A 458,320-nucleotide genomic window follows, 5' to 3' on the forward strand; every position below is an offset into this window, starting at 1 on the left:
GTGGAGCTGCGCCGGCTGCGTGAGGCGGTCGACGCCGCCGGGTACACCGGGCCGGTCGAGGTCGAGGTGTTCCAGGCGGCGCTCTGGTCCCGCCCCGGTCCGGACATCCTCGCCGCCACCATCGACGCCTACCTGGCCCACGTGTCCTGACCGGACCGTGAGCGGGACGGCTACAGGATTACGGCGGCCCCGTCGTCGCGGTGACCCGCCGGCCCCCGGGCCGGCGGGTCACCGGGCGGTGGCGGTGGCGCGGACGGCCTTGACGATGGCGGGAACGGAACCCACCAGCAGGACCAGGCCCCAGACGAGGGCCACGACGGCGAAGACCAGCGCGCCGACGTCGTCGAGGATGCTGACCAGGATCACCGGGACCAGCCGGTGCAGGAACTCCAGCACCACCGTGCAGACCAGGGTGGTCAGCGCCAGCAGGACGAGTCCCTTGTTCTGGAGGAACCGGGGCTGGGCGAGCAGCAGCAGCCCGGCCCAGACCAGCTTCAACAGCAGCACCAGGCCGAGCAGCAGGCTGGCCTCGCCGACCGGGAAGAAACCCCACAGCGCCAGGTAGGCCAGCGTGCCGAAGGGCACGGCCAGGAAGAGCGACACCATCACCGTCAGCTCGACGAAGACGGTCACCAGCAGCACCAGCGACGCCAGGATCAGCAGGACGGCGAAGACCAGGGTGGCGACCCCCTGTACCCGGCCCTGCACCCGGTCGGAGAGCAGCAGGCTCAGGCAGAACAGGCCGGTGGTCCAGAGCGCCACCACGTCGACCAGCGCCAGGTAGCCGGTGCCCCGGCCGGAGGGCTCACTGATCCGCCCCACCTCGCCGACGTCCACGCCCAGGTCCCGGGCACCGGCCAGCAGCGCCCCGCCCGCGTCGCCGCCGCCGGTCAGCAGCGACGAGCCCAGCTCCAGCCCCACCACCAGCGCCACCGCCAGCAGCGCCAACAGCAGGAACGGTTTGCGCAGCTCACCCATGCCGGGCCACCTTCCGGCCCGGTGCCACCCCGGCCCGCAGCACCCCGGGCCACGACCGGTGCCCGGTCACGAGGTGGCTATGGTGACGGTGCACGGAACACCTCCCGGGCAGCCCAGGCCGACCTCGGTGGCCCGGTCGACGGCGATCGTCGCGACGGCGTCGCCCCCGTCGCCGGGCGTGACGTCGTCGCGGACGGTCAGGTCGGCGTCGCCGGGCGCGGGAGCGGTGACCGCGAAGGCGGCCCGGCTGCGCAGCACCAGGGTGCGCAGCCCGCCGGGGTCGTCCACCCGCAGCGTGCAGCCGCCGACGAAGGAGAGCACGTCGCCGGTACGGTCGCAGTCGGCCCTCACCGTCGCCGGATCCACGGCGGTGCCGTCGCCACCGAGCCGGCCCAGCCAGCCCAGCGCCCCGGGGTCGGCCGGATCACCGCGACCGGCGCGACCCAGCCCGAGCGCGCCGACGAACGCGGCGACCAGCAGCACGGCGACCGCCACCAGCAGCAGCTTCCGCCGGCCGCTCACGGCCTGCCCGTCGGCTCGGGCAGCTCGGTGAACCGGACCCGGTCCACCCCGGCGAAGTACCTGTCGGTGCCCTGGGTCCGGCCGACCGCGATCAGGGTGAGGGCGTGCGCGCCCCGGCCGAGCCGGACCGTGCCGACCTCCTCGACGTCGCGCAGCGCCGGCTGCTTCGAGAAGCCGAGGAAGGTGCCGCCGACCTGCACGCCGTCGACCTGCCAGATGGTGTTGGCGTAGTCCGCCGAGGTGGTCCGGGACGCGGCGAACGACCAGGTGGCGTCCACCGGCAGGGTGACGGTGAGACTGACCCGGTCACCCACCGCCAACCCCTGGAAGAACAGTTGCCGGCCACCCGACCAGGTCAGCCCGCAGCAGTCCGGCTGCTCCACCACCTTCGCCGCGGCACCCGCCGGTGACTCCGTCTTCGCCCCGGCGAGCAGGGTCTCCGCCTCCACCGTGACCACCCGGGCGACGGGCGGTGGCGGGTCGGCGTCCGGGCGGCTGAGCAGGTAGCCGACCACCGCCCCGACCAGCACCACCAGCGCCGCCGCCGCCGCGATCCACGGCCACGGGGCCCGCCGGGGCGGAGCGACCGCGGCGACCTCGTACGTCACCCGACCGCTGGCGCGGGAACTCTCCTCCGGCGCGGTGTTCGCCGAGTAGGCGAAGCCGGTCATGTCGTAGCGGCGGGGTGCGGTGCCGGCCGGCACCGCCAGGCGGACCAGGAACGACACGGAGTTCTGCCCCGGCACCACCCGCTGTGGCTCGGCCACCGTGAACCAGCCCCGTTGGCTGCCCTCGCCCGGCGCGACGTCGAAGACCACGGTGTCCGGCGCGACACCCGGATTGGAGACGGTGAAGGTCAGCTCGCCCCGGTTGGCCGGGTCGAGGGTGAACTGCTCGGCGGCGGCGACGACGGCCCATTCGGTGGTCATGACGGCTCCTCAGGCGACGGTCCGGGCGGGGGAAGGGGACCCGGGGCGGGCACGGTGGCGCGGCCGACCGCCGGCCCGTACGGCACCGGCCCGCCGCCGACCCCGGCGTCGGCGGGACCGTCGGCGAGGACGACCTCGGCGGTCACCGCCGCCGGTTTCTCCGCCGCGACGATCCGGGCCACCACGGTCAGCAGCCCGGCCGCCGCCTCCGGCACCCGGACGACCAGGTGGAACGGCCGGTCGGCCGGCTCGTCCAGGACGAACCCGGTGACCCCGGTGGCCAGCTCCAGCGCGGTGCGCATCCCGTACGGGGTGCCCCGCCAGCGGGCCAGCAGCGCGCCGTGCGCGACCAGGTCCCGCAGCCGGCCCACGGGCAGCGGCGGCGGGGCGTCCGGCCGGGGCGGGCCGAGCACGTGGTCCATCGCCACCCAGCGGGTCAGGTAGCCGGCGAACCCGGCCGGCGTGCGGTACGGGTCGAACAGCACGTCCACGTCGGCGAGCAGCGCCTCGTCCGGGGCGTGCAACGTCTCCATCACGTCCAGCAGGGCGGCCAGGACGCTGCCCGGCCCGGCGGCCCGCTGGTAGGCCGCCGGCAGCAGCCGTTCAATCGCGGCCCGGCGCATCGTGCCCCACCACCTCGATGTCGTGCTCGCCGGAGCAGAGCAGCCAGGTGTCGGGGACGGTCACCACGTCGGCGGTGGCCTGGTTGGCGCTGGGCGTCCAGTCGGCGGCGTCGCCGCTGCGGTACACCCCCCGTTCGCCGCCGGCCAGGATCAACCGGCCGCCGCCCGTCCCGGAGGCGCTGCCGGCGATCGCGTCCACCGGCACGAACCGGGTCCGGTCGCGCAGCGGCAGGCCGCAGTTGACCACCACCGGTTGCCACTGCGGCTGCGCGGCCAGGGTGTCCAGGCGGACCACCCCGCCGCTCTGCGTGGCGGCCACCGCCAGGGCGCCGACGAAGGCGAGGTCCCGGCAGGTGCCACCGACCCAGCCGGCCTGCACCTGCTGCCACTTCACGTCGGATTCGAACAACCGGGTACGGTGGCAGCCCTGCCCCGGTTTCTTCGGGTCCGGTTCGCCCGCGCCCGCCCAGAGCAGGGTGGCCGGGCCGTCGTACTGCACGGCGAGCACCCGGTTGTCCACGTTGGCCAGGCCGACGTGGGTGAAGCTGCCGGGGCGGCCACCGGCGGTGGACAGGTAGACCCCGAAACTCGCCTGCGCCGCGACCGCCACCCCCGGCGCGCCCCGCTCCGAGACGAACGCCCGGACGGCGTAGAAGCCCCGGTCGGCGTCCGCCGGGTCGACCAGGATCTGCAACGGCACCGCCCCGGGCAGCAGCGAAACCTCGTACAGGCCGGTGTCGGTGGCCAGCAGCAGCGCGCCCGCGCCGTCCCGGTCGATCCAGGCCAGGTCGGTGATCCGCGAGTCCAGTCCGGTCAACGCCGACCAGGTCTCGCCGAGGTCGGTGCTCAGGTGCACCCGGGAGCCGCCCGCCGCCCGGGTGGTCACCACCGCCACCGCGCCGGGGCGGGCCACCACGCCGGGACGGACCGGGGCGGGGGCGGGGGCGACCCGGACCACCGTCTCGTCGTCGTCGAACCGGCCCGCCGGCTCCCAACCCACCCCCGCGTTGGACGAGCGGAACAGCACCGGGCCCCGGCCGGCGTACCAGGTGCCGGGCTGGTACTGGTCGACGGCGACGGCGCGGACCTGCGCGTCGGGGGCCTCGTCCACCACGAACCGGACCGACTCGACGTAGCGCACCCCCGGCTCGGCGTGCTCCAGCATCCGGTACACGTTGGACGCGCGCAGCGGCTCACCGAACGCCCAGCCGGTCGGGTTCAGCCCGGTGGGCAGCGGGCTGAGCGTCTGGTGCAGCCGGTCGTGGATGCGCCGGCGGACCGCCTCCACGTCCTCCTCCGGCCGGACCACCACCCGGGCCCGGATCGACACCGCCTTGTACCGGGCCCAGCCGGCCCGGCAGCTCGTGCCCAACGCCCGCCGTCGGTCCAGGTCCGCCTCCACCTGGCGGCGGGACTCCTCCACCTCGTGTGCGCGCAGCACCGCCACCGGCAGCCGGCCACCCGGTCGGGCCTCCGGCGGCACGTACGGCACCAGCACCACCTCGACCTCGCCGGGGCGGGCGAAGCTGTAGACGGCGGCCCGGGTGAACGCCCGCGCCCGGGACACCCCGCCGGAGCCGGCGGCGAGGATCTCGAAGTCCCGGGCGGTGACCGCGCGTTGTTGGGCGAAGAACTCGTACGGGCCCCGGACCAGCGCCGATTCGAGGCTCTCCAGCTCCCGCCCACCACTTGCCGGTTCCGGGTTCTCCGCCCGTACCCCGGGCAGCGGGTCCCGCAGGGTGGTCAGGGTGCCGGCGGCGACGTTGCCGGTCCGGCCACCGCCGGCCCGGTACCACAGCCGCACCCGCGCCCCGGCCGGCGGCACCGCCGCGACGGTCACCGGCCCGCCGCCCTGCGCACCGGTCGGCTCCGCCGCGCCCGGGTCGGCGGCGGGTGCGCGCAGGTCCAGCGCCGGGGCGAAGGTGACCAGCCCCGAGCAGCGGTCCACCAGGTACACCTTGGCCTGCGGGCCGACCCCGGCGAAGCTGTCCACCGGCCGCCACACCTCGTACGTCGCCCCCTCGTGTTCCCGGGCCACCGCGCCCAGCTCCACCGAGCCGGCCGGCACCTCCACCCCGAGCAGCAGGTCCCGCGCCTCGGCGGTACGCGCGAGCGGCGCGCGGGCGGCCCGCAGCGCCTGCCCCGGCTGACCGGTGCCGACGCCCAGCAGTTCCGCCTCGACCGGTTCACAGTGGTGCATCCGTACGGTCACCTCGCCGGCGTCCGCCGGCAGCAGCGCCGGCTCGGTGGTGACGAAGACGACGGGCCTCGGGTCGACGCCCCGGGCTGCGGCGACCCGGGTGCCCGCCGGGATCCGCACCGCCGCCCGGTCACCGCCGGTCCGGACGAACCGCACGTCGGCCCAGGCCGCCGTCGGGGCGTGCCGGGTGACCCCGAGCAGGTTCAGGAACTGCACGTACGCCTTCTCCGGCAACTGGTTCAGCCGGAAGATCATCACCTCGGTGAGGTGCGCGAACGCCTCCACCAGGGCGATGCCCGGATCGTGCGCGGACAGGTCGGTCCAGCCGGGGCAGGACTGCCGGATCCGGTCCCGGGCCTCGGTGACCAGATCGAGGAAGGTGCGGTCGTCGAGGTGCGGCACGGGCAGCGTCATGACCCGTCCCCCTCGGCCCGGCCCCCGGTCGGCCGACCGGCGGCCCGTTGCGCGGGCGGGTCGGCGTCGGCGGGCAGCAGGTCGACGGAGAACACCAGCTGACCGGGGGAGAGGCTGGCCCGCACCCGGTAGTCCAACCGGATCACCAGCCGCCACGGGTCGTCCGGGTCGGGGCCGGCGTCGACGTCGATCACCTCGATCCGGGGCTCCCACCGGCGGATCGCCTGCCGTACGTAGTGGATGGCCAGCCCGGCGGTGGTGTCGTCGTTCGGCGCGAACACCAGCCGGTGCAGCCGGGAGCCGTACCCGGGGCGCATCAGCCGCTCACCCGGCGTGGTGGACAGCAGCAGGTACAACGCCTGGCGTACCGTCTCGTCGCCGTCGGTCACGGCGAGCCCGCCGGTCGCGGTCGTCGCCAGGCCGCCGGCGCGGCCGGCGTCGAAACCGGCCCCGACGAACCGCAACGCCCTCACCGGTCGGCCCCCACCAGGCGCTGCCGGGCGTCGTGGACGGTGTGCCGGACCAGGTTCGGCGGGGTGCCGTCGGTGAACCCGGCCAGGTGCGACAGGACGATCCGGTGCCCGTCGACCCGCAGCCAGTCGCTGTAGCCGACCCGCACCGCGAGGGTCTTCGCGCACGGTTTGACCGTCGGCCCGTAGTTGGGGCAGGCCACGATGTCCCGCCCCACGGGGTCGTCGTCGACCAGCACCGGCGTCCCGGCGACGGCCAGCCAGCCCTGCGACGCCCGGTTGGTGACCCGGCCGTCGTGGTCGCAGGCGATCAGCGAGTCGAGGGTGATCCAGCGCATCAGGCACCTCCGGAGTGGGCGCGGGCGAGCGTGCCGGCCTGTTGCCGGGCGGTCGCCGCGTCCTCGGTCGCGTCGGCGTGCAGGAAGTCGACGCTGCGGGCCCGCACCACCAGCGCCCGGCCCGGCGCGGAGAGCACCAGGTCGGTCGCGGCGTGCAGGGTGGTCAGCTCGGGGGTCAGCTCCAGGAAGCTGCCGACGTCGGTGGCCAGCCGCAGCGTCCGCGCCGCGTCGTCGACCACGATGGTCTGACCGCTGCCGGTCCGCACCGACCAGCGGCCCGCGCGCCCGTCGGCCACCCCCGCGTCGTACGGGGTGACGGTGCCGAACAGGGAGCCCAGCACCACCCCGGCGACCGGGTCACCGCCCGGCAGGGCCAGCAGCACCGTGTCGTCCGGGTCGGGCAGCGCCACGATGCCCTTGTCCCGTCCGGCCCCCGGGCAGAGCACGGCCAGCCAGCCGGCGTCCAGGTCGCCGTACCCGGGCAGCCGCACCCGGACCCGGCCGAGCCGCTCCGGGTCGTCGACGGCGGTGACCACCCCGAGGGTGACCACCGCCCCGCCGGCCGCGACGCGCGGCGGGGAGGACGGCGGGGCGGTGGCGAACCGGGTGAGGTGGCCGCTGCCGTCGACGGTGTGCACCACCTCGGTGAGGACGTACACCCCGGCCAGGTCCTCCGCCACCCCGCCCAGCGCGACCCGACGGCCGGGACGCAACGCCGGGTCGCCGTCGGCGACACCCTCGGCGGTGACCAGCGCGGCCACCCGGTCGTCCAGGCCGGCCTGGGCGAGCGCGGCCAACTCGTCGTCGCTGCGGCCGGGCTGGTCGAGCACGGTCCGCACGCCGTCCGCGCCGACCACCGCCGGGTCCGGACGCAACGGCACCCGCCGGCCGCTGCGCGCGGCGTCGACCCGATGCCCGAGCGGCTCGGCCCGCTGCGGATGCCAGCCCAGCGCGGCGCTGCCCCCGGCGGCCCGATCCAGGTTGGCGGCCAACCGCACCGAGTGCAGCGTCCGGCCGAGGGTCAACGGCACCGGCTCCCCGTGACCGTCCAGGGTGACCAGCCGCACCCGGTCACCCTCGGCGGCCAGGTGCAGGCCGGCCCGACCGGCCACCTCCCGCAGCAGCTCCAGGTCGCTGTGCCGGTGCTGGAGCAGCCGGTCCAGCCGGGGCCCGTCGGCCTCGGCGTCGACGTCGAGCCCCACCGCGCCGCACAGCTCCCGGGCCAGGTCGGCGGCGGTGACCGCCTCGAATACCCGCAACTGCTGCCGCTTGCGCAGCCGGTGCAGCAGGTCGTAGCCGCGCCAGCGGAACAGGGCCGTGCCGTCGGCGGCGTACTCCACCTCGACGCAGGTGACCTCCCCGGTGAACAGCAGGTCGTCGCCGAGCCGGACGGCGAGCGTCGCGCCGGTCGGCACCGCCGGGCCGGGGCCGGGACCCCGTGCCCCCGGGCCCGGGTCGGCGGCGTACACCACCTCGCACTGGGTGGGCTGGTCGAGGCGGGCGGCCACCCGCACCGACCGGATACGGCGGTCCGCCGCGCCGCCCAGCGGCACGCCGTCGAGGAACACCGACGGGCGGGCGCTCACCGCAGACCCCCGTCGGCCTGCTCCGGGCCGGTCCCGCCCGCGCCCCCACCGGCGACGCCGTGGCGGGTTCCGGCGCGGCGGGCGGGGGCACCGCGAGGGTGGTGCCGGCCGGCACGCCGAACGGGTCGGTGATCCCGTTGTGCTCGGCGAGCAGCCGCCAGCGCAGCGGCGAACCGAGCGCGTCGTGGGCGAGCAGGTCGAAGCGGACCCCGGAGTAGCCGGGGGTGGCCGCACCGTCCCCGGCCGCCACCACCGCCTGCCCGGGGGGCGTGCCGGGCGGGGCCGCGGCGGCCAGTTCCTCGGCGAAGCCCTGCTGCGCCTCGTCGGCCGACTCGGCCACCCGCAGCAGCTTCATCCGCAGCCACGAGCGGCGGGGCGAGCCGGTACGGGTGAACACGTCGAAGCGTTCGGCGACGGCCACCACCACCCCGGGCACGTTCCACGTCTTGCCCCAGACCAGCCGGACCAGCGGCGGGCGCTGCCAGCCGTGCGCCACGGCGGAGTTCTCGGCCAGCATCCACAGCGGCCGGGTGAGGGTACGGACGTCCCCGGGCCGGGTCGGCCCCTCCACCAGGTCGGTGTCGAAGAGCAGGTCCAGCACCAGTTCGGTACGTCCGCCACCGGTGAAGGCCAGCGGGTCGTCGGCCAGTCCGATCCCGGTGAGCCGCCCCTCGGCGCTGCCCTGCGGCCGTACCCCGGCGATCCGGGTGACCTGCACGGTCTGCGGGTTGAGCAGGCAGTCGATCCGGACGCCGGACTCGTCGACCAGGAAGGCGACCCGTTCCATCAGCACCCCCGCTGTTCGGCGTCGAGCCGGGCGTCCCGGGTGTCGTCCCGGGCGGTCCCCGTCGGCCGTCGCCATGCCCCGTCGTCGGGCAGGGCCGGCCACGGGTCGGCCCCGACCAGCCCCGACCCGGGCGTTGCGGGCGCGTCCCCGGCCCCGGTCGGGCCGGCGGGCCCGTCGGGCAGGGCCGGCCACGGATCACCGGCCGGGGTCGGGTCGTCGGCCGGCCACCGGGTCGCGGTGATCCGCCGGCCGACGGTGCCGTGTCCGGGTGCGCCGCCGTCCGGTCCCGGGTGGGTCCCGCCGCCGCGCCGGCCGCCGCCCACCGGGTCGTGGGGGTCGTCGCCGGTGCCGGGCCCGGTGACCGGGTCACCCGCCCGACCGGGTTCGGTGCGGCCCCACCCGACCGGGCCGCCGGATGCCGCGTCGGTGCCGGCCGCCGACGCTGCGTCGGACACCGCCGCTCCGGTGCGTCGACCGTCGGCCGGTCGTCGCCCGGCGCTGGTGCCGGCGTCCGTCGGGCCCTCCGGTCGGACCGGTCGGCCGGGGGCGTGGTGGTCCGGCCAGGCCGGCGGGGCGGGGCACGGCCGACCGGGGGCCGGCGACGGTGTGTCGGACGCCGGGTACCGCGCGCCGGCGGCCGGGTGCGTGCCCGGGGCCAGGCCGGCGTCGGGAGGCGGCCGGTGCCCCGCCCAGGCGCGGCGATCAGGGTCGGTGTCCGTCGTCGGGGGCGGGGCGGGGTGGTCCGTCGCCGGCCCGGTCGGAGCAGCCATCCGAGCCCGGCACCTGCCGTCCACCCCGGACCGGGACGCGCCGCCACCGCGGTGGGCCGTGCTTCCGGGCCCGGACGGTCCGCCGTCGCCGGCTCCGGGCCGGGGGTCGTCGACTGGTCGGGACCGTGCGCCGAAGGCGGGTGCGGGCGGTGCGCCGACGCCTGGTCCGGGCCGTGCGCCGAGGGCGGGTGCGCCGTAGCCGGGTCCGGGTCGTACGCCGACGTCGGGTGCGCGCGGTGACCCGCCGGCGCGGCGATCGGGGTGACCGCCGCCGGGCCGGCGGGTCGGGGGAGGTGGGTGCCGGTCACCGGGCTCGGCACCGGCGACGACCCCCACGGCCCGGTGGGTGGGGTGGGGGCGGGCGGCGGCACCTCGACGGGCGGGTGTGCGGGGTGCCGGCCGGCGGTGGGGGCAGCGGTCCGGGGCGGGTACGCCGGGGGCTCGGCGGACGCCGGGGTGGACTGTCCGCGTACCCCCGGGTGGGGTGCGGGCCACGGGCCGGCGGTCGGCGGCGGACCCGGCGGGTCGTCGGCGGCCGGCCCGACCAGGTCGTGCAGCAGGCCGGGGGCGTGCGCGGCGACCGTCCGCAGCCAGTGCTCCGGCGGCTGCCCCGGCCCGCGCGACGCCGGGCCCGGCCCGGCCCACCGGGCGGCGGGGTCGGTGCCGGTGAACCGCGTGGCCGGGGCGGTCGGCGGGACGGCCGGGGCGGGGGCCACCGCGTCGGCGGCGGCCCGCAGCCGGGTGGCCAGCCAGTCACGCGGTCGTGGACGCCGCGGCACTGCCGTCCTCCAACTCCAGCCCCTCGTACGCCAGGGTCAACGCCACGATCGCGATCTCCTGGGACAGGGTGTGCAGGTGCGCGCCGCGCCACCGCATCGGCCACGCGTTGATCAGGTTCCAGCGCAGCACCTCGGCGGTGCCGGCGGCGTCCAGCAGCACCACCGACACGTTGCGGCGGCTCACCGTCCCGGTCGCCGCGCTGTGCACCCAGTCCCACAGCTCACGCGACGGGGTGAGGCCGAAGTGCAGGGTCACCGGCGCGTAGTCGACCTGCCCCGGGACCGACCGCACCCGGTCGTTGCCGGCCTCCCGGTAGGACAGCCGGCCGATCGTCATCTCCAGGCCGCTGACCTCGGTGAAGTGCCCGTTGGTGATGCCGTTGATGAGCAACTTGAAGTGGTACGCCCGGTACGGGTCGACCGGGGCGCCCGGTTGCGGGGTGGCCGGGGTCGGCATGTCAGCCTCCGATCGTCTCGGTGTCGGTGCCGCCGGCCCACTGGCTCAGCTTGAACACCACGAACTCCGCCGGCTTGACCACCGCGATGCCGATGTGCGCGACCACCCTCCCGGCGTCGCGGACGTCGACCGGGTTGGTCTCCTCGTCGCACTTGACGAAGAACGCCTCCTCGGGGGTACGCCCGAGCAGCGCCCCGTCGCGCCACACCCGGGTCAGGAACGCGCCGATGTCGCGCCGGATGGACCGCCACAGCGAGTAGTCGTTGGGCTCGAACACCATCCACCGGGTGCCGTTGGCGATGGCCTGCTCGATGGAGATCGACAACCGGCGGACGTTGAGGTAGCGCCATTCGCTGGCCTCGGCGGCCAGGGTCCGGGCCCCCCACACCCGGATGCCCTCCCCGGCGAAGTACCTGATGACGTTGACCCCCTTGGGGTTGAGCACGTCGTGCTCCGAGCGGGTGACCAGGTACTCCAGGTCGACCGCGCCGCGCACCGGCTCGTTGGCGGGGGCCTTGTGCACGCCGCGCAGCGCGTCGGTACGGGCCCAGATGCCGGCCATGTGACCGCTCGGCGGGGTGAGCACCAGCTCACCGGTGAGCGGGTCACGTACCCGCAGCCAGGGGAAGTAGCAGGTGCCGTAGTCGGACTGCCGGGCCCGGTGGGCGGTGCCGGTGTCGGTGTCGGCCGGGGTGGTCGCCGGATCGCCGGGCTTGCCGTCACCGGGCTTGCCGTCACCGGGCTTGCCGGGCCGCGCGGGGGTGGCCACCCGGGTCAGCGTCGAGATGTCCTCGATGCCGGGCGGCGGGTCGCAGATCGCCACCATGGTGCGCAGCCGCTCGGCCATGCTCAGCAGCGCCTCGTGCGACACCGGGTCGTGGAAGCCGGGCGCGGCGAGGATGGCCACCTCGTCGATCGCCTCCACCAGTTGCAGCCCGGTGCGCCGCTGCCCGGTGCCGGTGAGCTGGCCGTCGGCACCGACGTTGACCACCCAGCAGCGGCTGCCGCCGTTGTCGAGGAAGCCGAAGACCGCCCGGGCCAGCGGGGTGCTCTCCAGGCCGTCACCGGCGGCGTACAGCCGGAGGAACTCCGACCAGCTGTTGACGGCCAGCGCCCGGTCGACGTGCGCGCCCCGGTCGGGGGCGACCCCGACGAACGCGGCGACGGCCATCCCGACCGGCCCGATCGGTCGGGCGGCGCTGGGCACCTCCTCGACGTAGATGCCGGGGGAGAAGTAGTGGGGCATCGGTCCTCCTGTACGCCGGTCCGGCTCAGCGGGCCGGGGGTTCGCAGACGATGACGATGTCCGCGTCGGCCGGGTCGACCTCGGCGGTGAGGGTGCGGCCCCGGCCGACCAGACGCAGCCGGACCGGCTGGCCGGGGTGCTCCGGGTCGTGCGGGACCCCGGCGAGCCGGAACCGCCCGCCCGCGTCGGTGTGGGTGGCGTACGGGGTGCCGACCAGTTCCACCCGCAGCGCCGCCAGGGGTTGCTGCTGCGCGCCGACGACCCGGCCGACGAGGTCGCGCAGGGCCACCCGGTGCAGCCGCAGCGGGTGCAGCACCGGTGGCGCGACCGGCGGCGTGGACGTCACCTGGGCCGGCACGTCGACCAGCAGCGCCGGCCGGGGGGCGACGCCCAGCGTCACCCACAGCGCCGGGTCGCCGGCCTCCAGCACCAGTTCCGGTTCGCCGGCCGTGGCGGCGGCGGTCAGCACCCGGTCCAGCCCGGCCAGCGCGGCCGGGCCGGCGGCGGCGACCAGGTAGCGGATCGTGAACCGGTACGGCGCGGGCGTCCCGGTGCCCCGGGTCTGCCGGGCCGGCCGCAGGGCCAGCGGCCACAGGGTCAGCCCGACGCCCCCGTCGGCGGGCGGGCCGACCGGGACGTCCTCGCCGGCCGCCCCGGCCAGCCAGGCGGCCAGTTCGGCGGTGGCCGCCTCGACCGGTCCCGGCGCGTCGCCGGTCATCGCGGCGGCGTCCCCTGGATGCGGTAAGCGATGGCCTCGTTCCACACGTGCGGGTAGACGCCGATCTCGAAGTAGCGGGTGAACCGGTTGATCGGGGCGTTGGCGTGGTCGTGCCAGAGCAGCCACACCGGGGCGATGGTGAACAGGACGTAGTTGAGCGCGACCAGCGGCAGGTAGAGCGGGCCGAGCAGCCGGGCCTGGAGGATGTGTACGTCCTCGTGGCGTTGGATGCCGGGGCCGGAGCCGGCGCAGACCGTGCCGATGGTGGTGGCGTAGCGCGGGGACACCCCCTCGACCAGGTTGACCCGGCAGCTGTGCTGTGAGGTGGGCCGGTCCAACGAGTGGCCGACGACCAGGTGCAGGGCGAGGTAGAGTGCCCCGGCGGCGGTGTTCGGCAGGCTCCAGGTGTGGTCGACGACGAACAGCGCCACGCCCCGGGCGTCCGGGCCGTACACCCGGGCGGCGGCGACCGACCAGCCGAACGGGACGCCGACGAGCAGGCCGACGACCGCGCCGACCAGCAGCCCCACCGGGCCACCGGCGGTCGCCCCGAGCGCCGCCCCGCACAGGACGTGGACGGCGGCGCTGACGATTCCGTAGACCATGACGCGCCTCCTCAGACCCAGGAGCGGACGAAACGGGGCTCCCGCCCCTGGGCGAGCTGGCCGGGGGCGGCCTGGGTGGGCTGCCGGTTGCCGGGCGGTAGCTGGTTGATGCCCAGCGCGGCGGAGAAGATGACCAGGCCGTTGAAGAACGCGATCAGCCACTTCTCGCCGCCCGCGTCGGTGGCGAACGCCGCGGTGGCGTACGACAGGAGCAGCGCCACGCCCAGGGCGATCCACTTGCGGGCCTTGTCGCTGTTCGGGCCGAGCAGGCCGCCGATGACGTTGGCGGTGAGCAGGGTGGCGGCGCTGGCACCGGCCACGGTGCCGAGGGCGGCCCAGGTGAAGAGATCGTTCACGGCGATCCCCCTTCGGGTGGTGCGGGATGGGCGGGGGCGGCCGGGGTGGCGGCGGTGCCGCCCCGACGGCGCAGCAGGACGGCGGTGACCCCGCCGGCCAGCAGGAGCAGGACCAGGACCCCCACGGCCACCGGCAGCCACCCGGAGCCGCCCGGGCCGTCCGTACCGCTGGCGGCGGCCGGGCTGGCCGACGGGGTGGGGCGTGGCGGCGCCTCGGCGATCGCCCGCAGTTCGGCCGGCTTGGGCTGGTTGGCGACGACCTTCCAGCTCACCGAGCGCCCGTTGAGCGTGCCGTTGGAGTCGATCACCCGGCCGGGAAAGGTCACCGAGATCTCGAACGACATCAACTGGAGGAACGTCTGCTGGTTCTGCGGATTCTGTTCGGCGACCTTTCCGCCGTACTTCCTGGGGTCGAGCGGCAGGCTGAACCGGTAGAGATCGCCGTCGCGGACGAGATTCACGCTCTCGCTCGTGAAGCTTTTCAGCGGGGTGCGCCGATAGCTGATCTGTGCGCCGTAGAAACGCTCGTCCTCGTAGACGGTCTCCTCACCGGCGGGCAGGGTGGGGATGTTCTCCCGCAGTTCGGCGTAGGCGACCGCGAGGTTCTTGTTGCGGCTGCTGAGGACCGATTTCTCCGCGGTGAGCAGGAGTTGCCCGTCGACGGTGTCGTCGGCGTTGACGGTCAGCCCCAGGTTGAGCTGCATGCATCCGGCCAGCAGGGTCAGCAGGGCCAGACACGCCGTGAGCCGTACCGCCCTGCCGCGTCCGCGTCCGGTTTTCATGGGCACATTGTGTGTGATCCACTTCACACCGGGCAGTCGGCGATCGGTCAGATGGCTGTCTCCGATCTTACCGAGCCGCCTATCGGTCCGGCCGGCACGAAATGGGCCGGCGGCCGATATTCTGGAGGGTCGGCGTCCATTGTCGACCCTTTACCACCATTGTGGACGACGGTTTGCGCCGTAATTCCCGCCGCCGCTAGATCTGCGTTAAATCTCGGCGGCGACGGGTCCTGAACACGCCGACGGCAGCCTGGGGACATGCATGCCGACGCCGAACAGGCAAGCCCGACCGAACGCAGCCGCCATGACCCACGACGGCCCGCTGCCAGTCCCGCCCGACCCCGCTCCGCCGCCGACCGCACCCCGGGTGCGACGCCGGGCATCCTCGCCACCGGCGCCTGCGTACCCGAGCAGGTGGTGACCAACGCGTCCCTGGCCACGGCGCTCGGCGTCACGGCCGACTGGATCGTCGACCGGACCGGGGTCCACGAACGGCGGGTCGCCGCGCCCGGCGAGGCCACCTCCGACCTCGCCACCCACGCCGCCCGGCAGGCCCTCGACCGGGCCGGCGTCGACGCCGCCGAGGTCGGCCTGATCATCCTGGGCACCTCGACCCCGGACCTGCCGCTGCCCGCCACCGCCTGCCGGGTGCAGGCCAACCTCGGCGCGTGGGGCGCGTACGCGATGGATCTGGACGCCGTCTGCACCGGCTTCGTCTACGCCCTGGACGTCGCCCACAAGATCATGCGGTGCGACCCGACCCTCGGGTACGCCGTGGTGATCGGCGCGGACACCTACTCGCGCATCCTCGACTACACCGACCGGCGCACCTCGGTCCTCTTCGGCGACGGCGCGGGCGCGGTGGTGCTGGGCCGCTCGGCCGACGCCGCCGGCATCGCCTACACCCGGCTGGGCAGCGACGGCCGGCAGCACGACCTCGTCCGGATCCCCGCCGGTGGCAGCCGCGCCCCGGCCAGCACCGCCACCGTCGCCCACGGCGGGCACTACTTCACGATGGACGGCCGGGCGGTACGTGCGTTCGCCGAACGCAAACTGCCGGAACTCGTCGCCGACGCCACCGCCGCCTGCGGGCTGACCGTCGCCGACCTCGACCTGCTCGTCCCGCACCAGGCCAACGTGCGGCTGCTGCGCGAGGTGACCAAGGAACTGGGCTTCGTCGCCGACCAGGTGGCGATCAGCGGCACCCACTACGGCAACACCGGCGCCGCGTCGGTGCCGGTCACCCTCGACGCGGCGATCGACGCCGGCCGGGTCCGCCCCGGTGCCCGGGTCCTGCTCGCCGCCTTCGGCGGGGGGATGACCTGGGGGAGCGCCCTGATCACCTGGCCCGGCGGCACGGCCGGCCAGCCGACCCCGGAGGAGCTACCGGCATGAGCATCCTGTCCGACTACGCGAAGCGCACCCCCGGCTCGAAGGAGCACTTCGCCCGGGTCGGCCGGACGATCCCGGCCGGCGCGACCCGCAGCCTCAACTCCTGGCCGCCGTACCCGGTCTACCTGGACCGGGGGATCGGCGGCACGGTCTGGGACGTCGACGGCAACGCCTACCGCGACTTCCTGGCCAACTACACCGCCCTGCCGCTGGGCTACGCCGACCCGGACGTCACCGCCGCCCTCCGGGAGCAGTTGCCGCACGGCACCTCGCACTCGTTCTCCCGCACCCTGGAGGCCGAGCTGGCGGAGCTGCTGGTGGCGCGGGTGCCGAGCCTGGACCGGGTCCGGTTCACCGGCTCCGGCACCGAGGCGGTGATGTTCGCGCTGCGCCTGGCGCGGGCCCACACCGGCCGCCCGCTGGTCGCCAAGGCCGAGGGCGGCTACCACGGCACCACCGACGACGTCATGATCAGCGTACGGCCACCGGCCGACCTCGCCGGTGACGTCCGGTCGCCCGCCTCCGTGCCGGAGATGCGCGGCATCCCCGCCTCCCGCACCCGGGAGACCCTGGTGGTGCCGTTCAACGACGTCACCGCGTCGCAGGAGATCCTGCGCGCCCACGCCGACCGGCTGGCGGCGCTGGTGCTCGAACCGGTGCTCGGCGTCGGCGGGATGATCCCGGCCACCGCCGAGTACCTGGCCGCGATGCGGGCCACCTGCGACGAACTGGGCATCCTGCTGGTCTTCGACGAGGTGATCACGCTGCGGCTGGCGACCGGCGGCGCGCAGCAGGCGTACGGCGTCACCCCCGACCTGACCACCATGGGCAAGATCATCGGTGGCGGGCTGCCGATCGGCGCGTACGGCGGCCGGGCCGACATCATGGGGTTGCTCGAACCCCAGGGCGGCACCGACGTCTACGACTCCCGCTCCGGCGGCCCGGTGCTCTACCAGGGCGGCACGTTCACCGGCAACGCGCTGAGCGTCGCCGCCGGCATCGTCACCCTGGGCAAGCTCGACGCGGCCACCATCGACGCGCTCAACCGCACCGGCGACCTGCTGCGCCATGAGCTGACCGGGGTCTTCGCCGACGCGTCGGTCGACGCCGTCGTCACCGGCGTCGGGTCGCTGTTCAACGTGCACATCGGCCCGCGCCGGGTCGAGGTGTTCCGGGACGTCCGCGGCGTCGACGCCGCCCGCCAGCACGCCTTCTTCCTGGGCCTGCTCAACCACGGCGTGATCGTGGCGCCCCGGGGCATGGGCTGCGTCACCACCTGCACCACCGGAGACGACGTGGCGGCCTTCACCGCCGCCGTCCGGCTCACCCTGCACGACATCACCGAGGCCGGCTGAGAGGGCACGACGATGCAGATCACCTGGACGCAGGAGCAACACGCCCGCCGGGAACGGTTCCGCCGCTTCGCCGCGACGACCGTCGCCCCCGGCACCGCCGAGCGCGACCGCGCCGGGGTCTTCGACACCAAGTCCTGGCAGGCGCTGGCCGACGAGGGGTTCTGGACCGCCCACCTGCCCCGCGAGCACGGCGGCGACGGGGGCACCCTGTGGGACTTCCTGGCCGGCCTGGAGGGGCTCGCCCAGGGCGCGGACGACTCCGGTTTCGTGCTGTCCGCCGTCGCCCACGCCGGCCTGCTGCACGTGCTGTGCGAACACGGCACCCCCGAACAGCGCCGACGGCTGCTGCCGGCGCTGGCCGGCGGCGCGGTGGGCGCCACCGCCGCCACCGAACCGGCCGGCGGCTCCCACGTCGCCGCCGTCGGCACCCGGGCCAGCGTGCACGGCGTCGACGACTGGCGGCTCACCGGGCACAAGGCGCACATCACCAACGCGCCCGTCGCCGACCACCTGCTGATCGTCGGCCGGCTCGACGGCATCGGCACCCGGGACATCACCCTGTTCGTGCTGGAGGGCGACCGGCCCGGCGTCGACACCGGCGCGGCCGAGGACCTGCTCGGCCAGCGGACCAGCCCCACCGGGCCGATCATCCTGGACGGGGTGCCGGTCGGCCCGGCCGACGTGGTCGGTCCACCCGGCGACGGGCTCGCCACCCTCTACTCGTTCCTGGCCTTCGACCGGCTCATGTACGGCGTCGTGGTCGCCGCCCAACTGGAGGCGCTGCTCCCCGTGGTGCTGCGCCGCTGCGCCGAACGCCGGGCGTTCGGCGTCCCCATCGGCGAGCACGAGTTCATCCAGGACAAGGTCGTCGTCATCCGGACCACCATCGAGTCGGCCCGGCATCTCGCCTACGCCGCCGCTGACGCGCTGGTCCGGGGCGACGACGCCTACAGCGCGCTCGCCTCCTGCGCCAAGCTGGCCGCCTCCGAGGGAGCGGTCCGGTCCACCGTCGAACTGGTCCAGATCTTCGGGCACGCCGGCTACGACCGGGCCGGTGGCATCGAACGGCACCTGCGCGACGCCGTCGCCATCCGGATCGCCGGCGGCACCACCGAGATGCAGAAGAAGAACATCTACAAGGACGTGGTACGCCGCTACTCCGCCCCGGTCGACGCACCGGCGGTGCCGGCGTGACCGCCCCGACCGGCCCCGACAGCGTGACCGCACCCGCCGCCGGGATGGGGGAGGGGCGTCGGGTCGAGGGGGAGCGCACCCGGGTGGTCCGCGAGGACGACTGCGCCACCCGGTGGGGCAACGAGGGCCTGATGGTCCTGTCCACCCCGGCCATGCTGGGCCTGATGGAACAGACCTGCGTGGAGGTGCTCGCCCCGGTGCTGGCGGCCGGCGAGATGACCGTCGGCGTCGGCGTGACGCTGACCCACGCGGCGGCGGCCGGGTGCGGCGAGCCGGTCGCCTACCGGGTCGCCCTCACCGTCGTGGGCCGTGACGTCGACGTCGACTTCACCGTGGTCGGTCCGACCGGGACGGTACTCGGTCACGGCTCCCACCGGCGTCGGGTCGTCGACCGGGCCGCCTTCCTCCGCCGACTGCCACCCCCGACCGGCTAGCCCACCCGCCCTCCGGGGCCCGGCCGGGGCCCCCGGAGCCCGGTCTCCGGCCCGCGCCCTCGTGCGGTGATCAAGAGGTTTGCGTCACCGGCCGCGGCATTTCCTGACGCAAACCTCTTGATCACGCGGGCGGGAGTGGGCCGGGGGGGCGGGCGGGAGTGGGGGTGGGGGTGGGGGACCGAACGTGTTTTGGTGACTACTGTTCGTCCCTGGTGGACGGGGCTGCGGAAGGGCGGGTCGGGTGGCGACGTCGCAGGTGGACCTCTCGGGTCGGGCCGGCACGCCCCTGCGGGCGATCCTGCGTTCGCCCGGCTGGGTGGGCTGGGTGGTCGCCACCTTCGGGGCGCGGCTGCCGGTGGCGATGGCCCCGCTGGCGCTGGTCTTCGCCGGTCGGGCGCTCAGCGACGGCTACCTGCTCAGCGGCCTGCTGGTCGGCGCGCACACCATCGGGGAGGCGGTCGCGGCACCGGCCGCCGGGGCGTTGATCGACAGGTGGAACCCGCGTCGCGTCCTGGCCGGGTGCCTGGCCGCCGAGGCGCTGCTCTTCCTGGCCGCCGCCGTGGTGGTCGGCACCGGTGGCGGCACGGCGCTGCTGGTCGTCCTCGTCGCGTTGGCCGGTGCGGTGCCGGCCGGCGCGCCGGGCGGTCTGCGGTCGATGCTCACTTACCTGGTCGACGCGGCCGTGCTGCCCCGGGCGCTGTCCCTGGACACGGTGCTCAACCAGGTCTGCTGGGGGCTCGGGCCGGTGCTGGTCGGGGTGACCGTCGCCGCCGTCTCGCCCGCCGTCGGTGTGGGCCTGACCGCGCTGCCCGCCGCGATCGCCGCCGGGGCGGCCCTGCGCCTGCCCGACCCGACGTCGGCCCGGCGCGCCGCCGGCCGCAGCCGGGTGCTGCCGGTGCTACGCCTGCTGGCCCGCACCCTGGCGTTGACCGCCGCGCTGCGGGTCCTGCTCGGGGTGCTGACGGTCGCGGCGGTGCCGCTGTTCACCGGCAGCGGGCAGGCGTCGCTCGCCGGGCTGGCCCTCGCCGCGTACGCGATCGGGACCGGCCTCGGCAGCGTCCTCTACAGCCTGCGCGGGTGGCCGGGGGGCCACCAGCGGCAGGCCGACGTCGCCCTGCTGGTGCTGGGCCTGGTGGTCGCGCTCGCGGTGCTCGCGCGACCGCACGCCGTCGCGCTGCTGACCCTGTACGCCGTCGCCGGGTTCTTCGAGGGGCCGACCGTGCTGGCCCGGTCGCTGCACCTGGAGCGGGTGCTGCCGCCCGACCGCCGGGCCACCGGCTTCTCCCTCCAGTACGCGGCGATCGGCTGGGGTTTCGCCGTGGGCAGCATGCTGCTGGCGCCCCTGTTGACCCGCTGGGGCGCGGCCACGGTGGTCACCGGGGCGGGGCTGGCGGTGGCGGCGCTCGCCCTCGCGGCGGCCCTGCTGCCGTCGCGCCCCGAGCGGGGCCGGTGACCCGTCACCGGTACGCCGACCCGGACCATCCGGCCGCGGCGGACCGGCGGGCGGCGGACGGCTCGCTGAGCGCCGGGTCGCCGTCGAGCACCTGCCGGTGCAGCCGCTGCAACTCCGGCGCCGGCTCGATGCCCACGCCGTCGGCCAGCGTCCGGCGCAGGTCGCGGTACACCGCGAGGGCTTCGGCCCGGCGGCCGACCTGGCACAGCGCCCGCATCTGCATGTCGCGCAGCCGTTCCCGCTCGGGGTGGAGGGTGACCAGCGCGGCCAGCTCCTCGACGGCCTCGTCGTACCAGCCGAGGCGCAGGTAGGCGTCGGCGCGCATCTCGATGGCGAGCAGCCGCCGTTCACCGAGCCGCCGGGTCTCGGCCAGGATCGAGGGGGACGGGTCGACGTCGGCGAGCGGGTCCCCCCGCCAGGCGGCCAACGCCTCCGACAGGGCCCGTACCGCCTCGTCGAGCCGGCCCGCCGCGAAGGCGGCACGACCGCGTACCACGTTGGCGTCGAAGAGGTGACTGTCGACGTCGCCGCGCGCCAACCGCAGTTTGTAGCCACCCGGGCCGGTAATGATGGCCCGCCCCACCGACGGGGGCAGACTGCGCCGGAGGCGGAAGACGTACTGCCGGATCAGATTGCTGGCCGAGGCGGGTGGTTCGTCGGGCCACACCTCGCGGGCCAGGCGTTCCACCGGGATGAGCACATTTCCGTTGACTGTCAGGACCGCCATCAGATTGCGTTGCTTGGGAGCATTGATGCAGTAATTCTGCCCGGGAAGTATCACATATGTTCCGAGTATGCCGAACTTCACGAATCCCCCACGATGCGCGTGCCCCCGTACCGTCAGTCCCCACCACTGATTGAAGCTAGTCGATCAATAATGACGGTGCCGCGCCATCTCCGTTCGGCTGCGCCGCTGCGGTAAGGAGCACAACGCGCTTGTGGCCGTGACGAAAGCGGTGTGAGATCAGCGGTGGGGGACGTCGGGCCCGGCCGGGACACATCGGACCGGGAGAAACGGCCACACCGGGAAAGCCACGCCAGGGAAGAGGACCGCGCGCCGTGAACACCGCCACCGAGAACCGAACCGTCCCGCCCCGGGTGGTACGGGCCGCCCGTACCGGGGTCGCGGTGGTCTTCGCCCTCAACGGCCTCGCCGTGGCGACCTGGTTCTCCCGGGTCCCGGCGGTCCGCGACGCGCTCGGCCTCAGCGCCGGCCGGCTCGGACTGCTGCTGCTGGCCATGTCCGGCGGCGCCGTGCTGGCGCTGACCAGCGCCGGCCTGGTGACCCAGCGGCTCGGCCCGGCCCGCACCGTCGTCGCCTCGACCGTGCTGGTGGCGGTCGGTCTGGTCGGGGTGGGCGTCGCCGCCCCGCTCGGCTCGCTGCCCGGCGTCGCGGTCGGCCTGTTCGCCCTCGGCTACGGCTCCGGCACCTGCGACGTGGGGATGAACGTCGAGGGCGCGGCGGTGGAGAAACGGCTCGGCCGCACCATCCTGCCCCGCTTCCACGCCGCCTGGAGCCTCGGCTCGGTGGCCGGCGCCGGGCTCGGCGCGGGTGCGGCCCGGCTCGGTGTGCCGATCACCGTGCACCTGACGGTGCTGGCGGTGGTGGTGTTCGGCGGCACCCTGCTCGGCGCGCGCAACTTCCTGCCCGCCCCGGCCGCCTCGACCGCCGACGGTGCCGCGTCGACCCGCCGGGGTGGCCTGCTCGCGGCCTGGCGCGAGCCGCGCACCCTGCTCATCGGCGCGCTGGTGCTGGTGATGGCGTTCACCGAGGGCAGTGCCAACGACTGGCTGGCGGTCGCCTTCGTCGACGGCTACGGGGCCAGCGAGGCCGCCGGGGCCGCCGTCTTCGGGGTCTTCGTCGCCGGCATGACCATCGGCCGGACCGCCGGCACCGTGGCCATCGACCGCTGGGGCCGGGTGCCGGTGCTGATCGGCACGATCCTGCTGGCCGCCGCCGGCTCCCTGCTGGCGGTGCTGGCCGGTTCCGGGCCGCTCGCCGTCGTCGGCGTGGTCCTCTGGGGGCTCGGCGCGTCGCTCGGGTTCCCGGTCGGGATGAGCGCCGCCGCCGACGACGAGGAACGCGCCCCCGCCCGGGTCAGCGTCGTCGCGGTGATCGGCTACACGTCGTTCCTGGCCAGCCCGCCGCTGCTCGGCCTGCTCGGCGACCACGTCGGCATCCTGCACGCCCTGCTGGTGGTGCCGGTGCTGCTGATCCCCACCCTGGCGCTGGTGCCGGCGACCCGTCCGCCGGCCGGCACCGGCCCGCAGCACCCCGTCGGCCCGGTACAGGAAAACTAACAGTCGTCGGCCCCCGCCGGTATCGGGTGCGCGGCCGTTCCCCGGGGCCGCCGCCGCTGGCTAGGGTCGCCGCATGCCGACCGAGATCACCGCCGCAGCGGCGGGCCGCTGGACCCTGGGCGACCGCACCGTGCACCGGATGGGCTTCGGCTCGATGCGGATCACCGCCCACCCCGACCGGGAACGGGCGCTGCGCGTCCTGCGCCGGGCCGTCGAGCTGGGGGTCGACCACATCGACACCGCCGCCTTCTACGTCTCGCCGGGCGGCACCCTCAAGGTCGGCACCGGCCCCGCCCGGTACGCCACCGAGCTGATCCGCGCCGCGCTCGCCCCGTACCCGGAGGGGTTGGTCATCGCCACCAAGGTCGGCTTCCGGGCCGACCCGGCCACCGGGGTGCACGAGGAGGCCGGCCCGGCGCAGCTGCGCGCCCAGGTGCAGGAGAACCTGCGCCGGCTCGGCCGCGACCACCTCGACCTGGTCAACCTGCGGATCGTCAGGCGACCCGCGCCGGACTCCGTGGCGGAACGCTTCGGCGCGCTGGCCGAACTGCGCGACGCCGGCCTGATCCGGCACCTCGGCCTGTCCAACGTCCGCCTCGACCACCTCGACGAGGCGCAGCGCATCGCCCCGGTGGTCTGCGTGCAGAACAACTACGCCCTGGACAACCGCGGCGACCAGGACGCCCTGCTCCGTGAGTGCGGTGCCCGGGGCATCGCCTACGTGCCGTTCTTCGCGCTGGCCGGGGCCAACCGGGAGGGCGGGGCCCGCACCGACCACGGTGCGGCGGTACGCGCCGTCGCCCGTGCCCACGACGCCACCCCGCAGCAGGTCCGCCTCGCCTGGACGCTGCACCAGGGCCCGCACGTGCTGGCCATCCCCGGCACCGGCGACCCGGCCCACCTGGCCGAGAACGTCGCCGCCGGGGCGCTGCGGCTCACCCCCGACGAGCTGGCCGCCCTCGACCGGGCGTGAACAGGCCGCTCAGCCGGCTGTCACCGGGTTCGCAGCGCCCTTCCAGGTGGGGATGCTCCACTGGGGGGACGCCGAGGAGAGGAACGGGCAGATGGGCTGGTTCAGCCGACGGACCCGGGCTGACGAGGGCATCCCGACCAAGCTCGACCGGGAGGCCACCCGGGACGACCTGACCGCGTTGGCGGACTTCGTGGCCGCCCACCGGGGGGTGGAGTTCTATCTCGAACCCGAGACGACCGCCACCGACACCACCGTGGTGGCGATCGCGCACGACGGGGAGTGGATCCGCCGCCGCACCGGCTCCCCGCGTACGGCGGCGAAGCTGGCCCACCGGCACGCGGTACCCCTGTACGAGGCGGCGAAGACCGGATACCCGGAGCGGATGCGGGCCTGGAACCGGGCCCATCCCGAGCGCCGCCTCCGCTGATCCCCCCCCAGCGGCGCGTGGGGTACGGCGGAGGCCGTGGGGTGCGGCCCCGGGGTGGGGTGCGGCCCCGGGGTGGGGTGGCTGCGGTGGCGGCTGCGCGCGCCGGGCCGCCGGCCGCCCCGGGGCGGGGGTAGGTCGACGCGGGCCCCTTTCGAGCTGATGACGGTGACGGATCGGGGCCGGCCGGGCGGGGACGACCCGGACCGCCCGGCCGGGGCGACCGCAGTGTCGGGCCGGGGTGACCCCAGTGTCGGGCCGGGGCGACCGCAGTGTCGGGCCGGGGTGACCCCAGTGTCGGGGTGGCGCGGCCCGGCGGCACCGGGCCGGGGCAGCCCTGCGGCGTCGGGTGGGTGGCCGACGCTGCCGGCCTGGCCACCGTCCGGTCAGGCCTGACCACGCCGGCCCCGAGTCGGTGACGTCATCAGCTCGACAGCGTGTGACAGAGGTATCCCGACCGCCCGTGGCCGGCCAGCCACCGGCAACGGGCCGTCCGGCAACGGGCGGCCTGGGGGACGACCCGCCCGGGGACGGCACACCCGGGTCGGCTCCGCGCCGGTCGGTGGGCGGGACGGGACCGTCGGCGGGCACCTGAGGAGGGCCCGGCGCGTCCGACGCAGGGCGGTTCGGGTCGGCCGTCGGGACGGGGCGGGCCGATCCGTGGGATGCGGGGAGCGGGTGCCGACCCCGCTGGACGACGAGAGCCGCCGCCGGCCTGGCCACGGGGGTCGATCGGTGCCGCCGTGGGGCCGGTGGCCGCCGTTGACCTCGGGGTGAGGAGTGTGGCAGCATTCGCGGCCTGACGGCAGTGAAGGAAGTCGGTGCGATTCCGACGCGGTCCCGCCACTGTCACCGGGGAGCGATCCCCCCTCGTGGGTCACGACCGTGCGTGCACGGTTGGAAGGCCGGGGGTGAGCATCGATCCGGAAGCCAGGATACTTCGGCCGTCGGAGAACCCCAGGGCGTGGACACCCGAGGAGGACCCGATGACGCGCAGCGTCACTGCCGACCCGATGACGGTCGGTGATTCCCGCAGCACCGTCGAGCCCGCGCCGCCGCGTGCTCCCACCCCTCCCACCGCCGCCGGTCGTCGCCGGGGCGGTCGGCCTGCCACGTACCGCTGACGGCCGGTCCGGGTGCCCCGTCGTCGGCGGGGCGCGTCGGACCTCCGCCGCCGCTGACCGGCGTCCCTCCCGCCCCGCTCGGCCCGGCCCTGCGGCCGAGCCGGACGTCACTCTCCGGAGCTGCACGTGCGCATCCTGCTGCTGTCCACCGCCGACACCGATCTGCTCGCCGCCCGCACCAGCGCCGCCGACTACCGCCTCGCCAACCCCACCCGGGTCGACGTGGCCGCCGTACCGGCCCTGCTCGACGGGGTCGACCTGGCCGTCGTACGGCTGCTCGGCGGGCGGCAGGCGTGGCCGGACGGCCTCGCGGCGGTGCTCGGCTCCGGCGTGCCCACGATTGTGCTCGGCGGCGAGGCGGTGCCCGACGCGGAGCTGATGGCGGCCTCCACGGTGGCCTCCGGGGTGGCCACCGAAGCGCTGTCCTACCTGGTGGAGGGGGGCGCGGAGAACCTCGCCCAGCTCGCCCGGTTCCTCTCCGACACGGTCCTGCTCACCGGTGAGGGCTTCGACCCGCCCACCCCCACCCCGCCGTACGGCATCCTCGACCACCGCCGCCCGACCGCCCCGGGCGACCCCGCCGACCCGGCCGATCCGGCGGCCGGGACGGACGGGCTGCGGGGGGACGGCGGGCGGCCGACGGTGGGGATCGTGTTCTACCGGGCGCACGCGCTGGCCGGCAACACCGGATTCGTGCGGACCCTGGCCGACGCGGTCGACGCGGCCGGCGGCGAGCCGCTGCCGATCTTCTGCGGCTCGCTGCGCGGGCTCACCCCCGGCGACGGGCCGCTGGACCTCTTCGCCCGCTGCGACGCGCTCGTCGTGACCGTCCTCGCCGCCGGGGGGACGGTCGCCGCCGACGCCTCCGGCGGAGGCGACGAGGACGCCTGGGACGTCGGCGCGCTCGCCGCCCTCGACGTTCCGGTGATCCAGGCGCTCTGCCTGACCAGCACCCGGGAGCAGTGGGCGGCCAGCGACGCCGGGCTGTCCCCGCTGGACGCGGCGATGCAGGTGGCCATCCCCGAGTTCGACGGCCGGATCGTCACCGTGCCGTTCTCGTTCAAACGGATCGACGCCGACGGGCTGTCGGTCTACGCCGCCGACGCCGAGCGGGCCGCCCGGGTCGCCGGGATCGCCGTCCGGCAGGCCCGGCTGCGGCACCTGCCCAACGCCGACAAGCGGGTGGCGATCGTGCTCAGCTCCTACCCGACGAAGCACTCCCGGGTCGGCAACGCCGTCGGCCTGGACACCCCCGCCTCGGCTGTCCGCCTGCTCGCCGCCCTCGCCGAAGCCGGATACCACCTCGGCGACGCGCCACCACCCACCGACGGGGACGCGCTGATCCACGCGCTGATCGCCGCCGGTGGCCACGACGTCGAATGGCTCACCCCGGAACAGTTGGCCGCCGCCGAGGCCCGGGTGCCGGGGGAGACCTACCGGCGTTGGTTCGACCAGGTGCCGGTCGACCTGCGGGACCGGATGCGGGAACACTGGGGTGAGCCACCCGGCCAGCTCTACACCGACGACGGTGACATCGTCCTGGCCGGGCTGCGGTTCGGCAACGTCACCCTGCTGATCCAGCCGCCGCGCGGCTTCGGCGAGAACCCGATCGCCATCTACCACGACCCCGACCTGCCGCCCAGCCACCACTACCTGGCCGCCTACCGGTGGCTGGCCGCGCCGGTCGCCGACGGCGGCTTCGGCGCGGACGCGGTGGTGCACCTCGGCAAGCACGGCACCCTGGAGTGGCTGCCCGGCAAGGGCCTCGGCCTGGCCGCCGACTGCGCCCCCGACGCCGTCCTCGGTGACCTGCCACTGGTCTACCCGTTCATCGTCAACGACCCCGGCGAGGGCACCCAGGCCAAACGGCGGGCGCACGCCGTCGTGGTCGACCACCTGGTGCCCCCGATGGCCCGCGCCGAGACCTACGGCGAGCTGGCGAAACTCGAACAACTGCTGGACGAGTACGCCACCGTGCAGGCCCTCGACCCGGCGAAGGTGCCGGTGGTCCGGGGGCAGATCTGGGAACTGGTGCGCGCCGCCGAACTCCACCACGACCTGCACACCGAGGCGATGCCCGCCGCCGACGACTTCGACGACTTCGTGCTGCACCTCGACGGCTACCTGTGCGAGGTCAAGGACGTGCAGATCCGCGACGGGCTGCACGTCCTGGCGGGGGTGCCCACCGGTGAGGCCCGGGTCAACCTCGTCCTGGCCGTGCTACGCGCCCCGCAGGTGTGGGGCGGCAGCCGTGCCCTGCCCGGCCTGCGGCAGGCCCTCGCCGCCGGCTACGGCCTGGACGAGCAGGCGCTGCTCGCCGAGCCCGGGGCACGGGTGGCGGTGCCGGCGGCGCTGACCGACGTGGTCGACGGGCCGGCGGTCACCGCCGCCGACGCGGTGGACCTGATCGAGGGGCTGGCCCGGCGGCTCGTCCTCGGCATGGAGACCCTCGGCTGGGACGCCGACCGGGCCGACCCGGTGGTCACCGAGGTGACCGGCGGGGCCTGCCCCGACGCCGTCGAGGTGCTGCGGTTCGCCGCCCGCGAGGTGGTGCCCCGGCTGGACCGCACCACCGACGAGATCACCCACACCCTCGGCGCGCTCGCCGGCCGGTTCGTGCCGCCCGGACCGTCCGGGTCGCCCACCCGGGGCCTGGTCAACGTGCTGCCCACCGGCCGCAACTTCTACTCCGTCGACCCGAAGGCGATCCCCAGCCGCAACGCCTGGGACGTCGGGGTCGCGCTGGCCGACTCGCTGCTCGCCCGCTACCTCGCCGACACCGGGGAGTATCCGCGGTCGGTCGGGCTGACGGTGTGGGGCACCAGCGCCATGCGTACCCAGGGCGACGACATCGCCGAGGTGCTGGCCCTGCTCGGCTGCCGGCCGGTGTGGGACGACCGGTCGCGGCGGGTCACCGGCGTCGAGGTGGTGCCGGTGGCGGAACTGGGCCGGCCCCGGGTCGACGTCACGGTCCGTATCTCCGGCTTCTTCCGGGACGCGTTCCCGCACGTCGTCGCCCTTCTCGACGACGCGGTACGGCTGGTCGCCGCCCTCGACGAGCCGGCCGGGGACAACTACCTGCGCGCGCACGTGGCCGCCGACCTCGCCACACACGGCGACGAGCGGCGGGCCACCGCCCGGATCTTCGGCTCGAAACCCGGGGCGTACGGGGCGGGGCTGCTGCCGCTGATCGACGCCCGCAACTGGCGCACCGACGCCGACCTGGCCGAGGTGTACGCCGTCTGGGGCGGCTACGCCTACGGCCGGGGCCTGGACGGGCGGGAGGCTCGGGCCGACATGGAACGCTCCTTCGCCCGGATCGCGGTGGCGGCGAAGAACCAGGACACCCGTGAGCACGACATCGTCGACTCCGACGACTACTTCCAGTACCACGGCGGGATGGTGGCGATGGTGCGGCACCTCACCGGGGCCGCCCCGGCCGCGTACGTGGGCGACTCGGCGATGCCGCACGACGTGCGCACCCGCACCCTCGGTGAGGAGACCCGGCGGGTGTTCCGGGCCCGGGTGGTCAACCCGAAGTGGATCGCGGCGATGCGCCGGCACGGCTACAAGGGTGCGTTCGAGCTGGCCGCCACCGTGGACTACCTGTTCGGCTACGACGCCACCGCCGGGGTCGTCGACGACTGGATGTACGAGCGCCTCGCCGAGGCGTACCTGTTCGACGGGCAGACCCGGGAGTTCCTGGAGCGGTCCAACCCGTGGGCGTTGCGCGGCATCACCGAACGGCTCCTGGAGGCCGCCGAACGTGGCCTGTGGGCCGCCCCCGAGCCCAGCACCCTGGACCGCCTCCGGGAGACGTACCTGGCCACCGAGGGCGACCTGGAGGAACGACAGTGACACCCCCGACCACAGTGGGCGGCTACCCCTTCTCGGCGGTGCTCGGGATGGACGACATGCGGCTGGCGCTGCTGCTCAACGCGGTCAGCCCGGCGATCGGCGGGGTGCTGGTGCGGGGCGAGAAGGGCACCGCCAAGTCCACCGCCGTCCGGGCGCTGGCCGCGCTGCTCCCGCCGGTGGACCGGGTCGCCGGGTGCCGGTTCGGCTGTGACCCGGCCGCCCCCGACCCGACCTGCCCGGACGGCCCGCACCCGGGTGCCGCCGGGCACGACGACCCGGCCGCCGCGCCGGTCGAGCGCCGCCCGGCCCGGCTGGTGGAGCTGCCGGTCGGGGCCGCCGAGGACCGGGTGGTCGGCTCGCTCGACCTGGAGAAGGCCCTCGCCGAGGGGGTACGCGCCTTCGAGCCGGGCCTGCTCGCCGCCGCCCACCGGGGGGTGCTCTACGTCGACGAGGTGAACCTGCTCCACGACCACCTGGTCGACCTGCTCCTGGACGCCGCCGCGATGGGCCGCTGCCACGTCGAGCGGGAGGGGGTCTCGGTCAGTCACGCCGCCCGGTTCCTGCTGGTGGGCACGATGAACCCGGAGGAGGGTGAGCTGCGCCCGCAGTTGCTCGACCGGTTCGGGCTGACCGTCGAGGTGGCGGCCAGCCGCGATCCGGTGGTCCGGGTGGAGGTGGTGCGCCGTCGGCTCGCCGCCGACGCGGACCCGGCCGGGTTCGCCGCCCGGTGGGCGGCCGCCGACGCCGAGGTGGCCGCCCGGGTGGCCGCCGCCCGGGACCGGCTCGACGGGGTGCTGCTGCCCGACGGCGCGCTGCGGCAGATCGCCGAGGTCTGCGCCGCGTTCGACGTGGACGGGATGCGCGCCGACATCGTCACCGCCCGCACGGCCGTCGCGCACGCCGCCTGGCAGGGCCGGGACCGGGTGACCGCCGACGACGTCCGGGTCGCCGCCCGGCTCGCCCTGCCGCACCGCCGTCGCCGCGACCCGTTCGACACCCCCGGCCTGGACGAGAAGCGCCTCGACGAGGCGTTGCAGCGGGCCCGCGACGAGCACCCCGACGACGATCCGCCGGACACCGGCCCGAGCGGTCCGGGTGACCCCGGCGGCCCGGACGGTGCCGGTGGGCCGGGTGGCCCCTCGGCGGGCGGCCCCGGCGGCGGGTCGGGTCCGCAGCCACCGGACGGTGGGCCGTCCGATGCTGCCGGAGGGCCGCAGGACGCCGCCGGATCGCCGGGCCACGACGACGACCCGCGTGCCCGGACCGGCCCTACCTCCCCGCCGGCCGTGGACGACCGGTGGCCGGACCGCGCCGCCGACGGCGGACCGGACGCCGGCGAGCGCGCCGACGGACGGTCGGGACGCCCCGACGACGGGTCGGCCGAGCACGCCGGTGCCCGTCCCGGGCGACCCGGCCAGGGCGGCACCGCGAACCCGGGTGACCCGGCGGGCACCGGCTCGGTGGCGGTACCGCAGCGGGGGTTGACGGCCCGGTTGTTCACCGCGCCGGGGGTCGGTGACGGGGTGCCCGGCCGGCGGTCGCGGGCCCGGACCGGGCGCGGGCGGACCACCGGGGCCCGGGTGCCCGCCGGCCGGCCGGCCGCGGTGCACCTGCCGGCGACCCTGCGCGCCGCCGCCCCGCACCAGGCCCGGCGGGGCCGGTGCGGCGGCGGCCGGCTGCTGCTGCGCCCCGACGACCTGCGGGAGGCGGTCCGGGAGGGCCGTGAGGGCAACCTGGTGCTGTTCGTCGTCGACGCCAGCGGCTCGATGGGCGCGCGGCAACGGATGTCGGCGGTCAAGGGCGCGGTGCTGGCCCTGCTCACCGACGCCTACCAGCGGCGGGACACGGTGGCGGTGGTCGCCTTCCGGGGTGCCGGGGCGCAGGTGCTGCTGCCGGCCACCTCCTCGGTGCTGGCCGCGTCGGCGCGGCTGGCCGAGTTGCCCACCGGCGGGCGTACCCCGCTGGCGGAGGGACTGCTCGCCGCCGCCGACCTGCTGCGGGTGCAGCGGCTGCGGGACCCGCGACGGCGTCCGCTGGTGCTGGTCGTCACCGACGGCCGGGCCACCGCCGGGCACCGGCCGCTGGAGCGGTCGGCGCGCGCGGCGGCCGTGCTCGCCGCCACCGGCGCGCCCTGTGTCGTGGTGGACTGTGAGTCCGGCCCGGTACGGCTGCACCTGGCCCACCGGCTGGCCGGTCAGCTCGGCGCGGCCCACCACCGCCTGGACACGGTCACCGCCGACCCGCTGGCCGGGCTCGCCACCGTCGGAGCGAATCGGAGCGTGCGCTGATGCCGCAGGGAAAGCCGGAACACGTGCCCGCCGACGGGTTGACCACCCGGCAGCGGCGGCACCGCCCGTTGACCATCGTGCACACCGGGCAGATGAAGGGGAAGTCGACGGCGGCGTTCGGGCTGGCGCTGCGGGCCTGGACGGCCGGGCTGCCGATCGGGGTGTTCCAGTTCGTCAAGAGCGCCAAGTGGCGGGTGGGTGAGGAGAACGCCTTCCGCGCCCTGGGCCAGGTGCACGCCGACACCGGGCAGGGCGCGCCGGTGGCCTGGCACAAGATGGGCGAGGGCTGGTCGTGGATCCAGCGCGGCGGCGACGCCGACCACGCCGCCGACGCCCTGGAGGGCTGGCGGCAGATCCAACGCGACCTGGCCGCCCAGCGCTACGGCCTGTACGTCCTGGACGAGTTCACCTACCCGATGAAGTGGGGCTGGGTGGACGTCGACGAGGTGGTCGACACCCTCACCCACCGGCCCGGCTTCCAGCACGTGGTGATCACCGGCCGGGACGCCGACCCGCGCCTGGTCGAGGCGGCCGACCTGGTCGCCGAGCTGACCAAGGTCAAGCACCCGATGGACGCCGGCCAGAAGGGCCAGAAGGGCATCGAGTGGTGACCGGACCCACCCGCCGCACCGACCAGCGCCGCCCGCCGGGCACCGCGCCGGCCGGCCACCCGGGCGGTGTCGCGCCGGGTGTGCCGCCGTCCGCCGCGCCGACCGGCCCGTGGGCGCTGCCCCGGCTGGTGGTCGCCGCCCCGGCCAGCGGGCACGGCAAGACCACGGTCGCCACCGGACTGCTCGCCGCGCTGCGCCGCCGGGGCCTCACGGTCAGCCCGCACAAGGTCGGCCCCGACTACATCGACCCCGGCTATCATGCGCTCGCCGCCGGCCGTCCCGGCCGCAACCTCGACCCGTGGCTGGTCGGGGAGGAGTTGATCGCCCCGCTGCTGCGGCACGGCGCGAGCGTGCCCACCCCCGCCGACGTCGCCGTGGTCGAGGGGGTGATGGGGCTGCACGACGGCGCGGTCGGCCGGGGCGGCTACGCGTCCACCGCGCACGTCGCCACGCTCGTCGACGCGCCGGTGCTGCTGGTCCTGGACACCACCGCGCAGGGCCGGTCGGCCGCCGCGCTGGTGCTCGGCATGCGCGCCTTCGACCCGGCGGTACGCGTCGGCGGGGTGATCCTCAACCGGGTCGGCTCGCCCCGGCACGAGACCCTGCTGCGCGACGCGCTCGCCGAGGTGGGCGTACCGGTGCTGGGGGCGGTGACCCGGGCCGTCGAGGTGGCCGCGCCGGCTAGGCACCTGGGGCTGGTGCCGGTCGCCGAACGGGCACCGGAGTCACTGGCCGTCGTCGACGCGCTCGCCGGGCTGGTCGAGGCCACCGTCGACCTCGACGCCGTGCTCGACCTGGCGCGCAGCGCCCCGCCGCTGACCGTGGACGGCTGGGACCCGGCCGCCGCCGTCGGGGGCCCGGCCGGCGGGCACCGTCCGGTGGTCGCGGTCGCCGCCGGTGCGGCCTTCACCTTCTCGTACGCCGAGACCGCCGAACTGCTCACCGCCGCCGGGGCGATCGTGGCCCCGTTCGATCCGCTGGCCGACCCGGCCCTGCCCGCCGGCACCCGGGCCGTGGTCATCGGCGGCGGCTTCCCCGAGGTGCACGTCGAGGCGTTGAGCGACAACACCGGGCTCCGCGCCGAGTTGGCCGGCTTCGCCGGGCCGGTGGTCGCCGAGTGCGCCGGGCTGCTCTACCTCGGCCGCTCCCTGGACGGGGCGCCGATGTGCGGGCGGCTCGACCACCACGCCCGGATGACCGGCCGGCTCACCCTCGGCTACCGCGACGCGGTCGCCACCACCGACTCCCCGGTCCACGCCGCCGGTGAGCAGGTACGCGGCCACGAGTTCCACCGCACCGTCACCGACCCCGGGCACGGCGACCGGCCCGCCTGGCGGTGGGACGGCACCGCCCACGGCTTCGTCACCGGGCAGGTGCACGCCTCCTACCTGCACACCCACTGGGCGGGTCACCCCCGGGCCGCCCGCCGCCTGGTCGAGGTGGCGGCCCGGTGACCGGCACCGGTGCGGGCGACCCGCGAGACTTCGGAGTCGACACGGGCCGGGCCGCGTCGACGGACCCCGCCACGCTGACCGGGGTGGGGGTCGGGCCGGGGGACCCGGAACTGCTCACCCTCAAGGCGGTCCGGGTGCTGCACGAGGCCGACCTGGTGGTCGTACCGGTGCTGGACCGGCTGGCGGCGGACCCGGCGACGCCCCCCGGCCGGGCCGAGACGACGGTCCGCGCGCACGTGCCGGCGGACCGGCTGCGCCGGCTGCCGTTCGCCCTGGAGGACCGGGGCGGGGTGACCGCGCGCCGGGAGGCCGCCTGGGACGCCGCCGCCCGCGCCGTCGTCGACGCGTTCGACGCCGGGGCCCGCTCGGTCGCGTTCGCCACCATCGGCGACCCCAACGTCTACTCCACCTTCACCTACCTGGCCGACGGGGTCCGCGCGCTGCGGCCGGCGGTACGGCTGCGCACCGTGCCCGGCGTCACCGCCATGCAGGAGCTGGCCGCCCGCAGCGGCGTCCCGCTGTGCCAGGGGCGGGAGCCGCTGACCCTGCTGCCGGCCACCGCCGGCCCGACGCCCGTCGCCGCCGCCCTCGCCGGGCCCGGCACCGTGGTGGTCTACAAGGGCTGGCGGCGGCACCGGGAACTCGTCGACGAGCTGCGCCGGCACGACCGGCTCGACGACGCGGTGCTCGGCTGCGGCCTCGGCCTGCCCGACGAACGGATCGGGCCGGTCGGCCCGGACGACGAGCTGCCCTACCTGTCGACGCTGCTGGTCCCGGCCCGCCGGGACCGGCGGGGAGGAAAACTGTGACGTCCACCGGAAAGGTGTGGTTCGTGGGGGCCGGGCCCGGTGCCGCCGACCTGCTCACCCTGCGCGCCGCCCGGGTGATCGCCGACGCCGACGTGGTGATCTGGGCGGCCAGCCTGGTGCACGCCGACGTGCTGGCCCACGCCCGCCCCGACGCCGAGATCGTCGACTCGTCGCAGCTGCCCATCGAGGGGGTGCTGCCGCTGTACCGGCGGGCCGCCGCCGACGGGCTCACCGTGGCCCGCATCCACTCCGGCGACCCGGCGCTGTGGGGTGCCGTGCAGGAGCAGCTCGACCTGTGCCGGGCCCTCGACCTGGCCGTGGAGATCGTCCCCGGGGTCTCCTCGTTCACCGCCGTCGCCGCCATCGTCGGCCGGGAACTGACCATCCCCGAGGTGGCCCAGTCGGTGATCCTCACCCGGCTGGAGGGCGGCAAGACCCCGATGCCGGCGGGGGAGCGGGTCCGCGACTTCGCCCGGCACGGCACCACCATGGCGCTGTTCCTGTCCGCCGCCCGCGCCGGGCAGGCCCAGACGGAACTGCTCGCCGGCGGCTACCCGGCCGACACCCCGGTCGTAGTGGCCTACCAGGCGACCTGGCCGGACGAGCTGGTGGTGCGGTGCGCCCTCGGCGAGCTGGCGGCCACCGTCCGGGAACACCGGCTGTGGAAGCACACCCTGTTCCTGGTCGGGCCGGCGCTCGCCGCCACCGGCACCCGTTCGCACCTCTACCACCCCGGGCACTTCCACACCTTCCGCCGGGCCGAGCCGGCCGCCCGCGCCGAGCTGCGCCGGTCCCGGGCCGCCGTGGAGGACGCCACCCCGTGACGTACGCCGAGCCGCCGCTGCGCGAGCCGGACCTGCCGCGTACCGCGAAGGTCCGGCCGGTGGCGTTGCGTACCGGCTGGACCACCGGCGCGTGCGCGACGGCGGCGGCGAAGGCGGCGGTGACCGCCCTGCTCACCGGCGTGCCCCCCGGGGAGGTGGAGATCGGGCTGCCCGCCGGCCGGCGGGTGACCTTCCCGGTGGCCCGCTGCGACCTGACCGTCCGGCCCGAACCGACGGCGGAGGCGGTCGTGGTCAAGGACGCCGGGGACGACCCGGACGTCACCCACGGCGCGCACCTCACCGCCACCGTCGGCTGGCGGCCCCGGCCCGGCCTGGACCTCGCCGGTGGGGTCGGCGTCGGCACCGTCACCCGCCCCGGGCTCGGCCTCGCCGTCGGCGGGCCGGCCATCAACGACACGCCCCGCCGGATGATCGGCCAGGCCGTCGCCGAGGTGGTCGACCTGGCCGAGGTGGGGGTGCGGGTGGTGATCAGCGTGCCGGGCGGTGAGGTGATGGCCCGCAAGACCACCAACCGGCGGCTCGGCATCGTCGGCGGCATCTCCATCCTCGGCACCACCGGCATCGTCCGGCCGTTCTCCACCGCCTCCTGGCGGGCCAGCGTGGTGCAGGCGGTGCACGTGATGGCCGCCCAGGGGGAGCGGACCGTGGTGCTGTGCACCGGCGGGCGCACCGAACGGGCCGCCCGGGCGCTGCTGCCGGAGCTGCCGGAGGTGTGTTTCGTCGAGGTCGGCGACTTCACCGGCGCGGCCGTCACGGCCGCCGTCGGCGACGCGATGACCGGGGTGGTCTTCGTCGGGATGGCCGGCAAGCTGGCCAAACTCGCCGCCGGCATCCTGATGACCCACTACACCCGGTCGAAGGTGGACCTGTCCCTGCTCGGCGCGGTCACCGCCGAGGCCGGCGGCGACGCCGACCTGGTCGCGGCGGTGCTGGCGGCCAACACCGGCCGGCACGCCTACGAGCTGTGGGAGGCCGCCGGGCTGCTGCGCCCCGCCGGTGACCTGCTCTGCGACCGGGTCCGCCAGGTGCTGCGCCGCTTCGCCGGGCCGGCGCTCACCGTCGACGTGGCGATGGTCGACTTCACCGGCGACCACCTGGTCGCCTCCTCCGGCCGGTGGCCGGCGTGACCGGGCCCGAACCGGTCGTGGTGCTGGGGATGGACGCGGCCGGCCGGCCGCCGCCCCCGCCGGCGCTGGCCGCCCTGGCCGGGGCCGGGCTGGTCGTCGGGGCGGCCCGGCACTTGGCCGCCGTGCCGGTGCCGCCCGGCGTCGACACCGTCACCCTCGGCCCGCTCGCCCCGGCGCTGGCGCGGCTCGCCGCCGCGTACGCCGCCGGGGTCCCGGCCGTGGTGCTGGCCAGCGGCGACCCCGGCCTGTTCGGCGTGGTACGCCGGCTGCGCGCCGCCGCGCTGCCGGTACGGGTGCTGCCGGCGGTGTCCAGCGTGGCCGCCGCGTTCGCCCGCGCCGGGCTCGACTGGGACGGCGCGGTGGTGGTCACCGCCCACGGCCGGGAGTTGGGCCCCGCGCTCAACGCCTGCCGGGCCCTGCCCGCCGTCGCCGTGCTCACCGCGCCGGACGCCGGGGCGGCCGAGATCGGGGCCGGCCTGGTCGGCTGGTCCCGCCGCCTGCTGGTGGCCGAGCACCTCGGCACCCCCGCCGAACGGGTCACCTGGGTCAGCCCCGGGCAGGCGGCCGGCCGCCGCTGGGCCGACCCGCACGTCCTGCTCAGCCTCGCCGGTGCGGCCGACGACGCCGGGGCGACGGCCGCCGGTCCGGGCGGTGCGGCCGGGTCCGGCGGCGGCGTCGGGCCGGTACGCAGCGACAACCAGCCGGCCGCCGCGCCCGCCGCCGGCTGGGCGCTGCCCGAGTCCGCGTACCGGCACCGGGACTCGATGATCACGAAGGCGGAGGTGCGGGCGCTGGCCGTCGCCCGGTTACGGCCCCGGCTCGGTCGACTGGTCTGGGACGTCGGCGCGGGCAGCGGCTCGGTCGGCATCGAGTGTGCGCTGCTCGGCGCGGCGGTGATCGCCGTGGAGCGGGACCCGACGGCCCCGGTCGCCGACAACGCCGCCCGGCACGGCGTCGACGTCCGGGTGGTGACCGGTGACGCGCCTGCCGTCCTGGCCGGGCTGCCCGATCCCGACGCCGTCTTCGTCGGTGGTGGGGGGACCGACGTGCTGACCGCCGTCGCCGACCGTCACCCCGACCGGGTGGTGGTCACCCTCGCCGCCCTGGACCGGGTGGCCCCGACCGTGCACCTGCTGCGCGCCGCCGGCTACGCGGTGACCGGCAGTCAGCTCGCCGCCGCCCGCCTCGCCGACCTGCCCGGCGGGTCCGTCCGACTCGCGGCCACCAACCCGGTGGTCGTCCTCACCGGGGAGCGCCCGTGACCAGCACCGCACCACACCGGCACCGGGAAACGCCCGGCACCGGCCCGCACCGGGTCGGGCTCGTCGCGGCCACCGCCGCCGGTCGCCGGCACGCCCGGACCCTGGCCGCCGCCTGGCCGCACGCCCGGCTCGTCGAGGCCGACGGGGTCGCCGACGCGTTGCGGACCGCGTGGACGACGTGCGACGCGGTGGTGGCGTTCCTGGCCACCGGTGCGGTGGTGCGGGTGCTGGCGCCGCTGCTGGGGGACAAGCGCACCGATCCGGCGGTGGTGGTGGTCGACGAGGCCGCCCGGCACGCCGTCGCCCTGCTCGGCGGGCACGCCGGGGGCGCGAACCCGCTCGCCGCCGAGGTGGCCGCGCTGCTCGACGCCCGGCCGGTGGTCACCACCGCCACCGACGCGGTCGACCTGCCCGGCCTGGACACCCTCGGCTGGCCGGTCGAGGGGGCGGTGGCCGCGGTGTCCCGGGCGATCCTCGACGGCGAACCGGTCCGGCTGGTCGCCGACGCGGTGTGGCCGCTGCCCGCCCTGCCGTCCAACGTCCACCGTGAACCCCCCGCCGCCGGGCCGGCCGCCGGGTACCGGGTGCTGGTGACCGACCGGGTGGTGCCGGTCGACGACCGGACCGTCGTGCTGCGGCCCCCGTCCCTGGTCGCCGGGGTCGGGTCCAGCCGGGGGGTGGCCGCCGCCGAGGTCGACGCGTTGCTGCGCCGGGCGCTCGCCGACGCCGGGTTGAGCCCGGCGAGCCTGCGCTGCCTGGCCAGCGTCGACGTCAAGGCCGACGAGGAGGGCATCCGGGCCACCGCCGACGCGCTCGGCGTACCGCTGCGGACCTGGCCGGCGGCGGAGTTGGCGGCGGTGGACGTGCCGCACCCCAGCGAGGTGGTCCGGGCCGCCGTCGGCACACCCAGCGTCGCCGAGGCGGCGGCGCTGCGCGACGGCGGCACCCTGCTGGTGCCCAAGACCGCCTCGGCGATGGCCACCGTCGCGGTCGCCCGGCACGCCCCGCGCGGCCGGCTGGCGATCGTCGGCCTGGGCCCCGGCGCGGCCGACCTGCGCACCCCGCGCGCCGTGACCGAGCTGCGCCGGGCCGCCGTGGTCGTCGGCCTCGACCAGTACGTCGACCAGGTCCGTGACCTGCTGCGGCCGGGCACCCGGGTGCTCGCCAGCGGGCTCGGCGCGGAGGAGGAACGGGCCCGCAGCGCCGTCGCCGAGGCCACCGCCGGGCACGCCGTGGCGCTGGTCGGCTCCGGCGACGCCGGGGTGTACGCGATGGCCAGCCCCGCCCTGGAGTACGCCGACGAGCGGATCGACGTGGTCGGGGTGCCCGGGGTGACCGCCGCGCTGGCCGCCGCCGCCCTGCTCGGTGCGCCGATCGGCCACGACCACGTCTACCTGAGCCTGTCCGACCTGCACACCCCGTGGGCGGTGATCGAACGGCGGGTCGCCGCCGCCGCCGAGGCGGACCTGGTGGCGTTGCTCTACAACCCGCGCAGCCGGGCCCGGGACTGGCAGCTCGGCGCGGTGCTGGCGACGTTCGCCGCGCACCGCCCGCCGCAGACCCCGGTCGGGGTGGTCCGCAACGCCAGCCGCCCCGACGAGCAGGTCCACCTGGCCACCCTCGCCACCTTCGACCCGACCGTGGTCGACATGTACGGCCTGGTGGTGGTGGGCAGCTCGCAGACCCGGCTGGTCGGTGGCCGGATGGTCACCCCCCGCGGCTACCGGTGGCGCGGATGACCCCCGCCGGGCCGGTGCCCGCTCCGGTCGGGGTGCTGCCGCCGGTGGTGATCGACGCCTGTCAGGGCTGCGGGGCCTGCCTGCTGACCTGCCCCACCCACGCGATCCGCCCGGTCCCCGGGGGCCTGACCGTCCGGGCCGACCGCTGCACCGGCTGCCTGGAGTGTCTGGAGATCTGCCCGGTGGACGCGATCCGGGTCACCACCGACCGTCGAGGAGCACCATGACCAGCAGCTGCCCGGACCGTCGCCGGCCCGCCCCGGGAGGCGGGCGGTGAGCCGGGTCGTCCACCCCATCGAGCAGGAGTCGTACCGGATCCTGCGGGAACGGGTCGACCTGGGCGGCCTGCCACCGCTGACCAGGGCGGTCGTCGAGCGGGTGGTGCACGCCAGCGCCGACCTCGACTACGTCACCGACCTGGTCTGCGACGAGGCGGCGCTGGCCGGCGGGCTGGCCGCGCTGCGGGCCGGGGCGTCGATCGTCACCGACGTGGCGATGGTGGCCGCCGGGATCACCGCCGCCGGGCGGGAGATCGTCTGCCCGGTCGCCGAGCCGGCCGCCGCCGCGCTGGCCCGACAGACCGGGCTGACCCGGTCGGCGGCGGCCGTGCGGATCGCCCTGGACCGGGTCGGCCCGGGGGCGGTCTGGGTGGTCGGCTGCGCGCCGACGGCACTTGTCGAACTGATCGGCGTGGCCGCCGACCCGGCGCTGGTGGTCGGGTTGCCGGTGGGCTTCGTCGGGGCCGCCGAGTCCAAGGCGGCGTTGCGGGCCAGTGGCCTGCCCGCCGTGTCCAACATCGGCGAGAAGGGTGGCTCGGCGGTCGCCGCCGCCGCCCTCAACGCCCTGCTCTACCTGGAGGAAACATGACCGCACTGGTCATCGTCGGGCACGGCACGCGCAGCGCGGCCGGGGTCGACCAGTTCGCCGCGCTCGTCGACCGGGTCCGGGTCCGGGCGGGGGCCGCCGTCGGCGACGTCGAGGGGGGCTTCATCGAGCTGTCCCGGCCGCCGCTGACCGACGCGGTGACCGCGTTGGTCGGGCGCGGGCACCGGGCGCTGGTCGCGTTGCCGCTGGTGCTCACGGCCGCCGGTCACGGCAAGGGTGACATCCCGGCCGCGATGGCCCGCGAGCAGGAGCGCCACGCCGGCCTGACCTACCGGTACGGGCGACCGCTCGGCCCGCACCCGCTGCTGCACGGCGTGCTGGAGCAGCGGATCGACGCGGCGCTGGCCGGGGCCGACCGGGCCGGCACCTGGGTGGCGCTGATCGGGCGGGGCGCGACCGACCCGGACGCGAACGCCGAGGTGGCGAAGGTGGCCCGGCTGCTCTGGGAGGGGCGCGGGTACGCCGGCGTCGAACCGGGGTTCATCTCGCTGGCCGAGCCGTCCGTGCCGGCGGTGCTCGACCGGTTGCGCCGGCTCGGCGCCCGGCGGATCGTGGTCGCCCCGTACTTCCTGTTCGCCGGGGTGCTGCCGGACCGGATCGTGGCGCAGTCGCAGGCGTACGCCGCCGACCATCCCGACCTGGACGTCCGGGTCGCCGACCTGATCGGGGACTGCGACGCCCTGGCCGACCTGGTGCTGGAACGGCACGCCGAGGCGCTGCGCGGGGACATCCGGATGAACTGCGACACCTGCGCCTACCGGGTGCTGATGCCGGGCTTCGCCGACAAGGTGGGCCGCCCGCAGACCCCGCACGACCACCCCGACGACCCGGTCGACGGCCACGGCCACCACCACCATCACGGCCACGGCGATCACGGCCACCACGATCACGGGCACGGCGATCACGGGCACGACCACCAGCGTGTGCCCGGTCCGGGGCAGACCGCGACCCCGGTCCGCTGAGGGGGCCGGTCAGCCGGCCAGCGCGCGGGCCAGGGCGAAGCCGAGGGTGGCCGCGCCCAGCCCGGCGACCACGCTGACCAGGACGTTGGCCAGCGCGGGCCGACGGTCGCCGGCCCGCGCCAGCCGTAGCGTCTCGTAGCCGAAGGTGGACCAGGTGGTCAGCGCGCCGCAGAAGCCGGTGCCGACCAGCGCGGTCACCGCCGGCCCGGCGGGCACCCCGGCCACCACGCCGAGCAGCAGCGACCCGGCGACGTTGACGGTCAGCGTCCCCCACGGGAACCGGGAGCCGTGCCGGGCCTGCACGGCCCGGTCGGTGAGGTAGCGCAGCGGCGCGCCCAGCGCCGCGCCGAGCGCGATCAGCAGCACCGTCACCGGGCCTCCCGCCGGCCGGTCCGCCCCGCCGCCGGTGGGTCGCCCCGGCGGGGCCCGCGCCCACCCCGGTCGCCGCCGGGCCGGCGTCGGTCGCTGCGGTCCAGCAGCCGGCCGGCCACGGCGTCACCGGCGGCGACGGCCGTGAGCCCACCGACCAGGGTGGCGACCAGGTAGCCCAGCGCCGTCCCGGCGGCCCCGGCGGCCAGCACCCGGTGGACGTCCATCGCGTACGCGGAGAAGGTGGTGAACCCGCCGAGCACACCCACCCCGAGCAGCGGCCGGACCAGCGGGCCGGCCCGCCGTCGGCCGAGCACCGCCATCAGCGCCCCGATCAGCAGGCACCCGGTGACGTTGACCGTGAAGGTGGACCAGGGGAAACCGGTCGGGGTGTGCGGCAGGGCGGCCTGCACCCCGGCGCGGGCGAGCGCCCCGAGCGCCCCACCGGCGGCGACCACGCCCAGCACGGCGGCCGGGTGCGCGGCCAGTTCGCCCCGGTCGGCCGGGACCCGCAGGTCGACGTCGGGATCGACGCGCCGCGACGACGGTGACGTCACCGGGACCTCCCCACCAGTATCACCGAGCACTGGCAGGGACCGTTGGCGCGTCCGCGCGGTTCTCCCGGTCGGGCCGGGACGGCGGGCCCCACCGCCGACTCGTCCGTGAGCATAGCCCGGCCGGCCCGGGTGCCGTGGCCGGTGCCCACCGACGGCGTACGGTCGGCGGGGCGGCCGGCCGGGTGCCGGTCGTCGCGCCACGACCGTCAGCGTGCCCCGACCGTCAGGAGGAACAGTGCCGGACCGCAGCCCGTACCCCCGCGAAGCGGACCTCGCCGGGCGGACCGACGGCGCTGCGGTGCCGCCGGCCCGGACCGCGGCCCACGACATGTTCGACGCCGACGTGGCGTCCCGGGGGCTCGGCATCGAGCTGGTCCACGCCGCCGATGGCACGGCGGTGGCCCGGATGCGGGTGACCGCCGGGATGCTCAACGGCCACCGCATCGGCCACGGCGGGTTCGTCTTCCTGCTCGCCGACACCGCCTTCGCGCTGGCCTGCAACACGCACGGCCCGGCCACCGTCGCGGCCGGCGGCGAGATCAGCTTCCTGCGTCCGGTCCGTGAGGGCGACCTGCTGACCGCGTCCGCCACCGAACGCGTCCGGTACGGCCGCAGCGGCATCTACGACGTGACCGTCAGCCGCGACGGCGAGGTGGTGGCCGAGTTCCGGGGGCGTAGCCGCACCCTCGCCCGCCCCGCCGACGACTGACGGGTTTGACCGGCGTCGGAGGAGGAAACAGAGCCGGTACGGGAGCGGTCCGCTGTGCACCCTCCACCCGCGACGGTCGTCGATCGCGCTGATTTCCGGGCTTTCACCCCGATTTGATCGGTTATTGTTGACATCGCGCCGCCCGGCGGAGAAGACTCGCCCTTCTGATCTGCCAGGCGACGAAGGGTGACCGAGTCCATGACCAGATCGAAGATCGTCGCGGCGGCGCTCGCCGTCGCCCTGACCGCGCTGGCCGGGTGCAGCGCCGGAGAGAGCGTCGACGTCGACGGCGGGTCCACCGCCGGGGGATCGACAGGCGGCACGCTCACCGCCGCCATCGGCGGCGAACCCGACCAGCTCGACCCGCACAAGACCTCGGCCTACTACAGCTTCCAGGTGCTGGAGAACGTCTACGACACCCTGGTCGAGCCGGACGCCGACCTGAAGATGGGGCCCGCGCTGGCCACGAAGTGGACCACCAGCAGCGACCAGCTCACCTGGACGTTCACCCTCCGCGAGGGGGCCCGGTTCTCCGACGGATCGCCGCTGACCGCACAGGACGTCGTCTACTCCTACCAGCGGATCATCAACGAGAAGCTGAACGCGGCGTACAAGTTCGCCACCGTCAAGACCGTGACCGCGCCCGACCCGGCCACCGTGGTGGTCACCCTGACCGCGCCCACCCCCAACCTGCTGGCCAACCTCGGCGGCTTCAAGGGCGTCGCGATCGTCCAGAAGGCCAACGTGGAGTCGGGCGCGATCACGACCCGGCCGGTGGGCAGCGGCCCGTTCACCGTCGCCTCCTACACCTCCGGCGACACCATCAAACTGACCCGCAACGACGCCTACTGGGGGCCGAAACCGAAGCTCGACGGGGTCACCTTCACCTTCGTCAAGGACCCGACGGTGGCGTTGCAGAACCTGCGCGGCGGCGAGGTGCAGTGGACCGACAACCTGCCACCCCAGCAGGTGCCGACCCTCAAGGAGGACGGCGCGGTGACCGTCGCCACCACCCCCTCCACCGACTACTGGTACCTCGCCCTCAACGAGGCACGCAAGCCGTACGACGACGTCAACGTGCGCCGCGCCGTCGCGTTCGCCCTGGACCGGGAGGCGATCACCAAGGCCGCCAAGTTCGGCCAGGCCACCGCCAACCAGACCGCCATCCCCAAGGGCAGCTCCTGGTACTTCGACTACGCGCCGTACCGGCACGACCCGGACCAGGCGCGGCAACTGCTCGGCGGGGCCGGCGTCACCGGCCGCACCATGGACCTGATGGTCACCAGCGAGTACCCGGAGACGGTCACCGCCGCCCAGGTGATCGCCGCCCAGTTGAAGGACGTCGGGATCACCGTGAAGATCCGCACCCTGGACTTCGCCCAGTGGCTCGACGAGCAGGGCAAGGGGAACTTCGACGCCTTCCTGCTCGGCTGGCTGGGCAACATCGACCCGGACGAGTTCTACTACGCCCAGCACCGCACCGGCGGCACGTTCAACTTCCACAAGTACAGCAACCCCGCCGTCGACACCCTGCTCGACCAGGCCCGCACCCAGACCGACGAGGCCGCCCGTAAACAGACGTACGAGCGGGCCGCGAAGCAGATCGTCGACGACGCCAGCTACATCTACCTCTACAACCCGGACGTGGTGCAGGGCTGGTCCCGCAAGGTCACCGGCTACCAGGTCCGCACCGACCGGGCGATCCGGTTCCGCGACGTCGCCCTGAACCGCTGAGGGGGCGAGGTGGGACGCTTCGTCCTGCGGCGGCTGCTCCAGTCGGTCGTCGTCCTGCTCGGGGTGACCCTGGTGGTCTTCCTGCTGCTGCAACTGGTCCCCGGCGACCCGGTCCGGGTCTCCCTCGGCACCCGCTTCGACCAGCAGACCTACGACGCGCTGCGGGAACGCTCCGGGCTGGACCGCCCGCTGGTGGTGCAGTACCTCAGCTATGTCGGCAACGCGCTCACCGGTGACCTCGGGGTCAGCTTCCGCAGCGGTCAGCCGGTCACCACGATCGTGCTGGAACGGCTGCCCGCCACCCTGTCCCTGGCGGTGACCGCCGTGCTGCTCGCCCTGCTCGTCGCCTTCCCGCTCGGGGTGCTCTCCGCGGTGCGCAGCGGCTCGTTCGTCGACCACGCCGCCCGGGTGTTCAGCCAGTTCGGCGTGTCCGTCCCCGACTTCTGGATGGGCATCATGGGCATCCTGCTCTTCGCCGGGGTGCTCGGCTGGCTGCCCCCGTCGGGTTACGTGCCGCTCACCGACGACCCGGTGGGCTGGGCGTCGCACGTGGTGTTGCCCGCCGCCGCCGTCGGCCTGGTCACCGCCTCCATCCTCACCCGGTTCATCCGGTCCTCGGTGCTGGAGGTGCTCGCCGAGGACTACGTCCGCACCGCCGAGGCCAAGGGGCTGCGCCGCCGGGTGGTGGTCGTACGGCACGTGCTGCGCAACGCGCTGGTCCCGGTGGTCACCGTGGTCGGGGTGCAGCTGGCCAGCCTGGTCGGTGGGGTGATCGTGATCGAGGTGCTGTTCGCCTGGCCGGGCGTCGGCCGGCTCACCTACGACGCCGTCCAGGCCCGGGACTATCCGGTGCTGCAGGGCGCGGTGCTCTTCGTGGCCACCCTGTTCCTGCTGGTGAACCTGCTGGTGGACGTCCTCTACGCCCGCCTCGACCCGAGGATCACGCTGCGATGAGCGCCGGGGAGCGGGCGTCGACCCCCGCCGCCGTGCCGCCGGTCGACCCGGTCGACGACCGTCCGTCGGCGACGGCCGCCGAGGCGGGCGCCCTGCGCCGTGCGCTGACCGCGCTGCGGCACGACCCGCCGGCCGTCGCCGGCACGGTGGTGCTGTTGGTCCTGCTGGTCGTCGGGCTGGCCGGGCAGTGGCTCGCGCCGGCCGGGATCAACGACGTGGACGTCGACCAGATGCTCCGTCCACCCAGCGGCGCGCACCCGTTCGGCACCGACGAACTGGGCCGCGACGTGCTCAGCCGGGTGCTGCTGGCGGCCCGGGTGTCGTTGCAGGTGGGCCTGGTCAGCGTCGGTATCGCCCTGGCCGTCGGGGTCACCGTCGGCCTGCTCGCCGGCTGGTACGGCGGCTGGACGGACAACGTCCTCATGCGCGGCATGGACGTGCTGTTCGCGTTCCCGGTGCTGCTGCTCGCCGTGGCGATCGTCGCGGTCCTCGGCCCGGGTCTGGTCACCGCGATGACCGCCATCGGGGTGGTCTACACCCCGATCTTCGCCCGGGTGACCCGGGCCAGCGTGCTCGCCGTACGGGAGCAGGTCTTCGTCCGGGCCGCCGTCTCCATCGGCACCTCCGACCTGCGCATCCTGCGCCGGCACGTGCTGCCCAACATCGCCGCCCCGCTGATCGTGCAGACCTCCCTGTCGTTGGCCTTCGCGATCCTGTCCGAGGCGGCGCTGTCCTTCCTGGGGCTGGGCGTCCAGCCTCCCGCGCCGGCCTGGGGCCGGATGCTCTACGACGGACGTGGTTTCGTCACCGACGCCTGGTGGCTGGGGTTCTTCCCCGGCGCGGCGATCTTCCTGACCGTGCTCGCGTTCAACCTGGTCGGTGACGCCCTGCGCGACGTGCTCGACCCCCGTCAGCTCACCGTCAGCGAAGCCCGCAGGAGCACCCGATGAGCGGACCCGCCGTACCGTCGCCCCGGGCCGCCGGGGACGCGCCGGTGCTGGAGATCAGCGACCTGACGGTCACCCTCGGCACCCGCAACGGCCCGGCCCGCGCGGTCGCCGGCGTCGACTGGTCGGTGGCTCCCGGCGAGACCCTCGCCCTGGTCGGGGAGTCCGGCAGCGGCAAGAGCATGACCGTGCTCGCCGCCACCGGGCTGGCCCCACGGTCGGCCACCGTCACCGGCCGGGTCCGGCTGCTGGGCCGCGACTTGACCGGCATGTCCGGGTCGGACCGTCGCCGGTGGCGGGGCCGGCACGTCGGCTTCGTCTTCCAGGACCCGATGACCACCCTCAACCCGGTGCTGACCGTCGGTCGGCAGGTCGCCGAGGCGTGCGAGGAGCACCTCGGGATGAGCCGGCGGCAGGCCCGCTCCCGCGCCGTCGAGCTGCTCGACCTGGTCGGCATCCCGGAGCCCGGCCGGCGGGTGGACGCCCACCCGCACGAGTTCTCCGGCGGGATGCGGCAACGGGTCGTCATCGCGATGGCCCTGGCCTGCGAACCGGCCCTGCTGATCGCCGACGAGCCGACCACCGCGCTGGACGTCACCACCCAGGCGCAGATCGTCGAACTCGTCGCCGACCTGCGCCGCCGGCTCGGCACCGCGGTCGTCTGGATCACCCACGACCTCGGGGTGGTGGCCGGGATCGCCGACACCGTCGCGGTCATGTACGGGGGCCGGATCGTCGAGCAGGGCCCGGTCGACGCGGTCTTCGTCGCGCCGGGGCACCCGTACACCCGGGCCCTGCTGGCGGCCCGGCCCCGGCCCGGCGCGGCGGGGGAGGAGCTGGCGGCGATCCCCGGCGCGCCACCCAGCCCGCTCGACCTGCCGCCCGGGTGCGCGTTCTGGCCCCGCTGCCCGGTGCGCGGGGACGCCCGCTGCGCCCACGAGCTGCCGCCGCTGGTCCCGATCGCCCCCGCCCACCGGGTCCGCACCTTCTACCCCGCCACCGCTGCCGGGACCCGGCCCGCCGGTGACGACCCGGCCCCGTCCACCCCGGAGGACCGATGAGTACGGGAACGATCGCCGAACTCGACGACCTCACGGTCTGGTTCCCCAGCCCCGGTGGCCCACCGGTGCGGGCGGTGGACGGCGTGTCGCTGACCGTACGGGCGGGCGAGACCCTGGGCCTGGTGGGGGAGTCCGGCAGCGGCAAGTCCACCACCGGCCTGGCGTTGCTGCGGCTGGTGGCCCCGACCGACGGCCGGATCACCGTCGGCGGGCAGGACGTCACCGGCTGGTCGCGTCGCCGGCTGCGCGGGCTGCGCCGCCGGGTGGCCATGGTCTTCCAGGACCCGCAGGCGTCGCTGGACCCGCGCCGCACCGTCGGCGCCAGCATCGCCGAACCGTTGGTCGTGCACCGGCTGGCCCCCTCGGCGCAGGCCCGCCGGCACCGGGTCGCCGAACTGCTCGACCTGGTGGGCCTGCGGCCGGAGACGGCCGGTCGGCATCCGCACGAACTGTCCGGCGGCCAACGCCAACGGGTCGGCATAGCCCGCGCGTTGGCCGGGGAACCCGACCTGATCGTCCTCGACGAACCGATCGCGTCGCTCGACCTGAGCGTGCAGGCGCAGATCATGAACCTGCTGCGCCGGCTGCAACGAGACCTCGGGCTCACCTACCTGTTCATCGCGCACGACCTGGCCGCCGTGGAGCACCTCAGCGACCGGATCGCGGTGATGTACCTGGGCCGGATCGTGGAGACCGGCACCCCGGCGCAGCTCTGGCGCGAACCGGCGCACCCCTACACGGCGGCGCTGCTGTCGGCGGTCCCGGTGGCCGACCCCCGGGTGGAACGGAACCGGCGGCGGATCATCCTCACCGGCGACCTGCCCAGCCCGACCGATCCGCCGAGCGGCTGCCGGTTCCGGACCCGCTGCCCGCAGGCCCGCCCCGCCTGCGCCCGGACCGACCCGCCACCGGTCGAGGTGGGCCCCGGCCACCGGGCCGCGTGCCTGTTCGCCGGGGAGGCGGTCCGCGCCATGCGTGCCGACCCGCCCGCCCCGGTCGCCGACGGACCCCGGTAGGGCGGCGGTCAGGCGGCGCGCGCCGGTAACGGTACGGCGGGAGGCGGCACCCCCTCCCCACGTCGTCGCCGGCCGGTCGTCGGCCGCTGAGCAGCGGAGACACCGGCCGGTCGGGACGGCAGCGGCACGACGACGGCCAGTCGCCGGCCGGCCCGGCCCGACCGGTCCGGCAGCGCCGACGGATGTCCGGTCACGGCCGTCGCCCACCCCGGCCGCCCGCCCCCGGTGTCGCCGGACCCCCGGCGTGGCTCGTGGGGCCGGGCGGCCCCGGCGAGGGCCGTTGGCTGCCGAGATCCCCGGCCGGGTACTCCGTCACCCGCGCCGGCACTCGTGGGCAGGCGGCACAGGAGGTGCCCGACCACCCCGGCAGCCGTCCGACCCGCCCCGGGACACCGCCCGGCGGACCCCGCGCGGTGCGTCCCTGCGCCCTGACCGGTGGACCCCGCGAGGTGGACCCCTCCGACCCGACCGGCGGACCCGACGCGGTGGACCGGTTCCGCCGCACGGGTGACGCCGGCCCGCCCGCCCGGCGCGGCCCGGTGCACAGGTGCCACCCGCCCCGAGGCCCCGGCCCGGTGCGGCGCCCCGACCGGGCGAGGGGTCCCGGTCCGCCCGGTCATGCCGCTCGACCGGTCGGCCCCGGCCCGCGCGGCGGCGGCCCCGACGGGCCCGGTCACCCCGACGGGCCCGGCCAGCCCGGCGGACGCGGCCCGGCGGCTGAAGTCGGCGCGGACCGAGCGGAGCAGCCGGTCGGACGCACAGCGGCGCAGGGCCGGGTCGGCCACCACCAGCCCGCCCCGGGCCGAAGGCTCCAGGAAGCCGGCGTCGGTGAGCCGGCGCAGCGCCCCGGCGGCCCGCTCCGGTGCCCAGTCGAGCAGCACGGCCACGGCCGGGGCGGTGACCGGGACGTCGAGCGTCGCGGCGGCCATCAGCACCGCCCGGTGGGCGCCGTCGCACCGGTCCAACCGGGCGGCGGCGCGACGACGCAGCGATTCGGGCAGCGCCGGCTCCACCGCCGGACCGGCGAGAGGATCACCGCCTGCGCTCGGCCGGGGCATCGCCTCGACGTAGGCGGCGGCGTGGCCGGGCCGGCCGGCGACCAGCGGCAGCAGCCGGGTCGCCGCCCCGACCGGCCGGCCGGAGGCGACGAGCAGCCGGCGCAGCAACCGGCCGGTGTGGAGGGTGCCCAGCGGGGCCAGTTCGACCCGGTGCCGGTCGGCCGGCGCGGGCAGCGGGTCCGTCCGGTCCGGCCGGTGGGTGGCCAGCACCGCCAGCGGCAGGCCCCGGTCGGTCGCGGCGGCGAACAGCGCGTGCAGGAACCGCCCCAGCTCCGGGGCCGCCCGGTCCAGGTCGTCCACGCCGACCACCACCGGCCGGCGGGCGGCCAGGGCGAGCAGGACCCGGCGTACCGCCGCCGCCCGGCGACCGCCGACCGGTCCGGGGCGTCCAGCAGCGCGGCGAGCGCCGCCACGGTCGCCCCGACCTGGCCCGCCGGGACCAGCCCGTCGACCAGGGCGGCCAGCCGGGGGCGGACCACGCCCGTCGGGCCGCCGACGGGCAGCCCCGCCAGGTCCCGCAGCAGCTCCGCGACCGGCCCGAACACCTGCTCCGGGTACGGCGGGCAGTGCGCCACCGCCCAGCGCACCGACCGGCCGTCGACCTCGGGCAGCCGGTGGCGCAACTCGGCCAGCAGCCGGCTGCGGCCGATCCCGTCCGGGCCGGTGACGGCCACCCACCGTGGACGATGCTCCCGGACCGCCCGGGTGAGCTGGTCCAGGGCGGTGGCGACCTCCCGGCGTCGACCGATCAGCGGGCCGTCGTGCCGGGCCGGCCGGTGGCGGGTCGGGCGGGTGACCCGCCAGACGTCCACCGGCAGCGCCTTGCCGGCGAGGCTGGCCGGGGCGAGGGCGTGCTGGTCGACCAGGCCGGCGGTGGCCCGGTGGGTGGCCGCGCAGACGACCACGCCGCCCGCCGGGGCGTACTCCTGGATGCGGGCGGCGGTGGTGAGGACCGCGCCGGAGGCCATGCCGTGTCCGCCGTCGCGGGCGGCGGCCAGGTCGACCACCGCCTCGCCGGTGGCGACGCCGACCCGGACCCGCAGCGTCACCCCGCCGGGCAGCGTCCGCCGGTCCAGCGCGGCCTGGATCTCCAGGGCCGCCCGCACCGCCCGGTAGCCGTCCAACCCGTCGGAGGTACGCGCCCCGAACAGCGCCATCACCGCGTCGCCGACGTACTTCTCCACCGTGCCCTGCCAGCGGCGCAGCACCCCGGCGACGGTGTCGAAGTAGGCGAACTGCACCGCCCGGACGTCCTCGGGGTCGAGCCGTTCGGTCAACGCGGTCGACCCGACGATGTCGGCGAAAAGGACGGTCAGCGTACGCCGTTCCTGCGGCACCGGCCAGGGCGTCGTGGTGGCATCTTCCCGACCGGTACCGACCGTGGACAGTGGCATTCCACCCACCCCTTTCCTGCGCGGTGCTGCCTCTGACGACGATCGGAGACTGTCACCACCGGGCTGACGGGGGATCTGCCGAACGACGTATGTCGGTCGGTCGCCACCTTTAGTCGCAATGTCGACGCGAGAGGTACCAATGCCGGATCAAGCCCGTAGAACGGTGCGGGGACCTGTGACTAGGCTGCGGACATGGCCAGCGATGTGGACACCGCACCGCTCGTCGGCCGCGCCGACCAGCTGGCGGTGCTGCGCGCCGCGCTCCACGACGGGATCGGCCCCGGGCAGACCGCCGCCGTCTTCGTCACCGGTGAGAGCGGGGTGGGCAAGACCCGGCTGCTCACCGAGGCTGCGGCGCGGCTGCGGGACGCGGGAGCGGTGGTGCTCACCGGCTCCTGCCTGGACATCGGCGACGCCTCCCCGCTGCACCCGGTGCTCCAGGCGTTACGCCGCTTCGACGCCGACCTCACCGCCGGTCAGGCCCGCACCTCGTCGGCGGTACGGGGTCTGCTGCGGACGTTCGCCGAGGACAGCGGCGGCGCGGACAGCGCCGGGGCGCTGCTGGAACGGGTCTCCCGGGGGCTGAGCCTGATCGCCGAGGGCCGTCCGCTGGTGCTCGTCCTCGACGACCTGCAGTGGGTGGACCGGACCACCCGGCAACTCCTGCTCTATCTGCTCGCCGGCCTGGGTGACCTGCAACTGTCGGTGCTGGCGGCGGTCCGGGCCGAGTCGTTGCAGGGGGCCCACCCGCTGCGCCGGGTGCTCACCGAGCTGCGTCGGCTGCGGTCGGTGCGGGTGCTCGACCTGGGGCCCCTCGACCGGACCGGCACCGACCTGCTGGCCGCCGAGATCGTCGGCGCGCCGCTCGCCCCGGAGGCCGCCGACCAGGTCTGGCAGCGCAGCGGCGGCAACCCGTTCGTGGTCGAGGAACTGGCCCGTGACCTGCGCGACGGCCGCGACGGGCTGTCCGACACGCTGCGCGAGATCTTCCTGTCCCGGGTGGACGCGCTGCCCCGGCACGCGCACGCCGCGGTGCACGCGGTGGCGGCGGGCGTCGAACCGGTCGAGCACTGGCTGCTGGCCGAGGTGCTCGGCCTGCCCGAGGCGGAACTCATCGAGGCGCTGCGTGAGGCCGTCGCCCACCGGCTGCTCGTCGGCGCGGACGACGGCTACCGGCTGCGGCACCGGCTGGTCGCCGAGGTGCTCGCCCACGAGCTGCTCCCGGCGGAACGCGCCGGCCTGCACCGCCGCTACGCCGAGGCGCTCACCCGGGTCCCGGCGGAGCTGCACCAGGCCCGGCTGGCCCACCACTGGCGGCTGGCCGGTGAACCCGGTCGGGCCCTGCCGGCGGCGATGGCCGCCGCCCGGGAGGCCGAACGGCTGCACGGTTTCGCCGAGGCGCACCGGCACTGGACGGCGGCGTTGCAGCTGGCCGCGACGCCGGTCACCGGCCCGGTGGACGCCCCGCCCGAGGTGGACCGGGCGGTGCTGCTGGAGCGGGCCGCCGAGGCCGCCCACAAGAGCGGCGAGCACGCCCGCGCGTTGTCCCTGCTGGCCGAGCGGACCGGGGGCGAGCCGCTCGACCCGTCCTGCGCGGTGCGTATCCAACGGGCCCGTTACCTGGCCGCCGCCGGCCGGTCCGCCCCCGCCGAGGCGGAGTACCGCAGCGTGCTGGAGGCCGCCGAGTGCACCGCCCGGGAACGGGCCAACGCCGCCGCCCGGCTGGCCGAGCTGCTGCTGCACCTGGGCCGGTACGCCGACGCCGGGCAGCGCGCCCGGGAGGCCCTGGAACTGGCCGCGTCGGTCGACGGCAGCACCACGGAGGTGGTGCTGGCCAGCTCCGCGCTGGGCTTCAGCGAGGCGTTCCTGGAGGACCCGGACGCCGGCCTGGCCGTGGTGCGCCGGGCCCTGGAGACCGCCGAACGCTCCGGCGGCCCGGAGGACGTGGCCTGCGCGTACCTGCACCTGGCGGAGCTGCTGACCGGGCCGCTGAACATCCTGGAGGAGGGGGTGGTGGTGGCCCGCCGGGGTGCCGAGCGGGTCGCCGAGCTGGGCCTGGGCCGCACCTACGAGACCCGGTTGCTGGCGATCGCCACCAACGGGCTGTTCCGGGTCGGCCAGTGGGCGGAGGCGGAGAAGGTGGTCGCGGCGGCGCTGCGGCACCGCCCGTCCGGCGCCGACGCGGTCGAGCTGCTGCTGGCCCGCTGCCGGCTCTCCGTCGGGTACGGCGACGTCGAGGCGTCCGACCGGGACCTGGAGGCGGTGGCGACGATGCTCGCCGGCGGTGGCGCGCCCCGGCACGTGCTGCCGATGCTGATCCTGCGGGCCGGGCTGGCGATGTGGCAGGGCCGGCACGACGTGGCCCGGCAGGCCGTGCAGCGGGGCCTGACCGAGAGCCGTTCCGACGACGTGGTGCTGCTGGGCACGCTGGCCTGGCACGGGCTGCGCGCGGAGGCGGAGGCGCACGCGAGCCGTACCGTGGCGGTCGACGAGACGGCGGTCCGCCGGCTGCGCGACGCGGTCGACCGGGTGGCGGCCAAGAGCGCGACGGCCGCCGGGCCGGTGCGGGTCAACGCCGACGGCTTCCTGGCGTTGTGCACGGCCGAGCTGACCCGCCTCGACGGCCGGGGCGACCCGGAGGCCTGGGCCCGGTCGGCGGCCGAGTGGGACAAGCGGAACCACCCCTACCCGGCGGCCTACTCCCGGCTGCGGCAGGCCGAGGCGTTGCTGGCCCGGCGCAGCCGCAGCAGCACGGCGACCACCCTGCTGCGGCAGGCCCACGAGATGGCGTCGAGCCTGGGCGCGGTGCCGCTGACCAGCGAGATCCGGACGCTGGCCGGCCGGGCGCGGGTGGAGCTGACCGGGCGGGTACAGCCCGCCGGGGCGGGGCGTGTCCCGGCGGCCCGCACGGGCGGCTCCCGGTCGTCGGGCGCGGGCCGCAGCCGGGCCGCCGCGGCGGGGGAGGCCGCCGCCCCACCGGGGGCCGACGAGTTGGCCCTGCTGACCGCGCGGGAACGGGAGGTGCTCGCGGCGGTGGCCGAAGGGCTGACCAACAGGGAGATCGGTCAGCGGCTGTTCATCAGCGAACGCACCATCGGCGTGCACGTGTCGCACATCTTCGACAAGCTCCAGGTGCGGACCAGGGTCCAGGCCAGCGCCATCCACCTGCGTAACCGGGGCGGGTGAGCGTACGTCCGGCGCGGACGAATACGTCGTTCTACTGATCCCCGCTGCGGCCGGCGCTGACAGGCTGTCCACCGGAAACGACGGGCGCGGCGCTGCCCCGACCACTGTGGAGGAGACATGACGGAACCGGTCTGGGGGCCCGTCCACGCGGACATCGTCGATCTCCTCGCCGACCACCCGGAGGACGTCCCGGCGGTGGTCGACCACCTCACCAAACTCCAGGACCTGCTGGTCCGGCTGCCGCCGCTGGAGCAGAGCTGCCCGCTTGCCGACTTCAACCGGCTCTACCTGACCATCACCAGCCGGGTGCTGGAGGGGCTCTACGACGACTACTTCGCCGACCCGGTGTTCCTGTCCCGGCTGGACGTGGAGTTCGCCGCCCGCTACTTCGACGCGATGCGGCTGTGGACCGAGTCCAGCCCGACCACCCCGCGCGCCTGGTCGTGCCTGTTCAAGCGGATGCGCGGCCCGGACGCCCGGCCGTTGCCGTCGGCGGCGGCGGGGGTGAACGCGCACATCAACTTCGACCTGCCGTTCGCCCTGGTGACCACGTTCGACCACCTGGAGTCCGAGCCGGTGGACGGCACCGAACAACACCGCGACTACCTGAAGATCAACGACATCTTCGCCGACAAGATCCCGTCGCTGCGGCGGGGTTACCTGGAGCGGTGGCAACTGCTCCTGGACATGCTCAACGGCGACATCGACGACTGGTACCAGGGCGAACTGGTCGAATACACCAGGGACGTGGCCTGGCGCAACGCGCAGAAGATCTGGCGTTGCCGGCACGACCCGCAGGCCCGCGACGGCGAGCGCACCCGGCTGGACGACAATGCCGCGGCGCTCGGCCGGCTGCTGCTGTCACCGCTGGGGGCGTTCCTGCAGTAGCAGCCGGGACGGGGGGTCCCCGCGCCCCGGGAAACCGGGGCGCGGGGACGCGTCCGTTCCGCCAGGATGACCGGATGCGCCCGACCGAGGAACCGCTGCCCGGCAACGTCACCACCGGCCTGGTGCGGGTCGGTGACACCGTCCGCCGGCCGGTCGGCCCGTGGACCGACGCCGTCGACGCCCTGCTGACCCACCTGCACGCCGTCGGCTTCGACGGCGCGCCCCGGCCGCTGGGCCGCGACGGGCAGGGCCGGCAGGTGCTGGAGTACGTGCCGGGGGAGCTGGGCCACCCCTCGGGGCTCTACCCCACGGCGGACCTGCCCTCGATCGGCCGGCTGCTGGCCGACCTGCACCACGCCACCGCCGGTTTCGTACCCCCCGAACCGGCCCGCTGGCAGGTGCCGATCCGCCCCGACGGCACGGACCTGATCTGCCACCACGACCCGGCACCGTGGAACCTGGTCCGCGCCGCCCGGGGCTGGGTGCTGATCGACTGGGACGGCGCCGGCCCCGGCACCCGCCGCTGGGAGCTGGCGTACGCCGCGCAGGCCATGGCCGGGATGCGCCCCGACCGGCCGGTGCCCGACTCGGCCCGCCGGCTGCGCGCCCTGGTCGACGGGTACGACCTGCCGGCGGCGCAACGTCCCGCGCTCGCCGCGACCCTCGGCCCCCGGGCGCGGGCGATGTACGACCTGCTGTCCGACGGCGCCCGGCGCGGCATCCAGCCCTGGGCCCGGATCCACGCCGAGGACGGCCCCTACTGGCGGGCCGTCGCCGGCCACCTGTCGGCCCACGTCGACGACTGGACCCGCGCCCTGGCGTGACCCTGCGGCCGGCGGGTGTCGGACGACCCGCCCGGGGTACCCGCCGGTCATGCCCGCACACCGCTTCGCCTTCCGGTTCGACCCGCCCTTCCGGGTGCCGTTGGCGCTGCTCGGCATCCGACCGCAGACCTGCGCCGTGCTGCTCGACGACGCGGAACTGGTGATCCGGTTCGGCCGCTGGCGGCTACGGACCGGCAGGGCGAACGTGATCGACGCCCAGCGCGGCGGGCCGTACCGCTGGTGGCGGGCCGTCGGGCCGCACCTGTCCCTGGCCGACCGGGGGGTCACCTTCGGCACCGGCACCACGGCCGGGGTGTGCCTGCGGTTCGGTACCCCGGTGCCGGGGCTGGCCCCCGGCCGGTGGCTGCGCCATCCGGCGGCCACCGTGACGGTGACCGACCCGGACGCCCTGCTGGCGGCCCTGCGCCGCACACCGGCCGGCCACCCCCGTCCCGCCTGACCCCCGGCTTCCCCGGTTCCGGCCGGCCGGACCGCCTCCAGCGCCTACCGTCGGGGACAGGGGACACGAGGGCGGTCGGCGGATGGCGGACGGGCGGGACGGGACGCGGGGACGGCGGACCCGGGAACGACGGGGGAGCACGCCGCCGCCGGGCCACGGGCGGGCGCTGCGCGAGGCCCGGGACGCCGGCCAGGGTGAGCGCACCCGACCCGGGCCGGTGGGCCTGCCGGAGTGCGTGAACAGCCACGCCCGGCCGGCCCGGCCCGGTGGCGCGCTGCGCCGGTGGCTGTTCGCGTACCGGGTGCAGCCGGTCGGCCCGGAGACCGAGGAGGGCAGCCAGCGCCGGCACCCCTGGTGGCAGGTGATGTGCCTGACCGGGGTCGACTACTTCTCGACCCTGTCCTACCTGCCGGGCATCGCGGCGCTGGCCGCCGGGGCGCTCTCCCCGCTGGCCACCCTGCTGATCGTGGCGCTGACCCTGCTCGGGATGCTGCCGATGTACCGGCGGGTGGCCCGGGAGAGCCCGCACGGGCAGGGGTCGGTGGCGATGCTGGAGCGGCTGCTGCCGTTCTGGCGGGGCAAGATCTTCGTACTGGTGCTGCTCGGTTTCGTCGCCACCTCGTGGATCATCACGATCACCCTCTCCGCCGCCGACGCCACGGTGCACCTGCTGGAGAACCCGTACCTGCCGTCGTCGGCGCCGCACGGCGACGGGGTGGCCGTGCTGGTGACGGTGGCGCTGCTGCTCGTCCTCGGCGGGGTGTTCCTGCTCGGCTTCAGCGAGGCGGTGCTGGTGGCCGTACCCCTGGTGGTGGTCTTCCTCGGTCTCAACGCGGTGATCGTGGCCGACGGCCTGGCCGGGATCGCCGCCGACCCGGGCACCGTGCGGAACTGGACGGCCGCCCTGACCGCCGGGGGTTCCGGGGTGGGCGACCTGCTCGGCCCGGCGGTGCTGGCCTTCCCGCTGCTGGTCCTGGGCCTGTCCGGCTTCGAGACCGGGGTGAGCATGATGCCCCTGGTACGCGGGGCGGGCGAGGACCGCGGGCAGCGGCTGGCCGCGCGGATCCGCAACACCCGCCGGCTGCTCACCGCCGCCGCGCTGATCATGTCGGTGTACCTGCTGACCACCACGTTCGTCACCACCGTGCTGATCCCGCCCCGGGAGTTCCAGCCGGGCGGCGCGGCGAACGGCCGGGCGCTGGCCTGGCTGGCCCACGCCCGGCTCGGCGAGGGGTTCGGCACGCTCTACGACATCAGCAGCGTGTTGATCCTCTGGTTCGCCGGGGCGTCGGCGATGGCCGGCCTGATCAACATCGTGCCGCGCTACCTGCCGTCGTACGGGATGGCACCGGAGTGGGGCCGGGCGGTCCGGCCGGTGGTGCTGGTCTACACCCTGATCAGCATCGTCATCACCGTCGCCTTCCGGGCCGACGTCAACGCCCAGGCCGGCGCGTACGCCACCGGCATCCTGGCGATGATGGTCTCCGGCGCGGTGGCGGTGACCATCGCGACCGTCCGGGCCCGGCACCGGTTCGCCGCGTCCGGCTTCGCGGTGCTCACCGCCGTGCTGCTCTACGCGCTGGCCGAGAACGTCATCGAGAAGCCCGACGGGCTCGCCATCTCCGGCATGTTCATCGCCGGCATCGTGGTGGTGTCGCTGGTCTCCCGGATCACCCGGACCACCGAGTTGCGGACCGAACGGATCGAGTTCGACGAGCCGGCCCGGCGGTTCGTCACCGAGTCGCTGGCCCACGACGGCCGGCTGCACCTGATCGCCAACAAACGCGACACCGGCGCGCTCAAGGAGTACCGGGTCAAGGAGCGGGCGCAGCGGGGCATGAACCCGGTGCCGGGCGCCTCCGACGTGCTCTTCCTGGAGATCGACGTGGTGGACCCGTCGGAGTTCAGCCAGGTGTTGTGGGTGCACGGGGTCGAGGTCGGCGGCTTCCGGGTGCTGCGGGCCAGCAGCCCGGCGGTGCCGAACGCGATCGCCGCCATCCTGCTGGCGTTGCGCGACGGCACGGGCGTCCGCCCGCACGCCCACTTCGAGTGGTCCGAGGGCAACCCGATCGCCCACCTGCTGCGCTACCTGATCCTCGGCCGGGGCGACACCCCACCCGTGGTCCGCGAGATCATCCGCAAGAGCGAACCCGACCCCTCCCGCCGCCCCGGCATCCACGTAGGCGCCTGACCCACCCCCACCCCACCCCGCCCCGCCCACCCCGCCCCACCCCGCTCGCCCGGCTGCCCCACCCGGCTTTCCCCGGTGATCAAGAAGTTTCCGTCACCGAAGCACGTGGTTTCTGACCAGAACTTCTTGATCACCGCATGACAGCGGTCGATGGACAGGGCGGTGGGGGTGAAGGGGGTTGTGGGATGGGTTCCTAGGAAGGTTAGGGGGTGTGGGGTGGTGGGCGCGGCGGGAGGTGCGGGTGGGTGATCTGGAGCGGACATGATGCGGCCCGCGCCCCGAGGGGTGGGCGCGGGCCGGGGAGAGGCCGTTTACTTCGACGGCTCGGGGAGCTTGCAGTCGATCTTCGGGTTGGCGCCGATGTAGTTGAGCGGCCCGGCCACGATGGTCACCAGGATCGTGCCGGCCTCGGCACAGTTGGTGTCGTCGTTCCCGTAATAGCCGCGCTGACCAGCGGCGATAGCGCCGATGACCAGCCAGATGACGACGATGACTCCGAGGATCGACGAACCGCGCATGGGGGTGCCTCCCGGCTTGTGTGATGTTCGAGGTGACGCCCATGTACCCAGCGGCCGGGACCGGGTAAACGGTATTCCGGAACGGTCAGCGCGATGCTGCCCAATTCACCGACGGAGGGCCACCGCGTACCCGAGGACGACAGGGGCCGGTGGACAAGCCTCGCACGTGTCCACCGGCCCCTGTCGGTTCTCAGAGTCAGTCCTGGCTGTCGGTGCCGGTCGGCGTCGGCAGCACCCGCTCGGCCTCGGCGCCCGCACCGGCCAACACCTGCGCCTGCTGCGGCCAGGTGGCCAGGCTCGCGGTGGCGCGCAACCCGGCGGCGCGGATCGTCTCCCGCAGGCTGGTCTCGTCCAGCGCGGCGAGCTGCCGGTAGCTGCGGATGCCGGCGGCCTGGAGCGCGGCGGCCATCTTCGGGCCGACCCCCTGGATACGCCGGAAGTCGTCCACCGGCTCGTCCTGCGCCGCCGCGCCCTCGGCGACGGAGGCACCCCGCGCGACCGGAGCACTGTCCGAAACCGGGGCGTTGTCCGGGACCGGGGCGCTGTCGGCGTCGGGGGTGCGTTGCGTCGGGATCACCGGCTCGGCGGCGACCGGGGCGTCGTCCACGTCGACTGCTCGCGGGGAGGTGTGCTCGGGCGCGCCGGCCGGCTCGGCCTCCGCGCCGCCGGCCGGCTGCGGCTCAGCCACGCCGGCCGACGAACCGGCGACATCAACGGGCGTCGACTCGTCAACCGGCGTCGACGCGACGCCCGAGGACGACTCACCGGCCAGAGCCGAATCGGTGGCCGGGGTCGGCTCGTCAACCGGGGCCGAATCGTCAACCGGGGTGACGTCCGAGGCCGTGACCGGGGTCGCGGTGACCTGCCCCGGGTCCACCGGGGTCGGTTCCGGCAGATCGGCCGCTGCGCTGTCCGGGGTGTCCTCGACGGTCGCCCGGGGTGCGGGGACCGGCGCGGTGGTCTCGCCGGTGACGCCGCTTCCGGGTGCGTCGTCCGGGGTGGCGCGGCCGGTCAGATCGAGGGTGGTGGGTTCGTCCGCGAGGTCCGGCAGCGGGGCGGTCCGGTCGGCGGCGACCGTGCTGGACGTGCCGTTGACGGCGACGTCCTCGACGGCGGAAGGAGCGGACCCGGAGGTCGAGGCGGACCCGGAGGCGGCAGAGGAGTCGGAGCTGACAGAGGACTCGGAGGTGACAGAGGGCTCGGCGGGGGCCGCCAGGTCAGGAGCGGCGGAGGACCCGGCGGAGACGGCGGCGGCCGACCCGGTGGTGGTCGGGGTGGGGTGGTCGGCGTCCGGCGCGACGTGCGGGGTGGGCTCGTCGACGATGGCGGCGGGTGCCGGGGAGGTGTCGACCGTGGCGGCCGGGCGTGGGGCGTCGATCGTGGCGGCGGCCTTCTCCTCGGGGGTGAGCCCGACCACCGGGTCACCCTCCACGATGGGCGCGGCGGCGGTCGGCTTCTGCCGGCCCCACAGCGCCCAGCCTCCGGCCAGGCCCACCAGCAGGGCCAGGATCACGACGAGCCACTGCCCGACAGTTGACGGCACGGCTACCTCCCTATTGCGTATGTCGTCGAAGTCGCGAGGAAAACGCGAAAACCCGCCGCAGCTTTGCACACGCGAATGTCGGACGACAGGGAGGACCACACCTCGTTGCGCAGGTGGAATGCCCGGTGTCGGGCGGTATCGACGTCACGACAGCGTGTCGTCGTCGGGCGTCGGTGATTGGTCTGCGCCGCAGCGGCGGCGGTTCAGCGCAGCGGCTCCGGGCTGGGCGCGTCGGAGACGTCCCAGCTGTAGAAACAGCCGGCCGGCGCGTCCCGGGGCGACCGCCAGGTCGGCAGGTACGCCGACGTGTGGGCGGACAACCGTTCGTTGGTCCGCTGGTACAGCGGGTGCTGGCGGGCGGTGACCAGGGTGTCGACGTCCACCTCGGTGGTTTCCATCAGGTGTACGCACAGGTCGTGCAGGCGGTACAGGGAGCGGTGGCGCAGCCCGGTGAGTCCGGGTAGTTCGGTCGCGTCGGCTTCGGCGAAGATCTGGGCGACCCGCCCCTCCGCGCCGGGAATGATCCTGCTGACGATCACCAGACGGCTCATCGGACCCCTCTCGCCGGTGGCGCGCCCCGATCGGTCCAGGGCTCACGGTGGGTCCATCCTGGCGGCGGGGCTGTCACCTGGTCGTCACGCCGTCCGGCGGGATCGTGACGGCGGGCGGCCGGGGTGCGGCGGGTGGCCTGCCGGATCGGGGCGAGGGTCTCGTCGACCAGGGCGCACATCGCGGGGGAGGGTTCCAGCCGCAGTTCCCGCATGAGCAGGTCCCGGTAGACGTAGAAGGCGTGCACCGCCTCGAACGCGTTGCCCTCGGCGAGGTGGATGCGTACCACCAGGCGGTGCGGGGTCTCCCGGAGCGGTTCGGCGGCCATCGCCTCCAGGGCGGCCTGCAACGCCTCACCGTGCCGTCCGGCGTCGAGGTGGTCGACGGCGAGCTGTTCCAGCATGTGCAGCCGGAGCTGGCGCAGCCGTTCCCGGTCCAGCAGCACCCAGTCGTCGTACCAGCCGGGGAGCAGGTCGCGGCTGCCGGCGGCGAGCGCGTCGGCGGCGGCGCGCGGGTCGCCGCCGTCGCGGACCCGGGCGGCGGTGGCGACGAGGTCGTCCACGTCGAGCCGGACGGCCGGGTCGAGGCGGACGGTGTCACCGCTGACCAGCAGCGGGCAGCAGGGGTCCTGGCGTAGCCGCCACAGGGCGGTCCGCAGGGACGACAACGCCCGTTCCTCGGGCACCTCGGGCCAGAGCAGCCCGGCCAGGTTGCTGCGGGTGGCGCCGGGGCGCAGCCCGATCAGGGCGATCACCCGTTGCAGCCCCCGGGGGACCACCACGGGGGTGTCGCCGTGCAGCAGTCGGAAACCGCCGAGCAGGTGCAGGCGTACCGGCGGGTCGGCCGGAACCTCGCTGGTCGGCGTGCTGGCATGACCGGTCACGGGCGCACCCCCTGCACGGAAACCTGGGTCCAGATCGTCCGGTGTCCCGACGCGGTCCCCCGCGACGCCGTGGCCGGTTCACTGCGCGGCCGAGCCGGGCCGGCCGGCACGAACACTACCAATATGATTACTCTCGGTCAACGAAAGTGTAGGCATGGCGACCGGGGGTGAATCGCCTCTGATCTGCGAACCTCCATCACAATGGACAGCTCTCGCATAGCCGGTACACAGCATGCGTCAACGCAACGTCACCATCATGCGGGGGTGTTGCGGGTCGGTGGGTGACGCCCGGGTGACGGGTCCGGCCGGAGGGTGGCGGCTACCGGGGTGAGTCGCCCGGTGGAGGAGGACCCGAGATGACCGTCACCCACGGCCGACCGCTGACCAGCGAGATCACCGAGATCCTGGTGACCCGCTGCGGTCTCGACGCCGACGCCGCTGCCCGCGCGCCCGCCGCCAGCCTGGAGGAACTGGGCATGGACTCGCTGGCGCTGCTGGAACTGTCCGCCGTGGTCGCCGACCGCTGGCGGGTGCGCATCCCCGAACAGGCCGGGCAGCTCAGCATCGCCGGTGTCGCCGACCTGGTGGCCGACGCCGGACCGGCCGGGCACACCGAGAACAGCATCCTCATCGCCGCCCCGCTGGCGCTGGTCTGGGAGATCACCAACGACGTGGCCCGCTGGACGGACCTGTTCACCGAGTACGCGGTGGTGGAGATCCTGCACCGGGAGGGGGACACGGTCCGGTTCCGGCTGACCATGCACCCCGACGAGAACGGCATCGCGTGGAGCTGGGTCAGTGAACGTACCGCCGACCCGGCGACCTGGCAGGTGCGGGCCCGGCGGGTGGAGACCGGACCGTTCGAGTACATGCGCATCCACTGGTACTACGACACGGAACCTGAGGGCACCCGGATGACCTGGGTGCAGGACTTCGCGATGAAGTCGACCGCGCCGGTGGACGACGTGGCGATGACCGAGCGGATCAACACCAACAGCCGGGTGCAACTGGCCGTGATCAAGGAACGGATCGAGCGGGCGTACGCGGGAGGCGGCGATGAGTGAGGTCACCACCGGTCTGGTCGCCGCCCGGGACGTGCCGGCCGACCGGCGGCGCGGCGGGGAGCTGCGGGTGCTGCTCGGCCCGCGTACCGTCGGCAGCACCTCGGGGTTCATGGGGGTGGTGACGGTGGCCCCCGGTGACCGGGTCGCCGAGCACTACCACCCGTACAGCGAGGAGTTCCTCTACCTGGTGCGGGGCGCGATCACCGTCGACCTGGACGACGAGCCGGTGCCGCTGGCCGCCGGGGAGGCGCTGTTCGTGCCGCGTAACGTGCGGCACCGGTTGCGTAACACCGGTGCCGTCCCCGCCGAGGTGGTGTTCCACCTGGGCCCGCTCGCCCCCCGCCCGGAACTCGGCCACGTGGACACCGAACTGGTGGAGCAGCGGGGTCCGTCGTGACCGGGCGGCGTGCCGTGGTGACCGGGGTGGGGGTGGTCGCCCCGGGTGGGGTCACCCGGGACCGGTTCTGGAAGACCCTCACCGAGGGGCGGACGGCCACCCGGCGGATCAGCTTCTTCGACCCGTCGCCGTACCGGTCGCAGATCGCCGCCGAGTGCGACTTCGACCCGGACGCCGCCGGGCTCACCCCGGCGCAGCGGCAACGCTCCGACCGGTACGTGCAGTTCGCGCTGGCCTGCGCGGCGGAGGCGCTGGCCGACAGCGGCCTCGACCTGACCGACGCCGAGCGGGACGTCGCCGGGGTGGTGCTGGGCACCGCCGTCGGCGGCACGACCGCGCTGGAGCAGGAGTACGTCCGGGTCAGTGACTCCGGCCGGCACTGGCTGGTCGACCACGCCCTCGGTGGGCCGTACCTCTACCAGGCGCTGGTGCCGAGCAGCCTGGCCGCCGACGTGGCCTGCCGGCACGGGCTGCGCGGCCCGGCGCAGGTGGTGTCCACCGGCTGCACCTCCGGCATCGACGCCATCGGCTACGCCCACCAGCTCGTCGTCGACGGGGAGGCGGACGTCGTGCTGGCCGGCGCGGCGGACTCGCCGATCTCCCCGGTCACCGTGGCCTCGTTCGACGCGATCCGGGCGACCAGCCCGGACAACGACGACCCGGCGCACGCCAGCCGCCCGTTCGACGCGCACCGGCAGGGTTTCGTGCTCGCCGAGGGGGCGGCGGTGCTGGTGCTGGAGGAGTGGGAGCACGCCCGGCGGCGCGGCGCGCACGTCTACTGCGAGGTGGCCGGCTACGCGGGCCGCAGCAACGGTTTCCACATGACGGGGCTGCGGCCCGACGGGGTGGAGATGGGGTTGGCCATCGCGGCGGCGCTGCGGGAGGCCCGGCTGGACCCGTCGGCGGTGTCCTACGTCAGCGCGCACGGTTCGGGCACCCGGCAGAACGACAGGCACGAGACGGCGGCGTTCAAGCGGTCGCTGGGCCCCACGGCGTACCGGGTGCCGGTGAGTTCGATCAAGTCGATGGTGGGGCACTCGCTGGGCGCGATCGGCGCCATCGAGATGGCCGCCTGCGCCCTGGCCATCGAGTACGGGGTGGTGCCGCCGACGGCCAACTGGACCACCCGGGACCCGGAGTGCGACCTGGACTACGTGCCGAACGTGGCCCGGGAGACCCCGGTGGACGTGGCGTTGTCGGTGGGCAGCGGGTTCGGGGGGTTCCAGTCCGCGATGCTGTTCCGCCGGCTGGCGGTGACGCGGTGACGCTCCCCGCCCCCGCCGTCGCCCCGGCCCCGGCCCCGGGTGCGCGGGCGCGGGCGGTGGTGACCGGGATCGGGGTGGTCGCGCCCAGCGGCATCGGTGTCGACGCGCACTGGCGGACGGTGACCGGTGGCGTCCGGCGGACCGGACCGATCACCCTGTTCGACCCGACCGGCTACCCCACGAGGGTCGGTGGCGAGGTTCCCGGCTTCCACCCGGCGGCGTACGTCGACACCCGGCAGCTCGTGCAGACCGACCGCTGGACCCACCTCGGGTTCGCCGCGACCGCGTTGGCGCTCGCCGACGCCGGCCTGCCCGCCCGCGCCCCGGACCCGTACGCCTGGGCGGTCACCCTGGCCAGTTCGTCGGGGGGGAACCTGTTCGGGCAGCGGGAGCTGCAACGGCTCTGGGGTGGGCCGAGCCGCACCGTCGGGGCGTACCAGTCGATCGCCTGGTTCTATGCGGCGAGCGTCGGGCAGTTGTCGATCCACCACCAGTTCAAGGGGCCGTCGGGGGTGCTGGTCGCCGAGGCCGCCGGTGGGCTGGACAGCCTGGCGCACGCGGTGCGCACCATCCGGCGGGGCACGTCGGTGGTGGTCGCCGGGGCGACGGAGTGCCCGCTGAGCCCGTACGCGCTGGCCTGTCAGCTCCGTTCCGGGCTGCTCAGTCCCGTCAACGAGCCGGCAGCGGCGTACCTGCCGTTCGACCGGGCGGCCGGCGGGTACGTGCCCGCCGAGGGGGGCGCGGTCTTCGTGGTGGAGGAACGGGGGCACGCCCTGGCCCGGGGCGCCCGGATCTACGGGGAGGTGACCGGCTGGGCGGCCACCCACGACGCGGTGCACACCGGCCCGGACACCGCCGGCGACCCGGCGACGTACGCGCGGGCGATGCGGCTGGCGCTGGACCGTGCCGGCTGCACGCCCGACGCGGTGGACCTGGTCGTGCCCGACGCGCTCGGGGTGCCCCGCTACGACCGCAGCGAGGCGACGGCGCTGCGGACGGTCTTCGGTGACCGGCCGCCGCCGGTGAGCACCCACAAGTCGTTGACCGGCCGGGCCCACCAGGGTGGGTCGGCTCTGGACGTGGCGACCGCGCTGCTCGCCTTCCACCACGACACGCTGCCCGCCTCGGCCGGTCCGGTCGATCCGGCTCCGGGCTGCGAGTTGGGCTTCCTGCGTGCCCCGCGCCGGCCCGACAGTCGGGTGGCGCTGGTCTGCGCGCGCGGCTTCGACGGCTTCAACAGCGCCCTGGTGCTCCGGGGTGCCGTCCCGACACCGAGGAGCGCCACCGACTGATCACTGTGCGTAGTGTCCGAGGGTGTGCCCGGCCGGCGGAAGTCCGCCCGCCGGGCACACCCCTGTCCGCGCCCGACGGTGCCGCTGCCGACTGGCCGCGACCGTCCACGGTGACCGGTGCCGACCAGGGGCGGGGCGCCGTCGAGCCGCCCGGATCCACATCGGAGCGCCGGGCACGGCGAAGGCGCCGGTGGTGTCGCGGGCCGGCGTACGCGCCCGATCCTGCCCGGCCGATCGAGCGGCGGCAATCCGGCCGGCCGCCTTTTATGATCTAGCCATTCGCATCTAGTAATGGTCTTCCGGGCTGTCGTAGGGTGCCGTGAGCACGCCAAGAGACATCATTTATGGGCGCTTTCGCCCGATTCTATGCTGGACGGTGGCCGGCGGTGACCATGTATCGCCCGACGGAAGATCCTGCGGCGCAAGACCCCGGTTGGGTGGACGACGTGTTGTTCGCCGGCCCCCCGACCGACGTTTGTCTCCGGCTGCCCGAGCCGGTGGACCGGGGCACCCTGCACCGCCTGGTCGTCGCGGCACAGGACCGGCTGCGCGACGCGGGGCTGCGCCCCGGCGGGGCCGTCGCGCTGCGCCTGCCACCGTCGGTGTCCTATGTGGTCAACCTGCTGGCGACCTGGCGCAGCGGCGGTCAGGCCGTGCTGCTCGACCACCGGCTCACCGACCACGAGGTCGACCAGGCGCTGCGCCGGCTCACCCCGCAGGTGGTCGTCGCCCCGGCCCGCACCGGTGGTGGCGCGCTGAAGGTCTTCCTCGACGTCACCGAGAGCGTCACCGCGTACGCCGACCGTCCCGCGGTCAGCGGACACGCCGTCATCCAGCTCAGCTCCGGCTCCACCGGACCGTCCAAGGTGATCGGTCGCACCGCCGCCGACCTGGTCGCCGAGGTGCACCGCTACACCCGCATCGACGGGGTGGCGCTGCCCGGTGAGCGGATCATCCTGCTGCCGTCCATGGTGCACGTGCTCGGCCTCGTCGGCGGCCTGCTCTACGGCCTGCACGCCCACGTCGAGCTGGTCCCGCCGGAGCGGCTCGGCGGCGACGCCGTGCTGGCCGCCATCGCCGCCCAGGACACCCCGGCCACCGTGCTCGGCGTGCCGTTCCACATCGGCCTGCTCGCCTTCACCCGCCCCGACCGGGCGCTGCCCCAGTTCAAGCGGATGACCACCGGCGGGGAACTGGTCCCGCCGGCCGTCGTGCAGGCGTTCACCGACCGGCACGGCGTACCCCTGGGCAACATGTACGGGATGACCGAGGTCGGCGTCATCGGCACCGACCTGTACGGGCAGCACCGGCCCGCCATCACCCCCGCCCCCGGCATCGAGGTCCGCGAGTCCGACGGTGAGCTGCTGATCAGCTGCCCCGCGTCGCCGTACGTCGGGCTCAGCGACCCCACCCGCTGGGCCGACGGCTGGCTGCGGACCCGCGACGCCGGCACCGTCGACCCGGACACCGGCCTGGTCACCGTCCGCGGCCGGCTCGACTCGCAGGTCTCCGTCGGGGGCCTCAAGGTCGACCTCACCGAGGTCGAGGCCACCCTCACCGGCCTGCCCGGGGTGGCCGCCGCCGTGGTCGCCTACGACGACGGGATCACCGCGTACGTGCAGCCCGACGGGCCGCTGTCCGAGGAGGAACTGGACAAGCTGCTCGCCGAACGGTTGGCCGGCTACAAACGTCCCCGCACCCTGCACCTGGTGGCGCAGCTACCGCGTACCACCACCGGCAAACTGGTCCGCTCGCTGGACGTGCTGCGGACGGCGGTGCCGTGACCGGTCCGCTCCACCCCGCCCACCGGCCGGCCCCCGCGGACCGTCGCCGGGGCGTCCCCGCCGCGTACCCACCGGCCGACCGTCGGTGGAACGCCCGAACCACCCCCGCACGGTGCCCCGACCGGGCCCCGGCGACCCGCCCATCGAGAGAGGTAACCGTCATGCGAGACGAGGTCCGTACCTTCGTCATCGACCAGCTCCAGGACATGAACTACGACGTCGACGGGATCGACGACGACACCACGCTCGGCCCGTCCGGGGTGGACCTGGAGTCGCTCGCCCTGTCCGACCTGTCCGTCCGGGTGGAGGACCGGTACGGGCTGCGGTTCGCCGACGACGAGTCGGAGAAGCTGGCCCTGATGACGGTGGGGGAGTTCACCACCATGGTCGCCGACCGGGTCGCCGGGGCGACCACCGACAACCGCTGATGTCCGGTCAGCCCGACCTGGGGCGAGCTGACCTGGTGAGCATGCTCGCCGAACTGACCGGCAAACCCGTCGACCAGGTCCCGCACCGGGTCGGCTCGATGGAACTGGCCTGGCTGGTGCACCTCGTCGAACAGCGCTACGACACCCGGATGGACCTCACCGACGACCAGCTCGCCGGCATCCGCACCCTCGACGACGCCCTGGCCGTGTTCCACACCTGCCTCACCGCCTCCGCTGATGGTTGAGCGGGGCACCGTCACGATCTCCGGCACCTACGCGGTCAGCGCCTTCGGCAGGGGTGTGGACGCCCTGCTGGCCGGGGTCCTGGCCGGGGTGCCGGCGTTCCGACCGGTCCGCCGGTTCGACACCACCGGCCGCCGGGTGACCGTCGCGGCCACCCGCCCCGACGTGGCGACCCTGCCGCAGGAACTGGCCGACGCCGTCGACGCCGCCTGCCGGGCCGCCGGGCTGGACCCGGCGCAGCGCCGGGCGTCGGCGCTGCTCCTGGCCACCCACGGCGGGCCGGCCACCCTGCCCGGCCCCTACACCGACGACCGGCCGACCGCCGACACCGACGACCCGTGGTGGGCCGGCGGTGAGCGCGACGACGACGGCCCGTCCTGGCCGGAACTGCCCGTCCTGGCCGGCCGGCTGGCCCGACGGTGCGGGCTCGGCGGCCCGACCCGGGTCTACACCACCGCCTGCGTCTCGGCCAGCAGCGCGGTCGCCGACGCCGCCGCGATGATCCGCCGGGGGGACACCGACCGGGTCGTGGTGGCCGCCGGCTACCTGGTGGAACCGGACCAGTTCGCGCTCTTCGACGCCGGCCGGGCGCTCGCCGCCGACGGGGCGGTCCGCCCGTTCAGCGTCGGACGGCAGGGCCTGCTGCTCGGCGACGGGGTGGCCGCGGTGGTGCTGGAGTCCGCCGCCGCGCTGCACGGGCGGGGCGGTACGCCGGTGGCGACGCTGGCCGGGTGGGGCCGGGCCGGCGACGCCCACCACCCCTGCCAACCCGATCCGCAGGGCGGCGGGCTGGCCCGGGCGATCGGCGCGGCACTGGGCCGCGCCGGGCTGCCCGCCGGGGCGGTCGGCTACGTCAACGCGAACGCCACCGGCACCGGGTTCAGCGACGCCTCCGAGGCGGCGGCGCTGCGGACGGCCCTGGGCGAGTCGGCCGGGCAGGTGCCGGTCAGCTCCACCAAGGCTCTGCACGGGCACGCGCTGGAGGCGTCCGGCCTGCTCGAACTGGTGGTCACCGTGGCGGCGCTGGGGCACGGGAAGCTGCCGGTCAACGCCGGTTGGCTCGGCCCCGACCCGGCCTGCCCGCTGGACGTGGTCACCGCCGCGCCCCGCCCGGTGACCAGCCGGTACGCGCTGAGCCTCAACGCCGCCTTCGGCGGCGCGAACACCGCCCTGCTGGTGGGTGCGCCGTGACCGGCACGCGCGGCCCGGGACCCGGGATCGTCCCGGGCCGTCCGGCCGGTCACGGCGCACCCCGGGTGCTGGCGCAGGCGCGCTGGCCGGAACCGGGAGACGGGCCGCCACCGCCGCTGCCCGGGTTCCTGCACTCGCCGTTCGCGCCGCTGGTCGCGGCGGTGGCCGGGCGCTGCCTGGACCGCCGGCCCGGTGCTCCGGCGGCCGGCACCCGGTGCGCGGTGGTGCTGGTCAGCGCCGCCGGTGACCGGCCCAGCGCCACGCACGTCCGGTCGACCGTCGCCGCCGGGGGGCGGGTCGGTCCACTGTTCTTCTTCCAGTCGGTGCCCAACAGCGTCGCCGGGCAGGTCGCCGCCCGGTGGGGGCTGACCGGGCCGGTGGTGTGCCTGAGCCCGACCGGTGACCCCCGGGCCGACGCCGTCGCCGAGGGGGAACTGCTGCTGTACGACGGCGACGCCGACGAGGCGTTGCTGGTCCTGATCGACGAGGCACCCGACGCGACGCCCACCGGCGCGGTCGCGGTGCTGCTGGGGGGAGGAGACAGCCAATGAGGACGAAGGGACTGCGGGGGGTGCTCGCCGCCGATCCGCAGCTCGGCGCGGGGAACGTGCTGGCCCGGGTGCTGGCCCACGGCGCGGACCCGCAGGGGCCGGGGTTGACCTTCGACACCCCGGTCGACGGGCACCCCGCCGGGCAGCCGCTCACGCTGGGGCAGCTCGACGAGCGGGTCGCCGCGCGGGCGGCCTGGCTGCACGCCCGGGGGGTGCAGCCCCGCGACCCGGTCGCCGTGTGGGCCACCGCCGCCGCCGACATGGTGCTGAGCTACCTGGCGCTGACCCGGCTCGGCGCGATCCCCGCGCTGATGAACGGCAAGCTGCGCCCCGAGATCGCCGCCGAGTACATCCGCCGGCTGCGCGGTGCCGGGGTGCTCGCCGACGCCGCGCACACCGAGCTGCTGGCCGGGCACGACCTGGGCGTACCCCTGCTGGGCACCCCGGCGGAAGCCGGTGCCGGCGACCCCGCCCGGTCGCCCGCCCACTACCGGCACCACCCCGACGACCCGATCGTCATCACCCACACCTCCGGCACCACCGGCGTGCCGAAGGCGGTGCTGCACTCACACGCCAGCCTCTTCGCCGCCACCCGGCACCTGCTGTCCATGCCGCAGGCGCAGGGCACCCGCCGTATCCTCAACGCGCTGCCCGCCCCGCACACCGCGACGGTGCTGATGGTCAACCAGGCGCTGGGCAACCGGGCGGAGATGTTCCTGCTGTCCGAGCAGGGCGGCGAACGGGTCCTCGACGCCATCCAGCGGTGGCGGCCCGACGGGGTCTTCGGCTTCTCGATGACCTGGGCCGAGCTGGCCCGCTTCGACCTGAGCGGGTACGACCTGGACTCGGTGCGGTTGTGGTTCAACACCGGGGACTGCTCGCACGAGCCGCACGTACGTCGGCTCGTGGCGGTCGGCTCCCGGGACGTGGTCACCCGGCAGGGCGTCACCCGGGTCCCCGGTTCGGTCTTCATCGACGGCCTCGGCTCCAGCGAGATGGGGCACTCGATGTTCCACATCACGCACACCACCGACACCGACCGGTACGGCCGCTGCGTGGGCCGGCCCTACCGGTTCGCCAGGGTGGCCGTCCTCGACGCCGAGGGCAACGAGCTGCCCCCGGGCCAGGTGGGGTTCCTCGGCATCGACTCGCCGTCGCTGTTCCGGGGCTACTGGAACGACTCGGTCACCAGCTACCGGTTCCGGCTGCGCGGCTGGTACCTCACCGGTGACCTGGTCCACGCCGACGCCGACGGCCGCTACTACCACCTGGACCGGGCGGTCGACTCGGTGACGCTGCCCGACGGGCGGCGGTACTTCACCGCACTGTCCGAGGAACGTGTCCTCGCCGCCTGCCCCGACGTCACCGACTGCACCGTGCTGATCGTCGCCGACGGCGACACGGTCACCACCGACGTGCTGCTGGAACTGGCCGCCGGGGCCGACCCGGGCATCGACCGGACCGCCACGATCCGGGCAGCCCTGGGGGCGGACGTGGGGGCGACCCTGCGCCGGGTGGTGCCGGTGCACGCCGACGACATCCCGGTCACCGTCACCGGCAAGGTCCGCAAGGTGGCGCTGCGGGAACGCTACCTCGCCGAGTCGTCGTCATGACCGTCGTCATCACCGGCATGGGGCTGTTCAGCCCCGTCGGGCGGGGCGTGGACGCCACCTTCGCCGCGTTGACCACCGGCCGGTCCGGGTTGAGTCGACCGCCCGAGGGACACCCGGCGCGGGAGTCGCTGGAGGTCGCCGGGGTGCTCCCGCCGATCGACCCGCGTACGGTCGCCACCGGCCCGGAGACCAAGGTGCTCGACCGGGTGGTGCTGTTCGCCCTGCTCACCGCCGCCGACGCGCTCGCCGACGCCGGCATCGAGGTGGGCCGGGACGTCGACCCGGCCCGGATCGGCGTCGTCGTCGGCGGGGTCGGCGGCATGTCCACCCTGGAACAGCAGGTGATCGCCCGCACCGAACGCGGCCGGGCGGCCGTCAGCCCCTATCTGCTGACCGGCATCCTGCCGAACATGGCCTCGGCGCGGATCGCCATCGCCCACGGCATCCGCGGCTACAGCTCCTCGGTCGGCACCGCCTGCGCCTCCGGGGCCCAGGCGGTCGCCGATGCGGCCCGGCTGATCCGGGCCGGCGAGGCCGACGTGGTGCTCTGCGGGGCCAGCGAGGCACCGCTCTTCCCTACCTTCGCCGACACCTTCGGCAACGCCCGCGCGCTCGCCCGGGGATGGGCCGACCCGACCGAGGCGAGCCGCCCGTTCGACCGGCGACGCAACGGGTTCGTCCTCGCCGAGGGGGCCGCCCTGCTGGTGCTGGAACGGGCCGGACACGCCGCCGCCCGGGGCGTGCGCACGTACGCGGAGGTGGCCGGCTACGGCAGCACCACCGACGCGCACCACCCGACGATGCCCCGGCCCGACGGCGAGGGGGCGGCCGACTGCATGCGCGCCGCCCTGGCCCGGGCCGACGTCCCGCCGGCCGAGGTCGGTTACGTCAACGCCCACGGCACCGGCACCAAGCTCGGGGACATCGCCGAGAGCACCGCGCTGGGCAAGGTCTTCGGCGTCGGCGGGGTGCCGGTCAGTTCCACCAAGGCGCTCACCGGGCACCTGCTCGGCGCGTCCGGGGTGGTGGAGGCGGCGGCCTGCGCGCTGGCGCTGCGCGCCGGCCTGCTGCCGCCGACGTACCACCTGGACGACCCGGACCCGGACTGCCCGGCGGACCACGTCCGCGACGTGCCCCGGGCGAGCCGGGCCGAATTCGCGCTCACCAACTCCTTCGGATTCGGCGGGCAGAACGTGAGCCTGCTGCTGCGGCGTACCACCGGGGCTGGCGCCCGGCCCGCCGAGCCGGGGAGGTGATCGACGCTGCGACCCGGGCCGCACGTGCCCGGACGGCAGTCACGGGGGGACATGGGGAAGGGCTGGAGAGATGGACATTCGTGGAATAGACCACATCGAACTGTACGTGGGGGACGCCCGACAGGCGGCCTTCTACTTCGGTACCGCCGTCGGTTTCACCCTGCTCGGGCAGGGTGGGCCGGAAACCGGACTGGTCGGGCAGCGGTCCCTGCTGCTGGGGCAGGCCGACATCCGGATGGTGCTGACCACCGGCCTCACCGCCGACCATCCCGCCTCGGGGTACGTGGCCCGGCACGGTGACGGGATCGCGGTCGTGGCGGTGGAGGTCGGCGACGCCGCCGGGGCGTACGCGGAGCTGGTGGCCCGGGGTGCGACGCCGGTGACCCCGCCGCGCACCTGGACCGGCGCGGACGCCGAGGTGGTGACCGCCGAGGTCGGCGGCTTCGGTGACGTGCTGCACCGGCTGGTGGAACGCCGGGGCGACCGGGGCGACTTCCTGCCCGGCGCGATCGAGGCGACCCCGGCCGGCGGCGGGACCGACGAGCGGCTGCTCGCCGAGATCGACCACCTGGCGGTGTGCGTGCCGCCCGGCCAGCTCGACGACACCGTCGCGCACTACGAGCGGGTCTTCGGCTTCGCGCAGATCTTCGAGGAGCACATCGAGGTCGCCGGTCAGGCGATGAACTCCAAGGTGGTGCAGGACGCCTCCGGGCGGGTCACCCTGGTGCTGCTGGAACCGGACGCCGGTCGGCGTCCGGGCCAGATCGACGCGTTCCTCACCGAACACCACGGCGCCGGCGTGCAGCACCTGGGGTTGCGCACCGACGACATCGTCGGCGCGGTCGGCGCGCTCGGCGCACGCGGGGTGCGGTTCGCCGGCACCCCGGCCGCCTACTACGACGACCTGGAGCAGCGGGTCGGCAAGGTCGACGCGCCGCTGGACCGGCTGCGGGACCTCAGCATCCTGGTCGACGCCGACCACGGCGGGCAGCTGCTGCAGATCTTCACCGAGTCGATGCACGTGCGCCGCACCCTGTTCCTCGAACTCATCGAGCGGCGGGGGGCACGCACCTTCGGCAGCGGCAACATCAAGGCGCTCTACGAGGCCAAGGAACGGGAGCTGGCCGTGGCGGGGGTGACCCCCGCCGTCGCGGCCGGCACGGCACAAGGGGTTGGGGCATGACCACGACACATCCGACGCTGACCGCCGAGGAGGAGGCGCTGCTCCCGTCCGACGAGGACGTGCGCCACTACGCCGAGCACGGCTGGTACCTGTCGAAGAAGCTGCTCACCGACGACGAGGTGGACGCGTTGACCGCGGCCACCGATCGCTACTACGACGGCGAGCGGGACCGCACCCTGCCGGTGCGCCCGCCGAAGCTGGCCTACTGGGACCCGTCGAAGGGGCCGGTGCAGCGGCACAACGACTACGTCCACGTCGAGCACGACGGGATCGCCGCGATCCTGCGCAAGCCGTTGATCGGCGCGGTGGCCGCCCGGCTGGCGCAGGCCGACGCGATCCGGATCTTCCAGTCCACGCTGATCTACAAGCCACCGATCTCCGGTGAGCCGTCGAACATCGTGCCCTGGCACTTCGACAAGCACTACTGGTCGTCCTCGTCGTCGGAGAAGATGCTCACCGCGTTCATCCCGTTCCACGACTGCGGGGAGGAGATGGGCACCATCACCATGGTCGACGGCTCGCACCGGTGGTCGGAGACCGGCGCGGACGACACCGTCGTGCGGCACTTCGCCGAGCGGGACCGCGACCAGTTGGAGGAGATGCTGGCCGAGAACGCGGCGCACAACGGCGCGCAGATCCGCAAGATCCCGATGGTGATCCCCAAGGGACACCTGAGTTTCCACCACTGCCGCACCTACCACGGCAGCGGCGCCAACGTCAGCGGACGCCCCCGCCGGGCGATCTCGCTGCACCTGCAGGACGGCGACAACGCCTACCGGGAGTTCCCGCTCTCCGACGGCACCCTCGCCGCGTACAACCACGACGTGCTGGTCCGCCGCACCCACGACGGGCGGCCGGACTACGCGGACCCCGACTACTGCCCGGTCATCTGGCGCGATCGCGCCCAGCAGGGAGGCTAGAACATGTCACGGTACGACTGGGGTAAGACGCACCCGGGCATCGAACGGCTGGAGCAGGCGGTGACCGACCGCCGGGACGTGGTGGTCAAGCACCCGCTCTACGCCAACCTGGACACCCACGAGGCGTTGGTCACCTTCATGGAACACCACGTCTTCGCGGTCTGGGACTTCATGTCCCTGCTGAAGTCGTTGCAGCGGCAGCTGACCTGCGTGACGGTGCCGTGGATCCCCACCGGGCCGACCGGCAGCCGGCGGCTGATCAACGACATCGTGATGGTGGAGGAGAGCGACGAGCTGGGCGAGGGCTACATCAGCCACTTCGAGCTGTACGTGCGGGGGATGGGCGAGGCGGGTGCGGACACCACCGCCGTCGACCGGCTGGTCGCCCTGCTGCGCGGCGGCACGTCGGTGACCGACGCGCTGGTCGAGGCCGGGGTGCCCGAGCCGTCCCGGGCCTTCGCCGCCACCACCTGGAAGATCATCGAGTCGACCCCGGTGCACTGCCAGGCCGCCGCGTTCGCGTTCGGCCGGGAGGACCTGATCCCCGACATGTTCACCCAGGTCGTCGCCGTCAACGAGCGCAGCAACCGGCTGCACACCTTCGTCGACTACCTGGAGCGGCACATCGAGGTCGACGGCGAGCAGCACACCCCGATGGCGATGCAGATGCTCGCCGACCTGTGCGGCGACGACGACGTCAAGTGGCAGGAGTGCGCCGACACGGTCAACCTGGCGCTGACCGCCCGGGCCCAGCTCTGGGACGACATCCTCGCCGCCGTCAAGGAGGGCCGCGACCGGTGACCGACGCCGACCCGGCCCGGCTCTACCGCACCGTACGGCTGATCCGCCGGTTCGAGGAGCGGGCCATCACCCTGGTCCGCTCCGGGCACATCGTCGGCGGCATCCACCCCTACCTCGGTCAGGAGGGGATCGCCGCCGGCGTGTGCGCCGCGCTCGGCGACGGGGACCTGGTCACCGGCACCCACCGGGGGCACGGCCACGTGCTCGCCAAGGGTGCCGACCCGGCCCGGATGATGGCCGAACTGTGCGGCCGGGAAACCGGACTGAACCGGGGCCGGGGCGGCTCGATGCACGCGGCGGACCTCTCCCTCGGGGTGCTCGGCGCGAACGCCATCGTCGGGGCGTCCCCGGCGATCCTCACCGGCGCGGTGTGGGCCCACCGGCAGCGCGGCAACGACCTGGTCGGGGCGAGTTTCTTCGGTGACGGCGCGGTCAACGAGGGGATGCTGCTGGAGGCGTTCAACCTGGCCGCGCTCTGGCGGGTGCCGGTGCTGCTGGTCTGTGAGAACAACGGCTACGCCACCACCATGCCGGTGGCCGGCGCGGTCGCCGGCACCATCACCGGGCGGGCCGAGGCGTTCGGCATCCGCGCCACCGTCGTCGACGGGCAGGACCCGGAGGCGGTCCGGCAGGTCACGGCCGCCGCCGTCGCGCGGATGCGCGACGGCGGCGGGCCGGAACTGGTCGAGGCCCGCACCTACCGGTTCGACGCCCACCACACCTTCGAACACGCGGTACGCCTGGAGTACCGCCCGCCGCAGGAGGTGACCGACGGCCGTTCCCGGGACCCGGTGGAGATCCAGGGTGCGCGGTTGTCCCCGGCCGACCGGGAGGCGATCGACGCCGAGGTGGAGGCGACCCTCGACGCGGCCGTCGCGTTCGCCCTGGCCGGCCCCGAACCGGACCCGGCCGGTGCGCTGGACCACCTGTACGCCAGTGGGCTGACCGCCCGGGGAGGCTCCTGAGATGCCACGGCTGTCGTACCGCAAGGCGCTGACCCGGGCGCTGACCGACGAGATGACCCGGGACGAGTCGGTGTTCCTGCTCGGCGAGGACATCCGGGTGGGCGCGTCCAACGTCACCCCGGGCCTGCTCAAGCGGTTCGGGCCGGACCGGGTGCTGGACACCCCGCTGTCGGAGCAGGCGTTCACCAGCTTCGCCACCGGGGCGGCCCTGGCCGGGCTGCGGCCGGTGGTGGAGTTCCAGATCCCGTCCCTGCTGTTCCTGGTCTTCGAGCAGATCGTCAACCACGCGCACAAGTTCCCGATGATGACCGGCGGGCAGTGCGCCGTGCCGGTCACCTACCTGGTGCCCGGCTCCGGTTCCCGCACCGGCTGGGCGGGGCAGCACTCCGACCACCCGTACTCGCTGTTCGCGCACGTCGGGATCGTCACCGTGGTGCCCGCCACCCCGGCCGACGCGTACGGGCTGCTGGCGTCGGCGATCCGGCACGACGACCCGGTGGTGGTCTTCGCCCCGGCCGCCGCGCTGGAGGTCCGCGACGACGTCGACTTCGCCACCCTCGCCCCGGTGCCGCTCGGACGCGGGGTGGTGCGCCGGGCCGGCGACGACGTCACCGTGGTCGCCGTCGGGCATCTGGTGCACGACGCGCTGGCCGTCGCCGACGAACTCGCCGACCAGGTGTCGGTGGAGGTGTTCGACCCGCGCACGCTCTACCCGTTCGACCTCGACGGCCTGCTCGACTCGGTGTCCCGCACCGGCCGGCTGGTGGTCGTCGACGACTCCAACCGGTCCTGCGGCATCGCCGCCGAGATCATCACCTCGGTGCTGGAACGGGTGCCGCTGGTCGCGCCGCCGCGCCGGGTCACCCGGCCGGACGGAGCGGTGCTGCCTTTCGCGCCGGTGCTCGACCGCGCCGTGCAGCCGGGCCGCGAGCAACTCACCGCCGCCATCCAACTGACCATGAAGGACAGATGATGACCGATCCGAACTATCCCTGGCCCGAGGCGGGTCAGGCGTGGCGCGAGCTGCCGGAGCCGGCCCGTACGGCGATGGTGGCCAGCGGGGCCGCCGCCTGGCGGGACATCTTCTACGGCTGTGCGACGTACAACAAGCAGTGGCGGCTGGCCCGGCCCCCGGTCATGCCGGCGGACGCGTTCCGCGAGCTGAACGAGGTCTGCGACCGGATCGCCCAGCTCATCCTGGACGCCTGCCGGCGGCGGGCCCGTACTGCCGGGGAGCTGCGCCGGCTGCTCGGGGTGCCCGAGGGCGCGACGCGGCTGCTCGACGAGTCCGAGGAGCTGTCCGAGGAGCTGCTCGCCGCCTACCGGCCCGACGTGCTGATCTCCGACGGGGTGCCGAGGATCGTCGAGTACAACATCGACAGCAGCCTGGGCGGCGGTTTCGACGCCGACACGGTGGTCCACCGGTACGCGGCGCTCTACCGGGAGCAGGGCATCCTCGACGGGCTGCCGGTGCGGCCGGCCCCGTCCCTGCTGGACCAGCGGTTCGTGGCGATCCGGGACGGGCTGTCCCTGGCCGACGGGGCCCGGGTGGCGCTGCTGCTCGACTTCGACGCCGACTACCCCGGCCTGGAGAGCCCGGACGACTTCATCAAGATCCTCTCCCCGCTGGTCGACCAGGCCCGCCGGTTCGGCATCGACCTGGTGATCGCCCCGGTCGGCACGGCCACCCTGGACGACGCGAAGCGGCTGGTCGTCGGCGGCGCACCGGTCGACGCGCTGTTCCGTCTCTTCGTGCCCAACCGGGTCACCCCGAGCGCCGGCCTGGACGCGGTGGCCGGGGCGCTCGACGCCGGCACCCTGCCGATGTTCGTCAGCACCGCCGCCTGGCTGCTCGGCAACAAGATCAACTTTGCCTGGCTCTACGAGGACCTGGACCTGCTCGCCGCCGACGACCAGGCCCTGATCCGCCGCTACGTGCCGCACACCGTGGCGTTCACCGACGCCGAGCTGGACCGGGCGCTGGCCGACCGGGAGAACCTGGTCGTCAAGCCGGCCGACGGCTCGGCCGGCCACGGGGTGCTCATCGGCCGGGAGATGGGCGACGCGGAGTGGGCCGAGGGCCTGCGCGTCGCCCTCGACCGGGGCGGCGACATCCTCCAGCGGTACATGCCCGCCGACCGGGTGGAGATGGACTTCGTCCAGATCGAGACCGGCGAGACGGTCACCGCCGAGGTGCCCTACAGCATCGCCCCGTACCTGTTCGGGCGTACCGGCTCGGGTGCCCTGGCCCGGGTCGGCTTCCCCGGCTGCGACGAGGTCCTCAACCTGGCCCGGGGCGTCCTGCTCACCGGCATCCTCCTCACCGACTGACCCACCCCGTCCTCCCCTCTCCCTTTCCCCCTCCCGGCCGCCCCGCTCCGGTACCGCCCCGCTCCTGCCCCGTTGATCAAGAGGTTTGCGTCATCTGTTGGCGGCATGTTGACGCAAAGCTCTTGATCACCCGGCTCTGGCCGGGCTGGGGTGCGGTGATCAAGAGGTTTGGGGCGGGGACAGCGGCCCCGGATGACGCAAACCTCTTGATCGACCCCGCCGGACCGGTGGGGTGGTGGGCCGGCGGGGCAGGAGCGGGTGGGTGGGTGGTCAGGGGTGGGTGCCCAGGTGGGCGCCGAGGCGGCGGATGGTCTCCGCGGCGGCGATGGCGTCGCTGCGGGCGCTGCCGTGCCGGCCGTCGCTGCTGTACATCGACGGGTCGGTGCCGGCCGGATGATCGGTCAGGTGCACGTGCAACGCCCCTAGCCGGTCGGCCAGCCGGCCGGTGCGCGACGAGAGCAGCCGCATCCGGGCGCCCAACCCGGGCCGCAACGCCGCCGGGACCGCCGGGCTGTGCGACACGTCGAACATGCCCACCGTGATCACGTCGGCCCCGGCGTCGCGCAGCGCGCCGACGATCGCGGTCAACTCGGTGTCCACCGCGTCCGGGTCGAACGCCGTCCGGAAGGCGTCGTTGCCGCCGCAGACCACCAGCGCCAGATCGGGGGAGAAGGCCAACGCCCGGTCCAGCTGCCCCGCCCGGACCTGCTGCGCCCGCAGCCCGCGCCGACCCAGATTCAGGTACGCCAACCCGGGGCGCACCGCCGACAGTTCGGCGGCGACCCGGTCGGCCCACTGCACGTCCGGGTACCCCTCGACCGGCTCGCACATGCCCTCGGCGACGCTGTCGCCGAGCACCACGAACCGGTGCCACGGATGGTCGCGCAGCAGCGCGGCGCTCTCCCCGTCGCGCAGGCAGTACGGATCGGTGGCCTCGGTCAACGTCGATGACATGGCCGGCAATCTAGCCGACCGTACGGGTGCCGTCGATCACACCGACCGCACGGATCGCCTGATGGTCGTCCGGGCGCGCCGAGCCGTCCCGGCCGCCGATTCTGTCCGCCCCCGCCGGCGGGTTGCCGGCACCGGGCCATACGGAGCGGTCGGGACACGGCGGACGGAGTGCGCGATGCGCAAGGCGATCGGGTGGATGTCGGTTTCCCTCGACGGCTACTTCGAGGGGCCGGGACACCAGCTCGACCGGCACCGGATCGACGAGGAACTGCACACCTACTTCGACACCGAGCTGGCCGGGATGAGTGCCTTCCTCGCCGGGCGGCGCAGCCACGAGCTGATGTCCGGTTTCTGGCCGACCGCCGACGCCGATCCGGCCAACCCCGCCCCGATCCGGGAGTTCGCCGGCATCTGGCGGCGGATGCCCAAGATCGTCTACTCCCGTACCCTCACCCGTGCCGACTGGGGTGCCACCATCGTGCGGGACGTCGACCCCGACGAGGTCAACGCGCTGAAGGAGCAGCCGGGCGGTGACATGATCGTCGGTGGCGCGGAGATCACCGCCGTCTTCCGCCGCCTCGACCTGATCGACGAGTACCGGATCTTCGTCCATCCGGTGCTGCTCCGCCGGGGCAACCTCCTGTTCGGGCCGACCGGGCGCCCCGACGACCTGCGCCTGGTCGAGACCCGGGCGTTCGGCAACGGCGTGGTGATGCTGCGCCACCAGCGCTGACCCGTCGCCGGTCGGCCGACCGGCGGGTCGGCCGCCGCTCCCGGGGGCCGGCTCGTGCCGACCTGACCGTCGGCCCGGCGTCAGTCCGGGGCGACGGCCGGCGGCGGGGGTGCCGGCCGGCCCATCCGCAGCGGCCCGGCGAGCAGCGGCAACACGGTCAGCACCGCGCACACCACCGCCATCACCAGCAGCGCCGGTCGCAGCCCGAGGGCCGCCACCGACCAGCCGCCGAGCAGCGCCCCCACCGGCAGCCCGACGAACGCCAGCGAACCGGAGATCCCCAGCACCCGGGTCTGCAACGCGTCCGGCACCCGTTCGTAGAGGGCCGCGCCGAGCAGCGGGTTGACCGCCGCGATGCCGATCCCGGACAGGAACGTCACCACCAGCACCACCACCAGGTGATCGGTCAACGCCAGCACCAGCAGCCGGGGCGCACCGCTCAACGCCGCCCCGGCCGCGAAGATCAGGGTGCGGGGCAGCCGGGGGCCGAGCATCGTGAAGACCACGTTGCCGAGCAGCGCGCCACCGCCGAACACCCCGAGCACCAGACCGAACCCGGCCGGGTCGCCGAACTCGTCGCGGACCCACAGCGGCACCCAGACGGCGGTGTTGGCGGCGGCGAACATGTTCAACGCGGAGACCACCACCAGCATGGTCAGCAGCACCCGGTCGGTGCGCAGGTAGCCGAAGCCGGTGCGCAGCGCCTGGAAGTAGCCCTCCCGGGGCGCGGCGGGCGTGTCGCTGGCGGGCGGGCGCACCAGCACCCCGACCAGCAGCGCGCAGACCGCGAAGGTGCCCGCGTCGATCCAGATCGCCCGGGTCACCCCGACCCAGTCGATGAGCAGACCGCCGATGACCGTGCCGAACAGCGCCACCCCGCGCGCCAGCCCGTCGTAGGCGGAGGTGAGCCGGATCAGCTCCACCCCGGCGCGCTGGGCGGCCGGTCGGAACATGACGTGCTTGACCCGGTCGCCGATGCCGCGCAGCCCGCCGGCCACCGCGACCAGGGCGACGAGCGCCCCGAAGCCGAGCCACGGGGCCAACGCCACCACCGCGATCACCACCGCGCTCGCCGCGTCCACCGTGATCGAGGTACGCCGCACCCCGAACCGGTCCGCCCACGGCGTCGCCAACGAACTGGACAGCATGTACGGCAGGAACTCCGCCGCCGCGACGATGCCCATCTTGGCCGGGCTGCCGGTGGTGGTGAGCACCAACCAGGGGATCGCGATCACCGAGATCCGGCTGCCCAGGTTGGAGATCAGGTCGGCGGCGACCAGGGTGACCAGTTCCCGCCGGGCGGCCCGCCGCCCGGGACCCGGCGGCGCGGCCGACGACCCGGCGTCGCCCTTGCCGGTGGCCGGCCCGGCACCGGACGGCCCGCCGGCCGGCCGCAGCTCGGGAGCCCCGCCGGGAGCCCCGGTGGCGGCGTCGGGGCCGTCGGCCGGCCACCCGTCGGTGGTCGTACGGGGGCCGGTGTCGGCGTCGGCGGTCACGACCGGCTGCCGATCGGGTCGGCGGCAGCGCCGGCGGCGTACCGTTCGCGCAGCGCCCGCTTGTCCACCTTCGCCGACCGGTTCAGGGGCAGCGCGTCGACGAACTCCACCGCACCCGGCGCCCAGGTGTCGCTCAGCTCGGCGGTGACCAGGTCGATCAGCTCCGTTCCGGTCACCGTCGCCCCCGGCGTCGGCACCACGTACGCGTACGGCAGCTCCCCGGCGACGGGGTCGGGCACCCCGATCACCGCCGCCGCCCGCACCTGTGGATGCCCGGCGAGGACGTCCTCGATCGGCCGGGAGTAGATCGGCCAGCTCCGCTGCCGGGTGAGGATGCGGTCCTGCAACCGGTCCACCAGGTAGAGGAAACCGTCGTCGTCGAGGTGTCCGATGTCGCGGGTGCGTACCCAGCCGTCGACCAGCGTCTCGGCGGTCAGCTCGGGCTGGCCGTGGTAGCCGTGGAAGCTGAGTTTCGTCCGCACCCACACCTCGCCGTCCACGTCGGCGGGCAGCACCCGCCCGTCGGCGTCGCGGATCTCCACCGTCACGTCCCCGTACGGCCGGCCGCAGGAACCCAGCCGCTCCGGGTGCGCCGGGTCCTCGGTCAGGCCGGGCTGGGCGCAGATCACCACCGCCTCGCTGAGGCCGTACACGATGCGCAGGCACGGGCCGAACCGGGCGATGGCCTGGCGCAGCCGGGCGGGCGCGGCCGGCCCGGCGCCCACGTTGAACATGAACATGGCGGAGAAGTCCGCGCCGGGCAGGGCCGGGTGGTCGAGCACCTCGTAGAGCATCGGCGGGGTGACGAAGGTGGAGCTGAGCCGTTCGGCGTCCACGGTGGCGATGAACGCGGCCGGGTCCCACTGCTGCCGCAGGAAGAGCACCCCGCCGGTGAACAGGTTGAACAAGGTGGTGATCTGGCCGCTGGCCAGCCACATCGGGGAGTGCGACAGGTGCCGCAGCAGCGGGAAGCCGGCGGCGCGGAAGTCCGCCGCGAGGGCCAGTACCTGCCGGTAGAAGCTCTCCCGGTGGTGCACCAGCTTGGGCGTGCCGGTGGTGCCGCTGGTCTGCAGGAACGACTCCGGGGCCGGCACCTGCGCGGGCAGCTCGACCGGCGGGGCGTCGGCGGTCAGCTCGACGCCCAGCCGCAGCACCGGCACCCCGGGCAGCGACGCGGCGATCTCCCCGCCCAGCCCGTCCGGGGCGTACGCGTGGTGCACGAACACGTCGGGGCGGGCCAGCCGGACGAACTCGTCGATCTCCCGCCGGGAGGTGACCGGGGCGATCCACATGCTGCGGCAGCCGAGCAGGTGCAGGGCGAGCTGGAGCAGCGGGCCCTCCACCGCGTTGCCGAGCATCACCAGCACCGCCGCGCCGGGGCGTACCCCGTGGCCGGTCAGGGCGTACGCCAGTCCGCGTACCTCGGCGGCGACCTGCGGATAGGTCAGCCGGCGGCCGTCGCCGACCAGCGCCTCCCGGTCGCCGAACCCGGCGAACAGCGCCAGCGCGTCGTGCACGTAGGTGGTGGATCGGTCGGCCCCGTCGGTCATCGCACAGCCCCCAGCTCGATGCGGCGGGTCGCGGGCGGCCCGGTGGGACCCGCCGTGGCGACCGGCCGGGTTGGCGTCCGAGCAGGTCACAGCCCGGCCCGCGACGGGGGTGCGCGCCATGGGCGACCGCACCGCCGCCGCTAGCGAGCCTAGGCCGGCGGCCTCGCCCGGGGACAGAGCCGAACGGCGAGGGGCCGCCCACCATGGACATTTGATCATGTCTATCGGGTTGATTGACGCCTGTCAGACGTCGCGGCTAGGTTTCTGGACCATCGTCCGGGCGGTGCCGTCAATGGGCGCCGGCCCTGGGCGGCCCAACATGGAGGTTCAATGTCGACCCCGAAGAGATGGCAGGTCATAGCGTCCGCGGCCGTGTTGCTGGTCGTGGGCGCCCCGGCGGTGGTGGCCAGCGCCGGTCCGTCCGACTCCGGCACCGGCGGGGCAGCCGCCCGGGCGCAGTGGGCGGGTACGTGGGCCGCGGCGGTCACCCGCGGCAACACCGTCGGGCTGACGAACACCGGCCTGAACAACCAGAGCATCCGGATGACCGTGCGCACCACCGTCGGTGGTGACCGGCTGCGGGTCCGGCTGAGCAACCTCTACGGTGAGCAGGCGGTGCAGGTGGGACACGCCACCGTCGCCCGCCCCAACACCGCCACCCTGACCGACCGGTCGGACATCCTCCCCGGCACCCTGCGGGAGCTGAAGTTCGGCGGGTCCACCTCGGCGACCATGAACAAGGGCGCCGAGTTGCTCAGCGACCCGTTGACCTACCAGGTCGCCGAGCAGGAGGACCTGGTCGTCACCCTGCACTTCCCGGTGCTCACCGGCCCGGTCACGTTCCACGGCCAATCCAAGGTCACCACCTTCATCGGGGCGAACGACCTGACCACCGCCGCCGACGGCGCCGGCTTCACCATCCGCCCGGACTGCTGCTGGATGTTCCTGTCCGGCATCGACGTGCTGCGCCCGGCGAGTCCCGGTGCGGTGGTGGTGCTCAGCGACTCGATCGGGGACGGCAACGGCAGCACCGTCAACGCCAACAAGCGCTGGCCGGAACTGCTCGCCGGGCGACTGGTCGCCGCGCGGCCCGAGGTGCGTACCCCCGGGGTGCTCAACCTGAGCCTGGCCGGCAACCGGCTCAACCACGAGGGCACCGAGCCCGGCGCGGGCGGCTTCCCCGGCTACTACGAGCTGGGCCCGAACGCGCTGGCCCGGCTCAACGAGGACGTCTTCCCGCAGACCGGCGTGAAGACCCTGGTGACCCACCTCGGCATCAACGACATCTGGATGTCCGACGACTCCGCCGACCGGATCATCGCCTCGCTGCGGCAGATCAACAAGCAGGCCAAGGCGCGCGGCCTGCGCAGCCTCGCGGTCACCCTCACCCCGTACGAGGGGCACGGCAACCCGGGGGTGTGGACGCCCGAGAAGGAGACCACCCGGCAGGCGGTGAACACCTGGCTGCGGGGCCCGGGGGCGGCCGAGTTCGACGGGCTGCTCGACTTCGACGCGGTGCTGCGCGACCCGGCCCAGCCGAGCCGGCTGCTGCCCGCGTACGACGCCGGTGACCACATCCACCCGAACGACGCCGGCAACCAGGCGTTGGCGGACGCCGTACCACTTCGACTGCTCGGTCTGTGACACCGGTGGGGCGGCGGGGATGACCCGTCGCCCCCCGGTCATTTCCTGGGGAGGAAGCACCATCGTGGACGTCGACGAGATCCTGTCCGGCCTCTACAGCGAGGCCGGCCGGCAACACCCCTATCCGTGGTACGCGGCCCTGCACGAACACGGGCCGATCAGCGTCATCCCGAACCGTCCGGAGCACAGCACGGTCAGCGCCGTGGCCGTCGGCTACGACCTGGTCGACCAGGTGTTGCGCGACCCGGAGTGGTACAAGCAGGCCCCGCCGGGCTGGCAGGAGCAGGAGATCCTGCGGACCTTCCAGTCGTCGATGATGTTCGTCAACCCGCCCGACCACGGCCGGATGCGCGGCGTGTTCTCCCGTACCTTCACCCCGCGCCGGCTCGGCGCGCTGGAACCGGTGATCATCCGGGTGGTCGACAGCCTGCTGGACCGGATGGCCGACGCCGGCTCCGACGGCTCCGAGGTCGACTTCGTCGCGGACTTCGCCTACCCGGTGCCGGCGCTGGTGATGGCCGAGTTCATCGGCCTGCCCGAGACCGAGCTGGCCTGGTACCGGCAGCGGGTCGACTGGATCGACGAGTTTCTCGACGTGGCCGGCAAGACCCCGCAGCGGCTCGCCCTGGCCAACCAGGCCGCCGAGGAGCTGCGGGCGCTCTACCGGGACCTGATCGCTCACCGCCGTCGCCAGCCGGGTGAGGACCTGATCTCCGGGCTGGTCGAGGCGCTGGACTCCGGCGAGGTCGACCTGACCGAGGAGGAGTTGATCAGCAACCTGATCGTGCTGTTCAACGCCAGCTTCGTCACCACCGTCTACATGTTCAGCAACGGCCTGCCGGTGCTGCTGGGCCACCCGGACACGGTGGCCGCGCTGCCCGGCGACGAGACGCTGGCCCAGGGCTGTGTGGACGAGGTGCTGCGGCTGGAGAGCCCGGTGCACTTCCTGGCCCGCGCCGCGCCCCGGGACACCGTGCTGGGCGGCGTGCCGGTCGCCCGGGACGAGAACGTGCTGCTGATCATCGCCGGGGCCAACCGGGACCCGCGCCGCTTCCCCGGGCCGGACCGGTTCGACCCGCGCCGCGACGGACCCCCGTCGCTGGCCTTCGGCGTCGGCCCGCACTTCTGCCTCGGTTCGGCGGTGTCCCGGTTGGAGGGCCGGCTCGGCCTGCCCCGACTCTTCGCGCGGTTCCCCCGGCTCGCGGTCAGCCAGCCGGCCGACTACAGCGGGAGCCTGTTCCTGCGCGGCATCGACAAGCTCTTCGTCACCACCGGCGGATAGGAGCCGATCCCATGTCCCTCGACCCCCAGGTGGTGGCGTACCGGGCCGCACGGGCCGCCGCCGGCACCCGGCCGCTGTACACCCAGACTCTCGCCGAGGCCCGCGCCGCCGACCTCGCCGCGATCCGGGCCGGCGGCGGCGACGGCGAGCCGGTCCACGAGGTACGCGACACGACCGTCCCCGGCCCCGACGGGGACCTGCGGGTCCGGGTGCACCGGCCGGCCGGCGACGGGCCGCTGCCCACCCTGGTCTACTTCTTCGGCGGCGGCTGGACGTTGGGCAGCGTGGAGACCGCCGACGGGATCTGCCGCCGGCTGGCCAACGCCACCCCCTGCCAGGTGGTGACGGTCGGCTACCGGCTCGCCCCGGAGCACCCGTTCCCGGCGGCCGTGCTGGACTGCCACGCCGCCACCCGGTGGCTGGCCGAGCACGCCGCCGCGCTGCGCGTGGACCCGGACCGGCTGGTGGTGGGCGGGGACAGCGCCGGGGGCAACCTGGCGGCGGCGGTGACCCTGCTGGCCCGCGCCGAGGGCGGCCCCCGGCTGGCCGGGCAACTGCTGGTCTACCCGAACACCGACCAGCGGGCCGCCCCCCGCCCCACCGACGACCAGGATCCGCTGCTGTTCAACAGACACTCCGTCGACTGGTACCGGGGGCACTACCTGGCCGACCCGGCGGACGCGGCCGACCCGCTGGCCTCGCCGCTGCTCGCCGACGACCTGTCCGGCCTGCCGCCGGCCCTGGTCATCACCGCCGAGCACGACCCGTTGCGCGACGAGGGGGAGCGGTACGCGCAGCGGTTGCGGGAGGCCGGCGTGCCGGTGCGGGCCAGCCGCTACCCCGGCATGATCCACGGGTTCTTCGCCATGCCCGGGGTCTTCGACGCCGGCCGGCGCGCCCAGGACGAGGCCGCCGCCTTCCTCCGGGACGTCTTCGGGCTGCCCACCCCACCGGCCGGCAGCCCGCTCACCGCCACCGTGGGGGACGGGCGGTGACCGTCGGGGAGGTCGACCGGCCGCCGGTCAGCCTGGCCGACTTCGCCGAGCTGGCCCGCCGGGCGCTCCCGGCCGGGGTCTGGGACTTCGTCGGCGGGGGCAGCGGCGTGGAGACCACGCTGGCCGCCAACCGGGCCGCCCTGGACCGGGTCGCCGTGCTGCCCCGGGTGCTGACCGGGGTGGAACGTCCCCGCACCGACGCGCCGCTGCTCGGCCGGGAGCAGGCGATGCCGGTGGCGGTCGCGCCGATGGCGTACCAACGATTGCTGCACCCGGACGCCGAGCCGGCGCTCGCCGCGGCGGCCGGCGCGGCCGGGGTGCCCTACGTGCTGAGCACGTTGAGCAGCACCCCGGTCGAGGAGGTCACCGCCGCCACCGACGGGCCGGTCTGGTTCCAGCTCTACTGGCTGCGGGACCGGGGGCTGGTCGCCGACCTGCTCGACCGGGCACACGCCGCCGGCTGCGCCGCGTTGATGGTCACCGTCGACGTGCCGGTGCTCGGCCGGCGGCTGCGCGACGTGCGCAACGGCTTCGCGCTGCCACCGGAGGTGACCGCCGCCAACCTGCCCGCGGGCCGGGACGACCTGGCCCACGCCGGCACCCCCGGCGTGTCGGCCATCGCCGCGCACACCGAGGCCGCCTTCGCCCCCGCCCTGACCTGGGCGGATCTGGCCTGGCTGCGGGAACGCACCCGGTTGCCGCTGCTGGTCAAGGGGGTCCTCGACCCGCGCGACGCGGTCCGCGCCGCCGACGTCGGGGTGGACGCGGTGGTGGTCTCCAACCACGGCGGCCGGCAGCTCGACGGGGCCCCGGCCACCGCCACCATGCTGCCCGAGGTGGTCGCGGCCGTCGACGGGCGGGTCGAGGTGCTGCTGGACAGCGGGGTACGGTCCGGCACGGACGTGCTGCGCGCGCTCGCCCTCGGCGCGACCGGGGTGCTGCTCGGCCGCCCGATGCTGTGGGCGCTGGCGGCCGGCGGGCGGGCCGGCGCGCTGGCCGCCCTCGACCTGCTCGCCGTCGAGTTGCGCGACGCGTTGACCCTGACCGGTTGTGCCGACCCGGCGCAGGCCCGGCGGCTGCGTACCCTGACCGGAGGCTGACCCGGTGGAGCATCTGGTGGACCTGGACCTGGCGACCCTGCACCCGGCGGTCGACGACCCGGCGCTGAACTCGATGAACTTCCTCAACGAGGTGTCCCAGCACTGGCCGGACGCGGTGTCGCTGGCGGCCGGGCGGCCGTACGAGGAGTTCTTCGACGACGACGCGCCGGGACGCTGGCTGGACCGGTTCCGCCGGCACCTCGCCGACGACCTCGGGCAGACGCCCGACCAGGTCCGTCGCACCCTGTTCCAGTACGGCCGGACCAAGGGGATCATCCACCACCTGATCGCCCGCAACCTCGCCGTCGACGAGGACGTCCACGTCGACGACGAGGCGGTGGTGGTGACCGTCGGCTGCCAGGAGGCGATGCTGCTGGTGCTGCGGGCGTTACGGGCCGGCCCGGGCGACGTGCTGCTCGCCGTCGCCCCGACGTACGTCGGGTTGACCGGGGCGGCCCGGCTGGTCGACCTGCCGGTGCGGCCGGTGGCCGGTGGCCCGGCCGGGGTGGACCTGGCCGACCTGCGGGCGCAGGCGCGCCGGGCCCGGGACGAGGGGCTGCGGCCCCGGGCCTGCTACGTGATGCCCGACTTCGCCAACCCCTCCGGCACCAGCATCGGCCTGGCCGACCGGCAACGACTGCTGGACCTGGCCGCCGAGGAGGACCTGCTGCTCATCGAGGACAACCCGTACGGGCTGTTCCCGGCCGGGGACGCCGACCGGGTGCCGACGCTCAAGGCGTTGGACACCCGACGGCGGGTGGTCTATCTCGGTTCGTTCGCCAAGACGGTGCTGCCCGGGGCGCGGATCGGCTATCTGGTGGCCGACCAGCGGGTCGGTGGGGCCGACGGTGCGGTGGGGTTGTTCGCCGACCAGCTCGCCAAGATCAAGAGTATGGTCTCGGTGAACACGTCGCCGCTGGCCCAGGCCGTGATCGGCGGGGCGCTGCTGGAGCACGGCTGCTCGCTGGTCGCCGCGAACCGGCGGGAACGGGCGGCGTACACCCGTAACCGGGACCATCTCCTCGCCGGCCTGCGGCGGCGTTTCCCGGCCGGCTCGCCGGTGCGCTGGAACACCCCGGCCGGGGGCTTCTTCGTCGTGGTCACCGTCCCGTTCCCGGTGGACGACGCGCTGCTGCGCCGCTCCGCCGAACGCTACGGGGTGCTCTGGACCCCGATGGCGCACTTCTACGACGACGGCCGTCCGGTCGAGGCGTTGCGGCTGTCGGTCAGCGCCGTCACCCCGGAGCAGATCGACCTCGGACTGGACCGGCTGGCCGCACTGCTCACCGACGAGCTGGCGCACCTTTCCTGACCGGGTGACCGTCCGGCCGCCGCGCTCCGGCCGGCCCGGTCACGGCGGGCGACCGGTACCGCGTGTCGTCGAGCCGCCACCTGCCGTACTGTGCGCCGGATGATCCGGTGGCCATAATGGACGCATGATCGCTTGGGAGTACGCCCTGTTGGTCCGCCGTTACCAGGGACAGGGACGCCAGTTCCACGTCTCGTTCGTCTGGTACGGCCCGGACGGCTCACGCACCGACGTCACGGCCTACGGCGACACCGCCATCGCCCATCTCAACCGGGTCGGTCGGGAGGGCTGGGAGCTGGTCTCCGCCGCCGAGGACGTCAACAACATCCAGGGCAGCACCGAGGTCCACCGCTACCACCTCAAGCGCCCGCTCCCCTGACCACGCCCATCCCCACCCGGCCCCCGGCTGTCCCCGGTCGGGGTCGGCGGGGTGGTGCGGGTCGGTGATCAAGAGGTTCGGGTCACCGGTGAAGGGTTTCGTGACCCGAACCTCTTGATCACCGCGAGAGGGCGGAGCGGGGGAGGGGAGGGCGCGGGTCAGGTCAGGTCGACGGTGGGGTAGAGGGGGAAGCCGGCGAGCAGGTCGGTGGCCTGCTTGCCGACCTGGTCGGCGACCGCCGGGTCGAGCACGTACTTGGCCTTCGACGGGGTGCCGTCGGCGTTGGCCCCCGGCGTGGTCTGGCTCAGCACGGTGTGGATCAGTTCGGCGGTGGCGTCCATCTCGGCGGTGCCGAGGCCCCGGGTGGTCAGCGCGGGCGTGCCGATCCGGATGCCGGAGGTGTACCAGGCACCGTTGCGGTCCTGCGGGACGGCGTTGCGGTTGGTGACGATGCCCGAGTCGAGCAGCGCCTGCTCGGCCTGCCGGCCGGTCAGCCCGTGGCCGGAGACGTCGAGCAGCACCAGGTGGTTGTCGGTGCCGCCGGTGACCAGGGTGGTGCCCCGGCGCAGCAGCCCCTCGGCGAGGGCCTGCGCGTTGTCGACGATCCGCTGCGCGTAGTCGGCGAAGTCGGGCCGCCGCGCCTCGGCCAGCGCGACCGCCTTGGCCGCCATCACGTGCGGCAGCGGGCCGCCGAGCACCATCGGGCAGCCCCGGTCGACCTGGTCGGCCAGTTCCGGACCGCAGAGCACCATGCCGCCGCGCGGGCCGCGCAGCGACTTGTGGGTGGTGGTGGTGACGATGTGCGCGTGCGGCACCGGGTCGAAGTCGCCGGTGAAGACCTTCCCGGCGACCAGGCCGGCGAAGTGCGCCATGTCGACCATGAAGGTCGCGCCGACCGAGTCGGCGATCTCCCGCATGATCCGGAAGTTCACCTTCCGGGGGTACGCCGAGTAGCCGGCGACCAGGATCAGCGGCTTGAACTCGCGGGCCGCCTCGGCCACCCGGTCGTAGTCGATCAGGCCGGTGGCCGGGTCGGTGCCGTAGCTGCGCTGGTCGAACATCTTGCCGGAGATGTTCGGCCGGAAACCGTGGGTGAGGTGGCCGCCGGCGTCCAGCGACATGCCCAGCATCCGCTGGTTGCCCAGCTCGCGGCGCAGCGCGAACCAGTCCGCCTCGGTCAGGTCGTTGACCTGGCGTACCTGGGCCTTCTTCAGCGCCGGGGACTCGACCCGGTCGGCCAGGATCGCCCAGAAGGCGACCAGGTTGGCGTCGATGCCGGAGTGCGGCTGCACGTACGCGTGGCTGGCCCCGAACAGTTCCTTGGCGTGCTCGGCGGCGAGCGCCTCGACGGTGTCGACGTTCTGGCAGCCGGCGTAGAAGCGACGGCCGACGGTGCCCTCGGCGTACTTGTCGCTGAACCAGTTGCCCATGGTCAGCAGGGTCGCCGGGGAGGCGTAGTTCTCGCTGGCGATCAGCTTCAGCGACTCACGCTGGTCGGCCAGTTCCGCGCCGATGGCGTCGGCCACCCGGGGTTCGACCGCCCGGATCACCTCGAGGGCGCTGCGGAAGGCGGTGGACTCGGCGTTGCGCGACATGCGACCTCCAGGTGACGTGCGGAAGGCCCAGGCGCTCGGCGTGCGTCCTCATGACGGGGCCGCTTCCCGATGGTGCTCCATCCCCACGCGCCAGTCACGGCCCGCCGACGATCCTACCGGGTGGGCCGGCGGGGGCGTCCGGAGCACCTCCGGCGGGCAGGATTGGCCGGCCCGATCCGGGGCAATACAGGCAGTAGGGACATTCGGGCGGACGAGCCCCGACCGAGGAGAGGACCAGTCAGATGAGCGCACCCACCACCCGACGACCGCTGGCCGTCGTCACCGGCGCGTCCAGCGGCATCGGGTACGAGCTGGCCGGCCAGTTCGTCCGGCACGGCTACGACGTGGTGATCGCCGCCGAGGACGCCGGCATCACCGGGGCGGCCGACCACCTGCGCCGCGACGGCCAGGTCGAGATCCGCGCCGTCCAGGTCGACCTGGCGACCTACGACGGGGTGACGGCGCTGGTCGAGGCGGTGGACGCGACCGGCCGGCCGGTGGACGCGCTGGCGGTCAACGCCGGACGCGGCGCGGGCGGGGCGTTCGTCGGCGGCACCGACCTGCGCGACGAACTGAACGTCATCGACGTCAACGTGACCTCCACCGTGCACCTGGCCAAGCGGATGCTGCCGGCGATGGTCGAACGGGGCGCCGGCCGGGTGCTGTTCACGTCGTCGATCGTGGCCGCCATCCCCGGCCCGTACCAGGCGGTCTACAACGCCTCCAAGTCCTTCGTGCAGTCCTTCGCCGAGGCGCTGCGCGACGAGTTGAGGGAGACCGGGGTGACGGTGACCACCCTGCTGCCCGGCCCGACCGAGACGAAGTTCTTCGATCGTGCCGAGATGGGCGACACCAAGGTCGGCGCGGACGACAAGGACGACCCGGCGACGGTGGCCGCGCAGGGCTTCGCGGCGATGATGAAGGGCGAGGAGAAGGTGGTCGGCGGTTCGCTGAAGAACAAGGTCCAGGCGGTGGCGGCCCGGCTCACGCCGGACCGGCTGATGGCCGGGCAGCACCGTCGGATGGCCGAACCCGGCTCCGCCGACTGACCCCGGCCGGGGGCGCTCCCGCGTGCCGCACGCCGGGGACCCTTCTGCGTACGATCGGCGGATGCTGGGGGAGGACACCGAGGGCAGTCTGGTCGCGATCAGCGACCTGCACGTCGGGTACGCGGAGAACCGTGCCCTGGTCGAGGCGCTACGGCCCACCTCGCCACGGGACTGGCTGATCGTCGCCGGTGACGTGGCGGACACCGTCGCCGACATCGAGTGGGCGCTCGGCCTGCTCGCCGAACGATTCGACACCGTCATCTGGGCACCCGGCAACCACGAGCTGTGGACCCCGCCGGCCGACCCGGTGACCCTGCGCGGGGTGGACCGCTACGAGTTGCTGGTGCGGCGGTGCCGGGAACTGGGCGTGGTCACCCCCGAGGACGACTACCGGGTGTGGCGGGGGCCGGGCGGCCCGGCGCTGGTGGCCCCCCTGTTCCTGCTCTACGACTACAGCTGGCGACCGCCCGGGTTCGACACCCGGGAGGCGGCGCTGGCCGAGGCGTACCGGACCGGGATCGTCTGCACCGACGAGTTCCTGCTGCACCCCGACCCGTACCCGAGCCGGCAGCAGTGGTGCGAAGCCCGGCTGGAGGCGACCGCCCGCCGGTTGGCGGCCCGCGATCCGGAACTGCCCACCGTGCTGGTCAACCACTGGCCGCTGGACCGCCACCCGACCGAGGTGCTGCGCTACCCGATCTTCGCCCAGTGGTGCGGTACGCAGGCCACCGCCGACTGGCACCGCCGGTTCGCCGCCACCACGGTGGTCTACGGGCACCTGCACATCCCGCGTACCACCTGGAAGGACGGGGTGCGGTTCGAGGAGGTCTCGGTGGGCTACCCCCGGGAGTGGCGGCAGCGCAGCGTCGCCCCCGGGCGGGTACGGCAGATCCTGCCCGTGCCCACGGGCGCACCGCCGACCCTCTGGTGAACCACCGGCTCAGCCGGCGTCGAGGCGGGTGAGCAGCGCGCCGGTCACCGTGCCGAGGCGGCGGGCGGCGGCCGGATCGAGCGTCCCGGTCGACAGGGGCACGGGTCTACCCCGGTCGCTGGCGGTCAGGGCCTCCGACGGCGGAGTGTCGATCCACTCCACGACGGGGCGGATCGACTTCCCGACCGGCCTGGCGACGACCGACGCCGCCCGGATCACCCCACGGATCGCCGCCGGCATGGTGGACAGGTCGCCGCTGCGGGTGAAGCCGGGGTGGTAGAGCACATACCGCGCCCGGGAGCCGGACCGCTCCGCAAAGTCCACCCCGAGCAGGTCGTTCGCCCGGCCGGCCTGCAACTGTGCGTCGACCATGCCGTACCGCCGGGCGAGTTGGAGGTCGTCCCAGTGAATCGAGCCCCTGGTGACGCCGACGCCGGCCACGTTGACGACGACCGGCCGCTCGGCGGCGTCGAGCTGCTCGCGCAGACCGTGGCTGAGCAGGTAGCGGCTCAGGTAGTACAGCGCGAAGGTCTGCTCCAGGCCCTCGTCGGTGACCACCCGCCGGGGCGACTGCCGGTTGGCGAACAGGGCCAGGGCGTCCACCTTCGGCCACCGACCCCTGATGGTGTCGATGACCCTGCGGGTCTCCGCCACCGAGCGGAGGTCCGCCTGGAGGAAGTGCACCCGGCCGGAGAGCGCCCGCACGGCCAGCCCCTTCGCCGGGTTGCTGCCGATGGCGACGACCTCGTCGCCACGGCGGATCCGGGCTTCCAGGGTCGCCCGGCCCATGCCGTCGGTGCCGCCGCTGATGACGGTGACCCGCATGCCACCCCTTCCCGTCGCCCGGTGGCCCCCGTTCGGCACCGGACGTCGACCTCGGACCACGACCGGCACAATCCTCTGCGGAGGCCGGCGACAGCGGAAGAAGGCAGTGTCATGTCCGTACCGAACACGGATGTTCGTTCCCTGGTGGCGGCGGCCCTGCCGACGCCCGTCCCGGCCGACGAGTACGACGGCTGCCCGGTCACCGGGCTGCTGCGGCTGCTCAGCGACAAGTGGTCGATGCTGGTGCTGGTCCTGTTGGGCCGTCAGCCGTACCGCTTCAACGAGCTGCACCGGGCCATCGACGGGATCAGCCAACGCATGCTGACCCGCACCCTGCGCGGTCTGGAGTCGGCCGGCCTGGTGCTGCGCGAGGTCCACCCCACCGTCCCGCCCAGCGTCGAGTACCGGCTCACCCCGCTCGGGCAGAGCCTGCTCGGCCCGCTGTCCCAGCTCGCCGACTGGGCGGTCCGTAACGAGGCCGCGCTCGCCGCCGGCCGGCACCCGGCCACCGCTGCCACGTCGACCGGTCCACGCTGACCGCGTCCAGGTCGTCGCCGGGGTCGCGGCCGAGCAGGTGCCGGGCCTCGGTGAGGTTCGGGGTCAGCACCACCTTCCGGTCCGCGCCGACCAGCAGGTCCGGGTCGTGGCTGAGCGCGCCCAGCGCGTACGCGTCGAAGACCAGAGCCGTGCGCGGGCGTGGTGGGTGGTGCGCCGTGCGCGTGCAGGTGGGTGACGTCGTTGAAGGTCCGCGGGACGAGCCGGCCGGTGGCGTCGGCCGACCAGCCGGTCACCGAGCAGTTGGCGATCACGTGTTCCCGGGTCAACCCCATCAGCTCCGCCTCGGTCAGCCCCTCCACCAGGTAGCGGAGCAGGAACACCAGGGCGTCGTGCCCGAACAGCAGCACCCGCCGCCCCGGGTGGTCGCGGCGCAGGTCACCGAGGAGGGTACGCAGCCGCAGCGCCACGTCGGTCCAGGATTCGCCGCCCGGCGGCCGGTAGTAGAACTTGCCGAGCCGCTGCCGCCGGGCCGCCTCGTCGGGGTACCGGCGGGCCACCCCGTGCCCGGTCAACCCGTCGAGGATGCCCAGCTCGCGGTCACGCAACCGCTCGTCGACGCCGGCCGGGATTCCGGTGCCGGCCAGTGCCAGTTCCGCCGTCCGCACCGCCCGCAGGTACGGCGAGACGACCGCCACGTCGGGACGCTGGTCCGCCGGTAGGCCGGCCAGCCACCGGGCGGTCGCCCGTGCCTGCTCCTCACCGGTGTCCGACAGCGGAACGTCGGCGTCGCGGTGGGTCAGGTCGATCAGCTCGATCCCGGCCGCCTCGGCCGCCGACGCCGCGACGTTCGCCGTGCTCTCCCCGTGCCGGACGATCCACAGCGCCCCCAGTTCCGCCATGTCCCCATGCCTACCCCCGCCCCCACCCCGGTAACCCCGCCCCGCTCCCGGCCCCGGGTCCCGGGGGCCCACCCCGACCCTGGCTCCCAAGTAGCGCTATCCACACCGCCGGGTTACCGCTGTTGCGCCGACACGGAGTCGATCATGCGGGCGACCGGCGGTCCGGGGGTGGGCCGTTGCCGGGGGATGGGTACCCTGCCCGCGTGGACGGTGGGGCGGACGGCGAACGGTTGGCGGCATCGCTCACCGCCTGGCTGGACCGGCTCGAATTCGTCGACCTGGGCACCGACGAGGTGACCGCGCGGATCATCGACGCGGTGTCGGCCTGGGCCGCCGAGCAGGGCTGGCGGTCCTACCGTCGGGCGGCGAGCGTGCTGCCGTTGCCCCCGCCGATGACCGACCGGCACTCGGTGCTGGACGTGGCGTGTGCCCGCCGCGACGGGCCGCCCGTGGTCGTCGAGGTCGACCACACCGACCGGCGGCGTACCTGGGAGAAGTTGGCGGCGGAGGCGGCGGCCGGCCGGGTGGCCCTCTGGGTGCGCTGGGGTCCGGGGCGTTTCGCCGTGCCGCCGGCCCCGATCCACCCGGTCACCTGCGAGGTGCTCCGGCTGTCCGGGCCGCCGGGCGCGGGTCGCCGGCACCGCCGGACCCGGGAGTCGGCCCGCCCGGCACCCGTCCACTCGGCCCGGGACGTCGACCCGGTCGTCGAGCCGCTGCCGCTTCCGTCGGCGGACCCCGGCGCGGCCTGACCGGGGGCGGCTATTCGAAGCGGGTCGGGTCGCCCGCGCCGTACCGGACGATCTCCGGCTCGTCGGCGGAGAAGTCGATCACGGTGGTGGGCAGGGTGCCGCACTCGCCGGAGTCGATGACGGCGTCGATCGCGTGGTCGAGCCGTTCCTTGATCTCCCAGCCCTGGGTCATCGGCTCGGTCTCGCCGGGCAGCAGCAGGGTGCTCGACACGAGCGGCTCGCCCAGCGCCGCCAGCAGCGCCTGCGCGACCGGATGATCGGGGATGCGTACCCCGACGGTTTTCTTCCTGGGGTGCAGCAGCCGGCGCGGCACCTCCTTGGTGGCCGGCAGGATGAAGGTGTAGCTGCCCGGGGTGGCCGCCTTCAGTGACCGGAACACCGCGTTGTTGATCTGCACGAACTGGCCGAGCTGCGCGAAGTCCCGGCACACCAGGGTGAAGTGGTGCTTGCTGTCCAGGTGCCGGATCTCCCGGATCCGGTCGAGACCGTCCCGGTTGCCCAGTTGGCAACCGAGCGCGAAGCACGAGTCCGTCGGGTAGGCGACCAGGCCGTCGGCCCGCAGCAGGTCGACCACCCGGGCGATCGTCCGGGGCTGCGGGTTCTCCGGGTGTACGTCGAGATAGCTCGCCATGGCGGCGAGCCTAGTGCGCGGCAGCCGCGCTCGCCGGTGGGCCCGGAGCACGCCCCGCGCCCAGCGGAGCAGGTGGCATCCGCCGGCCCGGCACTGGAAGCAGCGGCGCAGGGTCGACCGCCCGTCCGGTGCCTCGTGGTGCTGCGCCACCACCCGCTGCGCGGTCCAGATGACCAGGGCGGGCGTGATCGGTCCGTCGTCCATCGGCATGGTCGGCCCCTCCCGGGTACGGGCAGATCCGGGCACCGATCCCCGATCAGGTACCCGGACCGCCACCGGATGTGCCCCATCAGCATCACTTGCAACATGCACACCGTCAAGGTTGCAAGTGGCAACGTGTGAACGGCGCACGTGCATACGGTCGCAGCGTGAGACTCGTGGCCCTCTCCGACATCGCGGACATGCTCGGTGGCGTGTCACGCACCAGGGCCACCGAGATCACGAACCGCCCGACCTTTCCGGCACCGATCGACACCGTGGCCAGTGGCAAGGTCCGGGTCTGGGACCGGGCCGCGGTGGACGCGTGGATCAGGAAGTACCGGCCGAACCAACCGCGCGGCGCGGACGACGACGAGCGCTGAACGGCTCCGGACCGATCCGGTGAGGTGGCCTCCGGTGTCGGGGGTGGCCGTTACCGTGTGAGCGTGGCGACGGCGGCCGAGGAGATCCAGGTGGGGGAGCGGCTGGTCCGCGTCTCCAGCCCCGACAAGCCGTACTTTCCCGAGCGCGGCCTGACCAAGCGGGACGTGGTCGGCTACTTCCTGGCCGTCGGCGAGGGCATCCTGCGCGCCCTGCGGGACCGGCCCACGATGCTGGAGCGCTGGCCACGCGGCGTGTTCGAGGGGGCGAAGATCGGCACCCGGCAGGACAACCGGGGTGACGCCTTCTATCAGAAACGGCTCCCGGCCGGCGCTCCCGACTGGGTGCGCACCGCCCACCTCACGTTCCCCAGCGGCCGTACCGCCGACGAGGTCGCGCCGAGCGAGCTGGCGGTGGTGATCTGGGCGGCCAACCTCGGCACCCTGCGGTTCCACCCGTGGCCGGTGACGGCGGCCGACGTGGAGCGCCCCGACCAGCTCCGGATCGACCTGGACCCGATGCCGGGTGTCGGCTTCGACCGGGTGGTGCCGGTGGCGCACGAGGTCCGGGCCTTCCTCGCCGAGCTGGGCATGGTCGGCTACCCCAAGACCACCGGCGGGCGCGGCCTGCACGTCTATCTGTCCATCGAGCCCCGGTGGAGTTTCGGCGAGTGCCGGCGCGCGGTGCTCGCCCTGGGCCACGAGCTGGGGCGTCGGCTGCCCGACCTGGTCACCACCACCTGGTGGCGCGAGCAGCGCGACCGGCCGGTCTTCATCGACTACAACCAGATGGCCCGCGACCACACGGTGACCTCGGCGTACTCGATCCGGCCCACCCCGGCGGCGCTGGTGTCGGCCCCGCTGGACTGGGCGGAGCTGGACGACGCCCGCCCGGAGGACTTCGACGTGGTGAGCATGCCGGCCCGGTTCGCCGAGCGCGGTGACCCGCACGCCGGCCTGGACGGCGACCGCTTCTCGCTGGAGCCGCTGCTGGCCCTGGCCGACCGCGCCGGCCTGGCCGCCCCGCCGGAACGCTGACCGCCCGCGCGACCGCCCCACCGCAGGGCCGACCGCGCCGCGCCGGCCGGTCGCGCGGGCGGGCCGCTCAGGCCCAGGGGCTGCCGGCGCCGTCGAACTCGTCGAAGACCAGCCACGTCCGGGTGGACAGCACCCCGGCGATGCCCTGCACCCGGCTGAGCACCACGTCCCGCAGGGTGGCGTTGTCCGGCGCGCGGACCAGCGCCAACACGTCGTGCTCCCCGCTGAGCAGCGCCACGTGCTCGATGTAGCGCACCCGGGCCAGTTCCGCCGACACCTCCCGCCAGGTGTTCTGCTGGATGGTCAGCGAGATGTACGCCGAGGTGCCCAGCCCGGCCGGCTCCGGCGCGACCAGCGCCCGGAAGCCGGTCACCACCCCGTCGCGCAGCAGCCGTTCCAGCCGGGCGTACGCGTTGGTGCGTGACACGTGCACCCGTTCGGCGAGGGTGCGCACCGACATCCGGCCGTCACGGACCAGTTCGGCGAGGATGCGCCGGTCCACCTCGTCCAGCGGTGTGGCCGAACGTCCCGTTCCGCCCGGCCCGGCCCGGGCGGGGGTGGTCTCCTGGCCCATCAGCAGCTCCTCGAAATGCCAATCGTCCCGCGTTGGGCGCGCATGTTGAGTCAATCATCCGACGGCAGGAGCATAGGGCCACCACACGTCCAGGAGGTCCCCGCCGTGACGACCACACCCCAGGCGGTCCGCAGGGCATCCCCGCGTACCCGTCGACCGGCCACCCCGGTCGCCCCCGAACCCACCGCCGGCCTGCTCCCGCAGACCGAGCCGGTCCGGCTGCTCGACCCCGACGGCACCCCGCTGCCGCCCCGGGCCGACCTGCCCGAGCCGCCGGTCGAGACGCTGCGCGAGATGTACCGCCGGATGGTCGTCGGCCGGCGCTTCGACGCGCAGTCCACCGCCCTGACCAAACAGGGCCGGCTCGCCGTCTACCCGTCCTCGCGCGGCCAGGAGGCGTGCCAGGTCGGCGCGGTGCTGGCGCTGCGCGACGACGACTGGGTGTTCCCCACCTACCGGGAGTCGATGGCGCTGACCGCCCGGGGCATCGACCCGGTCGAGGTGCTCACCCTGCTGCGCGGCGACTGGCACTGCGGGTACGACCCGACGGTGGTCCGCACCGCGCCGCAGTGCACCCCGCTGGCGACCCAGTGCGTGCACGCCGCCGGGCTGGCCTACGGGGAGTCCTACCAGGGGCGGGACACCGTCGCGCTGGCCTTCATCGGCGACGGCGCGACAAGCGAGGGCGACTTCCACGAGGGGCTCAACTTCGCGGCCGTGTTCAAGGCCCCGGTCGTCTACTTCGTGCAGAACAACAAGTACGCGATCAGCGTCCCGCTGTCCCGGCAGACGGCCGCGCCCAGCCTGGCCTACAAGGGCGTCGGCTACGGGGTGCCCAGCGAGCAGGTCGACGGCAACGACCCCGTCGCCGTCCTGGCGGTGCTCACCCGGGCGGTGGCGCACGCCCGCGCCGGGCACGGGCCGTACCTGGTGGAGGCGCACACCTACCGGATGGAGGCGCACACCAACGCCGACGACGCCAGCCGCTACCGGGACCCCGACGAGGTGGAGGCGTGGCGGGACCGCGACCCGGTGGCCCGGCTGGAGGCGTACCTGCGCAGCCGGGGCGAGCTGGACGACGCGGCGGTGGCGCAGGTCGCCGCCGAGGCCGAGGCGTACGCCGCCGACCTGCGGGAGCGGATGCACGCCCAGCCGACCGTCGACCCGCTGAGCCTGTTCGACCACGTCTACGCCGAGCCGACCCCGCAACTGGTCGAGCAGCGCGAGATGGTCCGGGCCGAGCTGGCCGCCGACGCGGAGGGGGACGCCTGATGGCCACCATGACCATGGCGAAGGCGCTCAACGCCGCGCTCGCCGACGCGATGCTCGACGACGAACGGGTGCTCGTCTTCGGTGAGGACGTCGGGCAGCTCGGCGGGGTCTTCCGGATCACCGACGGATTGCAGGCCCGGTTCGGCGACAAGCGCTGCTTCGACACCCCGCTGGCCGAGGCCGGCATCGTCGGGTTCGCCGTCGGGCTGGCCATGTCCGGGCTGCGGCCGGTGGTGGAGATGCAGTTCGACGCGTTCGCCTACCCGGCGTTCGAGCAGATCGCCTCGCACGTGGCGAAGCTGCGCAACCGCACCCGGGGGGCGCTGAGCGTGCCGATGGTCATCCGGGTGCCGTACGCCGGTGGCATCGGCGGGGTCGAGCACCACTGTGACTCGTCGGAGGCGTACTACGCGCACACCCCCGGGCTGAAGGTGGTCACCCCGGCGACGGTCGAGGATGCGTACTCGCTGCTGCGGGAGGCGATCGCCGACCCGGACCCGGTGGTGTTCCTGGAGCCGAAGAAGCTCTACTTCGCCAGCGGCGAGGCCGAGCTGCCGGCCCGGACCGCCCCGTTCGGCCGGGCCGTCGTCCGGCGGCCCGGCACCGACGCCACCCTGGTCGCGTACGGCCCGGCGGTGCCGGTGGCGCTGGAGGCCGCCGAGGCCGCCCGGGAGGACGGCTGGGACCTGGAGGTCGTCGACGTGCGGACCATCGTGCCGTTCGACGACGCCACCGTCACCGCCTCGGTCCGCCGCACCGGCCGGTGCGTGGTGATCACCGAGGCGCAGGGCTTCGCCGGGGTCGGCGCGGAGATCGCCGCCCGGGTGCAGGAGCGTTGCTTCCACGCCCTGCACGCGCCGGTGCTGCGGGTGTCCGGGCTGGACATCCCCTACCCGGCGCCGATGCTGGAGCACACCCACCTGCCCGGGGTGGACCGGGTCCTCGACACCGTGGCCCGCCTCCAGTGGGACGACCGGCCCGACCCGCGCTGGCTGGTGCAGGGGAGCGCGGCGTGAGCGCCCCTACCGCCACCGGCACCCGGGTGTTCCTCCTGCCCGACCTCGGCGAGGGGCTGAGCGAGGCCGAGATCGTCGAGTGGAAGGTCGCCGTCGGTGACGTGGTCACCGTGGACCAGAGCGTGGTGGAGGTGGAGACCGCCAAGGCCGTGGTCGACGTGCCCTGCCCGTACGCCGGGCGGGTGGTCGCGTTGCACGGCGCGGCCGGCGAGACGCGCCCGGTCGGCCAGCCGCTGATCACCATCGCGCCCGCCGACGGCGGCGACGAACCCGCCGGGCACGCCACCTACCGCGAGGAGGAGCGGGCCGGCTCCGGCAACGTCCTGATCGGGTACGGCACCGGCCACGGCGGCACCCGGCGGCGGCGACGCCCCCGGCTGACCCTGGCCCCGGAGCCGGCCGCCGCACCCGTCGCGGAGCCGGCCACCGGGTCCGCCCCCGTGGGCACCGTCGGCCCGTCGTCCGAGCCGAGGGTCCCGGCCGGCGCGGGGGTGGACGCCCCGGCCACCGGGGTGAACACCGACGGCGTCGTCCCGTCGGCGGGGGACGGCACCTCCCCGACCGGCGGGACGGCACCGCTGGTCATCTCGCCGATCGTGCGCCGGCTCGCCCGCGAGCACGGGGTGGACCTGGGTGGGCTGCGTGGCACCGGTCCGGGTGGCGTGATCCGTCGCTCTGACGTGGAGGCCGCGCTGGCCACCCTGCCGGCCCGGCCCGCCGCGCGTGACCAGCACACCGCAGGCCCGGCCCCGGCCGACCCGGGCGGGCCCCTCGCCGCCGCGGACCCGGCACCGACGGCGCACGTCGGCCTCGCCCCGTCCGACGCGTCCGACGTCGTCATCCCGCTGACCGGCATCCGCCGGGTGATCGCCGACAAGCTCTCCCGCAGCCGCCGGGAGATCCCCGAGGTGACCATCTGGGTGGACGCGGACGCCACCGCGCTGCTGGCCACCCGGGCGGCGATCAACGCGGCCACCCCGGACGCCCCGGTCAGCGTGCTGGCCCTGCTGGCCCGGATCTGCCTCAGCGGCCTGCGCCGGTTCCCGCAGCTCAACGCGCACGTCGACACCGAGGGGCAGCGCATCGTCCAGTCGGCCGGGGTGCACCTGGGCATCGCCGCGCAGACCGACCGGGGCCTGCTCGTGCCGGTGCTGCGCGACGCCCAGCGGCTGACCACCCGGGAGTTGGCCGCCGCCCTGGCGCAGACCACCGCCGACGCCCGTGCCGGCACCCTGCCGCCGGCCCGGCTCACCGGCGGCACCTTCACCCTCAACAACTACGGCGTGTTCGGGGTGGACGGTTCCACCCCGATCATCAACCACCCGGAGGCGGCGCTGCTCGGGGTGGGGCGGATCGTGGACAAGCCGTGGGTGGTCGACGGGCAGTTGGCGGTCCGCAAGGTGACCCAGCTCAGCCTCACCTTCGACCACCGGGTCTGCGACGGCGGGGTGGCCGGCGGGTTCCTGCGCCACGTCGCCGACTGCGTCGAACAGCCGGCGCTGCTGGTGGCGAACGTCTGAGCGGTACGCCCGGAGCCGGTCACCCTGGGCGGGGTGGCCGGCTCCGTCGTGCCGTCCGGCGTTCGTCCGGTTCGCCGGGACGACCGGTCGGGAGGCGTTTTCCGGTCGGCGGGCCGGGAATCCGACGCGGGTCACGGACGCGCCGCACCTCTGCGGGCGCGCACCGCCGCCCCGCGTACGCCCGGTCGCGGCCCCAGCCGTGTCGGTCGTGGACGCACCGCCGAGAGGAGCCACCCGTGCCGTACCAGGGTCTGCCCGTCGCCGTCCGGGACCGCCGTCCCCCCGTCGCCGGTGCGCCGCTGTGGTGCGACGCCCAGGACTACGGGTTGACCGGCGACGGGGTGACCAACGACCAACCCGCGCTGGCGGCCCTGGTGGACCGGCTCGGTGACGGCTACGCGGCCGACGGCCGGGCCCGGGTGATCTGGTGCCCGCCGGGCATCTACTCCATCCGCGACGCCGGCACGGTGTGGCGCAGCGGGGTGTCGCTGATCGGTGCCGGCCCGGCCGCCACCCGGTTCCTGCTCAGCAACGAGGGCAACCGCAGCGACCCGACGCCGCTGGCGTTCTGGACGGTGCTCCAGCACGGCGCGGACCGGGACCGGCACATCGCCGACTGCACCTTCGCCGACTTCGAGATCGACGGCTCCGGGGTGGCCATGGCCGAGTACAACTACCTGGCCAAGGGCCTCGGGTTGCAGTACGTGGTGCGTGGGGTGTTCCGCAACCTCTACATCCACCACACGGCGGCCAGCGGCCTGGGCTGCGACTTCCTCCAGGACACCCTGGTCGACGGGGTGGTGGTGGTCGGCTGCGGCCGGCTGGACAACGGCGAGCAGATGGGCGGCGCGGGCATCGGCATCGGCATCGGCGGCTGGGGCGACATGGAGCGGCTCACCATCGCCAACTGCACCGCCCTGGCCAACGGCACCAACGGCATCTTCCTGGAACTCCAGAAGGACTACTGGACGCCGCCGCGCGGCTACCGGATCGTCGGCTGCCACAGCCAGGGCAACCGGTTCGGCATCTCCGACTGGGGGGCCGACGGCCTGATCGTCACCGGCTGCACGATGACCGGCAACCTGGAGGCCGGCTACGACGTGTCGGGCAACGGCACCTCCGGGGTCGCCGGCCGGGGCGGCCTGCTCACCGACTGCGTCATCGACGGCAACGAGGGCGACGGGATCAGCATGGGCAACACCCCGGGCCCGTACACGGTGCGGGGCAACCGGATCAGCGGCAACGGCGGCTACGGCTACCACCAGCACGACCTGGGCCGGGGCTATCCGCACCCGGCGCAGGACGTGGTGGTGGAGAGCAACGAGTTCTGGGGCAACGGCCTGGACGCGATCCGGGTGGACCGTCCGATGACCGACGCGATGGTGCTCGACAACCGCATCCGCAACAACGGCCGGCGGTGCGCCGAGGCGTCCCACGGTGGCGGCGAGTCGGTCCGCTACAGCGAACGGTCCCTGGTCGACCGCTCGGCGACCTGGGCGCAGGACAGCCACCGGGGCAAGGTACTGCGGGTCGGCCGGCGGGTCGCCGTGGTGGCCACGAACACCGCCACCGAACTGCACCTCGCCCCGGTACGTCCCGACGCGTACAGCGGGTGGAGCGGGGACACCCCGCTGCCGGGCACCGCGTACGAACTGCCGGCCGCGCCGCCGACCCGGGCCGGCATCGCGATCAACGCGGCGTTCGACTCGGCGACGGTGCGCGGCAACCGGATCTGGGACAACCACGACGACCGCACCCAGACCCACGGGATGTGGATCACTGCCCGGGGCAGTTGTGTCGACTGCCGGGTCGAGGACAACGACCTGGCCGGCAACGCGGTGGCGGCCCTTCGGCTGGACACCCCGCCGGTCGGTGGGCGGTGGCACCGCAACCACGGCGACCAGGACTGGGACTGACCGTCCGGGGTGTCCCGGCACGGCCGATCCCGGACATCGGCGGCACCGTGGCCTCCCGTGGCCCGCCGGGGTCGATAAGCCCGGCCCCGCCCGCCCGGTTCCCCGGAAAGCCCGACCCGGCCCGAGAAACGCTGTACAGAATGTGGCCAAGGGACTGGAAATGGGGGACGGAATATGGACGTGAGGCGGCGATTGACGCTAATGGCGGTGACCATCGCGGCCACACCGTTGGTTTTCGGCGGGTGCACCGCCGAGCGGAAGCCGGCGGCCGGTGCGGCGCCCGGTGCGGCGGCGGGCCCCACGGTGACGGTGACGCCCGCTGACCGGACGAAGGGCGTTCCGGTCAGCGCGGAGGTCGGTGCCACCGTGAGCAACGGCCGGGTGACCAGCGTCAAGCTCACCGACGACAAGGGCAGGGCGGTGGCCGGGGAGCCGCGGGAGGACGGGTCGAGTTGGGTGCCGGCGGCCCCGCTGGGCAGCGGCCGGACCTACACCGCGGAGGTCACCGCGACCGGCGACGCGGGCCGGACGACCGTCGGGCGCACCACGTTCACGACGGCCACGACGAATACGAACCGGCAGGCGCTGACCAGCGTGCTCTATTTCGCCGGGAACCAGACGTACGGCACCGCGATGCCGGTGACGGTCGCGTTCGAACCGGCCGTTCCGAAAGAGGCCAGGGCGGCCGTGCAGCGACGATTGTTCGTGAAGACCGATCCGCCCCAGCCGGGCACCTGGTCGTGGCTGGAGGACGGCAGCCAGGTCTACTACCGGGCCCCCGACTTCTGGCGTACCGGGACGACGATCAGCGTCCGTTCGGCGCTTGCGGGGTTGCCCATCGGCAAGGAGTACGTCGGTGACGCCGACCGGCGGTCCACCTCGAAGATCGGCCGGCAGGTCGCCCTGGACATCGACAACGCCACCAAGCAGATGTCGGTCTTCCAGGACGGCAAGCTGATCCGCCGGATCCCGGTCAGCCTCGGCAAGCCGAGCACCCCGAGTTCCAGCGGCAAGATGGTGATCATGGAGAAGCACCAGCAGACCCGCTTCGACACGCGGGGCGAGCCCGACGGCGGCTACGTGGTCGACGTCGAGGACGCCCAGCGCCTCACCTGGGGCGGCGAGTTCATCCACGCCGCACCCTGGTCGGAGGGGGACCAGGGCTACACCAACGTCTCGCACGGCTGCGCCAACGTCTCCTCGGCCGCCGCCGACTGGCTGATGGGCATCACCCAGGTCGGTGACCTGGTGACCGTGAAGGGCACCGAGGTGCCGCTGCGGCCGGGCAACGGCTGGACCGCCTGGAACACGAGCTGGGCCGAGTTCGCCCGGGGCAGCGCGCTGCCCGTACCGCCGGGGTTGAAGCCGGCCCCCGCCACCAGCCCGCCGCACCCGGGGGCGGTCGCCGGTGGCTCGTCGCCGGCCCCCGCGCCGTCGGCCAGCGGCGGCTGACCGCACCCGACCGCACCGGCACGACCGGCCGTTCCGACGGCCGGTCGTGCCGGTGCGGCTCCACCCTGAGAAGGACTCGGGGTCGGCTCCGGGGCGACCCTGGGACTACCCCGAAACCCGCCCTGGGCAGGGCGGAAACGTCAGAGGTGGGGGCTAGATTCGGGGCATGACGCAGGAAGAGGACCGGTTCCACGTGCGGCTGCGGGTGGCCGACGACGTGGTCGAGGTGCGCGCGGTCGGTGAGATCGACATCGCCACCGTGGGCGCGTTCCGGGCCGCCCTCTGGGCCGCACCGGCCCGCCCGCTGCTCCGGCTCGACCTCTCCGGGGTCCAGGTGCTCTCCGCCGCCGGGGTGCGGGCGCTGGTCGCCGCGCACCTCAGGGTCCGGGCCCGGGGCGGTGAGCTGGTGGTGGTCGACCCCGATCCGGTGGTCGCCCGGGTGCTGCGGGTCGGCGGCCTGCACCGCGTCATCGCCGTCCGGCACGGCGACGCCCCGGTCGCGACCGTGTCCCGCCCGCTGGCCGCCTGCGCCTGACCGCAGGCCCGGCGACCCGCCGGGACCGCGCCTGCAAGGTCCGGCGACCGGGGCAGCAGTGGAGTCCGGGCCGCGCCGCAGGGGCCGGCGGTGGGGCCGCCGGGCGGTACCGGCGACCCCGACCGACGTCAGCGCACGCCGAGCAGGTCGACGACGAAGACCAGGGTCTCGTTCGGCTTGATCACGCCGCCCGCGCCCCGGCTGCCGTAGCCCAGGTGCGGCGGGATGGTGAGCCGACGGCGACCGCCGACCTTCATCCCCACCACGCCCTGGTCCCAGCCGGCGATGACCTGACCGCCGCCGAGCGGGAACTCGAACGCCTCGCCCCGGTTCCAGGACGCGTCGAACTCACGGCCGGTGGAGTGGGACACCCCCACGTAGTGCACGTTGGCGAGCTGGCCGGGACGCGCCTCCGGGCCCTCCCCGACGGTGATGTCCTCGATCACCAGGTCGGCCGGGGCCGCACCCTCGATCGGGCCGATCTCCGGCTTGCCTGCCTGGGGCGTGTTCATCTGCTGTTCTCCTCTGTCGTCACCCGATCGTCCGGACGGTGTCGATCCTGCCCGATCGCGGCACCCCGGCTGCCGCGGGCCCCGCCGACCGGGCCCGCGCGTCGCGGCACCCGGCCCGCCGCAGCTGCCGTGCGCGGGGCCGGACGCAGACGCGGCAGGGGCGCCACCGTGGCGGTGGCGCCCCTGCCGGTCGGTCGACCACCCGGGCGGGTGGGACCGGTCACCTGAGCCAGCCGAACCGGCGGACCAGCGGGAGGGTGGCCCAGACCCGGCCGAGGCCGAGGGTGTTCCCCGCGCCGACCAGGGCGAGGCCGGCCAGCACCGCGGCGTAGATCAGGTGGTCGTCCATGAAGAGGTTGTTCTCGGGAGGCAGGACGGCGGTCCACATCAGCACCATGAGCAGGCCACCGGCGGCGGCGGCGATCCGCATCCCGATGCCGAGCAGCAGGGCCACCCCGATCCCGGCCAGGCCGATCATGAACAGCCAGTCGGCCCAGGCCGCCCCGGCGATGTCCTGGTAGATCCCCTGGAACGGGCCGGTCGCGCCGAAGGCGAGGAACCCCTTGGTCGGGCTGCCGCCGTTGATCCAGGCGTTCTTCGTCGCGGTCTCGTGGCCGAGGCCGAACAGCTTGTCCAGGAACGCCCAGAGGAAGATCCAGCCGAGGGCCAGTCGGGTTCCGGCCCAGACGTACCGGGCGGCCCGCTGGCGGGTGGTCTCGGTTCCGGCCACCGGTGCGATGGTCCTGGCGGTGGTGTTCCGCTCGATCGTCGCGGTCATGGTCTCCACGTCCCTTCTCTGCCTGGCACCGCACTTCCCGGTGGCAGTTACATTCCACGCCGGTCGGCGCGGTCCCGGCAGGGCCGACCGGTCCGTGCCGGGGCGGGACCTAAGTCCCCTGGTACGGCCGTCCGGACGGGACCTTCGGCCTCCGGGTGACCGGTCCACCCGCCCCTGCCCCGACCGGCCGGCGCGGCCCTAGCGTCGGACGGGAGAACCGGGCGAGGAGGTCGTGATGAGGACGTGGCAGGTGGACGACGTGATGACCCGGGAGGTCGCCACGGTGGGGGAGGAGACCCCGTACCGGGTGATCGTCGACATCCTGATCCGCCGGGGCGTCAGCGCGGTGCCGGTGGTGGACGACTTCCGTCGGGTGCTGGGGGTGGTGTCCGAGGCTGACCTGTTGCACAAGGTGGAGCACTCCGGGGCGCACGAGGAACGCCGGGTGTTCACCGGGCGTCGGCGTCGGGCGTCCCGGGAGAAGGCGGGGGCGCTGCTGGCCAAGGAGCTGATGACCGCGCCGGCCGTCACCACCCACCCGGGGGCGTCGCTGCCGGCGGCGGCCCGGCTGATGGACCGGGAGGCGGTCAAGCGGCTGCCCGTCCTGGACGACCTGGGCCGGCTGGTCGGCATCGTCACCCGCAGCGACCTGCTGCGGGTGCACCTGCGCACCGACGCCGAGATCCGCGAGGACGTGGTGCAGGAGGTGCTGCGCCGGGTGCTGGCCGTGCGGGACGGACTGGTCACCGTGCAGGTCCGCGACGGCGCGGTGCGGTTGGACGGCCGGCTGGACCGGCGGACCGCCGCCGAACTGGCGGAGAAACTCGCCGGCCAGGTCAGCGGGGTGGTCCAGGTCACCAGCACCATCGGGTACGACGTGGACGACGCCGGCCTGACCGAGCGGGGGATCACCCCGGTGGCCTGACCGCCACCCGGTCTGAGCGCCGGGGCGGACGGTCAGACCGGGGCGGCCAGTTGGGCGGCGAGCAGGGCCGGCGCCTCGGCCAGCGACGGGCCGTACCAGGTGAGGTGGCGGCCGGAGACCAGCGCGCAGGGGACGCCGGGGAAGGCGTCCGGCCCGTCGTCGGCGGTGAACGCGTAGGGCTCGTCGGGAAGGACCACCAGGTCGGGCCGGCGGGCCCGCAGCGCGTCGAGATCGGGACGCGGATAACGGTCCGGGTCGTCGTCGTACACGTTGACCACGCCGAGCCGGCGCAGCACGTCCCCGGCGAAGGTGTCCCCGCCGAGCACCACCCACGGCCGCCGCCACACCGGGACCACCGCCCGCCGGGGGCCGTCGGCGACGGCGGGCGCGGCCCAGGCCCGGCGGGCGTCGGTCAGCCAGCCGGGCTCCCCGGTCACGCCGAGCGCGGCGAGCACCCCGGCCAGTTCGTCGAGGGCCTGCGGCACGGTCCGGGGGTAGGTGACCAGCACCGGCACCCCGGCCGCGGTGAGCGCGTCCGCGTCGACGCGGCGGTTCTCCTCCACGTTGAGCAGCACCAGGTCCGGCCGCAGCGCCCGGACCCGGTCCAGGTCGGGGTACTTGCTGCCGCCGACCCGGGCGACGTCCAACCCCGCCGGGTGCACGCACCAGTCGGTCGCGCCGACCAGCAGCTCCGGCGCGGTCACCGCCACCGCCTCGGTCAGCGACGGCACCAACGAGACCACCCGCACGTCGTCCCCGTCCTCAGTGGGCGGCGGTGGCGACGGTTTCCCGGGCCACGGTGGCCACCGGCACACCCTCCCGGGCCGCCCACTCGACGGCGTGCCGCACCTCGGCCACCGGCAACGGCCGCCGGTCGGTCACGGTGACCGCCGTGTGCACCGCGAAGGACACGAACGGGTACGACCGGGCCAGCCCGGCCACGCAGTCGTGCACCTGACCGGCCACCGCCAGCGCCTCCTCCCGGGTCAACGCCGGCAGCACCAGCAGGTACTCGTCGGGGGTGAGGCGGACGGCCCGGTCGACCGGGCGCAGCGGCGCGGTCAGCGCGGCGATCACGGCCTGTGCCTCCCGTGCCGCGCTGCGGCGTCCGAACCGTTCCGGGGCGCCGGCCGGCTCACCGACGCGTACCCCGATCAGCGCCACCGGCAGGGTGCCGGCGGCGGTCACCCCGTCCATCCCGGTCCAGCGGCGCAACGTCGGCTCGTCCACCAGCCCCGGCGGGCCGTCCACCGGCTCGGCGTGCCGGCCCGGTGCGTTGCGGTGGGCGCGTTCGGCGCGGTCGGCCATCAGCCGCAACGCCGCCTCGGCCCGGCTCTCCCCGGGCGTCGCCGGCAGGTCCCGGACCCGGTGCAGCACCTGGTCGACGGCGGTCAGCGCGGCCGGGGGGAGCCGGTCGCCGAGCTGGGTGCGCAGCCGGATCACCTCGTGCAGCGCCTCGTCGCGGCGGAACCCCCAGCGGCCGGCGAACAGCCGCCCCTGCTCCAACGTGTCGGCCGGCACCGCCTCCCGGCGGTCCCGGGCCACCAGGCTCGCCCCGAACCGGGGGGTCAGCGCCACCACGCTCCACTCCCGGGCCAGTTCCTCGGTGCCGTCAAGCGTCACCGGGTACGCCCCGGCGGGCAGCTCCGGCGGTGTCTGCCCGACCAGCCCGACGACGGTGACCGCCGCGCCCGCCGCGATCCGGGCGTAGCGTTCCCGCTCCCGCAGGAAGTACGGCATCCGCTGGAACAGGGCGATCACCACCAGCGGGCCGTCCTCGGCGGTGGCCAGCGCCGACCGCTCGATGGCGTGGGAGACCGTGACGAGACTCCGCTTGGTCAACAGTTCCGGGGCCGGTCCGTCGTGCAGCACCCCGTGAGCGTAGAGATCGCGCCCGGGGTGCACCAACCGCCTGGTGCCGCGTCCGTCGTCCGAACCGGCGGGGCGGTGACCGCGGTCGACGTCCTAGACTCGGCCGGTCACCCTCGCCTGCCACGGACGGACCGACCCGACGATGACGCGTACCGCCACCGACGACGCCCGGCTGCGGCCGGTCCCGGCCGGTGCCGCGCCGCTGTTCGTCCGGGCCGGCCAGGCCGTGTACGCCGCCCGCCGGCTCGGCGACCTGGTGTCGCGCCGGCCGGCCGGGGTCACCGGGCACCAGTGGAGTTCCGCCCTGCGCGAGGAGTTCGACCACGTCGTCTGCGCGGCCGACACCGGTGTGCCGCTGTTCGCCCTGACCGTCGGCCCGGCCGCGGCCCCGGGGTCGGCCGGGCAGCGGGCGGGGCGGATGGCCGCCGCGGTGTGCGCCGCCGTGGGCCTGCCGGTGCTGCGGATCGGCTCGCCGACGCTGCGGGCCGCCGGGCACGGCCGGCGCATCGTCACGTACGTCATCGACGCGCGCGCCTACGCCGCCGGGGCCGCCCCGGACGGGTCGGACGACGCCCCGGTGGGCTTCCGGGACATCGTCGGGCGGCTGCCGGACGGGCGTACCGGGCCGGTCAACGACCTCGGCGCGCTGTCCCGGGCGGCGGCCGTCGAGGCGTACGTGTCGCGGCGGCTCAGTGACCCGATCGTGCGCGGGTTGCACGTGTGCTGGCACGACGGGACGGCCGAGGGGTGGAGCTGGGTCGAGGTGCGTCCCGGCCGCTGCCTGGTGGAGCGGGTCACGGTGCACGAGGCGCGGCTGAGCTGCGGGGTGGACCCGGGCCGGCTGGCCGAGGATCTCGCGGCGGTGGCGGTGGGCGACCGGCTGGCCGGGGTGGAGAACGAGGAACCGGCCCTGCTCGACCGGGACGAGTTGCGTCGGCAGATCCGCGCCCTGCGGGACCGGCGTGACGAGTTGGGCGCCCCGTTCGCGTTCGATCACCTCTGCGTGGACTGACCCGCCGCCGAACGACCCGGCGTCATTTTCCGGCGACGGTTGGTGACATTGTGGCCCGCCCGGAAAACGGTCCGGGATTCCTCGATCCGCGTTGAACCTTCGCCGATGCCGGCCCGTACCTAAGCGGGAATGGACAGGATCTTCCCAGCCGCGCCACCCGACGCGGCGGACGGTGCGGAAAGGCATCGTCGGCCATCGACGTGCGACCGGAACGTCGCAGTGTCTCCGGCGGGGGTGACCGACCCGGAAAGGGTCTCCTCGTCGGGGGCGCGAGTCAGGTACCGGATCGAGAAGGAGAGCAATTCGATGCGCAGGTCCACAGGGGCACGCCGGTCATCCGGTAACGCGCGGAGCAAGCGGCTGCTGGCGGCGGTCGGTGCGCTCGTCGTCTTCGGCGGTATCGCCGCCGTCACCCAGATCTCCTCGGCCGGGGACAAGCCGAGGCAGCAGACCCGCAACGTCTCGTCGGCCTGCGTCGCACCGAGCCCCGGTGCCACCTCGCCGAGCGGGCGCGGCAGCACCACCCAGACGTGGCAGAACGGCCGGTGGGTCCGCAACCACTGGGGTGACGGGCAGATGTCCGTCGCCGAGTGCCAGGCCGTCAAGGCCGGCAACGCGCCGGTGACCACCCTCGCCTCGACGGTGGCCTGCCCGGAGGTCACGCCCCGGCTGCCGCAGATCCCGGCCCAGGCCAAGGCCGAGGTGGACAGGGAACTCGCCCTGCTCAAGACCCAGATCGACGACGCCAACAAGCGGTTGGCGGCCGAGGGGCGCAACGGTCAGGCGTTCATCAACAACGCCATCCTCGGCCCGCTGGCCGACAAGCGCCGGTCGGCGCTGAACCGGATCGCCACCGCGATCGGTCGCTTCGCCCAGCGCCCGCAGGGCCTGGAGCAGCTCGCCGGCTGCCAGGTGGCCGCCAACAACGGCGGTAACAACGGCGGCCAGAACGGGAACAACGGCGGCCAGAACAACAACGGCGGGAACAACGGCAACAACGGCGGCCAGAACGGGAACAACGGCGGCCAGAACAACAACGGCGGGAACAACGGCAACAACGGCAACGCCCTGGGCGTGCTGGCGAAGGACTGCGCCAACAGCCGGTTGCAGCCGCACGACGGCTTCCAGAACGGCAACCGGTGCGTGAGCACCGCGTTCGGCGAGGTGGGCGCGGCGGCCAACAACCCGTCGCTGCTGATCACCCAGTTCCCCAACCAGGTGCAGCGCAACCAGGCCTTCACCCTGAAGGTCTCCACCCGCAACCTGGTCCGTGACCGGTTCCTGGCGGCCGGCCAGGGCGGCTACTACCTGGAGAGTTCGGTGCTCAACGGGCAGGGCCTGACCCGTGGTCACTTCCACACCGCCTGCCGGATGCTCCAGAACACCAACCAGGCGCCCTCGAACCCGCAGGACGTGCCGGCGTTCTTCGTGGCCACCGAGGACGGCAAGGGCGGCAACCAGGCCGACGACGTGACCATCCAGATCCCGGGTCTGCCGCAGTCGGGTACGGCGCAGTGCGCGGTCTGGGCCGGCGACGGCTCGCACCGGGTGCCGATGATGGAGCGGGCCAACCAGACCCCCGCCTTCGACGTGGTGCGCATCCGGGTCAACTGACCCGATCGGCGACGACTGCGGGCCATCCCGGGAACCTCCGGGGTGGCCCGCAGTTCCGTGTCCGCCGGGTGCGCCCGGGGACGGGCAGCGTACCGGCAGATGTTTTCGGTGCGGGGTCGCCGGGTGGAAACTGTGGACACGGACGAAAACGCCGGGGTCACGCTGATATCCCAGCGTGACCCCGGCGTGTCCGTTCGTGATCCGGCCCGCCGTCAGCGGTTCTTCCACGCCTCCACGACCGAGACCGGGATGCGCCCGCGCTCGGAGATTTCGTGTCCGTTCTTGGTCGCCCATTCCCGGATGGCGCGGTTCTGCTCGCGATCCATTCCCGAGACGCCGGGCCGGGCGGGGCGGCGGGCCGGGCGACCGGCCTCGACGGCACCTCGGCCCATTCGACGGCCAGCGGTGATGTAGGCGTCGAGCGCCTTGCGCAGCACCCCCGCGTTCTCGTCGGAGAGGTCGATGGTGTACGCCGCCCCATCCAGGCTGAACTCGACGGTCCGATCGGCCTTTCCGCCGTCGAGGTCGTCGGTCAGAACGGTGATTACTTTCCTTGCCATCGCCATTACTCCCTGTGGTGATCGGGGTGTGCTAAGAGTTTGACGTATCTGACGGCAAATCCGCAACAATATGCCTCTCTTTCATTTGGCGGGTCGCGCCAATCCTGGGAAATCCGGGTACGGCCAATGCTGGCCGGCGGTGGCGGTGCGGCTGGGATGTGTCCTGGGTCACAGGTCGGAACACGGGGCACGGTTTGTGACTTGAGTGAGACACGCTCAACCTCAAGTGATGGCAGGTGTTCGATGGCAACCCTTCCGGTACTTCCCCTGACCGACGTCGTCCTGCTGCCCGGCATGGTCATCCCGGTGACCCTCGACCCGACCACCCAGGCCGCCGTCGACGCCGCCCGGGCCAGCGGCGACAAGACCCTGCTCGCCGTCCCCCGCATCGACGGCGAGTACGGCCCCGTCGGCACGATCGCCACCATCGAGAAGGTGGGCCGTCTTCCCGACGGTGAACCCGCCGCCGTGGTGCGTGGCCTCGCCCGCGCCCGGATCGGCTCCGGCGTCCCCGGACCCGGCGCGGCCCTCTGGGTGGAGGCCACCCGGCTCGACGAACCCGCCCCCGCCGGCCGCGCCCGCGACCTGGCCCGCGAGTACCGCGCCCTGATGACCTCCGTCCTCCAGCAGCGGGGCGCCTGGCAGGTCATCGACGCGATGGAGCGGATGACCGACCTGTCCGAACTGGCCGACGCCGCCGGCTACGCGCCGTGGCTCAGCCTGGCGCAGAAGACCGAGCTGCTCGCCGCGCCGGACGTCACCGCCCGGCTGGAACTGCTCGTCGGCTGGGTGAAGGAGCACCTGGCCGAGCAGGAGGTCACCGAGCAGATCAACAGCGACGTCCGGGAGGGGCTGGAGAAGTCCCAGCGGGAGTTCCTGCTCCGCCAGCAGCTCGCCGCGATCCGCAAGGAACTCGGCGAGGACGAGCCGGACGGCTCCGCCGACTACCGCTCCCGGGTGGAGTCCGCCGACCTGCCGGACAAGGTCCGCGAGGCGGCGCTGCGCGAGGTCGGCAAGCTGGAACGGGCCAGCGACGCCTCACCCGAGGCGGGCTGGATCAGGACCTGGCTGGACACGGTGTTGGAGATGCCGTGGAGCACCCGTACCGAGGACAACACCGACCTGACGGCGGCGCGGGCGGTGCTCGACGCCGACCACGCCGGCCTGGCCGACGTCAAGGACCGCATCCTGGAGTACCTCGCGGTGCGCAACCGGCGCGCCGAGCGCAACCTCGGGGTGGTCGGCGGACGCGGCTCCGGCGCGGTGCTGGCCCTCGCCGGCCCGCCCGGCGTCGGCAAGACCAGCCTCGGCGAGTCGGTGGCCCGGGCGTTGGGTCGTAACTTCGTCCGGGTCTCCCTCGGCGGCGTCCGCGACGAGGCCGAGATCCGTGGGCACCGGCGCACCTACGTCGGCGCGCTGCCCGGCCGGATCGTCCGCGCGCTGCGCGAGGCCGGCTCGATGAACCCGGTGGTGCTCCTCGACGAGGTCGACAAGCTCGCCGTCGGATACGCCGGAGACCCGGCCGCCGCCCTGCTGGAGGTGCTCGACCCGGCCCAGAACCACACCTTCCGCGACCACTACCTCGAAGTCGACCTCGACCTGTCCGACGTGCTCTTCCTGGCCACCGCCAACGTGGTGGAGACCATCCCCGGCCCGCTGCTGGACCGGATGGAACTGGTCACCCTGGACGGGTACACCGAGGACGAGAAGGTCGCCATCGCCCGCGACCACCTGCTGCCCCGGCAGCTCCAGCGGGCCGGCCTGACCGCCGACGAGGTGACCGTCACCGACGGGGTGCTGGCGCTGATCGCCGGTGAGCACACCAGGGAGGCGGGCGTCCGGCAGCTCGAACGGGCCCTGGCGAAGATCCTGCGCAAGGTCGCCGTGGCCCTGGCCGCCGACCCGACCCCGGTCCGGGTCGACACCGACAATCTGGCCCGCTACCTGGGCCGGCCGAAGTTCACCCCGGAGTCGGCCGAGCGGACGGCGGTGCCCGGCGTGGCCACCGGCCTGGCCGTCACCGGCGCCGGCGGCGACGTGCTGTTCATCGAGGCCACCAGCATGGACGGTGAGCCGGGGCTGACCCTCACCGGGCAGCTCGGCGACGTGATGAAGGAGTCCGCCCACATCGCGCTGTCCTACCTGCGCGCCAACGGGCGGCGGTACGGCCTCGACCCGAACGTCCTGGCCGGACGCCGCATCCACCTGCACGTGCCGGCGGGTGCGGTGCCCAAGGACGGCCCGAGCGCCGGCATCACCATGGTCACCGCGCTGGCCTCCCTGGTGACCGGCCGGCCGGTACGACCCGAGTTCGGGATGACCGGCGAGGTGACGCTGTCCGGGCGGGTGCTGCCCATCGGCGGGGTGAAGCAGAAGCTGCTCGCCGCGCACCGGGCCGGCCTGACCGAAGTGATCATCCCGGCCCGCAACGAGCCGGACCTCGACGACCTGCCCGCCGAGGTGCGCGCGGCGCTGACCGTGCACACCCTGGCCGACGTGGCCGACGTGCTCGCCCTGGCGCTGCGCCCGGCCGAGATCGACGCGGACACGCTCGGCGGTCGACCGGTCGGCGCCGCCTGACCGGAATCCACCCCACGGCCCCCGATGTCCCGCCCGGCGTCGGGGGCCGCTCCGGCCCCGTAGCCTGGACCCTTCCCGTTTCCCGCATCCGCCACCGTCCGGTGGCACCCCTCGGAGGCGACCACCCGTGAACGTGTTCCTCTGGATCGTGCAGATCCTGCTCGCCGCGATCTTCGCCGGCGCGGGACTGACCAAGCTCACCCAACCCAAGGAGAAGCTGCTCGACCGGATGGGGTGGGTGAGGAACGTCCCGCCCGTCCAGGTCAAGGCGCTCGGCGCGGCCGAGCTGCTGGCCGCGCTGGGGCTGGTCCTGCCCGGCCTCACCGGCATCGCCACGGTGCTCACCCCGCTGGCCGCCGTCGGGCTGGTCATCGTGATGGCCGGCGCGATCGTGGTGCACGCCCGCGCCAAGGAACACCCCGGCACCGTGGTGACCGTGGTGCTGCTGGTCCTGGCGGCGCTCGTCGCCTGGGGCCGGTTCGGGCCGTACCCGCTCTGAACCGCCGCGACCGGCCCGCACCCCGCACGGGGAGGCGGGCCGGTGTCGCGTCCGGTTCAGCGCCCGTCGCCGCCGCGGTCGCGCCGTACGGTCGCCTTGCGGCCCTTGATGGTGCTGTTGCGCAGCCCGGCGATCACCTCGTCGGCGACGCCCTGCGGCACCTCCACCAGCGAGAACCGGTCGGCGATCTCGATCGAGCCGATGTCCCGGCCGCTCACCCGGGTCTCCCCGGTGATCGCGCCGACCAGGTCCTGCGGGCGGACCCCGGCCCGGCGGCCCAGGCCGATGAAGACCTGCGCGGTGCCGCCCGTGCGGGGCCGGCCGGCACCGCCGCCACGCCGCTCCCCGCCCCGGCCGTCGAACCCGGGCCGGGGCTCCCGGGGCGGACGGACCGCCACCTGCGGGATCTCCTCCTCGTCGTCGGAGCCCGGCAGGGCCGCCTCGTGGGCCAGCTTGACCGCCGCCAGCGCCACCTCCATCAGGTCGAACTCGTCCGACAGCGACTCGACGATCACCCGGAACGGGTCCAGGTCGTCCTCCAGCAGGCTCTCCCGCAGCGCCGCCTGGGTCAGCGCCAGCCGTCGGGTGCGCAGGTCGGCCACCGTCGGGATCTTGTCGATGGTGATCCGCTGGCCGGTGACCCGCTCGATGGTCTTGAGCATCCGGTGCTCCCGGGGCTCGGCCAGGGTGATCGCCACCCCCTCCCGGCCGGCCCGACCCACCCGCCCGATCCGGTGCACGTACGACTCCGGCGCGGACGGCACGTCGTAGTTGACCACGTGGGTGAGCTGCTCGACGTCCAGGCCCCGGGCCGCCACGTCGGTGGCCACCAGCAGGTCGGCGGTGCCGGCACGCAGCCGCCCCATCACCCGGTCCCGCTGCTCCTGGCTCATCCCGCCGTGCAGCGCCTCGGCCCGGTAGCCCCGCCCGTTCATCGTCTCGGTGAGCCGGTCGACCTCCTCCCGGCTGCGGCAGAAGACGATCGCCGCCGTCGGGGACTCCACGTCCAGCACCCGGCCCAGCAGCGCCGGCTTGTGCGCCCGGGTCACGATGTAGGCGCTCTGCCGTACCCGGGGCGCCTCGCCGGCCACCGGCTGCTCCCGCCCGATCTGGATGCGCTCCGGGTCGGTCAGGTGCTGGCGGGCCAGCCCGTCGATCCGGGCCGGCATGGTGGCCGAGAAGAGCACCGTCTGCCGCTGCGCGGGCGCGTGCTCCAGGATCGCCTCGATGTCCTCGGCGAAGCCCATGTCGAGCATCTCGTCGGCCTCGTCCAGCACCACCGTGGCCAGCGAACCCAACCGCAGGGTGCCCCGGGCGATGTGGTCCAGCGCCCGGCCCGGGGTCGCCACCACCACGTCCACGCCCAGGTCCAGGGCGCGCAGTTGGCGGCCGATCGGCTGGCCGCCGTAGATCGGCAGCACCCGGGCACCGAGATCCTTGCCGTACCGGTGGAACGCCTCGGAGACCTGCACGGCCAGTTCCCGGGTGGGCACCAGCACCAGCGACACCGGGTCGCCGCCCTGACGGTCCTCCGGCATCCGCTGCAACAGCGGCAGGGCGAACGCGGCGGTCTTGCCCGTACCGGTGGCCGCCTGCCCGAGCAGGTCCCGTCCCGACAGCAGCAGGGGGATCGCCTCCCGCTGGATCGGGGTCGGCTCCTCGTAGCCGAGCGCGGCGAGGGCGCCCAGCAACTCGGCGCGCAGCCCGAGATCAACGAAGGCGGGCCCGCCGTCGGAGTCGTCGGGAGCGGAGAGGTCGGTCGGTGTGGGTGCGGAACTCATAGCCAAAGTTTTCCATCACCCCGGTGGGGCCGCGCCGCCGACCGGCCCCACCGTGCCGACCGGCACAGTCGCACCCGCCCGCCGGATAGCCTGACGGGCGTGCGTACGGTGGAACTGCTCTGCTGCCCGACGCTGGAGCGGACGGTGCGGGCCGCCTGGGACCGGCTGGCCGCGGCGGGGCTGCCCAGCCTGGCCCGGCACGGCCACCCGACGAACCGGCCGCACCTGACGCTGGCCGCCGTCGAGGCGTTCCCGCCCGACGCGGCCGACCGGCTCGCCGCCCTGTTCGCCACCGCGTTGCCGCTGCCGGTCACCCTGGAGCGGGTGACGGTGCTCGACGGCAGCGCCCCGCTGGTGTGGCTGGTCCGGCCGAGCGCGGCGCTGACCGCCCTGCACGACGCCGTCTGGGCGGCGCTGGACGGCGCGGACGGGCAGCGGCCCTGGCACGCCCCGGGGAACTGGGTGCCGCACCTGAGCCTCGCGCTGCGCTTCCGCGACCGCGACCGGCGGCTCGCCCGCGCCCTGGTCGGCGGGGAGCGTCCGGCGGGTCGCCTGGTGGCGGCGCGCAGCTACGACGGCGACACCCGGACCGTCCGGTCGTTGGGCGGCGGCTTTCCGGCGGACTGACGGTGGTCTATGGTGGGCGGAGCGCTCCCGTCGACGGTCCGTCCGACCGCCCGGCGGATCACTGCTGCGCTGGAGCCCGGTCGGATGGTCAATGCCATCACCACCGGAAGAGGCCCCATGCCCCAGCATCCCCGACGGCGTCCGGTCGCGCTCGCGGCTGCCGCCCTGCTCGCCCTCGGCGGGCTCGCGGCCGTGCCGCAGCTCGCCGCCGCCGCCCCCGACCCCGGCTCACCGGTCAAGGTCAACCAGGTCGCCTACGTGCCGGGGCTGCCCAAGCAGGCCACCGTCGTGAACTCCGCGACCTCCCCGCTCGGCTGGACGCTGCGCAACGCCGGCGGCGCCACGGTGGCCTCCGGGCAGACCACGGTACGGGGCACCGACACGCTCTCCGGCGACCCGGTGCACATCGCGGACTTCTCGGCCTACGACACCCCCGGCACCGGCTACGTGCTGTCGGTCGGCGGGAGCAACAGCTACCCGTTCGACATCTCCGCCGATCCGGTACGCCGGCTGCGCGGCGACTCGCTGGCGTTCTTCTACCACCAGCGCAGCGGCACCCCGATCGACGCCCAGTACGTCGGTTCCCGCTACGCCCGCCCGGCCGGGCACGTCAACGTCGCCCCCAACCGGGGGGACAACAACGTGCCGTGCCGCACCTCCTGCGGCTACACCCTGGACGTGCGCGGCGGCTGGTACGACGCCGGTGACCAGGGCAAGTACGTGGTCAACGGCGGCCTGGCCACCTGGCAGCTACAGAACATCTACGAGCGCACGCTGTACGTGAGCGGAGCGGACCGGTCCGCCGTCGCCGACGGCACGCTGGCCATCCCCGAGCGGTCCAACGGGGTGCCGGACGTGCTCGACGAGGCCCGTTGGGAGTTGGAGTTCCTGCTCAAGATGCAGGTGCCGGACGGCCGGACCAACGCCGGCATGGTCCACCACAAGATCCACGACCAGAACTGGACCGCCCTGCCCACCCGTCCCGAGCTGGACAGCGAGCCCCGGCTGCTCTCCCCGGTGAGCACCGCCGCCACCCTCAACATGGCGGCGGTGGCCGCCCAGGCGTCCCGGCTGTGGAAGCCGTTCGACGCCGCCTTCGCCTCCCGGGCCCTGGCCGCCGCCGAGAAGGCGTACGCCGCGGCGAAGGCCAACCCGAACCGGCTCGCCCCCGCCACCGACAACACCGGCGGCGGCGCGTACGAGGACAACACCGTCACCGACGAGTTCTACTGGGCGGCGGCGGAGTTGTACGCCACCACCGGCACGGCCGGCTACCGCAACGACCTGAGCGGCTCCCCGCACGCCCGCGGCGCGAGCTTCACCCGGGGCGCGTACGACTGGAGTTGGACGGCCGGGCTGGGTGACACCACCCTGGCGCTGGTGCCGACCGGCCTGGCCAGCGGCGACGTGAGCGCGATCCGCTCGGCGATCGTCTCCTTCGCCGACCGGATGCTCGCCCAGATCGCCAACCAGGGCTACCCGGCCCCGGGCAGCGGCAACGGCACGTACTACTGGGGTTCCAACGGCGCGGTCGCCAACAACGCCAACGTGCTCGCTGTGGCCTTCGACCTGACCGGCACGGCCCGCTACCGCAACGGGGCCTTCGCCGCCTACGACTACCTGCTCGGCCGTAACCCGCTCAACCAGTCCTACGTGGCCGGCTACGGGGACAAGCCGGTACGCAACCTGCACCACCGGTTCTGGGCCAACCAGAACGACGGCTCGCTGCCCATCGCGCCGCCCGGCTCGCTCTCCGGCGGCCCGAACAGCGAGTTGCAGGACCCGGTCGTGCAGGCCCAACTCGGTGGCTGCAAGCCGCAGAAGTGCTTCGTCGACGACATCGGGGCGTACTCGGTCAACGAGGTGGCGATCAACTGGAACGCGGCGCTGGCCTGGCTGGTGCACTGGGCGGCCGAGCAGGCCGGTACCGGCACCGGCCCGAACCCGACGCCGACGCCGACGGTGACCCCGACCCCGACGCCGACGACCACCCCGACGCCGACCCTGCCGCCGCCGACCACCACGCCTCCGCCGCCGACGACCACGCCCCCGCCGTCCGGCGGGTGCGCGGTGACGTACTCGGCGAACAGCTGGAGCACCGGCTTCACCGGCAGCGTCACGCTGGCCAACACCAGCGCGGCGGCCTGGTCGTCGTGGCGGTTGACCTTCCGGTTCACCGGCAACCAGCAGATCAGCCAGGGCTGGTCGGGCCGGTTCAGCCAGAGCGGCAGCGAGGTCACGGTGACCAACGAGAGCTACAACGGCGCGGTCGCGCCGAACGGCTCGGTCAACCTCGGCTTCAACGCCACCTACAGCGGCACCAACGCGACCCCGACCGGGTTCGCGGTGAACGGGACGGCCTGCACCCTGCGCTGACCCGTCCGCCCCGGGCCGCCCGTCGCGCGTCGACGGGCGGCCCGGTCGCGGTCCCGCACCGGCCCCGGCCGGCGTGGGACCGGGCGACGCCGCCGGCCGCGTGTCGCCCTTCGGGGTCATGGGAGGAATGCTCGGTCTCCACCGGTTCACCACGGTTACGGTGCCCTCAGGTTCATCCGCACCGTGTCGCACCGGAAGAGGACCGACCATGCGCGTGCCCAGCCGAAGCCCCGGCCCCCAACCCGGCGTCACCCCGCCCGCCCCGGCCCGGCGGACGCCCGTCCCGGCCCGTTCCGTGCGGCCGGCCGCCCCCGACCTCGACGCCTACCGGCAGGCGGTCGCCGAGTTGCTGGTCGAGGTCGGCGCGCTCGCCGGGACCGCCGGCACCGCCGCCCGTCAGGTGCTGCTCGACCAGCGGCTGCGCGAGCCGGCCGTCGCCGACGTGCTCGACGCCACCGAGCAGGGGGTGCTGGGCGCCCGGGAGACCCTGCTGCTGGAACTGGCCCGGCACCAGCCCGACCGGCCCGACCCGGGCCCCGACCTGACCGCGCTGGTCCGGATCTACCTGCTCTCCCGCATCGACCTGATGTGGTGGCGGGACACGACGGTGCTGGCGACCGACGAGCAGGTCGACACGCACCCCGACCTGATCGACCTGGAATGGCTGCGTCGCCGTGGCCTGCTCGGCTTCCGCTACCGGGAACAGCCGGCCGGCGTCCTGGGCCGGGGCGTACGCGCCGTCCGGGGCCGGCTGCTGCCCGAGGCCGCCCCGCCCACCGCCGGGGTGCCGTTCCGCCGGACCCGCCGGGAGGTCGTCGCGCTCCTCAACGACCTGGCCCGGGAGTTCGCCCGGTCCGCCCCGCCCGGCACCCCGCCGCTGTGGGTGACCAGCCTGGCCCACAGCACCGAACACCAGTACCGGCTGCGCCGGCTCGGCCGGCCGGCCATGCTGCCCAGCGGCCACTGCCTCGGCTGGGCGGTGGACGTGGAACTGGCCTGGTACGCCCGGTTCGGCGCGCGGGACGTGCTGGCCGAGATCCTGCTGGCCCGGCAGGCCGCCGGTGAGCTGAACGTCATCGACGAGGGCCCCGCCTGGCACGTCTGCCTGGCCCCGGCGGCCCGTGCCCGGCTGCGTTCGGCGTACGAGGCCGAGATGGGGATCTGAACGACCGGCCGGTTGACGGTCCCGCCGTCGGGTCAGCCGGCGGCCAGCAGGGCGAGCACCGCGGCGAGGGTGCCGAGCACCGCGACCACCGCGCTGGTCGCCACGAACCGGCCCAGCGGTACGGTCACCCCGGCGGCCCGGCACCGCTCGTACCACAGCAGGGTCGCCAGCGATGCCCAGGGCACCGCCAGCGGGCCCACGTTGGTGCCGATCAGCAGCGCCAGCAGCCGGGTCCCGTCGCCGGGTGGCAGCACCGCCTCCCCGGCCAGGTAGGCGGGCAGATTGTTGACCAGGTTGGCCAGCAGCGCCCCGGTGCCCCCGGCGCGCAGCGCCCCCACCGTGCCACCGGCGTCGGCGAGCAGCACGGACACCAGGTCGTCCAGCCCGTGCCGGCCGAGGGTCTGCACCACCAGGAACAGGCCGGTCACGAAGACCAGCAGCCGCCAGGGCAGCAGCGCCGGGCGCAGGGTCCGCCGGGACCGGACCGCGAAGCCGGCCACCACCAGCCCGGCGGCGACGGCGGCGGCGACACCGATCTCCACCCCGACCAGGATGCCGGCGACGAGCAGCAGGCAGCCGGCGACCGCCGTACCGAACAGCAGCCGGTCGGCCGGCCGGTGCGGCGGGGGAGGGGTGAACCGGTCGACGTCGCGTTTGCCCCGCCGCCAGTACCACAGCCACAACCCCGCCATGGTCACCCCGATCGCCGCGACCTGCGGTAACGCCATCCGGGCCGCGTACGCCGCCGGGGCCAGGGCGATCCGGTCGGCGGCGAGCAGGTTGGTCAGGTTCGACACGGGCAGCAGCAGGCTGGCGGTGTTGGCCAGCCAGACGGTGGTCATCGCCAGCGGCCCCGGGGCGACGTCCAGCTTGCGGGCCAGCGCGATCATCACCGGGGTGAGCAGGACCGCCGTGGTGTCCAGGTTGAGGGCGATGGTGGTGAGCGAGGCGAACCCGACGCAGAGCAGGAACAGGCCGGCGAAGCTGCCCCGGGCGGTGATCGCCAGCCGGGTGGCCAGCACGTCGAACACCCCGGCGACGGCGGTCAGTTCGGCGAGCACCACCACCGCGCCGAGGAAGAGCAGCAGCGGCAGGATGCGGTGCAGGGTCGCCTCGGCGTCGGCCCGGGGGAGCAGGCCGGTGACCACCGCGCCGAGGCCCAGCAGGGCCAGCCCGATCGCCACCCGGTCCAGCGGGTGCAGCCGCGGCCTGCGGGGCCGCTCGGTCGGTACGGGCGGTGTCCCGCCGGCAGGTGTCACGGCGCACGATCCTCGCACAGCCGGCCCGGCTCCGACGCCGCTTGGCCGCAACTGCCCGCCCGGCGATCCCGTGCCGGTCCGGGCCGGGTTCCGCCGCGCCGCCCGCGCGTACGGCCACGGTGGACATCGGCGGACGGCTGCCCTAGCGTTCAGGGGATATGCGCAGGATGCTGCTGGGGGCCGGACTGGCCCTGTTGCTCGTCGCCACCGGCTGTGCCCCGGCCACCCCGACGGACCCGGCCCGGCCCGGCCCGGCGTCGCCGTCCGCGAGCCCGCCGCTGGCCTCCCGGCAGGACCCGGAGCAGGCCCGGCGTACGCTGGACAGCCTGCGCAAGGTCGACGACCTGCCGCTCTACGAGATGACCTACGTCGGCGGCTACGACCCGACGGTGGGCACCGACGCCCGGCCGGACACCGGCCCGTTCGGCTGCTCCCTGTTCGTCGCCTCCGGCGACCCGGCCCGACCGCTGTTCGCCCGCAACTTCGACTGGGACGCCAATCCGGCGATGGTGCTGCGCACCGATCCCCCCGAGGGGTACGCCTCGGTCTCCCTGGTCGACCTGTCCTACCTGGGGGTGGGCCCGGACCCGACCGGTGACCGCCGGCTGCTCGACGCGCCGCTGCTGCCCTTCGACGGGATGAACGAGCGGGGGCTGGCCGTCGGGCTGGCCGCCGACGACACCGCGACGGCGAAGCCGGTGCCGGGCCGGCCCACGGTCGGCTCGGTACGCATCCTGCGGCTGGTGCTGGACCGGGCGGCCACGGTGGACGAGGCGGTGGCGCTGTTCGGCCGGCACAACCTCGACTTCGACGGCGGGCCGCCGCTGCACTACCTGCTCGCCGACGCGGGCGGCCGGTCGGCGGTGGTCGAGTTCGTCGACGGGACGATGCGGGTGCAGCGGGGGCAGGGGCGGTGGCAGGCGCTGACCAACGTGCCGGTGGTCGACGTACCCGAGCAGCAGCGTCGGCGCGACCACCGCTACGGCGTCCTCGCGGCGGCGCTGGACGCGGCCGACGGCCGGGTGGACCCGGCGGCGGCGCTGCGGCTGCTGGGCCAGGTGCGGCAGGGCCACACCCGCTGGTCGGTGACGTACGGGCTGCGGGACGGTGAGGTCCGGCTGGTCACCGTGGCCGGTGGCGGGCAGGAGCGCCGCTACCGGCTGCCGATCCGCTGACCCCGGGCCGTCGCCGGTCGGGTCTACCAGCTCAGGTAGCCGGCCTGGGTCTGCACGTTCAGCTCGGGCACCCGGACCAGGTCGGCCGTCCAGGTCCGCCAGTCGTTGAGCTTCAGCACGTCCAGGCCCTTCTGGATGTCGCTGGAGTAGATGTACCCGTTGTAGTAGTACGTCGACCAGGCGCCGCCGGTGGTGAGCTGGGTGTCCGACAGCGGCCCGCGCTCCCAGAAGCCGATCTCCTTCGGCCGGGTCGAGTCGGTGAAGTCCCAGACCGACACCCCGCCCTGGTACCAGGCCTGCACCATGACGTCCTTGCCGAGGACGGGGATCAGCGATCCGTTGTGGGCCACACAGTTCTCGGTGTCGGCGTTGGTGCGGGGGATCTTGTAGTAGCTGCGGAAGACCATCGTGCGGGCGTCGCCCCGGCCGGTGATGTCGTAGACGGCGTCCGCGCCCCGGTTCGGGCCGACGACCTCGTTGCAGGTGGCCGCGCCGCCGCCGCCGAGCTCGTCGGTGAACACCACCTTGGTCCCGGCGTTGTTGAACGTCGCCGAGTGCCAGAACGCGAAGTTGACCGTGTCCCGGACCCGGTTGATCACCCGGGGTGCCTCCCGGTTGCGGATGTCCAGCAGCACGCCGTCACCCATGCAGGCGCCGGCGGCCAGGTCCTTGGCCGGGTAGGCGGTGATGTCGTGGCAGCCGGTGGTGGCCGAGGTCTGCCCGGGGATGCCCTCGTATCCGCCGTCGGGGAAGAGGTTCGGGGTGGCCACCACGGCCGCCTCGGTGGGCTTGTGCACCGGGACCTTCACGATCGAGATGGAGTCGTGCGGCGGCTGGCAGTCGGGGAAGTCCGCCCGGGGGCTGTACGACGACACGTACAGGTAGACCGTCCTGCGGTCCTTGCCCGGGACGAGGGTGTGGGTGTGCGAGCCGCAGGCGGTCTCCACCGACTTGATGTAGCGCGGGTTGGCCTTGTCGCTGATGTCGAAGACCTTGATGCCCTCCCAGGACTCCTTCACCGTCGCCGGCTGGGTCGCACTGGCGCACGAGTCGTCGGTGCGGGACGAGTCGGTGGAGAGGAAGAGCAGGTCGCCGTAGACGGAGATGTCGTTCTGCGAGCCGGGGCAGAGCACCTGAGACACGATCTTCGGGGCGCTGGGCCGGGCGATGTCGTAGATGACGAAGCCGTTGTAGTTGCCGACGAAGGCGTACCGGCCCTGGAAGGCCATGTCGGTGCCGAGCGCGCTGGTGGTGTCGAACGGCGCCTGCTTGGGCAGGTTGGCGACCTGGCGCAGGTTGGGGCTGCTGGAGATCTCGTCGACGGCGAGGCCGGGGGCCGCCGGCGTCCCGCCCTCCGTCGCGGTGGCCGGTGCGGCGTTGCCCGCCGGGCTGGTGGCGACGCTCGCCACCAGCAGGCCGGCGGCGACCACGCTGACGATCTTCAGCTGCCGTGGTCGGGGCAGGGAGAACCTGATCATCGGCGGAACCCTTCGAAAGGGGACGATGCGTACCAGGAACCTTACCGGCCAGTGATGAGAGTTGATGTGATCTGCGTCACATCAATCAGTCGCGGTGAATGGATACGATCGCGGCGACCTCGATCGGAGGGGGAGTCGCATGACCGGCCGACGTGGACGCATCCTGCTCGCCGTCACAGTCGCCGCCGCCGTCCTGGTGCCGGTCGGGCTGGCCCTGCGCCCCGACGGGCCGCCGACCCCGACGGCGGCCACCCCCACCACGACGTCGACCACGACCGGGCCGACCGACGCCCCCGGAGTGATCGTGCCCGGCCGGCCGGGGGAGCCCGCCGCGACCCGGCCCGCGCAGGAGGTCCGCGCCCCCGGCACGCCCCGCTACAACACCCCCGACGTCTGGTTCGTGCGGATGATGATCCCGCACCACCAACAGGCCCTCCAGATGGCCGAGCTGGCCCCCGGCCGGGCCGCCAGCGCCCAGGTCACGGCGATCGCCGCCCGGATCAGGGGCGCCCAGGGACCGGAGATCGGGCTGCTGCGCGGCTGGCTCGACGCCCGGGGCCTGGCCGCCGGGGAACCCGGCCACGACCACGGCCGGATGCCGGGCATGCAGTCCCCCGAGGCGATCCGGCAGCTCACCGACGCCCGGGGCGTCACCTTCGACCGGCTCTTCGTCCAGCTGATGACCGCCCACCACACCGGCGCGGTGACCATGGCCACCCAGCTCCTCTCCGCCGGCGCCGACCAGCAGCTCAACGAGTTCGCCAACGCGGTGGCGACCGAACAGACCGTGGAGATCGCCCGGCTCCGCGCGCTGGTCTGAACCCGGTCGCGGCCGACGGGCCGCGACCACCCCGGACGGGGCACTACGCTCGGTCACCGTGAGCCGTACCCTGTTCGGTCGCCCGCTGCGCGGCGTCGCCTTCGACCTCTGCGTCAGCGCGCTGGTGGTGCTCTTCACCCTGGTCACGGCGGCCCAGCCGGGGGTGTGGACCCAGCCCGGCGGCTGGCCGTCGGCACTGGTCGGCCTGGGCATGGCGGTGGCCCTGCTGTTCCGGCGCGGACACCCCTCACTGGTCGCGGCGGTCGTCGCCGCACTGGCGTTGGTCCAGGTGGCCGCCGGGTGGGGGCCGCTGGCCTACGACATCGCCGTGCTCATCGCCCTCTACAGCGTGGTCAAGTACGCCGACCGGCTGCGCGACGGCGTGCTGGCCGGCGCCGTCGCCGCCGTCGGGGTGCTGCTGGCCGCCTCGCAGACCGTCTCCCAGGCCGCCTGGTGGGCCACCGCGATCTACTTCGGCCTGATCACCGGCGGGGTGTGGCTGGCCGCGCTGAACGTCCGCACCCGCCGCCTCTACGTGCTCAGCCTGGAGGAGCGGGCCGCCACCCTGGAGCGGGAACGCGAGGCCGAGGCCCGCGCCGCAGTCGTCGGCGAACGCGCCCGGATCGCCCGCGAGCTGCACGACGTCGTGGCACACAGCATGGCGGTGATGATCGTGCAGGCCGACGGGGCCCGGCTGATGTTCGACCGGGACCCGGACACCGCCCGGCACGCGGTCAAGGTGGTGGCCGACACCGGCCGGCAGGCCCTGGAGGAGATGCGCCGGCTCGTCGACGTGCTGCGTGAGCCCGACCCACCGGAGACGACGACCGGCCCCGGCGCGGACACCCCCAGCGGCGAGCCGGAACGCCGCCGCGCCACCGTCGCCGAACTGCCCGCGCTGGTGGGCCGGTTCCGCGACGCCGGCCTGCGGGTCGGGTACCGGGCCGGGGACGTGCCGGCCACCCTGCCACCCGGGCTCGACCTGACCGTCTACCGGGTGGTGCAGGAGGCCCTGACCAACACCCTCAAGCACGCCGGGGTCGGCGCGCACGCCACGGTCGTGCTCGGCGTCGACGACGGGCTGGTGGTCCGGGTGACCGACGACGGGCGCGGCCGGCCACCGGCCCGGCCGGCCCCCTCCGGCGGGCACGGCCTGGTCGGGATGCGCGAGCGGGTCGGCGTGTACGACGGCCGCCTCACCGCCGGCCCCCGAACCGGTGGCGGGTGGCAGGTCGAGGTACGGCTGCCGCTACCGTCGACCCCGGAGGCGGAGGTGATCGCGGCATGACGGTGCGAGTGGTGATCGTGGACGACCAGGCGCTGGTCCGGGCCGGATTCCGGATGGTGCTCGACTCCCAACCCGACCTGAGCGTCGTCGGCGAGGCGATCGACGGGGCGGACGCGCTGCGGGTGCTGGCCGGGGTCGAGGCCGACGTGGTGGTGATGGACCTGCGGATGCCGACCATGGACGGGGTCGAGGCGACCCGCCGGATCTGCGCGGCCTCCACCGACGGCCGGCCCCGGGTGCTGGTGCTCACCACGTTCGACACCGAGGCCGACGCGTTCGCCGCGCTGCGCGCCGGGGCCAGCGGGTTCCTGCTCAAGAACGTGCCGCCGGAGGAACTGCTGGCGGCCATCCGGGTGGTCGCCGAGGGGGACTCGGTGGTCGCCCCGTCGATCACCCGTCGGCTGCTCGACCGGTTCGCCGACCGGCTCGGCCCGGCGCCCGCCGAGGACCCGCGACTGGCCCAGCTCACCGACCGGGAACGGGAGATCCTGCTGCTCGTGGCGCAGGGGCTGGCCAACGCCGAGATCGCCGCCCGGGTGCACGTCGCCGAGGCGACCGTGAAGACCCACGTCGGGCGGATCCTGGCCAAGCTCCAGCTCCGCGACCGGGTCCAGGTGGTGGTCCTGGCGTACGAGAGCGGCCTGGTCACCCCGGGCGGGTGAACCCGGGTACGACCTGGGTCGTACGGGTCACCACGGTCGGGGTCGACCTGTGGCGCAGCCGGGTCGCGCGTACGGGTGGACGCGGGCCGCCGGGGCGCTGCCTAGCGTCGGAGGGGACCCGTACCACGCCGACCGGGAGTCCCCATGTCCGTGCCTGCCGCCGTCCGTCCCGCGCCCCGGCCACCCGCCGGGGACCGCCGCCCCGCAGGCCCCCGGGCCGGCTCCGGCCGCCACCGGTGGGGGCGGTGACCGGGATGTGGCGGTTGACCCTGGGTACGCTGCGCGCCGACGTGCTGCGCCTGCTGCTCTCCTCGGTGGCGATCGTGCTCGGCGTCGCCTTCGTCGCCGGCACGCTGATGCTCACCGACGGCATGCGGGCCGGGGCGTACGAGCGGGCCGGGGCCTTCGACCGGCACACCGACCTCGGTGTCTACGCCGACCGGGGCACCCTGCCGCCGTCCCTGGTCGACCGGGTGGGCACGGTCGACGGGGTCACCGCGGCGGCCGGGGAGCTGACCGCCCTCGCCGGCGTGGTCGGCGTCGACGGCCGGCCGGTGCCCGGCGTCGGGTTGCTCGCCGCGATCCCCACCGAACCCGCGCTGCGCTCCTACGACGTGGTCGCCGGCCGGCTGCCCGACCGTCCCGGCGAGGTGGTCCTCGACGCGCCCACGGTCGCCGCGCAGGGATTCACGCTCGGCGGCCCGGTCGGCGTCGGCGGCGCGACCGGCGCGGCCCGCCCGTACACCCTGGTCGGCACGGTCGACGTGGCCGGCAGCACGCGTGACGTCGGCGGCCCGTTCGTCGGGCTGGTCGGCGCGGACGCGCTGGCCGTCAGCGGGAGACCGGGTTACGACCGGATCATGGTGGCCGCCGCCCCGGGGACGGCCGGGCCGGCCCTGGCCGACCGGGTGACCGCCGTGGCCGGCGGGGACGCCACGGTGAAGTCGCGGCAGCGCATCCTCGACGAGGCCGTCGAGGACGGGGTACGCGACCTCGACCAGTTCCGCCTGGTCCTGCTCATCTTCGCCGGGGTGGCGGTGGTGGTGGCCGGGTTCGTCATCGCCAACACCTTCGCCATCGTGCTCGCCCAGCGGGCCCGGCGGACCGCGCTGCTGCGGCTGGTGGGGGCCCGTCGGGGGCAGGTCTTCCGGGCCGCCGTGCTGGAGGCGGCGGTGCTCGGGCTGGCCGGCTCGGCCCTCGGGGTCGGGCTCGGGGCCGGGCTGGCCGCCGGGGCGGCGGCCCTGGTTCCCCGGCTCGACCTGCCGCTGTCCGTCGCCGGCCTGACGGTGACCGGCCGGACGGTCGGGGTCAGCCTGCTGCTCGGCATCCTGGTCACCGTCGGGTCCGCGCTGCTGCCCGCCTGGCAGGGCACCCGGGTGTCGCCGGTGGCCGCCCTCACCGACGCCGCCGGGCACCCGGCCCGGGGCGCCGGGCGGGTCCGGCTGACCCTCGGCGCGCTGGTCGGCGTCGCCGGCATCGCCGCGCTGGCCGGGGCCGCCGCCGTCGGGCAGATCGTCCTGGTCGCGGTGGGCGGGGTGCTGTCCTTCTTCGGGATCGTCCTGTTCGGTCCGCTGCTGGTGCCGGCGCTGGTCCGGTTGCTCGGCCGGCCGTTGCGGCCGGTGTTCGGGGCCACCGCCGCGCTCGCCGTGGCCAACGCGGCCCGCAACCCGCGCCGGGTGTCGGCGACCGCCACCGCCCTGGTGATCGGCATCGGGTTGGTCTCGGCGTTCGTGGTCGGCGCGGGCAGCGTCAAGGTGGGCGTCGAACGCGGGGTCGACGCCCGCATCGGCGTCGACTTCGTGGTCACCGGCGTCGGCGTCGAGCTGCCCGCCCCGCTCGCCGGTGAGCTGGCCGCCCGACCCGAGGTGGGGGTGGTGCACGAGCACCGCAACCGGGTCGTCGACGGCGTGGAGCTGCGTTCGGCCCATCCGGCGCTGGTCCGGCGTACCCTCGCCGCGGTCGACGCCGGGGACGTCGCGGACCTGGGGCCGGGGTCGGTGCTGGTGCACCGCGGGCTGGCCGCCGCCCGGGGTTGGCGGGTGGGGTCGACGGTCACCGTCGCCGGGCGTCCGTTCCGGGTGGCCGCGGTGGTCACCGACGACGGCCCGGCGTCGCCCGGGGTGCCCGCCGGGCACGTCGTCGACTTGGTCGATCCCGACTTCACCGCGCTCTACCCCGACGAACGCGGCCAACTGGTCGAGGTGGAGCCGGCCGACGGGGTGTCCGCCGAACGGGCCCGCGCCGCCGTCGGGGCGGTGGTCGCCCGGTATCCGACGGTGAACCTGCTGGACCAGGCGGCCTACAAGAAGATGCTCACCGGCACGGTGGACATGCTGCTCGCCTTCGTCACCGCGCTGCTCGGCCTGGCCGTGGTGATCGCCCTGGTCGGCGTCGCGAACACGCTCAGCCTCTCGGTGGTGGAACGGACCCGGGAGAACGCCGTGCTGCGCGCCGTGGGGCTGTCCCGGGGGCGGATGCGCCTGCTGCTGGCCATGGAGGCGGTGCTGACCGCCCTGGTCGGGGCGGTGCTCGGCACCGCGCTGGGGGTCGCGGTCAGCGCCGGCACGGTGGCCTTCGTGGCCCGGCTCGGCGGCGGCTTCACGCTGGTGCTGCCCTGGGACCGGCTCGGGCTGGTCCTCGCCGTGGCGGTGCTCGCCGCGCTGGCCGCGTCGGTGCTGCCGGCCCGGCGCGCCCTGGCCCGCCCGGTGGTCGAGGCGCTCGGCGCGGAGTGACCACCGGCCGTCGCCCCGCCGTCCGGCGGGGCGACGGTCAGAGCCGTTCCACCATCTCACCCCGGCACCGGTCCCGGGTGTCGAAGACGTACCGGGCGTGCCGGGTGACCAGGTCGTAGTCGAAGCTGTCGTGGTCGGTCACCAGGACCACCGCGTCGGCCGCCGCGACCTCCCGCGCGGTCAGGTCGACCACCACCACCCCGCCCGGGATGTGCTGCGGTTCCGCGTACGGCTCCACCGCGTGCACGTCCGCGCCGAGCGCCTGCAACCGGCGGGCCACGTCGACCGCCGGCGAGTCGCGCATGTCACCGGTGTTCTTCTTGTACGCCAGCCCGAGCAGCAGCAGCCGGGCCCCGTTGACCGGGCGGCCGATCCGGTTCAACCCGGCCATCACCCGCTGGGCCACGTGCTCGGGCATCTGGTGGTTGATGTCGTCGGCCAGCTCGATGAACCGGAAGGGTCGGCCCAGGGTGCGCTTGACCTGCCAGGACAGGTAGCACGGGTCGATCGGCAGGCAGTGCCCGCCGACCCCCGGGCCGGGCCGGAACGGCATGAACCCGAACGGCTTGGACGAGGCGGCCTCGATGGCCTGCCAGGCGTCGATGCCGAGCTGGTGGGAGGCCATCGCCAGCTCGTTGATCAGGGCGATGTTGACCTGCCGGAAGGTGTTCTCGATCAGCTTGGTCAGCTCGGCCACCCGGGTCGAGTCCACCGGCACGGTCCGCTCGACCAGCCGCCGGTAGAAGCCGTCCACCCGGGCCAGCGACGCCGCGTCCACCCCGGACACCACTTTCGGGGTGTTCTCCAGCCGCCACGTCGGGTTGCCCGGGTCGATCCGCTCCGGGCTGTAACCGAGGTGGAAGTCACCCGGGCTGCGCAGCCCGCTCGCCGCCTCCAGCAGCGGCCGGAGCAGTTCCTCGGTGGTGCCCGGGTAGGTGGTCGACTCCAGCACCACCGTGCAGCCGCGCCGGACGTACGGGCCGACGGCGGTGCCGGCCTGCTCGACGAAGCTCAGGTCGGGGACCCCGTCGCGCAGCGGGGTGGGTACGGTGATCACACAGATGTCGAAACCCTCGGCGTCCGGGTACTCGGTGCTCGGCCGGTACCGTCCGCTGGCCAGGGCCCGGCCCAGCCGGTCGGCCGGGATGTCCTCGACGAAGGATTCACCGGAGGCGAGCCGCTTGACCCGGTCGGCGTCGACGTCCAACCCGACCACGTCCAGCCCGGCCTCGACGGCGCGCATGGCCAGTGGCAGTCCGACGTATCCCTGGCCGATGACGACCAGCTTCTGTGCGTTCACCCGGGGCTCCCTGCAAGCGTGTCCTTGCAGGGAGCCTAGATGGCGATATGGCGATCTACGTCCGTTTTGGTATTCCTGGGGTCCGCGGTGTTCCCGGTGCCCGGCGACGACCGGTCAGCTGCCCGGGGGCGCCTGGTTGGTGCCGCCCGTGCCGCCCCCGCCGCCCGCCTCGGTCGGGGTCGCCGTCGGCTCACCCTGGGGCGGCCCAGTGGTGGGCGTCTCCGTCGGGGGTGGCCCGGAGGTGGCCGGCTCCGACGGGGTGGGCGGCGCGGACTTCGTCGGTAGCGGCACGGATGAGCCGTTCGGCAGCGGCGTCGGGCTGACCGAGACCGACGGCGACGGCTTCTCGTACTGGCTGGTTGGGCGGGGCGGACGCTGCGACTCCTCGGAGCCGGTCTCCTCGACCACCGCCGGGACCTCCGTCCGGTCGGTGGGCGCCACCGCCGGGCCGGTGCTGCGGATGTTCGGCACGCCGCTGTCGAGCGACTTCGAGGCGCCCAACGCGGCACCGAGCGCGGTCAACGCCACCAGCACCGCGGCCAGCGCGCCGACCAGGGAACCCCGGCGGCCCCGCCGCGACCCCGAGCCGACCACCGTCTGCCCGGTGACCGCCGGGCCGACCCGCACGCCGTCGGCCCCGGACGGGTCGCGCAGCGGTGTCGTCACCAGCGCGGTGGTGGCGGCGGCGGTGTCGTCACCGGCGGCGGCGCGGGCGGCGGTGGCCATCTCGGCACCGGTGGCGAAGCGGTCCGCCGGGTCCTTCTCCAGGGCCCGCGCCACCAGGGCCCGGACCGCCGCCGGGATGTCCGCGGGCAGCTCCGGCGGCTCGTCGTCCAGGTGCCGTACGGCCACCTGGAGCGGGTTGTCCCCGGTGAACGGCGGTTGCCCGGTCAGGCAGCAGTAGGCCACCGCGCCGAGGGCGTAGATGTCGGTCGCGGCCGAGACCGGCCGGCCGGACGCCTGCTCGGGCGCCATGTAGAGGGCGGTGCCCGGCACCGCGTTCGTGCTCGTGATGCTCGTCACATTGGTGGAGCGGGCGACGCCGAAGTCGACGAGCACCACCGTGCCGTCCTCCTGCACCAGCAGGTTGCTCGGCTTGACGTCGCGGTGCACGATGCCGCCGGCGTGCGCGGCGTGCAGGGCCTGGGCGGCCTGCGCCACGACCGACATCGTCTCGGCCACGTCCAGGTGGCCGGCGGACTCGATCCGCCGCGACAGCGGTTCGCCCTCGACGAACTCCATGACCAGGTAGTCGGCCCGGCCGCCGTCGGCGAGCCGGTCCTCACCGCAGTCGAAGACCTGCACGATGCCGGGGTGACGCAGCGCCGCCATGATCCGCGCCTCGGCGCGGAACCGGGCGATGAAGTCGGGGTCCGAGACGAGCGCCGGCAGCAGCACCTTCACCGCGACCTGGCGACCGAGAACCAGGTCGGTGGCCCGCCACACGTCGCCCATGCCGCCGGTGGCGACACGTTCGTCCAGGCGGTAGCGACCGCTGAGCACGACCTCGGATGACAACACCCCCATACCGTACCCAGGGTCCTCCCGTCCGGCAGACGCCGATATCCCTTCCGGTTCTTCGTGGGACGACCTGTCCGGGTCCCGGCGGGGGATGACCTGACGGGCGGTCACCGATGATTGACGCGGGGTCACCGGGGGTGCGTCGTGACCTCGGGATCGGGACGACGGGCGTCGCGGGCGGGCGTCCGGACGGTGATCGGCGTTACTCCGACGCGCCGCCAGAGAGATTGATCTATCTCACCCTTTCCGCCCGGTCGACCGCTTGCCTGCGCCCCGCTCCGGCTCCTAGTGTTGCCCCCTCTGGCCCGTCCCGGTGCCGGTACCGCGCCCAGATCCGACGCCGTACTCTCCCCGGCGGCGTCCAGACGGGTCACCCGACCTCCGGCGTCGGGTGCGAGCGGGGCAGCGGGGGGGCTGAAGGTGCGCGAAGGGGTCCGCTGGTCGGGCCGGGGCGGCGGCATGTCCGCCGGCCGCCGGCCCGGGTCGGTCGACGGGGCGGCCCGGCCGTGACCGATGACCTGACCGGGGCGGTCGCGGCGGCGCAGGCCGGCGACGAGGAGTCGTTCCGGGTCCTCTACCGCAGCCTCCAGCCGGGCCTGCTGCGCTACCTCACCGCGCTCGTCGGCCCGGACGCCGAGGACGTGGCCTCCGAGACCTGGCTGCAGATCGCCCGGGACCTGTCCCGGTTCACCGGCGGCGAGTTCCGCGCCTGGGCGGTGACCATCGCCCGGAACCGGGCCATGGACCACCTGCGCCGGCAGCGTCGCCGCCCGTCCCTGCCGGTGCCCGTCCAGGCCCTCAGCGACCTCGCCAGCGACGCCGACACCGCCGAACGGGCCGGCGAGACGATCGGCACCGAGTCCGCGCTGGCGTTGATCGCCACCCTGCCGCCCCGGGAGGCCGAGGCGGTGCTGCTGCGGGCGGTGATCGGGCTGGACGCCGAGACCGCCGGCCGGGTGCTCGGCCGCCGGCCGGGTGCGGTCCGCACGGCCGCGCACCGGGGGCTGCGCCGGCTGGCCGCGATGCTGGAACGCGGCGACGCCCCCCGGTCGTCCGACGACGAGCGGGTCGCCCCGCCCCGCCCCCGGCCGACGCCGCACGCGTCGCGGGCCGAGCCGGCGGACGGCTGACATGACGGGAGACTGGATGAACCTCCGCCGGTCGGCCCGCTCCGGCCGGCCGGAGAGCCGGGCCGAGGCCGAGCGGCTGCTCGATCCGACCGGGCCCGACGCCCCGCCGCCCACCGACGACCCGCTCACCCGGTTGCTGGCCGCCGCCGCCGCACCGGCGCGCCCCGAGGAACTCGCCGGCGAGCAGGCGGCGCTGGCGGCGTTCCGGGCCGCCCGGGGCGCGGCGGCACCCGGGCCCGCCCCGGCCGTCCGGCGGCGTCCCCGGCTGACCACCGGCGTGGTGGCCTGGATCGCCGGACTGGCCGCCACCGCCACCGCCGGGGTGGCCTTCGCCGCCGTGACCCTCGACCGTCCCGCCGAGCGGGCACCCGGACCCGTCCCGTCCGTCACCGGGACCGGATCGGCCCCGCCGTCCCCGCACCGGTCCGAGCCGTCCCGGCAGAGCCCGTCGCGACGGCCCGGCGGCACCGCGCCCGGCGGCGGCCCCTCGGTGCCCCCCGCGCCGCCCGGTCCGGGTGGGCCGGCGAACGCCGGCAAGCTGGTCGGGCAGTGCCGGGCTTACCTGGCCAAGCCGCCCCCGCAGCGGGCGAAGGCGTTGACCAAGCCGGGCTACGCCGACCTGGTGGCCGCCGCGGGCGGGGCCGACCGGGTGGAGGCGTACTGCCGCACCGTGGTCCCGCAGCGATCGCCCTCCGGTCCGCCCGGCGGCACCGGCGGGCCACCCGCCGCCACCGGCGGTCCGGCCGGCCCCGGTGGTGGGCACGGCCGTAAGAACTAGTCGAAAAGGCTTCACAATTATTTCTTCCCGTCGGGTCTGCGGGATCGGTCCTTGAGACAGAAGATGGAGGACGGGCCGGCCCACGGCGGCCCTGCCCACCGGCCGGCATGGCCGGACCCTGCGTCGGGAGGGGGACCTTCTCGTGGTGACGTCGCCGGGGCTGGACCGGTCGACCGTGCTCGGCGAGGTTGCCGGGGCGGCCGGGCACCTGGCCCGCATCTGCTTCAAGACCGGGCCACCCACCCTCACCGGCGTCGAACTGGAATGGACCGTCCACGACGCCGCCGACCCCGCCCGGCCACTGGACCGGGCGCGGCTACGAGCGGCACTCGGGCCCCACAGCCCACCCACCCTGGACGACACCGGCCCGGCCCGCCCCCTGCGGCACGGCAGCACCGTGACCGTCGAGCCGGGCGGCCAGGTGGAGGTGTCCACCGCGCCGCGATCCTCGGTCGCCGCGCTGGTCTCGGCCACCCAGGCCGACATCGACGAACTTGACGCCCTGCTCGCCCGTGCCGGACTGGTGCGCGGGCGGACCGGCATCGACCCGTGGCGGGCCCCCCGCCCGGTGGTCGACACCCCGCGCTACCGCGCCATGCGCTGCGTCTTCGACCGGCGCGGCCCGGCCGGGCAGACCATGATGTACAGCACCGCCGGCCTCCAGGTCTGCCTCGACGTCGGCCCGGCCGCCGGCCTGGCCGAGCGTTGGGCGGCGGTGCACGCCATCGGCCCACCACTGGTGGCGGCCTTCGCCACCGCCGACCGGCACGCCGGCCGGCCCACCGGCTGGGCGTCCGCCCGGATGGCCGCCTGGCTGGACATCGACCCGGCCCGCACCGGCCCGGTCTGGTCGGCGCAGCACCCGGACCGGGACCCGGTCGCCGCCTGGACGGAGTACGTCCTCGCCGCACCACTGCTCTGCCTGCGCCACGCCGGCCCCGACTGGACACCCCCGCCCGGGGTCACGTTCGCCGACTGGATCGCCGGGGCGCTGCCCGACCCGCCCACCACCGACGACCTGGAATACCACGTCAGCACCCTCTTCCCACCGGTGCGTCCGCGCGGCTACCTGGAGGTCCGCTACCTCGACGCGCAACCCGGCCGGGACTGGACGCTTCCCCTGGCCGTGCTGACCGCGCTGCTGGGCGACGACCGGACGGTGCGGGCGGCCCGCACGATCGCCGCGCCGGTGGCCGACCGCTGGCGCACCGCCGCCCGGCGGGGGCTGGCCGACCCGGCCCTGGCCGGGGCCGCCGTGGCCCTGCTCGACCTGGCCCGGGAGACGCTGCCGACGCTGGACCTGCCGTCCGAGACCCACGACGAGATCGACCGCGGGATCCGCCGACGGATCGCCGCCGCGGAGAGGGGAGACCGGTGACCACCACCGAACAACCGGGCGCGCAGGCCGAGCCGCTGCGCAGCCGGATCGCCGCCGAACTGGCCCGGACCCGGGCCCGTACCGACGCGTTGACCAGCGCGGTCGACGACGACGACCTGGTCCGGCAGCACTCGACGCTGATGTCCCCCCTGGTCTGGGACCTGGCCCACGTGGGCAACCAGGAGGAACTGTGGCTGGTCCGCGACGTCGGCGGGCGGGAGCCGGTGCGGCGGGACATCGACGACCTGTACGACGCGTTCAAACAGCCCCGCAAGGACCGCCCCGCCCTGCCGCTGCTGCCCCCGGCCGAGGCGCGGGCCTACGTGGCGACCGTGCGGGACAAGGTGCACGACCTGCTCGACGGGGTCCGGTTCACCGAGCGGCCGCTGGTCGCCGACGGCTTCGTCTTCGGCATGATCGTGCAGCACGAGCAGCAGCACGACGAGACCATGCTCGCCACCCACCAGCTGCGCTCCGGGCCACCGGTGCTCGACGCGCCCCCGCCCCCCGAGCCCCGGGCCCGGGTCGCCGCCGAGGTGCTGGTGCCGGCGGGGCCGTTCACCATGGGCACCTCGACCGACCCGTGGGCGCTGGACAACGAACGCCCGGCGCACACCGTCGACCTGCCCGCGTACGTCATCGACGCGACGCCGGTCACCAACGGGGCGTACCGGGAGTTCCTCGCCGACGGCGGGTACGACGACCCGCGCTGGTGGAGCGCGGCCGGCTGGCGGCACCGCACCGAGGCCGGGCTGACCGCGCCGATGCACTGGCGACGCGACGGCGACGGCTGGGCGTACCAGCGGTTCGGCCGGTGGGCACCGGTCCGCGACGACGAGCCGGTGGTGCACGTCTGCTGGCACGAGGCGCAGGCGTACGCGCGCTGGGCCGGCAAGCGGCTGCCCACCGAGGCGGAGTGGGAGAAGGCGGCCCGCTGGGACCCGGCGACCGGCCGGTCCCGGCGCTGGCCGTGGGGTGACGACGAGCCGACCGCCGAGCACGCCAACCTGGGGCAGCGGCACCTGTGGCCGGCGCCGGTCGGGGCCTACCCGGCGGGCGCCTCGCCGCTCGGCGTGCACCAGTTGATCGGCGACGTCTGGGAGTGGACGGCGAGCCCCTTCCACGGCCATCCCGGCTTCGCCGTCTTCCCCTACCGGGAGTATTCGGAGGTGTTCTTCGGCGGCGACTACCGGGTGCTGCGCGGTGGCTCGTTCGGCACCGACCGGGCGGCCTGCCGGGGCACCTTCCGCAACTGGGACCACCCGATCCGGCGGCAGATCTTCAGCGGTTTCCGCTGCGCCCGTGACGCCCGGCCCGAGGAGGCCCACGGGTGAGAGGCGGCGTCGCCTGATGTGCCGGCACCTGGCGTACCTCGGCCCCCCGGTGACCCTGCGGTCGCTGCTGTACGACCCGCCGCACTCGCTGGTCCGGCAGTCCTGGGCCCCCCGGGACATGCGCGGCGGCGGCACGGTCAACGCCGACGGCTTCGGCGTCGGCTGGTACCCCGGCGGCGGGGAGGGGCGCGACGCAACCCCCGTGCGGTACCGGCGGGCCGGCCCGATCTGGTCCGACCCGACGCTGCCCGAGCTGGCCGCTGTCACCACCTCCGGCGCGGTGCTGGCGGCGGTGCGCTCCGGCACGGTCGGCATGCCGGTGCAGGAGAGCGCTGCCGCGCCCTTCGCCGAGGGGCGGTGGCTGTTCAGCCACAACGGGGTGGTGCGCGGCTGGCCGGACTCGGTCGTCGGGCCGGCCGGCGGCCTGCCGGTGCGGGACCTGCTCACCCTCGACGCGCCGACCGACTCGGCGCTGCTGTGGGCGCTGGTCCGGCACCGGCTGCGGGCCGGCGCGCCGCCGACCGAGGCGGTCACCGCGACCGTCCGGGAGGTGGCCGCCTCGGCCCCGGGATCACGGCTGAACCTGCTGCTCACCGACGGTGTGTCGGTGGTGGCGAGCGTGTGGGGGCACGCGCTGTCGGTGCGCGCCGACGACGGCACGGCGCTGCTGGCCTCCGAGCCGGTGGACGACGCGCCCGGCTGGCGGGAGGTGCCCGACCGGCGGTGGGTCCGGGCGGGACCGGACGGCGTGCACGTCGGCGAGCTGGATTGACCGGAGGAACAGCACCTTTTCGGTACAGGAGAGGACGACATGAGCGCGGAACCGCTGGAGATCTACCTGGAGGAACGGGACCTCGACCGGGCGCTGCGGTCCGACGTCCGGACCGGGTTGGCCGCCGACCCCAAGTGGCTGCCCCCGAAGTGGTTCTACGACGCCCGGGGCAGCGAGTTGTTCGAGGAGATCACCCGGCTGCCGGAGTACTACCCGACCCGGGCGGAGCGGGCGGTGCTGGCCGTCCGGGCGCCCGACATCGCGGCGGCGACCGGGGCGAAGACGCTGATCGAGCTGGGCTCCGGTTCGTCGGAGAAGACCCGGCTGCTGCTGGACGCGTTCACCCGGCACGGCGGGCTGGGCACCTTCGTGCCGCTGGACGTGTCGGTGAGCGCGCTGCGGCAGTCCACCGCGCAGATCGCCACCGACTATCCGGCGCTGCGGGTACGCGGCATCGTCGGCGACTTCACCCGGCAACTCGACCGGCTGCCGACCGGTGGCCGCCGGTTGGTGGTCTTCCTGGGCGGCACCATCGGCAACCTGGTGCCGGCCGAGCGGGCCGACTTCCTGGCCGCCATGCGCGCCGCCCTGGAGCCGGGCGACCACCTGCTCATCGGCACCGACCTGGTCAAGGACCCGGCGGTGATCGTCCCGGCGTACGACGACGCGGCCGGGGTGACCGCCGAGTTCAACCGCAACGTGCTGCGGGTGATCAACCGGGAGCTTGCCGCCGACTTCGATCCGGACGCGTTCGCCCACGTCGCCCACTGGGACCCGGCGCAGGAGTGGATCGAGATGCGGCTGCGGGCCCGACGCCCGATGCGGGTCCGCGTCGACGCGCTCGACCTGACCGTCGACTTCGCCGCCGACGAGGAGTTGCGTACGGAGGTGTCGGCGAAGTTCCGGCCGGCGGGGATCGGCGCGGAGTTGACGGCGGCCGGGTTCCTGCCGACGGAGTTCTGGACCGACCCGGACGACCTGTTCGGGGTGACCCTGGCCCGCGCGGCCTGACCGACCGCGCCGGGACCGCCGCCTGACCGACCGCGCCGCCGCCTGACCGACCGCGCCGGAACTGCCGCCGGCCGGTCCGCCGGGGCGCGACCGCCGGTGACGACACCGCCGGCCGGTGCGTCGGGGCGTCGACGGGCACCCTCCGGGGTGACGTGGCGCACCCGGCGCACCGGCCGGTCGGGCCGGTCGGTTAGGCTGGCGGCGCGAAGGGGAGTAGCCCCCAATGTCGTGGTCGACACACTGGTGCGTTCCGCACCCGGCCACGCGGCCCCACCAGCGGTGGGGCGGGCGAGACCTTCGACTCAGGCTGTCACACAGCCGGGTCGAGGTCGCCCCGTCACCTCCTCCCGGCCTGATCGGGAAGGTTCCTCATGGACGGTTTCCTCGTCGCGCTGGTCGTCAGCTTCGGCGTCATCTTCGTCGCCGAGCTGGGTGACAAGTCCCAGCTCATGGCGCTCACGTTCGCCACCCGGTTCAAGACGGTCCCGGTGCTGATCGGCATCACCGTCGCCACCGCGATCGTGCACCTGGCCTCGGTGGCGATCGGGGTCGGCCTGAACGCGGCCCTGCCCACCGGGTGGATCTCGCTGGTCGCCGGCCTGGCGTTCCTCGGCTTCGGCGCCTGGACGCTGCGCGGGGACAAACTCACCGAGGAGGAGAAGCGCAAGGCGGAGAAGACCGGCAAGTCCGCCATCGTCGCCGTCGGTGTCGCGTTCTTCCTGGCCGAGTTGGGCGACAAGACGATGCTCGCCACCATCACCCTGGCCACCAAGTACGGCTGGTTCGGCACCTGGCTCGGCTCGACGCTGGGCATGGTGGCCGCCGACGCCCTGGCGATCCTGGTCGGCCGGCTGCTCGGCCGGCACCTGCCGGAGCGGACCATCCGGTACGGCGCGGCGGTGCTCTTCGCCATCTGCGGCCTGTGGCTGATCCTGGAGGCGGTGCGGGAGCTGTCCTGACCTCCGACTAGCCGGGGTGCGGGCGGGTAACGCCACCCGGTGAGGGTGGACGAGCTGCTGCGCCACGGCGACGCGGTCGTGGTGGGGGTCGTGGAGACCATCGGCGCGACCGTCATCGTCGTCGGCGCGCTCTGGGCGGCGCTGCGGATCGTGGTCGAGGGGCTGCGGCACCGTAGCGCCGCCGTGTTCACCCCGATCCGGCTCTCCCTCGGCCGGTTCCTCACCCTCGGCCTGGAGTTCCAGCTGGCGGCGGACATCCTGCGGACCGCGGTGTCGCCGACCTTCGCCCAGCTCGGTCAGCTGGCCGCGATCGCCACCATCCGGACCGCGCTGAACGTCGTGCTGCGCCGGGAGATCGCCCAGGAGAAGCGGCAGGTGGCCGCCGGCCCGGACGCCGGTGACGGGGCGCGCCCCGACCCGCAGCCGGCCCCGGGCGGCGGCGGGAACCCCGGATGACCGACCTCGCGGTGCTGCTCGCCACCGTGGTGAGCGCGCTGGCCCTCGGTGTCGGCGGGGTGGTGCTGCTGACCGTCGGGTCCTGGCGGACGGCCCTGCGGGTCCTGCTCGACCTGCTGGTCGCGGCGGGCCTGCTGCGGCTGGCCGGCGGACCGGGGTGGCCGGCGCTGGCGTCGGCGGTCGCGGTCGTCGTGCTGCGCCGGATGCTGTGGTCCGGCCTCAACCCGGCGTCGCCCGCCGCGCCGCCGACTACCGACCCCCCGGCGTGGGTAAGCCGAGCACATCCCCACCGGGGGCAGCAGCACCTCCCCACCGGGGGCGGCAGGGCACGAACCGGATGTGACGGAAGGATTCCCCTATGAGCCGGCACGACGAGCCGAACGAGTACGGCTTCGCGGGCGGGGCCACCGCCCCGCAGCCCCCGCCGGGTGGCCGCTCCGACGAGCAGGACCGGGCCGAGGCGGTCGCGGTGCCGGGCGATGACCTGACCGGGTCGGTCACCGAGGCGCTGGAGGAGACCGAACCGGACGGGCGGGACGAGGCCGCCCGGCGTCACCGCTGACCGGTGACCACCGTCCGCCCGGCGGCTGCCGGGGACACCGGGCGGACGGTGGTGGGGTCAGCGTGGTGACGGCAGGGTGGACAACCGGGCGGTGCCGTCGACCGGGCCGAGGTGGTCGTCGCAGCACGCCGCCAACCGTTTGACCAGTTCCTCCGGGTCGCCGTACGGGTCGAGCCCGGCCAGTTCGGCGGGGTCCAGCGCGGGGACCCGGACGTGGGAGATGAGCGGGTGCAGCGGCCGGCTGTCGATCTCGTCGACGCCGAACAGGTCCTCGTGCAGCTTCTCCCCGGGGCGCAGGCCGGTGTAGACGATCTCCGGGGGCTGGGCCGCCTCGGCCGCCAGCCGCTGGGCCACCTCGGCGATGCGTACCGGCTCGCCCATGTCCAGCACCAGCGCCTCCCCGCCCCGGCCGACGACGGCGGCCTGGAGCACCAGGTGCACCGCCTCCTGCACGGTCATGAAGTACCGGGTCACGTCCGGGTGGGTCACGGTGATCGGCAGCCCGGCCCGGACCTGGGCCTGGAAGGCGGTGAGCACCGAACCCCGGCTGCTGAGCACGTTGCCGAAGCGGACGCTGAGGAACGCCCCGCCGTACCGGTCGGCGTAGTGCGCCGTCAGCCGCTCGGTGATCCGCTTGGAGTAGCCCAGGACGCTGATCGGGTTGGCCGCCTTGTCGGTGGAGATGTTCACGAACTCGGCGACGTCGCGGCACGCCTCCAGCACGTTCAGCGTGCCCTGGACGTTGGTCTTGACCGCCTCGCCCGGGTGCCGCTGCAACAGGGTGAGGTGTTTGAGGGCGGCGGCGTGGAAGACGATGTCGGGCCGCCGTTCGGCGATGATCCGGGCGATCCCGTCGGCGTCGCGGAGGTCGGCGAGGATCAGCTCCGGCCCGTCCAGCAGCGCCCGGCCGTGCAGGGACATCTGGAGTGCGTGCAGCGCCGACTCGTCCCGGTCGAGCATCATCAGCTCGCCGGGGTCGCAGCGGGCGATCTGCCGGCACAGCTCGGAGCCGATCGAGCCACCCGCCCCGGTGACCAGGACCCGGCGTCCGGCGAGCCCGTTGCGCTCCACGGGCAGGTCGGCGACCCGCTGGGCCCGCCCGAGCAGGTCGGTGAGTTGCAGGTCGCGGACGGCGTGCGCGGTGACCGGGCGGTCCAGCAGCTCGCGTACGGGCGGCAGCACCTTGAACGCGGCGCCGGCCTGGAGGGTGCGGCTGCGTACGTCACGCATCAGTTCGGCGTCCGAGCCGTTGATCGAGAAGATCACCGTGCCGGCCCGGGTGCTGCGGACGGCCTGGATCAGTTGCTCCCGGCCGCCGAGCACCCGTAGCCCGGCCACCCGCAGCCCCTGCCGCTCGGGGTCGTCGTCGAGCAGCCCCACCGGCAGGTATCCGCTGGTGGGGTCGCCGAGCAGTACCCGGACGAGGCGTTCGCTGGCCGCGTCGACCCCGTAGATCAGGGTCCGGTCGGCCGAGCGGGCCGGTCGGGCGTCGCGGTCGCGCCGCCACCGGTAGGTGACCCGGCCGGCCCCCATCAGCAGCAACGCCACGGCGGCGCCGAGGATCGGCACGCTGGCCGGGACGGGTCGTTCGGCCATCGGCAGCAGGGCGGCCAGCGCCACGGCGGCGGCCAGCGCCACGGTGCCGCCCAGGTCACGCGCCTCGCCGACGCTGCCCACCGGGTGCCGGCCCCGGGCGGTGAACCGGACCTGTTCGAGCGCCGCGTGGATCACCGCGCACACCCCGGCGGCGCCGAGGGCGAGGGCGCACTGCCGGGGGGTGATGCCGAACTCGTACCGGGCCCAGGAGGCGACCAGGAAACCCGCGCACCAGGAGGCGGTGTCGAGCGTTAGCAAGGACAGGGCCTTCGCGCGTCGCGTGACCCAGTCGCGTCGCTGGCTGGGGTCGTCGTCGGGCTGGGGGTCTACGTGATTCATTGGCGTCCCCTGCGTTTTGTTCCGTGATTGCGAGGATTCGGCACTGGCAAGCGGTTTGCATCGTATACGTTGTTTTTGCCACTTAAGGGGCTACTCGCAGCGTTTAGACACTCTCATGCGCTTATAGGAACCTAGGGAGACTTCGTGCTTTTTCACCAGCTGGCCGTTCCGCCGGAACGGAGGGCGTGATGGACGTCCGCACCTGCCTGCGCCTGGTCCGCCGACACTGGTGGATCGTCCTGGTCACGCTGATGCTGACGGTCGGCTCGGCGGCGCTGGTCACGGTCCGCACGGCGCCCCGTTACGTGGCCTCGGTGACCTTCTTCGTCACCGCCCCCAACCAGGGCGTGAGCAACGCCTACCAGGGCGAACTCTTCCTCCAGCAGCGTGTGAAGTCCTATGCCGACCTGCTGCGCAGCGACCGCCTGGCGCAGGCCGTGGTCGCCGACTCCGGCCTCGGCCTCACCGCCGACGACATCCAGCACCGGGTCGCCACCTCGACCGAGCCGGGCACCGTGCTGCTGCAGGCCAGCGTCACCGACACCGACCAGACCCGGGCGATGAAGGTCACCGAGGCCCTGTCGGCCAAGTTCGTCGAGCTGGTCAAGAAGATCGAGACCACGTCGGACGGCAAGGCCGGACCGACCCGGATCGAGGTGGTGGGCGGCCCCCGGGTCAGCGCCAGCCCGGTCTCCCCGCAGCCCAACCGCAACCTCGCCCTCGGCGTCCTGGTCGGGCTCCTGCTCGGCGTGGCGCTCGCCGTGCTGCGCGGCATGGTCGACGTGCGGCTGCGTGACGCCGCCGGCCTGCAACGGGCCACCGGCAGTCCGCTGCTCGGCGACATCCCGTTCGACCAGGGGGCCAAGGCGGCACCGCTGATCGTCGGCGAGGCGGCGACGTCGGCCCGGGCGGAGGCGGTCCGCAAGCTGCGGACCAACCTGCGCTTCGTGGACGTGCACGAGCCGGCCCGGGTGATCGCGGTGACCAGCGCGTTGCAGGGGGAGGGGAAGACCACCCTGTCCTGCAACCTGGCGATCGCGCTGGCCGAGGCGGGCTGGCGGGTGCTGCTGGTCGACGCCGACCTGCGCCGCCCCAAGGTCGCCGACTACCTCGGGGTCGACGGCGGTGTCGGGCTCACCGACGTGCTCGTCGGCGACGTCCAGGTCGGTGACGTGGTGCAGCGTTGGGGCGACAAGTCCCTGCTGGTGCTGCCCAGCGGCTCGACCCCGCCGAACCCGAGCGAGCTGCTGGGGTCCAAGGCGATGGCCGACCTGCTCCTCGCGCTGCGCGAGTCCGCCGACATCGTGGTGATCGACACCGCGCCGCTGCTGGCCGTCACCGACGGCGTGGTGGTGGCCGTGCAGGCCGACGGCGCGTTGCTCGTCACCCAGCAGGGCCGTACCTCACGCGCCCAGGCCGCCGCGGCGGCCCGGTCCCTGCACTCCGTGTCGGTGCGGCTGCTCGGGTGTGTGCTCAACATGGCCAAGGTGGCCCGCGCGGACGCCTACCAGTACGAGGCGTACCGGATCGCCACCACTTCGGGGACGTCGGTGCCGGCCGACCGGGCCACCGCCGCCCACCGCGACGAGGGGCTGCACCCCGTCGGCGACCGGACGCAGGAACTCACCCGGCTGCCGCGATGAGTGCCGCCGCCGGGCCGCCTGCGGGCGGGGCGGCGACGGCGGCCCGCGGACCCCGCGTGCCGGGGGCGGCGGTCCGCCGTCGCCCCCCGGCCCGGGACCGCGCCGGCCGGCCACCCGCCGACGGTACGCAGGGGGGAGCGCGGCGATGAGGGTCGGAATCCTGTCGTACCACTTCCCGCCGGAACCGGCCTTCATCCCCGGCAGCCTCGCCGAGGAGCTGGCCCGGCGCGGGCACGAGGTGCGGGTGCTGACCGGCTTCCCGGACTATCCCGGCGGCCACGTCTATCCCGGGTGGCGGCAGCGCTGGCGGCACCTGACCCACAGCGAGCGGCTGACGGTGCGGCGGGTGCCCCGCTACGCCGGCGGCGACGCCTCGCCCACCGCCCGGATGGCCGGCTATCTCTCCTTCGCCGGCAGCGCGGCGCTCGCCGGGCGGCGTTACCTGGCCGGCGTCGACGTGCTGTACGTCTTTCAGTTCCCCGCGACCAGCTTCGCCGTCGCCGGGCTGCTGCGGCTGCTCGGCCGGGTGCCCACCGTGCTGCACGTGCAGGATCTCTGGACGGGGGAGGTCGCGGCCGGACCGCAGCGACCCGGGCGGATCACCACCACCATGGGCCGGGTGCTGCGGGCGGCCGACGCGGTCGCGGTCACCGCCCCCTCGATGCGGGACCTGGTGCTCGCCGACGGCGTCGCCGGGGACCGGGTGCGCACCGTGCCCAACTGGACCGACGAGCGGATCTTCCAGCCGGTGCGCGCCGGCCGGGCCGCCCGGGCGCTGGTCCGTGGGGACGCGCGCTGCGTCGTCATGCACGCCGGCACGATCGGCGAACGGCAGGGCCTGGAGACGGCGGTCCGGGCGGCCGCGGCGCTCCCCGACCGGATGGATCTGGTGCTGGTCGGCTCCGGGGCGCAGGAGCGGCGGGTCCGGGGGCTGGCCACCGAACTCGGGGCCGGCAACGTGCGGTTCCTCGACCGGCGGTCGCCGTGGGAGATGCCCGAGCTGTACGCCGCCGCCGACTACCAGCTGGTGACCCTGCGGGATCTGCCGGAGCTGAACGGGACGGTGCCGAGCAAGGTGCAGTCCGCGCTGGCCTGTGCCGCCCCGCTGGTGGCCTCGGCCGGGGGCGACACGGCGGCGCTGGTGGAGCGGGCCCGCGCCGGGCTGTCCTGCCCGCCCGGGGACTGGGCCGCGCTGGCCGACCGGTTCTGGCTGGCCAGCACGATCCCACCGTCCGCGCGGGCGGAGATGGGGCGGCGGGGGCGGGAGACCTACCTGCGGGAGATGTCGCTGCGGGCCGGGGTGGACCGGATCGAGTCGCTGCTGCGGGACGTGGCGTCCCCCCGGGTGCCCGCCGGGCGACCCTCGGCACGGTGATCTAACTACGAAAATTCGGTAACAGCATGACAGCAGTGCTTATCGTGCTACAAAGCTCATGAATGGTCATATCGCCCGAAAGTGAGAGCGGAGCAACGGGTGGCGGAGAGCGGTAGGTCGCGCAGCGGCCGACGGAGACTGCGGCGACGGACCCGGCGGCGGGTCCGCCGGGCCCTGCTGGTCTGCCTGGTCGTCGGGTCGGTGCTGCTCGGTGCCGCCGGCTGGGTCGGGTTCCGGGGCTGGCAGGCGCGGGCCCACCTGGTCAACGCGGCCGGGCTCGCCCGGGAGCTGAGCACCCAGGTGCTCGGCGGTGACCTCGACCGGGCCCAGCGCACGCTGGCGGCGTTGCAGGAGCAGGCCGGGGCGGCCCGGACCGCCACCGGGGACCCCGGCTGGCGGCTCGCCCGGCACGCCCCGTACGCCGGGGACGACGTGGCGGCCGTCCGGACCATCGCGGTGGCCATCGACGACCTGGCCCGGGAGGCGTTCCCGGCGCTGCTGCGTACCGACCTGACCACGTTGGTGCCGACCGAGGGACGGTTGGACCTGGCCCGGCTGCGGGCCGCCTCGGCGGACCTGACCGCCGCCGACGCCGCCGTACGCAGGTCCCGGGCCGGCCTCGACGCGGTACCCGCCGAGGACCTGGTCAGCCAGCTCGGCACGGCGCTGACCGGGCTGCGGGCCGAGATCGACCGGCTGGCCGGGCTGACCGGAGCGGCGGACCGGGGCGCCCGGGTGCTGCCCGCCCTGCTCGGCGCGGACGGGCCGCGCAGTTACCTGCTGCTCTCGCAGAACCTCGCCGAGCTACGCGCCACCGGCGGCATGTTCGGCGCGTACGCGGTGATCCACGCCGACGACGGCCGGATCCGGATGCGCGAGCAGGGCACCAGCGCCCAGTTCGGCCGGTTCACCCCCGCGCTGCAGGTGGACGACGAGGTGCGTCGGCTCTACACCGACCTGCCGGGCATCTACCCGGCCGACGTCAACCTGAGCCCGAACTTCCCCGCCGCGGCGAAGCTCTACCGGGAGATGTACCGGCGGCACAGCGGGGTGACCGTCGACGGGGTGCTGACCGTCGACCCGGTGATGCTGTCCTACCTGCTCCAGGCGACCGGCCCGGTGCAGGTGCCCGGCGACGCCACCCTGGTCAGCAACCAGGTGGTGCGCACCCTGCTCAGCGACGCCTACCAGGGCCGCGACGACACCGGGCAGGACGCCTTCTTCGCCGCCTCGGCTTCCGCCGTGTTCGACGCCTTCCTCACGAAGAAGGTCAACCCAAGAGTGCTTTTGTCGGCTTTAGACCGCTCCATCACGGAAAGGCGGATACTGTTCTGGAGTGCCCGATCCACGGAACAGCGGACGTTCGCCGACACCCGGCTCGCCGGTGCGCTCCCCGAACAGGAGAGCACCCCGACCGTCGGGGTCTTCCTCAACGACGGCAGCGGCGCGAAGCTCGGCTACTACCTACGGCCGACGGCCACCCTCACCGCCGGTGACTGTGCCGACGAGGGACGACGGCAGCTCAAGCTGCGCTTCACCCTGCACTCCTCGGCCCCCGACTCGGGTCTCACCAAGTCCGTGCTCGGCCTCGGCATGGCCGGCGACCCGTACACGGCCCGGACCCTGATCTCCATCTACAGCCCGGCGGGCGGCACGGTGCTCAGCGCCCGGGTCGACGGAGAACCGACCCCGCTGGGCAGCGGGATCGAACGTCGCCGGCAGGTGGTCATCGCCACCGTCGACGTCGCTCCCGGGGCCACCCGGACCCTCGACGTGGACCTGCTGACCGGCAGGAACACCACCGGCACCCCCGAACTGTGGCACACACCGACCGCCACCCCATGGACCACCCAAGTAGTTCCCGCACCTAGCTGCAACCAGTAGGAGGAGACCATCATGCGGCTATCCCGCATTCTCATGGCGCTGACGGTCGGTCTGGCCATCGTGGCCGTGCCGACCGCCGCGGGGGCTGCTCAGCCGCAGCCACCCGCCACCACCAGCACCCCGCAGCCGCCACCGGACTATCCACCGACCACGCCGTCGTTGACGGCCAACCCGACGACCATCTTCCTCGGCGAGACGGTGGTGCTCACCGGTACCGGCTTCGGGCCGAACGAGATCGTCGACATCGACGTCACCGTGGCCCCCCTCGCCGCGGCCGTTCCGGGGCAGGCGCCGGCCCGGCGCAGCGACGGCACCACCGTCGCGATGGTGAAGGTCGACTATTCGCAGCCGCAGCCCGCGCCGCGGCACTTCACGGCGCAGACCGACGCGAACGGCAACTTCACCGTGAGCTACCGGCCGAGCGACATCGGGCGGATCACCTTCACGGCGACCGGGCGCACCTCGGGCCGTACGGCCAGCACGACGATCACGGTGCTGCCGAAGAAGAAGCCGCACCCGCACCTGCCGGTGACCGGTGACAACCTGAGCACGCCGCTGAAGGTCGGCGGCGGGCTGGTCGGCGCCGGTGTGGTGCTGATGCTCACCGCGTTCGGCTGGCGGCGTCGCCACCGGTTCGGCATGACCCGCTGACCCGGAACCACTGCGGTACCCGGTGCCCGTCGGACCTTCCGGTCCGGCGGGCACCGCTCGTGTTTTGACCGTTTGTGGGCAGGGTGGTTTGGTAGCGCGGTGTGTGGGTGTTGGTGGTGGCGGGGTTAGGGCTGTCATTTGCCCTTGTGGACGACGTTCTTGCGGATCACTGGGTGGCGGGTTCGGCGTTTACGGCGTCGGCCGGCGGGTCGGCCGGGGCCGGGGTGTCCGGGTTTCGGGTGGCCTGGTGGGTGCCAGGCGTTGCGCAGAGCGGGTGAAACCTGGCGGCGGGTCTGACCGGGGGTCGGGCTGGTGGTGGCGGTGGGTTCCCAGGGCAGCCGGTGGTGGGTGATGTGGTTGCGGGTGCAGAACAGGTGCAGGTAGGCGTAGGCGTGCAGGCGTAGCCAGGTGGTCAGGGTGCCGGGTTGCTGGGGGTGGAAGTCACCGGCGTGGGCGGTGGTCTTCAGGTAGCGGAAGTAGTGTTCGATGTCGAAGCGGGCCAGGTAGGTCATGACCAGGGTGAGCAGGTCGCGGCGGGTGCCGGAGTACCAGAGCGCGAGGTCGCCGGCGCGGCGGCTGGGGCGTAGGTGCTGGACCCGGGCGAGGAGGACGGTGCCCTCGACGATCGGCAGGGTGGCCTGGCCGGTGAATCCGCGGCTGGCGCGGGTGAGTTTGGGGTGGACCTGGTGCCATGCCCGGACGGTGACGGTGCCGTAGATGTCGATCGGGCCGCTGACGCCGGCGTCCGGGGTGAGGTCGGGTTCGCGCAGGGCCAGCCGGAACCCGTGTCGTCGGGGGCGACCGCCCAGGGGGTGAGCGGCCCGGCGTTCGGGTCGGGTCCACATGGTCTGTGAGGTCGCCAGCCTGACCAGGACGTCCGCGGGAGTCCCACGGTCGCGTAGCAGATGGGTGATCCGGGCCGCGGGGTAGCCGGAGTCCAGCAGGAACAGTGACGGGTCGGCCCTGGTCGCGCCGTCACCCGCGCAGACCCGCGTGATGTGCTGCACAGTGACCTCTGCCAGGTCCTCGTCGGAGGCGACCCGGTCGGTCAGGACCGGGACGACCCACGAGTCCGGGGTCAGGGTCAACCGGACGACGTGCTGATACCGCCACCCGGTTTTGATCAGCGCCGATCCGCGGGGTCCGCCGGGGGTGTACTGCGGCTGCCGGTCCGGGCTGGTGGCTGCGTTCGGCCGTGGCCAGGCGGTGGTGTCGACGGCGTATATCCGCGGCAGACCGCAGGTCCGGGCGATCCGGCATGCCGCCCGTAACGCCCGGCCGGTGTCGACCTCGCCGTCGCGTAACGCCCGATAGGCCGCGGCATGCCCGGTGACCGTGCCCAGCGACAGATGCGCCGGGCACCCACACCGGCCCTGATCGGCGGCGAGCTCGTCGACCAGGGCGAACAACGTCCGCGACCGTGCGGTCAGGACGCCCTCGTACAACTCCCGCCGCCATGAATCCAACAAGATCCTGCCCGGCTCACCATGACCGGTACCGGCGACCGCTACCCTGCTCATCGAGGACCCTGTTCATTGATGATCTTTGCGTGAGAACTCAGATCATGAACAGGGTCCTCCCCAATCCGCTAGACCTCGACCACCGAAAATCCCCCGATGGTCAAAACACGAGCGGTGCCCGTCGGACCTTCCGGTCCGGCGGGCACCGACCGTCCCGGGTACGCCGCCGACCGCCCCCGGGCACGGGCCGTCACCCCCGTCCGGTTCACTGGACGGGTGGACGAGGTGATCTGGAACGCGGCCCGTGCCGCCCGTGCCTGGCTGGACGCCGCCAACGGCACCGACCAGACCGAGCTGACCTGCCGCATCCTCAAGCTCGGCGAGGAGGTCGGTGAGGCGGCCGGCGCGTGGATCGGCGCGCTCGGCCAGAATCCCCGCAAGGGGGTCACCCACAGCCGTGAGGAGGTGGCCGCCGAGTTGGCCGACGTGGTCTTCACCGCCCTGGTCGCCATCGAGAGCCTGGGCCTGGACGCCCGGTCGGTGGTGGCCGCCTGCGCCGCGAAGGTCGAGTCCCGGATCACCCCCTGACGACCCGGCCGGCCCGGATGGGCGGATGTCCCCCCGGGGTCGGTGCGCCGGTTGTCCGGTGTCGTCCGGTCCGTCCCCGGTCGCCGTGACCGGCGGCACTCCCGGGCCGGAATCCCGGCCCCGCCCCCGGCGTTACACCCTCCGTACGACCGCAGCAGCACCCCCGGCCCGCCGACCTCGGCGGAATGCCCGGCCAGCGCCGGTCGTTACACCCCCGGCGCACACGACCGCACCCGACCCCGCCCGGCCCGCCGGCCGGGGAATGACCCCGGGACCCCGGTCGTTACACCTGACCCCGGCCCGAGCGGCTACCGCACCCCCGCGGCAAGCCCCGACCGGGACAGTCCCTTCCCCTTGTCTTCGTGAGCGCCCCGACGTGGTGCCCACGCCCCCGCCACCCCGTCCCCCGGGACAGGCAGGGGCGTCTACCCCCGAAGGAGCAACCATGACCACGATCCTGCGTAAGAGCGTCCTCGGTATCGCCGGCCTCGCCGTCGCCGGAGGCATCGCCGCCGGCCCGCTCAACCACGACACCACCACCGTCGACACCCGGCCCGTGGCCGTGGTGCAGGCCGACAAGCCGGCCGTCGACAAGGGCAAGCTGATCCCGCACGGTGTGCAGGGTGAGCAGTCGCGCATCGACCTCAACGACGAGCAGACCGCCAATGCCAAGGCGATCATCGCCGCGACGAAGAAGGCCGGCATGGACGAACGCGCCGCCATCGTGTCCATCGCGACCAGCCTGCAGGAGTCGAAGCTGGAGAACCTGGGTCACCTGGGTGACCGTAACGACCACGACTCGCAGGGCCTGTTCCAGCAGCGCCCGTCGAGTGGTTGGGGCACGGTGGAGCAGATCACCGACCCCGAGTACGCCACGATGGCGTTCCTCAAGGGCCTCAAGCAGGTCGACGGCTGGCAGGACATGCCCCTGACCAAGGCCGCCCAGACGGTGCAGGTGTCGGCGTACCCCGACCACTACGCCCAGTGGGAGACCCAGGCCGCCGACCTCGTCGCCCAGCACTGGAACAGCTGACCCGTACGACATGATGGCCGGCACCCCGGGCGGGGGTGCCGGCCATCGACGTACGTGGCGGGGGTCACGGCCGGGTGGGGAAGGAGCGGGCGGGGTGCCGCGTTGAGCAGGGTGTCGGTGTGTCCGGTGTCCCCGGGCCTCACCTGAAATAGCCGTCGCGGAGTTCCGTTCGGCTGGAGCCGCGTCGCGCCACGCGCCGAGAGGCGACCCGCACACCGACGACGCGCCGCCCCCGACCCGACCGGTCGGGGGCGGCGCGCTGTGTGCGGAGCGGGCAGAATCACGGGATGGACTGGTCCAGTTCGGTCGGTGTGGTCACCCTGCCCAGCGGCGCGACCGTACGCGGGCGGCGGGTGGCCGACCCGGTTTCCCCGGCCGACTTCGCCCTGATCCTGGCGCCCGGCCCGACGCCGGCCTGGGCGCACCGGCGTATCCGGTGGCCCGACTTCTGGGTGCCGACCGACCGCGCCGACGCCCTGGACGCCTTCCGTGAGGCGCTGCGCCGCGCCCACGCCGGCGACCGGGTCGAGGCGGCCTGCCGGGGCGGGATCGGCCGGACCGGCACCACCCTCGCCGCCCTGGCGATCCTCGACGGGGTGCCGGCCCGTGACGCCGTCCGGTGGGTCCGCGAGCGCTACCACCCGAAGGCCGTCGAGACCCCCTGGCAGCGCGCCTGGCTGCGGCGGCTCCCCAGCCACTGACCGTGCGCCCGCCCGCGCCGACCCGGCCCGCCGACGGCGGGCCACCGGCGGGGCGGGAGAGCGGCCCCGCTCAGCGTGGGGCGACGTACTCGCGCAGGTGCCGGGCGGTGAGGGTGTCACCGTGGGCGACCAGGTCGGCGGGGGTGCCGGTGAAGACGATCCGGCCGCCGTCGTGGCCGGCACCGGGGCCCAGGTCGACGATCCAGTCCGCGTGCGCCATCACCGCCTGGTGGTGCTCGATGACGATCACCGTGTTGCCGGCGTCGACCAGCCGGTCCAGTAGGGCGAGCAACTGGTCCACGTCGGCCAGGTGCAGGCCGGTGGTCGGCTCGTCCAGGACGTAGGTGGCGGCCTTCTCCGCCATGTGCACGGCCAGCTTGAGCCGTTGGCGTTCCCCGCCGGACAGGGTGGTCAGCGGCTGCCCCAGGGTCAGGTAGCCGAGGCCCACCTCGGTCAGCCGGTCCAGCACCACCCGGGCCGGGCCGGACGGGAAGAACTCCCGGGCCTCGGTCACCGACATGCCGAGCACCTCGCTGATGTTCCGGCCGCGCAACGTGTACGCCAGCACCTCGGGGGTGTACCGCCGCCCCTCGCACGCCTCGCAGACGCTGGCGACGGCCGCCATCGTCGCCAGGTCGGTGTAGACCAGCCCGATCCCCTTGCAGGTCGGGCAGGCACCCTCGGAGTTGGCGCTGAACAGCGCGGCCTTCACCCCGTTGGCGCGGGCGAACGCGGTGCGGATCGGGTCGAGCAGACCCGTCCAGGTCGCCGGGTTGCTGCGCCGGGAACCCCGGATGGGGGACTGGTCGACCACCACGACGCCGTCGCGGCGGGGCAGCGACCCGTGGATCAGTGAACTCTTGCCCGAGCCGGCCACACCGGTGACCACGGTGAGCACCCCCAGCGGCAGGTCGACGTCGACGTCGCGCAGGTTGTGCAGGTCGGCCCCCCGGATCGCCAGGTGGCCGGTGGGCCGACGGAACGCCGTGCGCAGGGTCGCCCGGTGGTCGAGGTGCCGGCCGGTCGGGGTGTCGGAGCGGCGCAGCCCGGCCACGTCGCCGGTGTAGCAGATCCGCCCGCCGGCCGAACCCGCGCCCGGACCCAGGTCGACGACGTGGTCGGCGATGGCGATCGTCTCCGGCTTGTGCTCGACGACCAGCACCGTGTTGCCCTTGTCGCGCAGCCGCAGCAGCAGGCCGTTCATCCGGGCGATGTCGTGCGGGTGCAGCCCCACCGTCGGCTCGTCGAAGACGTACGTCACGTCGGAGAGGCTGGACCCGAGGTGGCGGACCATCTTCACCCGCTGCGCCTCGCCACCGGACAGGGTGCCGGACTCCCGGTCCAGGCTGAGATAGCCCAGGCCGATCTCCACCATCGAGTCCAGGGCGTCGCGCAGGTCGGCGACCAGCGGGGCCACCGACGGCGCGTCGATCCCGCCGACGAACTCCGCCAGGTCACTGATCTGCATGGCCGCGCACTCGGCGATGTTCCGGCCGGCGATCGTCGAGGACAGCGCCGCCGCGTTGAGCCGGGCCCCGCCGCAGGCGGCGCAGGTGGCGAAGGCGACCGCCCGGTCCACGAAGGCCCGGATGTGCGGCTGCATGGACTCCCGGTCCTTGGCCAGGTAGAGCCGGCGGACCTTCACCGCCAGCCCCTCGTACGTCCAGCTGTTGGCGCCGACCTTGATCTTCGTGGCCGGCTTGTGCAGGAAGTCCGCCCACTGCTGCGGGGTGAAGTCCTGGAGCTTGACGTCCGGGTCGAACAGGCCGGACCCGACGATCGTCTGCCAGTACCACGAGTCGACGGCGAAGTTCGGCACCAGGATCGCCCCGTCGTTGAGCGAGCGTTCCACGTCCACCATGGCCGACACGTCGAGGTCGGAGACCCGGCCCAGCCCCTCGCAGGTCGGGCACATGCCCTCGGCGAGGTTGAAGCTGAACGCCCCGGCCCCGCCGACGTGCGGCTCGCCGAGCCGGCTGAACAGGATCCGCAGCAGCGCGTACGCGTCGGTCGCGGTGCCGACGGTGGAGCGGGAGTTCGCCCCCATCCGCTCCTGGTCGACCACGATCGCCGGGGTCAGGTTCCGCAGCGAGTCGACGTCGGGGCGGGACAGGTTCGGCATGAACGACTGGAGGAAGGCACTGTAGGTCTCGTTGATCAGGCGGCGGGACTCGGCGGCGACGGTGCCGAACACCAGGGAGGACTTCCCCGAGCCGGAGACCCCGGTGAAGACGGTGAGTCGTCGCTTGGGTATGTCGACGGAGACGCCGGTGAGGTTGTTCTCCCGGGCCCCCCGTACCTCGATCACGTCGTGGTGGTCGGCGGCGGACTGCGCTCGTTGCTCCATACCTTCGATTTTCTCATTCGTGCTCCTATAGAGACTTTCTGCGCAGTTGACGCGTTGCTCGCCGGGCTATGCGGAGAGAAGTCTCAAACCACGTGACAACCACTAGGGTGGGCGGGAACGCGCGAGCGGTGGGGGAGGGGTCCGGGTGGCGGGGGAGCGACGGTGGCGGCTGGTCGACGTCGCGGCCAGCGCCGGCATCTCCACCCAGCAGGTGCGCAACTATCTGGCCGACGGGGTGCTGCCGCCGACCGACCGCACCCCGAGCGGCTACCGGATCTTCACCGACCGCCACGTCCGGGCCCTGGCGGTGGCCCGTCGGATGGCCGAGGGGCACGGCTGGGCCCGTACCCGGGAGGTGCTGGCGGCCGTGCACCGGGGTGAGCTGCCGGCGGCGCTCGCCGCGCTCGACGCCGGGCACGCCGAGTTGGACCGCGAGCGGGCCGAGATCGCCCGGGTGCTGGGCGCGTTCGCGACGGTGCTGGGCAGCCGGCCGGCGGCCGTGCCCCGCCGGGACGCCCGGATCGGCGAGGTGGCGGCCCAGGTGGGCGTGCGGACCTCGCAGCTGCGCCTGTGGGAGCAGCGCGGCCTGCTCCGCCCGCACCGGCAGCGGGGCACCGGCTACCGGGTGTACGACGTGGCCGAGGGGCGGGCGGCGCAGGTGGTGGCGCTGCTGCGCCGGGGCGGCTACCCGTTCGAGATCATCACGGCGGTGCTCGACGAGCTGCGCAGCACCGGCCGCCCGGACCGGGTCCGGGCCGAACTCGCCCGGCGGGAGCAGGAGCTGAACCGGCGCAGCCTGCGCCGGCTGCGGGCCTCCGCCGCCCTCCACGACTACCTGGACGGGGCCGGCACCTGACCCGGGGCGGCCCTCGGGGGTCGCGCCCGCCCGACTGCCGGGGCCGTGCACAGCCGGACGGCCCGGCGGATCATCCGCCGGGCCGTCGGTGCTCAACGGGTCAGTTCAGCCCGCAGGCGGCGAAGTTGTCGAGGTTGGGGCGTTGTGCGCCGACGCGGTTGAAGGCGATCTCGATGCGGTCGAGGGCGGCCTGGCGCTTGTCCTTCAGGGGGCCGAGGATGGCGTTGTTGATGAAGTTGGCGCCGCCCTGGGGGTTGGCGGCCTGCTGGGCGAGGCGGGCGTTGGCTTCGTTGATCTGCTTGTCGAGGTTGGCCAGTTCGGCCTGGACGTTCGCGGCGGCCTGGGCGGGTACGGCGGGCAGCTGCGGCGTCGGGCAGTTCACCGTCCGGGCGGCACCGGCGTTCCCGTTGCCCGCGTTGCCGTTGCCCGCGTTGCCGTTCCCCGCGCCCGCGTTCCCGTTGCCGGCGTTGCCCGCACCCGCGCCGTTGAGCCCGCAGGCGGCGAAGTTGTCGAGGTTGGGGCGTTGTGCGCCGACGCGGTTGAAGGCGATTTCGATGCGGTCGAGGGCGGCCTGGCGCTTGTCCTTCAGGGGGCCGAGGATGGCGTTGTTGATGAAGTTGGCGCCGCCCTGGGGGTTGGCGGCCTGCTGGGCGAGGCGGGCGTTGGCTTCGTTGATCTGCTTGTCGAGGTTGGCCAGTTCGGCCTGGACGTTCGCGGCGGCCTGGGCGGGTACGGCGGGCAGCTGCGGCGTCGGGCAGTTCACCGTCTGAGCGGCGGCCGTGGTGTTGTTCCCGCCGGTGGCGGCGTTGCCGGCCTTGACGGAGCTGTTCAGCGCGCTGGCCACACCCGGGGCGTTCAGGCCGCAGGTGGCCAGGGCGTCCAGGTTGGGCCGCTGGGCGCCGGCCCGGTTGAAGTTGATCTCGATGCGGTCCAGCACCGCGACCCGCTTGCTCTTCAACGGGCCGAGGATGGCGTTGTTGATGAAGTTCGCCCCGCCCTGCGGGTTGGCCGCCTGCTTCGCCAACCGCTCGTTCTGCCGGGCGATCTCCTCGTCCAGGTTGGCCAGTTCCCGCTCCACGCCGGCCGCGGCCGACGCGGGGATCGCCGGCAGCTTGTCCCGTACCGTCGGGCAGTTGACGGTCTGCGCGGCGGTGCTACCGGTGTTCTCACCGGCGGAGGCGAGTTGCAGACCGCCGCCCAGGAGCAGCACCGCCAGGGCGCCCACTCCGCCGAGCTTGAGGACGGCATTCTTCCGCATTGGCCTGGCCATGTACCTCTCCTCTGATCTCCGGCGGGTCGCGACGGCATCGCGTCCGGTGGCCCGACGGTGGCTGGGGTCAAGGCGGACCGGGTGTCCGACGCCCGGCATTGGCGTCCGCCCCGATCCGTCCTTGCGGCGATGGATACGGGGACCGGTCAGAGATCGTTCAAGAATTCCGGTGAGCTTCCGGTCGCCCTCCGTGGTCGACAAAGAAACCCCAGCTCAGAGGAGGTGGGAGCGATCCCGGCGGTGTGCTGGAGGGCCGGTTTCGACTACTGTGCGCCACGGTATCGTCATTGAAGGTCATGATCGGGGTGCCCGTCGGGCCGCCCGCGCCCCCTGGGGAACCCGGTTCCCGCCTCGGTAGGGTGCCTCACCATGAGAGCCCGGGTCCTGGCCGCCGGCGTCGCGGCCGTACTCCTCACCGGCGTGCCGGCCACCCCCGCCGCCGCGGGCGGTGCGGCCCGCGCCGGGTCGGCCGCCGCCGGCGTGCCCTGCCCGAAGCTGCCGACGCCGAAGGTGACCCGACCGCCCCGGCCCACGCCGCCCCCGGCCGTGCCCGAGCAGCAGCGGGTGGGCGGCGAGGCGCTGGCCACCCCCGGGCTGACCGTGCCGCCCGGGACGCCCGCGCCGCCGCCGGTCACCGCGACCTCCTGGCTCGTCGCCGACCTGGACACCGGGGCGGTGCTCGGCGGCTGCGGCCCGCACGAGTACGGCACCCCGGCCAGCGTGCAGAAGCTGCTGCTGGCCGCCACCATGCTGCCGAAGCTGAACCCGAAGCAGGTGGTCACGGTGACCCGCCCCGACCTGGACATCGAGCCGGGCAGTTCCGCCGTCGGCCTGCTCGACCGCGGTCGCTACCCGGTCGAGACCGTCTGGCTCGGCCTGCTGCTCCAGTCCGGCAACGACGCGGCGAACCTGCTGGCCCGCCTGGGCGCGGGCAGCGCCGCCGCCGGGGTCCGGGAGATGAACGCCGAGGCCCGCCGGCTCGGTGCGTGGCAGACCCACGCGGTGACCCCGTCCGGGCTGGACGGGCCGGGTCAGTTCACCAGCGCGTACGACCTGGCGCTGATCGCCCGGGTCTGCTTCGCCGACCCCACCTTCCGCCGGTACGCGTTGACCGAACGCACCCAGATCCCGGCCCAGCCGGCGCTGCGCAAACCCGGCTTCCAGATCCAGAACGAGAACCAGCTCATCTACCGGTACCCGGGGGCGCTGGGCGGGAAGACCGGCTTCACCGACCTGGCCCGGCACACCTACGTCGGTGCCGCCGAGCGCGGTGGGCGACGACTCGTGGTGACCCTGCTCGGGGCGGAGGCCCGCCCGGTACGCGGCTGGGAGCAGGGGGCGCGGCTGCTCGACTGGGGCTTCGCCCTGCCCCGGGACGCCTCGGTGGGGCGGCTGGTCGAGCCCGGTGAGCTGACCGCCGCCAGCCCGTCGGCTCCGCCGTCCACCCCGGTGGCCGCCGCGCCGGCCGCCTCCCGGCCGACGCCCGGCGCGCCGCAGTGGCTCGGCGGGGCGGTAATCGGCGGGGCGGCCGGGCTGGTCGGCCTGCTGGCCGTCCTGCTCGCGGTCGGCCGTCGGCGGCGCTCCCGCCGCCGGGTCCGGCGGCGGGTCGCCTGGGACTGACGGCGATCCACCCCGCCCGTGACCGCCGCCGCCGGGCGCAGGTGCCCGGCGGCGACGGTCACCTGCGTCGGGATCGGCCGGCGTCGACAACCGGTGGCAGCCTCCATAGACTCCGGTCGTTCCGGTACCCGCCGTCTCTCCGGTACCACGAGTCCAGGAGGACCATCAGTGTCGAGTGAACCCCGACCGTCCGCCGCCGGGTCGCGCCCCCACGGCCGGCTGGCCCGCCTCGCCGGGGCGGCCCTGGCCTCGGCCGCGCTGGTCGTCGCCGGTGGCACCGCCGCCGTCGCCGCGCCCGCCGACGGGCCGACCGCCGCCCGGACCACGAAGGGGCCGTGCGCGTACACGTCCACGCCCGACGAACCGCCGGCCCGGCCGGTGCCGCTGCCGCCCGACCCGCGCCGGACGCCCGACCACGGCACGGTCCGGGTCACCCTGCGCACCAGCCAGGGACCGATCGGGTTGACCCTGGACCGCGAACAGGCACCGTGCACCGTGCAGAGCTTCCTGCACCTGGCGAAGCACCGGTTCTACGACTGGACGCCCTGCCACCGGCTGACCGCCTACCCGACGTTGCGGGTGCTCCAGTGCGGCGACCCGTCCGGCACCAGTGAGGGTGGGCCGGGCTACCGCTACCGCGACGAGCTGCCCACCGACCTGCCGCCCGCGCCGACCGACCCCACCGGGGTGCGCCGGCTCTACGCCCGGGGCACGCTCGCCATGGCCAACGCCGGGCCGGACACCAACGGCAGCCAGTTCTTCCTGGTCCAGTCGGACTCGGCGCTGCGCCCCAACTACACCGTGTTCGGCAGCATCGACGCGGCCGGGCTGAAGACCCTGGACAAGATCGCCGCCGGTGGCATCGCGCCCACCCCCGAGGACCCGGCGCCGGTGGACGGTGCCCCGGCCCTGCCGGTGCAGATCCACCGCGCCATCCGGGGCCACTGAACGACGCCGGCCGGCCCGTCGGCGGGCCGGCCGGGCGTCCGGGCGGGGGCGGCTGCCCGCCCCCGCCCGACGGTCAGCCCTGCTCGCCTGCCACCCGGGTCCGGTCGGCGTCCGCGTCGGCCGCACCGACCGGCACGCCGTCGCCGTCGCGGGTGGCGTCGGACAGGTCCACGTCCGCGCCGGCGCGGGCGGCGTCGGCGCGGGCGTCGTCCGCACCCACCATGGGGCGGGTGTCGACGTCGTCGACGTCGACCAGGTCACCACCGGCCGCGAGGCCGATCGGGGCGTAACGGGGGTCGGTCATGGTCTCCTCCTTCACCGGGGCCTACCCTCCGCTACCCCCATCCACCACCGTCGACACCTTTCGTGGCCGCCCGGTGACGTGGGCACCCGCCGTCGACGGGCCCGGCCGGCGGTCCCGCCCCGCCGGCCGGGCGGCATGCTAGCGGCCCGGCCGCACCCAGCGGGTGGGATTCGCCGGATCGCCGGACCGGCGGGCCGGGCGTCACTACCTTCGTCAGCGTGAGAGTTCGGGGACGTACCGCCGCCGTCATCGCCGCCCTGCTGCTGTCGCCGGTCGTCGCACCCGCCGGTGCGGCGGACGCCGCCGGGGCGGTCACCACCGGCCCGTGCGCGCCGGTGCCGGCGGTGTCCCGGCCACCCCGGCCGGTCCCGCCCCACCCGGACCCCGCCGCCCGCGCGGTCGGCGGCCCCGCACTGGCCACCACGGGGCAGGTCCGACCGGCCGGGACACCCCGGCCGCCCGCCGTGCCGGCCACCTCCTGGCTGGTCGCCGACCTGGACAGCGGCGACGTGCTCGGCGGCTGCGGCCCGCACGAGTACGGCACCCCGGCCAGCGTGCAGAAGCTGCTGCTCGCCGCCACCGTGCTGCCGAAGCTCGACCCCCGCCGGACGGTCACCCTCACCCACGGCGACCTCGACATCGAACCCGGCAGCTCCGCCGTGGGCTTCGCCGAGGGCGGCCGGTACCGGATCGAAACCCTCTGGTTGGGCCTGCTGCTCAAGTCCGGCAACGAGGCGGCCAACGCGCTGGCCCGCCTCGGCGGCGGCCCGGACGGGCTGCCCGGCGGCCTGCGGGCGATGAACGAGCACGCCCGGCAGCTCGGCGCGTTGCAGACCCACGCGGTGACCCCGTCCGGGCTGGACGGGCCGGGCCAGTTCACCAGCGCCTACGACCTGGCGCTGATCGCCCGTGCCTGCTTCGCCGACGCCACCTTCCGCCGCTACGACACCACCCGGGAGACGACGATCCCCGCCCAGCCGGCGCTCGGCGAGAAGGCCTTCCCGATCGGGAACGACAACCAGCTGCTCTACCGCTACCCGGGGGCGCTGGGCGGCAAGACCGGCTACACGGACCTGGCCCGGCACACCTACGTCGGGGCCGCCGAGCGGGGCGGCCGGCGGCTGGTGGTCACCCTGCTCGGCGCGGAGGTGCTCGACAGGCGGGGCTGGGAACAGGGCGCGGCGCTGCTCGACTGGGGGTTCGGGGTGCCCCGGGGCGCGGCGGTCGGCCGGCTGGTCAACCCGGGTGAGCTGACCGCCGGCCCGTCCGTGTCCGCCACCGCCACCCCGCCCGCGCTGGCCGCCGCCGGTGGGCCGGGCCGGCTCGACCCGGGCGGCCACCCCTGGTCGCGTCCGCTGCTCGCGGTCTCCCTGGCCGCCGTCGTGGCCGGGCTTGCCGGGTTGCTGTTCGCCCTGCGTCACCGACCCCACCCCGGACGCCGACGGCGGTGAGACCCGGCGCGGACCGCCCCCGGTGGCTGCCGCTCCGGTTGCTGGTCGCGGCGGCGGTGCTGGCGACGGCGGGCTGTGGCCGGCCGGCGCAGCCCGCGCCGGTGCCGAGCGCCGCCACGCCCACCCCGACCGGTCCGCGTGCCCCCGCCGACGTGGTGCTGCTGTCCGAGGTCGACCCGAGCATCGTGGCGGACATCAGGTACGCCGGCCCGCACAACTTCGTCGGCCGTCCGGTGGACGGCTACGACGAGCCGCTGTGCCTGCTCACCCGGCCCGCCGCCGAGGCGCTGCGCCGGGTGCAGGACGCGGCCCGCGCCCAGCGGCTGAGCCTGCGGGTGTACGACTGCTACCGGCCGACCCGAGCCGCCGACGCGTTCGTCCGCTGGGCGAAGGACCCCGCCGCGCAGCGGATGAAGGCGGAGTTCTATCCCCGGGTGGCCAAGTCCAGGCTCTTCGCCGACGGGTACCTCGGCGCGCCCACCGCGCACAGCCGGGGCAGCACCCTCGACCTGACCCTGGAGCCCCGCCCGGCCCCGCCCCGCGCCTCGTACGCCCCGGGCCAGCCGCTGGTGGCCTGCACCGACCCTGCCGACCGGCGGTTCGCCGACGGCACCCTCGACATGGGCACCGGATTCGACTGCTTCGACCCGCTCGCGCACACCGCCGACGCCCGGGTCACCGGGGCCGCCCGGACCCACCGGGAACTGCTGGAACGCCTGATGACGCAGGAGGGCTTCGTCAACTACGACCGGGAGTGGTGGCACTACCGGTACGCCGACGAGCCCTACCCCGACACCTACTTCGACTTCCCGGTGGCCCGCGCGTCCCTGCCCCGCTGACCGGCCCGGTCGTCCCCGGGCGGGCCACCGCCGGGACGCCGGCCGCGACCGGCACCTCCGGTCGGCACGAATTCCGGCGGGCCGGCAGCTGTGGGCCGCTAGGCTGCCCGACGGCTCCCGGCCGCCCGCCCGGGGCGACCCCGCGTCCCCCGGAGGACCCTCGACATGACCACCGAACGGATCGGCCCGCCGCTGCGCGCCGGGGAGCGGGAGACGCTGCGCGCCTTCCTCGACTTCCACCGGGCCACCCTCGCCATGAAGTGTGACGGGCTGACCGACGAGGAACTGCGCCAGCGGGCCGTGCCGACGTCGAACCTGACCCTGCTGGGCCTGCTGCGGCACCTCGCCGAGGTGGAACGCGCCTGGTTCCGGCGGGTGATCGACGCCGAGGACGTCCCGCTGCTCTGGTCGGAGGACGGCGACTACCAGCAGGCGTACGACCCGACGGGGTCGACCGGCGCGGAGGCGTTCGCGGCGTGGCAGCGGGAGGTGGAGCACTCCCGGCGTATCGAGCGGGCGGCGGCCTCGCTCGACGTCACCGGCCACCAGGCGCGCTGGGGCGAGGACGTGTCGCTGCGCCTGGTGATGCTGCACATGATGCACGAGTACGCCCGGCACAACGGCCACGCCGACCTGCTGCGGGAGGCCGTCGACGGCAGCGTGGGCGTCTGACCCGCCGACCCGGCCCAGCCGTCCTCGCCCCCGGCCCGGCGGCCGGCGGCTCAGCCGGCGGTCGGCCGGGTGCGCAGCGGCAGCCAGGCCAGCACGTCCTGGATCGTGGCGTCCCAGTACGGCCAGTCGTGGTCGCCGGGGGAGAAGTCCACGGTCACCGGCACGCCCCGGTCCCGGGCGGCGGCGACGAAACGCTCGTTGTCGTCGTAGAGGAAGTCCTCGGTGCCGCAGGCGACGTAGAGCGGGGGAGTGTCGGCCCCGGCCCGGCCCACCAGCGCCACGGTGTCGTCGTCGGGGCCGGCCGTCGGGGCGTCGCCCCAGACGGTGTGCCAGACGTCCGGGTCGAGCGGACGGTCCGGGGCGTGCCGGCGGTGGGCGACGTTGAGCGCCCCGGACAGGCTGGCCGCGGCGGCGAACCGCTCCGGCTGCCGCAGCGCCCACTTCACCGCCCCGTAGCCGCCCATCGACAGCCCGGCGACGAAGGTGTCCTCCCGGCGGTCGGAGAGCCGGAAGAACGACCGGCAGACCCGGGGCAGCTCCTCGGTGAGGAACGTCCAGTACCGGTTGCCGTGTGTCTCGTCGGCATAGAAGCTGCGGCCGACCTGCGGCATCACGACGGCCAGGCCCAGCGACGCCACGTACCGCTCGATCGCGGTCTGGCGTACCCAGGCGGTGTCGTCGTCGCTGAGGCCGTGCAGCAGGTAGAGCACCGGCGGGTCGCCGTCGTCCGGTCCCGTGGGCAACCCCGGGTCGGGTTGCGGCAGGATCACCGTCATCGACGTGCTCATGCCCAGGGCCTCGGAGTCGAACGCGCACCGCATCAATGCCATGTCCATGGACCGTACCGCCTGCCGGCCGTGCCGGACACGTCCCCGCCGGTGGCACCTAGGCTGTCGCCATGCCCGCCGAGGACGCCATGATCGACCTGGACACCCCCGGGCACGGGCCCGTCGGCGCGCCCATCTCCCGGCACATGCCGCGCCCCCGGGTCGCCCTGGGCCTCGCCTTCGCCTTCGCCGCCGGCCTCGGGCTGGGCGGCTGGGGCGTACACCGGTCGGAGCAGGCACGTGCGGACCGGCAGCGGGACGCGACGGTCGTGCTGGTGGCGCTGCCCGCCGGGGTGGGCGGCGGCGGGGTGAACTCCGGGGGCCGGGCCCGGGTCGAAGGGTCACTGGCGGTGGTCAACGCCGGGCCGTCCCCGGTCACGGTACGGTCGGTGCGGGCGGACAGCCCCACCGTCCTCGTCCGTGATCTCGGGCAGACCCGGCTGATCCGGCCCGGCGGCACCGGCTGGATCGGCGTGGTGGTGCTGTTCCCGTGCGGTGGGACCCTCGGGACGGAGCCGCTGACGGTGCGGTTCTCCGTGCAGACCGCCGACGGGCAGGTCCGGGAGGCGGCCTACCCGGTCGCGGTGGTGGGCAGCGTCTGGGCCGACACGCTGTCCCGGATGTGCGGGCCGGGCTGACCGGGCCGTCGGGGGAGTGGATATCCGTTTGCGACGGTGCGGGCGTCCGCCTAGGTTCGACGGCAACGCCACACCGACCAACCGGGGAGCACACCGTGTCGCCGTACCTCAGCACCGAGACCACGCGGTCCCAGCCGCGCGGCGGTGTGCTGTCGCCAGCCGGTGAACGAGCCCGGGGTTGTCGGTGGCGATCGGGGTGGCGGCGCGGATAGCGCCGGCGCGACTGCGCAGCCGCCCACCCCACCAGGGGACCGGGCGGCTTTTTCGACCCCCACACCCGCCGAGGGGTGTAGCTCAACTGGCAGAGCACCGGATTCCAAACCCGACGGTCGCAGGTTCGAATCCTGTCACCCCTGCTCCCACGAACGAGGAGAACGATCATGGCATTCACCCCGCTGCCGGGCACCAAGGCCCCGGTACGGGTCTGGACCGACCCGTACGGCATCGAGCCGCAGGCCGCGCAGCAGTTGCGCAACATCGGCGCGCTGCCCTGGGTGCAGGGCGTCGCGGTGATGCCGGACGTGCACTACGGCAAGGGCGCCACCGTCGGCTCGGTGATCGCGATGCGGCAGGCCGTCTCGCCGGCCGCCGTCGGGGTGGACATCGGCTGCGGGATGAGCGCGGTACGCACCTCGCTCACCGCCGCCGACCTGCCCGACGACCTCGCGCCGCTGCGGTCGGCGATCGAGGCGGCCGTCCCGGTCGGCTTCGCCAAGCGGGACGACCCGGTCGACCCGCGTCGGGTCCGGGGCCTGGAGCAGCGCGGCTGGGACGACTTCTGGGCCCGGTTCGCCACCCTTGACCGGAAGGTGGCGCAGCTGGAGAGCCGGGCCCGGCACCAGTTGGGCACCCTCGGTGGCGGCAACCACTTCATCGAGGTCTGCGTCGAGCAGGACGGCCCGGACGCCGGGCAGGTCTGGCTGATGCTGCACTCCGGTTCCCGCAACATCGGCAAGGAGTTGGCCGAGCGGCACATCGGGGTGGCCCGTGCCCTGCCGCACAACGCCGACCTGCCCGACCGGGACCTGGCGGTGTTCCTCGCCGGCACCCCGGAGATGGACGCCTACCGGCGGGACCTGTGGTGGGCGCAGGAGTACGCGCGGCGCAACCGGGCGGTCATGCTGGCCCTGCTCTGCGGCGTGGTCCGGGACGCCTTCCCGCAGGTCAGCTACGGTGAGCCGATCTCCTGCCACCACAACTACGTGGCGGAGGAGCACTACGACGGGGTGGACGTGCTGGTGACCCGCAAGGGGGCGATCCGGGCCGGCCGGGGGGACCTGGGCATCATCCCGGGGTCGATGGGCACCGGGTCGTACATCGTGCGGGGGCGGGGGAACCCCGACGCGTACTGCTCGGCGTCGCACGGGGCCGGCCGGCGGATGTCCCGGGCGCAGGCGAAGCGCACGTTCGACACCGCCGACCTGGCCCGGCAGACCGCCGGGGTGGAGTGCCGCAAGGACGCCGGGGTGGTCGACGAGATCCCCGGCGCGTACAAGGACATCACCGAGGTGATGGCCCGGCAGGACGACCTGGTCGAGGTGGTGGCCCACCTCAAGCAGGTGGTGTGTGTGAAGGGTTAGACCGGCCGACGCCCTCAGGGCGTCGGCCGTGAGCCCCGGTGGCGCAGCGGACAGCGCGCCGGTCTACGAAACCGGAGAGCCCAGGTTCGAATCCTGGTCGGGGCACCTTGCGGAAGTTCAGGTTCTAGCCGAGGTCGTGCACCTCCAGCCCTCGCATGATCAGCATCCGCATCGAGCCGAACCCGTGGAGATCCGCGTCGGATGACAGGTTCGCCACCTCGCGGAGCACCGGTTCGACGTCGATGCCGCACTCGCGGGCCCGGTTGCACAGCCACCAGATCGTCATCAGCTCGTCGCGCGGATCGGCCCCCTGATCCATCGCGGAGACATGGACGAGTCGTCGGCGGAACTCTCCGACCGAATCCCACGCCACCGGTAGGTGGGCGGCCCAACGGAAGGACGGGTAAGCCCGGAAGATGTCTCGGACCTCCGCACGGGCCGGCGCACCGCCGGTCTCGTACGCGTCCAACAGCGCATCGAGCGCGGCGGACGCCTCGGCCGCCACCCCGGCTTCCTCCACCGGCGGCTGCGCTTGCCGGATCTCGGCCATCCAGTTCGGATCGTTGAGGTCGACCGGGCGCTTGGCGATCTCCCGCAACAGATCGTCGATCACGGCGACATCCGCACGGACCGCGGCAAGATTCATGCCGTCATTGTGTTGTCCCCAAGGAGGTCCACCGGGTCAGGGGGGCCGGTAACCGCGACCGTCGGGGCTCGGGTGGGCACGTCATGCCGCGTCGAGTTTGTAGCCGACCCCGCGTACGGTGCGCAGCAGCCGGGACGCGGCCGGGTCGTGGTCGACCTTGGCCCGTAACCGCTGCACCGCCACGTCGACCAGGCGGGAGTCGCCGAGGTGGGAGTGCCGCCAGACCCGGTCCAGCAGCAACTCCCGGGTGAACACCTGGCCGGGCCGGCGGGCCAGCTCCGTCAACAGCCGGAACTCGGTGGCGGTGAGGGTCAGCTCCCGTCCGTCACGGCGGGCCACGAAGCGGGCCGGGTCGACCTCCAGCGGCCCGACCGTCAGCACGGGCTCGGTGGGCACGGCGTGGCCCCGGCGCAGCACCGCCCGGACCCGGGCCACCAGTTCCGACAGGTCGAACGGTTTGCGCAGGCAGTCGTCCGCGCCGCACTCCAGGCCGACCACCACGTCGATGGTGTCGGTGCTGGCGGTCAACATCAGGATCGGCACCTGGCTGCTACGCCGGATCTCCCGGCAGACCTCCAGCCCGTCCAGGCCGGGCAGCAGCGCGTCCAGGATGATCAGGTCGACCGGCCCGGCCCGCCAGGCGGCCAGCGCGGCCCGGCCGTCGGCGGCGGTGCTGACCCGGAATCCGGCCCGGCGCAGACCGAGGGCGGTGGCCTCCCTGATGGAGGCATCGTCCTCGACCAGCAGCACCCGGCCGTCCATGGTGTTCCCAGGGTAGCCCCGGGGCGGCCGGCCCCGACCCGGCGCAACGGCCGGTGCCGGGAGCCGATCGACGTCGGCCCCCGGCCCGCCGGGCGGTCACCGCCGCCGTCACTCCTGCCACTGGTGTGCCACGTCGAGCACGATCCGGCTGTGCGTTCCGGGGCCGGCGAGCAGCAGCACCCGGAACGGCAACGAGGCCCGGACGCCCACCGCGAAGGTGCTGTAGCCCTCGAAGGTGCCCCCGTAGACGACGTCGCGCAGGGTGCGGTAGCCGAGCACGGTCGCCACGTGGTCGCCGGCCCGGTACGGGTAGCCGACGGCGGGCTCCCGCAACTGCACCCGCAGCACCGCCCCGCCTGCCGTGTACGGCGACATCGCCAACCCCTGCCCCTCGGTGAACGCCTCGCCGTAGCCGACCGAGTAACCGTCGGCGGACCCGTCGAACTCGAAGACCAGCCGGTCGTAGCAGTCCTGCTGCCCGGTGCGGGTGGTCAGCAGCGGGGCCGGGTTCAGGGCACCCCCGGTCTTCCCGGCGCTGCCCCAGGTGATTCCGCAGTAGGGCGCGGCGGCGGTGCGGAGCCGGCCGGCGGCGGTCGCCGTACCGACGGTGGTGAGCAGCACGGCCAGTACGGCCGTGACCGCCATCAGGGTCCTGGTGGAACGCATGGTGTCCTCCCGTTCGACGTCTCCGGCGCGGGTGGCCGGTCGGGTCGACGGTCCACCGGGCGGGCCACAGCGGCCCCACCGGCACGTAACAGCCGGGCAACAACGGTGACCACGCTGCTTCTCGGACCACCTAGGGTCGCGACCTCGGCCGGTCGCGGCCCGGCACACCCACCCGGGGTGGGGCCGGCTCCGGCGCGGCACCCCGGTCAGGGCGGGTCAGTCCGATGGTGGCGGCGAGGCGGGCGACGTCGGCCGGGGTGCGGCCCGCGCGGAGCACTGCGGTCAGGGCGGCGCGGGCGGCGGGGCGGGCGCGGGTCTCGCCGGGGGCGGTGCGGTCGGCGGTGAGCAGGGCCCGCCCGGCGGCGTCGGGGTCGCCGAGGTCGAGGTGGCTGCGGGTGATGTCGATGAGGTGGGCGGCGCGGTGCTCGGCGGGGAGCCGTCGCCAGCCGTCATGCCCGGTGGCCCGACGGTGCAGGACGACGGCCCTGTGGTGGTCGCCGAGGTGGGTGGCGGTCAGGGCGCGGGCGAGGTCGACGCTGGCGGGGCCGAACGTGATGCCGTCCGGGTCGTGCCGCTCGTGGGCGGTGGCGAGTGGGGCGGCGCGTTCGGTCAGGTCGTGGGCGGTGGCGGCGTCGCCGTAGCTGGCGGCGGCGAGGGCGGCCTCGATCAGCAGCGCCCCGGTCAGGGCCAGCGCCGGCGGGTCGCCCTGCGCCGCCGCCGGATCGAGTTGGCGTACGGCGGTGAGGGCGGCGGTCCTGGCCAGCCGGCCCCGCCGCAGCGCACGGAGCACCTGCGCGAGGGTCACCGCCGCGCGGCCGATCCGCACCGGGTCACCACGGGTGGCGGTCATCATGGCCCGGTCGGCGGCCAGCCAGGCCAGGTGTGCGTCGCCGAGCTTGACCAGCGTCTGGGCGGTGAGCCGGTGGACCCGCACCAGCAGGTCGAGCACGGGCGGGTCCACAGGGCCGGTGTGGCCGGCGTGGCGGCTGTCGGCGAGCAGGCCGGGCAGCATCCGCAACACCTGGGGGTGCTGCCCGTTTCGGTACGCCGCCCAGGCGTATCCGGCCTGGTCGTCGAGCTGTCGCAGCAAGGGTCCGGCCGGGGCGGACGCCGGGGTGTCGTGGCGGGCCAGCGCGGCCCGAACCCGTTCCACGGCGGCACCGACGTCGGTGTCCGGTGCCGGCGTACGGCCGCCGAGCAGGAGTTGCGGTGCGACGCCGAGTGCGCCGGCCACGGTGTCGATGACGGAGAGCCGGTCGAGGGTACGCACCCCCCGCTCGACCTTGTCGACCCAGCTCTTCGACTTGCCGATCCGGTCGGCGAAGACCTGTTGGCTCATGCCCCGGCGCGCCCGTAGCTCGGCCATCCGCCGGCCGATCGCCGGCTCGGTGCCGGTGCGCTGCCGGCCGGGGCCGGTCACCTGTCGTGCCCCGGCACCGGCGTGGTGTGGGTGGACCCGCCGCAGCGGGGACACCACCGGGACTTGACCCGGAACGCGAGCAGCCCGAGCAGGAAGCCCGGCACCAACCCCCCGAACAGGACCGACAGGACTTGGGAAATCATCTGCGCTCTCGCTTTCTGCCGCGCCTGTCGGGAGGCAGGGTGACCATTGCGTCGGTCACTCGCTGTCCCATAGGGTCTACTCGCAGTAAACGGACATGCTGAGGTGCTCGGAAGTCGTACCGGGCATCGTTGGTGTTGAACGCGTGGAACGCAGCCGCAACGGGGAAGGCCACCGATGGCAGTACGGCGACGCAACGAAAAACTGCTGGCCCTCGTTCGAGAGTGCCAGTGGTCGTACGGTGCCTGTGCCGCAGCGGTACGTGCCGTCGCGCTTGAGAACGGGGGCGCGCTCCCGTCCTGTGACCGTTCCCATGTGGGGCACTGGATCGCCGGAGTGAAGCCCACCGAGACGACCTCCCGCTATCTGGCCGAAGCCCTCTCCCGTCGGTTGGGCCGGATTGTCGGTCCGGCCGATCTCGGACTTGTCGTCGGCGATAGCCTGGACCCTGATCTGACCGGCCTGGATTGGTGGAAGCACGACCCGGCCACTGATCTCCTGACGCTCGGGAGAGCCGACGTGGAACGACGGGCGTTCGGATTCACCGCCCTGTACTCACTGGCTGCGCTTGCCGTTCCGCTGGACTCCTGGGAGGACATCGCGGACCGGGGTCGGCGGGCGCAGGGCGGGGGCGCGGCGGTGGGTCGCCGCGAGATCGACGCCGTGCGTGACATGCTCGCGGTGTTCAGCAGGGCCGACGAGCGGTTCGGTGGCGGGCATGCGCGGCTCGCCGTGGTCCAGTACCTCACCTCCGACGTGGCCGGCTACCTCCAGGGCACCTTCACGTCCGACCACGATCGTCGGGCCATGTTCAGTGCCGCCGCCGAGTTGACTTATCTCGCGGGCTGGAAGGCGTATGACTCGTCCCTGCACGGGGTGGCCCAGCGGTATTACCTTCAGTCGCTCCGGTTGGCCAACGAGGCGGACGATCGGGCGTTGGCCGGTTTCACGCTTCGGGCGATGGCGCATCAGGCTGTCGACCTGGGGCATGGTGTGGAGGCGTTGGAACTCGCCAATTCGGCCCTCGCCTGGTCGAGGGGAAGGGCGACCCCGGCGGCGACCGCTCTCTTCACCGTCCTCACCGCCCGGGGGCATGCCGCAACGGGCGACCGGGCCAAGACGTCGGCGGCGCTCAGGGCGGCTGAGGCCCACCTCGCGAAGGCGTCCCCGGACGACGAGCCGACCTGGATCCAGACCAGCGGTTTCACCGCCACCTCGCTGGCGAGTCAGGCTGGCCAGGCCCTTCGCGACCTGGGCGACCTTCCGGCGGCGGAAACCGAGCTGCGTCGCTCGGTCGCCACCCGCGACACCGAGGCGTACCGGCGGATCCACACCCTGACGTTGGCCAACCTCGCCGACATCCAATGTGTACGCGGTCGACTGCGCGAGGCGACCGAGAGCTGGAACAGCGCCCTGGACTTGATGGCCGGTGTCCGGTCCGGCCGGGCAACTGTGGCCGTGAAGAACATTCGTACCCGGCTCAGCAGCTTCGGCCCACGCCTGCCTGCATTCGCGAAGCAACTCGACCAACGGGCCGCAGCTCTCCTCGTCGCCTCTTGATGCCGCCCCGCTCGGCCATCCGTTCGCGCGGGCCTGCCGGCTGGTCGGCCACTCCACCTGCCAGCACGGGTACGGGGATAGCCGCGCCCATCACGTCCGTCACCCGCACATAAGCCGTCGAGCCCGCGAAGGTGAACCGCGAGGACCCTCTGCTCCGCACCGCTGGTCACCGCTCACCGTCCCCGGGCCAGTGGCCGCGCGGGATCGGAAGCCGGTGCCGGGCATGGCAGCGCAGGTCGGCTCCACACCGGCAGATGCGCCGCCATCGTCGCCAGCACCACATCGGCCGGTGCCGGCGCGCGAGGGTCAGAGCGGTGGCCGACAGATACTCGTCATACGACACGCGCCGCTTCGACGACAAGGCACTCCCGCCCGAGGTCGGGTGCTGCGGTACGTCTCGCGCCAGGCCCGACAACCGCCGTCGAGCGGCCTCCCGCTCCCATGCCTGGAGGCGTTCCCCGACGACGCCGGAGACGGCCGACGGCGACGACGGGAAGTGTCGGCCGATGACCCGCCGTAAAAGTCCGATACTCACCGTCATGTGGCCGACCCTCCGTCGTCAGGACGCGGAGGGCACCTGCTGATGTGCCTCGTCCCGCGCCCGGCTTCAGTGAGGTTCAGCGTTACGCCCGGCTCGCCGCCGATCCAGAAGGTGAGCGTCCGCTAACCGAGTGTGCTGTCCGCTGGTGGCTACCGCCCGGGTGCGTACTCCATGCATGCGTCACGCAGTGTCGCCGCCTCTGGTGCCCCCGACTGCTCCACCTTCGCCAGCAACTCCGCAGCCCGCCACCAGTTCGACGGCATCACCCGGCCGGACGTCACTGCCTGTGCCCCCACGGCGACCGCCTCGTCCGGCTGGCCGGCGGCGACCAGGGCGAGACCGAGGTCGAGACGGGCCGACGCGGACCGGCGGGGCCGTGCTCCCCCGTCGCCGTACGGGTCCAGCTCGGCCAGCACCGCCCGCGCCACCTGCTCGGCGCCGGGATCACCCGCCCATGCCAGAGTCGTGGCTGCATAGGCAGCGGCCTTGGCGGGGTCGTAGCGATAGTGGTGCTCGGCCCGCTCAGGAACGGGCAGATTCGCTGTCAGCCGCTCCACCCGGTCCAACGCCTGCCGAGTCGCGCCGACGTCTCCGATCCTCGCCCACGCACGAGCCTCCTGAGCAGTCGCCTGAATGCGGGCAGAACTCCCCTTCGGAGCGACCCGCTGCGCTTGACGGGAAAGATCGAGTGCCGCTCGGTAGTCACCTTGGGTCAACACGTCCCAGGCCCGGGTTTCGAGACACCACGCCTGGATCTCGCCATGCTCGGCATGTTCGGCAAGATCACGAGCAGCTCGCAGATGAGCGACCGCAGCGGTCCGCTGCCGCAGGTCGATGTGAACCGTCGCCCGCAGCACCGCCAGCCAGCCACCGGCCACCAACAACCGCCGCTGCTGCGCAAGCGTCACCCGTCCATCCAGCAGCCGTCCCACGTAGGCAAGATGCCGCCGCACCAATGGCAAGAGATCCGCCGGGGCCATCGTCGGATAGGAACTGGCCAGATTGTCAACGCCCTGCTCGATCCGATCGAGCATGTCCCCGCTGACATCGCTGGCGGCAACTCTCGCCCGCAGCTCACCGGCCTCGGCCGCATGGTCGACTGGCGCATCCGCCAACCGAGCAAGCACGCCCCCCGCTTCGAGGACCCGGTCCAGGTGACGCGCCGTGTCGGCCGTCGGAGCCTTGAGCCCCGCCTCCAACTCGTGCAGATGACTCTTGCTCCGATGAGCAAGCTGTCCCAGGAGACGAAGCGACAAACCTCGCCGCTGCCGAAACTCACGCAGAGCTGCGCCGAATCGCGGATCGACGGACGAGGCCATAGCGCCACTCCAAGATCACGAGGCCCAGGCAGCAGCAACCGGCTGCCATCTCGTCAGACGGTACCCCGACACATCGCGCGCCGAGCGCCCCTCACCTGCAATTGTCCGGGTGTTCCGTTGAGGGCTGTTCGTTCCGTCGAGCGCACCAAACCTGATCGGTGTTGATCGCTGCACCGGGCACGCTGGGAGTACGGCTGGCTGAGCGCCTACGCTGACGCCCATGGAAGGCATCGGGGCTGGGGCCATGGTGCTCTGTGGTGCGTTGAGTTGTCTATTCGTCTGCCTCATGCTTTGCGCCGCCGCTGCTGCATGGGCCACTTGGCCAGAACGTAGGCGCTGACCCTACAGATCGACCTCTGCGGGTCACGTCCCGAACGAATGATCTGGATCGATCGAGAGAAGCCCCGCAATCAGCCGAAGAACAACCTCTATCGTCTACAGCCTGCGAGTAGACGGAGTCACCGGCACAGGGACGGGCAGATGAACGACGACCACGACGCCGCCGGAGCCATGCGCTTCATCTTCGAGGCCGGCGTACTCAAACGCGCCGCCCGCACCGGCTGGTGGTTCGCCGGCATCAAAGACCCCGAATCTATCGCCGACCACTCGTTCCGGACCGCGCTGATCGGGATGATGCTCGCCGCCATGGAAGGTGCCGACCCGGCCCGGGTGTCGATGCTGTGCGTCCTGCACGACACCCAGGAAACCCGGATCACCGACATCCCGCACATCGCGAAGCGCTACCTCACCGCCGCGCCCAACACCACCGTCACCGCCGACCAGGTCGCCACCTGCCCACCAACCGTCGCCGACCTCATCAACGCCGCCGTCGCCGAGTACGAAGCGGGCGAGACACCGGAGGCCATCGTCGCCCGCGACGCCGACAAACTGGAATGCCTCGTTCAGGCAGTCGAATACCGCCACCAGGGCATCGACAACGTCCAACGCTGGATCGACAGCTCACGCGCGGCCCTCAAGACCGCCAGCGCCCACCGCCTCGCCGAAGCCGCCCTCACCGGACAACCCCTCGCCTGGCTCACCCCTCCACCACCGGCATAGCCGCCACCGGTTGCTTCGATTCCCCGGTCCTAAATGGTTTGCCGGGGGTTGGCGGGCGCTGCGATGCTGCGGCCGACCGGGAGCGGGGGAGGGGCCAGCATGCCGTCGGAGTCCGGGCCGGAAGTCCGTACCGTGGCCGGTGTCCTGCGCGGCTGCCGGGAGGCGGGCCGGGCGGTGTTCCGTGGCATCCCGTACGCCGAGCCGCCGGTCGGAGCCCTCCGGTTCGCCGTGCCGCAGCCGGTACGCGGCTGGGCGGGCGTACGTCCGGCGCTCGCCTTCGGTCCGCCGCCCCCGCAGCCCGGCGTGTTCGGGACGTCCCCGCAGGGCACCGGCGACGACTGGCTGACGCTCAACGTCTGGACGCCGGACCCGGACCCGGCGGCGAAGATGCCGGTCCTGGTGTGGATTCCCGGTGGTGGTTACCTCGTCGGCTGTTCCGGCCTCCCGGAGTACGACGGCGGGCACCTCGCCGCCACTGGAACCGTGGTGGTGACGCTCAACTACCGCCTCGGCTTCGAGGGTTTCGGGCAGGTCGACGGGGCCCCGGCCAACCGGGGGCTGCTCGACCAGGTCGCGGCCCTGCGCTGGGTGCGGGACAACATCCGCGCCTTCGGTGGCGACCCGGACCGGGTGACGGTCTTCGGGCAGTCGGCCGGCGGCGGCTCGGTCGCCGCCCTGCTGGCCATGCCGCGCGCCGCCGGGCTGTTCCGGCGCGCGGTCGCGCAGAGCGTGCCGGGGACGTTCCTCTCGCCCGAGCTGGCCGCCGACGTCACCGCCGCCTGCGCCGCCGAGCTGGGGGTACGACCGACCCTGGCCGACCTGTCGACGGTGGCTCCGGACCAGCTGCCGGCGGTGGGCGAGGCGATCTCGGCCAAGATTCTCCAGTGGCGGGAGCGGTGGGGGTCGATCACCCACCGGCCGATCCCGTTCGCGCCGGTCGTCGACGGTGACGTGCTGCCGGCGACCCCGTGGCGGGCGCTGGCCGACGGTGCCGCGCGGGACGTCGACCTGCTCGTCGGGCACACCCGGGACGAGCACCGGCTGTTCAGCCTGCTCGACGGGGTGCTCGGCCAGGTCACGCCGGAACAGACCGGGACCGCGCTGCGGATGCTGGCCCCGGGCCCGGACGGCGTCGACCGGTACCGGGCGGCGTTCCCGGACGCGACCGACGAGCAGCTGTACGAACTGGTCAACGCGGACTGGCTGTTCCGGATGCCGAGCCTGCACCTGGCCGAGGCGCAACTCGCCGGTGGCGGCCGGGTGCACCTCTACGAGCTGACCTGGCCGGCGTCGGGCCTGGGCGGTGGCCTCGGTGCCTGTCACGGCCTGGACGTGCCGCTGGTCTTCGGCAACCTGACCAGCGGGCAGCCCGCCATGCTGATCGGTGATCCGCCTCCTCCGACGGCGCAGGAGCTGTCCGGGCAGTTACGCGGGGCGTGGACGGCGTTCGCCGCGACCGGCGACCCCGGGTGGCCGTCGTACGACGCCGAGCGCCGCACGCGCATCTTCGACGAGCGGCCGGTGGTCGTCGCCTATCCGGAGGAAACCTCGCGGCGGCTGTGGCGGGACCACACCTTCGGCGCACTCCCGCTGCTCGCCCGGTAGCGCCAGTGCGGGGCGGGCCGCAGCCGACCGTTGCCACGGGGGTGGCACCATTCGAACAGTTTCAGCAATGCCAGGAGACGAGGCGGGATGACGCCTTCTCCCGAGAAGCTCGGCGAGATCCGTGCTGATTTCTAACTGTCGTCCGCCAGAAGGCACTGGCGCGAACCGGAGTTCCGTGCCGATCTCGCCCGCCGTGGCGATTCCCGCTCACCGACCCACATTCCGGGTGGCACGCCCGGTGGTCGAAACCGTATCCGAAAGGTCCACCATGGGGGCTCGGACCTGCGGGAAGTCGCGATCCCGCGAACCGTAGAGTCATTCTCATGACCGCCACACGCCGTTCTCGTACCGCCGTTGTCGCCGTGCTCGCCTCGGTGGGACTTGCGTCACTCGCCGGGTGCTCCGGAGACCCGGACGACGCGGCCACCGGGGAGTTCGGCGGTTCCCCCGCGCCGGCCTCCAGTGCGGCTCCCGCCGAGGAGAACGCGGACACCACCATCAGGTGCGCGCAGATCGCACCGTTGGCAGCACCCATCACCAAAGCCTTCACGTTCTCTGCCGACGATTCCGCGGAGGACCCGTCGAGCACGTCGTGCGTGTGGACGAATGCGGCCGTCGGTGCCGCTTCGACGAAGATCGAGGACTATGCGACTCTCGGCATCACCCTCGACCGGACCGCCTGGAGCAAGGACGACCTCGCCTCGGTGCCGGGTGCGACCGACGACCCCCGCGCCGCTGCCCTCGGCGGCCGTGTCCTCCTGAAGGCGCAGGCGGACACGCTGGGAGATGCGGGCTCCGTGCAGGTTCTCTTCCCCGAGGGGACGGTCACCGTCGTGGCGACCGGTGCGCTCCTGAGCGCGTCGAAGGACACGTCGATCCCGGTGGATTCGGTGATCGGAGTCGCCACCGCCGTCGCCCAGTTGCGCCGGTAACCGGCAGCCCGACCGTGCGCCGCCGGGAGGCGGTGCCCGGGAAGCGGGGACGTCGGGGCCCACCGGCACGATCAGGGTGCCTTCGGGCGTGCGTCGTCGCCGAGCGGTCGCGCCGCTGTGGGGAGGTGGCCGGCGACGGTGCGGGCGAACCGGCGGGCCAGCAGGGCGAAGGCGTCGGTGAGCGCGTCCGGGCCGACGACGGTGATGTCGGCGTCGTACCGGGCGATGGTGGCGGCGAGGCTCACCCAGGACCAGGACCCGAGGGTGAGTCGGCAGCGACCGGGGTCGATCTCCTCGACGAAGCCGTCGCGGGTGAAGCGGGCCACGGTCGCCGCCGGCAGGTCGAGGATCACCGTGCCCCGGCAGGGCCAGTCCGTCGAGGTGCCGCCCGAGCCCCGGAAGACCCCGGTGACGTACGTGGCGACGTCCCCGCCCGGCAGCGGCCTCGGGGTGAAGCGGGGCCCGTGGGGCGGGCGCAGGGTGATCCGGTCGGCGCGGAAGGTCCGCCAGTCGGCCCGGTCGAGATCCCAGGCGACGACGTACCACCGGCCGTCCCAGGTGACGACGTGATGGGGTTCGGCGTGCCGGGCCGGCCCATCCGGGCTGTCCTGCCCGTAGTCGAAGCGCAGTATCTCGTGGTTCTGCACGGCGGCACTGAGCGCCAGCAGCACCCCTCCGTCGACCGGTTCGGGCGCTGCGGTGGTGGGCCGGGCGACGGCGGTCACGCTGAGCGTCCCGACCCGCTGCCGGAGCCGGGCGGGCAGCACCTGTCGGACGGTGTGCAGCGCCCGTGCGGCGGCGTCCGCGAGTCCGCTGCCCCCGGTGGTCGCGGCGACCTGGAGCGCGACGGTGAGGGCGACGGCCTGGTCGTCGTCGAACAGCAGCGGGGGCAGTTCGGTGCCGGCGGCGAGCCGGTAACCGCCGTCGGGGCCCTTGGCGGCGGCGACGGGGTAGCCGAGGTCCCGTAGCCGGTCGATGTCGCGGCGCACGGTCCGCAGGCTGATGCCCAGGCGTGCGGCCAGTGTGGTGCCGGACCAGTCCCGGCGGGTCTGCAACAGCGACAGCAGGGCCAGCAGGCGCGCGGACGTGGTCGGCATGACTGGATTCTGCCCGCAGTAGGTGACACATCCTGTCACCTACTGCTGCGAATCTTGCTCCCGACCAGCCCCACCGGGTGCCAAGCCCCATCAGCAAGGAGTCGATCATGGCCATCTCCGCCACCACGCACCTCAACTTCCGGGGTGACGCCCGCGCGGCGTTGGAGTTCTACCGGTCCGTGTTCGGTGGCCGCAGCACGGTCGTCAGCTACGGCGACCTCGGGATGCCGGGGGAACTGCCGGACGCCGACAAGGTCGTCTTCGGCCAGGTCACGGCCGACAACGGCTTCGCCGTCATGGCCTACGACGTGCCCAGCGGTGCCCCCGCCGCAGCCGCGCCGACCGCCACCACCCGCGAGAACGGGATGACGCTGACCGGCGAGCGGTTCTTCGTCTCCGTCCGTGGTGACAGCGCCGAGGAGGTCGGCGCGCTCTGGAACAGGCTCGCCGACGGTGCCGATCTGATCGAGAAGTACGGCCCCTCGCCGTGGGCCCCGGGCTTCGGGATGCTGACCGACCGGTTCGGCGTCACCTGGATTCTCGACGTCGCCGCCCCGTACGCCGGCTGACCGCCAAGCGCCGGTCCGGGGCCGGCGACGTCGCCGGCCCCGGACCGGGTGGTCACTCGGTGCGCAGCCCGTCGGCGCGGGTGAGCCGCCACAGCAGGGGCAGGCTCAGCCCGGTGATCGCCAGGACGGTCAACGCGCCGAGTCCGACCGAGAAGCCGACCACCGGCCAGGCGACGGTGATCGGGGCCTGCACCATCCGCAACAGGGCCGCGCCGAGGCCGAGCCCGAAGCCGACGGCCAGCACCAGCCCGACCCCGACCGGCAGGGCGGTCTGCCACAGCACCGACCAGCCGAGGGTGCTGCGTCGGGTGCCCACCGCCACCAGCATGGCCAGCAGCCGGCGGCGCTCCCGCAACTGCTCCAGCGTGCCGACCAGCATGCTGGTGGCGATCAGCACCAGGGTGACGACCGTGCCGATGGCCAGGCCGCGCCGGATGTCGGCGAACCGGGGCGACTCGATGGTCGAGGAGAGCACGGACACGGGGGTGGTCAGGTCGATCGCGGCGGCGGCGTTGCGGACGTGTTCGACCGCGTCGGGGTCGGCCGGGTCGAGCTGGAGGTAGACGGTCGAGCGCAGCGGACCGAGGACCCGCGAGCCGACCGCGCCGGGAGTGACCAGCACCGCGTTCTGCATCCAGCCGGCCGGGTCGGGCCGGGCCTGCGCGGGCCGCGCCGTCGTCGGCACCCGCCACCGCGACCCGTCCTCGACGGTCAGCACCGTGCCGGCGGGGACGACCGCCGGGTCACGCGGATCGGACACCAGGAACGTGTCCCCGTCCACGCACCGGTCGAGGTGGGCGAACTCGGCCAACGCGGCGCAGTCGCCGACCCGGACGTCCACCGGCGGGCCGTCCGGCGAGCCGGCGTTGGCCCCGGCGCTGAGGGTGCCGGTCACGGCGGTCACCCCTTCGGCCGCGCCGAACTGCCGCAGCACCCCGGCCAGGTCCGGCTGGTCGCGGAACTGCACCTGCACCTGCGCCCGGGTGGTGTCCTGCCCGCTGGCGGTGGTGAAGTCCCCGGCGATCCCGGCGAAGAGCATCTGCAGGCCGATGGTGCCGGCGACGGCGACCGCGATGCCGTTGACCAGCCGGGCGGAGGTGGCGCTGTCCAGCTGCACCCGGCGGACCGCGAGCTGCCAGGGCACCGGGCCGCCGCGCAGCCGCCGCACCAGCAGGTCGGTCAGCCACGGCAGCAGGGTGACCGTGCCGATCAGCAGCAGCACCGCCCCGGCCGGCACCAGCCAGCGGGTGACCCCGCCGTCGGAGTCGCGCAGACCGGCCACGGGCAGGAGCATGGCCAGGCCGACGGCGGGCAGCAGCAGCCGCCACCAGAGCCGACGGCGGACCGGGGTGCTACGCCGGGCCACTCCGAGCGGCTCGACCACGACCGCGCGCAACGCCAGCATCGCCACCAGCACGGCCAGCGCCGGTACGGCCAGCACGACGGCCAGCAGCAGTGTGGTGGGCGGCCGGATGTCGGAGGCGTACACGCTGATGTCGTAGAGGGTGACCAGCGGGACCAGTTGGCGGCCGGCGAGCAGGAACCCGATGCCGACGGCGACCCCGAGCAGGGCGCCGGCGGCGGCCTCCCCGGCGGCGATCCGCCGGACCATGGTGGTGTCCGCGCCGACCAGGCGCAGCGCGGCGAGCCGCCGGTCGCGTCGCTCACCGCCGTAGCGCACGGCGGAGCCGAGGAACACCGCGATGGGCAGCAGCAGCACCACGAAGATGACCGCCACCAGCAGCATCAGCACCGGGCCGAGACCCTCGCCGGGCAGCCCGCCGCCGAACCTGTCCAGCCGGGTCGCCCCGGACGTGTCGGTCAGCCGGTCGTCGCCCTGGTAGTAGGCCAGTTCGTTGGGGCCGGCGAGGCCCTCGTCGGCGATGGTGCCGGTGACCCGCGCGCCGCCCAGCCGGGGGGTGAACAGCGGGCCGTCGGAGGAGTCGAGCAGCCGGCGCAGGGCGGGGGAGACGACCACCTCGCCGGGGGCGGGCAGGGCGGTCAGCCCCGGCGGGACGGGGGCGGCCGGTCCCTCCGGCCGCAGCAGTCGGCCCCGCACCGGCCGGCCCCGGAAGTCGGTGTCCAGCGCGTGGACCAGCAGGGTGCCGGGACCGGCCGCGACCTGTTCGCCGAACCGCAGGTCGTCGCGGGCGTCGCCGCGCGCCTGCCGGGCGTCGAGCGCCCCGGGCACGGCGGTGGCCAGCAGCAGCATGGCCACCCCGATGCCGACGCCGACGGCGGTGAGCAGCGCCCGGGTCCAACCCTCCCGGCCGCCCGTGACGGCCATCCGGGCGCCCATCGCCAGGTCCGCGAGCGCGCCCCGGCCGGTCACGCCGCGACCTCCAGGTTCCGGGTACGCCCGTCGCGCACCACGACCTCCCGGTCGGAGTACGCGGCCACCCGTGCCTCGTGGGTGACCAGGACCACCGCCGCCCCGCTGTCCCGGGCGGCCTCGGTGAGCAGCCGCATCACCCGTTCGCCGTTGAGCGAGTCCAGCGCGCCCGTCGGTTCGTCGGCGAAGATCACCCGGGGGCGGGTGACCAGCGCGCGGGCCACCGCGACGCGCTGGCCCTGGCCGCCGGAGACCTCGCCGGGGCGCTTGCCGGCCACTTCGGTCACCTCCAGCCGTTCCAGCCACTGCCCGGCGCGCTGTTCGGCCTCGCGGCGGGGGACGCGGGCCAGCCGCAGCGGCAGGGCGACGTTCTCCAGGCAGGTCAGCTCGGGCACCAACTGGCCGAACTGGAAGACGAACCCGAACGCCTCCCGGCGCAGGGCGCTGCGCCGGGCGTCGCTCATCGTCACCAGGTCCCGGCCGTCGAAGACGACCCGTCCCTGGTCGGGGCGGACGATCCCGGCGAGGCAGTGCAGCAGGGTGGACTTGCCGGAGCCGGACGACCCGAGCACCGCGACCACCTCGCCCTCGTCGATGCGCAGCGCGGCGTCGACCAGCGCCACCGTCTCGCCGAAGCGGCGGTGCAGGCCCTCGGCGACCAGCAGCGGGCCGCTCATCGGCGCACCTGCGCGGCCAGCTCGTCGAGGCGGGCGGTGGTGAGTTCGAGCCAGCGCAGGTCGGCCTCCAGGTGGAACAGGGCGTGGTCGCAGATCAACTGCTCGGCCAGGTCACCGTCGCGCTTGCGCCGGGTCAGCTCCCGCATCAGCCGCAGGTGCTCGGCGCGCTGCACGTCGAGCAGCTCGGCCGCCGCCCGGCCGGTGAGCAGGGCGAGCACCACCTTGGTGTAGAGGACGCTCTGCAGGTAGGGCTCGGGCTGCTCGGGGCGGGCCAGCCACTGCGCCACGTCGGCGACGCCCGCCTCGGTGATGGCGTACCGCTTGCGGTCGGGGCCCTCGCCGGGCTCGACCGCCTCCACCTCGACCAGGCCGCCGCGCAGCAGCCGGGACAGGGTCGCGTAGACCTGGCCGTAGGCGACCGGGCGGGAGTGGCCGAAGTGTTCGTCGTAGCGCCGTTTGATGTCGTAGCCGTGCCGGGGGGTCGCCTCCAGCAGGCCGAGAAAGGTCTGGCCGATGGACATGCCGGCGACTATACACACCGCGTATACGCGCGTTGTCTACACCCGGTGCCGACGTCGTCGCGCCCGGCTCCCGGGCCCCCTCCCGGCGTCGCCCGGGAATGTGACACCGTCCGACGGATTGACCCGCAGATTGATACATGTCAGTGTTTGCTTCCCCGGCGTCTCCGCCGCGACCCCACCCCCGGGTCGCGGGCTCCCGTGCACCCCCATGCCGACCCCGGCACACGGAACGGTGACGCCCGGGCGGACGCCCCGCCGACCCCCATGAGGAGCTCGCATGAAGCGCAGAACCCTGGCGATCGCCGCCGTCACCGCGGTGACGCTCGCCCTGGCCGCGCCACCGGCCTCGGCCACCCCGACCGCCCGGCCGGCCACCGCCGCGCCGGCCGTCGCCGCGCTCGCCGCCCCGGACGTATCGGTCAGCAACGTCCAGGCGCACCTGGCCCAGTTCCAGAGCATCGCCACCAGCAACGGCGGCAACCGGCGGGCCGGCTCGGCCGGCTACACCGCCTCGGTCGCCTACGTGAAGTCCAAGCTCCAGGCCGCCGGCTACACGGTCACCGAGCAGACCTGCACCAGCTGCACCTACCAGGGCAACAACGTGATCGCCGAGTGGCCGCAGGGCCCGAGCACCGACGTCGTCATGTTCGGCGCACACCTCGACGGGGTCGCCGCCGGGCCGGGCATCAACGACAACGGCTCCGGCTCGTCGGTGCTGCTGGAGAACGCCCTGGTGCTGGCCCAGCAGAACCCGACCATGACCAAGCGGGTCCGGTTCGCCTGGTGGAACGGCGAGGAGCAGGGCCTGCAGGGCTCCAAGTTCTACGTCAACTCGCTGACCACCGCCCAGAAGGGCTACATCAAGGGGTACTACAACTTCGACATGGTCGCCTCGACCAACGGCGGCTACTTCATCAACCGGGTCACCTCCACCACGGCCGCGCCGCTGAAGGCGTACTGGGACTCCCTCGGGCTGTCGCCGGAGGAGAACACCGAGGGCCAGGGCCGCTCCGACGACTACTCGTTCCAGCAGGCCGGCATCCCCACCTCCGGCTACGCGATGGGGGCCAGCGCCCGCAAGACCAGCTCCCAGGCCAGCAAGTGGGGCGGCACCGCCAACGCCGCGTACGACCCGTGCTACCACTCGTCCTGCGACACCACCAGCAACATCAACGCCACCGGGCTCAACCGCAGTGCCGACGGCGTCGCGTACGCCATCTGGGACCTCGCGGTCGGCGGCGGCACCCCGACCAACGACTTCTCGGTCGCGGTCAGCCCCACCGCCGGCGGCGTCGCCCAGGGCAGCTCCACCACCGCCACGGTCAGCACCGCCACCACCAGCGGCAGCGCCCAGACCGTCGCGCTGTCGGCCTCCGGCGCGCCCAGCGGCGTGAGCGTCTCGTTCAGCCCGTCGTCGGTCACCTCCGGCGGCTCGGCCACCATGACGGTCAGCGCGTCGTCGAGCGCCACCCTCGGCACCTTCACGCTGACCGTGACCGGCACCGGCTCGGCCACCCGGACGGCCAGCTACACCGTCACCGTCACCGGCACCGGGAGCTGCACCGGCGGGCAGGTCGTCGGTAACGGCGGATTCGAGTCGGGCACCAGCCCGTGGACGGCCACCTCCGGCGTCATCACCAACTCGTCCAGCCAGCCGGCCCGTACCGGCTCCTACAAGGCGTGGCTCAACGGCAACGGCAGCACCAGCACCGACACGCTGTCCCAGTCGGTGACCGTGCCGGCCGGCTGCTCCTCCTACACCCTCGCCTTCTACCTGCACATCGACACCACCGAGCGGACCACCACCGTCGCGTACGACAAGCTGGTGGTCCAGGTCGGCAGCACCACGCTGGCGACGTACTCGAACCTCAACAAGGCGACCGGCTACACCCTGCGCTCGTTCGACGTGGGCGCGTACGCCGGGCAGACGGTGACCCTGAAGTTCACCGGCACCGAGGACGCCTCGTTGCAGACCAGCTTCGTCATCGACGACGTGACGTTGCAGGCGAGCTGACCGACCCGGGTGGGGTGGACGCCTGGTCCACCCCACCCGGACCGTCATGACGATAAATGTCATACCCGGGTCCGACCATGGGGGCATGGCTGCCCCCGCGCTGTCCCACCACAGTGGTCAACCCCGATCCGTGCCGCTGCGCGAGCTGCGTACCCGGCTGACCCAGCTGATCGCGATGGCCGAGCTGACCGACACGGTCACCCTGGTCACCCGCGACGGCGACACCCGGCCGGTCGCCGCGATCGTGCCCGCCCCCGCCGCCCGCAGCGCCGCCCAGGCCCGCGCCGACGGCGAACGCCTCGCCACGGTGACCGCCGGGTGGGCCCGCCGGCTGGAGGAGTCACACCGGCAGGGCGCCCTGCGGCACGCCGCCGAGCTGCGGGCCGTGACCGACGCCCTCGCCGAGGTCTGGGCCGAGCTGGACCGGCACGTCCCACCCGGCACCGACCCGGCCGTCGACCGGCTCCGCGCCGCCCACGCCGACCTGCGCCGCGACTGACCCGCGTCCCACCCCACCCACGCCCCGCCCGCCGCGCCGTGCCCCCTCGCGCCCCTCCCCGCCCCGCGCCGCCCCTCCCCTCCCCGGTGATCAAGAAGTTTGCGTCAACTGATCAAGAGGTTTGCGTCAACCTGAAGATCGAAGCTGACGCGAACCTCTTGATCACCGAGAACGGGACTTGGGGCCGACCGGGCGCTGCTCAGCTGACCGGTGCGGGGGTCTGTGCCGGGTGGGCGGGGGCGGTCGGGCGGTTCATCGTGCGCCACGGGCCGCCGAGCAGCGGGGTGAGCACCACCAGCAGGTAGCAGACGCCCACGGTGAGCAGGGTGGGCGTGGTGCCGAAGCCGTCCACGGCCACCCCGGCGGCGAGCGCGCCCAGCGGGATGCCGGCCCAGCAGCCGGCCCCGATCACCCCGAACACCCGGGCCCGCAGGTGGGCCGGCACCCGTTCCAACTCCACCGCGCCGAGCAGCGGGTTGATCGCCCCGGCGGCGAATCCGGACAGGGCGAAGACCGCGACGATCCAGGGCAACGGCGGCGCGGCGGCCAGCACCCAGAAGGGTGGCCCACCGGCGACGGCGAAGGCGGTGACGAAGGTGGCCCGGCGGGGCAGCCGGTGACCGACCGCGCTGAACAGCAGCGACCCGACCAGCGCGCCGCCACCCATCGCGCCGACCAGCAGGCCGAACGCGGTGGCCCCGCCGAGGTCCCGGTCGGCCACCACCGGCAGCAGCACGTTGCTCTTCGTCGCGTCGAAGAAGTTGGTCACCAGCACGAGCAGCACCACCGCCCGCAGCAGCGGCTCCCGGGTCAGGAAGCGCACCCCGACGGCGAAGTCCCGCCAGTAGCCGCCCCCGGTCGGTCCGGTCGACTCGGCCGGGCGCAGCGACCGGGGCACCAGCAGCGCCACGACCAGCGCGGAGACCGCGAAGGTGGCGGCGTCCACGGCCAGCACCGGGAGCGCGCCGAGGGCGGTCACGAGCAGCCCGGCCACCGGCGCGCCGACCAGCCGGGCGCCGCGTTCGGTCGCCTCGTACCAGCCGACCGCCCGCTCCAGCGGCACCCCGGCGGCGGTGGCCGCCTCCGGCAGCAGCGCGTTGCGGGCGGTCTGCCCCGGGGTGTCGAGCAGGCCGCTGGCGAAGACCAGCCCGAGCAGGGCCCAGAACGGCAGGCCGACCGTGGCGTCGAGCAGTGGCACGGCCGCCACCGTCAGCCCGGAGACCACGTCGGCCAGGATGCTGGCCCGGCGGTAGCCGATCCGGTCCACCAGCACCCCGCCGAGGGCGCCGCCGAGCACCACCGGCACGGTGGCGACCGCGCCGGTGAGGCCGGTCGCGGCGGGCGAGCCGGTCGTGGCGAGCACGTACAGCGGCAGCGCGATCAGGGTGAGCATGTTGCCGGTGAGCGAGACGGCGTGACCGAGCAGCAGGCCGACCAGGGGAGCGCGGCGGCGCGGCGACGTCACCGCGGGTCCCGGAAGGCGTGGTAGATCAACGACACGGAGGCGGCCCCCGGCCGGTCCGGGTCGCTGCGGTCCCGCCAGCGGGCGGCCAGCGCCTCCAGGTCGGCCCGCAGCTCGATCAGCTCGTCGCTGGTCAGGTGCAGCCAGGAGTCGGCGCTGGCGGTGCCGCGCACCCACTGCGGGTCGAGGGTCGCCTCGACGTCGAGGTAGTGACCGAGGCGTTCCGCGTACCGGTCGAGGACGGCGCGGCGCAGCAGGTCGGAGGCGGCCCGCCGTTCCGGGTCGGCGAGCGCCTCGACCGGCTCCCAGGACGTCCGCGCGTGGGTCGCCCGCCACCAGCGTTCCCGGCGGTCCCGGGCGTGCTCGGGGGCCTCCTCGACGAAGCCGTGCTCGGCCAGCTTGCCCAGGTGGTAGCTGACCGAGCCGACCGCCTCGTCGACGGCGTCGCTGAGCATGCCGACGCTGCGCGGGCCCCGCACCCGCAGCTCGCCGAGCAGCCGCAGTCGGGTCGGGTGGGCCAGCGCGCGCATCGCCCGGGGATCGGTCAGGTGCCGGGTGGGTTCCTCGGTCATGCGCCCACCCTAAAAGCACAAGACATGAAGTACAAGAAGTCTTGTGGAATTGTGGCCGGCGCGCCGGGGACGGCGACGCGCTGCGGGGCGCGGACAGGCCGGGGACAATGCGACGGAGCGACGGCTGACGCGGACCCGGCCGGGACCAGGAACAGAGGCGGTGCCGATGACCGAGCCGGCGGTGACCACCGCAACCGGGCCGGTGGCGTCCACCGGGCCGGGAACCGGGGGCGGGGGGTGACGGCCGGCCTGGCACTGACCTTCGCCCTCGGCGCGGCGTTCGGCTACGGCGTCGGCTCGGTCCTGCAGGCCGTCGGGGCCCGACGCGGGGCCAGCACCCTGCGCGCCCTCGGCCACCCGCTCTACCTCGTCGGCCTCGGCTGCGACACGCTGGCCTGGCTCGCCTCCCTGGTCGCCCTCCAGAAACTCCCCGTGTACGCGGTCCAGTCGGTCACCGCCGGCTCGCTGGCCGTCACCGTGGTCGTCGCCCGGATCGTGCTCGGTGCGCGACTACGCCGCCGGGACACCGGGGCGATCCTGCTCACCGTCGCCGCCCTCACCGTCATCTCGCTGGCCGCCGGCCCCGAACCGCCGGTCACCGCGTCGGCGGCGCTCCGGGTCGGCCTGGCCGGCGCGGCGGCGCTGACCGCGATCGCCGGCCTCGCCGCCCTACGGGTCGCCCGGCCGGTCGTCGCCGCCACCCTGGCCGGTCTCGCCTGGGGGATCACCGCGCTGTGCGCGCGGGCGCTCATCCCGCCACCCGACCCGCTGGGCCACCCCGGCACGGCGGCCTGGGACCTGCTGAAGGAGCCGGTCACCTGGGGCCTGGTCGTCTCCGGGGTGACCGGGACGATCCTCTACGCGCACGCGCTGCGCCACGGGCAGGTCGGGCCGGTCACCGCCGTGCTCTGGGCGGTCGAGATCGTCGTCCCGTCGGTCGCCGGGGTGCTGCTGCTCGGCGACGGGGTACGCGCCGGCTGGCTGCCCTGGGCGGTCCTGGCCATCCTGACCACCGTGGCCGCCGCGATCGTGCTGGCCGGCGCCCCGGGCACCGCCGACACCGCCGCAGCGGACGACGCCTCCGGCTGAGCCCGCAGGGCACCGGCGAACGTCGACCGGGTCAGCCCGGCCTGCGACCCTCGCCGGCCGGCCGTCGGCCCTTGAGCCGGCGGCCCAACTCCCGGGCGATCTCCCGGTTGGCGTCGCGTTCGGCGAGCACCTGCCGCTTGTCGTACGAGCGGCGGCCCCGGGCCAGCCCGACCTCGACCTTGGCCCAGCCGTTGCTGAAGTACATCGACAGCGGCACCAGGGTGATCCCCGGGTCGCGCAACTTCTCCAGGATGCGGGCGATCTCCACCCGGTGCAGCAGCAGCTTGCGGGTCCGCCGGGGCTGGTGGTTGGTCCAGGTGCCGTAGCCGTACTCGGCGATGTGCAGGCCGTACAGCAGGATCTCGCCGTCGCTCTCCTGGGCGAACGCGTCGACCAGCGACACCCGCCCCTCGCGCAGCGACTTCACCTCGGTGCCGGCCAGCACGATGCCCGCCTCGTAGGTCTTCAGCACCGTGTAGTCGTGGCGGGCCTTCCTGTTGACGGCGATGGGCCTACGCTCCGCGTCCCGCGACACCACGACCACCCCCCGCCCGGATCTGCCAGCGGCGTACACCCTACCGCCGACGCCGGCCCGGCACCCGCGTGGCAGGATCGCCGCATGTCGGAGTGGGCGGCGATCACGCCGGAGGACCGGGACTGGACCGCCGTCATCGACGACGGGTGCGCCGAGTGCGGCTTCGTGCCGCAGCGGGCCGACGCCACCGGGGACCGGCTGCGCGCCACCGTCCCGGTGTGGCGGGAGGTGCTGTCCCGGCCCGACGCGACCCGGCGGCCCGCGCCGACCGTCTGGTCGCCGGTGGAGTACGCCTGCCACGTGCGGGACACCTGCCGGATCTTCCGGGGGCGGCTGGCGCTGATGCTCGACGAGGACGACCCGGTCTTCCCCGACTGGGACCAGGACGCCACCGCCGTCGAGGACGACTACTTCCACCAGGCGCCGGCCCGGGTGGCCGGGGAACTCGCCGCGCAGGCCGAGTCGACCGCCGCCGCGTTCGACGCCGTCACGCCCGCGCAGTGGGCCCGCCCGGGCCGGCGCAGCAACGGTTCGGTGTTCACCGTGGGCCGCTTCGCCGTCTACTTCCTGCACGACGTGGTGCACCACGTGCACGACGTCACCCGTCCGACGACCCCCCGCTGACCCGCGAGGCGACGTCGCGACCGAAGTCGATGTCGGAGCGGGTCCGGTCGGGGTGGCGCACCCTCCGGCGGAGCCGCCCGGCCGGTAGGGTCCCCGGCCGTGACCGACGCCGACTTCCTCGCCGAGACCCGCGCCTCCTACGACACGATGGCCGCCGGGTACGCCACCCGGTTCCGGACCGAACTCGCCGCCCGCCCGGTCGACCGGGCCATGCTCGCCGCGTTCGCCGAGACCGTCCTGGCCGGCGGGGGCGGCCCGGTGCTCGACGTCGGCTGCGGCCCCGGCCGGATCACCGCTCACCTGCGCGCCCTCGACCTGGCCGTCACCGGGCTCGACCTGTCCCCGGGGATGCTGGCCCAGGGCCGGCTGGCCCATCCGGGGCTGCGTTTCGTCGAGGGGTCCATGCTGGACCTACCGGTGGCCGACGGCGCACTGGCCGGCCTGGTCGCCTGGTACAGCGTCATCCACGTACCCGACGGGTGGCTGCCCCGGGTCTTCGCCGAGTTCCACCGGGCCCTCGCCCCCGGCGGGCACGCGCTGCTCGCCTTCCAGGTCGGCGACGAGACGGTCCGCTACACCGAGGCGTGGGGCGACCCGGTCTCGCTGGCGTTCCGTCGCCGCCAGCCGGACCACGTGGCGGCGTTGCTGCACGCCGCCGGGCTGCCGGAGCGGGCCCGGATGTGCCGGGCCCCGCAGGAGTTCGACGGCGCCACCGAACGCACCCCGCAGGCCTGCCTGCTGGTCCGTCGGGACGACGACCGGGCGTGACCGGGCCGCCACGGCACCTCGTATCCTGTTGCGCGGATCTGGCCCACCCGTACGAGGAGGTTGGTGTGAGCAGTCGGACCGAGACGCTGGAGTTCCAGGCGGAGACACGCCAGCTGCTGCAACTGATGGTGCATTCCATCTACTCGCACAAGGACGTCTTCCTACGCGAGCTGATCTCCAACGCCTCCGACGCGTTGGACAAGCTCCGGCTGGAGTCGCTTGTCGACTCCGACCTCGACGTCGACACCTCTGACCTGCACATCGAGCTGGTGACCGACCCGGAGGCCCGGACCCTCACCGTCCGGGACAACGGCATCGGCATGTCCCGCGAGGACGTCGTCTCGCTGATCGGCACCATCGCCCGCTCCGGCACCGCCGAGCTGCTGCGCAAGCTCAAGGAGTCCAAGGAGAGCGCCGGCGGCGAGCTGATCGGCCAGTTCGGCGTCGGATTCTACTCGACGTTCATGGTCGCCGACCGGGTCACCCTGCTCACCCGGCGGGCCGGGCAGACCGAGGGCACCCGCTGGGAGTCCACCGGCGAGGGCACCTACGTGGTGGAGACCGTCGACGACGCCCCGCAGGGCACCTCGGTCACCGTGCACCTCAAGCCCGCCGACGACGAGGACAACCTGCACGACTACGCCGACCTCGCCACGGTCCGGCAGATCGTCAAGCGGTACTCGGACTTCATCGCCTGGCCGATCCGCACCACCGTGCCGGGCGTCGACGGCGGTGAACCCACCGAGGAGACGCTCAACTCCCGCAAGGCGCTCTGGGCCCGCCCGCGTGACGAGGTCGCCGAGGAGGAGTACCGGGACTTCTACCGGCACGTCAGCCACGACTGGACCGACCCGCTGGAGACCATCCACATGCGCGGGGAGGGCACCTTCGAGTACGAGGCGCTGCTGTTCCTGCCCGCGCACGCGCCGTACGACCTCTACCAGGCCGACGGCCGGCGCGGGGTGCAGCTCTACGTCAAGCGGGTCTTCGTGATGGACGACTGCGCCGCGCTGATGCCGAACTACCTGCGCTTCGTCAAGGGCGTGGTGGACGCCCACGACCTGTCGCTGAACATCTCCCGGGAGATCCTCCAGCAGGACCGGCAGATCCAGATCGTCCGCCGCCGGCTGGTCCGCAAGGTGCTCGCCACGGTCAAGGACATGCGCACCGGCAACCCGGAGCGGTTCGCCACCTTCTGGGGCGAGTTCGGCCGGGTGGTCAAGGAGGGTCTGCTGGAGGACCCGGACAACACCGAGACCATCCTCGACCTGCTGTCGGTGGCCTCCACCCACCACGACACCGAGCCCACCACGCTGGGCGGGTACGTGGAGCGGATGAAGGACGGCCAGAACGAGATCTACTACACCACCGGCGAGAACCGCACCATGCTGGAGAACTCCCCGCACCTGGAGGCGTTCCGGGCCAAGGGCTACGAGGTGCTGCTGCTCACCGACCCGGTCGACGAGGTGTGGGTGGAACGGGTCGGCCAGTTCGACGGCAAGCCGCTGCGCTCCATCGCCAAGGGCCAGGTCGACCTGGAGACCGAGCAGGAACGCAAGGACACCGAGGTCGCCCGGGAGCAGCAGAACAAGGAGTACGCCGAGCTGCTCACCTTCCTCGGCGGGGCGCTCGCCGACACCGTCAAGGAGGTCCGGCTCTCGTCCCGGCTGACCACCTCGCCCGCGTGCATCGTCGGCGACGCGCACGACATCACCCCGACCCTGGAGAAGATGTACCGGGCGATGGGGCAGGAACTGCCCCCGGTCAAGCGCATCCTCGAACTCAACCCGACCCACCCGCTGGTCACCGGCCTGCGCGTCGCCCACCAGCGCGGCGACGACAGTGCGGCGCTGACCGAGACCGCCGAGCTGCTCTACGGCACGGCGCTGCTCGCCGAGGGCGGCGACCTGGCCGACCCGGCCCGGTTCGCCCGGCTGCTCGCCGACCGGTTGGCCCGTACCCTCTGATCCGCCTCCGCTCCCGGCCGGGCACCCACCCGGCCGGGAGCGACGGGGGTCGGCACGCAGCCGCCCGGCGGTCGGCGGCCGCAGCGGATAGGGTTGCCCCAGGTGTGCCGGGAAGTCTGGTCGGCGGTGGATGACGCGATCCCTGCCGACGAGGAGTTTCCGTGACCAACGCCACCCGGCGAGGCCCCAGCCTGTTCGCCCGCCGCTCCTGGAGCGAGACCAGCCGGATCTCGGCCATCCTCCGCCGGGAGACCGTCGGCGGGGCGCTCCTGCTCGCCGGGGCGCTCATCGCGCTGGTCTGGTCCAATTCCCCCTGGTCGGGGTCGTACCAGGCGCTGCGGGACGTCACCGTCGGCCCGGCCGCGCTGCACCTCGACCTGAGCGTGGCGACCTGGGCCGCGGACGGTCTGCTGGCCGTGTTCTTCTTCGTCGCCGGACTGGAGCTCAAACGCGAGTTCGTCGCCGGTGACCTGCGTGATCCCCGACGGGCGGCGGTGCCGGTGGCGGCTGCCGTCGGCGGGGTGATCGTGCCCGCTGTGCTGTATTACCTGATCGCCGCCGGGGCGGGCGACGGCGCAGGCCGGGGCTGGGCCATCCCGACCGCCACCGACATCGCGTTCGCCCTGGCGGTGCTCGCCGTGGTGGGCCGTTTCCTGCCGTCGGCGCTGCGCACCTTCCTGCTCACCCTGGCGGTGGTCGACGACCTGCTCGCCATCATGATCATCGCGGTCTTCTACACCTCGGACCTGTCCGTCGCCCCGCTGCTGGGCGCGCTGCTGCCGCTCGCCGCCTTCGCGTTCCTGGTTCAGCGCCGGGTCCGGTCGTGGTGGCTGCTGCTGCCGTTCGCCGTCCTCACCTGGGTGCTGGTGCACGAGTCGGGGGTGCACGCCACCGTGGCCGGCGTCCTGCTCGCCTTCACCGTGCCGGTGCTGCGCAGCGCCGCGGCCGGCGGCCCGGACGCCGGGCCCGGCCTGGCCGAGCACTTCGAGCACCGGGTGCGGCCGATCTCCGCCGGCATCGCCGTGCCGGTCTTCGCGTTCCTCTCCGCCGGGGTCACCGTCGGAGGGCTCGCCGGGCTGGCCACCGCGTTGACCGACCGGGTCGCGGTGGGCATCGCCGTCGGCCTGGTCGTCGGCAAACCGGTCGGCATCCTGACCGCGACCTGGCTGGTGTCCCGGTTCACCCGGGCCGACCCCGACGAGGGCCTCAACTGGCTCGACGCGCTCGGGCTCGCGCTGCTCGGCGGGATCGGCTTCACCGTCTCGCTGCTGATCGGGGAACTGGCCTTCGGGCTGGGCAGCGCCCGCGACGACCACGCCAAGGTGGCGGTGCTCGCCGGTTCGCTGGTGTCGGCCCTGCTGGCCAGCGTCATCCTGCGCGCCCGCAGCCGGGTCTACCGGCGGGTGCACGAGGCCGAGAGCGTCGACCTGGACCGCGACGGCGTGCCGGACGTCTTCCAGCCGACGCCACCCGCCGACGCCGGCGACGGCCCGCCCGGCCCGAGCTGACCGTCAGGGCCCGACCGGGTACGCCCGGGTGTCGCCGGCCGCCACGCTCGCCCAGACCTGCTGCCCGGGGAGCAGCCGCAGCCCGGCGGCGACGGCGGGGGTGACGTCGGCGACGGTGTCGAGCACCCCGGTGAGCTGCACCCGCAGGTGGTCGCCGTGCCGGTGCACCCCGGCGACGGTGGCCGGCCAGCGGTGCCCGGCGGTGTCGTCGGGGCGGTGCGGATGCAGGCGCACGGCGGTGGGCGCGAAGACCACGAAGGCGTCGCCGTCGAGCCGGTCGGCGGTCGGCACGGTGAACCCGTCGGCGAGCCGGACCCGCCGCCCGTCGGCCCGGCCCCGGTGCAGGTTCAGCCCGACCAGCCGGGCGACGTAGTCGGTGCGCGGCCGGCCGGTGACCGTCGCCGCGTCGCCCTCCTGGACCACCCGGCCGTCCTCGACGATGACCAGCCGGTCGGCCAGCGCCAGGGCGTCCAGCGGGTCGTGGGTGACCAGCACGGCCGCCCCGGCGTGGTCGGTGAGGTGACGGTGCAGTTCGGCGCGGGTGTCCAGCCGGGTGCGGGCGTCGAGCGCGGCCAGCGGCTCGTCGAGCAGCAGCAGGGTCGGGTGGACGGCGAGCGCGCGGGCCAGGGCGACCCGCTGGGCCTGCCCGCCGGAGAGCTGCCGGGGCCGCCGCCCGGCGTACCCGGCCAGGCCCACCCGGTCCAGCCACCGGTCGGCCCGCGCACGGGCGGCCCGCCGGGGCAGGCCCTGCCGGCGGGGACCGAACGCGACGTTGTCCCGGGCGGTCAGGTGCGGGAAGAGCAGGTAGTCCTGGAACACCACGCCGACGGGCCGCCGCTCCGGCCGGACGAACCGCCGCGCGTCCGGCTGGTCCAGCACCGTCGAGTCGAGGCGTAGCCGTCCGGCGCTGAGCGGGTGCAGCCCGGCGAGGGCGCGCAGCGCGGTGGTCTTGCCGGCGCCGTTCGGCCCGAGCAGCGCGACCACCTCCCCGGCGGCGACGTGCAGCCGGACGTCCAGCCGGAACCCGGCCCGGTCGACGACCAGGTGCCCGTCGAGCAGTGGCGGTGTCACGGGCCGCTGATCCACCGGTCGCGCAGCCCGGCGAGGATCACCACCGAGACGGTGAGCAGCACCAGGCTGAGCACCACGGCGGCCTCCAGGTCGGTCTCCAGGGCCAGGTAGACCGCGAGCGGCATGGTCTGGGTCCGGCCCGGATAGTTGCCGGCGAAGGTGATGGTCGCGCCGAACTCGCCGAGCGCGCGGGCCCAGCACAGCACCGCCCCGGCGGCGACGCCGGGGGCGACCAGCGGCAGGGTGACCCGGGTGAAGGTGGTCCACCGGCCCGCGCCCAGGGTGGCGGCGGCCTCCTCGTAGCGGTGGTCGACGCCGCGCAGCGCCCCCTCCACCGCGATGATCAGGAACGGCATCGCCACGAACGCCTCGGCGAGCACCACGCCGGTGGTGGTGAACGGCAGCGTGACGCCGAAGGTGGCGTCCAGCCAGCCGCCGACCGGCCCGCGTCGACCGAAGACCAGCAACAGTGCCACCCCGCCGACCACCGGCGGCAGCACCAGCGGCACGGTGACCAGCGCCCGGACCAGCCGCCGGCCGGGAAACTCCACCCGGGCCAGCAACCACGCCAGAGGTACGCCCAGCGCCAGGCAGAGCAGCGTGGCGAGGGTGGCGCACTGCACCGACAGCCGCAGCGCGGTGAGCACCCCGGGCGCGGTGAGGCGTGGTCCCAGCGACGTCCACGGGGTGCGCAGCAGCAGCCCGCCCAGCGGCAGCACCAGGAACAGCAACCCCACGGCGGCCGGTACGAGCAGCGCGACCGGCACCCGTTGACCGGTGCCGCGTCGGCGGATGGACGCGGTCACGGGCCTGCCGGTGGCTGGAATCCGGCGTCGGTGAGGACGGCCCGGCCGGGTGCGGACCGGACCAGCGCGACGAAGGCGTGGGCGGCGGTGGGGTTCGGCGCGTCGGCCAGCACCACGATCGGGTAGTCGTTGCCGGCGCGGGCGGACTCGGGGAACTCGATGCCGTCGACCTCCCGGTCGGCCGCGCGGGCGTCGGTGCGGTAGACCAGCGCCGCGTCGACCTCGCCGAGTTTCACCTTGGCCAGTGCGCCCTTGACGTCCTGTTCGAGGGTGACCGGGGTGACCCGTACGCCGGCCGCGTCCAGGGCGGTGGTCGCCGCCGCCCCGCACGGCACCTGGGCGGCGCACAGCGCGACCTTCAACCCCGGCCGGGTCAGGTCGGCCAGCCCGGCGAGGCGCTGCGGATTGCCCTGCGGCACGGCGATGACGAGCTGGTTGCGGGCGAAGACGGCGGGGGCACCGGCGGCGTGCCCGGCGTCGGTGACGGTGGCCATGTTCCTCGGGGCGGCCGAGGCGAACACGTCGGCGGGCGCGCCCTGGGTGATCTGGGTGGCCAGGGCGGAGCTGCCGGCGAAGTTGAAGGTGACCGTCGTGCCCGGGTGTTCGGCCTCGAACCGCCGGCCGAGGGTGGTGAACGACTCGGTCAGCGACGCGGCGGCGAAGACGGTCAGCGTGCCGCGCGGTTCACCGTCGGTGGCCGGCGCGGTGGTCCCGGCCCCGCATCCGGCCAGGGCGAGGAGGGCCGCCACGAGGGGGAGGACCCCGGCGCGGCTCCGCCGGCCCATCGGGCGGCTGCCGCCGCGCGGTCGGGTGGCCGCAGCAGCGCCGGTCGGCCCGGCGGTGCCGGGGCGGGGCGGGGCGGTCGGGCCGGTGGCAGGGCGGCGGGGCAGGGCGGGCGGTCCGCCGGCGGGTCGGGTCACGGGTCGGTCCTTCCCCTGGTGGGGCCGGTGGGCGCGGGACGCTCCACCACGACGGTGGTCGACTTGATCACGGCGACGGCCACCGAGCCGACCCGCAGGTCCAGCTCGTCGACGGCCTCGCGGCTCATCAGCGAGACGATCCGGAACGGCCCGGCCTGGATGTCGACCTGGGCCATCACGGTGTCCCGGACGACGGCGGTGACGATCCCGCGCAGCCGGTTGCGGGCCGAGGAGAACTCGGCCCCCTCGTCGGGGGCGGCGGACTGGGCGCGGACGAAGCCGGCCAGGTCCACGCCGTCGACGAGCCGGTGGCCGTGGGCGTCCCGCCGGGCGGGCAGCCGGCCGGCGTCCACCCAGCGCCGCACGGTGTCGGCGCTGACCCCGAGCAACTCGGCGGCCTCACTGATCCGGAACACGCTCACCCGGTCACCCTAGTCGCCCGCATCTGCCCACCGGAAGGTGGTTTCCACCTCGCGGACGCGAGTGGTGACGCCGCTTCCGGCCCGCAGTCGCGGGTGCCGGCGGGGTGGACCCGGGCCGGGCCCGGGGGAGTGGCGGGGGCGGACACGCCGACGGCCGGCCGTCGCGGGTGGCGACGACCGGCCGCTGCCGGCGGTGGGAGGGTCAGCTCAGGGTGAGCGCGGTGTCGTCCACCACGAAGGACGTCTGGAGGCTGCTGTCCTCCACCCCGCTGAACGAGATGGTGACGGTGCTGCCCGCCAGCGCGGACACGTCGAAGCTGCGCTGCACGTAGCCGCTGGCGGCGTTGACGTTGGAGTACGTCGCCAGGGTGGTGCTGCCGGCCTTGACGGTCAGCTTGTCGTACGCCGTGCTGCCCGACTCGGCCGTGTCGATGTGCAGCCAGAAGGACAGGGTGGCCCGGCAACCGGCCGGGATGGCCACCGACTGGGTGACGGTGTCGGTGTGGGTGGAGCCGTACCCGTTGAGCCACGCCTTGTACGAGCCACCGTGCGCGGCCTGGCTGGCCGACGAGGTGATCACGCCCGAGGTGGCGGTCCAGCCGGTGGCGCCGGACTCGAAGCCGGGGTTGGTCAGCTTCTGGCCCGAGCAGCCGCCCGAGGTCGGGGTGGGCGTCGGGGTGGAGGTCGCGGTCGGGGTGGGCGTCGGGGTGCCACCGGTGCAGGTCGGGTCGCCGGACTGCGCCGGCACGCTCACCGCGTCCCAGGCGGCCTTGACCGTGTTGAACTCGGTGCAGCTGCCCGGGTACAGGGTCTTGGCGGCCTGCAACGTCCAGGTGCGGTACTTCAGGTACGACGAGGTCGTCGTCTTGAGCAGCATCGCGTTGTACATGATCTTGATGGCCTTCTGGATGCCCAGGCCGGTCACGGTGCTGCTGTTGCAGGTCGGGCTGGTCGGCTGCCCGTTGGTCGGGTTGCTGCCCATGGCCAGCAGGTAGAACCAGTGGTTGCCCGGGCCGGCCGCCGCGTGCACCTCCTGGCTCGGGATGCTGCTGGAGTAGCAGTTCGCGTCGCCGAGCGCGGACGGGTTGTACATGTTGCGGATCGGGCCGCTGCCGACCAGGTTGATCTTCTCGCCGACGAGGAAGTCCGGCGCGTCGTAGGTGGACGGCTCGTTGGCGAACCACTCGGTGGCCGCGCCGAACGTGTCGGCGACGAACTCCTGGGTGTTGCCCCGGGAGATGCCGCCGGGGGTGGTGTCGTCGATGCCGTGACCGATCTCGTGGGCCACCACGTCGAGCGAGCCGATCCACTGCCCGGCGGTGTTCTTGCCGATCTGCACCTGCGAGCCGTCGTAGTAGGCGTTCTGGTCGTTGAGGCCGACCCGGATGGGCCACGCGCCACCGCTGCCGTTCGCGCCGTTGCGGCCCAGCCACTGCGACAGCATCTTGTGCTCGGTCTGCGCCGAGAACAGGGCGTCGACGCAGCCGGTCTCCTTGTTGGTGCCGGTGCCGTTGCCCCAGACGTCGTCCGGGCCGGAGAAGGTGGTGTTGTTCGCGGCGTCCTGGCAGCTCAGGTTGGTGATGCTCGGGTCCTTCAGCGAGTAGGTGCTGCCCGACAGGGTGGTGTTCAGGGTGACCGGCCCGTTCCACACGCCGGTGCCGGTGCCCCGCACGACGTGCTCCTGGGTGTCCAGCACCGCGCCGGTGGCGGCGTCCACGTCGACGGTCAGCCGGCTGGGGCCGTCCGCGCCGGTGCCGGTGACGGTGGTCTCCCAGGCCAGCGTGGGCCGCGCGCCGAGGGTGTGCACGACGAGCGCGGTGCCCTCGACGCCGCTGACCTTCCGCAGTTGGGCGCGGGCGGTCCGCTCGGCCGCGGCGGCGGTGAGCTTCGGCGTGGTGGACAGGTTCCCGATGCTCTGCTGCTGGGCGACGGAGGCGTAGGTGACCTCGCCGGTGGCGGTGGTCGCCAGGACGAAGTCGCCGCCGACCACGCGCAGGCCCTTGTAGGTGCGTTCGTAGGGGACGTACTGGATGCCCTCGGAGGCGATGACCGGCCGTTGCACGAACGCGTCGTCGGCGCTGGCGTGCAGGTAGGCGGGACGGCTGGCGACCAGCGAGCTGGCCGCGCCGACGGCGGCGGCCCGGGCCTGGGCCGGGTCGGGGACGGGGTGGGACGGCGCGGCCTGGACCGCTGCGGCGGTGCCCGCGGCGATCAGGCCGGCCGCGACCGCGCCGGAGAGCGCGACGAAACGGGGTGAGAGCGTCAAGGGGGATGCTCCTGTTCTCGGGCGGCGTCGCGGTGCCCGGTGGGGTCGCGCGCCGGTGCTGCATGAGGCATGGCCGCGACGGGTGGTCTCCGGGCTGCCGGCGGGCCCGGTGGGGGTGACTGTCCGTCGCGTGTCGCCGGGGGTTGGCGACTGCTGGAGGCACGATCACACGGGCAGGCACCCATATCAATGGGTTGACCCGGGCAACCATGCGTCCAGGCTGCCGAAACCGCTGTTGCCAGGTGATGAACGATCGTCGGCCACCCCGGTCTGAACAGGTGATCCCCGTCGATCTCGTGCCGGCCGACCGCCCCAGTTGCGGGTTTTCGCCGGAACGCGCGCCGGATGCGCATACACCCGGTCGACCAGCAGTACGACAACGTCGTCATGTCCGTCGTGCTCGGCCCCTCGGGCACGAGTCGGATGGGCGTCGATCGCCTACCATGCGGCTGTGCCGGACATCGACGCATCGCTGGCCGCCGGGCAGGTCTGGCGGGGGCAGGGCGACTGGTCGCAGGCCGCCCGACGGGCCAAGCGACGGATCACCACCGGTCGCCGGGCGGTCGCCGCGCTGACCGCGACCGCCGCCGTCGCCGGCACCGCGGCGGCCCGGCTGGCCGCGTCCGCGCCCACCGCCGGCCGGGTGCTGGCGCTCGTCGCCGCCGTGTCGCTGCTCCTGGTGCCGGTGTTCGGCCGCCGCGCGTCCCGCGACGCGGTCGCCGTCTGGACCCGGCTCCGGGCGGTCTCCGAGGCGTCGAAGGCGGAGCTGTACCGCTACCTCGCCCGCGTCGCCCCCTACGCCGGCAGCGACGCCGACGCCGTCCTGCTGCACCGCTACGGACTGCTCGTGGACGGCGCCGGCGACCTGGTCGGGCACACCCTCGACGGCGCCCCGGCCGACCGTCCGCCGCCCCCGGTCACCGACGTGCCGAGCTACCTGGTCGAACGGGTGCAGCGCCAGGTCGACGGCTACTACCTGCCGGCGGCCCGGCAGGCCGGCCGCGCCGCCGCCCGGATCGGCCGCGCGGCGACCGCGTTGACCGTCCTGGCCGCCGTGCTCTCCGCCGTCGTCGGGGTGTTCGGCGACGGACTCGGCCTGACCGCGTGGGTGGGGGTGGCCGCGACGGTCACCACCGCGCTGGTCGGCTACGGCGCGGCCGAACGCTACGACCAACAGCACCTCGAGTACGCCCGGACGGCCGACCAGCTGACCCGGCTGCGGCTGACCCGGGCGGCCGGGTCGGGCTGGACCGACGACGAGGCGCTCGTCGCCGAGGCCGAGCGGATCATCGCCCAGTCCAACGCGGCCTGGATGGCCAAGATGATCGAGGACGATGGCGCTGCGCAGCAGTGACATGACGGGCTGTGGCGGATAGCATCATCGACATCCGTGATTGGTCGTCGACGTGGACGGACGTCCGTCCACCTCCGACACAGATGGGGGCCCGACGTGGACCGCACCCAACGCCCGTCCGATCCGTTCCCGGCGCCGATGAGCGACGTGCGACGGACGCCGCTCGGCCAGATCCCGGTCGAGCGGGCCGCCGCCCTGGCACGCATCGACGACCGCCGGGCCACCCACCCGACCCGGGTCGATGTCGCATCCTTCGGCTCGCACGTCTGACCCGGCCACCGCGCCCCGCGCCCCGGTCGCCCCGCTCAGCCAGTACGTCCTCAAGCTGACCAGCCGGTGCGACCTGGCGTGTGACCACTGCTACGTCTACGAACACCCCGACCAGTCGTGGCGTCGTCAACCCCGGCTGATGACGCCCGACACGGTCGAGGCCACCGCCCGACGGATCGCCGAGCACGCCGCCACCCACCGGCTCACCACCGTCCGGGTGGTCCTGCACGGCGGGGAACCGCTGCTCGCCGGTGCGGCCCGGCTCGCCACCACCGCCACCACCCTGCGCCGGGCGATCGACCCGGTGACCCGGCTCGACCTGCGGATGCAGACCAACGGCGTGCTGCTCACCCCCGAGATCGCCGACGTCCTCGTCGCCCACGACGTCAAGGTGGGCGTCTCCCTGGACGGCGACCGGTCGGCCAACGACCGGCACCGCCGGTACGCCAACGGCGCGAGCAGCCACGACCAGGTGCGCCGGGCGCTGGCCCTGCTGCGCCGCCCCGCCTACCGCGGCTCCTACGCCGGGCTGCTGTGCACCGTCGACCTCGCCAACGACCCGCTGCGGGTCTACCAGGCCCTGCTCGCCGAGGAACCACCCCGGATCGACTTCCTGCTGCCGCACGCCAACTGGGACCGGCCACCCGCCCGCCCCGACGGGGCCGCCACCCCGTACGCCGACTGGCTGCTGACCATCCACCGGCGCTGGCTGGCCGACGGGCGTCCGGTGCCGATCCGGCTGCTGGAGTCCCTGCTGGCCACGGCCACCGGCGGCAGCACCGGCACCGAGGCGGTCGGGCTCGCCCCGGCGGACCTGGTCGTGGTGGAGACCGACGGCAGCTTCGAGCAGGTCGACTCGCTCAAGTCCGCCTTCCACGGCGCCGCCGCCACCGGCCTGGACGTGTTCCGGCACGCCGTCGACGAGGCGGCGGCCCACCCCGGCATCGCCGTCCGCCAGTCCGGCCTGGCCGGCCTCTGTGCCACCTGCCGGTCCTGCCCGCTGGTACGCCGCTGCGGCGGCGGCCTCTTCGCCCACCGGTACCGCTCGGGCACCGGCTTCGACAACCCGTCGGCCTACTGCGCGGACCTGGCCGCGTTGATCCGGGCCACCGCCGTCCCCGTCGACCCGCCGGAGCAGCAGCCGGCCGACACGCTGCCCCCCGCCGTCCTGGCCGACCTCGGCTCCGGGCGGGGCGGGCCCGGGTCGGTGGGTCAGCTCGCCGCCGTCCACCACGGCATCGCCCGCGCGCTGACGGTCGCGCTCAGCCCCGCCGCCACCGCCGACCCGGTCGCGGCGGCCGGCTGGCACCTCCTGGTGGCGCTGGACGTGTCCGCGCCCGACGCCGTCGACCACGTGCTCACCCACCCGTTCGTCCGGCGGTGGGCGCAGCGGTGCCGGTCCGGGGCGACCGGCGACCTGCCCCACCTCGCCGCCGTCGCCGCCGCGGCGGCGGTCCGCGCCGGCGTCGACGCCGATCTCGTGCTGCCGGTGCGGGCCGGCGCGGTGCACCTGCCGACGCTCGGCGCGATCATGGTGGACACCGACGCCGCCACGGTGCCCGTCACGATCTCCGCCGGCGGCGTCGCGCTGCGGGCCGGCCGGCGCCGGGTCCAGTTCCGGCCGGCCGTCGGACCCCACCCGGACCGGTGGCGGCCCACCCGGGCGGCCCACACCGGCGACGGGACCGTCCTGCTGGAGGACACCGACCCGTACCGCGACTGCTTCGACCTGCCGGTGGCGGCCCGGCTCACCCCGGCGGTCGCCGACCGCTGGACGCGGCAGGTGCACCGGGCGGTCGACCGCCTCGACACCGAGGCCGCCGGATACGCCGCCGGGGTACGCGCCCTGCTGCGCGCGGTGGTGCCGCTGCGCCCGGACCCGTCCGGCCGTTCCCGCAGCGCCGCCGCCCGGTCCGCGTTCGGCGCGGTCGCCGTCACCCCCGTCGCCGACGACGCCGCGCTGGCGGTGCTGCTCGTGCACGAGGTGCAACACCTCAAGCTGGACGCGGTGCTCGACGTCTGCGAGCTGTTCGACCCCGCCGACGCCCGACGGCTGCGGGTGCCCTGGCGCGACGACCCCCGCCCGGTGGAGGGCGCGCTGCACGGCGTCTACGCCCACCTCGCCGTCGCCGACGTGTGGCGGCACCGCCCCGGCGTCGAGGCCGAGGCCCACCACCGGCGCTACCGGGAGTGGACCGACGGGACGGTCGACGCCCTGCTCGACCTCGGCAGCCTCACCGCCGACGGCGAGCGTTTCGTCCGCCGGATGCGGGCCACCCTGGACGGGTGGCGGTGAACGACAGGGCCGTCCTCGCCGCCGACCTGCGGGCACTCGGACTACCCACCGGCGCGACCGTGCTGGTGCACTGCGCGCTGTCCCGGGTCCGCCCCGACCCGGCAGGGCCGGCCACCCTGCTCGCGGCGCTGCGCGACACCCTCGGCGACGACGGCACGGTGGTCGTGCCGACGCAGACCGCCGGCAACTCGGTGACCTCACCGGCGTTCCGGGCCGCCACGACGGGCATGACCCCGGCCCAGGCCGCCGCCGTCGAGGCGGCCATCGCGCCGTTCGATCCGGCGCACAGCCCGGCGCAGGGGATGGGGGCGTTCGCCGAACACGTCCGCCGGCAGGTCGACGCCCGGCGCAGCGCCCACCCGCAGACCTCGTTCGCCGCCCTCGGCCCGGCCGCCGCCGCCCTGACCGCCCGGCACGACCTCGACTGCCACCTCGGCGACCGGTCCCCACTGGGCGCGCTGTACGCCGCCGACGCCCTGGTGCTGCTGCTCGGCGTCGACTGGTCCGTGTGCACCGCGTTCCACCTCGCCGAGTACCGGTGCGCCCGGCCCGCCCCGCACCGGGCGTACCGCTGCTACCTGCGCGACCCGCAGGGCCGCCGGGTCCGCCGGGACTTCCGCGCCCCGCACCTGGACGACAGCGACTTCCCGCGGATCGGGGCGGCCGTGGTGGCCGACGGGGCGGTCCGCTCCGGGCCGGTGGGTGCCGCCGACAGCCACTGCGTGCGGCTGCGCCGCGCCGTCGACCTCGCCCTCGGGTGGATGGATGCGCACCGACTGGCGTGAAGGGGACAGCGCGGGTTTGGCCACTGTCGATACTGTGGTCGGCCGGGAGCGGCGACGCCGGGCGGGAGCGGTAGGTGGCGGAGGAACAGTTCTGGGAGGACGAGAGCGCCCCCGTGTTCTTCCTCAGCTACGCCCGCACCCGCACCCGGGTGGCGGCGCCCCCACGGGACACCAACCAGAAGGTCTTCCAGCTCTTCGTCGACCTCTCCGACCACGTCGTCGAGCTGCTCGGCCTCGGCCCGGGCCGGACGGCCGGCTTCATGGACCGGATGCTCGACGGAGGGCAGCTGTGGACCGACGATCTCGCCTTCGCCGCCGGCCACTGCCAGGTCTTCATCCCGCTCGTCTCCCCGCAGTACCTGCGCAGCCAGTGGTGCGCCCGGGAGTGGGACGCGTTCACCCGGCGGCGGGCGGTGCCCCGCCCGGACGCCGAGCCGTCGGCGGGGGAGACGCCGGTGATCCCGGTCAACTGGTCGGTGGTGGACCGTCGGCGGGTGCCCGAGGTCGTGTCGCGGCGGCAGATGTTCACCCCCACCCGGCTACCCTCGGACATCGCCCCGCAGTACCACGAGGAGGGCATCTACGGCCTGCTCAGCCTCGGCAGCAACGGCAAGGACGCCTACGACGCGGTGGTCTGGCGGCTGGCCCAGCGGATCGCCCGCGCGTACCGCACGCACTGGGTCGAGCCGGCCGTCCCGACCGACCTGCGGCAGCTGCGCGACCGGTTCGAGGAGGACGGGCATGACCTGGTCTGACACCTCCCCGGTCGGGGTCCCCGGGCAGGAGACCTACTTCTTCCTCAGCTACGCGCACTCCGTCCCGCTGTCCGACGCCGCCCGGCCGGACACCGACTACTGGGTCGGCAAGTTCTTCCAGGACCTCGCCAAGGCGGTCCGGGAGCATCCCCGACGCACCGCCGAGATCGAGGCGGGCTTCTTCGACGGCCAGGTCGTCCCCGGCGCCGACCTGCGCCGTACGCTCACCGACGCGCTCAGCGTCACGCACGTGTTCGTGCCGCTCTACTCCCCGAACTACTTCCGCAACGCCTGGGCGCTGGGCGAACGGGACTCGTTCCGCAGCCGGCTGGCCCGGCTGCCGGCCGGCCAGTCCGACCGGCACCTGCTGCCGGTGCTCTGGATGCCGCTGCCGTCCTGGGAGGACCGTCCCGAGATCGTCCAGGCGCTGTCGTTGACCGACGACCCCGACGACCGCGCCGACTACGCCGAGAACGGGCTGCGCGCGCTGTGCAAGCTCAGCGCCTACGGCCGGCAGTACCGGCGGCTGCGCGACGCGCTGGCCGACCGGATCGTCACGGTGACCGAGCAGCAACCGCTCGCCCGGTCCCGGGCGGCGACGCTGACCAGCCGGCCGGTCCCCGACGGCCCGGGCGCCGCGCTGGTGGTCACCACCCTCGCCGCCGACCGGGCCCGCTGGCGGCCCTACGGCGACCAGCACCAGTTGGCGGTCGCCGACTACGTGGCCGCGACCGCCGAGCGGCTCGGTCTGCCCACCCGGGTCGTCGGGCTGGCCGAGGCCCGCGACCAGGCCCCGCACAGCCCGGCGGTGGTGCTGGTGGACGCCGGGGTCGGGGTCGACGCGGCCCGCGCCGCGCTCGACGGGCTGCCGCAATGGGTGGTCCCGCTCGTCATCGCCGCCGACCATGCGCGTGGCGAGCCGACACCCGAGGAGATCGCCGGTACCTTGCATGACGCCCGGTTCCCCCGGGTGCTGCCGGTGCGCACCATCGACGAGTTCGAGCGCTGCGCGCCGCTGCTGGTCACCGAGGCGCGCAAACAGTTCCTCCGGCACGGGCCGGTCGATCCGCCGGAGGGCCCGCACGATCCGAAGCCGAGCCTGGGGCCGGCCGGACCGTTCGACGTACGGCGAGGGAAGGCAGAACGATGACTCCACCCCGCGACGGCCAGGTCGTCACCTTCTACTCGTACAAGGGTGGCACCGGTCGCACCATGGCGCTGGCGAACACCGCCTGGATCCTCGCCGCGAACGGCCACCAGGTGCTGGTCGCCGACTGGGACCTGGAATCCCCCGGCCTGCACCGGTTCTTCGCGCCGTTCCTCGACCCGGAGCAGGTCGCCTCCACCGGCGGCGTGATGGACCTGATCCTGGACTACGAGTGGGAGAACGCCCGCCGTCGGCGCGAGGGCGACGACACCCGCCCCGGCGACTGGCACCGCCAGTACGCCCGGGTCCACAAGCACGCCTTCTCGGTCAGCTGGGAGTTCCCCGGCGGCGGCACCCTGGACCTGCTGCTCGCCGGCCGGCACAACCCCGACTACGCCACCAGCGTCACCGGGCTGAACTGGGACAACTTCTACAACCGGCTCGGCGGGGCGCAGTTCTTCGACGCGCTGCGGGCGGACATGAAGCGGCACTACGACTACACCCTGATCGACAGCCGCACCGGCATCAGCGACGTCGCCGAGATCTGCACCATCCACCTGCCCGACGTGCTGGTGGACTGCTTCACCCTCAGCGACCAGGGCATCGACGGCGCCGCCTCGGTCGCCGCCCGGGTCCGTGGCTACGAGGGCCGCCGCGCCCGCCGGGTGCTGCCGGTACCGATGCGGGTCGACGAGGGCGAGAAGACCAAGACCGACGCCGGCCGGGCGCTGGCCATGCAGCGGTTCGCCGGTCTGCCCAGCGGCATGACCGAGCTGGAACGGCAGGACTACTGGCTTTCCGTCGAGGTCCCCTACCGGGCCTACTACGCCTACGAGGAGACGCTGGCGACGTTCGGCGACGTACCGGGCAGCCGGGGGCTGCTGTCGGCGTACGAGGCGCTGACCCGGCACATCACCAACGGCACGGTCGCCGGGCTGCCCCGGATGGACGAGGGGCTGCGCCGGCAGACCTTCCAACGTTTCGAACGCAAGCCGGTGATCGTCGACGAGCTGATCGTGTTGCGGTACGTGCCGGAGGACCAGGCGTGGGCGGAGTGGGCGCAGTCCGCGCTGCACGCCGTCGACCTGCGGGTGCTGGCCGTCCCGCTGGGCGTCCCGGCGACGGTGCCCGCCGGCACGGCCTCCCGTGAGCTGCACCTGGTCTCCCGCGCCTACCTCGCCGCCCGCCGGGCCCTCGGCAGCGCCGCCGGTTCCGCACTGCTCGCGCTGCACCTGGACGACACCACCCCGTCGGTGGACACGCCGCCCGGCAGTTGGGCGACCGTCTACGAGCGGGGCGCCGCAGCCGCCGCCGAGCAGGTGTGGGAGCTGGTCGGCCGGCCCACCGACGGTCGGGACCGGCCGGTGCCGGCCACCCGCTACCCGGGCGTCGAACCGCTGGTCTTCTACGCCCCGGCACGTAACGTGCGGTTCACCGGCCGGGACCGGCTGCTGCTGGCCCTGCGCGAGGAGCTGAAGACGGCGGCGCGGGAACGGGTCCCGGTGGCGCTGCGCGGCGGGGCCGGCATCGGCAAGACCCAGCTCGCCACCGAGTACGCCTACCGCTTCCACGGCGCGTACGACGTCATCTGGTGGGTGGACGCCGACCCGGTGCAGTTCATCGACGTCCGCTTCGCCGACCTGGGCCGCCGGCTCAGCCTGCCGGACCTGCAGAACGTGCCGGACAACACCCGGGCGGTGCGGGACTGGCTCAGCCACGGCGGCGGCCGGGGGGCCGACGAGCCGCCCCTGCGCTGGCTGATCGTCTTCGACAACGTCGACCAGTACGAGCACGTCCGGGACTACCTCCCCCAGGGCGAGGGGCACGTGCTGGTGACCACCCGCAACCCGGACTGGGGTGACCTGGCCCGCGCGGTCGACGTGGACGCCTTCCAGCGCGGCGAGAGCGTCAGCCACCTGATCGGCCGGACCAGCCGCCGGGGCATGACCGTGGCCGAGGCGCAGCAGGTCGCCGAGGCGGTGGAGGACGTGCCGATCCTGGTGGCGCTGGCCGGCGCGTGGCTGGCGGAGAGCCCCGACTCGGTCGCCACCTACCTGGCCGGGCTGGCCCGCACCGGCCCCGACAGCGACGTGTGGGGCCGCTCGCTGGCCGGCCTGCGGGAGCAGTCCCCGGGCGCCTACCGGCTGCTCCAGCTCGGTTCGGTGCTCGCCCCCGACATCGCCCTCGACCTGCTCTACGGCGACCAGGTGGCGAAGGTCATCGCCCCGCACGACCCGCTGGTCGCCGCGCAGGTCACCGACCGGGTCTCCGAACGGGACATCGCTGCCGCGCTGGTCCAGCGGATCAACCGGCTCGCCCTGATCAAGGTGGACCTGCACGCCCAGCGGGTGCAGATCCACCGGCTGCTCCAGGCGGCGTTGCGGTCCCGGATGTCCGAGCAGGAGCTGGCCGAGGTCAAGCACGACGTGCACCGCATCCTCGCCGGTTCCCGCCCCTCCGGCGAGGTGGACGACCCGGCGTTCCAGTCCGGCTACCGGCACCTGTGGCCGCACCTGGACGGCTCCGAGGCGGTGTCCTGCCACGACGACACGGTCCGGCAGCTGGTCATCGACCGGGTCCGGTACATCTTCCTCAACGGCGGTTTCGAACAGGGTGCGCAGTACGCCCGGGAGGCCGACAAGACCTGGACGACCATGCTGGAGGGGTTGTCCCCGGACACCACCGCCCACCGTTCGCTGCGCGTGCAACTGCTCAACCTGCGCTTCAACCGGGCCAACCTGCTGCGCAGCCTCGGCCTGTTCGAGCAGGCGCTGACCCTCGACGCGGAGACCCTGCGTCAGCAGGAGGACCTGATCGGCGAGACCCACCCGTACACCCTGATGACCGCCGGCGGGTACGCGGCGGACCTGCGGGCCCTGGGTCGCTACCAGGAGGCGCTGGCACGGGATCTGCGGACCCACGGGGCGTCCGTGGAGGTGTTCGGGGAGGACCACCGGCGCACCCTGAACGCGGCCAACAACCTGGCCGCCTCCTACCGGCTCACCGGGGACTTCGTCCGGGCGCTCGACACCGACCAGACGACCTACCGCCGGTTGCGGGTCGTGCTCGGTCCCGACCACCCGCGGACCCTGCTCTCGGCCAGCAACTACGCCCGCGATCTGCGGGAGACCGGCGACTACCAGGGCTCGGTGGTGTTGCTGGAGGACGTGATCGAGGGGTACCGCCGGCTCTTCGGCGACCAGTTCCGCGAGTTGCTGCTCAGCCAGGCCAACCTGGCCACGTCGCTGCGCAGCACCGGCCGGATCGCCGAGGCGGGCCGGCTGCTCGACGACGCCTACACCCGGCTGCGCTCCACCGTCGGGCCGACCAACCCGGACACCCTGCTGTGCCGGTTGAGCCGGACGGCCAACCTGATGCTCCAGGGCCAGGCGGCGCACGCCCGGTCGGAGCTGGAGGAGGTGCAGCAGACGCTCACCCAGGTGTTCGGGGCACAGCACCCCTACACGCTGGTGTGTGAACTCAACCGGGGGGTGGCGCTGTGGGACGCGGGGGCGCAGGAGGAGGCGTACGCGTTCACCATGGCCGCGGCCGACGGGCTGCGGGAGGTGCTCGGACCCGAGCATCCGTTCAGCATGGGCGCGGACAACAACGCCGCCGTCTTCACCATCCTCGACGGGCAGGCCGAGGAGGGCCTCACCCGGTTGCTGGCCGTGGTGGCCCGGCTGACCGCGGTGCTGGGGGCCGACCACCCGGACACGCTGCGCAGCCTCGGCAACGTGGAGACGGCCCGGCAGGCGGCGAGCGGGGGAGTGGTCAGCATCGGGCGGATGCGGCTGGCGGACCGGCTCGCCGACCGGATCGGGCAGGAACACCCGAGCGTGGTGGTGCTGCGCGACGGGCGGTACGTGCGGCGGGTCCTCGACCCGCACCCCTACTGACCGGGTCGGGCACCGATGAGCACGTCGGTGCCCGTCGGCACCTGCCCGTCGCCGAGCCACCGCAGGATGCGGGGGAGTTGCCCCATGGCGTCGAAGTGGGCCGCACCGGGCTGCACCTCGATCTCCGCCCCGGGGATCCGGGCGGCCAACCAGCGGCCGTGGCTGGCCGGGGCGAAGGTGTCGTCCGCGCCGTGCCACAGCCGCACCGGGGTGGCCATGGTGTCGATCGCGTCGAGGTTGAACTTCCAGTCGCGGCGCAACGCCAACACGTCGTCGATCCAGCCGTACGGGCCGGCCCGCAGCGCCTCCTGGTAGGTGTCGAAGATGATCCCGCGCAGCGCCGCGTCGTTGATCGCCCGGCGGTCGGGGGGACCCATCTGCGTCATCAGGTCCCGCAGCAGGAACCGGGGGTCCTCGGCGGCGCGGGCGGCCCGCTGCCGGATCTCCTCGACCACGATCTCGGTGTCCGGGCGGCCGTTGCCGAAGCCGCGCTGGTTGTCGCCGTTCATCCCCTCGAACCAGTCCAGGCCGATGGCCTCCGAGGGGGCGAAGCTCACCAGCACCGCGACCCGGCTCACCCGGCCGCGCAGGCGTTCGTCGGCGGCGCAGGCCAGTGCGTGCGGCCCGCCGCCGGAGCGGCCGGCGACCGCGAACCGGTCTAGGTGGAGCTGGTCGGCGATGGCCTCCACGTCCCGCGCGGCGTCCGCCACGTCCCGGCCCTCGAACCGGTCGGAGTCGCCGTAACCGGGGCGGTCGTAGGCGATCAACCGGATGCCCATCCGGTAGAGCACGATGCCCCGGGGTTTCGGCCCCCGGCGGCTGCCGGGTGTGCCGTGCATCAGGAAGACGGGGAACCCGTCGGGAGCACCGGTCTCCTCGTACGCCACCCGCTTGTTGTCCGCGCGGTGGGCGTATCGCGGCCCAGGCTCACCTTCTCGGGTCACTCCAGCCTACCTTCCGGTGCCACTACCAGCCGATACTCGCAACCCGCATCGAGCGGAGACGATGTTTCCGTCGGCCCCGTTCAGCCTTTGAGCCTAACGGTCGGGCCCGCCGCACCGCTATGCCGAGCCCGAACAACCGGCCGGATCTGTCGGAAACGACACCTGTCGGCCCGTCGGGTGGGAACGTCCGGCCGAACCGGCGACGGCGTTCAGCAGGCCAGGGGTCGGATATCCGACGGCGCGTCGACCAGGGCGGCGCGTGGATCGGCGTAGCGCCACTCCACCCGGTACTGCGCCCGCAACCGGGGCCGCGGCACCACCCACTCGTACGCGATCCGCCCCTGCCGCTCCCGGCCGTCCGGGCGCACCTCGGCGCTGCTCTCCGCGGTGAACGAGGTCTCGTTGCCCCAGACGGTGGGACCCGTCTCGGTCGGGAAGTCGAGCCGGATCACCAGGTTGCGGGTGGGCAGCCGGATGTCGCGTTGCAGCCAGTCGCCGAACTTCCACGCCGGCACCCGGTAGGCGTAGCCCACCACGGTGCGCTGGCCGGGATAGAGCGGCATCGGGGTGCCCCCGCCGTCGAGCAGCAGCACGATCTTGAGGAAGGCGTCCCGGCTGCGCCCGACCCGCCACCGCATCGGCTCCGGCTGGTCGACGCCGATGGTCGCCCGGAAGTCGACCTCGTCGATGGTGAGCGGATGGCGACCGTGGAAGACCGTCGACCGGGCCGGATCGTCCGGGAACCGGTCGATGTCGATCTGCACCGTGTGCCGGGTGATCGGCTCGGTGCCCACACTGTGCAGCACCCGCCGGAACCGGCACTCGTACACCCCGTCGACGAGGGAGAGGCTGGCCTGCTCGTCCTCGATCACCAGATGCGACCCGGCCGGCGGCGGCACCGCGGTCGGGCCGAGCGGGGAGCGGCGTCCCCCGGGGCCCCGGCTGTCGGCGAAGGCGACGTACTGCTGCCAGATCCGGTTGCCGCTGTCCAACACCAGCTCGACCCGCCGGGCGAACTCCTCGGTGGGTTGGTGCCGGCCGTTCTCGATGTGGCTGACGTACGACGGGTCGAAACCGGTGCGTTCGGCCAGTTCCTTCTTGGACATGCCCCGCTGGTGACGCCAGTGGGTCAGTTCCCGCACGAAATCCGCCGCCGCATCGTCCTGTGTGGAGCTGCCCATGCCCCCGTCCTCGCTGTCGGGCCTCAAGTCTGTCCCACCCGTGGCGTCCGCGCCAGGGGTGCCCCCCACCCGACTCCGCCCGGCGGCCCTGACCCCGGTCCGCCGCACCCGCACCACGACGGCCGCCCGCGCGGGCGGCAGAATGACCGGGATGGACACCGCCGTGCGCCGCTACCTCGCCGACCTGGTCGGCACCGCCCGCGACGTGCTCGGGCCGCAGCTGGTGGGCGGCTACGCCGCCGGGTCGGTGGCGCTGGACGCGTACCAGCCGGGCCGCAGCGACGTGGACGTGGCGCTGGTCTGCCGGGACGCGCTACCCCGACGGACCCGGCAGGAACTGGTCACCCGGCTGCGGCACGAGGCGCTGCCGTGCCCGGCACGCGGCCTCGAACTGGTCGTCTACACCCGCCCGGTGGCCGGCTCGGGCACCGGCGAACCGGGGTTCGAGGTGGAACTCAACACCGGGGCGGCGATGCCGTCGCGGGCCACCCTCGACCCGGCCGACCGGCCCGCCGCCGACGGCCACTTCTGGTACGGCCTGGACCGCAGCATCCTGCACCAGCGGGGTCGCCCGTTGACCGGCCCGCCGGCCGGCGAGGTCTTCGCCGACCTGTCCCCGGACGACCTGCGCACGCTGCTGGTGGCGGCGTTGCGCTGGTGGCTGGCCCGGCCCGCCCCACCCGGGGACGCCCCCGCCCCCGGCGCGCAGGACGCGGTGCTGAACGCCTGCCGCGCGCTGGTCCGCCTCCGCGACGGCGACTGGCTGTCCAAGGTCGCCGCCGGCCACCGGGTGATCACCCTCGGCCGCGACCCCGAGCTGGTGCGCCGCTGTGTCGACGCCCGCGACGGCGGCCCGCCCCCGTCCGCCGCCGCGGCCCGCGCCTTCCAACAGCGGGTGCTCGACGAGATCGTCACCGGCTGACCGCGACGCCCGGCCGCCGATGCCGCGTCCCGGTCAGCCCGCCGGCCCGCCCCGTCCCCGGCTCAGCGTCGGAGCAGGGCGAAGGCACCCCAGCCCAGGTACTCCCGCCGGTACCGGACGTGCCGCAGCGGGTCCTCGGTCAGCTCCCGCCGCAACGACCCGGCGAGCGCGTCGTCGGGATGGGCGTCCAACCAACGGCGCAGGGTCAGCCAGTGCGCGGCGGCGTACCGGTCCCAACTGTCCTGGTCGGCGAGGACCATCTCGACCACGTCCCAGCCGTGCCCCTGCATCCGGCCGATCAGCCCGGGAAGATCGTCGAAGTCGTCCCGCACGGTGGCGTGGCAACCGGCGACGGTCTCCTGGTCCGGCGGTTCCCGCCGCCAGTACGGCTCCCCGACCAGCAGCATCCCGCCCGGACGCAGCGCCCGCGCCAGCAGGTCGACGGTGCCGGTGACACCCCCGCCGATCCAGGTCGCACCGAGACAGACAGCCACGTCGACCGGTACCGGGTGGACGTACCCGGCGGCGTCGTCGTGGACGAAACGGACCCGGTCGGCCACCCCGAGCGTGCCCGCCCGATGCCGGGCGGCGGCGGTGAACGCGGTGCTGATGTCGACACCGGTGCCCCGGACCCCGTGCGCGCGGGCCCAGGTGCAGAGCAGCTCACCCTTGCCGCTGCACAGGTCGAGCAGGGTGTCGTCGGGGCGCAGCCGGATCACCCGGCCCAGGGTGGCCAGCTTGTCGGCGTCGAACGGGTTGAGGATGCGAAGGTCGCCTTCGCGGATGACGAAACTACGATCGAGATCCATGTCGATGACTCCGGAGGTGCGTGGACGGACGCGGAAAGCGGACGGTCGGCACACGGAGCACGGGCACGGGACCACACCTCGTTCGCTGGTCAGGGTGACGGGACCGCCAGGCTACGTCCCCACCGGCCCGGAGCACAGCGAATTCGCCCCGGGCCGTACCCGTTCGTCAGACGTTGGTCGGCACCCTGCCGGCGGGCGGTTCGGTGGCCGCCTCGACCGGCGGCTCGGTGGCCGGCCGGGCCGCCACCGTCGGGTACTCGGCGGTCTCCCCACCCCCGGCGGCGGCCGCCATCACAGCGGCGGCGGCCAGGTCGGCGACCCGCTTCGCCTCCCGCTGCACCCGGGCCCGGACGTCCTTGGCGTGCCGCTCCACACTCTCGGCGGCCTGCCGGGCCTCCTCCAACCGTCGGTTCTCGGCGGTCAGGTCGCGACGCACCTCCTCCAACCGCTGCCGGGAACGCGCCAACTCCCGCTCGGTGGTGTCACCCTCCTGCTGGATCTCGGCCAGCTGCGCCCGGGCCGTCTCCAGCTCACCCTGCACCTCGGCGAGGGTCTTCTGCCGGTCGGCGATCTCCCGCTGCACCGTGGCGAGCTGCTCCTGGTGACTGCTGGTCTGCTCGTCGGCCCGCTGACGGACCTCGGTGGCGTACTGCTGCGCCTCGGCGATCAACGCGGCGATCTGCTGCTCGGCGGCGCTGTGCTGGTTGGTCAGCTCCCGTTCCGCCGCCGCCCGCTGCTCGGCCAGCTCCTGCTCGGCCGCGGCCCGCCGCTCGCCGACCTCCCGCTCCACCGTGGCCTGCCACTGGGCCAGCTCCTGCTGGCTCTGCGTCCGGGCCGCCTGGATCTCCTGCTGGATCTGGGTCCGGGCCGCCTTGGTCAACGCCTCGGCGGCGGCCCTGGTCTGGGTGATCTGCTTCGCGGTCTGCTCGCTGATCCGCTTGGCCTCCTGCTGGGCCCGCTCGTGGGCGGCCTCCCCCTCGGCCCGCAGCTTCTCCGCCCGCTCCCGGATCTCGGCCAGCTCGGCGTCGGCCGCCGTCCGGCGCTCCTCGTACGCCTTCTCCTGCTCGTCGCGGCGGGTGGCGAGTTCCTCGTCCAGGTCCCGCAGCGCCTGGGCGGTCCGGTCCCGGGCCTCGACCAGCGTCTTCTCCGCCTCACCCTGGAGCTGGTTCGCCCGCTGGGACGCCGAGTCGGTGATCACCGCGGCCTGTTTCTCGGCCAGGGCGAGGATCTGGTCCACCATCGGACCGAGGTCGCGGAAGGACGCCCGGTCCACCTGAGCGGGACGCTGACGCAACTCGGTCAGCTCCGCCTGCAACCGCTGGATGTGCGCGGTCAGGCCCTGGATCTGGCCGGCCGCCTGGGCCCGCTCGGCGGTCAACGTCGACAGGGCGCCGTCCATCTGCTCGACGTACCGGTCCACCTGCCGCTTGTCGTAGCCCCGTAGCGCGAGCTCGAAGCTCGGCCGTGCCGACCCGTCGTCCCGCGACGCGTACGACTCCTCCCCGGTGGACATATGGCGCCAGCCTCCGTACTCCTCGGTGATCCAGGTCGCGCGGGCGACCCCACGCCCACGATGGGGCGAAACACTACCGGCGACCGATGTTCCGGGTGACCGGGCCCCGGTGGGGTCCACGCACCGATCCGGGCCGGCCAGCGGCTCCGCCGTACGCGGTCTGGATCGGTGCCCGTCAGTCTGGTCGTCGGTCCGGCTCCCCGGAGTCGACCGTTCCGGCGGAATTGGCGGTCCGGCCCGCGCAGCCGACCGGCTGCGCGGGCCGGACCGGGGAGGTTATCCGCAGGTATCCCCGCTCAGCGGTCCTGACGACGGGACCGGGCACCCCACTGGGCGACGGTCACCAGTAGGGCACCGAGCCCCAGGACGAGCGCGCCGATCAGACCGACGGCGGCCGTCGGAGCGCCGGTGACCGGCAGATCCTGACTCGCGGACATGTTCACCTCCCTCGGGCGTCGGTACGGATCGGGACGACCGCGCCTGCTCCGGGGTGGGCGATCCGCCCCGGTGAGGACCAGACGCAGCGGTCGACGGTGGGTCGGCGGATCGCCTTGACCAGCGCGTGCACCAGGACGACCCGGTAGAGCAGGTCGGTCAGGACGATCGTCGGCAGGAAGAGCAGCAGTCGGGGCCGCCCCAACCGCCAGGCCGCGAGCGCGATCCAGAACGCCTGGCCGGCGAGCATCAGCAGCAGCCCGCCGACGAACCCGGGCCCGGCGGTGGCCAGCAGCCACAGGGTGGCCGGTGCGCCGGCGACGTAGAGCGCCCAGTGCAGCATCAGCAGCAGGTAGGCGTAGTCGAACCGGCTGTGACTCCGGCCCACCCGGTGCCCGATGACGCCCTGGAAGGTGCCCCACAGCCAGCGCAGGTTCTGCCGGTACCAGTCCCGCCCGGTGGTCGGGTCCTGGAGTTGCGCGACGGCCCGCGGGGCGTAGACGACCTTTCCGAGCTGCCGGCGGTGGGTCTCCAGCACCCAGTAGGTGTCGTCGACGATGTACGGCGGCTGCTGCGGCAGCAGGACGTCCAGCAGTTCGGTGCGGTACACCGAGTTCGAGCCGGAGATGCAGTTCATGACGTTGAAGTGGCTCTGGATGCGGCGGACGATCGCCTGGTAGTTCCAGTAGCTGTAGGCCCGCTTGGCCAACCACGGGTTCCACCGGTGCTCCGCCGGCCACCAGGTGACGTTGTGACCCACCACGATCGCCACGTCGTCGGCCAGCAGCGCCAACGCGGCCGTGACGAAGTCCGGTTCCACCAGGACGTCGTCGTCGAGGATCGCCACCGCCCGGTATGCCCCACCCAGGTCGAAGGCGGTGTACGCGGCGTGCAGCGCGGCCGGCTTGCCGACGTTGGTCGCGAGTTCGAGCACCCGGGCACCGGCGGCGGTCGCGGTGGCGGCGGTGGCGTCCGTCGAGGCGTCCGACACCACGAAGACCTGGGCGCCGGTGGCCCGGGCCGACCGGACGGTGCTCCCGATCGTCGCCGAGCCGTTGCGGCAGGCGATCAGGACGGCCACCTCGTGCGGGCGGACCGGGGCGTGCCGGGGGAACCTCGGCGGACGGCGACGCAGGAGCGCCGCGCGTTCCGGCCGGAGGAACCCGTACCCGAAGGCGGCGACCACCAGGAACAGGACCAAAACACCGAGAGTGACGGCAACGGTGAGGACAGCCTCTCCCACGAGAAGCCCCTTTACACAGTTAGGAAGGGGGTTGGAGGGCCGCTGCGCTGCGGTGCAGCCGTAACGCTACGTATATGAATGACGTTCGCCAACTGTGCTCGCAGGTTCTGGCCGTTCGGCCCACCCGGCCCTCACCCCACTGGTCTTTGCGCAGCTCAGACGCGACATCCGGGCGGGTTGTGCGGGCCGGTCCGGCGCTGTCGGCACGCCATGTGACGCGGGACGCCCGCTGTGGATTTGACGATCATCTCGGCGGACGCGTAACTTTCTCTCTGCCAGCGCGGAACGGACGAAACAGGGCGAAAGTCCTGGAGGCCGGAGCGCGGTTCCTGATCTCGGGTGGTGCTTCCGGATCGGCCCGGGGGGTCGGTGCGGCGGGGCGAAACCGACCGGGTAGAGTGAACGACCGGCAGGGAATCGGGCGAGAGTGCGGGAAACCGCTGCGGCCGGCCTGGCGACAATCACGATGTTTTCCGGTGTGAGCCGGGGGTGTTCGTGGTGTGTGGAAATTGTGGTTGATGTGGTGTGGATCGTGACAGAGCGGTTTGACACGGCGGATACCACCGGGTAACGTAGTAAAAGTGCCTGGCGCGGAAGCGCGGGGCGCGGTGAATGAGATGCCCCAGGTCGGGGGTTCTGCTGTTGCGGGGCTTCCGGGTGGTGTGTGGTTGTTCTTTGAGAACTCAACAGGGTGCTTGTAAAGCCAGTGCCAATTGTTTTATACCCCGTGCCGGCTGAATCTTCGGGTTTGGTTGGTTTGGGATTCCTTTGGCAACATGTTTGTTGTCGGGATTGCTGTTCGACAGGTTTTTGTTGGAGAGTTTGATCCTGGCTCAGGACGAACGCTGGCGGCGTGCTTAACACATGCAAGTCGAGCGGAAAGGCCCTTCGGGGTACTCGAGCGGCGAACGGGTGAGTAACACGTGAGTAACCTGCCCTAGGCTTTGGGATAACCCTCGGAAACGGGGGCTAATACCGGATATGACCTCCTGTCGCATGGTGGGGGGTGGAAAGTTTTTCGGCCTGGGATGGGCTCGCGGCCTATCAGCTTGTTGGTGGGGTGATGGCCTACCAAGGCGACGACGGGTAGCCGGCCTGAGAGGGCGACCGGCCACACTGGGACTGAGACACGGCCCAGACTCCTACGGGAGGCAGCAGTGGGGAATATTGCACAATGGGCGGAAGCCTGATGCAGCGACGCCGCGTGAGGGATGACGGCCTTCGGGTTGTAAACCTCTTTCAGCAGGGACGAAGCGCAAGTGACGGTACCTGCAGAAGAAGCGCCGGCCAACTACGTGCCAGCAGCCGCGGTAAGACGTAGGGCGCGAGCGTTGTCCGGATTTATTGGGCGTAAAGAGCTCGTAGGCGGCTTGTCGCGTCGACCGTGAAAACTTGGGGCTCAACCCCAAGCCTGCGGTCGATACGGGCAGGCTAGAGTTCGGTAGGGGAGACTGGAATTCCTGGTGTAGCGGTGAAATGCGCAGATATCAGGAGGAACACCGGTGGCGAAGGCGGGTCTCTGGGCCGATACTGACGCTGAGGAGCGAAAGCGTGGGGAGCGAACAGGATTAGATACCCTGGTAGTCCACGCTGTAAACGTTGGGCGCTAGGTGTGGGGGGCCTCTCCGGTTCCCTGTGCCGCAGCTAACGCATTAAGCGCCCCGCCTGGGGAGTACGGCCGCAAGGCTAAAACTCAAAGGAATTGACGGGGGCCCGCACAAGCGGCGGAGCATGCGGATTAATTCGATGCAACGCGAAGAACCTTACCTGGGTTTGACATGGCCGCAAAACTTCCAGAGATGGGAGGTCCTTCGGGGGCGGTCACAGGTGGTGCATGGCTGTCGTCAGCTCGTGTCGTGAGATGTTGGGTTAAGTCCCGCAACGAGCGCAACCCTCGTTCGATGTTGCCAGCGCGTTATGGCGGGGACTCATCGAAGACTGCCGGGGTCAACTCGGAGGAAGGTGGGGATGACGTCAAGTCATCATGCCCCTTATGTCCAGGGCTTCACGCATGCTACAATGGCCGGTACAATGGGTTGCGATGCCGTGAGGTGGAGCGAATCCCAAAAAGCCGGTCTCAGTTCGGATCGGGGTCTGCAACTCGACCCCGTGAAGTCGGAGTCGCTAGTAATCGCAGATCAGCAACGCTGCGGTGAATACGTTCCCGGGCCTTGTACACACCGCCCGTCACGTCACGAAAGTCGGCAACACCCGAAGCCGGTGGCCCAACCCTTGTGGAGGGAGCCGTCGAAGGTGGGGCTGGCGATTGGGACGAAGTCGTAACAAGGTAGCCGTACCGGAAGGTGCGGCTGGATCACCTCCTTTCTAAGGAGCACCATCCGGTGAAAGCCGGTATGGAGCCCGCGGCCTGCGGATGTCGGGTCGGGGTGCTCAGATGGCGGAGACACTGGCGAGTTTGTGTCCGGCAACGGCCGGGATACCTAGTACAGCTGCTCTTCGGGGTGGTGGGAACGGTTCCTTCTGGTGCGGCTGGGTAGGAGCGTATAGCACCCTGTTGGGTCCTGAAGGAACAACCTGAGGTTGTTTTTTCGGAGGACTGTTCTGGAGCGTGAGCTTCGGTGGTCTGCCAGGCATGGCCTGGCCTCGCATACCGGGTCCCTGTTGGGGTTGCTGGTGTGGGGCTGTGGGGTTGTGGGTTGGTTGTTTGTTGAGAATTGCACAGTGGACGCGAGCATCTTTGTGGTCAAGTTGTCAAGGGCGAACGGTGGATGCCTTGGCACCAGGAGCCGATGAAGGACGTGGGAGGCCGCGATAGGCCTGGGGGAGCTGTCAACCAAGCTGTGATCCCAGGGTGTCCGAATGGGGAAACCTGGCACCAGTCATGTGGTGTCACCCGCACCTGAACACATAGGGTGTGTGGGGGGAACGCGGGGAAGTGAAACATCTCAGTACCCGTAGGAAGAGAAAACAATTTAGTGATTCCGTGAGTAGTGGCGAGCGAAAGCGGATTGAGGCTAAACCGGTTGCGTGTGATACCTGTCAGGGGTTGCGTGGTCGGGGTTGTGGGACCCTGCTGAACGAGCTGACACTTGTTCGAGGAGTTATAAAGTCAGTGGCTAGCCGAATGGTGTGGAAAAGCCAACCGTAGTCGGTGAGAGTCCGGTAGGTGAAAGTTGCTGATCTTCTGTGGGTGTTCCCGAGTAGCGGCGGACTCCTGTAATCTGCCGTGAATCTGCCAGGACCACCTGGTAAGCCTAAATACTTCCTGGTGACCGATAGCGGACGAGTACCGTGAGGGAATGGTGAAAAGTACCCCGGGAGGGGAGTGAAATAGTACCTGAAACCGTTCGCCTACAATCCGTCGGAGCCTTGCGGGGTGACGGCGTGCCTTTTGAAGAATGAGCCTGCGAGTTAGTGGCATGTGGCGAGGTTAACCCGTGTGGGGGAGCCGTAGCGAAAGCGAGTCTGAAGAGGGCGTTTGAGTCGCATGTTCTAGACCCGAAGCGGAGTGATCTAGCCATGGGCAGGCTGAAGCGCGGGTAAGACCGCGTGGAGGGCCGAACCCACCAACGTTGAAAAGTTGGGGGATGATCTGTGGTTAGGGGTGAAAGGCCAATCAAACTCCGTGATAGCTGGTTCTCCCCGAAATGCATTTAGGTGCAGCGTCGTGTGTTTCTTGCCGGAGGTAGAGCACTGGATGGTCTAGGGGGCCTACAAGCTTACCGAAATCAGCCAAACTCCGAATGCCGGTAAGTGAGAGCGCGGCAGTGAGACTGCGGGGGATAAGCTTCGTAGTCGAGAGGGAAACAGCCCAGATCACCAGCTAAGGCCCCTAAGCGTGTGCTAAGTGGAAAAGGATGTGGGGTCGCATAGACAACCAGGAGGTTGGCTTAGAAGCAGCCACCCTTTAAAGAGTGCGTAATAGCTCACTGGTCAAGTGGTTCCGCGCCGACAATGTAGCGGGGCTCAAGCACACCGCCGAAGCTGTGGCATTCACATTTTAATCTCGCTTGGACGTGATTCCTTGTGCAGGTGTGTGGATGGGTAGGGGAGCGTCGTGCCGGGGGTGAAGCAGCGGGGTGACCTAGTTGTGGACGCGGCACGAGTGAGAATGCAGGCATGAGTAGCGAAAGAAGGGTGAGAAACCCTTCCGCCGGATGACCAAGGGTTCCAGGGCCAGGCTAATCCGCCCTGGGTGAGTCGGGACCTAAGGCGAGGCCGAGAGGCGTAGTCGATGGACAACGGGTTGATATTCCCGTACCCGCGAAGGAGCGCCCGTGATGAACCTCGTTGTGCTAACCACCCGAGCTGGCTGATGTCTTCGGACGGATGTTGGGGAGCGTGGGAACCTGGCGGGTAGTAGTCAAGCGATGGGGTGACGCAGGAAGGTAGCTGAGCCCGGCCGGTGGTTGTGCCGGGGTAAGCGTGTAGGCCGACATGTAGGCAAATCCGCATGTCATGGGGCTGAGACGTGATGCCGAGCCGATTCAGGTGAAGTCAGTGATCCTATGCTGCCGAGAAAAGCCTCTAGCGAGTTTCGAGCGGCCCGTACCCCAAACCGACACAGGTGGTCAGGTAGAGAATACCGAGGCGATCGGGCGAACTGTGGTTAAGGAACTCGGCAAATTGCCCCCGTAACTTAGGGAGAAGGGGGGCCGGAGACGTGAAGCCCCGTGCGGGTGGAGCGTTGTATGGCCGCAGAGAGCAGGGGGAAGCGACTGTTTACTAAAAACACAGGTCCATGCGAAGAAGTAATTCGATGTATATGGACTGACGCCTGCCCGGTGCTGGAACGTTAAGGGGACCTGTTAGCTCTTTGGGGCGAAGCGGAGAACTTAAGCGCCAGTAAACGGCGGTGGTAACTATAACCATCCTAAGGTAGCGAAATTCCTTGTCGGGTAAGTTCCGACCTGCACGAATGGCGTAACGACTTCCCCACTGTCTCAACCACAGGCCCGGCGAAATTGCAGTACGAGTAAAGATGCTCGTTACGCGCGGCAGGACGGAAAGACCCCGGGACCTTTACTATAGCTTGACATTGGTATCTGAATGGGCTTGTGTAGGATAGGTGGGAGCCGGTGAAACCTGTACGCCAGTATGGGTGGAGGCAATCTTGAAATACCACTCTGGTTGATTTGGGTATCTAACTTCGGACCGTTATCCGGTTCAGGGACAGTGTCTGGTGGGTAGTTTAACTGGGGCGGTTGCCTCCTAAAGGGTAACGGAGGCGCCCAAAGGTTCCCTCAGCCTGGTTGGCAATCAGGTGTTGAGTGCAAGTGCACAAGGGAGCTTGACTGTGAGACTGACAGGTCGAGCAGGGACGAAAGTCGGGACTAGTGATCCGGCACTTGCGTGTGGAAGCGGTGTCGCTCAACGGATAAAAGGTACCCCGGGGATAACAGGCTGATCTTCCCCAAGAGTCCATATCGACGGGATGGTTTGGCACCTCGATGTCGGCTCGTCGCATCCTGGGGCTGTAGCAGGTCCCAAGGGTTGGGCTGTTCGCCCATTAAAGCGGTACGCGAGCTGGGTTTAGAACGTCGTGAGACAGTTCGGTCCCTATCCGCCGTGCGCGTAGGATACTTGAGAAGGGCTGTCCCTAGTACGAGAGGACCGGGACGGACGAACCTCTGGTGTGCCAGTTGTCCCGCCAGGGGCACGGCTGGTTAGCTACGTTCGGAAGGGATAACCGCTGAAAGCATCTAAGCGGGAAGCCTGCTTCAAGATGAGGTATCCCACCCCACTTTGTGGGGGTAAGGCCCCCAGCTAGACGACTGGGTTGATAGGCCGGAAATGTAAGCTCGGTAACGGGTTCAGTTGACCGGTACTAATAGGCCGAGGACTTGATAACAAGGCTGCTACGCGTCCACTGTGCAACTCTGAACAAACACCAAACAACCCCCCACAGTGTGGGTGTGTGTGTTGTTTGATATGTTCATAGTGTTACGGCGGTCATGGCGGAGGGGAAACGCCCGGTCACATTCCGAACCCGGAAGCTAAGCCCTCCAGCGCCGATGGTACTGCACTCGGGAGGGTGTGGGAGAGTAGGACACCGCCGGACAACCTTTCCAGTTGAGGCCGACCCCCTAAGGGGGTCGGCCTCAACTGCTATACCCGTCAAATCGGGACCTGCCGGACGTCCGGCAGGTCCCGATTCGCTCCTGTCGTCGGCTGATGCATTTCGACCATTTTCCCGCTGGCCGGAAACCGGTCGTCATTCCGACAGTCAGGACTGCTTCGGCCTTGCTTTGGGAAAATATGACGGATGGACGAACTGGCGAGCGGGAAACAGTCATCGTCGGGTCCGGGCCGGGCGGCAGAAAACGATAATCCGACGATCCGTGTCGTGGTGGTGGGGCCCCCGGGACTGTTGCGTACCGCCCTCGCGGCGATCCTGGCCGCCGCTCCCGGGTTCGAGCTGGCCGGGGAGAGCGACCCCGACCACCATCTGACGGACGGTGTCGTCACCCGGCGTCCCCACGTCGTCCTGGTCGACCTCGACGCGATCGAGGACCCCGCCGTGCTCGCCGGACGCTGGCACGCCCGGCTGCCGGAGTGCGCGGTGGTGGTGCTGACCTCCCGGCGGACCGCCCGGGTGCTGCGCCGGGCCCTCGGGGCCCGGGCCCGGGGGATCATCGCCAAGGACGTCCCGCCCCAGGAACTCCTGGACCAGCTTCGTCTGGTCGCCGGGGGGCGGCGGATGATCGACCCGGTGACCGCACTGGCCGCGCTGGACGCCGCCGTCAACCCCCTCAACGAGCGGGAGCGTGAGGTGACCGCCGCCGCCGCGCGGGGCATGTCCACCAAGGAGATCGCCGGCCAGCTGCACCTGGCACCCGGCACCGTCCGCAACCACCTGTCCGCCGTGCTCCGCAAGACCGGGGCCCGTAACCGGTGGGAAGCGGTCCAGCGGGCCCGGGACGCGGGCTGGATCTGACTACCCGTGAGAAGGGGTGTCGGACCAGTTACGGATTCAATAAGATTCCGAACCGTGCGTCATCGACCGCACACATTTCGTCAACACGGGCATGATCTCGGGAGTCGCTTATGGTTCGCACATTGCTTGCCCTCCAGGGCGGGCTGCTCCGGGGCGCACTCGCCCAACTGCTCGCCGCCGAACACGACATCGAAATCGTCGGCGAGGTGGACAGCCCGCACCACCTGCGGGCGGCGGTCCGGGCCGAACGCCCCGACGTGGCCGTGGTCGAGTTCGACATGTTGACCGTGACGGAACTGGTCCGGCTGGCGACTCTGGGCGTCGCGGAATCCGTCGTCGAGACCAGCCCGGCTGCCGGCTACGAGTCCACCGCCACGACCACCGCCCCGGCCCCCCGCCCGCCGACGGAGCCGATGACCGCACCCGTGGGTTCCCTGCTGGTCCTCGTCGAACAGCGACGGGCCGGTCGGCTCGGGCCGGTGCTCGCCGAGCACGGCCACCGGATCGGCTTCCTCAGCCGTGACGTGCCACCCGGCCGGATCGTCGACGGGGTACGGCAGCTCGCCGAGGGACGGGTCGTGCTCGACCCCGACCTGGTGGTCGCCGCCCTCGAGGTCGCCGACAGCCCGTTGACCAACCGGGAGCGGGAGGTGCTCGACGTGGTCGCCGAGGGGCATCCGGTCCAGGAGATCGCCGAACGACTGATGCTGTCGGCCGGCACGGTACGCAACCATCTGTCGCGGATCATGGCGAAGACCGGCGCGCGGACCCGCTGGGAGGCGGTACGGATCGCCCGTGAGTCCGGCTGGCTGTGACCGGCACCCACCCGACCCCGACCCCCGGCACCGCCTCCGGGACGTACCCCCGGGGTGGGTTCCGGACCCAACCCGCGCGGCCCGTGACACCTAGGTGCGGGCCGCCGCCGATGTCCCGTCCGACGCCGTCCAGAAGGTGGCGGTGTCCGACGGCTCCGTCTCGCCGTAGCCGACCAGGGCCCGGTAGGCCGGTGAGCGCCCCAGCAGCCCCTGGTGGGTGTCCAGCAGCGCGGTCCGCCCGTCGAGCAGCAGGACCCGCCGCGCCCGCCGCGCCGAACTGACCCGGTGGGCGATCACCACCAGGGTGCCGGGCCGGGCGGCGAAAGCCGTCTCCAGCCGGGCCTCGGTGGCCGGGTCCAGGTGACAGGTCGCCTCGTCGAGGATGGTCAGCGGGGCGGGGGAGAGCCAGGCCCGCAGCAACGCCACCTGCTGCCGTTCCCCGGCTGACAGGTCCGCCGGGCGCAGCAGCGCGTCGTGCCCGCCGAGCCGGGTCAGCAGCCCGGTCAGCCCCAGCCGGGCCGCTGCCCGGTCCACCACGTCGTCCGGCACGCCGGGGGCCAGGTAGCCGAGGTTGTCGCGGAGCGAGCCGGTGAAGACGTACGCCTCCTGCGGGATGAGCACCCGCCGCTCGGCCAGTTCGCCCGGCGTGGCCCCGGTCACCGGCAACCCTCCGACATGGACGGTGCCCGACTGGGGGTGCAGCACCCCGGCGATCAGCCCCGCCAGGGTCGACTTGCCGATCCCGCTGGCCCCGACGATCACCAGGTGGTCCCCGACGGGCACGTCGAGGTCGAGGTCGTCGAGCACCGGGTCGGCGTGTGGGCCGTACCGGAAGGTCACCCCGCGCAGCGACAACGCCGCCCCGGTGCGCTGCGGCGTGGGGCGGGGCAGCGACCCGGCCGGGTCGGCGTCGGCCGGCGCGGCGGTCCGCAGCAGCCGGTCCAGGGTGACGGCGAACCGGAGACCACCGGCGGCGACGCCCTGCACCAGGCTGTGCAGGGCCGGCTGCACCCCCCGCGTGACGTAGACGAGCGCGCCGAGCAGCGCGCCCGGCCCCAGCCCCTGACGGACCAGCCACGGCGCGGCCAGCAGCAGCGCCGGCACCGGCAGCCAGCCACCCAGCGCCAGGCTCAGACTGCGGGTCGCCGCCATGGTGGCCAGTCGGCGCTCCACCCGGGCCTGCGCGTCAACGGACCCGCCGACCCACCCGGTGACCTGGTCGCGGGCACCGCTGGCGGAGACGTCGCGGTGGCCGGTCACCGCGGTCACCACGGCCCGGCCGAGTTGTTCGTCGGCCAGCACGTACTCCCGCTGCCGGGCCACCATCACCGGCAGCGCCACGGCGAACAGGCCGAGACCGGCCAGCACCGGCACCGCCACCACCAGGGCCACCGGGGCGGCCAGTGAGAACAGGCCGAGCACCGCGGCGCCGAGGGCGAAGAGGAAGCCACGCACCACCATCAGCAGGCCGGCGTAGGTGTCCCGGACCAGTTCCACCTGGTGGGTGAGCCGGGACACCGCCGCGTCGTCGGCCCGGCCGCCGGCCGCGCCGGAAACCGCGCCGCGGACCACCCGGCGCAGCAGGTCGTCGCGGAACGGCTCCACCACCGCGCCGAGCAGCGCGTACGACCGGTTGGTGCCGGCCGCGCCGACCAGCACCGCCAATCCCAGCAGGGCCAGCCAGGCCAGGCCGACGCCGGGCCGGCCGGCCAGGAAGCCGCTGTCCACGGCCCGCGCGGTGAACAGCCCGGACAGGGCGGCCGGCAGCACCTCGGCGGCCGACCAGCCGGCCAACCGCCACAGCTGCGCCCGCCGGTCCCGCAGCGCGGCCCGGGTCACGCCGACGACCGTGGTCATGACCGGAACACCTCCCGGTAGTCGGGGTCGGCCCAGAGCGTCCCGTGCGGGCCGACGGCACGGACCCGCCCGTCGGCCACCCACGCGACCAGGTCCGCGCGGGCGGCCATGCCGAGGCGGTGACTGACCACCACCCGGGTACGCCGGTCGCCCGGCCCGGTCAGCGCCCGGGTCACCTGGTACTCGGTGGCGGTGTCCAGGCTGGACGTGGCGTCGTCGAGGATCAGCAGCCGTCCGGCGCGCAACGCGCGGGCCAGCCCGAGCCGTTGCCGCTCACCGCCGGACATGGCGACCTCGGCCAGCGGGGTGGCGTACCGGTCGGGCAGCCGTTCGACGAAGTCGTGGATGGCGGCGGCGCGGGCCAGCGGCACCGGGTCCGCACCGGCACCGACGGCGGCACCGACCGTGTCGCCGACCAGCACCGGACGTTCGAAGCCGTAGCCGATCGCGGCGTGCAGTGCGGCCGGGGTCAGCTCCGGCAGCGGCACCCCGTCCAGGAGCACCACCCCGTCGTCCGGGTCGCGCAGCCGGCCGGCGACGGCGGCGAGCAGGGACTTGCCCGCGCCGGAGGCGCCGACGACGACCAGTAGCGTGCCGCCGGGCACCCGCAGGTCGACCCGGTCGAGCAGGGTCCGGCCGTCGGCGTCGCGGACGGTGACGCCGCGCAGTTCCAGGGTGCCCGGCCCGGACGGCAGGAGCCGGACGCCGTACGGCCGGGCGGGTTCGGCGAGCACGTCGGCGGCCCGGCGGCAGCCGGCGCGTACCCGGACGGCGGTGTTGAGGGCGGCGACCACCGTGCCGAGGCCCGCGCCGAGGGCGGCGTACTGGATGGCGGCCAGCAGTTCCCCGGGGGTCAACCGGCCGGCGGTCAGCGACAACCCACCGACGGCGACGATCGCGACCTGGAGCAGCGGGTTGAGCACCGCGCCCCGGGTGGCCGCCCCGGCGAGCACCGTCCAGGTCCGTGCCCCGTGCCGGTGCAGCGCGGCCAGGGGGGTCAGCACCCGGTCGACCTCCCGCTCGCCGGTGCCGGCGGCGGCGATGGTGCGCGCCCCGGCCAACGCCTCCACCAGCCGTCCGGCGAGGTCGCCCTGGGCCTGCTGGTAGCCGGCGACGGCGGCGGAGGCGTCGGCGACGAAACCGCGCAGCAGCAGGCCGAGCAGGAGCAGCCCCGTCACGAAGGTGACGCCGAGCCACGGGTCGATCAGGGTGAGCGCCACCAGGCTGCCGACCGGCGGCAGCGCCACGGTGGCGGCCGTGACCAGCGTCGGGGCGGCCTGACCGGCGTCGGCGACCTGACCCACCACCCGGCCGGCGAGGTCACCCACCGGGCGGCGGGTGGCGGTCTGCGGGGCGAGGGCGAACAGGTGCCGGACCAGGGTGTGCCGCAGGTGGGCCACCGACCGGGCGGTGGCCGCGCCGGTGCCGTAGTCCCGCACGACGCCGACGACGACCAGCAGGGCGATCAGCCCGACGACGGCGGCCAGCCAGCGGTCCGGGGAGTCCTTCGGCGCGGTGCCGACGGCGGCGTCGACGGCCCGGCCCAGCACGGCCGGCAGGGCCAGCTCGGCGGCCGTGCCGGCCACGGTGACCACGGCCAGCGTCGGGGTCCACCAGCCGGCCGCGCGGACGGCCCGCAGCAGGAGCCGGTCGGTCGGTGTCATGGCGTCCCCTCCCACGCCGCGCGGCCCCGGACCGGCAGGTGCCGGTCCGGGGCCATGCGATACCGGTCGATCAGTTGCAGGTGGTGACGCTCAGCGAGCTGTCGCCGCAGAGCAGGAGGCTGGCCTGGCTGCCGCCGCCGGTGCGCTCGGTGGCCGGCAGTTCCATCGCCTGGAGGTCGAGCAGAGCCATGGTCTTACCTCTTTCTGTCGGTGTGCGGTACGGATGTGTGCCTGGTGTGAACTCGGTCGGGTCGTCGGGTCGACGACCGTCGGTTCAGTTGCAGGTGGTGACGCTCAGCGAGCTGTCGCCGCAGAGCAGCAGACTCGCCCGGCTGCCACCGCCGGTGCGCTCGGCGGCCGGCAGCTCCATCCCCTGGAGGTCGAGCAGGGCCATGTCTTTCCTCCTTTCCACACTGGTCGGGTCGGATTGCCCCGGGGTGACCCCCGGGGAGCGGGTGGGCCGTCAGTCGGCCGGGGTGGGGTCACCGGTCGGCGCCAACAGCGGCAACCGGACCGGGTCGGTGGGTCGGCTGGCGGCCACGGCGGCCAGCACGCCGGCGGTGCCGGTGGCCAGGTCCATGGAGAGCCGCAGCAGCTGGTCGCCGGGGAAGGCGGTGCCCCCGGCGTACGGCAGGGCGTGCCAACCCAGCAGGCGGGCCTGGGTGCGGGCCACGTCGTACTCGCCCCGGCCGGCCAGGTAGGCCACGATGCCGGCGCGTCCGGCGAACAGCCCGGACTGGGCGTAGAACGGGAAGTCGGCGCAGCGACGGATCGCGTCGGCCTGCTCGCGCAGGGTGTCGTCGGGCCGGTGGCGCAGGTACCGGTCGAGCACCAGGCCCACCCCGACGCTGCCCTCCGCGAGGTACGGCATGGTCCGCCAGCCCTCGTTGACCTCCAGGTGCCCGTCGTCGCGGCGCACGCACCGGCGCAGGTCCTGCCGCAGCGCCGTCCCGGCGTGGTCGAGCAGCCGCGCGTCGGGTTCCCGTTCGTGCCGGTGCAGCAGCATCAGGGCCACCCCGGCGCCGCCGCGCATCAGCCCGGCGTACGGGTACCGGCCGCCGCTGACCTCGGCCACCGAGTCGACGTCACCGAGCCGGTCGACGACCAGGTCGACGGCCCGTCGGGCGGCGGTCTCGTAGCGGTCCTCGCCGGTCAGCGTGGCGAAGTGGGTCAGGTTCAGCGCGATGCCGGGCAGGCCGCCCACCAGGTCGTTGCCGAGTTCGGTCCACGGTTCGTCGAGGCAACGGTCCAGCAGCCGGCGGGCCTCGTCGCGGTGGCCGAGCAGGTCCAGCACGTACGCCACCCCGTGCAGCCCGTCGAAGAAGCCGAGCCGGCTGCCGGAGGCGGGTTCCCGGACCCGGTCGATCAGCCAGCGGACGTGGTCGGGGTCGACGGGGGCGCCGGTGGCGTGCAGCGCCCAGAGCACCCCGGCCGCGCCGTGGGCGAGGTTCAGCCCGCCGTCGTTGCCGCTGAACTGCCGGATGTCGCCCGGGAAGAGCCGGTCGTCGCGGTGCGGCGTGGCGCTGGCGGTGATCGCCCGGACCAGCCGGTCGCGCAGGCCGGGCCAGTCGTCCGGGTCGACCCGTACCACGTCCGGGTCCGGCCGGCTCGCCGCCGCAGGTGCCGTCGGGGTCGCCGTGCCGGTGGCCGGCGGGTCGCCGACGATCACCGCGACGGTCTCGTCGAGCACCGCCCGGTCGACCGGGAAGTGCTCGGCCACCACGTCGGCCAGGTGCGCCGCCTTCTCCGGGGCCAGCCGCAGCATCGCGGTCAGCGGCAGGAACAGGGCCAGCCGCAGGCAGGCCAGGGCGTACCGGTCGACGTCGGGGCCGACCCGGTCGCGGGGCGCGGCGAACGCCTGGTTGCGCAGCGCCGGGCGGCTCGCCTCGGCGGCCGGCGCGGCGACCTCGAAGTCGATCAGGGTGACCGCGCCGTCGTCGCCGACCATGATGTTGAACATGTGCAGGTCGCCGTAGACGAGGCCGTGCGCGTGGATGGCCTCGACCGCCTCGGCGACCTGCCGGTGTACGTCCAACGCCCAGCGGGTGTAGTCGGCGCGGTCGGCGTCCGGGTGCACCAGCGGGTAGCGCTGCACCACCACCTGGTTGAGCGGGCGGCCCTCGACGAACTCCAGGGCCAGGAACTCGTGCCCGCCGAAGCTGAACTCGTCGTGCACCCGCACCAGGTGCGGGACGTCGGCGAGCTGCCGCAGCACGGTGGCCTCCCGGCGCAGCCGGGTCACCGCGTCCGCCCCGGTGGCGTCGAGGCCGGCGTACGGGCGGGCCTCCTTCAACACCACCCGGGTGTCGGTCCGGGTGTCCCGGGCCTCGTACAGGCCGCCGCCGTTGGAGAAGTGGATGACCTTCTCGATCCGGTAGGGCAGGTCGGTGGTGCTGGCGGCGTTGCGGGCGGCCAGGTGCGGGGCGAGGAAGTCGGGCAGGGTCACCCAGTCGGGCAGGTGGAACACCGGGTCGCGGCGGTCGGGCACCAGGGTGCCGGTGGCGTCGGCGATGGCCGGCACCACCTGACCCTCGGCGGACAGGCAGTAGCGGGCGGCGAAACCGCCGTAGCGCAGGTAGACCGGGCCGTCGCCGTAGCGCAGGTCGCTGAGGATGTAGGGGCCCCGCTCGCCGTCGAGCAGCGCCGCCAGTTCCTTGGCGGTCAGCTCCAGCTCGGCGTCGTCACGCGGGTAGACGGTGACGAACTTGCCGCTGCCGCCCCGGCGGGCGTACTTGCTGTTGCGCATCAGCAGCATCCGGGGGCCACGCAGGTGCTTGAACGGGATGCCGCGCGGCTCGCAGTAGTCCATCACCTGGGTCAGCACCCGCTCGGCGTTGTCGAGCCGGGCCGAGACGTGGATCTTCCAGCCCTGGGCGGGCAGGGTGCCGCCGACCGGGGCGTGGATCAGCCAGTCGTCCTTGACCTCGCACTCCCAGCCCTCGGGCTGCGGGCGGTCCGCGGCGTAGCCGATGCCGGTGGCGGTGGCGCTCGCGCTGGACAACGAGTCGTAGAAGAGCGGGTCGACCGCGCAGTACGCGTCGTATCTGTCGTCCATCTCGGCTGCCTCCCATCCCCTGATCGGTTGATGTCAATCCTGCGATCGGCGGGCCGTCGCGCACAGTGCGATGCGTCATCGACCGACGGTGAGATTCCGGCCGGAAACTCGTGACAATGGCGGAGTTTGAAATCGTGAATACCGCATCACCTGCGGATCGGCCCGGACGTCGGCCCCGGCCCGCGTGACCGCCGCGCGCCGGGCTACCTGCGGGGAGCCACAAAAAACCGCCGGTCGGCCGGGTCCGTGGTGGACCCGGCCGACCGGCGGAACGGGGAACGCGACCTACCGGCGGTCGGCGTACGGGTGCCGGGCCAGGCCGGCGTGCACCATCGTGGTCAGGGTGACGATGTCGTAGACCGGCACCCCGAGCCTGGCCTGGATCAGGTGCGCGAACGGCACCAGGTCGGTGCACTCGATGACCACCGCCCCCAGGTCCGGGCCGGCCAGAGCGTCCGCCCGCTGCACCACCTCGGCCGCCAACCGGTCGACGTCGAGGGCGTCGCGCCGACCCTCCAGCATCACCTCGCGGAACTCCGGCGCGTCGGCCATCCCGGCCACCCGGATCGGCACGTCCTGCGCGCCGACCGCGGCCAGGTGCCGGCGGGTCAGCGCCGCCGCGTCGGCGGTCAACACCCCGACCGTCCGGCCCGGACCGAGCATCCGGTGCACCATCGGCAGCTGGAGCAGGCTCGACGAATGCAGCGGCACGTCCACGGCGGCGGCCAGCTCCGCCTGGAACAGCACCAGGAACCCGCACGCCCCGGTGATCGCGGCGACCCCGGCGCCCTGCAGGTCCCGGGCGGCCGTGACGAACGGCGTGAGCAGGGTCGGGTCGGCCTCGCGGACCAGCCGTTGCGGGGTGGCCCCCTCGACGACCCGGTACACCACCGGGAAGTCGAACGTCGCCGGGTTGCGGATGTGGCCGGGGATCTTGTCGAAGCTGGTCTGCAGGCAGAGCACCCCGATCGTCGGGGCGCTCACCGGTGCCCCCGCCGGTGCCGGTCCACCGCGAACGTCGCCAGTGGCACGTCCGGCGTCGCCCCGGTGACGAGCTGGGCGAGCAGCCGCCCACCGGCCGGGGCGAGCCCCATCCCGATGTGCCCGTGCCCGGTCGCGACGCTGACGTTGCGGTACGACCCGAGCCGGCCGATCAGCGGCAGACTGTCCGGGGTGCACGGCCGCAGCCCGCTCCACACCTGCACCCGGCCCCGGGTGTCGCACCCCGGCAGGTACGACCGCACGGTGCGCAGGATGCCGTCCACCCGACGCGGGGACACGCCGGTGTCCAGGCCGGTCAGCTCCAACGTCCCGGCGAGACGTACCCGGTCGCCCAACGGCATGACGGCCACCTTCCCCTCACTGAGCAGGACCGGCAGGGTCGGGGTGGCCGGGCCGGCGTCGACGGTCACCGCGTACCCCTTGGCGGGTTGCAGCAGCAGGCCGACGCCCAACTGCCGGGCGCACGCCACCGACCACACCCCGGCGGCGAGCACCACCTCACCGGGGCGCAGGTCGCCCCGGCTGGTGCGGACCGCGCGGACCCGGCGGTCGACGGTGTCGAAGCCGCGTACCTCGGTGTCGGTGAGGATCTCCACCCCGGCGGCGCGCAGCAGCCCGGCGAAGGCCACCAGGAACGCCGGGATGCGCAGCGCCGCGCCCTCCTCGTTGAGCAGCGCCCCGGCGACGGCGAACTCGACGCCCGGTTGCAGCCGGGCCAGCTCCGCCCGGTCCACGGTGCGCAGCGGCACCCCCCGGGCCACCGCCGCCGGCACCGACGCCCGCGCCTGCGCGTACCCCTCCGGTGTACGGCAGGCCAGCAGCATGCCGCGGGCGGTGAGGGTGCCGGCGAGGTCGTCGTGGGCGCAGACCTCCCGCAGGATGGCCAGGCTGCGCTGCTTGAGGTCGAGCAGCACCTCGAAGCCGGCGCGGGCCTGCCGTTCGGTGCAGTGCCGGCGGAAGTGCCACAGCCAGGTCAGCAGCTCCCGGTCGGGCCGGGGCCGGACGAAGAACGGGCTGTCCGGGTGGAGCAACCAGCGCAGCCCCTTCGCCGGCACCCCCGGCTCGGCCAGCGGGGCGGCCCCCTGGGTGCCGACGAAACCGGTGTTGCCCGACGAGCAGGCGGCCGGGTCGCCGACCTCGCCCCGGTCCACCACGGTCACGCTCAGCCCGGCCCGGCGCAGGAACCAGGCGCTGAACAGCCCGGCCACGCCCGCGCCGACGACCAGGACGTCGGGATCGGACCGTCCGGGCACGTCGTCCGGCGCGGGCGTCGTCGCCATGTCGGCCCCCGCTACAGGGTGACGACGAAGAAGCAGGTGGGCAGGTTGACCACGACCCGTTCCCAGATCTCGGCGCAGAGCGCCCGCCCCGGCTCGGCGAAGGTGCCCGGCGGCGGCTCGGCGAACCGGATCGTCGACCGGCCGGCGTCGAACAGCACCGCGCCGTGGCCGAAGTCGCCGACGATCGCGGTGCCCGGGTCCACCAACCGGGTCCGGACGATGAACACGCCGTTGTCCTCCACGTCGCGCATCAGGTGGCCCTCGCCGAGCAGCCGGTAGTAGTCGGCCGGGTTGATGATCAGCCCGTCGGCGGTGCTGCCCATCTGCTCCACCTCGTTGCAGGCGGCCAGGATGGTCGACGCGAACGGCGCGGGGTCGGTGAGCCGGCCGAGCTGCGGCATGTTCAGCAGCCCGCCCTCGCCGCGCAGGATGGTGTGGTTCTCGGCGGTGGCCAGCCGCACCACCAGGCGGTAGTCGATGAACTGGGCGAAGCCCACCGGGTCGGCCCACAGTTCGTCGGGCACCTGCACCCAGGCCCGGGTGGTCAGCAGCTCCGGGATGGGGGAGCGGTGGAAGTGGTTGGCGGCCTCCCGGCGCAGGTCCGCGCCGTCCACGGCCGGGTCGCCGGGGCGGGGCGGGCTCTCGTGCCAGTAGAACTCCTGCGGCTCCCGGGACAGGTCCACCACCTTGAGCATGTTCCGCGACGGGTAGCGGGGCTTGCGCCGGGAACTGGTCAGCGAGTCGGTGATGGTGACGTCGTAGTCGACGGTGGTGTCGAAACCGTCCTTGGCGAACGCCTCGACGAACAGCCCGCCGGGCGACATCTGGGTCCTGCGTTCGGCGACGACCTCGGCGATCGTCCGCTTGACGGTGTCGGTGCGCTGCATGACTTCCCCCTGTGGTCGGTTCGGTGTGCGGGTCAGGCCGGCTTGCGGGCGACGAACATGCCCCAGCCGAACTCGCCCCGGTCGATCGCCGCCTGGATCTCGTCGCAGGAGGCGGCGAAGCCGAGGATCCACCGTCGGGCCGCCTCGTCGTCGCTGATGGCGGCCCGCTGCCGGGCGGTCTCCCCGAGCACCCGGTACGTCTGCCGGATGTGCGTGTCGAGGCTGCGGGCGACGGTCACCTCGAACCCGGCCGCCGTCAACGCCTCCCGGTAGCCGTCGAGGGAGTAGCCGCTGCTCCACCGCACCCGGTCGTAGACGTGCCGGCGGGCCGCCTCGCCGACCTCGGCGACGGGTTGCAGGAAGTCGGTGACGGCCAGCGTCCCGCCCGGGGTGAGCACCCGGAACATCTCCGCGTGGCTGCGTGCCTTGTCCGGTACCAGGAACAGTGCGTCCTGGCTGACCACGTGGCTGAAGCTGCCGTCGGCGTACGGCATGGCGGTGGCCGAGCCGTGCTGGAAGGCGATCGGCAGACCGCTGCCGCGTTCGGCCAGTCTGGTCTGGGCGAACCGGACCCGCTCGATGCTCAGGTCCAGCCCCTCGCCCCGGCACCCGGTGTGTTCCGCCAGCCGCAGCAGGAAGTTGCCGCAGCCGCAGCCGACGTCCAGCACCGTCGAGGACGCGTCGATGCCGGCGTCGGCGGCGAGGATGTCGGACGTCCGGTCGGCCGCCGCCGGGTAGTCGGTGTCGTCGGCGTCGGCGAAGTAGCCGGTGTGCAGCACCCCCTCGCTGTCCCAGAAGCTGAGGTACGTCTGGGTGGTCTGGTCGAAGAACTCGGAGACGTCCCGTTCGGTGAACTGGCCGGTCGTGGACATGCGGCACTCCTTCGTGCGCGGGGCGGGCGGGGTGTGGGTGGGGTCAGGCGTAGGTGTCCCTGCCGACCCCGGTCAGGTGGGGCAGGTCCGGGCCGGTCGCGGCGGCCCCGCCGTCGATCAGGTGCACCCCGGCGGTGACGAACGACGCCCGCTCGCTGGCCAGGAAGGCGGCCACCGCGGCCACCTCGTCCGGGCGGGCCAGCCGGCCCACCGCGCTGTGGTGCCCCATCGCCGCCAGTTGGGCCGCCACGTCGCCGTCGGTGGCGAGCCGGGCGGCGGCGCGTTCCATCGGCGGGGTCCGCACCCCGCCCGGGGCGAGCACGTTGACGGTGATGCCGTCGCGGCCGACGTCGACGGCGAGGCCCTGGGCGAAACGGACCAGCGCCGCCCGGGTCACCCCGGAGAGCACCAACGGCCCGATCGGCACGCAGGCGGTCTCGGAGGCGACGAACAGCAGCCGCCCCCAGCCGGCGGCCCGCAGGTGTGGCAGCGCGGCCGTGGCCAGCGCCACCGCCGGCAGCAGCACCCGGTCCACGGCGGCCCGGTAGTCGTCGACGGCGAACCCGCCGGCGGTGCCGACCGGCGGGCTGCCACCGCCCGCCACCAGCACGTGCACCCCGCCGAGGTCGGCGGCGACCGCGTCGACCCAGTCGCGGGCCGCGTCGGGGTCGGTGAGGTCCACACTGGTGGCGCTGACCCGGCCGGTGGCCACCTGGGCCACCTCCCGTTCGGCGGCGGCCAGCCGCTGCGGGTCGCGTCCGCAGATCGCCACCTGGGCGCCCTCGGCGGCGAACTCCTTCGCGCAGGCCAACCCGATGCCGCTGGAACCCCCCGCGACCAGGGCCACCCGCCCCTTCAGTCCGAGATCCACGCCGGTTACCTCCCGTTGTCCGATGTGCTGCCGACCGCCGCCGGGGCGGGGCCGGGGGAGCGGTAGCCGTAGCGGCCGAACAGCGGCCAGGCCAGCGCCGTCGCGGCCCACCGCCGGCCGGGGGACAGGGTGCGCCGCCAACCGTCGTCGGAGTCCCGGATCAGGGTCGGCCCGGTGCGGAACCGGTCCGGGTTGCCGGTGACCGTGTGATTGGTGTGCAGGTGCACCGTGCGGTCGCGCACCGGGTTGCCGGCCGGGTCGGCGGCGCAGAGCCGCAGCAGCGCGTCGACGGTGCCGGCCGGGTCGGCGGTGAACTGCTCGTAGCGCAGGAACATCGACCGCTGCGGGTGCCGGCGGGTGATCGCGGCGGAGGCCAGGTTGAAGCCGTGCCAGTAGCCGGTGCTGCGGGCGGCGGACATCGCGTAGACGTACTGCTTCGGCTCCCGCCACGAGTGCGCCACCGCCCGGGGGTCGCGGACCAGGTGCACGTAGTACGGCCGGATGCCGGGCAGGTGCGCCAGCAGCGCGGCCTCGCCGGGGATCTTCGTGGTGTCCACGATCACCCGCGCGCCGGTCCGCTCGGCGACGCCGTGGTAGACCCGGCCCATCAGGTCGGCGTGTGCCCGGATCTCGTCGTCGTACAGGCCGCGCCGCAGCACCCGCCAGGTGTGCCGGGTACGAACCCGGGACCACTGCCGCCGGATCACCGCCGTGGCGTGCGCGTTCGGGGACGTGCCCTCGGGCCGGCCGATCGGCAGCACCGTCGACCAGATCGGGCAGCCGGTCAACGGCTCGCCGCAGCCGCACCGGTCGTTGACCCCCCGACCGGTGGCGTTCTTCCACAGGAAGTGCAGCTCACCGACGTGGAAGAAACCGGGCACCTCGTTGAGGACGTTGCCGATGATGGTGCTGCCGTTGCGGCACCAGCCGGTGATGCACAGGACGGTCAACGGGTCGCTCATCCGGCGCGTACCTCCGTGGGTGTGGTGACCGGGCGGCCGATGCGTACCGCCAGGGCCGCCGCGACCAGCGCGCAGGCCGCGCCGACGGCGAACACCGCCGGGTAGCCGAAGCCGGCGGCGACCAGGCCGGTGACCGGCCCCCACACCGCGAGCCCCAGATCCCAGAACGAGGTGTACGCGCCGATCGCCGCGCCCTGCCGCGCCGGGTCGGTCCGGTTCATCACCATCAGCGCCAGCGACGGGTGCAGCAGCGAGAAGCCGACCCCCATGATCACGCTGCCGGCCACGGCGACCGCCAGGTTGGGGGCGACGGCGACGACGGCCAGCCCGACCGCCTCGCCCACCCCGCACCAGGCCGCCACCCGACGTGGGCCGAGCCGGTCGGGCAGGTGCCCGATGACCAGCCGGGTGCCGGCGTAGACGGCGCTGAAGCAGCTCAGCACCACCACCCCGTGTCCGATGTCGCGGGCGTCGAGGTGCAGCACCACGAACGCGGCGAGCCCGGCGTAACCGGCCGCGCCGAAGGTGAGGGCGATCCCGGGCAGCAGCGCCGGCCGCAGCAGCAACCCACCGCCACCGCCGGTCGGGGCGGTGCGGGGTGGCGTCGGCACCACGGCGACCAGCCCGGCGGCGAGAAGCGGCGCGGCGGCGCTGAGCGCCCACACCGCCGGGTAGGAAACCTGTTGCAGGGTCGCGCCGAGGAACGTGCCGGCGGAGATGCCGCCCCACATGCTCACCCCGTAGAGGCCGATGAGCTGGCCGCGCCGGTGGTGCGGGGCGAGCGCCACCGTCCACACCGCACCGGCGGTGAACAGGGCGGCCTCACCGGCCCCGAGCAGCAGCCGCACCGCGACCAGCGCGGGCACGCTCAACGGCAGCAGGTAGAGCAGTCCGCCGGCGGCGACGACCAGCGCCCCGGTCAGCATCACCGTTCGGTGGCCGTACCGGTCGGCCAGCGCGCCGGCCACCGGGCGGACCAGCAGCGCGGTCGCCGCCGTCACGGTGACCACCAGGCCGACGGTGAAGTCCCCGGCGTCGTGCCGGTCGCGCAGGAACGCCGGGAGCACCGGGATGACCGCGGTGAGCCCCAGGTAGCCGGCGAACAGACCACCGAAGATGCCCACCATCGCCAGCCGGGGGACCGCCGGGTCCCGGGTCGGGGCGGTGGTCATGCCCGCACCGACTCCACCCCGACGGCCGCCGGCAGCGACACCCCGCCCGCCGGTTCCGGGTCGCCGGGTGGGCGCGCCCCGGCGGCGGCGGCCACCTTGCGGACCGCACGGATCAGCTGGTCGCAGTCGTCGGGGGTCAGGCTGGACGACAGCGGCACGTCGACCGTCTCGGCCAGCAGCCGGGCGGTGCGCGGCAGGGTGGCCCGCACCCGCGCCGGGTCGCGGTCGTCGTACATGAACCGCCAGTTCCAGAAGGCGCGCACGTTGAGGTCGTCGTCCGCGCCGATGTTGCGGGCGTCGATGCCCTCGGCGCGCAGGGCGCGGGCGAACCATCCGGCGTCGCCGCCGGGCACCCGGAACACGAACGCCTCTCCGAGGTACGCCCCGGGCGCGACCGGGTTGCGGATCGCGATCCCCGGCAGGTCGGCCAGCGCACCGCTGACCTGGGCGTAGTTGCGGTGGAACAGGGCCAGCCGCTGCGGCAGCCGGGTCAGCTCGGCGCGCAGCAGGGCGGCCCGGATCTCGTCCATCCGCAGGCTGAGCAGGGGCAGGTCCAGCCCGTCGACGGGCGGTTCGGTGTCGGGGAAGTGTCGCCGCAGCCGCCCCTCGTACGCCCCGGACAGCGCCACCGCCCGGCCGAACAGGGTGCTGTCGTCGGTGACCAGGAAGCCGCCCTCACCGCAGTTGAGCGCCTTGTCGGACTGGGTGCTGAACGCCCCGGCCACCCCGAACGTGCCGAGCTTGCGGCCGTGCAGTTCGGCGCCGAGCGCGGGCACCGCGTCCTCGATCAGCGGTACGCCCATCTCGGCGGCGAAGGCGGCCAGCGCGGCGACGTCGGCGGCGAAGCCGCGCATGTGCACCACGAGGATCGCCTTGATCTCCGGCCGCCAGCGGCGGCGCAGGTCGTCGAGGTCCATCCGCAGGTCGTCGTCCACCTCGACCAGGAATGGTCGGCAACCGGCCAGCACAATGGCGCTCGGGGTGGCCACGAAAGTGAATCCCGGGCAGGCCACCAATGCGCCCGGCGGAACGGCGGCACCCATGATCGCCAGCGCGAGCGCGGCGGTGCCACTGGATACGGCGAGGGCGTGCCGGGTGCCGAAATAGCGGCACAGTTCCGCCTCGAACTGCCCGCACTCCGTTTCCGACTCGGCACGGTGGTCGTAGCGGAAGTAGAGGTGGCTGCGGATAGCGCGCATCGCCGCTTCCTCATCCTCCGCGCACACGTGCACCGCGCCCTTGTCATAGGTGGGCCAGGGGGTGTGCCGGACCGGCGGGCCGCCCCGCAGGGCAAGCTGTTCATGCAGCTCAGCGCCGTGTGTCGCCGGCCGGGGCCGGGTCGGCGCGGGATCTTCGTCGTTCCCGTTCACCGGTGTGCTCCTGACTGCCTGCGGCAGTTTTCCCGACTGGTTCGACAGGAAATTGCGCACGGGGCATCCGCCTCGCGGGCAACCGCGTCGAAACGCCGGAACAACTACCAGATCCGACATTTGCGCGGGCCGGGAATCCGGTGAACAACATGATTGCCCTCGGGATGCGGGCCGTCAACCATGTGCCGGGAATGAGTATCGACTTAACGCCCGTTGAGGTCAGTCGGCCACGGACCTGGTGGCGGACAGTGACCATTACGAATGACGAATGTCGGGCATTCCGCCGGGCCGCATCGTCCCGGCCTGCCGGTATGCGCTGCCGGCCGCGCGGCGGCCTCCTACCGTGCGTGTGGGCGGCCGGCGCGGCTCGGAGCCGTGCTTCCGCCGAGCAGGCGTTCCGCCCCGAACGGGAGAGGGTGGGCCGGCTCCGGCGGTCGGGGCCGGGGTGGGGCCCGACCATCCAGCCCGGACCCCGTCCCCGCTAACTCTGGGGTGCGAGAACCTGGACCGGGGTGGGACGAGGCTCGTTACCGCCGTCCCCGAGTTGGCCGTGGCCGTTGGAACCCCAGGCGACCACCGTGTAGTCAGGCTGAAGCGCCAGGCTGTGGTAGTCGCCGGCGGGGGAGGGGGCGCGCGTGGTGCGGTCGCCGACGACCAGCAGCCCCGGGCCCGACATGGGCGTACGGCCGAGGTGCCCGGCGGGGCGGGCCGGTGGCTGCGCCGCCGGAGGGCTCGGCCTGTCCGGCCGGCGGCAGCCACCGGCCACCGTGCGAGCGGGGTGATCAGCCGGGGCGGGCGGAAACAGGTGACCGTCAGACGGTGTAGAGGACCTTCACGCCGCTGATGGTGGTCGCCGAGACGGCGGTGCCCCGGACGTTGGAGTTGAGGTTGCGCCACCCGTTGTTGCTGGCGGCCTCGTGCACCATCCCGCCGACCACCGTGTAGATGATCTTCACACCGTTGAAGCTGATCGCGGCGAGGGCGTCGGGGCTGACCCCGGAGATGCCGGAGTTGAGGTTGCGCCAGCCGTTGATGCTGTTCGCCTCGTGCACCCAGCCGCCGACGACGGTGTAGATGTACTTGACGCCGTCCAGGCTGATCACGGCGAGGGCGTTGTTGCTGACGCCGGAGATGCCGGTCCACAGGTTGCGCCAGCCGTTGTTGCTGGCCGCCTCGTGCACCAGGCCACCTACCACGGTGTAAATGATCTTCACGCCGTTGTGGTTGATGGCGGCGAGGGCGTTGGCGCTGACCCCGGAGATGCCGGTGTTCAGGTTCTTCCAGCCGTTGGCGCTGGACGCCTCGTGCACCCAGCCGCCGACCACGGTGTAGATGTACTTGACGCCGTCCACGTTGATCACGGCGAGGGCGTTGTTGCTGACGCCGGAGATGCCGGTCCACAGGTTGCGCCAGCCGGTGTCGCTGGACGCCTCGTACACCAGGCCGTTGTTGACCGTGTAGAGCAGCTTGTTGCCGCCCATGACCATGGACGCGGTGGCCGAGCCGGTGATGCTGTTGACCGGCAGCATCTGCCACCCGCTGTGGCTGCCCGACTCGTACACCTGGCGGTTGGCGGCCTGGCCGCAGTTCTGGCTGGTCATGTTCCGGGCCGGCGAGGTGGGGCCGGAGATGTAGAGCGGGCCGGTCGACGGGCTGCCGTCGGAGGTGATGCCGGACGGCACCCCGTTGAAGTACGCCTCGGTCTTGACGCCGTCGCGCGCCTGCTCGTAATGCAGGTGCGGGCCGGTGGAGTTGCCGGTGCTGCCGACCCGGCCGAGCTGCTGGCCGGTCGACACCCACTGCCCGGCGGCCACCATCGGGGTCTCGATCATGTGCAGGTAGAGCGTCCGCCACCCGTCGCCGTGTTCGATGACCACGTACCAGCCGCCACCGCTGCCCCAGCCGGCGAACGAGACGGTGCCGCCGTAGGAGGCGAGGACCGGCCGGCCGTTGCTGGCGCCGCCGGTGAAGGTCAGGTCGATGTCGTAGTCGTCGTGACCGTAGTAGGTGGCCATCCGCCAGGTCTCGCCGCAGGGCACCGGCATCTGGAAGTTCGGCCGGGGGCCGGCGGCCTGGGCCGGGGTGGTCACGACGGCGGCGGCGCCCGCGAGCGCGAGCACCGCGACACCGGCGGTCGCGAGCGTCAGTCGGACGGCGGTGCGGAGCCGGGCGAGTGGACCCGTCATGCGCGGTTCCCTCCAAAGTGGATCACGGGTTGAAGGATGTCGATCCTACGGTCCCGAGGTCCGCCCGGAGGGCCCGCGCCGGTGGCGGATCAGCAACTGTGCGTCTGCCTGCCGCCGGTCAGCCGACGGCGACCGAGACGGCGACGGCCGCCATGATTGCGGCGATCGTCCCGTCGATGACCCGCCACGCCACCGGACGGGCGAGCAGCGGCCCCAGCCGGCGCGCGCCGAGGCCCAACCCGGTGAACCAGGCCAGGCTCGCCGCCGCCGCGCCGGCACCGAACGCCCACCGGTTCGGGTCCTGGTGGGCGACCGTGCCGAGCAGCACCACCGTGTCGAGGTAGACGTGCGGGTTGAGGAACGTGAACGCCAGGCAGGCCAGCAGCGTCGCCCGCAACGTGGCCGGAGGGCGGTCCAACGGGCTGAGAGCGGTGGGGCGCAACGCCCGGCGGGCGGCCAGCACCGCGTACCCCAGCAGGAACGCGACACCGCCCCAGCGGACGGCGACCAGGACGGCGGGCGTCGCGGTCAGCGCGGCCCCCAGGCCGGCGATGCCGGCCGTCATCAGGGTCGCGTCGGCGGCCACGCAGACCGCCACCACCGGCAGCACGTGCTCCCGGCGCAACCCCTGCCGCAGCACGAAGGCGTTCTGCGCCCCGATGGCGACGATCAGCGCGAGGGAGAAGCCGAAACCGGCGAGCACGGAACCCATGGCGGCCACGCTAGGACGGCCGCCTCCTGCACTCCAGCTAAAGATTCTGCACCGGCGTTAAAATCGCTTATGCCGCTCGACCCGGTCCAGCTGGCGACGTTCCAGGCCGTCGTCACCCACGGCAGCTTCGACGCCGCCGCGCGGGCGATGAACGTCACCCCGTCGGCGGTCAGCCAACGCATCAAGGCCCTCGAACAGGCCGTCGGGCAGGTGCTCGTGCGCCGTGCCCGGCCGGTCGTGCCGACCGCCGCCGGTGCCCCGCTGGTCCGCCTCGGCGGGCAGGTGGCGCTGCTGGAACAGGAGGCCCTCGACGCCGCGCGGGGCACCTTGGGCGATGGCACCCGCACCCGGGTCGCCGTCGTGGTCAACGCCGACTCCCTCGCCGGCTGGTTCCTGCCGGCCCTGACCGCCGTCCCCGACGTACTGGTCGACCTGCACACCGACGACGAGGGGCACACCGCGCGACTGCTGCGCGACGGCACCGTGATGGCGGCCGTCACCACCGAACGCACCCCCGTGCAGGGCTGCCGGGTGCTGCGCCTCGGCGCGATGCGGTACCGGGCCGTCGCCACCCCCGCCCTGCACGCCGCGAGCTTCGCCGACCGCGACCCGGCGACCGCGTTCCCGACCGCGACCATGATCCGCTTCGACCGCAAGGACACCCTGCAACACCGCTTCGCCCGTACGCTCACCCGCCGCGACGTCGACCCGCCGACACACTTCGTGCCCGGGACGGCCGCCTTCACCGAGGCGATCCGGCTCGGCCTCGGCTGGGGGCTGCTCCCCGAGGCCGTCGCCCGCCCCGAGCTGACCGCCGGCCGCCTCGTCGAGCTGGCCGCCGGCCGGCACCTCGACGTGCCGCTCTACTGGCAGTACTGGCGGCTGGAATCAGCGGCGCTGGCGGCGTTGACGGGGGCGGTGCGGGCCGCCGCGAGCACCGCACTGCGCTGACGGTGAGCTGGGCGGGCCCTGCCCGACGGCCGGACCACACCGGGGACGGCGCACGAGGGCCCCTGCTCAACCGGGCACCCGCCCGGCGACGAAAGTCCTGCGGTACACCTGCGGCGACACCCCACTGAGCCGCTTGAACTGGACCCGGAAGTGCGCCGGTGAGGCGAAACCGACGAGGTGGGCGATCCGGTCGACGCCGTGGTCGGTGCGTTCCAGCAGCTCCTGCGCCCGGCGGATCCGCACGGCGGCGACCCACTGCATCGGGGTACGGCCGGTCTCCTCGTGGAAACGGCGATTGAGCGTACGCACGCTGAGCCCGGCCCGGGCGGCCACCTCGGCCAGGGTCAGCCGCTCGTCCGCGTGCGACTCCAACCATTCCAGAACCGGGCCGAGACCCACCCCGCCGGGGTCCACGCCGGGGCGCACGATGAACTGCGCCTGCCCCCCGTCGCGGTGCAGCGGGGCCACGGCCTGCCGGGACGCGTCGGCGGCGACCGCGGAGCCGTGGTCGCGGCGGACCAGGTGCAGGCACATGTCCACACCGGCGGTCGCCCCGGCGGAGGTGACGAACTGGCCGGTGTCGACGTACAGCACCTCCGGGTCCACCCGCACGGCCGGGTACGTCGCCTGGAACCGCTCGGCGGCGGCCCAGTGCGTGGTGGCCGGCCGACCGTCGAGCAACCCGGCGGCGGCCAGGGTGAACGCGCCCACGCAGATCGAGCCGATACGGACGCCGGCGGCAGCGGCGGAACGCAGCGCGTCCAGCACCGCGCCGGGCACCGGCGCGGTCGGGTCGTACCGGCCGGGCACGATGACGGTGTCGGCGGCGGCGAGCGCGTCGAGGCCGTGGTCGACGGCCAGCCGCAGCGGGCCGGCGTCGACGACCGGCTCGCTGCCGCAGACCAGCACCTGGTAGCCGGCCCGGCCGCCCGGCAGCCGTACCCGGCCCAGCACCTCGATCGGGGTGGCCAGGTCGAACGCGATCGTGCCCGGGAGCGCCAGGACCAGCACGGTGTGCACAGCGGCACCTCCCCGGGAGCGACGACGTGCGGCAAGAAACAGTCGGACGATGGCAATCCTGCCACTGGCCGGGTCAGGCGGTGAGGTCGAGGATCGGTGGCATGTTGGTACAGATCGTGTTGTTCGACGGGTTCGACCCGCTCGACGTCGTCGCGCCCTTCGAGGTCCTCGCCGCCGGCGGCGACACCGTCGGGGGTGCCCTGACGGTGGAACTCGTCTCAGCGGAGGGCCCGAGGGAGGTGGTCAGCGGCACCCGGGGCCTGACGCTGCGGGCGACCGCGCCGCTGGACCCGACCCGGTCGGGTTACGTCGTGGTGCCCGGTGCCAGCGGTCCGAGCACCGGCGACCCCGACGAGGGCGTGGTGACGATCCCCGTGCTGCTGGCCCGGGTCGCCGACTCGGCGGCCGTACCGCTGCGCGCCGCCCTCGACAACCCCGACGTGACGGTGGCGGCCGTCTGCGGCGGGTCGCTCGCCCTGGCGATGGCCGGCCTGATCGAGGGTCGCCACGCGGTGACCCACCACCTCGGCATGGACGTGCTCGACGCCACCGGCGTACACGCGGTGCCGGCGCGGGTCGTCGACGACGGCGACCTCGTCACCGCGGGCGGCGTCACCTCCGGCCTGGACCTCGGGCTGCACATCCTGGAACGGGAGTTCGGCCCCCGGGTCGCGCACGCCGTGGAAACCCTCTTCGCATACGAGCGACGCGGCACCGTGTGGCGTGCCGCCGGCCACCTCCCCGTCCCGGTCTGAGGAGAAACGGTGGTACATCCCGTCATCGGCACCTGGGACGTCAGCCTGAAGACCCCCATCGGCACGCTCCGCGCCACCTACGTCTTCCACGACATCGACGGCGTGCCCGCCGGCACCGCGTCGACGGCGGCGGAGACCGTGGCGCTGGTGGCGGTGACCTGTGCCGACGCCCGCGTGACCTGGCGACAGTCGGTGGCCCGTCCGATGCGCCTGCACCTCGACTTCGACGTGGTGGTGGACGGCGACACCCTGGCCGGTCACTCCCGGGCGGGGCGGCTGCCCCGCACCGTGGTCACCGGCACCCGCCGCCCACCCGGGGACGGAGATCCCGACCAGCCGGCGGCGTGAGGGAGGATCGGGGTATGCAGAGCTTTCTGACCCCGGAGCAGATCGCCCACCGTACCCGCCGTGCGGTCGACGCGGCCGTCCACGCCGGACGCGCCCGGGGGCTCGACGTGACCGACGCCCGCGTGCTCTACGAGGCCTTCTCCGTGGTCGTGCACCTCGCGCCGTCCCCGGTCGTGGCCCGGGTGCCCACGGTCCTGCCCGCTTATGCGGACCTCGACAGTGTGGCCGGTCGGCAGCGGGCGGAACTGGACGTGACGGGATGGCTCACGGAGCGGGGCGTTCCGGTCATTGCGCCCAGCCCCCTCGTGCCCCGCGAACCCGTCCGGCACGACGGGTTCTCGATGACGTTCTGGCAGTTGATCGAGCTGGCCCCGGCCGGGGAACCCGACTATGTGGCGAACTGCGGCCTCGTACCCGAGCTGCACGCCGCGCTGCGCGACTATCCGGGTGAGCTGTCGTTCCTGTCCGCCGCCGAGCCGCAGTTCGTCGAGGACGGCCTCGTCGCGCTCGACGGCCAGCCCGAGCTCATCGACCCGGCCGACCTGGACCGCGCCCGCCGCGAATGGCAGGTGCTGGCACCGCTCGTACGCTCCCGTGAACTGTTCGAGAAGACGTTCCCCGGGATCGACCTCCAACCCGTCCACGGAGACTCACCGGTCGTCAACATGGTTGCCGGGGTGGACGGATATCGCCACGCCGACTTCGAGATGGTGACGCTGGGGCCCGTCGAGTGGGACGTCGTCGGCGTCGGTCCGGAGGGTGAGGCCGCCTACCGGCGTGCGGCGCAGCGCCGGAACCTGCGGGACCTCGACGAGGACGTGTTGCGCTTCGTGACGGCGGTGGGGATGCTGCGGGGCGTCGCCTGTCTCGCCCTGGCCCCCGAGTTGCCGATGCTGGCGGACGCCGTCGGCGGCATGCTCGACCAGTGGCGGTCGACGCCGTTCGCCGGAGGGCTCGGCTAGCGGGTGGCAACGAGCCGCGTGATCCCTGCTCAGCTGGTTGTCATGTTTCTGACCCGACAACGGATGCCATCGATGCAGATGACGATGTGCACCCGCTCCCCGGTATCACTGACGGTGCGAAAGCGCAGGTACGCGAGGACTGCGGTGGCATTCTTCTCGGCCGTTCACGAGCGAGGGCAGCGCCGTGCCGTGGTGTTGCCCCACAGGTCGTCGATCTGGTTGTGTTGCCGGATCAGGGATGGTTCCGGCACTGCACCTGGCGTCGATGCACCGCGCCCCGAATCCGTGCATGTGGACCACCGGGTCAACGTTCGTGGTCAGCGTCCGCGAGGTCGGGCCGGTGTCCGGAGCGACCCACCCCGCTCGTACCTGTCGTTCGCTGCTGGTGAGCACGAGCCCTCGAAGGAGAAGCGTGCCGCAACCCCTGACTCTCGCCGAGATGTTGGCCGTACTCGATGATCCCCGGTCGGTTTCCGACCTGCACGGTTACTACCTCGCCACCGGCGACGCGGCGTTCACCGGCGGACAGTTCGACCAACTCGGTGGTGGCGGCAGCCGCCCTGAGACGGCTGGTGCCGTCACCGCCGAAGACCTCGTCGCGGTGGAACTGCTCGGTGTGCGGGTGCCCCCACGGCGGGCACTCGACCTGTTGCAGGGGCAGCTCGGTGAACGGATCGCCGCCGAACTGGCAATGGTCCCGGTCGACGTCGCGTTGGGTACCGATGAGGCGTACCCACTGGTGGTGTCGGGCGGTGCTGCGGACGCCGCGTGGCGGGCGCTGCGTGACGCGGACGGCATCGGGTGGGTCATCGCCGGCAAGCTGCTCGCCCGCAAGCGTCCGAAGCTGGTGCCGGTGTACGACACGGTGGTGTCCTGCGCCTACCGCACCGGCACCGGCTTCTGGGAGTGGCTGCACGGCAGGTTCCGCGAGGAGGAGGGCGTGTTGGGGCAACGGCTGCACGCACTGCACGAGAAGGCGGGCCTGCCTGAGGCGGTGAGCCTGCTCCGCGTCCTCGACGTGGTGTTCTGGATGCGGCACCGCCACGAGCACAGCAGCAACCACTGTGCAGGAATCCGCCTGCGATGAGCCAGGTCGAGCGGGAGTTCACTGTACGCCTCTGGGGTCTGAAAGAAGATCAGTACGCCGACATCGTCAACGCGGTGTGGATGCAGTTGCGGGCGATCGACTGCGACTTCACCGTCACCCCGGACGGGCACGAGAAGGCGGCTGCACTCGACGCCCGTTGGGACGGGTACAGCAAGGTGTCCTGGGCAGAGGGTGGGCGGGGCGGGACCCCGCAGGCCAAGGCAGCCCGCGCCCACCGGGCCCGCAACCGGCGCTCCGCCGGTGCCGGCGAGTGACGACGCGACAGTCGAGGGCCAGCCGACCCGAGGGATGCATCTGCGTCAACTGCGGCGACACCGTCGAAGGCCGGGCGAACACCCGCCACCGTGGCCCGGACATCGCCTGGTTCGCCCACTGCCACCCATGCGCCGCCCTGGTCGCCGAACAGGTGCAACCGCTCGGCCTGCTGCCGGGCGGGGGCGTCGACGTCTACCAGTGCCGCAGCTGCGGCAGCCTCCGGGTCTGCCGTACCGGCTGGCGGACCCGGTGCCACATCTGCCTGGACGAGCGGTCGGCCGGCCTGAGCCTCGCCGCCGGCGCACGCCTGCTGGCCCGGCTTCCTGACGAACCCGGACTCGCGGACCGGGTTCGCCGCTTCGCAGGCCTCGCCGACCCCGAGCCTGTCTCCATCCGGGCCGCCGCCGAGTTCCAGGCGGCGATCGCCCTCGGCGAGGAACTCGACAGGCGGCGCCGCGACGGCTGGGCCGACCTGGCCGGCGACGTCCACGGCCTACCGTGGTACGGCGAACGGCAGGCACCCTTCTCGCACGGGACCTGGGGACTGCACCTGCGCTGCGACTCGTGGCAACGGCTGCGCGACCGCAGCTGCGCACAGTGCCCGCCCGAGCCCGAGGACCGCACCTTCGCCGCACTCCGCGACACGCCGTACCTGCTGTATCTGGTGCGGCATCGCGGATTGCTGAAGTTCGGCGTCGGCGGGGCGAGCCGGGTACGGCAACACCTGCGGGCGGGCGCCCAACTGGTCGAGGTCGTCGAGGGTCGGCACGCGGACGTCATCGAGGCGGAGGCGGTCCTCAAGCGGCAGAAGCGGGCGGCGGGGGAGCCGTTGCGCTGGTGGCGTACCCGGCGGATGCCGGAATCGTTCGGAGCGGGAACCGAAGTGGTCCGGAACGGCGTACGGATCAGGCTCGGCGACTACCTGCGTGACGGGATCGACGTGACCAGCCGATTCACGAGCGCCCCCGGTACGACGCGGGACAATGCACGATGATCCGCAGGGCACCGGGTTCCGGTGGTGTCAGCCGAGATCGTGTTCTGCCGGGTCGGTGCTGAGGACCCAGGCGAGCGGCATGATGGCCCGGAGGGTGTAGCGATTGCCGTCCAGATGGTGCATCGTCACCGTCTGCGCCTGATCCTGGTCGACCATCCAGTACTGGGGAGTTCCAGCGGCGGCATACTCGCTGCGCTTCGTTACGGTGTCCACGCCTTCGGAACCTGGCGAGACGACCTCGATGACGAGCAGCACGTCGGCCACCGGAAGCCAGACCCCGTCGGCCTGTTCCTTGCTCCACACCACCAGGTCGGGGATGCGTCCACCGACCCCACCGTGCCGTCCCGGGATGCGTAACCCGACCGCCTGGGCGAGCCACAGCATCAGCCGGGTCGCGATGACGGCATGTGAGTATCCCGGCGGCGTAACGATGGAGAGGACGCCACCAGGACTGCTCTCGTACCTGTGGTATTCGTCAGCAGCCATCATCGCGGTGAGGTCGTCAAGCGTCATGATCTCGTCTTGCCTGGGTCTGGATCAGCCGAGTACGTGGCGTCCACCAGTTCCTGGAGGTGGCGGAGAACTTCGGTCTTGTGGTCGTTCTCCGGGAGATCCTCCTTGCCGGCTTCCACCAGGCCGCGTCGCCAATGACCGAAAATCTCCACCTGCGCGCTGGGGGGCAGTTCATGGACCCAGACAGAGCCGAGGTTGTTGTCGACGATCTCCTGGAGTTGGTCGGCGACCTGCCTGTCGGAGAGCCTCGAGACGAGGAACTCCAGCGTCCAGTCGAACAGACCGCCGGTCGCCGTCCAATCGACGCCGGGCTTCAGCACGATGAGGCCAGCCATCATTTCCCCACAATGAACACTCGCGGGCCGAGGCCGCGATCGGCTATGAACCGCTCGATCGTAGCGATCTGCTCCGCTGAGAACCGCGAAACGTCAACCGGTACGAGGTCGGCCTTGGTCAGGTGTCGCTCGATCTGGTATTGCAACTGAGGCCACTGCTGGTCGAAGTAATGGCCCGGAAAGTTGCCGACCGCATCGTAGGTACGGCCGTTGCTGTCGACCCAGTCGGCGGACGAGTTCTGCGGGGCCCGGGTCAGCGTCACGTCCAGCTCCCGCTCCAGCCGGGCTGCTGTTTCGGCCTCACCGGGCCGGAACCTGCCCGTGGCCGGATCCATGCCGAGCTGACGGAGCCGTTGGTCCTCGTCGAGACGCGGTGGATCGGCACGGCGAGGAGGCTCGGCAGGCGGCCTGTTCCTTCCGTTAGCTGGGCCTCCGTTGCGGAGCCGGTTGAGGGCCTGCTTGAGTTTCTCGATGAGGTCGCCGAGGCGGCGCAGCTCCGGCAGCAGCCGCCGCAGGCTGGCCAGCAACCCGCGCAGCAGCCGGGCGATCCGCGCCGCCCACGATCCCACCAGCGTGGTCACCTGCTCCACCACCCACGGCGTGGCGAGCCCTCCGGTGGCGAGCAGTTCGCCCGCGTACACGACGAGGCGGGAGACGCAGGCGGCGATGGCGTCGCGGACGAGGAGCCGGACGGCGGCGACGAGGCCGGCGGCGCCCTCGGTGGCGGCGGCGAGGGTGTCGGCGCCCTCGGCGAGGCCGGTGATCGCCCGCTGCTGCTCGGCGGCCCAGGCCCGGTAGGCGGTGCCGGCGCTGCCACCCCAGCCGGCGACCTCGGTACGCACCGCGTGGGTCAGTTCGGCGGCGTCCTGCCGGAGGGCTGCGGCGACGTTGCGCCAGGTCTGGGCGTGGGCGGTGATCTGTGCCGGGTCGCCGGCGAGCCAGTCCAGGGCTTCGCTGAGCGGTCTGACGTGCTCGATGAGCCAGGCGATGCCGTACTGGAGCAGCGCGCCGACCGGGTCGGAGACGAGGGCGAGGGCGTCCAGTCCGGCGCTGACCACGCCGAGGCTGCCGTCGATCCAGCTTCCGCTGCGGACGCCCCGGGCGATGAGTTCGATGTCCTCGCAGATCCAGATCCCGGCCCACGCGCTGGGGCCGGCGTCCGACGCCGCGGCGACCAGCGGGTTGCCGGTCACCGACCGTCCCGTATCCGGTCGAGGTGTCGGGCGGCCCGGGTGTCGGCGGCCCGGTAGCCCGCAGCGCCGGACCGCAGCTTCGCGGCGGTGTCACGGACCGAACCGGCGGCGGTGCCGACGCCGTCGACCAGGGTCTGCTGGAGGCCGTCGAGCAGCACCGGCATGATCGCGCAGAGTTGCCCGTACGCGTCGGCGTCGAGCCGGACGTGCCGGCCGGCCCGGCGGGCGGTGTCGAGGCTGTCGGCGCAGCGGTCGAGGTGGGCGGCGTGCCGGTTCAGGTCGTCCGGGTCGACCCGGAGGCCGTCACCGGTGGGCATCCGGCGTGCCCGGCCCGGCGTGGAGTCGCCGCCGGTGGGACTCGATGATCGCCTGGGTGGCCGGGTCGTCGGCGCCGAGGGCCCGGGTGGTGGCCTCGGTGAGCTGCCGCAGCAGGTCGGTACGGGCCGCCCGGGTGGTCGCCATGATCTGCCGGGCGGTGTGGGCGGCGGAGTGCTGCCGGGTCTGTTCGTCGAGCCGCAGGTCGACCAGCAGACCGGTGGAGTCGACGGTGACCTCGATGGTGCGGTCGGAGCTGCGGGCGGTGCCGGTCAACGCCTGCGCGCTGGCCGACAGGGCGCGCGCCCGTTCCGCCTGCCCGGCGAGCGACGACTCCCATTCGTCGAGCCGGCGTGCCGCCGCGTCCAGTGTCGTCTCGTCCGCCCACATCCGACCCTCCCCAGGGGACATCGGCCGCCGATGCCACCTTGCCCGGTGGTGTCGGCCCGCCGTGGTCGGCCGACCCGACGTCACCGACACGGTAGCAACCGGTTACGCGCGGCAGTGTCCCGTCGGGGACGGCCCCGACAGCCGGCGGTGCCGGTGTCCGCCCACCGTCGCCTCCCGGTCGGGAGGGGCGGGGGTTGCCGGGCGGCCTCCGACCGTCCATTATGCTCACAGCGCGTATCGGCAACGGTGCCCTCGGTAGTCGCGCGCTCCGTGAGTGAAGGGAATCCCGCGTGAACTGGATCGCCCGGACGGGCCTGCCGCTGCGGCGGCGGGGCCCGGGAACGACCACCCCCCTGCGCACCGTGTTGGCCGCCCTCGCCGTCCTGGTCGCGGGGGTGGCCGCCACGCTCACCGTCGCCACGCCGGCCAACGCCGCGACGACGACGATCTGCAAGAGTTCACCGATCCCCGCCGGCTACGTGATCGTGGCGGAGGGTTCGTCGGCGTCCTGCCCGTACAGTTTCCCCAACACCTGGACCATCACCACCCCGTCGACCACCTCGACCACCGTGGTGTGCAAGGCCTCCGCCATCCCGACCGGCTACGTGATCGTCGCGGAGGGTTCGTCGGGGTCCTGCCCGTACAGCTTCCCCAACACCTGGACGATCCGCATCCCACCCACCGGTTCGGCGAGCGTGGTGTGCAAGGCGGCGACCCTGCCGACCGGGTTCGTGATCGTGGCTGAGGGCTCGTCGGGGTCCTGCCCGTACAGCTTCCCGAACACGTGGACCATCACCACCCCGTCCACCACCGGCATCACCACGATCTGCTCGGTGTCGCCCATTCCGGCCGGGTACGTCGTGGTGGGCACCGGCTCGTCGGGGTCCTGCCCGTACAGCTTCCCGAACACCCGCAGCATCAAGCTGCCCTGACCTGTGGGGCGGTCCCGCCGGCCGGCGGTGGCCCAGCTCACCGCCGAGGTCAGGCGCGGACGTCGCGTCGGCCCGGCCCGGGTGCGTAGAGTTCCCGGGTCGGGCCGGCGGTCGGCCCCGGGCGCGAGGGCGGGACGATAGCGGACATGACGGTGGACAACGTCGGACAACCGGTCCCCGACGCCGGCACCCCCGGTGTCGACCAGGGTGACCTGGCGGCCGCGCTGCGGGTCTTCGCGGCGCTGGAGTCGCTGCCCAGCGACCACCCGGACGTGGTGCGGGTGCAGCGGGCCACCGCCCGGCTGTTCAAGATGGTGAAGCAGCGGCGACGCGAGGAGCGGCGGGACGCCGTCCTGGCGCACGACCGGGCCGTGACGGCCGCCACCGCCACCGGCGCCCCGGGGCGGATCGACGACGAGACCAAGGGCATCCCGCTGGCCTCACCCACCGCCGGGGACACCGCCGGGACGCTGATCAACCCGCGCGGCTGCTACATCTGCAAGACCCGGTACCGCCAGGTGGACGCGTTCTACCACCAGCTCTGCCCCGACTGCGCCGCCGTCAACCGGGAACGCCGCGACGCGCGGTGCGACCTGACCGGGCGGCGGGCCCTGCTCACCGGGGGCCGCGCCAAGATCGGCATGTACATCGCGCTGCGCCTGCTGCGCGACGGCGCGCACACCACGATCACCACCCGGTTCCCGCACGACGCGGTCCGCCGGTTCACCGCCATGCCGGACAGCGCCGACTGGCTGCACCGGCTCCGGGTGGTCGGCATCGACCTGCGCGACCCCGCCCAGGTGGTGGCGCTGGCCGACTCGGTCGCCGCGCAGGGCCCGCTGGACATCCTGATCAACAACGCCGCGCAGACCGTACGCCGCACCCCCGGCGCGTACGCCCACCTGGTCGCCGCCGAGTCGGCGGCGCTGCCCGACGGGCCGCTGCCGGAACTGCTCACCTTCACCGGCGGCCGGGGCGTCACCCTGGCGCTGCCCGAGGGCACCCTGCCGACGCCCACCATCGCCCCGCACGCCCTCACCGCGCTGGCGTTGACCGGCCGGTCCGCGACGCCGGAGCGGATCGCCGCCGCCACCGCCGTCGACGCCGGTGGGCTCGCCCCCGACCTCGGGGACACCAACAGTTGGGTGCAGCGGGTGCACGAGGTCGACCCGGTCGAGCTGCTCGAGGTGCAGCTGTGCAACGTGACGGCCCCGTTCGTGCTGGTCAGCCGGCTCCGGCCGGCCTTGGCCGCCGCACCGACCGGGCGGGCGTACGTGGTGAACGTGTCGGCGATGGAGGGGCAGTTCGCCCGGGGCTACAAGGGGGCGGGGCACCCGCACACCAACATGGCGAAGGCGGCGCTGAACATGCTCACCCGCACCAGCGCCGAGGACATGCGCGCCGACGGCATCCTGATGACCAGCGTCGACACCGGGTGGATCACCGACGAGCGCCCGCACCCGACGAAGATGCGCCTGGCCGACGAGGGGTTCCACGCCCCGCTGGACCTGGTCGACGGAGCCGCCCGGGTGTACGACCCGATCGTCCGTGGCGAGCGGGGCGAGGAACTGTACGGCTGCTTCCTCAAGGACTACGCCCCCTGCGCCTGGTGAGCGCCCCGGGGCGGCCTGCGCGGTCAGGCCACCCGGGGGACCGGCAGCATCCCCCGGTGGGCGGTGCCCGAGATGTCGCCGGTCTGGTCGACGGCCGGTGGCCGGGGCGCGACCCGGGTGGGGGCTCCGGTGGGGGCGGGTGGCCGGGAGACGGGCGGGACGGCCGGCAGCACCGTGGTCGGGGTGAGCGACGCCTCCACCTCGGCCAGCACGGTGCGCAGCCGGGACACGTCGTCGACGGCCATCCGGAACGACCCCCGGCAGGTCGTGCCGCTCCACAGGGACAGCACCACCGCACCCCGCTCCGGGTGGTAGCTGACCCGCATCGTCCGTTCGTCGCCCCGTACGTCGGTGAACAGGTCACCGAAGCTGGGCATCGGCAGTACCTCTCCCATCGACCCAGCATGCCCGAGCCGACGGGGCCGGGGAAGCCCCGACGGATCAGTCGGGCAATCGGGGCATCTCCAGACCGGGGCGACGGCCGAGCAGGGTGGCCCGGGTCAGCGCCGCCGCGCCGAACCGGTCCCGGACGGCGTCGACGGCGGTGTCCAGCTCGATCTCCCGGTCGGGGGTGAACGGCAGTTCGGGCTGGACCGGGGCGTCGTCGAGGTTGCCCACCGCCACCCCGACCAGGGTGATCCCCCGTCGGTCCAGCTCGGGCTGGGCGGCCCGCATCAGCGACCGGGCGGCGGCCAGCAGCGACGCCGTGCGGTCGGTGGCCCGGCGCAGGGTCCGCGACCGGGTGGCCGCGGTGTAGTCGGCGAACCGCAGCCGCAGGGTCACCGTCCGGCCGGCCCGGCCGGCGGCCCGCATCCGGCGGGCCACCCGGTCGACCAGCCCGGCCAGCGTCGCGTCGACGTCGGCGGGGGAGTGCGGCCCGGCCCCCAGGGCGTGCTGCGCGCCCATCGACGACCGGCGGCGGCCCACCTGCACCGGCCGTGGGTCGCGGTTGTGGGCCAGCGCGTGCAGGTGCCGGCCCGCGCCCGCGCCGAGCAGCGACTCCAGGGCCGGGACGTCGAGGCGGGCGACCTGGCCGACGGTGTGGACGCCCCGGGCGCGCAGCTTCGCCGCGGTGACCGGGCCGACGCCCCAGAGCCGTTCCACCGGCAGCGGGTGCAGGAACGCCAGCTCGCCGTCGGGCGGCACCTCCAGCAGTCCGTCCGGCTTGGCCACCCCGCTGGCGACCTTGGCGAGGAACTTCGTCCGGGCCACCCCGACGGTGATCGGCAGCCCGACCTGGTCGCGGACCGTCCGGCGCAGCCGGGTGGCGATCTGCGCGGGTGACCCGCAGAGCCGGCGCAGCCCACCCACGTCGAGGAACGCCTCGTCGATGGAGAGCCCCTCCACCCAGGGGGTGGTGTCCCGGAAGATGGCGAACACGGCCCGGCTCGCCGCCGTGTACGCCGCCATCCTCGGCGGCACCACGATCGCCTGAGGGCAGAGCCGTCGGGCCTGCCGGCCGCCCATCGCGCTCTGTACGCCGTACGCCTTGGCCTCGTAGCTGGCCGCGAGGACCACCCCGCCGCCGACGATCACCGGCCGGCCGCGCAGGCGGGGGTCGTCCCGCTGCTCGACCGAGGCGTAGAAGGCGTCCAGGTCGGCGTGCAGGATGCTGGCTCCGGTCGACACCGAACCATGTTCGCACACATGTTCGATTACGTGTGCTGAGCTGCCGAAATCATGGTCAGCCCTGGGCGGTGGCCGAGGGGAGGGCGCTGCCGCCCCGGGGCGCCTCGCCAGCCATCAGCCGGGCGATCGCGGCCCGGTCGGCGGCCGACGGCAGCCCCCAGTGCGGCTGGTAGCCGTAGACCTCCCGCAGCGGCCGGGCCGAGGTCCGGCCGTCGAGGATCTCGACGGCGTCGGTGTCGATCAGCCCCGGATGCTCGACGCCGCACGCCTCGGCCACCTTGACCAGGTCGCGGCGCAGCGTGCCGATGTAGTTCGCCGCCCGCACCGACTTGCGGGCCGGGTCCAGGCCCCGGGCCAGCCAGGCGTTCTGGGTGGCCACGCCGGTGGGGCAGGTGTCGGTGTGGCACTTCTGCGCCTGGATGCAGCCGATCGCCAGCATCGCCTCCCGGCCCACGTTGACCAGGTCGCAGCCGAGCGCGAAGGCCACCACCGCGTTGTCCGGCAGGCCCAGCTTGCCCGCGCCGACGAAGACGGTCTGTTCGTGCAGCCCCCGCTCGGCGAAGGTCCGGTAGACCCGGGCGAAGCCGTGCTGGAACGGCAGCGACACCGAGTCGGTGAAGATCAGCGGTGCGGCCCCGGTGCCGCCCTCGCCGCCGTCGACGGTGACGAAGTCGACGCCCCGGCCGGTGTCGCGCATCAGCGTGGTCAGCTCCTCCCAGAACCCCAGGTCGCCGACGGCGGACTTGATGCCGACCGGCAGTCCGGTCTCGGCGGCCAGCAGCTCCACCCAGTCCAGCAGGCTGTCGCAGTCGGAGAACTCGGCGTGCCGCGACGGGCTCACGCAGTCCTGCCCGGGGGTGATGCCCCGGGTGGCGGCGATCTCGGCGGACACCTTCGCCCCGGGCAGCAGCCCGCCCAGGCTGGGCTTCGCGCCCTGGCTGAGCTTGATCTCCAGGGCCCGCACCGGGGCTCCGGCGACCAGGTCGCGCAGCCGGGCGAGGTCGAACCGGCCCTGGGCGTCCCGGCAGCCGAAGTACGCCGTACCGAGCTGGAAGACCAGCTCGCCGCCGTGGCGGTGGTACGGCGACAGCCCGCCCTCGCCGGTGTTCTGCAGGCAGCCGGCCAGCGCCGCCCCCTGGTTGAGGGCGGAAACCGCGTTGCCGGACAGCGAGCCGAAGCTCATCCCGGAGATGTTGACCACCGACCCGGGGCGGAACGCCTTGGCCCGTCCGCGTGGCCCACCGAGCACCTTGGCCGCCGGCAGCCGTACGTCGTGCCCGGCCCTCGGGTGCGACGGCGGGACGGTCGGGGCGAACGTGCGGTGCTTGATGATCGGGTAGCCGGGGCTGCGTTCGATGTCGTTGTCGGTGCCGAACCCGAAGTAGTTGTTCTCCTGCTTGGCCGAGGCGTAGATCCACCGCCGCTGGTCCCGGGTGAACGGCCGTTCCTCGTCGTTGCCGGCGACGATGTACTGCCGCAGCTCCGGGCCGATCGCCTCCAGCAGGTACCGGGCCCGTCCGACGAGCGGGAAGTTGCGCAGCAGCGCATGGTCTCGTTGGAGGACGTCCCGGGCGGCGAGGCCGGCGACGGCGGCGGCGATCACGGGTACGGTGCGGCGGGCCCACGTCATGCCGGCCACACTCCCCGTTGCCGCCGCCGCCCAAACAGCCTGGCCGTGTGGCGCGGGTCAGTGCCGCAGCGACTGCCGCACGACGCCGCCGACCAGGGCGCACCAGGTGCCGGTGGAGACCCTGCCGGTGCGGGGCAGGCCGTGCAGCGCCTGGAGGTCCTGCACGGCGCGGCGGGTGGCCGGGTCGTAGCTGCCGGTGACGGTGACCTCGGCGTAGCCCTTCCAGTTCAGGATGAACTGCACCGCCTGCACGGGCAGGCCGGTGGCGTCGCGGTCCAGTTCGGGCGCGAGGGTCTCCCAGGTGGGGGCGGTCAGGGTGGCGTCGACGTCGACCGGGATGCCGTTGCGGGCCTGCCAGTCGCCGACCGCGGCGACGGTGGCGGCGTCGAACGTGCCGCTCGGGGTGACCGGGTAGCCCCGGTGGGCCAGCAGGTACTGGGCGACCTGGACGCCGGGGGCGTTGACGAAGCGCCACAGGTCGGGCCAGCGGCGGGCCGGCACGTCGACCAGTCGGGTGCCGAGCCGGCGGAACACCTCCCGGCGCACCTCGGGGAACAGGCGGTAGAACTGCGCGCCGGGGCACTGGGTGACGCGGAAGTCCCAGTGGCCGAAGATGTCGTGGGCGTGCAGGCCGTACTGCCGGCAGATGGTGGTGCAGAGCCGGACCAGGGAGTCGAGCAGTGCCCGTGGCGGGGTGTCGGTGACGTAGGTGCCCTCGTTCTCGATGCCGATGGCCCGGCCGTTCTCGCCGGGGCAGTGCGCCGAGACCATCTGCCGGTCGCCGGCGCGCAGCCGCTCCAGGCTGCCGTGCCGTCCCTCCAGGACGTACCCGCCCCGGCTGACGGTGAAGTGCTGGCCGGTGTCGGACCAGCCGTTGCCGTCCATGTGCAGGTCCTGGCAGTCGTGGGCCAGCTTGACGGCCTGTTCCCGGGTGTGGTCGGTGACGTTCGGGAAGGCCATGTGGTGCACGATGATCTTGTTGGTGGGGATGGTGCTGACCGACAGCGGGTCGGCCGGCGGGCGGGCTTCCCATTCGTCGCAGCCGATGATCCAGTCCAGGTCCGCGCCGGGGAGGGCGGCCCGGGCGGCGTCCGGCAGCGCCAGGTCGGACCCGACGACCGCGACGGTGGCCGCGCCGAGGCCGGCCCGCAGCAGCGTACGACGGTCGAGGGCGGGGCGTACGACGGACATGGCATCTCCTCGGCGGCCGGCGGCGGCACTGGCGACGAACGTGAAAACTAGCTCCAACGATTCCGCGTGAGATGGAGGATATTGTCACGTCGGTGGTCGGCGCTAGAGGGCGTCGTCGATCGATTCTGCCCGTCTTCGCGGCGTGCCGGGCAGAACCGTCCGAATCTCCTGCCGTCGGTGCGGTGGTTCCGGGCCGGCCGCTCAGCCGGCGGTGGCGAAGCCGTCCAGGGCGGCCAGCAGGTGCCGCCGGGTCTCCACCGTGCCGAAGTGTCCCGCCCCCTCGACCACGTGCAGGCGCGAATCCGGCCAGGCCCGGTGCAGCTCCCAGGCGGTGACCAGCGGACTGCCCAGGTCGACCCGGCCGTGGATCAGCACCCCCGGGATGCCGGCGAGCCGGTCGGCCCGCCGGATCAGCTCACCCTCGGCCAGCCAGGCCCCCTGGGAGAAGTAGTGCGCGCAGATCCGCACCATCGCGGTCCGCTCGGCCGACGGGCGGTCGCCGTACGGGTTGCCCACCCCCTCGGCGGAGACCACCGCGTCCTCCCAGGCGCACCAGTCCCGCACCGCCCGCTCGCGGACCTCCGGGTCGGGGCCCTCCACCAGCCGGGCGTACGCGCCGACCACGTCGTCGTGCGGGCCGACGCCGGCACCGGCGAGGAACCGTTCCCACTCGCGGGGGAAGTACCTGCCGACACCCCGGTAGAGCCAGTCGACCTCCGACCGGCGGGTGGTGGTGACCGCCCCGATCACGATCGCCGACACCCGCTGCGGGTGCCGCTGCGCGTACGCCAGCAGCAGCGTCGAGCCCCACGAGCCGCCGTAGAGCAGCCACCGGTCGACGCCCAGGTGCTCGCGCAGCCGCTCCATGTCGGCGACCAGGTGGGCGGTCGTGTTGTGCCGCAGGTCGGTGGCCGGGTCGGCGGCGTGCGGGGTGCTGCGCCCGCAGTTGCGCTGGTCGAACAGGACCACCCGGTAGCGGGCCGGGTCGAAGTACCGCCGGGCCCACGGTCCGCAGCCCGACCCCGGTCCACCGTGGACGACCAGCGCCGGCCGGCCGGCCGGGTTGCCGCACACCTCCCAGTAGACCTCGTTGCCGTCGCCGACGTCGAGCATGCCCCGGTCGTACGGCTCGATCGGCGGGTACCGCTCGTCCATCGGTGGGCCTCCCCGGGGTGTGAGATACAACAGCGCTGTTACATTACGGCATGCCCGACGAACCGTCCGACCCCGCGCTGCTCGGCACCCGGCTGCGGCACCTGCTGGAGCTGCTCGACGGCGACGTCGCCGCCGTCTACACCGACCTCGGGCTGCCCGGCTTCCGCCCCCGCTACACCCCGGTGCTGATCGCGCTGGACCGGCTCGGCCCGGCGTCGATCCGTACCCTGGCCCAGGCGACCGGGGTGACCCACTCCGCGGCCAGCCAGACCGTCGCCCGGATGGCGGCCGACGGGCTGGTCACCCTCGCCCCCGGCGCCGACGCCCGGCACCGCGTCGTCACCCCCACCGACCGGGCCCGGGACCTGCTGCCCGTCCTGCACGCCGAGTACGCCGCCACCGCCACCGCCGCCCGCCGGTTCGAGGCGGAGCTGGCGTACCCGCTGAGCCGCCTCGTCGACGAGGCCCTGGCCGCGCTGCGGCGGCGGTCGATGCGGCAACGCGTCGCCGACGTCGCCCCGCAGCTCGCCGGCCCGACCGGCCACGACCCGGGCGACCGGCCGGCGACCCCGACCGGTGACCGGAACTAATCTCCGCAGCCGGACGTCCGGAGGCGAGGAAACAACCGTTGCGCCGATGGACCGCAGCTCGCCCCGGGTAAGAATGATCAGTGTGGCCCTGACCTGTGACCAGTCCCCGCGGACCGGAAAGGCCGGCGGGTGACCGGCGACTGGCGGTTGTCCGGCTACACCCCGGTACGGCAGCTCGGCACGGGCACGTCCGGCCGGGTGCTGCTCGCCACCCACGACGCCACCGGCACCCCGGTCGCCATCCGCTACCTCACCCCGTCCCTCGGCGACGACCCCGCCTTCCGGCTGGCCTTCCGGGAGCAGGCGCGGCTGCTGGTCGACGTGGACGACCCGCACGTCTGCCGGCTCTTCGAGTACGCCGAGTCGCACTCCGCCGCCGCGATCGTCGCCGAACTGGTCAACGGGGTGGCGCTGCGCCACCTGCTGCGCGCGCACGGCCCGGTCCCGCCGGAGGCCGCGCTCTGCGTCCTCAAGGGTTCGCTCGCCGGGCTCGCCGCCGCGCACGCCCGGGGCGTCGTGCACGGCGACCACCGGCCGGAGAACGTCCTCGTCACCCCGGACGGGCGGTGCAAACTCACCGACCTCGCCATCGTCCTGCCCACCGGCACCGGCCGCCGGCTGGCCCCCGAACAGTGGACCGGGGCCCCCGCCGAGCCGGCCGGCGACATCTACGCCGCCACCGCCACGTTCGTCGAGTGCCTCACCGGGCGACCCCCCTACGACGGGCGGGACCCGGCGACCCTGCGCGCCCAGCACAGCGCCGCGCCGGTCCCGGACGCCCCGACCCCGGCGACCGTGCACGACCTGCTCCGGCACGGCCTGGCCTGGTGCCCCGCCGACCGTACCCAGCCCGCCGAGATCTTCCTCACCGAGCTGGAACACACCGCCGCCCGTTCGTACGGCGGGGACTGGGAGGAGCGCGGCCGGCGTCAGCTCGCCCAGCGCGTCGCGCTGCTCGCCGCGTCCCTCCCGCTGCCCGACGGGGCGCCCGGAGCCGGCGATCCCGCCGACGTCCCCGACGCCGGGCCCCACCCGGCCCACCGGCGCGGCGGCCTGCGTAGCGTCCTGGTCGGGGTGGGCCTGACCGCCACCCTGCTGGTCGGCGTCGTCGCGCTGGGCGTCGCCGCCCGCCGGTCCGGTCCGCTCACCCTCGCCGACGGGGCCGCCGGGCCGGGAGCGACCGCCGCCGCCACCCGCAGCCCCGCGCCGCTGGCCGCCGCGCCGGCCATCACCGTCGTTCCGGCGGAGCCGAGCCCCACCCCCACCCCGGCGGCGAGCACCACCGGCGCGCCGCCCAGCACCGCCCCGACCCGGTCCGCCGCCGCGACCACCACCCGGGTACGCACGCCGGACCCCGCGCCGCCGACGACGCCGAACACGCCGCTCCTGCCGCCGGACGTGTCGCCGCCGACGGTGTCCACCCCCGACGTGAGCCCCACCACCGTGGAGCCGCAGGGCTGCCCCGACGCGGTCACCGCGACCACGGTCACCGCGACGGTCGTCGACGACCGGGCCGCCGGTGACCTGCTCCGGGTGGTGTTCCGGTACACCCTCGACGGTGCCACCCGGACCGTCGGCATGGACCAGACCGCGCCGGACGTCTTCCAGGGCACCCTCGGTGACCTGCCGACGCCCTCGGCGACGACCCGGATCCCGATCCAGGTCGTCGCCGTCGACGACGCCGGCAACGCCTCGGCGCCCACCGGCCCGGTCGTGGTGTCACTGCTGCCCGCCTGCACGTCGGGCTGACCGGGCCGGCCCCGCGCCGGGCGTCCGGCCGGGCCCGCCGGGTTTCCGGCGACCGGGTCGGGGGTAGCTTCGGGGGCCGACCGAGCTGACGGTGGAGGACCACGATGACAGACAAGTTCAGCGATGCGGTGGGCGACGCCCTGCGGGCGGTGATGCTCTTCCTGCCCAAGGCGGTCGCCTTCGTGGCGATCCTGGTGGCCGGCTGGCTGATCGCCAAGGCCGTCCGCAGGATCGTCGACAAGGTGCTGGAACGGGTGCACTTCGACCGGGCCGTCGAACGCGGCGGCATCAAGACGGCGCTGGCCCGTTCCCGCTACGACGCCAGCGACATCGTCGCCAAGCTCGCCTACTACGGGGTGCTGCTGGTGACCCTCCAGCTCGCCTTCGGCATCTGGGGCCCGAACCCGATCTCCGACCTCATCGCCGGCGTGATCGCCTGGCTGCCCCGGGCGTTCGTCGCGATCGTCATCGTGGTCGTCGCCGCCGCGATCGCCAACGCGGTCAAGGACATCATCAGCAGTGCGCTCGGCGGCCTGTCCTACGGCCGGGTGCTGGCCAACATCGCCTCGGTGTTCATCCTCGGCCTGGGCGTGATCGCCGCGCTCAACCAGATCGGCGTCGCCACCGCGGTCACCACGCCGGTGCTGGTCGCCGTGCTCGCCACCGTCGGCGGCATCCTCGTCGTCGGGGTCGGCGGCGGGCTGGTCCGCCCGATGCAGGCCCGCTGGGAGTCCTGGCTGAGCCGCGCCGAGCAGGAGTCGCGCACCATCGCCACCCACGCCCGCGCCTACCAGGCCGGCCGGCGCGACGTCGAGGCCCGGCTGGACCCGTACGCGGAGGCCGAACGCACCCAGCCGGTGCCCGCCACCACCACGCCCGCCCCGGCCGCACCGGTCCCCACCACGCCCGCCCCGGCGGCGACGGTGGACGACGACGCCGAGCGGACCCAGGTGGTGACCCGCCCCGACGACGTGGAGGCGACCCAGGTCGTGCCGCGTCAGGCCGGGCCGGCCGACGGGTCCGCCACCGACAGTGAGGCCACCATGGTCATCCCGCCGCTGGACCCGGACACCTCCCGCCGGTGACCGCACCGCGCGACAGGGGGCGGACGCCGGACCAGGCTCCGCCCCCTGTCGCGCGGTGGACACCGCGCCGGGGCCACGCCGCCGACCGCAGCCGGCTAGCATCGGGCACATGACCTGGCGATGGTGATCCGACACTGAAGGCCGAAACCGTGGACCGCCACGGACGCCGTACCTCCCGCGTCCGTTCCGTCCCCGGGAAAGGCCCTGATGAACTCCCTCTCCGCGCGGGTGCCCGACACCCGTGTCCGCACGCTGTCCGCCACGCTCTACGGCTACCTGTTCCTCAGCGATCTCGTCCTGCTCTACCCGGTGTACGTGCTGCTGTTCAGCGACACCGGGCTCACCGTCGGGCAGATCTCCGCCCTCTTCGTGATCTGGTCGGTGACCGCGATCGTGCTGGAGGTCCCCTCCGGGGCCTGGGCCGACACGGTCTCCCGACGCCTGCTGCTCTGCCTCGCGCCGCTGCTCACCGGGGGCTGCTTCGCCCTGTGGGTGCTGGCCGGGTCGTGGTGGGCGTTCGCGCTCGGTTTCGTCCTCTGGGGAGCCGGCGGGGCGCTCGGCTCCGGCGCCCTGGAGGCGTTGGTCTACACCGAACTCGACCGGCTCGGCGCGGCCGGACGCTACGCCCGCACGATGGGGCGGGGCCGGACCGCCGGGGTGCTCGGGGTGCTCGCCTCGCTGGGCCTGGCCGGCCCGGTCCTCGCCGCCGGCGGATACCGGGCGGTCGGTGCGGCGAGCGTGCTGTCCGCCGTCCTCGCCGCCGCCGTCGCCACCCGTTTCCCGGAACACCGGCCCGCCGTGCCGCCCGGCACCGCGTCTTTCGACGAGCCGCCCGGGCCGGGCTGGTGGGCGAGCCTGCGCGCCGGCCTCGCCGAGGCCCGCGCCGACCGACGGGTACGGGCGGCCGTGCTGCTCGTCCCGGCGGTGACGGCGGTCTGGGGCACCCTCGACGAGTACGCTCCGCTGCTGGCCCGCGACACCGGCGTCGCCGCGTCCACGGTGCCGCTGCTGCTCCTGCCGGTCTGGATCGGGATGACCGTCGGTGGCCTGCTCGCCCCGGCGGCGGAACGCCTGACCACCCGCGGGTACGCGGCGCTGCTCGCCCTGGCCGCCGTCGCCCTGTCCGCCGGGGCCGCCGTCCGGCATCCGGGGGGCTTCCTGCTGCTCGGGGTGGCGTTCTGCGGGTTGCAACTCGCCACCGTGCTCGCCGACGCCCGCCTCCAGGACCGGATCACCGGCCCGGGGCGGGCCACCGTCACCTCGGTCGCGGGCATGGGCACCGACCTGGCCATGATCGTGGTCTACGCCGGGTACGCGTTGGTCGCCGTGACCGGCGGGCACCCGGTGGCGTTCGTGGCGGCGGCCGTGCCGTACCTGCTGGTGGCCGGGGCGCTGGCGGTGTCGGGACGGGCCGGGGAGCGGGCAACGGTGCCGGACCGCCCGACGACGCCGGTGGCGCGGTGAACCGCCGGTTGCCGGGGGTCGGCACGGGCGGCGGTGCCGCGGTCAGTCCGGTAGCGCGTCCAGGTAGACCCAGCTGCCGTCCTCGCGGACGAACCGGCTCTGCTCCGTCATCGTGCCCGGCTGCCCGGCCTCGCGGTAGTGGGCGCGGAACGTCACCGTGCCGGTGGTGTCCAGCAGGCCGCCGTGCGTGCTGTCGACGATCTCCAGCCGGGTCCACCGGGTGGCGGGGTCGAGGTGCAGCCGGCGTGGCCGGGTGGTGGAGTGCCAGCTGCGCAGCAGGTAGTCGCCGTCGCCGACGGCGAAGGCACTGAACCGGGAGCGCATCAACGCCTGCGCCGTCGGGGCCGTGCCGTCGCCGGTGTGCAGCGGCCCGCAGCATTCGGCGTACGGCAGGCCGGTGCCGCAGGGGCAGGGCCGGTGGGATGCGTGTTTCGCCACCCGCCCATCCTGCCGCAACCGCCGGACGGGCCGACCCAGGGTCGGCCCGTCCGGGTGCCGCGGTCAGGAGGCGTAGCCGCGGGTGGCGATCCAGTCGCCGAGGTTGTCGACGGTGATGCGGTAGGAGGCGGTGTCCGGGTTGGCGGAGTCGGCGATGGTGACGGTCCTGCCGCCGTCGTGGTAGCCGGTGACGCTGATGTAGTGGCCGCCCTCGAAGGAGTGGGCGTTGCCGTCGGTGTCGGTGGTGGTGCCGGCGATGTTGGCGACCACGGCGCGGCCGTCGTCGATGGCGCGGACGATGTCGGCGCGCAGCGTGTCGGTCTGCTTGTCGTCGGCCTTGCTGCTGCGGATCTCGGTGCTGTGGTAGGCGTCGCGGCCGGTCTCCCGGTTGAGCACCGGGGTGATGTCGTTGATGCTGTCGGTGCCGTCCTCGGTGGTGCGCATGTGCTTGGCCATGGTGTCCACGTCGATGTTCTTGCCCTGCACGCTCAGCGCGTTGCGGGCGGCGGCCGGGCCGCAGTAGTAGAAGTTGGGCTGCGCCTCGTAGTCGACCTTCAGTTCGCGCTCGCCGGCCGGCCTGCGGTCGGCCTGGACGGCGGCGGGGCGGGTGGTCCCGGCGGCGTGGGCGGCGATCGCGGGGCCGGCGACGCCACCGGCGGTGGCGGCCAGGCCGGCGACGGTCAGGGCGGTCTTGCGCAGGATGTCGGTACGCATGGGGGTGCTCCTCTGCGTCGGGGGTGCGGTGGACGCCCCGGAAGGGGGAGGGGCGTCGCGGAAGTCGCAAGGGAAACGTCCGGCGGTCCGGGGGACCTGCTCGGACGTCGTCCGGGGGAGGGGTAACCAATCCGGTGGCGACCGCATTCCGTGGTCGGGGTTCCGGGGCCTGCTCCCCGTGGGGAGCGGCGGTGGTATGCCAGGTACAACGCCCCGGCCCCGGCGACGATTCCGCCGTGGGGGTGGCCCCGGCCACGCGACACCGGCCCCGGGAGGCGACACACCGGCGGTGACCGCGCGCCGGTCGGCCCGCCAACCGGACACCGACGGCGATGTCGCCCCGTACCGGCCGGCGGGCCGCGCAGGCGGGCGGTGGCGACCTGTGCGAACCCGACATACCACGCGGAGGGCGATGCCCGGGGCGAACGCCCGTCCTCGCCCCGCAGGTGGCGGCGGTCCACCGCTAGCCTGGGCGGTCATGAACGTCGCACAGCGGGACAGCCGGCGGCACGGGGGCGGACGCCGGTGAGCCCCACCCAACGCCTCCTCGACACCGACCAGGTCCACCGGTACGTCGCGGCCTCCCTCGGGCCCGTCGTACGGGTCACCGACTGCGGCCCGCTCAGCGGGGGCGGATTCGCCGCCGTCTGGTGGGTCCGGCTCGACGACGGGCGTGCCGTGGTGCTCAAGGTGGGGCCACCGCCGTCGGTGCCGCTGCTGCGCTACGAACGCGACCTGATCGCCGCCGAGGCACGCTACCTGCGGCTGGTGGCGGCGCACGCGCCGACCGTGCCCGTACCCCCGCTGCTGCACCACGGCAGTGACCCGACCCTCGGGGACTGGCTGCTCACCGGCCACCTTCCCGGTCGGATGCTGTACACGCTCGTCGCCGACGGCGTACCGGTCGACGAGGTCTGGACCGGGTTGGGCACGGCGTTCGCCGCCCTGCACCGGGTGACCGGCGACCGGTACGGCTACGACGGCGGTCGGGCCGCCGGCCCGACCTGGCGGTCGGCGTACACCGCGATGGTGGACGACCTGCTCGCCGACGCGGCGGACTGGGCGGTGCCGCTGCCGCTGCCGGCGGACCGGTTGCGGGCCCTGGTCGCCCGGCACGCCGGGGTGCTGGACGTGGTGCGCCGTCCGGCGTTGCTGCACTTCGACGGCTGGGCGGGCAACGTCCTCGCCGTGCCGGGCCCGGCCGGCGGGCACCGGCTCGGCGGACTGGTCGACGGTGAGCGGTTCCTGTACGGCGATCCGCTGCTGGACCTGGTGTCGCCGCTGCTGTTCCGCCGCGCCGAGGACACCCCCGACGACCCGTTCCTGCGCGGCTACCGCACGGCCGGGGAGCGGGTGGCGCTGGACGAGCCGGGGGTACGCCGCCGGCTCGGCCTCTACCGGCTCTACCTCTACCTGCTGATGACGGTGGAGGCGCCCAGCCGGGGGATCACCGTGCACACCGAACCCGACCGGTTCCGGATACTGGCGCGGCTGCTCGACGAGGAACTGTCCGACCTGGACGGGCCCTGACCGGGGCGGTGGGGTCAGAGCCAGCCGGAGCGGCGGAACAGCCGGTGCAGGGTGAGCGCCGCCGTCGCCATCAGCGCCAGCGCGGCCGGGTAGCCGTACCGCCAGGACAGCTCGGGCATCCGGGCGAAGTTCATCCCGTAGACCCCGGCCACCGCCGTCTGGGTGGCGGCGATCGCCGCCCACGCCGCGATCTTGCGCATGTCGTTGTTCTGGTCGACGGCGAGCTGGGCCAGCCGGGACTGCAGGAGCGAGTTGAGCAGCTCGTCGTAGGCGGTGATCCGGTCGACCGCCCGGGTGAGCCGGCCCTCCACGTCGACGTACCAGCGGCGCAGCCCCGACGGCGGGCCGCCGTCGGGGCCGGCGACCAGGGCACGCAGCGGTTCCTGGAGCGGCAGGACCGCCCGCTTGAACTCCACCAGCTCCCGTTTGAGCTGGTAGATCTGCTGGATGTCGGCGGCGTGGTCGGGGGCGAAGACGCTCTCCTCGACGCGTTCCAGGTCCCGTTCGAGGTGGGCGGCGACCTCCAGGTAGAGGTCGACCATCCGGGCGGTCACCGCGTACGCCACCGCCCACGGGCCCTCGGCGAGCAGCGACGGGCGGCCCTCGATCTCGCGGCGGACCGGCGCGAGGGCACCGGAAGCGCCGTGCCGGACGGTGACCACGAACCGGTCGCCCAGCAGCACCATCACGTCGCCGGTGTCCACCACGTCGGAGGTCGCGGTCAGCTCGCCCTGGGCGACGTAGGCGGCGGTGCGCAGCACCAGCAGGGTGACCGGGCCGTGCCGCTGCACGGTGGGGCGGTGCCCGTCGGCGAGCGCCTGCGCCACGGTCAGCTCGTCGAGGCCGAAGACCTGCCCGACGGCGGCGAGCACCGCCGCGCCCGGGTCGTGCAGACCCAGCCAGACGAAGGCGTTGCGGCCGTGCCGGGAGCGGGCGTACGCGTCGGCGTAGTGCGGCCGGCCGGCCTCCCGGCGGCCGTTGACGTAGACCGCGCAGTCGACCACGGCGTCCGGGTTGGCCCGTCGGGCCGGCCGGTCGGGCGTCGTGCCGGAGGGTCGGCGCAGCCGGCCGACCAGGGTGCCGAGCCGGGGTCCGAGCAGGGTCGTCAGCGCTCGCCGCTCCACCGGGTACCTCCGCCTCGCCGCCCGTCCGCCGGCCCACCGTAGTGGGTCGGCGCGACACCGGGCGGGGCGGGTCAGCCGACGGCGGTGGCCCGCACGACGACGTTGTCGGAGTAGTCGCGGGACCGTTCGTCGAACCGTCCTCCACAGGTGACCAGGCGCAGCGTCGGTCCCGGTCCGCCCGGCCCGTAGACCAGCGCGGTGGGGAAGTTCCGCTTCGGGTACGCCCCGACCCCGTCGACCGCGAACCGCACCACCCGCCCGTCGGCGCGGGTGACCCGGACGGTGTCCCCGGGGCGTAGCCGCCCGAGGTCGAAGAAGACCGCCGGTCCGTCGCGGGTGTCGACGTGCCCGACGACGACGGCGTTGCCCGCCTCGCCGGGGCTGGCCCCGGGCCGGTACCAGCCGGCGACGGTGGGCCGGTCCAGCGGCGGCACCTCCAGGGTGCCGTTCGGGTCGCCGGCCACCGGCACCAGGTCGGCGTGCACGCCGATGGCCGGGATGTCGATGCGGACCGGGGTGGAGCGGGGCAGCGCCGGGACGGGGGAGCGGCTGGTGTTGCCGCCGCTGACGTCGATGCTCGGCTGGGGTGGTCCGACCGGTCCGAGGGTCAGTCCGGCGGCGATCAGCGCGATCCCGGCGGTGCCGCTCACCGTGACCGCGGTGACGGCGGCGCGGGTCCGGCCCGCCCACTCGCGTACGCCCATCGCCGTCCTCCCCGACGTCCGATGTGGTCGGGGTGCCCGTACCGGTTCGGTGCGGGCACCCGTCCCCAGGGATGGTGTGGCGCGTCGTCGGCCGACGCCTGTCGTGTCGTCAGGCGACGGTGCCCGCCGCCGCCCGGCGTCGGCGGCGCAGCAGCACGGTGGTGCCGAGCGCGGCGGCCCCGGCGAGGGCGCCTCCGGCGGCCAGCAGGCCGGTGTTGCCGGCGCCGCCGCCGGCCCCGGCGGGTGCCGCGCCGATCGGCGTGACGGTGAAGGTGGCGCTGCCGGCGGAGCTGCCGTCGCCGCAGGTGGCGGCCACGGTGTAGGTGCCCAGGGTGAACCCGGCGGTGAAGAGTTCGGCGCTCAGTCCGCCGCCGGCCGCGGCGGTGGTGGAGCGGACGTTCTGGTCCCGGTCCGGTCCGGTGACCCGGAAGATCACGTCACCCGACTTGGGGTTGCAGGTCGTCGCGGTGAGCACGACCGTCCCGCCGACCGGCGTGGTGGCCGGCGACACCGTGGTGTCCGCGAGTGCGGCGGTCGGGAGCAGGAGCGTGCCGAGTCCCACGCCGAGCGCCGTCGATACGAGAACCTTCTGTGCCTTCATACGCGTCTTCCCTCACTTTTCGTCCGCTGTCTGCGTGGGACGTCGTTCGGGTGGCCAACTCCGTAACTAGCACCGGTGTGCCCAACACTAGGAGGGATGGGCCCTCCTACCGGGGTAAATGAGAAATCTTCGTTGCCGTCACGTGTTTTCCCGTCCGCCGGAGAGCGGCGGAATTGCCGGGACACCGCGGACACCTGCGGCACCCGACAACCCAGCCTCCTAGGACACTTTAGGGGGTGTGACCCACCCCGCGGACGACACCCATGGCCCGCCATCACCGACGGACAGGCGAGATCAGCGGCGGCGGGCCTGGAGCGTGTAGGTCTGGGGGAGCCGCCACGGGCGTTCGGTCAGCCGCCACTCGCCGTACGCGTCGCGGGTCTGCCGCCCCGGCAGCGCGTCCCAGGGGGCGCTGTCGTGCTCGTGGAACATGGTCAACTCGAACCCGGCGTCGAGCAGGGCGGTGACCACCTCGCCGAGCCCGTGGTTCCACTCGTGGGTGGTGTTGTGGGTGAAGGTGGCCTCGGTGCTCACGTAGGTGCCGCCCTCGTCCCACACCAACGGTTCGGCACGCTCGAAGTACGGGTGCTCGACCGCCAGCAGGCCGTCCGGGCGGGTCTCGTCCAGGGCCCACAACATCGGGTGCCCCTCGCGCAGGAACAGCCGCCCGCCCGGACGCAGCAGGGCGGCGACCACGCCCGCCCAGCGGCGGATGTCCGGCAGCCAGCACAACGCGCCGACCCCGGTGTAGACCAGGTCGAAATTGCCGACACCGAGCACGTCGGGCGCGTCGTACACGTCGGCCTGGACGAAGTCGACGGCCGCGCCGGTGCGCCCGGCCAGGGCCCGCGCCTGGGCCAGCGACGCGCCCGAGAAGTCCAGGCCGGTCATCCGTGCGCCGAGCCGGTGCAGCGACACGGTGTCGGTGCCGATGTGGCACTGCAGGTGCACACCGCGCAGCCCGGCCACGTCACCGAGGCGGGGCAGGTCGAACCGGACCACCTCGCTGAGGTAGGCCGGGTCGGCGGCGAACCGGTCCACGGCGTAGTCCGGGGAGGCGGCGTGGGCGGCGGCCCGGTCGTCCCAACTGGCCCGGTTGAGGGTGCGGTAGTCGGTGTCGGGGAGCGGCCGGCCCGGCTCTTCGTCGTCGGTCACCGGCTGACGGTGGCAGATGCGGCGGGTCGGCTCAACGGCAATTCGGTGACCGACCGTCGACCGGCACCGACGGCGGTCGGTGTCCGGGCGTCCTGGTAGGTTGCCGGGCCGTGACGGGGGAGGGACTGGACGCCCGGTTCGGCAGGCTCTGGGCGGCGAGCACGCTGTCGGCGCTGGGCAGCGGTATGGCCACGGTGGCGGCACCGCTGTACGCGGCGGCCCGCAGCGACGATCCGCTGGTGGTCGCCGCCGCCGCCGGTGCGTCGTGGCTGCCCTGGCTGCTGTTCGCGCTGCCCGGCGGGGTGCTGGTCGACCGGCTGGACCGGCGGCGGTTGATGGTGGTCATCGACTGGGTGCGGGTGGTCGCCCTGGTGTCGTTGGGTGTGGCGATGCTGGCCGGTCGGGCCGGGATACCGCTGCTGTACGCCGTGCTGTTCGTGGTGAACACCGGTGAGATCGTGTTCCGGTCGGCCAGCCAGGCGATGTTGCCGACGATCGTGCCCACGGCCCGGCTGGAACGGGCCAACGGCTGGCTCGGCGGCGGCACCACCCTGGCGCAGGGGATGCTGGCGGGTCCGCTCGGCGGGTTCCTGTTCGTCCTCGCCGAGAGCCTCCCGTTCCTCGCCAATGCCGGCACGTACGCGCTCAGCGCCGTGCTCGTCGTGCTGATCGGCGGCTCGTTCCGGGGCGGTGGGGACGCGGTCCCGGCGGGGACCCGGTCGATACGGGCGGAGATCGGCGCGGGCTTCCGGTTCCTGATCGGCCAGCGGCTGCTGCGCGCGATGGCCGTGCTGATCGGCCTGCTCAACCTCACCCTGACGGCCGCGATGGCGGTGCTGGTGCTGGTGGCGACCGAACGTCTCGGCCTGGACTCCGTCGGCTACGGGCTGCTGTTCACCAGCATGTCGGCCGGGGGGCTGCTCGGCGCGGTGGTCGGTGACCGGCTCATCGCCCGGGTCGGCGCGACCTGGACGGTGCGGGTCGGGTTGCTGGTCGAGGCGGGGCTGCACCTGGCGTTGGCCGCCTCGACCAGCGCCTGGCTCGTCGGGTTCGCGCTGTTCGCGTTCGGGGTGCACGGTGCCCTGTGGGGGATCGTGTTCCATTCGCTGCGGCAGCGGTTGACCCCGTCGGAGCTGCGTGGCCGGGTCGGTGCGACGACGCTGTTCATCGCGGCCGGCGGCAACTGCGCGGGCGCGCTGCTCGGCGGGGTGGTGGCCGGCAGGTTCGGGCTGACCACGCCCTACTGGGCGGGGTTCGTGGTGGCCCTCGTCGTCGCGGTGGGGACCTGGCGGGTGTTCGACCGTGCCGCCGTGGCCGCCGCCTATGCCGGCACGTCGTCCCGACCGGCCGCCGCACCCGGTGCGGTCACAGGGTGAGGCGGGCGGGGAGCCCACGCGCGCGTCGTCAGGCGGGGACGGGCAGCACGGTCCGCTCGGCGGCGCTGCGGTGCGCCAGCTCGATCAGCTCCACCGTGCGTACCGCGTCCCGGGGGTCCACCGGTAGTGTTCCGCCGCCGCGCAACGCCGTCTCGACCTGGGCGTAGAAGTCCTGGTAGCGGCCCGGTTCGGTGGGTACCGGGCGGAGGTCGTCACCCGCGCCGAGCAGGCCGTACCGGTCGGGGGTGACCTCGCCCCAGCCCGGGGCGTCGGGTCGGCCGCCGCGCCGCAGCGCGTCCTCCTGCCCGTCGAGGCCGTGGCAGGTGTACGCGGCCCGGTCGCCGAGGACCCGCAGCCGGGGGCCGAGCTGGGCGGTGACCGCGCTCATCCACAGGTGGGAGCGGACCCCGCCGACGTGGGTGAGCGCCACGAACGCGTCGTCGTCGACCTGCGCGCCGGGTCGCCGCCGGTCCACCTCGGCGTAGACGGTGTCGACCGGCCCGAACAGCTGCACGGCCTGGTCGACGAGGTGCGCGCCGAGGTCGTAGAGGACACCCCCGGCGTCGGCGGGGCCGCCGCCCTCACGCCAGCCGGCCCGGATCTGCGGCCGCCAGCGTTCGAAGCGGGACTCGAACCGGGTCACCCGGCCCAGCGCGCCGGCCCCGACCAGCCGTCGTACGGTGCGGAAGTCGCCGTCCCAGCGGCGGTTCTGGAACACGGTCAGCGGGACGCCCCGGTGGTCCGCCTCGTCGACCAGCGCGCGGGCGTCGGCGGCGGTGGCGGCGAGCGGCTTGTCCACCACCACCGGCAGCCCGGCGGCGAGCGCGGCCCGGGCGTGGGTGACGTGGGAGCTGTTCGGGGTGGCCACCACCACCAGGTCGAGGGCGTCCGGGTCGGCCCACAACGCCCCGGCGTCGTCGACGACCCGGGCGTCGGGGTGTTCGTCGGCGACCTGCTGCCGGCGTTGCGGGTCGGCGGTGACGACGGCGGCCAGCCGCAGCCCGCCGGTGGCGGCGATCAGCGGGGCGTGGAACACCCGGCCGGCGACGCCGTAGCCGAGCAGCCCGACCCGCAGGGGGTGCCGCGTGCCGTCCGTCATGCTGGTTCCCCGATCGTCGCCGCCGGTGGTCCGGTCCCACCGAACCTACGCGGTGTCGGTGGCCGCCCCGGTGTCAGGCCGGCGTCGGGTCGGTCACCCAGCCGGCGACCAGCACCAGGCCGGTGGGACGGTGCACGGCGAGGAAGCCGAACGGCCGGTCCACGTCGAGGCGTACCCGTCGCCGTCGGACGGTGGCGCGGGGTGCCGCGCCGCCGGCCCGCATGGCCAGGGCGGTGACGGCGGCGGCCCGGAAGCCGGTGGTGGTGAACTCGGCGCGGGCGCTCTGCCGGGCGTCGGACACCGACAGCCGGGGGCTGATGTCGGGGAAGTGGTCGCCGTCGCGGGCGGCGGTGGCGAGGCCGAACAGGTCGGCGTGGTCGAGCAGGTCGTGCTCGCCGGTCACGGTGAACCCGACGGTACGCACCAGCAGCTCCGGCCGGTCGTCGTGCCCGTCGACGGTGTCCTCGGTGACGCCCGGTCCGGCCGGTGCGGGCAGGGTCGCGGGGTGGTCGAGCGCCCCGATCGCGGCCGGGAGGACCCGGGCGGCGGGTTGCCCGTCCGGGCCGAGGGCGAGCAGCACGTCGACGTCGGCGTCCCCGGCGACGGTGAGCAGGCTGACCGGGCCGGCGGTGGTGTCGGCGACCCGCAGCGTCGCCGGGTCGCCGCCGCCCCGGTGCAGCCCGGCCAGGGTGCGGCCCTGCCACGGCCCGGCCGTCGGCCGGCAGGGGGCGGGGTGGAACGGGGTGGCCCAGTCCACGAGCACGCTCAGCGCGGTGGCCAGCACCAGCGCGGTGCCCGGCCCGACCGGAACGGGCATCCGGGGGATCAGGCCGTCGGTGTGGTCGTGCGCCCACCGGTCGAGGCGGGGCTGGTCGACGGCCGGGTCGCCGGTCAGCTCGCCCCGAGTCGCGGCGTCCACCTCGGTCAGCCAGCGGCGGCCCAGGGGCAGCCCGGCGCGTGACCAGAATCCGGCCGCGAGGCGGGTGGTGGGGGAGTCGACCGGGGTGGCCGGGGTGGGGGCGACGGCGTGCAGTTCGGCGCGGGCCGGGCCGGTGGCGTACCGGGCGAGCAGGGCGAGCAGCGGGTACACCCCGGCGCCGGACAGGACGGTCTGCCGGTCGTCCAGGCGGGCCGCCCAGCGGGCGGTGAGGGCGTTGGCGGGCGGGCTCATGGGGCGGCAGGCTACCCGACCCCACCCCGCCGGGTGTCCGCCCCGGGCATGCCGGTGGTGGGGCCGGTGCGGCCGGCCGGTGGCGGTGTGACAGCGTGGCCGGGTGGGTGTGCGCGAGGTCGACCTGGCCGTCGTCGGTGGTGGTGGGGCCGGTTCGCTGGTGCTCGCCGCGCTGGCCCGGCACGAACTGCCGGGGCTGCGGGTGGCCGTGGTGGACCCGGTGCGCAAGCGCGGCCAGGACCGCACCTGGGCGTTCTGGGGTGCCCCGGGGGGTGAGCTGGAGCCGATGCTCAGCGCCAGCTGGTCGCGGGTGGAGGTGGCCACCCCGGCGGTCACCCGGGTGCTGGAGCTGGCTCCGCTGCGGTACGCGATGCTGCGCTCCGCCCCGGTCTACGCGCGGGCCGCCGAGGCGGAACGGCGGCTCGGCGCGGCCCGCTACGACGTGGCGGTGGGGGCGCTCGACGACGACGGTACGGCGGTGACGGTGCGCGACACCGACGGGCGGGTGGTGCTGCGCGCCGGGTGGGTGCTCGACTCGCGTCCCCGCCCGCCCCGCCGGCCCGGTCGGACGGCCTGGTTGCAGCACTTCCGGGGCTGGTGGTTGGAGTCGTCGACGCCGGTGTTCGATCCGGGGCGGGCGGTGCTGATGGACTTCCGCACCCCGCAGCCGGCCCGGGGGGTGTCGTTCGGTTACGTGCTGCCGGTCAGCGACCGGTACGCGCTGGTCGAGTACACCGAGTTCTCCCCGGCGGTGCTCACCGACGCGGGCTACGACGCCGGCCTGCGCGGGTACGCGGGGCTGCTCGGGCTGGACCTGGCCGGGTTGCGGGTGCGGGAGGTGGAGGACGGGGTGATCCCGATGACGGACGCGCCGTTCGACCAGCGGCCGTCGCCCCGGGTGGTGCGGCTGGGCACCGCCGGTGGGGCGACCCGCCCGTCGACCGGGTTCACCTTCTCGGCGATGCACCGGCAGGCCGGGCAGGTCGCCGCCGCGCTCGCCGCCGGCCGTGCGCCGGTGCCCCGGCCGGCGTACCCGGGGCGGCACCGGTGGATGGACGCGGTGGCGTTGCGGGCGTGGGATTCCGGGGCGGTGGCTGGCCCGGAGTTCTTCGACCGGCTGTTCGACCGGAACCCGGCGTCGCGGGTGCTGCGGTTCCTCGACGGGGCGACCGGCCCGGCGGAGGACGTGGCCCTGATGCGGTCGAGTCCGCTGCTGCCGATGACCTCGGCGGTGGTGGGTGACGCGGTGGGCCGGCTGCGCGCCCGGCTGACCCGCCGCTGAGCGGGCGCGGCGGTCAGCGGGCGGCCCGGACCGTGTCGCGGATCAGCGTCCGCAGGCCCTCCATCGGGTCGCCGTCGTTCGCGCCGAGCCGGTTGCGGGTCGCCGCCACCGACAGGCCCAGTTCCGGGTACGCGTAGGCGAGGCTGCCGCCGCTGCCGGAGGTGCCGAACGAGCCGTCGTCGTCGACGGCGTAGCCGAGCCCGAACGCCGTCTCCTGCCCGAACACCCATTCGACGCCCCGGACGGCGACGGTGCCGACCTGGCGCAGCCGGTCGGCGGAGATCAGCCGGACCCCGTCGACGTCGCCGATGAGCGCGGCGTAGAGCCGGGCGGCGGCGCGGGCGGTGAGGGTGCCCACGGCGGGCACGTCGGCGCGCAGCACGTCGGGTCGGCTGCCGATGGTGGCGTCGGGGCGGACGGCCGGTGGGGCGACGGCGTCGAAGTGCGGCAGGTGGGCGGAGGCGAACGTCATCAGGTCGGCCAGGCCGTTGTCCTCCAACGTGGCCAGCCGGGGCAGGTCGGCGTCGGGCACCCCGAGGAACAGTTCCCCGGTGACGCCCAGCGGGGCGGCCACGTCCTCGGCGAGCACGGTGGAGATCGTCCGGCCGGTGACCCGGCGGACCACCTCGCCGACCAGCCAGCCGTACGTCCACGCGTGGTAGGCGATCCGTTCGCCGGGCGCCCAGCGGGGCACCGCGTCGGCGACCAGGGCGCACATCCGGTCCCAGTCGGTGAAGTCGGCCGGGGTGACGTCGGCGGGCAGGTCCGGCACCCCGGCGGTGTGGGTGAGCACGTGCCGCAGGGTGACGGTGTGCTTGCCGTGCCGGGCGAACTCCGGCCAGACGTCGGCGACGCGCAGGTCGTAGTCGAGCCGGCCCGCTTCGGCGAGGACGTGCACGACGCCGCTGGTCAGGCCCTTGCCGGTGGAGACGCTGAAGATCGGGGTGTCGGCGGTCAACGGCCGGCCGGTGGCGGTGTCGGCCAGCCCGGCGGTCTCGTCGACGATCAGCCGGCCGTGCCGGTAGGCCGCCACCTGCACGCCCGCCTCCCGGCCGGAGTCGACGAGCGTGTGCACGGTCCGGCGTACCTCGGCCCGTAGGGCGTCCCCGTCGTCGGTCACGGTCGCCGACTCTGCCAGAGCCGGTCCGGTGCCGTCGCCGGATTTTCCGGCCGGTGCCGCGACGTCGCGTCGCCGGGCCCCGGGTCCCTGCGGCGGGGCCCGGCGGGGTGCCGGTAGGTTCGGCGGTATGGTGGACGGGGTCGTGGAGATCTGGACCGACGGGGCGTGCAGTGGCAACCCGGGGCCGGGCGGTTGGGGTGTGCTGCTGCGCTACGGCGGGCACGAGCGGGAGCTGTGCGGTGGCGAGGCCACCCCGACCACCAACAACCGGATGGAGCTGACCGCGGCGATCGAGGCGTTGGAGACGCTGACCCGGCCGGCCACGGTACGGCTGCACACCGACAGCACGTACGTGCGCAACGGCATCACCAGCTGGTTGGCGTCGTGGAAGCGCAACGGGTGGCGTACCGCGGCGAAGCAGCCGGTGAAGAACGCCGACCTGTGGCAGCGGCTGGAGGCGGCCTGCGCCCGGCACGAGGTGAGCTGGCACTGGGTGAAGGGGCACAACGGCCATCCGGAGAACGAGCGTGCCGACGCGCTGGCCAACCGGGGGATGACGCAGGCGCGGGCGGCGGTGGGCGTCTCCCGCTGACCGCGATCCCCGCGCGCCGACGCCCACCAGGTCTCCCGGGCCGGCCGGTGGCGGTGGGCGGCCCGCGCTACTCGGTGGGTGGGTGGGCGGCCTCCTCCTCGGCGGGGTCGCCCGCACCGGAGACCGCGGCCACGTCGTAGCCGGCGCGGCTGGTCTCCCGGGCCGACCGGTGTTCCTCGGCGGGCAGGTCGGCGAAGTCGTCGCCGGTGTCCCCGCCGTCGCCCAGCGACTCGCCCGGCGGGCGCAGCGACGCCTCGTACGCCGGCACGCCGTCCGGCTCGTCGGTGTCGGCCCGGTCGGTGCGTGGTTGTTCCGTCATGCCGACCTACCTGCCCGCCCTACCGCCCGGCAAACCCACCCGCCGGGGGCCGTCAGCGGCGGGGGCGGCGCGGGCGGCGGGCCGGGGTGAGCGGCACCACGGTGGTCCAGTGCGCGGGGCGGCGCAGCCGTGCGGGCAGGGCGGTGTGCCGGTCGCCCCGGGCCGCCTCGAGCTGGGACTGGTGCAGGAACAGGGTGTCGGACAGGTCGGCCCCGCGCAGGTCCGCGCCGCGCAGGTCGGCCCCGGTGACGTCGGCCCGGCGCAGGTCGGCGCCGCGCAGGTCCGCGCCGAGCAGCCGGGCCCCGCGCAGGTTAGCCCCGGCCAGGTCCGCGCCCCGCAGGTCCGCGCCGAGCAGCAGCGCGCCCCGCCGGTCGGCCCCGCCCATGCCGGCGCGGGCGGCCTCGCTGGCGGCCGCGAGCAGCGGGTTCACCCGGTCGCGGTGGGCGTCCACGTCGACCGTGGCCAGCTCCTGCGCGGTGCCGCCGGCCAGCGTGTCGGTGGCGTCGCGGGCGGCGCGCAGCTCGTCGTGCAGCGGGCCGGCGGGGGTGAGGGTGAGCGCCTCGGTGAGATACCAGAGCAGCTCGTGCAGGGGTCGGGTGACGGCGAACGCCGCGAACATGCCGGCGGCGGTGCCCGGGTCGGTCCGCCAGTCCCGGCCCCCGAAGGTGACGTGGCTGACCCGCTGGCCCGCGCCGAAGCAGTCGAACACGACGCAGCCGGGGTAGCCGCGGTCGCGCAGCTCGTCGTGGATGCCGCAGCGGGAGTCGGCGCGCAGGTGGTGGCAGGCGCGGCCGGCGGGCTTGTCCCGGGCGAAGTCGGCGGAGGCGGCGAACGCCGGAGCGACGCAGCACAACCCGACGCAGCGGGCGCAGTCGGACCGCAGCCCGGTGGTCTCCGCCATGCTGCCCGTCGTCTCCCTCGTCCGGTGGTCGTCGCCGGTCCCGGCCCCGTGTGCGGGCCGGTCCGCCCCGGCCATTGTCCGCCGGGTCCCGGGCCGCCGATCGGGGAGGGTCCCGCCCGCCGAACGGGGCGGTGGTACCGCCGGGCAGTCCGGCCGGACGGGAGGGTCAGCGGCACCCACCGCCCCGGGAGGGTGGGATAGGGTCCGGTCACCGCCTCGGACCCGGGAGATGCGATGCCCACCGACCACGTCGACGTGCTCATCGTCGGCGCGGGGTTGTCCGGTGTCGGTGCCGCCTGCCACCTGCGGCGCAACTGCCCCGACAAGACGTACGCGGTGGTCGAGGCGCGGGACGCGGTCGGCGGCACCTGGGACCTGTTCCGCTACCCGGGCATCCGCTCCGACTCGGACATGTTCACCCTCGGCTACGCGTTCCGCCCGTGGACCGCCCCCCGGGCCATCGCCGACGGCGACACCATCCTCCGCTACGTCCGCCAGACCGCCCGGGAGTACGGCGTCGAGGAGCACATCCGGTTCCGTCACCGGGTGCGCCGCGCCGAGTGGGACAGCACCACCGCCCGCTGGAAGGTCCACGCGTACCGCGACGACACCGCCGAGGACGTCGTCCTGACCTGCGATTTCCTCTTCTCCTGCACCGGCTACTACCGGTACGACGCCGGCTACACCCCCGACTTCCCGGACGTCGGGCGGTACACGGGTCGGCTGGTGCACCCGCAGCACTGGCCCGACGACCTCGACCACACCGGCCGGCGGGTGGTGGTGATCGGCAGCGGGGCCACCGCGGTGACCCTGGTGCCGGCGCTGGCGCGGCGGGCCGGGCACGTCACCATGCTCCAGCGTTCCCCCACGTACGTGATCGCGTTGCCGGGCCGGGACCGGTTGGCCGACGTGCTGCGCCGCCGGCTGCCCGCCCGCGTCGCCCACCGGCTGGTACGCGCCAAGAACGTGCTGTCCGGCACCGTCACCTACCAGCTCAGCCGGCGTGCGCCCCGGGTGGTGCGGGCGTTCCTGCGGCGGGCCGCGAAGGGCCGGCTGCCCGCCGGGTACGACGTGGACCGGCACTTCTCGCCCCGCTACGACCCGTGGGACCAGCGGCTGTGCGTGGCGCCCGACGGTGACCTGTTCGAAGCCCTGTCCACCGGCCGCGCCTCGGTGGTCACCGACACCGTCGCCGCGTTCACCCCGGGCGGCGTCCGGCTCGGCTCCGGCGTGGAACTGCCCGCCGACGTCGTGGTCACCGCCACCGGGCTGCAACTGCTCGCCCTGGGCGGGATGACCCTCACCGTCGACGGCGTCGGCGTCGACCTCGGCGCGACGGTGGCGTACAAGGGGATGATGCTCTCCGGGGTGCCGAACTTCGCGTTGACCATCGGCTACACCAACGCCTCGTGGACGTTGAAGGCCGACCTGGTCGCCACCTACGTGTGCCGGCTGCTGCGCCACCTGGACGCCACCGGCCAGCAGGTCGTCACCCCGGTCGCGCCCACCGACGGCGACCTGTCGCCGATCATCGACCTGCGGTCCGGGTACGTGCTGCGCAGTGTGGACACGCTGCCCAGGCAGGGTGCCCGCGCGCCGTGGCGGCTGTACCAGAACTATCCCCGCGACGTCGTGCTGATGAAACACGGTCGGCTCGTCGACGAGGGGGTGCGCTTCTCCCGGGCGACCGCCGACACTCCGTTCGGCTGAGCCCGTCGCCCCCGTTCCATCGTCTCTTCCCCGCAGCAAGGAGGCCGCGTGCGTAACTTCGACTTCACGGCCGGGACCGCCGTGGTCACCGGTGCCGCCAGCGGAATCGGCGAGGCCCTCGCCCACGGGCTGGCCCGCCGTGGCAGCGACCTGGTCCTGCTCGACCGCGACGGCGACCGGCTCGACGCGGTGGCCGCCGCGGTCCGGGCCGCGCACCCCGGCCGCCGGGTCGACACCCACCTGGTCGACCTGGCCGACCTGTGCACCACCGCCCGGGTCGCCGAGGAGGTCATGGCCCGGCATCCCCGGGTCCGGTTGCTGGTCAACAACGCCGGGGTGGCCCTCGGTGGCCGGTTCGACCAGGTCACCATGGACGAGTTCCACTGGGTCGTCGACATCAACTTCCGGGCGCCGGTGCAGCTCACCCACGCCCTGCTGCCGGCGTTGCGGGCCGAACCCGGAGCGCACCTGGTCAACGTGTCCAGCCTGTTCGGGTTGATCGCCCCGGCCGGGCAGGCCGCCTACGCGGCCAGCAAGTTCGCCCTGCGGGGCTTCACCGAGGCGCTGCGGCACGAGCTGGCCGACGACGGCATCGGGGTGACGTCGGTGCACCCCGGCGGCATCGCCACCCGCATCGCCCGCAACGCCCGGGTCGGCAGCGGGGTGCCCCGCGAGGAGTTCGACGCGGCGCGGCGGCAGTTCGAGAGGCTGCTGTCCATCCCGCCCGGGCGGGCCGCCGAGGTGATCCTGCGCGGTGTCGAACGTCGGCACGGCCGGGTGCTGATCGGCTGGTCGGCGAAGCTGCCCGACCTGCTGGCCCGGGTCGCGCCCGGCTCGTACGGCCGGCTGGTCGCCGCCGGGGTCCGGCTCGCCGGTGGCCCGGGTCCACGGTCCGCGTCGACCGCCCGGGTGGCGGCCCCGGTGCCGGCGGAACTGCCCGCCGGTGAGGTCGCCTGACCACGGGCCGAGGCACGACGCCCCCCCGGACCGCCGGCCGGTCAGGGCGGGTCGCTGCCCCGCTTCTCCTCCTGTGCCAGCACCGCCTCCCGGCGTTCCGGGTCGTCGCGGGCGGCCAGTTCCGCGGCGAGCCGCGGGTCGTCGACCAGCCGTTCCCGGTTGCGGTGCAGGAACGCCGCGAACCCGCCGGTGTACGGGCAGGCGAGGTCGCCGAGTTCCCGGTCCGGCTGGTAGCGGCAGCCGGTGCAGTAGTCGCTGATCTCGTCGATGTACCGCCCGTCCACGGCGTACGGCCGGGTGTCCACCCGGGCCAGGTCGGCGTACTGGCTCATGCCGAGCACGGTCGTGTTCATCACCCACTCGACGCCGTCGACGAAGCTGCGCTGGAACCAGTCGACCAGTTCGGTCGGCCGCCAGCCGCGCTGCAATGCGTGGTTGCCGAGCACCAGCAGCCGCTGGGCGTGGTGCGCCCAGCCCCGGTCCCGCACCCCGGCGAGCACGTCGGCCAGGCAGTGTGCCTCCACCGCGTCGGCGTCGAGGTCCTCGAACCACTGCGGCAGCGGTTCGGTCGCGGCCAGCCATCCGGTGCCCCGGTAGGGCGGGTCGACGTACCAGTAGAGCTGCCAGAGGAACTCCCGCCACCCCAGCACCCCCCGGACGAACGCCTCCACCGAGGCCAGCGGGGCGTCGCCCGACCGCCACGCCGCCTCCGCCCGGGACACGGCCGCCGCCGGGTCGAGCAGCCCGAGGTTGAACGCGGCGGAGAGCATCCCGTGTGCCAGCACCGGGTCCTCGGCGCTCATCACGTCGCCGTAGCGGCCGAACGCGGGCAGCCGGTACCGCAGGAAGTGGGTCAGCCGTTCCTCGGCCTCGGCGGCGGTGGCCGGGTGCGAGCGGGGGGCGTCCCGGCCCACGAACCGGACCCCGTCGCGTTCCCACCGGTCCAGGTCGGCCCGTACCTCGGCGTCGATGTCGTCCTCGACGACCGGCGGCGGGGGCGGCACGTCCAGGATGCGTCCGACCGGGGCGGCGCGGCCACGGTCGGCCGGACCGGGGCCGGTGAGCACACCGTGGCGGCGCTTGGCGTAGCGGTAGAAGTCGACCATCCGCAGGGGTCCCCGGCGGGGCCGGTCCGCCCAGTCGGCGAAGTCGGCCAGGTCGGTGACGAAGCCCCGGGGCGGCAGCACCGTCAGCCCCGGCACGGACCGGACGAAGTCCCTCGTCGCCCGGGTGCTCGGGTGGCAGACCTCGACCGGGCCGTCGACGGCCGCCAGGGCCTCCCGGAACGTCGCCGTGCGCAGCAGCACCGCCCGGTCGCCGAGTTCGGCGGCGCGGTGGCGCAGCGCGCTGAGGATCAGGTGCGCCTTCTGCCGGTGCAGCCGCCGACGCCGGAACAGGTCGGCGACCTCGACCAGCAGCACCGGTTGCTGGTCGTCGTCCAGGAAGTGCGGCCCGAGTTGATCGGCGAGCAGCCACCGGCGGGGAGACATGCGTCGATTGTGCCCAGCCGTCCGGTCACCCCACGTGCCGGGGTCGATCGGTGGCGGTGATCGCCCCTGCCAGCCCGCCCGGCGACGCGCCGTCGCGCCGGGCCCGCCCGGCAGTGGCGCGGGCCACCGGCGTCGCACCCGCCGCCGCCCGCCGCCGGGGCACCGACGCACCATGGTGGTATGACGGATAGCCGTACGTGGATGCCCCGGTGTCGGAGCGTGCCGCCGACCAGCTGTTCCCCGGCCCGGTACGGCGACCGCGCCGGCACGGCGGGCGTCGGCCCGGCGCGCCGGTGAGCGTCGTCCCCGCGCCCACCGTCCGGCGGGCCACCGTGGTCTGGGCGGTGGCCGTCACCGCCTACCTGGCGGCGGTGTTCCACCGCAGCTCCCTCGGGGTGACCGGGGTGGAGGCCACCCACCGGTTCGCCATCAACGCCTCCGCCCTCGCCGTCTTCTCGGTCGCCCAGCTCGCCGTGTACGCGGCCATGCAGATCCCGGTCGGCGTGCTGCTGGACCGGTACGGTTCCCGACGGCTGCTGCTGGCCGGCGGGGCGCTGATGGTCACCGGGCAGCTCTGCTTCGCCGTCGCCACCGACGTCCGGCTCGCCGTCGCCGCCCGGGTGCTGGTGGGCCTCGGCGACGCGATGACCTTCATCAGCGTGCTGCGGATCGTCGCGTTCTGGTTCCCGGGCCGCCGCAACCCGCTGCTGGTGCAGCTCACCGGCACCGTCGGTCAGCTCGGTGCGATCCTCGCCGCGGTGCCGCTGGTGGCGCTGCTGCACCGGGCCGGCTGGACCCCGGCGTTCCTGGTCGCCGCCGGGCTCGGCGCCACGACGGTGCTGCTGGTGCTCGTCGCCGTCCGGGACGCCCCGCACGTCGGGCCGGGGGTCGCCGTCACCCCGGCCCTGTCCACCGTGCGGCGGGAACTCGCCGCCGCCTGGGCCCAGCCGGGCACCCGGCTGGGCCTGTGGACGCACTTCGTCGCGCAGTTCTCCGGGGCCGTGTTCGCGCTGCTGTGGGGTTACCCGTTCCTGGTGCAGGGGCAGGGGCTGCCGCCGACGGCCGCCGCGTCGCTGCTCAGCCTGATGACGGTCGGGACGTTGCTGGCCGGGCCGGTGGTCGCCCACCTGTGCGCCCGGCACCCGGTGCACCGGTCGGCGCTGGTCCTCGTGGTCACCGGGGCCAGCGCCGGGGTCTGGGCGGTGGTGCTGGCCTGGCCGGGCCGGTCGCCGCACTGGCTGCTGGTGGCGCTGGTGCTGGTGCTGGCCCTGGGCGGCCCCGGCGCGGTCATCGGCTTCGACTACGCCCGTACGTTCAACCCGGTGCACCGGATCGGCAGCGCCACCGGCATCGTCAACGTCGGCGGGTTCGTCGCCTCGATCGTGCTGGTGCTGGCGATCGGGGTGGTGCTGGACCTGACCACCCCGGCCGGCGCGTCGGCCCCGCCGCTTTCCGCGTTCCGGTGGGCGTTCGCCGTGCAGTACCTGCTCTGGGCGTTGGGCGCGGTCCAGGTGCTGCGTTACCGCAACGCCGCCCGGCGAGGTGCCCGGGCCGCCGACCCCGGCCGGTCGGCGACGGCGGGGGCGGCGGTGTGCGTACCGCCGGGGGAGCGGCCCGACGGTGGGGGTGGGCGACCGGCGGGCGGCGGGTCCGACGGACCGATGGGTCGGGCGGCATGATCGCGGTAGGTTCGGCGGTGAGCGGGACCCATCCGGCGGTGCTGCCGGCAGCCAGGGAGGACACAGCGTGAGCCAGGAAGTCCGGGGCGTCATTTCACGGAGCAAGGGCGCTCCGGTCGAGGTCACCACCATCGTGGTGCCCGACCCGGGGCCCGGCGAGGCGGTGGTGCGGGTGCAGTCCTGCGGGGTCTGCCACACCGACCTGCACTACCGCGAGGGCGGCATCAACGACGACTACCCGTTCCTGCTCGGCCACGAGGCGGCCGGGGTGGTGGAGCAGGTGGGCGAGGGCGTCACCGAGGTCGCCCCCGGCGACTTCGTGGTGCTCAACTGGCGGGCGGTCTGCGGCGAGTGCCGGGCCTGCCGCCGGGGCCGGCCGTGGTACTGCTTCAACACCCACAACGCCGCCCGCAAGATGACCCTCACCGACGGCACCGAGCTGACCCCGGCCCTGGGCATCGGCGCGTTCGCCGAGAAGACGCTGGTCCACGCCGGTCAGTGCACCAAGGTCGACCCGGCGGCCCGGCCCGCCGCCGTCGGGCTGCTCGGCTGCGGGGTGATGGCCGGTCTCGGCGCGGCGATGAACACCGGCCAGGTCACCCGGGGTGACTCGGTGGCCGTCATCGGCTGCGGCGGGGTCGGCGACGCGGCGGTCGCGGGAGCCGTCCTGGCCGGCGCGACCACGATCATCGCGGTGGACACCGACGGCCGCAAGCTCGACTGGGCGCGGAAGTTCGGCGCCACCCACACCGTCGACGCCTCCGCCGAGGACGCCGTGGAGGCGATCCGGGCCGCGACCGGCGGCTTCGGCGCGGACGTGGTGATCGACGCGGTGGGCCGCCCGGAGACCTGGAAGCAGGCGTTCTACGCCCGCGACCTCGCCGGCACCGTCGTGCTGGTCGGGGTGCCCACCCCGGAGATGACCGTCGACCTGCCGCTGCTGGACGTCTTCGGCCGGGGCGGCGCGCTCAGGTCGAGCTGGTACGGCGACTGCCTGCCCAGCCGGGACTTCCCGCTGCTCACCCAGCTCTATCTGCAGGGTCGCCTCGACCTGGACGCCTTCGTCACCGAGGAGATCGCCCTGGACGCGGTGGAGGAGGCGTTCCGCCGGATGCACCACGGCGACGTGCTGCGCTCGGTGGTGGTGTTCCCGTGACCGCGCGGGTCGACCACGCCGTCACCTCCGGCACCTTCTCCCTCGACGGGCAGACCTTCGACGTCGACAACAACGTCTGGGTCGTCGGCGACGACACCGAGTGCGTGGTCCTCGACGCCCCGCACGACGTGGCCGCGATCCGCCGGGTCGTCGGCGACCGCCGGGTGGTGGCGATCCTCGCCACCCACGCCCACGACGACCACGTCCGGGTCGCCCCGGAACTGGCGAAGGCCACCGGCGCGCCGGTCCTGCTGCACCCCGCCGACCGGGTGCTGTGGGACCTGGTCCACCCCGGTCTGGCCCCCGACGGGGAGCTGACCGACGGGCAGGAGATCACCGTCGGGGACACCGTCCTGCGGGTGCTGCACACCCCCGGGCACAGCCCCGGCGCGTGCAGCTTCCACGCCCCGGCGCTGGGTGCGGTCTTCACCGGGGACACCCTGTTCGCCGGGGGACCGGGGGCGACCGGCCGGTCGTACAGCGACTTCGCCACGATCGTGGAGTCGATCCGTACCCGGCTGCTCACCCTGCCGGCGGACACGGTGGTGCACACCGGGCACGGCGACGACACCAGCGTCGGCGCGGAGGCCCCCCACCTACAGGAGTGGCTGGCCCGCGGCCACTGACCGGCTCCGCGCGTTCCGTTTCACCTTTCTCGCCGATATGGCGGTATTCGGGCTCTGCCGATGCCGCCATATCGGCGTTTTAGCGCCCCGGACCGGCCGGATGTCCCGGTCCGGGAGGTGTGCCCGGTTCCCAGGGTGAGTTGGGCCACGGCTGCGGCAGGGGCCGCATATCCGGAATGACCGACAAGCCTGGCTGGTTGTGTTCCCCGTACGCCGGTCAGCACACCTCCGGCCGGCGGGGAAGTTCCCCCGAGGCCCGCTCACCCCGGAGCGCGTCGCCACGATCGAAAGGGCAACCATCGTGAAGCTGGACTTCACTCGATGGCTCCCGGCCATCGCGAAGGACCGCAGGACCGCACTGAGCATCGCCGGCGTCGCCGCCCTCGGCGGCCTGGCGTTCGGGCCGGCCGCCGTGGCCGCCCCCGTCACCAGCGGCCCCCACGAGGGCGCCCGCGCCGCGATCGACCTGGCCACCGGCAAGGGCCGGCAGGGCGTCACCGTCGAGTCCGGCCTGACCACCGGCAGCCCCACCACCGAGGTGCCGGCCGGCAAGCCGAGCACCGACGACCTCATCCCGCGCGGCGTCGAAGGCGCCCAGTCCCGCGTCCCGCTCGACGACGCGCAGCTCGCCAACGCCAAGGAGATCGTCGCCGAGGCCAAGCGCAGCGGCGTGGGCGAGCGCGGCGCGGTGATCGGCGTGGCCACCTCGTTGCAGGAGTCGAAGCTGTACAACCTGGGGCACCTCGGCGCGTACAACGACCACGACTCGCAGGGCCTGTTCCAGCAGCGCCCGTCGTCGGGGTGGGGCACGCCCGAGCAGATCACCGACCCGCGGTACGCCTCCCGGGCGTTCTTCGACGCGTTGAAGAACGTGCACGGCTGGGAGGACCTGCCGCTGACCACCGCCGCGCAGACCGTCCAGGTCTCGGCGTACCCGTACGCGTACGCCCAGTGGGAGCAGCAGGCGGCGGACATCGTCCAGCAGCTCTGGTGACCCGGGCACGGCCGGCCGGCCCCCACGACGGGGGCCGGCCGGCCGGCGTCGACGGGTCAGGCCGGCGCGTCCTCCCGGCGCAGCTTCGCCGACCCGACGCCGACGGAGAACCCGGCCGCCCAGCGGCTCGCGCTGTCGGGTCGGGTCCGGTCGACCAGGTGGTACCAGTCCATCCGGCAGCGCTGCGGAGTCACCTCCAGCACGCCGTAGCCGTGCCCGTCCAGCTCCGTCCACTTCACGTGCGGGTTCGTCGAGCGCAGCAGGGTCGCGCCGAGCAGGCTCAGCCCGTTGCCGGCCGGCAGCCCGAGGACGTCGTCGAGGTTGTCGCTGGTCACCGACGGCACCACGAACTCGGCGGCGGCCGGATTGGTCAGCCCCGTCGACCGGGTGGTCACCTCGCTGGCCCACGAGGTGTGGATGTCGCCGGTGAGGAAGACCACGTCCCGGGTGCCGGTCGCCCGTAGGTGGTCGACCAGCCGGTTGCGGTCGGCGTTGTAGCCGTCCCACTGGTCGGGGTTGAGCACCGCGCCGTTCTGCGGGATGCCGAGCAGCTTGCCCAGCGGGCCGAGCAGCCATGCCGGCAGCGAACCGAGGTCGACCCGGGCCATCATCACCGGGTTGCCGACCAGCTTCCACTGTGCCGTCGAGCCGGACAGCCCGTCTTCGAGCCACCGTAGCTGGGCCGCGCCGGCGATGGTGCGGGTCGGGTCGTCCACCGCCGTGCCGCCGGCCTGCTGCGACCGGTACGACCGCAGGTCCAGCATGGACAGCTCGGCGAGCCGGCCGAAGCGCAACCGCCGGTAGATCGTGCCGTCCGCGCCGATCCGCACCGGCATCCACTCCCGGTACGCCTGCCGGGCGGCGGCGACCCGGTCTGCCCAGGCGCCCTCGGTGCCCGTCGTGTGGTTCTCCGCCCCGCCCGACCAGGCGTCGTTGGCGACCTCGTGGTCGTCCCAGGTGATCACCCAGGGCAGGGCGGCGTGCAGCGCCTGCAGGCCCGGGTCGGTCTTGTAGAGCGCGTGCCGGACCCGGTAGTCGGCCAGGGTCAGCGTCTCGTGCTCGGGCACGACCGGGCGGACCACGGTGCCGCCGGCGTCGAACTCGCCGGTGCCGTACTCGTACAGGTAGTCGCCGAGGTGCACGACCAGGTTGAGGTCGCCCCGGTCGGCCAGCCGCCGGTAGGCCGCGAAGTGCCCGGCCTCCCAGTTCGCGCAGGACACCACGCCCAGCCGCAGCCGGTCGATGGCCGCGTCGGCCGCCGGGGCGGTCATCGACCGGCCGGTCGGCGACCAGGCGTCACCGTGACCGAACCGGTACCAGTACGTCGTGGCCGGGGCCAGCCCGGTCACCGCCACCTTGACCGTGTGGTCGCGGGCCGGGCCGGTCGGTGTCACGCCCTGCGCGGCGACCGTGGCGAAGTCGGGGTCGGCGGCGACCTGCCAGCGGACGTCGACGTCCGGGCCGAGGCCGGAACCGGGCAGTGCCTCCGCCACGGGGGTGACCCGGGTCCAGAGCAGGATGCCGTCCGGCAGCGGATCGCCGGAGGCGACCCCGTGCCGGAACGCGCCGGCCGCCGCGTGGGCGGGGCCGCTCGCGGCGAGGGTGGTGCCGGCGAGGACGGCGGTGCCGGCGGAGGCACCGGCGAGGCGCAGCAGGGTACGACGGTTGAGGGTGTTCGTCATGGTCTATGTGTCTACCGGGTGTCGCGGTGCGTCCGCAGCCCCGTGCGGTGAGTGTTCGCCGACGGTTCCCCCGGGGTTGGTGTCGCCGGTGGACGGTCGGGTTCAGCGGCGGTGCGCGGCGCGGTGGTTCAGCACGATGTCGGTGGCCGCGGCGGCCAGGGCCAACGCGACGATGCCCATGGCCAGCAGCAGGGAGTGCCGGAACGCGGCGGCCCACTGGCCGTCGGTGCTGGCCAGTGACGAGAAGAACAGCGCGCCGACGGCGGCGATGCCGGCGGCCGACCCGATCCGCTGCCCGGTCTGCAACATGCCGGCCGCGCTGCCCGCCTGCGGCACCGGCACCTCGGACAGGGTCAACGTCTGGTTGGGGGTGATCACCAGGCCGCTGCCCAGCCCGGCGAGCAGCAGCGGCAGCGCGGTGAGCAGCGGGACCGAGCCGTGCGGGTCGCCGCGCAGGACGAACACCACCCCACCGAGCCCGATCAGCACCATGACCAGCCCGATCCCGACCAGGGGCCGGCCGTAACGGGTGACCAGTCGGCCGCCGAGGGCGGCGGCCAGCGCCGACCCGAGGGCGAACGGGGTGATCGCCAGGCCGGCGGTCAAGGCCCGGTAGCCGAGGCCGTTCTGGAGGTAGAGGGTGAAGATGAAGAAGATCGCGGTGAAGCCGCCGAAGTAGATGAGCGCGATCACCGCGCCGATGGTGTACGACCGCAGCCGGAACAACCCCAGGTCGAACAGGGGGGTGCGGGTGCGCCCGTAGCGGTGCTCCCAGAACCCGAAGCCGGCCAGCACCACCAGCCCGGCCGGGATCAGCGCCCACTTCCACGGGCTGGGCCACTGTTCCCGCTGCACCAGGGGCAGCAGCAGGAGCGTCACGCCGACGCCGAGCAGCAGCACCCCGACCGGGTCGAGCCGGTGCCGGTCGAGCCGACCGGCGGCCCGGGTGGGCAGCAGCCGCCAGCCGAGCAGCACCGCCACCACCCCGACGGGGACGTTGACGAAGAACACCCACCGCCAGCCGTGGTCCTCCCCGCCGAGTTGGATGAGCAGCCCGCCCAGCAGCGGGCCGACGGCGGTGGAGATGCCGATGGTCGCGCCGAGCAGGCCGAACGCGCGACCCCGCTCCGCGCCCCGGAACAGCTGTTGGATCAGGCCGGTCACCTGCGGGTTGACCACCCCGGCGGCGACGCCCTGCAGGAGCCGGGCGGCGACCAGCCAGGTCGGGGACTGGGCCAGCCCGGCCAGCGCGCTGGTGACGGTGAACAGGGCGACCCCGACGACGAAGGCGTTGCGGCGGCCCCGGGCGTCGCCGAAGCGGCCGGCCGGCACCAGGACCAGTCCGAAGGTCAACGCGTAGCCGGACAGCACCCACTGCAGGTCGCTCGGGCTGGCCTGCAACGCCCGCTCCATCGACGGGACGGCGACGTTGACGATGCTGACGTCCAACAGCGTCATGAACGCCGCGACGAGGCCGACGCCGAGGGCCTGCCAGCGGCGGCGGTCGTCGGTGGGGCCGGTCATGGAACCGCCGGCGGCGCAGCGGTCCCGCACGGACCGGTGATCGGGCATGCCGCAGCGCTACCCGGAGACCGGCGCGGCAAACCGGGGCCCGGCCCGGCCGCCCGGCGGGGCGCGGTGGCGCTCACGCCGGCTGGCGGGCGCACCAGCGGGGGCCGAAGTCCAGCCCGGCCAGCGGCGAGTCCTCCCGGTGCAGCAGGCCCTTCTCGGTGAGCTGGTGCAGGGGCGTGTGCACGTCCTGCTCGGCCAGCCCCGCCTCCTCGGCGATCAGGTCGGGGTAGGGCACCTGGCCGCGCGTCTCCAGCACGCTGACCGCCTCGTAGACGCGCACCTCGACCTCCGACAGACGTACCTGCTGCATGGTGCCCTCCTCGCCGTGACCCCGGCCGGCCGGTCGGGCGGTCCGGGTGGCGCGGCTTACCCGCTGGCCGCCCGACAATGCCTGCCCGACGGCCGGTCGTGCGCGCCTCCGGACGGTCCGGTGCCCTACCCTGGACGGCATGATCATCTGGGATCTCGTCGTGGTCGGCGCCGGGCCGGCCGGGCTCAGCGCGGCCCGGGAGGCCGCCGCGGCCGGCGTGCGGACGCTGGTGCTGGACCGGGCCGTGCACCCCCGCTACAAGACCTGCGGGGGTGGCCTGATCGGCACCTCGCTGTCGATGGTGGCCGGCCGGATCGAGGTGCCGGCGCACGACCGGGTCGACCGGGTCACCTTCACCCGCGACGGCCGGTGGGGTTTCACCCGCCGGCACGGCACCCCGCTGGTGACCATGGTGCGCCGCGACGAGTTCGACGACCGGCTGCGCGCGGCGGCGGTGTCCGCCGGGGCCGAGGTCCGCGAGGGCGTCGCGGTGCGCGCCCTCGACCAGGACCCCGACACGGTACGGGTCCGGCTGGCCGACGGTTCCACCGTGACCGCCCGGACGGTGATCGGGGCCGACGGTTCCGCCGGGGTGACCGCCCGGCACGTGGGTGTCCGGTACGGCCAGGTGGATCTGGGCCTGGAACGGGAGCTGCCGGTGTCACCGGCGCAGGCGGCCCGCTGGCGGGGGCGGCTGCTGCTGGACTGGGGCCCGTTCCCCGGCGCGTACGGCTGGGTGTTCCCGAAGGGGGACCTGCTCACCGTCGGCGTGATCGGGGCCCGGGGCGAGGGCGAACGCACCCGCGCCTACCTGCACGGCTTCCTCGACCGGTTGGGCCTGGCACAGGTGCCCGCCGCGCACGACTCCGGGCATCTGACCCGGTGCCGGGTCGACGACTCGCCGCTGCGCCACGGCCGGGTGCTGGTGGCCGGCGACGCGGCCGGCCTGCTGGAGCCGTGGACCCGGGAGGGGATCAGCTACGCGTTGCGCTCCGGGACGCTGGCCGGCGCGGCGGTCGCCGCCGGTGACCTGGACCGCTACCCCCGCGACGTGCAGGAACGCCTGGTGCCGTCGATGCGCGCCGGGCGGCGGATGCTGACCCTGTTCGCCCGCCGTCCGGAGCTGTGCCACGCCTTCGTGGCGACCCCGGCCGGCTGGTCGGTGTTCGTCCGGTTCTGCCAGGGCCGGCTGAGCTTCGACCGGACCATGGACCGGATGCCGGTGCGGGCCGTGGCGGCCCTGCTGGACCGGCTGCCCGCCCGGGGTCCGCAGCCGGCCGTGCCACCCGCCCGGTGACCCGTCGGCCCGCAGCGGGCCGACGCAGCGGGGTCAGGGCACGATCACCGCGCGGCCGTGGATCTCGCCGGCCCGCAGCAGGTCGTACGCCTCGGGGGCGCGGTCCAGCGGGAAGGTCTGCACGTCGGCGGTGAGCAGCCCGGCCCGGCCCAGGGCGATCACCTCCTGGAGTTCGGCCCGGGTGCCCCAGAACGGGACCTCGACGCTGGTCTCGAACGGCACGGTGGGCGGCTCGTCGGCGACCGGCCGCACCGGCAGGGTGCCGCCGCCCAACCCGACCAGCAGCAGCCGGCCGCCGGTGGCGACGACGGTGCGGGCGGTGGTGAGGGTGGCGTCCAGCCCGACGCAGTCGATGACCACGTCCGCGCCGTCGGGCGCCGGGCCGACGAGTTCGCGGATGCGGTCGACGGTGTCGGGGCCGGCCGGCACCACGTGGTGCGCGCCGACCCGGGTGGCCAGGTCGAGGGCGGCGACGTTGCTGTCCACCGCGATGATCCGTACGGCGGTGGTGGCGGCGAGGATCTGCACCGCCATGTGCCCCAGCCCGCCGATGCCGATCACCACGACCGACGTCCCGGGCCGCAGCGCCGGCCGGGCCAGCTCGATCGCGTGGTACGGGGTCAGCCCGGCGTCGGTCAGCGGCGCCGCCTGGGTCACCTCCAGGTCACCGACGGGCAGCAGCCGGGAGGCGGGCACCAGCACGTGCTCGGCCAGCCCGCCGTCGCGGCTGAGCCCGATCCCGCCGACCGGCACGGTGCGGCACTGGTTCTCCCGGCCCCGCAGGCAGCCCCGGCAGGTGCCGCAGCCGATGATCCCGTAGACGGCGACCCGGTCCCCGGCGGACCAGCCGGTGACGCCGTCGCCGAGGGTGTCCACGGTGCCGGCGATCTCGTGGCCGAGGGTGATCGGGGTGGGGAAAACGCCCGGCGGGGCGTCGAGGATGTGCAGGTCGGAGTGGCAGGCGCCGACCGCGCCGACGCGTACCAGCACCTCGCCGGGGCCGGGCGTCGGGGTGGGCACCTCCACCTGTTCGAGCACCCCGGGGGCGGTCATCCGTACCGCGCGCATGGTCTCGTCCTCTCGTCGCCGACGGTCCCGCGCGCTTACCCCTCCCGCCGGCCTTGATGCCGGGCGCACACTACGGGTCATGAGCGAATCGTTCACCGACGAGGAGTACGCGTTCCTGCGGCACGTGCGCTTCGGCGAGCTGCCACCGGCGGTACGCCCCGACGAGCGGACGGCGTCGACCGAGACCGACCCGCCCCGCTACCAGCCCGACCCGACCTCCGGCCAGTACGAGCAGGACCTGCGCGCGGGCGGCTGAACGCCCCCGACGGGTCCCGGGGTGCCACCCCGGGACCCGTCGCGGGCTGGCCGTGCGGAGAGCGCCGGCCGGGCGGCTCAGAAGACCGGCACGCCGGCGCGGACCAGCCGCCAGTTCGGCACGAAGAAGTCGGCCGGGTCGATGGTGCCCCGGGCCTGCGCCCAGTCGATGAGCAGCTGGCGGATCTCCTGCTGCGCGTTGTAGACCTGGGTCTTGACGATGCCGGGGAAGTTCCCGCCGCCGCTGCGCCGGTAGTTGTTCACCGCGACGACGAACCGGGCGTCCGCGGCGACCGGGGTGTCGGTGCCGGGCAGCACCAGCCGGGTGATCCGTTGCCCGACCGGCTTCGAGATGTCGATGTCGTAGTCCAGTCCCGAGATCACGTCGTAGTTGTAGTCCGGGACGGCCGGGTCGCTGATGGTGGCCGGGTCGACCGGCGCGCCGACCGGCAGGGTGGTGAAGTACTTCGCCGAGTACTCCAGGTAGGCCCGCACCTCGGCGCCGGTGAGCTCCACCGCCTCCAGGGTGTTGTCGTAGACGTACAGCCCGGCGACGTCGCGGATGCGCACGTCGCCCTGCGGGAAGACGGCGGTACGGCTGAACGGCGCGGCGATCGACAGCACCGGCAGCGCCGCGTACGGGCCGCCGGTGAGCGCGGCGGTGACCACCTCGGTCTGCACGTGGTTGATGAAGTCCAGGATCGGGGTGTCCCGGTAGCGCGACTCGGCGGCGGACAGTTCCTGCGCGGACCGGGCGACCACCGTGTTGACGTACCCGACGGTCTTGTCGTGCTGGCCCCGCACGGCGGCGAGCACCTTCGGGTCCTCGACCACGGTGTTGGTGTTGAGCATGGTGGCGCCCTTGCCGACGACCTTCCAGCGGCCCCGCTCCCGGGTCAGGGTGAAGTCCATCCGGGTCAGCCGCTGCCCCCACTTGGACGGTTCGGCGGTGAGCACCTGCGCGCCGGTGGCGGTGTTGGTGACGAACTTCTCGACCACCTCGTTGTGGGCGTGGCCGAACAGGATCGCGTCGATGCCGGGGACCTGCTGGGCGATCAGCGCCACCGGGTTCTCGTTGGGCAGCTCCGGGCCGTAGCTGGAGGTGCCGCTGTCGCCGCCGTGGGCGGAGACGATGACCAGGTCCGCGCCCCGCTGCCGCATGATCGGCACCCACTTGGCGGCGGTCTCCACCATGCCCGGGAAGACCAGCCGGCCCTCGACGTTGCCCTTGTCCCAGATGGCCACCCCGGGGTTGGTCAGGCCGAGGATGCCCACGGTCAGGGTCGGCGAGCCGGGCCCGCCGGGCCGCACCCGCTTGAGCACGTACGGCTGGAACGCCGGCTTGCCGGTCTTCGCGTTGACCGCGTTCGCGGCCAGCGCCGGGAAGCCCAGCTGACGAATCCAGGTCGCCAGCAGCGGCAGCCCGTAGTTGAACTCGTGGTTGCCCAGCGTGATGGCGTCGTACCGGAGGATGTTCATCGCGCGGGCCATCGGGTGCGTCGCGCCGGTGACGGTGATCGGCTCCTGCTTGGCGTAGTACGTGGCCAGCGGGGTGCCCTGGATGGTGTCGCCGGCGTCGAGGACCAGGGTGGCCCGGCCCCGGCGCTCGGCGCGGATCTGGTTGACCAGGGTGGCGAGCTTGGCGACGCCGACGTCGTTGTGCTTGCTGTCGTCGAACTCGGCGTCGCGGTAGTAGTCCCAGTTGTAGACGTTGCCGTGGGTGTCCGAGGTGCCCAGGACGGTCAGGTCCCAGGTCTTCGGACCCTGCGGGCCCTGCCGCTCGGCCGCCCGGGCGGGCGCGCCGGCGATCAGCGGGGCGGTCGCCGCGGCGGCGGCGACGGCCAGCACCTGGCGGCGCGAGGCGCCGGAGGAGGAGGTCATGGGGGTGCCCTTCGATGGGGTGGACGCGCCTCGTGGGCGCCGTTGCGCACCATAACGAGCAGCGGTCACTCCTGCCACAGTGGCCCGCAGTGTTCCCCCGCCGCGCCGTCCCCGGTCACCTGCCTGTCACACCGGTGTCGTCAGGTGTCCGGCGCGGGTTGTTTCCGACCGATCCGTCGGGGTAGGTGACCCAGCGACCCAGAACGGACCAAACCAGACAGGGGAGCCGCACGGTGAGTCAGGACCAGTACACCCCGCAGGACCCGAACAGCCAGTACGGCCACCGGGAGGGTCAGCCGGCGCAGCAGCAGTCGACGCCCGGCCGGACCGACCGGATGGGTCCGGAGCCCGACCACGGCGAGACGTCGTACCGGGGCAGTGACCGGCTGGTGGGCAAGCGGGCCCTGATCACCGGCGGTGACTCGGGCATCGGCCGGGCGGTGGCGATCGCGTTCGCCCGGGAGGGCGCCGACGTGGTGGTGTCCTACCTCGACGAGGACGAGGACGCCGACGCCCGGGAGACGGTCCGGCTGGTCGAGGCGGCGGGCCGCCGGGGGGTCGCGGTGCGGACCGACCTGACCGACGAGCAGCACTGCCGTGACCTGGTCGACCGGACGGTGACCGAACTCGACGGGCTGGACATCCTGGTCAACAACGCGGCCTACCAGATGGCCCAGGACGACGGCATCGAGGCGATCAGCACCGACCAGTTCGACCGGGTGATGAAGACCAACCTGTACGCGATGTTCTGGCTCTGCCGCAGCGCCCTGCCGCACCTGAAGGAGGGCGCGACGATCGTCAACACCACCTCCATCCAGGCGTACGACCCGTCGCCGCCGCTGCTGGACTACGCCACCACCAAGGCGGGCATCGCCAACTTCACCAAGGGGCTCGCCGCGCAGCTCGCCGACCGGGGCATCCGGGTCAACGCGGTCGCGCCCGGCCCGATCTGGACGCCGCTGATCCCGGCGACCATGCCGCCGGAGAAGGTGGAGAAGTTCGGCACCGACACCCCGCTGGGCCGGGCCGGGCAGCCCGCCGAACTGGCCCCCGCGTACGTCTTCTTCGCCTCCCAGGAGTCCAGCTACGTCACCGGGGAGATCCTCGGGGTGACCGGCGGCCGGTTCACCAGGTGACCGGCCCGTCCGTCGGACCGGAGCCGGGGCCCCGGCTCCGGTCCGACGGTCAGCGGGGCCAGTCGGCCAGCCGGCGGCGGACCTGCGCGATCTGCGCCGGGTCCAGGCCGTAGCGGGCGAGCCGCCGGTCCGGCAGCCGGTCCAGGTAGCGGCCGGCGGCCCGGACGTCCTCGTCGGCCAGCGCCGGGTCCACCTGCCGGGCCAGGGTCAGCAGCTCGTCGACCGGATACTGCGCCAGCGCGGCGGCGACGTCGATGTAGTCGCGGGCCTCCCGACGGTTGACCAGGGCGGCGGTCTTGTTGGCGATCAGGTCGCGGACGTCCATCACCGGGCCGAGGTCCATCACCACCGGTGAGCGGTACCGGTCGAGCCGGGCCAGGCTGAGCCGGATCCGCCGGTCGTCCCGGCCGACCACGAAGTCCCGGATGTCGCGGTCGAACCCCTCGAACAGGTCACCGAGGTCGCTGTCCGGGTCGGCCGCCGCGACGGTGTAGCCGGCGCGTTCCAGCGCGGCGCACACCTCCGCCGCCGCCGCCTCGGCCGCCCCCTCCACGTCGGCGAACAGGTCGACGTCCTCGGTGGGGCGGGTGACCAGGCCGTGCGCCGCCCACGCCACCCCGCCGCCGAGGACGAACCGGTGCGGCCCGGCCGCGGTGAGGGCGACCCGGGCGACCTCCCGGTAGAAGTCGTGCAGGTGGGTCACGCGGTCCGCAGACCCCGGTGCCGGCTCTCCCAGGCCTGCCGTACCCCCCGGGGCAGGTTGAGCCGCCGCCACACCCGGCGCAGGGTGCGTCCGTCGATGAGCGCCCGCAGGTCGTCGGCGCGGGTGGTCTCCCGCAGCACGTTCTCGTACAGCCAGAGCAGGTCGTCCGGTTCGGCCAGGTCGAACGTGCGTTCGCTGCTCCACATCAACCGGACCGGCAGCTCCACCACGCCGCCGGTGGGGCCGGTCAGCTCCGCCAGGGTGCGCGCCACCACCACCGGCCGGCCCGGCCGGGCCAGGTGGGTGGGGGTCGCCAGGGTGGCCTGCATGCTGTCAGGGTAACGCCGGTTCGACCAGCTCAGGTACGCGGCTTTCGACGAACCGCCGCTGCCCGTGCCGTCGCCGCCCTGCCCGGCCGCGTGCGACGGGGGCGCGGAAGGGCAGGGCGGGGTAAACTGGGGGCAGGAGCGTCGGTGTGTCCAGTGTCCCCGGGCCTCACCTGAATTGCCGTCGCGGAGTTCCGTCCGGCTGGAGCCGCGTCGCGCCACGCGCCGAGAGGCGACATGCACACCGGCGCTCCGCCACCGCGGTACGGCGCTGCCCCCGACCGGACCGGTCGGGGGCAGCGCCGTACCGGTGCGCAGAGATCCTCACACCCGGGTCGCATCCGCCGCCGTGCTGGCCTATGTTCAGGGGGTCGGATCATGCCGGGGAGGGAGGTGCGCGGTGGGTCTGCGTACCTTCATCGCGGGCTGGCCGGTCTACCGGCAGCTCACCGGCACCGACCCGCTGGGCCGGGGCGCGGCGGCGCGGTCGGGCCGGTCCGCCGGGCTGACCGCCCGCACCGAGACCGCCGACCGGGTGGCCCGTTCGGTCTGCCCGTACTGCGCGGTCGGCTGCGGGCAGCGGGTGTACGTCTCCGACGGGCAGGTCACCCAGATCGAGGGCGACCCGGACAGCCCGATCTCCCGGGGGCGGCTCTGCCCGAAGGGCTCGGCCAGCAGGAGCCTGGTCACCAGCCCGCTGCGGCAGACCACGGTCCGCTACCGGCGTCCGTATTCCACCGAGTGGGAGGACCTCGACCTCGACACCGCGCTGGACATGATCGCCGACCGGGTCCTCGCCGCCCGCGAGCAGACCTGGGAGGACGTCGACAGCGACGGCCGGCCGCTGCACCGCACGCTGGGCATCTCCAGCCTGGGCGGGGCGACGCTGGACAACGAGGAGAACTACCTCATCAAGAAGCTGTTCACCGCGATGGGGGCGCTCCAGATCGAGAACCAGGCCCGGATTTGACACTCCGCCACCGTCCCCGGTCTGGGGGCCAGCTTCGGTCGCGGTGGCGCGACGGACTTCCAACAGGATCTCGCCAACGCTGACGTCATCGTCATCCAGGGGTCGAACATGGCCGAGGCCCACCCGGTGGGCTTCCAGTGGGTCATGGAGGCCAAGCGGCGCGGCGCGAAGGTCTTCCACGTCGATCCCCGGTTCACCCGCACCAGCGCGGTGGCCGACTCGTACCTGCCGATCCGGGCGGGCACCGACATCGCCCTGCTCGGTGGGGTCGTGCGCTACATCCTGGACAACGAACTGGACTTCCGGGAGTACGTGCTGGCGTACACGAACGCGGCGACGATCGTCAGCGAGCAGTTCGCCGACACCGAGGACGGCGACGGCCTGTTCTCCGGCTACGACCCGAACACCGACAGCTACGTGCAGACCAGCTGGCAGTACGCCGGGCACGAGGGGGACTCCGGCAGCGGGCACACCGCCAAGGAACGCGACAGCGCGGCCGGGCTGCGGCACGAGTCGCACGGCGCGCAGGTGCACGGGCAGGCCCAGCGGGACGAGACCCTCCAGCATCCGCGCTGCGTCTACCAGATCCTGCGCCGGCACTTCGCCCGCTACACCCCGGAGATGGTGGAGCGGGTCTGCGGCATCCCCCGGGAGAAGTTCCTGGAGTTGGCGCGGGCCTGGACGGAGAACTCGGGCCGGGACCGCACCGGCGCGCTGGTCTACTCGGTGGGCTGGACCCAGCACAGCGTCGGCGTGCAGTACATCCGCACCGGGGCGATCATCCAGTTGCTGCTGGGCAACATGGGCCGGCCGGGCGGTGGCATCCTGGCGCTGCGCGGGCACGCCAGCATCCAGGGCTCGACGGACATCCCGACGCTGTTCAACCTGCTGCCGGGCTACCTGCCGATGCCGCACCACGCCGACCACCCGACGTTCGACGACTGGGTGGACAGCATCCGCCACCCCGGCCAGAAGGGCTTCTGGGGCAACGCGCGGGCGTACGCGGCGAGCCTGCTCAAGGCGTACTGGGGGGACGCGGCGACGCCGGAGAACGACTTCTGCTACGACCACCTGCCCCGGATGACCGGCGACCACGGCACCTACCAGCAGGTGCTGAACATGATCGACGGCAAGATCAGGGGGTACTTCCTGCTCGGCCAGAACCCGGCGGTCGGCTCCGCGCACGGGCGGGCCCAACGGCTCGGCATGGCCAACCTGGACTGGCTGGTGGTCCGCGACCTGTTCATGATCGAGAGCGCCACCTTCTGGAAGAACGGCCCGGAGGTGGCCAGCGGCGAGATCGTGCCGCAGGAGTGCCGCACCGAGGTGTTCTTCCTGCCGGCGGCGTCGCACGTGGAGAAGGAGGGCACCTTCACCCAGACCCAGCGGCTGTTGCAGTGGCGGGAGAAGGCCGTCGAGCCGCCGGGCGACGCCCGCTCCGAGCTGTGGTTCTTCTACCACCTGGGGCGGCGGCTGCGGGAGCGGCTGGCCGGCTCCCCCCACCGCCGCGACCGTGCCCTGCTCGACCTGGCCTGGGACTACCCCACCCACGGCCCGCACGACGAGCCGAGCGCCGAGGCGGTGCTGCGGGAGATCAACGGCTACGACGTGTCCACCGGCCGTCCGCTCGCCTCGTTCGCCGAGGCGAAGGACGACGGGTCCACCGCCGTCGGCTGCTGGATCTACTCCGGCGTCTACGCCGACGGCGTCAACCAGGCCGCCCGCCGCCGGTCCCGGCACGAGCAGGACTGGGTGGCCGCGCAGTGGGGTTGGGCGTGGCCGGCGAACCGGCGCATCCTCTACAACCGGGCGTCGGCCGACCCGCAGGGCCGACCGTGGAGCGACCGCAAGAAGTACGTCTGGTGGGACCCGCAGGCCGGCGAGTGGACCGGCTACGACGTGCCGGACTTCGAGAAGACGAAACCGCCGACGTACCGGCCGCCGCCGGGCGCGTCCGGCCCGGCGGCGCTCGCCGGGGACGACCCGTTCGTCATGCAGGCCGACGGCAAGGGCTGGCTGTACGCGCCGAGCGGGGTGCTCGACGGTCCGCTGCCGACGCACTACGAGCCGGCGGAGTCGCCGCTGCGCAACCCGCTCTACGGCCAGCAGGCCAACCCGACCCGCAAGGTGTACGCCCATCCGGTGAACTCGGTGAACCCCAGCCCGCCGCAGGAGCACAGCCAGGTCTTCCCGTACGTGTTCACGGTCAGCCGGCTCACCGAGCACCACACCGCCGGGGCGATGAGCCGGACGGTGCGTCCGCTGGCCGAGCTGCAACCGGAGATGTTCGTGGAGGTGTCCCCGGAGTTGGCCGCCGAGGTGGGGCTGACCCATCTCGGCTGGGCGCACCTGATCAGCGGGCGGGCGGTGATCGAGGCGAAGGTGCTGGTCACCGACCGGCTCACCCCGTTGCGGGTGGACGGTCGGGTGATCCACCAGCTCTGGCTGCCGTACCACTTCGGGTACGAGGGCCTGGTCACCGGCGACTCGGCCAACGACCTGTTCGGCATCACCCTGGACCCGAACGTGCTCATCCAGGAGAGCAAGGTCGGCACCTGCGACGTCCGGCCGGGGCGGCGACCGACCGGCCCGCCACTGCGCGACCTCGTCGAGGACTACCGTCGACGGGCCGGGATCGTCCCCGGTGAACGCCCGCCGACGGTGACGACCCGGGTCCGCCGCCCGGCGGGACGCAGCGACGACGGGCCACGGGAGAAGGGCGCCGACCATGCCTGACGGCAACAGCCTCTACGGCCCGCTCGATCCGGCCCCGGACGCGGGCTGGACGTCTGCCGGCCCCCGGATGGGGTTCTTCACCGACACCAGCGTCTGCATCGGCTGCAAGGCCTGCGAGGTGGCCTGCAAGGAGTGGAACGCCGTCCCCGAGTCCGGTTTCGACCTGCTCGGCATGTCGTACGACAACACCGGCGCGTTGACCGCGAACTCCTGGCGGCACGTGGCGTTCGTCGAGCAGCCGGTGCCGGCCGGCCACCGTACCGCGACCTTCGCCGGTAACCCGACCGGCGGCTCGGCCGGCGCCACGTCGGCGGCGGTCGCCGCCGGCACCGGCAGCGCCAGCGGCACGAACCCGGGCGTCCCGCCGGGGGACGCCGACGCCGCCGCCCGGATGGCGGGCACCGGGTCGTCCGTCGCCCCGGACGGCACGGGCACCCGGTTCCTCGGGATGCCGGGGGCCGCACCGCCCGGCCGTGACACGGGCGTCGAGACCCGTACCGACTTCCGCTGGCTGATGATGTCGGACGTCTGCAAGCACTGCACCCACGCCGCCTGCCTGGACGTCTGCCCCACCGGGTCGCTGTTCCGCACCGAGTTCGGCACGGTCGTGGTGCAGGAGGACATCTGCAACGGCTGCGGCTACTGCATCTCCGCCTGCCCGTACGGGGTGATCGACCAGCGTCGGGGCGACGGCCGGGCGTGGAAGTGCACGCTGTGCTACGACCGGCTCGGCGCGGGCATGACCCCGGCCTGCGCCCAGGCCTGCCCGACCGAGTCCATCCAGTACGGCCCCCTCGACGAGCTGCGTGACCGGGCCGCCCAGCGGGTCGCCACGCTGCACGAGCGGGGCGTGCCGCAGGCCCGGCTCTACGGTCACGACCCGACCGACGGGGTCGGCGGCGACGGCGCGTTCTTCCTCCTCCTCGACGAGCCGGAGGTGTACGGCCTGCCCCCGGACCCGGTGGTCACCACCCGGGACCTGCCCCGGATGTGGCGGCGGGCCGGGCTGGCGGCGCTGGCCATGACGGCGGCGGCCGTCGCCGCGTTCGTCGGGGGGTCGTCGTGACCGCCGGCCGGATCCCGGTGGGGGAGCGGTTCCGGGGCTTCCGCGCCCGGCTCGCCGCCGACGGTGTGTTCCGGCCGCAGCGTTCCTCGGTGCGGCTCGGCCACGGCCCGAAGGTCGGAGCCGGCCCGGCCGCCGCCGACACTGCAGGCTCGGTCGGTGCCGAGGGCGCTGCCGACGCGCCGGTCGTACCGCCCCGGGACGTGCCACGGGTGGCGCGGCGGCGGGGCCGTGGCCGGGGCGGGCGCGGCGGTGAGGAGCTGCGCGTCCCGGAGGCGGAGTTCACCTCCTACTACGGCCGGCCGATCCTCAAGGCCCCGGTGTGGCGGTGGGACATCGCCGCGTACCTGTTCACCGGCGGGTTGGCCGCCGGGTCGTCGCTGCTGGCCGCCGGGGGGCAGCTCACCGGCCGGCCGGCGCTGCGCCGGGCCGGCCGGGTCACCGCGCTGGGCGCGGTCACCGCCAGCGCCTACTTCCTGATCAACGACCTGGGTCGGCCGGCCCGGTTCCACCACATGCTGCGGGTGGCGAAGCCGACCTCCCCGATGTCGGTGGGCACCTGGATCCTCACCGCCTACGGCCCGGCCGCCGGGTTGGCCGCCGTCGCCGAGGGCGCACCGCTGCTACCGGCACGCGGGGTGTTCTCCCCGGTCCGTCGACTGCTGCCACCGGCCGGGCAGGCCGCCGGGTTGGCCGCCGCCGCCGTCGCGCCCGCGCTGGCCACGTACACCGGGGTGCTGCTGGCCGGCACGGCGGTGCCGTCCTGGCACGAGGCGTACCCGGAGCTGCCGACCATCTTCGCGGGCAGTGCCCTGGCCAGCGGCGCGGGCGTGGGGCTGCTCGCCGCGCCCTGCGCCCAGGCCGGCCCGGCCCGCCGGATGGCGGTGGCCGGGGCGGCCCTGGAGCTGTGGGGCGCGCACTCGGTGGAGACCCGGCTGGGCCTGCTCAGCGAGCCCTACCGGCTCGGCACGGCGGGCCGGCTGCTGCGCGCCGGTCGCCTGCTCACCGCCGCCGGGGTGGTCGGGGCGCTGGCCGGCCGGCGCAGCCGGGTGCTGTCCGCGCTGTCCGGCGCGGCGTTGCTGGCCGCGTCGGTGGCCACCCGGTTCGGCATCTTCCACGGTGGGGTGGCCTCGGCGCGGGATCCGAGGTACACGGTGCTGCCGCAGCGGGAACGGATCCGTCGCCGCGAGGCCGGGCAGGTCTGACACCTCGCCGCGCCGCCGGGGCGGCCCTGTGGTTGACTCGGGGGCGGAGGCGTTCAGGCGGCTGGTGCCCCTCCCAGCCTTCAAAGCTGGTGTGGTCCGGGACCCGGGCCAGGCGGGTTCGATTCCCGTCCGTCTCCGCCAACCGTCCGCGGGGGAGATGACACGCATGGGTGAGGCGGCGGCCGATCCGCGTCGGCGGGTGCCCCGCACCGACACGGTGCTGGCCGATCCGGCGCTGGCCGCGGCGGTGGCGACCCTCGGCCGGGCCCGGGTCAAGGCCGCCGTCGGCCATGCCCAGCAGCGGGCCCGGCACGGCGAGATCACCCCCGAGCAGATCCGCGACGCCGCCCTCGCCGCGCTGCCCGCCCCCACCCCCCGGGCGGTGCTCAACGCCACCGGGGTGGTCCTGCACACCAACCTCGGCCGGGCCGTGCTGTCCCCGGCCGCCGTCGACGCGCTGGTCGCCGCCGCCGGCAGCACCGACGTGGAACTGGACCTGGGCACCGGCCGGCGGGCCCGCCGGGGCCGCGACGCGCTGGCCGCGCTGGCCGCCGCGGTGCCCGACGCCGCCGCCGTGCACGTGGTCAACAACGGGGCGGCGGCCCTGGTGCTCGCCGCGACCGCGCTGGCCGCCGGCCGGGAGATCGTGGTCAGCCGGGGGGAACTGGTGGAGATCGGCGACGGGTTCCGCCTGCCCGACCTGCTGGCCAGCACCGGCGCCCGGCTACGCGAGGTCGGCACGACCAACCGCACCACCCGCGACGACTACGCCCGGGCGGTCGGCCCGGACACCGGTTTCGTGCTGAAGGTGCACCCGTCCAACTTCGTCGTCACCGGCTTCACCTGCGCCGTCGGCGTCGACGAGCTGGCCACCCTCGGCGTGCCGGTGGTCGCCGACATCGGCTCCGGCCTGCTCACCGCCGACCCGCTGCTGCCCGCCGAGCCGGACGCGGCGGGCACCCTGCGGGCCGGGGCGCACCTGGTCACCGCCAGCGGCGACAAGCTCCTCGGCGGCCCGCAGGCCGGGCTGCTGCTCGGCGACGCCGACCTGGTCGACCGGTTACGTCGACACCCGCTGGCGCGGGCGCTGCGGGTAGACAAGCTGACCCTCGCCGCGTTGGCGGCCACCCTGCACGGGCCGACCACCCCCACCCGGGACGCCCTGCACGCCGACCCGGCCATGCTGCGGGACCGCTGCGAACGGCTGCGCGACGCCCTCGGCGCGGCGGGCCGCAAGGCCGAGGTGGTGCCCAGCGTCGCCGTGGTCGGCGGGGGCGGCGCACCCGGCGTCACACTGGACTCGTGGGCGCTGAGCCTGCCCGAACGGTACGCCGCTGCGCTGCGGCTGGGTGACCCGCCGGTGCTCGGCCGGGTGGTCCGGGGACGGCTGCTGCTGGACCTGCGCTGCGTCCCCGCCGACGCCGACGACACGCTGCGCGACGCGGTGCTGCGGACGGCCGAGTAGAGATGCACGTCGTCGCCACCGCCGGGCACGTCGACCACGGCAAGTCCACCCTGGTCCGGGCGTTGACCGGGATGGAACCGGACCGGTGGGCGGAGGAACGCCGCCGGGGGATGACCATCGACCTCGGTTTCGCCTGGACCACCCTGCCCGGCGGCGGCCCGGTCGCGTTCGTCGACGTGCCGGGGCACGAACGGTTCGTGCCGAACATGCTCGCCGGGGTGGGGCCGGTGCCGGCCGCACTGGTGGTGGTCGCCGCCGACGAGGGGTGGATGCCGCAGTCGGCCGAACACCTGGCCGCCCTGCACGCCCTCGGGGTGTCCCACGGGCTGCTGGTGGTGACCCGGGCGGACCTGGCCGATCCGGGGCCGGCGACGGCGCAGGCCCACGCGCGGCTCGCGGCGACGTCGCTCGGCGCGGTGGAGTCGGTGGCGGTCAGCGCGGTCACCGGAGTCGGCCTGCCGGAACTGCGCGCCGCCCTGGACCGGCTGGTCGCCCGGCTGCCCGCGCCGGACACCGCCCGGCCGGTGCGGCTGTGGATCGACCGGGCGTTCACCATTCGGGGCAGCGGCACCGTGGTCACCGGCACCCTCGGCGGCGGTGAGCTGCGCGTCGGCGACCAGTTGACGCTCGCCGGCAGCGGCGAGCCGGTCCGGGTGCGGGGCCTGCACCGGCTCGGCACGCCCGCGCAGCGGGTCGCCGCGGTGGCCCGGGTGGCGGTCAACCTGCGCGGGGTGCCCCGGGAGCGCCTCGGGCGGGGCGACGCGCTGCTCACCCCCGACCGGTTCCACCGGACCGACCTGGTCGACGTGCGGCTGGCCGGTGATCCGGCCGGTGACCTGCCGGCGACGCTGGCCCTGCACGTCGGGTCGGCGGCCGTCGCCGCCCGGGTCCGGCCGTTGGGCGGCGACACCGTACGGCTGCGGCTGGCCCGCCCGCTGCCGCTGCTGACCGGGGACCGGGCGTTGCTGCGTGACCCGGGCCGGCACCACGTCTGCGGTGGGGTGACGGTGCTGGACGTGGCCCCGCCGCCGCTGTCCCGCCGGGGTGCCGCCGCCGCCCGCGCCGCCGTCCTGGCCGGCCTGGACGGGCGTCCCGACCTGGCCGGTGAGCTGCGCCGCCGCCGGCTCGTGCGGGCCGCCGAGCTGACCCGGATGGGCGTCACCGGCGACGCCACCCCGGTCGTCGGGGACTGGCTGGCCGACCCGGCGCACTGGCGGTGGCTGGGGGTGCGGCTGGTCGCGGAGGTGACCGCCTGGGCCGCCGCGCACCCGCTGGAGCCGGACGCCCCCACCGAGGCGTTGCGGCAGCGCCTCGGCCTGCCCGACCGGGCCCTGGTGGAGGCGCTGGTCCGACCACCGTTGACGCTGCGGGCCGGCCGGATCGGCACCGGCGTCCCCGGGCTGCCCGAGCCGGTGGCCCGCGCCATCGACCGGGTCCGCAGCGAGTTCGCCGCCCATCCGTTCCGCGCGCCGGAGGCCGACCGCCTCACCGCGCTGGGCCTGGGCCCCCGGGAGGTGGGTGCCGCCGTGCGGGCCGGTGCGCTGCTGCGGCTGGCGGAGAACGTGGTGCTGCTGCCCGCCGCCGCCGACGACGCGGTACGGGTGCTCGCCCGGCTGCCGCAGCCGTTCACGCTCAGCGCCGCCCGGCAGGCCCTGGACACCACCCGTCGGGTGGCGGTGCCGCTGTTGGAGCTGCTGGACCGGCGCGGGGTGACCCGGCGGCTGCCCGACGACGCCCGGATGGTGGTCGGCTCCGGTTGACCGGCAGGTGTTTCCGTTGGCGGTGGCGGCGAACCGCCCTCCGCCCGGCCCGGGGTCGCCTACCGTGACGCCATGGACCCTTCGGCGGTCTGGCGGGACCGGAACCATCGCTGGCGGATCGAGGCGTACCGGGCACCTGACCTGCGGTTCGCCATCTTCGCCACCAACGGCACCACCGAGTCGGCCCCGCTGTGGTTGTTCGGCATGGCGGCGCTGGCCCGCTGGTTGATGACCCACGCCATCTCCCTGGACGACCTGGAGACCGTCTGACCCGTCCGCACGCCGGGGGTGTCGCCCGGACGGGGTAATATGCCCGGAAGGTCGGCTTCCGCGCCGGGTCCGCCCGTACGGTGCGGGGCGTGAAGGACCGAGGAATACGGACGTTTCTGGCGGTGCTCGCCGGCCTCGCGGTGATCTACTTCGGGGTGACCGGGCACCGCTCCACCGAGGACGGTGGCGGGGTCTCCGGCGGTGTGGTGCTGTTGGCCCTGCTGGCCGCCCTGCTGGTGTGGTACCTGACCAAGCCGGCGGGCAACAAGCCGGTCGACTGACCGGCCGCGCCTCAGCGGGCCGTGGCGGCGGTGCGGGTCACCTCGCCCGCCGATTCCTCACCGAGGGCCACCCGGACCAGCGCCGACGCGAGCCGGCCGAAGTCCGGTTCGGCGACCAGCCCGGCCAGCCCGTGCGGATCGGCGGGGAGACCGAGGCGTTTCGCCCCGGCGAGGGTGCGCCGGTCGGCGTACGGGCGGACGTCCGGCCAGACCGTCTGCGCCTCCCGCAGGAAGATGTCCGCCCCGGTGGGGCCGATCCCGGGGAACTCGGTCAGCCGTCGCCGCAGCGCCGCCGGGTCGCCCCCGGTCTCCCGGTGCATCCGCCGCAGGTCGCCGTGCCAGCGGTCCAGGCACAGTCGGGCGCCGGTGCCCAGCATGGTGGCGGTCCGTTCGTCGTAGCGGCGGTAGTGGCCGCGGCCCAGCGCGTCGACCCGGTCCTGCCAGCCCGACGCTTCCATCGCCTGCGGGGTACGCCAGCCGGCGGCGAACAGTTCCCGGGCGGCGGCCACCGCCACCTGGGCCCGGATCCGGGTGCTCAGCAACGTGGTGAGCACCAGCAGTTGGTAGAGCGGACCGGGCCGGTCGGCCAGCGTGATGCCGGCGTCCTCGGCGTAGGTGCTGCCGTGGCGGGCCAGCAGCGTCCGGGCCACCCGTCGGTCGTCTCCCATCACCCGGTACTACCCGTCCTGCCGCCGCTCAGCCCTGCTCAGGAGCGGTGGTCCGCATGCGCACCGTGGTGGCGGGTAACCCGGCGACGGGCGCGGAGCACCCGTGCCCGTCCACCCGGAAGGAGACACCCGTGACGAACGTGCAGCAGCCCGAGATGCGCCGCAACGGGAAGAACCCGACCGTGCAGGACAGCAAGGGGCCGGGCGTGTCCGGTCACCCGGCCAACCGGGGCAGCTCGGCGGGGGACCGGGGCCGCCCGACGCCCCGTGGCCAGGCGTCCCCGTACGGTCCGGGCGCGTCGACCGCCGCCGACGACAGCGACCGCAGCTGACCGCGTCGCCGCCCGGCCGGTCATGCCGTACGGCGACCGGGCCGACGCCCCCCAGGGGAGCGTCGGCCCGGCCGCGCTGCTCACTTCGGGTCGCCGGGTCCGCGTTCGCCCTTGGGGCCGTAGGCCCGCTCACCCCGGACCATGCCGCGCTGGCCCCGGTCCTCCTGGAGGATCCGGTTGGCCACCTGGTTGGCCTCCTGGTCGGACGCGCGTCCCGACTGTTCGATCAGGTCACGCAGCCGCGCCCGTTCCTTGTCGTACGCGTTGCTTCCCGGCCGTGGTCCTGGCATGTCGCCTCCTCGGTGGTCCGCCTGCGGTACCCGCGCCGACTACCCGTCCCCGGCCCGGCCAACCGCCCCGACCGGGCACCGGAGGATGGCTCACCGGCCGGTCGACGGGGCCCGTACCACCGCCACCGGGCAGGCGCTGCGGTGCAGCACCCCGTGGCCGACCGAGCCGAGCAGCAGCCCGGCCAGTTCGCCGTGGCCCCGGCCGCCGACCACCACCAGTTGGGCCCGGCGGGACGCCTCGGTGAGCGCGGCGACCGGGCGGGCGTGCACGGGTTCCCGGTCGATCGGCAGGCCGGGGTGCCGTTCGGCGAGTCCGGCGAGGCTCCCGGCGAGCACGTCGTCCTCCTCGTCGCGCAGCCGGGCCTCGTCGTACACCAGGGGTTGGAAGTCCCCGGGGCCGGCGGAGGCCGGATGGGTGTACGCGTGCACGGCCCGCAGCCGGACCCCACGCGCGACGGCCTGCGCGGCGGCGAAGTCCACCGCCGCGCGGGAGGTCGCCGACCCGTCGACCCCGACCACGACCGGGCCGTCGTCGGCCGGGGTGCCCCGGGCGACCAGCACCGGGCAGTCGGCGTGGGTGCTGACCTGGATCGCCACCGAGCCGACCACCAGGGCGCCGAACCCGCCGAGGCCCCGGTCGCCGAGCACGATCATCGCCGCGGCGGGGGAGGTGCCCAGCAGCACCGCCGACGCCTCGCCGTCGATGATCTCCCCGGTCACCCGGAGGTCGGGGCTGACCGTGTGGGCCTGCGCCACCGCCGCCTCGACCAGGTCCTGGGCGGTGCGGCGCAGCCCGCCGCCGGGCGGGTCAGCGGCGACCGGGTCGATCGGCGTGTGCATCAGCGGCCAGATGAAGCCGTGCACCACCCGCAGCGGCCGGTGCAGGCGGGCCGCCTCCGTCGCGGCCAGCCGGACGGCGCGCAGCGCCGGCTCCGAGCCGTCCACGCCCACCACGATCGCCGCATCGTCCGCCGAGTCCACCGTGCGCACCTCCTGCCCGGGTCAGTATCGCGGCCGGCCGGGGGTCGGCGGGGCGATACCGGCGCCGGTCCCTCCCCTGCGGCCCGGTGCCCCGGGCGGGGCCGGCCGGGCCGCTTCGTATGATGCTTGCCCTGTAGCAAGAATCTCGGAGGACAACCATGCCGGACGCGCTCGCAGCGATGTCGCGTGCGCTACGTGAGGCCCCACCCGACCAGGTGGTGGAGGCCGTCGATCGGGCCCTCCGGTCGGAGTTGGCCGCGGTACGGGTCGACGCGTTCCTGGCCGACTACCGGCTCAGCGGGCTGTGGTCGGTGCTCGACCCGGAGGTGTCCGCCGGGGCGCTCACCGGCCGCAGCGCCGCGCAGCGCTGTTTCAGCAGCCAGCAACCGGTGCGCGACCCGTCCGACGGTTCGCGCTGCCGGGTGTGGGTGCCGCTGACCACCCGGGGGGAGCGGCTGGGGGTGTTCCTGGTCGAGCTGGTGGGCAGCCCGGACCACCCGACGGTGGACCTGATCGCCGACCTGGGCGTCGACCTGGCCACCACGTTGCGGGCGGCCGACCGGGAGACCGACAGGTACCGGCGGACACGGCGTCGGGAGCGGCTGAGCATGGCCGCGGAGATGCAGTGGGACCTGCTGCCGGGGCGCAGCGTCACGCACGAGGCGTTCCTGTTGGCCGGGCAGCTCGAACCGGCGTACTCGGTGGGCGGTGACCACTTCGACTGGTCGGTCGACCCGGGGCGGCTCACCCTCACCGTCCTCAACGGCGCCGGCACCGGCCTGGCCGCGGCGATGCTCACCGCGCTCACCGTCAACGCCATCCGCAACGCGCGCCGTTCGGGCGGCGGGCTGGTGGAGCAGGCCGAGCTGGCCTCGGACACGCTGTTCTACCAGCACCGGGGGCAGCGGCACGTGGCGACCCTGCTGTTGTCGGTGGACACCGCCACCGGCCGGGCGCGGGCGGTGGACGCCGGTTCGCCGCAGGTGCTGCGGCTGCGGGGGGCCACTGTCGAGCGGATCGCCCTGGAACAGCAGCTGCCGTTGGGCATGTTCGCCGAGACCCGCTACACGGTGCAGGAGTTCGACGTGCTGCCCGGTGACCGGCTCTTCGTGGTCAGCGACGGCGTGTACGACGCGCAGCCGGGGGGTCAGGAGGCCTACGGTGAGCGGGCGATGGCCCGGTCGATGCGGTCGACTCGGCTGCAACCGGCGACGGAGGCGGTTGGTACGGTGATGCGCGAGCTGTTCGCATATCATGCCGACACTGATCTACGTGACGACGCCGTCGTCGTGTGCCTGGACTGGTGCGGGCCGGGCGGGCGGCGCGGACGGTGATCGGCCGTCAGCGACTTACGACAGCGGACAATCGCAGGGGACAGCGGGTGGAGCGACCTCCGGATCTTGCTGCGGCGATCGATGCCGCGGCCGAGGCGTTCGTCGGCGTGCTCGATTCGGCCACCTCCCGGCACCAGGTGGCGGTCCCGCCGACCCAGCTGCGGGTGCTCGCGCTGATCCGGGACCGGCCGGAGACGAACGTCAACGGGCTGGCCGAGCTGCTCGACGTGGTGCCCTCCTCGGCCAGTCGGCTCTGTGACCGGTTGGAGGCGACCGGGTTGCTGCGCCGCACCCCGGACCCCCGGGACCGGCGGGAGGTGCGGTTGGTGCTCACCGCCGCGGCGGTGACCCTGCTGACCGAGCTGCGGGAGCGCCGGCACCGGGCGGTGCAGGCGGTGCTGGACCGGATGCCTCCCCGCGCCCAGCACGAGCTGCTGCTGGCGCTGCTGGCGTTCGGCCAGGCGGCGGCCTCGGGCACGCCCGCCGCGCAGCCCGACACCCCGGCCCGCACCGCGTGACCCTGCGCCCCGCTCTCCACCAGTGTCCTAGGATGCCCTAGCGGTGGTGACACACCACACACACCGCCGGACCGCCCCGACGGACGCGCGTCCCACCGAGCCGGCGGAACGCGCCCGATATAGTGGCTGCCGGCCCGGGGTGTCGAGCGTCCCGGACCACACCAGGGGGAGGTCCCGGCCCGGGATCACCGAGACACCGGCCAGCGCCGGTCCGGTAAGCGCACGGCTGACCGTGGTGCCCACGTGGCACCCGGATCGTGCTGCGGGGGGAGGTTCGGTGTCACGTCGGCCGGCTCGGGCAGAGCATCCGCGCGGACCGGGCGGTGACGCCAGCGCCGACCGGGTGCTGACGTTGCCGAACCTGATCAGCTTCGTCCGGCTGCTCGGCGTACCCCTGTTCCTCTGGCTGTTCCTGGTCGTGGAGGCGGACGTGGCGGCGATCGTGGTGCTCGCCATCGGCGGCACCTCCGACTGGGTGGACGGCTGGATCGCCCGCCGGCTCGGGCAGGTCAGCCGCCTGGGCGAGCTGCTCGACCCGCTGGCCGACCGGCTCTACATCCTCGCCACGCTGCTCGCCTTCACCGCCCGGGAGGTGGTGCCGTGGCAGTTCACGGGGGCGCTGCTGGCCCGCGAGCTGCTGTTGCTCGGTTCGTTGGCGGTGCTGCGCCGGCACGGCTACGGGCCGCCACCGGTGCACTACGTCGGCAAGACCGCCACCTTCCTGCTGCTGGCCGCGTTCCCGGTGCTGCTGCTGGCGGCGGCGACCACGTCGGTGACGGCGACGACCGCCGCGGCGATCGGCTGGGGCCTGGCGTGGTGGGGTCTGGTGCTGTACTGGGTGGCCGGCGCGATGTACGTGGTGCAGGCGGCCCGGCTGGTCCGCGCGGCCCGGCGGGGGGCCGCCGCGTGAGCGCGCCGGAGGACGGGTCGAAGCGTCCGGTGCGGTTGTTCACCCCGGACTTCCTCACCGAGTTGTTCCAGAACCCGCTGGACCCGGGTTACGCCGACGCGGCGGCCCGCCGGCGGCGGGACCCGGCGTCGACCGCCGGGTGGCGGGGTGCGTCCGCGCGGGCGGTGGCGGTCGTGGTGGTCGCCGCGGTGGGGTTCCTGTTCGCGGTGGCGTACCGGGAGACGATGGCCGACGAGCCGAGCCGCAGTCAGGCGCGGGCCGCGTTGATCACGCAGATCAAGCAGCGGGAGGCGGAGACCGACGCGATGACGGCGCGGGCCGCGCGGCTGCGTGAGGAGGTAGGTCGGCAGCGGGACGCGGCGTTGAGCGGTTCGCAGGCGGCCCGGTTGCGCAACCTGGAGGCGGGCACGGGGCTCGGCCGGGTGCGTGGTGACGGGGTGGTGGTGCGGTTGGCCGACGCCGCGGTGCAGGACGACGGCGCGGTCAACGGTGACTCGGCGGCGGGTCCGCCACGGGTGATCTACTCGGATCTGCAGAAGGTCGCCAACGACCTGTGGGCCTCGGGGGCGGAGGCGATCGCGATCAACGGGCAGCGGTTGACGGCGACGTCGACGATCCGTTCGGCGGGGGCGGCGATCCTGGTGGACTTCCGTCCGGTGACCAGCCCGTACGAGGTGTCGGCGATCGGGCCGCGGTCGTTGCGGGACCGGTTCGACGACAGCCGGTCGGCGTATCTGATGCGTCGGGTGGCCCGGGACACCGGGTTGTCGTTCGAGGTGCGCCGGGCCGGGGACCTCACGTTGCCGGCCGCGCCGGAGCCACGGCTACGCTACGCGAGGCCGTCGGTCAGTCCGAGTCCGTCGCCGGCGGGTTCGGGTGCTGTCGGTTCGTCCGGTGCCGGGTCGTCCGGTCCGGGTTCGTCTTCCCGCCCCTCCGGAGGTGTCCGATGATCGCGGTGCTGGCGTTGCTCGCCGGTGTGGTGCTGGGGATCTATCTCGATCCGACGGTGCCGGCGGCGTTGCAGCCGTACCTGCCGATCGCGGTGGTGGCCGCGCTGGACGCCGTGTTCGGTGGGGTGCGGGCGAAGTTGGACCGGATCTTCGATGACAAGCAGTTCGTGGTGTCGTTCATCTCGAACGTGCTGGTGGCGGGTCTGATCGTGTATCTGGGTGACCAGTTGGGGGTGGGTGGGCAGTTGTCCACGGGTGTGGTGGTCGTGTTGGGGGTGCGGATCTTCGGGAATGTGGCGGCGATCCGTCGGCACCTGTTCCGGGCGTAGGTTGGTGTCGTGAGCGACGAGCATCGGGAGACGGGTACCGGGTGGCCGCAGCCGGTGGAGCCGGTGCGTCCGGCGGTTGAGCCGGATCCGCGGCCGGATGCGCCGGATGCGGACGAGTTGAGTCCGTTGGTGCCGCAGGAGGGGCCGCGGGAGCAGCCGGCGGAGTCGGGTGACGACGACGGTGCGACGGTGAACCTGGCGGAGGTTTCCCCGGCGGAGGTGGCGGACGGGCCGTCGGCGGCGGGCGCGGGTGCGGCGGGGCGGAAGGTGTCCTCGGCGGCGGTGATGATCGCGGCGTTGCTGGCGTTGTTGGGGTTCACGTTGGTGGTGCAGTTGAAGACGACCTCGACGGACCCGACGTTGGCGGCGACCCGGCAGGAGGACCTGGTGCGGATCTTCTCGGATCTGGATTCCCGGGAGAAGCGTCTGCAGCAGGACATCGAGGGCCTGGAGGACAGTCAGCGGCAGTTGCGCTCGGGTGAGCAGGGTCGGCAAGCGGCGTTGGAGGAGGCGACGAAGCGGGCCGACGAGTTGGGCATCCTGGCGGGTACGTTGTCGGCGCGGGGGCCGGGGTTGGCGGTGCGGTTCGAGCCGGGTGGCAAGCCGGTCCGGGCGGACCGGGTGCTGGACGCGGTGCAGGAGTTGCGGGGTGCGGGTGCGGAGGCGATGCAGATCTCGGGTGGGGATCGGGCGTCGGCGCGGATCATCGCCTCGACGTACTTCCTGGACGGGGCGGGGGACGTGTTGGTGGTGGACGGGCGGCCGCTGACGGGTCCGTACACGATCACGGTGATCGGTGATCCGGAGACGATGCGTACCGCGTTGAACATTCCGGGCGGGGTGGCCGCATCGGTTCGCGGTGACGGCGGTAACGTGAGCGTCGAGGATCGTGAGGTTGCCGAGGTTTCGGCGCTGCACGCGCCGTTGAAGCTGGAACACGCCCGTCCGGTCTCCTGACCGGCGCGGCCGCGCCGGGTGGTCCCGGTGCACCGATGGATGAGGGACGCGCTGGTGATTCCTGAGGATCTGCGTTACACCGCCGAGCACGAGTGGGTGGTGGGTGCCGAGGGCGGTAACGTCCGGGTGGGTATCACCCAGTTCGCGCAGGATGCGCTGGGTGACATCGTGTTCGTCCAGTTGCCGGACTCCGGTGCGGTGGTGGAGGCCGGTGAGTCGTTGGGTGAGATCGAGTCGACCAAGAGCGTGTCGGAGATCTACGCGCCGGTGAGCGGGACGGTGGCGGCGCGCAACGAGGCGTTGGCCGACACTCCTGAGGTGATCAATTCTGATCCGTACGGTGCGGGTTGGTTGGTGGAGATCGTGCCGGCGGACGCGGCGGCGGTGGACGGGTTGTTGACCGCTGACGCGTACCGTGAGCTCACCGAGAGCTGAGTGGTGTCGTGCCGGGCGTGGGTGATTCTGCCGCGCGTCCGGTTGCCCTGCATTTCGGCGCTGGCTAGGCTCGCCCAGTCGACCGAGAACCCCAAATTGGTGCAGCGTTGGGTAATTGCCTTCCTTGGGCAGGGGGAGCCAGCCGTCGGGTGATCTTCCCGGTGGCCGTACCCGCCGTTATCCTGTGCTGACCGAAACTGATCCGTGAGGTGGTCCCATGACGCGCCCAGGCGACGAGTTCCCCCCGCTCGACGTCACTTCGACGCTCAATCTCGGTTCGTTGGACGAAGTGCTGGAGGGTCCGGACACCGATGTGGTGCCGAGTCGGATGTCCGGCTCGTTGCCGCCGGGTATGGCGCTGCTGGTGGTTCGTCGGGGCCCGAATGCGGGTGCCCGGTTCCTGTTGGACCATGATGTGACGACGAGTGGCCGGCATCCGGACAGTGACATCTTCCTGGACGATGTGACGGTGTCGCGGCGGCATGCGGAGTTCCATCGGGATGCGGGGACGTTCACGGTGCGGGATGTGGGGAGCCTGAACGGCACCTACGTGAACCGGGAGCGGGTGGAGGCTGCCACGTTGAGCAATGGTGACGAGGTGCAGATCGGTAAGTTCCGGGTGGTGTTCATTGCCGGTCCTCGCCCGGAGGAGGAGGCCGGCCGGGGGTGAACGAGCCTGCGGCCTCCATGCCGTCCGGGGCGGCCCGGTCGCACCCGCTGATGAGTATCGGTGAGGTGTTGGGTCAGCTGCGGGTGGAGTTTCCGGACGTCACGATTTCGAAGTTGCGGTTCCTTGAGGCCGAGGGTCTGGTGGAGCCGCAGCGGACGGCGGCGGGGTACCGGAAGTACAGCTGGGATGATGTGGCCCGGTTGCGGTTCGTGTTGACTGCGCAGCGTGATCAGTATCTGCCGTTGCGGGTGATTCGTGAGCAGTTGGCGCAGTGGGACGGTGGTGAGGAGACGCCGGGTCGGCAGCGGCCGACGTTGGTGGCGGTGGGTCCCGGTGGTGAGGTGCCGGGCCGGTCGGCGGAGGAGCCTGAGTCGCAGGTGCGGCTCGGGCGGGCCGATCTGGTGGCGCGTAGTGGGATTGCCGAGTCGACGTTGGGTGAGTTGGAGCGGCTCGGGGTTTTGGTGCCGGATCCGCCGGGGTGGTACGACGCGGATGCGTTGATCATCGCGAGGGCGGTGGCGGGTTTGGCGGCGTACGGGTTGGAGCCTCGTCATCTGCGGGGTTACCGGTCGTCGGCGGATCGTGAGGTGGGTTTGTTCGCGCAGTTGGTGGCGCCGTTGGCGCGGCAGTCGGATCCGGCGGCGCGGGCGCGGGCGGCGGAGACGGCGCGGGAGTTGGTGGCGTTGTCGCAGCAGTTGCATGCGGCGTTGGTGCGGGTGGGGTTGCGGTCGACGTTGGGTCGGTGAGGGTTCGGTTGGTGTGTGCGGAAGGTTCTGCCCCGGGAAGCGTGCCGTAGGCTTGCCGGGGTAACCCTTTTCCGGCGCGGTGCGGGGCTGGTGCGGTGGGGACGGCCGTGTCGCGGTCCGTGTACCGTGCAGGGACGGGGCGCGGTGCGGGTGTAGGCGACAACGACACGGAGGCGGCGGTGCGCGAGCTGAGCGTGGTCGGGGTTCGGGTGGAGCTGCCCAGCAACCAACCGATCGTCCTGCTCAGGGAGGTCGAGGGCGACCGCTATCTGCCGATCTGGATCGGTGCGGTCGAGGCCACGGCTATCGCTTATGAGCAGCAGGGGGTCAAACCGGCCCGGCCGTTGACGCATGATTTGTTGCGGGACGTGCTGGCGGCGTTGCAGGCGCCGTTGCGGGCGGTGGAGATCACCGAGTTGAAGGAGAACGTCTTCTACGCTGATCTGTTGCTGGGTGACGGGGTGCGGGTGTCGGCCCGGCCGAGTGATTCGATCGCGTTGGCGTTGCGGGTGGGTGCGCCTATTCGTTGTGCGGAGCAGGTCCTCAGTGAGGCGGGGATCGTGATTCCCGACGAGCAGGAGGATGAGGTGGAGAAGTTCCGGGAGTTCCTGGAGCAGGTGCGTCCGGAGGATTTCGCGGGCTGATCGTGGCTTCGTGGTGGGTGTCGCGGTGGCGATGCCGGTGTCGTGGTGTGTCGTCGCGCGGCGTGTCGCGGCGGTTTCTCCGTGGTAACCCCTTGGTGCGGCGTTAGGGTTGCCGTGTCGAGGGGTGTGCGTCGGTGGCACCGGCGTGTTACCGCACTGACGGGGAGGTTGTCGGGATGCACGAGCCACGGGAGCCTGAGCCAGGTGTGGAGCGGGGCGAGTCGGGGGCGGTGTCGTCGTCGGTGCCGCTGGACGGTGACGGTGCTGTCGGGTACCGGGGTGTGACGGCCTGTCATGCGGCGGGGATCAGTTACCGCCAGCTGGACTACTGGGCGCGGACGACGCTGGTGGTGCCGAGTGTGCGGGACGCGTCGGGTTCGGGTACGTCGCGGTTGTACTCGTTCCGCGATCTGGTGGTGTTGAAGGTCGTGAAGCGGTTGCTGGACGCCGGGGTGTCGTTGCAGAACATCCGTAAGGCGATCGAGGCGTTGCGGTCGCGGGGGGTGGATGACCTGGCGGGGATCACGCTGATCTCGGATGGGACGACGGTGTACGAGTGCCGGTCCCCGGAGGAGGTGGTGGATCTGTTGCAGGGTGGTCAGGGGGTGTTCGGGATCGCGATCGGTGGGGCGTTCAAGGAGATCCAGGGTTCGTTGTCGCATCTGCCGGCGGAGCCGGCGGTGCCGGGTGGTGGTGAGGTTGCTCCGGCGGCGCAGGAGGGTGTGTCGTCGGGGGTGGTGGGTGACGAGTTGGCGGCGCGGCGGGCGCGGCGTCGGGCGGGTTGATTCGGGGTGTCGGGGACGCCGCGGCCGGGTTCCGGTCGCGGCGTCGTTGTGTGTGGGTAGTGATGGTTGTCGTATCGATGTGGTTCGCGGTTTTCGGTGGGTCGGAGGGTGGTTCGGGCCGGCGTTGCCGTCCATAAGGGACGTTCCGGGATGGAGCGCTGTTGTTGACAGGTGTGGTCCGGCCAGGAATCCTGTCCAGGGCGATCACCAGAGACACCGATCGGGTCACGGTGAGTGACGGTTGGTGGTGGCGTCGAGCTGATGCGTGGAGCATGGTGCGGGGGTCGCATCCGTGGTCCCGCCGAGGACGGGAACGAACCGAAGTGCACATCGATCACTATGTCGGCCTGGGTTCCGCGCGGGCCGGTGGTGCTGTCGCCGATCATGCCGCCGAGTTGCGTTGCCCGGTCACCGCCGCGCCGCCTGCCGAGCCGGTCGGCTCCGGTGGGGACGTGCTGGCCGAGGCGACGGAGTTCCTGGAGGCGTTGCACGCCGAGCGGCAGTTGCCGGGGTTGGCGGCGCGGCTGGCGGAGGTGCGTGAGGAGGTCGCGTTGACCGGCTCGTACCGGCACACCCGGGAGGAGCTGGTGTACGGGGCGAAGGTGGCGTGGCGGCAGTCGGCGCGGTGTGTGGGTCGGGTGCGGTGGGCGGGGTTGCGGGTGCGGGACCGTCGGCACGTGACGACGGCGGCGGGGATCGCGCAGGAGTTGTCGGCGCATCTGGCGGCCGGGGACAACGGGGGTCGCATCCAGTCGGTGATCACGGTGTTCGCGCCGGACCGGCCGGGGGTGGGTCCGCGGGCGCGGATCTGGAACGACCAGTTGGTGCGGTACTGCGGTCATGTGCGGGCCGATGGTGGGGTGTTGGGTGATCCGGCGCAGGTTGCGATGGTGCGGGCGGCCCGCCGGTTGGGGTGGCGTCCGCCGCCGGTGCCGGGTCGGTTCGACCTGTTGCCGTGGGTGATCGAGACGGCGCACGAGTCGCCGTCGGTGTGGGAGGTGCCGCGGGAGTTGGTGCGGGAGGTGGCGCTGAGCCATCCGGACCATCCGTGGTTCGCGGATCTGATGCTGCGTTGGCATGCGCTGCCGGTGATCAGTAACATGCGTCTGCGTATCGGCGGGGTCGACTACAGTTGCGCGCCGTTCAACGGTCACTATCTGGGTGACGAGATCGGGACCCGGAACATGGGCGACCGGGAGCGGTACGACCAGTTGCCGGTGGTGGCGGCGGGGTTGGGTTTGGACACGTCGCGGGAGGACACCCTGTGGCGGGAGCATGCGGCGCTGGTGTTGAACCAGGCGGTGCTGCACTCGTTCCGGGTGGCGGGGGTGCGGGTGTCCGATCCGCACACCGAGTCGGAGTTGTTCATGAAGTTCTGTGCGCAGGAGGAGCGGGCGGGTCGGCCGGTGCACGGTGACTGGTCGTGGTTGAACGGGAGTGTGGGGTGGGCGGCGTTGCATGCGGTGCATCACCGTTACTACGACACCCGGGTCCCGAATCCGAATCTCTGGCAGACTGACCGCGTTTACGACCCGGATGGTGTGGTGGCGATGACGTTGCGTGAGCGTCACGACGTGGCTCGCGCGCAGGAGGACTGACGATGGACAACGCGGCGTTGCGCCAGAGTTGGAGCCAGTTCTCCGCTGCCGGGCCGGAGGCGGCGAAATATTTCTATGCCACGTTGTTCGTGGTGGCGCCGGAGGCGCGGTCGATGTTCCCGACGAACATGCAGTACCAGGAGGACAAGCTCCTGGCGGCGTTGGGGCACATCATCACCAGTCTGGACGATCCGGAGGCGTTGACGGCGTTCGCGCAGCGGTTGGGTGCGGACCACCGGCGGTTCCACGGTCAGGACCAGCGGGGTAATCCGGTGGTGTTGGGGGAGCGGCACTACATCTGGGTGGGTCAGGCGTTGCTGGCCACGTTGGAGCGTTTCCTCGGCCCGTACTTCACGCCGGCGTTGCGGGCGCAGTGGGCGGCGGCGTACGAGTTGGTGGCGAAGATGATGCTCGACGGGGCGGCGGAGGCGGAGCGGTCGTCGCCGCCACACTGGGAGGCGGAGGTGGTGACGGCGGAGCGTCGTCGCGCCGACATCATGGTGTTCACGGTGCGTCCGAACTATCTGTGCAACTACCGGCCGGGGCAGTCGTTGCCGGTGCAGGTGCCGCAGTTGCGGACGTGGCGGTACCTGTCGCCGGCGAACGCGCCGCGGGCGGACGGGACGATCGAGTTCCACGTGCGGGCGGCGGGCCGGTTCTCCACGCATCTGGTGCGCAGGTTGCGGGCCGGTGAGCGGTTGTTGTTGGGGCATCCGACGGGGACGGCGTTGTCGTCGTACGACCGGTCGCCGCACCTGCCGTTGTTGTTGATCGCCGGGGGGACGGGGTTGGCGCCGTTGCGGGCGGTGGTGGAGGCGGTGCAGCAGGGCGCGGGGCGGCGTACGACGCTGGTGGTGGGTGGTCGTACCCCGGACGACCTGTACGACGAGGTGGCGTTGTCGCGGTTGGCGGCGATGCCTCCGGCGGCGGGGTGGCAGCCTGCGGGCACGGGTTGGTTGCGGTATGTGCCGACGGTGGAGACGGGGTGGGGTTGGCAGGGGGCGATCGGTCGGGCGGGTGACACGGCGGTGCGGTTGGGGCCGTGGGCGGACACGGAGATCCTGGTGTGCGGGAGTCCGGAGATGACCCGGGACACGGTGGCGATCCTGGTGCGTTCGGGTGTGGCGCCGGAGCAGATCCTGACGGAGAGCTATGATCATTCTCTCTATCCGCCGCTCGCCGAGGCCGGTGCCGTGGGCCCGCGCGACTTCAGTGGGACAGGTGCCCGATGAGCGTCGACCACTCCGACCGGGTCGGGGCCGAACAGGGTGAGATCGCCCGCCAGTTGTCGGTGTTGGAGGAACGACGGTTCCGGGGCAGTCACTGGTTGTCCGCCGACGAGGTCGGGGCGGTGGTGCGGGCGGCCGACGACCGGATCGGGTTGCTGACGGCGGAGTTGGAGCGGCAGCGGCGGGAGAACCAGGGGCTGCTGAGCCAGGTGGAGATGCTGCGGCACGGGACGTTGCCGAGCACCGCGCCGCAGGGTCCGGACCCGATGACCGTCGAGTTGGCGATGCGGGCGCAGGACGAGGCGAACCGGACGATCGGTGAGGCCAGCGCGGAGGGCGCGGAGATCATCGCCGATGCGCGGCGGCAGGCGGAGGAGATCCTCGCCGAGGCGCACCGGCGGGCCGGTGAGGTGGGGGCGTCGGGGGTGTCGCCGGCGGCCGGTCCGTCGCCGGAGTTGGCGGGGAAGTTGCAGGCGTTGGAGGAGCGGCACGCGGCGGCGTTGGCGGCGGTCGCGGCGGCGCAGCAGCAGTTGAACCGGTGGCAGTCGTATCTTGCGGCGCAGTCGGAGCAGTTGCGGGCGGACGCGGCGGCGGCCGGTGGGGCGAGCGCCCAGTTGCGGGCGGTGCTGGGCGGCTGACCCGCGCCGGCCACCCGGCGCGGGTCGCCGCCGGTGGGGTCGCTGAGGCAGCATGGACGGGTGACGGAGACGATCGACGCGGTGGCCGCCCTGGTGGCGGCCGGTGGGGTCGTGGTGGTGAGCGGGGCGGGGCTGTCTACCGAGTCGGGTATCCCCGACTACCGGGGGCCGACGGGTGCGGCCCGCCGCCACACGCCGATGACGTATCAGGCGTTCGTCGGGGACCCGGCGGCGCGGCGACGCTACTGGGCGCGTAGTCACCTGGGGTGGCGCACGATCGTGGGGGCGACGCCGAACGACGGGCACCGGGCGGTGGCCCGGTTGCAGGACGCCGGCCTGGTCGACGGGGTGATCACGCAGAACGTCGACGGTCTGCACACGGCGGCGGGCAGCGGGCGGGTGGTGGAGTTGCACGGCCGCCTGGACACGGTGGTGTGCCTGCGCTGCGGTGACCGTACGTCCCGGGCGGAGCTGCACCGGCGGCTGGTGGCGGCGAATCCGGGTTTCGACGCGACCGTGGCGGTGGTGAACCCGGATGGTGACGTGGATCTCGACGATGCCCGGGTGGCCGGGTTCCGGATGGTCGACTGCGGGTGTTGTGGCGCGGGGATGCTGAAACCGGACGTGGTGTTCTTCGGGGAGACGGTGCCCGTAGCGCGGGTGGCGCGGTGTTTCGCGATGGTCGACGCGGCGCGGGCGGTGCTGGTGCTGGGGTCGTCGTTGACGGTGTTGTCGGGGCGGCGGTTCGTGCTGCGGGCGGCGAAGTCGGGCATTCCGGTGGTGATCGCCAACCAGGGTGTCACCCGTGGTGACGGGTATGCGGCACTGCGGGTGGACGCCCCGCTGGGGCGGTTCCTGCCGGCGCTCGTCGACCGGGTGGCGGCGGTCGTGCCACCCGGGTCGGGTCTGGTGCCGGCCGGCTGACATCCGCGCGGACGGGGTACGACATCCGCCGGTAACGGGGGCGCTGGTAGCGTTGACCATGCCGACACCACCCGCGCGGGAGAGATCGCCCAGCAGTATCCGGGCGGCGCCGAAGGGGCAGATTCTCCCCGGAACCTCTCAGGCAGAAGGACCGCGACGGGCAGGCACTGTGGAGCGCCCTGCGGCGTGACTCAGGGGGAGGCCGATCCGTCGACCTCGCCGCCTGAGTCAGGAGCGTCACGCATGACCGTAGAGCAGTTCGCCGACCGGCACATCGGTCCCGGCCCGGACGACGAGCGCCGCATGTTGGAGGCCGTCGGGTACGGGTCGATCGACGAGCTGATGGACGCGGCAATTCCCGAGGCGATCCGTTGGCACGGGGCGTTGGATCTGCCGGCGCCGGCCACCGAGCGGGAGGCGATCGCGGAGTTGCGGGCGTTGGCGTCCCGGAACACGGTGGCGGTGTCGATGATCGGCCTGGGCTACCACGGCACCCACACCCCGGCGGTGATCCGCCGGAACGTGCTGGAGAACCCGGCCTGGTACACGGCGTACACGCCGTACCAGCCGGAGATCAGTCAGGGCCGGTTGGAGGCGCTGCTGAACTTCCAGACGATGGTGACGGACCTGACCGGCCTGGCGACGGCGAATGCGTCGATGCTCGACGAGGCGACCGCGGCGGCGGAGGCGATGACGTTGGCGCGGCGGGCGTCGAAGAGCCGCAGCGCCGTGTACGTGGTCGACGCCGACGCGTTGCCGCAGACCGTGGCGGTGCTGTGCGGCCGGGCCGAGCCGTTGGGTATCGAGGTGCGGGTGGTCGACCTGGCCGTCGAGGAGTTGCCGGCGGAGTTCTTCGGTCTGCATCTGCAGTATCCGGGGGCGTCGGGGCTGGTGCGGGACGATGCGCCGCTGGTGGCGGCGGCGCACGCGGTGGGCGCGTTGGTGACGGTGGCGGCGGACCTGTTGGCGTTGACGCTGCTGCGGGCGCCGGGGCGGATCGGGGTGGACATCGCGGCGGGCACCACGCAACGGTTCGGGGTGCCGATGGGCTTCGGGGGGCCGCACGCCGGTTACCTGGCGGTGCGGGCCGGGTTGGAGCGGATGCTGCCGGGTCGGCTGGTCGGGGTGTCCCGGGACGCGGCCGGTGGGCCGGCGTACCGGTTGGCGTTGCAGACGCGGGAGCAGCACATCCGGCGGGAGAAGGCGACCAGCAACATCTGCACGGCGCAGGTGCTGCTGGCGGTGATGGCCGGCATGTACGCCGTGTACCACGGGCCGGACGGGCTGCGGCGGATCGCCCGCCGCACCCGGGGGATGGCGCTGCGGTTGGCGGCGGGGCTGCGCGCCGGTGGCGTCGAGGTCGCCGACGGGGTGTTCTTCGACACGGTGACGGCGGTGGTGCCGGGTCGGGCGCAGCGGGTGGTGGCGGCGGCGCGGGAGCGGGGGGTGAACCTGCGGCTGGTCGACGCCGACCGGGTGGGGGTGTCCTGCGACGAGACGACCACCGGGGAGCACCTGGCGGTGGTGTGGGCGGCGTTCGGGGTGGACCCGGTCGTCGGGGACGTCGAGGAGGCGTTGCCGGTCGGGTTGGCGCGGGACACCGGTTTCCTGACCCATCCGGTGTTCCGCGGCCACCATTCGGAGACGGCGATGCTGCGGTACCTGCGGCGGTTGGCGGATTTCGACTACGCCCTGGACCGGGGCATGATCCCGTTGGGGTCGTGCACGATGAAACTGAACGCGACCACCGAGATGGAGCCGGTGACGTGGCCGGAGTTCGCCCACCTGCACCCGTTCGCCCCGCCGGAGCAGACCGCCGGTTACCGGGAGCTGATCGGGCAGTTGGAGGGGTGGCTGGCGGAGGTGACCGGCTACGACGCGGTCAGTGTGCAGCCCAACGCCGGGTCGCAGGGGGAGTTGGCCGGGTTGTTGGCGATCCGCGCCTACCACCGGGACCGGGGTGAGGCCCACCGGGACGTGTGTCTGATCCCGTCGTCGGCGCACGGCACGAACGCCGCGTCGGCGGTGATGGCCGGGATGCGGGTGGTGGTGGTCGGGTGTGACGCCGACGGCAACGTCGACCTGGTCGACCTCGACGTGAAGATCGACAAGCATCGGGACGCCCTCGCGGCGATCATGGTGACGTACCCGTCGACGCACGGGGTGTACGAGACGGGCATCGCGTCGCTGTGCGCGAAGGTCCACGACGCCGGCGGCCAGGTGTACGTGGACGGGGCGAACCTCAACGCGTTGGTCGGGTTCGCCAAGCCGGGCCGGTTCGGGGCGGACGTGTCGCACCTGAACCTGCACAAGACGTTCTGCATTCCGCACGGCGGCGGCGGGCCGGGGGTGGGTCCGGTGGCGGTGCGGGCGCACCTGGCGGCGTACCTGCCGGGTGACCCGACCGGGCCGCGTACCGAGGGGGCGGCGGCGATCTCGGCGGCCCGGTACGGGTCGGCGGGCATCCTGCCGATCCCGTGGGCGTACCTGCGGATGATGGGCGCGGCGGGGCTGGCCCGGGCGACGGGGGTGGCGGTGCTGGCCGCGAACTACGTGGCGGTGCGGCTGCGCGACCACTTCCCGGTGCTGTACGCCGGCAACAAGGGCCTGGTGGCGCACGAGTGCATCCTGGATCTGCGGCCGTTGTCGAAGGCGACCGGGGTGAGCGTCGACGACGTGGCGAAGCGGCTGATCGACTACGGGTTCCACGCGCCGACGATGTCGTTCCCGGTGGCGGGCACGCTGATGGTGGAGCCGACCGAGAGTGAGGACCTGGCCGAGCTGGACCGGTTCTGCGCCGCGATGATCGCGATCCGGGCGGAGATCGACGAGGTGGCCTCGGGGCGGTGGCCGGCGGGGGACAACCCGTTGGCGAACGCGCCGCACACCGCGGCGATGGTGTCGGCCGACCGGTGGCCGCACCCGTACCCGCGGTCGGTGGGCGCGTACCCGGCCGGGGTGGACCGGGCGGGGAAGTACTGGCCGCCGGTGCGGCGCGTCGACGGCGCGTACGGCGACCGGAACCTGATGTGTTCGTGCCCGGCACCGGAGGCGTTCCAGGACTGAGGCGCGGTGCCGGGGCGGCGGTCGTGCCGCCCCGGTGCGGCGACCGGGGGAGGGCGGCCCCTGCGTGGGGGCTAGCCTGGTGCGACAGGTCGGCGTCGCCGACGCATCGTGATCGGGTCAGGCGACGAGGGCGTGCCGGGCCGGCCCGCGGTGCGGGGCGATGGTGCTGCCGTCAGGGAGGAGTTCACCGGTGTCCTCGAAGACGATGACACCGTTGCAGAGCAGGCTCCAGCCCTGCTCAGGGAAGCAGGCGATGACCCGGGCGGCATCCCGGTCGGTCGCTTCGGCGGAGGGACAGGGGATCTGGTGCTGGCACATCGGGTTCTCCGGACTGTGGGGGCACTGTGTCATGGTTCACATGACCAGTGACGCACAGTACCAAGGGACGGCGCACCGGATCGAGCAGCCTTCCGCCATGTTGCCCGGAAATCCGCTGAACGGATGAGGAAGAATCAGCCACCCGGCGTGGAAACGCTCCCAACGGTGCCGGTCGACGTACCCGCAGTGCCGGCCCCCTGCCGCAGCGTGCTCGTCGAACGGGACCGCTACGAATGGCGCGTCACCGACGGTGGCGACCCGGCCGCGCAGATCACCGCCTTCCTCACCGCCCACGGCCTACCCGTCGACGACCTGACCCGCCCGGCGACCCACCGCACCGACGGCCCCTGCGGCGCCGCCCTGTTCGTCTCCGCCGCCGCCGGCGCCCGGATGGCCGGCGCGCCCACCGGCCCCGCCAGCCCGATGCCCGCCCTGCCCGACGTCGCCGTCGTCGTCTACGACCACGGCACCCGCCGCCCGCAGCCGGCCGGGCCGCCCCCCGACCGGCTCCGGGTGGGCCCCTGGCGGGACAGCTGGACCACCCGCCAGCACGCCGACGCCGTGCGCGCCGTCCGCGCCGCCATCGGCCGCGGCGACGTCTACCAGGTCAACGTGGTCGGTCACGCCGCCGCCACCTACACCGGCGACCCCCGCCCCGCCCTGGCCCGCCTCGCCGCGCTGCCCGGCGCCCGCTACGGCGGCACCCTGCACGGCGACGGCTGGACGATCGGCTGCGCCTCACCGGAGACCCTCGTCGCCGTGCACGCCGGCCGGGTCGTCACCCGCCCCATCAAGGGCACCCGCCCCGCCACCCCCGCCGGCCGCCGCGACCTGCTCGCCTCCGCCAAGGAACGCGCCGAACACATCATGATCGTCGACCTGGAACGCAACGACCTCGCCCGCATCGCCCGCACCGGCTCGGTGACCGTCGACGACCTGTTCACCGTCCGCCGCTGGTGCGACCTGTGGCAGGCCGAGTCGACCGTGTCGGCGGCCCTCGCCGACGGGACCGGCCTGACCGACCTGCTGCGCGCCACCTGCCCCGGCGGCTCCGTCACCGGCGCCCCGAAACACGCCGCGCTGGCGCTGATCGCCGCCGTGGAACCCGTCGGCCGGGGCGCCGGCATGGGCGCGTTCGGTTGGCTCGGCCCCGGCCACCTCGACCTGGGCCTGACCATCCGCACCGCCGCCGCCGACCACGACCGGCTGCACCTGTGGGCCGGCGGCGGCATCACCTGGGACAGCGACCCCGCCGCCGAGGTCGCCGAGGCCGCCGCCAAGGCCGCCCCGGTACGGGCCCTGCTCGCCGCCGGCTGAGCACACCCGGGCCGTTAGGGTGACGGCATGCACGTCGAGTACAGCGGCACCGGCGACCCCGCCCGCAGCCTCGCCCTGCTGTGGCGCACCCGCGACCGGGTCAGCCGCAGCGGCGACCTCGGCGTCGACCAGATCGTCCGGGCCGCCATCGACGTCGCCGACGCCGAGGGCCTCGCCGCGCTGTCCATGCGCCGGGTCGCCGAACGCCTCGGCGTCGGCACCATGTCCCTCTACACCCACGTGCCCGGCAAGGGGGAACTGCTCGACGTCATGCTCGACACCGTGCACGGCGAGACCCCCCGCCCCACCGACGTCCCCGGCGGCTGGCGCGGCCGCCTGGACCGCATCGCCCGGGACAACTGGGCGCTGTACCTGCGCCACCCGTGGCTGTTGCAGGTCGCCACCACCCGCCCCCCGCTGGGCCCCCAGGTCACCGCCCGCTACGACTACGAACTACGCGCCGTCGAGGGCACCGGCCTGACCGACCTGGAGATGGACGCCGTGGTCACCCTCGTCGACTCCTACGTCCACGGCGCGGTACGCGGCGCGGTGGAGGCCGCGCAGGCCGCCGGCCGCACCGGCCTGACCGACGAACAGTGGTGGCGCGCCCACGCCCCCTACCTGGAGAAGGTCATGGACCCGGCCCGGTTCCCCACCGCCGCCCGGGTCGGCACCGCCGCCGGGCAGGAGTACCAGGCCGCCACCGACCCGACCCGCGCCTTCGAGTTCGGCCTGGCCCGCGTCCTGGACGGGATCGCCGCCCTGATCGCCGACCGGTGCGCCGGTTCACCGCCGCCGGTAACCCCCCGATAGCCTTCCGGACATGACCGTACGCCCGATCCGGATCATCGGTGACCCCGTCCTGCGCACCGCCTGCACCCCGGTGACCCGCTTCGACGCCGCCCTGCAACAGCTCGTCGACGACCTGATGGACACCCTCACCGGCGAACCCGGCCGGGCCGGTGTCGCCGCCCCCCAGATCGGCGTCGACGCCCAGGTGTTCGTCTACGACGCCGACGGCCACCGCGGACACCTGATCAACCCCACCATCGAGCTGTCCGACGAGATCCAGGACGACGACGAGGGCTGCCTGTCCATCCCCGGCCTGTACTTCCCGACCCGCCGCGCCCTGCACGCCACCGTGCACGGCGTCGACCGGCACGGCGACCCGCTCACCATCTCCGGCAGCGGCTTCCTCGCCCGCGCCCTGCAACACGAGACCGACCACCTCGCCGGCCGGCTCTACGTCGACACCCTGCGCGGCGACGTCCGCCGCAAGGCCCTGCGGGAGATCCGCGCCGGCCGGTTCGACTCACCCCGCCGCCACCGCTGACCCCGCCCCGACGGTCAACGCGTACTCACCGAACCCGGCCACCCGGGTGAACCCCAACCGTTCGTAGAGGCGCACCGCCACCGCGTTGTCGGCCCGCACGTTCAACGTCACATGGTCGACGCTCGCGGCCAGCCGGGCACACAACGCGGCCACCACCTGACCGCCCAGACCCCGCCCCCGTACCGCCGGACGGGTGGTCACGTTCCCCACCGCGGCCACCCGGTACGTCGGCGACCACACGTGCACCCCGGCCACCGCCACCAGGGCGTCACCGTCGCGCACCCCCACGTAGTGGCCGGTGTCGAGCATCCGCGCGTCGAACCAGTTCCCCGGGTACGCCACCGCGTACAGGTCCCGCAACGCCGGCAGGTCCGCCGCGCCGAGCACCTCACCCCCGGCGGCGGCACCGGCCAGCCGCCCCGGCTCGGTCAACGCCATCCGCAGGTGCGCCCCGGCCGGCGTGACGACGTACCGGCCCGCGAGGACCTGCTCCAGGCCGGGGGACAGGTGCGCGTACAGCCGGGCCGGCAGCACCGGGGCCACCTCGTCGAGCAGCGCCGCCACCGCCGCCCGGTCCCGGTCGGCGGCGAACGCCAGCAGCACCGGCTCGTCGGCCCCGTGGTAGAGCAGCACCACCTGGTCACCCCGCCGGAACCACGACGTGTACGGCCAGAAGAAGTCGTCCAGGTCACCCAACTGGTAGGCGTGCAGCACCGGATCACGGCGCAGCAGCGCCGCCAGCACGGCACGGTCGTGTTCGGCGCGGACCGGCACCGCTCAGCAACGACCCGCGGGAAGGTTCTCGTCGGCCCACCGGGCCAGCTCGTCCAGCGCCGGCAGCAGGGCCGCGCCCCGCCCGGTCAACTGGTAGCTGACACCCAGCGGGGGACCTTCGCGCACCGTGCGGCTGACCAGGTCCACCCGGGCCAGCTCACCGAGCCGGTCGGACAGCACCGACTCGCTGATGCCCGGCAGCGCCCGGGCCAGCTCGGCGAAGCCCGCCGGCCCCTGGGCGAGGGTGCCCAGGATCATGCCGTTCCACCGCTTGCCGAGGAACGCGAACGCCCGGGACAGCCCCCCGGGACAGGCGCGGGGCCCGCCGTCGGTCGGGGAGCACGTCGTCATCGTCCCAGCATACGTGGTCTTCAACTCACCGTAGCTACTTCGAAAAAACTAGCTGCTACCGTAGTCGCAGCAACCGTCGATCCGACCGGAGGACACCATGACCGACGTACTGCCCGACCACCTGATCACCCTCGACCCCCGAGCCCAGGCCCAACTGTTCACCGAAGCCCGCACCGCCAACACCTTCACCGACACCCCCGTCAGCGACGAACAACTCCACGCCATCTTCGACCTCGCCAAGTACCCACCCACCGCCATGAACGTCCAACCCCTGCGCATCCTGTTCGTCCGCCCCGGCGAAGGCCGCGACCGCCTCCTCACCCACGTCGCCGACGGCAACCGCGCCAAAACCGCCACCGCCCCCGTCGTCGCCGTCCTCGCCGCCGACACCGACTTCCACGAACACCTCGACACCGTCTTCCCGATCCGCCCCGGCATGCGCGAACACTTCGCCGCCGACCCCACCACCCGCGACGCCATGGCCAGGTTCAACGCCGGCCTCCAGGTCGGCTACTTCCTGCTCGCCGTCCGCGCCGCCGGCCTCGCCGCCGGACCCATGGGCGGATTCGACCCCACCGGCGTCGACAACGAATTCTTCACCGACACCGGCTGGAAGTCCCTACTCCTGGTCAACATCGGCCACCCCGGCCCCGACGCCTGGCACCCCCGGCTGCCCCGCCTCGACTACGACACCGTCGTCCGACACGCCTGAACCACCCCCGAACCCCCAGTGGCTGGCCCGCCGAGCACCCCGCTCAGCCGGCCAGCCACTGGTCATAACCCAACCGCGCCACCAACGCCAACACCACCACCAACAACACCACCCGCACGAACCCCGCACCCCGCCGCAACGCCATCCGCGCCCCCACCACCGCCCCCGCCACGTTGCACACCGCCATAGCCGCACCCAACGCCCACCACACGTGCCCGGTCAACCCGAACACCACAAGCGCACCCAGATTCGTTCCCGCGTTCACCACCTTCGCCATCGCCGAGGCGTGCACGAAATCCGAACCCAGAATCGCCGTGAACGCCAACACCAGGAACGTGCCCGTACCCGGCCCGATCAACCCGTCGTACAGGGCGATACCCAGACCCGCCACCGCCACCGCCACCACCACCCGAACCGGCGTCCGCCGCTGCGGCCACGCCACCACACCCAACGACGGCCGCGCGAGCACGAACACCGCCACCACCACCAGCACCACGAGCACCACCGGCCGGTACGCACCACCCGGCACCGCACCCGCCAACGCCGCACCCAACCCCGCCGTCAGCACCGCCAACCCGGCCGCCGGACCCGCCACCACCCAGTCCAGCTTCGTCCGCCGCGCATACGTCACCGCAGCCGTCGACGTACCCGCGATCGCCGCCAACTTGTTCGTCCCCAACGCCGTCGCCACCGGCACCCCCGGCACCGCCACCAACAACGCCGGCAACAACAACAACCCACCCCCACCCACCACCGCATCCACCCACCCCGCCAGGGCAGCCGCAGTCAACAGAGTCGTCAACGACACAGGATCCACGGCCGGCCATTCTCCCCACCCCACCCGACCACCCACCCACCCGAGTGGCCCACCTCACCGCCCCCGCCGCCGCCGCAACCACACCCCCACCACACCCACCGCCACGAACACCAGCACCGAACAACACAACAACTTGATCATCCAGCAACTGTCCCACGCCACGTAGGGTGCACACGTGCGCCTGGCCACCTTCAACCTGCTCCACGGCCGCTCCCTGACCGACGGACTCGTCGACCCCGACCGCCTCACCGCCGCCGTCCACGCCCTCGACGCCGACATCCTCGCCCTCCAGGAAGTCGACCGCGACCAGTCCCGCAGCGGCCACCACGACCTCACCACCATCGCCGCCCACGCCCTCGACGCCCCCGAACACCGCTTCGCCGCCGCCGTCGTCGGCACCCCCGGCGAACACTTCCGCCCCCTACGCCACGACGACGACGGCCACGGCGAACCCTGCTACGGCATCGGCCTGATCAGCCGCCACCCCGTCCACAGCTGGCACGTCACCCGCCTCAACCCCGCACCCGTCCGCTCACCCATCTACGCCCCCGGCCCCGGCGGCGGCCTCATCCTCCTGCGCGACGAACCCCGCGTCGTCCTCGCCGCCGTCCTCGACACCCCCCACGGCCCCCTCACCGTCGCCGCCACCCACCTCTCCTTCGTCCCCGGCTGGAACGCCCACCAACTCCGCCGCGTCGTCCGCGCCCTGCGCGCCCTACCGGCCCCCCGCATCCTCCTCGGCGACCTCAACCTCCCCGCCGGCCCCGCCCGCCTCCTCACCGGCTGGCAACCCCTCGCCCGCCGCCCCACCTACCCCGCCACCGCACCCCGCGTCCAACTCGACCACATCCTCGCCGACCCCCACGACCGCCACCGGCTACCCCCGGTCACCGCCACCGCCACCCCCCGCTCCACCATCTCCGACCACCGACCCCTCATCGTCGACCTCGGCTGAGCCGCACCCCCACCCGGTCACCCCCGCCCCGCAGCCCGCTGCGCCGCCCGCAACGCGTTCCGGAACAACATCGCCACCGTCGTCGGACCCACCCCACCCACCCGCGGAGTGATCGCCCCCGCCACCCGCGCACACGACTCGTCCACATCCGGCAACAACCGACGACCCTCGTACCGCACCCCACCACCCACCACCACCGCACCCGGACGCACATGCTCCGGCCGCACGATCCCCGGCACCCCCGCCGCCGCCACCAGGATCTCCGCCCGCCGCGTGTACCGCGGCCAGTCCGCCACCCCCGTGTGCACCACCGTCACCGCCGCATTCGCCGTCGGCCGCTTCTGCGCCAACAACATCGCCAACGGACGCCCCAACGTCGCCCCCCGACCCAGCACCACCACCTCCCGCCCCGCCACCGGCACCCCGTGGAACGCCAACAACGCCTCGATCCCCGCCGGCGTACACGGCACCGGACCCGGCAACCCCAACGCCAACCGCCCCAGGTTCACCGGATGCATCCCGTCCACGTCGGAATCCGGATCCAACACCTGCAACGCCCGGTCATAGTCCAGATGCCCCGGAACCGGATGCTGCACCAACACCGCATGCACCCCGGCGTCGTCGTTGAAATCCCGCAACACCCGGTGCAGATCGGCCTGCGTCGCCGACGCCGGCAACCGCACATGCGGCGACGCGAAACCCAACTCCGCCGCCTGCCGGGACTTGATCCGGATGTACCCCACGCTCGCGTCGTCGTCACCCACCAAAACCGTCGCCAACGCCGGCACCACCCCGGCCGCCCGCAACGCCGCCACCCCCTCGGCGACCTCGGCGAGAATCCGATCCGCCACCGGCCCACCCGGCAACAGACGCGCCGAACCGGCCGACGCAGCAGAAGAAGAAGAGACGGACATGGCTCACCTCGACCACGGAGGCCCAGGCGGTCGACCCCCGCGACGAGCTCCCCGATGGTCAACCCATCCCCGTGCCGCCAGTCGCATCCACCCACACCATGCCACACCCACCCCCGCACACACCGCCCCGATCAGTCACCCGGACCACCCGACACCAACCCCACCAACACCCGGTTCGTCCGGTTCGACTGCACCGCCGCCCGCTGCTGACCCGCCGTCACCTCGATGTACGTCTGCGACGACGCCAACGACGCATGCCCCAACAACCGCATGATCTCCGCCGCCCCCGCCCCCTCCTCGGCCAACCGGGTCGCGAACGTGTGCCGCAACGCGTGCAACCGCGCCCCCGCCGGCACCCGGTCGGTGATCCCCGCCCGCCGGTAACAGGAATCCACCAGATACTGCAACCCGCCCCGACGCAACGGCGCACCCTGCCGATCCACCAGCAACACCCCGTCCGGACGTACGCTGCGCGCCCCGAACCGCCGCCGCCGACTGTCCAGGTACGCCGACACCACCTCGTCCAACTCCGGCTCCACCGGCACCACCCTCGGCCGACCGCCCTTGCCGGCCACCGCCACCCGCCGCTCACCGGCCCGCCCCGACACCGACGACACCCGCAACGCCAACAACTCCGCCAGGCGCAACCCCGCGCACAACGCCAACGCCAACACCGCCACGTCCCGCTCCGGCCACGGATCACGCTGCCGCGCGTCCTCCCGCGACACCGACGCCAACAGCACCTCCGGGGTGTCCTCGCCCCGCAACGGCTTCGGCTGGGGGAGCGGCGTCCGGGGACGCCCCACCGCCGGCATCGGATTGCCCGCCACCACCTGCTCGGCTACGAGGAACGAGAAGAAGCCGTTCCAACTCGACCAGGCGCGGTGCACCGACGCCGCCGCCCGGGGCGCGGCGAACCGGGCGAACGCCGCCCGCATCACCCGGGGGGAGAGGGCGGAGATCATCAGCTCGTCGGGGGACAGGGGAGGGGTGCACTCCTCGCCGGCCAGCGCCGCGACGGCCCGCAGGTCCCGCCGGTACGCCTCCTGCGTGTGCGGGGACGGCTTGCGGGTGGCCCGCGCGGTCAGGAACTCCTCGATGAGCCGGCCAACCGATTCGTCCTGTTTGTCATGCATAAGGGATATTATGCAGCTTTCTCGGGTTGTCGGCCACCCGGGGGGAGGGGAGCGGCGACGGGTTGCTCCGGCCGCCTCGCACCTACCGCTGCACACCGTGGTCGCCATCAGCGCGCCCGGGTGGCGGGTCCTGGTGGATCCCGCCGTTGTGTGCCACTGGAACATGTCGGGTCGGTGCCTCGTCGGCCGCCCGACCCCGCACCGGCGACCCGTCGGACCGGCGGCGGGGCGCACGGGTTCCGGGGTGTCCGCCGCGTGGGCGCGGCCCGAAGGCGGCTGTCGCCACTCCGGGTATCCGAAGGCCGGAGGGGGCCACTCTTCCGGCTCACTTTACATAATGTGAATTATCGAATCAGGGCCGGAGTTGGTGGCGGGGCTGGTTGGATGACCGTTCGGCTCACCGGGGTGACCGCCGGGCGCGGCGTCGGTTTGCCCGCCGCAGGCGGCGGGGGCATGTGGCGGGAGCACGTCACCGCGATGTTCCGGAGAGGAAGCACCGATGCTGTCCGCACTCGACCGTCGGCACACCGTCGCGCCGCCCGGGTACAGCCGTTGGCTGATCCCCCCGGCGGCGTTGGCGATCCACCTCTGCATCGGCCAGGTCTACGCCACCAGCGTCTACAAGAACTCCCTGATCGCGCACTTCGACGCGAGTCAGACGGCGATCGGAGTGATCTTCAGCATCGCGATCGTGATGCTGGGGTTGTCGGCGGCGGTCGCCGGCACCTGGGTCGAGGCGAACGGGCCGCGCAAGGCGATGTTCGTCTCGGCGTGCTTCTGGGCGGCCGGGTTCGGCGTCGGCGCGCTGGGCATCGCCACCGGGCAGCTGTGGCTGCTGTACGTCGGGTACGGGCTGCTGGGCGGGATCGGGCTGGGCATCGGCTACATCTCCCCCGTCTCCACGTTGATCAAGTGGTTCCCGGACCGGCCGGGTCTGGCCACCGGTCTGGCGATCATGGGTTTCGGTGGTGGGGCGATGGTGGCCTCTCCCCTGTCGCGTCAGCTGTTGTCGCTGTACGACTCCGGGTACGACCCGGCCGACGCCGGGTCGACGGCCTCGGGGTCGGCGCTGGTCTGGTTGTTCGTCACGCTGGGTGTCGGCTACTTCGTGATCATGATGTTCGGGGTGGTCAACGTGCGGGTGCCGGCGGCGCACTGGCGGCCGGCCGGGTTCGATCCGGCGGCGGTGGCGGCGAAGCCGCTGGTGACCACGGCGAACGTGTCGGCGGCGAACGCGGTGCGGACCCGGGCGTTCTGGCTGCTGTGGGTGGTGCTGTTCTGCAACGTGACCGCCGGGATCGGGATCCTGGAGCAGGCCAGCCCGATGATCCAGGACTTCTTCCGCGACGGGGGCGGCTCGGCGGTGTCGGTGGCCGCGGCAGGCGGGTTCGTGGGGTTGTTGTCGCTGTTCAACATGGCCGGCCGGTTCGTCTGGTCGTCGACGTCGGACGTGATCGGCCGTAAGCCGATCTACCTGGTGTACCTGGGTGTGGGGATGGTGCTGTACGCGGTGCTGGCCCTGGTCGGGCAGACGGCGACGGCGCTGTTCGTGCTGTTGGCCTGCGTCATCCTGTCGTTCTACGGCGGTGGGTTCGCGACCGTCCCGGCGTACCTGCGGGACCTGTTCGGCACGGTCGAGGTGGGGGCGATCCACGGCCGGTTGCTGACGGCGTGGTCGGCGGCGGGGGTGGCCGGGCCGTTGATCGTCAACGCGTTCCTGGACGCGCAGGGTGAGCCGGGGACGTTGACGGCGGCGGCGTACCGGCCGGCGTTGTTCACGATGGTCGGGGTGCTGGCGGTGGGGTTCGTGGCGAACCTGCTGGTGCGTCCGGTGCCGCAGCGGTACCACGAGCCGGCCGGTGGGCGGGACACGGATGTGGTGACGACGCAGAGGAGTGGGGCGCGATGAGTGGGGACGGTCCCCGGGGTCAGCGGGCCCGGTTGTGGGTTTCCTGGTCGGTGGTGTCGGTGCTGCTGGGGTACGGGGTGGTGCAGACGGTGCTGACGGTGGCGAAGCTGTTCACCGGTTGACGGCCGGGCGGCGGTGGACGGGGTGTCGGGCCGCCGGTCACAGGCCGCCGGCGACGCGCAGCACCGCGCCGGTGGTGTAGGTGGCGTCGGGTCCGAGTAGCCAGGCGACGGCGCCGGCGACCTCGTCGGGTTCGCCGGCGCGGCCGAGGGGGATGCGGCCGGCGGCGGTGTCGGCGCGGTCGGGTACGCCGGAGTCGGCGTGGATGTCGGTGCGGATGATGCCGGGGGCGACGGCGTTGACCCGGATGCCGCGGGGGGCGAGTTCCTTGGCCAGGCCGATGGTGAGGGTGTCGGTGGCGGCCTTGACGGCGGCGTAGTGGACGTACTCCCCCGGGCTGCCGAGGGTGGCGGCGGCGGAGGAGATGTTGACGATGGCGCCGCCGGTGGTGAGCCGGCGGGCGGCCTGTTGGGCGCACAGGACGTAGCCGATGAGGTTGACGTCGACGACGCGGCGCAGGTCGTCGGGGCGTAGTGCGGTGAAGGGGCCGATGGGGCTGGTGACGCCGGCGTTGTTGACCAGGGCGGTGAGGGGGCCGAGGTCGGCGGCGGCGGTGAAGAGGCGGTCGACGTGGGTGGGGTCGGTGGTGTCGGCGGGGACGGCGACGGCGCGGCCGCCGAGGCGGTGGATGTCGGCGACGACGGTGGCGGCGGCGGTGTGGTCGTGGCGGTAGCCGATGGCGAGGTGGTGGCCGGCCGCGGCGAGCCGTCGGGCGGTGGCGGCGCCGATGCCTCGGCTGCCGCCGGTGATGACGGTGACCGCGGTCATTGCCTGTGCTCCCCTGCGGGTCCGGTGTGCGGTGGTGTGACGGTACCTCCGTGTCGGCGTGGTGGGCAGGGTGTGGGTGCTCACGTGGCGCGGTGGTGCGGTGGTGTGCTGGGTGATCGCTTACGCTCACCGCGTTTCGGACGGAACGGATCGGTGGAGGTGTGTGGTGGGTGTGAGTGTCGGTGATCTGGTGGAGGATTTCGTGCTGCCGGATCAGACGGGTGCGCCGCGGCGGTTGTCGGAGTTGTTGGCGGCGGGGCCGGTGGTGTTGTTCTTCTATCCGGCGGCGATGACCCGTGGGTGTACGGCGGAGAGTTGTCATTTCCGGGATCTGGCGGCGGAGTTCGCGGCGGTGGGGGCGCAGCGGGTGGGGATCAGTCGGGATTCGGTGGACAGGCAGGCGGAGTTCTCCCGGATGCACGGGTTCGACTATCCGTTGTTGTCGGATGTCGACGGTGTGGTGGCGCAGGCGTTCGGGGTGCGGCGGCGGTTGCCGTTGGGGCCGTTGAGCACGCGGCGGATGACGTTCGTGATCGGTCAGGACCGGCGGGTGCTGGCGGTGGTGCACAGCGAGTTGGGGATGAACGAGCACGCGGACGAGGCGTTGCGGGTGCTGGGGGGCTGATCTTCCGGTTGTCGTGGTGGGCTGGTATCAAGGCAGGATCAGACACGTGTACGAAAGAGGGTTGTGATGGCGGGCCAGGGTTTGTCCGATGACGAGGTGCGGGGTATCCGGGAGGCGTTGGCGGCGGGGCGGAAGCCGAAGGTGGTGTTCACCGCGTCGGCGGGGCAGATCGCCGGGCAGGTGGGTCAGGTGGTGGAGGTGACCGATCCGGCGGTGTCGGACGAGTTCGTGGTGGTGCGGTTCGGGCGCGACGAGTTGCCCTTCTCCCCCGCCGATCTGGCGGTGGCGCCGCGGGGTGCGGGTCGTCGGGTGGTGGAGGCGAAGCCGGAGCCGGCGGTGGAGCCGGTGGAGCCGACGGCGAAGGCGGAGCCGGAGTTCGTGTTGGACACGCCCCGGGTGCCGGTGCAGCGTCGGGAGGAGTCGAGGGTGGAGCAGCAGTCGGTGCCGGTGGAGAAGCCGGCGGCGCGTCGGCCGGCGAAGGTGGCGAAGCCGAAGGGGCCGGCGGGGTTGACGGTGACGTTGGCGTATGCCGACGGTGAGTGGACGGTGGCGGCGCAGCAGGGGGCGAAGGCGTTGGCGAAGCCGTACGTGGTGAAGCCGGCGGAGGCGTTGCGGATGGTGGCGTTGGTGGATGTGCCGGGGGTTCAGGAGGCGGTGGAGCAGATCCTGTCGGCGGAGCGGTCGGAGGCGGAGCAGCAGGCGGAGAAGTTGCGGGCGGAGTTGGCGGAGATCGAGGCGCGGTTGGCGGAGTTGCGCGAGGCTCGGTGAGGTCGGGCCGGTGACGGTTGTGGTGGTGGCCGGTCGGTGCCGGTGGGCGGGGGTCGCCGGGTCGGCTGCCCCCGCCGGGGTGGGTCAGAAGTAGTCGCCGAGTTGGGCGGGGCCGGGGGCGGCGAGCAGGTCGAGGGGGGTGGGGTCGGTGCCGGTGGGGTGGTGCAGGAGGCCGGCCTGGGCGACGGTGCGGGCGGTGGCGGCGCCGGTGTAGAGCAGGGCGAAGCCGCGCACGGTGAGGTGCAGGTCGGCGGGGGCGGTGGTGCGGCGCAGGTCGGCGTGGCCGTCGGTGATCTCCAGGTGCCAGGTGCCGGTGTTCCAGTCGGCGAGCGGGTCGTCGAGGGTGAAGGTGGCGGTGCCGTGCAGGTGTGTCGGCCAGCCCCGGTCGCGGATGGCGCGGGTGACGTCGACGGGGCGGTGCATCCAGGTGTCCTGTTCGTGTTCGCGGGCCTTTTCCACGGGGAGGTGGGGGGTGAGGGGGTCGCCGGGGAGCAGGGTGAGGCGCAGGGTGGGGGCGACGCTGTGCCAGCTGGCGAGGATGCCGACGAGTTCGCGGGCGGCGTCGGCGGTGGTGGCGGCGAGGTCGTCGACGGTGATGGTGCCCTGGTCGCCGTAGTTGTCGCGGCGGTTCCAGCCGGCGTAGCCGACGAGGTGGCCGTGGTGTTCGACGAGGGTGAGGCCGTCGTAGGGCAGGGTGTGGTCGGTGGTGTGGCGGGTGCGGTGGTGGTCGTGCAGGGGGCCGGTGCGGGCGAGTAGGCCGCGGCGGTGGCGGGCGGTGTGGGTGTGCAGTTCGTCGACGGCGGCGAGGTCGGCGGGGGTGCCGGGGCGGACGGTGAGGTGTGGGCTGGGGTGGTGGCGGGTGAGCAGGGCGGTGGGGAGGTTGACGGTGCGTAGGGTGCCGGCGGTTTCCCAGCCGCAGGCGCGGTAGGGGGCGGCGACGGTGGGGAACAGCGCGCTGACGGCGGCGCCCCGGTCGTGTGCGCCGCGTAGCAGGGTGGTGAGCAGGGCGCGGGCGACGCCCCGGCCGCGGGTTTCGGGGGTGACGGCGACGCCGGCGATGTCGGCGGCGGCGACGGTGCGGCCGTCCCACCACTGGTGGTGGTGCAGGTCGACGGCTTTGCCGATGAGTCGGCCGGTGTGGTCGAACGCGCCGTAGCGGGTGGTGCCGGGGGTGGTGGTGGGTGGGGGTGCGGGTTGCGGGTCGGAGCCGAAGGCGGTGCGGCCGAGGTGCCAGGCGGCGGTGGTGTCGTCGTCGGTGAGTTCCCGGACGTGGGGGTCGTGCGGCATGCGGCGACGATAGCGGTGGTTGGGTGGGGTGGCGACGGGTTTGTGGTGGACGCGTTGCGGGGCCGGTGCGACCCCCTCGCTCCGGCCCCGCGTCCCGCGCCCCTCGCGCGTCTTTCAGTGTTGCGGGATGTTCTGTACCCCGATTCGCTTGCGGAACACCCAGTAGGTCCAACCTTGGTAGGCGAGGACGATCGGGGTGAAGACGACGGCGACCCAGGTCATGATTTTCAGGGTGTAGGGGGTGGAGGCGGCGTTGGTGGCGGTGAGGGTGCCGGCGGGGTCGCCGGTGGAGGGCATGACGTTGGGGAACAGGGCGGTGAAGAGGGTGGCGACGGCGAGGGCGATGGCCAGGGCGGTGCCGGTGAAGGCCCAGCCTTCGCGGCGTACCCGGGCGGCGGCGAGCGCGCCGAGCAGGGCGAGGGCGGCGCCGGCGGCGAGGACGATGGCGGCGGCGTTGGAGCGGATGGTCAGTGTCCAGGTGAGGAAGGCGACGGCGGCGACGGCGGTGCCGGCGCCGAGGGTGACGGCGAGGGTGCCGGCGCGGTGGCGGATGTCGCCGGTGGTCTTGAGGGCGAGGAAGACCGCGCCGTGGGTGAGGAAGAGGCCGAGGGTGGTCAGGCCGCCGAGCAGGGCGTAGGGGTGGAGCAGGTCGATGAGGCCGCCGACGTATTCGTGGTCGGCGTCCAGTGGTACGCCGCGGAAGATGTTGGCGAAGGCGACGCCCCAGAGCAGGGCGGGGATGGCGGAGCCCCAGAAGATGGCCTGGTCCCAGCGGCGTTTCCAGGAGGCTTCGGGGCGCTTGTGGCGGTATTCGAAGGCGACGCCGCGGGCGATGAGGGCGAGCAGGATGAGTAGCAGGGGCAGGTAGAAGCCGGAGAAGAGGGTGGCGTACCACTCGGGGAAGGCGGCGAACATGGCGCCGCCGGCGGTGATGAGCCAGACCTCGTTGCCGTCCCAGACGGGGCCGATGGTGTTGATGAGGACGCGGCGTTGCCGGTCGTCGCGGCCGAGGACGGGCAGGAGCATGCCGACGCCGAAGTCGAAGCCTTCGAGGATGAAGTAGCCGGTGAAGAGGACGGCGACGAGGAGAAACCAGATGGTGGTGAGTTCCACGGTGGGGCTCCGGGTCAGTAGGCGAAGGCGAGCGGGCGCTCGGCGTCGTCGGTGTCGTCGGGGGTGGGGTCGGGGGTGACGTCGGGTACGCCGGCGCGGGCGTAGCGGACGAGGAGTTTGAATTCGATGACGGCGAGGGTGGCGTAGATGAGGGTGAAGGCGGTGAAGGAGGTGAGGACTTCGGTGAGGGAGACGCTGCGGGAGACGCCGTCGCGGGTGAGCATTTCGCCGAAGACGATCCAGGGTTGGCGGCCCATCTCGGTGAAGATCCAGCCGAAGGAGTTGGCGAGCAGTGGGAGCACGGGCATGATCAGGCCGGCGCGTAGCAGCCATCTGTTGGTGGGGGTGCGGCCCTTGCGTTGGGTCCAGAGGATGAGCAGGGCGATGGCGGCGGCGGCGAGCCCGAAGCCGATCATGAAGCGGAAGCTCCAGTAGGTGACCGGGATGATCGGGGTGTAGCTGCCGGGGCCGTACTGGCTGGCGTACTGGGCCTGGAGGTCGTTGATGCCGTGGACGGTGCCGTTGGGGTCGCCGGTGCCGAGGTAGGACAGCAGGTAGGGGATCTTGAGGGCGAAGACTTCGCGGCTGCCGTCGAGGCTGCCGACGGTGAGTACGGAGAACGAGGCGGGGCTCTCGGTGGTGTAGAGGCCTTCGGCGGCGGCCATTTTCATGGGCTGCACCTGGGTCATGATCTTGCCTTGGATGTCGCCGGTGAGGACGACGAGGGTGGCGGAGATGAGGACGACCCAGGCGCCGAAGCGGGTGGCGTGGCGGTAGGCGTCGGTGTCGGGGCTGTCGCGGCGGCGCATGACGTGCCAGAGGCCGACGGTGGTGACGAGGGCGCCGGCGACGAGGAAAGCGCCGGCGAGGGTGTGCGGGAAGGTGATGAGGGCGACCTTGTTGGTGAGGACGGCGACGAAGTCGGTGAGTTCGGCGCGTCCGGTGTCGGGGTTGAAGCGGTAGCCGACGGGGTTCTGCATGAACGAGTTGGCGGCGAGGATGAAGTAGGCGGACAGGTTGGTGCCGATGGCGGCGGCCCAGATGCTGGCCAGGTGCAGGCGTTTGGGGAGCCGGTCCCAGCCGAAGATCCACAGGCCGATGAAGGTGGATTCGAGGAAGAAGGCGACGAGGGCTTCGATGGCCAGGGGTGCGCCGAAGATGTCGCCGACGAAGCGGGAGTAGTCGGACCAGTTCATGCCGAACTGGAATTCCTGCACGATGCCGGTGACGACGCCCATGGCGAAGTTGATCAGGAAGAGTTTGCCGTAGAACTTGGTGAGTTTGAGGTATCTCTCGTCGCCGGTGCGGTGCCAGCGGGTCTGGAGGATGGCGACCAGGACGGACAGCCCGATGGTCAGTGGTACGAAGAGAAAGTGGTAGACGGTGGTGACACCGAACTGCCAGCGGGCGACGTCCAACGCGTCCACCGGGATTCCCCCTGCCGTTGATACTACGAGACGTAGTAGATACTACTGCGTGTCGTAGGTCGACGGGCAGGGTCGGGGGTCCCGACCCGACCCGGGACCAATGACCCTGATCACCGCAGGCCGCACGACCCGGGTCCGGTCCTCCCCCACGCCCGTGCGACCATCGGCGACTGATGGACACCCCGCGCCCCGGCTGGCAGCCACCACGGTTCTGGCGTGCCGCCCAACTGCTCGCCCGGCTGGTCGTCGCCCTGTTCGCCCGGCTGGAGGTCAGCGGGGACGTCCCCGCGCACCTGCGCCGGGGGCCGCTGATCCTGGCCGCCAACCACATCAGCCCCTTCGACCCCATCGTGCTGGGCGCGGCCTGCCGGGTTCGGGGCGTGTCGCCCCGTTTCATGGCCACCGGTGGGCTGTTCCGCACCCCGGGGCTCGGCGCGCTGATGCGCCACGCCGGGCACCTGCGCGTCGACCGGGGCAGCACCGCCGTACGCCGGGCGCTCGACGACGCCGCCGCAGCGGTCACCGCCGGGTCGGTGGTGCTGGTCTACCCGGAGGGGCGCATCGGGTTGGACCCCGGCATGTGGCCCGAACGCGGCAAGACCGGCACCGCCCGCCTCGCGATGGCCTGCGACGCCCCGGTGGTGCCCGTGGCCCAGTGGGGGTCGCACGAGGTACTGCCCTACCGGGCGCCCCGGGGGATGCTGCGCGCGTTGGCCCGGGCACTGGTCCGCCGCCCGGTGATCCGGGTCCGCTTCGGCGCGCCGCTGCACCTGCGGGACCTCTCCCCCACCGCGCCCGGCGCGGCCCGCCGGGGCACCGACCGGATCATCGACGCGATCACCGACACCCTGGTGCCGCTGCGGCCCGACGAACCGGACCGGCCCCGGCACGTCGACCCGGGACGTCCCGTCGACACCAGCCGGGTCCACCGCCGCCCGTCGTCGGCCGGGGCCACACCGGCGGACCGTCGCCACACGGAAGAGGGTCAGGGATGAGTGAACCGACCGTACTGATCACCGGCACCTCCAGCGGCATCGGGCTGGAGGCCGTCCTGGGCTGCGCGCGGGCCGGCTGGCGGACCGTGGCGACCATGCGGGACGTGTCCCGCGCCGCGCGGCTGCGGGCCGCCGTCGCCACCGCCGACGTCGCCGACCTGGTCGACGTACGGCAACTCGACGTGGTCGACCCGGCGTCGGTCGCCGCCGCCGTCGCCGGTGTCGTCGACCGGTACGGGCGGCTCGACGCGGTCGTCAACAACGCCGGCGCCGGTCACCTGGGCACCCTGGAACAGGAGGGCGTCGACGCGGTCCGCGCCGTCATGGAGGTCAACTTCTTCGGGGTGCTGCACGTCAGCAGGGCCGCCCTGCCGCACCTGCGGGCCAGCGGGGGCCGGCTGGTGACCGTCAGCAGCGTCGGCGGGGTGATCGGGCAACCGTTCAACGAGGCGTACTGTGCGGCGAAGTTCGCCGTCGAGGGGTTCATGGAGTCCCTCACCCCGGTCGCCGCCACCGTCGGGGTCGCCGTCTGCGTGGTCGAGCCGGGGGCGGTGGCCAGCGAGTTCGTCGCCAACGTCGGGATCGACCGGGATGCCGTGGTGGCCGCCGCCGGGGCGTACGGGCCGGGACTGCGGGCGTACCTGCGGCGTACCGCCGACGCGTTCGCCGCCGCGCAGTCCCCCGCCGACGCCGCGGCGGTCGTGGTGCAGGCGGTCACCGGCCCGACCCCGCCGCCGCGGGTGCAGACCTCCGCGCCGGCCCGGCAGTTCGTCGGGGTGAAGCTCGCCGACCTCGACGGCACGGCGGTCACCGCGCTGACCGGGGCGTGGATCGACTGACCGGGCGGGCGACCCCGGCGGGGCGACGGTTGCCGGTCGGTCACCCGCCGGCAACCGGGGACGGGCATACTGCGCTCGTGTCGACCCGTCCCGGTTACCTGGACGCCCCCACCCCGTTGGCCTTCGCGCACCGGGGCGGGGCCGCCGACGGCGACGAGAACACCGTCGCCGCGTTCACCCGGGCCGTCGACCTGGGCTACCGGTACGTGGAGACCGACGTGCACGCCACCGCCGACGGGGTGTGCGTGGTCTTCCACGACGCCACCCTGCGCCGGGTCACCGGTGAGCACGGTCGCATCGCCGACCTGCGCTGGGCCGACCTGGCGTCGGTGCGGGTCGGCGGCGCGGCGGTCGTGCCCCGGCTCGACGAGGTGCTGGCCGCCTGGCCGCAGGTCCGGTTCAACATCGACGTGAAGACCGACGCCGGCGTCACCCCGGCGGTCGGGGCGGTGACCCGGGCCGGCGCGGCCGACCGGGTGCTGCTGGCGTCGTTCGACGACGCCCGGCTGGCCCGGCTGCGCGCGGCCACCGGCGGTCGGGTCGCCACCGGCCTGGGCATGCGCGGGGTGGCCCGGCTGTGGTGGGCGTCGCGGCACGGCCGGCCGGTGCGGTTACCGCCGTCGGTGGTGGCCGCGCAGGTGCCGCCCCGCTACGCCGGGGTGCCCGTGGTCGACCGCCGGTTCCTGGCCTACTGCCGCCGGTTGGGGGTGCACGTGCACGTCTGGACGATCGACGAACCTGCCCAGATGCACGACTTACTGGATCGTGGTGTGGATGGCATCATGACCGATCACGTCGGCGTGCTGCGCGACGTCTACCGCAGCCGCGGCCTCTGGGCCGCCTGAGCCCCGAGGACCCCGATGGCCGACCCGGTCACCACCACCCCGACCACCGTCGACACCCCGGCGGGCCTGCGCCGGGAGCGGCGCGGCTGGTACCTGTACGACTGGGCCAACTCGGCCTTCCAGACCACCGTCATCACGGTGTTCCTCGGACCGTTCCTCACCACCGTCACCGAACTGGCCGCCGGCTGCGAGCTGGGCGCGGACCGCTGCGACGGGTACGTGCACCCGCTGGGCGTCCGGGTCGCCGCCGGTTCCTACTACCCGTACCTGATCTCGCTGTCGGTGCTGTTGACCGTGTTCGTGCTGCCGGTGGTCGGGGCGATCGCCGACCGGACGGTGCACAAGAAGCGGCTGCTGGCCGGGGCGGCGTTCACCGGCGCCGGGGCGACCATCGCGATGGCGCTGGTCACCGGCGACCGGTACCTGCTCGGTGGGGCGTTGTTCCTGGTCGCCAACATCGCCTTCGGCGCGGCGGTGGTGGTGTACAACTCGTTCCTGCCGCAGCTGGCCGGCCCGGACGAACGCGACGCGGTGTCCAGTCGTGGCTGGGCCATCGGCTACCTCGGCGGTGGCCTGCTGCTGGCGTTGAACCTGGTGGCGGTGACCCTGCTCAGCGAGGACGACAACCCGCAGCGCACCCTGGACCTGGCCCGCTGGTCGATCGTGTCGGCCGGGGTGTGGTGGGCGGTGTTCACCCTGGTGCCGTTGCGGTGGCTGCGGGAGCATCCCACCGCCGAGGCGTTGCGCGGGGCGGGCCGTGACGTGGTCACCGACGGGTTCCGGCAGCTCGGCCGGACCCTGCGGGAGATCAAGGCGTATCCGTTGACGCTGTTCTTCCTGCTGGCGTTCCTGGTCTACAACGACGGCATCCAGACGGTGATCACCCTGGCCAGCCAGTACGGCACCGAGGAGTTGCGGCTGGGGCAGAGCACGCTGATCGTGACGATCCTGCTGGTGCAGTTCCTCGCCTTCGGCGGGGCGTTGGCGCTGGGGGCGTTGGCCCGGCGGATCGGCGCGTGGAAGACGGTGCTGCTGTCGCTGGTGCTGTGGACCGGGGTGATCATCGGCGCGTTCCGGTTGCCCGCCGAGGCCCCGCTGCCGTTCATGATCCTCGGTGGGGCGATCGGTCTGGTCCTCGGCGGCAGCCAGGCGTTGAGCCGGTCGCTGTTCAGCCAGCTCATCCCCGCCGGCAAGGAGGGCGAGTACTACGGGTTCTACGAGATCAGCGACAAGGGCACCAGTTGGCTCGGCCCGCTGGCGTTCGGGTTGGTCTTCCAGCTCACCTCCTCCTACCGGGTGGGTCTGGTCTCCCTGCTGATCTTCTTCGTGGTGGGGTTCGCGTTGCTGGCCGCGGTGCCGATCCGCCGGGCCATCCTCGCCGCCGGCAACACCCCGCCCCGGGTGCTCTGACCATCGGCCCGATCCACCCGCGCCGATGGGCTAGGCTGCCCCGACGTGACCGACGACGCCGCTGCCACCCCCACCTGCCTGGCCCGTCCCCTGCCCGGCCCGGACGACGGGGGGACCGGTTGCGCCGCCGCGCGGGGCGTCGACGGCCGACCGCTGCACGCCGCCGCGTTGAAGTTCTTCTGGGGTCCGATGGACTGCGGCAAGTCGACGATGGCGTTGCAGATGAACTACAACCACGCCCGGCAGGGCCGCCGGGGGCTGGTCACCACCCGCATCGACAGGTCGTTGGGGCCACGGGTCACCACCCGCATCGGGTTGGCCCACACCGCCGTGGAGGTGACCGACGAGCTGGACCTGCGGGCGCTGGTCCGCGACACCTGGGCCGAGGGGGTCCGCATCGACTACCTGATCTGCGACGAGGCGTCGTTCTACGACGTGGCGCACGTCGAGCAGATGGCCGAACTGGTCGACGGCTACGACGTCGACGTGTACGCCTTCGGCCTCGCCACCGACTTCCGGTCCTGCCTGTTCCCGGCCGCCCGGCGGCTGTTCGAACTGGCCGACGAGGTGGCCCGCATCCAGGTGGAGGTGCTGTGCTGGTGCGGGCGGGAGGGCCTGCTCAACGCCCGGGTCGTCGACGGGCGGGTGGCCCGCGAGGGCGCGCAGGTCGTCATCGGGGACACCGTCGACACCGCCGACGTGCGCTACCAGGTGCTGTGCCGGCGGCACTACCGCTCCGGCGACCTCGGCCCACGCGCCTGACCCGCCCGGCGGGTCAGTACGGGTCGCCGCAGACCCGCCACTTACCGTCCTCCTTCACCACCGGCAGCCGGCGCTGCTCGGCGGCCCCGCCGTCGCGGGTGACCCGCACCGCCGCCTCCCCGGCCGGCCGGCCGTCGCGGGTGCGTACCGACACGTCGAGGATCTCGTAGCCGGTGACCACCGGCGGGGTGCGGACCCAGCCGGCGAACCCGACCTCGCTCCACCGGCTGCGGGTCTGCGCGCACAACCGCCGGTAGGCCTGGTCCACCTCACCGGCGGACAACTCCCGGAAGAACCCGTCGGCGGTCTCCCGCACCGGGCCGGTGGCGCCCGCCACCACCTGCACGTTCCACAGCCCCAGCCCGGCCACCCCGACCAGGCACAGGCCGACGGCGAGGCCACCCAGGAACAGGCCGGTGCGCACCGGGCGCCGCCGCCGCGCCGGTCGCGTCCACGCCTGCCGCACGCTCATCACCTGCGACGGTAGGCGGACGGGCCGGGGCCGCGCAGGCGGTTCGCCCCCTGTCGCGCGGCCGGGGCGATCGTCTACCGTCGGCGCACACCCCTGGTGAAGGAGCGACGGATGAGCCGCTACGTGCAGCCGGTACCGGACATCGACGACCCGTACGCCGGTGACCGGCTGCTGCGGTCGTGGCTGACCCGGCAGCTGGGCGCGGCCGGGCACACCGCCGCGCAGGACCGGCTGGCCGCGCTCGCCGCCGACGTCACCGGGCCGCTGCGCGCCGCGCACGCCGACGCCGAGGCCCACCCGCCGACGCTGGTCCGCTACGACCCGTGGGGCGCGCGCGTCGACCGGATCGACACCAGCGCCGGCTGGCAGGCCCAGCGGGCCGCCGCCGCCCGGCACGCCGTGGTCGCCCTGCCCTACCTGGAGTCGGCGCGCGGCACGTGGGGGGCCGCCGCCCGCGTCGTCCAGCACGCCCTGCTGCACCTGTACGGGCCGGAGTCGGCGACCTTCTCCTGCCCGGTGGCGATGGCCGACGGCGCGGCGGCGCTGCTGAGCAGCCCCGACGTCGACGCGCAGGTCCGCGACGCCTGGCTGCCCCGGTTGGTCGCCACCGACCCGGACACCGCGATCGTCAGCGGGCAGTGGATGACCGAGTCGCAGGGCGGCTCCGACCTGTCCGGCACCGGCACCCTCGGCCGACCGGCCGCCGACGGGTCGTGGCGGCTGACCGGGGAGAAGTGGTTCTGCTCGGCCGCCGACGCGGCGATGGCGGTGGCGTTGGCCCGGCCGGAGGGGGCCGGGCGGGGCAGCCGGGTCCTCGCCCCGTTCCTGGTGCCCCGCTACGCGGCCGACTCGCCGCTGGCCGGGGCGACCGCCGTCCCCGACGGTCCCGCCCCCGGGGTGGTGGTGCGGCGGCTCAAGGACAAGTTGGGCACCCGGGCGTTGCCGACCGCCGAGATCGGGTTGCGGGACGCGTACGCGCTGCCGTTGGGTGACCCGGCGGTGCCGGGGCTGGTGCGGGCGATGACCCTGGTGGTGGTGACCCGGGTGCACAACGCGTCGGCCGCCGCGTCGGGGATACGCCGGGGCCTGTCCTACGCGCTGGCGTACGCGCGCACCCGGCGGGTGGCCGGCGGGCTGTTGGCCGACAATCCGCTGCACCGGGCCACCCTCGGCGCGTTGGCGGTGGACGCGGCGGGCGCGTTCGCCCTGGCCGGGCACGCGTTCACGTTGCTCGGCCGGGTCGAGGTCGGCGGCGACCCGCAGGCCGCCGCGGAGCTGCGGGTGGTCGCGCCGCTGGCGAAGCTGGCCACCGGCCGGCTGGCGGTGTCCTGCGCCGCCGAGTACGTGGAGGCGTTCGGTGGGGCCGGCTACGTCGAGGACACCGGCGTGCCGAGGTTGCTGCGCGACGCGCAGGTCCTGCCGATCTGGGAGGGCACCACCAATGTGCTGGCGGTGGACGTGCTGCGCGCGGTCACCCGGGAGGACGCCGGGGCGCCGCTGCTGCGTCGGCTCACCGATGCCGCCGACGCGGCCCGCCCGTTGTCCCCGACCCTGGCCGACACCCTCGCCACGGTGGCCGGGGAGCTGCGGGCCACCCTCGGTGAGGTAACCGCCGACCCGGCGTCGGCGACGGTCCTGGCCGGCGCGCGTGGCCTGGCTCTGCGGATGGCGTACGCGTTGGCGGCGGCGCTGCTGGTGGAGCACGCCGCGTGGGGTGACGGGCAGGCCGAGGTGGCGGCCCGGTTGTGGGCCCGGCGGTGGCTGCGGCACGAGGACGTCTCCGCCGACGCCCACCACCACCTCGACCTGCTCACCTGACCCGGGTCAGCGCGCCGTGCAGGAACAGGTCGACCAGGTCGGTGGTGGACGGTGCCGTGGTGGCCAGCGGGCCCGGCGGGGACAGCAGGCCGAGGAACAGGTCGGCGAGCTGGTCGGGTGGGAGCCGTAGCCGGTCGACGTCGGGGGCGAACAGGGCGGCCACCGCCGGCCGGACCGCCGTCGCCGCCGCGCCCGCCGGTGGCGGGTCGGGGCGGGCCCGGCCGGCGGCGTGCAGGGCGCCGAGCACCGCGCCCAGCCGGGCCAGGTGGGCGTGGATCACCACGGCGGCCTCGGTGAGCCGACCGGTGAGGGGCAGACGCCTGTCGATGCGGGTCAACCGGTCGAGCAGCGGGTCGGGGCGCAGGACCTCGGCCACACACGCGTCGAGCAGCGCCTGCTTGTCGGCGAAGGCACGGAACACGGTCGCCTCGCCGATCCCGGCGGCCCGCGCCACCTCGGCCGTGGTCAGGGTGGTGCCCCGGCGGGTCAGCAGGGGCAGCGCGGTCTGCACGATCATGGCGCGGCGGCGGTCGGCGGTCATGGCCGGCGCGCGTCGTCGGCGTCCCCCGGGTGCCGTCATGGCACCACCCTCGGGAGTGAGCGCTCACTCCGTCAATCGGTTTTCTCAGCCGCGCCGCCGGGCCCGCGCCGCCCAGATGACGTACGCCGGGTCCCGGTCGAGGTTGTGCCGGTCCCGGTCGTAGCGGCGGGTGGTCCGCGGGTCGGCGTGCCCCATCGCGTCCTGCACGTCCTCCAACGGCACCCCCTCCTCGCGGGCGGTGGTGGCGAAGGCGTGCCGCAGCGAGTGCGGGGACAGTTTCGCCGCCGCCGCGATGCCCGCCGTGGCGGCCAACCGGCGCACCAGCCGGAACACCGAGTGCCGGTCGAGGCGGCCGCCGGTGGTGGTGGCCAGCAGCGGCCCGGTCAACGCCTCGACGGCCACCCCGGCCGCCGCCGCCCGCTCGGCCAGGTAGGCGTCGACCGCGTACGCGGTGCCCGGGGTGAGCGCCCGGCGACGGGCCTTGCCACCCTTGCCGACGAACCGGACGCTGCGGTGCCCGCGTTCGGCACCGAGGTCGGTCAGGTCGAGGGAGACCAGTTCACCGACCCGCAGGCCGAGGTCGGCCAGCAGGGCGACGGCGGCCCGGTTGCGGGCGGCCGTCGGGCCGGTGTCGGCGGCGGCGGCGGCGAGCAGCGCGTCGACCTCCTGCGGGGTGAGGCCGACGGTGGCCGAGTGGTCCCGGTCGATGCGCGGCCGGTCGGCCCCGGAGACCGGGTTGGCGTCGACCGCCCGCAGCTTCACCAGGAACTCGTACCAGCTGGACAGGGCGGACAGTTTCCGGGCGACGGTGGCGGGGGTCAGCGGCCGGCCGCTGCGCGCCGCCGGGGTGGCCTCCAACTGCCGGGCGTAGGCGTTGACGTCGAGGAAGGTGGCCCGCAGCGGGTCCAGGTCGCCGCCGGCGCACCAGGTGAGCCAGCCGGCGATGTCGCGGCGGTAGGCGTCGCGGGTGTGCGCCGACAGCCGACGGTTACGCAGCCACGCCTCGGTGAAGTCGACCGGTGTGCCGGCCAACGCCGGGCGGGTCGGGGTGCGGGGCAGGACGGGGCCGTCGGGACGCAGCATGCGAGAAAGACTCTCAGCCCCGGTGGGCAATCACGGTGAGGCGCGCCCGAGCGGATTGCCCGACGCCCGGGCGCGACGGTGTTCGGCCCGGTGGGGGCCGGTTCGGCCCCCACCGTGGGCGTGACGGTCAGGCGGTGATCTGCCGGTGTCCGTTACCGGCGGTGACCGGAACCCGACGCGGCTTGGCCCGCTCGGCGATCGGGATGCGCAGCGTCAGCACCCCGTGCTCGTAGGCGGCCTCCAGCCGGTCGGTGTCGAGGGTGTCGCCGAGGAACAACTGCCGGGAGAAGGTGCCCATCGGCCGCTCGGCGGCGACCAGTTCGACGGCCTCGGAGGTGGGCCGGCGGCGCTGCGCGCGGACGGTCAGCACGTTGCGCTCCACCGTGCAGTCGATGCTGTCGGGGTCCACCCCGGGCAGGTCGAACGCGGCGTGGAAGTGGTCGCCGTCGCGCCAGGCGTCCAGGTGCATCACCGCGGGGCGGCTGGTGGTGCCGAAGAGCTGCTCGGCGAGCCGGTCGATCTCACGGAAGGGGTCGGTACGCATCAGCATGGTTGTGCCTCCTCGGTTTCCTCGGGCCGAAGGTCCTTTGAGTTGAGTCGGGTGGGCTCAACTCGTACCTCAGTATTTACCGCGTCGTGGCGCACGCGTCAACCCGGCCGTCGGTCAGGGCCCGGTACGCCAGTAGATCCCCTGCTCGCGGGGTGGACGGCGCGGGGCGGGGGCGCGCGCGACGTCACGCAGCCGCCCGGCGTCCACCCGCAGGTCGCCGTCGGCATCCGGGGTGGGTGACGTCCGGCTCAGAGGGCGTGGCCGGTGGTGGCGTCCACGTGCGCGGGCACCTCGTCGTGCCGGTCCCCCACACTGGACGTCCCCGACGGTTCGAACATCAGGATCGACGCCCCGTCGGGAGCGGACGGGCGGTGTGCCACCCCGCGCGGCACCACGTACACCGCGCCGCGCGGCAACACCACCGTCCGCTCGCCGGTCTCCTCGCGCAGCCCGATGCGCAGCTCACCGTCGAGCACCAGGAAGAACTCGTCGGTGTGGTCGTGGGTGTGCCACACGTGTTCCCCGGCCACCTTCGCCACCCGCACGTCGTAGTCGTTGACCCGGGTGACGATGCGCGGGCTCCACAACTGGTCGAAGGAGGCCAGCGCGGACACCAGGTCGATCGGCTCGTCGCTCATCACCCCATCCTGGCACCGACGTCCCGTACCGCACCGACGGCGGTCGGCGGACACCCCGGGAAACCGGGTTGCCCACGGTGGCGGCGACCGCGAGGGTGTGTCCATGCCCGACGACCTGTTCGCCGTCACGGCGGCCACCGGAGCCCTCGGCCGGCTCGCCGTCGCACACCTGCGCGAACGGGTCCGGCCCGATCGGATCGTGGCCGTCGCCCGCGATCCCGGCCGTGCGCGGGACCTGGCGGTCGCCGTACGCCCCGGCGACTACGACAGCCCCGGAACCCTGGTCGAGGCGTTCGCCGGGGTCACGCGACTGATCTTCGTGTCGTCACCCGAACTCGACCAGGCCCGCCGTACCGCCCAGCACCGCGCGGTCGTGGCGGCGGCGCGGCACGCCGGGGTCACCGACGTCGTCTACACCAGCTTCCTCCCCATCGCCGGCCTCTTCGACGCCCACCGGGCCACCGAGGAGGCGCTCGCCGCGGCGGGGCTGGCCCACACGGTGCTGCGGAACCCGTTCTACACCGAGCCGTTCGTTGACGCGGCGGTCGGCGTCGACGCGTTGGTGCACGCCACCGAGGGACGGGGCCTGAACACCGCCACCCGGGCGGACCTGGCCGGAGCCGCCGTGGCCGCCCTGTTGCGCCCCGACACCCGGGGCCGGACCTACACCCTCACCGGGCCGGTGTGGACGTACCCGCAGCTGGCCGCCGCCCTGGGCGTCGTGGCCCGACCCGGGGTCGTGGCCGGGGCGATGGGTTGGCTGCACGGACTGGCCCGTGCCGGCGCGCTGGAGGCGACGACCGGCGACCTGCGGGAGCTGCTCGGGCGGACGCCCACCGACATCCTCGGCCAGCTGCGGACGACCGGCTCCTGCTGAGCCTGGCCCGCGTCGCGGCATCCGGCCCGATCCGCCACCGGCATCACGGCGGCCCGGGCGTGAGGTGAACCGGCACCAGTTCCGACGTCGGGCGGGAACAACAGAACAGACATTATGGTGTCTGGACGTTATGCCCTTTAAGTCCACCTGATTTACCGGATTGCCGATAACAGTAATCCGATAAAGGGTCTGGGTGACGCCGACAGGGACTGCGAGCGGACGTCGAGGGAGCGTCAGCCGTGGGGACGCCCAGAGCTTCAGCCGACGGGAGGGCGGGGCGACGCGCCCCGGTCCACGGCCGGATCCTCGTCGGCAGGCCGGCCCGGCATCACGACGACGCCCCGCAGCACGCGCAGCCCGGCCGACAGCCGCAGGCGTGCACGGCAGCGTCGGTCCCCGCCACTGCGGACGGTGCCGCGTCGATGGGCATGTGCAGGGCGGCGTTCGGGGCGCAGCAGGTGTCGCCCCGCCACGCCTCCCGGCCCTCCCTGACCGCGACGGCGGCGATGACCAGCGCGGCGACCGGATCGGCCCAGGACCAACCGAACAGGCTGTTGACCACCAGGCCGACGAGCAGCACGGCGGACAGGTACGTGCACAGCAGGGTCTGCCGGGAGTCGGCCACCGCCGAGCGGGAGCCGAGTTCCCGGCCGGCGCGACGCTGCGCGAACGACAGTGCCGGCATGACCAGCAACGACAGTCCGGCCAGGGCCAGACCGACGGTGGAGTGTTCGGCGTCCGCCCCGCCCGACAGGGCGCGCACCGACTCGACGGTGACGTAGGCGGCGAGGGCGAAGAACGAGCCGGCGATGACACGCAGCGCCGTCCTCTCCCGGGCCTCGGGGTCACGACCGGCGAACTGCCAGGCCACCGCCGCCGCCGACGCCACCTCGATGACCGAGTCGAGGCCGAACCCGATCAGCGCCATGGACGAGGCCAACGTCCCGGCGGTGATCGCCACCGCCGCTTCGACGACGTTGTAGGTGATGGTGGCGGCGACGAACAGCCGCACCCTCCGGGTGAGCGCCGCGCGTCGTTCGGGTGCCGGGCCGGCCGACGGCGGTCGGACCGGCGGCAGGCTCATCAGCAGCAGCCCTGCCCGTCGGCGTCCGGACAGACCGTCGGGTCGACCGCGAGGACCAGGCCGAGCAGGTCGCCCAGGGCGTGCGCCAGCCGTGGGTCGGTCAGCTCGTAGCGGGTACGCCGGCCTTCGGGGACGGCGACGACCAGGCCGCAGCCGCGCAGGCAGGTGAGGTGGTTGGACAGGTTCTGCCGGGTCGTTCCCAGTAGCGCGGCCAGGTCGGCGGGGTAGCCGGGCCCGTCGCGTAGGGCCAGCAGCACCCGCGCGCGGGTCGGGTCGGACAGGGCGTGGCCGAAGCGGGCGAGGACCTGGGCGTACGTCGACGTCTCCACGACGTGGATAGTACATCCGACACTGTACTGAAACGGGTGCCGGTGATCAGCCCGGCGAGCCGCGCAGGTGGGTCAGCAACCGGTGGAGCCACTCGGTCAACAGCGCGCGTTCGGCGTCGGTGAGGTCGGGCAGGTCCGGCGTCACCGCGGCGAAGGTCACCGCGACGGCGCGCAGGGTCGGGTCGGGGGTCGCCGGGGCGGTGGTGAGGATGCCGCCGAGCACAGCGTCGAACACGGCGTCACCCAGTCCGGGGTCGCGGTGCGGCGCGGGGGTCCCCAGCAGGGTGAGGATGACGCCGGTGCCGGCGGCGTGGATCATCGTGGCGGCCCGCTGCTCGTCGACCCGCAGCAGGCCGGCGGCGGCGAGCCGGTGCACCCGGGAGCGCAGCACCGCGAGGCCCGCCACCGACGCCGGGGACGGGTCGCCGGGCCCGCGCGTGCCGAGCAGTCGGAACAACTCGGGGTTGGCCAGGCCGAACTCCAGGTGCGTGCGCCATCCGGCGCGCAGGTCGGCCACCGGGTCGGCCGGCGGAGCATCCGTGGCCGCCGTCTTGGTGGCGACGTAGCTGGCCATCACGTGTTCGGCGACGGCGTCGACGAGGCCGTTCTTGTCACCGAACAGCCGGTAGATGGTGGGTGCCTGCACGCCCGCGGCCTGGGCGACGGCGCGGGTGGTCACCGCGTGCGCCCCGTGGTCGCGCAGCAGTCGGGCGGCTGCCGCGACGATGTCGGATCGCACGTCGTCGCGGGGCGGGTTGTCGGGCGTCACCGTCACGGATCAACGATAACAGCAACTTGTTAGCGTCGAACTATCGATGTTAGCGTCTGCGGCGTAACGCTGATTCGTCGAAGGGTCGCCATCGTGTTCGTCATCACCGGTGCCACCGGGCAGCTCGGCTCCCGGATCGTCGACCAGTTGCTGGCCCGGGTGCCCGCCACCACCGTGGGGGTGAGCGTGCGCGACGTCGACAAGGCCATCCACCTGGCCGGACGCGGCGTCCGGGTCCGCCGGGGGGACTTCACCGACCCCGCCACGCTGGCGCACGCCTTCGCCGGGGCCGAGCTGGTGCTGATCGTGTCCGCCGCCATCCGGGGCGGCGACGCGGTGACCGCGAACCGGGCCGCCATCGACGCCGCCCGCGCCGCGGGAGCCGCCCGCATCCTCTACACCAGTCACCAGGCCGCCTCCCGCGACTCCCGCTTCCCCGCCCAGGTCACCCACGCCGCGACCGAGGAGCATCTGGCCGCGACCGGGATGCCCTTCACCGCCCTGCGCAACGGCTTCTACGCCGGTGCCCTCGGGTTCGTCATCGGCGACGCCCTGACCACCGGGCACCTGGTGGCGCCGGCCGACGGGCCGGTGTCCTGGACCGCGCACGACGACCTGGCCGAGGCCGCCGCCATCGCCCTGACCGGTGGTCAGGGCGTGCTCGACGGCGTCACCCCCGCGTTGACCGCCGGGGAGGCCCTCGACCTGGCGGACGTCGCCGCCATCCTCACCGACCTCACCGGACGCACCGTCACCCGGATCGTCGTCGACGACGACGAGTGGAAGGCCACCGCCGTCGCCCGGGGCATGCCCGAGGCCGCCGCCGAATTCACCCTCGGCATGTACCGGGCGGCCCGGCGGGGCGAGTTCGCCGTCACCGACCCGACCCTTCAGGCTCTGCTCGGCCGGCGTCCGACGCCCGCCCGGTCGGTGATCGAAACCCTCGTCGCCGCCGCGCCGCAGCCCGTACGTCCGGCCTGAGCCGCGCCACGCGACCCGGGCGTGCCGGCCACGGTGGTGCGAGGATCGGCCGCATGCCCACCGAGGAACGGCTGACCGGTCGCGGGGTCCGGGACGCGATCGACGAACTGACCCGCACGCTCGGCCCGCACACCGACCGGGACTGGAGCGCCGCAGCCGGCGACCTGGACTGGTCGTGCCGGACGACCGCCGCGCACATCGCCCACGACCTGCTCGGCTACGCCACCCAGCTCACCGGCCGGCCCGACACCGGCTACCTCCCGCTCGACCTGCGGGTACACCCCGACGCCACCCCGGCGCAGGTGCTGGTCGTGGTGGCCGCCTGCGGGGGGCTGCTCGCCGCCGCGCTCGACACCGTCCCCGCGCACACCCGTGCCTGGCACTGGGGACCCTGCGACCCGCCCGGCTTCGCCGCCATGGGCATCGCCGAGACGCTGCTGCACACGTACGACATCACCCGGGGGCTCGGGGTGACGTGGCGGCCGCCGGCGGCACCCAGCGCGGCGGTGCTGGGGCGGCTGTTCCCCGACGCGCCCGCCGGTGACCCGCCCGACGTGCTGTTGTGGATGACCGGGCGGGCCACCCTGGGCGGCCGGCCGCGACGCGACGAATGGACCTGGCGGGCCGCCGTCGACTGACCCGGCGGCGGGTGCCGGCTACGCCGGTGGCCGCCGCCACGGCCAGCGCCAGCGGGGGCGTCGCGCCGGTGGCGGAGGCGCCGGGACGGGCGGGACCGGTGCGCTACGGGTGGCGCGGTGGACCCGCCACTGGCGCAGCACCGCCTCGGTGTCGACCGGGCGGACCGCCACCCGGGGGCCGGAAGGGTACCGCAGCCACGCCACGATCTCCCGGTTGAGCAGCCCGACGAACTCCCGGACCGACTCCTCGGTGGGCAGGTCACGGACCTCGTCGGGAACCTGCTCGACCCGGCGGCGCAGTTGCAACGGGGTGGGCAGCAGCAGGTCGGTGGGCAGCGCCTCCCGCTCCAGGAAACTCGTGATCCACCAGGACTCGTCGTAGGGGAGGTCACGGCCGGGGATCGGCTTGCCCATGCCGGGCAGGTTGTCGAACTCGCCCCGTTCCTGGGCGCTGCGGATCTGCGCCTCGACCGAGGCCTCCCACGCGTCCACCATCCTCCGGACACCTCCCCCGGCCACCGTATCCACCCGGCCGTCACCGGTGCAGCGCCTGCGGGGCGGGCGACATTCCCCGGGTTCAGCGGTGGTGCCGCACGTGGCGGTGCCCGTCGAGGGGGAACGGTGGCCGGGCGGGCAGCACCTCGACGAACGGGAAACCGCTCTTCTCCGCCACCCGGCACGACGCCGGATTGTCCAGCTGGTGCAGCAGTTCCAGGCGGGCCAGCCCGGTCGCGGCGAACCGGGTGAACGCCCACCGGCTCACCGCGTCCACCGCCCGGGGTGCCACCTGACGGCCGCGCGCCGACCCGGCCGTCCAGTAGCCGATCTCCGCGTCGGCGCGGCCCGGCACCACGTCCTTGAGCAGGACGCAGCCGACCACCCGGTCGCCGTCGGGCGCGGGTTCGCAGACGGCGAAGCTGAACCGGCGGCCTGCCGCCCAGCCCTGCCGGTTGCCGTCGACCCAGCGTCTGGCCTGCGCCGGGGTGGTCAGCGGGTTACGGGTCCGGGTCCGCAGCTCCGGGTCCCGGTGCGCCTCGACCAGCGCGTCGACGTCGTCGTCGCGCCAGCAGCGCAGGAGCAGTCCGGGTGCGGTGACGGTGGGGGCGGCCCGCAGGGTCACAGACATCTGAGCAGTGTGGCCGCTGCGCCGCCCGTCCGGAACCCCTGCCGTCGGGGACGGGGCGTCGCGGGACGACGGCACGGCGTAGGGTGCGGGGCAGGACGGCGGACGGGGGCGACGATGGTCGCGGTCGGTGCGGTGGCGGGAATCGCCCTGGTGGCGCTCGGTCTGGTGCTCACACCCGGGCCGAACATGGTCTACCTGGTGTCCCGGTCGGTCAGCCAGGGCCGCCGGGCGGGGCTGGTGTCCCTGCTCGGGGTGGCCGCCGGGTTCGGCGTCTACCTGGCCGCCGCCGTCGCCGGCATCGCCACGGTGTTCGTGCTGGTGCCGCCGCTGTACACGGCGGTGAAGCTGGCCGGGGCGGCGTACCTGCTGTGGTTGGCGTGGCGGACGCTGCGCCCGGGCGGGCGCTCGGCGTTCACGCCGCAGGAACTGCCGGTGGACCGGCCGCGCCGGCTGTTCGCCATGGGGCTGCTCACCAACCTGCTCAACCCCAAGATCGCCATCTTGTACGTGTCGTTGCTGCCGCAGTTCGTCGACCCCGCCCGGGGTGACGTGGCGGTGCAGAGCCTGCTGCTCGGCGGCACCCAGATCACCGTGGCGTTGGCGGTGAACACGCTGATCGTGCTGACCGCCGGGTCGGTGTCGGCGTTCCTGGTGCGCCGGCCGGGATGGGCGCGGGTGCAGCGGTGGGTGACCGGCAGCGTGCTCGCGGCGATGGCGGTGCGGATCGCGGCGGACCGGTCCCGGGCCGCGGTGGCGGTCGGCTGACCCGGTCAGACCGGTGACGGCCGGGGAGCCGCCGTCGGCAGTTCCCGGTTCACCGGGCCGTCGACGGCGGCCACGGCCAGCCCGATCGCGTAGAACATCACCGACAGGTTCATGTCGGTGAACCCGTAGAACGGGGCGAGGGCGAGGGCGACCACCGGCACCACGCTCAACCACCGACCGGCCGCGGACACCGCGACGGCGGTGCTGCGGACCAGCACCACGAGCAGGGCCAGCAGCGTCAGCAGGGCGGGGATGCCGTGGCTGTACATGGTCAACCAGACCTGCCCCTGGGTGCCGAGAGGTTCCGCGCCGGTGGTGGTGTCGGCGCTGCGGGGTGCGCCGTAGCCGAGCAGCGGCGAGTGCAGCACCGCGTCGAGGGTCTGCCGGTACAGGTCGGCGCGGTCCCGGGTCGAGTCGGTGTTCTCCACCCGGTTCATGATCATGTCGCCGACCGGGACGACGAGGGTGACCACCCAGGCCACGGCCACCCCGGCGGTGATCGTGCCGATCAACCGGACGTCGCCGCGCAGCAGGGCGCGCAGCCCCAGGTAGACCAGGCCCACCCCGAGGCCGACGAACATGCCCCGGTTGAGGGTGAGGAACGCCGGCACCAGCGCCAGCGGCAGGGACACCAGCAGCACCCGGCGCAGCGGCCCGGTGCGCACCGCCGACAGGTACGCCAGCACGCACGGCACCAGCAGCGCGAACCCCGTACCCCAGTTGTTGGTGTACGGGTACGGGGCGGCCGTCCGGTAGTACGGGTTGCGACCGGTGGGGTTGAACTCGGTGGAGTGCACGTGGGTGACCGCCCGGATCATCCGCTGCCCGGCCAGGCCGTCGGGCAGCAGCACCTCCACCGGGGTGGTCAACGCCAGCCGGGGGGCCAGCACGCCGACCCAGCCGAGCGCCACCATCGCCAGCCAGAAGAACAGCACCGGCTGGAACAGCCGGTCCCAGCGGGCCCCCTGCCGGGCGGCGGTGTAGACGTACAGGTAGACCACGAGGGCGGTGAGGACGAAGCCCAGCCGCAGGCCGTAGACGAGCAGGCTGCCGGCCTTCTCCAGCCGGGTGGCGCTGACCACGATGAGGCCGACGAGGACGAACCACAGCGCCGAGCCGGGCGGCCAGGACACCCGGCCGTGGGCGAGCAGGACCACCGCCAGCAGCATCCCGAACAGCGTCCAGCCGAGGTAGAGGCCGCCGAGCAGCCACCACAGCGGCATCGCCGCGAACATCAGGTACAGCGGCCAGAGCGGCAGTGCGCGCGGTGGCGCCGCGTTCCTCGTCCCCACCGGGGCAAGGTTAGGCGGGCGGGGTCGGGCCGGTCATCGGCGGAGTGGCTGTGACGGACGCCATCGGGGCCGGTTCCTCGCGGATCACCGCGACGCCCCCGGCGGGCAGGATCACCGTGCCGTCGGCGGGGACGCCGGTGAGCAGGTCGACCCCGACGGCCGGCACCCGCTGCGGCCGGTCGGTGTGGTTGAGCAGGAACAGCCAGCTCGCCTGCGGGTGGGCGCGGCGTACCGCCTCCACGCCGGGCGGGGCGTCCGGGCAGACCGGGGCGACCCCGGCGGTCCGGGCCACCTGGGTGACCAGCCGGCGGTAGGTGCGGTCGTCGGGTCGGGTGGACAGGTACCAGGCGGTGCCGTCGCCGACCCGGTGCCGGGTCACCGCCGGTTGGCCGTCGAGGACCCCGCCGACGTACGTGCCGACCGGTTCGGCGCCGTCCAGGTGCACGGTCTCCGACCAGATCCGGCCGGTGCCGCCGCCGGAGAGCAGCACCTGTTCGTCGGCGGCGAGCGGGTGGAACTCCTCCACCCGCAGGCCGAGCAGGTCCCGGTACGCGCCGGGGTAGCCGCCGAGGTGCACCCGGCCGTGCGGGTCGGCGACCCCGCTGAGGTAGCCGACCAGCAGGTGTCCGCCCGCCTCGACGTGGTCGCGGACCCAACCGGCGGTGGCGTCGTCGGCCAGGTAGACGGCGGGCAGGACGAGCAGCCGGTACCGGTCGAGCGGGTCGCCGGGGACGACGACGTCGCAGCCGTACCCGGCCCGCCACAGCGCCCGGTGCGCGGCGGCCAGTTCGGCGTGCCCGTCGAGCAGGGTCGAGGGCATGCCGGGGTGGCGCAGCGCCCAGCCGCTGGCGGCGTCGAAGGCCAGCGCGACCGACGCGGTCACCTCGCCAGCGGTGACCTCGGCGAGCCGGTCGAGGTGCTCGCCGAGGCGGACCGTCTCGCGGAAGACCCGGCTGTCGGGGCCGGTGTGCGGCACCAGCGCGGAGTGGAAGCGTTCCGCGCCGCCCGCCGGGGCCCGCCACTGGAAGAACATCGCCCCCCGGGAGCCGCGGGCCACGTGGGACAGGCTGTGCCGGACCATCCGGCCGGGTTCCTTGGTGTGCGAGCGGCCGGTGGTGTGGATCTGACTGGCGGCGCTCTCCATCAGCAGCCAGGTGGCCGGCCCGTCGGCGGGGGCCGGTCGGGTGGTGGCCCGGCGGCCGTGTCGCGCCCAGCCGCGCGCCAGGTCGGCGGCGAGGGCGGTCTGTTCCTCGGCACCGCCGTCGACGGCCGACGGGTAGTGGTCGACGGCGACCAGGTCCACCTCGGCCGCCCAGCGGGCGTGGTCGACCGGCACCCAGTCGCCGAGGACGTAGTTGGTGGTGACCGGCAGCGCCGGGTTGGCCGCCGTGAGCAGGTCGCGTTGTTCGACGTACGCGGCGAGCAGGGTGTCCGACCAGAACCGCCGGAAGTCCAGCAGCTGGCCGGGGTTGCCGAGGTACTGGGTGGCCCGGGGGGTGCTGACGTACGCCCAGTCGGTGTAGTGCTGGCTCCAGAAGCTGGTGGCCCAGGCGGCGTTGAGGGTGTCCAGGTCGCCGTGGCGTTCGACGAGCCAGCGCCGGAACGCGGCCTCGGCGTGCGGGCAGTGGCAGGTGGTGCCGTACTCGTTGTGTACGTGCCACAGGGCGACGGCCGGGTGGTGGGCGTAGCGGGCGGCGAGGGTGGCGGCGATGCCCCGGGCGGCGGCCCGGTAGGCGGGGGCGGCGGCGCAGTAGGTGTCGCGGCTGCCGTGGTGCAGCCGGACGCCGTCGGCGGTGACCGGCAGCGCGTCGGGGTGCGCCAGGGAGAACCAGGGCGGTGGGGAGGCGGTGGGGGTGGCCAGGGCGACCCGGATGCCGCCGTCGTGCAGCAGGTCCAGCACCTCGTCGAGCCAGCCGAAGTCGTAGCGGCCGGGGGCGGGTTCGAGCCGGGACCAGGCGAACACGCCGACGGTGACCAGGTTGACCCGGGCCCGGCGCATCAGGGCGACGTCCTCGCGCCAGGTGGCGGCGGGCCACTGTTCGGGGTTGTAGTCACCGCCGTGGCAGAGTCGGCCGTCGTCCCACATAGCCACCATCCCGTCGACTTTGTTTGATAGGTGCCCAAACTATGGAGATGATTTACCCATGTCAATCGGGTTGGTCGCGGGTCAATCGAAGTCAATCGTTGACAGTTCGTTGGGAAGGCAAAGAAACTGTCGGTACCGCCGGAAAACGCCCCCGAGGAGACGCCGATGCCGTACCGACCGCCGCTGGTCCCGTACGAGACGTTCGTGGCCGACCCGCCCGACCTGCCCGTCCGGGAGCCGGGCGAGGACGGGGTCGCCACCGTCGGCCGGGCCGAGGTCGTCGCCACCGACGGGCACGGGGTCACCTTCAAGGCCGCCCTGTCCGACGGCGGCAGCCTGGTGGTCCGCCTCGACGCCGCCGGGCACGGCGTGATCCGGGTCCGCCTCGCCGAGGACCCGCAGGCCCGCAGCCGCTCGGCCCGCGCGTTGCCCCTGGTCCACCCCCGGGCCCACCCCGCCGCCATCACCGTGGACGACACCCACGTGCTCATCGACGCCGGAGCGGTCGTCGCCGAGATCCGCCTCGACCCGTGGCACCTGCGGTTCCTCACCCCCGACGGGCGGGTGCTGCTCGACCAGGACCCGGGCACCCGGGACATCAGCGGCCGGCGGCGCACCCTGCCGTTCGGCCGCAGCAGCGCCGACGGCGCGCCCGTCGCCTGGCACGAGAGCTTCGTCGCGTTCGGCGACGAACGGTTCGTCGGCTTCGGGGAGAAGTTCACCCCGCTGGACAAGCGCGGCCAACGGGTCCTGATGTGGAACTACGACGCGTTCGGCGGGGAGTCCGACCGGTCCCACAAGAACGTGCCGTTCTACCTGTCCGACCGGGGCTACGGGGTGCTCGTCGACAGCGGCATGCCGGTGCAGTTCGACGTCTGCCAGTCCACCCACAGCGCCGTGCAGATCCTCGTCCCCGACGACCTGATCGACTACTACGTGCTCGCCGGCCCCACCCCCGTCGAGGTGCTGGACCGGTTCGACGAACTGACCAGCCGACCGTACCTGCCGCCGAAGTGGGCCTTCGGGGCGTGGATCTCCTCGGGGTTCTACCCCGACAGCCAGCAGCGGGTGCTGGAGCGGGCCCGCCGCATCCGGGAACGCGACATCCCCTGCGACGTGCTGCACCTGGACTGCTACTGGCAGGTCGCCGGCCGCTGGTCGGAGCTGCGCTGGGACGACGAGGCGTTCCCCGACCCGGCCGGGATGCTGGCCACCCTCGGCGGGCAGGGCTTCCGGGTGTGCCTGTGGATGAACCCGTACCTGATGACCGGCAGCCCGCTCTACGCCGACGCGGCGCGCGCCGGCTACTTCCTGCACCGCGCCGACGGCAGCACCTACGTGGCGGACGTGTGGCACGGCAGCTACCCGGCCAGCGCCATCGTCGACTTCACCAACCCCGACGCCGTCGCCTGGTTCCGGGGGCTGCTGCGGCCCCTGCTGGAGCAGGGGGTGGCGGTGTTCAAGACCGACTTCGCCGAGGCCGTCCCGGCCGACGCGGTGGCGCACAACGGCATGACCGGCGTGGAACTGCACAACGTCTACACCCTGCTGTTCAACGACATCGTCGCCGACCTCACCGAGGAGGTCGCCGGGCACCGTACGGTGTGGGCCCGCTCGTCGTACCTGGGCGGGCAGCGGCACAGCGCGCAGTGGAGCGGCGACGTCAACGCCACCTGGCCCGGCCTGGCCAGCACCCTGCGCGGCGGCCTGTCGCACGGGCTGTCCGGGGTGCCGTTCTGGAGCCACGACACCGGCGGTTTCCACGGCACCCCCGACCCGGACCTGTACGTGCGGTGGACCCAGTTCGGGGCGCTGTCGCCGCTGGTCCGGCTGCACGGCACCACCAGCCGGCTGCCCTGGGACTTCCCCGCCGAGACCGAACGCGACGCGGTGGCCGCGCTGCGGCTGCGGTACCGGCTGATGCCGTACCTGTGGTCGGCGGCCGTCGAGGCGGCACGCACCGGCGCGCCGATGATGCGGGCGCTGCTCGTCGACACCCCCGAGGACCCGACCGCGTGGACCACCGACCTGCAGTACCGGCTCGGCACCGACCTGCTCGTCGCCCCGGTCACCGACCCGTCCGGGCGGCGGGCCGTCTACCTGCCCACCGGTGACGACTGGATCGACGCCGGCACCGGCGAACGGCACGGCGGCGGCCGGCAGCTGCGGGTCGCCGTGCCGCTGCACCGGCTGCCGCTGTTCGTCCGGCACGGCGCGCTGGTGCCGCTCGTCGCGGCCTCAGGCACCGTCGGCGACGGCCCGTTCGACGACGTCACCCTGGTCAGCTGGGGTGGGGTGGACGCCCGCACGGTGCTGCACGACGTCGACGGCGACACCGTGGTGGAGGCGCTGCGCGACGGCGACACCCTGCGGGTACGCACCGACGGGCCGCTGCGGGTCCGCCGGCTGGGCGTGGTGGGTGACGACACCCCCCGCCGGTTGCTGCTCAACGGCGAACCGGTCGCCCCGACGCCGTTCGTGCCGTGGTTCCCGCCGGACTGACCCCACCGTGCCGGGTGGCTGTCCGGGCTCCGGACGTGCCGCTAGAGTTAGTTGAGTTTCCAGCCGAACAGACGTACCGACGGTGCACCGGCGTGGCACCCCCACCGTCGGGCGCAGGGAGCGGACAGACCGTGATCAGCATCCACAACGAACCGCAGCCGACCGACCTGGGCGACGTCCGGGTGGCCAACCGGGCCGTGGTCCTGCGGCACGTCCGCCTGCACGCACCCTGCTCCCGGGCCGACATCGCCGCCACCACCGGCCTCAACAAGGCCACCGTGTCCAGCCTGGTCACCGAACTACTCGACCGGCGACTGGTCCGCGAGACCGGGCTGACCGGCAACCGGGTCGGCCGGCCGGCCACCATGCTCGTCCTCGACGGCGCCCCGTACGCGGCGCTGGGCCTGCAGATCGGCGCGGACGACCTGGTGGTGGTCGCCGTGGACCTGGGCGGCAACCGGCTGCTCACCTGGCGACGGGCGTTCCCCGCCCCGACCGCCTCCCCCGCCGACACCGTCCGGGCGCTGGTCACCCTGGCCCGACGCGCGATCGGCCGGGTCACCGGGCAGGGCCGCACCGTGCTCGGCCTCACCGTCGGGGTACCCGGCCTGGTCGACACCGCCGGCGGGGTGCCCCTGGCCAGCGGCCTCGGCTGGCGGGACGTGCCGCTCGCCGCCGACCTGCGGGCCGCGCTGCGCGAGACCGGATTCACCGTCACGGTGGACACCGACGCCAACCTCGCCGTGCTGGCCGAGCAGCGGCACGGCGCGTACGCCGGCGCCACCGACCTGGTCCACATCACCGGCGGGGTCTCCGTCGGCGCGGGGGTGCTCGCCGGTGGCCGGCTGCTACGCGGCGGCCGGGGCCACGCCGGGGAACTCGGCCACCTCTGCCTCGACCCGGCCGGGCCGCCGTGCCCGTGCGGCCGACGCGGCTGCCTGGCCGCGGTGACCGCGCTGCCGGCCGTGGTGGCCCGCCTGCTGCCCGACGCCACCCAGGACGGCCCGGTCACCGACTACCTGCCGGAACTCGACCGGATCGTGGCGTCGGCCCGGCAGGAGGAACCGGCCGTGCTGGCCGGGCTCGCCGAGATCGGCCGGCACCTGGGGCACGGGGCGTCGATCCTGGCGAACCTGCTCAACCCCGAGGCGATCGTGGTCGGCGGGCACTTCGCCACGCTGGCGCCCTGGCTGCTGCCGGCCGCCCGCGCGGAACTGGTCGCCCGGACCCTCGCCCCGCAGGCCGGGGGCTGCCGCCTCGACGCCTCCACGCTGGACTCCGCCGCCACCGCGCTGGGCGGCGCCACCGCCGCGTTGGCCACCATCGAGGCCGGTCGACTCCCCGCCGGCTGATCCGGGTGCCGGTCACCTCTTGACCGGCCGACGCGCAGGTGCCAACCTCGAACCGCCGCCCCGTCGTTCGGGCACCCGGGGCGGCACGTTTTCCGCAGTCGTCGAAGCGCTTCGCCGCTCCGGGCCGACGACCGCCACCACCCTCACTCCGCGATGCCGCACGTCACCACGGCCGTCGAAACGCTTCGACCGTCGGCCGGACGCCTCACCGCGAGCCACCGGAAGGTAACCGCAGATGAACGACCCCACCGACCGCGCCACCGCACCGTCCCCCGAAGCGCACGCCGACGAGCTGCTGGCCCGGCTCACCCTGCCGGAGAAGATCGGCCTGCTGCACCAGTGGCAGGCCCCCGTGCCCCGGCTGGGCCTACCCGGCTTCCGCACCGGCACCGAGGCGCTGCACGGGGTCGCCTGGCTCGGCCCGGCCACCGTCTTCCCGCAGGTCGTCGGCCTGGCCAGCAGCTGGAACCCCGACCTGGTCCGGGCCGTCGGCGACGCCGTCGGCACCGAGGTACGGGTCAAACACCAGGCCGACCCCGCCGGCGTCGGGCTCAACGTGTGGGCGCCGGTGGTCAACCCGCTGCGCGACCCCCGCTGGGGCCGCAACGAGGAAGGCTGGTCGGAGGACCCGTGGCTGACCGGCCGGCTCGCCACCGCGTACGCGACCGGGCTGCGCGGCGACCACCCCCACCGGCTGCGCACCGCCCCGACAATCAAACACTTCCTCGGCTACAACAACGAGACCGACCGGGCCACCACCTCCAGCGACCTGCCACCCCGGGTCCTGCACGAATACGAACTGCCCGCGTTCCGCGCCCCCCTCGCCGCCGGCGCGGCGGTCGCCGTGATGGCCTCCTACAACCTGGTCGACGGGGTGCCCGCGCACCTGAGCCCGCTGCTCGACGGCGAACTGCGCCGGTGGACCACCGACGAGGTGATGGTCGTCGGCGACGCCGGGGCGGTCACCAACATCGCCGGCGTGCAGGGCCACCTGCCCGACCACGTCACCGGCTTCGCCGCCGCCCTACGCGCCGGCATCGACAACTTCACCGAGGACGACACCGACAGCGCACCGACCGTCCGACGCATCACCGAAGCCCTGCACCGCGGGCTCGTCGACGAAGCCGACGTGGACCGGGCGGTCCGCCGCATCCTCACCGTCCGCATCCGCCTCGGCGACCTGGACCCACCCGGGCAGGACCCGTTCGCCGGGGTCTCCCCCGACCTGCTCGACAGCCCCGCCCACCGGGACCTGGCCCGCGAGGCAGCCCGCCAGTCGGTCGTGCTGCTCGACAACGACGGGCTGCTGCCACTGCCCACCCGCACCCCACCCCGGGTCGCGGTCCTCGGCCCCCTCGCCGACACCGTCTACGAGGACTGGTACAGCGGGACCCTGCCGTACGCGGTCACCGTCCGGGAGGGCCTGGCCCGGGAACTGCCCACCGTCACCCACCACTGCGGCGCCGACCGGATCGCGTTGCGCGTCGGCGACCGGTACGTGCGCTGCCCCCGCTCCTCCGAAGGTGGCCCGTTGACCGCCGACGACGGCCGCGACGGCACCTGGTTCGACGTGTTCGACTGGGGGCAGGACGTGGTGGCGCTGCGCGCCGTCGCCAACGGCCGGCACGTCGGCGCCGACGACGACGGGGCACTGGCCAACGACCGTCCCGGACCGGGCGGCTGGATCGTGCGGGAGACCTTCCGCTTCCGGCACCGCCCCGACGGCACCGCCCTGCTGCACCACCTCGCCACCGGCGCGTACGTGCGGGTCGACGAGACCGGGCGGCTGCGCGCCGACGCCACCGGCCCGGACACCGCCACCGCGTTCACCATCGAACTCGTCGCCGACGGCGCGGCCGAGGCCGCCGCGCTGGCCGACGCCGCCGACGTGGCCGTCGTCGTCCTCGGCAACCACCCGATGGTCAACGGCCGGGAGACCGAGGACCGGGCCGACCTGGCCCTGCCCGGCGGGCAGGAGCGGCTGCTGCGCGCCGTGCACGCCGCGAACCCGCAGACCGTGCTGGTGCTCACCAGCAGCTACCCGTACGCGGTGGGCTGGGCGCACGAGCACCTGCCGGCGGTGCTGTGGTCGGCGCACGGCGGTCAGGAACACGGCACCGCCCTGGCGCAGGTGCTGCTCGGTGTCGCCGACCCCGGCGGCCGGCTCACCCAGACCTGGTACCCCGACGCCGCCGACCTGCCCGACCTGCTCGACTACGACGTGATCGGCGCGGACAGCACCTACCTCTACTACCGGGGCGAGCCGCTGTACCCGTTCGGCCACGGCCTCAGCTACGCCCGGTTCGACTACGCTGACCTGCGGGTGGACACGCCGACGGTCAGCGCCGGCGACGAGGTCGCGGTGAGCGTCGAGGTCACCAACACCGGCGACCGGGAGGGCGAGGAGATCGTGCAGCTCTACACCCGGCAGCGACGCTCCCGGGTCAAGCAGCCACTACGGCAACTCCGCGACTTCACCCGGGTCACCCTCGCCCCCGGCCAGCGACGCACGGTCACCCTGCGGCTGCGTGCCGACGACCTGACCTGGTGGGACGAGCAGCGCGGCGGCCCGGTGCTGGAGGACGCCACCCACACCCTGCTGGTCGGCCGCTCCGCCCGCGACATCCGCGCCGTCGGCGCGGTGACCGTGCACACCCGCGCCGCCGCGCCGCGGCCCCGCCCGGCGGTGGCCGCCGGCGGTACCCGGTGACCGCCGCGCCCGGGCGCAGCCGCAAGTCGCCCGACCAGGTCACCATCGTCGACGTCGCCCGGCACGCCGGGGTGGCGGTCAGCACCGTGTCGTACGTGCTCAGCGGCAAACGCGCCATCTCCGAGGTGACCCGCACCCGGGTGCTGGCCAGCATCCGGGAACTGGGCTACCACCCCAACGCCGGGGCGCGGGCGTTGGCCAGCCGACGCGCCAACACCATCGCCCTGGTCCTGCCGCTGCGCGCCGGCATGCAGGTGCCGGTGGTGATGCAGTTCGCCATCGCGGTGGTCACCACGGCCCGCCGGTTCGACCACGACGTCCTGCTCGTCACCTCCGACGAGGGGCCGTCGGGGCTGCGCCGCATCGCCGGCAGCGCCATGGTCGACGGGATGCTGGTGATGGACGTCGAACTGGACGACTCGCGGGTGCCGCTGCTGCGGGACCTGACCCGACCCAGCGTCCTGATCGGCGTCCCCGCCGACCCGACCGGCCTGACCTGTGTGGACCTCGACTTCCACCGCGCCGGGCAGGTGTGCGTGGAACACCTGGCCCGGCTCGGGCACCACCGGGTGGCGCTGCTCGGCGCCCCCGCCGCCGTCTACGACCGGGGCACCGGCTTCGCCCACCGCACCCGCGCCGGGGTGGCCGCCGCCGCCGACCGGCACGGCGTCACCGTCGTCACCCAACCCTTCGAGGAGGGGCCCGCCGCGATCCGTCAGGAACTCGCCGACCTGCTCGACCGGCACCCCGACCTGTCGGCGCTGGTAGTGCAGAACGAGGCGGCCGTCGGGCCGGTGCTGGCCTGCCTGCCCACCCTCGGACGACGGGTGCCGCAGGACATGTCGGTGGTGGCGATCTGCCCCGACCAGTTCGCCGAACAGGCCGCACCCCGGATCACCTCGGTGCCGGTGCCCGCCGAGGAGATCGGCCGGCAGGCGGTGGCGTTGCTGATGCGCAAGCTGCACGACGAGCCGGTGCCGGAGGTGACGCTGCTGCCGCCCCGGCTGACCATCCGGGACAGCACCGCCGCGCCGACGGCCCGGACCCCCCGGTGACCGGCGGGCCACCCCCGTCGGCACACCGGATCTGGGACGACGCCCCGGCCGCCGACTGGCCCGACGCCTTCCTCACCGGCAACGGCGAGTACGGGCTGATGGTCCCCGGCGACCCGCACGCCGAACGGCTGGTGGTCAACCACCACCGGTTCGTGCTGCCCAACGGCACCCACGACGCGCGGGCCCCGCACCTGGCCGCGCTGCTGCCCCGGATCAGGGAACTGGTCCTCACCGGCCGCCGCGCCGAGGCCGGTGAACTGCTCACCGGCGGCCGGGACCTGGCGTGGACGCAGTCGTACCATCCGGGGTTCGCGCTGACCGTCGACGCCCCCGCGACGACGGTGCGGGACTACCGGCGGCACACCGACTTCACCACCGGCGAGGTGGTGGTGCGGTGGTCCGGGCGGCGGCGACGCAGCTTCGTCTCCCGCGCCGACCGGCTGGTCGTCACCCACCTCGACCAAGGCGACTGCGTCGTCGGGGCGACCGGTGACCTGCCCGGCCGCCCCGACACGGTGCGCTACGACACCACCGCCTACCGCCACGACGGGCTGGTGTTCCTGCGGGTCCGTGGCCGCTACCCCGACGTCGGCGGCGCGTACGGCTTCGAGGCGGTGACCCTGGTCCGGGGCGACGCCGAACCCGCCGGTGACCGGGTGCTGGTACGCGGGCCGGCGCTGCTGACCACCGTCCTGGACCGCACCGCCACCGCGGCGTGGCCCACCGCCGCGCAGCAGCGGCGACTCGCCGGGCACCCGGCCGACTATCCGACGCTGCTGGCCCGGCACGTCACCCGGCACACCGGCCCCTACCGGCGGGTCGACCTGGACCTGGCGGTGCCGGCGGCCGACCGGGACCTGCCCGTGGGCGCGCTGCTCGCCCGGCAGGCCACCGCCGGTGACCGGTGCGACCCGGCGCTGCTGGAACGCCTCTTCCACGCCGGCCGGTACCTGCTGTTCAGCGCCAGCGGCGTGCTGCCGCCCCGGCTGACCGGCATCTGGACGGGGTCCTGGGACGCGGCCTGGGCCGGGGACTTCACCACCGACGCGAACCTCAACCTGCAACTGGCCGGCGCGAACGTCGGCGCGTTGCCGGAGGTGACCGCCGCGCACGCCCGGCTGGTCCGCGCCCAGGTCGACCACTGGCGGGACAACGCCCACGCCGTCTACGGGGCACGGGGCCTGCTCGCGCCCAGCCGCACCGACGGTGAACACGGGCACCTGTTCCACGTCCACCCGCACTGGCCGTTCACCGCGTGGCTGGCCGGCGCGCACTGGTTGCTGCACCCGCTGTACGAACACCACCAGGTGACCGGGGAACCGCTGGGGGAGGTGGCGGGTTGGCTGGCCGAGGTGGCCGACTTCTTCACCGACGTGCTCACCGACGTCGACGGGCAACCGGCGCTGGTGCCGTCGTACTCGCCGGAGACCGGGCCCCTCGACGGCACCGGCCGGCCGGTGCCGGTCGCCGTGAACGCCACCATGGACGTCGCCGCCGCCCGGCACGCGATGGCCGTCGCCGCCGAGGTGACCGGGTCGCAGCGGTGGGCGGCGGTCCGGGCCCGACTGCCCGGCTACCGCATCGACGCGCGGGGCGCGCTGGCCGAATGGGCGTGGCCCGGCTACCGCCCCGACGACGACCACCGGCACGTCAGCCACCTGTATCCGGTGTGGCCGACCGGGGAGATCGACCCCGAGGACACCCCGGAGCTGGCGGCGGCGGCACACCGGGCGTTGACGGTCCGCGGCGACGAGGACGGCTCCGCCCACGGCACCCTGCACCGGGCCCTGGTGGCCGCCCGGCTCGGCGACGGGCCGCTGGTCGGGACGTACCTGCGGCGGATCGTCGCGGCGGACATGTTCTTCCGGTCGCTGATGAGCGCCCACAACCCGGGCCGGGTGACCTACAACGCCGACGCGGCGCACACCCTGCCGGCGGTGCTGATCGAGGCGCTGGTGCAGACCCGCCCGGGTCTGCTGCGGCTGCTGCCGGCGCTGCCGCCCGGCCTGCACCGGGGGACGCTACGCGGGGTGACCTGCCGGGGCCGGCTCACCGTCGAGGAGTTGACCTGGGACGACGGTCGGGTCACCGCCCGGCTGGTCGCCGCCACCACCCGGCGGATCCGGGTCCGCAGCCCCTACGGCGACACCGGCTGTGACCTGCCGGCGGGCACCCCGGTGCGGGTGACCCACCGCCGGTGACCCGCCCGGGTCACAACGCGTCGGGCCGGCACAGGGCGGGATGCCGCTCGCCGGGCCGCGCGTACCAGGGGGCGTCGTCGGGGGCGGCGGCGGTGTCCAGCCGCAGCCGCGCCCACTCGTCCAGCTCCGGCAGCGCGTCGGGGGCGAACCAGCCGACCTCGGTGGACTCGTCGCCGTCGGCACGGGGCCGCCCACCCACCGGTCGGCACCGGAACCACACGTTGAGGTACTCGCAGGCGTCGCCGTTGGGGTAGACCACCGGGTGGGTGGCGACCCCGGCGATCCGGTCGACGACGACCCGTACCCCGGTCTCCTCCCACACCTCCCGCACCACCGCGTCGGCGGGCTGCTCACCCGGGTCGACCACGCCGGCCGGCAGCGACCAGCGGCCGTTGTCGCCGCGGCGGGCCAGCAGCACCCGGCCGGCGTCGTCGCGGACCACCCCGGTCACCCCGGGCAGCAGCAACAGGTCGTGTCCGACGTGGGCACGCAACTTGACGATGTACGGGGAGACGGCCACCGGCCCACCGTAACGGTCCCGGCGGCCCCGGCGGCGGCGGACCCGCGCGACGGTGGGGGTGCGCCGGGGTGTCCCGGGCAGCCTCTAGACTTCCCCGTCGATGGACCCGCAGCCCACCACCCCCGCCGACCTGCGTCCCTGCGCGCACTGTGGACGTGACGTGCCGCAACGCGCCGGGGCGGGACGCCCGTTCCGGTACTGCCGGGACAACGACGGCGCCTGCCAGCGGGCGTCGCGTAACTCACGGATGCGACACCGCAACGCCCCCGGCCTGCCCGGTCAGGTGGCCCGCACCTGGGAGGTCGTGGACCGGCTCGACCAGGTGGTGGAGACCCTCACCGAGGCGTTGCACGCCGAACTGTCCCCGGCCGGGGTGCAGCGGCAACTCGCCCAGGCCCGCGCCGACGCCGCCGCCGAGATCGCCGCCGCGCACACCGCCCGCGACGAGGCCCGCGAGGCCGCCGAGACGGCCGCCGCCGACACCGCCCGCGCCCGGCAGGAGACCCGGGCCGCGCTCGCCGCCGCCGACACGGCCCGGCAGCGCGCGGAGCAGTCCGACGCCCGCGCCGACGCCGCCCAGGAACAGGTCGAACAGGCCACAGCCGCCGCCGACACGGCCCGCCGGGACGCCGCCGCCGCCCAGGCGCTGCGGGTGCAGGCCGAACGGGACCGGGACGCCGCCCGCCACGAGTTGCGGGCCCTGCGCGCCGAACGCGACGCCGCCCGGCAGCTCGCCGCCGACCTGACCGTCGACCGGGACGCCGCCCGCGCCGACGCCGCCCGGCACGCCACCGACGCACAGCGGGCCGTCGCCGACGCCGCCGCCGCCCGCCAGGAGACCCGGCAGGCGCACGCCGACGCCACGGCGGCCCGCGCCGACGCCACCGCCGCCGCCGACCGGGCCCGGCAGGCCGAGGCGGCGGCGCAGGCGGCCCGCCAGGACGTCACCGCCGCGCGGGCCGACGCCGACGCCGCCCGGCAGGAGGCCGCCGCGCGGACCGCCCGCGCCGGGGAGGAACTGGCCGCCGCGCTGGCCCGGGTGGACGCCCTCACCGCCGAACTGGCGCAGACCCGCGCCGAGGTGCAGCGGGCGCACCGGGCGTCGGCCGCCGACCGGGCCCGACTGGCCGACCTGGACCGGGCGTTGGCCGACGCCGACGCCGCCCAACGCCGCGCCGGTCAACTCGCCAACCAGGTCAGCGACCTGGCCACCGCGTTGGCGCGACTCAGCGGTCAGTCGGGCTGACCCGCGCCGGTCGGGGCGGCCTGCACCTCGACCCGGGTGTCGTGGAACGTCGGCCCGCCGCCGAGGTCGGTGTCGCGGACCCCGGTGACCGCGTTGACGGTGCTGCCGCCGGGACTCAGCCGCGCCCAGTACGCCTTGTAGGTGAACGCCAACCCGGGGCGGGTGGCGTCGTCCACGGCGACGGTGGCCAGGAACTCGCCCCGGTCGTTGTGCACCCGCGCCGGGTCGCCGTCGCTCAGGCCCCGGGCGGCGGCGTCGACGGGGTGCAGGTGGATGCGGGGCGGACCGGTGCGGCTGCGGTGCCACGGCAGCGACGCGAACGTCGAGTTGAGGAAGAACCGGCCGGCCGGGGAGATCAACGCCAGAGGGAACCGGCGGGCCAGCGCGGCGTCCGCCACCTCCACCGGCGGCGTGTACCCGACGAGCGGGTCGACACCCTGCCCGGTCAGCCGCGGATCATGGAACCGGGCCCGCCCGTCGTGGCTGGGAAATCCACCCGCCGCGTACGGGGCTGAACCCGCCGCGACGCCGGTGGCCCGCACGTACGTACGGCGGCTCAACTCGTCGTAGTCGATGCCGGTGCCGTCGAGCAGCTGCCGCGCCAGGTCCTCGTCGCTGTCGCGCAGCCGGGGGTGGTCCAACCCGAGGGCCGCGGCGATCCGCCGGAAGATCTCCGTGTTGGGCAGCGCCTGCCCCGGCGGGTCGAGCACCGGCCGGTTCAGGGTGGCGTAGTGGTGGCCGTAGGAGGTGTGCAGGTCGAGGTGTTCCGGTTGCATGGTGGCCGGCAGCACCACGTCGGCGAAGTCGCAGGTGTCGGTCCAGCGTTGCTCCAACACCACCGTGAACAGGTCGGCGCGGGTCAGGCCACGCCGCAGCCGGTTCTGGTCGGGGACGGTGGCGACCGGGTTGGTGTCGAAGACCACCAGCGCGGTGACCGGCGGGTCGGCCTCGTCGGTGAGCGCGGCGGCGAGGCGGCTCATGTTGATCGACCGGGCCGGCGGGGCGGGCATCCCGGCGGGCCGGGCGACCCGGTCGGCGTCGACGCGGTGGTGCCCGCTGGTGGTGGCCAACGCCCCACCACCGGGATACCGGAAGTCCCCGGTGAGCAGGGGGATCGCCGCGATGGCCCGGACCGCCTGCCCGGCCCCGGCGTGCCGTTGCAGACCCAACCCGATCCGGATGGCGGTGGGGCGGGTGGTGGCGATCCGCTCACCGAGGTCCCGCACCACGTCGACGTCGAGACCGCACTCGGCGGCGGCGCGGTCCACCGGCCATTCGTCGAGGCGGGCCTCCATCCGCTCCCAACCGACGGTGTGCGCGGCCACCCACTGCCGGTCGACCGCGCCGAGGTCCCGCAGGTGCCGCATCAACCCCAGGGCCAGGGCGGCGTCGGTGCCGGGCAGTGGCGCCACGTGCGCGTCGCTGCGGGCGGCGGTGTCGGTGCGCAGCGGGTCGATGGTGACGACGTGCGCGCCCCGCTGCTGGGCCTGCCGCACGAACGGCCAGTGGTGCAGGTTGGTGGAGAGCAGGTTCGCCCCCCACAGGATGACCAGTTTCGCCTCGACCACCGACTCCGGTTCGAAACCGACGGACCCGCCGTAGACCGACCCGAGGGCGGCCCGGGACGCGGCCGTGCAGATGGTGGTCCGCAGCCGCGACGCCCCCAGGTGCGCGAACAGCCGCGGACCCATCGACCAGCCCTGCACCAGCCCCATGGTGCCGGCGAAGTAGTAGGGCAGGACCGACTCCGGGCCGTGCACGTCGATGCTGGCACGTAGGCCGTCGGCGACCCGGCGGACCGCCTCGTCCCAGCTCGCCGGCCGGTACGACACCGGCCCGACCCCCTTCGGGCCGACCCGCACCAGGGGGGTGGTCAGCCGGTCGGGTCCGGTGACCGCGTCGAGGTAACGGTTCACCTTGCCGCACAACGCGCCCCGGGTGAACGGATGCTCCGGGTCGCCGCGCAGCCCCACCGGTCGCCCGTCGGTGACGGTGAGCTGCCAGACGCAGGTGTCGGGGCAGTCCAGGGGGCACGCCCCGGGATGAACGGTGGTGGCCATGCCGCGGATGCTATCGTCACCGGCCGCCCCGGCATGGCCCCGTCACGGCTGCCGACACGGCCGGCGGCGGCTACCATCGCGGTGCACACACCGATGTCGACCCGGCCGGGGCGAACCCGCCGGGCCGGTGTGGTGGCCGGCTACCCTTGCGGGGGTCGTCCCACCCCGCCGGGGCGGGAATGCCCCGGCGGTGACCGGCCGTTACACCGGAAGACCAGCACCACGAGCGAGGGGAAGTCGAACATGGGCGAGCGCATGCTGCGCGGTAGCCGTCTGGGCGCGGTCAGCTACGAATCCGACCGCAACACGGAGCTCGCGCCGCGCCAGACCCGCGAGTACCTCTGCGCCAAGGGCCACCAGTTCGAGGTGCCGTTCGCCGTCGACGCCGAGGTCCCCACCACCTGGGAATGCAAGTTCGACGGCAGCGTCGCCCGGCTCGTCGACGGCACCGAACCGGAGCAGAAGAAGGCCAAGCCGCCGCGTACCCACTGGGACATGCTGCTGGAGCGGCGGTCCATCGCCGAGCTGGAGGACATCCTCGCCGAACGGCTCCAGGAGGTCCGCACCCGCCGCGGCCGCGCCTGACCCGCACAGCGACGACGACGCCCCCGGAACTCTCCGGGGGCGTCGTCGTGTCCGGGGTTCAGGGCCGGCGGGGTTCCACGATCTCCCCCTCGATGGCCCGCCCCTCGTCGACCATTTGCGGGGTCACCACGTCCCCCTGCGGCGGCGGCGCGGCCGGCTCCCCCCGCCGCACCCGCACCGTACGCGGACCGAACAGGTCACCGGCGACCATCGACGACACCCGCCGCTCGGTGGCCCGCTGCACCCCGGCACGCGCCAACCGGCGCACCGGCGGCACCAGCAGCAACACCCCCACCAGCCCACTGAGCAGACCGGGGATCGCCAGCAGCAACGCACCGGCCAACCCGACCAGCCCGTCGGTCACCTGCCGACCCGGCGGCTGCCGGGACTCCACCGACGTGCGGAAACCCCGCCAGGCGCGCATCCCCTCCCGGCGCAGCAACACCAGCCCCAGCAGGGACGCGGCGAACACCAGCAGCACCGCCGCACCGAACCCGACGGCCCGGCCCACCCCGATGAACACGGCCAACTCCGCCACCACCGCCAGCAGCAGGGCCGGTGGCACGAACCTCAGGTATCGGCGCATCTCACCTCATCCGCGTCGCGCGGCACCCGCTCACCGCCACCGGCCGGACAATGCCCGCGGGGCGACAGGCCCGCCCCTCCAGCATGCCACGCCCCCACTCACGGCCACCGGTCGTGACCGCGACGCCACCGCCTCGGCCGCCGGTCCCGCAACCCCCAGGTGGTGATCCGCCACAACGCCTCGGCCACGATCAGCGGGCTCATCTTGCTGGCCCCCCGCTCCCGTTCGGCGAACGTGATCGGCACCTCCACGATCCGCACCCCCGCCCGGTGCGCCAACCGCGACAGCTCCACCTGGAACGAGTACCCCTGCGAACACACCGACTCCAGACGCATCGCCCGCAACGCCGACAACCGGTACACCCGGAACCCGCCTGTCGCATCCGACACCGGCATCCCCAACGCCATCCGCGCGTACAGGTTCCCACACCGCGACAGCAGCAGCCGCCGCCACGGCCAGTTCACCACCCGCGCCCCACCCACCCACCGCGACCCGATCACCACGTCGGCGTCCCGGGCCGCCGCCAGCAACGCCGGCAGATCCTCCGGGGCGTGCGACCCGTCGGCGTCCATCTCCACCACCGCGTCGTAGCCGTGCTGCCGCGCCCACCCGAACCCGGCCAGGTACGCCGCCCCCAACCCCTGCTTGCCGGGCCGGTGCAACACGTGCACCTGCCCGTCGGTGGCGGCCATCGCCTCGGCCAGCGTCCCCGTGCCGTCGGGACTGTTGTCGTCGGCGACCAACACGTCCACCGCCGGCACGGCCCGACGCACCCGGACCACCACGTCGGCGACGTTGTCGGCCTCGTTGTAGGTGGGGATCACCACCAGCACCCGGCCCACCCCCGGCTGTCCCCCGGCTGCCTCGCCCACCGTCTCCCCCGTTCCTGCCGGCTCACCCGGCGGCGGTGACCTCCCGACGACGCCGCACCGCCCCCGCGACGACCAGGGCCGCGACCGCCAGCCCGGTCAGGGCCACCTCCGGCCACCGTCCGGCCCGGGTGGCCGGGGTACGCCCGTCGGCGAGCGTCACCTCCCGCACCACCACCGCCCGGGTGTTGAACCCGGTGGCGTCGCTTACCCGCCCGTCCGGGGCGACGAACCCGGACACCCCGACCGTCGAGGCCATCAACGCCGCACGACCGTGCTCCACCGCCCGCAACCGCACCATCGCCAACTGCTGCCGGGCCTCCGCCACGTCGAACGTGGCATTGTTCGTCTGCACCACCAGCAGCTGCGCCCCACCGTCGACGGTGTCCCGCACCAGACCGTCGTAGGCCACCTCGAAACAGATCACGTCCCCGAGCACCACCGGACCCGCGTCGACCACCCCCGGCGACGACCCCGCGACGAAGTCGGCCCGCACCCGGTCGACCTGCTTGGACACCGCACGCGCCACCGACCGCATCGGCACGTACTCGGCGAACGGCACCGGATGCCGCTTCGTGTACACCTGGGCCAGATCCGGGCCGCTGCCCGGCCGCCACAGGATGCCCGCGTTGCGGACCTCACCGTCACCCGGACCGGCGAGCACCGCCCCGACCAGGATCGGCGCGCCGATCGCGTCCGCGGCCTGCGAGATCCGCGCCCCGGCGGCGGCGTTACGCAACGGATCGATGTCCGAGGAGTTCTCCGGCCACACCACCAGGTCGGGACGCCGCTCGACACCCGCACCGACGCGCTCCGCCAACTGCAACGTCGCGTCGACGTGATTGTTCAGCACCGCCTGCCGCTGGGCGTTGAAGTCCAGACCCAACCGGGGCACGTTGCCCTGCACGATCGCCACCCGCACCGACCGGCCACCCGCGTCGACCCCCGACGGCACCAGCCATCCCACCGCCACCAGCGCCACCACACCCGCCGCCACCCCGGCCACCGGCTGCCACCGCACCCCCGGCCACCGCCGCCACACCGCCACCAGCAGCAACCCGCCGGCCACCGCCACCACCCCGGTGACCAGCGGCGCACCCCCCAGCCACGCCCACCCCAGCAGCGGCGACGAATCCTGACTGAACGCCAGACGCCCCCACGGGAACCCACCGAACGGGGTGCGGTCCCGCAGCGCCTCCTGCCCCACCCACAACACCCCCGTCACCGGCGGCCACGCCCACCGCCACCGGTCCACCACCGGCGACACCCACGCCGTCGCCGCCCCCAGCACCGCCAGGTAGCCGGCCTGCAACAGCGACAGCAGCACCCACGGCAGCAGCCCGGTGTGCAGGTTCGTCCACGCCAGCAGCGGCGCGAACAACGCCACCCCGGTCAGGAAACCCAACCCGGCGCCCGCCCGCAGCCGCCGCCGGTGCGTCGCCGCCGCCAACCCGGCCACCCCGACCGCCGCCAACGGCCACCAGCCGTACGGCGGGAACGCCACCAGCAACGCCACCCCGGCGGCCACCGCCACCGGCACCGCCACCCGCAGCGGCAACGGCGACCGCGCCGGCCGCACCACCGGCGGGGTACGCGTCTCATCCCGGTCGAGCGTCGTCACCGGCACCTCACCACGATCACGGGCCGAAGGCTACCCGCCCCGGCCCGCCACCCCCGACGCCACCGAACCCGAAGCCGCCGACGTCACCCCACGAACCCCGGGCGGTGGACGGACACGAAATCGGGGCGCGGCCTAAGCCGCGCCCCGATGCTCCCAGGCCCTTCCCGGCCGGTGGGGCGAGAACGAGCGACGCCGACCTTCGGACCGACCCGACGGTGGACTGGCTGCCCCCGCCTGGCCGTTGTCTACTGGCCGTGCCCCTCACCCTGCCCGTACACCGGTAACCGCGGCCGGTTCGCGCCGCCCCGCCGACCCCCGCCCGCTGGACCTGGCCGCCGCGACGCGATGCACCAACAATGTCGCTCGGCCAGCGGACGAAGGGACGAAGCGAACAACAGCCGCTTCCCGTAGTAGGACTCAAAGACGGTACGGCCTACACCCCCGCCGCTGTCAACCCACCCCCGGCCAGTCGCGCCCACCGACCCGGCGTGTCGCGTCGGCGCGTCTCAATCCCCACCCAGATGCCGCCGCAACAACGCCCCCGCCGCCCCCGGATGCTCCCCGGCGAGCAACCCACCGGCAGCCAGCACATAATCCACGTCCACCACCGGCCGCGCCGCCCGCGGCAACGGCCAACCCCCGGCATGATCGGTCAACACCCGCGTCAACACCCCCACCGCCGCCCCCGCGTCGGCGTGACGCAGCACACCACCGGAACCCACCAGCAGCCGCACGTCCCGCAGATCCCGCCCCGCCCGCTCACCCGTCGCCGCACCCCGGGCATGCCGACGCAACGCCACCGTCGCCGCCAACGCCGCGATCCGCCCCTCCACCACCCGGTCCCGGTCGTCGACCGGCAGGAACCCCGGATCGGCCGCCCGCGCCGCCGCCGCCACCCCCAACGCCTCCTGCCCCGCCGCATCGAGCAGCCGCTCCTCCACCGCCGCCCGCACCACCCCCGGCGCACTCCACCGCATCCCCAGATCACCCTCCACCGTGCGGGCCCGCCACAGCGACCCCGCCACCTCCCGGCCCGGCCCGTCGGCCCGCTCATCCGGCGTCAACACCGAATACACGTCGGTCGTCGCCCCACCCACATCCACCACCACCAGATCACCACCCACCACGTCGGCGAGGACCTCCACCCCCGTCAACACCGCATCCGGGGTCGCCGCCCGCACCAACCGGCCGAACCGGGCCCCCCGCGACAACCGCTTACCACCGATGACGTGCCGCAGGAACACCTCCCGGATCGCCGCCCGCGCCGACGCCGGCGCCAACACCCCGATCCGGGGCAGCACATTGTCCGCCACCGTCACCGGCACCCCCGCCGCCGCCAACACCCCCCGCAGCCCGTCCCGCACCTCCACGTTGCCCGCCACCACCACCGGCACCCGCCACCGGGCCCGCGCCAACCGGGTCGCGTTGTGCGTCACCGTGTCGACGTCCCCACCATCGGTGCCACCCACCAGCAACACCACGTCCGGGCGGGCCGCCCGCACCGCCGACAGCTCCGCCGCCCCCAACCGGCCCGCCGCCACGTGCACCACGTTCGCGCCCGCCGACAACCCCACCCGCCGCCCCGCCTGCGCGGTCACCAACGGCTCGTAACCCACCACCGCCAGCCGCAACCCGCCACCCGCCGACGAACACACGTACCACGGCAACGCCCCGGCAACCCCCGCGCCGGCCCCCTCGACCGCCGCACCCACCGCCGCGTCCAACCCGTGCAGCACATCCGTCCCGACCGACGTGGGCGCCGACGCCGCCCCCACCAGCCGGCCCGCGTCCAGATCCACCACCGCCGCCTTCGTCCAGGTCGACCCGACGTCGGCGCAGACCGCCAGCCTCACGCCGCCGCCGGAACGACCACGGTGCCCGTCGCCGTCACCGCCACCACCGGCTCCGCCAACACCTCCGCCGCCGACCCGCCCCGCTCCGGCCGCCCCCGGCACACCACCCGCGCCACGAAGTCGATCCCCCGGCTGCGGGTGCCCACCCGCACCACCGTCGCCGTCACCTCCACCACGTCACCCGCCCGCACCGACGACACGAACTGCACATCCGAATACGACGCGAACAACCCCTCGTCACCATCGGTACGGATACACACCTCCGTCGCCACGTCCCCGAACAACCCCAACACGTACGCCCCGTCCACCAGGTTCCCCGCGTAGTGGGCGTGCGCGTACGGCACATACCGCCGGTGCGTCACCGACAACCCCAACCGTGCACCACTCATCCCCGCGCCTCCCTGCTCGTCACCAACGCATGCACCAGATACGACGCCACCTCACCCGGCGTGGTACCCCGACCGAAGATCCGGTCCACCCCCAGCTCCGCCGTCATCGTCTCGTCGAACCGCGGCCCACCCACGATCAGCAACGGCCGCTTCCCCGCCGGCATCGCCTCCCGGAACGCCGCCGACATCTCCCGCGTGTTGTGCAGATGCGCATCACGCTGCGTCACCACCTGCGACACCAGCACCGCATCCGCCCGCTCCCGCCGCGCCGCCTCCACCAACTCCGGCACACTCACCTGCGCGCCCAGGTTCGACACCTTCAACTCCCGGTAATACTCCAGGCCCTTCTCCCCGGCGATGCCCTTCACGTTCAGGATCGCGTCGATGCCCACCGTGTGCGCGTCCGTGCCGATACACGCCCCCACCACCGACAGCTTGCGCCGCAACCGCCGCTTCACCACCGCGTTGACCTCCTTGGCCGACAGCAGTGGAAAGTCCCGCTCCACCACCTGCACCTGCGCCAGGTCCACCAGATGGTTCACCCGCCCGTACACCACGAAGAACGTGAACCCGTCACTCATCGGCTTCGCGTGCACCAGCATCGCCGGATCGATGCCCATCCTGTTCGCCAACTGCACCGCCGCACCCTCGGCCCGCTTGTCGTGCGGCACCGGCAACGTGAACGACACCTGCACCATGCCGTCACCGGTGGTGTCCCCGTACGGCCGCACGATCGTCTTCTCGCTCATGAGGGTTGCTGCTCCAGGATCTCCGTGGCCGGGTTGTAGTAGTCCGCCTCGTGCCGCGCCACCCCGGACAGGCCCTTGCCCCGGTCCGCCGGCCGCTTCATGATCCCGAACGTGCCCTCGGCGATCGCCGTCAACAACGACTGGTCCCCGATCCGCTCCAGCAGATCCACCGCCTCACCCAGCACCCGGTGCGCCCGCTGCTGGATGAACCCACCCGGCGCCGGCACGAAATCCTCGTGCAACCCGCCCGCCGCACCCAACACGTACCGCACGTTCTGCAGGGCGATGTCCCGGTCCGACAACCACGGCGTCACCACCGCCTCGGTCATCATCCCCACCAGCAGGATCCCCTGCCCCGTCATCGTCCCCACCAGATTGAAGAACCCGTCCAGCAGATTCCCCCGGAACACGTCCCCCGTCATGTGCTTCGTCGGCGGCATCCACTTCAACGGCGCATCCGGGAACAACTCCCGCGCCAACAACGCGTGCGCCAACTCCAGCCGGAACGACTCCGGCACCTCAGGGTTGATCTCGAACGCGTGCCCCAGCCCCAACTGGGCGTCGACCAACCCCGCCTCGTGCGCGAAGAACTCGTTGAGCAGCTGCGACACCGTCACCGTGTGCGCCTCCTCGACCGCGTCGGCGGTCGTGAGGTAGTTGTCCTCACCCGTGTTGATGATGATCCCCGCCCGCGCGTGCACCTGCCGCGAGAACCGCTGATCCACGAACGTCCGGATCGGATTGATGTCCCGGAACAGAATCCCGTACATCGAGTCGTTCAGCATCATGTCGAGCCGTTCCAGACCCGCCAGGGTGGCCATCTCCGGCATACACAGGCCCGACGCGTAGTTCGTCAACCGCACGTACCGGCCCAGCTCCCGCGACGACTCGTCCAGCGCCGCCCGCATCAACCGGAAGTTCTCCTGCGTCGCATACGTGCCCGCGAACCCCTCCCGGGTCGCCCCCTCCGGCACATAGTCCAACAACGACTGCCCCGTCGACCGGATCACCGCGATCACGTCCGCACCCGCCCGCGCCGCCGCCTGCGCCTGCGGAATGTCCTCGTAGATGTCACCCGTCGCCACGATCAGGTAGATCCACGGCCGCTGCTTCGGGTCCCCGTACCGCTTGACGAGGCGGCCCCGCTCGGCCCGCCGCCGGTCGATCCGCCGCACACCCGCGGCGACCGCCCGACGCGCCACCCGCCGGGCCGCCGTGGCGGCCCTACCGGTGGGCTGCGCGAACCGCACCGACCCGGCGGCCGCCTTCTGCGCCAGCAGCGTCACATCGCTGATCTGCTCCCGCGCCAACGCGTCGAACACCGGCACCGCCACCCCGTGCCCCAACCCCACATCCGCCACCACCGCGTCCACCAGACGGTTCACCCACGGAATACCGTCCGGATCCGCACCGGTCACCCCGGCCAGCCGCAACACCGCCCGCTCCACCGACACCGTGGTGTGACTACGCGCCAACTCCACCACCGGCTGCCCGGCCCGCCGCGCCAACTCCCGCGCCCGCGCCACCAGCACCGGATCCAGGTCAAGCTTCCCCGTCACGACGCGCCTTCCTCATAGATGACCTCACCACGCAGCACCGTCGCCCGGCACACCGGCAACGGCGTCGGATCCCCCGGACCCCGCAACTCCGGATCCTCGGACTGCAACACCGGCAACCCCCGCTCCACCCCCGCCGGGGCCTCCCACACCGCGAACGTCGCCGGCGCCCCCAACGCCAACACCCCCTCGTTGTCCAGATGCACCGCCCGCCAGCCACCCCGGGTGTGCGCCGCGAACGCCGCCCGCACACTCATCCGCTGCGCCGCACTGTGATGCGCCGCCGCCGCCCGCACCGCCCCCCACGGATCCAGCGGCGTCACCGGCGAATCCGACCCGAACGCCAACGCCACCCCCACCCCGTGCATCGCCCCCATCGGATTCGACTCCAACGACCGGGCCAACCCCAACCGCGACTCGTACATCCGACCCGCGCCACCCCACAACCGGTCGAACGCCGGCTGCATCGACGCGACGATCCCGAACTCCACGAACCCGGCGATCAACGCCTTGCTCATGATCTCCGCATGCTCCACCCGGTGCCGCGCCGCCCGCACCCGGTCCGTACCCAACACCGAAGCCGCCGCCGCGAACCCCGCCAACACCGTCCCGATCGCCGCGTCACCGATCGCGTGGAACCCGCCCTGCACCCCGTGCGCCGCACAGTCCACCAGATGGTCACGCACCTGATCCGCACTCAGATAACCGTGCCCACACCCCTCACCGTCGCGGTACGGCCCCGACAGGTGCGCCGTCCGCGACCCCAACGCCCCGTCCGCGAACAGGTCACCACCCGCCCCCACCGCCCCCAACTCCCGCGCCCGCGCCGCCCCCGACAACTCACCCCAGTACCCGTACACCTCCGGCACACCCGCACCCGAAAGACCCAACAGACCCGTGAAATCCTCCTCGTCGGAAATCTCCGGCCCACCACACTCGTGCACCGCCGCGATCCCCAACGACGCCGCCCGCGCCAACGCCACCCGCTGCGCCGCCACCCGCTGCCCCCGCGTCACCCCGGCCCGCGCCGCCGCCCGCACCACATGGTGCGCGTCCCGCCGCAACCACCCCGACGCGTCGAAACCCGGCAAACCCGCCACCTGCGGACACGCCGCCAGCAACGCCTGCGACACCAACGCCGAATGGATCGACGCCTGCGACAGATACACCCGCCGACCACCCGCCGCCCGGTCCAACCGCGCCGCGTCCGGCAACGCCGCATCCACCCAACCCGACTCGTCCCAGCCGTGCCCCAACACCACCGCGTCCGCCGGCAGACCCGCCGCGAACACCGCCACCGCGTCCAGCAACCCGGCCGCCGACCGCACCGACGACAGATCCAGACCCGACAACACCAACCCGGTGTCCGTCGCGTGCACGTGCGCGTCCACGAACGCCGGCGTCACCAGCGCCCCACCCAGCTCCACCACCCGGTCGGCGGCCGGCGCGTCCGCGTCCACACCCAGCCAGGCGATCCGCCCGTCCCGCACCAACAGCGCCGTCGCGCTCGGCTCCGCCGGACAGTGCAGCACTCCACCGCGGTACAACGTCGAGGGGTTCGTCATGGCACTCAGTCTGCCGCCAACCGGGACGCGAAGAGACCACGTACCCCCGGCTCCGACCGCACCAACCCCAACGCCAGCTCCGCGTGCCCCGGCACGTAACCGTTGCCCACCAGCATCGTCACGTCCGCCGCCAGCCCCTCCGCACCCAACGCCGCCGCCGCGAAACTCGTCGCCATCGAGAAGAAGATCACCGTGCCGCCGTCCGCCGTGGCCAACACCGCACCGTGCTCACACCCCGGCACGTCCACGCACACCACCGTCACGTCCGCCGGCCCACCCAACGCCGTCGTCACCGCCGACGACACCCCCACCGGGTCCCGGGCATCAGCCAACGCCACCACCGACGCCAGACCGGCCGCCACCAGCGCGTCCCGCTCCGCCGCCACCGGCACCACCCCCACCGTACGACCGGCACCCGCCCGCCGCGCCGCCGCCAACGACAACGACCCGCTCTTGCCCGCCCCACCGATCACCGCCACCGTCACCGGCGACCCGTCACCGGTCCGCTCCCGCCGCGCCACCTGCTCGGCGACCACCCGGGCCGTCAACGCCGGCGCACCGCACACGTCCAGCACCGCCAGCGCCAACTCCGGATGCAGATCCGCCGGCAGCACCGCCGCGATCGACCGGGCGAACAGGATCGCGTACCCGTCACACGGCACCTGCTCGCTACGCCCGTCCCAGCGGGCCAACCCGTCCAGGATCGTCAACGGGGTCAGCGTCAACGACACCAACGTCGCCACCCGGTCACCCACCGCCAACCCCAACGGCGACCGCCGGCCGGCCTCCTCCACGGTGCCGATCAGCATCCCGCCCGACCCGGTCACCGGATTCTGCATCTTGCCCCGCGCCGACACGATCTCCAGCACCTCGGCGCGGACTTTCTCCCCGTCCCCACCGTGCTTCTGCGCCAACTGCCGGAAACTCGCCGCGTCCAGGTTCAACCGCTCCACCCGGATCCGCACCTCGTTGGGGGCGATCCGCGGGTCGGCGTCCAACCGCCAGGCCGCCTGCGGCAGCACCCCCGCCGGTTCCACGACGCGGTGCAGACCCACCGGTGACGTCACGCCGACCTCCCCTCTCCACCGCCCGAAGCCCCGACCAGGACTCGCATCGCGGGAAAACTTACGGCAGACTAATTTCTTCGCCGGATATTTTCCAGTAGCCTTTCGGGATCTACCGATCATCGCCCGCCGGTCACCCCGGCCACGCAGCACGAGGAGGGGCCGTGACCCAGACCCAACCGATGGCGACCATCCCCGGGCCCCGCCCCGCCCCGGCCGCCGCACCCACCGCCGGGCAGCCCTACGAATACCGCCGCAGCCCCCTGGTCGAACCCGACTGGACCCGCTTCCCCGGCTGGCGCGACGTCACCCGCGAACAGTGGGAGAACGCCCAGTGGCAACGCGTCAACTGCGTCAAGAACATCAAGCAGCTGCGCGCCGTCCTCGGCGACACCGTCGACGAGAGCTTCTACACCGACCTCGCCGCCGACCAGCAGGCCCTGGCCACCATGTCGATGCTGGTGCCACCCCAGATGATCAACACGATGGTGCCGTTCGCCCCGATGACCACCGAGGCGTTCCGCGCCGACCCCATCCGCCGCTACATGATCCCCGTCACCGCCGACCGGCGCACCGACTGGCCCTCACACCCCTACGCCAGCCGCGACTCACTGCACGAACACGACATGTGGGTCGCCGAGGGCCTCACCCACCGCTACCCCACCAAGGTCCTCGCCGAACTGCTCTCCACCTGCCCCCAGTACTGCGGCCACTGCACCCGGATGGACCTCGTCGGCAACTCCACCCCCGCCGTCGACAAGCTCAAGCTCACCCTCAAGCCCGTCGACCGCTACGACGCCCACATCGCCTACCTCAAGGCCCACCCCGGCGTCCGCGACGTGGTCGTCTCCGGCGGCGACGTGGCCAACGTCCCGTGGCGCAACCTTGAGTCGTACCTGATGCGGCTGCTCGAACTGGAAACCGTCCGCGACATCCGGCTCGCCACCAAGGCCCTGATGGGCCTGCCCCAGCACTGGCTCCAGAACGACGTCGTCGAGGGCCTGGAACGGGTCGCCCGCACCGCCGCCCGACGCGGCGTCAACCTGGCCATCCACACCCACGTCAACCACGCCCAGTCGATCACCCCGCTGGTCGCCAAGGCCGCCCAGACCGCCCTCGACGTCGGCGTCCGCGACGTGCGCAACCAGGGCGTGCTCATGCGCGGCGTCAACGCCACCGCCCCCGACCTGCTCGACCTCTGCTTCGCCCTCCAGGGTGAAGCCGGCATCCTGCCGTACTACTTCTACATGTGCGACATGATCCCCAACGCCGAACACTGGCGGGTCCCGGTCTGGCACGCCCAGCAGCTCCAGCACGACATCATGGGCTACCTGCCCGGCTACGCCACCCCCCGGATCGTCTGCGACGTGCCCTTCGTCGGCAAGCGCTGGGTGCACATGCTCACCGAGTACGACCGGGAACGCGGCATCTCCTACTGGACCAAGAACTACCGCACCTCCATCGAGTCGGCCGACCTGGAGGCGCTCAACAAGCGCTACGCCTACTACGACCCGATCGACACCCTCCCGAGGCCGGCCAGCGGTGGTGGGCCGCGCACCGCGACGACTGACCCGCACCACCCCGCCGCCCCCGCGACCCGGACCGGTCCCGGGGGCGGCGGCCGTCACGCCCCGCGCGGCGCGTACATGATCACGGCGACGCCGAGCAGGCAGATCGCCGCGCCCGTCAGGTCCCACCGGTCCGGCCGGAAGCCGTCCACCAACACGCCCCACGCCAGCGACCCCGCCACGAACACCCCGCCGTACGCGGCCAGGATGCGGCCGAAGTTCGCATCCGGCTGGAACGTCGCCACGAAACCGTAGACACCCAACGCGACCACCCCGCCGGCGATCCACCACAACCCCCGGTGCTCCCGCCAGCCCTGCCAGATCAGCCACGCCCCACCGATCTCGGCGAGCGCGGCCAGGACGAACAACACCAGCGAACGGGCGACCAGCATGCCCGCACGCTAACCCGGGTGGCCCCCGCACCGTGCCCAGGGGCCACCCGGGCGGCGCGGACCGTCAGCGCATGGCGTCCCGTACGTCCCGACCGGCGTCCTTGACGTGCTCGCCGGCCTGCCGGGCCCGCGCCTCGCTCTGCTCGGTGGCGCCCTCGGCCCGCATCCGCTCGTTGTCGGTCATGTCGCCGAGCCGCTCCTTAGCGGCGCCGGTCAGCTCCTGGGCCTTGTTCTTGGCCTTGTCGGTGAAGCTCATGTCGCCTCCTGTCGCTGCGGCGGTCACGGGGCGGCGGCCCCGTACCGGTGGCGTCCCCGATCCGGCCGACCCGAAACAGAACCGCGCCGTAGGCGCTGATCAGAAGGGGTGCGCCGGGGCGCACCATCTCTAGGGCATCCTAGGACAATAGGTGGCCGGCTGGGCCCGGCGGATGCTGGTTGACTGGGCGGATGAGCGAGATCATCCTGATCCGGCACGGCGAGACGACGTGGAGCGCCAGCCGGCGGCACACCTCGTACACCGATCTGGAGCTGACCCCCGACGGTGAGCGGCAGGCCCGCGCGCTGGCCGGGGTGCTGACCTGCCAGCGCTTCGCCACCGTGCTCGTCAGCCCCCGACGCCGGGCGCTGCGCACCGCGCAGCTCGCCGGCCTCACCGTCGACGGCACCGACGACGACCTCACCGAGTGGAACTACGGCCGGTACGAGGGCCGCACCACCGCCGACATCCACACCGAGCGCCCCGACTGGAACATCTGGACCGACGGCTGCCCCGACGGGGAGTCCCCCGACCAGGTCGGGGCCCGGGTCGACCGGCTGCTCGGCCGGCTCACACCGCTGCTGGCCCGGGGCGACGTGGCGCTGGTCGGGCACGCCCACCTGCTCCGGGTGGTCGGCGCCCGGTGGATCGGCCTGCCCGCCGCCGGCGGCGGCAAGCTGCGCCTGGACACCGCCACCGTCAGCGCGCTCGGCCACGAACACGGCCGCCCGGTCATCCTGCGCTGGAACGGCCGCTGAGCGGCCGGGGCGGCAGCTACGCCGGGGCCTCCGCGCCGCTGCGGGTACGGCCCCGCAGCTCCCCCACCGCCACCTTCGGCGGACGCCCCTCGTACGGGGTGGACAGCACCACCGTCGTGCGGGTGGTGACGTTCGCGGCGGTGCGGATCTCCTGGAGCACCCGTTCCAGGTCGGCCGGCCCGGCCACCCGCACCAGGAGCAGGTAGAAGTCCTCCCCCGCCACCGAGTAGCAGGAGTCGATCTCGGGCAGGTGGGCCAGCCGCTCCGGCGCGTCGTCCGGCTGCGACGGGTCGAACGGCCGGATCGCCACGAACGCGGTCATCGGCAGATCCAACGCCTCGAACGACACCCGGGCGGTGTACCCGTTGATCACGCCGCGCTGTTCCAGCCGGCGGACCCGCTGGTGAACGGCCGAGACCGACAGGCCGACCCTCTCCGCCAGATCCGTGTACGACAGGCGGCCGTCGGCGGTCAGCGCGGCGACGATGGCACGGTCGGTCTCCTCCACCCGTGCAACCTACCCGGTGGAGCGCTCCCCTGGCGACGACGTCCCGCCCGATGTGACGCTCAGCGGGCCGCCCGGTCGCGCACCGCGTCGGCGGCGAAGTTGAGCACCTCGGCCAGATCCTCCTCGTCGAGGAAGGGCAGATCGGTGAGGATGTCCGTCACCGACATCCCCTCCGCCATCATCGCCAGCAGGGTCGCCACCGGGACGCGGGACTGCCGCACGCAGGGCGCCCCGCCCATCACCTCGGGGTCGATGGTGATCCGGGGAAACGTCACCGGCACAGGTTAGTCCCTCGCCAGCGCCCGGGAGATCACCAGCCGCTGGATCTGGTTGGTGCCCTCGACGATCTGGAGCACCTTCGCCTCCCGCATGTACCGCTCGACCGGGTGGTCGGCCACGTACCCGGCCCCGCCGAGCACCTGCACCGCGTCGGTGGTCACCCGCATCGCCACGTCGGTGGCGAACAGCTTCGCCTTGGCCGCCTCGATCGAGTACGGCCGGCCCGCGTCGCGCAACCGGGCGGCGGCCAACGTCAACGCCCGGGCGGCGGAGATCTGGGTGGCCGCGTCGGCCAGCAGGAAACCCACCCCTTGGAAGTCGACGATCGCCCGGCCGAACTGCTGCCGCTCCCGGGCGTAACCGACGGCGTAGTCCAGCGCCGCCTGGGCCAGACCGACCGCGCAGGCGGCGATGCCCAGCCGCCCCGAGTCCAGCGCGGACATCGCGATGGTGAAGCCCGCGCCCTCCCCACCGATCAGCCGCTCGGCCGGCACCCGGGCGTCGTCGAAGGCGATCTGCGCCACCGGCGACGAGCGCAGCCCCATCGTCCGCTCGGCCGCCTGCGGGGCGATGCCCGGCGTGCCCCGGTCGGCCAGCAGGCAGGAGATGCCCTTCGGGCCCGGCCCGCCGGTACGGCAGAACACGTTGTAGAAGTCCGCCACCCGGGCGTGCGTGATCCACGCCTTGACCCCGGTGACCCGGTAGTCGTCGCCGTCGCGGACCGCCCGGGTGGTCAACGCGGCGGCGTCCGAGCCACCCTGCGGCTCCGACAGGCAGTACGCCCCGAGCAGTTCCCCACCCACCAGCTCCGGCAGCAGCTTGCGTTGGGCGTCGGTGCCGAACTCGGCAAGCGGGTAGCAGGACAGGGTGTGCACGCTGACCGCCTCGGCGACCGCGAGCCACCGGCCGGCGAGGATCTCCAGCACCTGGAGGTAGACCTCGTACGGCTGGGCCGCGCCGCCGTGCTCCTCGGCGTACGGCAGGCCCAGCAGGCCGGCCCGGCCCAGGGTGCGCAGCACCTCGCGGGGGAACTCGGCGCGCTCCTCGAAGCCGGCGGCCCGGGGCGCGAGTTCCCGGTCGGCCAGTTCGGTGGCGAGGTCGAGCAGGTCGTGGGCCTCGTCGGTGGGGAGGATGCGGTCGACAGTCATAGCGCGATGAGCTCCAGAGGTGGGTGAGCCGCCGCCCGTCGTCCGCCGGGCGCCACCCCGTCAGCTTAACGGTCGTTCGGGTCGGGGCCCAGTCCGGCGTGGCCGGCACCCCGGTGAACCGCGCCCGCCGCGGCTACGTACCACCGGACGCCTTCCCCGGTCCCGACGAGCCCGACCGGAGTCCCCATGCACCGACGCACAGCACTGACCTCGACGGGGGTGGCCCTCGCCGCGCTCGTCGCCGGCTGGGCGGCTCTCACCGTCCCCACCGCGAACGCCGAGACCGACGCCGCGCCACCGGCCGCCACCGGCCCGGCCGGCACCGGGACGCCCGAGCCGCCACCGGCCACCCGGGAACCCGCCACCGGGCAACCGGCCGCCGCGCCCGCCGGGTCCCCGGTGGACCGGCACGGCCGGCTGCGGGTGTGCGGGGTGCACCTGTGCGACGCGGCCGGCGAGCCGGTCCAGTTGCGCGGGATGAGCAGCCACGGCCTCCAGTTCTTCCCGGACTGCCTCAACCCCGACTCGCTGGCCGCGCTGCGCACCGACTGGCGGGCCGACTTCGTCCGGGTGGCGATGTACGTCCAGGAGGGAGGGTTCGAGACCGACCCGGCCGGCTTCACCCGCCGGGTCGACGAGGCGGTGGAGACCGCCAGCGCGCTCGGCCTCTACGTGGTGGTCGACTTCCACGTGCTGACCCCCGGCGACCCGCTGGTCAACCTGGACCGGGCCCGGTCGTTCTTCGCCGAGGTCGCCGCCCGGCACGCCGCACGGACCAACGTGCTCTGGGAGATCGCCAACGAACCCAACGGGGTCGACTGGGCCACCATCAAGAGCTACGCCGAACAGGTCATCCCGGTGATCCGGGCCGCCGACCCGGACAGCGTGGTGCTGGTCGGCACCCGGGGCTTCTCCTCCCTCGGCGTGTCCGAGGGCGCCGACGAGACCGAGGTGACCGACGACCCGGTCGACGCCGGGAACATCATGTACACCTTCCACTTTTACGCCGCGTCCCACCGGGACCTGCAACGCGAGACGGTGGCCCGGGCCGCCCGGAGCCTGCCGCTGTTCGTCAGCGAGTTCGGCACCCAGACCTTCACCGGCGACGGCCCCAACGACCTGGACAGCGCCACCACCTGGCTGGACCTGCTGCAACGCCTGAAGATCAGCTACTCGATGTGGAGCTACTCCGACGGCCCGGAGAGCAACTCGGTGTTCCGGCAGGGCACGTGCGCCGGCACCGACTTCACCGGCACCGCCGTGCTCACCGAGTCCGGGCGGTTCATCCGCGCCCGGCTGCGGGGCTGACCGGCCGCCGGGTCCGTCAGCCGGTGACGGCGGCACCGACCCGGCGGACCCGGTCGGCGTGGGTCAGCACGTCCACGCTGTCGACGTACTGGTCCACCGCGCCGACCAGCGGCCGGTCCCGCAGCGCCGGGTCGACGATCGCGGCCCGCAGCACGGCCGCCAACCGGGGCGCGTCGAGTACCAGGAAGGGCCGCCCGTGGAAGGGCCGGGCCGCGACGTCGACCGGCCCGGCCAACCCGGTGTCGTTGGTCCACCCGGCGACCGTCTCCAGCGCCCGCACCAGCCCCGCCTGCCGGTGCGGCCAGTCACCCGGCCCGAGCGCGTCCGCCAGCGCCGCCACCACCGGGCCGGCGTCCGGCAGCGCGGCGAACACGCTGCCGAGCCACTTGTCGTACGGCGGCCAGCGGCGACGGGCCAGCAGGCCGAGCTGCATCAGGTCCCGGGCCACCCGGGCGGCCACCAGCCGGCTGCCCAACGCGTCACCCACCTCGGCGCACCGGCCGACCAGATGCTCGGCGTGCCCCACCCGGGTCCACCCGGCAGCCAGCACGTGCCGCCACACGTCGTCCGGATACCAGGCCAGGGCGGCCCGGACCGCGCCGACCGCGCCGTGCAGGCCGTCGTGGAACACCGCACCACCGGTCACCTCGGCCAGCCGCTGCGTCGGCAGGGACAGCCAGTCGGCGGTGGTTATCGCGACGGTCGGATCGAACCCGAGCCGGCCCCGCAGCCAGTCCCGCCAGCCGACCACCTCGACGCCGGTGCGGTCCCCGGCGACGTCGGGCACCCCCAGCCGGGCGGTCGGCCAGCCGAGGAACCGGGTCGGCCGGCCCAGGAAGCGGGGCGGCAGGTCGGCCAGCGCCGCCCGTACCGACGCCGCCCCGGCCGGATCGGCCAGGAAGACCTGCGCCCGGGGCCCCCAGTCGTGGTCGGTGGAGCGTTCGGTGTCCAGCCCCAGCAGCTCCGAACCGCCGTCGAACAGCCCGGCGGAGTAGCGCAGGCCCGGCAGGTGCCGTGCCAGCAGCGGCCCGACGACCTCGTCGTGGAAACGCCGACACAGCACCAGACCGGGCACGAACTCCATGCCCGCAGTCTCACCCGGCGGCCACCGGGTCGTCACGCCGGTTTCCCACCGGCATCCGCCCCGGCGGCGGAACCGTCGCCGCCGGTCGGTCGTTGGGCCAGCCGTGGACGCGGGACACCGCGTCGCACGTCGTAGGCCCGGTCCCGGACCGGGCGGAGGGAGGGACCGTGTCGTCGACCCGGCTGGTCGTCATGCTGATCGCGGTCGCCGTGACCGTGCTGCCCGGCACCGCGCCCGCGGACGCCGCGCCGGGATGCCGGCCGGCCGGCCCCGCACCGGCCCACGGGGCGGCGGCGTGCACCGGCCCGCACCGGCCCGGACCCGTCGGGGCGTCCACCGCCGGGCGGGTCACCGTCGACGGCCGTCTCGCCCGGTACAGCTGGCCGGGGGTGTACTTCGAGGGCCGGTTCCGGGGCACCGGGGTCGGGATCGTGCTCGACGACGCGGTCAACGACTACACCGTCGAAGTCGACGGGGTGACCGTGGCGACCCTGGTCACCCCGGGGCGGACCACGTACCGGGTGACCGGGCCGACCGCCGGGCGGCACACCGTACGCCTGGTCAAGCGCACCGAGAGCCCGACGGCGGCGGGCGCGTTCGGTGGCTTCGTCGCCGTCGACGGCGGACGGGTCCTGGCCCCGCCGCCCGCCCGCCACCGGCAGATCGAGTTCATCGGCGACTCGCTGACCGCCGGCTACGGCAACCTGTCGACCGACCGGGAGTGCACCGACGCCGAGGCCACCCGCCGCACCGACGCCGACCTCAGCTTCGGCGCGCTCACCGCCCGCCGGTTGGACGCCGACTACCAGCTCAACGCGTACTCCGGGCTGGGGATGGTACGTAACCACGACGGCGGCAGACCCGACGTCACCTACCGCACGTTCTACCCCCGGTCCCTGCTCGCCGTGGACGGCGACGTCTGGGACCGGCCCGCCAGCTGGCGACCGCAGCTGGTCGTGGTCGGGTTGGGCGCGAACGACTTCGCCACCGACCTGCGCCCCGACGAGGCATGGACGCCGCAGAGCCTGCGCCGCGCCTACCGGGACGCCTACCACCGGTTCCTCGACCGGCTCCGGGTCCGGTACGGCCGGGACACCCTCGTCGTGGTGACCGCACAGCAACTGTGGAACACCACCGCCTTCGCCGAGGCCGCCGCGCAGGTGGTACGGGAACGTCACGACCTGGTCCGCTACTGGTACCTCGACGGCGTCGGCCTGGACTACGGCGGCTGCCGCTGGCACCCGTCCCGCAAGGACCACGAGGTGATCGCCGAGCGGCTCGGCGCGTTCCTGGCCACCGTGCCGCTGCGCTGGTGACCGTGCCGGGCACGGCCGGTGGGCGTCCCCCATGTCGTCGGTGGGGTGTGCCAGGCTGTCGGGCGTGGCAGACCAACAGCCGATCCTGCTGATCGACGCCCCCAGCCTCTACTTCCGGGCCTACTTCGGGGTGCCCGAGTCGGCGGCGCGGACCGACGACGGCCAGCCCGTCAACGCCGTGCGCGGGTTCCTCGACATGCTCGCCCAACTGGTCCGCACCCGCCGGCCCGACCGGATGGTCTGCGCGCTCGACCACGACTGGCGGCCCGCCTGGCGGGTGGAGCTGCTGCCGTCGTACAAGGCGCACCGGGTCGCCCCGGAGGGCGGCGAGGAGGTGCCGGACACCCTATCCCCGCAGGTGCCGGTGATCCTCGACGTGCTGGCCGCGATCGGCATCACCGCCGTCGGCGCGACCGGTTACGAGGCCGACGACGTGCTGGGCACCCTGTCGGTCACCCAGCCCGGCCCGGTGGAGGTGGTCTCCGGCGACCGGGACCTGTTCCAGCTCGTCGACGACGACCGCCGGGTCCGGCTGCTCTACATCGGTCGCGGGGTGGCCAAGCTCGACGACTGCGACGACGCCGCCGTCCGGGCCCGCTACGGGGTCCCCGCCGACCGGTACGCCGACTTCGCCGCCCTGCGCGGCGACCCGAGCGACGGGCTGCCCGGGGTGCCCGGGGTGGGCGAGAAGACGGCCGCCCGGCTGATCGACCGCTACGGCGGCCTGTCCGGCATCCTCGCCGCGCTCGACGACCCCGACTCCGGGTTCGCCCCGGGGCTGCGCGCCAAGCTCGACGGCGCCCGCGACTACCTGGCGGTGGCCCCGAAGGTGGTCCGGGTCGCCACCGACGTCCCGCTGCCGGCGCTGCCGACCGCGCTGCCGGCGGCACCCGCCGACCCCGACCGGCTGCTGGAGTTGGCCCAGCGGTGGAACCTGGCCGGCTCGTGCCGGCGGCTGGTCGACGCCCTCGCCGCGCGACCCTGACCGGCCCCGGCGTCCCGACGCCGGTCAGCGCGGCGGTGGGGCGTCCCGACGGGACGGGAACGGGGTGCCCGGCCGGCCCAGGGTGGTCGAGCGGGCACGCAGGCCCACCGGGTCCGGGGCCGCCTCCGGTTCGACGACCGGCGCGTTGACCTGCCGCGCCTGCAGGTAGGCGGCGGCGGCCCGGTCGTCGTCGGTGGGCGCGGCCAGCAGCGCGTACACCAGCCCCACCACCACGAAGATCACCGCGAGGACGATCGGCACCAGCAGGGTGCTCACCCCCGCGCCGGTGACCTCGCCGCGCTGCCCGTGCAGGTGCACCGACAGGGCGCTCATCCCGGTGAAGTGCATGCCGTTGACCGCCACCCCCATCAGCAGGGCGGAACCGGCGATCGCCAGGCCCCGGCGGACGGTCATCGCCAGCCACAGGGCCACGGTGGCCGCGACGACGGCGATGGCCACCGACAGTGCCACCCGGGTGGCCTCGTAGTTCAGGTCACCGTTGAGCCGCATCGCGGCCATCCCGGTGTAGTGCATGGCCGCGACGCCGATCCCGGTGAACAGGCCACCGCCGAGGACCTTCGCGGCGCTGAGCCGGCCGGTGCCGACGATGGCCAGGCCGATCCCGACGGCGGTGACGGCGATCACCGTGCTGGCGGCGGTGAGCGGCACGTCGTACCGGATGCGGGTGCCGGTGACCGCGAACCCGAGCATGGCCATGAAGTGCATCGCCCAGATCGCGGTGCCGCCGATCGCCCACGCGGCCAACAGGCCCCACCAGAAACGCTGACCGGAACCGGTGGCGGTACGGATCCGCCCGGCACAGACCAGACCGAGGAACGAACCGAGCACGGACAGCGCGTAACTCAGCGCCGGTGTGATCCACCCGTACTCAAAGTGATTGATCTCCGCCACGGCGGTCTTCCCCCCACTCATTACCGGCGCGTAGGCGACCGCGCCCGAGCAATGATCGGGGAGGCTCCGAGCAGGCGCAACAGCGACCCCCCGGCAATCCGGGGGGTGCCGTCACGGTGACCGTCCGATGCGTCGATTCACCGCCCGACGGTGACCGAAAGTGATGATCAGGCGGAGGTGTAATGGGCGAGTACGCCCCGGTTCACGGCGGCGATCGCCTGCCGAGCGGTGGCCCGCAGCTCCGTCGACGCCCCGCCGGAGTCGGATAGTTGACCGAGCAGGTCGGCGACCTGTCGGGCCCAGCGGACGAAATCCCCGGCGGGCATCTCCCCGTCGAACTGGTGACCACTGGCGAGCACCTTGGCCAGGGTCTCCCCCCGCGCCCACCGGTAGATCGGCCAGGCGAACCCGAGATCCGGCTCCCGGGTGGCGGTCAGCCCCCGCTGCGCCTCGTCGGCCTCGATCCCGCTCCACAACGCGAGCGTCTCGTCGACCGCGTCGGCGACCGGCCCACGCGGCAGCGACGCCCGCTCGTCGACGTCCCGCCGGGCCTCGAACACCACCACCGACACGGCGGCGGCCAGCTCCGCCGGGGACAGGCCGTCCCAGACACCCCGCCGAAGACACTCGGCGACCAGCAGGTCGGCCTCCGTCCAGATCCGGCCGAGCATCCGACCGGCGTCGGTCACCCCGCCGTCGGCGGACAGGTACCCCCGGGCCGTCAGCAGGGCGACGATCCGGTCGAAGGTCCGGGCCAGCGAGCCCGTCCGCCCCGACACCCGCTGCCGCAGCTCCTCGGTGTCCTTCTCCAACCGGCGGCGCCGCTCCGCCCACCGGGCGTGGTCCTCCCGCTCCGGGCAGGCGTGGCAGGGATGCCGCCGCAACTCGGTACGGAGCTGGCTGAGCCGGTGGTCCTCACCGACGGCCTGCCGGGACCGGCCACCCCGCCGGCCACCGTGCCGGTCCAGCCCGGTGCCGCTGACCTCGGCGGCCAGATCCCGCCGGGCGGCCGGCGACCGGTGGTTGAAGTGCTTGGGCACCCGGATGCGGGCGAGCACCTCGGCCGGGGTGGTGAAGTCGCCGGGACTGACCCGACCCGCCCACCGGTCCTGGGTGAGCACCAGCGGCCGGGGCTCACCGAACCCCCCGGTCGCCGGATCGAGGACGACCGCGAGCCCGGCCCGCCGCCCGGACGGCACCCGGATCACGTCACCGATCCGCAACCGCTCCAACGCCGCCACCGCGGCGGCCTTGCGCTGGGTCTGCCCCTGCCGGGCGATGGCCCGTTCCCGGTCGGCGATGGCCACCCGCAGGGCGAAGTACTCGTCGAAGTCACCCTGGTGGCAGGCCGCCTCGGCGCCGTACGCGTCGATGGTCTCGGTGTTGCGCTGCACCTGACGGGCCAGCCCGACCACCGACCGGTCCGCCTGGAACTGGGCGAACGACGACTCCAGCAGCGCGCGCGCCGGCTCGGCGCCCACGCTCCCGACCAGGTTGACCGCCATGTTGTACGACGGCCGGAAGCTCGACCGCAACGGGTAGGTACGGGTGGAGGCCAGGCCCGCCACGTGCCGGGGGTCGGTCTCGGGCGACCACACCACCACGGCGTGCCCCTCGACGTCGATGCCCCGTCGACCGGCCCGCCCGGTGAGCTGCGTGTACTCCCCCGGGGTGAGATCGACGTGGGCCTCGCCGTTGAACTTGACCAGCCGCTCCAGCACCACGCAACGGGCCGGCATGTTGATCCCCAACGCCAGGGTCTCGGTGGCGAACACCGCCTTGACCAGGCCCCGGACGAACAACTCCTCGACGACCTCCTTGAACACCGGCAGCATCCCGGCATGGTGGGCGGCCAGACCACGCTCCAACCCGTCGAGCCACTCCCAGTAGCCCAGCACGGTCAGATCCTCGCCGGGGATCGCGGTGACCCGGGACTCCACCACCCGACGGATCTCGGCACGTTCCTCCGCCGAGGTCAGCCGCAGACCGGCCGCCAGGCACTGCTGCACGGCGGCGGCGCAGCCGGCCCGGCTGAAGATGAACAGGATCGCCGGGAGCAGCCCCTCCCGGTCGAGCCGGTCGACGATGTCCGGACGCAGCGGCCCCCGCCAGCGCGGACCACGCCGACCGCCGCCGGGACCGGCGCCGCGCCCCTCCCCCAGCTCCAGCCGGCGGGTCTGCTCCCGGGTGTAGCGCAGCAACTCCGGATGCACGTCGTGCTTACGGGCCGCGTCGGCGTCGTGGAACAGGTCGAACATCCGCCGCCCGACCAGCATGTGCTGCCACAACGGCACCGGCCGGTGCTCGCTGACCACCACCGCCGTCTCACCGCGCACGGTGACCAGCCAGTCGGCGAACTCCTCGGCGTTGGAGACCGTCGCCGACAGCGACACCAGGGTCACCGAGGAGGGCAGGTGGATGATCACCTCTTCCCACACCCCGCCCCGGAACCGGTCGGCGAGGTAGTGCACCTCGTCCATCACCACGTACGCCAGGCCGGCCAGGGTGGCCGAGCCGGCGTAGAGCATGTTGCGCAGCACCTCGGTGGTCATCACCACCACCGGGGCGTCCCCGTTGATCGCGTTGTCGCCGGTGAGCAGCCCGACCTGCGCGGCGCCGTAACGCTGCACCAGGTCGTGGTACTTCTGGTTGGACAACGCCTTGATCGGCGTGGTGTAGAAGCACTTGCGCCGGGTGCCGGGCGGCGCGCCCCCGGCCGGCGACGCCGCGCCCGGCGCGCCCCGCAACGCGAGGTGCACGGCGAACTCACCGACCACCGTCTTGCCCGCCCCGGTCGGGGCGCAGACCAGCACCCCGCTGCCCCGTTCCAGCGACTGGCACGCCTCACGCTGGAAGTCGTCGAGGTCGAACCCCAGGTCGAGGGTGAACTCTTCCAGGGCCGGGAACTGGGCGGCCTGGGCAGCCCGGCGACGTGCCTCGGCGTACCGCTCGGCGGGGCTCGACATGTCAGCAAGATTAATCGGTGCCACCGACGCTTACCCGGCAAGGCCGTCCGGCACGACGGTCGGAGCGGGTCGGTAGGGTGCACGACGTGCCGGATCATGCCGAACCGTCCCAGACCCCGAACGGCGTCACGCACGCCACCCGGGCGGGCGCGTCCCGCCATCGCGTGGAGGCGGTGCTCTTCGACTTCCACGGCACCCTCGCCCAGGTCGAACCGGCCCACGACTGGGTGGTCGCCGCCGCGGCGACGTGCGGGGTCGAGCTGGAACGGATGCGGGCCACCGCGCTGGCCGACCGGCTGCTCACCGCCGGCCGGGCCGGCGGCCCGCCGCCCGCCCGGGTACCGCCCCGGCTGGCCGAACTCTGGGCCGACCGGGACCTCTACGAACACGCCCACCGGGCCGCGTACACCGGGCTGGCCGAGACGGTGGACGCCGGGATCGAGGGCTTCGCCGAGGCGCTCTACGAGCGGGTGCTGGCCCCGGACGGCTGGGTGCCCTACCCGGACACCGCGCCGGTGCTCACCGCGCTCCGCGACGCCGGCATCCCGGTGGCGGTGGTCAGCAACATCGGATTCGACATCCGCCCGCTCTTCACCGCCTGGGGCCTGGCCGACCTGGTCGACGCGTACGCGCTGTCGTACGAGGTGGGGCGGTGCAAGCCGGACCCGGGCATCTTCCTGCGCGCCTGCGGGATGCTGCGGGTCGACCCGGAGCGGACCCTGATGGTCGGCGACACCCCGGCCGACGCCGGGGCCGTCGCCGCCGGCTGCGGGGTGCTGGTGCTGCCGGCCGCCGGAGCGGGCCGCCCCAGCGGCCTCGGCACCGTGCTCGACCTGGCCCTGCCCTCCCCGTGACCGGCTCGTCCGGCCGGGCGACGGCGGTCGGGCTGGTGCTCGGCGGGGCGTTGTCGGTGCACTTCGGCTCCGCCGTCGCCGCGCTGCTCTTTCCCCGGGTCGGCGTCCCCGGCACGGTCACCCTGCGGCTGGCCATCGGGGCGGTGCTGATGCTGCTGGTGTGCCGCCCCCGGCTGCGCGGGCACGACCGGGCCGACTGGCTGGCCGTGGGCGCGTTCGGGCTCGCCCTGGCCGGCATGAACTCGGTCTTCTACCAGGCCATCGAACGCATCCCGCTCGGCCCGGCGGTGACCTTGGAGGTGCTCGGGCCGCTCACCCTGTCGGTGCTGACCGCCCGCCGGTGGACGGCCTGGTGCTGGGCGGGCCTCGCGCTGGCCGGGGTGGCGCTGCTCGGCCAGGGCGGCTTCGACCGGCTGGACCCCGTCGGCGTCGGCCTCGCGCTCGCGGCGGGCGCGCTGTGGGCCGCGTACATCGTCTGTTCGGCGCGGGTCGGCGGGCGGTTCCCCCGGGCCGACGGGCTGGCCCTCGCCCTGGCCCTGGCCGCGCTGCTGTCCCTGCCGTTCGGCCTGGCCGACGCCGGGGCGCGGCTGTGGCATCCGGGGGTGCTCGCCCTCGGGGCCGGGCTGGCGCTGCTCGCCTCGGCGCTGCCCTACACGCTGGAACTGCTGGCCCTGCGCCGGCTGGCCACCTCGACGTTCGCCGTGCTGATGAGCCTCGGTCCGGCGCTCGCCGCGCTCGCCGGCTGGCTGATCCTGGGGCAGGATCTGCACCCGGTCGAGGTGCTGGCGATCGGCCTGGTGGTCGTCGCCAGTATCGGTGCGGTCCGGGCCGCCGCCCCGCGTGGGCCGCTCACCGCAGCAGACGCACCGCCCGAGGCACCGCACTGATCCGTACCGGCAGGTCCAGGGACCGCTCCCCGTCGGCGTACGTGGTGATGCCCTCGGCGGCCAGTTCCACGGTGCGGGCCCGGAAGCTGCTCGCCAGCGGATGCGTCACGTGGGTGCCGGCGTAGATGCGCGGTTTGACCCGGATCAGGGTACGCCTGTCGAAGCGGCCGCCGACCACCACGTCCAACAGTCCGTCGGTGAGGTCGGCGGCGGGGCAGATCCGCATCCCGCCCCCGTACCTGGCACCGTTGCCCACCGCCACCAGCACCGCGTCCACCTCGTGCGGGACGCCGTCGAGGCGCAGCGTGTAGCGGCGCGGACGCAACCGGGCCAGCTCGACGAGGATCGCCAGGTCGTACCGGCGGGGGCCGCGCGGCCAGCGCATCCGGTTGGCCCGCTCGTTGACGATCGCGTCGAAGCCGGCGGCGAGGACCGCCCCGTACCAGCGGTCGGTGCCGTCGCCGCCGGTCATCCGGGCCAGGTCGACCGGGCGGGTACGGCCGGCCCGCAGTGCGGCGGCGATCACCGCGACGACGGCGAGCGGATCGGCCGGGAAACCCGCGTCGGCGGCGAAGTCGTTGCCGGTGCCGACCGGCACCGGGGCGAACGGCACCGCCGTACCGCCGACGGCCTGCAGGGCCCGGTGGACCGTGCCGTCGCCACCGACCGCGACCAACGCGGACGCCCCGGCGGCGACCGCCGCGTGGCAGGCCGCCTCCGCCCCGGCGGGGTCGTGCGCGGTGAGCAGCTCCACCGGGCGGCCGGCGGCGGCGAGGCCGTCGAGGACCCGGGGCAGCAGCGCCCGGTGCCGGCCCCGGCCGGCGACAGGGTTGGCGAGCACGGCGACCGGGCCGGCCACCCGACGATCGTCTGCGGTCACGGCGAGCACCGTACCGGCTCGACCGGCCCACGGGCTGACCCCGATTCCGTCCTCTCCCTACCCGGTCCGGTGACCGTTCTTCCGTGTTCGGTCGGTGGGCCGGGGTCACCACCTCCAGGGCATCCTAGGCTGCTAGGTGGAAAGGATCGGCCGGCCGGTCCTTCCGGGTACCGCCGCGCCCCGGGGAGGGGGGATGTGGGCGGCCCATCCGGAACTGGGCCGGGGTTGTCTCGGGCCGCAGGTGCGGTGCGCGTCCTTTCGATCTGACGACGTCAACGACTCAGTTCCCGGTCAGGCACACCACAGGCAGGTTTCGCGGTCTCTCGGGTGTGCACCTCGACGGGTGATGCGTCAACGTCATCAGCTCGAAAGGATGCGAAACCACCACTGGGGCCCACCCACCCGGGCCGGCCCCACCCGCCTGCTCTCCAGCGCCGCGCACCGGCCCCGGCCGTGTGAGGAGCCCGACGTGTGAGGAGTCCGGCGTCGACAGGTGATCTCAAGCGCTGGGATCTCGTGCCGGCATCGCACCCGCGCGACGGCGACGACACGCCGCGCAGGTGACGATGCCGGCGCCGGGACCGGCCGGCGGCGCACACAAACCGGCCCGCCGACGGTGCCGGGTGTGGCGGGTCAGCCGTGTGCCTTCTGCTGGCAGGGGACGCAGAAGCGGGCCTGCGGCAGCACCTCCAGCCGTTCGGCCGGGATCGACACCTGGCAGCGTTCGCAGCGGCCGTAGCTCCCCTCGGCGATCCTGCGCAACGCGCCCGCCAGGTGGTCCAGGCTCTGCCGGGTGGCCGCGATCAGCGCGCCCCGGGTGTGCGCCTCGGCCGGGTCGCCGGTGTCGGCGGTCAGCTCGGTCAACCGGGCGGTCTGCGACGCGAACTGGTCGGTGAGGCTCTGGCGGAGCATGGTCAGCCGGTGCTGGTCGGCCTGGTCGTGCAGATCGGTGCTCATGGACGGGTCCTTTCGGGCTGGGTGCCTCGGGTCACAGGGTCGGGAAATAGAAAAAGGGCCGAAGCCTGCTGGCTTCGCCCTGGTGGCCGTTCCGGAGGATGCTCGGTCTCCGGGTGGGCCACGCCCGGCGGGGATCGGGCTCGGCCGCCCCTGGGTGGGCACGACGGCGGGCAGGGTCGCGCCGGGAACCGCCGCCCCGCGCCGGCCGACCACGACCACCGCCACCGGGAAACCGGTGGCGGTCGGGCGGGGGCTGACGGCCGGGGACATGCGGCCCACCATAGGCCGTGTCCGGGAGAAAACCAACGGATAACCACCGTCGGGCCACCCACCCCCGGACCGCCGTCGGCGGCACGGACGCCCGGCCCGACGGCTGTGCTTACATGGGCACCATGGCACAGCCGGTGATCCTCACCATCGACGACGACCCCGCCGTCTCCCGGGCGGTCGCCCGCGACATCCGCCGCCGGTACGGCGACCGCTACCGGGTGGTCCGGGCCGACTCCGGCCCCGGCGGGTTGGAGGCGCTGCGGGAGATCAAGCTGCGGGGCGAACGGGTGGCGGTGCTGCTGGCCGACTACCGGATGCCCGAGATGAACGGCATCCAGTTCCTGGAGGCCGCGATGGACCTCTTCCCCGCCGCCCGCCGGGTGCTGCTGACCGCGTACGCCGACACCGACGCGGCGATCGACGCGATCAACGTGGTCGACCTGGACCACTACCTGCTCAAGCCGTGGCACCCGCCGGAGGAGAAGCTCTACCCGGTGGTGGACACCCTGCTGGAGGCCTGGGCGGCCAGCCCCGACCAGGCCAGCGACGAGATCCGGGTGGTCGGGCACCGCTGGTCGGCCCCGTCGTTCGCGGTCCGCGACTTCCTCGCCCGCAACCTGGTGCCCTACCGCTGGCTGCTCACCGACGACCCGGAGGGCGGTCGGCTGCTCGCCGCCGCCGGTGCCGACGCCACCGACGTGCCGCTGGTGGTCACCCCGGACGGCAAGGCGCTGGTCGCCCCGACGGAGGCGGAACTGGCGGCGGTGGCCGGGCTCACCGTCGCCCCGTCCGCCGACTTCTACGACGTGGTGGTGGTCGGCGGCGGCCCGGCCGGGCTGGGCGCCGCCGTCTACGGGGCGTCGGAGGGGCTGCGCACCGTGCTGGTGGAGCGGCGGGCCACCGGCGGCCAGGCCGGGCAGAGCAGCCGGATCGAGAACTACCTCGGATTCCCCGACGGGGTCTCCGGAGCCCAGCTCACCGACCGGGCCCGCCGGCAGGCGCTGAAGTTCGGCGCTGAGCTGCTCAGCACCCGCGAGGTGGTGGGGCTGGAGAGCGCCGGGGCGGCCCGGCTGCTGCACTTCGGTGACGGCAGCACCATCGCCGCGCACACGGTGGTGCTGGCCACCGGGGTCTCCTACCGGGTGCTCGACGCGCCGGGCCTGGCCGACCTGACCGGGCGCGGGGTGTTCTACGGCGCGGCGTCGACCGAGGCGCCCAGCTGCGTCGACCAGGACGTCTGGATCGTCGGCGGGGCCAACTCCGCCGGCCAGGCGGCGGTGCACTTCTCCCGGTACGCCAGCCGGGTGCACCTGCTGATCCGGGGCGCCGACCTGACCGCGTCGATGTCGTCGTACCTGATCCAGCAGTTGGACCGGATCGACCGGATCGTGGTGCACCCGCACACCGAGGTGGTCGGCGGCGAGGGCGACGACCACCTGGAGCGGCTACGGCTGCGGGACACCCGCAGCGGCGACGTCCGCGAGGTGGACGCCTCCTGGCTGTTCATCTTCATCGGCGCGGAGCCGCGCACCGAATGGCTGGACGGGGTGCTGGTCCGCGACGGGCGGGGCTTCATCGTCGCCGGCCCCGACCTGACGGCGGGTGGCCGGAAACCACCCGGTTGGACCCTCGACCGCGACCCGTACCACCTGGAGTCGAGCCTGCCGGGGGTGTTCGCCGCCGGTGACGTGCGGGCTTCCTCGGTCAAGCGGGTCGCCTCGGCGGTCGGTGAGGGTGCGATGGCCGTCGCGCTGGTACACCGCTACCTGGAGGCACAGTGAGCGACTCGGACGAACGACTCACCCCGGAGCAGCTGCGGGAGCTGTTCCTGTTCGCCGCCCTCGACCCGGAACAGCTCGACTGGCTGGCCGAACACGGCCGGGTCGAGCAGCGGGCCGCCGGCACCGTCGTCTACGCCGAGGGTGAGGAGGCGACCTGCTTCTTCACCCTGCTCTCCGGCACCGTGTCGATGAGCCGGCGGGTGCACGGCGACGACCTGGAGGTCACCCGCACCGACCAGCGCGGCGTGTACGGCGGGGCCACCCAGGCGTACCTCGGCGCACAGGTCGACCAGGTCTACCTGAACACGCTGCGGGCGGTCACCGACGCCGCGTTCCTGGTGCTGCCCGCCGAGACGTTCGCCCACGCGGTGCGTACCTGGTTCCCGATGGCCATGCACCTGCTGGAGGGGCTGTTCTTCGGGATGCGCGACACCCAGACCATCATCGGCGAGCGGGAACGGCTGCTCGCCCTGGGTTCGCTGTCGGCCGGGCTCACCCACGAGCTGAACAACCCGGCCGGCGCGGCGGTCCGGGCCACGTCGGCGTTGCGCGACCGGGTCGCCGGGATGCGGCACAAGCTGGCGATGATCGCCGACGGTCGGCTCGACGGCCGGCGGCTGCACACCCTGGTGGAGTTGCAGGAGGAGGCGGTGAAGCGGGCCGCCCGCGCGCCGCAGCTGTCCCCGATGGCGGCCAGCGACGCCGAGGACGCGTTGGCCGACTGGCTGGACGAACAGCGGGTCACCGCCGGCTGGGACCTCGCGCCGACGCTTGTCGCCGCCGGCCTGGACACCGCGTGGCTGGAGCAGGTCCGCGAGGTGGTCGGCCAGCAGGACCTGGAGTCGGCGGTGCGGTGGCTGTCGTACACGTTGGACACCGAGCAGTTGATGGCCGAGATCGACGACGCGGTCACCCGGATCTCCACCCTGGTCGGCGCGGCCAAGCAGTACTCGCAGCTGGACCGGGCCCCGCACCAGGTGGTGGACGTGCACGACCTGCTCGACGCCACCCTGGTCATGTTCAAGGCCAAGGTCCCGCCGGGGGTCCGGGTAGTCCGGGAGTACGACCGGGGCCTGCCGCCCATTCCGGCGTACGCGGCCGAGCTGAACCAGGTGTGGACGAACCTGATCGACAACGCGCTGTCGGCGATGGGCGCGGACGGCACCCTGACGTTGCACACCGGTCGGGCCGGCGACCTGCTGGCCGTCGAGGTCGTCGACACGGGGCCGGGGATTCCCGAGGCGGTCCGGCCGCGTATCTTCGAGCCGTTCTTCACCACCAAGGCCGTCGGTGAGGGCACCGGGCTGGGGCTGGACATCTCGTACCGGATCGTGGTCAACAAGCACCACGGCGACATCCGGGTGGAGAGTGTGCCGGGCTCGACCGTGTTCCGGGTGCTGCTGCCGTTCACCGCCCCGGCCCGCGTCACCGACGCCCCGGGACGCTGACAGCGAACCGTTCCGTCCAGGACCATCGTGATCGCGCGGTCACGGAGGATAATGGTTGGTCGCCGTCGGGGGCAAGTAGTGGTTCCCCTTCTGTCGCGCGGGCAGACCCGGCCATACGCTCGGCCGCGGGGAGTCTGCCGTCCGCCGCAACCGGCCGGCAGGTCGCCGTACCCCGTCCCCGACGCAGGCGGAGGCCACCGTGACCATCGACCGGGTGACGACCGGGCCGGCGACCGCCGGTGCCCCGGTCGGCTACACCGTGGAGGAACTCGCCCGTAAGGTGGGCATGTCGGCGCGGAACATCCGTGCCCACCAGGCCCGCCGGCTGCTGGCACCCCCGGTGCGCCGGGGTCGGGTCGCGCTCTACGACGACTCCCACGTCCGCCGGCTGGAGGCCATCCTGACCCTGCAACGGCAGGGCTTCAACCTGGTCTCCATCGAGGCGATGCTCGGCGTCCGGACCGGTGACGAGACCCCCGACGGGCTGACCGCGATGCTGCAACGGCTGGCCGCCGAACGTCCCGCGTTGACCCACGCGCTGACCCGGCACGGGGTGATCGGGCGGGCCCCGGACGGGACGGTGCGTACGGTGCGGCCCCGGCCGTTGCGTGCCGCGTTGGACCTGCACCGGGTCCGGATGGGCACGGTGCCGGCGTTGCAGGCGCTCAGTGAGGTGCTCGACAGCGTCCGGCCCCTCGCCGACGAACTGGTCTCGGCGGTCACCGCCCGGATGTTGACGCTCGCCCCGGAACTGGGTGGCAGCGGGTCCCGGCCGTCGTGGTCCGACGGGGACCGGGAGACGATCCTGCTCACCCAGGGGGTGGTGAACGTGCTCACCGAGGCGTTCCGGTTGGCGGTGGAGCACCAGGCCGAGGCGCACATCGCGGGCCTGCTGGACAACGGCTCCGGCGCGCCGACGCCCGTCGGGGACGCCGCCCTGGTCGACAAGGGCTGACGCGCCGGCCGGACCGGGCGTCCCGGTCAGCGGTCGGTGTCGTCGAAACGGGACACCCAGGCGACCAGACCGGACCGGGACTCCACGCCCGCCTTGCGGTAGATCCGGGTCAGGTGCGCCTCCACGGTGCGGGGGCTGATGTGCAGCTGACGGCCGATCAGGCGGTTGGTGACGCCGGTGCTGGCCAGCCGGGCGATGTGCCACTCCCGGTCGGTCAGGGCGGTCTCGGTGAGCGCCCGCACCGGCCGGGCCAGGCGCAGGCCGACCCGTTCGGTGCCGCACCGGGCGGCCAGCTCCTGTGCCCGGCGGCGGGCCCGGAGGGCGGGGCCGCCCTGGTCGACCGCCTCGGAGGCCCGGGCGATGGCGACCAGGGCGAGGCTGTGCCGCAGCATCATGCCGGCGGCCCGGAACCGGTCCGCCGCGGTGCGCAGGTACGGCAGCGCCGTCAGCACCTCGCCCCGGGCGAGCAGCACCTCCCCGTACGCCGATTCGGCGAAGGCGTGCTGACCGGGCAGGCCGAGCAGGTCGGCGGCGGCCAGCGCGGCGCGGGCCCGCCGGTACGCCTCGGGCAGGTCCCCGGCGGCCAGGGCGGCGGCGCAGAGTAGTTCGTGCCACATCGGTCGCAGGGATGCCTGCAGACGGGTGAGCCGGCTGTCGCCACCGGCGTCCGTGAGCATCTCCACACAGGTGGCGGGGTCCCCGGCGAGCAGCGTCGCGGTGGCCAGCGCGGTCGCCGCGGTCCGTCCCGACCAGCTGTCGAGGTCGTTGGCGAGGTCCACGGCGGTGCGGGCCAGGGCCACCGCCCGATCGTCGTCGCGCGGGCCGCCCCGCCACGCGGTGGCCTGCGCCTCGAAGGCGAGGGCGAAGCTGAGCAGGGAGCGGCTGCCGATCCGGCGGGCGATGCCGCCGGCCTCGGTGGTCAGTCCGATCACGGTGCCGAGCTGGCCCCGGTGGTAGGCGACCTGGCTGCGGCCGAGCAGCAGTTGGCACAGGCCGTCGTCGCGGTGGGCGTCACGGACCAGGGTGATCCCCCGGTCGAGGTGCCGGGTGGCGTCGGCGGGGCGTTCCAGGAACAGCTCGGCCAGTCCGAACGCCAGCAGGCAGTCGGGGCGCTCGCGCAGGTCCCGGTCGGGCAGCGCGTCGACGATCGGCGCGCCGGCGGCGAGCAACTCCCGGGCGATCTGCACCTCGCCGTCGTGGGCGGCGGCGAGTCCGCGGACGGCCAGCAGGCCGGCCCGGTCGATGCCGCTGGCCTCGCCGTCGGGTGCGCCGCCGGGCACCGGCGACGGGTGACCGGACAGGATGCCGATCGCGCCGAGTTCGGTGGCGAGCTGGTACGCCCCGGCGGTCGGCGTCGGCGTCCCGACCAGTTCCCGGCGGCTGATCGCGGCGGCCTCGGCGTAGTTGCCGAGCAGGCGTTCCACCCGTACCCACTGGGCGACGGCGGCGGCCCGGCGGCCGGTCGGATCGACGGGCAGTTCGGGGACGACCTCCCGCAGCAGGGCGCGGCTCTCGGCGAGGTTGCCCATCTCGCCGGTGATCCGGGCCAGCAGCAGGGTGACGTCGTGCCGGGTGTCCGGGGAGCCGGCCGGCGGGCGTACCGCGTGCAACGCCGTCCGCAGCCAGCGGACGGCCAGTTCCGGGGCGTCGCCGCGGATCTCCCCGGCGGCGCGGCAGAGCACGTCGACGTAGGGTTCGACCGGCCGGCCGTGGGGCAGGCCGAGCAGGTGTTCGGCCTGGGCCACCCGCTCGGCCGGCGGGGCCTGCCGGGCGAGCAGCACGGTCAACGCCCGGTGGTGTGCCTCCGCCCGCCAGGCCGGGTCGGTGTCCTGCGTGACCGCCGCGCGCAGCACCGGATGCCGGAAGGTGAACCGGGCCGTGGCCGGGACGACCCGCAGCAGGTCCCGGCGGACCAGTCGCCAGGCGGACTCGGTCACCTCCCGGGCCGGCAGGCGGGCGACCTCGGCGAGCAGGTCCACCCCGCACGGTGTGCCGCACACGGCCGCGGCGCGCAGGCACGTCGCGTCGACCGGGGACAGGCCGGCCCACTCGGCGCGCAGGGTGGCCACGGCCCGGTCGGTGAGCCGGGGCCCGGCGGTCGACGGGGGGTCCCGGTCGCCGTCCGGGCCGACGCCGTCCAGCGCGGCGAGGTAGCCGGGGTTGCCGGCGGCCCGGTCGTGCCGGCGGCCCAGTTCGGCCGGGTCGTCGTGCGGGTACAGCGCGACGGTGTCGGCGAGGCTGAGGGGTCCCAGTTCGATCCGCTCCCGGCCCCGGCCGCCGGGGACGCCGGCGTCGGGCGGGCCGAACGGCATCGCGGTGTCGAGTTGGCGGGGCCGGTAGACCAGGAGCAGCAGCAGCGGCGCGGGCACCGGGTAGCGCAGCAGGTGGGTGACGAGCCCGGTGGACGAGGTGTCGGCCCAGTGCAGGTCGTCCAGGACGAGGGCCAGCCCGTCCCGGGCGGCCAGGGTGAGCAGCCGGCGGGCCAGTTGGTAGGTGCGGAACTGGCGTACGTCGAGCGGGCCGACGGGGCGCAGGGCCGGCAGGCCGTCGGGTTCGGCCCCGGCGGTGGGCCGCCCCGGGTCGGCGCGGGCGGGGTGGGGGGCGCCGAAGGCGTGCCGGAAGACGTGGAACGGGATGTCCCGCTCAGCCTCGACGCAGGTGCCGACGGCCCGGGGCAGGGCCGGGGCGCAGCTGTCGAGGGCGGCGTGGACGAGGCGGGTCTTGCCGATCCCCGGGTCGCCGACCACCTCGCACACCACCTGGGTGCCGGTGCGGACGCTGTCGGCGTGGGCGGCGCGGATGCGGGCGACCTCCGGCCGCCGTCCGACGAATGGTGAGCCGGACAGCGCATCCTCCAGCCCAGCTGCCGTCACGCAGATCACGTGCATTCCCTGCGACACTCCAATAAGGATTGCCGGGACTATACCGGTGGCCGGGAACACGAGGAACATCGATGTCGCGGGGGTGACCGAACGATTCGGCCCGCTGACCGTACGGGTGGGGGAATCGGCCGTTTCCGGTGTGGTGTCGGGGGTTGCGGCGTCGGTCGGCGGTCAGGGGGTGGGCGGGGCGACCGGCAGCGTGGCGATCAGTCGCAGCTGCGCGGTGCGGGACTCGTCGATGCGTCGGGCCAGGTCGCGGACGGCCGGGGCGACCGCCACCGCCAGGTGCGCCCGGGCCAGCGCGGCGGCCTGCCGTTGCTGCGGCACGAGCACCGCCACCAGGGCGGCGTCGTAGCCGGCTTCCGGGGTGCCACGCAGCAGCGCCACCGGGTCGGGGGTGTCGCCGGGGTCGGGGTGGGTGTGCCGGTGGTGGCCGGTGTCCGGGCCGGCGGCGCTGATCCACCGGCGGGCCTGGGCCACCTCGTCGGTTTCGGTGGCGTCGATCGCCGCGACGAGGGTCCGCAACCGGGGTTCCCGGACCCGCTGCGGGGCGGCCCGGACGATGGCCAGGGTCCGTTCCTGGTGGGCCGTCATGGCGTGCAGGAACACCAGGTCGAGTCCGTCGATCACGGTAGTCGCGCCCGCCGGTGCCGGCGCGGGGGTGGCCGGGGGCGCGGCGGGCGCGCACCCGGCGAGCAGCAGGGCCGCCACGGCGACCATGGTGCCCCGGCGTCGGCGGCCGGGCCGGCCGACGGTCGCGGGTGGCCGGCCGCCGCCGGCCCGGCGGGGGCCGGCGGCGGGTGGGGGCGGGAGGCCCGGTCGGCGCAGCGGCATGGTCGGCGTCCGGGTCAGATCCGGGTCCACAGGGCGGGCACGTACGGCGGTTCCCAGCCCGGCAGGGCGGTGTGCGCCTGCCGGCACCGGTAGCTCAGTGCCTGGTAGGTGACCACGTCGCCGACCTGGTAGCTGCGGCCGGCCGTCCAACTGCCGCCGGCGGTCGGCGGGGCGGTCGGGGTGGCGGTACGGGTCGGGGTGGGCGTGGGGCCCGGGGTGCGGGTGGGCGACGGGCTCGGCGTGGGGGTGGGGCCGGTTCCGCCGATCTGCACGTCCACGCAGGAGTAGAAGGCGTTGGCGGTGTCGGCGATGTTCCAGACGGCGAGGATCTTCTGCCGGCCGGTGAAGCCGCCGAGGTTGACGCTGTGCGAGACGGTGGCGTCGGGTTGCCGGCCGCCGCCGTCGACGACGCCGACGCGGGTGCCGCCGATGAAGTACTCCCAGTTGCTGGTGGCGTGCCGGGCGGTGTTCACCCAGGTGAAGGTGACCGTGCTGCCGACCGGGGTGGCCGGCCAGCCCCGGCTGTCGTCGTCCAGGACGTCGAACTGGGTGATCCCGGCGCTGCAACTGCGCAGCCCCTTGACGCCTTCGACGCTCTGCGGCTCGTAGCGGATCTGACCGCAGTCGGGCACCTTGCCCTGGGCGCAGAGGGCCTGGCGGCTGGGCGGGGCGGAGACGTAGCCGTGGGCCTGGGCGGGCGCGGCGAGGCCCAGGGAGGTGACGACGGCACCTGTCGTCACCAGGGGGACGGTGATCGTGCGGCGCATGGGGCACTCCTCGACGGGGCGGGGCGGTCGTCCGGCGGCGGGGGTTCCGGCCCGTACGGACGGATCGACCTGGAACGATTGCCACCACCGTAAATTAAAGTTTGTTAACAGTAAAGACGTCTTCCTGTTTTCCGCACCGGGTAGCTCCCGTCCCCGGGACTGTCCCGACCCGCGACGGGTATCCGCGCTCGCATGGAGTGCCGAGGGCGGGTCCTCGTGATCTCGGCGGATGTCGGTGCCGGCCACGACACCGCAGCCGGCGAACTGGCCCACCGGCTGCGGGAACGCGGCTTCACGGTGGACCGGCTGAACCTGCTGGACGTGCTGCCGCGCCCGGTACGCTGGGTGTTCCGGGAGGCGTACCGGGACATGCTGCGCTGGCTCCCCCGCGGCTACGACGCCCTGTTCACCCTGACCGCCCGGTCCCGACTGTCCGTCGCGCTGATCCGCGGCCTGCTACGACCGGTACGACGCCGGATGGGCCGGGCCATCCCACCGGACACCCTCGCCGTGGTGACCACCTACCCCTTCGCCAACCAACTCCTCGGACCGCTGCGCCGGCAGGGCCGGCTCACCGTCCCGGTGGTCAGCTACGTCACCGACTTCGCGCTCCACCCCACCTGGCTGAGCCCCGGCGTGGACCGGTACTACGCGCTGCGGCACGCCGAGGTGCCCCCGGTCGACGCCGACGCCACGCCCGTCACGACGGTGCAACCGCTGGTGTCACCCGCCTTCGGCGGCGCGCACCACACCGACCGGCGGCAGGCCCGCCGCCGGTTCGGGCTGCCCGAACGGGACCGGCTGGCGCTGATCGTCGCCGGGGCGTGGGGCGCCGGGGACGTGGAAACCACGGTGGCGGAGGTCGGCGCGACCGGCTGGGCCCGACCGGTCGTGGTGTGCGGACGCAACACCCCGCTCTACGACCGGCTCCGCCGGGACTGGGAGCACGTGTTCGGCTGGGTGGACGACATGCCGACCCTGATGCGCGCGGTGGACGTCGTGGTGGAGAACGCGGGTGGCCTCACCTGCCAGGAGGCGCTCTCCGCCGGGGTGCCGGTGGTGACCTACCGGCCGCTGCCCGGACACGGGCGGGCCAACGCCGGCATCCTCGCGCGGGCCGGTCTGACCCGACGCGCGTCGTCGGTGGAGCAGCTGCGGCCGGCGTTGATGGAGACCACCGGCCGGCGGGACCGGTTCGTCCCGCTGTCCGCCGACCCGGCCGACGTGGAGGCACTGGTCACCGAGTTGGCCGCCGTGCCCGGCAACGGACAGGCGTACCACCGGCCACGCCGACACCTCGGCGACGCCGTGGCGGTGGTCGCGGCGCTGCTCGCGGCGTCACGGGGCCGCCGGTGAGGTGGCGGACGACGGGCCTGCTGGCGGCCGGGCTGGCCGCCGTCGGCCTGCACGGGGCGCCGGCGGTCACCGCGCTGCCGGCGCTGCGGGGACGGCTGCTGCGCCGGCTCGACGGGGTGGGACCGCCGGACCGGATCGCGTTGACCTTCGACGACGGCCCCGACCCGCAGTCCACCCCGCACTTCCTGGAGGTGCTGGCCGCCCACCGGGTACGGGCGACGTTCTTCCTGCTCGGCACGATGCTGCGACGGCACCCCGACCTGGGACGGCGGCTGGTCGCCGCCGGGCACGAGGTGGCCCTGCACGGCGGGGAGCACCGCAACCTGCTGCTGCGGGGGCCGCTGGCCACCGGCCGGGACCTCGCCGCCGCACACGCGCTGACCGTCGCCGTCACCGGGCAGACCCCCCGGTTCTACCGCCCCCCGTACGGGGTGTTGACCGGACCGGCCCTGCTGGCCGCCCACCGGCTGGGCCTGCGGCCGGTGCTCTGGACCTGCTGGGGACGGGACTGGACCCGTACCGCCGACGCCCGGTCGGTGCTGGCCGAACTCCGTCGCAGGCTGCGCGGCGGCGGCACCGTGCTGCTGCACGACTCCTCCGGCACGGCGACCCCCGGCGCGTGGCGGGCCGCCCTCGACGCCCTCCCCCACCTGCTCGACGAGTGCCGGCAGCGGGGGTGGACGGTGGGCCCGCTCGGCGACCACCTGGACGGGACATGACGCTCGCGGTGCTGGCCGCGCTGGTCGCGGCGTTCGCGTTCGCCCTGTCCACCACGTTGCACCAGCGGGCGGCCAAACAGCAGCAGCGGCGGCGGGCGCTGGATCTGCGGCTGCTGTCGCGGCTGCTGCGGACCCGGCTCTGGCAGCTCGGCTGGGTCCCCGACGTCGTCGGCGTGTGCGCCCACGCCCTGGCCCTGCGCTACGGCCCGCTGACCCTGGTGCAGCCGCTGCTGGCCAGTGGGCTGTTCATGGCCATCCTGATCGAGGCCGGCTGGAGCCGGCAGCCGGTGCACCGCCGCGATCTCGCCGCCACCCTCGTCGGCACCGCCGGGCTGGTCACCTTCCTGGCCGCCGCCGACCCCCGGGCCGGAGTCACCGAGCCGGGCGCGTCGGCCTGGTGGTGGGTGGCCGCCGGCACCGTCACCACCGTCGCCGGCTGCCTGCTCGCCGCCCGACGGGCCGGCGACGCGGCCCGGGGCACCCTGCTCGGCATCGCCGCCGGGGTCCTCTACGGGGTGAGCGCCGCGCTGCTCAAGGCGGTGGCCGCCCGGTGGCACGGCGACCCGCTCGCCCTGGCCCTCGACCCGAGGTCGTGGGCGCTGCTGGTGGTCGCCCTGCTCGGCGTGCAGGTGAACCAGGCCGCGTTCCAGCACGGACGGCTCGCCGCGCCCCTTGTCGCGTTGACCCTGACCGAACCGGTCACCGGGGTGCTCGTCGGGGCCACGGCGTTCCGGGAGACCCTGTCGCTGACCGGGGTCCGGCTGCCGCTCGTCGTCGGCGCGGTCGTCGCCCTCGTGGTGGGCGTCCGGCTCGGCGCGTCCCGGGCCACCCAGGACGCGACGCCCGTCCTGCGGCGGTGACCCGCGGTCAGTCCGGGGGCACCAGGACGAGACGGCCGGCGGTGGTGCCGGCCCGCTGGTCGGCCCAGGCGTCCACCGCCTCGGCCAGGGGCCGCACCTGGTGGGTGACGGTCAGCCGGCCGGCGGCGGCGTGCCCGGCGACCAGCGTGACCGCCGTGGCCCGTTCGGCGGGGGTCAGCTCGTTGTTGGTGTAGCCCAGCAGACGCAACGACCCGCCGCGCAGGGTCGCCGAGTCGATCGTCGCGCTCGGCGCGGCCGACCCGCCGAGGTTGACCAGCCGCCCGCCCGGGGCCAGAGCACGCAGGGCCGCCGCGGCGGGCACCCCGAACAGGGGGTCCAGCACCAGGTCCACCGGGCCGTCGGCGGCCTGCCGGAACCGCCGGGCGAGGGTCTCCGGTTCGTCGGTGGCGGTGAGCCGGACCACCGCGTCCGCGCCGCAGCGGCGGGCGGAGTAGACGGCGGCGTCGGAGCGGCAGGCGGCGACCACGCGTCCCGCCCCGGCGAGCCGGGCGAGCTGCACGGCGGCCTGCCCGACCGTGCCCCCGGCGGCGAGCACCAGCACCACCTCCCCCGGGCGTAGGCCCCCGCGCAGGGTCAACGCCGCCCAGGCGGCGACCGCCGAGAGCCCGAGGGCCGCCACCAGGCGGTGGTCGGCGTCCGGCGGCAGGGGCACCGGGTCGGCGGCGGGGACCACCGCGTACCCGGCCAGGCTGCCGTCGCCGGGTGCCATCCCCGCCCGGGTGGGGAACCAGACCGGGGTGCCGTCGTCGAGGGTGCCCACACCCTGCACCCCGGGGACGTACGGCAGGGCCGGGACGCCCAGGTAGGAGGTGCCCGAGGCGCACAGCAGGTCCAGCGGGGTCAGCGGGGCGGCGGTGACGCGTACCCGCACCTCGCCGTCGGCCGGCACCGGCCGGGGGCGGGTGACCACCTCGGGTGGCGCGCCGTGACCGGTGACGACGACGGCGGGCATCGACGCGGAGTCGGCTCCGGCGGTCATCAGGTGGCGATGTCGGGGTAGGGCAGCGAGAAGTGGGCCAGCCGCAGGCCGTACTGCTTCTGGTAGGCCATCGGCTCGGCGTGGTCCCGTTCGAACATGGCGATGAACAGGGTCAGGGTGAGGAACGGGTGCGCGCCGAGGGCGAAGAGCCGGACGTGGTCGTGGCTGGCCAGCGCGTCGCGCTCCTCGTCGGTGAAGCGCAGCCAGGTGCTCGCCTCGCCGGTGTGGCAGTTGAGGACGGCGTTGGCGCGTTCGGCCTCCCACCAGGTCACCGTGCCGTGCGGGTCGGTGCGGTAGCGCTCCACCAGCTCCGGGTCGCGGTCGACGGTGTAGAGGAACTTGTCGACCAGGTAGCGGCTCATGCCGGCGCTCCGTTCGGGTACCAGGTGAAGTACGCCTCCATGGTGTGGAACAGGTCGAGGGTGTCCACGTGGTCGGCCTTGGCGCCCGCGCCGGCCACCCCCATCATCAGCATGAAGTCCATGAAGCCGTGGGTGGCGTTGCCGGGGGCGTGCAGGCTGTCCAGGGTCACCTCGGACAGGCAGCCGTCGAGGTCGCCGTTGGCGATCCACTCCACCGCCCGGCGGTCGAACTCCGGGTCCGGGCCCTGCGGGCCGAACTGGCGGGGCCCGCCCAGCTCCAGCGACAGGTGGCCGGTGCCGATGACGGCCACCCGCAGGTGGCTGGGCCAGCTCTCGACGATCTCCCGGATGGCCGCGCCGAGCTGCACGAACCGTTTCGGCTGCGGCAGCGGCGGAGCGAAGATGTTGGTGTAGATCGGCACGATCGGCAGGTCCGCCTCGGGCCGCAGCGTGATGATCGGGCAGGTGATGCTGTGGTCGATCCGCAGCTCGTTGCTGAAGGCCAGGTCGAACCCGGCGTCCAGGCCGGCCCGCAGCACGTGGGCCGACAGGTCCTCCTGGCCGCGCAGCAGCATCCGGGGCAGCCCGAACTCGCGTTCCTCGTTGTACCAGTTGGCGTCGTAGAACGGCGCCTTGCCGACCAGGAACTGCGGCATGTTGTCCAGCCACAGCTGGTGGAAGTGGTCGGAGCCGACCATCACCAGCACGTCCGGCCTGGCCCGGGTGAGGGTCTCCCGGAAGGCGAGGATCTTGCGGGCCCACTCGTCGGCGAACGGGGGCCGGTCCTCACCGGTGGCGGTGGTGGCGCGGTAGTAGAACGGATGGTGGGTGGAGGCGATGACCGCGACGACCTGGGCCATGGCCGCTCCTCTCGCAGACGGTTGGGGGTGGGATCAGTCGGCGTCGTCCGGCACGTACCGGGCGTTGCGGTCGACGGTGCGGTAGATGTCCATGCCGAGCGGGCGGCGTCGCTCCTCGGCGAGGTGGCCGAGCAGGCCGGCGGTGCGGGCCAGCAGGGCGAAGCCGCGCAGCAGGTCGATCGGCAGGCCGAGGTCGGCCAGGGCAGCGCCGCACACCCCCGCGCCGTTGAGCGGCAGGGTACGGCCGAGCACCTGCGGGTGGACCCGGCCGACCGCCTCGAACAGCCGCAGGTGGGGCCCGCGCAGCCCCTCCTGCTCGGCGATCGCGACCAGCACCGGGGTGCGGGGGTCGGTCTCCTTGTGCACCGGGTGGCCGAGCCCCGGCACCAGACGCCCGGCGGCGCGGGCGGCACGGACCGCGTCCAGGGCGACGGCGTCCCAACCGGCGTCGTCGGTGGGCGGCTCGGGTAGACCGGCGAGGGTGTCGGCGAGGAACCGCCCGCAGTCCTCGGTGACGCCGAGGAAGCGGGAGCCGCCGCCGAGCAGGCCGGCGGCGATCGCGCCCTGCAACGCCTCCGGCGCGCTGAGGTACGTCAGCCGGGCGGCGATCGCGGTGGGGGTGAAGCCGTGGTCGGCCAGGGCCACCAGGACGGCCTCGAAGACGCGTACCTCGCCGGGGCCGGGGCGACGCCCGGCGACCAGCCAGAAGGCCAGTTCACCGAAGCCCACCCGGCCCATCAGGTCGCCGGCCAGGTCCTGACCGAGCAGCCGGATGGTGGTCGGGTCGGAGGTGCCGATCGAGGTCGGGAAGTCTAGCTGCCGGTCAGCCACGCGCGGATCTCCTCGCCGTGTTCGTCGAGCGCGGGCGGCGGGGCGCCGTACCGCGCGGGGGTGTCCGAAAGGGTGATCGGGTGCCGGATGCCGGGGACCGCGGCGGCGCCCTCGCCGACGGTGACCACCGGGTCCAGCCCGAGGCGTTCGGCGAGCGCGACCCCGCCGTCGATGGTGTTGATCGGGGCGCAGGGCACCCCGGCGGCCATCAGGTCGGTGAACCACTCGTCGCGGGTGCGCCGGCGCAGCCGCTCGACCAGCAGCGGGCGCAGTTCCTCCCGGTTGGCGGTGCGGTCCTGGTTGCGGGTGAACCGGGGGTCGTCGACGAGTTCCGGCAGGTCGAGCACCTGGCAGAGCCGGCGGAACTGCCCGTCGTTGCCGGCGATCACGATCAGCTCGCCGTCGGCGACGGGCAGCGGCTCGTACGGGAAGAGGCTGGGGTGGGCGTTGCCCATCCGGTAGGGCACCACCCCGCCCGCGACGTAGCCGCTGCTGTGGTTGACCAGACCGGACAGCGCCGAGGAGAGCAGGTTGACCTCGACGTGCTGGCCGCGTCCGGAGTCGTGCCGGTGGTGCAGGGCGGCGAGGATGCCGATCGCGGCGTGCAGCCCGGCCATCACGTCGAACACGGAGATGCCGGCCCGGTAGGGCGGGCCGTCCGGGTCGCCGGTGAGGCTCATCAGCCCGGAGATGGCCTGCACCATCAGGTCGTAGCCGGGGTAGGCCGCGCCCGCGCCGGTGCCGAACCCGCTGATCGAGGCGTAGACCACCCGGGGGTTGCCGGCGGCCACGGTGTCGTAGTCCAGTGCGAAGCGGCGCAGCCCGCCGGGCTTGAAGTTCTCGATCAGCACGTCCGCCCGCGCGGCCAGCCGGTGCGCCACGGCCAGGTCGTCGGGGTCCTTGAGGTCGAGCGCGATGGACCGCTTGTTGCGGTTGATGCCCAGGTAGTAGGTGGCGACGCCGTCGCGGACCGGGGGCATCCAGGTGCGGGTGTCGTCGCCGCCGGGCCCCTCCACCTTGATCACCTCGGCGCCGAGGTCGGCCAGCAGCATGGTGGCGTACGGCCCGGCGAGGATGCGGGAGAAGTCGGCCACCACGACGCCGTGCAGCGGACCGGTCCGGCTCGGTGTCTCCTCTGCCATGACCCACTCCTCACGTTGTCCGCCTGGCGGACTTGTGTCCGCCAGGCCAGTTTCACCGGCGGGCCGGTCGGACGTCAACACCCCGGCGTGATTCTCGGGAAACTCCCAGCTCCGCGCGGTGTGCAACGATCGGACACACCTCGGTAACTCGTTCTTGACATGACCGGTGACCGGGAACACACTGGCGAAACCTGATCTGACCGTACAGCGGACATGCGTCCGCAAGCACCCCGGAACGGAAGTGGCGGCGATGAGTGCGAACGAGGGGCGGACACCGGCGGCGGGCCGGCCGGTGGTCTTCCGCAACGGCCTGGTGCTGACCATGGACGACGCCCACACGGTGCTCCCCCGCGCCGACGTGCTGGTCGTCGACGACCGGATCGCCGCCGTCGGGGTCGGGCTGGACGTGCCCGAAGGCACCTGGGAGATCGACGCGGCCGGCGGCATCGTCATGCCCGGCATGATCGACACCCACCGGCACATGTGGCAGACCGCGATGCGCGGCTACGGCGCCGACTGGACACTCACCCAGTACTTCGTCTGGTACTACCTGGAATCCGGCAAGCTGTTCCGCCCCGAGGACGTCTACGCGGGCAACCTGCTCGCCGCCATCGAGGCGGTCGACGCCGGGGTCACCACCACCGTGGACTGGTCACACGGCCTACAGACACCGCAGCACGCCGACGCCGCCGTCGACGCCCTGGAGGCGGTGCCGGGCCGGTTCGTGCTCGCCTACGGCAACCTGCAACAGGGACCGTGGCAGTGGGCCACCACCCCCGAGTTCCGCGACTTCGTCACCCGCCGCATCCACGGCCGCGGCGACCGGCTCGGCTTCCAGATGGCCTTCGACGTCACCGGCGACCCGGCCTTCCCCGAGCGGGCCGCCTTCGAGGTCGCCCGGGACCTCGGCGTGCCGGTCACCACCCACGCCGGGGTGTGGGGGGCCACCAACGACGACGGCATCCGGCTGATGCACGAGCACGGGTTCATGACCGAGTCGACCGTCTACGTGCACGCCGCCACCCTCAACCGCGACTCGTACCACCGGATCGCGGCCACCGGCGGCTCGGTCTCGGTGTCCACCGAGAGCGAGCAGAGCGCCGGCCAGGGCTACCCGCCCACCTGGCAGCTGCGCCACCACGACATCCCGGTCTCGCTGTCCATGGACACCAGCGTCTGGTGGAGCGGCGACCTGTTCTCCGCGATGCGCGCCACGCTCAGCGCCGACCGCTCCCGGGAACACCTCGAGGCGCACGGTCGACAGGAGACCGTCACCCACTGCCACCTGCGCGCCGAACAGGTCGTGGAGTGGGCCACCCGGGGCGGCGCCCGGGCGCTCGGCCTCGACCACCTCGTCGGCGCCCTCACCCCGGGCCGCCGGGCGGACGTGGTGCTGATCAAGAACGACCGGTCGCCGGTGATGTTCCCGATCCTGCACCCCTACGGCCACGTGGTGTTCCAGGCTCAACGCGGCGACGTGCACACCGTGCTGGTCGACGGCCGGGTGGTCAAGCACGAGCACCGGCTGGTCGACGTCGACCTCGCCGCCGCCCGCGCCGCCGTGGAACGCACCGTCGAACACCTCACCGACGCCATGGGCGTCGACGCCTGGGAGAAGGGGATGAACCCGGACGTCCCCGAGACGGCGGTGCTGGACAACCCGTACACCTACACCGAGTGGGACGCCGGCTCGGCGCAGTGGAAACATTAGCCATCCGACGCACCCGGCGGGTGACCGCCCGCCGGGCCGGGGCAGGCAGCGAAGGGAATCCATGGGGCGCGAGGCCGGAACCGACTTCATCGAGGCGCTGGCGCGCGGCCTCGACGTGCTGCGCTGCTTCCGTCCGGGCCAGCCGACGATGACGCTCAGCGAGATCGCCGCGGTGACCGGGCTGGCCCGCCCCACCGTACGCCGCATCCTGCTCACCCTGGAGGAGCTGGGCTACGTGCGCGCCGCCGACCGGGGCTTCGCGCTCACCCCCCGGGTGCTGGAACTGGGCGTGGCGTACGTCAACTCGCTGAGCATCTGGGACGTCGCCCGCCCGCACATGCGGCAACTGGTGGCCGAGACCGACGAGTCGACCTCGCTGGCCCAGCTCGACGGCAGCGACATCGTCTACGTGTCCCGGGTGGCGGTGCCCAAGATCGTCACGCTCGCGGTGACCATCGGCACCCGGTTCCCGGCCGTGGCCACCTCGATGGGCAAGGTGCTGCTGGCCGCCCTCACCCCGGCGGAACTCACCGCCGTGCTGGCCGTGCCGAGCCGCTCCGGCATCGCCGCCCGCTGGCAGCCGGACCGCGACGAGCTGGACCGGGAACTGCGCGAGGTGCGGGCGCGCGGCTGGGCCCTGGCCGACCAGGACCTGGCCGCCGGCATCCGGTCGGTCGCCACCGGGGTACGCGACGGCGACGGCCGGGTGGTGGCCGCGCTCAACGTCACCGTGCACGCCGCCGAGACCTCACTGGAGCGGCTCACCGACGAGCACCTGCCGCGCCTGCTGCGCACCGCCGCCGAGATCAGCCGGGACTGGGCCCGGCTCGACACCGTGCCGATGACCGTGCAGCGGCCCGCCACGGACCGTCCGGGCTGAGCCGGAGGCTGCGACAGCCGTCTCACGATCACCGTCCTGGCTGGTCAGCGGCTTCCCACCCTGGCACCGTCGGCCGTACGCCGTGCCGCACCGGCCGGCGTCCCGGCCGACGTCCTCCGCCGCCCGGTCCCGGCCTCCCCCGCCGGTGCCGGGCCGACCCCGCGACGGAGAGCGCACCGGCCGCCCGTCGATCCGTGGGAGCGTCGATGCAACCTTCCGTCCGTACCTCACCGCCCCGTCCCGGGCGGCACACCGCCACCGCCGGCCGACCGTCCCGACGGTGGCGGCGACTGCGCGCCCTGCTCGTCGTGACGCTGAGCGGCCTGCTGGTCGCCTCCGGACTCACCCTCGTCCCGACGGCCGACGCCGCCGACGGGTACGCCCGTGGCCCGGCCCCGACGGCGGCCAGCATCGCCGCCGCCCGGGGACCCTTCGCGACCGCCGAGACGACCGTGTCCGCGCTGACCGCCCGGGGCTTCGGCGGCGGCACCATCTACTTCCCGACCAGCACCGCCGAGGGCACCTTCGGCGCGGTGGCGATCGCGCCCGGGTTCACCGCCGGCCGGTCCAGTATGGCCTGGCTGGGGCCGCGACTGGCCTCCCAGGGCTTCGTCGTGTTCAACATCGACACGGTGACCCGCTCCGACCAGCCGGCCAGCCGGGGCCGGCAACTGCTGGCGGCGCTGGACTTCCTGGTGGACAGCAGCACGGTGCGCGACCGGATCGACCGCGACCGGCTGGGCGTGATCGGCCACTCGATGGGCGGCGGCGGCGCGTTGGAGGCGACCGTCGCGCGGCCGTCGTTGCGGGCGGCGATCCCGTTGACGCCGTGGAACCTGACCAAGAACTGGTCCCGGTCACAGGTGCCCACGCTGGTCGTGGGCGCCGAGAACGACACCGTCGCCCCGACCCGCAGCCACGCCGAGCCGTTCTTCGCCAGCCTGCCCGCCGGGTTGGACAAGGCGTACCTGGAGTTGAACCGGGCGAGCCACTTCGCGCCCAACACGCCGAACACCACCATCGCGTCGTTCAGCATCTCCTGGCTCAAACGCTTCGTCGACGGGGACGTCCGCTACGAGCAGTTCCTCTGCCCCGCGCCCCGGACCGGGGCCGAGATCTCCGCGTACCGGGACAGCTGCCCGCACGCGGTCTGACCCGCCCGACGCCCCCGGCTCAGGCCGGGGGCGTCGACGTGAGCAGCGACCGTAGGGCCTGTTCCGCCAGGGCCAGGTCGAGCGGGCGTCCGGTCAGCAGCTCGGCGTAGAGCGCGGACTCGACGATCCGGATGTAGAGGTAGGCCAGCGACTCCGGCTCGCCCGGCAGGGCCCGCAGGTCGGGGCCGAGCACCTCGCGGAAGATCGCCACCTGGGCGCGGACGAAGCGGCGGTGCACCAGCCCCGGCGTGGTGAACAGGATCCGGGCGGCGAGTTCCGGTTCGGCGGCGAGGAACCGGCGGAACGGCGCGGACCGGGACAGCGCCCCGACGTAGTGCCGGGTCACCTCCACGACGCCGCCGACCCCGTCCGCGCGGCGGGCCCGCCGGGCGTCGGTGAGCAGCCGGTTGCCGAGCCACCACAGCACCTCGCCGAGCAACCGGTCCCGGCTGCCGGCGACACGGTAGAGGGTCGCCCGGCTGACGGCCAGGGCACGGGCCAACCCGTCCATGTCGACCGTGCCGTGGGCGAGGAAGTAGTAGCCGCCGCCCCGGACCAGGGCCTCGTGGCCGAGCACCCGGCGGGGTGGCACGCCACGCGACCCGCCGGGAGCGCCGTGGCCGCCCGCGTTGTCGGGCCGTCCGGCACCGGACGTGCGGGGACGGAACGTCGCTGAGCCCATACCTGGTACACGGTCGTCGACCATCGATTGTTCAACGACGTCCCCACGGGCACCGCGGTGAGCTGCGTCGACCCGGCCCGTCGGCGGATCAGGCGGGGCGGGCCGCGACGGGACGGCCGGCGATGGCCGGGTAGACCTGCTCCACGATGGTCAGCAAGGTGGCGGTCAGCAGCAGGTGCACCTGGTCACGGTCCAGCGCGCCCCGCTGGAGCCACTCCCGGGCGGTCGAGGTGGCCAGCCCGCCGTACGCCCGGATCATGCCGCGCAGCTCGGCCCGGCAGGTCGTGACGTCGGCCAGCCCCACCGCGACGAGCACGCTGTCCGCCGCGACCTCCTCGGCCTCGGTGAGCACCCGGGCGACGTCGGCGTCGTGGCCCATGTCGCCAGCGGTCACGGCGGCCAGCCAGGAGTCGCGGTGCCGGGAGACCACGTCGAGGAACCAGGTGACGCTGGCGTCGACCCGGGTGCGCAGGTCGCCGTCGGGCAGCCGTTCGACGGCGACCCCGGGCACCGTCACCATCACCCGGACGACCTCCAGGTAGAGCTGCTTCTTGGTGCCGAAGTAGTGGTTGATCAGGCCCCGGGCCACCCCGGCTTCGCGGGCGACGTCGGTGGTCGACACGGCCGCGTACGGGCGCGCGCCGAACAGCCGTACCGCGCAGGCGAGGATCTGTCCCCGCCGGGCGTCGGGCTCCAGCCGCCGTCGCCGGGGTTCGGTGTCAACGCTCATCCGCCGAACCCTATCGGCAGGTCGGCGCGGCGTGTCCCGGGTCGGCGGGCCGGTCCCGTCAGCCGGGCGGCGGGCGGAGCACCGGTCGCTTGACGGGCGGGCCGACGCCGGACGTTGATCAAGGATTGTTGACACCTCGCCAACACGGCGTGAGGGTGGAGCCATGCCGACGCCTGGACTCGACACCTACACCCCGCCGTGGCGCGCGCCCGAACACGACGACCTCGCCGCACTGGCCCGTGACTTCTTCACCCGGGAGGTGCTGCCGCACACCGAACGGCTGCTGGCGCAGGGCCACCCGGACCGCGACCACTACCGGCGCGCCGGTGAGCTGGGCCTGCTCGGCCTGTCCGTGCCCGAGGAGTACGGCGGGGGCGGCGGCGGCTTCACCCACGAGGCCGTCCTGCTGCACGAGCAGACGCACGTCGGGGAGAGCACCCTCGGGCTGGCCGTGCACAGCGGCATCGTCACCGGCTACCTGGTCGCCTACGGCAGCGCCGAGCAGAAGCGGCGCTGGCTGCCCGGCCTGTGCCGGGGGGACCTGGTCGGGGCGATCGCGATGACCGAACCCGACGGCGGCTCCGACCTGCAGGCGATGCGGACCCGGGCCGTCCGCGACGGCGACGACTACCTGGTCACCGGGGCCAAGACGTTCATCAGCAACGGCGGCCTCGCCGACCTGGTCATCCTGGCCGTCAAGACCGACCCGGCCCGGGGCGCCGCCGGCATCTCCCTGCTGGTCTGCGAGGTCGGCGACGAACCGGCCGGATTCCGGCGGGGCCGGCTGCTGTCCAAGATCGGGCTGCACGGCAACGACACCGCCGAGCTGTTCTTCGACGGGCTGCGGGTGCCGGCGGACCACCTCCTCGGCGGGGCCGAGGGGCTCGGCTTCGGCCAGATGATGCGGCAACTGCCCCAGGAACGCCTGGTCATCGGCGTCGGCGCGGTGGCGGCGATGCAGCGGGCCGTCGAGCTGACCACCGCGTACGTCAAGGAACGCACCGCCTTCGGCAAACCGCTGATCGGCCACCAGAACACCCGGATGGTGCTCGCCGAGTGCGTCACCCGCACCCGGGTCAGCCGGGTGTTCCTCGACGACTGCATCGGCCGGCACGACAGGGGCGAACTGGACGTGGCCACCGCGGCGATGGCGAAAGCCTGGCTCACCGAGGGACAGTGCGAGATCGTCGACCGGTGCCTGCAACTGTTCGGCGGCTACGGCTACACCACCGAGTACCCGATCGCCCGGATGTACGCCGACGCCCGGGTGCAGAAGATCTACGGCGGCACCAACGAGATCATGAAGGAGCTGATCGCCCGTGCCCTCTGACCCCGACGCGCCCGCCGGTGGACCGTTGGCCGGGGTGCGGGTGGTGGAGCTCGCCAGCCTCGCGCCCGCGCCGTTCGGCTGCATGGTGCTGGCCGACCTCGGCGCGGACGTGGTGCGCGTCGACCGGCCGGACGGGGTCGGCGCGGGACGGCTCAGCGTCCCGACGACCGGCCCGCTGCACCGGGGGCGGCGGGTCACCACGCTGGACCTGAAGTCCCCCGCCGGGGTGGCCGACCTGCTGCGCCTGGTCGAGCGCGCCGACGTGCTGGTCGAGGCGTACCGGCCGGGGGTGGCCGAGCGGCTCGGTTTCGGGCCACGGACCTGCCGGGACCGCAACCCCCGCCTGGTCTACGCCCGGATGACCGGCTGGGGGCAGGACGGCCCGCTGGCCGCCCGCGCCGGGCACGACATCGACTACATCGCGGTGGCCGGCGCGCTGGAGCCGCTGGGCCGCCCCGGGCACCGCCCGCACGCCCCGCTGAACCTGCTCGGTGACTTCGCCGGAGGCGGGATGCTGCTGGTCACCGGGGTGCTGGCCGCGCTGCTGGAACGGGAACGCTCCGGCCTCGGGCAGGTCGTCGACGCCGCGATGGTCGACGGGTCGGCGCTGCTCACCGCGTTCCTGCACGGGATGCTCGGCGACGGCCGGTGGTCCGCGCCGCGCGGCGGCAACCTGCTCGACGGCGGCGCACCGTTCTACGACACCTACCGCACCGCCGACGACCGGTTCGTGGCGGTGGGCGCGCTGGAACCGGCGTTCTACGCCGCGCTGCTGGCCGGCCTCGGCCTGGCCGACGACCCGACGCTGCCCGCCCAGTACGACCCGGGCGGCTGGCCGGAGCTGCGCCGCCGGTTCACCGCCCGGTTCGCCGAGCGCACCCGGGACGAGTGGGCGGCGGTCTTCGCCGGCCTCGACGCGTGCGTCGCGCCGGTGCTCGCCCCCACCGAGGCGCACCGCCATCCACACAACGCCGCCCGGGGCACCTTCGTCGAGGTGGCGGGCGAGGTGCAGCCGGCGCCGGCGCCCCGGTTCGCCCGGACACCGGCGGTGCCGCCCCGGCCGGCTCCGGACCCGGCCGTGCCGCTGGACGTCGCCACGATCCTCGACGCCTGGCCCGCCCGCCCTTGACCACCCGCGCCCGGCCGGCCCCGCCGTGGTCCGGGGTCGGGGCCGATGGTCAGCCCACCGGGACGGCGGCGGCGGGGCGCGCGGGCGTCGAGGCCGGTAGTTGCCGGTCGTGCCACCGGCTGAGCAGGGCCAGCGAGGTGACCGCGCCGACCAGCGCGAGGAACATGTCCCACTGGGTGTCCCAGACGTCGCCCTGGGTGCCGAGGAAGTCGTCGGCGGCGGAGCCACCGGCCACCGAGGACCACCACTCGATCATCTCGAAGAAGGCGCTGAAGGCCAGGCAGGCGCAGACCACCAGCGGGGCGAGCCAGCGACTGCCGCGCAGCGGGGAACGCCGGACGAGGATCTCGCGGACCAGGATCGCCGGCACGAAGCCCTGCACGAAGTGCCCGAGCCGGTCGTACGGGTTGCGGGAGAGGTCGAGGGCGTCACGTACCCAGTCGCCCAGCGGGACCCGCGCGTAGCTCCAGTGCCCGCCGACGACGAGGACCAGCGCGTGCGCCGCCAGCAGGCAGCACAGCAGGGTGGTCAGCGGGAAGCGCCGCCACACCAGCAGCACCACCGGCACGCCGACGATCACCCAGACCGTCTCCAGCAGCCAGGTCAGCCGGTCGTACGGCCGGATGCCGGACAGCACCAGCGCCGCGACGACGAGGCCCAGCAGCACCGGCGGGACGAGGGTACGGGCCCGGGTCACGGCGACCACCTGTTCGATGTGTGGGGGCCGCCCAGTCGCCGCCCGGCCGCCGACGATAACAGCGCCCACATCGGAGCGCCGTCGTCGGGCCGCCCGTCCGTCGGACCGGTGGGGCGGATGTCCGGGCCTGCCCGGTCGGCACCGACCGGCGGGGTTTGCCCGAATCAATGGGTGTCGATACGGTGCAGGCGGCCCGTCCCGGCATCCCGTCACCGCAGAAGGAGCCCCATGCCACCCGCCTCCCGCACCCGAGGTCCCCGTCCCCGACGGCTCGGCCTGCTGGTCGTCACCGTCCTCGCCCTGGTCGCCGCCGCCACCGTCGTCGCACCGCCGGCCGCCTCCGCGGCCACCGTCGACACCGGCGTCGACTACGTGCTCGTCAACCGCAACAGCGGCAAGGCGATGGACCTGTACGACTGGTCCACCGCCGACGGCGCGCCGGTCAGGCAGTACACCCGCAACGACCTCGCCGTGCAGCGGTGGCGGTTCGTCGACGTCGGCGGCGGCTACTACCAGCTCCGCTCGGCGCACAGCGGCAAGGTCCTCGAACTGCCCAACGCCGTCGACGGCACCCCCCTGGTGCAGAACCCGGCGACCGGCGGCAACACCCGGCAGCACTTCCGGCTCGTCGACTCGGCCGGCGGCTACGTCCGGCTGCTCAACCGGCACTCCGGCAAGGCCCTCGACGTGTGGGAACGGTCCACCGCCGACGGGGCGACGATCTCGCAGTACCAGGACCTCGACGGGACCAACCAGCAGTGGCAGCTCGCCCGGCCGGGCGGCACGGCCGACTGCGGCAGCGGCGCGTTCCAGGCCGAGGCGGTGCTGGCCGGCGGCACCTGGACCGTCCGCAACGGTGGCACGACCGTACACACCGGCACCGACCTGCGGGCCGCCGGGCAGGCGGCGGTGAACAGCCTCACCCCCGGCCGGACCAGCAAGCAGCGGGTGGTGGTGCGCGGCTCGGGCACGATGAGCGCCAACTCGCGCATCTCGCTGCCCAGCTACACCACCCTCGACGTGTGCGGGACGATCAACGTCACCGGCACCGGCTCCGGTGACCAGGCCCCCGTCTACTCCCGGGGCACCACCCAGGTCGAGGTGCAGCACCTCACCCTCACCGGCACCCCGCTGTACGGGGTCTTCCTGCGCAACGTCACCGACGTCGTGCTGGGGCAGCTCGACATGCGGCTCTCCGCCGGCCTCGGCGTCCGCATCGACAACCGGGGCGACACCAGCCAGTGGACCCGCAACGTCCGGATCGACACCGTGTACGTCTCCGGTGCCAGCTCCCACGCGGTGGAGACGTACGGCGTCGACGGGCTGACCCTGGGCACCGTCACCGCCCGCAACGTCGGCGAGTCCGGCCTGCTGCTCAACCAGACCATCAACGCCACCGTCACCACCGTCGACGCGGAGAACGCCGGCACCGGCACCGGCTACGCCGCGTTCCGGATGGCCAACCGCAACGGCCGCATCGGCGACAGCTACCCGACCAACATCCGGGTCGGCACCGTCCGGGCCCGGGGCGGCGGCCGGGGCGTGTTCTGCGTCTCCGAGTCCGGCGGCGCGACGATCGACCGGGTCGACATCGCCAACACCGGAAACAACGCCGTGCTGATCGAGAACTGCTACGGGGTGAGCCTGGCCACCAACGGCGGCACGATCAGCGGCGGCGGCGAGGTCCGGCTCGCCGAACGCGCCGAGTTCCCCGGCAACCGGGACCTCGCCCTGCGCAACTTCACCCTGGTCAACAACCGGATCGTGGAGAACCCCTGCGCCGACAACCTGACCATCAGCAACATCACCCTGAACAACGCGACAATCGTCCGCTGCTGACCCCCGGGCGGGGGCGTCGGCGGCGTGTCGGCGGCATGTCGGCGCCGTGTCAGCCGGCCGGCGCACGCTGGCCGGCATGACAGCTGAGTTGATGATCGAAGCCGAGGGCCTGGTCAAGACCTTCGGGTCCACCCGGGCGTTGCAGGGGGTGGACCTCGCCGTGCCCCGGGGCACCGTGCTCGGGGTGCTCGGCCCGAACGGGGCCGGCAAGACCACCGCCGTGCGTATCCTGTCCACGCTGTTGACCCCGGACGCCGGCACCGCCCGGATCAACGGCCTCGACGTGGTACGCCAGGCCGAGCGGGTCCGGCAGTCCATCGGCCTCACCGGCCAGTACGCCTCGGTCGACGAGGACCTGACCGGACGGCAGAACCTGGAGCTGTTCGGGACGCTGCTGGAACTCGGCCGGGCCGGCGCGCGGCGGCGGGCGGCCGAACTGCTCGACTGGTTCGACCTGACCGCCGCCGCGAACCGGCCGGCCAAGACCTACTCCGGCGGGATGCGCCGCCGGCTGGACCTGGCCGCCAGCCTGGTCGGCTCACCGGACGTGATCTTCCTGGACGAGCCGACGACCGGCCTCGACCCGGCCAAGCGCGAGGACATGTGGGACGTCGTCCGGTCGCTGGTGACCAACGGGGCGACCGTGCTGCTCACCACGCAGTACCTGGAGGAGGCCGACGCGCTGGCCGACGCGATCACCGTGATCGACCACGGCCGGGTCATCGCCCACGACACCCCGGACGGGCTGAAGCGGGTCGTCGGCGGGCAGACCCTGGAGGTGCGGCCGACCGACCCGGCCAACCTGGCCCCGACGGCGGCGATCCTGTCCCGGGTGGGCTCCGGCGCGCCCGCCGACGAGATCCGCAGGGGCGTGCTCGCGGTGCCGGTCACCGACGACTCCGCGTTGACCGAGAGCGTCGCCCGGCTGGCCGCCGCCGGCATCACGGTCACCGAACTCTCGCTGCACCTGCCGAGCCTCGACGAGGTCTTCTTCACCCTCACCGGCCGGACCGCGGCCGACGACGACACCACCCGTACGGAGGTCGCCGCATGAGCACCCTGACCGGCACCCCGCCCCGCACCGGGCCGACGCTGTCCACGGTCGTCGCGCAGCCCCGGCCGCTGCGGCTGCTGCGACACTCGCTGGCGCTGGCCAGACGCAGCCTGATCAAGACCTGGCGCACCCCGGAGGCGTTGATCGACGTCACCCTGCAACCGGTGCTGTTCCTGGTCATCTTCGTGTACGTCTTCGGCGGCGCGGTCGCCGGCTCCACCCACGACTACCTCCAGTACCTGCTGCCGGGCATCCTGGCGCAGACCATCGCCACCGGGTGCATCGCGATCGGCGTCAACCTCAACACCGACATCGCCAAGGGCATCTTCGACCGGTTCCGTTCGCTGCCCGTCCCCCGGTCCGCACCGCTGGTCGGCGCGGTGTTCGGCGACGTGGTGCGGTACGTGATCGTGACCGTCTCGACGCTGGCGATCGGCTACCTGCTCGGCTTCCGGATCGAGTCCGGCCCGGTGCACGCGCTCGCCGGATGCCTGCTCGCGGTGCTGTTCGCGCTCTGCCTGAGCTGGCTGCCGGTCTACGTCGGGATGAAGGTCCGCACGCCGGGCGCGGTGCAGGGGGTGATGTTCGCGCTGATCATGCCGTTGAGCTTCGCGTCCAACGTGTTCGTCGCCGCCGGCACCCTGCCGGGCTGGATGCAGGCGGTGGTGACGGTGAACCCGCTGACCCATCTGGTGACGGCGATGCGCGGACTGTTCCTCGGCACCCCGGTCGGCAACCACGTGTGGTGGACGCTGCTGTGGTGCGCCGGCTTCGTGGCGGTGTTCATGCCACTGGCGCTGCGTGCGTACCGTCGGCGGGTCTGATCCGGCCGATCAGGTCGTCCATCAGCTCGCCGACGCGGGCGGTGGCCGCGGCGGCCGGCCGCGCCCGCCACCCGGCCAGCAACGGCTCCCGCCGCGCCTCGTCACCGAGGGCGGCGGTGAGCCGTTCCCCGACGCCCGACGGGAAGAACGCCGCCGAGTTGCTGCCCAGCCGGGTGCCGAGCGCGAACAGCTCCCGGGCGGTCCCGACGTCGTCGCGCCAGGCGGCGAGTTCCGCGCCCCCCAACGCCCAGGTCCCGATCACCGGCAGGTCCCGCGACGACAGCGCCTCCGCGCCGGCGGCGGCCAGCAGGTCGGCGGCGCGGGCGGCGGCGTCGCGCCGGGCGGCCGGCCAGACCTCGGCGACCCGCAGGCGCAGCACCGCCACCGCGACCCGCAGCACGACCCGGGGCTGCGGCGGCGGGCCGGTCCAGCCGGCCAGCGCGCGGACCACCGCGTCGGCGTGGCCGAGCGCCTCGTGGTGACGCCCGCGCTGCCAGGCGAGGCGGGCCAGTCCGAGGCTCGCCTGCGCGGTCTCGATCTCCTCGCCCTGGCCGGGGGTCGCCGTCTCGACCAACCGCCGCTCGGCCGCCGGGTCACCGCGCAGCGCGAGCTGCACGTCCAGCACCACCCGGGCGGCGCGGACGTCCTGGGTGGCGCCGAGCAGCTCCATGTGGTGCACGCCGCGTGCCAGCCACTCGGTGGAGCCGCCGTCGGTGGGGGTCAGGCCGTGCCCGACGACCTGCGCCGCCATCGCCATCCCCCAGTGGTCGCCGGCCGTCTCGAACCGACGGTACGCCTGCTCGGCGTCGGCCACCGAGGCCGCCGGCAGACCCCCGCTGTCCCCGATCGCCGCGCGGGCGAACAGGCCGAAGCCCTGCACGTACGGGTCGGGATGCTCGATCAGGGTGGTGGTGCCCGGCAGCGCCAGCTCCGGGTCGAGCTGGTCGAACGCCGGCAGCACGGAGGCGAGCACCGCGTGCCGGGAGGAGACCTTCCGGGGCCGCTCGGCCAGCAGCCGGGACAGGGCCCGGCGGGCGAGCACGGCGAGCCGGAGCGGGCCGGTGATGCCGGCGTTGACCACCACCAGCAGACACATCCAGGCCAGCCGGTCGGCGTCGGGCAACGACCGACCGCTGGCCCGGCCGGAGACGATCGCCGAGCCGCGTCGCCGCTCGGGGGTGTCGAGGTGCAGCAGGCCCCGGGACCAGCCGGAGACCTCCAGGTGCAGGCCCCGCACCGCCCACAGGTGGAACAGCGGGGTGGCGATGTCCACCACCGCCGGTTCGTCGTCGTGCCCGGCCGCCCACCGCAGGCCGGCGACGAGATTGTCCTGCTCGGCGGCGCACCGGTCGAACGCGTCGAGCTGGTCGGGGCCGATGAACCTGTCGAGCAGCCCGACCGCCTGCCGCCGGGCCCAGCCGACCAGGCCGGCCATGGCGGCGGCGCGTTCACCGGCGGCGTCGAGCCGGGCCTCGCCGTACTCGCGGACGGTCTCCAGCATCCGGTAGCGGGGCGGGCCGTCGCCCTCGACGAGGGTCAGCAGGGACTGTTCGACCAGCCGCGCCAGCCCACGCCGGACGTCGGGGAGGCCGGCGACGGCGGCGGCGAGGTCGGCGGTGAACGGGGCGGGGACCACCGCGACCCGCTGGAGCAGGTCCCGGTCGGCGGGGGCGAGCAGTTCCCGGCTCCAGTCGACCATCGCCCACAGGCTCGCGTGCCGCTCCGGCAGGCCGCGCAGCGCGGCGTCGAGCAGCGCGAACCGGTCGGTCAACCCGGCGAGCACGTCGTCGATCGGCATGTGCCGCAGCCGGGCGGCGGCCAGTTCGAGGGCCAGCGGCAGGTTGTCCAGCCGGTGACACAGCGCCAACGCCCGGTCGGTGTCCCAGGTGGGCACCGCACCCCCGGCGCGCGCCCGGGACTCGACCAGCGCCACCGCGTCGGCGTCGGGCAGCACGGTCAACCGGTGCACCCGTTCCCCGGCCAGACCCAGCGGCGCCCGGCTGGTCGCCAGCACGGCCACCTCCGGTGGGCACACCGCGACCAGGTCCGCGACGACCGTCGCCACCGGGTCCAGGAGGTGTTCACAGTTGTCCAGCACCACCAGGCCGTCGAGTTCCGGCGCCAGGGCACCCAGCCGCTCCTGCGGGGCGAGCACCCGGCGGTCGAGGCCCAGGGTGCCGCCGGCCGTCGTGGTGTCCGCCCCGCCGAGGGCCGCCAGGACGGCGGGCAGCACCTCCTCGGCGGCCCGCAGGCCGGCCAGTTCGATCACCCGGGCCGGCCGGCCGGCTGCCACCGCCCGGCGTACCACCTCGGCGGCGAGCCGGGTCTTGCCCGCGCCGCCGGTGGCCACGACGGTCACCAGGGCCGCCTCGGTCAGCGCCGCCTCCACCGCCTCGACGTCCCGTTCCCGGCCGACGAGCGCGGTCACCGGCCGCCGCCACGCGGCCGGCAGGACGGTCCGGGTCGGCGCGACCGGCGACGTCGGGGCGGCCGGGGTGGTCAGCTCGCCCCGCAGCAACGCCAGGTGGACCTGGCTGATCACCGGCGACGGGTCGGTGCCGTAGCGGTCGGCCAGTTCGGTGCGCAACCGCGCGACCACCTCCAGGGCCTCGGCGTCGCGCCCCTGGGCGGCGAGCATCCGGACCAGCAGGGCGGCCGACGGCTCGTCCGGCGGGGTCCGCGCCACCAGCCGCCGCAGGTCACCGTCGTCGTACGGGCCGGGGCCGGTCAGTGCCGCCTCGGCGCGCAACGCGACGACGTCGGCGAACAGCCGGCTGGTCGCCTCGGTGTCCCACTCCGGGACCTCGGGGAACAGCGCCCGGGCCGCATCGGCGGCGTCCCGGGCGGCCGGCCCGGCACCGTCGCGCAGGGCGGCCCGACCCCGCTCCAGCAGCGACCGGGCCCGGACCGCGTCGACGGTGACCTGCTCGGCGGGCAGCCGGTAGCCACCCGGCACGGCGACCACCGGCAGCCCCAGCCGGCGTACCCGGGAAACCAGCGCCTGCACCGCGCCGGTCGTGTCGTCGGGCGGCGTGCCGTCCCACACCGCGTCCACCAGCAGCGCGGTGGAGACCGCCCGGCCCCGCGCGTCGACCAGCGTGCGGATCACGGCGGCGAGCCGTTCACCCCGGACCGGCCGGCCGTCGACGGCGAGCGGGCCGAGGATGCTGATCTGCACGGGTCCAGCATCCCTCACCGGGATGCCGGGCCGTCGCCGTCCCCCGCTTCAGCGGCGGGTCCGCCGCGCCCGGACGACCCCGACCAGCGCCGCCAGCAGCAGGCCGGCGACGATCACCCCGACCCCCAGCAGCAGCGACCGGGTCCCGCCGACGCCGGCCCGGGGATCGGCGGCGGGGGCCGCGCCCGGGGACCCCGCCGTCGGGGCTCCGCTGGACGCTGTCGGTGCCCGGTCGGACGCCGTCGGGGCGGGCGGGGACGACACGGCCGGCGTGCGGGCCGCCGGGCGGGCGTAGCGCAGCACCGTCGGCAGGGTGCCGGGGGGCTGGCCGGCGGTCTCGGAGACGGTGAGCAGCCAGCGGCCGTCCCGGCTGTAGCTGACCGACTCGCCCTGCGGCTCGTCGGGCAGCGCCACGACCCGGGGCGTGCCACCGGTGAGCGCCGCCACCACGTCGCCGTCGGTCACCTCGTACTCGAACGCGTCGGCGTAGGTACGCAGCACCACCGAGCGGCCGTCCGGGGCGGTGGCCCCGCCGGTGACCAGCCGGCGGCCGAAGAACGAGTACGGGTTCGGGGTCGTGGTGAGCGGCAACCGGAGCTGCCCCGCCAGCGTCAACGGCACCGTCGCGCCGGCCCGCAGCGGTCCCGCCGGGACGTAGACGCCGGCGCTGCCGCCCTGCTTGGTCACCACCACCGGCCGGCCCGCCCCGTCGAGCAGCAGCGCCTCCGCGTCGTGCGCCCCGTCGGGGTACGTCAGGCGGTGCAGCACCGGCCGGCGGGCCCCGGGCGACAGCGTCCACAGCGCCACCGTCGAACGGGTCCGGTCGTTGTCGCCGATGTCGGCGACCCAGACCGTGCCGTCCGCGCCGACCGCCAGGTCCTCGGTGTCGCGGGGCCGTGACGGGTAGGCCACCGTCCGCACCACCGCGCACCGGGTGTCGAGGAAGAAGATGCGCCGCCGGGACGCCTCGTCGGCGCCGTCGTTGACCATCACGAAGCCGGAGTCGGTGGCGACCATGCCGGAGATCTCGGTCAGCCGCCCGTCGCGGACCCGGCACACCGTGGCCGGCGCCGCCGCGCGGGCCGGGTCGGGCACGGCCACCGTCGCCGTACCGACGACGAGCAGCGTGGTGAGCAGCGCCGACCCGCGGGTGGCCGTCCGCCGCGCCATCGACCCTCCCCCGTGGCCGGCGACGCCCACCGCCGACGATCCGAGCACAGGAGCTTGCCGGTCGCCGTACGCCGCGTCAATGCCGCCACCCCGCCGGGCACTGAGGTGTACGCCACCGCGCCGTGGCCGGGTACGGGCCGGTGCGGCCGGGGGCCGGTGACTAGCCTGGGTCGGTGCCTCCACGCCTGCCCCATCCGGACCCGGGCACGCCGGACACGGCAGGGCCGCTGCGGTACATCTGGTGGCTGGTCCGCTGCCAGCCGTGGCGGGTGCTACGCGGCTCGCTGTTCGGCACGGCCTGGATGGTGGGGCTGTCGGTGCGGCCGTTCCTGGTCGCCCGCGCCGTCGACGACGGGCTGCGCACCGGCGACACCCGGGCGTTGCTCGGCTGGGTCGCCGCGATCGTGGCCGCCGGGGCGGTGCTGGCCTGGCTGGGCATCATGCGGCACCGGACCATGACGTTCATCCGCGAGGACGCCAGCGCCCGCTCGGCGGCGGTGCTGCTGCGGCAGCTCGCCCGGGTCGGCGCGGTGCTGCCCCGCCGGCTCGCCGCCGGTGACGTCGCCACCGTCGGCGGGTACGACATCGTGCGCACCTCGCAGGTGCTCACGCTGACCGGCCCCGGGGTGGGCGCGGTGCTGGCGTACGCGGTCGCGGCCGTGGTCCTCTGGTCGATCGACCCGGTGCTGGCGCTGGTGACGCTGCTCGGGGTGCCGGTGGTCGCGCTGGTCGTCGGCCCGCTGCTGCGCCGGCTGGAGCGGGCCGAGGCGGTCTACCGGCAGCAGCAGGGCGAGCTGACCACCCGGGCCGACGACATCGTCGCCGGCCTGCGGGTGCTCGCCGGGGTGGGCGGCCGGCACCTGTTCGCCCGCCGGTACGCCGCCCGGTCGCAACGGCTGCGGGCCGAGGGTTACCGGGTGGGTGCGGTGCTCAGCTGGGTCGACGCGCTGACCACCGTCATCCCCGGGGTGTTCCTCGCCGTGGTGGTGTGGCTGGCCGCCCGCACGGCCGTGGCGGGCGGGATCACCGTCGGGCAGTTGGTGGCCGTGTACGGCTACGTGGCGGTGCTCATCGTGCCGGTCTGGTTCCTGCTGGAGGGCAGCTACCAGTTGATCCAGGGCCGGGTCGCCGCCCGGCGGATCGTCGACCTGCTCCGGCTCGCCCCCGACCCGGTGGGCGGCCCGGCGACCCGTCCCGCCCCGGCCGGCCCGGCCCCGCTGCACGACCCGGACAGCGGGCTGACGGTTCCGGTGGGCCGGTTGGTCGGCGTCGCCGCCGACGACCCGGCCGACGCGGCGGCCCTGGCCGACCGGCTGGGCCGGTACGTCACCGGCGCGGTCACCTGGGGCGGGGTCCCGCTGACGGCGGTCGGGCTGGACGAGGTGCGCTCCCGCATCCTCGTCGCCGACCACGACGGGTACCTCTTCGCCGGGACGCTGCGGCAGATCCTCGCCGGCCCGCACGGGCCCGTCGACGACGCCCGGATCGACGCGGCGGTGCACGTGGCGTCGGCCCGCGACGTCGTCGAGGGGCTGCCCGACGGCCTCGACGCCCCGGTCGGCGACCGGGCCCGTACCCTCTCCGGCGGCCAGCGGCAGCGGGTCCGGCTGGCCCGTGCCCTGCTCGCCGACCCGGAGGTGCTGATCCTGGTCGACCCGACGTCGGCGGTGGACGCGCACACCGAGGCCCGGGTGGCGCAGCGCCTGCGGCAGGCCCGGTCGGGTCGCACCACGGTGCTGCTGAGCACCTCGCCGGTGCTGCTCGGGCACGCCGACACCGTCGCCCACCTGCGCGGCGGCCGGGTCACCGGCACCGGGACGCACGCCGCGCTGCTGGCCGCCGACCCGGACTACCGGCGGTTGGTCTCCCGGACCGGCGGCACCGACGACGCGCCGGTCGGGCGGCCCGGACGATGACGAAACTCCCGGTCGCGGGCCCGGCGGTGGTCCGGCGGGCCGCCCGTGACGTGCTCGCCGGCGACCGGTGGGCGGTCGTCGGGGTGCTGGCGTTGCACAGCGCCGCCGCCCTCGCCGGGCTGACCGTGCCGTGGCTGATCGGGCGGATCGTCGACCAGGTCACGGCCGGGGCCGGGGTGGGCGCGGTGGACCGGTTGGCGCTGGCGATCGGTGGCTGTGTGCTGGTGCAGGGGTTGCTCGCCCGCTACGCCCAGTACGCCGGTCACCGGTTCGGCGAGCGGGCCGTGGCCCGGCTCCGCGAGGACTTCGTGACCCGCCTGCTCGGCCTGCCCGTCTCGGTGGTCGAGCACGCCGGCACCGGTGACCTGGCCACCCGTAGTTCGGTGGACGTGTCCACGGTGGGCACCATGCTGCGCGACGTGGTGCCGGTGGTGGTCATCGCGGGAACCCAGTTGACGCTGCTGTTCGGCGCGGTGTTCCTGCTGGACCCGCTGCTCGGCCTGGTCGCGCTCGCCGGGCTGCCGTCGATCGTGGCGGTGGTGCGCTGGTACCTGCGCCGGGCCGCCCCGGCCTACCTGGCCGAGGGGGCGGCGACGGCGGAGCTGACCGAGACGCTGACCACGACCGCCGAGGGCGCGCGCACCGTGGAGGCGCTGCGGCTGGGTCGGGACCGGGTGACCCACGGCAGCGCCCGGATCGGCGCGGTGTGGGCCACCCGGCGGGCCACCCTCGCCCTGCGGTCGGTGTTCTTCCCGGTGGTGGAGGGCAGCTATCCGATCCCGATCGGGGCCGTGCTGCTCGCCGGGGGTGTGCTGCTGGCGCGGGGCCGGGTCAGCCTGGGTGAGGTGGTGGCCGCCGCGCTCTACCTGCAACAGGCGGTCGACCCGCTGGACCGGCTGTTGCTGTGGGTGGAGCAGGCGCAGCGCGGTATCGCCTCGTACGCCCGGGTGCTCGGGGTGGGGCAGGTGCCGCCGGAGCCCCGGGGCCGGGCGGCCCTGCCCACCGGGCGCGTGGTGCAGGTGCGCGGGGCGACGTTCCGGTACGCGGGCGGCCCGCAGGTGCTGCACGGCATCGACCTGACGGTCGCGGCGGGGGAACGGCTGGCCGTGGTCGGCCCGTCCGGGGCGGGCAAGTCCACCCTGGCCCGGTTGCTCGCCGGCATCGACGTGCCCGCCCGGGGGGTGGTGAGCCTCGGCGGGGTGCCGGTCACCGACCTCGACCCGGCCGAGCGCCGCCGCCGGATCGCCCTGGTCACCCAGGAACACCACGTCTTCCTCGGCACGCTGCGGGACAACCTGGCGTTCGCCGCGCCGGGGAGCACCGACGCGCAGCTGCGGGCCGCCCTGGCGGCGGTGGGGGCCGACTGGTACGCCGACCTGCCGGACGGTCTCGACACCCCGTTGGGTGCCGGGGTACGGGATCTGGGCCCGGCCGAGGCCCAGCAGGTGGCGTTGGCCCGGCTCGTCCTGGCCGACCCGGACATCCTGATCCTCGACGAGGCGACCGCCGCGTTGGACCCGACGACCGCCCGGCGTACCGAGCGGGCGCTCGGTGCGGTGCTGGCCGGACGGACGGTGATCGCCATCGCGCACCGGCTCAACACCGCGCACGACGCCGACCGGGTGGCGGTGCTGGAGGACGGCCGGATCACCGAGATCGGCCGGCACGACGACCTGGTCGCCGCCGACGGCGTCTACGCCTCCCTCTGGCGGTCCTGGCACGGCCACTGACCGGCCTCGCTCCGGGCGACAATTCCGAAAGGTTTCCCTGCCGACGCAGCTCGTGGGCAGGGATTCGACGTGCACGACCAGTTGAAGTTTCCGAAATGTTTCCGTAAAGTCATCAGGGTCGATGTGGTGGACGGTGGCCCCCGTCGTCGGCAGGCAGGTCCGGGCGGCAACGCCCGTCCCCCGCCCGGACCCCTGCCGCCACCCCGGTCGCCGCGCGGCGTAAAGCCGTTGTCGCCCCCGGCGAGGGTGGCTACGGTGCCGGGATGCTCCCGCGACACCTGACCCTGACCCTGGACGCGCGGCACCCGACCCGACTGGCCCGGTTCTGGGCCGACCTGCTCGGCCGGGACACCGTCGCCGACGGCACCGGCGGCGTCCACCTGCCCGGCACCGCCACCCGACCCGACCTGCGGTTCGTGCCGGGCCGGCCGCACCGCACCGGGCCCCACCGGATGCACCTGCACCTGACCAGCGACAGCCCCGACGACCAGCAGCGGCAGGTCGCGCGGGCGCTGGCCCTCGGCGGCAGCCACCTCGACGTCGGGCAGCGGCCCGAGGAGACGCACGTCGTGCTGGCCGACCCCGAGGGCAACGAGTTCTGCGTCATCGGGCCGGGCAACACCTTCCTCGCCGGATGCGGCCGGCTCGGGGAGGTCGCCTGCGACGGCACCCGCGAGGTCGGCCTCTTCTGGAGCCGGGCGCTGGGCTGGCCGCTGGTGTGGGACCAGGACCAGGAGACCGCCGTCCAGTCACCGCACGGCGGCACGAAGGTCGCCTGGGGCGGGCCGCCCGTGGCCCCGCAGCGGGGCCACAACCCGCAGCGCTTCGACCTCACCGCCGCCGACACGTCGGCGGAGGTCGACCGGTTGGTCGCCCTCGGGGCCACCCGGCTCGACGCCACCGCCGACGGGGTCGTCCTGCTGGCCGACCCGGACGGCAACGCGTTCGGGGTGACGGCACGCTGAGCCCACCCGCCGGGTCCACCGCCTACCGGGGCGTGCCCGCCGCCCGCAGGCCGTCGTACAGGGCGCGGGCCACCACGGCCGGGACGTAGCCGGCGCGGGCGCTGTCCACGTACACCACCCGGTAGCCGTCGGCGGTGTGCAGCGTGCCGCCGCCGTCGAGCAGCCGCCGCTGGTTCGCCGCGGACAGGTTCTGCCCCGGGTTGGCCACCAGCCACCGCCGCGCCGGATCGGCCCGGAACGCCTCACGCAGGCCCGGCAGCAGCGACAGGTACCGGTCGCCGCCCGGCGGCTCGGGCGCGGTCACCGGATAGATGGTGACCACGTTCTTGCCGGCCGCCGCCCGGACCAGCGGGGAGTCGGTGACCAGCCCGGCGTACGCCGCCCGGGACATCATCACCTTCAGCATCACCAGCGCGAACCCGGCCTGCCGGGTGCCCAGGTAGCTCTTGACCGTCTCGTTGTCGGGCACCAGCCGCCCGAACGGCTCCCGGGCACCGGTCAGCGGCACCGTGTCCAGGGTCTCGTCGTTGCCGACCAGCGGGTCCAACAGGTACCCCTCGCCGCCCGGGTCGGCCGGCAGCGCCGCCCGCAGATCGGGGTGCCCGTTGGTCCTGGCCCAGGCGAGGAAGGCCACCAACTCGGTACGCATCGCCACCCGCTCCCGGGCCACCGTCGCCTCGTCGGTGGTCGCGGTGTTCGTCGGGGTGAACCGGAAGGCACTCGGATAGCCGGCCAGCCGGTCGACCAGGACGTCGGCGGCCGGCGACGGCGTACCGGTGGGCGTCGCCGGGCCCCCGGCCGCCGCCGACGGTCGGGGGTCGCCGCGCCCGGAGCAGCCGACCAGCAGTCCGCCCAGGGTGAGCCCCGCCAACCCCAGCAGCCGGCGGCGGCTCGGCCCGGTCACGACCCGTCCCCGAGCTGGCGGCGCAGCAGGGCGGCGTACGCGGCCTCGGCGATCAGCTGGCAGCGCCGGCGGGACACCCCGAGGGCGGACCCGGCGGTGAGGATCGCGTCGCGGACCGCCTCGGCCTGGGCCAGCACCTCCGGGGCGACCACCACGTCGGTACGACGCGAACGCGGTCGCAGCCGACGCCACAGCCGACGCCAGCCCCGCTCGGCGGCGGGGGCCAGCACCTGGGTCAGCGCCGCCGCCAGCACCGGGTAGACCACCGTCACGAGCAGGCCGTCGTCCAGCCCGACGCCGATCCGTCCCCCGTGCCACCGCCCGCCCCGCCCCGGTGTCCCCAGCTCACCGGCGAGCCAGGCGGCGGTCACCTCCGGCAGCAGCGCCGACTCCTGCGGCGCGGCGGCCAGCACCACCTCCCGCGCGAGATCGCTGAGCAGCATCGGCCCCGGCCGGGCCGTCAGATCCGTCATGGTGCACCGCCGATCGGTCGCAGGGTCGGTAGGTCGATGGTGGAGGGTCGCCGCCAGCGGGTCGGGTGCCGGCGGATCACGCGGTCAGGAATCGAGGGCGTGCACGACCAGGCGGGCGCCGACCACCGCCAGGTCGTCCAGGAGCAGCTGCTCCTTCGGCTCCAACTGGTCACGGAACGGGATGCCGAGGGCGATCTCGGCGGACAGCACGGTGCGCCCCACCGCGACGACGACCCGCGTCCCCCCGGCGACGGCGGGCAACCCGCCCAGCGTCGACGAGTCGGTGATCCTGACCCGCAGGCTGTCGTACGGCAGGTCGGCGCGGGGCACGGCCACCGTCCACCGGTGCGCGACGCCCCCGTCGGCCAGCGCCGACGGGTACGACCAGCGGGGGCAGGCGGCGACGGCGTCCCGGGCCGCCGCGAGCACCCGGGCCGCCGCGTCGGCCGACGGGTACGACGTCAGCCGCAGCTGGAAGGTCGCGCCCAGCGGCGGCAACGTGGTCGCCGGCACCGCCAGCACGACCGTGCCCTCGGCCGACGCCGGCCGGGCCCGCTCGGCGCGGGCGTCGGCGGCGAACCGGTCGGCGCAGGCCGACGGACGCACCCCCGCCGGGTCGGTCACCCCGAACGGGCTGAGCCCCGGCGCGGGGGTCCAGTCCGCCGGCAGGCTGCGTCGCGCCTCGACCAGGGCGGCGTCGACGGCGGCCCGGTCCAGCGGCCGGCCCGGGTCCCGGGCGGCCGGGCGGGGTCGTCCGTCGTCCGGCGCGGCGGGTTCCACCCGGGCCGACCGCAGCAGGTCCCAGTCACCGGCCCGCCCGGTCACCGGCGCGGTCCAACCCGCCGCCACCCCACCGACCACCGCCACGGCCACGGCCACCGCCGCGGCGAGCACCGGCAGTGGCCAGGACGCCCGGGGACCGCCGCGCCGCACCGGCCGGCGGCGGCGGGCCCGCACCCACCACCCGGTCCACAGCTCACGCAGGAGCAGCACCGGGGGCGACGCGACCACCAGCGCGCCGAGCAGCAGCCACGCCGGCCGTTCGAGGAAGGCGAGCAGGTGCGACGGCACCGGGTCGGCCCCGCCGACGACGTCCCGGGCGACGTGGACGGTCCCGGCGGCGACGGTGACCCCGACACCGGCCGTCCAGGCCACGGCGGTGCCCCGGACCCCACGGGCGAGCAGCACCACCGACGCGACGCACCAGCCGGCCGCCGCGCACAGCCACCAGCGGAGGAAGAGCAGGAAGAAGGCGTCCCCACCGGCGGTCCGGCCGGCCACCAGCCCGGTCGCGGCGAGGCCGGCGACGACCGCCGTACCGCCGGTCAGCAGGACCAGCGCGGCCAGCCGCCGGGGGCCGGCGGCGACCGGCACCGGCGGCATGTCCGGCGGGGATGCCGCCGGTCGTGCTGGCCGGCGGGGGCGGGCGGGTCGGCGTACCAGGAGCAGGGCGGCCAGCGGCACCGCCGCCAGGGCCACCCGGGCGGCGAGACCGGGGGTGCTCCACAGGGCCCGGTCGATCGGCCCGCTGTGCCAGGCCCAGTGGCCGAACACCAGCAGGGTGGCGGTGGTCAGGACCGCCGTCAACAGGGACGCCACCGCGAGCACCGTGGCGACCAGGGTCACCCTGCGGCGCACCCCCGACGGCACCCGCGCCGCCGCCTCGGCGAACCCGACGGCCACCGCGGCGACCCCGACCAGCACCGGCAGCAGCGCGGCGGACGCACCGAGGTGGAAGCCGGCGAGGAACACCCCGTACACCGGGCTGGTCGCCCCGTAGCCGGGCAGGAGGTATCCGCCGGCCAGGCCGAGCCCGGAGCCGAGCATCCGCGACCAGCGCCGCCGTACCGACGCGGGGCGGCGGGACCACAGCGGCACCACGACCACGGCCCAGCACACGGCCGCGACGGCCACCGCGACGTCACCGGCGCTGCCTGGCGGGACCGGGCCGACCCCGTGCGTCAGCAGCCGCAGCAGCGACTGGAAGCCGAACATCGCCACCAGGCCGACCACCACCGCGACGGTGAAGCCGTCCTCCCAGCGCGGTTCCCGGTCGGGTGCCCGGACCCGCTGCGCGCCCGTCGGGTGGCGGGCCAGCCACCGGCCCGGCCGCCACCGCCGTGCCCGGCCGGGCGGGTCATCGTCACCACCGGCGGCCGCCAGGGCGTCGCGCAGGTCGGCGTGGTCGACGGCGAACCGGTCGGCGGCGTGTTCACGGCGGCGCAGCACCGCCGCCCGCGACAGCAGCGTCCCGGCCGCGAACAGCGCGGTGACCGGCAGGGTCAGCGCGTAGTACCGGGTCGCCGGCCCCGGGTCGACCAGCACCGGCGTCACCACCAGCACCAGGACCGGCAGGATGAGCCCACCGGTCCACCGGGTCGCCGACGCCCACGTCACGTCCCGGGCCCGGACGTGCGCCAACTCGTGCAGCAGCACCAGGTCGAGCAGGTCCGGACGGCCGTACGCGTGGGCCACCGGCACCACCACCAGCGGCCGGCCGAACGGCACCGCCGTGGTGTACGCCTGCCGGACGCCGACCGGCGCGACGACGAGCCGGGGCCGACCCCGGTCGAGCCCGAGCGTGTCGCACCAGTGGTCGAAGCGTTCCCGCACCACGGCGACGCCCCGGTCACCGGCCGGGCGACGGCGCACCCGCCGCCGCACGGCGTGGCGCGCGGACAGGCCGTCGAGCAGCACGGCCACCCCGACGAGGCCGAGCACCGCCACCGCCCCGCCCGACTGGGCCAGCCCCCGGACCAGCTCGAAACCGGTGGCGCACCGGTCGTACCGCGCGCCCCGACCGAGCAGCCGGGCGGCCTGCCCGCCGTCCGGCGGGAGGTCGTCGAGTGCCGCGCACGCCTGGACCTCGCCCCAACGGCCCAGGTCGTGCACGACGAAGACGGCGTCGCCGGCCGCCACCCCCACCCCGGCCAGGCAGAGCAGCACCAGCAGGTGCAGCCAACGCAGCCGGGTGGGCCGGCCGCGACGCGGCCCGCCGACGGCCGGCGGGCCCGGCACCGCCGCAGGCCCGGACGGGACACCCGCCGGTGGCGCGGCGTCGGCGCGGAGGTCGGATGGCGCGGCGTCGGCGCGGAGGTCGGATGGCGCGGCGTCGGCCGGGGGTTCCGGCGTGGTCTGGGGTGGACGGTGGTCCGTGCTGCCTATGCCTCACCCACTTCCCGCTCGGCGGCGGCAGGGCGAGCGTAGGGTGCCGGGCACCGGAGGGCTGTCGGATCTCCGATCGTCGCCGCCCGGACCACCCGAACAGGCGGGTCGCGGCGGGCCGGGTGTCGCCGCCGGATGGGCCGTCCGGCGCGCGGACGGGGTCAGTCCACGAAGGTGACCGTGGTCAGCTCGGTCAGGCCGGAGATGGTCAGGACGCTGCCCAGCAGCGGGTTCGCCACCACCCGCAACCGGTCGACGTGGGCGAACAACGCGGCGAGGGCGGCGCTGTCCAGGTATTCCACCCCGGTCAGGTCCACGGTCAGCAGGTGCCCGTCGACCACCGCGTCGGCGATCGCGGCCCGGAACCGGTCGGCGTTGCTCATGTCGATCTCACCGGCGACGGTCAGCAGCGGGGCGCCGTCGGGCTGCCGGCCGGTGGCCAGGTCCAGGGGCGTGTTCATGCGGGAATCCTCGTGTGCAGCTCGACGGTGGTGCCGGCGTCGGTGGTCCGGATGTCCACGTGCGACATCAACGCGCGCATCAGGTTGATGCCGCGTCCCCGGTCGTGGTCTATCTCGGGCACCTTCCACCGCCCGGAGTCGACCACCGTGACGAACAGGTCGGTGCCCGCAGCCACCGCGAGCAGCCGGATCAGCCCGGGCCGGGCGCCGCGGTGGCCGTGCTCGACCGCGTTGGCGCACGCCTCACCGGTGGCCACCAGCACGTCCTGGGCCAGGTGCGGGTCGGCGCCGGTGCGGCGCAGCCACTGGCGCAGGGTGGAGCGCACCGGGGCCATCTGCGACCGGTCGGCGGGGAACGACAGCTCCAGCGGAGCCGGGTGACGGTAGAGCAGCAGGGCGATGTCGTCGTACCCGCCCTGCGGGGTCATCCGCCGCATCACCCGGTCGGCGAGCTGCTCCACCCCGGCGGTGTGGTCCTCCCGGACGGCGGAGGCGGCCTGCGCGATCCCGGTGTCGAGGGACTGGCGGCGGCGTTCCACCAGGCCGTCGGTGTAGAGCAGCAGCACGGCCCGGGGCGGCACGACGCTTGTCGCGTCGGGGCGGCCACCGCGCGACGGGATGCCCAGCGGGCTGCCCCGGCCGGCGGCCAGCAGTTCGGTGTGGCCGTCGGGGTGGGTGAGGATCGCCGGCGGGTGCCCGGCACTGCTGTAGGTCAGCTTCCCGGTCTCCGGGTCGAGGATGCCGCAGAACACGGTGGTGCAGGCCGCGCCGGGCAGCATCCGGGCGAACCGGTCCAGGGCGGTGAGCACCTGCGCCGGGCCGGACGCCTCCAGCAGCAGCGCCCGGCAGGCGCTGCGCAGCTGCCCCATCACGGCGGCGGCGGGCAGGCCCCGGCCGACGCAGTCGCCGACGACGATGCCGATCCGGCCGTCGGGCAGGTTCACCGCGTCGTACCAGTCGCCGCCGACCTCGAGGGGGCGGGTCGCCGGCTCGTAGCGGACGGCGAACCCGGCGGGGAGTTCGGCCGGGCCGAGGATGGAGCGTTGCAGGGCGACCGCCACCTCACGTTGCTGGTCGGCGGCGTGGGCCCGGTGCAACGCCTGCCCGAGCGCCCCGCACAGCAGCAGCAGGAGCATCTGGTCCTCGGTGCCGAAGCCCCGTGCCGGGTCGAGTTCGAGCCAGACCACCAGCGGGCCCTGCGGCGCGTCGACCGTGGTGCCGACGCCGGCGGGCCGGGTCCCGGTGGCCGGGTCGATGGTGATCCGCAGGGGTGGCTGCGCCCGCAGCGCGGTGACCGTCTCGCGGACCGGGTCGGACAGCTGCCCCCAGTCGGTGCCGGGGGTGGCGGTCACCGTCGGCGTGCCGTCGGGCGTCCAGTGGGTGGCGACCGCCCGGTGGGCCTGCCAGAGCTGGCGTAGCTCCTCGACGCCGGCGCGCAACGCCTCGCTGGTGCTGGCCGCCCGGGACAGCCGCTGGTTGAGGGTGCTGAGGGCGGTCTCCCGCTGCACCGCGTACCGTTCGGCGGTGACGTCGCGGATGGTGCCGACGACCATCCGCCGTCCCTGGTCGTCGGTGACCGCGTTGAAGGCGACCGCCGTCCACAGCCGGTGCCCGTCGCGGTGCCGCAACGGCACCACGAACGATCCGTGGGCGACGGTCATCGCCTGGGCGAACGCGTCGGCCACCAGCCGGTTGGCCGAGGCGTCGGCGACGTCGTCGGGCCACCACGGGTAGCGGGGACGGTAGGGCAGGCCCTCGGGGCCGTACCCGAACAGCTCGGCGAAGGCGGTGTTCATCTCCACCAGCGCGCCGTCGGCGTCGAGGACGAAGAACCCCTCCTGCAACGAGTTGATCATCGCGGCCCGCCAGTTGGCGTGGTGGTTGCGCAACCGGGCCAGGTCGACGTTGGCCCGGACCCGGGCCAGCAACTCCTCGGCGGAGAACGGCTTGACCAGGTAGTCGTCGGCGCCGGCCTCCAGCCCCTCGACGGCGGCCTCCTGACCGGCGCGGGCCGACAGCAGCAGCACCGGCACCCCCATGGTGCGGGGTTCGGCGCGCAGCGCGGCGACCAGTTCGAGGCCGTCCAGGCCGGGCATCATCACGTCGCTGACGATCAGGTCGGGCGGTGCGGTCCGGGCCCGGGCCAGCGCGGCGAGCCCGTCGCCGACGGCGGTGACGTCGTAGCGGGACCGCAGCAGCCGGTGCAGGTACTCGCGCATGTCGGCGTTGTCGTCGGCGATCAGCACCCGGGGCCGGTCCGCGCCCGGCAGGTCGACCGGCGACGGCTGCGGCACCGGGCGGTCGTCGGTGTCGGCGGCCGGCAGCCAGCGCAGCGCCTCCTCGACGAACGGTTCGGCGCTGTCCGACGGCACCGGCGCGCCGACGCCGGTGACGACGTGCTCGGCGGGCAGGTGGGCGACGCCGTACGGCAGCCGTACGGTGAAGGTGGTGCCGACGTCCGGGGTGCTGTCCACGGTGATCGTGCCGCCGTGCAGGCCGACCAGTTCCCGGACCAGGGCCAGGCCGATGCCGCTGCCCTCGTGGGAGCGGGACCGGGCCTGCGGCACCCGGTGGAAGCGCTCGAACAGCCGGGGGATCTCGTCGGCCGGCACCCCGATGCCGGTGTCGACGACCTGCACCGTCGGCGTGCCGTCACGTTCGGCCACCGCGACCCGGATGCCACCGTGGAAGGTGAACTTGAGGGCGTTGCTGAGCAGGTTGAGCACCACCTTCTCCCACATCGCCCGGTCGACGTGCACCGGCCCCGACAACGGCGGGCAGTCCACGTCGAGGGTGAGGCCGGCGCGTTCGACCGCCGCCCGGAACACGCTGGCCAGCTCGGCGGTGAACCGGGACAGGTCGACGGGCTCGTAGCTGGCCTGCATCCGGCCGGCCTCGATGCGGGAGAAGTCGAGCAGCGCGGTGACCAGCTTGCCCAGCCGCAACGCGTTGCGGTGCATGACGTCCAGCTCGTCGCGGACCTGCGCGTCCCCGTCGCCCAGCCGGGCCCGCAGCTCCTGCAACGGGCCGCTGATCAGCGTGAGCGGGGTGCGGAACTCGTGGCTGATGTTGGAGAAGAACGCCGTCTTGGCCCGGTCCAGCTCCACGAGCTCCTCGGCCCGCTGCTGCTGCACCTCGTAGGCGACCGCGCCGTTGATCAGGGCGGCGCTCTGCTGGGCCACCAGGTCGAAGAAGGTGCGGTAGCCGTCGTCGAGCGCCCGGCCGGCGCTGGCGGCCAGCACGATGACGCCGATGTCCTCCGCGCCGGTCTCGCCGTGCAGCGGCAGCACCATCGCCTCGGTCGGCGCGGTCTGCCACCCGCCGGCCGGCAGTTCGCCGGCCCGGTCGACGAGGTCGGTGACGTGCGCCGGGCGACCGTCGGCGAGCACCCGGGCCACCGGCCACACCGCCACGGCGGACCCGGCCACCCGGTCGGCCTCGCCGGCTCGGGTGCTGGCGGTCAACCGTATGTCGCCGTCGCGGGCCCGCAGGTACACCGCCGCGTACGGCACGTCGGCCCCGGCCCGGCCGAGCGACCCGGCGACCAGTTCGCACGCCTCACCGACGGTACGGGCGGTGCCGGCCTGGGCCCCGAGGTCCTGCAACGCGGCGAGCCGCCGCTGGCCGATCACCCGTTCGGTGGTGTCGCTGACCGCGGTGAACACGCCGCGCACCACACCGTCGTCGTCGTGCAGCGGGCTGTAGGAGTACGTCCAGTAGGTCTCCTCCCAGTAGCCGTGCCGGTTCATCGGCAGCAGCAGGTCCTCCGACCAGGTCGCCTCGCCGGTCTCCACCACGCCGCGCAGCATCGGCCCGATGATGTGCCAGATCTCGCCCCACACCTGGTCGCCGGGCTTGCCGAGGGCGGGGTGTTTGCTGCCGAGCAGCGGGCCGTAGGCGTCGTTGTAGAGGAACCGCAGCTCCGGGCCCCACCAGACGATCATGGGGAACCGGGAGGTCAGGCAGATCCGGGTGGCGGTGCGCAGGCTCGCCGGCCAGCCGTCGACCGCGCCGAGGGAGGTGGCGGGCCAGTCGAACGCGCGCATCCGGGCCGCCATCTCGCTGGCGCCGGTGAACACCGAACGCCCCGCCTCAGCCTCGGCCATCGCCGCCCTCCCGCACGTCTCGCGCAGGGACGACCGCGTGTCCGCGGTTCGTCGCCGGCCACCGGCAGAGTCTCCTGCCGTTGCGGCACAGCATGCCGCATGCGTCGCCGGAGCAGAAATCGGGCGGGGCGTACGAGCCGGCGGACGCCCGTCGTTCCCGGCCTAAGCCCCGCACCGGACAAGTCGGTTTCGGGAAAGTTTCGGCTGTCCGACCCGCGCCGGACACCGGCCCGCACGCCCGCCCGGCACTGCCCGACGGGCCGGTGCCGGACGGTCGCACCGCCGCGACGACCAGGGTGTCGCCCGACCTCCGAAACTTTCGGGCTATGCTGCCGACGGGCGCACGACTGCGGAGGAGATGGGCATGGCGGAGGACCGGGCGACGCTGTCGGAGATCGCGACCGCCGCGGGGGTGTCCGTGCCCACCGTCTCGAAGGTGCTCAACGGTCGACCCGACGTCGCCCCGGCGACCCGGCGTCGGATCCAGGACCTGCTCGACCGGCGGTCGTACACCGCCCGCCGGGCGCCGTCGATGCCCGGCGCGGCCGGCCTCATCGACCTGGTCTTCCGGGACCTCGGCAGCCCCTGGGCGATGCAGATCCTCGACGGCGTCGAGGAACTGGCCTACCGGGCGGGCGTCGGGGTGGTCGTCTCCGCCGTGCACGGCCGCAGCCGCACCCGCCCCGACCGACGGTGGATCGAACAACTCTCCAAGCGCCGCTGCGACGGGGTGCTGCTCGTGCTCTCCGACCTGTCCCCCAGCCAGCAGGGTCAGCTCGACGAGCTGGGCATCCCGGTGGTCATCATCGACCCGGCCGGTCAGCCCGGCGCGGGCATCCCGTCGGTGGGGGCGACGAACTGGTCCGGCGGGGTGGCCGCCGCCGAACACCTGCTCGACCTGGGTCACCACCGGATCGCGGTGATCGGCGGCCCGCCGACGGTGCCGTGCAGCCGCGCCCGGGTCGACGGGTACCGGGCCGCGATGAACGCGGCCAACCGCAAGATCCCCGCCGGGTACGTCCGGCACGGCGACTTCACCTCCCCGTCGGGCTACCGGGAGATGAACGCCCTGCTGGACCTCGCCCAGCCGCCCACCGCCGTGTTCGCCTGCGCCGACGAGATGGCCCTGGGCGCCTACGAGGCGCTCTACGAGCGCGGCGCGCGGGTCCCCGACGACATCAGCATCGTCGGCTTCGACGACCTCGACTCGGCCCGCTGGGCGGCCCCGCCGCTGACCACCGTGCGTCAGCCGCTGGCCGAGATGGCCGGCATGGCGACCCGGATGCTGCTCTCCCTGGTGGCCGGGGAGGGGCTGGACAGCCACCGGATCGAGCTGGCCACCCCGCTGATCGTGCGGCACAGCACCCGCCGGCTGGCCTGACCGGCGGGGCTGTCCACCCCGGCGGCCTTCCCCGCCAGGGCGGGAGCGGGACCGTCCGGGGCACCGGTCGTGGGGTCAGCGCGGCAAGGAACGGGCCAGCCGGAAGCCGACGTCGTCGATCCGCAACGTCGGGTGGCTGCGGCGGCGTACCGAGGCGCGGCAGCTCCAGTGCTCGTCGAACCAGCCGCCCCCGCGCAGCACCCGGTAGCCGCCGTACACCTCGGCGTCGTAGACGTCCCAGCACCACTCCCAGACGTTGCCGAGCAGGTCGTACAGGCCCCACGGGTTGGCGGCGCGGTCGGCCACCGGGTGCGGCCGTTCCCCGGAGTTGTCCCGGTACCAGGCGATCTCGTCGAGCGGGCCGTACCGGGGACCGGTGGTGCCGGCCCGGCAGGCGTACTCCCACTCGGCCTCGGTCGGCAGCCGGTAACCGTCGGCGCCCGGGTCCCAGTCCGCGCCCTCACCGTCGTCGTGCAACCGGTACGCCGGGGTCAGCCCCTCCTGCCGGGACAGCGCGACGCAGAAGCGCACGGCGTCCACCCAGGACACCCCCTCGACGGGCAGCCGGTCGCCCCGGGTGCTGCTCGGCCGTTCCCCGGTGACCCGGGCGTACCACCCCTGGGTGACCGGGACGACGCCGAGCCGGTACGCCGCCACCCCGACCGACCAGCGCCGCCGGGTACGCCGGTCGGACAGGGTCACCTGCCCCGCCGCGACGGTCACCATCGCGGTCAGCGCGTCGTCGTCCACGGCCGCCGAGCCTACCGAGGGCGGGCGGCGCAGCCGGGACGGGCCACGGTGCCGGTCAGCCGACGGCCGCCGCCGCGGCACGACCGGCGGTGCGGCCGGAGAAGAGGCAGCCGCCGAGGAAGGTGCCCTCCAGGGCGCTGTAGCCGTGCATGCCCCCACCCCCGAAGCCGGCCACCTCGCCGGCCGCGTACACCCCGGCCAGCGGTTCGCCGTCGGGGCGCAGCACCCGGGCGGACAGGTCGGTGTGCAGCCCGCCGAGGCTCTTGCGGGTGAGCACGTGCAGTTGCACCGCGATCAGCGGGCCGGCCGCCGGGTCGAGCAGCCGGTGCGGGGTGGCGACCCGGATCAGCCGGTCACCCCGGTAGCGGCGGGCCCCCCGGATCGCGGCGAGCTGGGCGTCCTTGCCGAACGGGTGGGCGATCTCCCGGTCGCGCGCCTCGACGAGGCGGGTCAGCTCGGTCGCGTCGAGCTGCGGCCCGTCGGTCTCGGCGGCCAGCTTGTTCATGCCGGCCACCAGCTCGGGCAGGGTGTCGGCGACGACGAAGTCGGCCCCGTGCCGCTTGAACGCCTCGACCGGGCCGGGCGCGCCCGGCCGGACGCGTTGCAGCACCTGCCGGACGCTGCGGTTGGTGAGGTCCGGGTTCTGCTCGGAGCCCGACAGCGCGAACTCCTTCTCGATGATCCTCTGGGTGAGCAGGAACCAGCTGTAGTCGTGGCCGGTGGCGCGCAGGTGCCGCAGGGTGGCCAGGGTGTCGAAGCCGGGGAACAGCGGCGCCGGCAGCCGGGCCCCGGTGGCGTCGAGCCAGAGCGAGGACGGGCCGGGCAGGATGCGGATGCCGTGCCCCGGCCAGATCGGGTCCCAGTTGCGCAGCCCCTCGGTGTAGTGCCACATCCGGTCCGGGTTGATCACCTGCCCGCCGGCGGTCTCGGTGATGGCGAGCATCCGGCCGTCGACGTGGGCGGGGACGCCGGTGACCATCCGGGTGGGCGGGGTGCCGAGCCGGGCCGGCCAGGCCCGCCGGACGAGGTCGTGGTTGCCGCCGATGCCGCCCGAGGTGATGATCACGGCCTGGGCGTCGTGCTGGAAGTCGCCGACGACCTCCCGGGAGCTGCTCTGCCCCCGGGGCGCGTCGTCGGGGGCGAGCAGCGCGCCGCGTACCCCGGTGACGGCTCCTGCGGTGGTGACGAGTTCGTCGACCCGGTGCCGGAACAGCAGCGTCACCCGGCCCTGCGCGACGGCCTGCCGGACCCGCCTGGCGAACGGCTCGACCACGCCGGGGCCGGTGCCCCAGGTGACGTGGAACCGGGGCACCGAGTTGCCGTGCCCGTGGGCCGCTCCCCCGCCCCGCTCGGCCCAGCTCACCACGGGGAACACCCGGTGGCCCATCGACCGCAGCCAGGCCCGCTTCTCCCCGGCGGCGAAGTGCACGTACGCCTGCGCCCATTGGCGCGGCCAGTGGTCCTCGGGCCGGTCGAAGGCGGCGCTGCCGGTCCAGTCCTGCCAGGCCAGCTCGACCGAGTCGCGGATGCCCATCCGCCGCTGCTCGGGCGAGTCGACGAAGAACAGCCCGCCGAACGACCAGAACGCCTGCCCGCCGAGGTTGTGCTCCGACTCCTGGTCCAGCAGCAGCACCCGGCGGCCCGCGTCGGCGGCCTCGGCGGCGGCGACCAGGCCGGCCAGGCCGGCGCCGATCACGATGACATCCGTCTCCATGCGCCGACCCTAGGTAGCTTGATGCCAAAATGATCCATGCCGGGGCGCAGTATTCACCCCCGGAATTGTCACCCGGATGACAAAGGATGGCCGGTCGTGTCGGACGCCCTGCTCGACATCGAGCCCGGTCTCGCCGGTCTCGCGCCGTCGGTCGGCGACCACCTGCGGGAGCTGCGCGGGCCGCTGCACGGGCGGATCCTCGCCACCGTCCGGGCCGCGATGGCCGCCCAGGGCCGGTCGCTGACCGGTGGGCAGGGTCAGGGCCTGGCGCTGGGCGTGCAGACGGCCGTCGACACCTTCGTCGACGCGGTCGCCGACCCGGGCCGGGAACTGACCGGGACCCGGGAGGTGTTCCACGCCCTGGGCCGCACCGAGTACCGCGAGGGGCACCGGGTGGACGCGCTGCGGACCGTGCTCACCCTCGGGGCCCGCGACATCTGGGCCTTCCTGGTGGAACACGCCGCCGCGCAGACCGGGCCCGCCGGCCCGGCCCCGGCCGACCTGTACGTGATCGCCGGGGCGCTGTTCGGCTACGTCGACGCGCTGGCCGGGGCCGCCGCCGAGGGGTTCCTCGCCGAACAGCGCGACACCGCCCAGGACTGGGCCACCACCCGACGCCGCCTGGTCACCCTCCTGGTGCAGCCCGACCCGCCGGCCGGGGCGGTGCTGCACGCCGCCGCCGACGCGGCCCGCTGGCCGTTGCCGGCGACCGTGGCCGTGGTCAGCGTCGACGGCACCGACGCCGAGCACGTGGCCCGGAGCATCGGCGCGGGCGCGCTGGCCGCCGTCGTCGGCGACGCCATCCGGGTGGTGCTGCCCGATCCCGGTACGCCGGGACGGCTCGACCGGGCCCGGCAGGCCCTGGTCGGGCGGCGGGCCGCGCTCGGGCCGACGGTGCGGCGGCAGCGGGCGCGGTTGTCGTACCGGCTGTCCCGCCGGGCGCTGGCCCTGCACCAGCTCGGTGCGCTCGGCCCCGACCCGGTGGTGTCCTGCGACGACCACCTGCTCACCCTGCTCACCGCGTGGGAGCCGGGCCTGGCCGGGCACCTCGCCGGGACGGTGCTGGCCCCGCTGGCCGGGCTGCGGCCGACCACCCGCCGGGCCCTGGCCGAGACCCTGCGCGGCTGGCTGCGCCGGCAGGGGCAGGTGGTCGCCGTCGCCGAGGACCTGCACACCCACCCGCAGACGGTCCGCTACCGGATGCGGCAACTGCGCGGCCTGTTCGGCACGGCCCTCGACGACCCGGACGCCCGTCTCCTGCTGACCCTCGCCCTGCACCAGCATCCGACCGGTGAGCCGGATCGTTCCGGCGACGGTTGAACCATGTGATCACGAAATACGAACCACTGTGCGTGCGTACCACCCGTTCCGCCGTGCTGCTGGGGTTCCTCCTCGCGCTGCTGTCCGTACCGCTGGCCCCGGCGACCCCGGCCGCCGCCCACGCCGCGCTGGTCGCCACCAGCCCGGTCCGCGACGCGGTGATCGGCTCCCCACCCGGGGAGGTGGTGCTGGTCTTCAGCGAGTCGGTCTCCCCGGTCGTCGGCCGGGTGCAGGTGCTCGGCCCGGACGGGCGGCGGGTCACCGCCGGGGAGCCGGTCGCGGACGGGGCCACCCTGCGCATCCCGGTGCGGGTGCCGGACCGGCCGCTCGGCACCTACCTGGTCAGCTACCGGGTGATCTCGGCCGACAGCCACCCGGTCGCCGGCAGCTTCGCCTACTCGGCCGGTGCGCCGTCGGCGACGCCCCCGGAGCCGGTCAGCGTGGACGAGCGCCCCTCCGGCGGGTGGACCCCCGCCGCCCGGTACGTCGGCTACCTGGGCCTGGTGCTGGCGGTCGGCCCCACCCTGTTCGGCGCGGCGCGCTGGCCCCGCCGTCGCCGCCGCCGCGCGGTGACCGCCACCGGGCACGTCGGCCTGGCCCTGGTGGCCGTGGGCACCGCCGGGACGTGGGTGGCGCAGGCCGCGGACATGGTCGGGGTGCCGGTCGGCGACCTGTCGCGCGGCGACCTGACGGCGGTGGCGGGCAGCGACGTCGGCCCGGTGCTCGGCGCTCGGCTGGCGCTGGCCGGGATCGCCGCCGGGCTGCTGACGGCGGTGGCCGGCGGACGGGCCGGGCGCGGCCGGCGGGCGGCGCTGGCGGTGGTGGGCCTGGCCGGGCTGCTCACCTGGCCGCTGGCCGGGCACCCGGTGGCCTCGCCGCTGCCGCCGGTGAGCATCCTCGCCGACGTGGTGCACCTGGCCGGGATGAGCGTGTGGCTGGGCGGGCTGTTCACCCTGGCGGTGTTCCTGCTGCCCGGCACCCACCGGCGGGTGCTGGGCCGGGTGCTGCCGGCCTGGTCGCGGTGGGCGACCGTCGCGGTGGGCTGGCTGGTCGCCTCCGGCGTCGGGCAGGCCGCGATCGAACTCGGCCGGCCCGGCGCGCTGGTCGGCACCGCGTACGGTCGGCTGCTCTGCGCGAAGGCGGCGCTGCTCGCCGCCGTGCTCGGCGTCGCGGCCTGGCAGCGGCGGATGGTGCGCGACGGCCGGGCCGCCGACCGGCCGGGCCGGGTCGCCCGGGCCGCCGGGGTG

Annotated in this window: 412 protein-coding genes, 3 tRNA genes, 3 rRNA genes, 4 pseudogenes and 3 riboswitches (2 of these 425 running past the window's edge); of the genes and pseudogenes, 237 read left to right on the top strand and 185 right to left on the bottom strand. The window is 74.1% G+C overall.

Annotation, left to right across the window (positions count from 1 at the left end):
• On the top strand, positions 1–150 hold the end of the coding sequence (locus FJK98_RS16105; protein WP_145922797.1) for a sugar phosphate isomerase/epimerase. 648 nt of this gene lie to the left of the window's left edge; the window shows 150 of its 798 coding nt (coding positions 649–798); its start codon lies beyond the left edge, outside the window; the stop codon is at positions 148–150.
• Positions 151–228: 78 nt separating this feature from the next.
• Here the strand turns inward: FJK98_RS16105 and FJK98_RS16110 are convergent, their stop codons facing one another.
• The 16 genes and pseudogenes from FJK98_RS16110 to FJK98_RS16185 form a co-directional block, all read right to left on the bottom strand.
• Positions 229–978, bottom strand: a complete 750-nt coding sequence (locus FJK98_RS16110) for a hypothetical protein (protein ID WP_145919753.1) — start codon at positions 976–978, stop codon at positions 229–231.
• 66 nt (positions 979–1,044) lie between these two features.
• Positions 1,045–1,500: a hypothetical protein gene (locus FJK98_RS16115; protein WP_145919754.1), complete on the bottom strand. Its 456-nt coding sequence runs from the start codon at positions 1,498–1,500 to the stop codon at positions 1,045–1,047.
• Entirely contained in the window at positions 1,497–2,429 is a 933-nt protein-coding gene (locus tag FJK98_RS16120) for a hypothetical protein (protein ID WP_145919755.1), read from the bottom strand. Before FJK98_RS16120 ends, FJK98_RS16115 begins: the two co-directional genes overlap by 4 nt.
• Positions 2,426–3,052: a phage tail protein gene (locus FJK98_RS16125; protein WP_145919756.1), complete on the bottom strand. Its 627-nt coding sequence runs from the start codon at positions 3,050–3,052 to the stop codon at positions 2,426–2,428. Before FJK98_RS16125 ends, FJK98_RS16120 begins: the two co-directional genes overlap by 4 nt.
• Positions 3,033–5,666 carry a putative baseplate assembly protein gene (locus FJK98_RS16130; protein ID WP_145919757.1) on the bottom strand — a complete coding sequence of 878 codons (2,634 nt, stop codon included), beginning with the start codon at positions 5,664–5,666 and terminating at the stop codon, positions 3,033–3,035. The genes FJK98_RS16125 and FJK98_RS16130 overlap by 20 nt, the downstream gene beginning before the upstream one ends.
• Positions 5,663–6,139 (bottom strand): GPW/gp25 family protein, encoded by a 477-nt coding sequence (locus FJK98_RS16135; protein WP_145919758.1) that lies wholly within the window; start codon positions 6,137–6,139, stop codon positions 5,663–5,665. Before FJK98_RS16135 ends, FJK98_RS16130 begins: the two co-directional genes overlap by 4 nt.
• The gene (locus FJK98_RS16140) at positions 6,136–6,474 is read right to left on the bottom strand and encodes a hypothetical protein (protein ID WP_145919759.1); all 339 of its coding nucleotides are present in this window, start codon (positions 6,472–6,474) and stop codon (positions 6,136–6,138) included. The genes FJK98_RS16135 and FJK98_RS16140 overlap by 4 nt, the downstream gene beginning before the upstream one ends.
• Entirely contained in the window at positions 6,474–8,060 is a 1,587-nt protein-coding gene (locus tag FJK98_RS16145) for a phage baseplate assembly protein V (RefSeq protein WP_145919760.1), read from the bottom strand. The genes FJK98_RS16140 and FJK98_RS16145 overlap by 1 nt, the downstream gene beginning before the upstream one ends.
• A 379-nt stretch (positions 8,061–8,439) precedes the next feature.
• Positions 8,440–8,922, bottom strand: a pseudogene (locus tag FJK98_RS34080) (hypothetical protein); the annotation flags it as partial.
• On the bottom strand, positions 8,847–9,302 hold the full coding sequence (locus FJK98_RS16155; RefSeq protein WP_145919761.1) for a hypothetical protein: 456 nt from the start codon (positions 9,300–9,302) through the stop codon (positions 8,847–8,849). The pseudogene FJK98_RS34080 and the gene FJK98_RS16155, both read right to left, overlap by 76 nt.
• A gap of 1,068 nt (positions 9,303–10,370) precedes the next feature.
• Complete coding sequence (locus tag FJK98_RS16160) at positions 10,371–10,853, bottom strand: phage tail protein (protein ID WP_145919762.1); 483 nt, start codon at positions 10,851–10,853, stop codon at positions 10,371–10,373.
• A gap of 1 nt (position 10,854) precedes the next feature.
• A complete protein-coding gene (locus tag FJK98_RS16165; RefSeq protein WP_145919763.1) occupies positions 10,855–12,099 on the bottom strand; it encodes a phage tail sheath subtilisin-like domain-containing protein in 1,245 nt (414 codons plus the stop codon).
• Positions 12,100–12,124: 25 nt separating this feature from the next.
• Positions 12,125–12,817 (bottom strand): carboxypeptidase regulatory-like domain-containing protein, encoded by a 693-nt coding sequence (locus tag FJK98_RS16170; RefSeq protein WP_145919764.1) that lies wholly within the window; start codon positions 12,815–12,817, stop codon positions 12,125–12,127.
• Positions 12,814–13,422, bottom strand: coding sequence for a glycine zipper family protein (locus FJK98_RS16175; RefSeq protein WP_145919765.1), 609 nt, complete (start codon positions 13,420–13,422; stop codon positions 12,814–12,816). The genes FJK98_RS16170 and FJK98_RS16175 overlap by 4 nt, the downstream gene beginning before the upstream one ends.
• 11 nt (positions 13,423–13,433) lie before the next feature.
• Positions 13,434–13,778 carry a hypothetical protein gene (locus FJK98_RS16180; protein ID WP_145919766.1) on the bottom strand — a complete coding sequence of 115 codons (345 nt, stop codon included), beginning with the start codon at positions 13,776–13,778 and terminating at the stop codon, positions 13,434–13,436.
• Complete coding sequence (locus FJK98_RS16185; RefSeq protein ID WP_228544400.1) at positions 13,775–14,560, bottom strand: DUF3153 domain-containing protein; 786 nt, start codon at positions 14,558–14,560, stop codon at positions 13,775–13,777. Before FJK98_RS16185 ends, FJK98_RS16180 begins: the two co-directional genes overlap by 4 nt.
• Before the next feature lie 258 nt (positions 14,561–14,818).
• Between FJK98_RS16185 and FJK98_RS16190 the strand changes: the two genes are divergently transcribed.
• The 5 genes from FJK98_RS16190 (at position 14,819) to FJK98_RS16210 (ending at position 20,388) form a co-directional block, all read left to right on the top strand.
• Entirely contained in the window at positions 14,819–15,955 is a 1,137-nt protein-coding gene (locus FJK98_RS16190) for a 3-oxoacyl-ACP synthase III family protein (protein WP_168222487.1), read from the top strand.
• Entirely contained in the window at positions 15,952–17,307 is a 1,356-nt protein-coding gene (locus tag FJK98_RS16195; RefSeq protein ID WP_145919767.1) for an aspartate aminotransferase family protein, read from the top strand. Before FJK98_RS16190 ends, FJK98_RS16195 begins: the two co-directional genes overlap by 4 nt.
• 12 nt (positions 17,308–17,319) lie before the next feature.
• A complete protein-coding gene (locus FJK98_RS34680; protein WP_145919768.1) occupies positions 17,320–18,501 on the top strand; it encodes an acyl-CoA dehydrogenase family protein in 1,182 nt (393 codons plus the stop codon).
• On the top strand, positions 18,498–18,935 hold the full coding sequence (locus FJK98_RS16205; RefSeq protein ID WP_145919769.1) for a thioesterase family protein: 438 nt from the start codon (positions 18,498–18,500) through the stop codon (positions 18,933–18,935). The genes FJK98_RS34680 and FJK98_RS16205 overlap by 4 nt, the downstream gene beginning before the upstream one ends.
• A gap of 241 nt (positions 18,936–19,176) precedes the next feature.
• On the top strand, positions 19,177–20,388 hold the full coding sequence (locus tag FJK98_RS16210) for an MFS transporter (RefSeq protein ID WP_145919770.1): 1,212 nt from the start codon (positions 19,177–19,179) through the stop codon (positions 20,386–20,388).
• A 4-nt stretch (positions 20,389–20,392) separates the two neighbouring features.
• Here FJK98_RS16210 and FJK98_RS16215 read toward each other — a convergent pair whose 3' ends face one another.
• Complete coding sequence (locus FJK98_RS16215) at positions 20,393–21,115, bottom strand: AfsR/SARP family transcriptional regulator (RefSeq protein WP_145919771.1); 723 nt, start codon at positions 21,113–21,115, stop codon at positions 20,393–20,395.
• A gap of 332 nt (positions 21,116–21,447) precedes the next feature.
• Here FJK98_RS16215 and FJK98_RS16220 point away from each other — a divergent pair, with 332 nt between their 5' ends.
• The 15 genes and pseudogenes from FJK98_RS16220 to FJK98_RS16290 form a co-directional block, all read left to right on the top strand.
• Positions 21,448–22,689 (top strand): MFS transporter, encoded by a 1,242-nt coding sequence (locus FJK98_RS16220; protein WP_145919772.1) that lies wholly within the window; start codon positions 21,448–21,450, stop codon positions 22,687–22,689.
• A 73-nt stretch (positions 22,690–22,762) separates the two neighbouring features.
• A complete protein-coding gene (locus FJK98_RS16225; RefSeq protein ID WP_145919773.1) occupies positions 22,763–23,662 on the top strand; it encodes an aldo/keto reductase in 900 nt (299 codons plus the stop codon).
• 91 nt (positions 23,663–23,753) lie between these two features.
• Positions 23,754–24,089, top strand: a complete 336-nt coding sequence (locus tag FJK98_RS16230) for a hypothetical protein (RefSeq protein WP_088646738.1) — start codon at positions 23,754–23,756, stop codon at positions 24,087–24,089.
• Positions 24,090–24,897: 808 nt separating this feature from the next.
• Positions 24,898–25,027: riboswitch (cobalamin riboswitch) on the top strand.
• Positions 25,028–25,336: 309 nt separating this feature from the next.
• Complete coding sequence (gene cobN, locus FJK98_RS16235; protein ID WP_145919774.1) at positions 25,337–29,068, top strand: cobaltochelatase subunit CobN; 3,732 nt, start codon at positions 25,337–25,339, stop codon at positions 29,066–29,068.
• A 47-nt stretch (positions 29,069–29,115) separates the two neighbouring features.
• Entirely contained in the window at positions 29,116–31,356 is a 2,241-nt protein-coding gene (locus FJK98_RS16240; RefSeq protein WP_145922801.1) for a VWA domain-containing protein, read from the top strand.
• Positions 31,356–31,967, top strand: coding sequence for a cob(I)yrinic acid a,c-diamide adenosyltransferase (gene cobO, locus FJK98_RS16245; RefSeq protein WP_145919775.1), 612 nt, complete (start codon positions 31,356–31,358; stop codon positions 31,965–31,967). The genes FJK98_RS16240 and cobO overlap by 1 nt, the downstream gene beginning before the upstream one ends.
• 80 nt (positions 31,968–32,047) lie before the next feature.
• On the top strand, positions 32,048–33,421 hold the full coding sequence (locus FJK98_RS16250; RefSeq protein ID WP_145922800.1) for a cobyrinate a,c-diamide synthase: 1,374 nt from the start codon (positions 32,048–32,050) through the stop codon (positions 33,419–33,421).
• Positions 33,422–33,495: 74 nt separating this feature from the next.
• Positions 33,496–34,230: a precorrin-2 C(20)-methyltransferase gene (gene cobI, locus FJK98_RS16255; protein ID WP_145922802.1), complete on the top strand. Its 735-nt coding sequence runs from the start codon at positions 33,496–33,498 to the stop codon at positions 34,228–34,230.
• On the top strand, positions 34,227–35,054 hold the full coding sequence (gene cobM, locus FJK98_RS16260) for a precorrin-4 C(11)-methyltransferase (RefSeq protein WP_145919776.1): 828 nt from the start codon (positions 34,227–34,229) through the stop codon (positions 35,052–35,054). The genes cobI and cobM overlap by 4 nt, the downstream gene beginning before the upstream one ends.
• On the top strand, positions 35,051–36,202 hold the full coding sequence (locus FJK98_RS16265; RefSeq protein WP_145919777.1) for a cobalt-precorrin-5B (C(1))-methyltransferase: 1,152 nt from the start codon (positions 35,051–35,053) through the stop codon (positions 36,200–36,202). Before cobM ends, FJK98_RS16265 begins: the two co-directional genes overlap by 4 nt.
• Complete coding sequence (cbiE, locus tag FJK98_RS16270; protein WP_240762068.1) at positions 36,190–37,464, top strand: precorrin-6y C5,15-methyltransferase (decarboxylating) subunit CbiE; 1,275 nt, start codon at positions 36,190–36,192, stop codon at positions 37,462–37,464. Before FJK98_RS16265 ends, cbiE begins: the two co-directional genes overlap by 13 nt.
• Positions 37,461–39,203 carry a precorrin-3B C(17)-methyltransferase gene (gene cobJ / locus FJK98_RS16275; protein ID WP_145919778.1) on the top strand — a complete coding sequence of 581 codons (1,743 nt, stop codon included), beginning with the start codon at positions 37,461–37,463 and terminating at the stop codon, positions 39,201–39,203. Before cbiE ends, cobJ begins: the two co-directional genes overlap by 4 nt.
• Positions 39,200–39,430: a DUF362 domain-containing protein gene (locus FJK98_RS16280; RefSeq protein WP_145919779.1), complete on the top strand. Its 231-nt coding sequence runs from the start codon at positions 39,200–39,202 to the stop codon at positions 39,428–39,430. The genes cobJ and FJK98_RS16280 overlap by 4 nt, the downstream gene beginning before the upstream one ends.
• A gap of 46 nt (positions 39,431–39,476) precedes the next feature.
• Positions 39,477–40,070 carry a precorrin-8X methylmutase gene (locus FJK98_RS16285; RefSeq protein ID WP_145919780.1) on the top strand — a complete coding sequence of 198 codons (594 nt, stop codon included), beginning with the start codon at positions 39,477–39,479 and terminating at the stop codon, positions 40,068–40,070.
• Positions 40,067–40,969: pseudogene (locus FJK98_RS16290) on the top strand (sirohydrochlorin chelatase); the annotation flags it as partial. The gene FJK98_RS16285 and the pseudogene FJK98_RS16290, both read left to right, overlap by 4 nt.
• A gap of 90 nt (positions 40,970–41,059) precedes the next feature.
• On the opposite strand, the gene crcB reads toward FJK98_RS16290, so the two are convergent.
• Together crcB and FJK98_RS16300 are read right to left on the bottom strand one after the other, a co-directional pair.
• A complete protein-coding gene (gene crcB / locus FJK98_RS16295) occupies positions 41,060–41,422 on the bottom strand; it encodes a fluoride efflux transporter CrcB (RefSeq protein ID WP_145919782.1) in 363 nt (120 codons plus the stop codon).
• Positions 41,419–41,976 (bottom strand): CrcB family protein, encoded by a 558-nt coding sequence (locus FJK98_RS16300; protein ID WP_145919783.1) that lies wholly within the window; start codon positions 41,974–41,976, stop codon positions 41,419–41,421. The genes crcB and FJK98_RS16300 overlap by 4 nt, the downstream gene beginning before the upstream one ends.
• 328 nt (positions 41,977–42,304) lie before the next feature.
• Here FJK98_RS16300 and paaI point away from each other — a divergent pair, with 328 nt between their 5' ends.
• The 6 genes from paaI to FJK98_RS16330 all read left to right on the top strand — a co-directional run bounded on the left by paaI (position 42,305) and on the right by FJK98_RS16330 (position 48,397).
• On the top strand, positions 42,305–42,685 hold the full coding sequence (gene paaI, locus FJK98_RS16305; protein ID WP_145922804.1) for a hydroxyphenylacetyl-CoA thioesterase PaaI: 381 nt from the start codon (positions 42,305–42,307) through the stop codon (positions 42,683–42,685).
• 198 nt (positions 42,686–42,883) lie between these two features.
• Positions 42,884–44,419, top strand: coding sequence for an ABC transporter substrate-binding protein (locus FJK98_RS16310; protein ID WP_145919784.1), 1,536 nt, complete (start codon positions 42,884–42,886; stop codon positions 44,417–44,419).
• Between the two features lie 9 nt (positions 44,420–44,428).
• Entirely contained in the window at positions 44,429–45,373 is a 945-nt protein-coding gene (locus tag FJK98_RS16315) for an ABC transporter permease (protein ID WP_145919785.1), read from the top strand.
• On the top strand, positions 45,370–46,323 hold the full coding sequence (locus FJK98_RS16320) for an ABC transporter permease (RefSeq protein WP_240762071.1): 954 nt from the start codon (positions 45,370–45,372) through the stop codon (positions 46,321–46,323). The genes FJK98_RS16315 and FJK98_RS16320 overlap by 4 nt, the downstream gene beginning before the upstream one ends.
• Positions 46,320–47,381, top strand: coding sequence for an ABC transporter ATP-binding protein (locus tag FJK98_RS16325; protein WP_145919786.1), 1,062 nt, complete (start codon positions 46,320–46,322; stop codon positions 47,379–47,381). Before FJK98_RS16320 ends, FJK98_RS16325 begins: the two co-directional genes overlap by 4 nt.
• The gene (locus FJK98_RS16330; protein WP_145919787.1) at positions 47,378–48,397 is read left to right on the top strand and encodes an ABC transporter ATP-binding protein; all 1,020 of its coding nucleotides are present in this window, start codon (positions 47,378–47,380) and stop codon (positions 48,395–48,397) included. Before FJK98_RS16325 ends, FJK98_RS16330 begins: the two co-directional genes overlap by 4 nt.
• An 8-nt stretch (positions 48,398–48,405) precedes the next feature.
• On the opposite strand, the gene FJK98_RS34105 is transcribed toward FJK98_RS16330, so the two are convergent.
• Positions 48,406–49,410 carry a hypothetical protein gene (locus FJK98_RS34105; RefSeq protein WP_240763107.1) on the bottom strand — a complete coding sequence of 335 codons (1,005 nt, stop codon included), beginning with the start codon at positions 49,408–49,410 and terminating at the stop codon, positions 48,406–48,408.
• Positions 49,326–50,849: an adenylate/guanylate cyclase domain-containing protein gene (locus FJK98_RS34110; protein WP_240762074.1), complete on the bottom strand. Its 1,524-nt coding sequence runs from the start codon at positions 50,847–50,849 to the stop codon at positions 49,326–49,328. The genes FJK98_RS34105 and FJK98_RS34110 overlap by 85 nt, the downstream gene beginning before the upstream one ends.
• Before the next feature lie 192 nt (positions 50,850–51,041).
• Here FJK98_RS34110 and FJK98_RS16340 point away from each other — a divergent pair, with 192 nt between their 5' ends.
• The 5 genes from FJK98_RS16340 to FJK98_RS16360 all read left to right on the top strand — a co-directional run bounded on the left by FJK98_RS16340 (position 51,042) and on the right by FJK98_RS16360 (position 58,398).
• Positions 51,042–54,035 (top strand): helix-turn-helix transcriptional regulator, encoded by a 2,994-nt coding sequence (locus tag FJK98_RS16340; RefSeq protein ID WP_145919788.1) that lies wholly within the window; start codon positions 51,042–51,044, stop codon positions 54,033–54,035.
• 117 nt (positions 54,036–54,152) lie between these two features.
• On the top strand, positions 54,153–54,923 hold the full coding sequence (locus FJK98_RS16345) for a DUF5995 family protein (RefSeq protein WP_145919789.1): 771 nt from the start codon (positions 54,153–54,155) through the stop codon (positions 54,921–54,923).
• A 74-nt stretch (positions 54,924–54,997) separates the two neighbouring features.
• Positions 54,998–55,747, top strand: a complete 750-nt coding sequence (locus tag FJK98_RS16350; RefSeq protein ID WP_145919790.1) for a phosphotransferase — start codon at positions 54,998–55,000, stop codon at positions 55,745–55,747.
• 49 nt (positions 55,748–55,796) lie between these two features.
• On the top strand, positions 55,797–56,207 hold the full coding sequence (locus FJK98_RS16355) for a hypothetical protein (RefSeq protein WP_145919791.1): 411 nt from the start codon (positions 55,797–55,799) through the stop codon (positions 56,205–56,207).
• A gap of 82 nt (positions 56,208–56,289) precedes the next feature.
• Positions 56,290–58,398: an amino acid transporter gene (locus tag FJK98_RS16360; RefSeq protein WP_240762076.1), complete on the top strand. Its 2,109-nt coding sequence runs from the start codon at positions 56,290–56,292 to the stop codon at positions 58,396–58,398.
• Between the two features lie 311 nt (positions 58,399–58,709).
• On the opposite strand, the gene FJK98_RS16365 is transcribed toward FJK98_RS16360, so the two are convergent.
• The 4 genes from FJK98_RS16365 to FJK98_RS16380 form a co-directional block, all read right to left on the bottom strand.
• Positions 58,710–58,916, bottom strand: coding sequence for a hypothetical protein (locus FJK98_RS16365; protein WP_145919792.1), 207 nt, complete (start codon positions 58,914–58,916; stop codon positions 58,710–58,712).
• Between the two features lie 196 nt (positions 58,917–59,112).
• On the bottom strand, positions 59,113–60,459 hold the full coding sequence (locus FJK98_RS34115; protein ID WP_240762078.1) for a hypothetical protein: 1,347 nt from the start codon (positions 60,457–60,459) through the stop codon (positions 59,113–59,115).
• Between the two features lie 203 nt (positions 60,460–60,662).
• On the bottom strand, positions 60,663–61,010 hold the full coding sequence (locus FJK98_RS16375; protein ID WP_145919793.1) for a TcmI family type II polyketide cyclase: 348 nt from the start codon (positions 61,008–61,010) through the stop codon (positions 60,663–60,665).
• Positions 61,007–61,891, bottom strand: coding sequence for a BTAD domain-containing putative transcriptional regulator (locus tag FJK98_RS16380; RefSeq protein WP_145919794.1), 885 nt, complete (start codon positions 61,889–61,891; stop codon positions 61,007–61,009). Before FJK98_RS16380 ends, FJK98_RS16375 begins: the two co-directional genes overlap by 4 nt.
• Before the next feature lie 356 nt (positions 61,892–62,247).
• Here FJK98_RS16380 and FJK98_RS16385 point away from each other — a divergent pair, with 356 nt between their 5' ends.
• The 17 genes from FJK98_RS16385 to FJK98_RS16465 all read left to right on the top strand — a co-directional run bounded on the left by FJK98_RS16385 (position 62,248) and on the right by FJK98_RS16465 (position 79,175).
• A complete protein-coding gene (locus FJK98_RS16385; RefSeq protein ID WP_145919795.1) occupies positions 62,248–62,955 on the top strand; it encodes an SRPBCC family protein in 708 nt (235 codons plus the stop codon).
• Entirely contained in the window at positions 62,948–63,352 is a 405-nt protein-coding gene (locus FJK98_RS16390) for a cupin domain-containing protein (RefSeq protein WP_145919796.1), read from the top strand. Before FJK98_RS16385 ends, FJK98_RS16390 begins: the two co-directional genes overlap by 8 nt.
• Positions 63,349–64,617 (top strand): beta-ketoacyl synthase, encoded by a 1,269-nt coding sequence (locus FJK98_RS16395; protein WP_145919797.1) that lies wholly within the window; start codon positions 63,349–63,351, stop codon positions 64,615–64,617. The genes FJK98_RS16390 and FJK98_RS16395 overlap by 4 nt, the downstream gene beginning before the upstream one ends.
• A complete protein-coding gene (locus FJK98_RS16400) occupies positions 64,614–65,909 on the top strand; it encodes a beta-ketoacyl synthase N-terminal-like domain-containing protein (RefSeq protein WP_145919798.1) in 1,296 nt (431 codons plus the stop codon). Before FJK98_RS16395 ends, FJK98_RS16400 begins: the two co-directional genes overlap by 4 nt.
• Positions 65,910–66,301: 392 nt before the next feature.
• Complete coding sequence (locus FJK98_RS16405) at positions 66,302–67,693, top strand: class I adenylate-forming enzyme family protein (RefSeq protein ID WP_145922807.1); 1,392 nt, start codon at positions 66,302–66,304, stop codon at positions 67,691–67,693.
• A gap of 161 nt (positions 67,694–67,854) precedes the next feature.
• On the top strand, positions 67,855–68,121 hold the full coding sequence (locus tag FJK98_RS16410) for an acyl carrier protein (RefSeq protein ID WP_145919799.1): 267 nt from the start codon (positions 67,855–67,857) through the stop codon (positions 68,119–68,121).
• On the top strand, positions 68,121–68,366 hold the full coding sequence (locus tag FJK98_RS16415; protein WP_088647750.1) for a hypothetical protein: 246 nt from the start codon (positions 68,121–68,123) through the stop codon (positions 68,364–68,366). The genes FJK98_RS16410 and FJK98_RS16415 overlap by 1 nt, the downstream gene beginning before the upstream one ends.
• Complete coding sequence (locus FJK98_RS16420) at positions 68,359–69,555, top strand: beta-ketoacyl synthase (RefSeq protein ID WP_145919800.1); 1,197 nt, start codon at positions 68,359–68,361, stop codon at positions 69,553–69,555. The genes FJK98_RS16415 and FJK98_RS16420 overlap by 8 nt, the downstream gene beginning before the upstream one ends.
• A gap of 26 nt (positions 69,556–69,581) precedes the next feature.
• On the top strand, positions 69,582–70,106 hold the full coding sequence (locus tag FJK98_RS16425) for a beta-ketoacyl synthase chain length factor (protein WP_240762994.1): 525 nt from the start codon (positions 69,582–69,584) through the stop codon (positions 70,104–70,106).
• Positions 70,103–71,719, top strand: a complete 1,617-nt coding sequence (locus tag FJK98_RS16430; RefSeq protein WP_145919801.1) for a class I adenylate-forming enzyme family protein — start codon at positions 70,103–70,105, stop codon at positions 71,717–71,719. Before FJK98_RS16425 ends, FJK98_RS16430 begins: the two co-directional genes overlap by 4 nt.
• Positions 71,716–72,975 carry a beta-ketoacyl synthase gene (locus FJK98_RS16435; protein WP_145919802.1) on the top strand — a complete coding sequence of 420 codons (1,260 nt, stop codon included), beginning with the start codon at positions 71,716–71,718 and terminating at the stop codon, positions 72,973–72,975. The genes FJK98_RS16430 and FJK98_RS16435 overlap by 4 nt, the downstream gene beginning before the upstream one ends.
• A gap of 70 nt (positions 72,976–73,045) precedes the next feature.
• Positions 73,046–74,158: a 4-hydroxyphenylpyruvate dioxygenase gene (hppD, locus tag FJK98_RS16440; protein WP_145919803.1), complete on the top strand. Its 1,113-nt coding sequence runs from the start codon at positions 73,046–73,048 to the stop codon at positions 74,156–74,158.
• The gene (locus tag FJK98_RS16445; RefSeq protein WP_145919804.1) at positions 74,155–75,078 is read left to right on the top strand and encodes a phytanoyl-CoA dioxygenase family protein; all 924 of its coding nucleotides are present in this window, start codon (positions 74,155–74,157) and stop codon (positions 75,076–75,078) included. The genes hppD and FJK98_RS16445 overlap by 4 nt, the downstream gene beginning before the upstream one ends.
• A 3-nt stretch (positions 75,079–75,081) precedes the next feature.
• Entirely contained in the window at positions 75,082–75,879 is a 798-nt protein-coding gene (locus FJK98_RS16450; RefSeq protein WP_145919805.1) for a DUF3050 domain-containing protein, read from the top strand.
• A complete protein-coding gene (locus FJK98_RS16455) occupies positions 75,876–76,844 on the top strand; it encodes a thiamine pyrophosphate-dependent dehydrogenase E1 component subunit alpha (protein WP_145919806.1) in 969 nt (322 codons plus the stop codon). Before FJK98_RS16450 ends, FJK98_RS16455 begins: the two co-directional genes overlap by 4 nt.
• Before the next feature lies 1 nt (position 76,845).
• A complete protein-coding gene (locus FJK98_RS16460) occupies positions 76,846–77,817 on the top strand; it encodes an alpha-ketoacid dehydrogenase subunit beta (RefSeq protein WP_145919807.1) in 972 nt (323 codons plus the stop codon).
• Positions 77,817–79,175 (top strand): circularly permuted type 2 ATP-grasp protein, encoded by a 1,359-nt coding sequence (locus tag FJK98_RS16465; protein WP_145919808.1) that lies wholly within the window; start codon positions 77,817–77,819, stop codon positions 79,173–79,175. The genes FJK98_RS16460 and FJK98_RS16465 overlap by 1 nt, the downstream gene beginning before the upstream one ends.
• A 270-nt stretch (positions 79,176–79,445) precedes the next feature.
• On the opposite strand, the gene FJK98_RS16470 is transcribed toward FJK98_RS16465, so the two are convergent.
• Entirely contained in the window at positions 79,446–80,129 is a 684-nt protein-coding gene (locus tag FJK98_RS16470) for an SGNH/GDSL hydrolase family protein (RefSeq protein WP_145919809.1), read from the bottom strand.
• A gap of 175 nt (positions 80,130–80,304) precedes the next feature.
• On the opposite strand from FJK98_RS16470, the gene FJK98_RS16475 reads away from it, so the two are divergent.
• On the top strand, positions 80,305–80,862 hold the full coding sequence (locus FJK98_RS16475) for a dihydrofolate reductase family protein (RefSeq protein ID WP_145919810.1): 558 nt from the start codon (positions 80,305–80,307) through the stop codon (positions 80,860–80,862).
• Positions 80,863–80,942: 80 nt separating this feature from the next.
• Here FJK98_RS16475 and FJK98_RS16480 read toward each other — a convergent pair whose 3' ends face one another.
• A complete protein-coding gene (locus tag FJK98_RS16480; RefSeq protein WP_145922809.1) occupies positions 80,943–82,151 on the bottom strand; it encodes an MFS transporter in 1,209 nt (402 codons plus the stop codon).
• A 203-nt stretch (positions 82,152–82,354) separates the two neighbouring features.
• Positions 82,355–83,908: a class I adenylate-forming enzyme family protein gene (locus tag FJK98_RS16485; RefSeq protein WP_145919811.1), complete on the bottom strand. Its 1,554-nt coding sequence runs from the start codon at positions 83,906–83,908 to the stop codon at positions 82,355–82,357.
• Positions 83,909–84,265: 357 nt separating this feature from the next.
• Between FJK98_RS16485 and FJK98_RS16490 the strand changes: the two genes are divergently transcribed.
• The 6 genes from FJK98_RS16490 to FJK98_RS16515 all read left to right on the top strand — a co-directional run bounded on the left by FJK98_RS16490 (position 84,266) and on the right by FJK98_RS16515 (position 90,617).
• Complete coding sequence (locus tag FJK98_RS16490; protein WP_194822967.1) at positions 84,266–85,552, top strand: SGNH/GDSL hydrolase family protein; 1,287 nt, start codon at positions 84,266–84,268, stop codon at positions 85,550–85,552.
• A gap of 61 nt (positions 85,553–85,613) precedes the next feature.
• On the top strand, positions 85,614–86,834 hold the full coding sequence (locus FJK98_RS16495) for a cytochrome P450 (RefSeq protein ID WP_240762996.1): 1,221 nt from the start codon (positions 85,614–85,616) through the stop codon (positions 86,832–86,834).
• An 11-nt stretch (positions 86,835–86,845) separates the two neighbouring features.
• Positions 86,846–87,829, top strand: a complete 984-nt coding sequence (locus tag FJK98_RS16500; protein WP_145919814.1) for an alpha/beta hydrolase — start codon at positions 86,846–86,848, stop codon at positions 87,827–87,829.
• The gene (locus FJK98_RS16505) at positions 87,826–88,929 is read left to right on the top strand and encodes an alpha-hydroxy acid oxidase (protein ID WP_145919815.1); all 1,104 of its coding nucleotides are present in this window, start codon (positions 87,826–87,828) and stop codon (positions 88,927–88,929) included. The genes FJK98_RS16500 and FJK98_RS16505 overlap by 4 nt, the downstream gene beginning before the upstream one ends.
• A 4-nt stretch (positions 88,930–88,933) precedes the next feature.
• Positions 88,934–90,241, top strand: a complete 1,308-nt coding sequence (locus FJK98_RS16510) for a PLP-dependent aminotransferase family protein (RefSeq protein ID WP_240762080.1) — start codon at positions 88,934–88,936, stop codon at positions 90,239–90,241.
• Positions 90,242–90,365: 124 nt separating this feature from the next.
• Entirely contained in the window at positions 90,366–90,617 is a 252-nt protein-coding gene (locus FJK98_RS16515; RefSeq protein ID WP_089003913.1) for a hypothetical protein, read from the top strand.
• 158 nt (positions 90,618–90,775) lie between these two features.
• Here the strand turns inward: FJK98_RS16515 and FJK98_RS16520 are convergent, their stop codons facing one another.
• Positions 90,776–92,212 carry a glycine hydroxymethyltransferase gene (locus FJK98_RS16520; protein WP_145919816.1) on the bottom strand — a complete coding sequence of 479 codons (1,437 nt, stop codon included), beginning with the start codon at positions 92,210–92,212 and terminating at the stop codon, positions 90,776–90,778.
• Positions 92,213–92,230: 18 nt separating this feature from the next.
• Positions 92,231–92,320, bottom strand: a riboswitch (ZMP/ZTP riboswitch).
• 134 nt (positions 92,321–92,454) lie between these two features.
• Between FJK98_RS16520 and FJK98_RS16525 the strand changes: the two genes are divergently transcribed.
• Complete coding sequence (locus FJK98_RS16525; protein ID WP_145919817.1) at positions 92,455–93,261, top strand: SDR family oxidoreductase; 807 nt, start codon at positions 92,455–92,457, stop codon at positions 93,259–93,261.
• A gap of 61 nt (positions 93,262–93,322) precedes the next feature.
• Positions 93,323–94,192: a metallophosphoesterase gene (locus tag FJK98_RS16530; RefSeq protein ID WP_145919818.1), complete on the top strand. Its 870-nt coding sequence runs from the start codon at positions 93,323–93,325 to the stop codon at positions 94,190–94,192.
• A 9-nt stretch (positions 94,193–94,201) separates the two neighbouring features.
• On the opposite strand, the gene FJK98_RS16535 is transcribed toward FJK98_RS16530, so the two are convergent.
• A complete protein-coding gene (locus FJK98_RS16535; protein WP_145919819.1) occupies positions 94,202–95,017 on the bottom strand; it encodes an SDR family NAD(P)-dependent oxidoreductase in 816 nt (271 codons plus the stop codon).
• A gap of 237 nt (positions 95,018–95,254) precedes the next feature.
• On the opposite strand from FJK98_RS16535, the gene FJK98_RS16540 reads away from it, so the two are divergent.
• On the top strand, positions 95,255–95,554 hold the full coding sequence (locus FJK98_RS16540; protein ID WP_240762998.1) for a helix-turn-helix domain-containing protein: 300 nt from the start codon (positions 95,255–95,257) through the stop codon (positions 95,552–95,554).
• A 284-nt stretch (positions 95,555–95,838) separates the two neighbouring features.
• On the opposite strand, the pseudogene FJK98_RS16550 reads toward FJK98_RS16540, so the two are convergent.
• Positions 95,839–96,414 (bottom strand): annotated as a pseudogene (locus tag FJK98_RS16550) (histidine phosphatase family protein); the annotation flags it as partial.
• A 203-nt stretch (positions 96,415–96,617) separates the two neighbouring features.
• Here FJK98_RS16550 and FJK98_RS16555 point away from each other — a divergent pair.
• Positions 96,618–97,163, top strand: a complete 546-nt coding sequence (locus tag FJK98_RS16555; protein ID WP_194822961.1) for a hypothetical protein — start codon at positions 96,618–96,620, stop codon at positions 97,161–97,163.
• 10 nt (positions 97,164–97,173) lie between these two features.
• Here the strand turns inward: FJK98_RS16555 and FJK98_RS16560 are convergent, their stop codons facing one another.
• The gene (locus FJK98_RS16560) at positions 97,174–97,794 is read right to left on the bottom strand and encodes an L-threonylcarbamoyladenylate synthase (protein ID WP_145922811.1); all 621 of its coding nucleotides are present in this window, start codon (positions 97,792–97,794) and stop codon (positions 97,174–97,176) included.
• A gap of 377 nt (positions 97,795–98,171) precedes the next feature.
• On the opposite strand from FJK98_RS16560, the gene FJK98_RS16565 reads away from it, so the two are divergent.
• Both FJK98_RS16565 and FJK98_RS16570 read left to right on the top strand, forming a co-directional pair.
• Positions 98,172–98,375: a hypothetical protein gene (locus FJK98_RS16565; RefSeq protein ID WP_309236846.1), complete on the top strand. Its 204-nt coding sequence runs from the start codon at positions 98,172–98,174 to the stop codon at positions 98,373–98,375.
• A 63-nt stretch (positions 98,376–98,438) separates the two neighbouring features.
• The gene (locus tag FJK98_RS16570; protein ID WP_145919822.1) at positions 98,439–99,410 is read left to right on the top strand and encodes a DNA polymerase domain-containing protein; all 972 of its coding nucleotides are present in this window, start codon (positions 98,439–98,441) and stop codon (positions 99,408–99,410) included.
• A 67-nt stretch (positions 99,411–99,477) separates the two neighbouring features.
• Here FJK98_RS16570 and FJK98_RS16575 read toward each other — a convergent pair whose 3' ends face one another.
• Entirely contained in the window at positions 99,478–99,984 is a 507-nt protein-coding gene (locus FJK98_RS16575) for an Lrp/AsnC family transcriptional regulator (RefSeq protein ID WP_145919823.1), read from the bottom strand.
• A gap of 72 nt (positions 99,985–100,056) precedes the next feature.
• Between FJK98_RS16575 and pdhA the strand changes: the two genes are divergently transcribed.
• From pdhA to FJK98_RS16605, 6 genes are all read left to right on the top strand, one after another.
• Entirely contained in the window at positions 100,057–101,256 is a 1,200-nt protein-coding gene (gene pdhA / locus FJK98_RS16580; RefSeq protein WP_194822969.1) for a pyruvate dehydrogenase (acetyl-transferring) E1 component subunit alpha, read from the top strand.
• On the top strand, positions 101,256–102,272 hold the full coding sequence (locus tag FJK98_RS16585) for an alpha-ketoacid dehydrogenase subunit beta (RefSeq protein ID WP_145919825.1): 1,017 nt from the start codon (positions 101,256–101,258) through the stop codon (positions 102,270–102,272). The genes pdhA and FJK98_RS16585 overlap by 1 nt, the downstream gene beginning before the upstream one ends.
• On the top strand, positions 102,269–103,792 hold the full coding sequence (locus FJK98_RS16590) for a dihydrolipoamide acetyltransferase family protein (RefSeq protein ID WP_145919826.1): 1,524 nt from the start codon (positions 102,269–102,271) through the stop codon (positions 103,790–103,792). The genes FJK98_RS16585 and FJK98_RS16590 overlap by 4 nt, the downstream gene beginning before the upstream one ends.
• A gap of 236 nt (positions 103,793–104,028) precedes the next feature.
• Entirely contained in the window at positions 104,029–105,708 is a 1,680-nt protein-coding gene (locus tag FJK98_RS16595; RefSeq protein ID WP_145919827.1) for a right-handed parallel beta-helix repeat-containing protein, read from the top strand.
• A 174-nt stretch (positions 105,709–105,882) separates the two neighbouring features.
• Positions 105,883–107,160 (top strand): Ig-like domain-containing protein, encoded by a 1,278-nt coding sequence (locus tag FJK98_RS16600; protein ID WP_145919828.1) that lies wholly within the window; start codon positions 105,883–105,885, stop codon positions 107,158–107,160.
• A gap of 166 nt (positions 107,161–107,326) precedes the next feature.
• Entirely contained in the window at positions 107,327–107,695 is a 369-nt protein-coding gene (locus FJK98_RS16605; protein WP_145919829.1) for an STAS domain-containing protein, read from the top strand.
• A 128-nt stretch (positions 107,696–107,823) separates the two neighbouring features.
• Here the strand turns inward: FJK98_RS16605 and FJK98_RS16610 are convergent, their stop codons facing one another.
• Together FJK98_RS16610 and FJK98_RS16615 are read right to left on the bottom strand one after the other, a co-directional pair.
• On the bottom strand, positions 107,824–108,207 hold the full coding sequence (locus FJK98_RS16610) for an FKBP-type peptidyl-prolyl cis-trans isomerase (protein ID WP_088646491.1): 384 nt from the start codon (positions 108,205–108,207) through the stop codon (positions 107,824–107,826).
• Positions 108,208–108,427: 220 nt separating this feature from the next.
• Positions 108,428–108,994, bottom strand: coding sequence for a DoxX family membrane protein (locus FJK98_RS16615; RefSeq protein ID WP_194822964.1), 567 nt, complete (start codon positions 108,992–108,994; stop codon positions 108,428–108,430).
• Between the two features lie 226 nt (positions 108,995–109,220).
• Between FJK98_RS16615 and FJK98_RS16620 the strand changes: the two genes are divergently transcribed.
• Positions 109,221–109,910, top strand: coding sequence for a CBS domain-containing protein (locus FJK98_RS16620; RefSeq protein WP_145919831.1), 690 nt, complete (start codon positions 109,221–109,223; stop codon positions 109,908–109,910).
• 32 nt (positions 109,911–109,942) lie between these two features.
• Here the strand turns inward: FJK98_RS16620 and FJK98_RS16625 are convergent, their stop codons facing one another.
• Positions 109,943–110,659, bottom strand: a complete 717-nt coding sequence (locus tag FJK98_RS16625) for a helical backbone metal receptor (RefSeq protein WP_145919832.1) — start codon at positions 110,657–110,659, stop codon at positions 109,943–109,945.
• A gap of 13 nt (positions 110,660–110,672) precedes the next feature.
• The gene (locus tag FJK98_RS16630; protein ID WP_240762082.1) at positions 110,673–111,782 is read right to left on the bottom strand and encodes a DICT sensory domain-containing protein; all 1,110 of its coding nucleotides are present in this window, start codon (positions 111,780–111,782) and stop codon (positions 110,673–110,675) included.
• Between the two features lie 142 nt (positions 111,783–111,924).
• Here FJK98_RS16630 and FJK98_RS16635 point away from each other — a divergent pair, with 142 nt between their 5' ends.
• Both FJK98_RS16635 and FJK98_RS16640 read left to right on the top strand, forming a co-directional pair.
• Entirely contained in the window at positions 111,925–112,794 is an 870-nt protein-coding gene (locus FJK98_RS16635) for a hypothetical protein (RefSeq protein WP_145919833.1), read from the top strand.
• Between the two features lie 306 nt (positions 112,795–113,100).
• Positions 113,101–114,408, top strand: a complete 1,308-nt coding sequence (locus FJK98_RS16640; RefSeq protein ID WP_168222490.1) for a hypothetical protein — start codon at positions 113,101–113,103, stop codon at positions 114,406–114,408.
• 212 nt (positions 114,409–114,620) lie between these two features.
• Here FJK98_RS16640 and FJK98_RS16645 read toward each other — a convergent pair whose 3' ends face one another.
• Positions 114,621–114,968 carry an Lsr2 family protein gene (locus FJK98_RS16645; protein ID WP_145922814.1) on the bottom strand — a complete coding sequence of 116 codons (348 nt, stop codon included), beginning with the start codon at positions 114,966–114,968 and terminating at the stop codon, positions 114,621–114,623.
• A gap of 243 nt (positions 114,969–115,211) precedes the next feature.
• On the opposite strand from FJK98_RS16645, the gene lon reads away from it, so the two are divergent.
• Positions 115,212–117,548: an endopeptidase La gene (gene lon / locus FJK98_RS16650; protein ID WP_145919834.1), complete on the top strand. Its 2,337-nt coding sequence runs from the start codon at positions 115,212–115,214 to the stop codon at positions 117,546–117,548.
• Positions 117,549–117,675: 127 nt separating this feature from the next.
• Complete coding sequence (locus FJK98_RS16655) at positions 117,676–118,047, top strand: DoxX family protein (protein ID WP_145919835.1); 372 nt, start codon at positions 117,676–117,678, stop codon at positions 118,045–118,047.
• Positions 118,048–118,103: 56 nt separating this feature from the next.
• Here the strand turns inward: FJK98_RS16655 and FJK98_RS16660 are convergent, their stop codons facing one another.
• A complete protein-coding gene (locus FJK98_RS16660; RefSeq protein WP_145919836.1) occupies positions 118,104–119,828 on the bottom strand; it encodes a DEAD/DEAH box helicase in 1,725 nt (574 codons plus the stop codon).
• A 99-nt stretch (positions 119,829–119,927) separates the two neighbouring features.
• Here FJK98_RS16660 and FJK98_RS16665 point away from each other — a divergent pair, with 99 nt between their 5' ends.
• The 3 genes from FJK98_RS16665 (at position 119,928) to FJK98_RS16675 (ending at position 123,996) form a co-directional block, all read left to right on the top strand.
• Positions 119,928–120,455 (top strand): 2'-5' RNA ligase family protein, encoded by a 528-nt coding sequence (locus FJK98_RS16665; RefSeq protein ID WP_145919837.1) that lies wholly within the window; start codon positions 119,928–119,930, stop codon positions 120,453–120,455.
• Between the two features lie 117 nt (positions 120,456–120,572).
• Complete coding sequence (locus FJK98_RS16670) at positions 120,573–122,831, top strand: glycoside hydrolase family 9 protein (protein ID WP_145919838.1); 2,259 nt, start codon at positions 120,573–120,575, stop codon at positions 122,829–122,831.
• 208 nt (positions 122,832–123,039) lie between these two features.
• Positions 123,040–123,996: a hypothetical protein gene (locus tag FJK98_RS16675; protein WP_145919839.1), complete on the top strand. Its 957-nt coding sequence runs from the start codon at positions 123,040–123,042 to the stop codon at positions 123,994–123,996.
• 32 nt (positions 123,997–124,028) lie between these two features.
• On the opposite strand, the gene FJK98_RS16680 is transcribed toward FJK98_RS16675, so the two are convergent.
• Positions 124,029–125,255: an SLC13 family permease gene (locus tag FJK98_RS16680; RefSeq protein WP_240762085.1), complete on the bottom strand. Its 1,227-nt coding sequence runs from the start codon at positions 125,253–125,255 to the stop codon at positions 124,029–124,031.
• A 158-nt stretch (positions 125,256–125,413) separates the two neighbouring features.
• On the opposite strand from FJK98_RS16680, the gene FJK98_RS16685 reads away from it, so the two are divergent.
• Positions 125,414–126,430 (top strand): linear amide C-N hydrolase, encoded by a 1,017-nt coding sequence (locus tag FJK98_RS16685; RefSeq protein WP_145919840.1) that lies wholly within the window; start codon positions 125,414–125,416, stop codon positions 126,428–126,430.
• Positions 126,431–126,453: 23 nt separating this feature from the next.
• On the opposite strand, the gene FJK98_RS16690 is transcribed toward FJK98_RS16685, so the two are convergent.
• Positions 126,454–127,908: an LVIVD repeat-containing protein gene (locus FJK98_RS16690; protein WP_145919841.1), complete on the bottom strand. Its 1,455-nt coding sequence runs from the start codon at positions 127,906–127,908 to the stop codon at positions 126,454–126,456.
• 139 nt (positions 127,909–128,047) lie between these two features.
• Here FJK98_RS16690 and FJK98_RS16695 point away from each other — a divergent pair, with 139 nt between their 5' ends.
• The 4 genes from FJK98_RS16695 (at position 128,048) to FJK98_RS16710 (ending at position 133,410) form a co-directional block, all read left to right on the top strand.
• Entirely contained in the window at positions 128,048–128,728 is a 681-nt protein-coding gene (locus FJK98_RS16695; protein ID WP_145919842.1) for a DUF305 domain-containing protein, read from the top strand.
• Between the two features lie 58 nt (positions 128,729–128,786).
• Positions 128,787–130,016: a sensor histidine kinase gene (locus tag FJK98_RS16700; RefSeq protein WP_145919843.1), complete on the top strand. Its 1,230-nt coding sequence runs from the start codon at positions 128,787–128,789 to the stop codon at positions 130,014–130,016.
• Positions 130,013–130,678, top strand: coding sequence for a response regulator transcription factor (locus FJK98_RS16705; RefSeq protein ID WP_145919844.1), 666 nt, complete (start codon positions 130,013–130,015; stop codon positions 130,676–130,678). Before FJK98_RS16700 ends, FJK98_RS16705 begins: the two co-directional genes overlap by 4 nt.
• 254 nt (positions 130,679–130,932) lie before the next feature.
• Complete coding sequence (locus FJK98_RS16710; protein WP_145922816.1) at positions 130,933–133,410, top strand: ABC transporter permease; 2,478 nt, start codon at positions 130,933–130,935, stop codon at positions 133,408–133,410.
• 37 nt (positions 133,411–133,447) lie between these two features.
• Here the strand turns inward: FJK98_RS16710 and FJK98_RS16715 are convergent, their stop codons facing one another.
• Both FJK98_RS16715 and FJK98_RS16720 read right to left on the bottom strand, forming a co-directional pair.
• On the bottom strand, positions 133,448–134,710 hold the full coding sequence (locus FJK98_RS16715; protein WP_145919845.1) for a nucleotide sugar dehydrogenase: 1,263 nt from the start codon (positions 134,708–134,710) through the stop codon (positions 133,448–133,450).
• Between the two features lie 114 nt (positions 134,711–134,824).
• Positions 134,825–136,237: a serine/threonine-protein kinase gene (locus tag FJK98_RS16720; protein WP_145919846.1), complete on the bottom strand. Its 1,413-nt coding sequence runs from the start codon at positions 136,235–136,237 to the stop codon at positions 134,825–134,827.
• Between the two features lie 500 nt (positions 136,238–136,737).
• Here FJK98_RS16720 and FJK98_RS16725 point away from each other — a divergent pair, with 500 nt between their 5' ends.
• The 10 genes from FJK98_RS16725 (at position 136,738) to FJK98_RS16770 (ending at position 144,611) form a co-directional block, all read left to right on the top strand.
• Positions 136,738–137,361, top strand: coding sequence for an RNA polymerase sigma factor (locus FJK98_RS16725; RefSeq protein WP_145919847.1), 624 nt, complete (start codon positions 136,738–136,740; stop codon positions 137,359–137,361).
• 16 nt (positions 137,362–137,377) lie between these two features.
• Positions 137,378–138,139 carry a hypothetical protein gene (locus tag FJK98_RS16730; protein ID WP_145919848.1) on the top strand — a complete coding sequence of 254 codons (762 nt, stop codon included), beginning with the start codon at positions 137,378–137,380 and terminating at the stop codon, positions 138,137–138,139.
• 142 nt (positions 138,140–138,281) lie between these two features.
• The gene (gene egtA / locus FJK98_RS16735) at positions 138,282–139,517 is read left to right on the top strand and encodes an ergothioneine biosynthesis glutamate--cysteine ligase EgtA (protein WP_145919849.1); all 1,236 of its coding nucleotides are present in this window, start codon (positions 138,282–138,284) and stop codon (positions 139,515–139,517) included.
• Complete coding sequence (egtB, locus tag FJK98_RS16740) at positions 139,514–140,851, top strand: ergothioneine biosynthesis protein EgtB (protein WP_145919850.1); 1,338 nt, start codon at positions 139,514–139,516, stop codon at positions 140,849–140,851. The genes egtA and egtB overlap by 4 nt, the downstream gene beginning before the upstream one ends.
• Positions 140,852–140,867: 16 nt before the next feature.
• Positions 140,868–141,623, top strand: a complete 756-nt coding sequence (gene egtC / locus FJK98_RS16745) for an ergothioneine biosynthesis protein EgtC (protein ID WP_145919851.1) — start codon at positions 140,868–140,870, stop codon at positions 141,621–141,623.
• Positions 141,624–141,662: 39 nt separating this feature from the next.
• Positions 141,663–142,634, top strand: coding sequence for an L-histidine N(alpha)-methyltransferase (gene egtD / locus FJK98_RS16750; RefSeq protein WP_145919852.1), 972 nt, complete (start codon positions 141,663–141,665; stop codon positions 142,632–142,634).
• A 371-nt stretch (positions 142,635–143,005) separates the two neighbouring features.
• On the top strand, positions 143,006–143,593 hold the full coding sequence (locus FJK98_RS16755; RefSeq protein ID WP_145919853.1) for a TMEM165/GDT1 family protein: 588 nt from the start codon (positions 143,006–143,008) through the stop codon (positions 143,591–143,593).
• A 39-nt stretch (positions 143,594–143,632) separates the two neighbouring features.
• The gene (locus tag FJK98_RS16760; RefSeq protein ID WP_145919854.1) at positions 143,633–144,049 is read left to right on the top strand and encodes a DUF1622 domain-containing protein; all 417 of its coding nucleotides are present in this window, start codon (positions 143,633–143,635) and stop codon (positions 144,047–144,049) included.
• Positions 144,046–144,411 carry a hypothetical protein gene (locus tag FJK98_RS16765; RefSeq protein WP_145919855.1) on the top strand — a complete coding sequence of 122 codons (366 nt, stop codon included), beginning with the start codon at positions 144,046–144,048 and terminating at the stop codon, positions 144,409–144,411. Before FJK98_RS16760 ends, FJK98_RS16765 begins: the two co-directional genes overlap by 4 nt.
• Positions 144,408–144,611 carry a hypothetical protein gene (locus FJK98_RS16770; RefSeq protein ID WP_145919856.1) on the top strand — a complete coding sequence of 68 codons (204 nt, stop codon included), beginning with the start codon at positions 144,408–144,410 and terminating at the stop codon, positions 144,609–144,611. Before FJK98_RS16765 ends, FJK98_RS16770 begins: the two co-directional genes overlap by 4 nt.
• Before the next feature lie 57 nt (positions 144,612–144,668).
• Here the strand turns inward: FJK98_RS16770 and FJK98_RS16775 are convergent, their stop codons facing one another.
• Positions 144,669–146,546, bottom strand: a complete 1,878-nt coding sequence (locus tag FJK98_RS16775; RefSeq protein WP_145919857.1) for a nucleoside-diphosphate sugar epimerase/dehydratase — start codon at positions 146,544–146,546, stop codon at positions 144,669–144,671.
• 188 nt (positions 146,547–146,734) lie between these two features.
• Between FJK98_RS16775 and FJK98_RS16780 the strand changes: the two genes are divergently transcribed.
• The 4 genes from FJK98_RS16780 (at position 146,735) to FJK98_RS16795 (ending at position 152,099) form a co-directional block, all read left to right on the top strand.
• Positions 146,735–148,189: a polysaccharide biosynthesis tyrosine autokinase gene (locus FJK98_RS16780; protein WP_145919858.1), complete on the top strand. Its 1,455-nt coding sequence runs from the start codon at positions 146,735–146,737 to the stop codon at positions 148,187–148,189.
• 145 nt (positions 148,190–148,334) lie between these two features.
• Positions 148,335–149,564: a glycosyltransferase family 4 protein gene (locus tag FJK98_RS16785; protein WP_145919859.1), complete on the top strand. Its 1,230-nt coding sequence runs from the start codon at positions 148,335–148,337 to the stop codon at positions 149,562–149,564.
• An 81-nt stretch (positions 149,565–149,645) separates the two neighbouring features.
• Positions 149,646–151,448 (top strand): DUF4012 domain-containing protein, encoded by a 1,803-nt coding sequence (locus FJK98_RS16790; RefSeq protein ID WP_240762087.1) that lies wholly within the window; start codon positions 149,646–149,648, stop codon positions 151,446–151,448.
• 12 nt (positions 151,449–151,460) lie between these two features.
• The gene (locus FJK98_RS16795; RefSeq protein WP_145919860.1) at positions 151,461–152,099 is read left to right on the top strand and encodes a hypothetical protein; all 639 of its coding nucleotides are present in this window, start codon (positions 151,461–151,463) and stop codon (positions 152,097–152,099) included.
• Between the two features lie 134 nt (positions 152,100–152,233).
• On the opposite strand, the gene FJK98_RS34120 is transcribed toward FJK98_RS16795, so the two are convergent.
• Positions 152,234–153,568, bottom strand: a complete 1,335-nt coding sequence (locus FJK98_RS34120; RefSeq protein WP_240762089.1) for a transposase — start codon at positions 153,566–153,568, stop codon at positions 152,234–152,236.
• A 267-nt stretch (positions 153,569–153,835) separates the two neighbouring features.
• On the opposite strand from FJK98_RS34120, the gene FJK98_RS16805 reads away from it, so the two are divergent.
• The 3 genes from FJK98_RS16805 to FJK98_RS16815 all read left to right on the top strand — a co-directional run bounded on the left by FJK98_RS16805 (position 153,836) and on the right by FJK98_RS16815 (position 155,881).
• The gene (locus FJK98_RS16805) at positions 153,836–154,147 is read left to right on the top strand and encodes a MazG-like family protein (protein WP_145919861.1); all 312 of its coding nucleotides are present in this window, start codon (positions 153,836–153,838) and stop codon (positions 154,145–154,147) included.
• Positions 154,148–154,592: 445 nt separating this feature from the next.
• Positions 154,593–155,180, top strand: a complete 588-nt coding sequence (locus FJK98_RS16810) for a hypothetical protein (RefSeq protein ID WP_145919862.1) — start codon at positions 154,593–154,595, stop codon at positions 155,178–155,180.
• A 287-nt stretch (positions 155,181–155,467) separates the two neighbouring features.
• Entirely contained in the window at positions 155,468–155,881 is a 414-nt protein-coding gene (locus FJK98_RS16815; protein ID WP_145919863.1) for a protein-tyrosine phosphatase family protein, read from the top strand.
• A gap of 70 nt (positions 155,882–155,951) precedes the next feature.
• Here the strand turns inward: FJK98_RS16815 and FJK98_RS16820 are convergent, their stop codons facing one another.
• Entirely contained in the window at positions 155,952–158,228 is a 2,277-nt protein-coding gene (locus FJK98_RS16820; RefSeq protein WP_145919864.1) for an excinuclease ABC subunit UvrA, read from the bottom strand.
• Positions 158,229–158,373: 145 nt separating this feature from the next.
• Between FJK98_RS16820 and FJK98_RS16825 the strand changes: the two genes are divergently transcribed.
• Complete coding sequence (locus FJK98_RS16825) at positions 158,374–159,084, top strand: MerR family transcriptional regulator (protein ID WP_145919865.1); 711 nt, start codon at positions 158,374–158,376, stop codon at positions 159,082–159,084.
• Positions 159,085–159,184: 100 nt separating this feature from the next.
• Here the strand turns inward: FJK98_RS16825 and FJK98_RS16830 are convergent, their stop codons facing one another.
• The gene (locus FJK98_RS16830; protein ID WP_145919866.1) at positions 159,185–160,354 is read right to left on the bottom strand and encodes a hypothetical protein; all 1,170 of its coding nucleotides are present in this window, start codon (positions 160,352–160,354) and stop codon (positions 159,185–159,187) included.
• Between the two features lie 369 nt (positions 160,355–160,723).
• On the opposite strand from FJK98_RS16830, the gene FJK98_RS16835 reads away from it, so the two are divergent.
• Together FJK98_RS16835 and FJK98_RS16840 are read left to right on the top strand one after the other, a co-directional pair.
• Entirely contained in the window at positions 160,724–161,974 is a 1,251-nt protein-coding gene (locus FJK98_RS16835) for a D-alanyl-D-alanine carboxypeptidase family protein (RefSeq protein ID WP_145919867.1), read from the top strand.
• A 168-nt stretch (positions 161,975–162,142) separates the two neighbouring features.
• The gene (locus tag FJK98_RS16840) at positions 162,143–162,922 is read left to right on the top strand and encodes a peptidylprolyl isomerase (RefSeq protein WP_240762091.1); all 780 of its coding nucleotides are present in this window, start codon (positions 162,143–162,145) and stop codon (positions 162,920–162,922) included.
• Between the two features lie 73 nt (positions 162,923–162,995).
• On the opposite strand, the gene FJK98_RS16845 is transcribed toward FJK98_RS16840, so the two are convergent.
• Positions 162,996–163,226, bottom strand: coding sequence for a hypothetical protein (locus FJK98_RS16845; RefSeq protein WP_145919868.1), 231 nt, complete (start codon positions 163,224–163,226; stop codon positions 162,996–162,998).
• Between the two features lie 218 nt (positions 163,227–163,444).
• Here FJK98_RS16845 and FJK98_RS16850 point away from each other — a divergent pair, with 218 nt between their 5' ends.
• The 3 genes from FJK98_RS16850 to FJK98_RS16860 all read left to right on the top strand — a co-directional run bounded on the left by FJK98_RS16850 (position 163,445) and on the right by FJK98_RS16860 (position 166,188).
• The gene (locus FJK98_RS16850; RefSeq protein WP_145919869.1) at positions 163,445–164,677 is read left to right on the top strand and encodes a D-alanyl-D-alanine carboxypeptidase family protein; all 1,233 of its coding nucleotides are present in this window, start codon (positions 163,445–163,447) and stop codon (positions 164,675–164,677) included.
• Positions 164,674–165,516, top strand: a complete 843-nt coding sequence (locus FJK98_RS16855) for a M15 family metallopeptidase (protein ID WP_240762094.1) — start codon at positions 164,674–164,676, stop codon at positions 165,514–165,516. Before FJK98_RS16850 ends, FJK98_RS16855 begins: the two co-directional genes overlap by 4 nt.
• A gap of 165 nt (positions 165,517–165,681) precedes the next feature.
• The gene (locus tag FJK98_RS16860; protein WP_145919870.1) at positions 165,682–166,188 is read left to right on the top strand and encodes a DinB family protein; all 507 of its coding nucleotides are present in this window, start codon (positions 165,682–165,684) and stop codon (positions 166,186–166,188) included.
• Between the two features lie 50 nt (positions 166,189–166,238).
• Here FJK98_RS16860 and FJK98_RS16865 read toward each other — a convergent pair whose 3' ends face one another.
• Entirely contained in the window at positions 166,239–167,018 is a 780-nt protein-coding gene (locus tag FJK98_RS16865) for an alpha/beta hydrolase family protein (RefSeq protein ID WP_145919871.1), read from the bottom strand.
• Between the two features lie 68 nt (positions 167,019–167,086).
• Here FJK98_RS16865 and FJK98_RS16870 point away from each other — a divergent pair, with 68 nt between their 5' ends.
• The 4 genes from FJK98_RS16870 to FJK98_RS16885 all read left to right on the top strand — a co-directional run bounded on the left by FJK98_RS16870 (position 167,087) and on the right by FJK98_RS16885 (position 169,338).
• Positions 167,087–167,653 (top strand): hypothetical protein, encoded by a 567-nt coding sequence (locus FJK98_RS16870; protein WP_145919872.1) that lies wholly within the window; start codon positions 167,087–167,089, stop codon positions 167,651–167,653.
• 283 nt (positions 167,654–167,936) lie between these two features.
• Positions 167,937–168,009, top strand: a tRNA-Trp gene (locus FJK98_RS16875).
• 24 nt (positions 168,010–168,033) lie between these two features.
• Entirely contained in the window at positions 168,034–169,233 is a 1,200-nt protein-coding gene (locus tag FJK98_RS16880) for an RtcB family protein (RefSeq protein WP_145919873.1), read from the top strand.
• A gap of 32 nt (positions 169,234–169,265) precedes the next feature.
• A tRNA-Arg gene (locus FJK98_RS16885) sits at positions 169,266–169,338 on the top strand.
• Between the two features lie 19 nt (positions 169,339–169,357).
• Here FJK98_RS16885 and FJK98_RS16890 read toward each other — a convergent pair.
• From FJK98_RS16890 to FJK98_RS33240, 5 genes are all read right to left on the bottom strand, one after another.
• Positions 169,358–169,879 (bottom strand): hypothetical protein, encoded by a 522-nt coding sequence (locus tag FJK98_RS16890; protein WP_145919874.1) that lies wholly within the window; start codon positions 169,877–169,879, stop codon positions 169,358–169,360.
• 81 nt (positions 169,880–169,960) lie between these two features.
• Complete coding sequence (locus FJK98_RS16895) at positions 169,961–170,641, bottom strand: response regulator transcription factor (RefSeq protein ID WP_145919875.1); 681 nt, start codon at positions 170,639–170,641, stop codon at positions 169,961–169,963.
• Between the two features lie 108 nt (positions 170,642–170,749).
• A complete protein-coding gene (locus FJK98_RS16900; protein WP_145919876.1) occupies positions 170,750–171,307 on the bottom strand; it encodes a hypothetical protein in 558 nt (185 codons plus the stop codon).
• A 130-nt stretch (positions 171,308–171,437) separates the two neighbouring features.
• Positions 171,438–172,727, bottom strand: a complete 1,290-nt coding sequence (locus tag FJK98_RS16905) for a helix-turn-helix domain-containing protein (RefSeq protein WP_240762098.1) — start codon at positions 172,725–172,727, stop codon at positions 171,438–171,440.
• Complete coding sequence (locus FJK98_RS33240) at positions 172,724–172,870, bottom strand: hypothetical protein (protein WP_168222491.1); 147 nt, start codon at positions 172,868–172,870, stop codon at positions 172,724–172,726. The genes FJK98_RS16905 and FJK98_RS33240 overlap by 4 nt, the downstream gene beginning before the upstream one ends.
• Before the next feature lie 313 nt (positions 172,871–173,183).
• Between FJK98_RS33240 and FJK98_RS33245 the strand changes: the two genes are divergently transcribed.
• A complete protein-coding gene (locus FJK98_RS33245; protein ID WP_168222492.1) occupies positions 173,184–174,428 on the top strand; it encodes a Tat pathway signal protein in 1,245 nt (414 codons plus the stop codon).
• 690 nt (positions 174,429–175,118) lie between these two features.
• Here FJK98_RS33245 and FJK98_RS16915 read toward each other — a convergent pair.
• Positions 175,119–176,288, bottom strand: coding sequence for a helix-turn-helix transcriptional regulator (locus tag FJK98_RS16915; RefSeq protein WP_145919877.1), 1,170 nt, complete (start codon positions 176,286–176,288; stop codon positions 175,119–175,121).
• A 480-nt stretch (positions 176,289–176,768) separates the two neighbouring features.
• Here FJK98_RS16915 and FJK98_RS16920 point away from each other — a divergent pair, with 480 nt between their 5' ends.
• The 3 genes from FJK98_RS16920 (at position 176,769) to FJK98_RS16930 (ending at position 179,884) form a co-directional block, all read left to right on the top strand.
• A complete protein-coding gene (locus tag FJK98_RS16920) occupies positions 176,769–177,347 on the top strand; it encodes an HD family hydrolase (protein WP_145919878.1) in 579 nt (192 codons plus the stop codon).
• Positions 177,348–177,446: 99 nt separating this feature from the next.
• Positions 177,447–178,952, top strand: coding sequence for a carboxylesterase/lipase family protein (locus FJK98_RS16925; protein WP_145919879.1), 1,506 nt, complete (start codon positions 177,447–177,449; stop codon positions 178,950–178,952).
• Positions 178,953–179,275: 323 nt separating this feature from the next.
• Positions 179,276–179,884, top strand: coding sequence for a hypothetical protein (locus FJK98_RS16930; RefSeq protein ID WP_145919880.1), 609 nt, complete (start codon positions 179,276–179,278; stop codon positions 179,882–179,884).
• A 71-nt stretch (positions 179,885–179,955) separates the two neighbouring features.
• On the opposite strand, the gene FJK98_RS16935 is transcribed toward FJK98_RS16930, so the two are convergent.
• Positions 179,956–180,981: a YafY family protein gene (locus FJK98_RS16935; protein WP_145919881.1), complete on the bottom strand. Its 1,026-nt coding sequence runs from the start codon at positions 180,979–180,981 to the stop codon at positions 179,956–179,958.
• A 107-nt stretch (positions 180,982–181,088) separates the two neighbouring features.
• Between FJK98_RS16935 and FJK98_RS16940 the strand changes: the two genes are divergently transcribed.
• Positions 181,089–181,550, top strand: coding sequence for a VOC family protein (locus tag FJK98_RS16940; RefSeq protein ID WP_145919882.1), 462 nt, complete (start codon positions 181,089–181,091; stop codon positions 181,548–181,550).
• A gap of 52 nt (positions 181,551–181,602) precedes the next feature.
• Here the strand turns inward: FJK98_RS16940 and FJK98_RS16945 are convergent, their stop codons facing one another.
• From FJK98_RS16945 to FJK98_RS16955, 3 genes are read right to left on the bottom strand one after another with little or no spacing between them, the layout of a single operon-like run.
• Positions 181,603–183,882: an ABC transporter permease gene (locus FJK98_RS16945; protein WP_168222493.1), complete on the bottom strand. Its 2,280-nt coding sequence runs from the start codon at positions 183,880–183,882 to the stop codon at positions 181,603–181,605.
• Positions 183,879–184,559, bottom strand: a complete 681-nt coding sequence (locus FJK98_RS16950) for an ABC transporter ATP-binding protein (RefSeq protein ID WP_145919883.1) — start codon at positions 184,557–184,559, stop codon at positions 183,879–183,881. Before FJK98_RS16950 ends, FJK98_RS16945 begins: the two co-directional genes overlap by 4 nt.
• Complete coding sequence (locus tag FJK98_RS16955; RefSeq protein ID WP_145919884.1) at positions 184,556–185,080, bottom strand: PadR family transcriptional regulator; 525 nt, start codon at positions 185,078–185,080, stop codon at positions 184,556–184,558. The genes FJK98_RS16950 and FJK98_RS16955 overlap by 4 nt, the downstream gene beginning before the upstream one ends.
• A 277-nt stretch (positions 185,081–185,357) precedes the next feature.
• Here FJK98_RS16955 and FJK98_RS16960 point away from each other — a divergent pair, with 277 nt between their 5' ends.
• Entirely contained in the window at positions 185,358–187,094 is a 1,737-nt protein-coding gene (locus tag FJK98_RS16960) for a M28 family peptidase (RefSeq protein WP_145919885.1), read from the top strand.
• A gap of 85 nt (positions 187,095–187,179) precedes the next feature.
• Entirely contained in the window at positions 187,180–187,593 is a 414-nt protein-coding gene (locus FJK98_RS16965; protein WP_145919886.1) for a type II toxin-antitoxin system Phd/YefM family antitoxin, read from the top strand.
• Positions 187,594–187,792: 199 nt separating this feature from the next.
• On the opposite strand, the gene FJK98_RS16975 is transcribed toward FJK98_RS16965, so the two are convergent.
• Together FJK98_RS16975 and FJK98_RS16980 are read right to left on the bottom strand one after the other, a co-directional pair.
• Entirely contained in the window at positions 187,793–189,058 is a 1,266-nt protein-coding gene (locus FJK98_RS16975) for an MFS transporter (RefSeq protein WP_240762101.1), read from the bottom strand.
• Complete coding sequence (locus tag FJK98_RS16980; RefSeq protein WP_145919887.1) at positions 189,055–189,627, bottom strand: helix-turn-helix domain-containing protein; 573 nt, start codon at positions 189,625–189,627, stop codon at positions 189,055–189,057. Before FJK98_RS16980 ends, FJK98_RS16975 begins: the two co-directional genes overlap by 4 nt.
• A gap of 237 nt (positions 189,628–189,864) precedes the next feature.
• On the opposite strand from FJK98_RS16980, the gene FJK98_RS16985 reads away from it, so the two are divergent.
• Complete coding sequence (locus FJK98_RS16985) at positions 189,865–190,716, top strand: hypothetical protein (RefSeq protein ID WP_145919888.1); 852 nt, start codon at positions 189,865–189,867, stop codon at positions 190,714–190,716.
• Positions 190,717–190,747: 31 nt separating this feature from the next.
• On the opposite strand, the gene smpB is transcribed toward FJK98_RS16985, so the two are convergent.
• Positions 190,748–191,251, bottom strand: coding sequence for an SsrA-binding protein SmpB (gene smpB / locus FJK98_RS16990; protein WP_145919889.1), 504 nt, complete (start codon positions 191,249–191,251; stop codon positions 190,748–190,750).
• 84 nt (positions 191,252–191,335) lie between these two features.
• Here smpB and FJK98_RS16995 point away from each other — a divergent pair, with 84 nt between their 5' ends.
• The 4 genes from FJK98_RS16995 to nhaA all read left to right on the top strand — a co-directional run bounded on the left by FJK98_RS16995 (position 191,336) and on the right by nhaA (position 196,118).
• The gene (locus FJK98_RS16995) at positions 191,336–191,875 is read left to right on the top strand and encodes a DinB family protein (protein ID WP_145919890.1); all 540 of its coding nucleotides are present in this window, start codon (positions 191,336–191,338) and stop codon (positions 191,873–191,875) included.
• Positions 191,876–191,974: 99 nt separating this feature from the next.
• Entirely contained in the window at positions 191,975–192,643 is a 669-nt protein-coding gene (locus FJK98_RS17000) for a class I SAM-dependent methyltransferase (RefSeq protein ID WP_145919891.1), read from the top strand.
• A 125-nt stretch (positions 192,644–192,768) separates the two neighbouring features.
• Positions 192,769–194,610, top strand: coding sequence for a molecular chaperone HtpG (htpG, locus tag FJK98_RS17005; RefSeq protein WP_240763000.1), 1,842 nt, complete (start codon positions 192,769–192,771; stop codon positions 194,608–194,610).
• A gap of 161 nt (positions 194,611–194,771) precedes the next feature.
• Entirely contained in the window at positions 194,772–196,118 is a 1,347-nt protein-coding gene (gene nhaA, locus FJK98_RS17010; protein ID WP_145919893.1) for a Na+/H+ antiporter NhaA, read from the top strand.
• A 3-nt stretch (positions 196,119–196,121) separates the two neighbouring features.
• Here the strand turns inward: nhaA and FJK98_RS17015 are convergent, their stop codons facing one another.
• From FJK98_RS17015 to FJK98_RS17035, 5 genes are all read right to left on the bottom strand, one after another.
• Complete coding sequence (locus FJK98_RS17015; protein ID WP_370516909.1) at positions 196,122–197,189, bottom strand: ABC transporter ATP-binding protein; 1,068 nt, start codon at positions 197,187–197,189, stop codon at positions 196,122–196,124.
• Positions 197,186–198,016, bottom strand: a complete 831-nt coding sequence (locus FJK98_RS17020) for an ABC transporter permease (RefSeq protein WP_370517086.1) — start codon at positions 198,014–198,016, stop codon at positions 197,186–197,188. Before FJK98_RS17020 ends, FJK98_RS17015 begins: the two co-directional genes overlap by 4 nt.
• Complete coding sequence (gene modA / locus FJK98_RS17025; protein WP_145922824.1) at positions 197,992–198,780, bottom strand: molybdate ABC transporter substrate-binding protein; 789 nt, start codon at positions 198,778–198,780, stop codon at positions 197,992–197,994. Before modA ends, FJK98_RS17020 begins: the two co-directional genes overlap by 25 nt.
• 131 nt (positions 198,781–198,911) lie before the next feature.
• Positions 198,912–199,337, bottom strand: a complete 426-nt coding sequence (locus tag FJK98_RS17030) for a molybdopterin-binding protein (protein ID WP_145919896.1) — start codon at positions 199,335–199,337, stop codon at positions 198,912–198,914.
• Positions 199,338–199,539: 202 nt separating this feature from the next.
• A complete protein-coding gene (locus FJK98_RS17035; RefSeq protein ID WP_145919897.1) occupies positions 199,540–201,603 on the bottom strand; it encodes a M4 family metallopeptidase in 2,064 nt (687 codons plus the stop codon).
• Between the two features lie 451 nt (positions 201,604–202,054).
• On the opposite strand from FJK98_RS17035, the gene FJK98_RS17040 reads away from it, so the two are divergent.
• The 7 genes from FJK98_RS17040 (at position 202,055) to fxsT (ending at position 212,109) form a co-directional block, all read left to right on the top strand.
• Positions 202,055–202,957, top strand: coding sequence for a DUF4231 domain-containing protein (locus FJK98_RS17040; RefSeq protein WP_145919898.1), 903 nt, complete (start codon positions 202,055–202,057; stop codon positions 202,955–202,957).
• Positions 202,958–203,095: 138 nt separating this feature from the next.
• Positions 203,096–203,227 (top strand): hypothetical protein, encoded by a 132-nt coding sequence (locus FJK98_RS34550; protein WP_255469978.1) that lies wholly within the window; start codon positions 203,096–203,098, stop codon positions 203,225–203,227.
• A complete protein-coding gene (locus tag FJK98_RS17045) occupies positions 203,199–205,523 on the top strand; it encodes an FxsB family cyclophane-forming radical SAM/SPASM peptide maturase (RefSeq protein WP_145919899.1) in 2,325 nt (774 codons plus the stop codon). The genes FJK98_RS34550 and FJK98_RS17045 overlap by 29 nt, the downstream gene beginning before the upstream one ends.
• A complete protein-coding gene (locus tag FJK98_RS17050) occupies positions 205,520–206,308 on the top strand; it encodes an aminoglycoside N(3)-acetyltransferase (RefSeq protein ID WP_145922825.1) in 789 nt (262 codons plus the stop codon). The genes FJK98_RS17045 and FJK98_RS17050 overlap by 4 nt, the downstream gene beginning before the upstream one ends.
• A 74-nt stretch (positions 206,309–206,382) precedes the next feature.
• Positions 206,383–207,063 (top strand): TIR-like protein FxsC, encoded by a 681-nt coding sequence (locus FJK98_RS17055; RefSeq protein WP_145919900.1) that lies wholly within the window; start codon positions 206,383–206,385, stop codon positions 207,061–207,063.
• Positions 207,050–208,213 carry a TIR-like protein FxsC gene (locus FJK98_RS17060; RefSeq protein ID WP_145919901.1) on the top strand — a complete coding sequence of 388 codons (1,164 nt, stop codon included), beginning with the start codon at positions 207,050–207,052 and terminating at the stop codon, positions 208,211–208,213. Before FJK98_RS17055 ends, FJK98_RS17060 begins: the two co-directional genes overlap by 14 nt.
• Positions 208,210–212,109 carry an FxSxx-COOH system tetratricopeptide repeat protein gene (fxsT, locus tag FJK98_RS17065; protein ID WP_145919902.1) on the top strand — a complete coding sequence of 1,300 codons (3,900 nt, stop codon included), beginning with the start codon at positions 208,210–208,212 and terminating at the stop codon, positions 212,107–212,109. Before FJK98_RS17060 ends, fxsT begins: the two co-directional genes overlap by 4 nt.
• Here the strand turns inward: fxsT and FJK98_RS17070 are convergent.
• Positions 212,103–213,053, bottom strand: coding sequence for an alpha/beta fold hydrolase (locus tag FJK98_RS17070; RefSeq protein ID WP_145919903.1), 951 nt, complete (start codon positions 213,051–213,053; stop codon positions 212,103–212,105). The two genes, fxsT and FJK98_RS17070, sit on opposite strands and share 7 nt — an antisense overlap.
• Positions 213,054–213,262: 209 nt before the next feature.
• On the bottom strand, positions 213,263–214,234 hold the full coding sequence (locus tag FJK98_RS17075; RefSeq protein ID WP_145919904.1) for a helix-turn-helix transcriptional regulator: 972 nt from the start codon (positions 214,232–214,234) through the stop codon (positions 213,263–213,265).
• Between the two features lie 151 nt (positions 214,235–214,385).
• Between FJK98_RS17075 and FJK98_RS17080 the strand changes: the two genes are divergently transcribed.
• Entirely contained in the window at positions 214,386–215,156 is a 771-nt protein-coding gene (locus FJK98_RS17080; protein WP_145919905.1) for a nucleotidyltransferase domain-containing protein, read from the top strand.
• A gap of 62 nt (positions 215,157–215,218) precedes the next feature.
• Here the strand turns inward: FJK98_RS17080 and FJK98_RS17085 are convergent, their stop codons facing one another.
• The 4 genes from FJK98_RS17085 to FJK98_RS17095 all read right to left on the bottom strand — a co-directional run bounded on the left by FJK98_RS17085 (position 215,219) and on the right by FJK98_RS17095 (position 219,156).
• Positions 215,219–215,965 (bottom strand): cyclopropane-fatty-acyl-phospholipid synthase family protein, encoded by a 747-nt coding sequence (locus tag FJK98_RS17085; RefSeq protein ID WP_145919906.1) that lies wholly within the window; start codon positions 215,963–215,965, stop codon positions 215,219–215,221.
• A gap of 166 nt (positions 215,966–216,131) precedes the next feature.
• Entirely contained in the window at positions 216,132–217,478 is a 1,347-nt protein-coding gene (locus FJK98_RS17090; protein WP_145919907.1) for a DivIVA domain-containing protein, read from the bottom strand.
• Between the two features lie 296 nt (positions 217,479–217,774).
• A complete protein-coding gene (locus tag FJK98_RS33250; RefSeq protein ID WP_168222494.1) occupies positions 217,775–217,915 on the bottom strand; it encodes a hypothetical protein in 141 nt (46 codons plus the stop codon).
• A 2-nt stretch (positions 217,916–217,917) separates the two neighbouring features.
• Positions 217,918–219,156, bottom strand: coding sequence for a glycosyltransferase family 2 protein (locus tag FJK98_RS17095; protein WP_145919908.1), 1,239 nt, complete (start codon positions 219,154–219,156; stop codon positions 217,918–217,920).
• An 810-nt stretch (positions 219,157–219,966) separates the two neighbouring features.
• On the opposite strand from FJK98_RS17095, the gene FJK98_RS17100 reads away from it, so the two are divergent.
• From FJK98_RS17100 to FJK98_RS17120, 5 genes are all read left to right on the top strand, one after another.
• Positions 219,967–221,481 (top strand): 16S ribosomal RNA (locus tag FJK98_RS17100).
• A 377-nt stretch (positions 221,482–221,858) separates the two neighbouring features.
• A 23S ribosomal RNA gene (locus tag FJK98_RS17105) occupies positions 221,859–224,968 on the top strand.
• A 93-nt stretch (positions 224,969–225,061) separates the two neighbouring features.
• A 5S ribosomal RNA gene (rrf, locus tag FJK98_RS17110) occupies positions 225,062–225,178 on the top strand.
• The 16S, 23S and 5S rRNA genes sit together here, the layout of an rRNA operon.
• A gap of 285 nt (positions 225,179–225,463) precedes the next feature.
• Entirely contained in the window at positions 225,464–226,054 is a 591-nt protein-coding gene (locus FJK98_RS17115) for a response regulator transcription factor (RefSeq protein ID WP_168222495.1), read from the top strand.
• A 110-nt stretch (positions 226,055–226,164) separates the two neighbouring features.
• Positions 226,165–226,869: a response regulator transcription factor gene (locus FJK98_RS17120; protein ID WP_228544087.1), complete on the top strand. Its 705-nt coding sequence runs from the start codon at positions 226,165–226,167 to the stop codon at positions 226,867–226,869.
• Between the two features lie 90 nt (positions 226,870–226,959).
• On the opposite strand, the gene FJK98_RS17125 is transcribed toward FJK98_RS17120, so the two are convergent.
• From FJK98_RS17125 to FJK98_RS17200, 16 genes are all read right to left on the bottom strand, one after another.
• Entirely contained in the window at positions 226,960–228,726 is a 1,767-nt protein-coding gene (locus FJK98_RS17125) for an ABC transporter ATP-binding protein (protein WP_145919910.1), read from the bottom strand.
• A complete protein-coding gene (locus FJK98_RS17130) occupies positions 228,723–230,390 on the bottom strand; it encodes an ABC transporter ATP-binding protein (protein ID WP_145919911.1) in 1,668 nt (555 codons plus the stop codon). Before FJK98_RS17130 ends, FJK98_RS17125 begins: the two co-directional genes overlap by 4 nt.
• Before the next feature lie 70 nt (positions 230,391–230,460).
• The gene (locus FJK98_RS17135; protein ID WP_067312693.1) at positions 230,461–230,580 is read right to left on the bottom strand and encodes a SapB/AmfS family lanthipeptide; all 120 of its coding nucleotides are present in this window, start codon (positions 230,578–230,580) and stop codon (positions 230,461–230,463) included.
• 84 nt (positions 230,581–230,664) lie between these two features.
• Positions 230,665–230,784: a SapB/AmfS family lanthipeptide gene (locus FJK98_RS17140; protein ID WP_088647629.1), complete on the bottom strand. Its 120-nt coding sequence runs from the start codon at positions 230,782–230,784 to the stop codon at positions 230,665–230,667.
• A 69-nt stretch (positions 230,785–230,853) separates the two neighbouring features.
• The gene (gene lanKC, locus FJK98_RS17145; RefSeq protein ID WP_145919912.1) at positions 230,854–233,445 is read right to left on the bottom strand and encodes a class III lanthionine synthetase LanKC; all 2,592 of its coding nucleotides are present in this window, start codon (positions 233,443–233,445) and stop codon (positions 230,854–230,856) included.
• 285 nt (positions 233,446–233,730) lie between these two features.
• The gene (locus FJK98_RS17150) at positions 233,731–234,429 is read right to left on the bottom strand and encodes an aspartate/glutamate racemase family protein (RefSeq protein ID WP_145919913.1); all 699 of its coding nucleotides are present in this window, start codon (positions 234,427–234,429) and stop codon (positions 233,731–233,733) included.
• Positions 234,426–235,727: an FAD-binding oxidoreductase gene (locus FJK98_RS17155; RefSeq protein WP_145919914.1), complete on the bottom strand. Its 1,302-nt coding sequence runs from the start codon at positions 235,725–235,727 to the stop codon at positions 234,426–234,428. Before FJK98_RS17155 ends, FJK98_RS17150 begins: the two co-directional genes overlap by 4 nt.
• 11 nt (positions 235,728–235,738) lie before the next feature.
• Positions 235,739–236,614, bottom strand: coding sequence for a family 3 encapsulin nanocompartment shell protein (locus FJK98_RS17160; protein ID WP_145919915.1), 876 nt, complete (start codon positions 236,612–236,614; stop codon positions 235,739–235,741).
• Positions 236,615–236,646: 32 nt separating this feature from the next.
• Positions 236,647–237,486 (bottom strand): class I SAM-dependent methyltransferase, encoded by an 840-nt coding sequence (locus FJK98_RS17165; RefSeq protein ID WP_145919916.1) that lies wholly within the window; start codon positions 237,484–237,486, stop codon positions 236,647–236,649.
• A 43-nt stretch (positions 237,487–237,529) separates the two neighbouring features.
• Positions 237,530–238,357, bottom strand: coding sequence for an SDR family NAD(P)-dependent oxidoreductase (locus FJK98_RS17170; protein ID WP_145919917.1), 828 nt, complete (start codon positions 238,355–238,357; stop codon positions 237,530–237,532).
• Between the two features lie 5 nt (positions 238,358–238,362).
• Positions 238,363–239,319 (bottom strand): sulfotransferase, encoded by a 957-nt coding sequence (locus FJK98_RS17175; protein WP_145919918.1) that lies wholly within the window; start codon positions 239,317–239,319, stop codon positions 238,363–238,365.
• Positions 239,316–240,491 (bottom strand): MFS transporter, encoded by a 1,176-nt coding sequence (locus FJK98_RS17180; RefSeq protein WP_145919919.1) that lies wholly within the window; start codon positions 240,489–240,491, stop codon positions 239,316–239,318. The genes FJK98_RS17175 and FJK98_RS17180 overlap by 4 nt, the downstream gene beginning before the upstream one ends.
• A complete protein-coding gene (locus FJK98_RS17185; RefSeq protein ID WP_145919920.1) occupies positions 240,488–241,861 on the bottom strand; it encodes a DegT/DnrJ/EryC1/StrS aminotransferase family protein in 1,374 nt (457 codons plus the stop codon). Before FJK98_RS17185 ends, FJK98_RS17180 begins: the two co-directional genes overlap by 4 nt.
• A gap of 481 nt (positions 241,862–242,342) precedes the next feature.
• On the bottom strand, positions 242,343–242,537 hold the full coding sequence (locus FJK98_RS34830; RefSeq protein ID WP_145922827.1) for a hypothetical protein: 195 nt from the start codon (positions 242,535–242,537) through the stop codon (positions 242,343–242,345).
• Positions 242,538–242,673: 136 nt separating this feature from the next.
• On the bottom strand, positions 242,674–244,047 hold the full coding sequence (locus FJK98_RS33630; protein WP_205789029.1) for a M23 family metallopeptidase: 1,374 nt from the start codon (positions 244,045–244,047) through the stop codon (positions 242,674–242,676).
• A 118-nt stretch (positions 244,048–244,165) separates the two neighbouring features.
• On the bottom strand, positions 244,166–244,759 hold the full coding sequence (locus FJK98_RS17200) for a LysE/ArgO family amino acid transporter (protein WP_145919921.1): 594 nt from the start codon (positions 244,757–244,759) through the stop codon (positions 244,166–244,168).
• Between the two features lie 69 nt (positions 244,760–244,828).
• Here FJK98_RS17200 and FJK98_RS17205 point away from each other — a divergent pair, with 69 nt between their 5' ends.
• Complete coding sequence (locus tag FJK98_RS17205; RefSeq protein ID WP_145919922.1) at positions 244,829–245,710, top strand: LysR family transcriptional regulator ArgP; 882 nt, start codon at positions 244,829–244,831, stop codon at positions 245,708–245,710.
• 66 nt (positions 245,711–245,776) lie between these two features.
• Here the strand turns inward: FJK98_RS17205 and FJK98_RS17210 are convergent, their stop codons facing one another.
• Positions 245,777–246,730, bottom strand: a complete 954-nt coding sequence (locus FJK98_RS17210; RefSeq protein WP_145919923.1) for a GlxA family transcriptional regulator — start codon at positions 246,728–246,730, stop codon at positions 245,777–245,779.
• 101 nt (positions 246,731–246,831) lie between these two features.
• On the opposite strand from FJK98_RS17210, the gene FJK98_RS17215 reads away from it, so the two are divergent.
• The 6 genes from FJK98_RS17215 to FJK98_RS17240 all read left to right on the top strand — a co-directional run bounded on the left by FJK98_RS17215 (position 246,832) and on the right by FJK98_RS17240 (position 251,152).
• On the top strand, positions 246,832–247,485 hold the full coding sequence (locus FJK98_RS17215; RefSeq protein WP_145919924.1) for a DJ-1/PfpI family protein: 654 nt from the start codon (positions 246,832–246,834) through the stop codon (positions 247,483–247,485).
• A gap of 9 nt (positions 247,486–247,494) precedes the next feature.
• Entirely contained in the window at positions 247,495–247,833 is a 339-nt protein-coding gene (locus tag FJK98_RS17220) for a hypothetical protein (RefSeq protein WP_145919925.1), read from the top strand.
• A gap of 14 nt (positions 247,834–247,847) precedes the next feature.
• Positions 247,848–248,795, top strand: a complete 948-nt coding sequence (locus tag FJK98_RS17225) for a phosphotransferase (RefSeq protein WP_145919926.1) — start codon at positions 247,848–247,850, stop codon at positions 248,793–248,795.
• Positions 248,796–249,207: 412 nt separating this feature from the next.
• Positions 249,208–249,882, top strand: a complete 675-nt coding sequence (locus FJK98_RS17230) for a DUF6308 family protein (RefSeq protein WP_205789030.1) — start codon at positions 249,208–249,210, stop codon at positions 249,880–249,882.
• On the top strand, positions 249,879–250,157 hold the full coding sequence (locus FJK98_RS17235) for a hypothetical protein (protein WP_145919927.1): 279 nt from the start codon (positions 249,879–249,881) through the stop codon (positions 250,155–250,157). The genes FJK98_RS17230 and FJK98_RS17235 overlap by 4 nt, the downstream gene beginning before the upstream one ends.
• Positions 250,154–251,152, top strand: a complete 999-nt coding sequence (locus tag FJK98_RS17240) for a hypothetical protein (RefSeq protein ID WP_145919928.1) — start codon at positions 250,154–250,156, stop codon at positions 251,150–251,152. Before FJK98_RS17235 ends, FJK98_RS17240 begins: the two co-directional genes overlap by 4 nt.
• A gap of 27 nt (positions 251,153–251,179) precedes the next feature.
• On the opposite strand, the gene FJK98_RS17245 is transcribed toward FJK98_RS17240, so the two are convergent.
• Genes FJK98_RS17245 through FJK98_RS17265 form a run of 5 tightly spaced genes read right to left on the bottom strand, consistent with a single transcriptional unit; the run spans position 251,180 to position 253,898 of the window.
• On the bottom strand, positions 251,180–251,665 hold the full coding sequence (locus FJK98_RS17245; RefSeq protein WP_145919929.1) for a Uma2 family endonuclease: 486 nt from the start codon (positions 251,663–251,665) through the stop codon (positions 251,180–251,182).
• Positions 251,662–252,003: a hypothetical protein gene (locus FJK98_RS17250; protein ID WP_228544088.1), complete on the bottom strand. Its 342-nt coding sequence runs from the start codon at positions 252,001–252,003 to the stop codon at positions 251,662–251,664. Before FJK98_RS17250 ends, FJK98_RS17245 begins: the two co-directional genes overlap by 4 nt.
• Positions 252,000–253,193, bottom strand: coding sequence for a WXG100 family type VII secretion target (locus FJK98_RS17255; protein ID WP_145919930.1), 1,194 nt, complete (start codon positions 253,191–253,193; stop codon positions 252,000–252,002). Before FJK98_RS17255 ends, FJK98_RS17250 begins: the two co-directional genes overlap by 4 nt.
• A complete protein-coding gene (locus FJK98_RS17260) occupies positions 253,190–253,510 on the bottom strand; it encodes a type VII secretion target (RefSeq protein ID WP_145919931.1) in 321 nt (106 codons plus the stop codon). The genes FJK98_RS17255 and FJK98_RS17260 overlap by 4 nt, the downstream gene beginning before the upstream one ends.
• Positions 253,497–253,898, bottom strand: coding sequence for a YbaB/EbfC family DNA-binding protein (locus FJK98_RS17265; RefSeq protein ID WP_145919932.1), 402 nt, complete (start codon positions 253,896–253,898; stop codon positions 253,497–253,499). The genes FJK98_RS17260 and FJK98_RS17265 overlap by 14 nt, the downstream gene beginning before the upstream one ends.
• A 290-nt stretch (positions 253,899–254,188) precedes the next feature.
• Here FJK98_RS17265 and FJK98_RS17270 point away from each other — a divergent pair, with 290 nt between their 5' ends.
• Positions 254,189–254,830: a hypothetical protein gene (locus FJK98_RS17270; RefSeq protein WP_145919933.1), complete on the top strand. Its 642-nt coding sequence runs from the start codon at positions 254,189–254,191 to the stop codon at positions 254,828–254,830.
• A 146-nt stretch (positions 254,831–254,976) separates the two neighbouring features.
• Positions 254,977–256,443 carry an SDR family oxidoreductase gene (locus FJK98_RS17275; RefSeq protein WP_145919934.1) on the top strand — a complete coding sequence of 489 codons (1,467 nt, stop codon included), beginning with the start codon at positions 254,977–254,979 and terminating at the stop codon, positions 256,441–256,443.
• Positions 256,444–256,466: 23 nt separating this feature from the next.
• Here the strand turns inward: FJK98_RS17275 and FJK98_RS17280 are convergent, their stop codons facing one another.
• From FJK98_RS17280 to pip, 5 genes are all read right to left on the bottom strand, one after another.
• Complete coding sequence (locus tag FJK98_RS17280) at positions 256,467–256,838, bottom strand: hypothetical protein (protein WP_145919935.1); 372 nt, start codon at positions 256,836–256,838, stop codon at positions 256,467–256,469.
• A 46-nt stretch (positions 256,839–256,884) separates the two neighbouring features.
• Entirely contained in the window at positions 256,885–258,072 is a 1,188-nt protein-coding gene (gene dinB / locus FJK98_RS17285) for a DNA polymerase IV (protein ID WP_145919936.1), read from the bottom strand.
• 55 nt (positions 258,073–258,127) lie between these two features.
• Positions 258,128–259,702 carry an FMN-binding glutamate synthase family protein gene (locus FJK98_RS17290; protein WP_145919937.1) on the bottom strand — a complete coding sequence of 525 codons (1,575 nt, stop codon included), beginning with the start codon at positions 259,700–259,702 and terminating at the stop codon, positions 258,128–258,130.
• A gap of 57 nt (positions 259,703–259,759) precedes the next feature.
• Positions 259,760–260,893, bottom strand: coding sequence for an N-acetylmuramoyl-L-alanine amidase (locus FJK98_RS17295; protein ID WP_145919938.1), 1,134 nt, complete (start codon positions 260,891–260,893; stop codon positions 259,760–259,762).
• A gap of 201 nt (positions 260,894–261,094) precedes the next feature.
• A complete protein-coding gene (pip, locus tag FJK98_RS17300) occupies positions 261,095–262,048 on the bottom strand; it encodes a prolyl aminopeptidase (protein WP_145919939.1) in 954 nt (317 codons plus the stop codon).
• Between the two features lie 50 nt (positions 262,049–262,098).
• Here pip and FJK98_RS17305 point away from each other — a divergent pair, with 50 nt between their 5' ends.
• The 4 genes from FJK98_RS17305 to FJK98_RS17320 all read left to right on the top strand — a co-directional run bounded on the left by FJK98_RS17305 (position 262,099) and on the right by FJK98_RS17320 (position 266,936).
• A complete protein-coding gene (locus FJK98_RS17305; RefSeq protein WP_145919940.1) occupies positions 262,099–262,638 on the top strand; it encodes a MarR family winged helix-turn-helix transcriptional regulator in 540 nt (179 codons plus the stop codon).
• 129 nt (positions 262,639–262,767) lie between these two features.
• Positions 262,768–264,387, top strand: coding sequence for a serine/threonine-protein kinase (locus FJK98_RS17310; protein WP_145919941.1), 1,620 nt, complete (start codon positions 262,768–262,770; stop codon positions 264,385–264,387).
• Positions 264,388–264,491: 104 nt separating this feature from the next.
• Positions 264,492–265,472: a hypothetical protein gene (locus FJK98_RS17315; RefSeq protein ID WP_228544494.1), complete on the top strand. Its 981-nt coding sequence runs from the start codon at positions 264,492–264,494 to the stop codon at positions 265,470–265,472.
• 207 nt (positions 265,473–265,679) lie between these two features.
• Entirely contained in the window at positions 265,680–266,936 is a 1,257-nt protein-coding gene (locus FJK98_RS17320) for an MFS transporter (protein WP_145919942.1), read from the top strand.
• A gap of 42 nt (positions 266,937–266,978) precedes the next feature.
• Here the strand turns inward: FJK98_RS17320 and FJK98_RS17325 are convergent, their stop codons facing one another.
• On the bottom strand, positions 266,979–267,374 hold the full coding sequence (locus FJK98_RS17325; protein WP_145919943.1) for a YchJ family protein: 396 nt from the start codon (positions 267,372–267,374) through the stop codon (positions 266,979–266,981).
• A gap of 63 nt (positions 267,375–267,437) precedes the next feature.
• The gene (locus FJK98_RS17330) at positions 267,438–268,088 is read right to left on the bottom strand and encodes a C39 family peptidase (RefSeq protein WP_145919944.1); all 651 of its coding nucleotides are present in this window, start codon (positions 268,086–268,088) and stop codon (positions 267,438–267,440) included.
• Positions 268,089–268,613: 525 nt separating this feature from the next.
• Between FJK98_RS17330 and FJK98_RS17335 the strand changes: the two genes are divergently transcribed.
• Positions 268,614–269,618, top strand: coding sequence for a phosphotransferase family protein (locus tag FJK98_RS17335; RefSeq protein ID WP_145919945.1), 1,005 nt, complete (start codon positions 268,614–268,616; stop codon positions 269,616–269,618).
• 14 nt (positions 269,619–269,632) lie between these two features.
• Here the strand turns inward: FJK98_RS17335 and FJK98_RS17340 are convergent, their stop codons facing one another.
• From FJK98_RS17340 to FJK98_RS17355, 4 genes are all read right to left on the bottom strand, one after another.
• Positions 269,633–270,742 carry a magnesium and cobalt transport protein CorA gene (locus FJK98_RS17340; RefSeq protein WP_240762105.1) on the bottom strand — a complete coding sequence of 370 codons (1,110 nt, stop codon included), beginning with the start codon at positions 270,740–270,742 and terminating at the stop codon, positions 269,633–269,635.
• Between the two features lie 71 nt (positions 270,743–270,813).
• Entirely contained in the window at positions 270,814–271,446 is a 633-nt protein-coding gene (locus FJK98_RS17345; protein WP_088645843.1) for a class F sortase, read from the bottom strand.
• A 109-nt stretch (positions 271,447–271,555) separates the two neighbouring features.
• Positions 271,556–272,047: a hypothetical protein gene (locus FJK98_RS17350; protein ID WP_145919946.1), complete on the bottom strand. Its 492-nt coding sequence runs from the start codon at positions 272,045–272,047 to the stop codon at positions 271,556–271,558.
• A 294-nt stretch (positions 272,048–272,341) separates the two neighbouring features.
• Positions 272,342–273,202, bottom strand: a complete 861-nt coding sequence (locus tag FJK98_RS17355) for a bifunctional 2-polyprenyl-6-hydroxyphenol methylase/3-demethylubiquinol 3-O-methyltransferase UbiG (RefSeq protein ID WP_145919947.1) — start codon at positions 273,200–273,202, stop codon at positions 272,342–272,344.
• Positions 273,203–273,312: 110 nt separating this feature from the next.
• Here FJK98_RS17355 and FJK98_RS17360 point away from each other — a divergent pair, with 110 nt between their 5' ends.
• Complete coding sequence (locus FJK98_RS17360) at positions 273,313–274,578, top strand: MFS transporter (protein WP_145919948.1); 1,266 nt, start codon at positions 273,313–273,315, stop codon at positions 274,576–274,578.
• Positions 274,579–274,606: 28 nt separating this feature from the next.
• Here the strand turns inward: FJK98_RS17360 and FJK98_RS17365 are convergent, their stop codons facing one another.
• Together FJK98_RS17365 and FJK98_RS17370 are read right to left on the bottom strand one after the other, a co-directional pair.
• Positions 274,607–275,677 (bottom strand): Gfo/Idh/MocA family oxidoreductase, encoded by a 1,071-nt coding sequence (locus FJK98_RS17365; protein ID WP_145919949.1) that lies wholly within the window; start codon positions 275,675–275,677, stop codon positions 274,607–274,609.
• Positions 275,678–275,750: 73 nt separating this feature from the next.
• Positions 275,751–276,848, bottom strand: coding sequence for a serpin family protein (locus tag FJK98_RS17370; RefSeq protein ID WP_145919950.1), 1,098 nt, complete (start codon positions 276,846–276,848; stop codon positions 275,751–275,753).
• Positions 276,849–276,951: 103 nt separating this feature from the next.
• Here FJK98_RS17370 and FJK98_RS17375 point away from each other — a divergent pair, with 103 nt between their 5' ends.
• A complete protein-coding gene (locus tag FJK98_RS17375) occupies positions 276,952–278,130 on the top strand; it encodes a lycopene cyclase family protein (RefSeq protein WP_145919951.1) in 1,179 nt (392 codons plus the stop codon).
• A 13-nt stretch (positions 278,131–278,143) separates the two neighbouring features.
• Here FJK98_RS17375 and FJK98_RS17380 read toward each other — a convergent pair whose 3' ends face one another.
• Positions 278,144–279,250 (bottom strand): serine hydrolase domain-containing protein, encoded by a 1,107-nt coding sequence (locus FJK98_RS17380; protein WP_145919952.1) that lies wholly within the window; start codon positions 279,248–279,250, stop codon positions 278,144–278,146.
• Between the two features lie 127 nt (positions 279,251–279,377).
• On the opposite strand from FJK98_RS17380, the gene rnhA reads away from it, so the two are divergent.
• Positions 279,378–279,842 (top strand): ribonuclease HI, encoded by a 465-nt coding sequence (gene rnhA, locus FJK98_RS17385; RefSeq protein WP_205789031.1) that lies wholly within the window; start codon positions 279,378–279,380, stop codon positions 279,840–279,842.
• Between the two features lie 67 nt (positions 279,843–279,909).
• Here rnhA and FJK98_RS17390 read toward each other — a convergent pair whose 3' ends face one another.
• A complete protein-coding gene (locus FJK98_RS17390; protein ID WP_088645850.1) occupies positions 279,910–280,161 on the bottom strand; it encodes a hypothetical protein in 252 nt (83 codons plus the stop codon).
• 52 nt (positions 280,162–280,213) lie between these two features.
• Positions 280,214–281,062, bottom strand: a complete 849-nt coding sequence (locus FJK98_RS17395) for a pentapeptide repeat-containing protein (protein WP_145919953.1) — start codon at positions 281,060–281,062, stop codon at positions 280,214–280,216.
• 234 nt (positions 281,063–281,296) lie between these two features.
• On the opposite strand from FJK98_RS17395, the gene FJK98_RS17400 reads away from it, so the two are divergent.
• Together FJK98_RS17400 and FJK98_RS17405 are read left to right on the top strand one after the other, a co-directional pair.
• The gene (locus tag FJK98_RS17400) at positions 281,297–282,772 is read left to right on the top strand and encodes an NAD(P)/FAD-dependent oxidoreductase (RefSeq protein WP_145919954.1); all 1,476 of its coding nucleotides are present in this window, start codon (positions 281,297–281,299) and stop codon (positions 282,770–282,772) included.
• A 48-nt stretch (positions 282,773–282,820) separates the two neighbouring features.
• Positions 282,821–283,729 (top strand): SDR family oxidoreductase, encoded by a 909-nt coding sequence (locus FJK98_RS17405; RefSeq protein ID WP_145919955.1) that lies wholly within the window; start codon positions 282,821–282,823, stop codon positions 283,727–283,729.
• Between the two features lie 41 nt (positions 283,730–283,770).
• Here the strand turns inward: FJK98_RS17405 and FJK98_RS17410 are convergent, their stop codons facing one another.
• The gene (locus tag FJK98_RS17410; protein ID WP_145919956.1) at positions 283,771–285,219 is read right to left on the bottom strand and encodes a cryptochrome/photolyase family protein; all 1,449 of its coding nucleotides are present in this window, start codon (positions 285,217–285,219) and stop codon (positions 283,771–283,773) included.
• Positions 285,220–285,428: 209 nt separating this feature from the next.
• Here FJK98_RS17410 and FJK98_RS17415 point away from each other — a divergent pair, with 209 nt between their 5' ends.
• The 4 genes from FJK98_RS17415 to FJK98_RS17430 all read left to right on the top strand — a co-directional run bounded on the left by FJK98_RS17415 (position 285,429) and on the right by FJK98_RS17430 (position 289,674).
• Positions 285,429–286,898, top strand: coding sequence for a nitrate/nitrite transporter (locus FJK98_RS17415; protein ID WP_240762107.1), 1,470 nt, complete (start codon positions 285,429–285,431; stop codon positions 286,896–286,898).
• 67 nt (positions 286,899–286,965) lie between these two features.
• Positions 286,966–288,054, top strand: coding sequence for an S-(hydroxymethyl)mycothiol dehydrogenase (locus FJK98_RS17420; RefSeq protein WP_145919957.1), 1,089 nt, complete (start codon positions 286,966–286,968; stop codon positions 288,052–288,054).
• Entirely contained in the window at positions 288,051–288,680 is a 630-nt protein-coding gene (locus FJK98_RS17425) for an MBL fold metallo-hydrolase (RefSeq protein ID WP_145919958.1), read from the top strand. Before FJK98_RS17420 ends, FJK98_RS17425 begins: the two co-directional genes overlap by 4 nt.
• Before the next feature lie 301 nt (positions 288,681–288,981).
• Positions 288,982–289,674, top strand: a complete 693-nt coding sequence (locus tag FJK98_RS17430; protein WP_145919959.1) for a hypothetical protein — start codon at positions 288,982–288,984, stop codon at positions 289,672–289,674.
• 56 nt (positions 289,675–289,730) lie between these two features.
• Here FJK98_RS17430 and FJK98_RS17435 read toward each other — a convergent pair whose 3' ends face one another.
• The 3 genes from FJK98_RS17435 to FJK98_RS17445 all read right to left on the bottom strand — a co-directional run bounded on the left by FJK98_RS17435 (position 289,731) and on the right by FJK98_RS17445 (position 293,238).
• Positions 289,731–291,356, bottom strand: coding sequence for an alkaline phosphatase (locus FJK98_RS17435; RefSeq protein WP_145919960.1), 1,626 nt, complete (start codon positions 291,354–291,356; stop codon positions 289,731–289,733).
• A gap of 102 nt (positions 291,357–291,458) precedes the next feature.
• Positions 291,459–292,880, bottom strand: coding sequence for an MFS transporter (locus FJK98_RS17440; RefSeq protein ID WP_145922833.1), 1,422 nt, complete (start codon positions 292,878–292,880; stop codon positions 291,459–291,461).
• Positions 292,881–293,001: 121 nt separating this feature from the next.
• On the bottom strand, positions 293,002–293,238 hold the full coding sequence (locus FJK98_RS17445; protein ID WP_145919961.1) for a hypothetical protein: 237 nt from the start codon (positions 293,236–293,238) through the stop codon (positions 293,002–293,004).
• Positions 293,239–293,377: 139 nt separating this feature from the next.
• Here FJK98_RS17445 and FJK98_RS17450 point away from each other — a divergent pair, with 139 nt between their 5' ends.
• Complete coding sequence (locus tag FJK98_RS17450) at positions 293,378–294,535, top strand: geranylgeranyl reductase family protein (protein ID WP_145919962.1); 1,158 nt, start codon at positions 293,378–293,380, stop codon at positions 294,533–294,535.
• Positions 294,536–294,568: 33 nt separating this feature from the next.
• Here the strand turns inward: FJK98_RS17450 and FJK98_RS17455 are convergent, their stop codons facing one another.
• Positions 294,569–295,603 (bottom strand): NAD(P)-dependent alcohol dehydrogenase, encoded by a 1,035-nt coding sequence (locus FJK98_RS17455; RefSeq protein WP_145919963.1) that lies wholly within the window; start codon positions 295,601–295,603, stop codon positions 294,569–294,571.
• Positions 295,604–295,682: 79 nt separating this feature from the next.
• On the opposite strand from FJK98_RS17455, the gene FJK98_RS33255 reads away from it, so the two are divergent.
• Positions 295,683–295,859, top strand: coding sequence for a hypothetical protein (locus tag FJK98_RS33255; protein ID WP_168222496.1), 177 nt, complete (start codon positions 295,683–295,685; stop codon positions 295,857–295,859).
• Positions 295,860–295,936: 77 nt separating this feature from the next.
• Here FJK98_RS33255 and FJK98_RS17460 read toward each other — a convergent pair whose 3' ends face one another.
• Positions 295,937–297,739, bottom strand: coding sequence for a bifunctional UDP-sugar hydrolase/5'-nucleotidase (locus tag FJK98_RS17460; RefSeq protein ID WP_145919964.1), 1,803 nt, complete (start codon positions 297,737–297,739; stop codon positions 295,937–295,939).
• A gap of 233 nt (positions 297,740–297,972) precedes the next feature.
• Between FJK98_RS17460 and FJK98_RS17465 the strand changes: the two genes are divergently transcribed.
• Positions 297,973–298,875 (top strand): SDR family oxidoreductase, encoded by a 903-nt coding sequence (locus FJK98_RS17465; protein ID WP_145919965.1) that lies wholly within the window; start codon positions 297,973–297,975, stop codon positions 298,873–298,875.
• 49 nt (positions 298,876–298,924) lie between these two features.
• Here the strand turns inward: FJK98_RS17465 and FJK98_RS17470 are convergent, their stop codons facing one another.
• Together FJK98_RS17470 and FJK98_RS17475 are read right to left on the bottom strand one after the other, a co-directional pair.
• Positions 298,925–299,578, bottom strand: a complete 654-nt coding sequence (locus FJK98_RS17470) for a nucleotidyl transferase AbiEii/AbiGii toxin family protein (protein WP_145919966.1) — start codon at positions 299,576–299,578, stop codon at positions 298,925–298,927.
• Positions 299,575–299,907: a hypothetical protein gene (locus FJK98_RS17475; RefSeq protein ID WP_145919967.1), complete on the bottom strand. Its 333-nt coding sequence runs from the start codon at positions 299,905–299,907 to the stop codon at positions 299,575–299,577. The genes FJK98_RS17470 and FJK98_RS17475 overlap by 4 nt, the downstream gene beginning before the upstream one ends.
• 397 nt (positions 299,908–300,304) lie before the next feature.
• On the opposite strand from FJK98_RS17475, the gene fdh reads away from it, so the two are divergent.
• The 8 genes from fdh (at position 300,305) to FJK98_RS17515 (ending at position 309,654) form a co-directional block, all read left to right on the top strand.
• Positions 300,305–303,610, top strand: a complete 3,306-nt coding sequence (fdh, locus tag FJK98_RS17485; RefSeq protein WP_255469990.1) for a formate dehydrogenase — start codon at positions 300,305–300,307, stop codon at positions 303,608–303,610.
• A complete protein-coding gene (locus FJK98_RS17490; RefSeq protein ID WP_145919970.1) occupies positions 303,603–304,676 on the top strand; it encodes a 4Fe-4S dicluster domain-containing protein in 1,074 nt (357 codons plus the stop codon). The genes fdh and FJK98_RS17490 overlap by 8 nt, the downstream gene beginning before the upstream one ends.
• Positions 304,673–305,878 (top strand): NrfD/PsrC family molybdoenzyme membrane anchor subunit, encoded by a 1,206-nt coding sequence (nrfD, locus tag FJK98_RS17495; RefSeq protein ID WP_205789033.1) that lies wholly within the window; start codon positions 304,673–304,675, stop codon positions 305,876–305,878. Before FJK98_RS17490 ends, nrfD begins: the two co-directional genes overlap by 4 nt.
• A 45-nt stretch (positions 305,879–305,923) precedes the next feature.
• Positions 305,924–306,019: transfer RNA gene (locus FJK98_RS33260), tRNA-Sec, on the top strand.
• A 25-nt stretch (positions 306,020–306,044) separates the two neighbouring features.
• Positions 306,045–307,343 carry an L-seryl-tRNA(Sec) selenium transferase gene (gene selA, locus FJK98_RS17500; RefSeq protein ID WP_145919971.1) on the top strand — a complete coding sequence of 433 codons (1,299 nt, stop codon included), beginning with the start codon at positions 306,045–306,047 and terminating at the stop codon, positions 307,341–307,343.
• A gap of 2 nt (positions 307,344–307,345) precedes the next feature.
• Entirely contained in the window at positions 307,346–309,103 is a 1,758-nt protein-coding gene (selB, locus tag FJK98_RS17505; RefSeq protein WP_145919972.1) for a selenocysteine-specific translation elongation factor, read from the top strand.
• Positions 309,104–309,175: 72 nt separating this feature from the next.
• The gene (locus tag FJK98_RS17510; protein WP_145919973.1) at positions 309,176–309,373 is read left to right on the top strand and encodes a hypothetical protein; all 198 of its coding nucleotides are present in this window, start codon (positions 309,176–309,178) and stop codon (positions 309,371–309,373) included.
• A gap of 89 nt (positions 309,374–309,462) precedes the next feature.
• Positions 309,463–309,654 carry a hypothetical protein gene (locus FJK98_RS17515; RefSeq protein ID WP_088645872.1) on the top strand — a complete coding sequence of 64 codons (192 nt, stop codon included), beginning with the start codon at positions 309,463–309,465 and terminating at the stop codon, positions 309,652–309,654.
• Between the two features lie 11 nt (positions 309,655–309,665).
• On the opposite strand, the gene FJK98_RS17520 is transcribed toward FJK98_RS17515, so the two are convergent.
• On the bottom strand, positions 309,666–310,322 hold the full coding sequence (locus FJK98_RS17520) for a hypothetical protein (RefSeq protein ID WP_145919974.1): 657 nt from the start codon (positions 310,320–310,322) through the stop codon (positions 309,666–309,668).
• A gap of 131 nt (positions 310,323–310,453) precedes the next feature.
• Between FJK98_RS17520 and FJK98_RS17525 the strand changes: the two genes are divergently transcribed.
• Positions 310,454–310,654, top strand: a complete 201-nt coding sequence (locus tag FJK98_RS17525) for a hypothetical protein (RefSeq protein ID WP_145919975.1) — start codon at positions 310,454–310,456, stop codon at positions 310,652–310,654.
• 80 nt (positions 310,655–310,734) lie between these two features.
• Here the strand turns inward: FJK98_RS17525 and FJK98_RS17530 are convergent, their stop codons facing one another.
• Positions 310,735–310,944 carry a phosphatidylethanolamine-binding protein gene (locus tag FJK98_RS17530; protein ID WP_145919976.1) on the bottom strand — a complete coding sequence of 70 codons (210 nt, stop codon included), beginning with the start codon at positions 310,942–310,944 and terminating at the stop codon, positions 310,735–310,737.
• Between the two features lie 90 nt (positions 310,945–311,034).
• The gene (locus FJK98_RS17535; RefSeq protein ID WP_145919977.1) at positions 311,035–311,925 is read right to left on the bottom strand and encodes a universal stress protein; all 891 of its coding nucleotides are present in this window, start codon (positions 311,923–311,925) and stop codon (positions 311,035–311,037) included.
• 158 nt (positions 311,926–312,083) lie between these two features.
• Here FJK98_RS17535 and FJK98_RS17540 point away from each other — a divergent pair, with 158 nt between their 5' ends.
• The 16 genes from FJK98_RS17540 (at position 312,084) to gcvP (ending at position 327,658) form a co-directional block, all read left to right on the top strand.
• Positions 312,084–313,259, top strand: a complete 1,176-nt coding sequence (locus tag FJK98_RS17540) for a PP2C family protein-serine/threonine phosphatase (protein WP_145919978.1) — start codon at positions 312,084–312,086, stop codon at positions 313,257–313,259.
• A 47-nt stretch (positions 313,260–313,306) separates the two neighbouring features.
• The gene (locus FJK98_RS17545; RefSeq protein WP_145919979.1) at positions 313,307–313,777 is read left to right on the top strand and encodes a MarR family winged helix-turn-helix transcriptional regulator; all 471 of its coding nucleotides are present in this window, start codon (positions 313,307–313,309) and stop codon (positions 313,775–313,777) included.
• 277 nt (positions 313,778–314,054) lie between these two features.
• Positions 314,055–314,687 (top strand): CDP-alcohol phosphatidyltransferase family protein, encoded by a 633-nt coding sequence (locus tag FJK98_RS17550; RefSeq protein ID WP_145919980.1) that lies wholly within the window; start codon positions 314,055–314,057, stop codon positions 314,685–314,687.
• On the top strand, positions 314,684–315,637 hold the full coding sequence (locus tag FJK98_RS17555) for a DUF881 domain-containing protein (RefSeq protein WP_145919981.1): 954 nt from the start codon (positions 314,684–314,686) through the stop codon (positions 315,635–315,637). The genes FJK98_RS17550 and FJK98_RS17555 overlap by 4 nt, the downstream gene beginning before the upstream one ends.
• Positions 315,634–315,966, top strand: coding sequence for a small basic family protein (locus tag FJK98_RS17560; RefSeq protein WP_067311500.1), 333 nt, complete (start codon positions 315,634–315,636; stop codon positions 315,964–315,966). The genes FJK98_RS17555 and FJK98_RS17560 overlap by 4 nt, the downstream gene beginning before the upstream one ends.
• Positions 315,967–315,975: 9 nt before the next feature.
• The gene (locus FJK98_RS17565; RefSeq protein WP_145919982.1) at positions 315,976–316,923 is read left to right on the top strand and encodes a DUF881 domain-containing protein; all 948 of its coding nucleotides are present in this window, start codon (positions 315,976–315,978) and stop codon (positions 316,921–316,923) included.
• A 54-nt stretch (positions 316,924–316,977) separates the two neighbouring features.
• Positions 316,978–317,358: a glycine cleavage system protein GcvH gene (gene gcvH / locus FJK98_RS17570; protein ID WP_145919983.1), complete on the top strand. Its 381-nt coding sequence runs from the start codon at positions 316,978–316,980 to the stop codon at positions 317,356–317,358.
• A 217-nt stretch (positions 317,359–317,575) separates the two neighbouring features.
• Positions 317,576–318,028: an FHA domain-containing protein gene (locus FJK98_RS17575; RefSeq protein ID WP_145919984.1), complete on the top strand. Its 453-nt coding sequence runs from the start codon at positions 317,576–317,578 to the stop codon at positions 318,026–318,028.
• A 50-nt stretch (positions 318,029–318,078) separates the two neighbouring features.
• Positions 318,079–318,774: a MerR family transcriptional regulator gene (locus FJK98_RS17580; protein ID WP_194823312.1), complete on the top strand. Its 696-nt coding sequence runs from the start codon at positions 318,079–318,081 to the stop codon at positions 318,772–318,774.
• 179 nt (positions 318,775–318,953) lie between these two features.
• Positions 318,954–319,418, top strand: coding sequence for a bifunctional nuclease family protein (locus tag FJK98_RS17585; RefSeq protein WP_088647333.1), 465 nt, complete (start codon positions 318,954–318,956; stop codon positions 319,416–319,418).
• Positions 319,419–319,594: 176 nt separating this feature from the next.
• On the top strand, positions 319,595–320,203 hold the full coding sequence (locus FJK98_RS17590) for a MerR family transcriptional regulator (protein ID WP_228544378.1): 609 nt from the start codon (positions 319,595–319,597) through the stop codon (positions 320,201–320,203).
• A gap of 395 nt (positions 320,204–320,598) precedes the next feature.
• Entirely contained in the window at positions 320,599–321,801 is a 1,203-nt protein-coding gene (locus FJK98_RS17595) for a nitric oxide synthase oxygenase (protein ID WP_145922836.1), read from the top strand.
• Positions 321,802–321,803: 2 nt separating this feature from the next.
• Positions 321,804–323,033, top strand: a complete 1,230-nt coding sequence (locus FJK98_RS17600; RefSeq protein ID WP_145919986.1) for a globin domain-containing protein — start codon at positions 321,804–321,806, stop codon at positions 323,031–323,033.
• Positions 323,030–323,668, top strand: a complete 639-nt coding sequence (locus FJK98_RS17605; protein WP_145919987.1) for a hypothetical protein — start codon at positions 323,030–323,032, stop codon at positions 323,666–323,668. Before FJK98_RS17600 ends, FJK98_RS17605 begins: the two co-directional genes overlap by 4 nt.
• Before the next feature lie 60 nt (positions 323,669–323,728).
• Entirely contained in the window at positions 323,729–324,592 is an 864-nt protein-coding gene (locus FJK98_RS17610) for an NAD-dependent protein deacetylase (RefSeq protein ID WP_145919988.1), read from the top strand.
• 66 nt (positions 324,593–324,658) lie between these two features.
• Positions 324,659–324,756, top strand: a riboswitch (glycine riboswitch).
• Positions 324,757–324,835: 79 nt separating this feature from the next.
• Positions 324,836–327,658, top strand: coding sequence for an aminomethyl-transferring glycine dehydrogenase (gene gcvP / locus FJK98_RS17615; protein ID WP_145919989.1), 2,823 nt, complete (start codon positions 324,836–324,838; stop codon positions 327,656–327,658).
• 117 nt (positions 327,659–327,775) lie between these two features.
• On the opposite strand, the gene FJK98_RS17620 is transcribed toward gcvP, so the two are convergent.
• The gene (locus FJK98_RS17620) at positions 327,776–327,976 is read right to left on the bottom strand and encodes a DUF5999 family protein (protein ID WP_088647339.1); all 201 of its coding nucleotides are present in this window, start codon (positions 327,974–327,976) and stop codon (positions 327,776–327,778) included.
• A gap of 123 nt (positions 327,977–328,099) precedes the next feature.
• Here FJK98_RS17620 and FJK98_RS17625 point away from each other — a divergent pair, with 123 nt between their 5' ends.
• The 3 genes from FJK98_RS17625 to def are packed head-to-tail and all read left to right on the top strand — an operon-like array spanning position 328,100 to position 330,626.
• A complete protein-coding gene (locus FJK98_RS17625; protein WP_145919990.1) occupies positions 328,100–329,293 on the top strand; it encodes a chorismate-binding protein in 1,194 nt (397 codons plus the stop codon).
• Between the two features lie 27 nt (positions 329,294–329,320).
• On the top strand, positions 329,321–330,106 hold the full coding sequence (locus FJK98_RS17630) for a TetR/AcrR family transcriptional regulator (protein WP_145919991.1): 786 nt from the start codon (positions 329,321–329,323) through the stop codon (positions 330,104–330,106).
• Positions 330,107–330,116: 10 nt separating this feature from the next.
• Positions 330,117–330,626, top strand: a complete 510-nt coding sequence (gene def / locus FJK98_RS17635) for a peptide deformylase (protein WP_145919992.1) — start codon at positions 330,117–330,119, stop codon at positions 330,624–330,626.
• Here the strand turns inward: def and FJK98_RS17640 are convergent.
• Positions 330,606–331,400: a GNAT family N-acetyltransferase gene (locus tag FJK98_RS17640; protein WP_145919993.1), complete on the bottom strand. Its 795-nt coding sequence runs from the start codon at positions 331,398–331,400 to the stop codon at positions 330,606–330,608. The two genes, def and FJK98_RS17640, sit on opposite strands and share 21 nt — an antisense overlap.
• Positions 331,401–331,403: 3 nt before the next feature.
• A complete protein-coding gene (locus tag FJK98_RS17645) occupies positions 331,404–331,751 on the bottom strand; it encodes a helix-turn-helix domain-containing protein (protein WP_145919994.1) in 348 nt (115 codons plus the stop codon).
• Positions 331,752–331,848: 97 nt separating this feature from the next.
• On the opposite strand from FJK98_RS17645, the gene FJK98_RS17650 reads away from it, so the two are divergent.
• Positions 331,849–332,463, top strand: coding sequence for a malonic semialdehyde reductase (locus FJK98_RS17650; protein WP_145919995.1), 615 nt, complete (start codon positions 331,849–331,851; stop codon positions 332,461–332,463).
• 43 nt (positions 332,464–332,506) lie between these two features.
• Here the strand turns inward: FJK98_RS17650 and FJK98_RS17655 are convergent, their stop codons facing one another.
• Positions 332,507–333,226, bottom strand: coding sequence for a TSUP family transporter (locus FJK98_RS17655; RefSeq protein ID WP_240763003.1), 720 nt, complete (start codon positions 333,224–333,226; stop codon positions 332,507–332,509).
• A gap of 229 nt (positions 333,227–333,455) precedes the next feature.
• On the opposite strand from FJK98_RS17655, the gene FJK98_RS17660 reads away from it, so the two are divergent.
• Positions 333,456–334,235, top strand: coding sequence for an endonuclease/exonuclease/phosphatase family protein (locus FJK98_RS17660; protein ID WP_145919996.1), 780 nt, complete (start codon positions 333,456–333,458; stop codon positions 334,233–334,235).
• A gap of 17 nt (positions 334,236–334,252) precedes the next feature.
• On the opposite strand, the gene FJK98_RS17665 is transcribed toward FJK98_RS17660, so the two are convergent.
• Both FJK98_RS17665 and FJK98_RS17670 read right to left on the bottom strand, forming a co-directional pair.
• Positions 334,253–335,149, bottom strand: a complete 897-nt coding sequence (locus FJK98_RS17665) for a bifunctional 5,10-methylenetetrahydrofolate dehydrogenase/5,10-methenyltetrahydrofolate cyclohydrolase (protein WP_145919997.1) — start codon at positions 335,147–335,149, stop codon at positions 334,253–334,255.
• A 131-nt stretch (positions 335,150–335,280) separates the two neighbouring features.
• Entirely contained in the window at positions 335,281–336,285 is a 1,005-nt protein-coding gene (locus FJK98_RS17670) for a tyrosine-type recombinase/integrase (RefSeq protein ID WP_145919998.1), read from the bottom strand.
• A 499-nt stretch (positions 336,286–336,784) separates the two neighbouring features.
• Between FJK98_RS17670 and FJK98_RS17675 the strand changes: the two genes are divergently transcribed.
• Complete coding sequence (locus tag FJK98_RS17675; RefSeq protein WP_145919999.1) at positions 336,785–338,194, top strand: OFA family MFS transporter; 1,410 nt, start codon at positions 336,785–336,787, stop codon at positions 338,192–338,194.
• Complete coding sequence (locus tag FJK98_RS34555) at positions 338,191–338,316, top strand: hypothetical protein (protein ID WP_255469992.1); 126 nt, start codon at positions 338,191–338,193, stop codon at positions 338,314–338,316. Before FJK98_RS17675 ends, FJK98_RS34555 begins: the two co-directional genes overlap by 4 nt.
• A gap of 37 nt (positions 338,317–338,353) precedes the next feature.
• On the opposite strand, the gene FJK98_RS17680 is transcribed toward FJK98_RS34555, so the two are convergent.
• Positions 338,354–339,082 (bottom strand): SDR family oxidoreductase, encoded by a 729-nt coding sequence (locus FJK98_RS17680; RefSeq protein WP_145920000.1) that lies wholly within the window; start codon positions 339,080–339,082, stop codon positions 338,354–338,356.
• Positions 339,083–339,254: 172 nt separating this feature from the next.
• Between FJK98_RS17680 and FJK98_RS17685 the strand changes: the two genes are divergently transcribed.
• Together FJK98_RS17685 and FJK98_RS17690 are read left to right on the top strand one after the other, a co-directional pair.
• Positions 339,255–339,707, top strand: a complete 453-nt coding sequence (locus tag FJK98_RS17685) for a peroxiredoxin (protein WP_168222497.1) — start codon at positions 339,255–339,257, stop codon at positions 339,705–339,707.
• 66 nt (positions 339,708–339,773) lie between these two features.
• Entirely contained in the window at positions 339,774–340,475 is a 702-nt protein-coding gene (locus FJK98_RS17690; RefSeq protein ID WP_145920001.1) for a hypothetical protein, read from the top strand.
• A gap of 84 nt (positions 340,476–340,559) precedes the next feature.
• On the opposite strand, the gene eis is transcribed toward FJK98_RS17690, so the two are convergent.
• The 3 genes from eis to FJK98_RS17705 form a co-directional block, all read right to left on the bottom strand.
• Positions 340,560–341,762, bottom strand: a complete 1,203-nt coding sequence (gene eis, locus FJK98_RS17695; RefSeq protein ID WP_145920002.1) for an enhanced intracellular survival protein Eis — start codon at positions 341,760–341,762, stop codon at positions 340,560–340,562.
• Positions 341,763–341,876: 114 nt separating this feature from the next.
• Positions 341,877–342,875, bottom strand: coding sequence for a cytochrome d ubiquinol oxidase subunit II (gene cydB / locus FJK98_RS17700; protein ID WP_145920003.1), 999 nt, complete (start codon positions 342,873–342,875; stop codon positions 341,877–341,879).
• A gap of 14 nt (positions 342,876–342,889) precedes the next feature.
• On the bottom strand, positions 342,890–344,302 hold the full coding sequence (locus tag FJK98_RS17705) for a cytochrome ubiquinol oxidase subunit I (protein WP_145920004.1): 1,413 nt from the start codon (positions 344,300–344,302) through the stop codon (positions 342,890–342,892).
• Positions 344,303–344,475: 173 nt separating this feature from the next.
• On the opposite strand from FJK98_RS17705, the gene FJK98_RS17710 reads away from it, so the two are divergent.
• The 5 genes from FJK98_RS17710 (at position 344,476) to FJK98_RS17730 (ending at position 349,153) form a co-directional block, all read left to right on the top strand.
• Positions 344,476–345,297 (top strand): 1-acyl-sn-glycerol-3-phosphate acyltransferase, encoded by an 822-nt coding sequence (locus FJK98_RS17710; protein WP_145920005.1) that lies wholly within the window; start codon positions 344,476–344,478, stop codon positions 345,295–345,297.
• On the top strand, positions 345,294–346,136 hold the full coding sequence (locus tag FJK98_RS17715) for an SDR family NAD(P)-dependent oxidoreductase (protein WP_145920006.1): 843 nt from the start codon (positions 345,294–345,296) through the stop codon (positions 346,134–346,136). Before FJK98_RS17710 ends, FJK98_RS17715 begins: the two co-directional genes overlap by 4 nt.
• Positions 346,137–346,213: 77 nt before the next feature.
• Entirely contained in the window at positions 346,214–346,981 is a 768-nt protein-coding gene (locus tag FJK98_RS17720) for a glycerophosphodiester phosphodiesterase (RefSeq protein WP_145920007.1), read from the top strand.
• A gap of 15 nt (positions 346,982–346,996) precedes the next feature.
• On the top strand, positions 346,997–348,391 hold the full coding sequence (locus FJK98_RS17725; RefSeq protein WP_145920008.1) for an MFS transporter: 1,395 nt from the start codon (positions 346,997–346,999) through the stop codon (positions 348,389–348,391).
• A 45-nt stretch (positions 348,392–348,436) separates the two neighbouring features.
• Complete coding sequence (locus FJK98_RS17730) at positions 348,437–349,153, top strand: thymidine kinase (protein WP_145920009.1); 717 nt, start codon at positions 348,437–348,439, stop codon at positions 349,151–349,153.
• A 13-nt stretch (positions 349,154–349,166) separates the two neighbouring features.
• On the opposite strand, the gene FJK98_RS17735 is transcribed toward FJK98_RS17730, so the two are convergent.
• Positions 349,167–349,625 (bottom strand): hypothetical protein, encoded by a 459-nt coding sequence (locus tag FJK98_RS17735; protein WP_145920010.1) that lies wholly within the window; start codon positions 349,623–349,625, stop codon positions 349,167–349,169.
• A gap of 111 nt (positions 349,626–349,736) precedes the next feature.
• Between FJK98_RS17735 and FJK98_RS17740 the strand changes: the two genes are divergently transcribed.
• The gene (locus FJK98_RS17740) at positions 349,737–351,443 is read left to right on the top strand and encodes an acyl-CoA dehydrogenase family protein (protein WP_145920011.1); all 1,707 of its coding nucleotides are present in this window, start codon (positions 349,737–349,739) and stop codon (positions 351,441–351,443) included.
• Here the strand turns inward: FJK98_RS17740 and FJK98_RS17745 are convergent.
• The 4 genes from FJK98_RS17745 to FJK98_RS17760 form a co-directional block, all read right to left on the bottom strand.
• On the bottom strand, positions 351,436–352,023 hold the full coding sequence (locus FJK98_RS17745; protein ID WP_205789034.1) for a TetR/AcrR family transcriptional regulator: 588 nt from the start codon (positions 352,021–352,023) through the stop codon (positions 351,436–351,438). The genes FJK98_RS17740 and FJK98_RS17745 overlap by 8 nt on opposite strands.
• Before the next feature lie 45 nt (positions 352,024–352,068).
• Complete coding sequence (locus FJK98_RS17750) at positions 352,069–353,067, bottom strand: tyrosine-type recombinase/integrase (RefSeq protein WP_145920012.1); 999 nt, start codon at positions 353,065–353,067, stop codon at positions 352,069–352,071.
• 127 nt (positions 353,068–353,194) lie between these two features.
• The gene (locus FJK98_RS17755; protein ID WP_145920013.1) at positions 353,195–353,617 is read right to left on the bottom strand and encodes an Hsp20/alpha crystallin family protein; all 423 of its coding nucleotides are present in this window, start codon (positions 353,615–353,617) and stop codon (positions 353,195–353,197) included.
• A gap of 248 nt (positions 353,618–353,865) precedes the next feature.
• Positions 353,866–354,255: a cupin domain-containing protein gene (locus tag FJK98_RS17760; protein WP_145920014.1), complete on the bottom strand. Its 390-nt coding sequence runs from the start codon at positions 354,253–354,255 to the stop codon at positions 353,866–353,868.
• A gap of 103 nt (positions 354,256–354,358) precedes the next feature.
• Between FJK98_RS17760 and FJK98_RS17765 the strand changes: the two genes are divergently transcribed.
• Positions 354,359–355,132: an NAD(P)H-binding protein gene (locus FJK98_RS17765; protein WP_145920015.1), complete on the top strand. Its 774-nt coding sequence runs from the start codon at positions 354,359–354,361 to the stop codon at positions 355,130–355,132.
• A 328-nt stretch (positions 355,133–355,460) separates the two neighbouring features.
• Here FJK98_RS17765 and FJK98_RS17770 read toward each other — a convergent pair whose 3' ends face one another.
• From FJK98_RS17770 to FJK98_RS17780, 3 genes are read right to left on the bottom strand one after another with little or no spacing between them, the layout of a single operon-like run.
• Positions 355,461–356,216, bottom strand: coding sequence for a cation transporter (locus FJK98_RS17770; RefSeq protein ID WP_145920016.1), 756 nt, complete (start codon positions 356,214–356,216; stop codon positions 355,461–355,463).
• Positions 356,216–356,545 carry a helix-turn-helix transcriptional regulator gene (locus tag FJK98_RS17775; RefSeq protein ID WP_145920017.1) on the bottom strand — a complete coding sequence of 110 codons (330 nt, stop codon included), beginning with the start codon at positions 356,543–356,545 and terminating at the stop codon, positions 356,216–356,218. The genes FJK98_RS17770 and FJK98_RS17775 overlap by 1 nt, the downstream gene beginning before the upstream one ends.
• Positions 356,546–356,591: 46 nt before the next feature.
• Positions 356,592–357,320, bottom strand: coding sequence for a TetR/AcrR family transcriptional regulator (locus tag FJK98_RS17780; RefSeq protein ID WP_240762109.1), 729 nt, complete (start codon positions 357,318–357,320; stop codon positions 356,592–356,594).
• Between the two features lie 87 nt (positions 357,321–357,407).
• On the opposite strand from FJK98_RS17780, the gene FJK98_RS17785 reads away from it, so the two are divergent.
• Both FJK98_RS17785 and FJK98_RS17790 read left to right on the top strand, forming a co-directional pair.
• Complete coding sequence (locus FJK98_RS17785) at positions 357,408–358,295, top strand: NAD(P)H-binding protein (RefSeq protein ID WP_145920018.1); 888 nt, start codon at positions 357,408–357,410, stop codon at positions 358,293–358,295.
• Between the two features lie 53 nt (positions 358,296–358,348).
• Positions 358,349–358,933: a maleylpyruvate isomerase N-terminal domain-containing protein gene (locus FJK98_RS17790; protein WP_145920019.1), complete on the top strand. Its 585-nt coding sequence runs from the start codon at positions 358,349–358,351 to the stop codon at positions 358,931–358,933.
• 18 nt (positions 358,934–358,951) lie between these two features.
• Here FJK98_RS17790 and FJK98_RS17795 read toward each other — a convergent pair whose 3' ends face one another.
• Entirely contained in the window at positions 358,952–359,428 is a 477-nt protein-coding gene (locus FJK98_RS17795; protein ID WP_145920020.1) for a DUF1992 domain-containing protein, read from the bottom strand.
• An 82-nt stretch (positions 359,429–359,510) separates the two neighbouring features.
• Entirely contained in the window at positions 359,511–360,059 is a 549-nt protein-coding gene (locus tag FJK98_RS17800) for a GNAT family N-acetyltransferase (protein WP_145920021.1), read from the bottom strand.
• A gap of 114 nt (positions 360,060–360,173) precedes the next feature.
• On the opposite strand from FJK98_RS17800, the gene FJK98_RS17805 reads away from it, so the two are divergent.
• The gene (locus FJK98_RS17805; protein ID WP_145920022.1) at positions 360,174–360,824 is read left to right on the top strand and encodes a LysE family translocator; all 651 of its coding nucleotides are present in this window, start codon (positions 360,174–360,176) and stop codon (positions 360,822–360,824) included.
• 5 nt (positions 360,825–360,829) lie between these two features.
• Here FJK98_RS17805 and FJK98_RS17810 read toward each other — a convergent pair whose 3' ends face one another.
• Both FJK98_RS17810 and FJK98_RS17815 read right to left on the bottom strand, forming a co-directional pair.
• Positions 360,830–362,116, bottom strand: a complete 1,287-nt coding sequence (locus tag FJK98_RS17810) for an O-antigen ligase family protein (protein ID WP_240762111.1) — start codon at positions 362,114–362,116, stop codon at positions 360,830–360,832.
• 10 nt (positions 362,117–362,126) lie between these two features.
• Positions 362,127–364,211 (bottom strand): beta-galactosidase, encoded by a 2,085-nt coding sequence (locus FJK98_RS17815; RefSeq protein WP_145920023.1) that lies wholly within the window; start codon positions 364,209–364,211, stop codon positions 362,127–362,129.
• A 156-nt stretch (positions 364,212–364,367) separates the two neighbouring features.
• Here FJK98_RS17815 and FJK98_RS17820 point away from each other — a divergent pair, with 156 nt between their 5' ends.
• From FJK98_RS17820 to FJK98_RS17840, 5 genes are all read left to right on the top strand, one after another.
• Entirely contained in the window at positions 364,368–366,704 is a 2,337-nt protein-coding gene (locus FJK98_RS17820) for a TIM-barrel domain-containing protein (RefSeq protein WP_145920024.1), read from the top strand.
• A 131-nt stretch (positions 366,705–366,835) separates the two neighbouring features.
• The gene (locus FJK98_RS17825) at positions 366,836–368,056 is read left to right on the top strand and encodes an ROK family transcriptional regulator (protein WP_145920025.1); all 1,221 of its coding nucleotides are present in this window, start codon (positions 366,836–366,838) and stop codon (positions 368,054–368,056) included.
• A gap of 235 nt (positions 368,057–368,291) precedes the next feature.
• Entirely contained in the window at positions 368,292–370,766 is a 2,475-nt protein-coding gene (locus FJK98_RS17830; RefSeq protein WP_145920026.1) for a beta-glucosidase, read from the top strand.
• Positions 370,763–371,821: a LacI family DNA-binding transcriptional regulator gene (locus tag FJK98_RS17835; RefSeq protein WP_145920027.1), complete on the top strand. Its 1,059-nt coding sequence runs from the start codon at positions 370,763–370,765 to the stop codon at positions 371,819–371,821. The genes FJK98_RS17830 and FJK98_RS17835 overlap by 4 nt, the downstream gene beginning before the upstream one ends.
• Positions 371,818–374,022, top strand: a complete 2,205-nt coding sequence (locus FJK98_RS17840) for a glycoside hydrolase N-terminal domain-containing protein (protein WP_145920028.1) — start codon at positions 371,818–371,820, stop codon at positions 374,020–374,022. Before FJK98_RS17835 ends, FJK98_RS17840 begins: the two co-directional genes overlap by 4 nt.
• A 10-nt stretch (positions 374,023–374,032) precedes the next feature.
• Here the strand turns inward: FJK98_RS17840 and FJK98_RS17845 are convergent, their stop codons facing one another.
• Complete coding sequence (locus FJK98_RS17845) at positions 374,033–374,542, bottom strand: NUDIX domain-containing protein (protein WP_145920029.1); 510 nt, start codon at positions 374,540–374,542, stop codon at positions 374,033–374,035.
• A gap of 100 nt (positions 374,543–374,642) precedes the next feature.
• Here FJK98_RS17845 and FJK98_RS17850 point away from each other — a divergent pair, with 100 nt between their 5' ends.
• Positions 374,643–375,788, top strand: a complete 1,146-nt coding sequence (locus tag FJK98_RS17850; RefSeq protein ID WP_145920030.1) for a hypothetical protein — start codon at positions 374,643–374,645, stop codon at positions 375,786–375,788.
• On the opposite strand, the gene FJK98_RS17855 is transcribed toward FJK98_RS17850, so the two are convergent.
• Positions 375,776–377,848, bottom strand: a complete 2,073-nt coding sequence (locus tag FJK98_RS17855; RefSeq protein ID WP_145920031.1) for a molybdopterin-dependent oxidoreductase — start codon at positions 377,846–377,848, stop codon at positions 375,776–375,778. The two genes, FJK98_RS17850 and FJK98_RS17855, sit on opposite strands and share 13 nt — an antisense overlap.
• Before the next feature lie 243 nt (positions 377,849–378,091).
• On the opposite strand from FJK98_RS17855, the gene FJK98_RS17860 reads away from it, so the two are divergent.
• Positions 378,092–378,433 carry an RNA polymerase-binding protein RbpA gene (locus FJK98_RS17860; RefSeq protein WP_007070998.1) on the top strand — a complete coding sequence of 114 codons (342 nt, stop codon included), beginning with the start codon at positions 378,092–378,094 and terminating at the stop codon, positions 378,431–378,433.
• Between the two features lie 58 nt (positions 378,434–378,491).
• Here the strand turns inward: FJK98_RS17860 and FJK98_RS17865 are convergent, their stop codons facing one another.
• The 9 genes from FJK98_RS17865 to FJK98_RS17905 form a co-directional block, all read right to left on the bottom strand.
• Positions 378,492–379,019 (bottom strand): FxsA family protein, encoded by a 528-nt coding sequence (locus FJK98_RS17865; protein ID WP_145920032.1) that lies wholly within the window; start codon positions 379,017–379,019, stop codon positions 378,492–378,494.
• Between the two features lie 98 nt (positions 379,020–379,117).
• Positions 379,118–379,891 (bottom strand): polyprenol monophosphomannose synthase, encoded by a 774-nt coding sequence (locus tag FJK98_RS17870; RefSeq protein ID WP_145920033.1) that lies wholly within the window; start codon positions 379,889–379,891, stop codon positions 379,118–379,120.
• A 22-nt stretch (positions 379,892–379,913) separates the two neighbouring features.
• Positions 379,914–381,509, bottom strand: a complete 1,596-nt coding sequence (gene lnt, locus FJK98_RS17875; RefSeq protein WP_370516910.1) for an apolipoprotein N-acyltransferase — start codon at positions 381,507–381,509, stop codon at positions 379,914–379,916.
• A 506-nt stretch (positions 381,510–382,015) separates the two neighbouring features.
• The gene (locus FJK98_RS17880; protein ID WP_145920034.1) at positions 382,016–383,362 is read right to left on the bottom strand and encodes a glutamate mutase L; all 1,347 of its coding nucleotides are present in this window, start codon (positions 383,360–383,362) and stop codon (positions 382,016–382,018) included.
• On the bottom strand, positions 383,359–383,751 hold the full coding sequence (locus tag FJK98_RS17885; protein WP_145920035.1) for a hotdog domain-containing protein: 393 nt from the start codon (positions 383,749–383,751) through the stop codon (positions 383,359–383,361). Before FJK98_RS17885 ends, FJK98_RS17880 begins: the two co-directional genes overlap by 4 nt.
• Positions 383,748–384,500 (bottom strand): OAM dimerization domain-containing protein, encoded by a 753-nt coding sequence (locus tag FJK98_RS17890; protein WP_145920036.1) that lies wholly within the window; start codon positions 384,498–384,500, stop codon positions 383,748–383,750. Before FJK98_RS17890 ends, FJK98_RS17885 begins: the two co-directional genes overlap by 4 nt.
• The gene (locus FJK98_RS17895; protein WP_145920037.1) at positions 384,497–386,059 is read right to left on the bottom strand and encodes a lysine 5,6-aminomutase subunit alpha; all 1,563 of its coding nucleotides are present in this window, start codon (positions 386,057–386,059) and stop codon (positions 384,497–384,499) included. Before FJK98_RS17895 ends, FJK98_RS17890 begins: the two co-directional genes overlap by 4 nt.
• On the bottom strand, positions 386,056–387,621 hold the full coding sequence (locus FJK98_RS17900; protein ID WP_145920038.1) for an amidohydrolase: 1,566 nt from the start codon (positions 387,619–387,621) through the stop codon (positions 386,056–386,058). Before FJK98_RS17900 ends, FJK98_RS17895 begins: the two co-directional genes overlap by 4 nt.
• Positions 387,622–387,626: 5 nt before the next feature.
• A complete protein-coding gene (locus tag FJK98_RS17905; protein WP_194823012.1) occupies positions 387,627–388,676 on the bottom strand; it encodes a zinc-binding alcohol dehydrogenase in 1,050 nt (349 codons plus the stop codon).
• A 173-nt stretch (positions 388,677–388,849) separates the two neighbouring features.
• Here FJK98_RS17905 and FJK98_RS34125 point away from each other — a divergent pair.
• Positions 388,850–390,255, top strand: a pseudogene (locus tag FJK98_RS34125) (KamA family radical SAM protein).
• 54 nt (positions 390,256–390,309) lie between these two features.
• On the opposite strand, the gene FJK98_RS17915 reads toward FJK98_RS34125, so the two are convergent.
• Positions 390,310–390,645 carry a YnfA family protein gene (locus FJK98_RS17915; protein WP_145920040.1) on the bottom strand — a complete coding sequence of 112 codons (336 nt, stop codon included), beginning with the start codon at positions 390,643–390,645 and terminating at the stop codon, positions 390,310–390,312.
• 64 nt (positions 390,646–390,709) lie between these two features.
• Entirely contained in the window at positions 390,710–390,901 is a 192-nt protein-coding gene (locus FJK98_RS17920) for a CsbD family protein (RefSeq protein WP_088647084.1), read from the bottom strand.
• Between the two features lie 191 nt (positions 390,902–391,092).
• Here FJK98_RS17920 and FJK98_RS17925 point away from each other — a divergent pair, with 191 nt between their 5' ends.
• On the top strand, positions 391,093–391,659 hold the full coding sequence (locus FJK98_RS17925; protein WP_145920041.1) for a histidine phosphatase family protein: 567 nt from the start codon (positions 391,093–391,095) through the stop codon (positions 391,657–391,659).
• Between the two features lie 16 nt (positions 391,660–391,675).
• On the opposite strand, the gene FJK98_RS17930 is transcribed toward FJK98_RS17925, so the two are convergent.
• The 3 genes from FJK98_RS17930 to FJK98_RS17940 are packed head-to-tail and all read right to left on the bottom strand — an operon-like array spanning position 391,676 to position 393,594.
• On the bottom strand, positions 391,676–392,167 hold the full coding sequence (locus FJK98_RS17930) for an Lrp/AsnC family transcriptional regulator (protein ID WP_145920042.1): 492 nt from the start codon (positions 392,165–392,167) through the stop codon (positions 391,676–391,678).
• Positions 392,168–392,226: 59 nt separating this feature from the next.
• Positions 392,227–392,442 carry a DUF433 domain-containing protein gene (locus FJK98_RS17935; protein ID WP_088647100.1) on the bottom strand — a complete coding sequence of 72 codons (216 nt, stop codon included), beginning with the start codon at positions 392,440–392,442 and terminating at the stop codon, positions 392,227–392,229.
• Between the two features lie 9 nt (positions 392,443–392,451).
• On the bottom strand, positions 392,452–393,594 hold the full coding sequence (locus FJK98_RS17940) for an acyl-CoA dehydrogenase family protein (protein ID WP_145920043.1): 1,143 nt from the start codon (positions 393,592–393,594) through the stop codon (positions 392,452–392,454).
• Between the two features lie 186 nt (positions 393,595–393,780).
• Between FJK98_RS17940 and FJK98_RS17945 the strand changes: the two genes are divergently transcribed.
• On the top strand, positions 393,781–394,902 hold the full coding sequence (locus tag FJK98_RS17945; RefSeq protein WP_145920044.1) for a glycoside hydrolase family 5 protein: 1,122 nt from the start codon (positions 393,781–393,783) through the stop codon (positions 394,900–394,902).
• Between the two features lie 16 nt (positions 394,903–394,918).
• Here the strand turns inward: FJK98_RS17945 and FJK98_RS17950 are convergent, their stop codons facing one another.
• Complete coding sequence (locus tag FJK98_RS17950) at positions 394,919–395,986, bottom strand: DUF4037 domain-containing protein (protein WP_145920045.1); 1,068 nt, start codon at positions 395,984–395,986, stop codon at positions 394,919–394,921.
• A gap of 167 nt (positions 395,987–396,153) precedes the next feature.
• Between FJK98_RS17950 and FJK98_RS17955 the strand changes: the two genes are divergently transcribed.
• Together FJK98_RS17955 and FJK98_RS17960 are read left to right on the top strand one after the other, a co-directional pair.
• On the top strand, positions 396,154–397,302 hold the full coding sequence (locus FJK98_RS17955) for an SGNH/GDSL hydrolase family protein (protein WP_240762113.1): 1,149 nt from the start codon (positions 396,154–396,156) through the stop codon (positions 397,300–397,302).
• Between the two features lie 31 nt (positions 397,303–397,333).
• Positions 397,334–398,287, top strand: a complete 954-nt coding sequence (locus FJK98_RS17960; protein WP_168222498.1) for a 5'-3' exonuclease — start codon at positions 397,334–397,336, stop codon at positions 398,285–398,287.
• 24 nt (positions 398,288–398,311) lie between these two features.
• Here the strand turns inward: FJK98_RS17960 and FJK98_RS17965 are convergent, their stop codons facing one another.
• Positions 398,312–399,199 (bottom strand): MHYT domain-containing protein, encoded by an 888-nt coding sequence (locus FJK98_RS17965; protein ID WP_145920047.1) that lies wholly within the window; start codon positions 399,197–399,199, stop codon positions 398,312–398,314.
• 167 nt (positions 399,200–399,366) lie between these two features.
• A complete protein-coding gene (locus FJK98_RS17970; RefSeq protein WP_145920048.1) occupies positions 399,367–402,165 on the bottom strand; it encodes an RNA helicase in 2,799 nt (932 codons plus the stop codon).
• An 86-nt stretch (positions 402,166–402,251) separates the two neighbouring features.
• On the opposite strand from FJK98_RS17970, the gene FJK98_RS17975 reads away from it, so the two are divergent.
• Both FJK98_RS17975 and FJK98_RS17980 read left to right on the top strand, forming a co-directional pair.
• Positions 402,252–403,019 carry an HAD family hydrolase gene (locus FJK98_RS17975; RefSeq protein ID WP_370516911.1) on the top strand — a complete coding sequence of 256 codons (768 nt, stop codon included), beginning with the start codon at positions 402,252–402,254 and terminating at the stop codon, positions 403,017–403,019.
• Positions 403,016–403,906 carry a DMT family transporter gene (locus tag FJK98_RS17980; protein WP_194823001.1) on the top strand — a complete coding sequence of 297 codons (891 nt, stop codon included), beginning with the start codon at positions 403,016–403,018 and terminating at the stop codon, positions 403,904–403,906. Before FJK98_RS17975 ends, FJK98_RS17980 begins: the two co-directional genes overlap by 4 nt.
• On the opposite strand, the gene FJK98_RS17985 is transcribed toward FJK98_RS17980, so the two are convergent.
• Both FJK98_RS17985 and FJK98_RS17990 read right to left on the bottom strand, forming a co-directional pair.
• Positions 403,869–404,795 carry a diacylglycerol kinase family protein gene (locus tag FJK98_RS17985; RefSeq protein ID WP_145920049.1) on the bottom strand — a complete coding sequence of 309 codons (927 nt, stop codon included), beginning with the start codon at positions 404,793–404,795 and terminating at the stop codon, positions 403,869–403,871. The two genes, FJK98_RS17980 and FJK98_RS17985, sit on opposite strands and share 38 nt — an antisense overlap.
• A gap of 624 nt (positions 404,796–405,419) precedes the next feature.
• Positions 405,420–405,743 (bottom strand): TraR/DksA C4-type zinc finger protein, encoded by a 324-nt coding sequence (locus FJK98_RS17990; RefSeq protein WP_145920050.1) that lies wholly within the window; start codon positions 405,741–405,743, stop codon positions 405,420–405,422.
• 392 nt (positions 405,744–406,135) lie between these two features.
• Here FJK98_RS17990 and FJK98_RS17995 point away from each other — a divergent pair, with 392 nt between their 5' ends.
• The 3 genes from FJK98_RS17995 to FJK98_RS18005 all read left to right on the top strand — a co-directional run bounded on the left by FJK98_RS17995 (position 406,136) and on the right by FJK98_RS18005 (position 410,197).
• Positions 406,136–407,794 carry an FAD-dependent oxidoreductase gene (locus FJK98_RS17995; protein WP_145920051.1) on the top strand — a complete coding sequence of 553 codons (1,659 nt, stop codon included), beginning with the start codon at positions 406,136–406,138 and terminating at the stop codon, positions 407,792–407,794.
• Positions 407,791–409,242 carry an ATP-binding protein gene (locus FJK98_RS34685; RefSeq protein ID WP_145920052.1) on the top strand — a complete coding sequence of 484 codons (1,452 nt, stop codon included), beginning with the start codon at positions 407,791–407,793 and terminating at the stop codon, positions 409,240–409,242. The genes FJK98_RS17995 and FJK98_RS34685 overlap by 4 nt, the downstream gene beginning before the upstream one ends.
• Before the next feature lie 199 nt (positions 409,243–409,441).
• Positions 409,442–410,197, top strand: coding sequence for a MerR family transcriptional regulator (locus FJK98_RS18005; protein WP_145920053.1), 756 nt, complete (start codon positions 409,442–409,444; stop codon positions 410,195–410,197).
• A 26-nt stretch (positions 410,198–410,223) separates the two neighbouring features.
• On the opposite strand, the gene FJK98_RS18010 is transcribed toward FJK98_RS18005, so the two are convergent.
• From FJK98_RS18010 to FJK98_RS18020, 3 genes are all read right to left on the bottom strand, one after another.
• Positions 410,224–413,097, bottom strand: a complete 2,874-nt coding sequence (locus tag FJK98_RS18010; protein WP_205789035.1) for an AAA family ATPase — start codon at positions 413,095–413,097, stop codon at positions 410,224–410,226.
• A gap of 153 nt (positions 413,098–413,250) precedes the next feature.
• Complete coding sequence (locus FJK98_RS18015) at positions 413,251–413,943, bottom strand: DUF305 domain-containing protein (protein ID WP_240762115.1); 693 nt, start codon at positions 413,941–413,943, stop codon at positions 413,251–413,253.
• Positions 413,928–414,680 carry a lytic polysaccharide monooxygenase gene (locus tag FJK98_RS18020; protein WP_145920055.1) on the bottom strand — a complete coding sequence of 251 codons (753 nt, stop codon included), beginning with the start codon at positions 414,678–414,680 and terminating at the stop codon, positions 413,928–413,930. Before FJK98_RS18020 ends, FJK98_RS18015 begins: the two co-directional genes overlap by 16 nt.
• A 216-nt stretch (positions 414,681–414,896) precedes the next feature.
• Between FJK98_RS18020 and FJK98_RS18025 the strand changes: the two genes are divergently transcribed.
• Genes FJK98_RS18025 through FJK98_RS18035 form a run of 3 tightly spaced genes read left to right on the top strand, consistent with a single transcriptional unit; the run spans position 414,897 to position 417,615 of the window.
• A complete protein-coding gene (locus FJK98_RS18025) occupies positions 414,897–416,036 on the top strand; it encodes a glycosyltransferase (RefSeq protein ID WP_240762118.1) in 1,140 nt (379 codons plus the stop codon).
• Positions 416,033–416,755 carry a polysaccharide deacetylase family protein gene (locus tag FJK98_RS18030; RefSeq protein WP_240762120.1) on the top strand — a complete coding sequence of 241 codons (723 nt, stop codon included), beginning with the start codon at positions 416,033–416,035 and terminating at the stop codon, positions 416,753–416,755. Before FJK98_RS18025 ends, FJK98_RS18030 begins: the two co-directional genes overlap by 4 nt.
• The gene (locus FJK98_RS18035; RefSeq protein ID WP_145920057.1) at positions 416,752–417,615 is read left to right on the top strand and encodes a DMT family transporter; all 864 of its coding nucleotides are present in this window, start codon (positions 416,752–416,754) and stop codon (positions 417,613–417,615) included. The genes FJK98_RS18030 and FJK98_RS18035 overlap by 4 nt, the downstream gene beginning before the upstream one ends.
• Before the next feature lie 7 nt (positions 417,616–417,622).
• On the opposite strand, the gene FJK98_RS18040 is transcribed toward FJK98_RS18035, so the two are convergent.
• From FJK98_RS18040 to FJK98_RS18060, 5 genes are read right to left on the bottom strand one after another with little or no spacing between them, the layout of a single operon-like run.
• Positions 417,623–418,615 carry a zinc-binding dehydrogenase gene (locus FJK98_RS18040; RefSeq protein ID WP_228543821.1) on the bottom strand — a complete coding sequence of 331 codons (993 nt, stop codon included), beginning with the start codon at positions 418,613–418,615 and terminating at the stop codon, positions 417,623–417,625.
• Positions 418,615–418,977, bottom strand: coding sequence for a hypothetical protein (locus FJK98_RS18045; RefSeq protein ID WP_088647735.1), 363 nt, complete (start codon positions 418,975–418,977; stop codon positions 418,615–418,617). The genes FJK98_RS18040 and FJK98_RS18045 overlap by 1 nt, the downstream gene beginning before the upstream one ends.
• Positions 418,974–419,837 (bottom strand): extradiol ring-cleavage dioxygenase, encoded by an 864-nt coding sequence (locus FJK98_RS18050; protein ID WP_145920058.1) that lies wholly within the window; start codon positions 419,835–419,837, stop codon positions 418,974–418,976. Before FJK98_RS18050 ends, FJK98_RS18045 begins: the two co-directional genes overlap by 4 nt.
• A 33-nt stretch (positions 419,838–419,870) precedes the next feature.
• Positions 419,871–420,668 carry a citryl-CoA lyase gene (locus tag FJK98_RS18055; RefSeq protein ID WP_145920059.1) on the bottom strand — a complete coding sequence of 266 codons (798 nt, stop codon included), beginning with the start codon at positions 420,666–420,668 and terminating at the stop codon, positions 419,871–419,873.
• Positions 420,650–421,810 carry a CaiB/BaiF CoA-transferase family protein gene (locus tag FJK98_RS18060; RefSeq protein WP_145920060.1) on the bottom strand — a complete coding sequence of 387 codons (1,161 nt, stop codon included), beginning with the start codon at positions 421,808–421,810 and terminating at the stop codon, positions 420,650–420,652. Before FJK98_RS18060 ends, FJK98_RS18055 begins: the two co-directional genes overlap by 19 nt.
• Positions 421,811–422,060: 250 nt before the next feature.
• Here FJK98_RS18060 and FJK98_RS18065 point away from each other — a divergent pair, with 250 nt between their 5' ends.
• The 3 genes from FJK98_RS18065 to FJK98_RS18075 all read left to right on the top strand — a co-directional run bounded on the left by FJK98_RS18065 (position 422,061) and on the right by FJK98_RS18075 (position 425,555).
• A complete protein-coding gene (locus FJK98_RS18065) occupies positions 422,061–423,521 on the top strand; it encodes an amidohydrolase family protein (protein ID WP_145920061.1) in 1,461 nt (486 codons plus the stop codon).
• A 61-nt stretch (positions 423,522–423,582) separates the two neighbouring features.
• Positions 423,583–424,401: an IclR family transcriptional regulator C-terminal domain-containing protein gene (locus FJK98_RS18070; protein ID WP_145920062.1), complete on the top strand. Its 819-nt coding sequence runs from the start codon at positions 423,583–423,585 to the stop codon at positions 424,399–424,401.
• A gap of 206 nt (positions 424,402–424,607) precedes the next feature.
• Positions 424,608–425,555: an alpha/beta hydrolase gene (locus FJK98_RS18075; protein ID WP_145920063.1), complete on the top strand. Its 948-nt coding sequence runs from the start codon at positions 424,608–424,610 to the stop codon at positions 425,553–425,555.
• A gap of 19 nt (positions 425,556–425,574) precedes the next feature.
• Here FJK98_RS18075 and FJK98_RS18080 read toward each other — a convergent pair whose 3' ends face one another.
• Entirely contained in the window at positions 425,575–426,147 is a 573-nt protein-coding gene (locus FJK98_RS18080) for a QsdR family transcriptional regulator (RefSeq protein WP_145920064.1), read from the bottom strand.
• A gap of 178 nt (positions 426,148–426,325) precedes the next feature.
• A complete protein-coding gene (locus FJK98_RS18085; RefSeq protein ID WP_145920065.1) occupies positions 426,326–426,967 on the bottom strand; it encodes a TetR/AcrR family transcriptional regulator in 642 nt (213 codons plus the stop codon).
• A gap of 163 nt (positions 426,968–427,130) precedes the next feature.
• Here FJK98_RS18085 and FJK98_RS18090 point away from each other — a divergent pair, with 163 nt between their 5' ends.
• On the top strand, positions 427,131–428,297 hold the full coding sequence (locus FJK98_RS18090; protein ID WP_145920066.1) for an acyl-CoA dehydrogenase family protein: 1,167 nt from the start codon (positions 427,131–427,133) through the stop codon (positions 428,295–428,297).
• Entirely contained in the window at positions 428,287–429,426 is a 1,140-nt protein-coding gene (locus FJK98_RS18095; RefSeq protein WP_145920067.1) for a CaiB/BaiF CoA-transferase family protein, read from the top strand. The genes FJK98_RS18090 and FJK98_RS18095 overlap by 11 nt, the downstream gene beginning before the upstream one ends.
• 49 nt (positions 429,427–429,475) lie before the next feature.
• Here FJK98_RS18095 and FJK98_RS18100 read toward each other — a convergent pair whose 3' ends face one another.
• Positions 429,476–430,123, bottom strand: coding sequence for a DUF2238 domain-containing protein (locus FJK98_RS18100; protein WP_194822537.1), 648 nt, complete (start codon positions 430,121–430,123; stop codon positions 429,476–429,478).
• Positions 430,124–430,351: 228 nt separating this feature from the next.
• On the opposite strand from FJK98_RS18100, the gene FJK98_RS18105 reads away from it, so the two are divergent.
• The 3 genes from FJK98_RS18105 to FJK98_RS18115 all read left to right on the top strand — a co-directional run bounded on the left by FJK98_RS18105 (position 430,352) and on the right by FJK98_RS18115 (position 433,840).
• On the top strand, positions 430,352–431,962 hold the full coding sequence (locus FJK98_RS18105; RefSeq protein WP_145920069.1) for an RICIN domain-containing protein: 1,611 nt from the start codon (positions 430,352–430,354) through the stop codon (positions 431,960–431,962).
• A 76-nt stretch (positions 431,963–432,038) separates the two neighbouring features.
• Positions 432,039–433,016, top strand: a complete 978-nt coding sequence (locus FJK98_RS18110) for an ATP-binding cassette domain-containing protein (RefSeq protein WP_145920070.1) — start codon at positions 432,039–432,041, stop codon at positions 433,014–433,016.
• Positions 433,013–433,840 (top strand): ABC transporter permease, encoded by an 828-nt coding sequence (locus tag FJK98_RS18115; RefSeq protein WP_145920071.1) that lies wholly within the window; start codon positions 433,013–433,015, stop codon positions 433,838–433,840. Before FJK98_RS18110 ends, FJK98_RS18115 begins: the two co-directional genes overlap by 4 nt.
• Here the strand turns inward: FJK98_RS18115 and FJK98_RS18120 are convergent.
• Both FJK98_RS18120 and FJK98_RS18125 read right to left on the bottom strand, forming a co-directional pair.
• A complete protein-coding gene (locus FJK98_RS18120; protein ID WP_145920072.1) occupies positions 433,800–437,018 on the bottom strand; it encodes a BTAD domain-containing putative transcriptional regulator in 3,219 nt (1,072 codons plus the stop codon). The genes FJK98_RS18115 and FJK98_RS18120 overlap by 41 nt on opposite strands.
• A 48-nt stretch (positions 437,019–437,066) precedes the next feature.
• Positions 437,067–438,188, bottom strand: coding sequence for a hypothetical protein (locus FJK98_RS18125; protein WP_240762122.1), 1,122 nt, complete (start codon positions 438,186–438,188; stop codon positions 437,067–437,069).
• Between the two features lie 269 nt (positions 438,189–438,457).
• Here FJK98_RS18125 and FJK98_RS18130 point away from each other — a divergent pair, with 269 nt between their 5' ends.
• The 3 genes from FJK98_RS18130 to FJK98_RS18140 all read left to right on the top strand — a co-directional run bounded on the left by FJK98_RS18130 (position 438,458) and on the right by FJK98_RS18140 (position 442,799).
• Positions 438,458–440,104, top strand: a complete 1,647-nt coding sequence (locus FJK98_RS18130; RefSeq protein WP_205789528.1) for an ABC transporter ATP-binding protein — start codon at positions 438,458–438,460, stop codon at positions 440,102–440,104.
• Positions 440,101–441,834 carry an ABC transporter ATP-binding protein gene (locus FJK98_RS18135; protein WP_145920074.1) on the top strand — a complete coding sequence of 578 codons (1,734 nt, stop codon included), beginning with the start codon at positions 440,101–440,103 and terminating at the stop codon, positions 441,832–441,834. Before FJK98_RS18130 ends, FJK98_RS18135 begins: the two co-directional genes overlap by 4 nt.
• Before the next feature lie 263 nt (positions 441,835–442,097).
• Complete coding sequence (locus FJK98_RS18140) at positions 442,098–442,799, top strand: VOC family protein (protein ID WP_145920075.1); 702 nt, start codon at positions 442,098–442,100, stop codon at positions 442,797–442,799.
• Positions 442,800–442,821: 22 nt separating this feature from the next.
• On the opposite strand, the gene FJK98_RS18145 is transcribed toward FJK98_RS18140, so the two are convergent.
• From FJK98_RS18145 to FJK98_RS18165, 5 genes are all read right to left on the bottom strand, one after another.
• On the bottom strand, positions 442,822–443,703 hold the full coding sequence (locus FJK98_RS18145; RefSeq protein WP_145920076.1) for a hypothetical protein: 882 nt from the start codon (positions 443,701–443,703) through the stop codon (positions 442,822–442,824).
• A complete protein-coding gene (locus tag FJK98_RS18150) occupies positions 443,700–444,176 on the bottom strand; it encodes a hypothetical protein (RefSeq protein WP_145920077.1) in 477 nt (158 codons plus the stop codon). Before FJK98_RS18150 ends, FJK98_RS18145 begins: the two co-directional genes overlap by 4 nt.
• A gap of 84 nt (positions 444,177–444,260) precedes the next feature.
• Positions 444,261–447,194, bottom strand: coding sequence for a M48 family metalloprotease (locus tag FJK98_RS18155; protein ID WP_145920078.1), 2,934 nt, complete (start codon positions 447,192–447,194; stop codon positions 444,261–444,263).
• A gap of 308 nt (positions 447,195–447,502) precedes the next feature.
• Complete coding sequence (locus tag FJK98_RS18160) at positions 447,503–447,802, bottom strand: STAS domain-containing protein (RefSeq protein ID WP_145920079.1); 300 nt, start codon at positions 447,800–447,802, stop codon at positions 447,503–447,505.
• Positions 447,799–451,908, bottom strand: coding sequence for a SpoIIE family protein phosphatase (locus FJK98_RS18165; protein ID WP_145920080.1), 4,110 nt, complete (start codon positions 451,906–451,908; stop codon positions 447,799–447,801). The genes FJK98_RS18160 and FJK98_RS18165 overlap by 4 nt, the downstream gene beginning before the upstream one ends.
• 364 nt (positions 451,909–452,272) lie before the next feature.
• Between FJK98_RS18165 and FJK98_RS18170 the strand changes: the two genes are divergently transcribed.
• The gene (locus FJK98_RS18170) at positions 452,273–453,289 is read left to right on the top strand and encodes a LacI family DNA-binding transcriptional regulator (RefSeq protein WP_145920081.1); all 1,017 of its coding nucleotides are present in this window, start codon (positions 452,273–452,275) and stop codon (positions 453,287–453,289) included.
• Between the two features lie 75 nt (positions 453,290–453,364).
• Here FJK98_RS18170 and FJK98_RS18175 read toward each other — a convergent pair whose 3' ends face one another.
• Positions 453,365–454,015, bottom strand: coding sequence for a formylglycine-generating enzyme family protein (locus FJK98_RS18175; RefSeq protein WP_145922850.1), 651 nt, complete (start codon positions 454,013–454,015; stop codon positions 453,365–453,367).
• 79 nt (positions 454,016–454,094) lie between these two features.
• Complete coding sequence (locus FJK98_RS18180) at positions 454,095–455,753, bottom strand: FAD-binding dehydrogenase (RefSeq protein ID WP_145920082.1); 1,659 nt, start codon at positions 455,751–455,753, stop codon at positions 454,095–454,097.
• A 96-nt stretch (positions 455,754–455,849) separates the two neighbouring features.
• Between FJK98_RS18180 and FJK98_RS18185 the strand changes: the two genes are divergently transcribed.
• Together FJK98_RS18185 and FJK98_RS18190 are read left to right on the top strand one after the other, a co-directional pair.
• Positions 455,850–457,073, top strand: coding sequence for a CdaR family transcriptional regulator (locus FJK98_RS18185; protein ID WP_145920083.1), 1,224 nt, complete (start codon positions 455,850–455,852; stop codon positions 457,071–457,073).
• Between the two features lie 32 nt (positions 457,074–457,105).
• Positions 457,106–458,320: the 5' portion of a copper resistance protein CopC gene (locus tag FJK98_RS18190; protein ID WP_240762125.1), read on the top strand. 423 nt of this gene lie beyond the right edge of the window; only the first 1,215 of its 1,638 coding nucleotides appear in the window; its start codon is at positions 457,106–457,108; the stop codon falls past the right edge of the window.

The sequence above is a fragment of the Micromonospora sp. HM134 genome (assembly GCF_007833915.1).
GTDB classification, from domain to species: domain Bacteria; phylum Actinomycetota; class Actinomycetes; order Mycobacteriales; family Micromonosporaceae; genus Micromonospora; species Micromonospora wenchangensis.

Excerpts from the sequence above, each read along its gene's own strand:
- FJK98_RS16110 (WP_145919753.1), bottom strand. The coding sequence starts at position 978 with ATGGGTGAGCTGCGCAAACCGTTCCTGCTGTTGGCGCTGCTGGCGGTG.
- FJK98_RS16120 (WP_145919755.1), bottom strand. The coding sequence starts at position 2,429 with ATGACCACCGAATGGGCCGTCGTCGCCGCCGCCGAGCAGTTCACCCTC.
- FJK98_RS16125 (WP_145919756.1), bottom strand. The coding sequence starts at position 3,052 with ATGCGCCGGGCCGCGATTGAACGGCTGCTGCCGGCGGCCTACCAGCGG.
- FJK98_RS16130 (WP_145919757.1), bottom strand. The coding sequence starts at position 5,666 with ATGACGCTGCCCGTGCCGCACCTCGACGACCGCACCTTCCTCGATCTG.
- FJK98_RS16140 (WP_145919759.1), bottom strand. The coding sequence starts at position 6,474 with ATGCGCTGGATCACCCTCGACTCGCTGATCGCCTGCGACCACGACGGC.
- FJK98_RS16160 (WP_145919762.1), bottom strand. The coding sequence starts at position 10,853 with ATGCCGACCCCGGCCACCCCGCAACCGGGCGCCCCGGTCGACCCGTAC.
- FJK98_RS16165 (WP_145919763.1), bottom strand. The coding sequence starts at position 12,099 with ATGCCCCACTACTTCTCCCCCGGCATCTACGTCGAGGAGGTGCCCAGC.
- FJK98_RS16170 (WP_145919764.1), bottom strand. The coding sequence starts at position 12,817 with ATGACCGGCGACGCGCCGGGACCGGTCGAGGCGGCCACCGCCGAACTG.
- FJK98_RS16175 (WP_145919765.1), bottom strand. The coding sequence starts at position 13,422 with ATGGTCTACGGAATCGTCAGCGCCGCCGTCCACGTCCTGTGCGGGGCG.
- FJK98_RS16185 (WP_228544400.1), bottom strand. The coding sequence starts at position 14,560 with ATGAAAACCGGACGCGGACGCGGCAGGGCGGTACGGCTCACGGCGTGT.
- FJK98_RS16190 (WP_168222487.1), top strand. The coding sequence starts at position 14,819 with ATGCATGCCGACGCCGAACAGGCAAGCCCGACCGAACGCAGCCGCCAT.
- FJK98_RS16195 (WP_145919767.1), top strand. The coding sequence starts at position 15,952 with ATGAGCATCCTGTCCGACTACGCGAAGCGCACCCCCGGCTCGAAGGAG.
- FJK98_RS34680 (WP_145919768.1), top strand. The coding sequence starts at position 17,320 with ATGCAGATCACCTGGACGCAGGAGCAACACGCCCGCCGGGAACGGTTC.
- FJK98_RS16215 (WP_145919771.1), bottom strand. The coding sequence starts at position 21,115 with ATGGCGGTCCTGACAGTCAACGGAAATGTGCTCATCCCGGTGGAACGC.
- FJK98_RS16225 (WP_145919773.1), top strand. The coding sequence starts at position 22,763 with ATGCCGACCGAGATCACCGCCGCAGCGGCGGGCCGCTGGACCCTGGGC.
- FJK98_RS16230 (WP_088646738.1), top strand. The coding sequence starts at position 23,754 with ATGGGCTGGTTCAGCCGACGGACCCGGGCTGACGAGGGCATCCCGACC.
- FJK98_RS16240 (WP_145922801.1), top strand. The coding sequence starts at position 29,116 with ATGGACGACATGCGGCTGGCGCTGCTGCTCAACGCGGTCAGCCCGGCG.
- cobO (WP_145919775.1), top strand. The coding sequence starts at position 31,356 with ATGCCGCAGGGAAAGCCGGAACACGTGCCCGCCGACGGGTTGACCACC.
- FJK98_RS16280 (WP_145919779.1), top strand. The coding sequence starts at position 39,200 with ATGACCCCCGCCGGGCCGGTGCCCGCTCCGGTCGGGGTGCTGCCGCCG.
- paaI (WP_145922804.1), top strand. The coding sequence starts at position 42,305 with ATGTTCGACGCCGACGTGGCGTCCCGGGGGCTCGGCATCGAGCTGGTC.
- FJK98_RS16310 (WP_145919784.1), top strand. The coding sequence starts at position 42,884 with ATGACCAGATCGAAGATCGTCGCGGCGGCGCTCGCCGTCGCCCTGACC.
- FJK98_RS16320 (WP_240762071.1), top strand. The coding sequence starts at position 45,370 with ATGAGCGCCGGGGAGCGGGCGTCGACCCCCGCCGCCGTGCCGCCGGTC.
- FJK98_RS16325 (WP_145919786.1), top strand. The coding sequence starts at position 46,320 with ATGAGCGGACCCGCCGTACCGTCGCCCCGGGCCGCCGGGGACGCGCCG.
- FJK98_RS16330 (WP_145919787.1), top strand. The coding sequence starts at position 47,378 with ATGAGTACGGGAACGATCGCCGAACTCGACGACCTCACGGTCTGGTTC.
- FJK98_RS34110 (WP_240762074.1), bottom strand. The coding sequence starts at position 50,849 with ATGCCACTGTCCACGGTCGGTACCGGTCGGGAAGATGCCACCACGACG.
- FJK98_RS16340 (WP_145919788.1), top strand. The coding sequence starts at position 51,042 with ATGGCCAGCGATGTGGACACCGCACCGCTCGTCGGCCGCGCCGACCAG.
- FJK98_RS16345 (WP_145919789.1), top strand. The coding sequence starts at position 54,153 with ATGACGGAACCGGTCTGGGGGCCCGTCCACGCGGACATCGTCGATCTC.
- FJK98_RS16350 (WP_145919790.1), top strand. The coding sequence starts at position 54,998 with ATGCGCCCGACCGAGGAACCGCTGCCCGGCAACGTCACCACCGGCCTG.
- FJK98_RS16355 (WP_145919791.1), top strand. The coding sequence starts at position 55,797 with ATGCCCGCACACCGCTTCGCCTTCCGGTTCGACCCGCCCTTCCGGGTG.
- FJK98_RS16360 (WP_240762076.1), top strand. The coding sequence starts at position 56,290 with ATGGCGGACGGGCGGGACGGGACGCGGGGACGGCGGACCCGGGAACGA.
- FJK98_RS16365 (WP_145919792.1), bottom strand. The coding sequence starts at position 58,916 with ATGCGCGGTTCGTCGATCCTCGGAGTCATCGTCGTCATCTGGCTGGTC.
- FJK98_RS16375 (WP_145919793.1), bottom strand. The coding sequence starts at position 61,010 with ATGAGCCGTCTGGTGATCGTCAGCAGGATCATTCCCGGCGCGGAGGGG.
- FJK98_RS16385 (WP_145919795.1), top strand. The coding sequence starts at position 62,248 with ATGACCGTCACCCACGGCCGACCGCTGACCAGCGAGATCACCGAGATC.
- FJK98_RS16390 (WP_145919796.1), top strand. The coding sequence starts at position 62,948 with ATGAGTGAGGTCACCACCGGTCTGGTCGCCGCCCGGGACGTGCCGGCC.
- FJK98_RS16405 (WP_145922807.1), top strand. The coding sequence starts at position 66,302 with ATGTATCGCCCGACGGAAGATCCTGCGGCGCAAGACCCCGGTTGGGTG.
- FJK98_RS16410 (WP_145919799.1), top strand. The coding sequence starts at position 67,855 with ATGCGAGACGAGGTCCGTACCTTCGTCATCGACCAGCTCCAGGACATG.
- FJK98_RS16415 (WP_088647750.1), top strand. The coding sequence starts at position 68,121 with ATGTCCGGTCAGCCCGACCTGGGGCGAGCTGACCTGGTGAGCATGCTC.
- FJK98_RS16420 (WP_145919800.1), top strand. The coding sequence starts at position 68,359 with ATGGTTGAGCGGGGCACCGTCACGATCTCCGGCACCTACGCGGTCAGC.
- FJK98_RS16430 (WP_145919801.1), top strand. The coding sequence starts at position 70,103 with ATGAGGACGAAGGGACTGCGGGGGGTGCTCGCCGCCGATCCGCAGCTC.
- FJK98_RS16435 (WP_145919802.1), top strand. The coding sequence starts at position 71,716 with ATGACCGTCGTCATCACCGGCATGGGGCTGTTCAGCCCCGTCGGGCGG.
- hppD (WP_145919803.1), top strand. The coding sequence starts at position 73,046 with ATGGACATTCGTGGAATAGACCACATCGAACTGTACGTGGGGGACGCC.
- FJK98_RS16445 (WP_145919804.1), top strand. The coding sequence starts at position 74,155 with ATGACCACGACACATCCGACGCTGACCGCCGAGGAGGAGGCGCTGCTC.
- FJK98_RS16450 (WP_145919805.1), top strand. The coding sequence starts at position 75,082 with ATGTCACGGTACGACTGGGGTAAGACGCACCCGGGCATCGAACGGCTG.
- FJK98_RS16460 (WP_145919807.1), top strand. The coding sequence starts at position 76,846 with ATGCCACGGCTGTCGTACCGCAAGGCGCTGACCCGGGCGCTGACCGAC.
- FJK98_RS16465 (WP_145919808.1), top strand. The coding sequence starts at position 77,817 with ATGACCGATCCGAACTATCCCTGGCCCGAGGCGGGTCAGGCGTGGCGC.
- FJK98_RS16470 (WP_145919809.1), bottom strand. The coding sequence starts at position 80,129 with ATGTCATCGACGTTGACCGAGGCCACCGATCCGTACTGCCTGCGCGAC.
- FJK98_RS16475 (WP_145919810.1), top strand. The coding sequence starts at position 80,305 with ATGCGCAAGGCGATCGGGTGGATGTCGGTTTCCCTCGACGGCTACTTC.
- FJK98_RS16485 (WP_145919811.1), bottom strand. The coding sequence starts at position 83,908 with ATGACCGACGGGGCCGACCGATCCACCACCTACGTGCACGACGCGCTG.
- FJK98_RS16500 (WP_145919814.1), top strand. The coding sequence starts at position 86,846 with ATGTCCCTCGACCCCCAGGTGGTGGCGTACCGGGCCGCACGGGCCGCC.
- FJK98_RS16515 (WP_089003913.1), top strand. The coding sequence starts at position 90,366 with ATGATCGCTTGGGAGTACGCCCTGTTGGTCCGCCGTTACCAGGGACAG.
- FJK98_RS16520 (WP_145919816.1), bottom strand. The coding sequence starts at position 92,212 with ATGTCGCGCAACGCCGAGTCCACCGCCTTCCGCAGCGCCCTCGAGGTG.
- FJK98_RS16525 (WP_145919817.1), top strand. The coding sequence starts at position 92,455 with ATGAGCGCACCCACCACCCGACGACCGCTGGCCGTCGTCACCGGCGCG.
- FJK98_RS16530 (WP_145919818.1), top strand. The coding sequence starts at position 93,323 with ATGCTGGGGGAGGACACCGAGGGCAGTCTGGTCGCGATCAGCGACCTG.
- FJK98_RS16535 (WP_145919819.1), bottom strand. The coding sequence starts at position 95,017 with ATGCGGGTCACCGTCATCAGCGGCGGCACCGACGGCATGGGCCGGGCG.
- FJK98_RS16540 (WP_240762998.1), top strand. The coding sequence starts at position 95,255 with ATGCTGGTGCTGGTCCTGTTGGGCCGTCAGCCGTACCGCTTCAACGAG.
- FJK98_RS16560 (WP_145922811.1), bottom strand. The coding sequence starts at position 97,794 with ATGGCGAGCTATCTCGACGTACACCCGGAGAACCCGCAGCCCCGGACG.
- FJK98_RS16575 (WP_145919823.1), bottom strand. The coding sequence starts at position 99,984 with ATGGGCCAGGAGACCACCCCCGCCCGGGCCGGGCCGGGCGGAACGGGA.
- FJK98_RS16585 (WP_145919825.1), top strand. The coding sequence starts at position 101,256 with ATGGCCACCATGACCATGGCGAAGGCGCTCAACGCCGCGCTCGCCGAC.
- FJK98_RS16600 (WP_145919828.1), top strand. The coding sequence starts at position 105,883 with ATGGACGTGAGGCGGCGATTGACGCTAATGGCGGTGACCATCGCGGCC.
- FJK98_RS16605 (WP_145919829.1), top strand. The coding sequence starts at position 107,327 with ATGACGCAGGAAGAGGACCGGTTCCACGTGCGGCTGCGGGTGGCCGAC.
- FJK98_RS16610 (WP_088646491.1), bottom strand. The coding sequence starts at position 108,207 with ATGAACACGCCCCAGGCAGGCAAGCCGGAGATCGGCCCGATCGAGGGT.
- FJK98_RS16620 (WP_145919831.1), top strand. The coding sequence starts at position 109,221 with ATGAGGACGTGGCAGGTGGACGACGTGATGACCCGGGAGGTCGCCACG.
- FJK98_RS16635 (WP_145919833.1), top strand. The coding sequence starts at position 111,925 with ATGACGCGTACCGCCACCGACGACGCCCGGCTGCGGCCGGTCCCGGCC.
- FJK98_RS16640 (WP_168222490.1), top strand. The coding sequence starts at position 113,101 with ATGCGCAGGTCCACAGGGGCACGCCGGTCATCCGGTAACGCGCGGAGC.
- FJK98_RS16645 (WP_145922814.1), bottom strand. The coding sequence starts at position 114,968 with ATGGCAAGGAAAGTAATCACCGTTCTGACCGACGACCTCGACGGCGGA.
- lon (WP_145919834.1), top strand. The coding sequence starts at position 115,212 with ATGGCAACCCTTCCGGTACTTCCCCTGACCGACGTCGTCCTGCTGCCC.
- FJK98_RS16660 (WP_145919836.1), bottom strand. The coding sequence starts at position 119,828 with ATGAGTTCCGCACCCACACCGACCGACCTCTCCGCTCCCGACGACTCC.
- FJK98_RS16670 (WP_145919838.1), top strand. The coding sequence starts at position 120,573 with ATGCCCCAGCATCCCCGACGGCGTCCGGTCGCGCTCGCGGCTGCCGCC.
- FJK98_RS16675 (WP_145919839.1), top strand. The coding sequence starts at position 123,040 with ATGCGCGTGCCCAGCCGAAGCCCCGGCCCCCAACCCGGCGTCACCCCG.
- FJK98_RS16685 (WP_145919840.1), top strand. The coding sequence starts at position 125,414 with ATGCGCAGGATGCTGCTGGGGGCCGGACTGGCCCTGTTGCTCGTCGCC.
- FJK98_RS16690 (WP_145919841.1), bottom strand. The coding sequence starts at position 127,908 with ATGATCAGGTTCTCCCTGCCCCGACCACGGCAGCTGAAGATCGTCAGC.
- FJK98_RS16695 (WP_145919842.1), top strand. The coding sequence starts at position 128,048 with ATGACCGGCCGACGTGGACGCATCCTGCTCGCCGTCACAGTCGCCGCC.
- FJK98_RS16705 (WP_145919844.1), top strand. The coding sequence starts at position 130,013 with ATGACGGTGCGAGTGGTGATCGTGGACGACCAGGCGCTGGTCCGGGCC.
- FJK98_RS16710 (WP_145922816.1), top strand. The coding sequence starts at position 130,933 with ATGTGGCGGTTGACCCTGGGTACGCTGCGCGCCGACGTGCTGCGCCTG.
- FJK98_RS16720 (WP_145919846.1), bottom strand. The coding sequence starts at position 136,237 with ATGGGGGTGTTGTCATCCGAGGTCGTGCTCAGCGGTCGCTACCGCCTG.
- FJK98_RS16730 (WP_145919848.1), top strand. The coding sequence starts at position 137,378 with ATGAACCTCCGCCGGTCGGCCCGCTCCGGCCGGCCGGAGAGCCGGGCC.
- egtC (WP_145919851.1), top strand. The coding sequence starts at position 140,868 with ATGTGCCGGCACCTGGCGTACCTCGGCCCCCCGGTGACCCTGCGGTCG.
- egtD (WP_145919852.1), top strand. The coding sequence starts at position 141,663 with ATGAGCGCGGAACCGCTGGAGATCTACCTGGAGGAACGGGACCTCGAC.
- FJK98_RS16755 (WP_145919853.1), top strand. The coding sequence starts at position 143,006 with ATGGACGGTTTCCTCGTCGCGCTGGTCGTCAGCTTCGGCGTCATCTTC.
- FJK98_RS16765 (WP_145919855.1), top strand. The coding sequence starts at position 144,046 with ATGACCGACCTCGCGGTGCTGCTCGCCACCGTGGTGAGCGCGCTGGCC.
- FJK98_RS16770 (WP_145919856.1), top strand. The coding sequence starts at position 144,408 with ATGAGCCGGCACGACGAGCCGAACGAGTACGGCTTCGCGGGCGGGGCC.
- FJK98_RS16775 (WP_145919857.1), bottom strand. The coding sequence starts at position 146,546 with ATGAATCACGTAGACCCCCAGCCCGACGACGACCCCAGCCAGCGACGC.
- FJK98_RS16780 (WP_145919858.1), top strand. The coding sequence starts at position 146,735 with ATGGACGTCCGCACCTGCCTGCGCCTGGTCCGCCGACACTGGTGGATC.
- FJK98_RS16785 (WP_145919859.1), top strand. The coding sequence starts at position 148,335 with ATGAGGGTCGGAATCCTGTCGTACCACTTCCCGCCGGAACCGGCCTTC.
- FJK98_RS16795 (WP_145919860.1), top strand. The coding sequence starts at position 151,461 with ATGCGGCTATCCCGCATTCTCATGGCGCTGACGGTCGGTCTGGCCATC.
- FJK98_RS16810 (WP_145919862.1), top strand. The coding sequence starts at position 154,593 with ATGACCACGATCCTGCGTAAGAGCGTCCTCGGTATCGCCGGCCTCGCC.
- FJK98_RS16815 (WP_145919863.1), top strand. The coding sequence starts at position 155,468 with ATGGACTGGTCCAGTTCGGTCGGTGTGGTCACCCTGCCCAGCGGCGCG.
- FJK98_RS16820 (WP_145919864.1), bottom strand. The coding sequence starts at position 158,228 with ATGGAGCAACGAGCGCAGTCCGCCGCCGACCACCACGACGTGATCGAG.
- FJK98_RS16830 (WP_145919866.1), bottom strand. The coding sequence starts at position 160,354 with ATGGCCAGGCCAATGCGGAAGAATGCCGTCCTCAAGCTCGGCGGAGTG.
- FJK98_RS16835 (WP_145919867.1), top strand. The coding sequence starts at position 160,724 with ATGAGAGCCCGGGTCCTGGCCGCCGGCGTCGCGGCCGTACTCCTCACC.
- FJK98_RS16845 (WP_145919868.1), bottom strand. The coding sequence starts at position 163,226 with ATGACCGACCCCCGTTACGCCCCGATCGGCCTCGCGGCCGGTGGTGAC.
- FJK98_RS16860 (WP_145919870.1), top strand. The coding sequence starts at position 165,682 with ATGACCACCGAACGGATCGGCCCGCCGCTGCGCGCCGGGGAGCGGGAG.
- FJK98_RS16865 (WP_145919871.1), bottom strand. The coding sequence starts at position 167,018 with ATGGCATTGATGCGGTGCGCGTTCGACTCCGAGGCCCTGGGCATGAGC.
- FJK98_RS16870 (WP_145919872.1), top strand. The coding sequence starts at position 167,087 with ATGCCCGCCGAGGACGCCATGATCGACCTGGACACCCCCGGGCACGGG.
- FJK98_RS16880 (WP_145919873.1), top strand. The coding sequence starts at position 168,034 with ATGGCATTCACCCCGCTGCCGGGCACCAAGGCCCCGGTACGGGTCTGG.
- FJK98_RS16890 (WP_145919874.1), bottom strand. The coding sequence starts at position 169,879 with ATGAATCTTGCCGCGGTCCGTGCGGATGTCGCCGTGATCGACGATCTG.
- FJK98_RS16895 (WP_145919875.1), bottom strand. The coding sequence starts at position 170,641 with ATGGACGGCCGGGTGCTGCTGGTCGAGGACGATGCCTCCATCAGGGAG.
- FJK98_RS16900 (WP_145919876.1), bottom strand. The coding sequence starts at position 171,307 with ATGCGTTCCACCAGGACCCTGATGGCGGTCACGGCCGTACTGGCCGTG.
- FJK98_RS33240 (WP_168222491.1), bottom strand. The coding sequence starts at position 172,870 with ATGATTTCCCAAGTCCTGTCGGTCCTGTTCGGGGGGTTGGTGCCGGGC.
- FJK98_RS16915 (WP_145919877.1), bottom strand. The coding sequence starts at position 176,288 with ATGGCCTCGTCCGTCGATCCGCGATTCGGCGCAGCTCTGCGTGAGTTT.
- FJK98_RS16920 (WP_145919878.1), top strand. The coding sequence starts at position 176,769 with ATGAACGACGACCACGACGCCGCCGGAGCCATGCGCTTCATCTTCGAG.
- FJK98_RS16925 (WP_145919879.1), top strand. The coding sequence starts at position 177,447 with ATGCCGTCGGAGTCCGGGCCGGAAGTCCGTACCGTGGCCGGTGTCCTG.
- FJK98_RS16930 (WP_145919880.1), top strand. The coding sequence starts at position 179,276 with ATGACCGCCACACGCCGTTCTCGTACCGCCGTTGTCGCCGTGCTCGCC.
- FJK98_RS16935 (WP_145919881.1), bottom strand. The coding sequence starts at position 180,981 with ATGCCGACCACGTCCGCGCGCCTGCTGGCCCTGCTGTCGCTGTTGCAG.
- FJK98_RS16940 (WP_145919882.1), top strand. The coding sequence starts at position 181,089 with ATGGCCATCTCCGCCACCACGCACCTCAACTTCCGGGGTGACGCCCGC.
- FJK98_RS16950 (WP_145919883.1), bottom strand. The coding sequence starts at position 184,559 with ATGAGCGGCCCGCTGCTGGTCGCCGAGGGCCTGCACCGCCGCTTCGGC.
- FJK98_RS16955 (WP_145919884.1), bottom strand. The coding sequence starts at position 185,080 with ATGTCCATCGGCCAGACCTTTCTCGGCCTGCTGGAGGCGACCCCCCGG.
- FJK98_RS16960 (WP_145919885.1), top strand. The coding sequence starts at position 185,358 with ATGAAGCGCAGAACCCTGGCGATCGCCGCCGTCACCGCGGTGACGCTC.
- FJK98_RS16965 (WP_145919886.1), top strand. The coding sequence starts at position 187,180 with ATGGCTGCCCCCGCGCTGTCCCACCACAGTGGTCAACCCCGATCCGTG.
- FJK98_RS16980 (WP_145919887.1), bottom strand. The coding sequence starts at position 189,627 with ATGACCGAGGAACCCACCCGGCACCTGACCGATCCCCGGGCGATGCGC.
- FJK98_RS16995 (WP_145919890.1), top strand. The coding sequence starts at position 191,336 with ATGTCGGAGTGGGCGGCGATCACGCCGGAGGACCGGGACTGGACCGCC.
- htpG (WP_240763000.1), top strand. The coding sequence starts at position 192,769 with ATGGTGCATTCCATCTACTCGCACAAGGACGTCTTCCTACGCGAGCTG.
- modA (WP_145922824.1), bottom strand. The coding sequence starts at position 198,780 with ATGGGCCGGCGGAGCCGCGCCGGGGTCCTCCCCCTCGTGGCGGCCCTC.
- FJK98_RS34550 (WP_255469978.1), top strand. The coding sequence starts at position 203,096 with ATGAGCGACGTGCGACGGACGCCGCTCGGCCAGATCCCGGTCGAGCGG.
- FJK98_RS17045 (WP_145919899.1), top strand. The coding sequence starts at position 203,199 with ATGTCGCATCCTTCGGCTCGCACGTCTGACCCGGCCACCGCGCCCCGC.
- FJK98_RS17060 (WP_145919901.1), top strand. The coding sequence starts at position 207,050 with ATGACCTGGTCTGACACCTCCCCGGTCGGGGTCCCCGGGCAGGAGACC.
- fxsT (WP_145919902.1), top strand. The coding sequence starts at position 208,210 with ATGACTCCACCCCGCGACGGCCAGGTCGTCACCTTCTACTCGTACAAG.
- FJK98_RS17075 (WP_145919904.1), bottom strand. The coding sequence starts at position 214,234 with ATGGGCAGCTCCACACAGGACGATGCGGCGGCGGATTTCGTGCGGGAA.
- FJK98_RS17080 (WP_145919905.1), top strand. The coding sequence starts at position 214,386 with ATGGACACCGCCGTGCGCCGCTACCTCGCCGACCTGGTCGGCACCGCC.
- FJK98_RS17085 (WP_145919906.1), bottom strand. The coding sequence starts at position 215,965 with ATGGATCTCGATCGTAGTTTCGTCATCCGCGAAGGCGACCTTCGCATC.
- FJK98_RS17090 (WP_145919907.1), bottom strand. The coding sequence starts at position 217,478 with ATGTCCACCGGGGAGGAGTCGTACGCGTCGCGGGACGACGGGTCGGCA.
- FJK98_RS33250 (WP_168222494.1), bottom strand. The coding sequence starts at position 217,915 with ATGTCCGCGAGTCAGGATCTGCCGGTCACCGGCGCTCCGACGGCCGCC.
- FJK98_RS17120 (WP_228544087.1), top strand. The coding sequence starts at position 226,165 with ATGGTTCGCACATTGCTTGCCCTCCAGGGCGGGCTGCTCCGGGGCGCA.
- FJK98_RS17125 (WP_145919910.1), bottom strand. The coding sequence starts at position 228,726 with ATGACCACGGTCGTCGGCGTGACCCGGGCCGCGCTGCGGGACCGGCGG.
- FJK98_RS17130 (WP_145919911.1), bottom strand. The coding sequence starts at position 230,390 with ATGACACCGACCGACCGGCTCCTGCTGCGGGCCGTCCGCGCGGCCGGC.
- FJK98_RS17135 (WP_067312693.1), bottom strand. The coding sequence starts at position 230,580 with ATGGCTCTGCTCGACCTCCAGGCGATGGAACTGCCGGCCACCGAGCGC.
- FJK98_RS17140 (WP_088647629.1), bottom strand. The coding sequence starts at position 230,784 with ATGGCCCTGCTCGACCTCCAGGGGATGGAGCTGCCGGCCGCCGAGCGC.
- lanKC (WP_145919912.1), bottom strand. The coding sequence starts at position 233,445 with ATGGACGACAGATACGACGCGTACTGCGCGGTCGACCCGCTCTTCTAC.
- FJK98_RS17155 (WP_145919914.1), bottom strand. The coding sequence starts at position 235,727 with ATGGCGACGACGCCCGCGCCGGACGACGTGCCCGGACGGTCCGATCCC.
- FJK98_RS17160 (WP_145919915.1), bottom strand. The coding sequence starts at position 236,614 with ATGCAGCGCACCGACACCGTCAAGCGGACGATCGCCGAGGTCGTCGCC.
- FJK98_RS17165 (WP_145919916.1), bottom strand. The coding sequence starts at position 237,486 with ATGTCCACGACCGGCCAGTTCACCGAACGGGACGTCTCCGAGTTCTTC.
- FJK98_RS17175 (WP_145919918.1), bottom strand. The coding sequence starts at position 239,319 with ATGAGCGACCCGTTGACCGTCCTGTGCATCACCGGCTGGTGCCGCAAC.
- FJK98_RS17180 (WP_145919919.1), bottom strand. The coding sequence starts at position 240,491 with ATGACCACCGCCCCGACCCGGGACCCGGCGGTCCCCCGGCTGGCGATG.
- FJK98_RS34830 (WP_145922827.1), bottom strand. The coding sequence starts at position 242,537 with ATGTCGGGCCCGGGGCTGCTGGTCGTCGGCGACCGCACCACGCGCGCC.
- FJK98_RS33630 (WP_205789029.1), bottom strand. The coding sequence starts at position 244,047 with ATGACGGGTCCACTCGCCCGGCTCCGCACCGCCGTCCGACTGACGCTC.
- FJK98_RS17200 (WP_145919921.1), bottom strand. The coding sequence starts at position 244,759 with ATGGGTTCCGTGCTCGCCGGTTTCGGCTTCTCCCTCGCGCTGATCGTC.
- FJK98_RS17205 (WP_145919922.1), top strand. The coding sequence starts at position 244,829 with ATGCCGCTCGACCCGGTCCAGCTGGCGACGTTCCAGGCCGTCGTCACC.
- FJK98_RS17215 (WP_145919924.1), top strand. The coding sequence starts at position 246,832 with ATGTTGGTACAGATCGTGTTGTTCGACGGGTTCGACCCGCTCGACGTC.
- FJK98_RS17225 (WP_145919926.1), top strand. The coding sequence starts at position 247,848 with ATGCAGAGCTTTCTGACCCCGGAGCAGATCGCCCACCGTACCCGCCGT.
- FJK98_RS17235 (WP_145919927.1), top strand. The coding sequence starts at position 249,879 with ATGAGCCAGGTCGAGCGGGAGTTCACTGTACGCCTCTGGGGTCTGAAA.
- FJK98_RS17245 (WP_145919929.1), bottom strand. The coding sequence starts at position 251,665 with ATGACGCTTGACGACCTCACCGCGATGATGGCTGCTGACGAATACCAC.
- FJK98_RS17250 (WP_228544088.1), bottom strand. The coding sequence starts at position 252,003 with ATGATGGCTGGCCTCATCGTGCTGAAGCCCGGCGTCGATTGGACGGCG.
- FJK98_RS17260 (WP_145919931.1), bottom strand. The coding sequence starts at position 253,510 with ATGCCCACCGGTGACGGCCTCCGGGTCGACCCGGACGACCTGAACCGG.
- FJK98_RS17265 (WP_145919932.1), bottom strand. The coding sequence starts at position 253,898 with ATGTGGGCGGACGAGACGACACTGGACGCGGCGGCACGCCGGCTCGAC.
- FJK98_RS17275 (WP_145919934.1), top strand. The coding sequence starts at position 254,977 with ATGACGGTGGACAACGTCGGACAACCGGTCCCCGACGCCGGCACCCCC.
- FJK98_RS17280 (WP_145919935.1), bottom strand. The coding sequence starts at position 256,838 with ATGGGAGAGGTACTGCCGATGCCCAGCTTCGGTGACCTGTTCACCGAC.
- FJK98_RS17290 (WP_145919937.1), bottom strand. The coding sequence starts at position 259,702 with ATGACGTGGGCCCGCCGCACCGTACCCGTGATCGCCGCCGCCGTCGCC.
- FJK98_RS17295 (WP_145919938.1), bottom strand. The coding sequence starts at position 260,893 with ATGTCCGTCGTACGCCCCGCCCTCGACCGTCGTACGCTGCTGCGGGCC.
- pip (WP_145919939.1), bottom strand. The coding sequence starts at position 262,048 with ATGGACGAGCGGTACCCGCCGATCGAGCCGTACGACCGGGGCATGCTC.
- FJK98_RS17305 (WP_145919940.1), top strand. The coding sequence starts at position 262,099 with ATGCCCGACGAACCGTCCGACCCCGCGCTGCTCGGCACCCGGCTGCGG.
- FJK98_RS17315 (WP_228544494.1), top strand. The coding sequence starts at position 264,492 with ATGACAGACAAGTTCAGCGATGCGGTGGGCGACGCCCTGCGGGCGGTG.
- FJK98_RS17320 (WP_145919942.1), top strand. The coding sequence starts at position 265,680 with ATGAACTCCCTCTCCGCGCGGGTGCCCGACACCCGTGTCCGCACGCTG.
- FJK98_RS17330 (WP_145919944.1), bottom strand. The coding sequence starts at position 268,088 with ATGCGTACCGACATCCTGCGCAAGACCGCCCTGACCGTCGCCGGCCTG.
- FJK98_RS17345 (WP_088645843.1), bottom strand. The coding sequence starts at position 271,446 with ATGGGCGTACGCGAGTGGGCGGGCCGGACCCGCGCCGCCGTCACCGCG.
- FJK98_RS17350 (WP_145919946.1), bottom strand. The coding sequence starts at position 272,047 with ATGAAGGCACAGAAGGTTCTCGTATCGACGGCGCTCGGCGTGGGACTC.
- FJK98_RS17365 (WP_145919949.1), bottom strand. The coding sequence starts at position 275,677 with ATGACGGACGGCACGCGGCACCCCCTGCGGGTCGGGCTGCTCGGCTAC.
- FJK98_RS17370 (WP_145919950.1), bottom strand. The coding sequence starts at position 276,848 with ATGAGCCCGCCCGCCAACGCCCTCACCGCCCGCTGGGCGGCCCGCCTG.
- rnhA (WP_205789031.1), top strand. The coding sequence starts at position 279,378 with ATGGTGGACGGGGTCGTGGAGATCTGGACCGACGGGGCGTGCAGTGGC.
- FJK98_RS17390 (WP_088645850.1), bottom strand. The coding sequence starts at position 280,161 with ATGACGGAACAACCACGCACCGACCGGGCCGACACCGACGAGCCGGAC.
- FJK98_RS17395 (WP_145919953.1), bottom strand. The coding sequence starts at position 281,062 with ATGGCGGAGACCACCGGGCTGCGGTCCGACTGCGCCCGCTGCGTCGGG.
- FJK98_RS17400 (WP_145919954.1), top strand. The coding sequence starts at position 281,297 with ATGCCCACCGACCACGTCGACGTGCTCATCGTCGGCGCGGGGTTGTCC.
- FJK98_RS17410 (WP_145919956.1), bottom strand. The coding sequence starts at position 285,219 with ATGTCTCCCCGCCGGTGGCTGCTCGCCGATCAACTCGGGCCGCACTTC.
- FJK98_RS17435 (WP_145919960.1), bottom strand. The coding sequence starts at position 291,356 with ATGACGAACACCCTCAACCGTCGTACCCTGCTGCGCCTCGCCGGTGCC.
- FJK98_RS17440 (WP_145922833.1), bottom strand. The coding sequence starts at position 292,880 with ATGACCGGCCCCACCGACGACCGCCGCCGCTGGCAGGCCCTCGGCGTC.
- FJK98_RS17445 (WP_145919961.1), bottom strand. The coding sequence starts at position 293,238 with ATGCAGCAGGTACGTCTGTCGGAGGTCGAGGTGCGCGTCTACGAGGCG.
- FJK98_RS17450 (WP_145919962.1), top strand. The coding sequence starts at position 293,378 with ATGATCATCTGGGATCTCGTCGTGGTCGGCGCCGGGCCGGCCGGGCTC.
- FJK98_RS17455 (WP_145919963.1), bottom strand. The coding sequence starts at position 295,603 with ATGCGCGCGGTACGGATGACCGCCCCCGGGGTGCTCGAACAGGTGGAG.
- FJK98_RS33255 (WP_168222496.1), top strand. The coding sequence starts at position 295,683 with ATGAGCGAATCGTTCACCGACGAGGAGTACGCGTTCCTGCGGCACGTG.
- FJK98_RS17460 (WP_145919964.1), bottom strand. The coding sequence starts at position 297,739 with ATGACCTCCTCCTCCGGCGCCTCGCGCCGCCAGGTGCTGGCCGTCGCC.
- FJK98_RS17475 (WP_145919967.1), bottom strand. The coding sequence starts at position 299,907 with ATGCAGGCCACCCTGGCGACCCCCACCCACCTGGCCCGGCCGGGCCGG.
- FJK98_RS17490 (WP_145919970.1), top strand. The coding sequence starts at position 303,603 with ATGCCTGACGGCAACAGCCTCTACGGCCCGCTCGATCCGGCCCCGGAC.
- selA (WP_145919971.1), top strand. The coding sequence starts at position 306,045 with ATGGGTGAGGCGGCGGCCGATCCGCGTCGGCGGGTGCCCCGCACCGAC.
- selB (WP_145919972.1), top strand. The coding sequence starts at position 307,346 with ATGCACGTCGTCGCCACCGCCGGGCACGTCGACCACGGCAAGTCCACC.
- FJK98_RS17510 (WP_145919973.1), top strand. The coding sequence starts at position 309,176 with ATGGACCCTTCGGCGGTCTGGCGGGACCGGAACCATCGCTGGCGGATC.
- FJK98_RS17520 (WP_145919974.1), bottom strand. The coding sequence starts at position 310,322 with ATGGGAGACGACCGACGGGTGGCCCGGACGCTGCTGGCCCGCCACGGC.
- FJK98_RS17530 (WP_145919976.1), bottom strand. The coding sequence starts at position 310,944 with ATGCCAGGACCACGGCCGGGAAGCAACGCGTACGACAAGGAACGGGCG.
- FJK98_RS17540 (WP_145919978.1), top strand. The coding sequence starts at position 312,084 with ATGCCGGACGCGCTCGCAGCGATGTCGCGTGCGCTACGTGAGGCCCCA.
- FJK98_RS17560 (WP_067311500.1), top strand. The coding sequence starts at position 315,634 with ATGATCGCGGTGCTGGCGTTGCTCGCCGGTGTGGTGCTGGGGATCTAT.
- FJK98_RS17575 (WP_145919984.1), top strand. The coding sequence starts at position 317,576 with ATGACGCGCCCAGGCGACGAGTTCCCCCCGCTCGACGTCACTTCGACG.
- FJK98_RS17580 (WP_194823312.1), top strand. The coding sequence starts at position 318,079 with ATGAGTATCGGTGAGGTGTTGGGTCAGCTGCGGGTGGAGTTTCCGGAC.
- FJK98_RS17590 (WP_228544378.1), top strand. The coding sequence starts at position 319,595 with ATGCACGAGCCACGGGAGCCTGAGCCAGGTGTGGAGCGGGGCGAGTCG.
- FJK98_RS17600 (WP_145919986.1), top strand. The coding sequence starts at position 321,804 with ATGGACAACGCGGCGTTGCGCCAGAGTTGGAGCCAGTTCTCCGCTGCC.
- FJK98_RS17605 (WP_145919987.1), top strand. The coding sequence starts at position 323,030 with ATGAGCGTCGACCACTCCGACCGGGTCGGGGCCGAACAGGGTGAGATC.
- gcvP (WP_145919989.1), top strand. The coding sequence starts at position 324,836 with ATGACCGTAGAGCAGTTCGCCGACCGGCACATCGGTCCCGGCCCGGAC.
- FJK98_RS17620 (WP_088647339.1), bottom strand. The coding sequence starts at position 327,976 with ATGTGCCAGCACCAGATCCCCTGTCCCTCCGCCGAAGCGACCGACCGG.
- FJK98_RS17625 (WP_145919990.1), top strand. The coding sequence starts at position 328,100 with ATGAGGAAGAATCAGCCACCCGGCGTGGAAACGCTCCCAACGGTGCCG.
- FJK98_RS17630 (WP_145919991.1), top strand. The coding sequence starts at position 329,321 with ATGCACGTCGAGTACAGCGGCACCGGCGACCCCGCCCGCAGCCTCGCC.
- def (WP_145919992.1), top strand. The coding sequence starts at position 330,117 with ATGACCGTACGCCCGATCCGGATCATCGGTGACCCCGTCCTGCGCACC.
- FJK98_RS17645 (WP_145919994.1), bottom strand. The coding sequence starts at position 331,751 with ATGACGACGTGCTCCCCGACCGACGGCGGGCCCCGCGCCTGTCCCGGG.
- FJK98_RS17650 (WP_145919995.1), top strand. The coding sequence starts at position 331,849 with ATGACCGACGTACTGCCCGACCACCTGATCACCCTCGACCCCCGAGCC.
- FJK98_RS17665 (WP_145919997.1), bottom strand. The coding sequence starts at position 335,149 with ATGTCCGTCTCTTCTTCTTCTGCTGCGTCGGCCGGTTCGGCGCGTCTG.
- FJK98_RS17670 (WP_145919998.1), bottom strand. The coding sequence starts at position 336,285 with ATGCATGACAAACAGGACGAATCGGTTGGCCGGCTCATCGAGGAGTTC.
- FJK98_RS17675 (WP_145919999.1), top strand. The coding sequence starts at position 336,785 with ATGCTGTCCGCACTCGACCGTCGGCACACCGTCGCGCCGCCCGGGTAC.
- FJK98_RS34555 (WP_255469992.1), top strand. The coding sequence starts at position 338,191 with ATGAGTGGGGACGGTCCCCGGGGTCAGCGGGCCCGGTTGTGGGTTTCC.
- FJK98_RS17680 (WP_145920000.1), bottom strand. The coding sequence starts at position 339,082 with ATGACCGCGGTCACCGTCATCACCGGCGGCAGCCGAGGCATCGGCGCC.
- FJK98_RS17690 (WP_145920001.1), top strand. The coding sequence starts at position 339,774 with ATGGCGGGCCAGGGTTTGTCCGATGACGAGGTGCGGGGTATCCGGGAG.
- eis (WP_145920002.1), bottom strand. The coding sequence starts at position 341,762 with ATGCCGCACGACCCCCACGTCCGGGAACTCACCGACGACGACACCACC.
- FJK98_RS17710 (WP_145920005.1), top strand. The coding sequence starts at position 344,476 with ATGGACACCCCGCGCCCCGGCTGGCAGCCACCACGGTTCTGGCGTGCC.
- FJK98_RS17715 (WP_145920006.1), top strand. The coding sequence starts at position 345,294 with ATGAGTGAACCGACCGTACTGATCACCGGCACCTCCAGCGGCATCGGG.
- FJK98_RS17725 (WP_145920008.1), top strand. The coding sequence starts at position 346,997 with ATGGCCGACCCGGTCACCACCACCCCGACCACCGTCGACACCCCGGCG.
- FJK98_RS17735 (WP_145920010.1), bottom strand. The coding sequence starts at position 349,625 with ATGAGCGTGCGGCAGGCGTGGACGCGACCGGCGCGGCGGCGGCGCCCG.
- FJK98_RS17740 (WP_145920011.1), top strand. The coding sequence starts at position 349,737 with ATGAGCCGCTACGTGCAGCCGGTACCGGACATCGACGACCCGTACGCC.
- FJK98_RS17745 (WP_205789034.1), bottom strand. The coding sequence starts at position 352,023 with ATGACGGCACCCGGGGGACGCCGACGACGCGCGCCGGCCATGACCGCC.
- FJK98_RS17750 (WP_145920012.1), bottom strand. The coding sequence starts at position 353,067 with ATGCTGCGTCCCGACGGCCCCGTCCTGCCCCGCACCCCGACCCGCCCG.
- FJK98_RS17755 (WP_145920013.1), bottom strand. The coding sequence starts at position 353,617 with ATGCTGATGCGTACCGACCCCTTCCGTGAGATCGACCGGCTCGCCGAG.
- FJK98_RS17760 (WP_145920014.1), bottom strand. The coding sequence starts at position 354,255 with ATGAGCGACGAGCCGATCGACCTGGTGTCCGCGCTGGCCTCCTTCGAC.
- FJK98_RS17765 (WP_145920015.1), top strand. The coding sequence starts at position 354,359 with ATGCCCGACGACCTGTTCGCCGTCACGGCGGCCACCGGAGCCCTCGGC.
- FJK98_RS17770 (WP_145920016.1), bottom strand. The coding sequence starts at position 356,216 with ATGAGCCTGCCGCCGGTCCGACCGCCGTCGGCCGGCCCGGCACCCGAA.
- FJK98_RS17790 (WP_145920019.1), top strand. The coding sequence starts at position 358,349 with ATGCCCACCGAGGAACGGCTGACCGGTCGCGGGGTCCGGGACGCGATC.
- FJK98_RS17795 (WP_145920020.1), bottom strand. The coding sequence starts at position 359,428 with ATGGTGGACGCGTGGGAGGCCTCGGTCGAGGCGCAGATCCGCAGCGCC.
- FJK98_RS17800 (WP_145920021.1), bottom strand. The coding sequence starts at position 360,059 with ATGTCTGTGACCCTGCGGGCCGCCCCCACCGTCACCGCACCCGGACTG.
- FJK98_RS17805 (WP_145920022.1), top strand. The coding sequence starts at position 360,174 with ATGGTCGCGGTCGGTGCGGTGGCGGGAATCGCCCTGGTGGCGCTCGGT.
- FJK98_RS17815 (WP_145920023.1), bottom strand. The coding sequence starts at position 364,211 with ATGGTGGCTATGTGGGACGACGGCCGACTCTGCCACGGCGGTGACTAC.
- FJK98_RS17820 (WP_145920024.1), top strand. The coding sequence starts at position 364,368 with ATGCCGTACCGACCGCCGCTGGTCCCGTACGAGACGTTCGTGGCCGAC.
- FJK98_RS17830 (WP_145920026.1), top strand. The coding sequence starts at position 368,292 with ATGAACGACCCCACCGACCGCGCCACCGCACCGTCCCCCGAAGCGCAC.
- FJK98_RS17850 (WP_145920030.1), top strand. The coding sequence starts at position 374,643 with ATGGACCCGCAGCCCACCACCCCCGCCGACCTGCGTCCCTGCGCGCAC.
- FJK98_RS17855 (WP_145920031.1), bottom strand. The coding sequence starts at position 377,848 with ATGGCCACCACCGTTCATCCCGGGGCGTGCCCCCTGGACTGCCCCGAC.
- FJK98_RS17860 (WP_007070998.1), top strand. The coding sequence starts at position 378,092 with ATGGGCGAGCGCATGCTGCGCGGTAGCCGTCTGGGCGCGGTCAGCTAC.
- FJK98_RS17865 (WP_145920032.1), bottom strand. The coding sequence starts at position 379,019 with ATGCGCCGATACCTGAGGTTCGTGCCACCGGCCCTGCTGCTGGCGGTG.
- FJK98_RS17885 (WP_145920035.1), bottom strand. The coding sequence starts at position 383,751 with ATGAGTGGTGCACGGTTGGGGTTGTCGGTGACGCACCGGCGGTATGTG.
- FJK98_RS17890 (WP_145920036.1), bottom strand. The coding sequence starts at position 384,500 with ATGAGCGAGAAGACGATCGTGCGGCCGTACGGGGACACCACCGGTGAC.
- FJK98_RS17900 (WP_145920038.1), bottom strand. The coding sequence starts at position 387,621 with ATGACGAACCCCTCGACGTTGTACCGCGGTGGAGTGCTGCACTGTCCG.
- FJK98_RS17915 (WP_145920040.1), bottom strand. The coding sequence starts at position 390,645 with ATGCTGGTCGCCCGTTCGCTGGTGTTGTTCGTCCTGGCCGCGCTCGCC.
- FJK98_RS17920 (WP_088647084.1), bottom strand. The coding sequence starts at position 390,901 with ATGAGCTTCACCGACAAGGCCAAGAACAAGGCCCAGGAGCTGACCGGC.
- FJK98_RS17925 (WP_145920041.1), top strand. The coding sequence starts at position 391,093 with ATGAGCGAGATCATCCTGATCCGGCACGGCGAGACGACGTGGAGCGCC.
- FJK98_RS17940 (WP_145920043.1), bottom strand. The coding sequence starts at position 393,594 with ATGACTGTCGACCGCATCCTCCCCACCGACGAGGCCCACGACCTGCTC.
- FJK98_RS17945 (WP_145920044.1), top strand. The coding sequence starts at position 393,781 with ATGCACCGACGCACAGCACTGACCTCGACGGGGGTGGCCCTCGCCGCG.
- FJK98_RS17950 (WP_145920045.1), bottom strand. The coding sequence starts at position 395,986 with ATGGAGTTCGTGCCCGGTCTGGTGCTGTGTCGGCGTTTCCACGACGAG.
- FJK98_RS17960 (WP_168222498.1), top strand. The coding sequence starts at position 397,334 with ATGTCGTCGGTGGGGTGTGCCAGGCTGTCGGGCGTGGCAGACCAACAG.
- FJK98_RS17970 (WP_145920048.1), bottom strand. The coding sequence starts at position 402,165 with ATGTCGAGCCCCGCCGAGCGGTACGCCGAGGCACGTCGCCGGGCTGCC.
- FJK98_RS17990 (WP_145920050.1), bottom strand. The coding sequence starts at position 405,743 with ATGAGCACCGATCTGCACGACCAGGCCGACCAGCACCGGCTGACCATG.
- FJK98_RS17995 (WP_145920051.1), top strand. The coding sequence starts at position 406,136 with ATGGCACAGCCGGTGATCCTCACCATCGACGACGACCCCGCCGTCTCC.
- FJK98_RS18020 (WP_145920055.1), bottom strand. The coding sequence starts at position 414,680 with ATGCGCCGCACGATCACCGTCCCCCTGGTGACGACAGGTGCCGTCGTC.
- FJK98_RS18035 (WP_145920057.1), top strand. The coding sequence starts at position 416,752 with ATGACGCTCGCGGTGCTGGCCGCGCTGGTCGCGGCGTTCGCGTTCGCC.
- FJK98_RS18040 (WP_228543821.1), bottom strand. The coding sequence starts at position 418,615 with ATGACCGCCGGAGCCGACTCCGCGTCGATGCCCGCCGTCGTCGTCACC.
- FJK98_RS18045 (WP_088647735.1), bottom strand. The coding sequence starts at position 418,977 with ATGAGCCGCTACCTGGTCGACAAGTTCCTCTACACCGTCGACCGCGAC.
- FJK98_RS18050 (WP_145920058.1), bottom strand. The coding sequence starts at position 419,837 with ATGGCCCAGGTCGTCGCGGTCATCGCCTCCACCCACCATCCGTTCTAC.
- FJK98_RS18060 (WP_145920060.1), bottom strand. The coding sequence starts at position 421,810 with ATGGCAGAGGAGACACCGAGCCGGACCGGTCCGCTGCACGGCGTCGTG.
- FJK98_RS18065 (WP_145920061.1), top strand. The coding sequence starts at position 422,061 with ATGAGTGCGAACGAGGGGCGGACACCGGCGGCGGGCCGGCCGGTGGTC.
- FJK98_RS18070 (WP_145920062.1), top strand. The coding sequence starts at position 423,583 with ATGGGGCGCGAGGCCGGAACCGACTTCATCGAGGCGCTGGCGCGCGGC.
- FJK98_RS18075 (WP_145920063.1), top strand. The coding sequence starts at position 424,608 with ATGCAACCTTCCGTCCGTACCTCACCGCCCCGTCCCGGGCGGCACACC.
- FJK98_RS18085 (WP_145920065.1), bottom strand. The coding sequence starts at position 426,967 with ATGAGCGTTGACACCGAACCCCGGCGACGGCGGCTGGAGCCCGACGCC.
- FJK98_RS18090 (WP_145920066.1), top strand. The coding sequence starts at position 427,131 with ATGCCGACGCCTGGACTCGACACCTACACCCCGCCGTGGCGCGCGCCC.
- FJK98_RS18105 (WP_145920069.1), top strand. The coding sequence starts at position 430,352 with ATGCCACCCGCCTCCCGCACCCGAGGTCCCCGTCCCCGACGGCTCGGC.
- FJK98_RS18110 (WP_145920070.1), top strand. The coding sequence starts at position 432,039 with ATGACAGCTGAGTTGATGATCGAAGCCGAGGGCCTGGTCAAGACCTTC.
- FJK98_RS18115 (WP_145920071.1), top strand. The coding sequence starts at position 433,013 with ATGAGCACCCTGACCGGCACCCCGCCCCGCACCGGGCCGACGCTGTCC.
- FJK98_RS18125 (WP_240762122.1), bottom strand. The coding sequence starts at position 438,188 with ATGGCGCGGCGGACGGCCACCCGCGGGTCGGCGCTGCTCACCACGCTG.
- FJK98_RS18135 (WP_145920074.1), top strand. The coding sequence starts at position 440,101 with ATGACGAAACTCCCGGTCGCGGGCCCGGCGGTGGTCCGGCGGGCCGCC.
- FJK98_RS18140 (WP_145920075.1), top strand. The coding sequence starts at position 442,098 with ATGCTCCCGCGACACCTGACCCTGACCCTGGACGCGCGGCACCCGACC.
- FJK98_RS18150 (WP_145920077.1), bottom strand. The coding sequence starts at position 444,176 with ATGACGGATCTGACGGCCCGGCCGGGGCCGATGCTGCTCAGCGATCTC.
- FJK98_RS18160 (WP_145920079.1), bottom strand. The coding sequence starts at position 447,802 with ATGAACACGCCCCTGGACCTGGCCACCGGCCGGCAGCCCGACGGCGCC.
- FJK98_RS18165 (WP_145920080.1), bottom strand. The coding sequence starts at position 451,908 with ATGGCCGAGGCTGAGGCGGGGCGTTCGGTGTTCACCGGCGCCAGCGAG.
- FJK98_RS18170 (WP_145920081.1), top strand. The coding sequence starts at position 452,273 with ATGGCGGAGGACCGGGCGACGCTGTCGGAGATCGCGACCGCCGCGGGG.
- FJK98_RS18175 (WP_145922850.1), bottom strand. The coding sequence starts at position 454,015 with ATGGTGACCGTCGCGGCGGGGCAGGTGACCCTGTCCGACCGGCGTACC.
- FJK98_RS18180 (WP_145920082.1), bottom strand. The coding sequence starts at position 455,753 with ATGGAGACGGATGTCATCGTGATCGGCGCCGGCCTGGCCGGCCTGGTC.